At 63.5% G+C, this 461,373-nt stretch carries 377 protein-coding genes, 3 tRNA genes, 1 pseudogene and 1 riboswitch (1 of these 382 only partly in view); of the genes and pseudogenes, 213 read left to right on the top strand and 168 right to left on the bottom strand.

Annotated elements, in window-relative coordinates; translation table 11 throughout:
* Positions 1 to 92 precede the first annotated feature (92 nt).
* From DMR_RS14050 to DMR_RS14035, 4 genes are all read left to right on the top strand, one after another.
* Complete coding sequence (locus tag DMR_RS14050; protein WP_148208440.1) at positions 93 to 1,958, top strand: sensor histidine kinase; 1,866 nt, start codon at positions 93 to 95, stop codon at positions 1,956 to 1,958.
* Complete coding sequence (locus DMR_RS14045) at positions 1,951 to 2,586, top strand: response regulator transcription factor (protein WP_015861589.1); 636 nt, start codon at positions 1,951 to 1,953, stop codon at positions 2,584 to 2,586. The genes DMR_RS14050 and DMR_RS14045 overlap by 8 nt, the downstream gene beginning before the upstream one ends.
* Positions 2,587 to 2,842: 256 nt before the next feature.
* Complete coding sequence (locus tag DMR_RS25695) at positions 2,843 to 9,088, top strand: autotransporter-associated beta strand repeat-containing protein (RefSeq protein ID WP_015861588.1); 6,246 nt, start codon at positions 2,843 to 2,845, stop codon at positions 9,086 to 9,088.
* 53 nt (positions 9,089 to 9,141) lie between these two features.
* The gene (locus tag DMR_RS14035) at positions 9,142 to 9,639 is read left to right on the top strand and encodes an OmpH family outer membrane protein (RefSeq protein ID WP_015861587.1); all 498 of its coding nucleotides are present in this window, start codon (positions 9,142 to 9,144) and stop codon (positions 9,637 to 9,639) included.
* An 84-nt stretch (positions 9,640 to 9,723) separates the two neighbouring features.
* On the opposite strand, the gene DMR_RS14030 is transcribed toward DMR_RS14035, so the two are convergent.
* Positions 9,724 to 10,281, bottom strand: coding sequence for a hypothetical protein (locus tag DMR_RS14030; RefSeq protein WP_015861586.1), 558 nt, complete (start codon positions 10,279 to 10,281; stop codon positions 9,724 to 9,726).
* Between the two features lie 222 nt (positions 10,282 to 10,503).
* Between DMR_RS14030 and DMR_RS22485 the strand changes: the two genes are divergently transcribed.
* Entirely contained in the window at positions 10,504 to 11,157 is a 654-nt protein-coding gene (locus DMR_RS22485; protein WP_015861585.1) for a response regulator, read from the top strand.
* 784 nt (positions 11,158 to 11,941) lie between these two features.
* Here the strand turns inward: DMR_RS22485 and DMR_RS23435 are convergent.
* Together DMR_RS23435 and DMR_RS14015 are read right to left on the bottom strand one after the other, a co-directional pair.
* On the bottom strand, positions 11,942 to 14,035 hold the full coding sequence (locus DMR_RS23435; RefSeq protein ID WP_232502800.1) for a methyl-accepting chemotaxis protein: 2,094 nt from the start codon (positions 14,033 to 14,035) through the stop codon (positions 11,942 to 11,944).
* Positions 14,036 to 14,258: 223 nt separating this feature from the next.
* The gene (locus tag DMR_RS14015; RefSeq protein WP_015861582.1) at positions 14,259 to 14,468 is read right to left on the bottom strand and encodes a hypothetical protein; all 210 of its coding nucleotides are present in this window, start codon (positions 14,466 to 14,468) and stop codon (positions 14,259 to 14,261) included.
* A gap of 410 nt (positions 14,469 to 14,878) precedes the next feature.
* Between DMR_RS14015 and DMR_RS14010 the strand changes: the two genes are divergently transcribed.
* From DMR_RS14010 to DMR_RS13995, 6 genes and pseudogenes are all read left to right on the top strand, one after another.
* Positions 14,879 to 15,136: a hypothetical protein gene (locus DMR_RS14010; protein ID WP_015861581.1), complete on the top strand. Its 258-nt coding sequence runs from the start codon at positions 14,879 to 14,881 to the stop codon at positions 15,134 to 15,136.
* 514 nt (positions 15,137 to 15,650) lie between these two features.
* A pseudogene (locus DMR_RS14005) lies at positions 15,651 to 15,806 on the top strand (ATP-binding protein); the annotation flags it as partial.
* A 346-nt stretch (positions 15,807 to 16,152) separates the two neighbouring features.
* Positions 16,153 to 18,777, top strand: a complete 2,625-nt coding sequence (locus DMR_RS23430) for a PAS domain S-box protein (RefSeq protein ID WP_232502799.1) — start codon at positions 16,153 to 16,155, stop codon at positions 18,775 to 18,777.
* 522 nt (positions 18,778 to 19,299) lie between these two features.
* A complete protein-coding gene (locus tag DMR_RS23425) occupies positions 19,300 to 20,334 on the top strand; it encodes an HD domain-containing phosphohydrolase (RefSeq protein WP_015861577.1) in 1,035 nt (344 codons plus the stop codon).
* 36 nt (positions 20,335 to 20,370) lie between these two features.
* Positions 20,371 to 21,255: a transporter substrate-binding domain-containing protein gene (locus DMR_RS14000; protein WP_015861576.1), complete on the top strand. Its 885-nt coding sequence runs from the start codon at positions 20,371 to 20,373 to the stop codon at positions 21,253 to 21,255.
* Positions 21,256 to 21,272: 17 nt separating this feature from the next.
* A complete protein-coding gene (locus DMR_RS13995; protein WP_232502798.1) occupies positions 21,273 to 24,302 on the top strand; it encodes a response regulator in 3,030 nt (1,009 codons plus the stop codon).
* Between the two features lie 140 nt (positions 24,303 to 24,442).
* Here DMR_RS13995 and DMR_RS24505 read toward each other — a convergent pair whose 3' ends face one another.
* Positions 24,443 to 24,997 (bottom strand): hypothetical protein, encoded by a 555-nt coding sequence (locus DMR_RS24505; RefSeq protein ID WP_148208439.1) that lies wholly within the window; start codon positions 24,995 to 24,997, stop codon positions 24,443 to 24,445.
* 621 nt (positions 24,998 to 25,618) lie between these two features.
* The gene (locus DMR_RS25365) at positions 25,619 to 25,762 is read right to left on the bottom strand and encodes a hypothetical protein (protein ID WP_232502797.1); all 144 of its coding nucleotides are present in this window, start codon (positions 25,760 to 25,762) and stop codon (positions 25,619 to 25,621) included.
* 162 nt (positions 25,763 to 25,924) lie between these two features.
* Positions 25,925 to 26,006, top strand: a riboswitch (cyclic di-GMP riboswitch).
* 158 nt (positions 26,007 to 26,164) lie between these two features.
* On the opposite strand from DMR_RS25365, the gene DMR_RS23420 reads away from it, so the two are divergent.
* From DMR_RS23420 to DMR_RS23410, 3 genes are all read left to right on the top strand, one after another.
* The gene (locus DMR_RS23420) at positions 26,165 to 26,623 is read left to right on the top strand and encodes a cytochrome c family protein (protein ID WP_015861571.1); all 459 of its coding nucleotides are present in this window, start codon (positions 26,165 to 26,167) and stop codon (positions 26,621 to 26,623) included.
* Between the two features lie 22 nt (positions 26,624 to 26,645).
* Positions 26,646 to 28,691 carry a methyl-accepting chemotaxis protein gene (locus tag DMR_RS23415; RefSeq protein ID WP_015861570.1) on the top strand — a complete coding sequence of 682 codons (2,046 nt, stop codon included), beginning with the start codon at positions 26,646 to 26,648 and terminating at the stop codon, positions 28,689 to 28,691.
* A gap of 230 nt (positions 28,692 to 28,921) precedes the next feature.
* Complete coding sequence (locus DMR_RS23410) at positions 28,922 to 29,998, top strand: GGDEF domain-containing protein (protein ID WP_015861569.1); 1,077 nt, start codon at positions 28,922 to 28,924, stop codon at positions 29,996 to 29,998.
* 194 nt (positions 29,999 to 30,192) lie between these two features.
* On the opposite strand, the gene DMR_RS13980 is transcribed toward DMR_RS23410, so the two are convergent.
* Entirely contained in the window at positions 30,193 to 30,516 is a 324-nt protein-coding gene (locus DMR_RS13980; RefSeq protein ID WP_015861568.1) for a hypothetical protein, read from the bottom strand.
* Positions 30,517 to 30,642: 126 nt separating this feature from the next.
* Positions 30,643 to 33,246 carry a PocR ligand-binding domain-containing protein gene (locus DMR_RS13975; RefSeq protein WP_015861567.1) on the bottom strand — a complete coding sequence of 868 codons (2,604 nt, stop codon included), beginning with the start codon at positions 33,244 to 33,246 and terminating at the stop codon, positions 30,643 to 30,645.
* Positions 33,247 to 33,825: 579 nt separating this feature from the next.
* Here DMR_RS13975 and istA point away from each other — a divergent pair.
* Together istA and istB are read left to right on the top strand one after the other, a co-directional pair.
* The gene (istA, locus tag DMR_RS13970) at positions 33,826 to 35,340 is read left to right on the top strand and encodes an IS21 family transposase (RefSeq protein ID WP_232502796.1); all 1,515 of its coding nucleotides are present in this window, start codon (positions 33,826 to 33,828) and stop codon (positions 35,338 to 35,340) included.
* Positions 35,341 to 35,354: 14 nt separating this feature from the next.
* Positions 35,355 to 36,131 carry an IS21-like element helper ATPase IstB gene (istB, locus tag DMR_RS13965; protein WP_043601764.1) on the top strand — a complete coding sequence of 259 codons (777 nt, stop codon included), beginning with the start codon at positions 35,355 to 35,357 and terminating at the stop codon, positions 36,129 to 36,131.
* 322 nt (positions 36,132 to 36,453) lie between these two features.
* On the opposite strand, the gene DMR_RS13960 is transcribed toward istB, so the two are convergent.
* Complete coding sequence (locus tag DMR_RS13960; protein ID WP_015861563.1) at positions 36,454 to 36,861, bottom strand: MucR family transcriptional regulator; 408 nt, start codon at positions 36,859 to 36,861, stop codon at positions 36,454 to 36,456.
* 288 nt (positions 36,862 to 37,149) lie between these two features.
* Between DMR_RS13960 and DMR_RS22480 the strand changes: the two genes are divergently transcribed.
* Complete coding sequence (locus tag DMR_RS22480; RefSeq protein WP_015861562.1) at positions 37,150 to 37,428, top strand: HU family DNA-binding protein; 279 nt, start codon at positions 37,150 to 37,152, stop codon at positions 37,426 to 37,428.
* 204 nt (positions 37,429 to 37,632) lie between these two features.
* On the top strand, positions 37,633 to 37,935 hold the full coding sequence (locus DMR_RS22475; protein ID WP_015861561.1) for a hypothetical protein: 303 nt from the start codon (positions 37,633 to 37,635) through the stop codon (positions 37,933 to 37,935).
* A gap of 175 nt (positions 37,936 to 38,110) precedes the next feature.
* Here the strand turns inward: DMR_RS22475 and DMR_RS22470 are convergent, their stop codons facing one another.
* The 4 genes from DMR_RS22470 to DMR_RS13955 form a co-directional block, all read right to left on the bottom strand.
* The gene (locus tag DMR_RS22470) at positions 38,111 to 38,503 is read right to left on the bottom strand and encodes a response regulator (RefSeq protein WP_015861560.1); all 393 of its coding nucleotides are present in this window, start codon (positions 38,501 to 38,503) and stop codon (positions 38,111 to 38,113) included.
* A gap of 55 nt (positions 38,504 to 38,558) precedes the next feature.
* Positions 38,559 to 39,035, bottom strand: a complete 477-nt coding sequence (locus DMR_RS22465; protein WP_015861559.1) for a chemotaxis protein CheX — start codon at positions 39,033 to 39,035, stop codon at positions 38,559 to 38,561.
* A gap of 257 nt (positions 39,036 to 39,292) precedes the next feature.
* Positions 39,293 to 41,302 carry a methyl-accepting chemotaxis protein gene (locus DMR_RS23405; RefSeq protein ID WP_081429613.1) on the bottom strand — a complete coding sequence of 670 codons (2,010 nt, stop codon included), beginning with the start codon at positions 41,300 to 41,302 and terminating at the stop codon, positions 39,293 to 39,295.
* Positions 41,303 to 42,006: 704 nt separating this feature from the next.
* Positions 42,007 to 42,101 (bottom strand) — tRNA-Ser (locus DMR_RS13955).
* Positions 42,102 to 42,255: 154 nt separating this feature from the next.
* Between DMR_RS13955 and DMR_RS13950 the strand changes: the two genes are divergently transcribed.
* The 10 genes from DMR_RS13950 to DMR_RS13905 all read left to right on the top strand — a co-directional run bounded on the left by DMR_RS13950 (position 42,256) and on the right by DMR_RS13905 (position 53,595).
* Positions 42,256 to 43,428, top strand: coding sequence for an aminotransferase class I/II-fold pyridoxal phosphate-dependent enzyme (locus tag DMR_RS13950; RefSeq protein ID WP_015861555.1), 1,173 nt, complete (start codon positions 42,256 to 42,258; stop codon positions 43,426 to 43,428).
* Positions 43,425 to 44,726 carry a homoserine dehydrogenase gene (locus tag DMR_RS13945; protein ID WP_015861554.1) on the top strand — a complete coding sequence of 434 codons (1,302 nt, stop codon included), beginning with the start codon at positions 43,425 to 43,427 and terminating at the stop codon, positions 44,724 to 44,726. The genes DMR_RS13950 and DMR_RS13945 overlap by 4 nt, the downstream gene beginning before the upstream one ends.
* 103 nt (positions 44,727 to 44,829) lie before the next feature.
* Positions 44,830 to 46,059: a cofactor-independent phosphoglycerate mutase gene (locus DMR_RS13940; RefSeq protein ID WP_148208438.1), complete on the top strand. Its 1,230-nt coding sequence runs from the start codon at positions 44,830 to 44,832 to the stop codon at positions 46,057 to 46,059.
* A 94-nt stretch (positions 46,060 to 46,153) separates the two neighbouring features.
* Positions 46,154 to 46,588 (top strand): acyl-CoA thioesterase, encoded by a 435-nt coding sequence (locus DMR_RS13935; RefSeq protein ID WP_015861552.1) that lies wholly within the window; start codon positions 46,154 to 46,156, stop codon positions 46,586 to 46,588.
* 31 nt (positions 46,589 to 46,619) lie between these two features.
* The gene (locus DMR_RS13930) at positions 46,620 to 47,414 is read left to right on the top strand and encodes an amidohydrolase family protein (protein WP_015861551.1); all 795 of its coding nucleotides are present in this window, start codon (positions 46,620 to 46,622) and stop codon (positions 47,412 to 47,414) included.
* Between the two features lie 93 nt (positions 47,415 to 47,507).
* Positions 47,508 to 49,877 (top strand): bacteriohemerythrin, encoded by a 2,370-nt coding sequence (locus DMR_RS13925; RefSeq protein WP_043600714.1) that lies wholly within the window; start codon positions 47,508 to 47,510, stop codon positions 49,875 to 49,877.
* 268 nt (positions 49,878 to 50,145) lie between these two features.
* The gene (locus DMR_RS13920) at positions 50,146 to 50,577 is read left to right on the top strand and encodes a LexA family protein (RefSeq protein WP_015861549.1); all 432 of its coding nucleotides are present in this window, start codon (positions 50,146 to 50,148) and stop codon (positions 50,575 to 50,577) included.
* Positions 50,578 to 50,582: 5 nt separating this feature from the next.
* Entirely contained in the window at positions 50,583 to 51,860 is a 1,278-nt protein-coding gene (locus DMR_RS13915) for a Y-family DNA polymerase (protein ID WP_015861548.1), read from the top strand.
* A gap of 95 nt (positions 51,861 to 51,955) precedes the next feature.
* The gene (locus DMR_RS13910) at positions 51,956 to 52,702 is read left to right on the top strand and encodes a TerC family protein (protein ID WP_015861547.1); all 747 of its coding nucleotides are present in this window, start codon (positions 51,956 to 51,958) and stop codon (positions 52,700 to 52,702) included.
* 101 nt (positions 52,703 to 52,803) lie between these two features.
* Positions 52,804 to 53,595: a tRNA1(Val) (adenine(37)-N6)-methyltransferase gene (locus tag DMR_RS13905; protein WP_043600711.1), complete on the top strand. Its 792-nt coding sequence runs from the start codon at positions 52,804 to 52,806 to the stop codon at positions 53,593 to 53,595.
* A gap of 237 nt (positions 53,596 to 53,832) precedes the next feature.
* Here the strand turns inward: DMR_RS13905 and DMR_RS13900 are convergent, their stop codons facing one another.
* From DMR_RS13900 to DMR_RS13890, 3 genes are all read right to left on the bottom strand, one after another.
* Positions 53,833 to 54,081: a hypothetical protein gene (locus DMR_RS13900; RefSeq protein ID WP_015861545.1), complete on the bottom strand. Its 249-nt coding sequence runs from the start codon at positions 54,079 to 54,081 to the stop codon at positions 53,833 to 53,835.
* Between the two features lie 362 nt (positions 54,082 to 54,443).
* Positions 54,444 to 54,995: an AmmeMemoRadiSam system protein A gene (gene amrA, locus DMR_RS13895; protein ID WP_015861544.1), complete on the bottom strand. Its 552-nt coding sequence runs from the start codon at positions 54,993 to 54,995 to the stop codon at positions 54,444 to 54,446.
* A gap of 170 nt (positions 54,996 to 55,165) precedes the next feature.
* Complete coding sequence (locus DMR_RS13890; RefSeq protein ID WP_015861543.1) at positions 55,166 to 56,026, bottom strand: alpha/beta fold hydrolase; 861 nt, start codon at positions 56,024 to 56,026, stop codon at positions 55,166 to 55,168.
* A gap of 117 nt (positions 56,027 to 56,143) precedes the next feature.
* Between DMR_RS13890 and DMR_RS13885 the strand changes: the two genes are divergently transcribed.
* Entirely contained in the window at positions 56,144 to 57,904 is a 1,761-nt protein-coding gene (locus DMR_RS13885) for a methyl-accepting chemotaxis protein (protein WP_015861542.1), read from the top strand.
* A gap of 275 nt (positions 57,905 to 58,179) precedes the next feature.
* Here the strand turns inward: DMR_RS13885 and ybeY are convergent, their stop codons facing one another.
* The 5 genes from ybeY to dksA form a co-directional block, all read right to left on the bottom strand.
* Complete coding sequence (gene ybeY, locus DMR_RS13880; protein WP_015861541.1) at positions 58,180 to 58,605, bottom strand: rRNA maturation RNase YbeY; 426 nt, start codon at positions 58,603 to 58,605, stop codon at positions 58,180 to 58,182.
* A complete protein-coding gene (locus tag DMR_RS13875; RefSeq protein ID WP_043600708.1) occupies positions 58,602 to 60,914 on the bottom strand; it encodes an HD family phosphohydrolase in 2,313 nt (770 codons plus the stop codon). The genes ybeY and DMR_RS13875 overlap by 4 nt, the downstream gene beginning before the upstream one ends.
* Positions 60,889 to 61,863, bottom strand: a complete 975-nt coding sequence (locus tag DMR_RS13870; protein ID WP_015861539.1) for a PhoH family protein — start codon at positions 61,861 to 61,863, stop codon at positions 60,889 to 60,891. Before DMR_RS13870 ends, DMR_RS13875 begins: the two co-directional genes overlap by 26 nt.
* Before the next feature lie 96 nt (positions 61,864 to 61,959).
* Complete coding sequence (locus DMR_RS13865) at positions 61,960 to 63,486, bottom strand: NFACT RNA binding domain-containing protein (RefSeq protein ID WP_015861538.1); 1,527 nt, start codon at positions 63,484 to 63,486, stop codon at positions 61,960 to 61,962.
* Positions 63,487 to 63,717: 231 nt separating this feature from the next.
* Positions 63,718 to 64,080: an RNA polymerase-binding protein DksA gene (gene dksA, locus DMR_RS13860; RefSeq protein WP_006921647.1), complete on the bottom strand. Its 363-nt coding sequence runs from the start codon at positions 64,078 to 64,080 to the stop codon at positions 63,718 to 63,720.
* Positions 64,081 to 64,377: 297 nt separating this feature from the next.
* Here dksA and DMR_RS13855 point away from each other — a divergent pair, with 297 nt between their 5' ends.
* From DMR_RS13855 to DMR_RS13830, 6 genes are all read left to right on the top strand, one after another.
* Positions 64,378 to 65,445, top strand: coding sequence for a GGDEF domain-containing protein (locus DMR_RS13855; protein ID WP_015861536.1), 1,068 nt, complete (start codon positions 64,378 to 64,380; stop codon positions 65,443 to 65,445).
* 283 nt (positions 65,446 to 65,728) lie between these two features.
* Positions 65,729 to 66,289 (top strand): GAF domain-containing protein, encoded by a 561-nt coding sequence (locus tag DMR_RS13850; RefSeq protein WP_015861535.1) that lies wholly within the window; start codon positions 65,729 to 65,731, stop codon positions 66,287 to 66,289.
* A 12-nt stretch (positions 66,290 to 66,301) separates the two neighbouring features.
* Positions 66,302 to 67,318: a type I glyceraldehyde-3-phosphate dehydrogenase gene (gene gap / locus DMR_RS13845; RefSeq protein WP_015861534.1), complete on the top strand. Its 1,017-nt coding sequence runs from the start codon at positions 66,302 to 66,304 to the stop codon at positions 67,316 to 67,318.
* 414 nt (positions 67,319 to 67,732) lie between these two features.
* Entirely contained in the window at positions 67,733 to 69,643 is a 1,911-nt protein-coding gene (locus DMR_RS13840; protein WP_015861533.1) for a heavy metal translocating P-type ATPase, read from the top strand.
* A gap of 3 nt (positions 69,644 to 69,646) precedes the next feature.
* Positions 69,647 to 70,060, top strand: a complete 414-nt coding sequence (locus DMR_RS13835; RefSeq protein WP_015861532.1) for a MarR family winged helix-turn-helix transcriptional regulator — start codon at positions 69,647 to 69,649, stop codon at positions 70,058 to 70,060.
* Between the two features lie 98 nt (positions 70,061 to 70,158).
* Entirely contained in the window at positions 70,159 to 71,823 is a 1,665-nt protein-coding gene (locus tag DMR_RS13830; RefSeq protein ID WP_015861531.1) for a PAS domain-containing sensor histidine kinase, read from the top strand.
* Here DMR_RS13830 and DMR_RS13825 read toward each other — a convergent pair.
* Complete coding sequence (locus DMR_RS13825; protein WP_015861530.1) at positions 71,790 to 72,725, bottom strand: hypothetical protein; 936 nt, start codon at positions 72,723 to 72,725, stop codon at positions 71,790 to 71,792. The genes DMR_RS13830 and DMR_RS13825 overlap by 34 nt on opposite strands.
* A 170-nt stretch (positions 72,726 to 72,895) precedes the next feature.
* On the opposite strand from DMR_RS13825, the gene DMR_RS13820 reads away from it, so the two are divergent.
* The 10 genes from DMR_RS13820 (at position 72,896) to DMR_RS13775 (ending at position 84,087) form a co-directional block, all read left to right on the top strand.
* Entirely contained in the window at positions 72,896 to 74,359 is a 1,464-nt protein-coding gene (locus DMR_RS13820; protein ID WP_043600704.1) for a circularly permuted type 2 ATP-grasp protein, read from the top strand.
* A gap of 30 nt (positions 74,360 to 74,389) precedes the next feature.
* A complete protein-coding gene (locus tag DMR_RS13815; RefSeq protein WP_015861528.1) occupies positions 74,390 to 75,364 on the top strand; it encodes an alpha-E domain-containing protein in 975 nt (324 codons plus the stop codon).
* 13 nt (positions 75,365 to 75,377) lie between these two features.
* Positions 75,378 to 76,142: a hypothetical protein gene (locus DMR_RS13810; RefSeq protein ID WP_006918298.1), complete on the top strand. Its 765-nt coding sequence runs from the start codon at positions 75,378 to 75,380 to the stop codon at positions 76,140 to 76,142.
* A gap of 4 nt (positions 76,143 to 76,146) precedes the next feature.
* A complete protein-coding gene (locus tag DMR_RS13805) occupies positions 76,147 to 77,004 on the top strand; it encodes a transglutaminase family protein (RefSeq protein ID WP_015861527.1) in 858 nt (285 codons plus the stop codon).
* Between the two features lie 70 nt (positions 77,005 to 77,074).
* Complete coding sequence (locus DMR_RS13800; RefSeq protein ID WP_043600702.1) at positions 77,075 to 80,251, top strand: transporter substrate-binding domain-containing protein; 3,177 nt, start codon at positions 77,075 to 77,077, stop codon at positions 80,249 to 80,251.
* Positions 80,252 to 80,272: 21 nt separating this feature from the next.
* A complete protein-coding gene (locus DMR_RS13795) occupies positions 80,273 to 80,794 on the top strand; it encodes a chemotaxis protein CheX (RefSeq protein WP_015861525.1) in 522 nt (173 codons plus the stop codon).
* 3 nt (positions 80,795 to 80,797) lie between these two features.
* Positions 80,798 to 81,172 (top strand): response regulator, encoded by a 375-nt coding sequence (locus DMR_RS13790; RefSeq protein ID WP_015861524.1) that lies wholly within the window; start codon positions 80,798 to 80,800, stop codon positions 81,170 to 81,172.
* The gene (locus DMR_RS13785; RefSeq protein WP_043600700.1) at positions 81,172 to 82,323 is read left to right on the top strand and encodes a PAS domain-containing sensor histidine kinase; all 1,152 of its coding nucleotides are present in this window, start codon (positions 81,172 to 81,174) and stop codon (positions 82,321 to 82,323) included. The genes DMR_RS13790 and DMR_RS13785 overlap by 1 nt, the downstream gene beginning before the upstream one ends.
* Positions 82,323 to 83,222, top strand: coding sequence for a sensor domain-containing diguanylate cyclase (locus tag DMR_RS13780; protein WP_043600698.1), 900 nt, complete (start codon positions 82,323 to 82,325; stop codon positions 83,220 to 83,222). The genes DMR_RS13785 and DMR_RS13780 overlap by 1 nt, the downstream gene beginning before the upstream one ends.
* Positions 83,223 to 83,532: 310 nt before the next feature.
* On the top strand, positions 83,533 to 84,087 hold the full coding sequence (locus DMR_RS13775) for an acetate uptake transporter (protein ID WP_015861521.1): 555 nt from the start codon (positions 83,533 to 83,535) through the stop codon (positions 84,085 to 84,087).
* Between the two features lie 164 nt (positions 84,088 to 84,251).
* Here the strand turns inward: DMR_RS13775 and DMR_RS13770 are convergent, their stop codons facing one another.
* The 3 genes from DMR_RS13770 to DMR_RS24500 all read right to left on the bottom strand — a co-directional run bounded on the left by DMR_RS13770 (position 84,252) and on the right by DMR_RS24500 (position 89,462).
* The gene (locus DMR_RS13770; protein WP_015861520.1) at positions 84,252 to 87,653 is read right to left on the bottom strand and encodes an ATP-binding protein; all 3,402 of its coding nucleotides are present in this window, start codon (positions 87,651 to 87,653) and stop codon (positions 84,252 to 84,254) included.
* Between the two features lie 102 nt (positions 87,654 to 87,755).
* Positions 87,756 to 88,769 (bottom strand): glycosyltransferase family 2 protein, encoded by a 1,014-nt coding sequence (locus DMR_RS13765; protein WP_015861519.1) that lies wholly within the window; start codon positions 88,767 to 88,769, stop codon positions 87,756 to 87,758.
* 78 nt (positions 88,770 to 88,847) lie between these two features.
* Positions 88,848 to 89,462 (bottom strand): methyltransferase domain-containing protein, encoded by a 615-nt coding sequence (locus DMR_RS24500; RefSeq protein ID WP_148208437.1) that lies wholly within the window; start codon positions 89,460 to 89,462, stop codon positions 88,848 to 88,850.
* 445 nt (positions 89,463 to 89,907) lie between these two features.
* Here DMR_RS24500 and DMR_RS13760 point away from each other — a divergent pair, with 445 nt between their 5' ends.
* A complete protein-coding gene (locus DMR_RS13760) occupies positions 89,908 to 91,404 on the top strand; it encodes a hybrid sensor histidine kinase/response regulator (protein WP_015861518.1) in 1,497 nt (498 codons plus the stop codon).
* On the opposite strand, the gene rfbD is transcribed toward DMR_RS13760, so the two are convergent.
* Entirely contained in the window at positions 91,377 to 92,258 is an 882-nt protein-coding gene (gene rfbD / locus DMR_RS13755; protein ID WP_015861517.1) for a dTDP-4-dehydrorhamnose reductase, read from the bottom strand. The genes DMR_RS13760 and rfbD overlap by 28 nt on opposite strands.
* Entirely contained in the window at positions 92,255 to 93,277 is a 1,023-nt protein-coding gene (gene rfbB, locus DMR_RS13750) for a dTDP-glucose 4,6-dehydratase (RefSeq protein WP_015861516.1), read from the bottom strand. Before rfbB ends, rfbD begins: the two co-directional genes overlap by 4 nt.
* A gap of 122 nt (positions 93,278 to 93,399) precedes the next feature.
* On the opposite strand from rfbB, the gene DMR_RS13745 reads away from it, so the two are divergent.
* A tRNA-Val gene (locus DMR_RS13745) sits at positions 93,400 to 93,475 on the top strand.
* A 62-nt stretch (positions 93,476 to 93,537) separates the two neighbouring features.
* Here the strand turns inward: DMR_RS13745 and DMR_RS13740 are convergent.
* Entirely contained in the window at positions 93,538 to 93,915 is a 378-nt protein-coding gene (locus DMR_RS13740; protein WP_232502795.1) for a hypothetical protein, read from the bottom strand.
* Between the two features lie 121 nt (positions 93,916 to 94,036).
* Here DMR_RS13740 and DMR_RS13735 point away from each other — a divergent pair, with 121 nt between their 5' ends.
* From DMR_RS13735 to DMR_RS13715, 5 genes are all read left to right on the top strand, one after another.
* Entirely contained in the window at positions 94,037 to 94,441 is a 405-nt protein-coding gene (locus DMR_RS13735) for a PaaI family thioesterase (protein ID WP_015861514.1), read from the top strand.
* A complete protein-coding gene (locus tag DMR_RS13730; RefSeq protein ID WP_015861513.1) occupies positions 94,438 to 94,932 on the top strand; it encodes a tRNA (cytidine(34)-2'-O)-methyltransferase in 495 nt (164 codons plus the stop codon). Before DMR_RS13735 ends, DMR_RS13730 begins: the two co-directional genes overlap by 4 nt.
* Positions 94,933 to 95,117: 185 nt before the next feature.
* Positions 95,118 to 96,257, top strand: a complete 1,140-nt coding sequence (locus tag DMR_RS13725; protein WP_015861512.1) for a 3-dehydroquinate synthase — start codon at positions 95,118 to 95,120, stop codon at positions 96,255 to 96,257.
* Between the two features lie 63 nt (positions 96,258 to 96,320).
* Positions 96,321 to 97,415 carry a metabolite traffic protein EboE gene (gene eboE, locus DMR_RS13720; RefSeq protein ID WP_043600695.1) on the top strand — a complete coding sequence of 365 codons (1,095 nt, stop codon included), beginning with the start codon at positions 96,321 to 96,323 and terminating at the stop codon, positions 97,413 to 97,415.
* 98 nt (positions 97,416 to 97,513) lie between these two features.
* Positions 97,514 to 99,013 carry a tetratricopeptide repeat protein gene (locus tag DMR_RS13715; RefSeq protein ID WP_015861510.1) on the top strand — a complete coding sequence of 500 codons (1,500 nt, stop codon included), beginning with the start codon at positions 97,514 to 97,516 and terminating at the stop codon, positions 99,011 to 99,013.
* Positions 99,014 to 99,256: 243 nt separating this feature from the next.
* On the opposite strand, the gene gspM is transcribed toward DMR_RS13715, so the two are convergent.
* The 26 genes from gspM to nudC all read right to left on the bottom strand — a co-directional run bounded on the left by gspM (position 99,257) and on the right by nudC (position 127,784).
* The gene (gspM, locus tag DMR_RS13710; protein ID WP_015861509.1) at positions 99,257 to 99,766 is read right to left on the bottom strand and encodes a type II secretion system protein GspM; all 510 of its coding nucleotides are present in this window, start codon (positions 99,764 to 99,766) and stop codon (positions 99,257 to 99,259) included.
* Entirely contained in the window at positions 99,763 to 101,220 is a 1,458-nt protein-coding gene (locus DMR_RS13705; protein ID WP_015861508.1) for a hypothetical protein, read from the bottom strand. The genes gspM and DMR_RS13705 overlap by 4 nt, the downstream gene beginning before the upstream one ends.
* Positions 101,221 to 101,246: 26 nt before the next feature.
* Positions 101,247 to 102,251 (bottom strand): type II secretion system minor pseudopilin GspK, encoded by a 1,005-nt coding sequence (gspK, locus tag DMR_RS13700; RefSeq protein WP_015861507.1) that lies wholly within the window; start codon positions 102,249 to 102,251, stop codon positions 101,247 to 101,249.
* Positions 102,248 to 102,967, bottom strand: a complete 720-nt coding sequence (locus tag DMR_RS13695) for a PulJ/GspJ family protein (RefSeq protein WP_015861506.1) — start codon at positions 102,965 to 102,967, stop codon at positions 102,248 to 102,250. Before DMR_RS13695 ends, gspK begins: the two co-directional genes overlap by 4 nt.
* The gene (locus DMR_RS13690) at positions 102,964 to 103,350 is read right to left on the bottom strand and encodes a type IV pilus modification PilV family protein (protein ID WP_015861505.1); all 387 of its coding nucleotides are present in this window, start codon (positions 103,348 to 103,350) and stop codon (positions 102,964 to 102,966) included. The genes DMR_RS13695 and DMR_RS13690 overlap by 4 nt, the downstream gene beginning before the upstream one ends.
* A complete protein-coding gene (locus DMR_RS13685) occupies positions 103,347 to 104,024 on the bottom strand; it encodes a GspH/FimT family pseudopilin (protein ID WP_015861504.1) in 678 nt (225 codons plus the stop codon). The genes DMR_RS13690 and DMR_RS13685 overlap by 4 nt, the downstream gene beginning before the upstream one ends.
* 11 nt (positions 104,025 to 104,035) lie before the next feature.
* Positions 104,036 to 104,509: a type II secretion system major pseudopilin GspG gene (gene gspG / locus DMR_RS13680; protein ID WP_015861503.1), complete on the bottom strand. Its 474-nt coding sequence runs from the start codon at positions 104,507 to 104,509 to the stop codon at positions 104,036 to 104,038.
* Between the two features lie 16 nt (positions 104,510 to 104,525).
* Entirely contained in the window at positions 104,526 to 105,755 is a 1,230-nt protein-coding gene (locus DMR_RS13675) for a type II secretion system F family protein (protein WP_015861502.1), read from the bottom strand.
* Between the two features lie 65 nt (positions 105,756 to 105,820).
* Positions 105,821 to 106,288 carry a type II secretion system protein N gene (locus DMR_RS13670; protein ID WP_015861501.1) on the bottom strand — a complete coding sequence of 156 codons (468 nt, stop codon included), beginning with the start codon at positions 106,286 to 106,288 and terminating at the stop codon, positions 105,821 to 105,823.
* A gap of 25 nt (positions 106,289 to 106,313) precedes the next feature.
* Positions 106,314 to 107,279 (bottom strand): tetratricopeptide repeat protein, encoded by a 966-nt coding sequence (locus tag DMR_RS13665; RefSeq protein ID WP_015861500.1) that lies wholly within the window; start codon positions 107,277 to 107,279, stop codon positions 106,314 to 106,316.
* A gap of 142 nt (positions 107,280 to 107,421) precedes the next feature.
* The gene (locus DMR_RS13660; protein ID WP_015861499.1) at positions 107,422 to 107,871 is read right to left on the bottom strand and encodes a MarR family winged helix-turn-helix transcriptional regulator; all 450 of its coding nucleotides are present in this window, start codon (positions 107,869 to 107,871) and stop codon (positions 107,422 to 107,424) included.
* Between the two features lie 68 nt (positions 107,872 to 107,939).
* Positions 107,940 to 111,089 carry an efflux RND transporter permease subunit gene (locus DMR_RS13655; protein ID WP_015861498.1) on the bottom strand — a complete coding sequence of 1,050 codons (3,150 nt, stop codon included), beginning with the start codon at positions 111,087 to 111,089 and terminating at the stop codon, positions 107,940 to 107,942.
* Entirely contained in the window at positions 111,086 to 112,366 is a 1,281-nt protein-coding gene (locus tag DMR_RS13650) for an efflux RND transporter periplasmic adaptor subunit (protein ID WP_015861497.1), read from the bottom strand. The genes DMR_RS13655 and DMR_RS13650 overlap by 4 nt, the downstream gene beginning before the upstream one ends.
* A gap of 70 nt (positions 112,367 to 112,436) precedes the next feature.
* Positions 112,437 to 113,390: a sialate O-acetylesterase gene (locus DMR_RS13645; RefSeq protein ID WP_232502793.1), complete on the bottom strand. Its 954-nt coding sequence runs from the start codon at positions 113,388 to 113,390 to the stop codon at positions 112,437 to 112,439.
* A gap of 43 nt (positions 113,391 to 113,433) precedes the next feature.
* Positions 113,434 to 114,027 (bottom strand): TetR/AcrR family transcriptional regulator, encoded by a 594-nt coding sequence (locus tag DMR_RS13640; RefSeq protein ID WP_015861495.1) that lies wholly within the window; start codon positions 114,025 to 114,027, stop codon positions 113,434 to 113,436.
* Positions 114,028 to 114,127: 100 nt separating this feature from the next.
* Positions 114,128 to 115,930 (bottom strand): GspE/PulE family protein, encoded by a 1,803-nt coding sequence (locus tag DMR_RS13635; RefSeq protein WP_015861494.1) that lies wholly within the window; start codon positions 115,928 to 115,930, stop codon positions 114,128 to 114,130.
* A gap of 1 nt (position 115,931) precedes the next feature.
* Positions 115,932 to 117,989, bottom strand: coding sequence for a type II secretion system secretin GspD (gspD, locus tag DMR_RS13630; protein ID WP_015861493.1), 2,058 nt, complete (start codon positions 117,987 to 117,989; stop codon positions 115,932 to 115,934).
* A 294-nt stretch (positions 117,990 to 118,283) separates the two neighbouring features.
* The gene (locus DMR_RS13625; protein ID WP_015861492.1) at positions 118,284 to 119,711 is read right to left on the bottom strand and encodes an outer membrane homotrimeric porin; all 1,428 of its coding nucleotides are present in this window, start codon (positions 119,709 to 119,711) and stop codon (positions 118,284 to 118,286) included.
* A gap of 176 nt (positions 119,712 to 119,887) precedes the next feature.
* Positions 119,888 to 120,580, bottom strand: coding sequence for an HD-GYP domain-containing protein (locus DMR_RS13620; RefSeq protein WP_015861491.1), 693 nt, complete (start codon positions 120,578 to 120,580; stop codon positions 119,888 to 119,890).
* A 19-nt stretch (positions 120,581 to 120,599) separates the two neighbouring features.
* Positions 120,600 to 121,040 (bottom strand): HMA2 domain-containing protein, encoded by a 441-nt coding sequence (locus tag DMR_RS13615; protein WP_015861490.1) that lies wholly within the window; start codon positions 121,038 to 121,040, stop codon positions 120,600 to 120,602.
* The gene (locus DMR_RS13610) at positions 121,021 to 123,237 is read right to left on the bottom strand and encodes a heavy metal translocating P-type ATPase (RefSeq protein ID WP_043600692.1); all 2,217 of its coding nucleotides are present in this window, start codon (positions 123,235 to 123,237) and stop codon (positions 121,021 to 121,023) included. Before DMR_RS13610 ends, DMR_RS13615 begins: the two co-directional genes overlap by 20 nt.
* Positions 123,238 to 123,267: 30 nt before the next feature.
* Positions 123,268 to 123,528: a hypothetical protein gene (locus DMR_RS13605; RefSeq protein ID WP_015861488.1), complete on the bottom strand. Its 261-nt coding sequence runs from the start codon at positions 123,526 to 123,528 to the stop codon at positions 123,268 to 123,270.
* Between the two features lie 229 nt (positions 123,529 to 123,757).
* Positions 123,758 to 124,786: a cytochrome d ubiquinol oxidase subunit II gene (cydB, locus tag DMR_RS13600; protein WP_015861487.1), complete on the bottom strand. Its 1,029-nt coding sequence runs from the start codon at positions 124,784 to 124,786 to the stop codon at positions 123,758 to 123,760.
* A 77-nt stretch (positions 124,787 to 124,863) separates the two neighbouring features.
* Entirely contained in the window at positions 124,864 to 126,165 is a 1,302-nt protein-coding gene (locus tag DMR_RS13595; protein ID WP_015861486.1) for a cytochrome ubiquinol oxidase subunit I, read from the bottom strand.
* A 135-nt stretch (positions 126,166 to 126,300) separates the two neighbouring features.
* Positions 126,301 to 126,756, bottom strand: a complete 456-nt coding sequence (locus DMR_RS13590; RefSeq protein ID WP_015861485.1) for an RrF2 family transcriptional regulator — start codon at positions 126,754 to 126,756, stop codon at positions 126,301 to 126,303.
* A 95-nt stretch (positions 126,757 to 126,851) separates the two neighbouring features.
* On the bottom strand, positions 126,852 to 127,784 hold the full coding sequence (nudC, locus tag DMR_RS13585) for an NAD(+) diphosphatase (RefSeq protein ID WP_015861484.1): 933 nt from the start codon (positions 127,782 to 127,784) through the stop codon (positions 126,852 to 126,854).
* A gap of 154 nt (positions 127,785 to 127,938) precedes the next feature.
* Here nudC and DMR_RS13580 point away from each other — a divergent pair, with 154 nt between their 5' ends.
* The gene (locus DMR_RS13580; protein WP_015861483.1) at positions 127,939 to 129,297 is read left to right on the top strand and encodes a glycerate kinase type-2 family protein; all 1,359 of its coding nucleotides are present in this window, start codon (positions 127,939 to 127,941) and stop codon (positions 129,295 to 129,297) included.
* A 183-nt stretch (positions 129,298 to 129,480) separates the two neighbouring features.
* A complete protein-coding gene (locus DMR_RS13575) occupies positions 129,481 to 130,917 on the top strand; it encodes a sugar transferase (RefSeq protein WP_015861482.1) in 1,437 nt (478 codons plus the stop codon).
* Between the two features lie 73 nt (positions 130,918 to 130,990).
* Here the strand turns inward: DMR_RS13575 and DMR_RS13570 are convergent, their stop codons facing one another.
* The gene (locus DMR_RS13570) at positions 130,991 to 131,518 is read right to left on the bottom strand and encodes a 3D domain-containing protein (RefSeq protein WP_015861481.1); all 528 of its coding nucleotides are present in this window, start codon (positions 131,516 to 131,518) and stop codon (positions 130,991 to 130,993) included.
* Between the two features lie 89 nt (positions 131,519 to 131,607).
* Here DMR_RS13570 and DMR_RS13565 point away from each other — a divergent pair, with 89 nt between their 5' ends.
* The 10 genes from DMR_RS13565 to lon all read left to right on the top strand — a co-directional run bounded on the left by DMR_RS13565 (position 131,608) and on the right by lon (position 145,676).
* A complete protein-coding gene (locus tag DMR_RS13565) occupies positions 131,608 to 132,984 on the top strand; it encodes a murein hydrolase activator EnvC family protein (RefSeq protein ID WP_015861480.1) in 1,377 nt (458 codons plus the stop codon).
* A gap of 191 nt (positions 132,985 to 133,175) precedes the next feature.
* Positions 133,176 to 133,604: a hypothetical protein gene (locus DMR_RS13560; RefSeq protein ID WP_015861479.1), complete on the top strand. Its 429-nt coding sequence runs from the start codon at positions 133,176 to 133,178 to the stop codon at positions 133,602 to 133,604.
* A 58-nt stretch (positions 133,605 to 133,662) separates the two neighbouring features.
* Positions 133,663 to 134,814 carry an NADP-dependent isocitrate dehydrogenase gene (gene icd / locus DMR_RS13555; protein ID WP_015861478.1) on the top strand — a complete coding sequence of 384 codons (1,152 nt, stop codon included), beginning with the start codon at positions 133,663 to 133,665 and terminating at the stop codon, positions 134,812 to 134,814.
* Positions 134,815 to 135,060: 246 nt separating this feature from the next.
* Positions 135,061 to 137,049: a hydantoinase/oxoprolinase family protein gene (locus DMR_RS13550; RefSeq protein ID WP_015861477.1), complete on the top strand. Its 1,989-nt coding sequence runs from the start codon at positions 135,061 to 135,063 to the stop codon at positions 137,047 to 137,049.
* Positions 137,046 to 137,792 carry a hypothetical protein gene (locus DMR_RS13545; RefSeq protein ID WP_015861476.1) on the top strand — a complete coding sequence of 249 codons (747 nt, stop codon included), beginning with the start codon at positions 137,046 to 137,048 and terminating at the stop codon, positions 137,790 to 137,792. Before DMR_RS13550 ends, DMR_RS13545 begins: the two co-directional genes overlap by 4 nt.
* 15 nt (positions 137,793 to 137,807) lie before the next feature.
* The gene (locus tag DMR_RS13540) at positions 137,808 to 139,373 is read left to right on the top strand and encodes a hydantoinase B/oxoprolinase family protein (RefSeq protein WP_015861475.1); all 1,566 of its coding nucleotides are present in this window, start codon (positions 137,808 to 137,810) and stop codon (positions 139,371 to 139,373) included.
* A gap of 200 nt (positions 139,374 to 139,573) precedes the next feature.
* Positions 139,574 to 140,896, top strand: a complete 1,323-nt coding sequence (gene tig / locus DMR_RS13535) for a trigger factor (RefSeq protein ID WP_015861474.1) — start codon at positions 139,574 to 139,576, stop codon at positions 140,894 to 140,896.
* A 162-nt stretch (positions 140,897 to 141,058) separates the two neighbouring features.
* Entirely contained in the window at positions 141,059 to 141,667 is a 609-nt protein-coding gene (gene clpP / locus DMR_RS13530) for an ATP-dependent Clp endopeptidase proteolytic subunit ClpP (protein ID WP_015861473.1), read from the top strand.
* Positions 141,668 to 141,832: 165 nt separating this feature from the next.
* Positions 141,833 to 143,086, top strand: a complete 1,254-nt coding sequence (clpX, locus tag DMR_RS13525) for an ATP-dependent Clp protease ATP-binding subunit ClpX (protein WP_015861472.1) — start codon at positions 141,833 to 141,835, stop codon at positions 143,084 to 143,086.
* 130 nt (positions 143,087 to 143,216) lie between these two features.
* The gene (gene lon, locus DMR_RS13520) at positions 143,217 to 145,676 is read left to right on the top strand and encodes an endopeptidase La (RefSeq protein WP_015861471.1); all 2,460 of its coding nucleotides are present in this window, start codon (positions 143,217 to 143,219) and stop codon (positions 145,674 to 145,676) included.
* Positions 145,677 to 145,957: 281 nt separating this feature from the next.
* Here the strand turns inward: lon and DMR_RS13515 are convergent, their stop codons facing one another.
* The 3 genes from DMR_RS13515 to DMR_RS13505 form a co-directional block, all read right to left on the bottom strand.
* Positions 145,958 to 146,251 carry a nucleotidyltransferase family protein gene (locus tag DMR_RS13515; RefSeq protein WP_015861470.1) on the bottom strand — a complete coding sequence of 98 codons (294 nt, stop codon included), beginning with the start codon at positions 146,249 to 146,251 and terminating at the stop codon, positions 145,958 to 145,960.
* Positions 146,244 to 146,663 (bottom strand): nucleotidyltransferase substrate binding protein, encoded by a 420-nt coding sequence (locus DMR_RS13510; RefSeq protein ID WP_015861469.1) that lies wholly within the window; start codon positions 146,661 to 146,663, stop codon positions 146,244 to 146,246. The genes DMR_RS13515 and DMR_RS13510 overlap by 8 nt, the downstream gene beginning before the upstream one ends.
* 61 nt (positions 146,664 to 146,724) lie before the next feature.
* Positions 146,725 to 147,900 (bottom strand): tRNA nucleotidyltransferase, encoded by a 1,176-nt coding sequence (locus DMR_RS13505; protein WP_015861468.1) that lies wholly within the window; start codon positions 147,898 to 147,900, stop codon positions 146,725 to 146,727.
* Here DMR_RS13505 and DMR_RS13500 point away from each other — a divergent pair.
* From DMR_RS13500 to DMR_RS13490, 3 genes are all read left to right on the top strand, one after another.
* Entirely contained in the window at positions 147,899 to 148,912 is a 1,014-nt protein-coding gene (locus DMR_RS13500) for a biotin--[acetyl-CoA-carboxylase] ligase (RefSeq protein ID WP_232502792.1), read from the top strand. The two genes, DMR_RS13505 and DMR_RS13500, sit on opposite strands and share 2 nt — an antisense overlap.
* A 69-nt stretch (positions 148,913 to 148,981) precedes the next feature.
* Positions 148,982 to 152,677 (top strand): pyruvate carboxylase, encoded by a 3,696-nt coding sequence (locus tag DMR_RS13495; RefSeq protein ID WP_043600689.1) that lies wholly within the window; start codon positions 148,982 to 148,984, stop codon positions 152,675 to 152,677.
* Positions 152,678 to 152,760: 83 nt separating this feature from the next.
* Entirely contained in the window at positions 152,761 to 156,348 is a 3,588-nt protein-coding gene (locus DMR_RS13490; protein ID WP_015861465.1) for a PEP/pyruvate-binding domain-containing protein, read from the top strand.
* A 277-nt stretch (positions 156,349 to 156,625) separates the two neighbouring features.
* On the opposite strand, the gene DMR_RS13485 is transcribed toward DMR_RS13490, so the two are convergent.
* Positions 156,626 to 157,924, bottom strand: coding sequence for a M23 family metallopeptidase (locus tag DMR_RS13485; protein ID WP_015861464.1), 1,299 nt, complete (start codon positions 157,922 to 157,924; stop codon positions 156,626 to 156,628).
* A 174-nt stretch (positions 157,925 to 158,098) separates the two neighbouring features.
* On the opposite strand from DMR_RS13485, the gene DMR_RS13480 reads away from it, so the two are divergent.
* The 5 genes from DMR_RS13480 (at position 158,099) to DMR_RS13460 (ending at position 167,307) form a co-directional block, all read left to right on the top strand.
* The gene (locus tag DMR_RS13480; RefSeq protein WP_015861463.1) at positions 158,099 to 160,462 is read left to right on the top strand and encodes a mechanosensitive ion channel family protein; all 2,364 of its coding nucleotides are present in this window, start codon (positions 158,099 to 158,101) and stop codon (positions 160,460 to 160,462) included.
* A complete protein-coding gene (locus DMR_RS13475; RefSeq protein ID WP_015861462.1) occupies positions 160,462 to 161,577 on the top strand; it encodes a transporter substrate-binding domain-containing protein in 1,116 nt (371 codons plus the stop codon). Before DMR_RS13480 ends, DMR_RS13475 begins: the two co-directional genes overlap by 1 nt.
* A 168-nt stretch (positions 161,578 to 161,745) precedes the next feature.
* Positions 161,746 to 162,954 carry an efflux RND transporter periplasmic adaptor subunit gene (locus tag DMR_RS13470; protein WP_015861461.1) on the top strand — a complete coding sequence of 403 codons (1,209 nt, stop codon included), beginning with the start codon at positions 161,746 to 161,748 and terminating at the stop codon, positions 162,952 to 162,954.
* An 11-nt stretch (positions 162,955 to 162,965) separates the two neighbouring features.
* Positions 162,966 to 166,040: an efflux RND transporter permease subunit gene (locus DMR_RS13465; RefSeq protein WP_015861460.1), complete on the top strand. Its 3,075-nt coding sequence runs from the start codon at positions 162,966 to 162,968 to the stop codon at positions 166,038 to 166,040.
* Between the two features lie 349 nt (positions 166,041 to 166,389).
* Complete coding sequence (locus DMR_RS13460) at positions 166,390 to 167,307, top strand: delta(1)-pyrroline-2-carboxylate reductase family protein (protein WP_015861459.1); 918 nt, start codon at positions 166,390 to 166,392, stop codon at positions 167,305 to 167,307.
* Between the two features lie 74 nt (positions 167,308 to 167,381).
* On the opposite strand, the gene DMR_RS13455 is transcribed toward DMR_RS13460, so the two are convergent.
* Positions 167,382 to 169,349, bottom strand: a complete 1,968-nt coding sequence (locus tag DMR_RS13455) for a cation:proton antiporter (RefSeq protein ID WP_015861458.1) — start codon at positions 169,347 to 169,349, stop codon at positions 167,382 to 167,384.
* Positions 169,350 to 169,436: 87 nt separating this feature from the next.
* Complete coding sequence (locus tag DMR_RS13450) at positions 169,437 to 169,919, bottom strand: MarR family winged helix-turn-helix transcriptional regulator (protein WP_015861457.1); 483 nt, start codon at positions 169,917 to 169,919, stop codon at positions 169,437 to 169,439.
* Between the two features lie 146 nt (positions 169,920 to 170,065).
* Between DMR_RS13450 and DMR_RS13445 the strand changes: the two genes are divergently transcribed.
* Positions 170,066 to 170,263 (top strand): zinc ribbon domain-containing protein, encoded by a 198-nt coding sequence (locus DMR_RS13445; protein ID WP_043600685.1) that lies wholly within the window; start codon positions 170,066 to 170,068, stop codon positions 170,261 to 170,263.
* 108 nt (positions 170,264 to 170,371) lie between these two features.
* On the top strand, positions 170,372 to 172,102 hold the full coding sequence (locus DMR_RS13440) for a cation:proton antiporter (protein WP_015861456.1): 1,731 nt from the start codon (positions 170,372 to 170,374) through the stop codon (positions 172,100 to 172,102).
* Between the two features lie 68 nt (positions 172,103 to 172,170).
* Here DMR_RS13440 and DMR_RS13435 read toward each other — a convergent pair whose 3' ends face one another.
* Complete coding sequence (locus DMR_RS13435) at positions 172,171 to 173,151, bottom strand: chemotaxis protein (protein ID WP_015861455.1); 981 nt, start codon at positions 173,149 to 173,151, stop codon at positions 172,171 to 172,173.
* 294 nt (positions 173,152 to 173,445) lie between these two features.
* Here DMR_RS13435 and DMR_RS13430 point away from each other — a divergent pair, with 294 nt between their 5' ends.
* Entirely contained in the window at positions 173,446 to 174,147 is a 702-nt protein-coding gene (locus DMR_RS13430; RefSeq protein WP_232502791.1) for a substrate-binding periplasmic protein, read from the top strand.
* Positions 174,148 to 174,276: 129 nt separating this feature from the next.
* Here DMR_RS13430 and DMR_RS13425 read toward each other — a convergent pair whose 3' ends face one another.
* Positions 174,277 to 174,726 carry a metal-dependent hydrolase gene (locus DMR_RS13425; protein ID WP_015861453.1) on the bottom strand — a complete coding sequence of 150 codons (450 nt, stop codon included), beginning with the start codon at positions 174,724 to 174,726 and terminating at the stop codon, positions 174,277 to 174,279.
* 123 nt (positions 174,727 to 174,849) lie between these two features.
* Between DMR_RS13425 and DMR_RS13420 the strand changes: the two genes are divergently transcribed.
* The 6 genes from DMR_RS13420 (at position 174,850) to DMR_RS13395 (ending at position 181,899) form a co-directional block, all read left to right on the top strand.
* The gene (locus tag DMR_RS13420) at positions 174,850 to 175,227 is read left to right on the top strand and encodes a glutaredoxin family protein (RefSeq protein ID WP_015861452.1); all 378 of its coding nucleotides are present in this window, start codon (positions 174,850 to 174,852) and stop codon (positions 175,225 to 175,227) included.
* Between the two features lie 165 nt (positions 175,228 to 175,392).
* The gene (locus DMR_RS13415; RefSeq protein ID WP_015861450.1) at positions 175,393 to 176,562 is read left to right on the top strand and encodes a pyridoxal phosphate-dependent aminotransferase; all 1,170 of its coding nucleotides are present in this window, start codon (positions 175,393 to 175,395) and stop codon (positions 176,560 to 176,562) included.
* Positions 176,563 to 176,581: 19 nt separating this feature from the next.
* On the top strand, positions 176,582 to 178,264 hold the full coding sequence (locus DMR_RS13410) for a class I SAM-dependent methyltransferase (RefSeq protein WP_015861449.1): 1,683 nt from the start codon (positions 176,582 to 176,584) through the stop codon (positions 178,262 to 178,264).
* Between the two features lie 66 nt (positions 178,265 to 178,330).
* On the top strand, positions 178,331 to 179,782 hold the full coding sequence (locus DMR_RS13405; protein WP_015861448.1) for an MFS transporter: 1,452 nt from the start codon (positions 178,331 to 178,333) through the stop codon (positions 179,780 to 179,782).
* 324 nt (positions 179,783 to 180,106) lie between these two features.
* Entirely contained in the window at positions 180,107 to 181,270 is a 1,164-nt protein-coding gene (locus DMR_RS13400) for a DUF3419 family protein (RefSeq protein WP_015861447.1), read from the top strand.
* On the top strand, positions 181,270 to 181,899 hold the full coding sequence (locus tag DMR_RS13395) for a class I SAM-dependent methyltransferase (RefSeq protein WP_015861446.1): 630 nt from the start codon (positions 181,270 to 181,272) through the stop codon (positions 181,897 to 181,899). The genes DMR_RS13400 and DMR_RS13395 overlap by 1 nt, the downstream gene beginning before the upstream one ends.
* A gap of 63 nt (positions 181,900 to 181,962) precedes the next feature.
* Here DMR_RS13395 and DMR_RS13390 read toward each other — a convergent pair whose 3' ends face one another.
* A complete protein-coding gene (locus tag DMR_RS13390; RefSeq protein WP_015861445.1) occupies positions 181,963 to 183,054 on the bottom strand; it encodes an NAD(P)H-dependent flavin oxidoreductase in 1,092 nt (363 codons plus the stop codon).
* Positions 183,055 to 184,364: 1,310 nt separating this feature from the next.
* Here DMR_RS13390 and DMR_RS13385 point away from each other — a divergent pair.
* From DMR_RS13385 to DMR_RS13320, 14 genes are all read left to right on the top strand, one after another.
* Positions 184,365 to 184,883: an NADH-quinone oxidoreductase subunit J family protein gene (locus DMR_RS13385; protein ID WP_015861444.1), complete on the top strand. Its 519-nt coding sequence runs from the start codon at positions 184,365 to 184,367 to the stop codon at positions 184,881 to 184,883.
* Positions 184,880 to 185,188: an NADH-quinone oxidoreductase subunit NuoK gene (nuoK, locus tag DMR_RS13380; protein ID WP_006917780.1), complete on the top strand. Its 309-nt coding sequence runs from the start codon at positions 184,880 to 184,882 to the stop codon at positions 185,186 to 185,188. Before DMR_RS13385 ends, nuoK begins: the two co-directional genes overlap by 4 nt.
* Before the next feature lie 3 nt (positions 185,189 to 185,191).
* Entirely contained in the window at positions 185,192 to 186,685 is a 1,494-nt protein-coding gene (locus DMR_RS13375; RefSeq protein ID WP_015861443.1) for a monovalent cation/H+ antiporter subunit D family protein, read from the top strand.
* A 223-nt stretch (positions 186,686 to 186,908) separates the two neighbouring features.
* Positions 186,909 to 187,175: a hypothetical protein gene (locus DMR_RS13370; protein WP_015861442.1), complete on the top strand. Its 267-nt coding sequence runs from the start codon at positions 186,909 to 186,911 to the stop codon at positions 187,173 to 187,175.
* Positions 187,162 to 188,973, top strand: a complete 1,812-nt coding sequence (locus DMR_RS13365; RefSeq protein ID WP_148208436.1) for a Na(+)/H(+) antiporter subunit D — start codon at positions 187,162 to 187,164, stop codon at positions 188,971 to 188,973. Before DMR_RS13370 ends, DMR_RS13365 begins: the two co-directional genes overlap by 14 nt.
* Before the next feature lie 24 nt (positions 188,974 to 188,997).
* Positions 188,998 to 190,572, top strand: coding sequence for a complex I subunit 4 family protein (locus DMR_RS13360; RefSeq protein WP_043600682.1), 1,575 nt, complete (start codon positions 188,998 to 189,000; stop codon positions 190,570 to 190,572).
* Positions 190,569 to 191,972: an NADH-quinone oxidoreductase subunit N gene (locus DMR_RS13355; protein WP_015861439.1), complete on the top strand. Its 1,404-nt coding sequence runs from the start codon at positions 190,569 to 190,571 to the stop codon at positions 191,970 to 191,972. The genes DMR_RS13360 and DMR_RS13355 overlap by 4 nt, the downstream gene beginning before the upstream one ends.
* A 59-nt stretch (positions 191,973 to 192,031) precedes the next feature.
* The gene (locus tag DMR_RS13350; protein ID WP_015861438.1) at positions 192,032 to 192,424 is read left to right on the top strand and encodes an NADH-quinone oxidoreductase subunit A; all 393 of its coding nucleotides are present in this window, start codon (positions 192,032 to 192,034) and stop codon (positions 192,422 to 192,424) included.
* On the top strand, positions 192,388 to 192,918 hold the full coding sequence (locus tag DMR_RS13345) for an NADH-quinone oxidoreductase subunit B (protein WP_015861437.1): 531 nt from the start codon (positions 192,388 to 192,390) through the stop codon (positions 192,916 to 192,918). The genes DMR_RS13350 and DMR_RS13345 overlap by 37 nt, the downstream gene beginning before the upstream one ends.
* On the top strand, positions 192,915 to 193,463 hold the full coding sequence (locus DMR_RS13340; protein WP_052278997.1) for an NADH-quinone oxidoreductase subunit C: 549 nt from the start codon (positions 192,915 to 192,917) through the stop codon (positions 193,461 to 193,463). Before DMR_RS13345 ends, DMR_RS13340 begins: the two co-directional genes overlap by 4 nt.
* A gap of 14 nt (positions 193,464 to 193,477) precedes the next feature.
* On the top strand, positions 193,478 to 194,635 hold the full coding sequence (locus DMR_RS13335; protein WP_043600679.1) for an NADH-quinone oxidoreductase subunit D: 1,158 nt from the start codon (positions 193,478 to 193,480) through the stop codon (positions 194,633 to 194,635).
* Positions 194,632 to 195,618, top strand: coding sequence for an NADH-quinone oxidoreductase subunit NuoH (gene nuoH / locus DMR_RS13330; protein WP_015861434.1), 987 nt, complete (start codon positions 194,632 to 194,634; stop codon positions 195,616 to 195,618). Before DMR_RS13335 ends, nuoH begins: the two co-directional genes overlap by 4 nt.
* A gap of 1 nt (position 195,619) precedes the next feature.
* A complete protein-coding gene (locus tag DMR_RS13325) occupies positions 195,620 to 196,123 on the top strand; it encodes a 4Fe-4S binding protein (RefSeq protein WP_015861433.1) in 504 nt (167 codons plus the stop codon).
* A 336-nt stretch (positions 196,124 to 196,459) separates the two neighbouring features.
* On the top strand, positions 196,460 to 197,617 hold the full coding sequence (locus DMR_RS13320; protein ID WP_043600676.1) for an iron-containing alcohol dehydrogenase: 1,158 nt from the start codon (positions 196,460 to 196,462) through the stop codon (positions 197,615 to 197,617).
* A gap of 161 nt (positions 197,618 to 197,778) precedes the next feature.
* On the opposite strand, the gene DMR_RS13315 is transcribed toward DMR_RS13320, so the two are convergent.
* From DMR_RS13315 to DMR_RS13260, 12 genes are all read right to left on the bottom strand, one after another.
* Entirely contained in the window at positions 197,779 to 199,200 is a 1,422-nt protein-coding gene (locus DMR_RS13315; RefSeq protein WP_232502790.1) for a radical SAM/SPASM domain-containing protein, read from the bottom strand.
* A 145-nt stretch (positions 199,201 to 199,345) separates the two neighbouring features.
* Positions 199,346 to 200,839, bottom strand: coding sequence for a glycerol kinase GlpK (glpK, locus tag DMR_RS13310; protein ID WP_015861430.1), 1,494 nt, complete (start codon positions 200,837 to 200,839; stop codon positions 199,346 to 199,348).
* Between the two features lie 13 nt (positions 200,840 to 200,852).
* Complete coding sequence (locus DMR_RS13305) at positions 200,853 to 201,611, bottom strand: MIP/aquaporin family protein (protein ID WP_015861429.1); 759 nt, start codon at positions 201,609 to 201,611, stop codon at positions 200,853 to 200,855.
* A gap of 87 nt (positions 201,612 to 201,698) precedes the next feature.
* A complete protein-coding gene (locus DMR_RS13300; RefSeq protein ID WP_015861428.1) occupies positions 201,699 to 203,348 on the bottom strand; it encodes a glycerol-3-phosphate dehydrogenase/oxidase in 1,650 nt (549 codons plus the stop codon).
* A 12-nt stretch (positions 203,349 to 203,360) separates the two neighbouring features.
* The gene (locus DMR_RS13295; RefSeq protein WP_015861427.1) at positions 203,361 to 204,308 is read right to left on the bottom strand and encodes a sugar-binding transcriptional regulator; all 948 of its coding nucleotides are present in this window, start codon (positions 204,306 to 204,308) and stop codon (positions 203,361 to 203,363) included.
* Between the two features lie 539 nt (positions 204,309 to 204,847).
* On the bottom strand, positions 204,848 to 205,471 hold the full coding sequence (locus tag DMR_RS13290; RefSeq protein ID WP_043600673.1) for a class I SAM-dependent methyltransferase: 624 nt from the start codon (positions 205,469 to 205,471) through the stop codon (positions 204,848 to 204,850).
* 11 nt (positions 205,472 to 205,482) lie between these two features.
* Positions 205,483 to 206,625, bottom strand: coding sequence for a hypothetical protein (locus tag DMR_RS13285; RefSeq protein ID WP_015861425.1), 1,143 nt, complete (start codon positions 206,623 to 206,625; stop codon positions 205,483 to 205,485).
* Positions 206,622 to 207,635, bottom strand: a complete 1,014-nt coding sequence (locus tag DMR_RS13280; protein ID WP_015861424.1) for a radical SAM protein — start codon at positions 207,633 to 207,635, stop codon at positions 206,622 to 206,624. The genes DMR_RS13285 and DMR_RS13280 overlap by 4 nt, the downstream gene beginning before the upstream one ends.
* 53 nt (positions 207,636 to 207,688) lie before the next feature.
* A complete protein-coding gene (locus DMR_RS13275; RefSeq protein ID WP_015861423.1) occupies positions 207,689 to 208,396 on the bottom strand; it encodes an energy-coupling factor transporter transmembrane component T family protein in 708 nt (235 codons plus the stop codon).
* Positions 208,393 to 209,811, bottom strand: a complete 1,419-nt coding sequence (locus DMR_RS13270; protein ID WP_015861422.1) for an ABC transporter ATP-binding protein — start codon at positions 209,809 to 209,811, stop codon at positions 208,393 to 208,395. The genes DMR_RS13275 and DMR_RS13270 overlap by 4 nt, the downstream gene beginning before the upstream one ends.
* Positions 209,808 to 210,392 carry a hypothetical protein gene (locus DMR_RS13265; protein WP_015861421.1) on the bottom strand — a complete coding sequence of 195 codons (585 nt, stop codon included), beginning with the start codon at positions 210,390 to 210,392 and terminating at the stop codon, positions 209,808 to 209,810. The genes DMR_RS13270 and DMR_RS13265 overlap by 4 nt, the downstream gene beginning before the upstream one ends.
* Entirely contained in the window at positions 210,380 to 212,464 is a 2,085-nt protein-coding gene (locus DMR_RS13260; RefSeq protein WP_015861420.1) for a TonB-dependent receptor, read from the bottom strand. Before DMR_RS13260 ends, DMR_RS13265 begins: the two co-directional genes overlap by 13 nt.
* 779 nt (positions 212,465 to 213,243) lie before the next feature.
* On the opposite strand from DMR_RS13260, the gene DMR_RS25615 reads away from it, so the two are divergent.
* The 7 genes from DMR_RS25615 to DMR_RS13225 all read left to right on the top strand — a co-directional run bounded on the left by DMR_RS25615 (position 213,244) and on the right by DMR_RS13225 (position 221,636).
* Positions 213,244 to 214,275: an energy transducer TonB gene (locus DMR_RS25615; protein ID WP_015861419.1), complete on the top strand. Its 1,032-nt coding sequence runs from the start codon at positions 213,244 to 213,246 to the stop codon at positions 214,273 to 214,275.
* A gap of 123 nt (positions 214,276 to 214,398) precedes the next feature.
* Positions 214,399 to 215,019: a hypothetical protein gene (locus tag DMR_RS13250; RefSeq protein ID WP_015861418.1), complete on the top strand. Its 621-nt coding sequence runs from the start codon at positions 214,399 to 214,401 to the stop codon at positions 215,017 to 215,019.
* A 112-nt stretch (positions 215,020 to 215,131) separates the two neighbouring features.
* On the top strand, positions 215,132 to 216,172 hold the full coding sequence (locus tag DMR_RS13245) for a DUF6599 family protein (RefSeq protein ID WP_015861417.1): 1,041 nt from the start codon (positions 215,132 to 215,134) through the stop codon (positions 216,170 to 216,172).
* A complete protein-coding gene (locus DMR_RS13240; protein ID WP_043600670.1) occupies positions 216,169 to 217,230 on the top strand; it encodes a DUF362 domain-containing protein in 1,062 nt (353 codons plus the stop codon). The genes DMR_RS13245 and DMR_RS13240 overlap by 4 nt, the downstream gene beginning before the upstream one ends.
* 4 nt (positions 217,231 to 217,234) lie before the next feature.
* On the top strand, positions 217,235 to 218,974 hold the full coding sequence (locus tag DMR_RS13235) for a 4Fe-4S binding protein (RefSeq protein WP_015861415.1): 1,740 nt from the start codon (positions 217,235 to 217,237) through the stop codon (positions 218,972 to 218,974).
* Positions 218,975 to 218,988: 14 nt separating this feature from the next.
* A complete protein-coding gene (locus DMR_RS13230) occupies positions 218,989 to 220,212 on the top strand; it encodes an aldo/keto reductase (RefSeq protein ID WP_015861414.1) in 1,224 nt (407 codons plus the stop codon).
* A 110-nt stretch (positions 220,213 to 220,322) separates the two neighbouring features.
* On the top strand, positions 220,323 to 221,636 hold the full coding sequence (locus DMR_RS13225; protein WP_015861413.1) for a M20/M25/M40 family metallo-hydrolase: 1,314 nt from the start codon (positions 220,323 to 220,325) through the stop codon (positions 221,634 to 221,636).
* A 48-nt stretch (positions 221,637 to 221,684) separates the two neighbouring features.
* Here the strand turns inward: DMR_RS13225 and DMR_RS13220 are convergent, their stop codons facing one another.
* Positions 221,685 to 222,056 carry a holo-[acyl-carrier-protein] synthase gene (locus DMR_RS13220; RefSeq protein ID WP_015861412.1) on the bottom strand — a complete coding sequence of 124 codons (372 nt, stop codon included), beginning with the start codon at positions 222,054 to 222,056 and terminating at the stop codon, positions 221,685 to 221,687.
* 6 nt (positions 222,057 to 222,062) lie between these two features.
* Entirely contained in the window at positions 222,063 to 222,788 is a 726-nt protein-coding gene (locus DMR_RS13215) for a pyridoxine 5'-phosphate synthase (protein WP_015861411.1), read from the bottom strand.
* 235 nt (positions 222,789 to 223,023) lie between these two features.
* Here DMR_RS13215 and DMR_RS13210 point away from each other — a divergent pair, with 235 nt between their 5' ends.
* Positions 223,024 to 224,364 carry a UDP-glucose dehydrogenase family protein gene (locus DMR_RS13210; RefSeq protein ID WP_015861410.1) on the top strand — a complete coding sequence of 447 codons (1,341 nt, stop codon included), beginning with the start codon at positions 223,024 to 223,026 and terminating at the stop codon, positions 224,362 to 224,364.
* Positions 224,365 to 224,824: 460 nt separating this feature from the next.
* Here the strand turns inward: DMR_RS13210 and DMR_RS13205 are convergent, their stop codons facing one another.
* From DMR_RS13205 to DMR_RS13185, 5 genes are all read right to left on the bottom strand, one after another.
* Positions 224,825 to 225,052, bottom strand: a complete 228-nt coding sequence (locus DMR_RS13205) for a hypothetical protein (RefSeq protein ID WP_015861409.1) — start codon at positions 225,050 to 225,052, stop codon at positions 224,825 to 224,827.
* Between the two features lie 76 nt (positions 225,053 to 225,128).
* Positions 225,129 to 225,566: a bactofilin family protein gene (locus DMR_RS13200; protein WP_015861408.1), complete on the bottom strand. Its 438-nt coding sequence runs from the start codon at positions 225,564 to 225,566 to the stop codon at positions 225,129 to 225,131.
* Positions 225,567 to 225,597: 31 nt separating this feature from the next.
* Positions 225,598 to 225,879 (bottom strand): hypothetical protein, encoded by a 282-nt coding sequence (locus DMR_RS13195; RefSeq protein WP_015861407.1) that lies wholly within the window; start codon positions 225,877 to 225,879, stop codon positions 225,598 to 225,600.
* Positions 225,880 to 226,027: 148 nt separating this feature from the next.
* The gene (locus DMR_RS13190; RefSeq protein ID WP_015861406.1) at positions 226,028 to 228,679 is read right to left on the bottom strand and encodes a mechanosensitive ion channel domain-containing protein; all 2,652 of its coding nucleotides are present in this window, start codon (positions 228,677 to 228,679) and stop codon (positions 226,028 to 226,030) included.
* A 197-nt stretch (positions 228,680 to 228,876) separates the two neighbouring features.
* Complete coding sequence (locus tag DMR_RS13185; RefSeq protein ID WP_015861405.1) at positions 228,877 to 230,172, bottom strand: citrate/2-methylcitrate synthase; 1,296 nt, start codon at positions 230,170 to 230,172, stop codon at positions 228,877 to 228,879.
* A gap of 141 nt (positions 230,173 to 230,313) precedes the next feature.
* Here DMR_RS13185 and DMR_RS13180 point away from each other — a divergent pair, with 141 nt between their 5' ends.
* The 3 genes from DMR_RS13180 to DMR_RS13170 are packed head-to-tail and all read left to right on the top strand — an operon-like array spanning position 230,314 to position 233,101.
* Positions 230,314 to 231,036 (top strand): (Fe-S)-binding protein, encoded by a 723-nt coding sequence (locus tag DMR_RS13180; protein WP_015861404.1) that lies wholly within the window; start codon positions 230,314 to 230,316, stop codon positions 231,034 to 231,036.
* Positions 231,033 to 232,445 carry a lactate utilization protein B gene (locus DMR_RS13175; protein ID WP_015861403.1) on the top strand — a complete coding sequence of 471 codons (1,413 nt, stop codon included), beginning with the start codon at positions 231,033 to 231,035 and terminating at the stop codon, positions 232,443 to 232,445. Before DMR_RS13180 ends, DMR_RS13175 begins: the two co-directional genes overlap by 4 nt.
* The gene (locus tag DMR_RS13170; RefSeq protein WP_015861402.1) at positions 232,442 to 233,101 is read left to right on the top strand and encodes a LutC/YkgG family protein; all 660 of its coding nucleotides are present in this window, start codon (positions 232,442 to 232,444) and stop codon (positions 233,099 to 233,101) included. The genes DMR_RS13175 and DMR_RS13170 overlap by 4 nt, the downstream gene beginning before the upstream one ends.
* Positions 233,102 to 233,403: 302 nt before the next feature.
* Here the strand turns inward: DMR_RS13170 and DMR_RS13165 are convergent, their stop codons facing one another.
* Positions 233,404 to 233,928, bottom strand: a complete 525-nt coding sequence (locus DMR_RS13165) for a shikimate kinase (RefSeq protein ID WP_015861401.1) — start codon at positions 233,926 to 233,928, stop codon at positions 233,404 to 233,406.
* 161 nt (positions 233,929 to 234,089) lie between these two features.
* Here DMR_RS13165 and DMR_RS13160 point away from each other — a divergent pair, with 161 nt between their 5' ends.
* Both DMR_RS13160 and DMR_RS13155 read left to right on the top strand, forming a co-directional pair.
* The gene (locus DMR_RS13160; protein ID WP_052278996.1) at positions 234,090 to 234,701 is read left to right on the top strand and encodes an RNA polymerase sigma factor; all 612 of its coding nucleotides are present in this window, start codon (positions 234,090 to 234,092) and stop codon (positions 234,699 to 234,701) included.
* Positions 234,694 to 235,095, top strand: coding sequence for a hypothetical protein (locus DMR_RS13155; protein WP_015861399.1), 402 nt, complete (start codon positions 234,694 to 234,696; stop codon positions 235,093 to 235,095). Before DMR_RS13160 ends, DMR_RS13155 begins: the two co-directional genes overlap by 8 nt.
* Positions 235,096 to 235,101: 6 nt before the next feature.
* Here DMR_RS13155 and DMR_RS13150 read toward each other — a convergent pair whose 3' ends face one another.
* Entirely contained in the window at positions 235,102 to 237,651 is a 2,550-nt protein-coding gene (locus DMR_RS13150) for an ABC transporter permease (RefSeq protein ID WP_015861398.1), read from the bottom strand.
* A 195-nt stretch (positions 237,652 to 237,846) separates the two neighbouring features.
* On the opposite strand from DMR_RS13150, the gene DMR_RS13145 reads away from it, so the two are divergent.
* Entirely contained in the window at positions 237,847 to 239,880 is a 2,034-nt protein-coding gene (locus tag DMR_RS13145; protein WP_015861397.1) for a HAMP domain-containing methyl-accepting chemotaxis protein, read from the top strand.
* A gap of 231 nt (positions 239,881 to 240,111) precedes the next feature.
* Here the strand turns inward: DMR_RS13145 and DMR_RS13140 are convergent, their stop codons facing one another.
* Positions 240,112 to 241,680: a glycosyl hydrolase family 28-related protein gene (locus DMR_RS13140; RefSeq protein ID WP_148208435.1), complete on the bottom strand. Its 1,569-nt coding sequence runs from the start codon at positions 241,678 to 241,680 to the stop codon at positions 240,112 to 240,114.
* A 406-nt stretch (positions 241,681 to 242,086) separates the two neighbouring features.
* Between DMR_RS13140 and tnpA (DMR_RS25785) the strand changes: the two genes are divergently transcribed.
* From tnpA (DMR_RS25785) to DMR_RS13105, 8 genes are all read left to right on the top strand, one after another.
* Positions 242,087 to 242,437 carry an IS66 family insertion sequence element accessory protein TnpA gene (gene tnpA, locus DMR_RS25785; RefSeq protein WP_012750476.1) on the top strand — a complete coding sequence of 117 codons (351 nt, stop codon included), beginning with the start codon at positions 242,087 to 242,089 and terminating at the stop codon, positions 242,435 to 242,437.
* Positions 242,434 to 242,787: an IS66 family insertion sequence element accessory protein TnpB gene (gene tnpB, locus DMR_RS13130; protein WP_012750477.1), complete on the top strand. Its 354-nt coding sequence runs from the start codon at positions 242,434 to 242,436 to the stop codon at positions 242,785 to 242,787. Before tnpA (DMR_RS25785) ends, tnpB (DMR_RS13130) begins: the two co-directional genes overlap by 4 nt.
* 106 nt (positions 242,788 to 242,893) lie before the next feature.
* A complete protein-coding gene (gene tnpC / locus DMR_RS13125; RefSeq protein WP_232502917.1) occupies positions 242,894 to 244,408 on the top strand; it encodes an IS66 family transposase in 1,515 nt (504 codons plus the stop codon).
* Positions 244,409 to 244,449: 41 nt separating this feature from the next.
* Complete coding sequence (locus DMR_RS24495) at positions 244,450 to 244,872, top strand: hypothetical protein (RefSeq protein ID WP_148208434.1); 423 nt, start codon at positions 244,450 to 244,452, stop codon at positions 244,870 to 244,872.
* 97 nt (positions 244,873 to 244,969) lie between these two features.
* A complete protein-coding gene (locus DMR_RS13120) occupies positions 244,970 to 245,767 on the top strand; it encodes a RecB family exonuclease (protein WP_015861395.1) in 798 nt (265 codons plus the stop codon).
* Positions 245,768 to 245,780: 13 nt separating this feature from the next.
* Positions 245,781 to 247,640, top strand: coding sequence for an ATP-dependent helicase (locus DMR_RS13115; protein ID WP_043600668.1), 1,860 nt, complete (start codon positions 245,781 to 245,783; stop codon positions 247,638 to 247,640).
* Between the two features lie 26 nt (positions 247,641 to 247,666).
* Complete coding sequence (locus tag DMR_RS13110; protein ID WP_043600665.1) at positions 247,667 to 248,215, top strand: hypothetical protein; 549 nt, start codon at positions 247,667 to 247,669, stop codon at positions 248,213 to 248,215.
* Complete coding sequence (locus DMR_RS13105; RefSeq protein WP_232502789.1) at positions 248,212 to 248,739, top strand: hypothetical protein; 528 nt, start codon at positions 248,212 to 248,214, stop codon at positions 248,737 to 248,739. The genes DMR_RS13110 and DMR_RS13105 overlap by 4 nt, the downstream gene beginning before the upstream one ends.
* On the opposite strand, the gene DMR_RS13100 is transcribed toward DMR_RS13105, so the two are convergent.
* The gene (locus tag DMR_RS13100; RefSeq protein ID WP_015861392.1) at positions 248,720 to 250,075 is read right to left on the bottom strand and encodes a transposase; all 1,356 of its coding nucleotides are present in this window, start codon (positions 250,073 to 250,075) and stop codon (positions 248,720 to 248,722) included. The genes DMR_RS13105 and DMR_RS13100 overlap by 20 nt on opposite strands.
* Before the next feature lie 41 nt (positions 250,076 to 250,116).
* On the opposite strand from DMR_RS13100, the gene DMR_RS13095 reads away from it, so the two are divergent.
* Together DMR_RS13095 and DMR_RS13090 are read left to right on the top strand one after the other, a co-directional pair.
* Positions 250,117 to 250,596 carry a hypothetical protein gene (locus tag DMR_RS13095; RefSeq protein ID WP_232502788.1) on the top strand — a complete coding sequence of 160 codons (480 nt, stop codon included), beginning with the start codon at positions 250,117 to 250,119 and terminating at the stop codon, positions 250,594 to 250,596.
* 259 nt (positions 250,597 to 250,855) lie between these two features.
* Complete coding sequence (locus DMR_RS13090; protein ID WP_052278995.1) at positions 250,856 to 251,242, top strand: hypothetical protein; 387 nt, start codon at positions 250,856 to 250,858, stop codon at positions 251,240 to 251,242.
* A 170-nt stretch (positions 251,243 to 251,412) separates the two neighbouring features.
* On the opposite strand, the gene DMR_RS22460 is transcribed toward DMR_RS13090, so the two are convergent.
* On the bottom strand, positions 251,413 to 252,066 hold the full coding sequence (locus DMR_RS22460; RefSeq protein ID WP_015861391.1) for a response regulator: 654 nt from the start codon (positions 252,064 to 252,066) through the stop codon (positions 251,413 to 251,415).
* A 214-nt stretch (positions 252,067 to 252,280) separates the two neighbouring features.
* On the opposite strand from DMR_RS22460, the gene DMR_RS13080 reads away from it, so the two are divergent.
* The 6 genes from DMR_RS13080 to DMR_RS13055 all read left to right on the top strand — a co-directional run bounded on the left by DMR_RS13080 (position 252,281) and on the right by DMR_RS13055 (position 263,299).
* Entirely contained in the window at positions 252,281 to 253,186 is a 906-nt protein-coding gene (locus DMR_RS13080) for a transporter substrate-binding domain-containing protein (protein WP_015861390.1), read from the top strand.
* A gap of 3 nt (positions 253,187 to 253,189) precedes the next feature.
* Complete coding sequence (locus tag DMR_RS22455; RefSeq protein ID WP_015861389.1) at positions 253,190 to 255,916, top strand: sensor histidine kinase; 2,727 nt, start codon at positions 253,190 to 253,192, stop codon at positions 255,914 to 255,916.
* A gap of 17 nt (positions 255,917 to 255,933) precedes the next feature.
* Entirely contained in the window at positions 255,934 to 257,154 is a 1,221-nt protein-coding gene (locus DMR_RS13070; protein ID WP_015861388.1) for a response regulator, read from the top strand.
* On the top strand, positions 257,147 to 258,277 hold the full coding sequence (locus DMR_RS13065) for an HD domain-containing phosphohydrolase (RefSeq protein WP_015861387.1): 1,131 nt from the start codon (positions 257,147 to 257,149) through the stop codon (positions 258,275 to 258,277). Before DMR_RS13070 ends, DMR_RS13065 begins: the two co-directional genes overlap by 8 nt.
* A 32-nt stretch (positions 258,278 to 258,309) precedes the next feature.
* Positions 258,310 to 259,257 carry an HD domain-containing phosphohydrolase gene (locus tag DMR_RS22450; protein ID WP_148208433.1) on the top strand — a complete coding sequence of 316 codons (948 nt, stop codon included), beginning with the start codon at positions 258,310 to 258,312 and terminating at the stop codon, positions 259,255 to 259,257.
* Between the two features lie 703 nt (positions 259,258 to 259,960).
* A complete protein-coding gene (locus tag DMR_RS13055; protein WP_015861385.1) occupies positions 259,961 to 263,299 on the top strand; it encodes a PAS domain S-box protein in 3,339 nt (1,112 codons plus the stop codon).
* Between the two features lie 259 nt (positions 263,300 to 263,558).
* Here DMR_RS13055 and DMR_RS13050 read toward each other — a convergent pair whose 3' ends face one another.
* The 4 genes from DMR_RS13050 to DMR_RS13035 form a co-directional block, all read right to left on the bottom strand.
* Positions 263,559 to 265,469 (bottom strand): diguanylate cyclase, encoded by a 1,911-nt coding sequence (locus DMR_RS13050; RefSeq protein ID WP_015861384.1) that lies wholly within the window; start codon positions 265,467 to 265,469, stop codon positions 263,559 to 263,561.
* Positions 265,470 to 265,730: 261 nt separating this feature from the next.
* Positions 265,731 to 266,861, bottom strand: coding sequence for an IS4 family transposase (locus tag DMR_RS13045; protein WP_015861383.1), 1,131 nt, complete (start codon positions 266,859 to 266,861; stop codon positions 265,731 to 265,733).
* A gap of 688 nt (positions 266,862 to 267,549) precedes the next feature.
* On the bottom strand, positions 267,550 to 270,738 hold the full coding sequence (locus tag DMR_RS22445; protein ID WP_015861382.1) for a PAS domain S-box protein: 3,189 nt from the start codon (positions 270,736 to 270,738) through the stop codon (positions 267,550 to 267,552).
* The gene (locus DMR_RS13035) at positions 270,728 to 271,384 is read right to left on the bottom strand and encodes an MEDS domain-containing protein (RefSeq protein ID WP_015861381.1); all 657 of its coding nucleotides are present in this window, start codon (positions 271,382 to 271,384) and stop codon (positions 270,728 to 270,730) included. The genes DMR_RS22445 and DMR_RS13035 overlap by 11 nt, the downstream gene beginning before the upstream one ends.
* Before the next feature lie 497 nt (positions 271,385 to 271,881).
* Here DMR_RS13035 and DMR_RS13030 point away from each other — a divergent pair, with 497 nt between their 5' ends.
* The 5 genes from DMR_RS13030 (at position 271,882) to tnpC (DMR_RS13010) (ending at position 277,294) form a co-directional block, all read left to right on the top strand.
* Positions 271,882 to 273,897: a methyl-accepting chemotaxis protein gene (locus DMR_RS13030; RefSeq protein WP_043600662.1), complete on the top strand. Its 2,016-nt coding sequence runs from the start codon at positions 271,882 to 271,884 to the stop codon at positions 273,895 to 273,897.
* Between the two features lie 19 nt (positions 273,898 to 273,916).
* Positions 273,917 to 274,450 carry a chemotaxis protein CheW gene (locus DMR_RS13025; protein ID WP_015861379.1) on the top strand — a complete coding sequence of 178 codons (534 nt, stop codon included), beginning with the start codon at positions 273,917 to 273,919 and terminating at the stop codon, positions 274,448 to 274,450.
* 522 nt (positions 274,451 to 274,972) lie between these two features.
* The gene (tnpA, locus tag DMR_RS25780) at positions 274,973 to 275,323 is read left to right on the top strand and encodes an IS66 family insertion sequence element accessory protein TnpA (RefSeq protein ID WP_012750476.1); all 351 of its coding nucleotides are present in this window, start codon (positions 274,973 to 274,975) and stop codon (positions 275,321 to 275,323) included.
* Positions 275,320 to 275,673 (top strand): IS66 family insertion sequence element accessory protein TnpB, encoded by a 354-nt coding sequence (tnpB, locus tag DMR_RS13015; RefSeq protein ID WP_012750477.1) that lies wholly within the window; start codon positions 275,320 to 275,322, stop codon positions 275,671 to 275,673. Before tnpA (DMR_RS25780) ends, tnpB (DMR_RS13015) begins: the two co-directional genes overlap by 4 nt.
* A gap of 106 nt (positions 275,674 to 275,779) precedes the next feature.
* Positions 275,780 to 277,294: an IS66 family transposase gene (gene tnpC, locus DMR_RS13010; protein WP_232502917.1), complete on the top strand. Its 1,515-nt coding sequence runs from the start codon at positions 275,780 to 275,782 to the stop codon at positions 277,292 to 277,294.
* A gap of 122 nt (positions 277,295 to 277,416) precedes the next feature.
* Here the strand turns inward: tnpC (DMR_RS13010) and DMR_RS13005 are convergent, their stop codons facing one another.
* The 6 genes from DMR_RS13005 to DMR_RS12980 form a co-directional block, all read right to left on the bottom strand.
* On the bottom strand, positions 277,417 to 278,679 hold the full coding sequence (locus DMR_RS13005; protein ID WP_015861378.1) for an ABC transporter permease: 1,263 nt from the start codon (positions 278,677 to 278,679) through the stop codon (positions 277,417 to 277,419).
* The gene (locus tag DMR_RS13000; RefSeq protein WP_015861377.1) at positions 278,657 to 279,361 is read right to left on the bottom strand and encodes an ABC transporter ATP-binding protein; all 705 of its coding nucleotides are present in this window, start codon (positions 279,359 to 279,361) and stop codon (positions 278,657 to 278,659) included. The genes DMR_RS13005 and DMR_RS13000 overlap by 23 nt, the downstream gene beginning before the upstream one ends.
* Positions 279,358 to 280,626 carry an efflux RND transporter periplasmic adaptor subunit gene (locus DMR_RS12995; protein WP_015861376.1) on the bottom strand — a complete coding sequence of 423 codons (1,269 nt, stop codon included), beginning with the start codon at positions 280,624 to 280,626 and terminating at the stop codon, positions 279,358 to 279,360. The genes DMR_RS13000 and DMR_RS12995 overlap by 4 nt, the downstream gene beginning before the upstream one ends.
* Before the next feature lie 122 nt (positions 280,627 to 280,748).
* Complete coding sequence (locus tag DMR_RS12990; RefSeq protein WP_015861375.1) at positions 280,749 to 281,648, bottom strand: hypothetical protein; 900 nt, start codon at positions 281,646 to 281,648, stop codon at positions 280,749 to 280,751.
* Positions 281,649 to 281,778: 130 nt separating this feature from the next.
* A complete protein-coding gene (locus tag DMR_RS12985; protein ID WP_015861374.1) occupies positions 281,779 to 282,276 on the bottom strand; it encodes a hypothetical protein in 498 nt (165 codons plus the stop codon).
* A 93-nt stretch (positions 282,277 to 282,369) separates the two neighbouring features.
* A complete protein-coding gene (locus tag DMR_RS12980; protein ID WP_015861373.1) occupies positions 282,370 to 283,734 on the bottom strand; it encodes a phosphomannomutase/phosphoglucomutase in 1,365 nt (454 codons plus the stop codon).
* An 82-nt stretch (positions 283,735 to 283,816) separates the two neighbouring features.
* Between DMR_RS12980 and hflK the strand changes: the two genes are divergently transcribed.
* A complete protein-coding gene (hflK, locus tag DMR_RS12975) occupies positions 283,817 to 284,929 on the top strand; it encodes an FtsH protease activity modulator HflK (protein WP_015861372.1) in 1,113 nt (370 codons plus the stop codon).
* Positions 284,926 to 285,774 (top strand): protease modulator HflC, encoded by an 849-nt coding sequence (gene hflC / locus DMR_RS12970; RefSeq protein WP_015861371.1) that lies wholly within the window; start codon positions 284,926 to 284,928, stop codon positions 285,772 to 285,774. Before hflK ends, hflC begins: the two co-directional genes overlap by 4 nt.
* Before the next feature lie 118 nt (positions 285,775 to 285,892).
* Here hflC and DMR_RS12965 read toward each other — a convergent pair whose 3' ends face one another.
* Positions 285,893 to 286,294 carry a response regulator gene (locus tag DMR_RS12965; protein ID WP_015861370.1) on the bottom strand — a complete coding sequence of 134 codons (402 nt, stop codon included), beginning with the start codon at positions 286,292 to 286,294 and terminating at the stop codon, positions 285,893 to 285,895.
* A 239-nt stretch (positions 286,295 to 286,533) separates the two neighbouring features.
* Here DMR_RS12965 and DMR_RS12960 point away from each other — a divergent pair, with 239 nt between their 5' ends.
* Positions 286,534 to 287,316 carry a nitroreductase family protein gene (locus DMR_RS12960; protein ID WP_015861369.1) on the top strand — a complete coding sequence of 261 codons (783 nt, stop codon included), beginning with the start codon at positions 286,534 to 286,536 and terminating at the stop codon, positions 287,314 to 287,316.
* An 89-nt stretch (positions 287,317 to 287,405) separates the two neighbouring features.
* Here the strand turns inward: DMR_RS12960 and DMR_RS12955 are convergent, their stop codons facing one another.
* Positions 287,406 to 289,421: a SpoIIE family protein phosphatase gene (locus DMR_RS12955; protein ID WP_043600659.1), complete on the bottom strand. Its 2,016-nt coding sequence runs from the start codon at positions 289,419 to 289,421 to the stop codon at positions 287,406 to 287,408.
* A gap of 239 nt (positions 289,422 to 289,660) precedes the next feature.
* Between DMR_RS12955 and rpsF the strand changes: the two genes are divergently transcribed.
* The 7 genes from rpsF to thrC all read left to right on the top strand — a co-directional run bounded on the left by rpsF (position 289,661) and on the right by thrC (position 295,752).
* A complete protein-coding gene (gene rpsF / locus DMR_RS12950; protein ID WP_006921087.1) occupies positions 289,661 to 289,969 on the top strand; it encodes a 30S ribosomal protein S6 in 309 nt (102 codons plus the stop codon).
* A 2-nt stretch (positions 289,970 to 289,971) separates the two neighbouring features.
* A complete protein-coding gene (gene rpsR / locus DMR_RS12945; RefSeq protein ID WP_006921086.1) occupies positions 289,972 to 290,229 on the top strand; it encodes a 30S ribosomal protein S18 in 258 nt (85 codons plus the stop codon).
* 12 nt (positions 290,230 to 290,241) lie between these two features.
* Positions 290,242 to 290,775 carry a 50S ribosomal protein L9 gene (rplI, locus tag DMR_RS12940; protein WP_015861367.1) on the top strand — a complete coding sequence of 178 codons (534 nt, stop codon included), beginning with the start codon at positions 290,242 to 290,244 and terminating at the stop codon, positions 290,773 to 290,775.
* Positions 290,747 to 292,201: a replicative DNA helicase gene (gene dnaB, locus DMR_RS12935; RefSeq protein ID WP_015861366.1), complete on the top strand. Its 1,455-nt coding sequence runs from the start codon at positions 290,747 to 290,749 to the stop codon at positions 292,199 to 292,201. Before rplI ends, dnaB begins: the two co-directional genes overlap by 29 nt.
* A 178-nt stretch (positions 292,202 to 292,379) precedes the next feature.
* The gene (locus DMR_RS12930; protein WP_015861365.1) at positions 292,380 to 293,681 is read left to right on the top strand and encodes a phenylacetate--CoA ligase family protein; all 1,302 of its coding nucleotides are present in this window, start codon (positions 292,380 to 292,382) and stop codon (positions 293,679 to 293,681) included.
* Entirely contained in the window at positions 293,678 to 294,184 is a 507-nt protein-coding gene (locus DMR_RS12925) for a DUF456 domain-containing protein (RefSeq protein WP_015861364.1), read from the top strand. The genes DMR_RS12930 and DMR_RS12925 overlap by 4 nt, the downstream gene beginning before the upstream one ends.
* Positions 294,185 to 294,300: 116 nt before the next feature.
* A complete protein-coding gene (thrC, locus tag DMR_RS12920) occupies positions 294,301 to 295,752 on the top strand; it encodes a threonine synthase (RefSeq protein WP_015861363.1) in 1,452 nt (483 codons plus the stop codon).
* A 563-nt stretch (positions 295,753 to 296,315) separates the two neighbouring features.
* Here the strand turns inward: thrC and DMR_RS12915 are convergent.
* A complete protein-coding gene (locus tag DMR_RS12915; RefSeq protein WP_043600656.1) occupies positions 296,316 to 296,882 on the bottom strand; it encodes a hypothetical protein in 567 nt (188 codons plus the stop codon).
* A 234-nt stretch (positions 296,883 to 297,116) separates the two neighbouring features.
* Between DMR_RS12915 and DMR_RS12910 the strand changes: the two genes are divergently transcribed.
* The 7 genes from DMR_RS12910 (at position 297,117) to DMR_RS12880 (ending at position 304,604) form a co-directional block, all read left to right on the top strand.
* Entirely contained in the window at positions 297,117 to 298,454 is a 1,338-nt protein-coding gene (locus tag DMR_RS12910; RefSeq protein ID WP_015861361.1) for a sigma-54 interaction domain-containing protein, read from the top strand.
* Positions 298,455 to 298,517: 63 nt separating this feature from the next.
* On the top strand, positions 298,518 to 299,279 hold the full coding sequence (locus tag DMR_RS12905; protein WP_015861360.1) for a TlyA family RNA methyltransferase: 762 nt from the start codon (positions 298,518 to 298,520) through the stop codon (positions 299,277 to 299,279).
* 117 nt (positions 299,280 to 299,396) lie between these two features.
* Positions 299,397 to 300,017 carry a nitroreductase family protein gene (locus DMR_RS12900; RefSeq protein ID WP_015861359.1) on the top strand — a complete coding sequence of 207 codons (621 nt, stop codon included), beginning with the start codon at positions 299,397 to 299,399 and terminating at the stop codon, positions 300,015 to 300,017.
* 122 nt (positions 300,018 to 300,139) lie between these two features.
* Positions 300,140 to 302,314 (top strand): malate synthase G, encoded by a 2,175-nt coding sequence (locus DMR_RS12895; protein ID WP_015861358.1) that lies wholly within the window; start codon positions 300,140 to 300,142, stop codon positions 302,312 to 302,314.
* 170 nt (positions 302,315 to 302,484) lie between these two features.
* A complete protein-coding gene (locus DMR_RS12890; RefSeq protein ID WP_015861357.1) occupies positions 302,485 to 302,940 on the top strand; it encodes a flagellar basal body-associated FliL family protein in 456 nt (151 codons plus the stop codon).
* 30 nt (positions 302,941 to 302,970) lie between these two features.
* A complete protein-coding gene (locus tag DMR_RS12885) occupies positions 302,971 to 303,567 on the top strand; it encodes an O-methyltransferase (RefSeq protein WP_015861356.1) in 597 nt (198 codons plus the stop codon).
* Positions 303,568 to 303,665: 98 nt separating this feature from the next.
* Positions 303,666 to 304,604: a mechanosensitive ion channel domain-containing protein gene (locus DMR_RS12880; RefSeq protein WP_015861355.1), complete on the top strand. Its 939-nt coding sequence runs from the start codon at positions 303,666 to 303,668 to the stop codon at positions 304,602 to 304,604.
* Here DMR_RS12880 and DMR_RS12875 read toward each other — a convergent pair.
* The 5 genes from DMR_RS12875 to DMR_RS12855 form a co-directional block, all read right to left on the bottom strand.
* Positions 304,570 to 306,090, bottom strand: a complete 1,521-nt coding sequence (locus DMR_RS12875) for an ATP-binding cassette domain-containing protein (protein WP_232502786.1) — start codon at positions 306,088 to 306,090, stop codon at positions 304,570 to 304,572. The two genes, DMR_RS12880 and DMR_RS12875, sit on opposite strands and share 35 nt — an antisense overlap.
* Before the next feature lie 75 nt (positions 306,091 to 306,165).
* A complete protein-coding gene (gene dapA / locus DMR_RS12870; protein ID WP_043600653.1) occupies positions 306,166 to 307,044 on the bottom strand; it encodes a 4-hydroxy-tetrahydrodipicolinate synthase in 879 nt (292 codons plus the stop codon).
* Positions 307,045 to 307,117: 73 nt separating this feature from the next.
* Positions 307,118 to 307,372, bottom strand: a complete 255-nt coding sequence (locus DMR_RS12865) for a hypothetical protein (RefSeq protein WP_148208431.1) — start codon at positions 307,370 to 307,372, stop codon at positions 307,118 to 307,120.
* A gap of 99 nt (positions 307,373 to 307,471) precedes the next feature.
* The gene (locus DMR_RS12860; protein WP_015861351.1) at positions 307,472 to 308,611 is read right to left on the bottom strand and encodes an acyltransferase family protein; all 1,140 of its coding nucleotides are present in this window, start codon (positions 308,609 to 308,611) and stop codon (positions 307,472 to 307,474) included.
* Between the two features lie 5 nt (positions 308,612 to 308,616).
* The gene (locus DMR_RS12855; RefSeq protein WP_148208430.1) at positions 308,617 to 309,120 is read right to left on the bottom strand and encodes a hypothetical protein; all 504 of its coding nucleotides are present in this window, start codon (positions 309,118 to 309,120) and stop codon (positions 308,617 to 308,619) included.
* Positions 309,121 to 309,297: 177 nt separating this feature from the next.
* Here DMR_RS12855 and DMR_RS12850 point away from each other — a divergent pair, with 177 nt between their 5' ends.
* The 13 genes from DMR_RS12850 (at position 309,298) to DMR_RS12790 (ending at position 325,723) form a co-directional block, all read left to right on the top strand.
* On the top strand, positions 309,298 to 310,197 hold the full coding sequence (locus DMR_RS12850; protein WP_232502785.1) for a metal ABC transporter solute-binding protein, Zn/Mn family: 900 nt from the start codon (positions 309,298 to 309,300) through the stop codon (positions 310,195 to 310,197).
* A complete protein-coding gene (locus tag DMR_RS12845; RefSeq protein WP_015861348.1) occupies positions 310,194 to 310,985 on the top strand; it encodes a metal ABC transporter ATP-binding protein in 792 nt (263 codons plus the stop codon). Before DMR_RS12850 ends, DMR_RS12845 begins: the two co-directional genes overlap by 4 nt.
* Positions 310,982 to 311,797 (top strand): metal ABC transporter permease, encoded by an 816-nt coding sequence (locus DMR_RS12840; protein ID WP_015861347.1) that lies wholly within the window; start codon positions 310,982 to 310,984, stop codon positions 311,795 to 311,797. The genes DMR_RS12845 and DMR_RS12840 overlap by 4 nt, the downstream gene beginning before the upstream one ends.
* Positions 311,798 to 311,815: 18 nt before the next feature.
* The gene (locus DMR_RS12835) at positions 311,816 to 312,292 is read left to right on the top strand and encodes a Fur family transcriptional regulator (RefSeq protein ID WP_015861346.1); all 477 of its coding nucleotides are present in this window, start codon (positions 311,816 to 311,818) and stop codon (positions 312,290 to 312,292) included.
* A 47-nt stretch (positions 312,293 to 312,339) separates the two neighbouring features.
* On the top strand, positions 312,340 to 313,308 hold the full coding sequence (locus tag DMR_RS12830) for a GDP-mannose 4,6-dehydratase (RefSeq protein WP_015861345.1): 969 nt from the start codon (positions 312,340 to 312,342) through the stop codon (positions 313,306 to 313,308).
* Entirely contained in the window at positions 313,305 to 314,396 is a 1,092-nt protein-coding gene (gmd, locus tag DMR_RS12825; RefSeq protein WP_015861344.1) for a GDP-mannose 4,6-dehydratase, read from the top strand. Before DMR_RS12830 ends, gmd begins: the two co-directional genes overlap by 4 nt.
* Positions 314,397 to 314,479: 83 nt before the next feature.
* The gene (locus DMR_RS12820) at positions 314,480 to 314,827 is read left to right on the top strand and encodes a hypothetical protein (protein WP_043600648.1); all 348 of its coding nucleotides are present in this window, start codon (positions 314,480 to 314,482) and stop codon (positions 314,825 to 314,827) included.
* A 107-nt stretch (positions 314,828 to 314,934) separates the two neighbouring features.
* On the top strand, positions 314,935 to 317,484 hold the full coding sequence (locus DMR_RS12815; protein ID WP_015861342.1) for a TIGR03960 family B12-binding radical SAM protein: 2,550 nt from the start codon (positions 314,935 to 314,937) through the stop codon (positions 317,482 to 317,484).
* A gap of 98 nt (positions 317,485 to 317,582) precedes the next feature.
* On the top strand, positions 317,583 to 320,207 hold the full coding sequence (locus DMR_RS12810; protein WP_015861341.1) for a M16 family metallopeptidase: 2,625 nt from the start codon (positions 317,583 to 317,585) through the stop codon (positions 320,205 to 320,207).
* A gap of 120 nt (positions 320,208 to 320,327) precedes the next feature.
* On the top strand, positions 320,328 to 320,711 hold the full coding sequence (locus DMR_RS12805; protein ID WP_015861340.1) for an OsmC family protein: 384 nt from the start codon (positions 320,328 to 320,330) through the stop codon (positions 320,709 to 320,711).
* Between the two features lie 142 nt (positions 320,712 to 320,853).
* On the top strand, positions 320,854 to 321,870 hold the full coding sequence (locus DMR_RS12800) for a transglutaminase-like domain-containing protein (protein ID WP_015861339.1): 1,017 nt from the start codon (positions 320,854 to 320,856) through the stop codon (positions 321,868 to 321,870).
* A 173-nt stretch (positions 321,871 to 322,043) separates the two neighbouring features.
* Positions 322,044 to 322,697: a 4Fe-4S dicluster domain-containing protein gene (locus tag DMR_RS12795; RefSeq protein WP_052278992.1), complete on the top strand. Its 654-nt coding sequence runs from the start codon at positions 322,044 to 322,046 to the stop codon at positions 322,695 to 322,697.
* The gene (locus tag DMR_RS12790) at positions 322,694 to 325,723 is read left to right on the top strand and encodes a molybdopterin dinucleotide binding domain-containing protein (RefSeq protein WP_015861337.1); all 3,030 of its coding nucleotides are present in this window, start codon (positions 322,694 to 322,696) and stop codon (positions 325,721 to 325,723) included. Before DMR_RS12795 ends, DMR_RS12790 begins: the two co-directional genes overlap by 4 nt.
* A 69-nt stretch (positions 325,724 to 325,792) precedes the next feature.
* Here the strand turns inward: DMR_RS12790 and DMR_RS12785 are convergent, their stop codons facing one another.
* The 10 genes from DMR_RS12785 to DMR_RS12740 all read right to left on the bottom strand — a co-directional run bounded on the left by DMR_RS12785 (position 325,793) and on the right by DMR_RS12740 (position 337,819).
* A complete protein-coding gene (locus DMR_RS12785) occupies positions 325,793 to 326,275 on the bottom strand; it encodes an ion channel (protein ID WP_015861336.1) in 483 nt (160 codons plus the stop codon).
* A 125-nt stretch (positions 326,276 to 326,400) separates the two neighbouring features.
* Complete coding sequence (locus DMR_RS12780) at positions 326,401 to 328,134, bottom strand: phosphoenolpyruvate carboxykinase (ATP) (RefSeq protein ID WP_015861335.1); 1,734 nt, start codon at positions 328,132 to 328,134, stop codon at positions 326,401 to 326,403.
* Between the two features lie 78 nt (positions 328,135 to 328,212).
* Positions 328,213 to 329,814: a sigma-54-dependent Fis family transcriptional regulator gene (locus DMR_RS12775; RefSeq protein WP_015861334.1), complete on the bottom strand. Its 1,602-nt coding sequence runs from the start codon at positions 329,812 to 329,814 to the stop codon at positions 328,213 to 328,215.
* Entirely contained in the window at positions 329,811 to 330,413 is a 603-nt protein-coding gene (locus DMR_RS12770; RefSeq protein ID WP_015861333.1) for an indolepyruvate oxidoreductase subunit beta, read from the bottom strand. The genes DMR_RS12775 and DMR_RS12770 overlap by 4 nt, the downstream gene beginning before the upstream one ends.
* Positions 330,410 to 332,251, bottom strand: coding sequence for an indolepyruvate ferredoxin oxidoreductase subunit alpha (gene iorA, locus DMR_RS12765; protein WP_015861332.1), 1,842 nt, complete (start codon positions 332,249 to 332,251; stop codon positions 330,410 to 330,412). The genes DMR_RS12770 and iorA overlap by 4 nt, the downstream gene beginning before the upstream one ends.
* Before the next feature lie 108 nt (positions 332,252 to 332,359).
* Positions 332,360 to 333,025, bottom strand: coding sequence for a tetratricopeptide repeat protein (locus DMR_RS12760; protein WP_015861331.1), 666 nt, complete (start codon positions 333,023 to 333,025; stop codon positions 332,360 to 332,362).
* A gap of 143 nt (positions 333,026 to 333,168) precedes the next feature.
* Entirely contained in the window at positions 333,169 to 334,800 is a 1,632-nt protein-coding gene (locus DMR_RS12755; protein ID WP_015861330.1) for a hypothetical protein, read from the bottom strand.
* Between the two features lie 68 nt (positions 334,801 to 334,868).
* A complete protein-coding gene (locus DMR_RS12750; RefSeq protein WP_015861329.1) occupies positions 334,869 to 335,858 on the bottom strand; it encodes a chemotaxis protein in 990 nt (329 codons plus the stop codon).
* 90 nt (positions 335,859 to 335,948) lie between these two features.
* On the bottom strand, positions 335,949 to 336,809 hold the full coding sequence (gene ispH, locus DMR_RS12745) for a 4-hydroxy-3-methylbut-2-enyl diphosphate reductase (protein ID WP_015861328.1): 861 nt from the start codon (positions 336,807 to 336,809) through the stop codon (positions 335,949 to 335,951).
* A complete protein-coding gene (locus tag DMR_RS12740; RefSeq protein WP_015861327.1) occupies positions 336,806 to 337,819 on the bottom strand; it encodes a tRNA dihydrouridine synthase in 1,014 nt (337 codons plus the stop codon). The genes ispH and DMR_RS12740 overlap by 4 nt, the downstream gene beginning before the upstream one ends.
* Positions 337,820 to 338,183: 364 nt before the next feature.
* Here DMR_RS12740 and nhaA point away from each other — a divergent pair, with 364 nt between their 5' ends.
* The gene (gene nhaA, locus DMR_RS12735; protein WP_015861326.1) at positions 338,184 to 339,611 is read left to right on the top strand and encodes a Na+/H+ antiporter NhaA; all 1,428 of its coding nucleotides are present in this window, start codon (positions 338,184 to 338,186) and stop codon (positions 339,609 to 339,611) included.
* 163 nt (positions 339,612 to 339,774) lie between these two features.
* Here nhaA and DMR_RS12730 read toward each other — a convergent pair whose 3' ends face one another.
* From DMR_RS12730 to DMR_RS12705, 6 genes are all read right to left on the bottom strand, one after another.
* Positions 339,775 to 340,533, bottom strand: coding sequence for a Rossmann-like domain-containing protein (locus DMR_RS12730; RefSeq protein WP_052278991.1), 759 nt, complete (start codon positions 340,531 to 340,533; stop codon positions 339,775 to 339,777).
* A gap of 11 nt (positions 340,534 to 340,544) precedes the next feature.
* Positions 340,545 to 341,540, bottom strand: a complete 996-nt coding sequence (locus DMR_RS25610; protein WP_015861324.1) for a DUF459 domain-containing protein — start codon at positions 341,538 to 341,540, stop codon at positions 340,545 to 340,547.
* Between the two features lie 299 nt (positions 341,541 to 341,839).
* Positions 341,840 to 343,048, bottom strand: coding sequence for a DUF459 domain-containing protein (locus DMR_RS12720; protein WP_015861323.1), 1,209 nt, complete (start codon positions 343,046 to 343,048; stop codon positions 341,840 to 341,842).
* Between the two features lie 15 nt (positions 343,049 to 343,063).
* Positions 343,064 to 344,230: an SGNH/GDSL hydrolase family protein gene (locus DMR_RS12715; protein ID WP_015861322.1), complete on the bottom strand. Its 1,167-nt coding sequence runs from the start codon at positions 344,228 to 344,230 to the stop codon at positions 343,064 to 343,066.
* A gap of 44 nt (positions 344,231 to 344,274) precedes the next feature.
* On the bottom strand, positions 344,275 to 345,024 hold the full coding sequence (locus DMR_RS12710) for an SGNH/GDSL hydrolase family protein (protein WP_232502784.1): 750 nt from the start codon (positions 345,022 to 345,024) through the stop codon (positions 344,275 to 344,277).
* A gap of 215 nt (positions 345,025 to 345,239) precedes the next feature.
* Complete coding sequence (locus DMR_RS12705; RefSeq protein ID WP_015861320.1) at positions 345,240 to 345,605, bottom strand: SH3 domain-containing protein; 366 nt, start codon at positions 345,603 to 345,605, stop codon at positions 345,240 to 345,242.
* 241 nt (positions 345,606 to 345,846) lie between these two features.
* Between DMR_RS12705 and argF the strand changes: the two genes are divergently transcribed.
* From argF to DMR_RS12685, 4 genes are all read left to right on the top strand, one after another.
* Positions 345,847 to 346,755: an ornithine carbamoyltransferase gene (gene argF / locus DMR_RS12700; protein WP_015861319.1), complete on the top strand. Its 909-nt coding sequence runs from the start codon at positions 345,847 to 345,849 to the stop codon at positions 346,753 to 346,755.
* A 106-nt stretch (positions 346,756 to 346,861) separates the two neighbouring features.
* Positions 346,862 to 348,055 (top strand): argininosuccinate synthase, encoded by a 1,194-nt coding sequence (locus DMR_RS12695; protein ID WP_015861318.1) that lies wholly within the window; start codon positions 346,862 to 346,864, stop codon positions 348,053 to 348,055.
* A gap of 324 nt (positions 348,056 to 348,379) precedes the next feature.
* On the top strand, positions 348,380 to 349,762 hold the full coding sequence (gene argH, locus DMR_RS12690) for an argininosuccinate lyase (protein ID WP_015861317.1): 1,383 nt from the start codon (positions 348,380 to 348,382) through the stop codon (positions 349,760 to 349,762).
* Positions 349,744 to 351,303: a sigma-54-dependent Fis family transcriptional regulator gene (locus DMR_RS12685; RefSeq protein WP_015861316.1), complete on the top strand. Its 1,560-nt coding sequence runs from the start codon at positions 349,744 to 349,746 to the stop codon at positions 351,301 to 351,303. The genes argH and DMR_RS12685 overlap by 19 nt, the downstream gene beginning before the upstream one ends.
* A 277-nt stretch (positions 351,304 to 351,580) precedes the next feature.
* Here the strand turns inward: DMR_RS12685 and DMR_RS12680 are convergent, their stop codons facing one another.
* From DMR_RS12680 to DMR_RS12670, 3 genes are all read right to left on the bottom strand, one after another.
* Positions 351,581 to 353,344: a methyl-accepting chemotaxis protein gene (locus DMR_RS12680; RefSeq protein WP_148208428.1), complete on the bottom strand. Its 1,764-nt coding sequence runs from the start codon at positions 353,342 to 353,344 to the stop codon at positions 351,581 to 351,583.
* A gap of 395 nt (positions 353,345 to 353,739) precedes the next feature.
* Complete coding sequence (gene ettA / locus DMR_RS12675; RefSeq protein ID WP_015861314.1) at positions 353,740 to 355,425, bottom strand: energy-dependent translational throttle protein EttA; 1,686 nt, start codon at positions 355,423 to 355,425, stop codon at positions 353,740 to 353,742.
* A gap of 254 nt (positions 355,426 to 355,679) precedes the next feature.
* Positions 355,680 to 357,158 (bottom strand): 30S ribosomal protein S1, encoded by a 1,479-nt coding sequence (locus DMR_RS12670; RefSeq protein WP_015861313.1) that lies wholly within the window; start codon positions 357,156 to 357,158, stop codon positions 355,680 to 355,682.
* A gap of 135 nt (positions 357,159 to 357,293) precedes the next feature.
* Between DMR_RS12670 and DMR_RS12665 the strand changes: the two genes are divergently transcribed.
* A complete protein-coding gene (locus tag DMR_RS12665) occupies positions 357,294 to 358,319 on the top strand; it encodes a metal-dependent hydrolase (RefSeq protein ID WP_015861312.1) in 1,026 nt (341 codons plus the stop codon).
* 148 nt (positions 358,320 to 358,467) lie between these two features.
* Here the strand turns inward: DMR_RS12665 and DMR_RS12660 are convergent, their stop codons facing one another.
* On the bottom strand, positions 358,468 to 359,346 hold the full coding sequence (locus tag DMR_RS12660; protein ID WP_015861311.1) for an AraC family transcriptional regulator: 879 nt from the start codon (positions 359,344 to 359,346) through the stop codon (positions 358,468 to 358,470).
* 233 nt (positions 359,347 to 359,579) lie between these two features.
* Here DMR_RS12660 and DMR_RS12655 point away from each other — a divergent pair, with 233 nt between their 5' ends.
* Genes DMR_RS12655 through DMR_RS12635 form a run of 5 tightly spaced genes read left to right on the top strand, consistent with a single transcriptional unit; the run spans position 359,580 to position 361,788 of the window.
* Positions 359,580 to 360,170, top strand: a complete 591-nt coding sequence (locus DMR_RS12655; RefSeq protein ID WP_148208427.1) for a hypothetical protein — start codon at positions 359,580 to 359,582, stop codon at positions 360,168 to 360,170.
* 11 nt (positions 360,171 to 360,181) lie between these two features.
* Positions 360,182 to 360,727, top strand: a complete 546-nt coding sequence (locus DMR_RS12650; protein ID WP_015861309.1) for a DUF2975 domain-containing protein — start codon at positions 360,182 to 360,184, stop codon at positions 360,725 to 360,727.
* A 9-nt stretch (positions 360,728 to 360,736) separates the two neighbouring features.
* On the top strand, positions 360,737 to 360,970 hold the full coding sequence (locus DMR_RS12645; RefSeq protein WP_015861308.1) for a helix-turn-helix domain-containing protein: 234 nt from the start codon (positions 360,737 to 360,739) through the stop codon (positions 360,968 to 360,970).
* A 3-nt stretch (positions 360,971 to 360,973) separates the two neighbouring features.
* On the top strand, positions 360,974 to 361,570 hold the full coding sequence (locus DMR_RS12640) for an NAD(P)H-dependent oxidoreductase (RefSeq protein ID WP_015861307.1): 597 nt from the start codon (positions 360,974 to 360,976) through the stop codon (positions 361,568 to 361,570).
* 17 nt (positions 361,571 to 361,587) lie between these two features.
* Positions 361,588 to 361,788, top strand: a complete 201-nt coding sequence (locus DMR_RS12635; RefSeq protein ID WP_006922317.1) for a tautomerase family protein — start codon at positions 361,588 to 361,590, stop codon at positions 361,786 to 361,788.
* A gap of 186 nt (positions 361,789 to 361,974) precedes the next feature.
* Here DMR_RS12635 and DMR_RS12630 read toward each other — a convergent pair whose 3' ends face one another.
* The 3 genes from DMR_RS12630 to DMR_RS12620 all read right to left on the bottom strand — a co-directional run bounded on the left by DMR_RS12630 (position 361,975) and on the right by DMR_RS12620 (position 363,814).
* Positions 361,975 to 362,415 (bottom strand): DMT family transporter, encoded by a 441-nt coding sequence (locus DMR_RS12630; RefSeq protein WP_015861306.1) that lies wholly within the window; start codon positions 362,413 to 362,415, stop codon positions 361,975 to 361,977.
* A 109-nt stretch (positions 362,416 to 362,524) separates the two neighbouring features.
* Complete coding sequence (locus tag DMR_RS12625; RefSeq protein ID WP_015861305.1) at positions 362,525 to 362,932, bottom strand: YccF domain-containing protein; 408 nt, start codon at positions 362,930 to 362,932, stop codon at positions 362,525 to 362,527.
* 48 nt (positions 362,933 to 362,980) lie between these two features.
* Complete coding sequence (locus DMR_RS12620) at positions 362,981 to 363,814, bottom strand: rhodanese-like domain-containing protein (RefSeq protein ID WP_015861304.1); 834 nt, start codon at positions 363,812 to 363,814, stop codon at positions 362,981 to 362,983.
* Positions 363,815 to 363,920: 106 nt separating this feature from the next.
* On the opposite strand from DMR_RS12620, the gene DMR_RS12615 reads away from it, so the two are divergent.
* From DMR_RS12615 to DMR_RS12600, 4 genes are all read left to right on the top strand, one after another.
* The gene (locus DMR_RS12615; RefSeq protein ID WP_015861303.1) at positions 363,921 to 364,427 is read left to right on the top strand and encodes a rhodanese-like domain-containing protein; all 507 of its coding nucleotides are present in this window, start codon (positions 363,921 to 363,923) and stop codon (positions 364,425 to 364,427) included.
* Positions 364,424 to 364,846, top strand: coding sequence for a MauE/DoxX family redox-associated membrane protein (locus DMR_RS12610; protein ID WP_015861302.1), 423 nt, complete (start codon positions 364,424 to 364,426; stop codon positions 364,844 to 364,846). The genes DMR_RS12615 and DMR_RS12610 overlap by 4 nt, the downstream gene beginning before the upstream one ends.
* A 68-nt stretch (positions 364,847 to 364,914) precedes the next feature.
* Positions 364,915 to 365,553, top strand: coding sequence for a TetR/AcrR family transcriptional regulator (locus DMR_RS12605; protein WP_043600639.1), 639 nt, complete (start codon positions 364,915 to 364,917; stop codon positions 365,551 to 365,553).
* Positions 365,554 to 365,758: 205 nt separating this feature from the next.
* Complete coding sequence (locus DMR_RS12600; RefSeq protein WP_015861300.1) at positions 365,759 to 366,523, top strand: enoyl-ACP reductase FabI; 765 nt, start codon at positions 365,759 to 365,761, stop codon at positions 366,521 to 366,523.
* 207 nt (positions 366,524 to 366,730) lie between these two features.
* On the opposite strand, the gene DMR_RS12595 is transcribed toward DMR_RS12600, so the two are convergent.
* A complete protein-coding gene (locus tag DMR_RS12595; RefSeq protein WP_148208426.1) occupies positions 366,731 to 368,272 on the bottom strand; it encodes a bactofilin family protein in 1,542 nt (513 codons plus the stop codon).
* Positions 368,273 to 368,524: 252 nt separating this feature from the next.
* Here DMR_RS12595 and DMR_RS12590 point away from each other — a divergent pair, with 252 nt between their 5' ends.
* The 3 genes from DMR_RS12590 to DMR_RS12580 all read left to right on the top strand — a co-directional run bounded on the left by DMR_RS12590 (position 368,525) and on the right by DMR_RS12580 (position 370,963).
* Positions 368,525 to 369,184: a TetR/AcrR family transcriptional regulator gene (locus DMR_RS12590; protein ID WP_015861298.1), complete on the top strand. Its 660-nt coding sequence runs from the start codon at positions 368,525 to 368,527 to the stop codon at positions 369,182 to 369,184.
* On the top strand, positions 369,181 to 370,410 hold the full coding sequence (locus tag DMR_RS12585; RefSeq protein ID WP_015861297.1) for an acyltransferase family protein: 1,230 nt from the start codon (positions 369,181 to 369,183) through the stop codon (positions 370,408 to 370,410). The genes DMR_RS12590 and DMR_RS12585 overlap by 4 nt, the downstream gene beginning before the upstream one ends.
* Positions 370,411 to 370,516: 106 nt before the next feature.
* Entirely contained in the window at positions 370,517 to 370,963 is a 447-nt protein-coding gene (locus tag DMR_RS12580; protein ID WP_043600636.1) for a DUF3795 domain-containing protein, read from the top strand.
* Positions 370,964 to 371,143: 180 nt separating this feature from the next.
* On the opposite strand, the gene DMR_RS12575 is transcribed toward DMR_RS12580, so the two are convergent.
* Entirely contained in the window at positions 371,144 to 371,371 is a 228-nt protein-coding gene (locus DMR_RS12575; RefSeq protein WP_015861295.1) for a MoaD/ThiS family protein, read from the bottom strand.
* A 212-nt stretch (positions 371,372 to 371,583) separates the two neighbouring features.
* Here DMR_RS12575 and DMR_RS12570 point away from each other — a divergent pair, with 212 nt between their 5' ends.
* Genes DMR_RS12570 through DMR_RS12560 form a run of 3 tightly spaced genes read left to right on the top strand, consistent with a single transcriptional unit; the run spans position 371,584 to position 376,730 of the window.
* Positions 371,584 to 372,426: a transporter substrate-binding domain-containing protein gene (locus DMR_RS12570; RefSeq protein ID WP_015861294.1), complete on the top strand. Its 843-nt coding sequence runs from the start codon at positions 371,584 to 371,586 to the stop codon at positions 372,424 to 372,426.
* Positions 372,423 to 375,032: a PAS domain-containing hybrid sensor histidine kinase/response regulator gene (locus DMR_RS12565; RefSeq protein ID WP_015861293.1), complete on the top strand. Its 2,610-nt coding sequence runs from the start codon at positions 372,423 to 372,425 to the stop codon at positions 375,030 to 375,032. The genes DMR_RS12570 and DMR_RS12565 overlap by 4 nt, the downstream gene beginning before the upstream one ends.
* A gap of 45 nt (positions 375,033 to 375,077) precedes the next feature.
* Positions 375,078 to 376,730, top strand: a complete 1,653-nt coding sequence (locus DMR_RS12560; RefSeq protein WP_015861292.1) for an alpha-keto acid decarboxylase family protein — start codon at positions 375,078 to 375,080, stop codon at positions 376,728 to 376,730.
* 109 nt (positions 376,731 to 376,839) lie between these two features.
* On the opposite strand, the gene DMR_RS12555 is transcribed toward DMR_RS12560, so the two are convergent.
* From DMR_RS12555 to DMR_RS12535, 5 genes are all read right to left on the bottom strand, one after another.
* Positions 376,840 to 377,910 carry an acyltransferase gene (locus DMR_RS12555; RefSeq protein WP_015861291.1) on the bottom strand — a complete coding sequence of 357 codons (1,071 nt, stop codon included), beginning with the start codon at positions 377,908 to 377,910 and terminating at the stop codon, positions 376,840 to 376,842.
* A 58-nt stretch (positions 377,911 to 377,968) separates the two neighbouring features.
* Positions 377,969 to 378,385, bottom strand: coding sequence for a secondary thiamine-phosphate synthase enzyme YjbQ (locus DMR_RS12550; protein ID WP_015861290.1), 417 nt, complete (start codon positions 378,383 to 378,385; stop codon positions 377,969 to 377,971).
* A 278-nt stretch (positions 378,386 to 378,663) separates the two neighbouring features.
* The gene (locus DMR_RS12545; protein WP_015861289.1) at positions 378,664 to 380,358 is read right to left on the bottom strand and encodes an FAD-dependent oxidoreductase; all 1,695 of its coding nucleotides are present in this window, start codon (positions 380,356 to 380,358) and stop codon (positions 378,664 to 378,666) included.
* A 245-nt stretch (positions 380,359 to 380,603) separates the two neighbouring features.
* Complete coding sequence (locus DMR_RS12540; RefSeq protein ID WP_015861288.1) at positions 380,604 to 381,734, bottom strand: glycosyltransferase family 4 protein; 1,131 nt, start codon at positions 381,732 to 381,734, stop codon at positions 380,604 to 380,606.
* A 3-nt stretch (positions 381,735 to 381,737) separates the two neighbouring features.
* Positions 381,738 to 383,735: a glycosyltransferase gene (locus DMR_RS12535; protein WP_015861287.1), complete on the bottom strand. Its 1,998-nt coding sequence runs from the start codon at positions 383,733 to 383,735 to the stop codon at positions 381,738 to 381,740.
* 83 nt (positions 383,736 to 383,818) lie between these two features.
* Here DMR_RS12535 and DMR_RS12530 point away from each other — a divergent pair, with 83 nt between their 5' ends.
* The 5 genes from DMR_RS12530 to DMR_RS12510 all read left to right on the top strand — a co-directional run bounded on the left by DMR_RS12530 (position 383,819) and on the right by DMR_RS12510 (position 390,826).
* Positions 383,819 to 384,697, top strand: a complete 879-nt coding sequence (locus DMR_RS12530) for an ABC transporter permease (RefSeq protein ID WP_232502783.1) — start codon at positions 383,819 to 383,821, stop codon at positions 384,695 to 384,697.
* A complete protein-coding gene (locus DMR_RS12525; RefSeq protein WP_015861285.1) occupies positions 384,687 to 386,066 on the top strand; it encodes an ABC transporter ATP-binding protein in 1,380 nt (459 codons plus the stop codon). The genes DMR_RS12530 and DMR_RS12525 overlap by 11 nt, the downstream gene beginning before the upstream one ends.
* 140 nt (positions 386,067 to 386,206) lie before the next feature.
* Complete coding sequence (locus DMR_RS12520; RefSeq protein ID WP_015861284.1) at positions 386,207 to 388,798, top strand: glycosyltransferase; 2,592 nt, start codon at positions 386,207 to 386,209, stop codon at positions 388,796 to 388,798.
* Entirely contained in the window at positions 388,785 to 389,675 is an 891-nt protein-coding gene (locus tag DMR_RS12515; protein ID WP_015861283.1) for a glycosyltransferase family 2 protein, read from the top strand. The genes DMR_RS12520 and DMR_RS12515 overlap by 14 nt, the downstream gene beginning before the upstream one ends.
* Entirely contained in the window at positions 389,672 to 390,826 is a 1,155-nt protein-coding gene (locus tag DMR_RS12510; RefSeq protein WP_015861282.1) for a glycosyltransferase family 4 protein, read from the top strand. Before DMR_RS12515 ends, DMR_RS12510 begins: the two co-directional genes overlap by 4 nt.
* A gap of 343 nt (positions 390,827 to 391,169) precedes the next feature.
* On the opposite strand, the gene DMR_RS12505 is transcribed toward DMR_RS12510, so the two are convergent.
* The 15 genes from DMR_RS12505 to DMR_RS12440 form a co-directional block, all read right to left on the bottom strand.
* Positions 391,170 to 391,730, bottom strand: a complete 561-nt coding sequence (locus tag DMR_RS12505) for a UshA-like (seleno)protein family 2 (protein WP_015861281.1) — start codon at positions 391,728 to 391,730, stop codon at positions 391,170 to 391,172.
* Between the two features lie 171 nt (positions 391,731 to 391,901).
* The gene (locus DMR_RS25055; protein ID WP_173362479.1) at positions 391,902 to 392,051 is read right to left on the bottom strand and encodes a hypothetical protein; all 150 of its coding nucleotides are present in this window, start codon (positions 392,049 to 392,051) and stop codon (positions 391,902 to 391,904) included.
* 52 nt (positions 392,052 to 392,103) lie between these two features.
* A complete protein-coding gene (locus DMR_RS12500; RefSeq protein WP_015861280.1) occupies positions 392,104 to 392,961 on the bottom strand; it encodes a UshA-like (seleno)protein family 2 in 858 nt (285 codons plus the stop codon).
* Positions 392,962 to 392,966: 5 nt separating this feature from the next.
* On the bottom strand, positions 392,967 to 393,242 hold the full coding sequence (locus DMR_RS12495; RefSeq protein WP_005993416.1) for an HU family DNA-binding protein: 276 nt from the start codon (positions 393,240 to 393,242) through the stop codon (positions 392,967 to 392,969).
* Between the two features lie 111 nt (positions 393,243 to 393,353).
* On the bottom strand, positions 393,354 to 394,184 hold the full coding sequence (locus tag DMR_RS12490) for a MinD/ParA family protein (protein WP_015861279.1): 831 nt from the start codon (positions 394,182 to 394,184) through the stop codon (positions 393,354 to 393,356).
* A gap of 8 nt (positions 394,185 to 394,192) precedes the next feature.
* Positions 394,193 to 395,065 (bottom strand): GGDEF domain-containing protein, encoded by an 873-nt coding sequence (locus DMR_RS12485; protein ID WP_015861278.1) that lies wholly within the window; start codon positions 395,063 to 395,065, stop codon positions 394,193 to 394,195.
* Positions 395,049 to 396,162 (bottom strand): peptide chain release factor 2 gene (gene prfB, locus DMR_RS12480; RefSeq protein WP_173362478.1). Its coding sequence is split into 2 segments (ribosomal slippage): positions 395,049 to 396,086 and positions 396,088 to 396,162, totalling 1,113 coding nucleotides; the frame shifts between segments, so codons are not numbered across the junction. Before prfB ends, DMR_RS12485 begins: the two co-directional genes overlap by 17 nt.
* A 21-nt stretch (positions 396,163 to 396,183) precedes the next feature.
* The gene (gene lnt / locus DMR_RS12475; RefSeq protein ID WP_015861276.1) at positions 396,184 to 397,710 is read right to left on the bottom strand and encodes an apolipoprotein N-acyltransferase; all 1,527 of its coding nucleotides are present in this window, start codon (positions 397,708 to 397,710) and stop codon (positions 396,184 to 396,186) included.
* Between the two features lie 106 nt (positions 397,711 to 397,816).
* Positions 397,817 to 398,635: a hemolysin family protein gene (locus DMR_RS12470; protein ID WP_015861275.1), complete on the bottom strand. Its 819-nt coding sequence runs from the start codon at positions 398,633 to 398,635 to the stop codon at positions 397,817 to 397,819.
* A 135-nt stretch (positions 398,636 to 398,770) separates the two neighbouring features.
* Positions 398,771 to 399,853, bottom strand: coding sequence for a hypothetical protein (locus DMR_RS12465; protein WP_043600629.1), 1,083 nt, complete (start codon positions 399,851 to 399,853; stop codon positions 398,771 to 398,773).
* Between the two features lie 42 nt (positions 399,854 to 399,895).
* Complete coding sequence (mnmG, locus tag DMR_RS12460) at positions 399,896 to 401,758, bottom strand: tRNA uridine-5-carboxymethylaminomethyl(34) synthesis enzyme MnmG (protein ID WP_043600627.1); 1,863 nt, start codon at positions 401,756 to 401,758, stop codon at positions 399,896 to 399,898.
* Between the two features lie 172 nt (positions 401,759 to 401,930).
* Positions 401,931 to 402,584, bottom strand: a complete 654-nt coding sequence (locus DMR_RS12455; RefSeq protein WP_015861272.1) for a class I SAM-dependent methyltransferase — start codon at positions 402,582 to 402,584, stop codon at positions 401,931 to 401,933.
* 141 nt (positions 402,585 to 402,725) lie between these two features.
* A complete protein-coding gene (locus tag DMR_RS12450; RefSeq protein WP_015861271.1) occupies positions 402,726 to 403,949 on the bottom strand; it encodes a M20 family metallo-hydrolase in 1,224 nt (407 codons plus the stop codon).
* Positions 403,950 to 404,090: 141 nt separating this feature from the next.
* Entirely contained in the window at positions 404,091 to 404,333 is a 243-nt protein-coding gene (locus DMR_RS12445; RefSeq protein WP_006917742.1) for a PxxKW family cysteine-rich protein, read from the bottom strand.
* A 110-nt stretch (positions 404,334 to 404,443) separates the two neighbouring features.
* Positions 404,444 to 405,772 carry an amidohydrolase gene (locus tag DMR_RS12440; protein ID WP_015861270.1) on the bottom strand — a complete coding sequence of 443 codons (1,329 nt, stop codon included), beginning with the start codon at positions 405,770 to 405,772 and terminating at the stop codon, positions 404,444 to 404,446.
* Positions 405,773 to 405,883: 111 nt separating this feature from the next.
* Here DMR_RS12440 and DMR_RS12435 point away from each other — a divergent pair, with 111 nt between their 5' ends.
* A complete protein-coding gene (locus DMR_RS12435) occupies positions 405,884 to 406,399 on the top strand; it encodes an adenine phosphoribosyltransferase (RefSeq protein ID WP_015861269.1) in 516 nt (171 codons plus the stop codon).
* A 123-nt stretch (positions 406,400 to 406,522) separates the two neighbouring features.
* Positions 406,523 to 407,266 (top strand): S-methyl-5'-thioadenosine phosphorylase, encoded by a 744-nt coding sequence (gene mtnP, locus DMR_RS12430; RefSeq protein WP_015861268.1) that lies wholly within the window; start codon positions 406,523 to 406,525, stop codon positions 407,264 to 407,266.
* A 108-nt stretch (positions 407,267 to 407,374) separates the two neighbouring features.
* Here the strand turns inward: mtnP and DMR_RS24485 are convergent, their stop codons facing one another.
* Positions 407,375 to 408,724, bottom strand: a complete 1,350-nt coding sequence (locus DMR_RS24485) for a hypothetical protein (RefSeq protein WP_015861267.1) — start codon at positions 408,722 to 408,724, stop codon at positions 407,375 to 407,377.
* Between the two features lie 198 nt (positions 408,725 to 408,922).
* Here DMR_RS24485 and DMR_RS12425 point away from each other — a divergent pair, with 198 nt between their 5' ends.
* Positions 408,923 to 411,769 carry an FAD-binding and (Fe-S)-binding domain-containing protein gene (locus DMR_RS12425; protein WP_015861266.1) on the top strand — a complete coding sequence of 949 codons (2,847 nt, stop codon included), beginning with the start codon at positions 408,923 to 408,925 and terminating at the stop codon, positions 411,767 to 411,769.
* A gap of 311 nt (positions 411,770 to 412,080) precedes the next feature.
* Positions 412,081 to 414,948, top strand: coding sequence for a caspase family protein (locus DMR_RS12420; protein ID WP_043600624.1), 2,868 nt, complete (start codon positions 412,081 to 412,083; stop codon positions 414,946 to 414,948).
* Positions 414,949 to 415,184: 236 nt separating this feature from the next.
* Here DMR_RS12420 and DMR_RS12415 read toward each other — a convergent pair whose 3' ends face one another.
* From DMR_RS12415 to DMR_RS12405, 4 genes are all read right to left on the bottom strand, one after another.
* Positions 415,185 to 416,300 carry an acyltransferase family protein gene (locus DMR_RS12415; protein ID WP_015861264.1) on the bottom strand — a complete coding sequence of 372 codons (1,116 nt, stop codon included), beginning with the start codon at positions 416,298 to 416,300 and terminating at the stop codon, positions 415,185 to 415,187.
* Between the two features lie 197 nt (positions 416,301 to 416,497).
* Positions 416,498 to 416,725: a hypothetical protein gene (locus tag DMR_RS12410; protein WP_015861263.1), complete on the bottom strand. Its 228-nt coding sequence runs from the start codon at positions 416,723 to 416,725 to the stop codon at positions 416,498 to 416,500.
* Positions 416,726 to 416,888: 163 nt separating this feature from the next.
* Positions 416,889 to 417,059 carry a hypothetical protein gene (locus tag DMR_RS25050; protein ID WP_015861262.1) on the bottom strand — a complete coding sequence of 57 codons (171 nt, stop codon included), beginning with the start codon at positions 417,057 to 417,059 and terminating at the stop codon, positions 416,889 to 416,891.
* Positions 417,060 to 417,077: 18 nt separating this feature from the next.
* Positions 417,078 to 418,517 carry a putative sulfate exporter family transporter gene (locus DMR_RS12405; protein WP_015861261.1) on the bottom strand — a complete coding sequence of 480 codons (1,440 nt, stop codon included), beginning with the start codon at positions 418,515 to 418,517 and terminating at the stop codon, positions 417,078 to 417,080.
* A gap of 425 nt (positions 418,518 to 418,942) precedes the next feature.
* Here DMR_RS12405 and DMR_RS12400 point away from each other — a divergent pair, with 425 nt between their 5' ends.
* Positions 418,943 to 420,946, top strand: coding sequence for a B12-binding domain-containing radical SAM protein (locus DMR_RS12400; RefSeq protein ID WP_015861260.1), 2,004 nt, complete (start codon positions 418,943 to 418,945; stop codon positions 420,944 to 420,946).
* 264 nt (positions 420,947 to 421,210) lie between these two features.
* Here DMR_RS12400 and DMR_RS12395 read toward each other — a convergent pair.
* The 3 genes from DMR_RS12395 to DMR_RS12385 all read right to left on the bottom strand — a co-directional run bounded on the left by DMR_RS12395 (position 421,211) and on the right by DMR_RS12385 (position 423,017).
* Positions 421,211 to 421,304: transfer RNA gene (locus DMR_RS12395), tRNA-Ser, on the bottom strand.
* 85 nt (positions 421,305 to 421,389) lie between these two features.
* Positions 421,390 to 421,923 (bottom strand): nucleoside deaminase, encoded by a 534-nt coding sequence (locus tag DMR_RS12390; protein ID WP_052278990.1) that lies wholly within the window; start codon positions 421,921 to 421,923, stop codon positions 421,390 to 421,392.
* A 281-nt stretch (positions 421,924 to 422,204) separates the two neighbouring features.
* Positions 422,205 to 423,017 carry a phosphoribosylformylglycinamidine synthase subunit PurQ gene (locus tag DMR_RS12385; RefSeq protein WP_015861258.1) on the bottom strand — a complete coding sequence of 271 codons (813 nt, stop codon included), beginning with the start codon at positions 423,015 to 423,017 and terminating at the stop codon, positions 422,205 to 422,207.
* Positions 423,018 to 423,191: 174 nt separating this feature from the next.
* On the opposite strand from DMR_RS12385, the gene DMR_RS12380 reads away from it, so the two are divergent.
* From DMR_RS12380 to DMR_RS12330, 10 genes are all read left to right on the top strand, one after another.
* The gene (locus tag DMR_RS12380) at positions 423,192 to 424,823 is read left to right on the top strand and encodes a CTP synthase (RefSeq protein ID WP_043600621.1); all 1,632 of its coding nucleotides are present in this window, start codon (positions 423,192 to 423,194) and stop codon (positions 424,821 to 424,823) included.
* A gap of 210 nt (positions 424,824 to 425,033) precedes the next feature.
* On the top strand, positions 425,034 to 425,570 hold the full coding sequence (locus DMR_RS12375) for a KdsC family phosphatase (protein ID WP_015861256.1): 537 nt from the start codon (positions 425,034 to 425,036) through the stop codon (positions 425,568 to 425,570).
* Positions 425,571 to 425,700: 130 nt separating this feature from the next.
* Positions 425,701 to 427,131 carry an RNA polymerase factor sigma-54 gene (gene rpoN / locus DMR_RS12370; protein ID WP_015861255.1) on the top strand — a complete coding sequence of 477 codons (1,431 nt, stop codon included), beginning with the start codon at positions 425,701 to 425,703 and terminating at the stop codon, positions 427,129 to 427,131.
* A gap of 50 nt (positions 427,132 to 427,181) precedes the next feature.
* On the top strand, positions 427,182 to 427,730 hold the full coding sequence (gene hpf, locus DMR_RS12365) for a ribosome hibernation-promoting factor, HPF/YfiA family (protein WP_015861254.1): 549 nt from the start codon (positions 427,182 to 427,184) through the stop codon (positions 427,728 to 427,730).
* A complete protein-coding gene (locus tag DMR_RS12360; RefSeq protein WP_015861253.1) occupies positions 427,731 to 428,180 on the top strand; it encodes a PTS sugar transporter subunit IIA in 450 nt (149 codons plus the stop codon). It abuts the gene before it with no gap.
* 88 nt (positions 428,181 to 428,268) lie between these two features.
* Positions 428,269 to 429,156: an RNase adapter RapZ gene (rapZ, locus tag DMR_RS12355; RefSeq protein WP_015861252.1), complete on the top strand. Its 888-nt coding sequence runs from the start codon at positions 428,269 to 428,271 to the stop codon at positions 429,154 to 429,156.
* A 257-nt stretch (positions 429,157 to 429,413) separates the two neighbouring features.
* Positions 429,414 to 429,851, top strand: a complete 438-nt coding sequence (locus DMR_RS12350) for a PTS sugar transporter subunit IIA (RefSeq protein WP_015861251.1) — start codon at positions 429,414 to 429,416, stop codon at positions 429,849 to 429,851.
* A gap of 2 nt (positions 429,852 to 429,853) precedes the next feature.
* On the top strand, positions 429,854 to 430,312 hold the full coding sequence (locus DMR_RS12345) for a PTS sugar transporter subunit IIB (RefSeq protein WP_015861250.1): 459 nt from the start codon (positions 429,854 to 429,856) through the stop codon (positions 430,310 to 430,312).
* Between the two features lie 98 nt (positions 430,313 to 430,410).
* Positions 430,411 to 431,046 (top strand): PTS sugar transporter subunit IIC, encoded by a 636-nt coding sequence (locus tag DMR_RS12335; RefSeq protein ID WP_081429612.1) that lies wholly within the window; start codon positions 430,411 to 430,413, stop codon positions 431,044 to 431,046.
* A 171-nt stretch (positions 431,047 to 431,217) separates the two neighbouring features.
* Positions 431,218 to 432,138, top strand: a complete 921-nt coding sequence (locus DMR_RS12330) for a manganese-dependent inorganic pyrophosphatase (RefSeq protein ID WP_015861248.1) — start codon at positions 431,218 to 431,220, stop codon at positions 432,136 to 432,138.
* A gap of 226 nt (positions 432,139 to 432,364) precedes the next feature.
* Here the strand turns inward: DMR_RS12330 and DMR_RS12325 are convergent, their stop codons facing one another.
* The 5 genes from DMR_RS12325 to DMR_RS12305 form a co-directional block, all read right to left on the bottom strand.
* Complete coding sequence (locus tag DMR_RS12325) at positions 432,365 to 433,267, bottom strand: ArsA-related P-loop ATPase (RefSeq protein WP_015861247.1); 903 nt, start codon at positions 433,265 to 433,267, stop codon at positions 432,365 to 432,367.
* A 4-nt stretch (positions 433,268 to 433,271) separates the two neighbouring features.
* Positions 433,272 to 435,182: an anaerobic carbon-monoxide dehydrogenase catalytic subunit gene (gene cooS / locus DMR_RS12320; RefSeq protein ID WP_015861246.1), complete on the bottom strand. Its 1,911-nt coding sequence runs from the start codon at positions 435,180 to 435,182 to the stop codon at positions 433,272 to 433,274.
* A gap of 112 nt (positions 435,183 to 435,294) precedes the next feature.
* Entirely contained in the window at positions 435,295 to 435,945 is a 651-nt protein-coding gene (locus DMR_RS12315; protein WP_015861245.1) for a Crp/Fnr family transcriptional regulator, read from the bottom strand.
* 8 nt (positions 435,946 to 435,953) lie between these two features.
* A complete protein-coding gene (locus DMR_RS12310; protein WP_015861244.1) occupies positions 435,954 to 437,357 on the bottom strand; it encodes an HD domain-containing phosphohydrolase in 1,404 nt (467 codons plus the stop codon).
* A complete protein-coding gene (locus DMR_RS12305) occupies positions 437,354 to 437,725 on the bottom strand; it encodes a response regulator (protein WP_015861243.1) in 372 nt (123 codons plus the stop codon). Before DMR_RS12305 ends, DMR_RS12310 begins: the two co-directional genes overlap by 4 nt.
* 200 nt (positions 437,726 to 437,925) lie before the next feature.
* Here DMR_RS12305 and ftsH point away from each other — a divergent pair, with 200 nt between their 5' ends.
* The 9 genes from ftsH to DMR_RS12260 all read left to right on the top strand — a co-directional run bounded on the left by ftsH (position 437,926) and on the right by DMR_RS12260 (position 450,715).
* Complete coding sequence (ftsH, locus tag DMR_RS12300; RefSeq protein WP_015861242.1) at positions 437,926 to 439,953, top strand: ATP-dependent zinc metalloprotease FtsH; 2,028 nt, start codon at positions 437,926 to 437,928, stop codon at positions 439,951 to 439,953.
* 85 nt (positions 439,954 to 440,038) lie between these two features.
* A complete protein-coding gene (folP, locus tag DMR_RS12295; RefSeq protein WP_043600617.1) occupies positions 440,039 to 440,890 on the top strand; it encodes a dihydropteroate synthase in 852 nt (283 codons plus the stop codon).
* Positions 440,891 to 440,919: 29 nt separating this feature from the next.
* On the top strand, positions 440,920 to 441,687 hold the full coding sequence (cdaA, locus tag DMR_RS12290) for a diadenylate cyclase CdaA (RefSeq protein WP_015861240.1): 768 nt from the start codon (positions 440,920 to 440,922) through the stop codon (positions 441,685 to 441,687).
* Positions 441,684 to 442,580, top strand: a complete 897-nt coding sequence (locus tag DMR_RS12285) for a CdaR family protein (RefSeq protein ID WP_015861239.1) — start codon at positions 441,684 to 441,686, stop codon at positions 442,578 to 442,580. The genes cdaA and DMR_RS12285 overlap by 4 nt, the downstream gene beginning before the upstream one ends.
* A 28-nt stretch (positions 442,581 to 442,608) precedes the next feature.
* Entirely contained in the window at positions 442,609 to 443,961 is a 1,353-nt protein-coding gene (glmM, locus tag DMR_RS12280; RefSeq protein ID WP_015861238.1) for a phosphoglucosamine mutase, read from the top strand.
* Positions 443,962 to 444,160: 199 nt separating this feature from the next.
* The gene (gene galU, locus DMR_RS12275; RefSeq protein WP_006919691.1) at positions 444,161 to 445,033 is read left to right on the top strand and encodes a UTP--glucose-1-phosphate uridylyltransferase GalU; all 873 of its coding nucleotides are present in this window, start codon (positions 444,161 to 444,163) and stop codon (positions 445,031 to 445,033) included.
* Between the two features lie 72 nt (positions 445,034 to 445,105).
* Positions 445,106 to 447,484 (top strand): replication restart helicase PriA, encoded by a 2,379-nt coding sequence (gene priA / locus DMR_RS12270; RefSeq protein ID WP_015861237.1) that lies wholly within the window; start codon positions 445,106 to 445,108, stop codon positions 447,482 to 447,484.
* Between the two features lie 26 nt (positions 447,485 to 447,510).
* On the top strand, positions 447,511 to 448,617 hold the full coding sequence (locus DMR_RS12265) for a hypothetical protein (RefSeq protein ID WP_015861236.1): 1,107 nt from the start codon (positions 447,511 to 447,513) through the stop codon (positions 448,615 to 448,617).
* Positions 448,618 to 448,681: 64 nt separating this feature from the next.
* Entirely contained in the window at positions 448,682 to 450,715 is a 2,034-nt protein-coding gene (locus DMR_RS12260; protein WP_015861235.1) for a PAS domain S-box protein, read from the top strand.
* A 125-nt stretch (positions 450,716 to 450,840) separates the two neighbouring features.
* Here the strand turns inward: DMR_RS12260 and DMR_RS12255 are convergent, their stop codons facing one another.
* The 5 genes from DMR_RS12255 to DMR_RS12235 form a co-directional block, all read right to left on the bottom strand.
* A complete protein-coding gene (locus tag DMR_RS12255) occupies positions 450,841 to 452,511 on the bottom strand; it encodes a glycosyltransferase family 2 protein (RefSeq protein WP_015861234.1) in 1,671 nt (556 codons plus the stop codon).
* The gene (locus tag DMR_RS12250) at positions 452,508 to 453,545 is read right to left on the bottom strand and encodes a glycosyltransferase (RefSeq protein ID WP_015861233.1); all 1,038 of its coding nucleotides are present in this window, start codon (positions 453,543 to 453,545) and stop codon (positions 452,508 to 452,510) included. Before DMR_RS12250 ends, DMR_RS12255 begins: the two co-directional genes overlap by 4 nt.
* 56 nt (positions 453,546 to 453,601) lie before the next feature.
* Positions 453,602 to 455,731, bottom strand: coding sequence for a methyl-accepting chemotaxis protein (locus tag DMR_RS12245; RefSeq protein WP_015861232.1), 2,130 nt, complete (start codon positions 455,729 to 455,731; stop codon positions 453,602 to 453,604).
* Positions 455,732 to 455,824: 93 nt separating this feature from the next.
* Entirely contained in the window at positions 455,825 to 457,531 is a 1,707-nt protein-coding gene (locus tag DMR_RS12240; protein WP_015861231.1) for a glycoside hydrolase family 3 protein, read from the bottom strand.
* 46 nt (positions 457,532 to 457,577) lie between these two features.
* Positions 457,578 to 458,780 (bottom strand): GGDEF domain-containing protein, encoded by a 1,203-nt coding sequence (locus DMR_RS12235; protein WP_043601717.1) that lies wholly within the window; start codon positions 458,778 to 458,780, stop codon positions 457,578 to 457,580.
* A gap of 132 nt (positions 458,781 to 458,912) precedes the next feature.
* Here DMR_RS12235 and DMR_RS12230 point away from each other — a divergent pair, with 132 nt between their 5' ends.
* The 3 genes from DMR_RS12230 to DMR_RS12220 all read left to right on the top strand — a co-directional run.
* On the top strand, positions 458,913 to 460,463 hold the full coding sequence (locus DMR_RS12230) for a glycosyltransferase family 9 protein (protein ID WP_015861229.1): 1,551 nt from the start codon (positions 458,913 to 458,915) through the stop codon (positions 460,461 to 460,463).
* 83 nt (positions 460,464 to 460,546) lie between these two features.
* Positions 460,547 to 461,152, top strand: a complete 606-nt coding sequence (locus DMR_RS12225) for a hypothetical protein (RefSeq protein WP_015861228.1) — start codon at positions 460,547 to 460,549, stop codon at positions 461,150 to 461,152.
* Between the two features lie 4 nt (positions 461,153 to 461,156).
* Positions 461,157 to 461,373: the 5' portion of a hypothetical protein gene (locus DMR_RS12220; RefSeq protein ID WP_015861227.1), read on the top strand. It continues 134 nt past the right edge of the window; the window shows 217 of its 351 coding nt (coding positions 1-217); its start codon is at positions 461,157 to 461,159; the stop codon falls past the right edge of the window.

Raw genomic sequence — 461,373 nt, 5'->3', positions numbered from 1 at the left:
TCCTGACACATCATGCAAGACCTCTTGCTGTCTTGGTCTTCCTGGTCGTGCTGTCTTGTCTGGGATGCTCCAGTCAGGACAAGAAAGCGCCCATGGCCGAACGCGGCCTGCTCGACCTGGCCGGTTGGGACCTCGTCGGGAACGGCCCGGTTGCCCTCAACGGCCAGTGGGAATTCTACTGGGACCGGCTCCTTGCCCCTGAAGACTTCAAACCCGACCTTACTCCGCCCCAGCCGTCCGGTTTCATGAATCTTCCTGGCACGTGGAAAGGCCAGATGCTCCACGGCCAGCCCTTGCCCGGCCAGGGACAGGCCACCTTGCGCTTGCGCCTGTTGCCGGGGCCCGGGGAACATCAGCTGGCTCTGCGGCTTATCAGCATCCACGCCGCCTACAGGCTGTGGGTCGACGGCAAGCTTGTCGCCCAAAGCGGCGAACTGGGGCGCAGCTCAGCTACCGAAACGCCGCATCGCTCCCTAGTGCTGGCCCGGTTTGCCAGCCAGGGCAAGCCCATCGATCTGGTGCTGCAGGTGTCCAACCATGCGTTTCGCCGGGGAGGGCTGCTTTATCCAGTCCTGCTTGGCCTGCCGGACCAACTGGACCTGATACATATCCGTATCTGGTCCTGGAGCATGTTTTTTGTTGGCAGCCTGCTGATCATGGTCGCATATCATTTGGTTCTCTATTTTCTAAAGCGAAAGGAATCATCTACGCTCTATTTCAGCTTGGGTTGCCTTTTGTTGGCCTGTTATTATGTCACATCTGACCCGTCTGATTGGTTGATAAATATGTTCATCCGGAAGGCAGATCCAGATATTATCCAAAAAATTTCAGTAATAAGCTATCCAATTATGTCTTCTATTGTATACAGATTCTATAGATCTTTGTATCCTTTTGAATTTTTACGCTTTATACAGAATCTGTGTGATTTGAGAAATCTTGCATTTGTCTTAATCGTGCTGACGCAGCCAAATATTGTCATCTATACCATGCTGTACTGGTTCGCAATATCAACCGTACTGTTTAATTGCTATTTTCTGGTCATGCTTATTGTCTGCGTGCGACGGGGTCGTGATGGAGCAATTTTCCTTTTGCTTGGATATCTTTCCTTTTCGGCCGCCACCTTGAGCGAAATTTACGGACATATCATCAGCTTTTCCGAGGGCAGCATCCTCCTGTTCGGCTTTCTTGCCTTTGTTTTGTTCCAGGCCTTGGCCTTGGCCCAACGCTTTGCCAACGCGTTCACGGCCGTGGAAAATCTGTCCGCCGACTTGCGCACGGAGATGGACGAGCGTACCCGACTGGAGCGGGAAATCATCAATGTCAGCGAGGAGGAACGCCGGCGCCTCAGCCACGATCTGCACGATGGGCTGTGCCAGCAGCTGGTGGGCATCAGGATGCGCTGCGCGGCCCTGGCCCGCAGCGCCATACCGGAGCAGGGCGTGGCCGAGGAAGTCACGGCCATCTTCTCGCTGCTCAAGGACTCGGTCAGCCAAGCCTACGACCTTTCCCGAGGTCTTTGGCCTGTGGAGCTCGCCCCTGGGGAAGTCGGGGCCTCCCTGGCCGATCTGGTACGACGCGTGGGGCAGTCGAGCGGAGTGAAAATGCAATATTTCGAAGAGTTGCCCTGTGAATCGTGCCTCAACGAGCACCTCGTCCAACTCTACCGCCTCGCCCAGGAGGCGGTGGCCAACGCCGTCAAGCATGCCAGGCCAGGCCGGATCATCGTCACCCTGGGTTGCGAGTCGGATCGGCGGCTGACCCTCACCGTGCGCGACGACGGCGTCGGCCGCCAGGCGGTCCGAAGCGCGGGAGGACTGGGGCTTCGCATCATGACCTATCGGGCGAGCATGATCGGGGCGACACTGTCCATAGACGACGCCGAGGGCGGCGGGACCGTGGTGACCTGTTCCCTGGCCTGCGCGGCGGAGCGGACGACACGGGAGGGAACCGATGGATAATGTTGCTCCATCCGGCGTGCGCGTCTTTCTGGTCGACGACCATCCGGTCCTGCGCAACGGCTTGTCGCTGCTGCTTACGCAAAGCGGGCATGCCGTGTGCGGGGTGGCCGGCAGCCGGGCGGAACTTTTGGCCGCCATCGAAGGTTCCCGGGCCGACGTGGCCCTGGTGGATCTGTCCCTGGCCGAGGAATCCGGGCTGGACCTGCTCGATGATCTCACGGCCCGGGGCGTGCCGGCGCTGATATATTCCATGCACGAGGACAGCCAGTCCATCGAGCGGGCCTTTGGTCGGGGAGCCATGGGCTACGTCACCAAGCGAGAGGTCGAGGACGTGCTCCTGACGGCCATCGCGGCGGTCGCTGCCGGTCGGCGCTACACCAGTCCCGAGGTCATGCGCGCGTTGGCCGACCGGGTGCTGGGATCGAAGCATGATGGGGAGGCCGCCCTCAGCCAGCGGGAGGAGCAGATCCTCCTCGGTCTCGGGCGCGGCGAGACGAGCGTCGAAATGAGCCAGACGCTCAACATCAGCTTCCACACCGTAGAGACCTATTACGGGCGGCTACTGCGCAAACTGGGCCTGTCCAGCATGAAGGAGCTGCGCAAGTTCGCCATTCGTCGGCGCGGTTGACCGGTCTCGGGAGCGTTACACATTTACCCCAAGATAGAATTGGCCATGCCCTGGCCGGGCTCCCCCGTCCGTTCTGGCCGGACGGAGCTGCCCTGTCCCCGAATTTCGTTACACAAAAAACAAGGGAATCCTTGACAGCCACGACTGTCTTTTTCGCGTTATCCGTCTCGCGGTGAGACATGTCGTATCAGGTCGCAACGGGCGTGCTCCCCGGGGGAGGGCAACCATACAGCGCGGTGGCTTTGGCTGGCTGGCGATGCTTTGGGCAGCCTTGTTCGTGCTGTTGGCCGTCGGCCCGGCCAGGGGCGCAACGGAACAGACAGTCGACAAGTATACCGACGACGCCTCCACGGCGACGACGCTGCGTAACGCCCTTACGAAGGCCACTGATCCATTCAGCAACATCATCCATTTTCTGCATACGATCACGTATTCGCCCAAGCTCACGCTGACGAACGGCAGCCTCTCCATCACAACGCCAGCCACTCTGAACCCCAACGACGCCGATGTGCACGAAGTGACGATCGCCTACGACAATGGCAATTCGTCCCAGCCCGTATTTTCCGTTTCTTCTTCCGCAGCCCAGTTCAGCCTGACGGGCGACGCCGCCATCGTCATCGAGGCCAGCGGCAAAAGTTTCGTCACAGACATTTCCGCTCCAAGCTCCACCTTGAACATTGGCGCTATCGGCTCCAACGTCACCTTGACGGCAACAGCGACCGCACCCGCTTATGGCGAGGCAACCGGTCTCTATGCCGCTGGGGACATCCTTGTGGCCAGCGGCCTCGCCGGAACCATCACGACCGCGGTTACGGGTACCGGGCTCGCCTACGGCCTGCGCGCCGCCAACGGCATTTCCATCACGGGCGGGTTGTCTGCCAACATCACGTCCACAGTCGGCGTCCAGGGGGACGCCTACGGCCTGTCCGCCGGGGGGGTAATCTCCATCACGGGGGGGGTGTCCGGCAACATCGCCGCCACGGGGGGAGGCAACGGACGCGCCTACGGCCTGCATGCCTCCGACGGCATCGCCATCGCCGGCGGGTTGTCCGGAGACATCACCGCCAAAGGCGAGGGCAGCAACAGCGTCTACGGCCTGTATGCCGCCTCCGGCGGCATCACTCTCACGGAGGGTCTCTCAAGCACGATCACGGCCACGGGCCTGACCGGGAGTTCCGGGAGCGCCTACGGCCTGAATGCTTCCGGAGCGATCTCCATCTCGGGCGGACTGTCCGGCCAAGTCGCGGCCACGGCCGAGGGCATCGGCGACGCCTACGGACTCAAAGGCGCCGGGATCGCCATCACGGGCGGGGTGTCAGACACGGTCAAGGCCACGGCCAACGGCTCCGGGAACGCCTATGGCCTGGCCGGCGCCAACATATCGATCGCGGGCGGGGTGTCCGGCTCGATTACATCCACGGCCACTTCCGGAAAAGCCTACGGCATCTACGACAGCGGAAACATCAACGGCGGCGACGCCTCCACGCCGCTGAGCATTTCCGGAAGCGTCACGGCCGAGGCCGACAATACCGCCAACGGGTACGCTCTCTACGCCACGGGCTCGGTGAATCTCTACGTGAGCGGCTCCATCACGGTCACCGATGGTTCCGCCTTCCCATTGGGTGGGTACGCCATCTACGCGGCCGGTTCGGACAACGTCGTCACCCTGACCAACACAGCCGACCTCGGCGACAACTGGATTCACCTGGGCGGCGGCACGCTCAACCTCGTGGGCACGGGAGGCACTTTTAGCAACATCACTGACGGCGTGACCAGCCTGGTAATCGGCGGCAACGGAGAAGCCGCGAGTTGGACCGTGGACTCCATGCTCACCAGCTTCGGCAGCCTGACCGTCTCGTCCAACGCCTCCTTGACCATGGATTCCATCGTGACCATAGCCGGCGACATCACGCTCGACGGGGCCCTGACCTGGAAGCTCACCGGAAACAAGGCCTACGCCGGCATCATCTCAGGCTCGGGGTCGCTGACCAAGACCGGGGATTACGCCCTGACCCTGTCCGGCGCGAATACGTATTCCGGAGCGACCACGGTCAGCGCCGGAACCCTGCAAGCCGGAGCCGGCGACACGTTTTCCGCGAATTCGTCTGTGACAGTGGCCTCGGGGGCCACCCTCGACCTGAACGGCTACAGTCAGCTCCTGCGCTCCCTGGCCGGTGCCGGCAGCGTCACCCTGGGCACGGATGCCGCCACCGTGCTCACGATCAACGACTATTGGGCGAACGCCACCTTTTCCGGGATCATTTCCGGTTCGGGGGGCCTGGCCAAGACCGGCATCAAAACCCTGATCCTGTCCGGAAGCAATACCTACTCCGGCGCCACCGTCGTCACCCGGGGGACGTTGCAAGCCGGAGCGACCAACACGTTTTCCTCGAACTCGGCCGTGACCGTGGACACGGAAGGCACCCTGGCCCTCGGCGGCTACAGCCAGACCATCGGCGGACTCGCCGGTTCCGGCCTTGTCACTCTGGGTTCGAACGCCGCCACAGTCCTGACGATCAACACGGGGGCGTCTGATTCAACCTATATGGGCGTCATCTCCGGCAGCGGGCGTCTGGTGAAAACCGGCTCGGGTACACTGACCCTGTCCGGCTCCAGCGCCTACAGCGGCGGCACGACCATATCCGCCGGGACCCTGGCCGTCGCCACAGGGAACGCCCTGGGGACCGGCGTCGTGACGCTTGGCGGCGGCACCCTGCAAGCGACGACCTCCCTCGGCCTGGCCAACGCCGTCGTCCTGACAGCCAACAGCGCCGTCTCCACCGGAGCCGGCATCGAACTGACTCTCTCCAACTCTCTCAGCGGAAGCGGAAACCTGACCAAATCCGGTTCGGGCACCCTGATCCTTTCCGGCGACAACAGCGCCTACAGCGGAGCCATGACCGTGAGCGCCGGAACGCTCTCCATCGGTTCCGCCTCCAACCTGGGCATGGGGGCCCTGACCCTCAATGGCGGCCTGCTCCTGACAACGGCCGACATAAGCAGCCTCACCAATAACGTCACCATCGGTTCCTCCGGGGGAACCTTCTACACCAATGGCAGCAACCTGACCCTCGCGGGCACGATCACCGGCACGGGCGCCCTGACAAAATCCGGTTACGGCACATTGACCCTTTCCGGGGCCAATGCCTACACTGGCGCGACCACGGTCAACGCCGGGACCCTGGCCGTTACGGGCTCCCTTGCCACCAGTTCCATAACCGTGGCCTCCGGCGCGACGCTCGATTTTTCTGGCAGCCTGACCAGCCTGACCAGCCTCACCAACTCCGGGACCATCAACCTGGCCAGCTCCCTGACCTTCAGCGACGCCGACTGCATCATCATAAGCACCGGCAGCATCCTGGCCGCCAGCGCCACCGACGTGGCCATCCAACTCGGCGCGGGTGACGACACCGTGACCCTTGGCCCTGGGGCCACGGTACGCGGCATCATCGACGGCGGCGGCGGTTCCAACACCCTGACCCTGGTTGGCAGCGTCAGCTTGGATGGCGCGGTGCGCAACTTCCAGTCCCTGGTCAAACAGGATGCCGGTTCCTGGACCATCAGCGGTGACGTGGACTTGGGCACGGGCACCTTGCTCGTCAGCAGTGGCGCCCTGACCCTGGAAGGTTGCGTCACCGCTTCGGGGGCCACCATCGCCTCGGGCGCCACGCTCGTCTGGTCGCCCACTGCCGACACGACATTCTCCGGCGTCATCTCCGGGGACGGCGCGCTGACCAAATCCGGCACAGGCACGCTGACCCTGTCCGGGGCCAACACCTACACCGGCGCCACCGCCATTACCGGCGGCACCTTAAGCATCAGCTCGGTAGACAATCTGCAAGGCACAAGCGGCGTCACCCTCGCCGGCGGGACACTCCAGGCCACGGGTACACTGACACTGAACAAATCGATCGCCCTGGGTTCCGGCGGCGGCACCTTTGAAGTCGCCAACAGCGGCGATACCCTGACCCTTTCCGGCGTCATCACCGATGCCGTGTCAGGAACCGCCGGTTCCTTGACCAAAACCGGTTCCGGCACGCTCTACCTCACCGGCAACAACACCTACACCGGCGGGACCAACATCAACGGCGGCACGGTCAACATCGTGGCGGACGCCAACCTGGGCGACGCCTCCGGCGGCCTGACCTGCAACGGCGGCACCCTGCAAATCGGGGCTGATATCGTCTCCAGCCGCGACGTCACCCTCAATGCCGGCGGCGGCTCCTTCGACACCAACGGCCACGACCTGACCCTCAATGGCACGGTCTCAGGCTCCGGCGGCCTGACCAAGACCGGCGTCGGCACCCTGACCCTGTCCGGCGACGCCGCCTATACGGGCGCGACCTCCATCCAGGCCGGAACCCTGAGCCTTGGCGGCTCCTGCAGCTCCTCCTCGATAGCTGTTGCCTCAAGCGCGACCCTGAACTTCGCCCCGTCAAAAACAGTGACCTACGCCGGCAGCATCACCGGCAGCGGCCAAGTCACCAAAACCGGCGTCTACGCCCTGACCCTTTCCGGCGACAACAGCGGCTTCACCGGCGACTTGACCCTCGCCGGCGGCACCCTGTCCGTATCCAACGACAACAACCTCGGCGCGTCCACGGCCAGCCTGGCCTTTAACGGCGGGACCCTGGCGACCACGGCCGACATGACCATCGCCCAGTCCATTGCCGTCAATGCCGGGGGCGGCGTCCTGGACAACACCGGCAACGCCCTCACCCTGGCCAGTAGCCTGTCCGGTTCCGGTGATCTCACCTTGGCCGGGTCAGGAACGACCAACCTGGGCGCGACCTTTGACGGCTCCGCCTACAGCGGCGCACTGTCCGTCAGCAGCGGAACCCTGCACCTCGTTTCGGGAGAAAGCCTCGGCGGCACGCTGTCCATCGCCAGCGGGGCCACCCTCAACGGCGTCGGCACGGTGGGCAACCTGAGCGTCAGCGGCGTCATCTCGCCGGGCAATTCCCCCGGGGCCCTCACCGTCACCGGCGACTTCGTCCAAAGCGTGACCGGCGTCTACGTCTGCCAGGTGACGCCCACCGCCAACGATCTGATCGCCGTCACCGGCAACGCAACATTAAGCGGCACGATCTCCATCCAGCCGGAATACACGTATTACAACTCCGGGACAGTCTGGACCGTGCTCACCACGCAAACTGGCAGCATTTCCGGAACCTATTCCACCGTGACCTATGGAGCCACGCCGGAAAACTGGATCTTCGTGCCGGTGTATTCGGCCAACGCCGTCACCATCACCCTTGTGCGCCAATCGTATGCCACATCGAGCACGAGTTCCCAGGCCTCCTCGGTGGGCGCAGGCCTCGACGCCGTGGCCTACAACGCCACGGGCGAAATGGCCTCACTCATTAAAAACCTGGACTACTCTTACGGCACAACCACCGGTTACTCGCCGGCCAACGCTTTGACCAACTATGCGCTCAATGTCCTGAGCGCCGAAGTCTACGACGTGTTTTCCCAGAATGTTTTCGCAGCCGGCCGGCTGTTGACCTCGGCGCAGCACGCCGGACTGCACGAAGGAGAGGAGGGCGCGGGCCAGGGCTTCGCCAGCCCTCTGGAAATCGGCCCGGCCTCCCTGGCTTCGCAAAACAATCAGTATGGGCTTGGGCTTGATACGACCAGCGGCGGCGCATCCTCCCTGTCCTTGGGGCGTTTTGGCGTCTTCGTCAGGCCCATCGGTATGCGGGCCTTGCAGCAAGGCTCCTCAAGCCAGACCGGGTACGCCGCCGTTTCTTGCGGCATCACCGGCGGCGTGACCTACCGCCCGTTTTCGGAACTGACCCTGGCCCTGGCTCCCGGCTTCGTCACCCAGTCCATCAACATCCACAGCGAAGGCGGCGGCCAGGGCACGATCAGCGACTGGAGTCTCGGTTTCTTGGCCGCCTATCGAAGCGGCCCCTGGCACGCCGATGCCGGTGTGCGCGGCGCCTACAACACCTTTCGGTCCTCGCGCTCCCTGCCGTTGCCGAGCGGATCGTACACGACTAAAGGGAACTGGGAGGGTTGGAACGTGAACGTGTCCACTGGCGGCGGCTACGACTTCATGGCCGGGGACTACACCTTCGGCCCGTTGGCGGCGGCGTCCTGGCAGTGGCTGCACGAAAACGCCTTCCAGGAAACCGGCGCGGGCACCCTTGGCCAAAGCATTCGGGCCCGCGACACCCAGGCCCTCAACACGGTGCTCGGCGCGCGTGTGGCCCGGACCTTCGAGACGCCGGCCGGGGATGTGACGCCGGAAGTGCGCGTGGGGTGGAGTACCCAGTGGCTAGGCGAATCCCAAAACATCGTGGCCTCGTTCATTGGCTCCCCGGGGGCCGCCTATCAGGTGAAAAGCGCCAATCACGCGTATCACTCGGCGCTGGTCGACGTCGGAGTGAGCATGCGCGTGTCGTCGAAACTCTCGGCCACGGCCCGGGCCGGCATGGAACTGCTACGGCCGGGCTACGGGTCCCAGGCCGCCAGCATCGGGCTCAGATACACGTTTTAACCCCCGCCGGCGTAGGGCCGGGGGCATGCCTACAAATTGCAAGAGGAGTTGTCATGCCGCTTCGATTCCGATTCCTGCTGGTGCTTGGCGCTCTACTGGTGTGCTCGGGCTGCCAGATGTTGGAAAACAAACCGACCATGGCGGTGATCAATACTCGGGAAGTGATCACCAAGTGCAATGCCGGCATGCAGGCCGCTGAAAAGGTGCGAGCCAAGTTCGCCGCCCGCCAGGATGCGTTGAAAAAGCAGGAAGAGGCCATAGAGAAGCTCAAAACCGATACGGCGCTCAACGATCCAAGGAGCGGCAAGCAGGCGGAACTGGATAAGCTCGCGCGACAGTATATGGCGGACGCGCAGGCGCTGCGCAAGGACATCGGCGAGGAGGAAGCCGGCACGTTCAAGCCCATCGTGGACAGGATCAACAAGGTGTTGACCGATTACGCCAAGGAGCACCGCCTGCTTTCCGTACAGGACAAAAACGGCTTCGCCTTCATTGATCTGAAGATTGATATCACGGAAGCCATCATCAAGCTTGTCGATGCGGCAAAGTAATTCCAATAGTTAAACCACCGCCTCTTGCAGTGTGCCCCTGAAAGTGTTGCGGAAAATTGGACAGTCTATCAAGAGAACATTTGGTCATGTAATTGGCAAAGGCCCATGTACCTGCTGCAGCGTCAGGATGCCCTGGGGCACGAGCGCGGCGGCGATGGTATCGAGCAGGGCGCGGCACAGCGCGAAGAGGTTCATTTTTTCTGGCAAGGCCTCGATCTGCGGCAGGGCGGCCTGCCACCAGCCGTCCAGGGCGGCATGGAAAGCGGCATGTTTGCTCACCACCCCGGGCGCGGCCTCGATGCGCGTCTTGATGCCGTCGCGGCCGCCGTTTTCGGTGATGGCCGGGGCGAAATCGAGGTAGTTGTCGTCGCGGGCGACAAACAACAGTTCGGACAGGCCGGGATAATTGGCAAAGTAAGGGGCAAGCGCCGCGCCCTCGGTCCGGGGCACGCCGCCGTGCAGGTGCGCCCGCACGTCGTAGGGCTCGGGCGGTGGCGAGTTGTCTACATAGCGCCGGATGTTGAGGTTATAGTCCTCGGCGGTAAACAGCAGACGTTCGAGTCGGGCGAGAGTGAGTTTTTGAGGCGACGGGCATCGGCAATCCTTGATAACGTCGTTCGAGGCGCAAGAAACGGGCAGCATCTTATTGAATATAAAGGATTATATATAACATGGTGGGGCTGTTGGCAAGCCGCCGGCTGGGGCTGAAGTCGCCCGCCGATGGCCTTTGCGCAGATGGTCGGCAACAACTCAAACCCAGGAGCCACCCTCAAGAATTGACTGGTCCGAGGAAGGCCGGCAGGTCATTACGCGGGCTTCCCTGTTCGGCTGTGCGTTCGGGGTTTAACCGGGAGTAATCGTTGCATGACGGAAAAAATCCTCCTCGTTGATGATGAACGGAATGTCCTGGACGCTCTAAAGACAGCGCTGCGCCGGGAATTTGACCTCTACACCGCACAAGGAGGTGCGGAGGGGCTGAAATCTATGGGACGAAACGGGCCATTTGCCGTGGTTGTTTCCGACTACAAAATGCCAGGCATGAACGGCGTTGAATTCCTGGAGCATCTCCGAAAGCTGGCCCCCGACTGCGTACGAATCATACTGACGGGCCATGGCGATCTGGAGTCCGCCATCGCGGCCGTTAACCAAAGTGAGGTCTTCCGTTTTTTAACCAAACCATGCCCCACGCAAGTGCTCTGCAAAGCCCTAAGAGACGGATTGACAAAATACCGACGAGACGTGCTTGGGGTCAAAGCCGCCGATGCACTACTGAGAGTACTCAGCGGCAGCGAGGCAGAAGCGTTAGCGGCCGAGCCTGTTTTGGGTGATGCGCGCCTAACTCAGCGCGAAAGGTCAATCGCGGCCAGAATTCGCAGGGGCAATTCGACGAAGGAGATCGCTGAAGCCTTGGACCTTTCTCCGCGAACGGTCGAAACCTACCGTGATAACATTCGCAAGAAGCTCGGCATCGCCAACAAGAAGATCAATTTGAAAAGTTACTTATCGTCGGTATTTTGATTCGGACGCGATGCAACCATGTGCGTTACCGGTGACAATGGTTGCCCCCAGTTTAACTTTTTACCGTCCAATCCCCAACGATTTTGTGCTAAAAAGACTGGAGAACCGGGCTGGATAATCTGGGGATTTTGGATAACATTCGCGAATTTTAAGTCCCGAGTTGCCGCTAAAACCTTAGAAACTGCCTTGTCCCGGGTCCTGGAGTGGGGTAGCGCGGCTTCGTAGCGTATAATAGGAAGAATGCTGCATCTTTTGCCAAGTGCGAATTATTTTTCGTCTTGCTTTGTTTTGACGAGGCTTATTGGATAATCTTTGAGGTTTCGCAAGATTTAAGATGTTTTCTCTGGTGGAGTAATTCTTGTATCTTGGTAAGCCTTTCAAAAAGTTGTTTCATAATGGTGTCAATTCCTGAATTCAAAAAAAGAGAGTAGACATATTCAACAAAGTTTACATCTAGATAAAATATTCTATGCAGCTTGATTCTTCCATGCGTTTTGAATAATTCTTCGATTTCTACGAAGTTAAGAGCTAGTAATTCGGAATAGTACATGATAAGTAAAACTTTCTTGTCATAAGTTGTTGTAGATATTTCGCCAAGAATGTTTGTTGATATGTGTCTAATGTCTCGGAATGGCATATATTTATTCGGGTTGCGGGGTGAACTCAATATGTGTTGATTGAACATAATGAAAGCTCACCCCTTTGTCGCTAGGATAAAACCTTCCTTGCAGTTGAAACTAACGGTGCGAAAGAGTAGGTTGGCATGTTTGAAGATTGTTTCTCATTACCCTTTTTCTAATGCAAGTGGCTTCTTTCCTGCAGGAAGTTTTTTAGTGCCAGATCCACTGTCAGATTTCATCTCCTCGATAAGGCGCTTAAGAACTTGTGCTTGATTTGCCAGTTCAGTTACTGCCTGAGCCGATTTGCGCATCGCATCAGCACTTTCGGAGGAAATCCGGTTCACTGCTTCAATACTGCGATTAATTTCCTCACTTGTAGCAGATTGCTGTTCAGAAGCTGTCGCAATTGAACGAACCTGGTCAGTGGTCTTATCTGCTAAAGTGACGATTTGGTTTAAAGCTTCGCCAGAATTAGTGGCGAGGTTGGTAACCTCTTCAATGTATTTTCCAGTACGCTCAACGTTTTCGATGTTCTTTTTGGTGCCGTCCTGGATGCCCCGGATCGCGTTACCGACTTCCTTAGTGGCGGTCATAGTCTTTTCGGCCAGTTTCCTGACCTCGTCAGCAACAACTGCGAATCCTCGTCCGGCGTCACCGGCCCGGGCTGCTTCAATTGCGGCATTCAGGGCTAGGAGGTTGGTCTGGTCGGCAATGTCGGAGATAACGTTTAGAATTTGTCCGATTCCCTCAGCTTGCTTGCCCAGATTGTCCATGTCAATTTTCATTTCTTGGGATTGATTTTGGACTTGACCAATACCCTTTACAACTTGGCTTACCGCCCGTGCTCCTTCTTCAGCTTTGGTTTTTGCCTGATCAGCTGTTCCGGCAGCGTTCGTAGCGTTTTTAGCGACTTCAAGTACTGTTGCGTTCATTTCTACCATGGCTGTGGCAGTTTCTGAAATGCTACGCGCTTGTTCTTCGGAACCTCTACTTGATTGTTCTATCTGAGCAGAGAGTTGTTCAGAAGCTGAAGTCACGATCTCCACAATAGATTCAAGTTTTTTTGCGGCCTGTAGAGTGCCACGAGCGATAGCATCTTTAGCAGCGCGCTGCTGCTCAACGACTTCCGTCAAATCCGTTATGAGTGTGATTCCTGCAATGATATTGCCGTCTAAATCGGTGATCGGTGACGAGTCAAAGTTGCAGAACCTTGGGTTGTTTTTGAATGACATGAATGAAACATCCTTGGTCGCGACAGCAGACTTCTGCGCAATGGCCTTTTCGCTCATAGTTTGTTTCGATTCATCATTGTAAAAGAACTTAGCGGCTGAAAACCCAAGATAGTCTTCGGGTTTCCCTCCGCGTTCGATATAATCAATAATCTGTTGGTTCATGAACAAGATTTTTGCTTTTGGATCGACAACGATACATGGCGTTGCAATGCCATTCATAACGCCCTGAGCGAAACCTAGCCTGTTCTTGAGGGTCTCCGTCATGCGTTTGACCGACCCGAACACACCTATCTCAGGTCGTGTTTTGTCGAATCGAGCGGTCAAGTCACCGTCAGCGATTTGCATGGTGATTGCTGCCAGTGAGGAGGGATCATCACCAAGTTGGTGCATGAGAAATCGAGCGAAGAGGAAAAATAAGGCTATTACTACAATAGCAATAACGAAAAATCCTATTGCCAAGAATAAACTTCCAGAGTTTACCTCTGTGACGCCCTGGGATTCAACTTGTTTGCTAAAGTCTTCAAGAAGAGATGCAAGGTTTACTACTGAATTACGATGTCTTGAAAATTCAGGGTTTATTGCCTCATTGAAGATTTGTTTTGCCCTGATTAGATCTCCGACTTGTATAGCAGGGGTGACATTGTTGGTAAATACGTCAAATATTTTTTCAGCGCTTGCGCAAACCTTGTCGAGTAATTCGTTTTTTATCTCTCCTGCGTGTAATTTTTTCGTCCAAATAGATCTAGACTCTTCAAACGATTTCTTGTCCTTTTCGATTGCTTTTAGAATTTCTTCAATGTTGTCGTTGCTAATGAATGTCGCCTTAAGCATGGAATTGTAGCTCTCGATTATATAAAGGGGCGGTGGTAATATGTCTGCATTGAGATCTTTACTTAAGAGTATATCGTTGTATGCATTGCTGCCAATTGCTACTTTTGTTAATGTCAATCGGGAAATCAGAAATAAAGTAGCCAGCCCGACGCCTAACAAAACAAGTATCAAAGTTAACTTTGTACGGATTTTCATGTCTCTGAACATAGCGTCCTCGTTTTGTTGACGATTTGTCTGCAAATTCCAAGATGATGGGAAAACTGATAGTGTGCCAAAAAAAATGCTCAAGTGTAAGTATGTTTTGCTGTAAATAGCATGTCTTTAAAAAGGAGGCAATGGAGAAGTTTTTGAAAGTGCGTTGTCTAGCGAAAATTAATTAAACGGTATAGGGAGGAAATGGCAAATACGTATTGGCAGATTATTTTTCAAGTATAACTGCGTGATGTCCAAATGACTTCATTAATTTGGGGTCTATAGCGTAGAAGATGGGTTGAACGTCCAGCTCTGAATAACCGGAATTTTGGATAAATTCTGGAGAACCGAAAATGTCCCAGCAAGGATCAATTTTGTCCAAGAGGCAGTAGTAGGCCAAATTGAATATCTTTTCTCCTTTCTGATCCGATTCCAAGGGTTCTCCTGGTACATCTCCTGTCCAGTTGGTAAAAAGTGCAGGTCTCTGAGTTATTGAAGTGGCCTGGAGGCGGACTCGGACTGGCTTAGTCCTGCCAATTAGATAGAAAATGCTTGCGCATCTGCCAGAAATAAGTAGCGTCACATTGAAGTTGTGTGGTATGAAAGTCCAATGGAAAAGCCCTTGGTGTGTGTCAAGATAGGCATAAGATTTGGCCAGCTTGTCTCTGATGCTTTTGATGCAATATTGATCGCGGAAGCTATTCGCTAGCTTTTGATCTTGATGCGAGATTGACAGATGCACTCTCTGATGCCGCTTTTTTTGATTATGCTGGTGTTAAACATTCAACAGGATAAAAGTGGCCAGCTGCTGAGCCATAGTGATAAACTCAACTAAATGGAGTTGGTATGAAAGAAGAGTCAAATTTTGATGCTCATGTTTTGCGTAAGCTTATACGAAGTGGTCATTGTGCTGAAGAGATAGTCCAAGCGCTCAATGTTTCAATGGAGATTTTGCGTGTGTATTTGAATAAACTAATGAAACTGGACAAGAAATACTATGAGATTTGCGGGTTGAACCCTTCGCCCGTTGAAGAAGATGATGATTTCTGGGTCACCTGTGATGCGGATGGTATGCTTCAAATCGTTCGGCGTGTAGATTCTTGATCCGTCTTGTCCTCTGAAAAGTGTTTCGCAGAAATCCATTATTATCAGTTTGTTGCGAACTAGTTAGCCCCGTCACTCGGAAGGGTCGGCGGGGCTGCTTTCGTACGAGAAGTTTTTGCTCACAGCGACAAGGGGTTGGACCGTCGGAACCATTTTCGGTACCTTTCCAGTGAAATGATTTTACCGGAACCCTGATGACTCGGTCCAGGGAGAAATAATGGTAAGGTCGGCCATGGCCAACCGAGCCAGGGTGGGAAAGACCGACTGTCGGCAGTGCGCTGTCTTCTGCCTGGCCAGCCTAAGGTGAGGGTTGGGCTTTAATGGATGACGCCGGGAAGTGTGGTCCGAAACCATCCATGTGTTCCCAGTGTATTTGAGGGCAATTGACTGGAAAATTAGTAAGTTAGATTCCTTTCAAGGATTGTTCCGTCAAGCTGCTCAATAAGGAAGCTCCATGGTGACAAGCTTCCCTCCTTGGCTCATCTGGTTCGTAGTCGGAATAGCTGTTTCCTTGTCGGTCCTGGTGACGACCAACCTGACCTTTGGCGAGTGGGGCCAAGTCTTTGGCAACGCCAAGATGACCACGGCGCTCTTGGATCGGGTGACCCATCATTGCGAGATCATCGAGACCGGCAACGACATCTGGAGGCTCAAACACAGAAGCCAATAAGCTCCCCCCCCCCCCCCCCCCCCAACCACGAGGAGAAGCCATGGCGCTCAATTCGAGGGGGTCAAAATTGGACGCTGATTGGGGGTCAATTTTCGGTGCTGTTTGACAACTGATGCGATGTACAGTATAGTTCATATTTTTGAAAGATGCCTACCCATGATTTGATTATTTGTCCTAGTAAGTGGCATTGATGTTTACTTACTTCGGGTTATTTGCCGTTGAATGAAAGTGAGGACATGATTTTAGATGGATAAAGTCTATTGCATGCGTGTTTTTTAAAGTACTTTGATTGCATCTACTGCTTTATCTCATTTTTTTTGCATTGTTAGACAAATCAGGAAAGCTGTTGGCTGCGACCTTTATATTATTGTCTCAACACCAAAACCAATACGCACTAATAGGCTCCAGCATGCAAGATGTGAATTTAACGTATTCCGAGATAGAAGAAGAGTTGAGTGTCGCACGAAGACGAGTAGTCGAACTTGAATCTAAACGCGCTTCTTTTAGTGACGCTGAGATAAATTTTTTGGGAGCGCAGTGTCATATAATTAACAGCATTTCTTGGAAAAATGGTATCTTTAACGTTCCTGCATTCGGAATTCTTGTTGTTACAAAGCATCGCGTCATAACTGATGTAAACTCTGGCCTACTCGAAATGCTAGGATATGACAAGAATGACCTAATTGGGAACTCCGTTGAAATGTTGCATGTAAATAGTGATTCGTTTTTAAAATTTGGAGAGCGTTACTGGAGTGCCACAGCAAAACAACGTATCGTTTCAACAGAGTGGCCATTAAAAAGAAAATGTGGAGAAGTTGTTTGGGTTAAGATTTCGGGCAGTGCTCTTGATGCAATGGACATAGGGCGAGGAGTCGTTTGGGTGCTATTTGACGTAACGGATCAAAAAAAGGCAGAAATTGCTCTTGGAGAGAGCGAGGACAGTTTTAGAAGCTTTTTTGAATCAATCAATGACATAGCCTGGGTTGTTAGTAATGACGGCAAAATAGTTCAGGTAAACCACTCTGTACAAGAAATTTTAGGATTTTCGCTGCAAGACATACTAAACATGAACGTCATCGATATTCATCCAGAAAACGTCAGGCATGAAGCAGTGACTATCTTTGCTGACATGCTAAAGGGGAAAAGAGAAACTTGCCCTCTTTCCTTGTTGAAAAAAGATGGTTCCGCACTGCCCGCAGAAACAAGAATATGGAAAGGCAGGTGGAAAGGTCAAGATTGTATTTTTGGAATATCACGCGACTTAACACTAGAACAAGAAGCTTTGCAAAGATTCGAGCGTTTATTCAATAGCAATCCAGCGCCTATGGCTTTGTCAATTATGCCTAGCATGAAACTGATAGATGTAAACAATGCATTTGTCGAGATAACTAGATATCAAAGAGACGAAGTTATTGGAAAGACCTCTGATGAATTAAATTTATTCACAAGCCATGACAAGTATTGTGACTTATTAAAAATACTTTCAAAAGACGGACAAATTAAAAACAGCGAAGCGCAAATATATGACAAGGACGGCAATGTTCATGAAGGAATTTTTTACGGAGAAATAATAGAGTCCCAAGGCCAGAAGTTCTACTTGTCAGTAATGGTTGACATTACAGAAAGAAAGCAAATTGAAACTAGTCTCCAAAAACTTAAAAATAAATACAAAAATTTGATCGAAAATTCTCCCATAGGCATTTTTGAGTCAACACCAAATGGAAAATATCTTGCTGCAAATCCGAGCTTGGCAAGAATATACGGATATGATTCCGCAGAGGACTTAATAAACCGCGTTAGTTCTATTGAATCCGATATTTATGTCAATGAATCTGAAAGAACGCAAACGACAGATCAACTTAAAAACTGTTGCCTGTATGGGCTTGAGCAGCGAAGAAAAAGGAAAGACGGAACTATCGCATGGGTATCTTTGTTTATGCGCTCAGTGAGAGATAAATTCGGGAATATCAACAGCTACGAAGGTTTCGTTTCAGACATTACTGACAGAAAGCGCGCAGAAAATGAACTAAAAGAAAGTGAAGAAAAGTTTCGACTCATAGTCGAAACATCAAACCAGGGCATCGTTGCTGTTAATCAGTATTTTGAAATTACTTATTCAAATAAAATAATCCAGAAGTTAGCAGGCTATAGCGAAAAAGAGCTTCACGAGTTACATATTGATAGCATTTTTTTGTCTTGTGGCGAAGAATCTTTTTCAAGAACAATTATCAATGCAACTGAACGGTCCATACCCAAACTAGAGTGTAGGATTAGAAATAAAGATGGCGAATGTTTTTGGGTTTTGTTTTCAAGCTCTCCAATATCTCGATTAGATAATTCTTCTGGAGGTGCTTTCATTATGATTACTGATATATCTGAACAAAAAAACTTAGAATTAAATCTTTTAATGCTTGCAACAAAGGATGGCTTGACGGGTGTCAGCAATAGACACCATTTTATGGAGATTTCTGGAGCGTTATTATCTTCAGCAACTCGCTATAATACTGAATTTTCTGTAGCAATTTTTGACATTGATAATTTTAAGATGGTAAATGATACATGGGGACATTCTGCAGGGGATATGGTTTTAAAAAAAATTTGCACATTAGCAACAGCAGAATTCCGATCTTCAGATATAATTGGACGCTTAGGCGGCGAAGAGTTTGCCATATCAATGCCTGAAACATCTCTTGAAAATGCAGCAGCAGCAGTTGAAAGATTTAGAACAATTGTTGAATCAACTATCTTTGAATACGACGAAATTCCAATCAATATTACAATTAGCAGTGGCGTTGCAGCTTGCTCAAAACATACAAAAGCAATAGACTGTTTGTTAAAATCAGCAGATAATTTTTTATATAAAGCGAAAAGACATGGAAGGAATCAAACTGTAACGTCAATCAATGCAAAACAGGAGACGGATTATCCAGACAGATGGCCGTTGAATTCCTTGAAAAGACGCAGTTCATAAGTAGTATGTGCTGAACTACGATTTTTGCTAGCAAGTTATTTTGCTCGGCAAGCTGCTGATTATAGCTTTATTCCAAATCTTTCTCTAGCGTCTTGTTTTTGTCGATTTACATACTATCAACAAAATAATCGCCAAAATATTTTAAAACGCGCCTGCACATCAACAATATCCGTTAACAAAGTCTTTGGCTCATCGACGGTTTCTCTGGCTAATTTTGAGTTTACACACAAAACATCAACCGTATTTAGTTAGATTTATTTCGATTTAGCAAAACATGAATAAAAAACAGGCAATCATTTAGCAAGATTTCGATGATTCTCGGAAAACAGTGCGAGTTGAAAGCATGAAGGTCAATCCTATTTGAATTTGTACTTTTCAGACGGAACTGCTCTGGCTAAGAAATACCCTAGGAGAGACGAACTATCAGCGTTGATCCCTAAATAATTTTAGACACGTTGTTTTTTGTCAATGTTGTTACAAGAAATAAGTTAAGTTGTTTAAAAGCAATACACAGGAAAACTCATGCGCATACTAACCGCCGATGATGACCCCATAATGCGAGCAAGGTTGTGCAGGTATTTACAAAAGAATGGGCATACAGTTGAAACGTGTTGCGATGGACTTTCTGCAATTGATAAATTTTTCTCATACGAAGACCCTCCAGAATTGCTGATTACTGACTGGATGATGCCAAATCTTGATGGCATTGAGCTAGCAAAGAGGGTGCGTCAAGCCAAAAACAATAATTATACATACATAATATTGTTGACAAGCAAATCAGAGACTGAGGATCTAGTAGACGGCTTTACTGACGGAGGCGTGGACGACTACATTGTCAAGCCTTTTTCTTTTGAAGAACTTCAAGTAAGAATAAATGTTGGTGAACGAATTGTCCGATTCGAACGAGAGCATCAGGAATATAGCAGGTCCCTAGAAGGTGTTGTTCAGCGCCAAACGCAACTCCTAAGGAAGACCAAAGACGAACTTATTGAACGTCTACTTTCTGCCCTGGAATTTCGCGACCAGGAAACTGGCTCTCATGTACGTCGCATTGGGTTGACGAGTGCCCTGTTAGGAAATCATTTAGGATGGGACTCCACCAGCCTTGATGATCTTCGAGTCGCAGCATCAATGCATGACATCGGCAAGGCAGGAATCCCAGACGATATTCTCAAAAAACCCGGCCGACTCACGTCTGAAGAATACGAGATCATTAAGGAACATACTGTTATAGGAGCAAGTATCCTTGCTGGCTCGCAGTTTGAGGTTATCAGTATGGCCCATGATATCTCCTTGCGACATCACGAGAAGTGGGATGGTAGTGGCTATCCTGGCGGATTGATTGGAACGGCCATTCCTGTAAGCGCGCGGATTGTAAGCATAGTGGACGTTTTCGATGCCCTGGCCAACGACCGTATCTATCGCCCAGCCTTGTCTCGCGAACAAGTCTTAGACATTATGCTGGAAGGCCGGGAGCGACATTTCGACCCAAATATCTTGGATTTATTTTTTTCACTTCTGCCTGATATCTTTCGTATTCAAGCAGAAAACCAATAGTGAAGCACCCAACCCAAACCCTAGAAGGAAAAACTCATGAGGGCAACTTTCTTTTGTGCGTTAATCCTAGCCGTTGCGATCGGTTTGGTTGCTCCTTCGACCTACTCCTGGGCGAATGACCTCCCAGAGATAAAAACCAGCGGAGTTCTGCGCCACCTGGGAATCCCGTACGCAAACTTCATCACTGGTCAAGGCGACGGTTTTGACGTCGAGATTATCAAAGCCTTCTGTGAGCATCTTGGGGTTAAATACGAGTTTGTCCAGGAGGACTGGCCCACAGCCCTGCCAAGTCTTATCGGCAAAAAATTTAAGTTGCAGGACGGTGATGTCAACTTCATCGCAGACGCGCCCGTCAAGGGTGATCTGTTGGCTAATGGTCTTACAGTTCTTTCGTGGCGGGAGAAGATTCTCAACTACTCAAGTCCAACGTTTCCCACCCAGGTATGGTTGGTGGTGCGTGCCGACTCTCCCCTTACACCGATCACTCCAACTGGTGACATTAACAAGGATATCGAACTCACAAGGGCCAAACTGAAGGACTTGACCATTCTTTGCAAGAGTGGGACATGCCTAGATCCATCGCTTTTTAACTTAACTCCCACAGGCGTTACGGCTAAGGATTTTGCTGGTTCCCTCAACGACCTCGCTCCGGCTGTGATCGTGGGAGACGCCCCAGCCACACTTCTCGACGTCCCTGACGCCATAATTGCCCTTCAAAAGTACCCCGGGAAAATCAAGATTATTGGCCCATTGACGGGAAAGCAGGAAATGGCCGTAGGTTTCCGCAAGGATCAACCACTTCTCCGCGATGAATTTAATAAGTTCTATGCGCAGTTCAAAGCTTCAGGAAAATATGAAGCTCTTGTGTACAAGTATTATCCTCTCGTCTTTACTTACTTCCCGGAGTTCTTCAAAAAGTAGCAACATTTGGAATGACCATGTCAGATCAGAAAAACTCTCAATTCCACGGCAGCACTGCTCCACCCTCCTCCAGAGAAGTTCCCTCTGGAGGGGGGCAAAGTAGTAGTCTTGTTTGGGGTGGAGCACTTCTACTTGTACTCGTATTCGGAGCGTTAATAGCATTTAATTATTCATCTCTCTCAAAAAGAGAGAAATCTGCTCTTGATGATTTTGAAAACGCTACACTCAACATGTCGTCTACGCTTGATTATTTTTTTTATGAACGTAACAATGATATTCTTGACATAGCCGACAGTAGGCAAGTGCTCACATATTTCGAGAACAAGGCACTGGGGATGTCGGTAGAGTACGGGTTGCTTGCCAGCCGTCTAGCAATTTCAGAACTCTTCGAAAAGATTATTAACGATCGCTCCCTTGGAGGAGAACAGATTTATGATGCCGTGGCACTTGTCGACAACGAAGGCGAACAGATAGCGAGTGCCCAGCATCTTGCCGAGGGGGCAACACAACCTAACCAAGATTACTGGAAGAAATTTGTCTCCAGTGATGCAGATACCAAACTGATAGTGGATACGTCGGCTTACCCGGGAAGTGTAATTTTATTACAAAATGTAGTGGTTAAAGATCAGCCACACGGTCATATTTTGGCCCGCATCCCTTTGAAAAATCTTTTATCACATTTGTTCAAACCTTTTGCGCGACCTGGCCGCATCACTTTAGGGGTGGTGTGGAAGCGGGCTTCAGTTGCATCCCTAGGAGGAGATTTTGCCCCCGGGCAACTAGCAGCCGTTCTAGCAATTCTAGCCCAGCCCAGCTTTAAACAAGTCACGCTCAACAACGATATTGCGAAGAAGTTGAAAGCGAAGTCTTGCCTAGCAATGTGGGCCACCGTGGGTGATTTTCCGTTGGGCCTTGTGAGCGTGGCCAGAACCTCTGATGTGCTGGGAAGCGTCTCGCCGTGGATGATGACCTTTGTGGCGGGAGGCTTTTCGTTGGCCCTGCTTGCTGGGCTATGGCAATTGATGCGGGCCAACTCGGATCGCATGAAACTGGCTGGCAGGCTTGATGAACAGTCGCGAATGAATGACGTCTTGCAGAAGGCTAAGGAAGCCGCTGAATCTGGCAGTCGCGCGAAAAGTGCCTTCCTAGCCAATACCAGCCACGAGATTCGCACTCCAATGAATGGAATTATAGGAATGTGTAATCTTTTGCTGGGCACACGACTGAGTGACAAGCAGCTTGAGTTTGTTAGGACGGTCCATTACTCGGCAAACACTCTCATGGCCGTCATTAACGATATTCTTGACTTTTCTAAGATTGATGCTGGTAAGTTCTCTTTAGAAATTATTGAGTTCGATTTGCGCCGAGTTCTAAACATGACATTAAGGCCCTTGACAATTGCCTGCCAGCAGAAGGGCGTTGAGTTGATTCTGGTTGTTTCGCCTCACATGCCAGTGTTCTTACGAGGAGACCCTGCGCGCCTACAGCAGGTTATTAACAACTTGGTTGGCAACGCCATCAAGTTTACAGAACGTGGTGAAGTTGCGGTTTGTGTTGATTTTTTATCGGAAAGCGATGGAGTGGCATATATACGTTTTAGCGTCAAAGACACAGGTATCGGCATGTCTCCTCAGCAACAGGAAATTATTTTCAAACCATTCGAACAAGTTGATAGTTCACTTACTCGTCGATTTGGCGGGACTGGCCTTGGCCTAGCGATCTCGTCACATTTGATTGAACTTATGGGCGGACAGCTGTCCGTGGAGAGCATTCTGGGCAAGGGCAGTGAGTTTTTTTTCGAGATTGGTTTGGCCGTGGCTGAGCAAGCTCCAAGAGCCTACTGGGTTCCTGACAGCAGTGTACTCGACGGTTTAAACGTGCTGGTAGTAGACGACCACGCAACAAATCGTGCGATTCTTCGCGAGCTGCTCGCAGGATGGAAAGCTTTAGTTGAAGAGGCTAAGGATGGATTTGAGGCCTTAACCATACTCAAAGAACACGAAGCCCAAGGAAACCCTATCCGTCTTTTGCTAAGTGATCTGCAAATGCCGGGGATAGACGGATTGGCCTTGGCTCAACGAGTCGAGAAACTTTGCGGCAGTCATCCTCCCGCTTTTATCCTTATATCGTCCAGCCAAATCGAACTCGAAGGGGGAATCGCCCCCTCGATTGTGAAGGATTTCCTGCTTAAGCCGTTCGATCCATCTCACGTCCTAGATTGCGTGCTAATCTCTCTCGGTCATGCCGTTAAGATGACACAATTTCAAGTGGAGTCTAGTATAGAAACAGTGCCGCTTGGCGAGGGCCTTGATATCATGGTGGCAGAAGATTCGCCCGTAAACCAGAGGGTCATCAGCCATGTGCTCCACAAAATGGGGCACTCGTTTACCATAGTCGAAAATGGTCAAGACGCAGTGACACTTTGGGAGAGACGTAAATTTGATGCTATTCTCATGGACGTTCAGATGCCCGTCATGGATGGCATTGAGGCTACCCGTCGCATTCGCGAACTTGATGCTCATTGCGAGAACCCCGTACCAATAATTGCGCTAACAGCCCATGCCATGCAGTCGGATCGAGAGCGATGTCTTGATGCGGGTATGAATGATTACCTCTCTAAGCCGCTTGATCCCGGTATGCTTGCAGAGAAACTTGCGAAATGGGCTTCGCCCATCCGCAACAAACAAGAAGAAACGAGTAATGAATTTTCATGTTTTAATTTGTCTATCAATTCAGAAAGTGTGTTGGCTCGCTTCGACAATGACCGTGAATTTTTTACGGACTTAGTAGAAAGTTTTGCTAAAATTGCAGAAACGCGATTTTTAAATTTTCAGGATGCGTTAGTTGCGAATTCTCCGCAAGCTATTCACGAAAATGCACACGGATTCAAGAGTGAAATCGGAAATTTCGATACTGGCCAAGCGTTTCAGGCTGCAATTAAACTTGATGCTGTTGGTCGGAGTGGTTCTATTCAAGGTGCTGCAGAAGCGATTGCAGTTTTACGTAGAGAAGTTGACGATCTCCTGTGTGCATTACGGGCTATCTAAGGTCTTTTGGACGAACCAACTAACCACCACCTGTTCATCGACCGTCGTTGGGAAGGATCGGACGTCAAGGGCCAGTTGTGCTTGGCCGGGACCCGGCTCGGCTTCGAACTTGGTCCACGTTTTCACTATGGGGGCCGCATCTACTCAAAGCATTGAGGCTCTACTAAGATTTCAACAACTTCGGCAATTTGAATGCGTTCGTTGCTTTTGATGTCGTTCATTCGACCGAACAGCGTTATTCCTTCAGAAATTTTTAGTTCTCGAGAGAGTAGAGCGTTGGATGATGTCTGAAAGAAACATGCAGGCTCCGAGGTGAATGATATTCCTTCCTCTTGTAGTATTTTTCCGAAAGGGATGACTGCTTCTACAAAACGAACTCGAACATGTGGCGCGAAGCGTTCTAAATGAATGCGGAGGCCAGCGAGTGCAAATGGTTTTTTAGTCTGCCTACCAGATAAAACGACAGCGCGGTCTAAAATTTTTTCAGGGACTAGTATATCGTCACCGAGTAGGGTGAGAGCAACTTCTTCGCCGTAACATTTTGATAATGCTATGGTCATGCTTGATGTTCCGCAAAGAAGTTTGGTCCAAGATGATGGGATCTGAGTAGCTGTAACCCGTTCAAAAGTCGGTATTGTATCATCATGAAAAGCGTGAGCAGCAAGTAAAGCGGTCATGGCAGGCATGGTTTGCATCGAAATTGTCCTATTGTTCTGAAGAACTGAACAAAAATTATCTGGGTGGGTGTAGCTTGGCTCCAGGTTGTGGATCACTCAGCAGCGTTCCCCGGGGGCGAAGAGGGCAGCGAAAATGGTTGCCACCCATGGACGGCTCCGATTCGGCAGTGAATCTGGTCCCTGTTCTGTTCTCGCTCCATGCGTCATTTACCATTTTCGACGTCCTCGGGCTGGGGGTAACTGCTCTCAAGATGTGGCGGCATGTCCCAGTCGGCCATCAACATCGCAAGGTGGCGGCGAGTCGTTTGGGTTTGAGCAGCAGATCCAAGGCGGAGATAATGTCACGGCACACCACACGGGACGTCAAGATCGTCTGAGTTGCCGCCCCTTCCTCCCCAATGACCGCAATGCCCAAGGCGGCTGCGGCCATCATCAGGTGGCCATTTTGACCGTTACCGATGGCAACCGCTTACTCAACCCCGAGGCCCTGAATGAAGTCAAGCTTGGCCTTATCCTGCCTGTCCGGGCCAAGGATGGAAAGCTCGCAGGGTAAATCATGGAGCTGGCGCTTGACCGTGCCCATGGTGTCGGCGGTGACCACGTGGATTAACAGATTGTGCGGTGGGACGGCAATTTCACTCAATCGTTCGGCACTCTGGTCACAAGCGTCCCGTCCGCAGCCAGGGTGCCGTTGTAATCAAGCACCAGGTGCCGAATTTCAAGCGGATTCTGTCCGGGTATGGCATAGAGCGGCATTGCTGTCTCCGTTTCGATTTTGGACATGCCTAGCGCATTGGTCCGGATGAGTGCCCCTGGGTGGCTCCACGATGATCACGGAGTGGCTTCGCCTTGTGAGCACCCAGTGGCTTGAGAGGTTTTCAGTGCCAGTTCTGTGTGTATTTGGTGGAAAAAGTTTGTCAAAGGTGATATGCAAGCGTTGAAACAAGTCTGTAAAGCCAACCCCGTCGTGAGGCGGGTGCGTACGGAAAGCCACGGGCCTCACGGTTGAGGCAGCCGAGCCGCCATGACTCCTCGACTGGTTAGCTAGTCATTGGATCATGGCGTTTTTGTTTTCAATAATTAGCTTCTTTAAATGATATCGTTTTCATATTGTTGTGTATGTTTGATGATCTTTGATGGACAATCCTAAGTCATAATCATGGTTCGATAACGGAGGAGAGATCAATGCAGAATGTTATTCTAAGTGCATTGGCTGCGTTATCCCTATTTTTTCCAGGGATAGTCCTCGCAGAGGAGGCTATTTTTGTTGGTTCTAAGGCTTGTGGCGAATGTCATTCCGATCAATTTAAATCTTACAATAGTTATGCAAAAAAAGCAAGTTCATACAAAAGTATTAAAATATTGGCAGATAAACTTACCCCTCTAGAGCTTGTCGAGTGCTACGGCTGCCATACTACAGGATACGGGAGGCCTGGGGGGTTTGTTTCGATTGAAAAGACTCCAGAGCTAGCTAATTCAGGCTGCGAAGTCTGCCATGGCCCCGGCTCTTCCCACGTCAACTCGGGAGGAGATGCTAAATTAATTGTCCGCAATCCAACTTTAGAGAGTTGCAAAGTTTGCCACAATGAAGAGCGGGTTAGATCCTTTGGATTTAAACCTCTCAAATACGCTGGCGCTCATTAATTGACGCTTTCTAGGAGGGCGTATGAATTTTTTAAAAAGATCCCTTAATGCCAAGATAGTCGTCTTGATGAGTTTTCTCGCAACCATATTTTTTATAAGTCTGTTTTTTGTTTCTGCAAGGCTTCAAGAAAATGGGGTTATTGCTGAAATGACTTTAGCCTGTTCGCGCTTGGAACGGATGGCGCGGTTAGCTATGATGACGCCTATGGCTGAAGGTAACGATGAGATGACCAAGCAAAAGTTCAAGGATATAGCCCATGAATTCAAGAGAGTTAACATGTCAGTGAGCGACTTTCGTGGAATAATTACTTACAGCACAATTGACTCACAAATTCGTAAAAATATCCGCGAAGTTTATGCTTCTGGAGGTGCGGATGCAATAATCTCTAAAGTTCTTGAAAAAAAAGGGGTTGAAACAGCGGTTCTTCATGTTGGAGAGAAGCCGATATTTTTTGAGGCTAAAAGCATTATGAATGAGCCGTCTTGTTATCACTGCCATGGGAAGAGCGCACCTATTTTGGGTGCTACAATTATGACTCAAGATGTTACAACTAGCTTTGATTCCGTGAACGATTTTAAAGTTTATACTGCTATTATTTCGCTTGCTTCAATGACGGGCCTACTTGGCTGTTTGATTTTATTTATGAAGCAATCTGTAATTAAGAAGGTAGGTGTTCTTGCGAGGGCGAGTGATGCGGTTGGATCAGGTGATTTTAGTGCTGTTTTTCAAGTGAGTGGAAATGACGAACTGGCACGGTTGGCTGCAAACTTGTCGGCCACTGTGGGGGTTATTAAAGATCAAATTCAGTATCAAAAAAGTGTTCTAGATGGGATATCTGTTCCTTTTTTTACTTGCGACACAAAAAACATAATTAATTACTGCAATAAAGTTCTTTCTGACATATTAATGCTCGATCAATCTCGAATTGGAACTATTAATGTGGCTACCGCTTTTTATGGTGAAGAACGAGAAACCATAACTTCTACTGTAGTGGCCGAGCGTAGGCCATTGACAGGCAGGCTAGTTATCACCCGTCCAGGCCGTCAGGATGTGCCGTTAAACTACTCTATTTCTCCACTTTTTGACGCCAATGGTAATGTCGCTGGAGTTATCGGCATTATGATCGACATGACGGCAGACGAAAGTGCAAAACAACTCATGCTAGAACAACAGCAAACACTTCTTCGCATAGCTGAGGAGACCGCTCACGTCGCGGACGTGGTTAACGGTGCGTCTGAAGAACTTAACGAACAAATCGACCATGCCAGCCACGGAGCACAATCACAAGCCCGTCACGTGTCTGAAACAGCAACGTCGATGACAGAGATGAATACCGCTGTGCTGGAGGTAGCCAAAAATGCATCCAATGCGGCCACGACTTCAGATCAAGCGCGCATAAAAGCGAAGGAAGGCGGTGAAGTTGTCGCTCATGTAGTAAATAGCATCACTGAGGTAGAACGCCAAGCCGGAGAACTAAAGGCAGATATGACTGTGCTCGGCAAGAAAGCTGAAGAGATTGGTCGCGTTTTAGAAGTTATTTCCGACATTGCAGACCAGACCAACTTATTGGCACTCAATGCAGCGATTGAGGCCGCTAGAGCTGGCGATGCTGGTCGTGGCTTTGCTGTAGTCGCTGATGAGGTGCGCAAGCTTGCCGAGAAAACGATGATCACCACCAAGGAAGTGGCTCAGGCCATCTACGGCGTCCAAGAGGTTGCTAAAAACAATGTGGGGCATGTCAACGTCGCGGTAGAGAAAATTGCCCAGGCCACGGCCCTTGCCGACCGCTCTGGTAAGGCCCTTGATGAGATTGTCGCCATGGTTAACGCCACTTCAGATCAAGTGCGCTCAATCGCTATAGCAGCTGAACAGCAGTCTGCCTCTAGCGACGAAATTAGTCGATCAATTTCGCATATCGAAACGATTTCAACAGAGATGAGTGAAACCATGCAGCACTCTTCTCGTTCAGTGGCTGCTCTGTCAGAACAATCTCAAGTCTTGGCTCGACTAATTGAGAAATTGCGAGGAGGAGCGTGTAATGATAAACTCAAAGCTCTGGGTTGTTAGCTGTTTTGACGTATATTTTATATTTAGCGAAATGGTAGCACATTTCTTTGGCAACTTGATGGCAGGCTAGCCACTGTCTCGTTAGCTGTCCATTGGCGGCATATTGGCTGATGTAGGCCTCCCTCTGGCGGTCTCGACGAGTTAAGTATTGCCGGGCTACTGTACTTGTGCAGACAGTGTGTTTGGGTTAATGAATATATTTTCGAATCGCTACTTTGTAGAGGAAGGATATGTCGAATAACTGTCCAAGTGACTCGTGCGCGATTAAAAAATTATGCTCCGAAATGCATAGGATTGGATGTGGAAGTAAACCGTCATGGCTTGCTGTTGTCCTGTTTGTCAGGAACTTGGTTGCAAACTTTTCAATTTTTACTGATGAACAGAAATCCGCAATGCAACGAAATGTGTTTGAGAGGTTGTCGAAAAAAGATCCATCGCCTCAACATTTTGAGCAGATTGTTAATGACCTTGAAGGTTTTATAGCAAACAATCAGGTGACGGTCTCGGCTGAAGAAAAGCTTGAGTCGCAAAAGAAGATCACGTCTTCTTTGGCATCAGTTGTCAATGAGTTCCTTGATGAATCATTGATGTCAGAAAAAGAACGTGGAAAATTGATAAATACGTTTGGTCGTGATACCTTGGAAATACTTTCGGATTCTGAAGACTTGGACGCTCTAAGGCCTAGGCTGAAAGGTTTGCTGAAAAACATGTTAATGCATTACAGGGAAAAGGCTAATGAGTGGGAAAGAAAAGCTCGGCTTCTTGAGCAAACTGTTAATGTTGATCCGCTCCTTGCGCCACTTCATAATCGCAGATATCTAGAATCATACCTAAAGAGTGCTATCCAGCAAAATCAGACAGACAATAATTCCCTTGCTCTTTTGATGCTCGATATTGACAACTTTAAACAGGTAAATGATGCACATGGGCATCAGGTTGGTGATGATGTCTTGAGGACTTTGGCTAAAATTATAAGTGCGCATTCCGAAAAGTTTGGATGGTTTGCTGCGCGATATGGTGGAGATGAACTAGTTGTTGTATGTAATGTTTCTGTTGACGAAGCCTTGCTACACTCTGACGCAATACGCTTGGCAGTTCAAAATTATGAATTTAGGCCACGGCTTAATGGAAAGCTAGCGGAAAATTCCATTCGGTTTACAGTATCTATTGGTGTTGCTGAATATCAAGTTGGGATGTCGTCCGATGATCTTTTAAATTGTGCGGACAAAGCCATGTATGACGTCAAAGGAACTGGTAAAAATAATGTAGCACTGTTTGGAGTGACAACTATAGATCCTGAATGGTAATGTTATTGTATTTAGATAATTTATATTCATCTATAAATAATTGCATATCACAAGACTGTGAGCTGTTCACAATAGCCGTATAATTGCAGCCAGATAAAGGCAATCACTGACGATAAACGCGTTGGAGTCGTATCCCCGGTTAGGTAATAGCGTCAGCGACGGTGACGGATTGCCCTCGACACTGACGACGTCTCCTATACTTGGTCCACGTCAACGTATTCCAGCACCAAGGTCAGCATTTCGTGGAATGACTGAGCGTCCAGACTTCGCTTCTGAAGTTCTCGCACCTGATCCTTGAGACCGTCCTTGCGCAATGCTGCCATGGTAATTAAGTAGAGATCGTAAGGATTACCACTATGGCGGAAGATTATGGTAGTTTTTTTCATCGCATAAATTTGTTTGCTTGAGTGTGATATCTGCGGCCACCTCAGTTCCACAAAATCTTCCACTAACTCAATCATTAACCCAAAGGCACCACACACCAAGGGCGCGATGGTGCAGTTCTTCTGCACGCGCATCTAGCCCGGCCCGGCGGAGAGCGTCTCTTGCCATCAGATGCAAGGAGTACATGTCCAAACGCGGACGCGATCCTAGCCCCACCCCCTTTGGGCTGAGCCGGACTTTGAACTTGCTGAACAGACTCATTATAATTCTTTTCCCTTTACCCTCATGATCGCCTCAATAAGCTCCGTGTTCTTAAATGGTTTGGCTACATAGTCATCCATTCCCGCAGCCAAGAATGATTTCCGGTCCCCTAGCATTGCATGCGCGGTCATTGCTATTATCGGAATCTTTGACTTTGATTGAAATCTTGGAAGGCTTCTTATGGCTTTTGTCGCAGCAACACCGTCCATGATTGGCATCTGGATATCCATCAAAATTAAATCATAATCAGAATGAGCAAGCATATCTAGCGCCCCCTGCCCATCGACGGCCGTTGCCGTTTTGCAGCCAATCTTGTTTAGAATCTTGCAGGTAACGATTCTGTTTATTTGTTCGTCTTCAACAACGAGAATATTATAATTTAAATTAACTCTCTCCCTTGATGCAGGACCATATTTGTCTATTGCGGCAAACGATTCGGTCGTGCATTGAAAATTAAATACAACATAGAAAGTTGTCCCCGCACCTAGCTCGCTATCTATGCAAATATTGCCACCTAAAAGCGCAACAAGTTTTCTGACTATTGCTAGACCTAGACCTGCACCTTGTTTTGATCGAATATATGAGCCATCCACCTGTGTAAATGGCTCCAAGATATCCTTCAATCTGTCGGCGGGAATTCCTATCCCCGTGTCGGCTACAGACACAAGAACGCGACATGACTTGTTGGTGTGATGCGAAAGAAGTGACAGTTCCACTTCAATTTTTCCAGTAGGAGTGAACTTTATAGCATTCCCAACAATATTGAATAGTATTTGCCTCATTCGTGTTTCGTCGCCAATTAGTCGCCGAGGAATATTGTTGTCAAGAACTGTCCTGAAAGATAGTCCATTTTCTTTGATTGAAATCGAAAACGCTTCAGAAACTGATCGGACAACCTCTTCTATGTCAAATTCAACTTGATCAATGGTGGTGCGTTTCGATTCAATTTTTGATAAGTCAAGTATGTCAGACAGAAGTCGTGTCAACCTCTTGGAAGACTTGATCGCTCCAAGGAGATATTCTTTTTGCTCGTCACTTATTGTTGTTGTTTCAAGAAGTTGAAGCATGCCCAGGATGCCATTTAGTGGCGTACGAATCTCATGACTCATGTTTGCAAGAAATTCACTCTTTGCCATGCTCGATGCTTCAGCCTTGTCCTTTGCTGATATCAATTCTTTCCTTACAACATCTAGCTCTGTTAGATCGACATCAAGGCAAAATAGTTCAATGTCACCTTTGCTCGTGGTTTGCATGACATGACTTGAATAGACTGGGACTGATGTCCCATCTTTGCGCATCAGGTGCAATTCACCAGCCGGGATGGGCTTGCCTTCCTCTGCATATTGACGGATGGCTTCGACGACATGAAGCCGCATATCCGGAGGTATTATTAAGTCTTCAAGATGAACACCAATGGCTTCGTTTTGTTTGTATCCATAAATTTTTTCACTGGCGTTATTCCAGTAAATAACTTTCCTGTTACGGTCATAGCCCTGGACAGCCACGGAATCAACGTTGTCGAATAATTTTTTAAAGCGTTCTTCACTTAGCTTGACGGCATCTTCTGCCCGCTTGCGATCAGAAATGAATCGAGCCTGCTGAACATTTTGGTATGCCATTGAAGAGAGTTGTTTTGTCAGGGTAAAAAGGACTTGCGCAATTTGCCTGAAACGCTCTGTGGTCATGCTCGGAACATCCTGGAAAGCCTCAACCACTTCGTCTTCGTCGGCCCCGATCCGTTTTGCATAATCGCGCATCTGCTTTTCAGTATGGCTTACATCGCGCACTTGGCCGATCAGCCAGTTAGCAATGTGGCGTCCGCCAACAGAAATGCCTGCTCCGGCGTCCCACAATCCTCCGCTCATACACGGTCGAATGGTTGGTCCTGAAGTCGATAGCTTTCCAAGCATGGCATCTGAACGAAAGCAATTGGCCCTACCTCTTTCTGTACTACGGATAATATCTCTACACAACCGGCAAAAATTGCTCGGATTAGTAATGGGCGTTCCATCGGGTCGGGTAATAATAGACGCTACACGCGTGGCATTGGCAAATTCATCTTGGAGGCGTTGGATATCGACCAGATTGAACATGTCCTCAAATTGGACTCCCTCAGAGCCGTCAAGTGGGCGCGTAAGCGCCACTAATCGTCTTTCAAGAGCTTCCTCTGTTCTCTTGCGTTCAGTGGTGTCGACATAGATGCACATGCCGCCTATGCAAGTGCTGTTCAAGTCATAGAGGGGAAAAACGTTTGCAACGATTTGTAGTTCAGACCCATGGCGATCTATAGTGTGAACTTCTATGTCTCTAAATATTTTATTTTCTGAAATACTCTTGCCTACGACAGTTGGGTGCATAGGGTCGTTGTAAAAGACTTCGCTTAACTTTTTTTCATAGCACGATTCCACAGATCCATCAATTTTTAGCATGTCAAGGCAAGCTTGATTCGTTTGAATGACTCGCTCGTCGACATCAACAAGTAGATAAGGCATGGGCAAACAGCTTAAAACAATTTGGAATAAGCCCTTGTCGTGAATCGGTGTTTGAGCGAAGTTGACGAGTTGCGATTCAATCCTCCTGCTGGTCTTTTCGGAATCCGTCATATTTTTCCCTGCCGACTCGGGTTTCCCACGTTATATCAAATCATAACAGAGGCAGTGGACTAGCGAAAGGGGGTGGCGTCCTTTTTTGCCCAGTTACCATGACAACAGAGCCAGCATGCCAGGGTGTCGTCCTCTGACTACCTTTCTAGACAACAGTTGGCCCATAGTGGCGCGTGAGCACAGGAGTAGTCGGCTGGACGTGACAGGATTCCGAGTTGGACGGGAGGAGGAGTTGCCACGGCGGCGCGAGCATAGAATGTGCGAGCCTGGAGCAACAACCATAATTCGCAGGAGATCTAGACGTATCCAGCGGTTGGAAAAATGACCAATGCCAAGTCCCTTGATGGAGTTCCGCGCCTCGGCGACCGCCCCTATGGATCCACTGGGTGCTCAGCTAATGGAGCCACGGCGTGCTCCCATAATGGAGCCATTTGGTGATCAGGCAATGGAGCCATTCTGTGATCATCTAATGGAGCCAGGGCAGCCGTAAGCGACCGGGTTTCGGACCTTCGAGACGCCGCGTACTTTTTCCCGATTCACAAACGGGAGGAGCGCGGGATGTCTAATCGGAGGTTCGAGATGTACGAGTATCGTCAAGCCCTTGTCCGGATGCGCCTTGGCGAGTCCGACAGGCAGATCGCAAAGACCGGCCTGATGGGGCGCAGAAAACTCGCCCACGTCCGTGAGACAGCCGAATCGCAAGGATGGCTCAATCCAGCGGCGTCCGTGCCCGCTGACGCGGACCTTGCTTCGTTTTTTCCTGGCCGGGCATCGAAGCAGCCATCCACTTCCAGTATCATCCCCTTCCAAGACGACGTCCGGGACTGGGTCAAGCAGGGCGTTGCCGGCTGCACGATCCACCAAGCCCTGATTCGCAAGCACGGTTTCACGGGTGCGTATTCAAGTGTCAGGCGCTTCATTGCCAAGATCAAAGAGGTCACTCCGGCGGCCACGGTGATGCTGGATTTTGCCCCGGGCGACGCGGTGCAGGTGGATTTTGGTGCCGGACCGGAGATTACTGACGCTTTCACAGGCGAAGTTATCAAGACCCATTTCTTCGTGATGACGCTGGCTTGGAGCCGGCATCAGTATGCGGAGATCGTGCGCGACCAGAAAATCGAGACCTGGCTTGGGTGCCACCGTAGAGCGTTTGAGTTTTTCGGCGGCGTCCCGGCCAGGGTCATCATCGACAATCCCAAGTGCGCCATCACCAAGGCCTGCTACCATGACCCCGTGGTACAGCGTTCTTATGCCGAATTTGCAGAGAGTTACGGATTCCTGGTGTCGCCTTGTCCGCCGCGTGATCCCCAGAAAAAAGGCCGGGTGGAGGCTGGCGTTAAATATATCAAGAACAACTTCATGCCGTTACGCGACTTCCGCAGCTTACGGGACGCCAATGACCAGCTGCTGGACTGGGTCATGAGCACGGCGGGCAACCGTAACCATGGCACCACCAAGGAACAGCCCTTAGCGATGTTCGTCGAAACAGAGAAGCATGTCTTGCGATCTCTGCCCGATGTCCCGACTGAACTGGCTATTTGGGGCAAGGTAAAGTTGCACGGAAACTGTCATGTCGAATTTCGGCGTTGCTACTACTCCGCACCATATCGATTGGTCCACCAATTCCTTTGGCTGCGCGCCACGGAAAAGACCGTACAGATCTTTTATGACAACGAGTTGGTTGCCATCCATCCTCGCCTGTCTCGCCCGGGGAGCAAGTCAACCGTGCAAGAGCATTTGCCGCCTGAGGCTCAAGCTTACAATATGCACGATCCGCAGTGGTGCCTAAGGCAGTCAGAAAAGGTTGGCATTGCCTGCCGGGAATTCATTGACGCTTTGTTTGCCCATAAGGTGCTGGACAATCTGCGGGCAGCTCAGGCCACATTGACGTTTAAAAAGAAGTACGGGGCCAAACGTCTGGAAGCAGCTTGCCGTCGAGCGTTGGATCATCACGCCCCCCACTATAACACCGTCAAACGGATCCTGGAGAAAGGCCTTGATGTTTTGCCTCGCCCTGTTTTCCATGAGGAGGTGAAAGAAATATACAAAGGAAAATCGAAGTATTGCCGAGAATTAAGAGGAATTCTTCAATGACAAAGGAGGAGATCATGAACCCTATGCCAGCGCTCGAGCCGGCACTCAAGCAGTTGCGCCTTTCCGGAATCTTGGACTCCATGGAAATACGCAATAAGCAAGCCATCGAGGATGGTCTGTCTCACGTGGAGTTTCTGGCCATGCTGATCCAGGACGAGGTGGCTCGCCGCGAACAGAAAAAGTTCTCGTTGCGCGTACGCCGGGCCGGCTTTCGCAGTGAAAAAACATTGGAAAGCTTCGACTTTAGCTACAATCCGTCCATCAACAAGGCGCTCGTCCTGGACTTGGCCACCTGTCGCTTCCTTGAGGAAAAGGCACCGGTGCTCATCGTCGGCCCCTGCGGCACCGGCAAAAGCCATATCGCCCAGGCCCTTGGTCATGCAGCCGCCCGAAAAGGGTACGAGGTGCTGTTTACGCCTGTCAGCAAGCTCCTGGGGATGCTCCAAGCGGCTAAAGCGACCAATTCCTACGATAGGAAACTGTCCGCCCTGGCCAAAACGGACGTACTCATCATTGACGACTTTGGATTGAAACCCTTTAAGTCCTCGGAGGATGAAGACTTTCACGACCTGATCGCCGAGCGTTACGAGCGCTTTGCTACGGTTATCACCAGCAATCTGGACTTCTCCGAATGGGGGGAGGCCTTCAACAACAAACTGCTCGGAGCGGCGACCTTGGACCGGATCAGACACGGGGCGTACAAAGTCATCCTTGAAGGAAGGAGCTATCGAAGCTCCCGAGAGGAAGCGGCGCTCAAAAACCTCGTTGCCGGTGCGGAGGAAAACACCTAACTTTTCGATGCGTCCGAACCCCGTAATCGCCACCCAAAGTGGCTCCATTAGGGGTGCACATCGCTGGCTCCATTAGGGCGGTCAACAAGACCTGTCGGCGATTTGCCGATTTTTAGCCCAGGCGTTGGGTACAGGCGGACAACTGGCAGCAGGACCGGGCGTGTCCCCGAACTTGGTCCCGGTAAGCAAAACCCTCCATTTTCGAGGATGGTTGTCCGGTAACATACGGGTTCGTCAAGAAAAAAAGCCCCAGCACGGGGAGGCGCACTGGGGCAGAGGGGGAAGCCGCATCAGGCGGGGCGGCATCGAATGGTAAAGATTGCTATTCAGCTTTGCTCTTGGTCCGCCGTTCCCAGAGTTTCATGTCCTTCATCTTAGTGCGGCGTTCCCGAGCCAAGGACTTGCACGCAAGGGCCTGAGTCTTCTTATAGCCGTATTTTGCCTTATATTCCTCGGAGGTGAGGCCATGGGAGGCCAAGTGCTTCTTGGTGATGACCTTGAAGGACTTGCCGCACTCAAGGCAGGTGATGGATGCTTCCTTGATGGCCTTTTTCGGGTCCATGGCCGGTGCGGCAGCATCAGCATCAATGGTAGCAAGCTGGCCAGTGCTGACAGCAGCAATACCTTTGGCGACTGACTTGACCATGCTGATGATTTCATCTTCTGTCATGGGCCTGGCGCTAGCCTGGGCCTTCACGATATCAAGGGCGCTCTGGATATACTCTTCCATTGTTTCCTCACGGGGTGGATTTGTTCTTCAATGAAAATGAATCACCGACAGATAGGGGATAATTTTCTTCCTTGTCAAGTATGAAATGGTTTAAAAGTTTCCACCGAACGCTTGTTTCCCTCCGGTTATGGGGGTACTCTAACAGCTAGTAGGCTAGTAACAGGAAGCTTGCGTTTCAGAGTTCGATTTTTGGGAAAAAAATCACTGCCGACGAAAAAGCAGTGGGCCGCAGTTACTAGCTTGCAACCAAGGGGAATAATTCATACTCTGTCGAAATGGAGGCTGAAAATGAACAAGGGCGAGCTGATTAAGGCAGTCGGGGAGAAGTATAATCTCGACCATGAATTTGCTGTCGAATTTGTGAACTCTTTTTTTGAATCTATTAAGCAAGCTCTAGTCAATGGTGACCGTGTTGAAGTCCGTGGTTTCGGTTCCTTTGCAGTTAAAGAATATGATGGTTATACTGGTCGAAATCCAAAAACAGGAATTAAAGTGGAAGTAAAGCCGAAGAAAATCCCTTTTTTTAAAACTGGGAGGGATTTTAAAAATTATCTTAACCGTGAATAGCTTTTAAAGATAGTCCACGGAGAAAGGACTTTCGAAAATGTAGGACACTGGTTCCAACTGCATGGCATGAAGCCGGCTCCGGTCTTAAACCTTTGCTGGACCTGAATGGATGCTGCTAATGAAATGCTTTGAATTGATTTGCAGAAAGATAGTCGTGTAAGAACTCAAGGACAATCGCCTGCATGTATGCAAAGGTGCTTTGATATGTCGTTTTATACTGAACAACCAGGATACGAGGAAACTTCTCTTTCAGAACTTCAAGGTGCTTGGGATAATTTTAAGTGCAACCTGCTAAGTCTTCATCCTTTTGACGAATCAAATAGGTTGTTGTTTCATACTTATGAAGCGATTAGCTGGGAAACAGTGAGAGATTTGCTGAAAATGAAAGATTTGTATTTGTTGATTCGAAATATAGCTTCAAAAAGCGAAATGGCCGAATTGTTTAAAGAGGATCTAGATGCTATTAAAGGCTGCCTGGATGACGCTATTGAAGAATACGGGAGATGAGTCGGCTGCCAAGAGGAAAATGACGGATAAGTTTATTTGTGTAAAATAATGATGTCATAATATTTCAATTATCTTGTGCTTTTTTTACTGTTTTCTAGAATCCATGACTATAATCCATGACACCAACTGGCCTCCAGCCCTGTTGGCAATGAATCTAATGTATATTGCGTTTTTTCTAAGTTTGAACTTCTATTTTAAGAATAGTGCAAAGTTTTTTTATAAGTGTTGCTTCTGTGAATGGTTTTACGATGTAGCTTGATGCGCCAGCTTGAACAGCTATTATGACTTGAGATTCTTTTGCTTCAGATGTGACCATTAGTACAGGTACATTTTTTAGTGTTTCATCGCTTTTGATCGATCTTAAAAGGTCTAGCCCCGACATGTTTGGCATGTTCCAGTCTAAAATGATAAGATTATACGGTTTTGATTTTAAATAACTTAGTGCAATTTTTCCATCTTCAGCGTCATCAATGGATTTAATTCCAACTCTCCTTAACATTGATTTGATAATTTTTCGCATAGTCGAAAAATCGTCCACGACTAAGATCTTGATGTCGCCTATTTTCATTTTTTACAAAGTCCCTGTGTGTGGCTTTGGTAAGTACGTGTAGCTGTGTTGTAGATTAAGCGAGTTGTTCCAGCGAAAATTCAACAAAAAAATCACCACTTGAAGTATTAAATGGGGTTGTGACTATTGTGCATTGTTTCATGTGTTCAATAGTGTGGTTGTCTCCTAAGATAATGGTAGGGATAGACGCTTGTAAATTAATCCCCATTTGAGATAAGTTTGCTCTTGATTGACCTGATATCATGTTAGTGAGTTCACCGACAGTTTCTTTGATGTCCTGGACGATGTCTTGAATATCGTCGCCTAGCATATTTTTTAAAATGAAAATGGCACATTTTTTAGTGAATGATAGTGCCATCGTTCCATTTCTATCTCCAGTGAACCCTATAATTGCTGATACATCGCCAGGAGCAGTTAATCCTTTTTTGACGTATGGCTTGCCAGGAGTTGCTTGAACGAAAGCCATTGTTGAGATTACGTGTTGAGTAGCTTGTATAAAGGGTTTCGCCAGTGTAATATAGTCTTCGTGCATTTTAATATAACCTCGCAATGGTTATAATTGTGCATGTTTTATAATCGGTCTCGCGAGCCGCATGGCGCAAACGTAGTTTTTTCTATTGGGATATACTACGCCGATGTCCACACTTCTCAACAACTGTTGATTTTGGCCATGGGATGGATGCTGAAAACAAGCTTTGAAAAGTATTCGTTGGACAGTCCGCTTAGGTTATCCAGAATGTTAAGCCTGTATATAGCTTTTAATGCTAACGCCAAAACGCTATGATTTGTTTACCGACTGAGCTTGTCAACCAGGTTTTTTAAAGCCCTAGCCATTTCAGTGAGTTGTTCTACGGCACTAGACGCTTGGTGTAATCCTTGGTCTGTTTCGTCTGCAGTAATACGAACCTCATTCGCTAATTGTGCAATTTTTTCAGCGTTTACATATTGTTCTCGCGATGCTTCAACAATATTTTGTGACCCAGTTGCAGTAGTTTCTGCGATGCTCACGATTTCACTTAAAGAATTTCCAGATTTGTTCGCGAGATCGGTTGCGCCATCTATAATTTTAATTGCATTGTTCATTTGACTTATGTTGAGTTTGGTTGATTCTTGTATGGCTCGGATAGTATTTTCTACTTCAAGAGTAGCGTGTGTGGTCTTTTCTGCTAACTTCCGAACTTCATCCGCAACAACAGCGAACCCCCGCCCTGAATCACCAGCTCTGGCGGCTTCAATTGCAGCGTTTAACGCCAAAAGATTTGTTTGATCAGCTATGTCGGAGATAACTCCAATTATTTCTCCGATTGATTTTGAATGCGCTTCCAGTGATTGCATGTTTTCGCTGAGTCGTGCCGCTGTTAATGAAACTTCATGTATAGCTTCAACTGATTGTTTTACGATGTTTGATCCTTCAAGCGCTTTTTCTTGAGCAATATTAGCATTCTTTGCAGCTATGTCAGCTTGATCAGTGACTTGAGAAATGATGTTTTTCAATTCATCCATTGCAAGTGATGTTGTTTCAGAACGCTCTCGCTGTGTAGTCGCGCCGTCAGCAGCAATATTGATCTGATTAGAAAGACTTTCGACTGCTTCGAAAAGACCCGAAGCGATGTTTTCCGTTTCTGTAGCGGCGCGGCGCATATCTTCGGATTGTAGAATGGCCTGACTTTCACTACACTTGATATCCGTTAAATCTGTGTAGGTGGCTATTCCTCCTGTTACATTTCCATCAAGATCTTTAAGTTGACATCTGTCAGCTTTGACACTCAATTTGTTGTTTTTCTGTGTTGTTAGCGAAACATCTTCTGTCGAACTCCAGTTTGTTGACTTGATAAGTTTTTGTATGTTTGTTTCTCTCGATTCGTCTTTGTAAAATAAATAACCGGCTTTTTTCCCAATGTACGCCTCGGCGGGTAAGTCCGACTCAAGCATCAAAAGGGCCGCGTTGTTTACGGATGTAATTCGTCCATCTAGGTCTATTGTTAAAAATGGCTGGCGATATCCTTGCATTACACTCTGAGAAAATCCTAGGCTTTCCTTTGGTTTGTTTGTCATTTCTAGCGTTTTTTTCTTTAGTGATTCAAATTCAGGGCAAAAGTTGTCATCAATAACTGCACCATAATCGCCAGATGCAATTTTGTTTGAAAATAATCCTAAGCTTTTTAGTGGTGAGTTGATTGATTTTGTTATGACTACTGATGCTATGACTACAAATATAAGCATAAATGCGACGATAGATATGAAAATTATTTTGCTCGACTCATTTGTTTTTTTGTTGTTCTCAAGTGCTTTTTTAAAGACCTCGTTTTGTAAGTCTATTTGTTTGAGTATGATTGCCTTTATGTCTCTCCACTGAGGCGTTTCGGTGCTGTTAAGGATGGCTATGGCGTCGCTTTGCTTGTTTTCTGTCGCTAGCTTTATAATTTCACTCTTTGTCAGCGCGATTTTGCTCCATTTTGCTGAAAGCTCTTTGTAAATATTTGTTTGATCGCCTTTGCTTATGTCGATGAGAGATGTAATTGCTTTTGTAAAATAAGAGTCAGCATTTTTATAATTTTCAGCTGCTTTTTGATCTTTCGGGTTGAAGATTATGTTTCTGATGGCTTGCTCTGTCTGGAGGCCGTTTGCCCACGATTCGTGAAGGAATATGCTGTGCTTGTTTTCAAGATTAATGATTCGGTCAAATTCTTGAGATGTTTTGTGTTCGTAATTCAAGAATAACAATAGTGACATAACTAGTGAAGTAGAAGCGGTGAAGGCGAAAGTGACTAGCATGGCCTTTATTGTGATTCTTTTCATGGCAAAACCCGTTTTTTTTGATGTGCTTCGTTTTTTTGAGTATTGCGCACCAGTGCGTAAGTCGCTGTCTCACGTGCTCAGGTAAAAGCACTGTTCTTTGCAGAAGTGTATTTAATTGCTGAAAGCTTTATTGCTGTTGTTTTGGCTGCGATCTTTTGTAGTCATTTCTAGTGCATCTGGATGTTTTGTGGACCAATATAAAATATTCTTTTGTTATATTTTTTATGATACGAGTCAAACTCAGGAAAATGGTGTTTCTCCAGGGCCACTCTCCAGTTTTCATAATAATTTCAGTGCCAGGCCACTTTCAAAAACCTAGATCAACAACCAGCGTTTTGGGCGAGTCCCTTCTGCAAACCACAGTACCACTATGCACTTTGGTGAACCCCTCTGTCAAAACCCCGGAGAAGGATAAGTTCAAAATCGGGCAAACCGGGCAGAGGAGGGCCGTGTCACCGAATTCTTAGGATGTCATTCCTGGAAATGGAAGTTCCATCCATAGGGTGTGAGGATACCCTGGGTGGATGGCGGTGGGGCTGAGTAGGGTGAGGAGAGGGGCGTGGTTTAGCGGGGGGTGAAATTTTTTTCGAGGGAAGGGTAGGTCGACAACTAGGTCGACGCGGGATTCGCTACTCGCAAGGCAGGTCGAAAAAAGCGAAAAGCCGCCCAAATTTGGACGGCTTTTCTTAATGATTCTAAATATCTGGCGGAGAGGGAGGGATTTGAACCCTCGAACAGGGTTTAAGCCCCGTTACCCGCTTAGCAGGCGAGCGCCTTCGGCCAACTCGGCCACCTCTCCGCAAAACGGTGAGGTAAACGTTTGCCCGCTCGCGGTCAAGGAAAAAAACTGCTTTTCCCCAAGCCTTTGACCTCATACGCTCTTTACAGGGGGCCGGGCAGGCGCATATGCTCCCGTTTCGCATTAACGAGCCCCCTCAAAAGGAGTCCAGGGCATGAAAAAGTTCGCGCGTATGGAGCGCCTTCCCCCATACGTCTTCGCCACCGTCAATGAGCTCAAAATGCAGATGCGGCGGCGAAACGAGGACGTCATCGACCTGGGCATGGGCAACCCCGACCTGCCCACGCCCCCCCATATCGTCGAAAAACTCGTCGAGGCCGCCCAAAAGGCCGTGAACCACCGCTACTCGGCATCGCGTGGCATCAAGGGCCTGCGAAACGCCGTCTCGGCCTGGTACAAGCGCCGCTTCGACGTTGACATCGACCCCGAAACCGAAGCCGTGGTCACCATGGGGGCCAAGGAAGGCCTGGCCCACCTGGCGCTCGTCATGCTCTCGCCCGGCGACGTGGTTTTCGCCACCGACCCGGCCTATCCGATCCATCCGTACTCCTGCATCATCGCCGGAGCCGACGTGCGGCGCATCCCGATAAGCAGCGACCGGGACTTTTTCGAGGACCTGCTGGCCGCCACGCGCCAGACCTGGCCCCAGCCCAAGCTGCTCATCATTTCCTATCCGCACAACCCGACCACGGTCACGGCCGACGTGCCGTTTTTCGAGCGCATCGTCGAATTCTGCAAAGAACACGACATGATGGTCATCCACGACTTCGCCTACGCCGACTTCGGCTTCGACGGCTACCAGCCGCCGAGCTTTTTGCAGGCCAAGGGCGCGAAAGACGTGGGCGTGGAGTTTTTCTCCCTCACCAAAAGCTATTCCATGGCCGGCTGGCGCGTCGGGTTTTGCTGCGGCAACCCCGAGATGGTCCATGCCCTGACCCGCATCAAGAGCTATCTCGACTACGGCATCTTCCAGCCCATCCAGATCGCCGCCACCGTGGCCCTAAACGGCCCCCAGGAGTGCGTGCGCGAGATCATGGACGTCCACCAGGAGCGCCGCGACGCGCTCATTGACGGCCTGGCCCGGGCCGGCTGGGAAGTGCCCGCGCCCAAGTCCACCATGTTCGTGTGGGCCAAGATTCCCGAGCCCTTCCAGCATCTCAAGTCCGTGGAATTCTCCAAGCTGCTGCTGCGCGAGGGCGGCGTGGCCGTTTCGCCGGGCCTGGGCTTCGGGCACTTCGGCGACAACTACGTGCGGTTTGCCCTGGTCGAAAACCGCCACCGCATCAATCAGGCCGTCCGCGGCATAAAAAAGGCGCTTTCCGGATGAACAACGCTGCCGTAGCCCCTGTTCGCATCGGATTGGCCGGACTCGGCACCGTCGGGTCCGGCCTGGTGGCCGTGCTGGAGAAAAACGCCGACTGGATCGAGGCGCGCCTGGGTCGGTCGGTTGCCGTCAAGACCGTGCTCGTGCGCGACTTGGCCAAGCCCCGGGCCGTGACGCTTGGCCCCGAGGTACTGGTCACCACCGACGCCGACGCCCTGGTCACCGACCCGGACATCGACATCGTGGTAGAGCTCATGGGCGGCATCGACGCCGCCTTCGGGCTTATTGCCAAGGCGCTTAACGCCGGCAAGCACGTGGTCACGGCCAACAAGGCGCTTTTGGCCAAGCGCGGGCCGGAGCTTTTCGCCCTGGCCGCCGAAAAGGGGCTTGGCCTCTACTACGAGGCCAGCTGCGCCGGAGCCGTGCCCATTGTCGAGACCCTGCGCTCGTCCCTGGCCGGCAACCGCGTCCAGAGCATCATCGGCATCCTAAACGGCACGGCCAACTACATTCTCTCCAGCATGAGCGAAAAGGGCCTGCCCTTTGCCGACGCTTTGGCCAAGGCCCAGGAGCTCGGCTACGCCGAGGCCGATCCGACCCTGGACATCCAGGGCTTCGACGCAGCTCACAAGCTCATCGTGCTCATCCGGCTGGCCTACGGGTGCAATCTGCCCCTGGAGAAGCTGCCTGTCGAGGGCATCACCGTGGTCACCCCCGAGGACATTCGGTTTGCCCGGGAGTTCGGCTACGCCATCAAGCTCATCGGCCAGGTGCGCGACTGCGACGGCAAACTTGCCGCCGGGGTCTGGCCCATGCTCGTGCATGAGGACTTCCTGCTGGCCAGCGTCAGGGGCGCGTTTAACGCCGTGCGGGTGGAAGGCAACGCCTCCGGCCCCATCATGCTCCACGGCAAGGGTGCCGGCGACCTGCCCACGGCCAGCGCCGTGGTGGCCGACATCCTGGCCCTGGCCCGGGACGGCATGATCCCCAACAACACGGGCTTTCGCACCGAGCCTTTGCCCGAGGCCGAGCTGGTCGCTTCCGACGATTTCGTCACCCCGCACTACATCCATTTCACGGTCAAGGATCAGGCCGGGGTCATGGCCGCCATCTCCAAGTCCATGGGCGAGCATGGCGTGTCCATCCGCCAGGCCGTGCAGAAAGGCGAACCCGAGGACGGCTACGTGTCCATCGTGTTCTTGACCCACGAGGCCCCCAACCGGGCCATCGACGCCGTGCTGGCCGACACCGGGGCCATGCCCTTCATCAAGCCCGGCACGGTCCATTTCCGGGTATTGTAATCACCGGTGCATGTGTTCGGCATGCCCCGTTAAAAGTTTTTGAAGAGAGTCCAGAGAGAAACTTTTTTCAAAAAGTTTCTCTCTGGCCGCCGGAGGCATCATCTTGTCCGTTCCATCTCCTTCATCCTCTCCGTCCCCCTTGCCCCGCAAACTCGTGTTCCTCATCGCCGACGGCATGGGCGATCTGCCCGTGGATTCCCTGGGCGGGCGCACGCCCATGGAAGCGGCGGCCACCCCGGTCATGGACCGGCTGGCCCGGGAGGGGATGGTGGGGCTTTGCCGCACCGTGCCCCAGGGCATGGCCCCGGGGTCGGACGTGGCCAACATGTCGCTTCTGGGCTTTGATCCGGCCCAAAACCACACCGGCCGAGGCCCCATCGAGGCGGCGGCCATGGGCTTGCCGGTCGCGCCCGACGACGTGGTTTTCCGCCTCAACACCGTCACGGTGAGCCAGTTCGCCGAGGCCGGGCTCATGCGCGACTACAGCGCCGGCCATATCGCCACCCAGGCGTCCACGGCCCTGGTCGAGAAGCTGGCCGCGACCTGCCTGCCGGAGGGCTACGAGCTTCATGCCGGCGTGCAGTACCGCCACATCCTGGTGGCCAAGGGCGCGGCCGGCCGGGAGGAGGCGGGTGTTTACGTGCGTCCGCCCCACGACATCACCGACCAGCCCATCGCCCCGGACCTGGCCGAGTTTCGCCGCGCCCCGGCGCTTTTTGATTTCGCGGCCAAGGCGGCGGCCGTGCTGGCCGGGCCGGACAATGCAACCAAGGCCAACGCCGTGTGGCCCTGGGGCCAGGGGAGGGCGCTGACCTTGCCCGATTTCGCCGCGACCTTCGGCCTGCGCGGCGCGGTGGTCTCGGCCGTGGATCTGGTCAAGGGTCTTGGGCGGGCGGCCGGCATGGCTGTTATCGACGTGCCCGGGGCCACGGGGCTGCTCGACACCAACTACGAGGGCAAGGTGGCGGCGGCGCTGGCGTTTTTAAAGGACGGCGATTTTGTCTTCGTCCATGTCGAGGCCCCGGACGAGTGCGGCCATGGCGGCGACGCCGCCGGCAAGACCGAGGCCGTGGCCCGGTTCGACGCCCGCATTGTCGCGCCCATGGTCGAGGCCCTGGGCGACGACGCGGCCTTCGTCATTGCCTGCGACCACTTGACGCCCATCGCCATTCGCACCCATGCCGCCGATCCCGTGCCTTTTCTTTTCTGGCAGCCGGGCGTAATACCCTCCGGTGCGGCGGGTTTTAGCGAGGCCGAAGCTGCGGGGACCGGGCTGGCCGTGGAAGCGGGGCACGAGTTGCTGCGCCGGGCCATGGACTGGACCCGTTCTTGACGCGCCGGACTTTCCGGGCGCATTTCGCCAAAAAACGGTTGCGACACGCTGGCGACGTCTGATCGCCGGGCGAGATACGCGAGAACGAGACGCCATGGCCCTGATCCTCAAGCCTGAAGACTTTCCCCAGCCTGACTCGCGGCTGGCGCTCACCGTCTCCTACGGCGAGGTGGACCAGATGGGCTACGCCTACTACGGGCACTATCCCCACTGGTTCGAGCGCGGGCGCGGGCATTTCATCCGCGTGCGCGGCATGAGCTACGGCGAGGTCGAGGCGCGCGGCGTGTGGCTGCCGGTGCGCGATATGGCCGTGCGGTATCTGCGCCCGGCCCGCTACGACGACGCCATCACCGTGCGCACGGCCGTCAGCGAGTGGGGCCGGGCCTCGGTCACCTTTGCTTATCAGGTCTTCGGGCCGCCCGAGGACGCCACGCTTCTCGCCGTGGGCGAAACGCTCCACGCCTGCACCTCGCCCCAAGGCCGGCCCATGCCCGTGCCGTCCTGGCTGCGCGAGCTGTTCACCTTCTAACCCTCCCGCCTTTTTCGCGGCATTTTCCCTCATGTTTATTGATATCCACACCCACGCCTATCATCCCAAGATCGCGGACAAGGTTCTGGCCCAGCTTGAAGGGCACTACGGCATCCCGCCTGTCGGCACCGGCCAGATCGACGATCTTTTGGAGCGCGCGACCAAGGCGGGCCTGGACAAGGTCGTGGTCCACAACGCGGCAACGGCCCCGGCCCAGGTGGTTCCGGCCAACAATTGGGCCATCGCCATCCACCGCGAACACAAGCGCATCATCAGCTTCGGCACGCTGCACCCGGACTACCCGGACTTCGAGCGCGAACTGGACCGGCTGTGGCGCAACGGCATCAAGGGCATCAAGTTTCACGCCGACTTCCAGGGCTTCCGCCTGGACGACCGCAAGCTGTGGCCCATCTTCGAAGCGCTGTCCGGCCGGTTCGTGGTCATGCTTCACGTAGGCGACCGCCTGCCCCCCGAGGAGAACAACTCCTGCCCGGCCAAGGTGGCGGCCATCCTGCGCGATTTTCCCCAGCTGACGGTCATCGCCGCCCACATGGGCGGCTATCTCCATTGGCAATACGCCGTGGAGCATCTGGTCGGCAAAAATGTCTATATTGACACGTCCAGCACCCTGGCCTTTATCGACGACGCTACCTTGCGGCGCATTTTCGACGGCCATCCCCGGGAACGCATCCTTTTCGGCAGTGATTACCCGCTGTTCGATCCCGGTGAGGAAATCGCGCGCCTGCGCCGCCGGTTGTCCTTGCGGGACGCGGAACTGGAAGAGATATTGGGCGGAGCTTCCGCACTATTTCGGTCATCAAAATGAGTATTGACACCTGAGCGAACCTCATGCTCGAACATTTTTGTCGGGCTAGTGATATTGCTTTTCAGCTGCCGCCCGGCCAAGGAGTTTCGATCCATGAGTATTCGCGCCCGGATTCTCGCCTCCGTCGCTGTCCTTTTTCTCGTTGCGCTGGGCATGTTCGCGGCCACGTGGTCCATCACCAGCGAGCAGCGCTCCGACGGTCTTGTCATCAATCTGGCCGGCCGGCAACGGATGCAGGTTCAGAGAATCGCCAAGGACGTCCTGGCCTTGGCCCACCAGGCCAAGGGCGGCGGCGCGCCGGCTGGCCTGGCCGACGATATTCGCAAGCGGCTATCCGCTCTGGAATCGACCCAAAATCTGCTGGCCCGGGGCGGCACGTATGAAGGCAGCAAGAGGTTCACCATTGACCCGTCCAGCCGTGAGGCCGCGGCACTCCTCGACGAGGCCGGCCGGCTGATCAAACCTTTTGGCGTCGAAGTCGAAGCCATCCTGGCCAAGACCGATGCCGTTTCGCCCGAACGCCTGCTGGCCGCCTCGGAAGCCATGGTCGCGGCCCAGGACAAGGCCGTGGCCCGGCTTCAAGCCGAGACCGAGGACGACGTGTCCACGCTCATGACCATTCAGGCCGTGGGCATGGGGCTGTGCGCCGTGGTGTGCTTGGCGGTGCTGTTCATGTTCCGCCGCGCGGTCATCGCGCCCCTGGGGCGGCTGCGCGAATACGCTGCAGCCGTGGCCGGAGGCGATTTGCAGGCCGTGCCGGCCGGCGACTATCCGCCGGAACTGGCCGTGCTGCGCGACGCCCTGGCCCGCATGGTGGAGTCCCTCAGGGACACCTTGGCCGCTGTCGAAGCCAAAAACCTGGAATGTACCGGACATGCCGACGACGCCGAACGGGCGTTGGCTGCCGCCCGCGAGCAGGAAACCCGCACCGCCGAAATGTTGGCCCGCCTGGGAGACGGCGCGGCCAAGGCGCGCGGCATCTCCCAGAGCGTCATGGATCATGCGGCCGGCTTGCTTTCGCGCATTGAACAGGTGGGGCAGGGCGCGGCCCAGCAGCGTGACCGGATGATGGACACGGCCGCGGCCATGGAAGAAATGAACGCCACGGTGATGGAAGTGGCCCGCAATGCCTCCAGCGCCGCCGTGAGCGCCGCCGACGCCAAGGACAAGGCCGCCACCGGCGCGGCCGGCGTGCGTTCGGCCGTAACGTCCATCGAGGCCATCCGCCGGCGCATCCTCGATCTCAAGGAATCCATGACGCGTCTTGGCCAGCAGGCAGACAGCATCGGCCACATCATGAACGTCATTTCCGACATCGCCGACCAGACCAACCTGCTGGCGCTCAATGCTGCCATCGAGGCGGCCCGGGCCGGCGACGCCGGACGCGGCTTTGCCGTGGTGGCCGACGAGGTCCGCAAACTGGCCGAAAAAACCATGACCGCCACCAAGGAAGTCGGCGAGGCCGTGGTGTCCATCCAGGGACAGGCGAGGGAAAACATCGCCGCCGTGGAGTCCGCCGCCTCGGGCATTGAGGACAGCACCCGGGCGGCCGCCGATTCCGGCCGCTTCATGGACGAAATCGTCGGCATCGTTGAAGCCACCGCCACCCAGGTGGAGTCCATCGCCACGGCTTCCGAGGAACAGTCCGCCACCTCCGAAGAGATCAACCGGGCCGTGGAAGAGGTCAACGGCATCGCCCGCGACACGGCCGAGGACGCCGCCGCCGCGTCCCAGGCCCTCCATGCCCTGTCTGAACTGACGAACGACCTCGACGCCGCCATCCGCCAGATGACCGGCGAGGCCGGCGCGTCCCGGCCGGCCCTGGCCGTCGCCCGGCCGGCCGCCAAGGCCATCGCGCCGTCACGCCCGGCCGCTTCCCGCGCCCTGCCGCCGTCGCGTCCGGCCCCGGCCAAACCCAAGGCCTTGCCGACGGCCAAACCTGCCGCCGCCAAATATGCCCCGGCCCCCAAACCGGCGGCCATCCCCGCTCCAGCGGCCAAGCCTGCCGCCATCAAAGCCTCGGGCAACGGTTCCGGCGGGGCCTGTTCCATTGGCGGCAGCCTGCTGCAGTGGGACGATTCCCTGGCCACCCACATCAGCGAGATCGACCGCCAGCACCAGGTGCTCGTACGCATGATCTGCGATCTGCACGAGGCCATGCGCTCGGGCAAGGGCAAGCATCAGCTTGAGGCGATTCTCGAAGAGCTTCAGAACTATGCGGTGGACCACTTCGGCTACGAGGAAAAGCTCATGGAGCAGTACAAGTATCCGGGCTACCTCAACCACCGCAAGGAACACGTGGCCTTCGTGGACAAGGTCATCGCCTTTGGCAACGACTTCCGGGACAACCGGGCGGCGCTGACCACCGAGGTCATGAATTTCCTCAAGAACTGGCTGGTGGGACACATCAAGGGCACGGACCAGAAATACGCCCCGTTTTTCATCGAACGCGGCGTAAACTGAGTCAGCAAAAGAGAAGATGCCTCCGGCGGCCGGGGGGCTCAGCCCCCCGGACCCCCGACATTTTAGGGCGGCGTTCCCTGCAAGCCTTGCAGGGAACGCCGCCCTAAAACATGGTGATTCCGTCGCGCCTCAACCGCCGCGTCATCGCCGTCCCCCTTAACCCATTTTGGGAGTCCGGGGCCTGAGGCCGCCGGAGGCTCTCTTCCCGCTTTCACCTTCCTGCTCGTGCCGTCTGGACAGCGCGGCGGCGCTCCCGTACCGTGCCCCCATGGGACGACCCACCTTGACGATCCTGGGGTTCGAGCCGAAGACCGCGCTTGAGCTGCCGCTGTATCTGGCCACGGCCCCGGCCGGCTTTCCTTCGCCGGCCGAGGACTACATCGACAAGAAAATCGACCTCAACGAACACCTCGTGCGCCATCCCGCAGCCACCTTTTTCGTGCGCGTGGACGGCGACTCCATGCGCGACGCCGGCGTGGCCTCGGGCGACATCCTCGTGGTGGACCGGGCCCTGGAGGCGAAAGACGGCTCCATCGTCGTGGCCGCCCTGGACGGCGAACTGACCGTCAAACGCCTGCGCCGCCGCGACGGCAAACTGCTGCTCGTGCCGGAAAACCCGGACTACCAGGCTGTGGAAGTCGCGCCCGAGGCCTCGTTTATGGTCTGGGGCGTGGTCACCTACATCATTCATAAAGCGTGATCGCCATGCCGTCGCTGTACGCCCTGGTCGACTGCAACAATTTCTACGCCTCCTGCGAGCGGGTCTTCGCGCCCCACCTCGCCGGCCGGCCCATCGTGGTGCTGTCCAACAACGACGGCTGCGTCATCGCGCGCTCGGCCGAGGCCAAGGCGGCCGGCATCCCCATGGGCAAGCCGGCCTTTATGTGCCGGGAGCTGTTCACGCGCCACAACGTGGCCGTTTTCTCCTCCAACTACGCCCTTTACGGCGACATGTCGGCCCGGGTCATGACCACGCTGTCCCGGTTCACGCCGACCATGGAAGTCTATTCCATCGACGAAGCCTTTCTTGATCTGGCCGGCCTGCCGGGCGGTCCCGAGGCCACGGCCCGCAGCCTGCGCGAGACCGTCGTCCGCTGGACCGGCATCCCGGTGTCGGTGGGCATTGCCCCCACCAAGACCCTGGCCAAGCTGGCCAACAGGGCGGCCAAGAAACGCCCGGAAAGCGGCGGCGTCCTTGATCTGGCCGCCTGCTCCGATACCGACGCCGTCCTGGCCGCCACGCCGGTGGAAGACGTCTGGGGCATCGGCCGCCGCCACGCGGCCATGCTGGAAGCCTTCGGCATCCGCACGGCCCTGGCGTTTCGCGAGCTGCCCCGGGATTTCGTCAAAAAGCGCATGACCGTCCAGGGCCTGCATACACTTCTTGAGCTGCGCGGCCAGCCCTGCATCGACCTGGAGCACGCCCCGCCGCCGGCCCGTACGCTCATGTCCTCGCGCTCCTTCGGCCGGGCCGTGACCACCCTGGACGAGCTGGCCGAAGCCGTGGCCGAATACGCCGCCCGGGCCGCCGCCCGGCTGCGCGCCCGGGGGCTGGTCGCCTCAGGGGTGGAGGCCTACGTCCAGACCTATGCCGACAAGGACGGCCGCCCGCCCTACGCCAACGCCGCCTTCGCCGCCCCGCGCGCGGCCACCGCCCACACCGGCGAACTCATCACGGCGGCCCGCCAGGCCCTGGAGACGATCTTTCGGCCCGGCCACCGCTACAAGAAAGCCGGGGTGATCCTGCTTGGCCTGGAGCCGGGCGGCCGACGCCAACGCTCGCTCCTCGACGCGCCCCCCGAAGAGGATGCCCGGAAAGGCCGCCTCATGGCCGCCCTGGACGCCGTCAACGCCAAATGGGGGCACGGCGCCCTGGCTCCGGCCGCCTGCGGCATCGACAAGCCCTGGGCCATGCGCCAGGCCAGCCGCTCCCCGCGCTACACCACGGTCTGGGACGAACTGCCCGTGGCCAGGGCCGGGTAGCGCCGGCCGCCCGTTATTTCCCTGCTGTACACAAACCCCGGCCCCTTGCTAGACAGCTTCCGACGCGACCAAGCCATCCCCCAGGAGCAACGCCCATGGCCCTTTTCACCGCGGAAAACCTCATCGCTTTCCTGACGCTGTCCGCTCTGGAAATCGTCCTTGGCATCGACAACATCGTCTTTATCGCCATCATCTCCAACGCCCTGCCGGCCGAGGTCCAGTCCAAGGCCCGCAAGATCGGCCTGCTGCTGGCCATGGGCACCCGCATCCTGCTGCTGCTCGGCATCACCTGGGTCATGGGCCTGGTCGCGCCGCTTTTCACCGTCCTTGGCCACGTGGTCACCGGCCGCGACGTCGTGTTGCTGGCCGGGGGCCTGTTTCTTATCGCCAAGTCCACTTTCGAGATTCACGAAAAGATCGAGCCGGCCCATGAGGACGAAAAGCGCGCCGCGAAAGTGCGCGGTTTCGCCGCCGCCGTGACCCAGATCGCCATCCTCGACATCGTCTTTTCACTCGATTCCGTCATCACCGCCGTGGGCATGTCCGGCGAAATCGTGGTCATGGTGGCGGCCGTCATCGCCGCTGTCCTGGTCATGATGCTTTTCGCCGACGCCATCAGCCACTTCGTGTCGCGCCACCCCACGGTGCAGATGCTGGCCCTGTCGTTTCTCATCCTCATCGGCGTGTTCCTGGTGGCCGAGGGCCTGGGCCGCCACATAGACCGGGGCTACATCTACTTCGCCATGGCCTTCTCCCTGCTGGTCGAACTCCTCAACATGCGGGCCAAAAAGGCCAGCCAAAAGGAAGAGGGAAGAGTGCCTCCGGCGGCCGGGAGGAGCTAAGCCCCTCCCAGACCCCCCGCATGGGAAAAAGTTGTAAGGGGTTTTCGACGGGGAGTTGCTCTCTGTCGGCCGGGGAGCCAGAGAAGCCGTGGATGGGATTGATGCCGGAATATGAGGATGACGCCGTGCAGGCCGCGCGCGAGGCCTTCCCGCGCGGGCTGGCCCAGCCCGAAGGGGGCTTTCGTTTCGGTTCCGACGCCCTGCTCCTGGCTGCCTTTGCCGCGAGTCTGGCCGCCGGCCCCCGGACGGCCGATCTCGGCACGGGCTGCGGCGCGGCTGGTCTTGGCTGTCTGCTGGCCGGGGCCGATCCGGCCGCGACCTGCCTGGGGTTGGACCGCGACCCGGACATGGTCCGGGCCGCCGGCCAAAACGCCGCGCGCCTTGGCTTGGCCGAGCGCTTCACGGCCCTGGCCGTGGACCTGCGCGGTATCCGTGAAGATGCCCGCTGCCTGCCGGAATCGTGCGATCTGGTCATTTGCAATCCACCGTACCGCGACCCGGCCTCGGGCCGCCGGCCTTCCGGCCCGGCCCGGGAGGCCGCCCGCTTCGAAACGGACGGCGACATGACCGATTTCGCCGCCGCCGGCAGCTATCTGTTGGCCAACAAAGGCCTCTTCGCCTGCATCCATCTGGCCGAGCGCCTGCCCCTGGTCTTTGCCGCCCTGGCGGACAAGCGGCTTGTGGTCAAGCGCGTGCTGCCCGTTTCGCCGCGCGCCGGCGCGCCGGCCAGGCTAGTGCTGGTGGCCGCCCGCAAAAACGGCGGTCCGGGCATGATCCTGGACGCGCCCCTGGCCCTCTACGCCGGAGTCGGGACGCAAACCCGCCTCACCGAAACCGCCCTGGCCTTTTGCCCCTTCCTGGCCTGCAATGCTGGACCGTCCGGCGAGTTCTGAGTCCCTGGCCGCAAGCAGCAAACGCCGTCAGAGACGGCGGGGCCGTCTGTGCCCCTAGCGGGATTTGCTTCCCTGGAGCAGGGCGGGCAGGCCGCCGCCAGAGGCCACAAACATGCCTGCCGCCGCGCTTTGGCGGTCGTCTGCGGACGGGAATGCCGCAAAAAAGGGGACGCCCGAAAGCGTCCCCTTCCGGCGCGGCGAACCCTCCGCCGCGCCTGCCCTCCCAAATCCGTGTCGCTATTTGCTCTCGAAAAGCCGCTGTGGATGCGGCCCGGCGTGCTGATCATAGGCGGCGAGCCGGGGTTCGCCCTGGCGGCGCAGCAGCAGGCTGGCCTCGGCCAGCCGGACCACCTCGCTCTGGACGGCTGGAGTCTTGGCGACAATGCCTGCGGCAGCCGTCTCCTTGGCTGTCAGACGCGGCGGATCGGCCACGTACACGGTCGCTCCCAGGACGGCGATGGCGGCGATAAGCAGCAGGCGTTTCATGTCGGCTCCCTCTTCCAGTTGTCCGCTGACGGCGGCGTTCCCACATCTGCTTTTCTTCAAGCGAGGAACGTGCCAATGGAGACAATCACAAAAAGTAAACTATTTCAGGCGGTCTACAGGCAGCCCCAAAACAGTCGCGCCGCGATTCCACAAAAACGGGAGTCGCGGCGCGCAAAAATGACCATATATCGGCAAAGCGTTGGTTGCCGGGGAAGCTGCGTCGTTGCCGGTCCGACCGAGGGACATCATCAACGCCTCTGCCTGGTTGACCAGCGACCGAGCCCTTTGCCCATTTGGGGGGTCCGGGGGCCTCAGGCCCTCGGCCGCCGGAGGCATTCCCCTCTTCTCTCTTCCCGTTCCGCCTAAAAAACCTCGGCCTCGAACCAGTACAGCGTGGCCGACGGGTCGCGCCAGCAGCCGTTTTCCAGGCCGGCCTTGCGGCAGGTGTGGTCCAGAAAAGTTTCCCGATCCCAACCCCATTCCACCGGCACCTGGGGCAGCAGCAGCCCGGAGCGGGCGCCGCGCCGCACCATCAGGCCGTGGCGGCCGACGACCACTTGGGCCGGGTCCGGGCAGGGTTCCAGGGGGCCGAGGATGGAGATTTCGATGGCAACGCGGTCGAACTCCCGGCGGGTCAGCGGCGTAAAGCGCGGATCGCCGAAGGCTGCGGCCTCGGCCATGGCGGCGATGGTTTTGACCAGGGGCTGGTCGCCGACGATGTGGCCGATGCAGCCGCGCAGGCGGCCATCAAGGGTGAGGGTCACGAAGGCCCCGAAGCGGCGGCGCAGGGTTTCACTGTCTGGCGCGGGCAGGTTGGCCGGCTTGCCGGCCAGTCTGGCGGCGATGACCAGCCGGACGAGATCCTTGAGAAAGGCTTTTTCCGCATCGGTGAGGGCCACGTGGAAGGCGTCCATGGCGGGACTCCTTGGCTGGGGTGGACATTGCCCCGACTGTGCCCCGCCCGCCCCGCTCTGGCAAGGCCTTGGCGGCTGCATCGCTCACCATCTGGCAAAGCTATCCACGACGCCCATTTGGGGGGCCGGGGGCCTCAGGCCCCCGGCTGCCGGAGGCCTTTTCCCTCCCCTCAACTACAAAATTCGCCAAGCATACTGTAAAATTCGCCGGGCATGGCCTGCATGAGGAAATGGCAGTCCGTGGGGAAGGGGCGGGTGGGCACGGCGTGTTCGTCGAGAAAGGCCCGGGTTTCCGGGGCCACGTCGCGGCCGTAGGCGTAGAGCTTGGGGATGGGCAGGGCGGCAAGGGCTTGGCCTGCGGCGTGGCTCCATTTGCCGGGCAGCGCCCGGGAGGTGCGGCGCACGGCCAGCACGGTCTGGAGAAAGGCTTCCTCGCGGCAAAAGCGCAGCGAGGCGTAGTAGTGGCGGCAAAACGGGAACTTGCCGAGATAGTCCCGAAAGATGGTCTGGTCGCGAAACTCCGCGTACCACTCGCCAAAACGCCCCGACAGCCGAGCCGCTTCGGCATGGGCCGAGACAAAGGCCCCGAAGCGCGTCACCGAGGCCTCGGCCAGGATCAGCCCGGCCACTTCGCCGGGGGCGGCGTCGCGGCAAAAAAACGTGGCCGGGATGCCGCCCACGGAGTGCCCTACAAGATAGAGGCGGCTCGGGCGCAGGCCGTGGTGCTCCATGAGGTGGTCAAGCACCTGGCGCACCCGCCGGGTGGCAGCCTCCATGGAATAGTCCAGGGCGGCCGGACTGCCCCCGTGGCCGGCCATGTCCGGAACGATCAGACTCGCCCCGGCCAGATAGCGGGTGGCGAAGGCGTCCTCGAAGGCCAGCCGGGAATCGCCCAGGCCGTGAAGCAGCGCCACCGCCGGGGCGCGGTCGGCCTGGATGCGGGCCGTGACGTGCACCGGCGCGTCAAAGGTCGGCACGCAGCCGTCGAAATTCGGGCCGTCCTGTCCGCCCAGGGAAAAGTTTCTTGCCATGGTCTTGACCCCGCCCCTTAACGGTCTGTAACAGTAAAACTCAAAATCCAGGCCCGGCGACGGCGATGCGATGCGTGTCCCCAGCCCGCCGGCAGCCCAATCCGCAAGGCGGTATCCATGAAGTTCTCTATTTCGGCGCGTTTGGGGCTGGGTTTTGGTTTGGTGCTGGCGGCCATGACCGTCGGGGCGTTCGTCATGACCTTTTCCCTGGCCAACGTAAAGGACCGGGCCGAGGCCATGCGCTCCCAGGCCCTTCCCCTGGCCGACGTCGCCGCCGGCATGCAATTCGAGGCCGTCAACGTCCAGCAGTGGCTTACCGACGTCTCGGCCACGGGCGAGGACGACGGTTTTGCCGAGGCCGAGAAGGCGGCCGGGGCCTTTCGGGCCGGCGCGGCCAAGTTCGCGGCCCTGGCCGAGCGCACCGGCAATCAGGCGCTGCGGGCGGAAACCGCTGCCGTGCTGCGCGATTTCGAGGCCATGTACGACGTCGGCAAGCGCATGTCCAAGGCCTATGTGGCCGAAGGCCGCGAGGCCGGCAACGCCATGATGGGCGATTTCGACGCCCGTACCGAGGCCCTGGCCGGGCGCATTGCCCCCCTCAAAGCCAGCCAGTTCCAGGCCGTGGACACCCAGGTGGCCGGCATCTTGGACAAGCTCGAAAACGATTTGCGGCTGCAATACCTGCTGTTGGGCCTGTCGCTGGCCGTAGGCGTCGTCTGCGCCGTCCTCGTCTCCCGCAACATCCGCCGCCAGCTCGGGGCTGAACCCTGGGAAGTGGCTGCCGTGGCCCGGGACGTGGCCGCCGGACGATTCGATGCCGTGAGCGCGACCTGCGTCGCCAAAGGCAAGGGCTGCGGCGTCATGGCCGACATGGCCGCCATGGCCGACAAGCTTCGCCAGTCCTTCGCCACCGTGGAAGCCCGCACGGCCGAGGCTGAAAAACACTTACGGGAAGCCCAGAGCCAGCGGCAGGCCGCCGAGGAGGCTACGCGCCAGGCCGATCAGGCCCGGCGCTCCGGTCTGACCGAAGCGGCTGATCGGCTGGAGGATCTGGCCGACGCCGTGGCCCGGGCCGGCAACGCCTTGACCGACCGGGTGGCCCAGGTCAACCGGGGCACGGTGCGCCAGCACGAACGCACCGCCGATACGGCCACGGCCATGGAGGAAATGAACGCCACCGTGCTCGAAGTGGCCCAGAACGCCGACCGCGCCAGCCAGAGCGCCCGGGCCGCCCGGGACGGCGCGCGCGAAGGCCTGTCCGCCACCGAAGAGGTGGCCCGCTCCATCGACCGGGTGCGCGGCCTCTCCCAGGGCCTCAAGACCAGCCTCGACGTTCTGGGCGATCGGGCCAAGGGCATCTCGGCCATCCTCGGCGTCATCTCCGACATCGCCGACCAGACCAACCTGCTGGCGCTTAATGCCGCCATCGAGGCGGCCCGGGCCGGGGACGCCGGACGCGGATTTGCCGTGGTGGCCGATGAAGTCCGCAAGTTGGCCGAAAAGACCATGCAGGCCACGGGCGAGGTGGCCTCGGTGGTCTCGGCCATTGACAGCGGCGTGCGGGAAAACGTGGCCGGCATGGAAGCGGCGGCCACGGCCGTGGACGAAACCACCAAGCTGGCCGAAAACGCCGGCCGGTCGCTCACGCACATCGTGGAAATGGCCGAAACCGCCACCGAGGAGGTGCGCTCCATAGCCACCGCCTCGCAGCAGCAGGCCACGGCTTCGGAAGAGATCAACCGCGCCCTGGCCGACATCAGTCTCATCGCCGAAGAAACCGCTCAGGGCATGGCTGATGCCGAAACGGAGTTGGACAATCTCTCCAACTCCGCCTCGCGTCTGGCGACCCTCATCGACGGCCTGCGCCGCGAGGGCTAGGCGGGAAAGAGGAAGAAGGAGAGGGGGATGCCTCCGGCGGCTGGGGCCTAAGGCCCCCGGACCCCCCAAATGGGTTAAGGGGTAAATGCCGTTACGACGTCGGGCGGAAGTGAGGAACAGATAAGCCGAAAGTGGTTGGCGTTGACGCCAACGGACTTCACCATGTTTTTGGGCGGCGTTCCCTGTAGGCCTTGCCTGCAGGGAACGCCGCCCAAAAATGTCGGGGGTCCGGGGGACTGAGTCCCCCGGACTCCCGAGGCCTCTTCCGCTTTCCCTTAGTCCAGTCCCAGTCTCACCGCCGCCGTTTCGGCGGCGGTCTCCGTCAGCGATTCCATGAGCGGTCCGTGGTCCAGGCCGGCCAGATGCAGGAAGCCGTGGGCCAGCAGCCGGGCCATGTGCAGTCCCGGCGGCTGGCCGTAGAGGAAGGCTTCCCGGCGCACGGCGTCGAGGCTCAGCGCCAGTTCGCCGAGGTAGTCGGGCCGGTCGGGGTCCTCGGCCGGAAAGCTCAGGATGTTGGTTGGGCCGGGCAGCCCCAGGAATTCGCCATTGAGGGCGGCGATGGCGGCATCGTCGGCAAGGGTCAGATCGAAGTCCCGGCCGTCGAGGTCCAGGGCGTCGAGCAGCGCGTCGCACAGGGCGTCGATCTCCGGACGCGAGGCCGGCAGGTCGGGGGCGAAGACGCCCCGGGCAAGGCCGATCACGCGGCGTGTTCCGCCGCTTTGGGGTCCACGGCGCAGGCCGTTTCCTCGCGGGTTTTGCCGTTTTTCTCCGGGCTTTTGGCGCTGGGGTATTCGATGCGCTGGTGGAAGATGCCGGTCAAGATGCGCTGGAAGGTGTCGCTGAGTAACGTCAGGTCCTTAAGGGTCAACTGGGAATCGTCCAGTTCGCCCTCGGTGTAGATCTTGCGCACGATGTTTTGGATATGGCCCTTGATGCGGCTGGGGGTCGGGTCCACCAGGGTGCGGCTTGAGGCCTCGATGGCGTCGGCCAAAAGGATCAGGCCGGCTTCCTTGGACTGGGGCTTGGGGCCGGGATAGCGGTAATCGGCCTCGCGGATGGGATCATCGCCCTTGGCCTCGGCCAGTTCCTTGGCCTTGTGGTAGAAGTAGGCAATGAGCGTGGTGCCGTGGTGCTGGCCGATGAGGTCGGTGATGGCCTGTCCCAGGCGGTGTTCACGGGCCAGTTCGATGCCTTTTTTGACGTGGGATATGAGGATTAGCGCGCTCATGGACGGCGCGAGCTTGTTGTGGCGGTTCTCCTTGCAGGAGATGTTTTCAATGAAATAGTGGGGATTTTTGAGCTTGCCGATGTCGTGGTAGAGGGCCGCGACCTTGGCCAGCAGCGGATTGGCTCCGATAGCCCGGGCGCCGGCTTCGACCATGTTGGAGACGATCAGTGAATGGTGGTAGGTGCCCGGGGCCTTGACCATGAGTTCCTGGAGCAGCGGCTGTTCCAGGTTGAGCAGCTCCATGAGCCGGAAACGCGACGTGTAGCCGAAGATGAGCTCCATGATGGGCGCGATGCCGACCACGGCCAAAAGCGACAGGAAGGCGGACAGGGCAACGAAGGCCAGGCCCGCGCCGGCTACCGACGGGTCATTTAAGTCCATAAGGTTGACCGAGCACCACATGACGCACAGGGCGGCCAAGAGCGGAAAGACGGACTTGAGCAGCTGGGAGCGGGTCTCGGAGCGTTTGATGAGGTAGACGTAGATCATGGAGCCGACAAAGTAGTAGCAAAAGGCGCCGATGCCGCCGTAGACCATGTTGGCGGCCAGAAACGACAGGATGAGGCTGGTGAAGATGCACAGGCGTTTGGGGAAAAACAGCGCTAAAATACCGGCCGCGCCGGCGATGGGCAGGCTGTAGGCGAAGTAGATTGAGCGTGTCGCCTCCGGCAACCCGCCACCACCCGGCAGGGTAACCATGTCGCCCACCTTGGCCAACATGCCGAAGATGAGCAGCACCACGCCCAGAAACACCCAGTCGGTGCTGCGCACGCGTTTGATCCCGGCCCGCTCCAGGGAGACGTAGAGTACGGCCAGAAACATCAGGCACATGCCGAAAAGTCCCGTGGCCCGCAGCAGGTTGTAGGGGCCTTTGCGGTGGGAGTAGAGGGACTGGAGCTTGAGCTGCTGGATGGGTCCCACGCGCTCGCCCTGGCGCACGATGATCTCGCCCTTTTTGATGATGTAGTACAGCGGCTCCACGGCCCGGGCGATCTCGGCCTTGCGGGCTTGCGTCGTTTCCTGGTTGAGGGTCATGCTGGGGGCGATGAGCGGATAGACCAGGGAATAGACGGCCTTGCGCTGGCGAAAGGGCTTGTTGAGGGAGACCTTGAGCATGTGCTCCAGGTCGTCTTTTATCTGCTTGATGTCCTTGATGTCGCGGGTCTCGACGCGAAGGGTCTCCATCTTGGAGGGCAGTTCGCGCAGGAGGATGCCGTTTTTATAGGGCGTGAAAACCGAGACCGAGCTGACCACGCCGGGCTCGTAGTTCTGCTTGAGCCAGGGCAGCACGTCTTTTTGCATGAGCGCTTTGAAGTCGTCCTGCCGCCAGACCTCAATGATGTCCGGGCCGATGTCGGTGTTGAGGTTCTCGGCCACCTGCCAGCGCAGCTTTTCCAGATCCTCGGCCGTGGCGGCCCGGGCCGCGCCGATGATGTCCTCGACGCTTTTGGCCAGGGCCTCGAAGGGCAGGGGGCTGACGTCGAAGACCGGGGGCTGGGCCTCGGCAACCTGGTCGCGGCGGCGGGTGGTGGCCTCGACGTCCTCGATTTGCAGGCTTTGGTCGGCGGCCACGTCCTGGGTGGCGATTTCGCCGGCGGTAAAAAGACGCACCGAAGTGTCCAGGCCCAGGCGGGCCACGAAGCACAAGGTGAAGACCACAGCCAGGAAAAACAGGAAGCCCGGTGCCCATTCGGGCAACGTGAAGCCGCCTGCCTGCTGTACCGGGGATTGGGCCGAAGGGGCCTTGATGGCCCGCTTAACCCTGTCGACTATCTCGCTCATAAGCTTGGACGATCCTTCCCACCAGGGGATGGCGGACGACATCGGCGTCGCTGAAGGTGACGAACTCGATGCCGCGTACGTTGCGAAGCACCCGCCGGGCCTCGACCAGTCCCGAGGCCGTATGGGACGGCAGATCGATCTGGGTCGCGTCGCCGGTGACCACGGCCTTGGAGGACAGGCCCAGTCGGGTGAGAAACATTTTCATTTGCTCGGGCGTCGTGTTCTGCGCTTCATCAAGAATGATGAGCGCATCGTTTAAGGTGCGCCCGCGCATGAAGGCCAGAGGAGCCACTTCAATAACGCCGGTGTCGAGCATCTCGCGTACCTTGCGGAAGTCGAGCATGTCGTTGAGGGCGTCGTAGAGAGGGCGAAGATAAGGGTTTATTTTCTCCACCATGTCGCCGGGCAAAAAGCCCAGCTTTTCGCCGGCCTCCACGGCCGGCCGGGTGAGGATGAGGCGCTTGACCCGTCGTTCCAGCAGGAACCCCACGCCCATGGCCACGGCCAGATAGGTCTTGCCGGTGCCGGCCGGGCCGATGCCGAAGACCAGATCGTGCCGTCTTATGGCGGCCAAGTAGTCGCGCTGGGTGGCGGTGCGCGGGGTGACGGTTTTCTTGGGCGAAATGACGAGGGATTCCTCGCGGTAGACGCGCTGGAGGCTGGCCTCGGGCTCCTTGGCCAGAACGCTTAAGGCCTGTTCCACGTCGGCCGGATAGATGGGCTTGCCCTGGCGCAAAAGCCCGTAGAGCTGTACCAGCACGTTGGCCACATGAGAGAGCGTCTCCTCGGAGTCGGCCCGCAAAATCACGGAGCTGCCCCGGGTGTCGAGACGCGCGCCGGATTTGCCGGCGATCAGGGCGATATTGGCATTGTGGGGGCCAAAAAGGTCCCGGGCGAGCGCCGGGTCGTCAAAGTCGAGCCGTCGCTCCATGCACAGCGTTTCCATCATAACGTCACGAAGCCTGGTTACGGTCGGGAACCCGCGCGCGCACTCCGGTCAGGCAATTAATACAACGCGCCGACAAGGACAAGCAAAACCGCATGTTCACGCCTTTTCCCGCAAACTTTCCAGGGCCGGGTCCACGGCCGTCCGTAGCGTCTCCAACATCCGCGTCACCGTCACCTGGCCCGGCGCGCCGCCCTTGACCCGGCGCACGTCGCCGACCCGGGCCAGCCAGACGTCGGCCGTGCCGGCCCCGGCCGCATAGCTGGCCAGGGCGGCCAGTCCGGCGGCCTCTTCGAGGCTGCGTCGCGGCACGTCGCGTCCGGGGTGGTCGCGTCGCAAAATCACATGGGTTCCCGGGCCGTTGGCCACGTGGAACCACAGGTCATAGGCATTGGCGAGTCTAAGGAGCTGGTCGTTGGCCTTGGCGTTTTTGCCCCGTAGGGCCAAAAAGCCGTCTGAAGTGCGGTAGACATGGGCGGCCACGCCCTTGAGGCTGCCAGACGCCCCGACGGCGCTTTGGGACGCCGGGACGTGTTCCCGACCTTTTAAGTCTTTTTTATCGCCTTGCAAGTCCTGGCGGCGGGCGGCGATGGCGACCAGGCCCCGTTGGCCTTTTGCCGCCAAATGATAGAGCTTTTGCATGTTGCCAAGGATCGTCAGGGCCGGGTCGAGGGTCAGGGCCGTTTCCGTGCCGTCGTCATTGGTGAAAAAAAGTTCAGGAATCTTGGCCGTCTTGTCCAGCAGATGGAGGTGCGCCGCGATGCGGTCAGCCTCGGCTTTGCGCATGATAAAGGCCCGCATCCGGGCTTCGTCGGCCTCCAGTTTGGCCAGGGCGCGCTGGCGGCGACGGACCCGGGCGGCGACGGCGTCGGCCTCGGGAGCCTCGCGACGGCCCGAGACCTCGCCGAAGGCCAGGGGCAGGCCGAAGGCGGCGGCCGCTTCCAGGGCCGTGGGAAAGGCAATGGTTTCGACCCCGGCCTGGGGTTTGCCGGGCCAGACCACGGGCCAAAGCGCCAGGGGCTCGCCCCCTTTGCGCTCCAGGAAAAAGCCTTCGGCCGTGTCCGCCTGCAACCGGTCGTAGACCGTCTGGCGGCCGTCCCGGGGCAGGGCGGCCAGGCGGCGGCGCAGGCCGGGCGAGAGCTGGGGATGGGCCTGCCAGATGTCGGGATCGCTGGTGACGGTTTCGATGGCCGGCCAGCCCGGTTCGGCCGGCGTCGCGTCCGGGGCCGGCGCCTCGGCCAGGACCGGGAAGGAGCGGGGATCAAGGACCAGGGCCGGGCCGTCGCCGGTGAACACCAGGGTCAGGCGGCGGTTTGGCCAGTCGGGAACCAGGCGCTGCACCCGCCGGCCGCGCAGGTGCTTGCGCAGCCGCATGGCTTGCCCCGGGGCGCGGTCGGGCTGGGCGGTTTTGGAGCCGGAGAGGAACAGGAAAAAACGCCCCGTGCCGTAGCGGGCGTGGAGATGGACGGTTTTCTTGCCGGGACAGCCGGGGACGACACGGCTGACCGGCAGATAAAGCGACAGGGTGAAGACGTTGGGGACGGGCAGGAAAATCTTCTCCACCCGAGCGCCCGGCAGGGCCGCGGCCAGCTCGCGGACCAGGACACGAAAAAAAACGGCCTCCATGGGCGACGTCTCCTCCCGGCCCGGGAACGTCCCGGACAGGGTTTGTCTGCCGCCAGGCGGGGCCGGCGGCCGAACCGGCAACAACGACCGCCGCCGTCTTTGGCGGATCGGGGGCCTGGCCGGCCGGCTTTGGCGCTGCGTCCTTTCTGTCCGTTGACCGGAGCTTAAAGGAAAATACCCCGGAGCGTTGCCCCGGGTGAAAATACGGGCGTATTTTCCAAGGGCGCGGCGCTAATCTCCCCGGAGGTCTTCGTCGGCCTCCTGGCGGCTTTTGCATTTGATGCACAAGGTGGTGACCGGACGGGCTTTCATGCGGGCGACGCTGATGTCCTCGCCGCACTCCACGCACTCGCCGTAGGTGCCTTCGTCGATGCGCTCGATGGCTTCCTTGATCTTCTTGATCAGGCGACGTTCCCGGTCGCGCAGGCGCAGGGTAAAGGCCCGGTCGGACTCGGCCGTGGCCCGGTCGGCCGGGTCGGCGTACACCTCGACGGTGTCGGTCATGTCCTCGATGGTTTCCTCGCCCTTCTTGAGGATGTCCTGGAGCATGCCGTTTAGAAGTTCGCGGAAAAATTCGACGTCCTTGGGATCCATGAAGTCCTCCTCGGCCGCCGGCCTTACAGCTCCGGCTTGAAAATTGACTCCAGTAATCAAAACCGGGACGGAGGTAAAGAGGTATCGGGCTTTGCGTCAAAATGTCACCGGCTCTGGCGGTGGGACAAAGGGTGTGGGTCAAAATGTCTCTGTCTGTCGGCAAAGACAAAAATGATCCGATTTGCGGCGGGAGCGCGCGTCGGCTCTTGCTCCGTGCGCGCGGGCGGGTTATGCAGTACGTTGGATTGATGGCAGACCGACCGTTTCGATGCGGACCGTTTGGGGAGGAAGGGTTTGATGCACCTGGGCTGTCAGGAAGCGCCGTGCGACATCCGCAAACTGTGCGGCGAGCTTCACAAACTCGGCTGCGGCAATGATTCGTCCTGGCTGGCGGTGCTGCTTTTTGTGCGCAACCTGCTGCGGCAGTTTTCGATTTTCGACGACTCGCGCAAGAAGTGCCTGCAGGAATACGTCTTTTCGGAACTGGCCCGGCGTGATCCTTCCCCCGAACATCTCCAACGCCTGCTTGGCGGCCTGGAACTGTTTCTCACCGACCACCTGCCCATGGCCGCCGTCAAGGACCAGCTTGAAAACGAAAAGGCGGCCTCCAAATCCCTGGCCCAGTCCATTACCGCCTTTCTGGAAGAGACGCTGACCTCGGAGCAGGAGCGCAGCAAGCTCGTGGGCCGCTTTGGCCGTGAGACCCTCGATACCCTGGCCGGCGGCGAGGACCCCTCGGTCATGATCCCCAAGCTGCGCACCCTGGTCGGCAACATGCTCGCCCATTACCGCGAGGAGGCCCAGGCCTGGGAACGCAAGGCCCAGCAGCTCGAAAAGATCATCCAGGTCGACCCGCTGCTGGCCCCCCTGCACAATCGCCGCTCCCTGGAAGAGCATCTGCGCGCGGCCGTGGCCCGGGCCGAGGCCGAGGGCGCGCCGCTTACCGCCATGATGATCGACGTGGACAACTTCAAGACCGCCATCAACGACGCCTACGGCCATGTGGTCGGCGACGACGTGTTGCGTACCCTGGCCAAGATCATCGACGCCCATGCCGGTCGCCACGGCTGGTTCGCCGCCCGCTACGGCGGCGACGAGCTGGTGCTGGTGTGCGACCTGGACGGCGACGACGCCCAGTTTCATGCCGACGCCATCCGGCTGGCCGTGCAGAACTACGAGTTTCGCCCCCGCATCGACGGTAAGCTGGCTGAAGCGCCCATCCGTTTTACCGTGTCCATTGGCGTGGCCGCCTTTGTCCCGGGCATGTCCGGCGACGACCTCATCGCCGCCGCCGACGCGGCCATGTATCAGGTGAAATCCGGCGGACGCAACAACGTCGCCCGGTTCGAGCAGCCGGCCGCCTGAAGGCGGCCGGGCCTGCAACCCGGCCGGGACAGTCCGGAACAGCCCTCTACCATCGCGCAGTACCGAATTGACCAGCCTGCCGTGACCACGCCGGGAAGACGGGCTGGATCGGGCTGCTTACGGTCAGGCTTACCGGTACAATGAAAACCTTTTCCTTTTTATTCAAATTCCGTATGCTGCCGCACAGTCGTCATCCGGCCTTCGCAATGGACCGGCATGGAGACGAGACCCGGCCGGCGGATCGTCCGCCGCCGCCCCAACCACCCCCTTGCGGGAGGGAGTCATGAGCGAACAGGAATGCGCCTATTACCGCAGCCTCTATGAAGTGGCCATGTGCATCAATTCGAGCCTGGAGCCGGCCACTGTCCTCCACTCCATCGCCGAGCAGGCGACCAAATCCCTTGCCGCCAAGGCCTGCTCCATCCGGCTGCTGGACCGCCAGGGCAAGACCTTGCTTGCCGGCACTTCCCATGGCCTGAGCAAGGGCTATCTGCGCAAAGGAACCATCGAGGTGGCCAAAAGCCGCATCGACCAGGAAACCCTGACCGGCAAGGTCGTGCAGATCAAGGACGCCGGTTCCGATCCGATGTTCCAGTACCCCGACGCCGCGCGCGAGGAAGGCATCGCCTCGGTCATGGCCTTGCCGCTGACCGTGGACGGCCGCCATATCGGCGTCATGCGCCTGTACTGCTCCAACATCCGCGAGTTCTCCCAAAGCGAGATCAATTTTGCCACGGCCATCGCCAACCTTTCGGCCATGGCCATCGAGAACGCCCGGCTGCATCAGGCGCTGCGCACCGATTACGAACTGCTGACCGCCTACGAATACACCATGCACGAGTAGAGGAAACGGCATATGCAAAAGCTTCGCATCGCCATCAACGGCTTCGGCCGCATCGGCCGGCAAGTCCTCAAAGCCATTCTGGAACGCCACGCCGAGGCCATGGACGTGGTCGCCATCAACGACCTGTTCGACGTGGCCACCAACGCCCACCTGCTGTCCTACGACACCAACTACGGCAAGCTGCCCGTGGCCGCCCGGGTCGAAGGCGACGTCATGGTGGTCGGCGACTGGCACATTCGCAATTTCGCCGAACGCGACCCCAAGGGCCTGCCCTGGGGCGAACTCGGCGTGGACGTGGTCATCGAATCCACCGGTATTTTCCGCACCGGCCCCAAGTGCCAGGCCCACATCGACGCCGGCGCAAAAAAGGTCATCATCACCTCGCCGGCCAAGGAAGAGGACCTGACCATCGTCCTTGGCGTCAACGACGACAAGTACGACCCGGCCGCCCACCACATTATTTCCAACGCCTCCTGCACCACCAACTGCCTGGCTCCGGTGGCCAAGGTGGTCCACGAGCACTTCGGCATCGTCAAGGGCGTGATGACCACCATCCACGCCTACACCAACGACCAGCGCATCCTGGATCTGCCGCATAAGGACCTGCGCCGGGCCCGGGCCGCCGCCTGCAACATGATCCCGACCTCCACCGGCGCGGCCCAGGCCGTGGCCCTGGTCATCCCGGACCTCAAGGGCAAATTCTCGGGGCTGTCCGTGCGTGTGCCGACCCCCACCGTCTCCCTGGTCGATTTCGTGGTGCAGCTGGAAAAATCCACCACCACCGACGACCTGCGCGCGGCCCTCAAGACCGCCGCCGACGGGCCGCTGGCCGGCATTCTCGGCTTCTCCGAACTGCCGCTGGTGTCCTCGGACTTCAAGGCCGATTCCCGTTCCTCCATCGTGGACGGCGAATACACCTTCGTCCAGGGCGGCGACATGGCCAAGATCCTGGCCTGGTACGACAACGAATGGGGCTATTCCTGCCGGGTGTCCGACCTGGTCGCCTTTATGGCCGAAAAGGGCTTGTAATACCTGACGCTTGTTTTGATGTGAGGCGGGGAAGGCGACTTCCTCGCCTTTTTGTCTTTCAAGATATTTGACAATCAAAATTTCATGCAATAGAGATATCACGTCTTCAAGGCAACGGCGTTGCTGGGAACCGGAATCACGCCGTCCGGCTCAAAGCCGCCGGGCAAAGCCCAGGGCTTACGGGGCAAGGCCGTAGGTTGGGCGGATGGCAAGGCTGCGGGGGATGGACCGGAAAACAGACGCCGCATCGGTGTTTCCTATTGATCCTCTGTCGCGGGGCGCATCCGACCAATCCGGCGGCCCGACAAGCCCCCCTTACCCCCTTTCTTCCCGTTGGGGGGTCCGGGGGCCTCAGGCCCCCGGCCGCCGGAGGCACTCTTCGTATTCTATTTCGCACACTAACGAGGTGTACCCATGATCGGACGATTTTCGAACCTAGGCGACTATCGGGGGCTTTTCTCCTTCAAGGATTTCGCCGTGTGCCTGGGCGGCGGGGCGCTGGCCCTGGTTGCCTGGATACTGGGCGAGAACGGCTGGGGTTTTGGGGCCGGGGCTTTTGCCCTGGTGGCGGTGGCCATAAACGGCGCGCCCATTGTGGTCGAGGCGGCCAAGGGCGTTTTGGAGCGCCGGGTCAACGTCGACGAGCTGGTGAGCATCGCCATTGTCGCCTCCATTTTACAGGGGGAACTGCTCACCGCCGCCGTGGTGAGCTTTATCATGACCCTGGGGGCGCTGGTGGAAGAGGCGGTGAGCGACGGGGCCAGGCGCTCCATCGAGGCTTTGGCCCAGCTGGCCCCGGAGGAGGCGACCGTGGTCGGCGCGGACGGAGCCGAGCGGGTCGTGCCCGTGGCCGAGGTCCGGGCCGGCGATCTGGTCATGGTGCGGCCGGGTGAGCGTATTGCGGTGGACGCGGTCATCGAGGCCGGGACTACGGCCGTGGACGAGTCGGCCCTGACCGGCGAATCCCTGCCGCGCGAGCGGGTCCCCGGCGACACGATCCTGGCCGGCACGCTCAACTACACCGGCCGGGTGACGGCCCGGGCCACCAAGGTTGGCGAGGACTCGACCTTTGGCAAGGTGGTGAAGCTCGTGGTCGCGGCCGAGGCCGGCAAGCCCCGGGCCGGGCGTGTCGTCGACAACCACGCGAAATATTTCACACCCCTGGTTCTGGCCTGCGCCGCCTTGGCTTGGCTTATAAGCGGCGACGCCGACCGGGCCGTGGCCGTGCTGGTGGCCGGCTGCCCTTGCGCGCTGCTCATGGCCGCGCCTACGGCCACGGTGGCGGCCATCGGCCGGGCGGCCAAGCGGGGCATCCTTATAAAGGGCGGCCAGTACCTGGAAGAGGTGGCCCGGGCTGACGTGGCCCTTTTCGACAAGACAGGCACCCTGACCCTGGGCCGGCCCGTGGTCGAGGCCGTGATCCCGGCTGATGGGGTGGGCGAGGCCGAGGTCCTGGGCTGCGCCGCCTGCCTGGAGCGCCACTGCAACCATCCGCTGGCTACGGCCGTGCTGGACGCCGCCAGGGCGGCCGGCGTCGAGGCGCGTCTGGCCGATTCCCTGACCGCCGAGGCGGGGCTGGGGCTTCGGGGGGAACTGGACGGCGAGGTGGTGGAAGTGGGCAGCCCGGAGATGATGGGCGGGGCCGCCGCCTTGCCGCCGCGACTGGCCGATTGCCTGGAGGCGATGTATGCCCGGGGGGCCACGGGACTGGTGGTGCGAAAGGGCGGGGCGGTCATGGGCCTGCTCGCCGTGTCCGATACCGTCAAGGACGAGGCGGCCGCCGCCGTGGCCGGGCTGCGCGGCCTGGGGCTTGCCACCGTGGGCATTTTGTCCGGCGACCACGACAAGGCTGTTTCGACCCTGGCCGGCCGGATCGGGGTGTCCGACGTCTGGTCCGGGCTCAAACCCCAAGACAAGCTCGACATCCTGGCCGACTTCCAGAAAAAGGGCCGCCGGGTGCTGTTTGTCGGCGACGGCGTCAACGACGCCCCGGCCCTGGCGAGGGCCAACGTGGGCGTGGCCATGGGCGCGGCCGGCTCGGATGTGGCCCTGGAGACCGCCGACATCGCCCTGGCCAACGACGACCTTGGCCGGCTGCCGTTTCTGGTCTATCTTGGCCGGCGCATGACCACAATGATCGCCGTCAACATCGGGCTGGGGCTTTTTTTCAACTCCGTGGCCATCCTTGGCAGCGGCTACGGCTTGCTGTCGCCGGTGGCGGCGGCGCTTTTCCACAACATCGGCTCCATCGTGGTGGTCCTGTCCTCGGCCAGCCTGGCGTTTACCGCCGAACCGGCCGTTACGGCCGCAACCGCCAAACAGTAAGGCATGGAAAACGAACAACTCACCCGCCTGCTCATTGAATTCTACGAGAAGTTTTCCTCGTGGGAGCACGGCGTGGTCAAGGAATCGGGACTGTCGCTGCCCCAGATGCATACGCTGGAGATTCTCGGGGCCGACGGCGACCTGCGCATGACGGAGCTGGCCGCCAAGATGGGCATCACCACCGGATCGCTCACCGTGCTGGTGGACCGGCTGGAGCGGGGCGGCTTCGTGGCCCGCAAACCCCACGAGACCGACCGCCGTTCCATCCGGGTGGGGCTGACTCCCGAGGGCGGGCGGCTCTTTGCCGAGCACCACAAGCTCCACGCCCAGCTCACCCAGGAGATCCTGTGCGCCCTGTCCCCTGAGGAAGCCGGCCTATTCGCGGCCATGCTGGCCAAGATCACCGCCTGCTTTTGACGCGTCCGGCCGTCTGTTTCGGGCGGTCGGACGTTTTTTGCGTCCTGTCCTTTCCGCCGCTCTTGTGATTATCCAAGGCCTGGTGCTAGTGTCGGGCCATGGATAGTCTTCAGGATGCAGCGACGCCGGGCCAGGACGGGCTGGACGACGGGGCGGCCTTGTTGGAGGCCGTGCCCGACCGCGAGGCGCTTTTGGACGTGGCGGCGCGAATCGTGCGCCGTGTCACGGGCTGCGACGCCGTGGGCATCCGTCTGCGCCAGGGCGAAGACTATCCCTATTTCGTGGCCGACGGTTTTGCCGCCGGTTTCGTCGCCGCCGAGACGTCGCTGTGCGCCAAGTCCGGGGAAGACTCCGTTGATCCGGCCGCACGGCCCGTGTTTGAATGCATGTGCGGCGCGGTTATTCAAGGCCGCGTCGATCCCCGTCTGCCTTGTTTCACGCCTTTTGGCAGTTTTTTCACCGGCTCCACCACAAGGCTTCTGGCCCAGGCCGGTGCTCTGCCGCCCGGGACCCGCAACCGCTGCAACGCCGCCGGCTACGAGACCGTGGTCCTTGTTCCGCTGCGCGCCGCCGACACCACCCACGGCCTGCTCCAGATCAATGACCGCCGGCCGGACAGGCTGGACGCCCCGGCCGTGGTCCGGCTGGAGCGCCTGGCCACGGGGCTGGCCATCCTGCTCTCGCGCCAGGAGATGGCCGCTGCCCTGGCCGACTCCGAAGCCCGGCATCGGGCCATGTTTTTTTCCAACATCGCCATCAAGCTGCTGATCGATCCGGCCAGCGGTCGCATCGTGGACGCCAATCCGGCCGCCTGCCGGTTTTACGGCTATTCCCTGGAGGAGATGCAGCGTCTGTCCATCTGGGACATCAACGCGGCCGGCGAGGAGGCGACGCGCCGGGACATGGCCCTGACCGGCGACGCCGAACGGCGGTTTTTTCGCTTCCGGCACAGGCTGGCCGGAGGAGAGGTGCGCGAGGTGGAGGTCTATACCGGGCCGGTGGAGTATCTGGGGCGCAAGCTCCTTTTCTCCATCATCCACGACGTCACCGAGCGGGTGCGGGCCGAGGAGGCCCGGGACCGGGTGGAGCAGATGCTGCGCCACGACCTGCGCTCGCCCCTGGCCGGCATCGCCGGACTGGCCGGGCATTTGGCCGAAGGGGATCTCACCGACAAGCAACGGGAAATCGCCGTCGTCATCCGGGAAACGGCCGCCGGCCTGGGCGACATGGTGTCTCGCAACCTTGACCTGTGCCGCATCGAACAGGGACGTTACGAACTGCGGCCCCAGCCCGTGGCCCTGGCCGCGTTGTTGCGCCGCCAGGCCTCCCTGGCCGCTCCCCTGGCCCGGCGGCGGCAGGCCGAACTGGCCTTTGGGCCGGGCTTCCGGGAGGACGACGACGGCCCCCTGGCCGCCGGCGAGGAAGGGCTTTTAGCCACGGCTTTTTCCAATCTTGTCACCAACGCCCTGGAAGCCGCGCCCCCGGGCACGGCCGTCACCCTGTCCCTGGCCGTGGAGGACGAGGCGGCCGTGGCCGGCGTCCACAACCACGGGGTCATTCCCGCCGGCATTCGTGGGCGTTTCGCGGCCAAGTACGCCACCAGCGGCAAGCCCGGCGGCACCGGCCTTGGGGCCTACATCGCCCGCACCATCGCCCGGCTGCACGGCGGCGAGCTGCACTGGGAGACCGACGAGACGGCCGGCACCCATATCCGGGTGCGCCTGCCCCTTTACCGCGATTCTTCCGGCTCTCCGGCCGCCTGATCGTCCAGGGCGGCGAAAATATCCCCCATTTCCGTAAACGCGCCCAGGTCCTGGCAACTCGGCCCGGCCTCGGGCGCGGGCCGGCCCGTGACGGCCAGGATGGCCGCTTCGGCCAGGGCCAGTTCCTCGGCGATGTCCGGGGCATGGAGATAGGGCAGGCGGTTGCCGGCCATAATGAGCGTTTCGAAATTGCTCTTGGCCAGGGCCTCTTCTTGCAGCCTGGCCCGGCGCAGTTGGGCGACAAGCTTAGCTTGGCGGGCCATGAGCGCCGGCAGGGGCAGGGCGCTCTCCGGCAGATCGGCCAGGAAGCGCAGGACAAATCGCGCTACCGCCAAGGCCTTTTCCGGGTCCGGGCGCACGGCCGGCAGGCGTTGCAAGCAATTGATGAAAAAGGCCAAGGCCCCCCGGGACCAGACCGGCCCGATCTGGCGGGCGTCGGCGGCCAGACGCCGGCCCAGGCCGGGATAGGCGGCCTGGGCGGCCTGCCGGGCCGCCGCCGGCAGGCTGCGCTGGGGGGCCAGCCGGGCCACGAGCCGGGCCGCCTGATCGGCCTCCAGCACCGGCAGGGGCACGACTTCGCCGTCCGGGAGCAGGGCGGTCGGACGCGGCCCCAGCCCGGCCAGGGCTTCGGCCAGGGCCGGCAGCTCGGTCGGCTCCAGGGCGGCCTGGGCCATGGCCTCTTCCAGCTCCAGGGCGGTGGCCCGGCCCGGGAAGAGGAGCAATTCCAAAAGCGGTGCGGCTTGGGGATCGTCCTCGTCGGCGGCCAGGGCGGCGATGGCGGCCGGGGACAGCTGGCCGTGGGTGGAGCGGATGCAGTGCAGGGCGGCTTCGTCCTGGGGAAGACCCCTTTCAAGGATGTCGGCAATGGCCCGGGCGAGCTGGGCGATGGCGTGGGAAGGCATGTTTTTTCCTGTCTTGCCTGTCGCGACGCAGAAGGGCGATTGACAGGCGGTATGGAATATTATTAACAAATTCCGTAATTGGAACGCTCAAATCCGTGGCGGGCCAAGGCGGAAAGACCCCGACCGACACCTGTGTTACCCGGCCGCCGAAGCGGCGACAAGGCTTGCCCATGCCACCGAAGATGGACTTCGACAGCTACGACGTCGGCCCCTTTTTCGACGAGATGTTCACCCCCGACGGCCAGCCCCGCCCCGGCTGCCGGATGCTCCATGACAAGATCGCCTCCCTGCCGCCGGGCGAGATCCTGGCCAGGCAGGCCGCCGCCGAGCAGGCCTTTTACGACATGGGCATCACCTTTACCGTCTACGGCCACGAGGAGGGGACCGAGAAGATCTTTCCCTTCGACATCATCCCCCGCATCATCGAGGCCGCCGAGTGGGACGCCCTGGAGCGCGGGCTTATCCAGCGCATCCGGGCGCTGAACCTGTTTATCGACGACGTCTACCACAAAGGGCGCATCATGGCCGACGGCGTGGTGCCGCGCGTCGTGGTGGAGTCGTCTTCGGGCTATTTCAAGGAGTGCCAGGGGCTTAATCCGCCGCATGGGGTGTGGTGCCACATTACCGGCTCGGACCTCATCCGCGACGAGTCCGGCCGGTTCATGGTGCTCGAAGACAATCTGCGCTGTCCGTCGGGCGTGTCCTACGTCCTGGCCAACCGGCGCATCCTGAAGCGCACCTTCCCCCAGGTCTTCGAGGCCATTGACATCCGGCCCGTGGACGACTACGCGCCGCTACTCCTCGACATGCTCCACGCCATCGCGCCTCAGGCGGCCAACCGGCCCACGGCCGCGCTGCTCACTCCCGGCGTCTACAACTCGGCCTATTTTGAGCACACCTTCCTGGCCCAGCAGGCCGGCATCGAGCTGGTCGAGGGCCGCGATCTGGTCGTGGCCGATGGCTACGTCCACATGCGCACCACCAAGGGCCTCAAGCGGGTGGACGTGCTCTACCGCCGGGTGGGCGAGGATTTCCTCGATCCGCAGGTCTTCCGTCCTGATTCGCTTTTGGGCGTGCCCGGCATCATGGAGGTCTACAAGGCCGGCCGGGTGGCCATGGCCAACGCCCCGGGCACGGGCGTGGCCGACGACAAGGTAGTGTATGCCTACGTGCCGCGCATGATCCGCTACTACCTGGGCGAGGAGCCGCTCATCGACAACGTCGAGACGTTCTTGTGCTGGGAGGACAAGGCCAGAAAGCACGTGCTGGCTAACCTCGACACGATGGTGGTCAAGGCGGCGGCGGAATCCGGCGGCTACGGCATGCTGGTCGGGCCGGCGGCCACCCCCGAGGAGCGCGAGGCCTTTGCCGCCAAGATCGAGGCCGATCCGCGCAACTACATCGCCCAGCCCACAGTCAGCCTGTCGCGGGCCCCGGTCATCGTGGACGACCACTTCGAGGGCCGCCACGTCGATCTGCGACCCTACATCCTCTACGGCGACGACATCCGGGTGATTCCCGGCGGCCTGACCCGGGTGGCGCTGCGGCGCGGGTCGCTGGTGGTCAATTCCTCCCAGGGCGGCGGCAGCAAGGACACCTGGGTGCTGGGTCCGGGCGCTGCGGCCAGAGGGTAGTTGTATGGCTATAATTTCAAGGAGCGCCGCATGTTAAGCCGCGTGGCCGACGCCATTTACTGGATGAGCCGCTATTTGGAGCGGGCCGAGAACATCGCCCGGTTCCTCGACGTCAACTGGCACCTCACCCTGGACACCCCGGGCGGGCGCGGCGAGCAGTGGATGCCGCTGGTCTCGGCCATGGGCGACTTTGACCTGTTCGCCGCCCGGGAGTTGCCCGGGGACCGCGAGACCATCATCCGCTTCCTGGCCTTCGATCCGGAGTACCCCAACTCCATCGTGAGCTGCCTGGGCCGGGCCCGGGACAACGCCCGCACCATCCGCGAGATCATCCCCACCGAGATGTGGGAGCAGATCAACACGTTTTACCATCTCGTGCGCGAGGCGGCCAAGGGCTGCGACGCCGTGCTCAACAACCCCTACCACTTCTGCGACGAGGTCAAGCGCCGCGACCTGACGATAAGCGGCATCGCCGGCGACGCCATGAGCCACGACGAGGCCTGGGACTTCTTCCGCCTGGGCAGGCTGCTGGAACGCGCCGACAAGACCTCGCGCATCCTCGACGTCAAATACTTCATCCTGCTGCCGCACCCCACCGACGTCGGCTCCAACCTCGACTACGTGCAGTGGGCGGCGCTGTTAAAGGCCATCAGCGCCCTGGAGGCCTACCGCCGCCGCCATGGGCGCATCCAGCCCGAGCGCATCGTGGAATTCTTGCTGCTCGACCACGACTTTCCCCGGTCGGTCCTGTGGTCGCTGATACGAGCCCAGCAGTGCCTGCACGCCATCACCGGCACGCCCATGGGCTATTTCGCCAATCCGGCCGAAAAACGCATCGGCCAGCTGTGCGGCGACCTGGCCTATATGAGCGTGGAAGACGTTGTGGCCAAGGGCTTGCATGAGTTCACCGACAACCTGCAAACCCGCATGAACCGTGTGGACGAGGCTGTTTTCGCCACCTTCTTCTCCACGTTTCCGGCTATTGACGGGGCCAGCCAACAGTGACAAAGGGACGGCCATGACATTTTGCCTCGGCATCACCGTGGAGGAAGGCTTGGTCGGCATCGCCGACACCCGCATCACCTCCGGCAACGAATTGACCAGCGCCCACAAGGTCACCACCTATCAGAACGGGCAGGGGGCCTTTTTCCTCATGACCTCGGGGCTTCGCTCGGTGCGCGACAAGACGCTCACCTATTTCGAAGAGGCCATGGAAACCTGCGCCAAGCCCCTCGACAAGCTCTACAAGGTCGTCAACGCCTTTGCCGCCGAACTGCGCAAGGTCGCCGTCGAGGACAAGGCCTTTCTGGCCGAGTCGGGGCTGGGGTTCAATCTCCATGTGCTCCTTGGCGGCCAGATGACCAACGATTCCACCCACAAGCTCTATCTGATCTACCCCGAGGGCAACTGGGTGGAGGTGAGCCAGGGCACGCCCTACCACATCATCGGCGAAGGCGGCTACGGCAAGCCCGTCCTCGACCGTACGCTCAAATACTCCGATCCGCTGCGCATGGCCCTCAAGGTCGGCTGCCTGGCCTTTGACTCCACCCGCATCAGCGCCTCGGACGTGGATTTTCCCATCGACGTGGTGCTCTACCACAAAAGCGGCCTGGAGCTGGTCCAGCACCGCTACGAAAAAGAAGACCTGGCCGACATCTCGGCCTGGTGGCAGGAGCATCTGCGCGGCCTGGTCCACGACCTGCCCTCGGAGTGGATCGACAACGTGGCTTCCAAGCTCAAAAAGGTGTGCGGGAAGTCCGGCTGCCTGACCGAACCGGCCTGACCCCGTGCGCTGCCGCATCGTTCACCGCACCCGTTATGATTACGGGCGCGAGGTCTTTCTGGAGCCGCACCTGCTGCGCCTGGTGCCCCGGGGCGACGCCGCCCAGCGGCTGCTGGCCTTTGCCGCCGTCATCAAGCCCGAACCGGCCGGCCGGACGTTCGTCACCGACGCCTGGGGCAACACCGCCCTGTCGGTCTGGTTTTCCGGCCTCACCGACCATCTGACCGTGACCACCGAAACGACGGTGGCGACCCTTCGCGACAACCCCTTCGACTATCTCATCGAAACGCCCCGGGCCGTGCTGCCCGTGCCCCTCGCGCCGGGCGAGGCCTGGCTGGCCGGGGACTGCCTGGCGCCGGTGGCCGGGGCCGCCTCCCGGACAGCTGAACTGGCCGAGGGCATCCTGGCCGACGGCGCGACCACGCCCCAGACCTTCGCCATGGAGCTGCTTGGTCGGATGCACGCCCGGCTGGCCACCTCCGCCCGCCTGGAGCCAGGCCTCATGGCTCCGGACACGGTCCTGGCCAGGAGGAAAGGGGCCTGCCGCGATCTGGCCCTGGTCTTCATCGCCGCCTGCCGCCATGTCGGCATCCCGGCCCGGTTCGTCAGCGGCTACCACGAAGGCGACCCGGACAGCGACGAGCGCGATCTGCATGCCTGGGCCGAGGCCTATCTGCCCGGCGGCGGCTGGCGCGGCTTCGATCCTTCCCTGGGCCTGGCCGTCACCGACCGTCACGTGGTCCTGGCCGCCGCCCCCCATCCCGACGACGCCGCGCCGGTTACCGGTTCCTTCCGGGGCGCCGCGGCCGCCGCGCGCCTGCGTCACGCCATTGCCCTTGAGGTCTCGCCTGGGAGCGAATAGCCCGATTTTTGGGGTTGGGCTTCGAGGCAGGCTGCGCTATGCTGCGGGCCGGATGAACAACGGGGTCTGCATGATGCGTTTTTTGCGTGCGTCCTTTGTCTGGCGGCTTGTGGCCGTCCTTGCCGCACTGGTTGTTTTCGGGGGAGCGGGCGCTTGGGCTGCGGCCCTGGACCTGACGCCCGAGGAAAAAGCCTTCATCGAGGCCCATCCCGTGGTCACGGTCAGCGACGTGGACTGGCCGCCGCTGTCCATCGTGGCCGACGGCCGGCAGCAGGGCCTTTTTCACGACTATTATGCCCTTATCGCCCAGCGCACGGGCCTGGCCTTCCGGTTCCAGATCCTGGGCGACGGGCTGGATTTTCAGCTCGTCCTGGATGCCCTGCGCGACAAACGCATCGATCTGGTGGACGGCACCGGCAAGACCGCCGACCGCGCCACCTACGCGCTTTTCGCCGGCCCTTACTGGCAGTTCCCCCTGGCCGTGGCCGCCCGGGACGACGCCGCGGCCTGGTCCCTGGAGACCCTGGCCGGCAAGCGCGTGGCCGTGGCCCGGGGCTCCACGGCCGAGGAGTACCTGCGCGAAAAGGCCCCGGGCCTGGAGCTCGTCGAGACCGCCGACCCCTATGCCGCCCTGTCGCTGGTGGCCACCCACAAGGCCGACGCCGCCGTGGAGAACATGGCCGTGGCTTCCTACGCCATCCGCAAGTCGGGGCTGGCCAACGTCAAGATTTCCGGACTGCTGGACTATCAGTTCAAGATATATTCCCTGGTGCGCAACGACTGGCCGCTGCTGGCGTCCATTCTGCAAAAAGCCCATGAATCGGTGACGGAATCGGAAAAGGCCGCGCTGCTCTCCCGCTGGCTGCCGCTGTACAAGGCCGGAGCCCAGGCTGGCGAGGCCGTGGCCGAGGTCATGGGCAAGCCGGCCGACACGCACACGGGGCTGACCTTCACGGATCGGGAAAAAGACTATCTGGCCCGCAAAAAAGCCCTGTCCTTTTGCGTGGACCCGGACTGGGCCCCCATCGAGCGCATCGACGAAAACGGCCGCCACGTCGGCATCGCCGCCGATCTGCTGGGCCTTATGAGCGAGCGCCTGGGCGTGCCCGTGGTCCTGGTGCCCACCAGCTCCTGGAGCCAGAGCCTGTCCGCCGTGCGTGAGCATCGCTGCGATTTCCTGCCGGCCGCCGGCGACACCAAGCAGCGGCGGCGTTTCCTCCATTTCACCACGCCCTACCTGCGCTTCCCCATGGTGGTGGCCACCCTGGCCAAGACGCCCTTCATCGACGATCCGGCCGGACTGTCCGGCAAGGATCTGGGCGTGGTCAACGGCTACTCCAGCCTGGACATCCTGCGTTCCAAGTACCCGGAAATGCGGCTGGTCGAGGTGCCAAGCGTCACCGAGGGCCTGCGTCTTGTGGCCGACGGCAAGCTCTACGGCTACATCGACACCGTTCCGGCCATCAGCCAGGCCATCGCCAAGGACCACTTCAGCGATCTCAAGATCGCCGGCCGCCTCGACGCTCAGCTCGACCTGGCCGTGGCCAGCCGCGACGACGAACCGGAATTGGCCTCGCTGTTCCAAAAGGCCGTCAACACCCTCACCAAGGCTGAAACCGAGGCGATCATCAAGAAGTGGGTGGCCGTCACCTTCGAGGAAAGCTTTGACTACACCCGGTTCTGGAAGGCCCTGGCCATCGCCGCCGCCGTCCTGGCCGTCATCGTCTGGTGGAACCGCAAGCTTGCCCGGCTCAACCGGGCCATCCGCCAGGCCCACGAGGCGCTCGACGTCGCCAACCGGGACATGGCCGCGCTGCTCGACAACGCCGGCCAGGGGTTCTTGTCGGTGGACCGCAACGGCTTGGTCGGGCCTCGGTGCAGCCAGGAGTGCCGGACGATTTTCGGCGGCGACATTGAGGGTCGAAACGTCGTCGAGCTGCTTTTCCCGGATGACCCGGCCGCCAGGGAGGCCTTGGCCGTCAACATCCGGCGGGTGGCCGACGAGGCAGACGCCTATCGCCGCGACCTGTATCTGTCGCTCATGCAAAAGTCCGCTCAGCTTGGCGGACGCGCCCTGCGCCTGGCCTACCGCGCCTTGGACGGGGGGCGGCTTATGTTCGTCATCACCGACGTCACCGACGAGGCGCGCCTCAAGGACGCCGTGGCCCGGGAGCGCAACCGCCTGGCCTGCGTAGTGGCGGCGGTGCGGGAGCAGCGCGACTTTTTCGCCGTCCTTGACAGCTTCGCCGGATTCCGGGAATCAGGACAGGTCTTCGTTTCCAGCGCCGCCGACGGCCGTGCTGCCCTGGAATCCGTTTATCGGCAGGTGCACACCTTCAAGGGCTTATTTTTGCAGCTGGAATGCGCCCATGTCGCGGCCGCTCTGGATGCCGTGGAAACGCGTCTGGCTGGTCTGGCCCGAGAGGATGCCCCCCAGGCTTCGACCGTGGCCGAGGCACTGGCCGATCCCGAGGTGGACGAGGCGCTTAACCGGGACATCGCCGTGGTGCGAAACGCCCTGGGCGAGGAGTTTTTCGATCGCCGGGGCGAAATCTGCCTGGGCGCGGATCTGGCCGAGGCCCTGGCCGAACTGGCCGACCGGCTGCTTTCGCGCTTGGACGATCTGCCGCTCGGCGAGCAGGACCGTACGGTGTTGGCCGCTGCCCGCACCTTGCGCCATGTGGACGTGAAAAAGTTGCTGGCCGCCTACCCGCGTCTGGCCGCCCGCCTGGCCGCCGGCCAGGGTAAGCTCCTGGCTCCCTTTGCCGTGGAAGGCGAGGCCGTGGCCGTCGATCCCGACCGCCTGGACGCCTTGGCCAAGGCCTTGGTCCACGCCTTTCGCAACGCCGTGGACCACGGCCTGGAAACACCAGCCGAGCGGGCCGAGGCAGGCAAGGACGAAGCCGGGATCATCAACTGCCGGGTCGCGGCCGAAAACGGCCGGCTGGTCATCGAGGTGGCCGACGACGGCCGGGGCGTGGACGTGGAAGGCGTGCGTTCCCGGGCCTTCGAGGTCGGCCTGGTCGGTGCCGAGGAACTGGCCGCCATGGACGACGCCGCCGTGATCGAACTGCTTTTCCGCGACGGATTTTCCTCGCGCCGCAGCGTCGGAGAACTCTCCGGGCGCGGCGTGGGGCTGGCCGCCGTGCGGGCCGAGGCCCAGCACCTGGGCGGGGCGGCCGTATTGATCAGTGAACCCGGGCGCGGTTCGCGCCTTCGCGTCGAAGTTCCCCTCCTTGACGCCTAAGTTTTACTTTCGGGAGACGTTATGACCGAACAACTGGATCTCAAAGCCTTCCTCGACGCCCTGGCCACGCGCACCCGGGCGTTTTTCGCCGAGGAACTGGGCATAGCCGTCAAGGAACCCCTGTACCACTTCGACGATGTGCAAAAGCTCGACCTGCGCCATCTGACCGCCATTTTGAGCGCCACCGGGCAGCTCAAGCTCTATCTGGCCTACAGCTTCGACGCGGCCCTTATCGAGGCGGCCTTTGCCGCCTACACCGCCGACCTCGACATCGCCGAGGACGAACGCGACGACGCCATCCAGGAAACCGCCGGCGACATCATCAACATCATCGTGGGCAACGCCCTGGCCGACGTGGCCGCCACCGGCCGGGCCATTGCCCTGTCGCCGCCCATTATCCTCACCGAAGCCAAATCCGTGATGCGCCACCGCGGGGCCAAATTCGCCTCGGCCGAACTCGCCGCCGCGACCGGTTCCCTGGCCATCCACCTCATCGGTCCGGGCGAACTCTTTGACGACGCCCTTGAATATGTGAAGGAGTAAGGCATGAGATCCCTGCGAATCCTGGTGGTGGACGACTCCGGCCTCACCGTGAAGAAAATGGCCAAGCTCCTGGAAGAACTCGGACATCACGTCGTCGCCATGGCCTCCACCGGCCAGCAGGCCGTGGACGTCTACGCCGAGGCCGCTCCCGACGTCACCACCATGGACATCACCATGCCCGATATGGACGGCATTGAGGCCACCCGCCGCATTCTGGCCGTGCATCCCGGGGCCTGCATCGTCATCGTCACCTCCCACGGCCAGGAGCAGATGGTCATGGACGCTATAGAGGCCGGGGCCAAGGGCTATATCTTAAAGCCCGTCAAACAGGAAAAACTGGCCGAGACCCTGGAAACGGTGGCGGCGAAATACTTGTGATGCAAAGCGCCTCCATGCTCGAAAGCGCGCTGTTAAAGACGCATTTCGACGTCATTCCCTTCGGCATCTACGTCGTGGACGTGGCCACCTACGAGGTGGTCTTCCTCAACCGCCACTCCCGGGAGAACCTTGGCCCGGCCGAGGGGGGCAAGTGCTACAAGGTGGTCTATGACAACGACGCGCCCTGCCTGCATTGCCGCATCCCGGAGCTGATCACTGCGGCCGGCCTGCCAAACGGCCGCACCGCCGTCTACGACCTCTACAACGAACGCGACGAACGCTGGGCCCAGATCCAGGAAAAGGCCATGGGCTGGCCCGACGGCCGGGTGGTCAAGTACGCCATCGCCGTGGACATCTCCGAACTCAAGGAGACCCAGAACCGTCTGGCCGAAGCCCATGCGGAGCTGGCCATCCGCAACAAGGAGCTGGCCGGGCAGAACACGATGCTGCGCCAGAACATGGACCTGCGCGAACACGTGGACCGCATCGCCCGCCACGACCTCAAAGCGCCGTTGTCCGCGCTCATCGGCCTGCCCCAGGTGCTGCTCGAAAACTACGACCTGCCCCCCGAGGCGGCCCACATCGTGTCGCTCATGGAGCAGGCTGCCCATTCCATGCTCGACATGCTCAACCAGTCCCTGGTGCTCTACCGGCTGGAAATCGGCGAGTTCGTGCTGTCTCCCCGGCCGGTGGATCTGGTCGATCTGGCCGTTCGCACCTGTTCCCGGCTGTCTTCCATGCCCATGGCCCGGGGGCGAAAGCTGCATGCCGCCCTGGCCGGGGGCCCGGTTCCGGCCGGGGCCCGGGTGGAAGTTCCCGGCGACGACCTGCTCTTGGGGCCGATGCTCCAAAATCTTGTGGTCAATGGCCTTGAGGCTTCGCCCGAGGGCGGCGACGTGGAAGTGGATGTTGTCGTAGGAGAAGAGAACGTGGCCCTGGTGGTGCGCAACCAGGGAGAAGTGCCCGCCGCCATCCGTGACCACATGTTTGACAAGTACGTCACCATGGGCAAACGTTCCGGCACCGGCCTTGGGGCCTATTCCGCCGCCCTGGCCGCCAAGGCCCATGGCGGGACCATCGAACTCGACGCCGACGTACCTGGCCGCACCGCCGTGATTGTGACCCTGCCCCGCAGCGGAGCCGCCTCGTGATGATGGAAAACGCCCTTTTCGAGAGCCATTTCGATCTCATTCCCTTCGGCATCTACGTGGTGGACGCCGCCAGCTACCGCATCGTCTACAGCAATCGGGCCTTTTACGAGCATTTCGGCCATCATGCCGGCAAAGTGTGCCACGAGGCCCTTTACGAGCGGGCCGAGCCCTGTCCCTGGTGCCGCCTGGGCGAACTGCTCACGCCCCAGGGCCTGCCCAGCGGCGAGACCCGGGTCTTTGAGCACTTCAACGAGTCCGACGACCGCTGGTATCAGATGCAGGTCCGGGCCATGACCTGGCCCGACGGCCGGGTGGTGCGCTACGCCATCGGCGTCGACATCTCCGAACTCAAGGACACCCAGAACCGGTTGGCCGAGGCCCATGCGCGGCTGGCGCTCACCAACATCGAACTGGCCCGCCTGTCCACCACCGACATGCTCACCGGACTGGCCAACCGCCAGCACACCGAACATCTGCTGCTGGCCGGCCTTGGCGAGCTGGGCCGGCAGGGGCGGCAGCTGAGTCTCATCATGTTCGACATCGACCACTTCAAGGCCGTCAACGACCGGTACGGGCATCTGCGCGGCGACGACGTGCTGCGCGCCCTGGCCGATCTGCTGCGTCAGACCGTGCCCGCTGGGCTGGGCGTGGGGCGTTGGGGCGGCGAGGAATTCCTCATCTGCTGTTCCGGCCTGGGGCTGGCCGAGGCTTGCGTCCTGGCCGAGAAGCTGCGTCTGGCCGTGGCCGGTCTCGACCTGACGGGAGTGGGGCGTCTGACCTGCAGCTTCGGCGTGGCCGAGGCCCGGGCGGGGGAGTCGGCCGTAACTCTCCTGGCCAGGGTCGACAACGCCCTGTACGCGGCCAAGGGCCTGGGCCGAGACCGGGTGGAAATGGGCTGAGCCGCAGCGGTTGGCCGGTGGGACGTCCCGGGCAAAGGGGGCTGCCAACGGTACCGCCGGCTGGTCCCTGGCTTTGACGCCGGCCTCGCGCCAAACCCGGTCGCCTGTCCCTTGCTCCGGCCTTTTTGCGGCCGGCGCCAAGACCGGATGTCTGCCGGCATCGTCGAAATAACGCCTGCAAGGCGTGGGGCCAAGACTCATCTGACGTCTTTACCTGCCGTCCCAAAGTCTCTATTGCATTGGCCTTGCGGCTGAAGCGTCCCGCGGCGGGGTCGCCCGGCTCCACCCTCGACGCCACAGGAAGGCTATAATGGAAACGAAATTGGCCAATCCCGCGCCCCTGGGACTCATGGGCTTCGGCATGACCACCATCCTGCTCAACATCCACAATGCCGGATGGTTTCCCGTGGGATCCATGGTGCTGGCCATGGGCATCTTCTACGGCGGCGTGGCCCAGGTCATCGCCGGGATCATGGAATTCAAAAAGGGCAACACCTTCGGGCTGACGGCCTTTGCCAGCTACGGCCTGTTCTGGTTGACCCTGGCCGGGCTTATCATGCTGCCCAAGATGGGGCTGGCCGACCCCACGCCCCATGCCTTCATGGGCTGGTATCTGTTTTTGTGGGGGCTTTTCACCTTGTTCATGTTCTTCGGAACCTTGCGCGGTTCGCTGGTCCTGCGTTTCATCTTCGGTTCGCTGACGCTGCTCTTTTTCCTGCTGGCCTTGCGGGACTGGCTGGGATCGGAAGCCATCGGCCGGCTGGCCGGCTACGAAGGCATCGTGTGCGGGGCCAGCGCCTGCTATCTGGCCATGGCCGAAGTGTTGGAAGAACAGTACGGCCGCAAGATTTTGCCCGTGGGCTAATGCCGCGTCCCTGAAAAAATACGAGAGTATTTTTCAGAAAAATTACTGATTTTAGTCTGTTGTCCGCGAATTGTCCTGTAGGCTTTTCGTGGATGCGACAAGAAACGCCGGCTCGGGCCGTTCTTTCCGAAAGCCGCGCCGGCCTGGCGCGGCTTTCGTTTTTGCTACGCCTGGGGGGCGGCGTCCGCCGGCCCGGCGTCCTCTGACGGGCGGGAGCGCCGGATGGCGGCGGCGGCCTCGTCCAGGTTTTTTTTGAGGGCCAGGCCCGTTTCATGGGCCGCCTCGGCGTCGCGCCGGCGAAGCTGGTCTTCCAGTTGCCCGGCCAGCCGCCGGGCGGATTCCGCGCCGACGGCTCCGGCCACGTTTTTGAGCGAATGGGCGGCCAGGGCGGCCTCGTCCCAGTTTTCCGCGTCGCTGCACAGCCGGATAAGTCGCAGCTTGCGGGGGTACTGGCGCAGGAAATCCTCTTCCACCTCGGCCAGCAAGGCTTCGTCGCCGCCCAGACGGCGTAGGGCCGCCTCGTGTTCCAGGACGGCGGCGGTTTCCGGCGTGGCCTGGGCGGCCGGTTTCGCAACGGCCGGGCCGGCCCCGTCGGACGCCACCCGGGCCAAGAGTTCGGCCAACAGCGTGAAATCCAGGGGTTTGGGCAGAAATTCCGTCATGCCGGCGGCTAGGCAGCGTTCCATGGAGCCGGCCAGGGCATGGGCGGTCATGGCCGCCACGGGCACGCGGCGGTTGGCCTCGCCGGCCAGGCCGGCCCGCAAGCGGCGGGTGGCCTCCATGCCGTCGAGTTCCGGCATCTCCACATCCATGAGCACCAAATCGAAGGTTTCGTGGCCAAGGCATTCCAGGGCGCGCGCGCCGTTGGCGGCCACTGTGGCTTGGTGACCCCGGCGGTTTAAAAAGGTGGTCGCCACCTTGACGTTGATCGGGTTGTCCTCGGCCACCAGCACGCGCAGGGGCCTGGCGTCGGCCTGGGGCGCGGCCACCGGGCGTCGGGCCGGCTCGATCGGGACGACCTGGGCCGGGGTGAGACGCAACTTGACCCGAAAGACCGTGCCTTGGCCCGGAACGCTGTCCACGGCGATCTCGCCGCCCATGCTGCGGACGAGTTCGCGACAGATGGCCAGCCCCAGGCCCGTGCCCCCGAAGTTCAAGGCCACAGTGCGGTCGGCCTGGGTGAACATATCGAAGATGCGCTCCAGACGATCCGGGGCGATACCGATGCCGGTGTCAGCCACGGCCAGTTCCAACTGGCCGGGATCGCCGTCCGGGGCGGCGACGGTGACGGTGACGCCGCCTTCCCGGGTGAACTTGACGGCGTTGCCCACGAGGTTGAGCAGGATCTGCCGCACCCGTCCCTGGTCGCCCCGGACATGGCGGGGGGTGTTCGGGGCCACGGCCAGGGTGAGGAAAAGGCCCTTGCGGGCGGCCTGGGGGCGCAGGGTGCGGGCCACGCCGGCCAGGGTGCGGCGCAGATCGAAGTCCTGGATGACCAGTTCCAGCCCCTTGGCCTCGATGCGCGACAGGTCCAGCACGTCGTTGATGATGCCAAGCAGGTTGCCGGCGGCTTCCCGGGCGGTTTCCAGGGCGTCGCGCTGCTGGGGCGAAAGCTCGGTGCCCAGGGTCAGCTCGGTCATGCCAATGACGGCGTGCAGGGGGGTGCGGATCTCGTGGCTCATCTTCGCCAGGAAATCGCTTTTGGCCCGGTTGGCGGTTTCGGCCGCCTCCTTGGCCTGACGCAGGTCGGCCTCGATGGCCTTGACGTCGGCGATGTCGCGCACCACCGCGAAATAGCGGCGATCCTCGCCCGGGCTTTCGGGATGCCGGTGCGGGCGCACGGCCACGGGCAGGATCGAGCCGTCCTTGCGGCGATATTCTTTTTCGAAAACCTCGGCAGACCCCTTGGCGTCCACTTCGGCCAGGAGGCGTTCCTCGGGCTTGTGCCAAGCCTCGGGAGTGATGTCGCGATAGGTCATTTTTTCCAGTTCATCCGGGCCGTAGCCGGTCATCTCCTGAAAAGCCGGGTTGGATTCCACCAGCCGGTAGTCGCTGGACAGCACGACAAAGCCATCGCCCATGCTGTCCAGGAGCAGCTTGTAGCGTGTGCGGGAAGCGAGAAGTTCGGCCTCGGAACACTTGCGGCCGGTGATGTCGAGCAGCACGCCGATGACGCCGGCCGTACGCCCGGCGACATCGTGGAACCGGCTTTTGAAGACCACCACGTCGTGGACGGTCTGGTCGCGAAAAAGAAGCGACGTTTCGTATTCAACGGTTTCGGCTTCGCCCGAGAGCACGGCGCGGTCGGTCTTGGCGCAAAGGGCCGCCTGGGCCGGAAGTTCCAGGTCATGGACGGTGCGCCTGCGGATGCGGGCCAGGGGCCGGATGGCGCGTTCGTAGGCGGCGTTGCAGCCCAGATAACGGCTTTCGAGATCCTTGTAGAAGACCGGCACGGGGATGGCGTCGATGAGCTCCTGGGTAAAGCGGATGCGTTCCTTGAGCTTGTCGGCCATGGCGTCCAGGGCCCGGCCCAGCTCGCCCATCTCGCCCTTGCTTTCGGCCAGCCCCGAGCGGCGGTCGAGGTTGCCGGCGGCCATGTCGGTGGCCATGGCCACGAACTGGCCCATGGGGCGCAAGAGAAACACCCGGTTGAACCACCAGGCGGCGGCCAGGGCCAGGGCCACGGCCAGGCCGAAAAGCAGCATGTCGCTTTGCCAGGCCCCGATGAGCAGGGCCTCATGGATGGCCTGGGGCTGGCTTAAGCGGATAAACAGGCGTTGCCCGCCAGGGGCGGCCACCGGCGCGAACACGGCGCGCTGCATCTCGTCGTCCGGCCCCTGGCCGGTCCAGACCAGGCTCGCCGCCTGGTCAAGATGCGGCAGGACGTCGTCCGCGCCGGCCAAGGTCTTGCCGGCGGCCTGGGGGCGTGGCGGCCAAGTGGTCAGCAGCGTCCCGGTCTCGGTGAACAAACAGGCCCGGGCGGCCTCGGGCATCCGAATGTCCTTGAAGATGGCGGCGAACCAGTCCGGGGCCAGGGTGATGGCGCACACGCCGACCACGCCGTCGTCCGGTCCCCGCACGGCCTGGGCCAGCACCAGGCCGGGCTTGCCGTCGAGGGTGTCCGGCCCGAAGGCCATGATCGTGGACAAGGGGGCGTCCAAAGCTTGGCGCAGCCAGGGCCGGTCGCCGAGACTGCGCGTCGCCCCGCCTGGCAGAGCAGAGGCTGCTGTCACCGTGCCGTCGGGGCGCACGAGAGCCATGTCCTGGAAGGCGGGAAAGACGGCCAGGGCGTCGGTCAGCAGACGGCCGGCCTGGGCGGGATCGCCGGATTTGATGACGGCAAGCCAGGTGACGCCGCGCAGGATGTTGGCGTAGTTCTCCAGCAGGCTTCGGGCGTTGCCGGCGGCCAGATCGGCGATGCTGTGCAGGCCCTGGTCCACGGCGACCCGGGCGGAACGCTGTTTTTCCACGGCCGAAGCGACGTGCAGCGCCAGGACCGGGGCCAGGGTCAACGCCACAAGCCACAGCAATCGCGTGCGCAGGCTTTCCAGCCGTCGCCAAGCCATACCGGATACTCCGTGGAATGGTGCATCGAGTTGCCTCAAGGCAAAATCCGCCAGTGGCTTCCGTAAAGGACTTCCGGCAACAAGGCAAGAGATGGGGCGAAATTAAGCGGCTGGCAGGCAGTGGCGGCCTGGAATAAAGCCGACCGCGCCGAGTCTGTCCAAAATTACATCAGTAGCTCCTCGGCTGGCGACATAGGGGACGATGAAACACGACTGCGGTCCCGGGGATTCGTTGTAATGGAGCACCGGCCGGCCGCCAAGCATCAGTCCGATCTTGCGCGGATCGATATCGAGCCAGGCGTCGATGACAATGCCGTGATCGCACAACAGTTCGGCCCGGCGGCGGGTGACGCGTCCGGCTCCGGCCACCACGATATGGGGATGGAAAGAGTTTACCCTGGCCAGGCGTCGGGCCAGGTAGCCGGCCTTGATGCGGAAAAAGGCCTCTGGGGCGTAGCGCGGATCGGTGCGCGAGAGCCGGCCCGGCGGATCGTTCCAGACCACAAGCGTCTGGGGCAGCTTGTCCATGGCCACGCCGGCTTCCAGCCAGCGCAGCCACAGTTCGTAGTCCTCGGGGAAATCGCCCTGGCGGTAGCCGCCGTAAAGGGCCGGCAGCTCCCGGCGAAACATCACCGTGGGGTGGGGCAGGGGGGATTCCCGGAAGATGGCCTGGCGGATGGCTTCGGGGGTTGTCACCGTGTTGCACCATTCGATATGGGCCAGATAGCCCCGGCAGGCCTCGCCATCGCCGCCGTACGCCGCCCGGCAGGAGACCAGTCCGATGTCCGGATGGGCGTCGAGGTGGCGGGCCTGGAGTTCCAGGCGCTCGGGCAGGCAGACGTCATCGGCGTCCAGGCGGGCCACGTAGCGTCCCCGGGCGGTGGCCAAGCCGGCGTTCAGGGCGGCGGCAATGCCCTCGTGGGGCCGGGAGAGGAGCCGAAAACGGCGGTCGCGGTCGGCCATGGCCGTGGCGACGTTCCTGGTGGCGCCGCCGTCGTCGGAACCGTCGTCGATGATGAGGACTTCAAAGTCGGCCAAGGTCTGGGCGGACAGGCTCTCCAGGGCGGCGGGCAGGACGGCGGCGGCGTTTCGTGCGGGCAAGACAACGGAAACCATGAATCATCCTAGCCGGGCCGCCGCCGGCGGACAAGGGGCCGGCAGGGGCGTAGCGACGACAGCCTCTCGCAAAGTGGATTAACGGGAACGATCTAAATTTGCCAGTTTGTAACTGTTCTTGTTTAATTTTAAGATTGTTGACCCTGAGAACCCTCTCCATTGAGACCTGGGGATATTGTATTTAATAAGAATATCTTCGCCAAAATGCTTTGCCGCATCGTATTCTTTTGGAATGTCAACTATTGATCCGATGTGTTTATGTATATCATTGATTCCAAATCTTCGAAGGTGATCAGACTGCCCAAATCTTCGTTTTCTCTCGTTGTTGCCTATGTCGGCTAAACTTTCATCATACTCGCCATGTAGAAAAGGGATGCTGAATATGTGCAGCCCGGAAGGTTTTAGCATTCTGTGTAGATGGTAGAGTATATAAGCAATGTTGCATCTGGCATGCTCTAGGACATGATTGTGTATTATTAGATCGTATTCATTGGATGTCCAGCTGTCGAGATCGCATAGGTCAATATATTTGCATTTTTTTGCAAATGAGTAACGCTTTGGTTCAAAGTCGGCTACAGTATAATTATTTTTTTCGACCAGAGAGCGTATTCTTGCGTAGAGGCCTAATTCTGGGGCCATGTGCAAAATTTTGAAGGTAGGATCAATATTTTCTTCCTCAATATAGAGCCACATTAAGCGAGTGCGTTCGAGGGAGCGGCACTTGGTGCAAGCAATGTTCTTGCGCGTATTGAAATCCTGAAATTCGTTGTTTCCACATATATTGCAAATCACGTTTTATCTCCGTAGTATGCCTTGTCTTTGCTCTTGGGTGGCCTGTCGTGTTGTTTCGTCGTTTAGCAGCTCCTGTTTCACGATAGTAACATTCGCGGATAAGGTTCTTTTTGGCATTGGTCAGACGCCAACTTGAGCCTATTTATCGTTTGAACTGTTTTGCGCGGCAATTTCTGCATTGAAATACTTAGATTTACCCTTATCGATTGTCAACCCCATTGTCGACGGCTCGCGACAGGCGCCAACGGGCAGGGCCCGCTGGGGAAAGGACGCACTGCGGCATTGCCCTGGCTGCGGGCATCTGTTAAAAAAACTTCCATATTCGAAGGGAGAGACGTAACCCGCCATGTCCGACCCGAAGATTCTCCTTGTCTCCGACAATCCCTGTCTGGCTGCGGCCGTGGTGCGCCATTGCGGTTCCCTGTCGGGGCTGGGGGCCGTCCAAATTCATGATCCCGGCGCGGCGGCGGACGCGCTTTGCCGGGGCGACGGCGACGGAGCGTTCTTGCTGTGTGTGGTCGATCTGGCCCTGCCCGAGGAGGCCGTGCGCCGTCTGGCCGTCGCCTCGGCGGCAAGCGGTGTGCCCTGGCTGGCCGTGGCCGAGTGTTACCGGCCGGAATTTCGCAATCTCTCCCAGGAACTCGACGCCATCGATTTCGTGGTGGCCGAGGCCGAAGACCCGGCTGCGGTGGCCCGGTATGTGGACCGGCTGCTCAAAAACCGCGCCGCCCGCATCCTCATTGTGGAAGACTCGGCCTTCATGCGCCTTTTTTTGCGTCGGCTGCTGCGTCGCTACCAGTTCCGGGTCCACATGGCCGCCTCGGCGGCCAAGGCCCTGACCATCCTCGAACACCGGCCGGACATCGCGGCGGTCATCATCGATTACGACATGCCGGTGCAAAACGGCGTGGAGCTGACCCGCACCATAAGAAGGCGGTTTCGGCTGCGCGAGATCTGCCTGATCGGCATCTCGGGCAAGGCCCCGCGTTCCATCTCGGCGGAGTTTCTCAAAAACGGCGGCGACGACTATCTGCACAAGCCATTTGAGCGCGAGGAGCTCTATTGTCGGGTGCTTCACGGCGTGGAAGCCGTGGAACGGATGCTCGAAATCAAGCGCCTGGAACGGCTTCGCCGCATGTTTTTGTCCATGCTGGCCCACGATCTCAAAAGCCCGGCCGGCGGCATCGTCGGCGCGGCCAATCTCATTCTCGACGGGGTGTGCGGCGAGATCGGCGGGGAAGTGCGCGAAATGGCGGCGGTCATCAGCCAGGCCGGCCGGCGGCTGTGTTCCCTGGCTTCCAATATGCAAGACCTCACCCGTCTGGAAACCGGCCGGCTCGAACCGGCCCTGGTCATGGCCCATCTCGACGCCCTGATCCTGGAGCGGGCCAGGCTGGCCGAAGCCACCGCCGCCGGCAAGTCCATCCGGGTGGAAACCCGCGCCCCGCATCTGCCGCCCATGAATCTCGACCCCGACCTTATCGCCCGGGTGCTGGACAACCTGCTGTCCAACGCCGTGAAGTTTTCCCCGCCCGGCAGTCTCGTGCGCCTGACCCTGCGGCAGGCCGGGGAAGAGGTGGTGGTGCGGGTGGCCGACCAGGGGCCGGGCATTTTGGCCGAGGAACGCCACCGGCTGTTCAAGCCCTTCGAGCGCCTCTCGGCCCGGCCCACGGCCGGAGAAAAAAGCCTGGGCCTGGGGCTGGCCATTGCCGAAGGCATCGTGGCCGCCCATGGCGGACGCATCTGGGTGGAGTCCGAGCCCGGGCAGGGCGCGGCCTTCTGCTTCACCCTGCCCATGCCGATGGCATTTTCCGATCAGGCCGACGCCTGCATCAGTTCGTAGACGTATTCCCGCACCGTGATGGTCCAGGCCCGGGGGCCGCGGCCGATGGCCGCGGCCAGTTTGGCGTTGTCCAGGACCGAGTAGGGCGGGCGCTTGGCCTTTTGCGGGTAGGCGTCGGAAGGGATGGACAGGACGCGGCAGGGCAGGCCCGAAGCGGCCACGGCCTCGGCGGCCAGATCGCACCAGCTGGCCTGGCCCGAGCCTACGGCGTGGAAGATGCCGGCGGCCTCGGTGCGGGCCAGATCGGCGATCCAGCCGGCCAGATCAAGGGTGTAGGTGGGCGAACCGATCTGGTCGGCCACCACCTTGAGTTCCTCCCGGGTCTTGGCCAGCCCGAGGATGGTGGCCACGAAGTTCTTCTTGCCCGGGCCGTAGAGCCAGGCCGTGCGCAGGATCTGGAACGCGTCCAGCCCCGAATCCAGGATGGCCCGCTCGCCGGCCAGCTTGCTCGCCCCGTAGACCGACTCCGGGTTGGGCGCGTCGTCCTCGGCGTAGGGCGCGCCCTTGGCACCGTCGAAAACGAAATCCGTGCTCAGATGCACCAGTCTCGCGCCGGCCTTGCGGCAGACCCGGGCCAACCGGCCGGGCAGGTCGCGGTTTACGCGGTAGGCCTCGTCGGCGTCGTCCTCGGCCGCGTCCACGGCGGTGTAGGCCACGGTGTTGACCACATGGGTCGCCTCGAAATGTTCGATCTCCCGGGCCACGGCCTCCATGTCAAAGGGGTCGAGGACCGTGCGCGTGGTCGGCAGCACGGCGAATCCCGCTTCCTCCATGGCCGCCGATAGCGGGCGGCCGACCAGTCCGGTCAGGCCGCCCAGCACGATGGCGCGGGGGGCTTTGGCTTCTCCGCTCATGCCCGTTCTCCATACCAAGAGGCCATGAACTGGCGGTAGGCGCCGCTGTTGACGCTGTCCAGCCAGTCGCCGTTGGCGCGGTACCAGGCCATGGTCTCGGCGATGCCCCGGGTGAAGTCCCAGGCTGGGGCGAAGCCCAGCTCCCGGGCGGCTTTGGTGAAGTCCATGGCGTAGCGGCGGTCGTGGCCGGGCCGGTCGGTGACGTAGCGGATGAGGCTTTCGGGTTTGCCCAGGGCGGCCAGGATGGTGCGCACCACCTCGATGTTGGGCTTTTCCGCGTCGCCGCCGAAGTTGTAGACCTCGCCCGGCCGGCCTTTCATGAGGGCCAGTTCCACGCCCCGGCAGTGGTCGATGACGTAGATCCAGTCGCGCACGTTGAGCCCGTCGCCGTAGACCGGCAGGGCTTCGTCGGCCATGGCCTTGGAATACATCAGCGGAATGAGCTTTTCCGGGAACTGGTAGGGGCCGTAGTTGTTGGAGCAGCGGGTGACCACCACGTCCATGCCAAAGGTCTCGTAAGCGGCCCGCATGAGCATGTCGGCCCCGGCCTTGCTGGCCGAGTAGGGGCTGTTGGGAGCCAAGGGCGTTGCTTCGGAGAACTTCCCGTCCGGCCCGAGCGTGCCGTAGACCTCGTCGGTGGAGACGTGGACGAAGCGACGCACGCCGTAATGCCTGGCGGCGTCGAGGAGGCTTTGGGCCCCGAGCACGTTGGTTTGCACGAAGGGCGTGGCGTCGGTGATGGAGCGGTCCACATGGGACTCGGCCGCGAAATTGACCACGGCCTCGATTTTGTGCTCCTCTAGGAGATACAGGGCCAGCTCGCTGTTGGCGATGTCGCCGCGCACGAAGTGGTAGCGCGAGCCGCCGAAAGCGGCCTCGACGTCGGCCAGACTCTGCCGGTTGCCGGCGTAGGTGAGCAGGTCGAGGTTGACGATGGAGATCCCTTCGTGGCGGGTGAGCATGTCGCGGATGAAGTTGGAGCCGATGAAGCCGCAGCCTCCGGTCACGAGCAGTCGCATGTCTTGGTTTGTCCTTTGTTTTCAGTGTGTTGTTGCTTTATCCGCTGGGTGGCCGTCGTTTTTTTTGGCTTTTTGCAAAATAATGCTTGCCAGGGGAGGGGGTCCCACGTACATTCTTTGACGGGCGATTAACTCAGCGGTTAGAGTGCCATCTTCACACGGTGGAAGTCCGGGGTTCAAATCCCCGATCGCCCACCACCGAACCATCCGAAACGCCTCGCGAAAGCGAGGCGTTTTTGTTTTGGCCCGCCGGCATGTCACTATTGAATGCCACGTGCCTTGAATTCCTGGATTTTTTTGTAGTCATCGACGATCTTCGCCTTGAGGCTCTCGATTTCCCGAACGTAATGCTGCTTGATGATACGGATTTCCTCGCGCCGCCGGGCCGAGGCCGGATCGTTGCCGGTCAGCGACCGCATCTCCGCGTCATAGGACACGATGGTCTTCTCATGCCCGGCTATGGCCACCCGGGCCGTCTCGATGGTGCGCGACAGGTCGGCCGGGCCCGGCGGCGCGGCCAGGGCCGGCACGCCGAGCATCGCCGTCAGGCACAGCGCGGCCAACAGCGCGGCCAAAACCATGGCCCAAGGCCGGTTTCGCGGTCTCTGGCCCGGCCCGTGTATAACGTGACGCAGCATGGCGGATTCCCCCTCAAAGGGCTGGCCCCGTATAGCCCCAAACGCCCGGCTTGACAAATCCGCCGCCCCGGCGTTCCATCCCCAGACCCCGCCTGCCAAGGCGGGCAAAGGAGCGTTTCCCATGGACATGCAGTGGTTTCTCGACCGCGACCGGTTCGCCCAGATGCTTGGCATCCGCATCGTCGAGGCCCGGCCCGGCTACGCCAAGACGGCCATGGACCTCACCGACGACCATCGCAACGGGGCCGGCGTGGCCCACGGCGGGGCGATCTTCAGCCTGGCCGACCTGGCCTTTGCCGTGGCCTCCAATGCCCACGGCAAACTGAGCCTGGCCGTGGCCGCCTCCATTGCCTACGTCAAGGCCGGCCTGGGTTCCACCCTCTACGCCGAGGCCACCGAAATCTCCCTTGGCAATAAAATGGCCACCTACGCCGTGACCATCAGCAACGACATGGACGATGTCATCGCCAGCTTCCAGGGCACGGTCTACCGCAAGGACGTCCCCTACACCCGGGAGACGGCGTGATCGAACTGGTCCTGGTCGCCCCGGAAATTCCCCAGAACGCTGGCAGCGTGGCCCGGCTGTGCGCCGCCGCCAAGACGCCGCTGCATTTTATCAAGCCCCTGGGCTTCTCCCTGGCCGACCGCTACCTCAAGCGGGCCGGCCTCGACTACTGGCCCCACGTGAACCTGACGGTCTGGGAGGACTTCCCCTCCTTCGCCGCCGCCCGGGCCGGCCGGCGGCTGGTGGCCGCCACCGCCGGCAACCGGGGTCACGCCGCAGTACCCCATCACCGTTTTCCCTTCGAGGCCGACGACATCCTGCTGTTCGGCACGGAATCCAGCGGCCTGTCCGAAGAAGTCCTGGCCGCCGCCCACCGGCTGGTCACCATCCCCATCTGGGGCCAGGTGCGCAGCCTCAACGTGGCCAACGCCGCCTCGGTGGTGCTCTACGAGGCGCTCTCGCGGGTCGGCGTTCTGGACGCCGTGGCCGCCCCCCTGGAAAAAAGCGAATAATACGGGTATAAGGGCCGGACGTTTGCAACCCGCGTCGGCCCGCGCCGCCACGCGTCGCGTCCCTTGAAAAATGCCCTGGTATTTTTTATGAAAAATTATTGGTTTTAGACTGTTGGCCGGGAAACGCCAGAGGCGCTTTTCGTCGCCGCGACATTCGCGCCGCCGCACGTCACCCATGAGGCTCCATGACCGTCGCCATTGCCCAGCATATCGCGCCCACGTTCGATTTTCCCGTGGTCTTCACCCGTAAGGCCTTTGACCCCGCCAATGCCGTCCTGGCCGACATCCTGGCCCGGGCCGGAGCAGGGCCGCGCAAAGTCGGCGTGGTCTGCGACGCCGGCCTGGTCGCCGCCGACCCCGGCCTGCCCGGCCGCGTCACTGCCTATGCCGCCGCCCACGGCGACGTCATGGCCCTGGTCGAAGCGCCGCTTGTCCTGCCCGGGGGCGAGGTGGCCAAGGCCGATTTGGCCGTGGTCCAGGCCGTGTGGGAGCTGACCTTCCGGGGCAAACTGTGCCGCCAGTCCTTTGTGCTGGCCATCGGCGGCGGGGCCTTTCTCGACGCCGCCGGCTTCGGCGCGGCTACCGCCCACCGGGGCGTGCGGCTCATCCGCATGCCCACAACCGTCCTGGCCCAGAACGACGCCGGCGTGGGCGTCAAAAACGGCATCAATTATTTCGGCCGCAAGAACTACATCGGCGCTTTCGCCCCGCCGTACGCGGTGGTCAACGACCATGCCCTGTTGGCCACGCTGCCCCGGCGCGACGTGCTGGCCGGACTGGCCGAGGCGGTCAAGGTCGCCTTGGTGCGCGATCCGCTCTTTTTCGCCCGTCTGGTCGAGCTGGCCCCCAGGCTCGCCGCCGGCGACGACGAGGCGCTGTTCGAAGCCAACGTGCGCTGTGCCGAGGCCCATTTGCAGCATATCGCCGGCGGCGGCGACCCCTTCGAACTCGGTTCGGCCCGGCCGCTGGATTTCGGCCACTGGTCGGCCCATGCCCTGGAAGAGGCCACCCGGGGCGAGCTGCGCCACGGCGAGGCCGTGGCCGTGGGCATTGCCCTGGATACCCTCTATTCCTGCCGCACCGGCCTGCTCTCCCGGGCCGAAGCCGAGCAGGCGCTGTCCCTGCTCGACGCCCTGGGCCTGGCCGTGTGGCATCCGGCCCTGGCCGACCTCGACATGGCCGCAGCCATCGAAGCCTTCCGCGAACACCTCGGCGGCCGGCTCCACCTATCCATGCTGACCGGCCTTGGTCAACGCATCGAAGTTCACGCCGTCGATGCGCCCCAACTCGAAGCCGCCCGCGCCGAACTGGCGGGAAGGCAATAAAGAAGCCTCCGGCGGCCGGGGGCCTGAGGCCCCCGGACCCCCCAATTGGGGAGAGAGGGGACCATGGAACCTGTCACCTACTGCACGAACATCCATCCCGGCGAGAGCTTTGGCGAGATTTGCCAAGGCTTGTGGGACCACGCCCCGGCGGTGGCCGCCGCCGTCTGCCCGGACCGGCCCTTTCCCGTGGGGCTGCGGCTGTCGGGCCGGGCCAGCCTGGAGTGCGACGCCGAGGCGGCCCGGGCCTTTGCCGGGGAACTGGCCGCCCGTAACCTGGCCGTTCGCACCATCAACGGCTTTCCCTACGGCCGCTTCCACGACGTGCCGGTCAAGGAGGCCGTCTACCGGCCCGACTGGCGCGATCCCGAGCGCGCCGCCTATGCCCTGCGCCTGGCCCGGCTCCTGGCCGGCTGGCTGCCCGAGGGCGCGACCGGCGCCATCTCCACCGTGCCCCTGGGCTTTCGCCAGGGCTTTCCCGACGCCGACCTGCCGGCGGTCTACGCTTCTCTGCGCGGCGTCCTGGCCGCCCTGGCCGCGCTCCATGAAGAAACCGGCCGGCGTATCCGCTTGGCCGTGGAGGCCGAACCCGGCTGCCGCATCGAGACCACCGCCGAGATGGCCGCCTTTTTCGAGGCCGTGGACGCGCCGCCCAGGCACATGGCCCATCTGTGCGTGTGCTATGACTGCTGCCATCAGGCCCTGCAATACGAGGACCCGGCCGAGTCCCTGGCCTTGCTCGCCGCACGCGGCATCGAGGTGGGGCAGGTGCAGGTGTCCTCGGCCCTGCACCTCGACGGCGGCGATCTGACGCAGCTTGCCTGTTTCGTGGAGCCGGTCTATCTGCACCAGGCCGTGGCCCGACTGCAGGGCGGTGAGCTGGTCCGGTTCGACGATCTGCCAAAGGCCCTGGCCGCGCGCCTTTCGGGCGTCGAATCCTGGCGCGTGCATTTCCACATGCCCATTTTCATCGAGTCCTTGCCGCAGTGCGCCACAACCCAGGCCTTTTTGCGCCAGGCCTTGCCGCTGTTTCCCCCGGACACGCCGCTGGAAGTGGAGACTTACACCTGGAGCGTGCTGCCGCCCCAACTGACGGCCGGGGGCGTCACGCAGTCCATCATCCGGGAGATTGCCTGGGCCGAGGCGGCCAGACGGGCCTGACGTCCCCGAGCCTGCCTTGACGTCGCTGGCGCGCGCCATTAGATGCTGGGGAAGATGCCGGCCCGTTACGCGGCTGTCGCAGGCCAAAGGAGAGACGCATGGGCAAGGGACGAAAACGCGCTGCGGCGGCCATGGCCCTGGGTCTGGCCCTTCTGGTCGCCCGACCGGCCGTTGCGGCCACGTCTTCCCTGTCCTCTCTCGGCGGGCTGGCGTCAGGCAATGACGCCGCCTACGCCAACGCCGCCGCCGCCATGACGGACAACAATTATCCTTCGGCCCTGGCCTATCTGACCGAATCCATCGCGGCTTATCCCGACAATGGCGAGGCCTATCTGGCCCGGGCGCGGGTCGATCTGGTCTTGGACGTGCCGTCCCAGGCCGTGTCCGACGCCAGCCAGGGCTTGGCCCTGCTTCGCGCTTCCGACACCTGCGACCAGTTCTTGCCGGGCGAAAGCCCCATTCTCGACGTCGCCACAGCTTACGGCTCCGCGTACGGCTATCCCGGTTCTTCCCTCTACGGCCTTGGCTCGGGCAGCCTCTTAAGCGGGACGTCCCTGTACGGCATGAGTTCCCTTGGCGGTCTGTCCGGCCTTGGTTCGACCACTTCCGGCACGACCGCCTCCGGCTCGACCACGAGTTCCGGCACGAGCACGGCCGGCACGGCCACCGGCTCCGGCCCGGTCTCGACCAGCACGACCACGGACACGTCCGGCTCGACCACCACGTCGTCCACTTCGGGAACGACGACCTCCTCGGCCAGCGCCAACCAGTTCGCTTCTTCCGCCGGCAGTCAGAAACTGCCCGTGTCCGAGGATTTGACGGACAAGGACAAGGAAAAAAACGAGACGCTTAACGAATACAACGAAACCCTGGTCCAAATGGCCATGTATTCGTCCTATTGCGGCGGCATTTATCTCAATAACAAGGATAAGCTTGTCACCGGCTACATTCTGCTCGGCGACGCTTATCTGGCCCAGGGCAGCTATGCCTCGGCCCAGCTGGCCTACAAGGCCGCCCTGGCCGTGGACGAGGACAACGCCAAGGCCACAGGCGGCCTGGGGCTGGCCTACATCGGCCTTGGCGCGGGGTCGGCCGCCCTGTCCGAGCTGAATCTGGCCGTGGCCTACGGCCCGGGCGAACCGAGCGTCTATGTGGACCGGGGCACCTACTATGCCTCCATTGGCGACCCCGAACGGGCCATGGAAGAGTACAACACGGCGTTGTCCCTGGACGCAGCCTACGCCCGGGCCTACGACGCCATCGGCCGGTTGCGCTACGACGCCGGCCTCTACAGGGACGCCATCGCCAACTACGACAAGGCCTTGGCCATCCAGCCTTATTATGTGGCCGCCCTCAAGCACCGGGCCGCCGCCTGGACGGCCCTGGCCGCTGCCGAGCCGGCGAACAGCGCGGCCTACACCCAAAAGGCCCAGGATGACCTGAACGAGGCGGCCTCGCTGCAGGCGCTCGTGACCACGGCCGCCACGGCCACCAACAGCTCCAGTTCCTGGTATACGCCCTCGACCACGTCCTCACTCTCTTCGACGACCACCACGACCACTACAACGACCACGACCCTGGACAGCGGCGTCCGCTGACGCCTCGTCGCGCTTCCCGGCTCCCGGAGCCTTGGCAAGGACGCGTTTTCCCGCGCCGTCGAGCAACGCAGCCTCTTGTCGTGCCCGCGACGAGTCCGGTCGGGCTGAGTCTCCCGCGCTGACGGTCCACAACCAACCAGCCTGCCGGCCCACGCCGAACCCCCTCTACATCTTTTCCCATGCGGGGGGTCCGGGGGCCTCAGGCCCCCGGCCGTCGGAGGCATCTTCTCTTTTCTTTGTCGTTTACCGCCCTTTGTCGGCTGACTGGGGCATGGCCACGGACAGGTCGGCGTCGATGCCGCCCTTGGACGACGGGGTGAGGATGAGCTGGCGGATGCGGATGCCGCGCGCCGGGTCTTCGACCTGTTGCAGGAAGGCCAGGAGTTTGTCCATGCCAAGGCCGGCCAGGCGTAGATCCACGGCCGCTTCCCGGCGGCCGCCGCCGAGGTCGCGATTGGCCGGGCGCATGAATTCCACGTTGCCCTTGGCCCCTTCCCGGCTGGCCACGCCTTCCACCAGGGAAAACAGCGAGAAGCCGTCCGGCACGGAGGCTGCGGCCGGGGCCTGGCCCAGGGCGGCGAGCTGTCCGGCCAGCCGCTTGGCTTCCTCCAGACCGCGCCCGGCCTCGGCCAGCCGGCGTTTGCGGGCGTCTAGACCGTCCGTGACGGGAACGACGACCCACAGGTACAGGCCGACAAGGACAGCCAGTCCGCCGGCGGCCAGGAGCAGGGGGTGGGGCAGCTCGCGTTTCACGGCGCGCCTTGGCCGGCTGCGGCCAGTTTGAGGTCGAGCTGGAATTCCACCTGTTTTTTCTCCGGGTTGTTCTTGGCTCCCCGGATTTCCACGCCGGAAAAGACCGCCATGGCGGCCAGCCGGCGTTTGACGGCGTCCACGGTGGTGTAGTCGTCGGCCACGGCGTCGATGGTGGCCCGGCTCTCGTCCAGGGCCACGCGTCGGGCCTTGGCCGCGCCATCCGGGCCAAGGCCCTGATGGATGGCGGCCAGTATCTCTAGAACACCCCCGACCGGGCCGGTTCCCTGGTCGCGCCGGGTGGCCGCGTGTTCGGCCAGCCGGCCGCGCAGGGCGGAGAGTTTTTGCGGGAGGGTTAAGCTCGGGGCCAGGTCCGGGGCGGCGGCGGCGATGACGGCCTCGGTTTCGGCCCGGGTTCGGGTGAGGGAGGCGTCGAGCCGCCAAAGCATGGAGAAATACGCCCCAATGGCGCAAACGGCCAAGACCAGGGCGCTGCCGCCGGCCAGGAGCAGGGCGCGGCGCAGGGTGGCGCGCGAGGCGGCCGGGGCCAGCTCGCCGCGCAGGAAATTGGCCGTTTTCGGGTCCTTGGCCGCCAGCACGGCCAGACCGTAAGCCAGGGCCAAGGCTTCGGGCAACGCCTCGCCCGTGGGCAGGCGCGGCCAGCCGGGCAGGGCGGACAGGGACGTTGCCGGCACGCCCAGGGCGGCTTCCAGAGCGGCGGCCGCCTGGGGCCGGTCGACCTTGCCGCCAAGGATCAGGTTCAGGCCGACCGGTGGCTGGCTGGCCAGGGCCGACAGGGTGAGGACAGCCTCGCGGGCGAGAAACGTCGCCTGTTGCGCGGCGTCGGCCGCCTCGGGCAGGGGCAGGCTGCGCCAGGCCAGGGGCGCGTCGTCCAGGCGGCAGACGAAATCGGCTCGGCCGTCCGCGACATGGACGCACAGAACGGCCTGGCTGCCCGGCGTCAGCGCCTGGAGCAAGGCGTCAAGGCCGGCCAGATCGAGGCAGGCGGCTTGCGGGGGCAAGCCCAGGGCGGCCAGGGCGGCCGTCTGGGCGACCAGGGCCTCACGCGACAGAGCTGCGGCCAGGACCACGGTCTCGGGAGGCGCGGCCAGGGCGGTGGCGGCCCAGGCCAGGGCGGTCTCGGCCGGCGGCGCGGTCAGAAAGGGCTCGAATTCCGGGCCAAGGACCAGATCGATCTTGCCCGGGGCGGTAAAGGGGAAAGGCAGGCGGCGCAGGGTCGCTTTGGCGGCGTCCAGACCCAGGGCCACGCGCCGTGCGACAAGACCGTGCTCCTGAACCAGCCGGGCGGCGGTTTCGGCCACATCCTCCGCCGAGGCGTCGGGGGGCAGGGGAAAGGTCGCCGCGCCGGTTGGCGTGGGCAGGCCCGGGCCGGTCTCGACGCAAAGGACCGCGAGGGAGCGCGGCCGCCTCGCCACGACCAGAAGGGATTCCCGCATCCCGGCCTTGTGGCATGGAGCCTGTCTTAGCGCAACTCCCGGTACAGCACCGTGCAGGAAGGGGGCTTGCCTGACTGGCGGGGTTGGTCACGTTTGAGCACGGCGAAAAGCCGGGCGGTGGCCGCACCCGAACGGCCTTCAAGGGTGACGGCGTAGTAGAGGCTGCGCGTGGCGAGTAGCGTGGTCGGCCATTGGCCGTTGTGCGAGCCGGCGGCCTTGGCCAGCCATTCGAGGCTGGCCAGCTCGCTTTGGCGCACCGGATCGCGGCGATAGGCGTCCAGGCTGCGAGCCAGGGCGGCAGCCTGGGCGGCGTTTAGGCCGGAGGGCAGGGCGGCCAGCACGGGGAGCGGGGCGGTGTTGACGTTTATAAGGCCGCTGCCCCAGACGGTGAGCAGGGACATGAGTCCCGCCCGGTCGCCCCGGCCGTGCAGCAGGTCGCGGGAAAAGCCTTGGATCAGTAACAGTTCGCCCAGGGTGTCCAGGGAGTTGTTGCGGACATGGTAAGGAAACTGGGCGGCGGCGTAGGCGGCGTCTTCCGCGCCGCCTGCCCCTGGCTGGTCGTCGGCGTCGAGCCAGTCGACCAGGGCGGCCAGCAAGGCCTTGGCCCGGTCTTCGGGCAGGGCCAGCGCCTCTCCGGTCAATAGGCGCAGGAAGACGGCCTGATAGGCGGCATGGTTGGAAAGGCCGGGGTGCATGGCGTTGACCGGAAACTTGCCGCTTTCGTCCTCGATGCGGCCGCTTATGTGGCCGTCCAGGAAGCTTGCCCCGGGATAGTTGGCTAGATCAGGGAAAAATGCCCAATCCTGGGTCAGGTTGTCGGAGTCAGCGGGCCGGGCCGGCAGCAACACGGCGGCGGCGGCCAGCAGCCCGGATTCGGCCGTGGCCCGGGCCTGTTTGGCGTAGATGCCGCCATAGGCCGCGAAAACCTCGACCTGGGCCGTGCGGATGGTGGTCACGGCCAGGGAAGCCAAAAGCGCCACCAGGGCCAGGACGAAGAGCAGCACCGCGCCTCGGGAATGGTCGGCCCTCATCGCCCTTCCCCCACGGCAAGGTTGCGGAACGGCAAGGCCGAGCGGACCTCGAAACGGCGCGTCTTGCCGCCAAGGACGGCCTCTCCCTGCAACCGGACCTGGGTCGGCAACGGAGATTGGCGGGCTTGTACGCGTGCCTGGCTGTCCCAGGTCGTCAACGCGGCGCTCTGGTCGAAAAACTGGATGGCGCAAGCGGAGACGGTCTCCAAGAGCACGGTTTCGTGGGCGCTGGGTCGGGCGGGGTCCCGCCAAGCCAGGGTGGCGGCGGGCAGTTCCCGACGCACGAGCTGGCGCGTGTCCGTTTTTTCCCCGTCTTTCCCTGGCGGCTTGCGCAAGAGATAGGTGACCCGGTTGAAGGCGTGGGAGGGAAACGGCGCGTCCGGGGCCAGGACGGCGGCGCTGGCCAGGGAGAGGATGACTTCCTCGTCCAGCCCCGAGAGGGCCGTTTCCTGGCGGCCGCCGGAAAAGGCCATGCTTTCGGCAGCCCTCCGTATGGTGGATTCGACCCAGATGATCGATCCCAGATCGTTGTCCAAGGCGATACGCAGGATATCGAGGGCGTCCTCGGCGGCCAGGTTGGACCTGACGTCGTCGGACAGGCCGATGACCTGGGAGGTGACGGAATAGGAACCCAGCATGACCAGGGCCCCGATGAGCAGGGCCAGGAGCACCTCGACCAGGGTGAAGCCGGATTCGTGCCGGCGCGAGGCGCTCATGGCCCGGGCTCCAGCCGGGCCAGCCGGACTTGCAGGCGCTCGGAGCCGGTGGCGCGCACGGTGACCGACACAAGGCGCAGCCGCTCGCCCCGGGTGCCACCGATCTCCACGCTAAAGGCGTAGTCCGTGTCGGGAGCGGGGAACGTGCCCGAGGCGTTGTTGAGGTTGGCCGGGCCGGCGGCCAGGATATCCAGCATTTTACCTTGGGCCAGGAAGGCGGCCCGCCTGGCCCGGGCGGCGTCCAGACGTTTGTCCTGGAGCCGGGCCAGACCGGCCAACAGCGACACCAGGGCAATGGCCATGATGGCCACGGCGATCAGGGTTTCGAGCAGGGCCTGGCCGGATTGCGGCGACGGGCGCGAACGCTCCGGGCGGTTGCTCATGGTGCGTCCGCCGGCCGAACCACCCCGGACCAGGGCGGATCGAGCAGCCCCAGAGATTTTTCGAACCGGGCCTGGGCCGCTTCCAGGTCGGCGGTCAGCAGGCTCACGCGGCAGCCCACGGGATCGACCACCACCGCCGCCTCGCTGCCTCCGGCGGCGGCCAAGCGGGCAAAGACCGGCTGGCACAGGCCCTGCGGGGTCACGACCAGCTCCAGGGATTCGGGCTGTCTGAACCGGCCCTGGGGCGTAAGGAGCAGGCCCGGCCGGGCCTTGTCGGCGATTTTGGTCGGCGGGACGACGACGGGCGGCCGGGACGCGCCGGACGGGTCCGGCAGGTTCCCGGGCGCGTCCTTGGCCACGGCGGCCTTGGAGCGCTCGGCGTTTTTGCGGCCGTCACGCCCGGCCGGCACCGGCGAACCGGACTCGGGCAGCGGTTTCAGTCGGGCTTCGCCCCTGGCCCAGTCCAGGGTCACGACAAAGGGTCGGCCGGTGACGATGGCCTCGGTCCTGGCCCGGGTCAGCAGGCCGGCCAGTTGGCGGGCCAGGGATTTCTCGCTTTCGCGGGAAAACAGGCCGGCCAGTTGGGGGATGGCCAGGCCGGCGGCAATGCCCATGACGACCAGCACGATGGTCAGCTCCACCAGGGTGAAGCCGGCGGCGCGGCGCGGGGCCACGGGATGGGCCGTCAGCCGCCAAGCTCCCAGCTCTTGACGTCGGCGTCCACGCCTTCGCCGCCTTCCTGGCTGTCGGCCCCCAGGGAAATGAGGTCGAAGTCGCCATGCTCGCCCGGGCACAGGTAGACGTAGTCGCGGCCCCAGGGATCCTTGGGCAGGGAGTCGAGGTAGCCCTTGGGCGGATAGTTCTGGGGCACCCGGCCGATGGACGGCTTCTCCCGAAGCGCTCTCAAGCCCTGCTCGGTGCTGGGATAAAAGCCGTTGTCGAGTTTGTACTGTTTGAGCGCCATGGACAGGGCCTCGATCTGCGTCTTGGCCTTGACCACCCGGGCCTTGTCGGGCTGGTCCACGATGCGCGGCAGGACAAGCCCGGCCAGGACGCCGAGGATGACGATGACCACCATGAGTTCAATAAGGGTGAATCCGGCCGCATCAAGGCGATGGGGGCGACGGGACCGGCGGGCGGCGAAGAGGGCGGCGCGCATGGGGACTCCTTGGTTGTCAGCCGATCAGGCTGCTCATTTCGAAGATGGGCAGCAGCACCGCCAGCACCATAAGGCCGACCATGCCGCCGAGCAACAGGATCATGACGGGTTCAAAAAGCGAGCTGGCGCTATTGATGCGGGCGTTGACGTCGTTTTCAAGCATCCGGGCCAGGCCGACGAGCAGTTCGCCCAGTCGTCCGCTTTGCTCGCCGGCCGAGACGAGCTGGAGGGCGATGGGCGGGAAGATGTCGGCCTCGCGCATAGGGTCGGTGAGCCCCCCGCCCTGGCTGGCCTCGTCGCGGATGCGCTCCATGGCCTGTTCGAACACCATGTTGCCCGACACCGATCCGGCGATGCGCAGGGCGGAAAGCATGGTCACGCCCTGGTCGAGACAGGTGCCCAGGGTTCGGGCCAGGCGGGCCGTGGCCGCATTGCGGGCGATGGGGCCGACCACGGGCAGGGCGAGGGTCAGGCGGTCGGCCAGGGCCCGGCCGCGCCTGGTGCGCAGCGTGCGGTGAACGGCCAGGACCAGCCCGACCAGCCCGCCGAGGAGGAAAGGCCACCAGGCCCGCACGAAGTCGCTGGCCGCGATGAGGATGACGGTGGGCAGGGGCAGGGCGCGGCGCAGGTCCACGAAGATGCGGGTGACCTCGGGGATGACGTAGGCCAAAAGCAGGGCCATGACGGCCAGGCCGAAGACGAACATGAAGGCCGGGTAGGCCAGGGCGGCTTGCAGGGTGCGGGCCAGCTGGGTCTGGCGGTCGAGGTATTCGGCCAGGTTGCCAAGCACGATGGGCAACATGCCCGTGGCCTCGGCCGAACGCACCATGCTGACGTAGGTGGGCGGGAACACGGCCGGATAGGCGGCCAGGGCGGTGGAAAAGTCCTGGCCTTCGCGGATGCGTTCCAGGATGTGGGAAAAGACCCATTTGCCCCGGCCGGCGCGCATCTGCTCGATGAGGGCGGCCAGGGCCTTGTCCAGGGGGAGTCCGGCTTCCAGCAGCGTGGCCAGCACCTGTGTGGCGGCGAGCAGTTCGCCCCGGCCCATGCGGCGGGCGAAAAACGGCAGGGAGGCTGTCTCGCCGCGACCCCGGGCCGTTGCGCCCGAGGTGGCCTCGGCCAGGGAAGTGACGAAAAGTCGCTTGGCCCGTAGCGCGATTCTCGCGGCTTGCTGGCTTTCGGCGGTGACGATGCCTTGTTTGACGCGGCCCTTGGCATCGACGGCGGCGTATTCGTAGACGGGCATGGCGGGCCTTATGATCGCGCGCCGGCCGGGATTTTGCCGGCGCGCTGCCGGCGAAAGGGCCGGGCTTAAGGCTTCATGGTCAAAATCTCCTCGCGGCCCTGCCGTTCGAGGATGACGAAATTCTTGCCGATGGATTTGATGCGGGCATCCTTGACCGTGGCCCCCACGGCGTAGGCCTTCTGGGATTTGTTGCCCTTGTCACGCAAAAAGGCGGCGGCATGGCGGCCGTCGGCGGCAATGACCGTGCCGGCCAGTTCCATGTCGATTTCGGCCGGTTTGAGCGGTTGTTTGGCCTTGGGCTGTTGGTCGGGCAGAGGCGTCAAGCCGAAGACGTCGTTGGCCAGGATGGCGCGGGTCAGTTCCGGCGCGGCGGTGGCCTGGCGCGGGGGCGGGGCCTTGGGGCTGGCGGCCGGAGCCGGCGGCGCAGGGGGTGCTACGTCGAAGCGCCAGGCGGCGACGACGACAAGGGCCGCCCCGGCCAGACAAAGCGCGCTTACGCCCATGGCCAGCCGTCTGATGCCGTATTCGGTCACGAGGCCCGCCCGTCGCTTTCGGCCGCTACTGGCACAGGCCGAAGTTCTTGGCCTTTTCCAGGTGGCCGCAGTAGCCGAACTGGCAGGCCAGGGAGAGGTCGGCGCAGCCCTCGCGGGTCATTTGCAAGCGAAGGCGCAGCACGCCCCGGTTGCGGTAGGCTTGGCCGAAGTTGGAACGCAGTTTGGCGGCCCGGTCGTAGTCTTCCATGGCCTGGGGATAGTTGCCGAGTTTCTCCCGGACCAGGGCGCGGTTGTAATACAGGTCGGGGTCGCCGGAGTTGCGGCGGATGGCCGTGTCGAGTTCCACGGCGGCTTCGTCGTAGCGGCGCAGGGTGATGTAGATGTCGGCCTTGTTGTTGCGGGCGGCGGTCTGGGACGGGTCCAGGCCGATGACCCGGTCGTAGTCGGCCAGGGCTCGGTCAAATTCGTTCTGGGCCTGATAGGCCAGGGCGCGGTTAAAAAGCGAGGCCGCGGCGCTTTGGCCGCCCAGTCCGGCGGCGGCGGAGAAATCGGCCCCGGCCTTGTCGTACTGGCCCAGGGCAAAGGCCGCCACGCCGCGATTGTTGTAGGCCTTGGCCATGGTGGCGTCCTTGGCGATGGCGTCGGAGAAGTAGTTGATGGCCTTTTGGTAGTCCTGATTCATGTAGGCGGCCGCGCCGAGATCGTAGGCGGTCTGGGCGCCGCCGCCGGCGCTCTGGGCCTGTTCGAAATCCTTCTGGGCCAGTTCGAACTGCCCCATACGGTAGTAGGCCTCGCCGCGCTCCTGGTAGACGGTGGGCGTGGCCTGGCCGGCGGCGATGGCCGGGGTGGCGCGCATGATGACGCTTTCAGGCGATTCGGCCGTGGTTTCCGGAGCTAGCCGCACCGGGGTTGGCGGTCGCTTCTGGGCGCAGCCAGCGGCCAGGGACACGAGCAAAAGCCCGGCCAGCAGCCAGCCGGAGGCAAGGCGCGGCACGAGACGTAAGCATGACGGCGCGGCAGAGATGGGCATAGGCTGGCGGGGCGTCCGGAACGGGAGCTTGCGCGCGACCGGCATCGGTAAGGGTTGGGGCAACCAGCTGGAAAACGTCGTCGTTCTCGCAGCCAGTATGCCCCAAACCTTCGGGATGGACAAGGCGGATGTTGGGCCGCCTTTAGAGGCGTTCGAGCATGGTGCGCAGGACCGTGCGCGTGGTTTCGAGGTCCTTGGGGGGAATGCCACGCGTCAGTTCGCTGCTGAGCTCCAGTCCGGCCTTCAGGGAGGCGTCCCAGTTCTGCCGGGCCTGTTCGGCCAGTTCCACCCGCTTGATGCGACGGTCCCGGGGGTCGGACACGCGCCGGGCGATGCCGTGCTGTTCCAGCCGGTCCAGCAGGCGCACCAGTGTCGGGCCTTCGATGCCCACGGCCTCGGCCAGCTCGCGTTGGGTCAACGCCGCCTGGCCGGTGGCCAGGCGGCGGATGACGGCCCACATGGCGCTCGAGAGGCCAAGAGGGCGAAGGCGTTCGTCCAATCGGGACCGCCAGGCCCGGGCTACGTCGTTCAGGGCAATGGGGAGGGATTCCGAAGCCTGCTCGGGGACAGCGACAGACGGAGAGGATTCCATGGGGGTGCTCCTTTTCCGACGCGCGTCGCGACTTCCCGCGCGCATGGTTTTTATAGCTTATAAAAGCATTAGTCTGCTTTTTGCTCCTTGGCAACATGTTTCCCGGTGACTTGTTGCACCCAGGCCCCAAGACCCATGATGAGCTTGAAAAAGACCGGGATGAAAAACGGCGCGATGATGGTGGCCCCGAGCATGCCGCCGATGACGCCGGTGCCGATGGCGTGGCGGCTGTTGGCGCCCGCGCCTGTGGAGATGGCCAGGGGCAGGCAGCCGAGGATAAAGGCCAGCGAGGTCATGATGATGGGCCGAAAGCGCAGCTTGGCGGCCGAGAGCGCCGCCTCGGCCAGGGTCTTGCCGGCCTTGACCTCCAGCACCGCGAATTCCACGATGAGGATGGCGTTTTTCGCGGCCAGGCCAATGAGCGTCACCAGGGCGATCTGGAAGTAGATGTCATTGCTCAGGTCCCGGCCGTAGACGGCGGCGATGGCCCCGAACAAGGCAAACGGCACGGCCATGACCACGGCAAAGGGCAGGGTCCAGCGTTCGTACTGGGCGGCCAGGATCAGGATGACCATGACGATGCCCATGGCGAAGACCAGGGCCGAGGAGCCCTGGGCGGCCTTTTCCTGGTAGGCCGATCCGGTCCAGGCCAGGGTGTATTCCGGTGGCAGCACCTTGGCCGCGGCCTGCTCCATGGCGGCCAGGGCCTCGCCCGAGGTGTGTCCCGGGGCGGGCTGGCCCATGATCTTGGCGGCCGGGAAGACGTTGAAGCGCTCCATGACCTCGGGGCCGGTGGACTTTTCGATGGAGGCGATGGCGGTCAGCGGGATCATCTCGCCTTTGCTGGAGCGCACGAACACGTCGCGCAGATCCTCGGGCCGGTCGCGGAAATCGGCCTCGGACTGGATCTGGACTTTGAATGTCCGGCCGAACTTGTTGAAGTCGTTGACGTAATACGCGCCGAACGTGGCCTGCATGGCGGCATAGACGTCGCTTATGGCCACGCCCAGGGCCTTGGCCTTTTCTCGGTCGAGGTCGATGCGCAGCTGGGGCACGTTGGCTCCGAAGGTGGTGGCCACCCGGCCCAGCACCGGGTTTTTCGAGGCTTCGGCCACCAGGGCTTCGGTCATGGCGGCCAGGGCCTTGACGTCGCCTTCGCCTCGGCTTTGCAGGTAGGCTTCAAAGCCGCCGGTGTTGGACATGCCGGAGATGGCCGGCGGGTTGAAGGCCAGGGTGAAGCTTTTGGGCAGGGCCATGCCCCGGCCAAAGATGCGCTTGACCATGGAGAAGGAGGAGAGTTCCTCGCCGGGACGTTCCTTCCAGGGCTTAAGCGGCATGAACATGGTGCCGTAGTTGGAGCGGTAGGTGAAGCTTAAGAGATCAAGGCCGGTGATGGCGATGACGTCCTTGACCGAGGGGTCCTGCATGTTCATCGCGTCCATGGCGTCGCTGATCTGTTCGGTCGCGCGCAGCGACGTGCCGTCGGGCAGGATGTTGACAGCGATGACGTAGCCTTGGTCCTCGTCCGGGACGAGTCCGCCGGGCACTTGCTTGAACAGCCAGCCCGTGCCCAGGCACAGCCCGGCGAAAAGCAGCATGGCAAAGGCGCTGCGGCGCAGGAGAAAGGCCACGCCCGCGCCGTAACCGGCGGTCACGGCGTCAAAAAGGCGATTAAAGCCCCGGAAGAACCGGTTGGGTTCCTGGTGGCCGGGCTTTAACAGCGTAGCGCACAGGGCCGGGGTCAACGTCAGCGCCACCAGGCCCGAGATGACCACGGAAACCGCGATGGTGATGGCGAACTGCTTGTACATCTGGCCGGTCAGCCCGCCCAGAAACGCCACCGGCACGAACACGGCGCACAGCACCAGCACGATGGCCACCACCGGCCCAGTCACCTCTTCCATGGCCTTGGCCGTGGCTTCCCTGGGCGGCAGCTTCTCCTTGGTCATGATGCGCTCGACGTTTTCGAGCACCACGATGGCGTCATCGACGACGATGCCGATGGCCAGGACCATGCCGAACAGGGTCAGGGTGTTGATGGTGAAGCCCAGGGCCTGCATCCCGGCGAAGGTGCCGATGATGGAGACCGGCACGGCCAGGCAGGGAATGAGCGTGGCCCGGAAGTTTTGCAGGAAGACAAAGACCACGATAAAGACCAGGATCATGGCCTCGACCAGGGTGTGGATGACTTCCTCGATGGAGACGCGCACAAAGGTGGTGGTGTCCAGCGGCACGGAATAGATGATGCCGTCGGGGAAGCGGGCCGAGAGTTCCTTGAGCTTGGCGGTGACGCGCTCGGCCGTGTCCAGGGCGTTGGCTCCGGGAGCGAGGAAGATGGCGGCGTTGACCGTGGGGCTGCCGTTGCGTTTGGAAATCGAGCTGTAGTCCTTGGCCCCGAGCTCGACCCGGGCCACGTCCTTCAGACGCAGCAGCGACCCGTCGGGCTGGGCGCGCAGGATGATGTCGCCGAATTCCTCGGGGGTGATGAGCCGGCCCTTGGTGGTGACCATGTAGTTGAGCGCCACCGGGCTTTCGGGCTTGGTGGGCTCGGCCCCGATGCGGCCGGCCGCGAACTGGGCGTTCTGTTCGCTGATCGCATTGGCCACGTCGGTCGGCGTGAGCTTGAGCTGGGCCAGCTTGTCCGGCCGCAGCCAGACGCGCATGGAATAGTCCTTGGCCCCGAAGATGGAGGCGTCGCCGACGCCGGGCAGGCGCTTTAGCTCGTCAAGGATGTTGACCAGCACGTAGTTGCTGATGAACACCGCATCGTAGCGGCCGGACGGGGAATCGAAGCCGATGATCTGGAGGATGTTGGAGGATTTTTTGGTGACGGTCACGCCCTGGCGGCGGACTTCCTCGGGCAGGGTGGTCTGGGCCGCCTGGACGCGGTTGTTGACGTTGATGGTGTTCTGGTCGGGGTTGGTGCCGACGGCGAAGGTGACGGTGATGGACAGCGTGCCGTCGCCGGAGCTCGTCGAGCGCATATAGAGCATGTTGTCAACGCCGTTTATCTGCTGCTCCAGGGGCGCGGCCACGGTGGCGGCGATGACCTCGGGGCTGGCCCCGGGGTAGACGGCCGTGACGTTGACCTCTGGCGGCACGATATCCGGGTACTGGGCGATGGGCAGGCTTCTGATGGCCGCCAGACCCGCCAGCACGATGACCAGCGAGATGACGATGGAAAAGACCGGGCGGCCCAGGAAAAAGCGTGAAATCATGAACGGTTCTCCTTGACCTCGGCCTTGGCGGCCTCGCCGTTCTGGGCGGCGGCCGGGGCGTCCTTGGGAGCCTGTTGCGGAGCGGTCTGGGCCGTGGCGGCCGGCTGGGCCTGCTTGGGTTCTTCACCGCGCACGCGCACGGTCAGGCCCGGGCGCACCTTGATCACGCCTTCGGCGATGATGCGCTCGCCGGCCCCAAGGCCCTGCTCAACCAGGTAGTCGTTGCCCACGGCCTCGCCGAGGACCACCGGGCGCGGGGCGACCTGGTTCTTGTCATCCAGCGTCCAGACCATGGCCCCCATCTGGGTGTTGAGCACAGCGCCCTGGGGCACGGCCAGCACGTCCTTGAAGCGCGCGCCCTCAAGGCGCACCCGCACGAACTGGCCGGGCAGCACCGACCCGTCAGGGTTCTGGAATTCGGCCCTGACCTTGACCACGCCGGTTGTGGCGTCGACCTGGGTGTCGGTGAAATTGATGCGGCCCTTGAGGGGATACGACGACCCGTCGGGCAGGGTCAGGCCCACAGTGAAATCGCCGCCGTCCACGACCACCTTGCCCTCGGCCCGCAGCTTGCGAATCTTCATCATCTCCTGGCCGGACATGGAGAAGTTCACATAGATGGGATCGACCCGGGACATGGTGGTGAGCAGGCTGCCGTCGGAACCGGTGGTGACGAGGCTGCCTTCGGAACGGGTCTCCTTGCTGGTCATGCCGGAAATGGGGGCCGTGACCTTGGTCCATTCGAGATTGAGCGAAGCTTCGCGGACCTTGCCCTTGGCCGCATCCACGGCGGCGGTGCCGGTTTCCACAGCGGTCTTGGAATCGTCGAAGTCCTTGCGGGCCACCACGTCGCCCTTGAAAAGCTTGTCCATGCGTTCGGCGTCGCGCTTGGCCTGGGCCAGGCTGGCCTCGGCCTGGGCCAGGGCGCCCTTGGCCTGTTCCAGGGCGGCCTGGTAGGGGGCCGGGTCGATCTCGAACATGAGTTGGCCCTGGCGCACGCGTGAGCCTTCCTCATAGTCGCGGCGCAGCAAAATGCCGCCCACTCTGGCCCGGACCTCGACCTCGCGGGAGCCGGCGGTCTGGCCCATGAAGGCCATTTCCAGGGGAATGTCGGCCTGCTTGACGGCGTAGGCCACGATTTCCGGCGGCGGCGGCGCGGCGGCGTTTTCCTGGCCCGAGCTTTCGGTGGCGCAGCCGGACAGGGCGGCGGCCAGGGCAAAAGGCAGGCACATGGCGAAGGTGACGCGCGCGGCCTTGGCGAAAATGGAGACAGTCATGATTCCCTCCGGGACAGGCGGCTGTCGCGCGCATGGCGACGGCCGGTTGCGGGCGAAAAGGGTTGCGGGTTCATTGCAGGCGGCTTGTGGCGGCCTCGCTTCGGGCGAGCAGAGGCAGCCAGGCCTCGGCGAAGCGGTCGGCGGCCTGGGCCGTGAAATGGTAGCCGTCGTTGCGGTCGGAGTAGGGCACGAGGCGGTCGGTGTCCGGGCCGGACAGGACATGGCGCTGCGGGTCGGCCGCGGCGGTTTGCGCCTGGATCAAGGCCGGACAGGTCTTGAAGCAGGCCGGATTGGCCGCGTCGCCGCAGACCAGGTCGAAATACTGGGAGGTTCGGGCCACGACGACGTCGGGGGCCGGCCCGACCTTGCTTCGAATCTGGTCGATGACGGCGGCGAGCATGTCGGCGTAGTCTGGCCCGGCCACGCCCAGGGCGCAGTCGGCCTCGCCCTGGTGGAAAAGCACATGGGTGGGCGCCAGCCCGGCCTTGGCCAGGGAATCCAGGGAGGCCAGGAGCACGGCGTTGTGGCGGCCGCCCGGTCCCCATTCGAGAATGGAGGAGCCGCCCCGGGCGATGTTGGCGAAAATGACGGCGTCGTAAAAGCCGCCGGCAATGAGCTTGTCGCCCAGGCGCGGCCAGGAGCTGCCCTTGGTTCCAGTGGCCCCGGGCAGGGCGTCGCGGGCCTTGGTGCATACGCCGTCGGCAAAGGCGTAGACTGGCTGGACGGACTCGTAGCCCGGGTCCACGGTGTTGGAGGCGTTGGACTGGCCAAAGACCAGGGCGACCATGGTCCGGTCCTTGGCCAGAGCGGCGCAGTCCAGGGGCGGCTCGCCGGGTGCGCCGGCGTAGACGGCCAGCTCCCCGGTTTCCGGCGAATTGGGCAACCGTCCGGCATAGTGGTCCTGGACGGCGGCCAGGGTGCGCCGGGCCGGAGTGGGCGCGGGCGCATCGGAGACGGCCCGCCCGGCCAACACGGCCAGGGCGACCAGACCTGCAAGACCCAGGGTCAGACGATGGAGCGGCATGGTGTGGGGCGTTAACGCGTGTTCACTTTTGGGGCAAAAAAAATCATGGAGCAACGGCATGGGCGAACAACTCCCAGTTGGCCGTGATCTGGCGGGGCATGTCCAGATCTTCCGGCGTGCGTGCCTGGATAAGCGCCGGCATGGCGATAAGCCCGAGGAAATGGATCACGATTTCTTCCGGGCGCAGATCAGTGCGGATTTCGCCGGCCTGCTGGCCAGCGATAATCAATTCCACGACGATGTCCCGCAGCATTTTGTGATGTTGCAGTTTGAGGGCGCGCAACTCCGGTTCCTCGAACCACAATACATCGGACAAAAAGACGACGGGCAAGGCGCAATAGCGGCTGACCATGACCATGGAAGAGTGGTACAGCCGGCGGATCGCGTCCAGCGGACTCGTCGACTCGGCCTTGGCCGTGCGCACCGTGGCCATGAAGAATTCCTGGTGCTCGTGCATGACGGCGGCCAGGATGTCGACCTTGCTTTTGTAGTGACGATAGAGGGCGGCGGCCGAGATGCCCACGGCTTCGGCCACGCGGCGCACGGTCACGGCGCCGATGCCCTGGCGCACGACAATGTCCAGGGCGGCTTCGGCGATCTGTTCGCGGCGCAGGGGGGATTCCAGACGTTCAGCCATGGGGGGAAGTTAACACCGGTTCACAAGCTGTCAAGACCAATCCCGCGACGGGATGGGCGGACATATATCGACGCCAAATCCCTGTCAAGAGACTGCGGCCTCAGACCACCGTGGCCCGTATGACCTCTTCCATGGTCGTGATATGCCGCAGGATTTTGTCCATGCCGTCCTGGCGCAGGGTGGCCATGCCGGCGGCCATGGCCGCGGCGCGGATGCGGCCGGCTTCGGGATTGTGCAGGATCAGTTCGGCCATGGCTTCGTCGATGACCAGGAGTTCGTGGATGGAGGTGCGGCCTCGGTAGCCTGTGCCCATGCACTGAGGGCAGCCCACGGCCCGGCAAAAGCTCCGGCCGGCCAGGGCGGCCGCGCCGGGGCCAAAGGGCAGCAGGTCTTCCTCGGTGGGCACGAAGGCTTCCTTGCAGTGTGGGCACAGGACCCGCACCAGGCGCTGGGCGATGAGCGCCCGCACCACCGAGCAGACCATGTAGGGTTCGATGCCCATGTCCACCATGCGGGTGACGGCCGAGGCGGCGTCGTTGGTGTGCAGGGTCGAAAAGACGAGGTGGCCGGTGAGCGCCGCCTGGCAGGCGATTTGCGCCGTTTCGGTGTCGCGGATTTCGCCGACCAGGATGACGTCCGGGTCCTGGCGCAGAATCGAGCGCAGGCCGCCGGCAAAGGTCAGGTCGATCTTGGCGTTGACCTGCATCTGCCCCACGCCCTCGATCTGGTATTCCACCGGGTCCTCGATGGTGAGGATGTTTTTGTCCGTGGAATTGATGTGGTTTATGAGCGCGTAGAGGGTGGTGGACTTGCCCGAGCCGGTGGGGCCGGTGACCAGGATGATGCCGTGGGGGAGCCTGGCCAGGGCGCTTAGTTCCTCGAAATGGCCGGGGGAAAGCCCCAGTTCGCCAAGGCTCAGGATGCGGCTGTTTTTTTCCAGCAGCCGCAGCACGAGCCGTTCGCCGAACTTGGTGGGAAACACCGACACCCGGATGTCCACGTTGCGGTTGCCCAGGCGGATGTCGAAGCTGCCGTCCTGGGGCAGGCGGCGCTCGGCGATGTCGAGCTTGGAGCGGATCTTGACGTGGGACACGACGGGCGGATGCCAGCGCTTGTCCAGGGTCTTGATGTCGTAGAGCACGCCGTCGAGGCGGAAGCGGATTTTCAGCGAATTCTGGTAGGGCTCGATGTGGATGTCGCTGCACAGGTCGCGCACGGCCTGGGCCAGGAGCTGGTTGACCAGCCGGATGACCGGGGCGTTGCTGGTCTCGTCCAGGAGGTCCTCGGTGGACATGTTCTCCGGCGGCGGCCCCATGAAATCGTCCAGGCTCAGGTTGTCGAGCCTGGGGTCGCGCTCGCCCTCGGCTTCGCCGTGGGCGTGGTTGATGGCCGAAACGATGGTCTCGGGCAGGGCCAGGGCCACGGCGAGATCGGGCTGGCCGAGCAGCCGGCGCAGGTCATCGGCCAGCTCCGGCGCGAAGGGATCGGCCAGGACCACAAGCTGCCGGCCGTCCAGGGCAACCGGTACGGCCAGATTGCGCTTGAGATAGCCAAAAGGCAGTCGGCGGATGCGCTCGGCGTCCTCGTCGCTGACGTCGATGGCTTCGAGATAGGGCAGACCGAGGCTGGCGGCCAGGGCCGAGGCGGCCAGCCCCGCGTCGACCTTGTGGAGTTCGGCCAGGCGCTTGAAGGGATTTTGGCCGGCCCGGGCGGCCTCGGTAAAAGCGTCTTCCAGGGCGGCCAGGGGCAGGGCCAGGGTTTCGGCCATGGGCTCTAAGAGCGATGGCCGCGGCGGGCCGGGCGTCGCTTGGCCCGCCGCGACGCGGCCGCCCCGGGCCAGGGGCAGCCGGCACAGGGCGGCCAGACGGTGGGCCATGCGCCGGAAATCCGGCAGCCTGTCCATGCTATTTGCCGGCTCCGGCGGCGAAAAAGACCGGGGCCTTGCGGATGGGCTTGGACAGCTCCTCTTCGTTGAATTCGATCTGGCGCTCGATTTCCATTTTTTTGGCGTGCAGCAGCCGGTCGCTGTCCACCCCGGGCGCGGTGATGCGCGGGGTAATAAAGACGTAAAGGTTGGTGCGCTCGTCGGCCACGGACTTGTTTTTAAAAAGCCAGCCCACCACCGGCACGTCGCCAAGGCCCGGGACCTTGCTGTTGCCCTCGGCCCGGCTCTTGCCGATAAGCCCGGAGAGCACGATGGTCTCGCCGTTACGGCACATGATGGTGGTTTCGGTGACGCGTTTGCGGGTGGTCGGCTGGAGCGCGCCGGTTTCCTTGGTGACCGTCTCGTCGATGCGGCTGGTTTCCTGCTTGACCTTGAGCTTGATGGAATCGCCTTCGTTGATCTGGGGCGTGACCTTCAGCGTGGTGCCGACGTCCTTGTAGTCGAAGCGCTGGTAGGGCCGGTCAGTGGTGGACTGGCCCACGTCCTGGCTCGTCAGATAGGGCCGGTTTTCGGCCACGGTGATGGTGGCCTCCTCATTGTCCAGGGTCATGAGCTGTGGCGTGGCGATGATGTTGAAGCTGTTGTCGGATTTGGAGGCGTTGATCATGGCTTGCAGGTTGGAATAGATGACCTCGCCGATCTTGACCGGGAAGGCCAAGCCTCCCAGCGAGCCGCCGGCCGGGGGCACGAAGGCCCCGGAGGAATTATACAGCGACTCGTAGCCGGCCGGGTTGGATGAAGCAAAAAGCAGCCCGCCGTATTTGCCGTCGCCCAGGCCGGACTGCTTGTTGGCCACGTTGAGGTTGACGCCAAAGGACACCGATTTGTCGGTGGAGACTTCCATGATGAGCGCCTCGACGTAGACCTGCTTGCGCGGGGCGTCGAGCTTCTTGACCACCTGGTCGACGAAGGCGAAATCCTCGGGGGCGGCGGTGACGAGCAGGCTGTTGGTGGACTTGTCGGCCACGAAATTAAACCCGCCCGAGACTGTCGGGGCTTGGGCCTTGGCCGCGTCGCCCGTGGCCGTGGAACCCTTGGTGAACAGTTCGTTGAGCACTTTGCTCAAGTTCTCGGCATCGGCGTGCTGGAGCTTGTAGACGTGCAGGTTGCCCTGTTCCATGGGATTGGGCACGTCGAGCTTGGCCAGCAGGCCCTTGACCTGGGCCACGTACTGGGGTTCGGCCAGGACGATAACGGCGTTGGTGCGCTCCTCGGGGACCACGCTGATCTTGGTCTGGCCGCCGCCTTCCTTGGCCGCGCTCTGGCTGAGGAGCTTTTCGAGCTTCTGGGAGATCTTGGCGGCCGAGGCGTGCTTCAAATGAAACAGGTGCAGGGTGGCCTTGGCCGAGGACAGGTCGAGCTGGTCCACGATGCCGATGATGCGCTGGATGTTGGGCCGGTAGTCGGTGACGATCAGCGCGTTGGTGTCGGCAAAATCGGCCAGCATCCCGTCCGGGGAGACCAGGGGGGCCAGGGTCTTGCGCAGTTCGCCGGCCCGGATGTTTTGCAGGGGCAGGATTTGGGTGACCACGGCGTCGGCCGGGTTGGTCACGGTCTCGCGGCCGTCGATGACCGGCATGGACCGGGCCCGGCTGGTCTTGGCCGGCACGATCTTGACGAAGTTCTCGGTGGGCAGGGCGGTGTAGCCGTTGACCTCAAGGACGGACTCGAAAACCTTGTAGACTTCGGCCGGAGACAGGGGCTTGGGGGAGATGACGGTGACGTTGCCTTTGACGGCGTCGTCAATAACGAAATTCTTGCCGGTTACCTGGCTGATATACTTGATGAAAGCGCGCAGGTCCACGCCGTCGAAATTGATGCTGATGGTTTTGGCCGTATCGTCCGGGGCGGCCACGGTCTCCACGGTTTCGTCCGTGGCCGGCTGGGCCTTGGACGCGGCCGGCGTTCCTTGCGGCGGGGCAGCCGCAATCCTGCCCGGCAGGAGCAGGAGCAAACCGAGCAGGCACACAGCCAGGGTGCATCCCCTGGCCAGGCGGAATCGAAGGGTCGGCGTCATGGAGCACCTTGCTGGCGGTCTGTTTGCGGGGCGGGCAGGCTGGGCCTGGCCGGCAGGCCGACCGGGCGGCCTTTGGCTATGCGCCGGATACGGTCGGTTCCCGTCGTCTTCCTAGCATGGCGGCGTTCAGGCGTCCAGGCGTCGACAGACGTCCGGGCCTTGTGCCCCTGTCGCGGCGGGCGACCGGGGCCTGGCAACAACAACGCCCGGCCAGGATGGCGGCATCCTGGCCGGGCGCGGCAAGCAAACGGCGGTCCTTGGAGCCGGGCCACGACCGTGGCCCGGCTCCAAGGACTAGAAGGTGTACAGGAACCCCAGGGAAGCCATCCAGGCGTCGGTGGCCTGGTTGGTCATGCGGTGGCCCCAGATGCTGGTCTTAAGCCCCTGGGGCGAGGCGAAGCCGGTTTGCAGGGTCAGCGTCAAGGCTTCGGTCAGCTCGTAGCTGTGGTCGAAGTTGAGGCCAAACACCCATTCGCCCTGGGCCAGGTCGCGGCCCATGGTCACATACTCGCCGGGGCCGCCGGTGGCCCAGACGGCCTTGCGCAGCCCGGCCGGGCTGTTGCGGCCGGCCATGACGGCGGCGGTCAGCCGGCTTTTGAGGGCATCGATAAACGAGATGTCACGCACGGCCAAGGCCAGGCCCCAGGAACCCAGCGGATTGATGCCCATGGAGTTGTTGGCGAACTCCTGGTCGCAGTCAAACAGGAACGAGGTGCCCGGTCCCCATTTGGGGGCGATGACGGGCAGGCGTTCGCTGCCGTTGGCCAGGCTCCCGTCCTCGCCGCTGGCCAGCCAGCCGAAAAGGCCCGGGGTGGCCCAGTCGAGGCCCGTGTAGGTCAGGCCGGCGTCGAGGAAATAGCCTTCGCGGCGGTTTCGCGACCGATCCGAACCGGCGGCGTTGCCGTAGATGCCGTCGAAATAGAGCTTCACCGGGTCCAGGGCGGTGACGGAAAGGGCTAGGCCGCCCCACCACATGGGATTCTGGTTGTCCTTGTAGCCGGCGGGATCGAGGTAGCTGCCGGCCGAGCGCAGGCCGGCGTCGAAGTAGCCTTCGGGATCGGCCTCCTTGCCGTACACGCCGACCAGGCCCCAGGGCGTGGCCTCGAAGCCGTCCACGGTGAAGGGCAGGGCCAGGCGGTAGACGTCGAAGGCGTCGCCCACCTGGGTGGTGGTGGGCTGGTAGGTGCGGTAGGCGTCCAGTAGCCGGCCGTAGGCGGCTTCGATGGTCAACACGTCGTCGATGACCGGGATTTTTACGAACAGCGCGGCGCTGGACTGGTCGCCGTCGTCGGCGGCCAGCACGATGCTGTCGTAGAAGACCTCGGTCTGGGGCACGGAAAAGGGCTGGTAGCCGGCCGTCACCTCGATGTCCGTGCCCGGCCATTTGAACTGGAGGTAGGCCAGGTAGGGCTGGATGGCCACTTGCGGATTGGCGGCGGTGAGGTAGTCATGGCCCCAGGCCTCGTCATCCACGCGCATCCCGAAGCGGAATTTGAGATTCTCATTGGCCGCGAAATCGGCCCGCAGACGCAGGCGCTGCCAGATGGTGAGCCGGTCCTCGGTCTGGGTTCCGGTCTCGTCCCAGCCGGTGAAATTGCGATTGGCGAAAAAGACGCCGTACACCCGGGCATCCCCGGCCATTTTGACTTCCGTGGCCGACCAGGCCGGGACCGCCGTGGCGGCCACAATGGCCAGGGCCAGCAACGCGACCGTTTTTCGCATGAGCGACACTCCTTCCCGTTTCCGCGTGGTTGAAGGGCTTCCGATGACGGTGGCCTGGAAGCAAGATCAGTTAAATGATTTGAAAAGTCGTTATCATTATGTCCCGAAATGTCTGCCGCCGCCCAGGAGCGGGGGCCAGTCGGCCGTCCCCGTATCGCTTTGCCTTGGCCGCGTCTTCAGGGCACCAAGACGCCGCCCCGGCAGGAACCCAGAAGCTGACGCACCTCATCGGCCACGGCCAGGAAGGCGTCCACCACATCGGGGTCGAACTGGCTGCCGGCGCAGCGCGCGATCTCCCGGTGGGCCTCGGCAAAGCCCATGGCCGGCCGGTAGGGCCGGGTCTGGAGCATGGCCGACAGGCTGTCGGCGACGCTTATTATGCGTGCGCCAAGGGGAATCTCCCGGCCTTTGAGACCGGCGGGATAGCCCGAGCCGTCGAAGCGTTCATGATGGGCGCGCACCATTTCCACGATGCCGGTGCGGGCCAGGCAATCCAGCGGGTCGAGGATGTCCGCGCCGATGGCCGGATGGGCCTGCATACGCTGCCATTCGTCGGGTTCCAGGCGGCCGGGCTTGCCCAGGACGGCGTCGGGCACGCCGATTTTGCCGATGTCGTGGAGATGGCCGGCCACGTGGACGCAGGCGACGCTCTCCCGGGACAGGCCCATGGCGGCGGCCAGGAATTTCGACACCTCGGCCACCTCCTCGGAGTGGGCCATGGTGTGGGAGTCCTTGGCGTCGATGGCCCGGCCCAGGGATTCGGCCAGTTGATGGACCAGGGCTAAAAGGACGTCGCCGCACACCGTGTGGGGCACGACGACGTCCAACAGGCCGCGCGATTCGTGCAGCGGGCTTTTGAACATGGTCATAGGGCAGGACGGCCGGGGCTCAGGCCAGAAACCGCCGCCGGTGCATGGTGAGGTGCCAGGCGGCGAAGCCGGCCAGGGCGAAACCGAAGGTCAGGTGGGCGGCCTTGGTGTCGGCCAGGCCCGTGGCCACGGCTCCGGCCATGCAGGTGGCCAAGCCGATCTTCTGGGTGCGGCGCTTGAGCTGGGCCGGAGTCATGCGTTTTTTGGCCGGTTTGGCCGGCGCGGCCGAGGCCAAGGCTTCGGCGTGGGTGGCGGCCAGGGCCTCGGCCATGGCCACGAGGTCGCTGGTGGCCACGGACGCGTCATGGCTGACGAGCACGCTGCCAGTGCGGGGATTGGCCTCTATCTCGGTGATGCCGGGCATGGCGGCGAGTTGGCTGGTGACGATTTCAAGCAGTTCCGGATCGGACAGGGCCGGATGCCGGAACCGGATGCGGCCTTCAATGCAGCTGGCTATCATGGCTGACGCCTCCGCTTGGCAGGTGTTTGGGGAGATAGGGCCGCAGGCTGGCCAGGGCGATGCCCACGGTGGCCAGATTGTGGGCCAGGGCCGAGACGCCCGGGGTGACGCGGCCGAAAAGCCCCAGGCCCAGGATCACGGAATTGATAAGGCAGATGGCTCGGAAGTTGGCATGCAGCCGGCCCATGAGGCCGGTGGCGATGTCGCGCAGGGCCACCACGCTTTGCAGGCTGCCCTCGGCCAGCAGGATGTCGGCCGCGGCCTGGGCGATGTCCGCACCGTGGCGCGGGGCGATGCCGACATTGGCGGCAGACAGGGCCGGCGAATCGTTGATGCCGTCGCCGACCATGGCCACCACGTGGCCGGCCTCGCGCAGCTCCCGCACGATGCGGGTCTTGTCCTCGGGCAGCACCTGGGCATGGTAGTCGGTGATGCCCAGCTCCCGGGCCGCGATGGCGGCCGGGGCGGCGGCGTCGCCGGTGAGTATGACCAGACGCGTAACCCCCCGGTCGGTCAGTTCGCGCAGCACGCGCGGGGCTTCGGGAACGAGCGGGTCCTCGATGGCCAGCACGCCGGCCACTTCGTCGCCGATGGCCAGATAAAGGGTGGACAGGCCGGCCAGGCCCCGGGCTTCGATGGCCGCGTCGGCGGCGGCGATGTCGATGCCTTCGTCCTCGCCGATGAAGTGGCGGCTGCCCAGGCGCACCCGGTCCGTGCCGACCATGGAGGACAGGCCGTGGGCCAGGATGTAGTCCACCTCGGCGTGGAACTCCTGGTGGACGATGCCTTCCTTCTCGGCCTGGCGCACCACGGCCCGGGCCACCGGGTGGGGGAAGTGCTCCTCCAGGCAGGCGGCGAGCTTGAGGACATCGTGGCGGGTGTAGCCGTTTAAGGGTTCCACGGCGGCCACCCGGGGGCGGGCCTGGGTCAGCGTGCCGGTCTTGTCGAAGACAAAGGCGTCGGCCGAGGACACGCCTTCCAGGAACTTGCCGCCCTTGACCAGCACGCCGCCGGCAGCGGCCTCGCGCATGGCGGCCAGCACGGCCAGGGGGGCCGAGAGCTTTATGGCGCAGGAGAAGTCCACCAGCAGCACGGCCGAGGCCAGGCGCGGGTTGCGGGTGATCGCGAAGACCACGGCCGCGCCGAGCAGGGTCCAGGGCACCACGGCGTCGGCGAAGCGTTCGGCCAGATCCTGGGCCTTGGCCTTGTAGTTCTCCGATTCCTCGATGACTTCCACCATTTTTTGGATGCGGGTCTCGCCGCCGGATTTTTCCACCCGTACGACGATCTCGCCTTCCTCGACCACCGTGCCGGCAAAGACCGTATGCCCCACGCGCTTGTGGGCGGGCAGGGGTTCGCCGGTCATGGAGGCCTGGTTCACCATGGCCTCGCCCTCGGCCACCACGCCGTCCACGGGAATGGCGTTGCCCATGGTGACGATGGCCAGATCGCCGGGCACGACTTCCGAGGCGGCCACGCGCACCGGGCCGTCCTGGCGGCGCACCCAGACGGCGTCGAAGGAGGCGGCCAGGGTTTCGGCCAGGCTCTCACGGGAGCGCTTGCGGGTGTAGCTTTCGAGCACCTCGCCAAGCCCCAGCAGCAGGGCGATGCCGGTGGCGGCCCGGTAGTCCTTGCGGGCAATGGACACGCCGATGGCCAGGGCGTCGAGGACCTCGACGTTGAGCTTGCCGCGCACAAGCGCCCCCAGGCCGCGCTTGATGAAGGGCCAGACGCGCTTGATAAGAAACAGCGGCCGAAAGGCCGGCGGCAACGCGGCGCGTAGCAGGAACATCCCGGCCTCGCGGGCCATGGCCTGCAAGGGCGAGGGGGGATTGTCCCCGGCCTCGGCCGGGAGGTTGACGGCCTTGGCGAGTTTGTCGCCGGCCTTGGCCAGGGCGACCTTGCCGAGCCGTACGGCCCGGACCGCCTTGCCCCGGCGTCGGGGCGCGGGGGTGAGCATGGCCGATTTGGCCGAGTCGCCGTTTTTGGTCATGGCCAAAAGGGCCAGCCGCACCGGGTCTCCGCTGTAAAGAACCAGCAGGCCGAGGGTCCGAGGCGAGGGGATCACCTCGGCCACGCCGGACAAAGATACGGCGGCGGCGGCCAGGGCCGGAGCCTGCGCCGAAAAGGCTTCGGCGCAGGCGAACCGCAGCCGCATCCGACCCGGTATATCGTGGACAATGGCGCAGTGCGTCATGCGTTGAAACTCCACCCGGCAAGGGGGTCTTTAGGCCGTTTCGCCTTCGGCCACGGATTTGCCCTCCCGGGATTCCTTGGCGTGTTTGGCTTCGGCCATGAGGTCGTCGAGGTTTTCCTTGGCCCGCTCCAGAACCGTGGCGGTCTTTTCCTTGAGGTCCATGCCGTGGGACAGCAGGTCGGCCATGGCCGGACGGATCGAGAATTTGCCTTTGCCAAGGGCCACCGCGCCCAGGGCGCCGATGGCGACTCCAGCGGCCAGGAACAGTCCGTTTTTCAGATAATCGTTCATGGGTGCGTCTCCTTCCTTAAGTGGGTTGCGTTGTGGACGGCATCTCCGTTCCTATCCCGCAATGTGACAATTCGGTAACAATCGCAAGCCGAAAAGTAGTGGTACTGATGTTGATTCTCGTTGTCAATAAATAAAAACAGTGTTTCCGCTGTTTCACCGATTTGGCCAAGGCGAAAAAAAATGCCGGCGAAGCGCGCTTCGCCGGCATTTGGTATTGAAAATTAGTATCTTAGTAAGCTTCTTCGTAGTCCAGGTCGGCCTTGGTCACGGGGTGGCTGAAGGTGCGCATGGTCCAGATCTGGTAGGCGATGACGATGGGCACGAAGACCAGGGCCACGCCGAGCATGATGGCCAGCGTCATGGGCGTGGACGAGGAGTTCTGGATGGTCAGGGAATAGGCCGGATTGAGGCTCGACGGCAGCAGGGCCGGGAAGATGCCGACCACGCCGAAAAGGGCGGCCGAGCCGATGAGCACGGCCGAAGCGCCCCAGGAAGCCAGGATGCGGCCGGCCTTGCGGTAGGTCATGGTCAGGACCAGTCCGGCCACGGCCACCAGCAGGATGATAAACAGCAGCGGATTGACCAGGTAGTTGGCGAAGAGCTGGGTCATCATAAGGCTCATGACCAGGAACAGCACCACCAGCCCGGCCACCACCGGCCAGAGCTTGCCGGCCAGGGCCACGGCCCGGTCATGGATGTCGCCTTCGGACTTGAACGCCAGCCACAGCGCGCCGTGGTGGGCGAACAGGGCGACGAAGAGCAGGCCGCCGGCCAGACCGTAGGGGTTAAGGAGCGTTAAGAGGTTGCCGTGCAGGATGCCGTCCTGGTCGATGGGGATGCCCTTGAAGATGTTGGCAAAGGCCACGCCAAGGAGCAAGGCCGGCAGGAAGCTGCCCAGGAAGTTGCAGGTGTCCCAGAGCTTGCGCCAGCCCGGGCTGTCGATCTTGGAGCGGAATTCAAAGGACACGCCTCGCAAAATGAGCGCGAACAGCAGCAGCATCAGCGGCGTGTAGAGCGCCGAGAACATGACGGCGTAGGTCTTGGGGAAAGCGGCGAAGGTCACGCCGCCGGCGGTGATGAGCCACACTTCGTTGCCGTCCCAGAAGGGACCCATGGCGTTGTACATGATGCGTTTTTCTTCGTTGGACTTGGCGAAAAACGGCATGATGCTGCCGATGCCGAGGTCGAATCCGTCCAGGATGAAATAGACGGCCCAAAGCACGCCCCACAGGATAAACCAGATGGTTCCGAGATCCATGGTCTGTCTCCTTCGATTAGCAACCGGCCGGGCCGGGTTGAGTCAGTCGCATTGCCATGACGCGGTGGTGTCCGGGCCTAGTGCGGTTCGGAGCGGGCGTACTTGGCCAGCAGATAGATATCCAGCGACGCCAGCAGGATGTAGACCACGAAGAAGGCGGCCAGGCTGATGCCGACCTGATGGGCGGCAATGGGGGAGACGGCGTCCTTGGTCCGCATGATGCCGTAGACGATCCAGGGCTGGCGGCCGACCTCGGCCACGGCCCAGCCGGCCTGGAGCGCGATGTAGGGCAGGGGGATGGTCCACAGGAAAACCTTCAAGAGCTTATGGGAGGCTTCCTCGGGATGGTGGCGGGCAATAAAGGCCAGCACGGCCAGGATCAGCATGGCCGTTCCCAGGCCCACCATGATGCGGAAGGCGGAGAAGGTGAGCGTGACGGGCGGACGGTCTTCGGCCGGGAAGTCCTTGAGGCCCTTCACTTCGGCGGCGGGGTCGTTGAAGGCCATGAGGCTCAGTAAGCTCGGGATGCCGCCGATCTCGATGCTGTTTTTCTCATTGTCCGGATCGGGCACGGCAAAGAGGTACATGGGGGCGTTTTTCTGGGTCTCCCAATGGGATTCCATGGCCGCCAGCTTGGCCGGCTGGACTTCGGCCACGATGTTGCCCTGGCGGTGGCCCACGGCGGCCACGAGCAGGGTGGAAACCAGGGCGAAGCCGGCGGCGATGCGGAAGGACTTGGTGAAGAAGTCCACATGCTGCTTGCGCAGCAGATGCCAGGCGGACACGCCGATCACGAAAAAGCCGGCCAGGGCCCAGGAGCCGGTGACGGTGTGGAGAAAGGCGTTCCAGCCGTAGGGGTTGGTGATGACCTCAAGAAAGCTCGACAGTTCGGCCCGGCCGTTGCGGATAACGTAGCCCACGGGGTGCTGCATGAAGCCGTTGGCCAGGATGATCCACAGGGCCGAGAAGTTGGCGGCGCAGGCCACCAGCCAGATGGACGTGCAGTGGAGTTTGGGCGAAAGCCGGTTCCAACCGAAGATCCACACGCCAAGAAAGGTGGATTCCAAGAAAAAGGCCGCCGTGGCTTCGATGGCTAAAAGCGACCCGAAAATATCGCCGACAAAGGTCGAATAGCGCGACCAGTTGGTACCGAACTGGAACTCCAGGGTGATGCCGGTGACCACGCCCAGGGCGAAGTTGATCAGAAACAGTTTGCCCCAGAACTTGGCCATGCGTTTGTAGGTTTCGTCCCCGGTGCGCACGTACTTGGTTTCCATCATGGCCACGATGATGGAAAGCCCAAGGGTGAGCGGGACGAAGATGAAGTGGATAAATGTCGCAAAGGCGAACTGCAGTCGGGAAAGCATCAAGGTGTCCATGATCTGTCTCCTTTTCCTCCGTGTTGACCGTCAAACCCGTTTCGCATTTTCCCGGCCGCAAGGCGCGGCAAGCCGGCGGTCGATTTCCACCTAGCACCGCCCCGGGAAAAATGCACCAACCCCCGTCAAAAAAACTCAACCATTCGAAGCGCGCGGCCCCTCACACGACTGCCCCCGGCAAGCGCACTTTTCCAAGGCCGCCAACTCGGCCAGGGTGGTGCTGCCCAGGGTGTCGCGCAATTGCCGCCGCGCCGTATCCCACACGTTATGCACGGAACAGATGGCCTGCCTGTCGCAGCTGCCGGGCCGCTGGATGCAATCATTTAAAAAGATCTCGCCGTCGATGGCCTCGATGACGGCCAGCAGGGTGATGTCCTGGGGCCGGCGGGCCAGTTCGTAGCCTCCCAGAGAACCCTGGCGGATGCTGATGACCCCGGCCTTGGCCAATTGCTGGGCGACCTTGCCCAGGAACTGGGCCGGAATGTCCATGGCCTCGGCGATTTCCTTGCGCCCAATGAGCGTCCGGTCCTGGTGCATGGCCAGGTACAGGACACAGCGGATGGCGTACTCGCCGGCTCGGGTCAAACGCATGAAACGCCTCTCTTGTGGATTAATCGGAGCTGATTGATCCTATATAAAAGCCCGCCCGCCCTGTCAACGAATAACCCGCCGATCTGGAGGACTTTTTACGCGCCGCCGGCGGCGCGGACCAGGTCCGGGGCGTGGCGGTCGAGCATCCATCGGGCGATGCTGGCCTTGGGCGGCAGCACGGCCGGCGGGCGGCGGGCGGAAAACCAGCCCGCGTCCTCAAGCTCGGTGCGGTCGACCACGAGTTCGCCGCCGACGCAGTCCGCCGCGAACGCGGCCATGATCTGGCTGGGGAAGGGCCAGTTCTGGCTGCCGAGGTAGCGGATGCCGGCCACGGCCAGCCCGGTTTCCTCGGCCACTTCCCTGACCACGCACTCCTCGAAGGATTCGGAGAATTCCACGAACCCGGCCACCAATCCGTACTGGCCGGCCGGCCAGCCGGCCTTGCGCACCAGCAGATAGTCGTCGCCGCGCGAAATCAGGACAATGACGGCCGGATGGATGCGCGGATAGTATTCCCGGGCGCAGGCCGTGCAGCGCGCCCCGAATCCGCCGGGGATGCCGGCCGGGGCGCCTCCGCAGGCCGGGCAGATGCGGCTGCGGTCGCGCCAGTGGAGCACCTGCCGGGCCAGGCCGGCCAGGGTGAGAAGTCGCTCGTCGAGCAGCGGCGAGCGGTAGGAGGCGGTGATGGGAGCCAAGCCGGCCGGCAGGGCCGCTTCGGGTTCCAGACGGGCGGCCCGCAGGGGGCGGCCGTTTAAGAAGCCGACCAGCACCGGCGGCACGGCAAAGGGGCCGGGGACCGGCAACAGGCCGTCGGGCAGGGCCAAACTGCCCTCGGTCAGCACCAGGGCGTTTTCGCGCAGCACGATCCAGCAACCGGGTTCGCCCGGCCGGTCCTGGTCGGGCGAACCCGGGGCGAATTCGGGACTCAGGGCGGCCCGGGAAAAGGGGAGCAGGTTCAGGTCGGGCTTGGGCATGGGCGTCTCGCGGGTTTGGCCGGCGGCAGTCCTGGCGTCGACGTTGCCGGCCACGATACGCCGGGCCGGGGCGTTTGGCTATCCCCGGCCGGCTTTTGCCGCCCGGCCAGACCCCATGCTCTCGCTTCGCCATGGCTTGACGCGCCCCGGCCGGCCCTGGCACTCCCGGGCATGACCCTGCGCCCTGCCGGCGCGAAGGAGCCCCCTCATGCGAAATCCCCTTGCCGACGCCGAAGCCATCTTTCGGGCCGGACTCGACCGGGTCGATCCCCTGGCCATGATGCAGCGTGTGTTGACGCTCACGGGCGACACCCTGCGCGTGACCACCGAAACCGAGTGCCACGTCTACGACCTGGCCCGCTACCGGCGCATCTACGTTCTGGGCATGGGCAAGGCCTCGGGCCGCATGGCCCTTGGGCTGGAGCGCCTGCTCGGCGAGCGGATTACGGCCGGGGTGGTGGCCGTCAAGGAAGGCTACCTGGAAACGCTCTCGCGCATCCGGCTCCTGGAGGCGGCCCATCCCGTGCCCGACGCCCGGGGCGAGGCGGCGGCCCGGGAAGTCCTGGCCATGGCGCGGGAAGCCGGCCCGGACGATCTGGTCATCGTTTTGGTCTCGGGCGGCGGTTCGGCCATTCTCGCCGCCCCCCTGGACCTGCCCGGCCTGCCCCTGACGCTGGCCGACAAGCAGGCCGCCACCCGGGCGCTTTTGGCCTGCGGCGCGTCCATCCACGAAATCAACTGCGTGCGCAAAAAGCTTTCGGCCGTCAAAGGCGGGCGGCTGGCCGCGGCCATCGCCCCGGCCGACTGCCTGGGGCTGCTTTTATCCGACGTGGTCGGCGACGACCTCGACGTCATCGCCAGCGGCCCGACCGTGCCGGATTCCACCTGCGGGGCCGACGCCCTGGCCGTGGTCGAGCGCTACGGCGTGGGGGAGAGAATCGGGAAAAACGTCCTGGCCGTGCTCTCGGCCGTGGCCGACGGACGCGCCCCGGAAACGCCCAAGGCCGGGGACCCGGTGTTCGAGCATGTGCGCACGGTGCTTATCGGCACCAATTACCAGGCCTTGCTGGCCGCCCGGGACAAGGCCGCCGCCCTGGGCTACGCCACCCTGGTCCTGACCTCGCATCTGGCCGGCGAATCGCGCGAGATGGCCAACCTGTTTCTCGGCGTGGCCAAGGACATCGCCGAATACGCCATACCGCTGCCCCGGCCGGCCTGCCTCATTGCCGGCGGCGAGACCACCGTGACCCTGCGCGGCCCGGGCAAGGGCGGGCGCAACCAGGAAATGGCCCTGGCCTTTCTGGCCGGGCTGGCCGGGGAACCCCGCAACGCCGAGGAGGCCGTGTTCCTGGCCGCCTCCACCGACGGTTCCGACGGCCCCACCGACGCCACCGGGGCCTTCGCCAGCCTGGCCATCCTGCGCGAAGGCCAGAACCTGGGTCTTGATGCCCGGGCCTATCTGGCGGCCAACGACGCCTACCACTATTTCGAGGCCGTGGGCCGGCTGCTCAAGACCGGCCCCACCAACACCAACGTCTGCGACGTCAAGGTGTTGCTGGTGCCCTAGGGCCGTGTCCTCGAAACGCGCCTTTGACGTTATCGCGGTCGAGACGTGAAAATGGCGCGGAGGTTGCAAATCCCCTTGCGGATGGAGTAGCCTTTGTGACTGCGCGGGGCCGGGCCGTTTTGGGACCGCGCGTCACGACTGGCCCGGCCGCCGTGGCCGAGCCGCAACCGCTGGGGGAACCCTTTGCCCTTCGCCTCAAGACAGGGAGCCATCACCTGGCTTCGCGCCCTTGACCTGGCCCTGGCCGCGCTGTCGCTTGTTGTCGCGGCGGCGGTCTCCACGGCCTTTTCCCCGGAAACGGCCAGCGCCGCCCATCTGCACCTGGACCCGGGAAGCCTTGGCCTGCTGCTTGGCGTCCTGGCCGCCACGTTGGTCATTTTTCCGTTTTTCGGCGTCTATACCGAGACCGCCCTGTATGACCGCCGCCTGGCCGTCAAACAGGTGGTCAAGTCCGTCACCGGCGTGGTCATGGCCTTGCTTTTAGGCGCGGCCGCCCTGCGTCCGCCCCTGGCCACGCCGGTTTTCCTGGCCGCTTTTTGGCTGATGGCGGCGCTGGGCTGCGTGGCGTCGCGCCTGGCTCTGCGCCGGCTGCTGTTTATGGGCGAGGCCCAGGGGCTGTTGCGCCGTCGGGTGCTGGTGGCTGGAACCGGGGAGCGGGCCCAGGAGATCGCCCGGGAGATGCTGGCCCATCCCGAACAGGGCCGGCGCTTCATGGGCTTCGTGGCCGACGGCTGGGAAGTAGCTCCAGCCGGCTCCCAGCCCGAGGCGGCGCATTTGGTCTGCCGCTTCGACGATCTGGCTGATTATTTGCGCGAGCATGTGGTGGACGAGGTGGTGATCTGCCTGCCGCTTGCGCAGTTAAGCCGCCTGGGCACGGGGCTGGTCACGGCCTGCGAGGCCCAGGGCGTCACGGCCACGGTGGTGGCGAGGCTTTTTGACCTCAACAACCCCGGCAGCCGGCCGGGCAGCCATGGCGGCGAGGTGGTGGCCACCTTGTCGAGCAGCCTGGCCGACGAACGCGAGCGCATTCTCAAGCGTTTCCTGGACGTGTCCGTGTCGCTGACCGCCCTGGTCGCCCTGTCGCCGCTTCTGGCCCTGACCTGGGCTTTGGTGCGGCTGACTTCGCCTGGTCCGGCCATTTTCGCCCAGGAGCGGGTGGGGCTGGGAAAGCGGCGGTTCATGTTCTACAAGTTCCGCACCATGGTGGAGAACGCCCCGGACATGCAGGAGGCGCTTGAGGCCCAAAACGAGATGGACGGGGCGCTGTTCAAAATCAAAAATGACCCGCGCGTCACGCCTCTGGGCCGGCTGCTGCGGCGCACAAGCATCGACGAACTGCCCCAGCTCATAAACGTCCTTCGCGGTGACATGAGCCTGGTCGGCCCCCGGCCGCTGCCCCTTCGCGACGTGGAGCGCATCGAAAAGACCTGGCCGCGCCGGCGCTTTGGCGTCAAGCCCGGCATCACCTGCCTGTGGCAGATCAGCGGGCGCAATGCCACGAGCTTCGAGCGCATGATGGAGCTGGACATCGAGTACGTGGACACCTGGTCGGTGGCCTTGGACCTCAAGATTTTGCTGCGCACCATTCCGGTGGTGTGCAGCATGCGTGGGGCCTACTGAGGGCGGGGACGGGCCGGCCCAGGCAGATGTGGGAGCCGGGACGGCCGCCCGGGAGAGGGCAGGGCGGCCGGCTTCAGTCGAGGATCACCACTTCGAGGGTTTGCACGCCGAAATCCACGGCCTGGCGTTTGTTGGGCAGGCACAGATCCAACCGGCCGGCATGGCGGGGGTGCATGAGGTCTTCCACCACCCGCACGCCCACGCCTTCGATATAGACCTTGCGACCCAGGAGCCGACGCAGGTCGCGGGAGACGGCGACCGTGCGCCCGGCCCGCACCGGCGCGCCCGAGGCCGAAAGCTGCGGCCCGTCGTCGTCGAGGCATTCCGGGCAGTAGGCCGTGGCCGTCAGGCGCAGCCGGCGGCGCTCCTCGGGATCGATGGCGAAAAGTCCGGCGGCCATGGCCGCCTCGGACCGGGCCATGGCCGCGTCCTGGGCCATGAGCACGGTTTCGTGGCGCAGCTCGCCCGTGGCCCGGCGCAGCCAGTCGCCGGCCTGGGTGAGCGCCAGGGCCGACACGGCCAGGGCGGCCGTGGCCGCCGCCATGCAAAGGCCCCCCTTGATGGGCGGCGTTGCGGTGGTCGTTTTTTCGTCGTCAGCCATGCAAACTCCGTTTCGCCGCCGGGCGGCTTGCCCGGCCGGCCGGCCTCGCCTATAGTGTCGCCACTGCGGCGACAGGGGATACTTGCACCATGCGCATTTTAAAGCCGTTTAAAAAAAGCGGAAAAACGGGGCCGGCCTTCTGGCTCCTGGCCTTGGGACTCCTGGCCTCGCCGGTCGTCGTCGCCGGGTTCGCCGGCTATCAGCTGTTCCTCAAGGACGCCGAAAAGCCGCAAGTGACGCTTTCGCCCCAGGCCGAGGCCGCCTCGCTCAAGCGTCCCTTCGTGGTCACCGCCTCCGACGACCAGTCCGGCATCCGGTCGCTCACCGTCACCGTGGCCCAGGGCCAGCGCCGGGCCGACGTGCTGCGCCGGGTCTACGATCCGCCCCGCGACCAGGTCAGCGAACGCTTCAGCCTGGAGCATTCGGAACTGCGCGGCGGGGCCTTCGAAATCCAGATCGCCGCCCACGACGGCTCCCACGCCAACCTCGGGGCCGGCAACGCCGCCCGGGTCAACAAGCGGATGCTGCTTGACCCCGTGCCGCCCACCATCAAGGCCTTGACCCCGGCGCACTACATGCGCCAGGGCGGAGCCGGGCTGGTCGTCTATGAAGTAAATAAAGACGTGGCGCGCAGCGGCGTGATGGTGGGGGATCGGTTCTTTCCGGGCTACAAGCAAAAAAGCGGCCAATATGCCTGCCTGTTCGCCTTCCCCAGCGACCTCGATGCCGAGGCCTACAAGCCCAGGCTCTTTGTGGAGGACGCCGCCGGCAACGAAAAAACCGGATTTTTCGTCAATATGGCCATCAAACGGCGGTTTCGCGAGGAGCGGGTGGAGATCACCGACGATTTCCTGGCCGCCCGGCTGCCGGCCTTCGCCGGACTGTTTCCCCAGGAGCGCGATCCGGTGGAACGATTTAAAAAGTTAAACACCGAGTTGCGCCGGCAAAACGCCGCTTTCATCGGGTCGCTGTCGGCCAAGTCCGGCCCCGAGCCCTTGTGGGACGGCGGCTTCATCTACCTGCCCCGGTCCGTGGTGCGCGGGTCCTTCGGGGCCGACCGCATCTATACCTACAAGGGCCAGGAGATCGGCCGTGAATTAAGCGACGGCATCGGCCTGGCGTCGGTTCCGGGAGCGCAAGTCCCGGCCGCCAACGCCGGGGACGTGGTCTTTGCCGGGCCTCTGGGCGTCTACGGCAACACCGTGGTCATGGACCACGGCCTGAGCCTTCTGACGGTCTACGCCAACCTCGGCTCCATCGCCGTCAAGGTCGGCGACGTGCTCAAAAAGGGCGAACTCGTGGGCACGACCGGAACCACGGGCCTGACCCCGGGCGATCAGGTGCATTTTGCGGTCTACCTCTCGGGCCAGCCCGTCATTCCCATCGAATGGTGGGACGGGCATTGGATCGAGGACAACGTGACCGCCAAACTGCGGCGCTACGCCGCCGAGACCCCGCAGCCGTAACGGGCGGGATGTCTCCCAACCCGCGCCGGGCCGGTTTTCCGGCTGGGGGCGGCCGCCGGGAAGCGCCGGGAGCGATCGTCGAGTCCGCTTGCCCCCTTGGACCGTTCCCGAGCCGTCGGGGACGGGACTGGGGCAGGGTGCGGGCAACGGTGACGGACGCATCCGCCGCCGACCGGCCGGGGACGTCCGTCATGGATCGAAAACCGCTGGTTCCGCTGGCCTTTTTCCTGTTCGCCGGTCTGCTTTTCGTGTTGCGGGAGGTTGTCCCGTCGCCGCATTTTCCGCTTTTGGGCAACATGCGCCAGGGCGGCCGGACCGATCCCCGGGCTGTGGGCGGCCCGGACCTGCGCGCTCCGGCCGAGGCCCCCATTCCCAAGCGTTACGTCGACGCCTGCCGCGGCGAGGCCGCCCGGCGCATGGCCCGGCCCGACTGGCCAACCCTTGACCGCGATGGCCGCGAGGCGGCACTAGTCCAGCTCCTGGCCCTGTGTGGGGCCGACGCCGAGTTTTGGACCATGCCCGAACACCGGCAACGGCGAGTGGCCCGGCAGTTCGCGGCCCATTTTCTGGACCCCGGGCCGCCGGGGCCGCCGGCGGCCGGGCGGCCGGTTGACAAATGACCGGCTCCCTTTCTATTTTCCTTTTTTGTTTAAATTTTCCCAAGAGGAGCCCAGGCGCATGGAAAAGACGGTATTTTGGATCGAGGGCGACGGCATCGGCCCGGACGTGTGGAAGGCCGGGCGGCCGGTTCTCGACGCCGCCGTGGACAAGGCTTACGGCGGAGCCCGAAAGCTCGTGTGGAAGGAACTGCTCGCCGGTGAGAAGGCCTTCAAGGAAGTCGGGGAATACCTGCCCCAGGCCACCGTCGAGGCCCTGACCACGGCCGAGCTGGCCTTCAAGGGACCGCTGGGCACGCCGGTCGGCGGCGGTTTCCGCAGCTTAAACGTCACCCTGCGCCAGGTGCTCGACCTCTACGCCTGCATCCGGCCCATCCGCTATTTCCAGGGCATCGAATCGCCGGTCAAGCGCCCGGATCTCGTGGACATGATCATCTTCCGTGAGAACACCGAGGACGTCTACGCCGGCATCGAGTACGCCACCGGCACGCCCGAGGCCAAGCGGCTCATCGCGTTCCTGCGCGACGAACTCGGAGCCAAGGTGGACGAGACCGCCGGCATCGGCATCAAGCCCATCACCCCGGCCGGCTCCAAGCGGCTGGTGCGCAAGGCCATCCAGCACGCCGTGGACCACAAAAAGCCCAGCGTCACCCTGGTCCACAAGGGCAACATCATGAAATACACCGAAGGCGCGTTCCGGGCCTTCGGCTACGAAGTGGCCGCCCAGGAATTCGCCGCCCAGTGCATGACCGAGCAGGACGCGGCGGCCGGCGGGACCAAGCCCATCGTGGTGAAAGACCGCATCGCCGACAACATGTTCCAGGTGGCGCTCATGCGGCCCCAGGATTATTCCGTCATCGCCACCACGAATTTAAACGGCGACTACATCTCCGACGCCCTGGCCGCCCAGGTCGGCGGGCTGGGCCTGGCTCCGGGCGTCAACATGTCCGAGAAGCTGGCCTTTTTCGAGCCCACCCACGGCACCGCCCCGGGCATCGCCGGCAAGGACAAGGCCAACCCCGGCAGCCTGATCCTGAGCGGCGCCATGCTGCTGGAGCACCTCGGCTGGCACGAGGCCGCCAAACTCATCCATGACTCCATGGACAAGACCATCTCCGAGAAAAAGGTCACCGTGGATCTGGCCGACCAGATTCCGGGCGCGACCACCATCGGCTGCGCCGCCTTTGGCGAACTGCTGGCCAAAAACCTGTAGTTCTTCCTTTCGATTCCATGGCAACGCCGTCACGTCGTCGTGACGCGGCGGCGTTGCCCCTTGAAAAAAATCGGAAATCCGCAATAGTGGTTCCGCCCGGCCCGGGATGGCCCAGCCGCCCGGGAACGGCGCGCGATTTTTTTTGCCAGCGCGCCTCCCTGGTCCACGCCTCGTGGCGTGGGACGCATTGCATTTTCGTCAACCAGGTAGCTGCCATCCCTTGCAAAAAGGGAAAAAGGGGGCGCGATGGCCGTTGTCGGCGTGGATACCGGCGGCACGTTTACCGATGTCATCTGCTGGACGGACGACGGTTTTGCCGTGGTCAAACTGCCGTCGAGCCCGGACAATCCGGCCCGGGCCGTGCTTTCGGGCCTTGCCCGGCTGGCTGTCCCGGCCCGGCGCGTCATGCACGGCTCCACCGTGGCCACCAACGCCCTGCTCGAACGCCGGGGCGCGGTCACGGCCTTCGTCACCAACCAGGGCTTTGAGGACATCATCGCCATCGGCCGCCAGAACCGGCCCGAGCTGTACGATCTGGCCAGCCGCAAGGAACCGTGTCTGGTGCCCGAGGCCTTGCGCTTCGGCGCGCCCGGGCGGGTGAGCGCCGAGGGCAAGGTCATCGAGGAGCTTTCCGCCGAGGCCGTCCGCGAGCTTACGGCCCGGGTGGCCGCCTCGGGAGCCGAGTCCGTGGCCGTGTGCCTGCTTTTTTCGTTCCTCAAGCCCGAGCATGAGCTGCTTCTTGGCGAGGCCCTGGCCGAGGCCGGGCTGTCGGTGTCGCTGTCCTCGGACATCCTGGCCGAATTTCGCGAATACGAGCGGGCCGCCACCACCGTGGCCAACGCCTACGTGGCCCCGGTCATGGCCGGCTATCTCGGCGATCTGGCCGCTGGCCTGCCCGAGGGAGCCGAGCTTTGCGTCATGCAGTCGAGCGGCGGCCTGATCCGGGCCGAGACCGCCCGGCGCGAACCGGTGCGCACGGTGCTGTCCGGCCCGGCCGGCGGCGTGGTCGCGGGACTGGCCATGGGCAAGGCCGCCGGCTTTGACCGGCTCATCACCTTCGACATGGGCGGCACCTCCACCGACGTGTCGCTGCTCGACGGCGCGCTGTCCATGGCCGCCGAGACCGAGCTGGCCGGGTTGCCCATAAAAACGCCCATGCTCGACATCCATACCGTGGGCGCGGGCGGCGGCTCCCTGGCCCGCCTCGACGCCGGCGGGGCCTTGGTCGTTGGCCCCGAGAGCGCCGGAGCCGTGCCCGGCCCGGCCTGCTACGGCAAAGGCGACGGGCTCACCGTCACCGACGCCAACTTGTTTTTGGGCCGGCTGTCCCCGGACCATTTCCTGGGCGGCCAGATGCCGCTTTTCCCCGACCGCTTGCCGGAACTCTTTACGGCCCTGGGCGCGGCCGGCGGCCTGACCGCCGTGGAGGCGGCCGAGGGGGTCGTCGCCGTGGCCGAGGCGGCCATGGAGCGGGCCATCCGGGTCATTTCCGTGGAACGCGGCCACGATCCGGCCGATTTCGCCTTGCTGTCCTACGGCGGGGCCGGCGGGCTGCACGCCGTGTCCCTGGCCCGGCTCCTTGGCGTCAAGACGGTGGTCGTGCCGCGCCATCCGGGCCTTTTTTCGGCCCTGGGGATGCTTTTCGCAGACATCGTGCGCGATTTTTCCGAGACGGTCATGGCCGCTTCGGACAAGACCGATCTCATCGAGGTGGCCGGGCTTTTCGGCAATCTCGAAACCCGGGCGCGCCAGGTCATGGCCGAGGAAGCCCCGGGCGCGCGCATGGTCCTGGAACGCCAGCTCGACATGCGCTACCAGGGCCAGTCCCATGAGCTGCCCATCCGCTTCGTGGCCGACCCGTTTTTGGCCTTCCACAACCGCCACGAGGCCGTCTTCGGCTTCAAGCATCCCAAGGCGGTCATCGAGATCGTGACGCTGCGCATCCGCGCCCGGGTCATCACCGACAAGCCGCAGTTCACCGAGGCCGAGCGGTTGGTGGCGGGCGTGCCGGCCGAGGCCATGCTGGGCTGGAAACCCCTGGTTTGGCAGGGCGCGGAGCAGGCGGCCATGTGGTACGACCGCGACAAACTGCTGCCCGGCAACACCTTGTCCGGCCCGGCCCTGGTGGCCGAGACCTCGGCCACCACCTTCCTGCCGCCAGGGGTGGCTGCCGAGGTGGACGGGTTCGGGAATCTGGTCATCAGCGTGGACGGCGGGCGGGCCGCGACGGCGTGACGCTCGTCATCGGCACGCCGTGCTTCGGCGGCATGGTCACGGTGCCGTACATGCTCGCCATGATGGGCGTAAAGGACGTGCTCAACCGGGCCAGGACGCCGTTTCGGCTGCTCACCCCCTGCCACGAGAGCCTCATCACCCGGGCGCGAAACTCCATCGCGAGTGCCGTGTTGCGCGACGAATCGGCCACGCATCTGCTGTTTATCGACGCCGACATCGCCTTCGAGCCGCTGCTCGTGCCGCATCTGCTCGGTTCGGGCAAGGACGTGGTCTGCGGCGTCTATCCGGTCAAGGGACTCGCCCTAGACCGGGTCATGGCCCAGCCGGCCGGCACGCCGCCGGCCGCGGCCGAGGCGGCCAGCCTGGATTATGCCGTGAAGCTCAAACCCGGTTGCCAGGTGGACGGGCAAGGGTTTCTGGAAGTGGAGTACGCGGCCACGGGGTTCATGCTGATAAGGCGCGAAGTGCTGGTAAAGTTGGCGGCGGCCTACCCGGAACTGCACTACGGCTTTGCCTGCACCAACGAACCGGCGGCGGACAATTTCGCGTTTTTCGACACCATGATCGACCCCGAGACGCGCAACTATCTTCCCGAGGATTATGCGTTTTGCAAACGCTGGTGCGACATCGGCGGGAAAGTCCATGTGAGCGTGGCGGGCAAGCTCACCCATGTGGGGAGTAGGGCGTATAGTGGGGATTTTTCGGCCTATCTGGCGCGCCAGGGCGCGCGCCGCAACGGTTGACGGGACGGAGCAGCCATGAACATCACCCCGATCACCCTCGAAGTCTTCAAGAACAAATTCGCTTCCGTGGCCGAGGAAATGGGCGTCGCCCTGACCCGGACCGCCTATTCGCCGAATATCAAGGAACGCCGCGACTTCTCCTGCGCCGTGTTCGATTCCGGCGGCGACATGATCGCCCAGGCCGCCCATATCCCCGTGCACCTCGGCTCCATGCCGCTGTCCGTGCGCGCCGCCATCGACGCCATCGACCTCGGGCCGGGCGACATGGTCATGCTCAACGATCCCTTCCGGGGCGGCACCCATCTGCCCGACATCACCCTGGTCGCGCCCGTCCATGCCGGCGGCGACTCACCCTTATTTTACGTGGCCTGCCGCGCCCACCACGCCGACGTCGGCGGCATGGCCGCCGGCTCCATGCCGCTGTCCACCTCCATCTTTCAGGAAGGCCTCGTCATACCGCCGGTCAAGATCGTGGCCGAAGGCGAGATCGTCCAGGGCGTCATGGACCTGTTTTTGGCCAACGTGCGCACGCCCCAGGAGCGCCAGGGCGACTTCGCCGCCCAGATCATGGCCAACCGCACCGGCATCGCCCGGCTGACCGCGCTGGCCGCCGCTTACGGCCGCGAACGGCTGGCCGCCATGGGTACCGCGCTGCTCGATTACGCCGAACGCCTCATGCAAGCCGCCATCGAGGCCATCCCCGACGGAACCTATGAAGCGGCCGACAGCCTGGACAACGACGGGGCCGGAACCAACGAACCGACCCTGCGCCTGACGCTTACCGTCGAAGGCGGCCGGGCCGAACTCGATTTTTCCCGCAGCGATCCGCAAACGCCCGGCTGCATAAACGCCGTGCGGGCCATTGTCGTGTCCGCCGCGCTCTATGTGTTCCGCGCCCTGGCCGGCCAGGCCGTGCCGGCCAACGCCGGCTGCCTGCGGCCCATCGACGTCACGACCAAGGCCGGAACCCTCGTCGACGCCCGTTTCCCGGCCGCCGTGGCCGGCGGCAACGTCGAGACCTCCCAGCGTCTGGTGGACGTCATCCTGCTGGCCCTGTCCCGGGCCCTGCCCGACCGCATACCGGCCGCCTCCCAGGGCACCATGAACAATCTGGCCATGGGCGGCGTCGATCCGCGAAGCGGCAAACCCTTCACCTACTACGAGACGTTGGCCGGCGGGGCCGGAGCCGATGCGGCCGGCCCGGGACAATCGGCCGTCCACTCCCACATGACCAACACCCTCAACACTCCGGTGGAGGCCCTGGAATACGCCTACCCCATCCGCGTGACGCGCTATGCCCTGCGTCAGGGTTCCGGCGGTCCGGGGCGGCATGTGGGCGGCGAGGGGCTGGTGCGCGAGATCGAGGCCCTGGGTCCCATGGAGGCCACGGTCCTCTCCGACCGGCGGCTGCGCGGCCCCTGGGGCCTTTGCGGCGGCGGGGAAGGGGCGGCCGGCGTCAATGTGGTGACGCGCAGTACCGGCGGCATGGCCATGCCGGGCAAGTTCCATGTGCGGCTGCGGGCCGGGGACAGGCTGTGCATCCAGACGCCGGGCGGCGGCGGCTGGGGCGCGTCTTCCTGATTGCCTTTTGACGCCGCCTCGCCTATGCCCCCATGTTCCGGCGCGGTCCGCCGCCGCCGGTGGCGGGGCATTTTGCCCTTTTCATTTGGGGGTGCTTCCTGTAGCATGACCCATTTTGTATTCGCTTGCGATTTTTTCCAGAATACGACCGAAAATCCGCTGCGACGGCCCGCCCGCCAGCGAACATCTTGGAGGATGCCTTGGAATATACCGTTAATCAGCTTTCGCCTGTCAAAACGCAGGTCACCGTGTCCGTGCCGGCCGAAGAGGCCAACGCCGCCCTGGCTTCCGCCGTGGCCATGTTCCGCTCCCGGACCGACCTCAAGGGTTTCCGCAAGGGCAAGGTGCCGTCCAGCGTCGTCGAGCAGCGCTTCAAGAAAGAGATCGTCAGCGAAGCCACCACCGACCTCATCAACGTGCACATCAACGAGATCATGGGCGAACTCAAGCTGTCGCCGCTCTCCGGCCTGGACGTGAGCGAAGCGGCCCTGACCAAGGGCGAGCCCCTGGAATATACCTTCAGCTTCGAGCACGCCCCGGCCTTCGATCTGCCCGAATACAAGGGCCAGGCCGTGGAAGAGGAAGACGTCGTCGTCTCCGAGGCCGACATCGAATCCGTCATCGAGCGGGTGCGCAAGAATCTGGCCGAAGTGAAGCCGCTGAGCGACAATCGTCCGGCCAAGGACGGGGAAATCGTGTCCGTCACCTTCGAGGCCTTCGAGGACGGCAAGGCCATCCCCGGCGTTCGGGCCGAGAATTTCGAATTGACCCTGGGCGAAGGCCAGGCCCTGCCGGCCTTTGAAGAGTTGGTCAAGACCATCGCCTCGGGCAATGAAGGGGAAGGGGATGTCACCTTCCCGGCCGACTTCATCAATACCGAGCTGGCCGGCCGCACCGTCACCATGAAGGTGGCCGTCCACGTCATCAAGGAACGCACCCTGCCGCCGGTGGACGACGAGCTGGCCAAGAAGGCCGGCAACTTCGAAAACCTGGACAAGATGCGCGAAGCCATTACCATGTCCTACAAGAAGTCCCGCGAGGACCTGCACCGGTCCTCGGCCCAGAAGAAGCTGCTGGACAGCCTGCTGGCCACCCTGGACTTCCCGCTGCCGCCCGCCGTTGTGGAGCAGCAGCTCGGACAGATGGTCGAGGAATTCGTGGGGCAGCTGGAGCGCCGGGGCAAGAGCCTGGAGTCCACCGGCAAGACCCTGGCCGACATCCAGGGCGAGATGCGCCCGCGCGCCGAGGAACTGGTCAAGACCCAGATCTTCCTCTCCGCCGTGGCCCTGAAGGAAGAATTGACCGTCACTCCCCAGGAGATGGACGCGTTCTTCTACCGCCTCTCGACCCAGGCCGGCCAGGACGTCATCATGCTCAAGCGCTACTATGAGGACAACGGCCTCATGATCATGGTGCGCGACAAGCTGCTGTGCGACAAGGCGGCGGACCTGATCTACGCCAACGCCCTGGTGACCAAGGTCGCCCCGGTCGAAAAGCCGGCCGGCGAGGAAGCCCAGGACTAGACGGAGCGGGACCGCTTCTTGCATTGAAAATGAAACCAGGACAAAGCGGCCGCGTCGCAGCGGCCGCTTTGTCCGGCAACCGAAGCCGGAAGGATGTGGCGGTCCCGATTTGACGACAAAAACGTCGCAAAACGTCGCCTCCGGCCTACAAAAGGGAAGCAGATGGCCACGATACCCATTGTCATCGAGACGACCGGTCGCACCGAACGCGCCTATGACATCTATTCGCGGTTGCTGCGCGACCGTATCATCCTGCTTGGCAGCGCCGTGGACGACTACGTCGCCAACTTGATCTGCGCCCAGCTTCTGTTTCTCGAGTCCGAAGACCCCGAGAAAGAAATTTTCATGTACATCAATTCGCCCGGCGGCGTCGTTTCGGCCGGGCTGGCCATCTACGACACCATGCAGTACGTCATGCCGCCGGTCTCCACCCTGTGCCTGGGACAGGCCGCCAGCATGGGCGCGCTGCTCCTGTGCGCCGGCGCCACCGGCATGCGCTACGCCCTGCCGCACAGCCGCATCATGATCCACCAGCCCTCCGGCGGCTACCAGGGCCAGGCCACGGACATCGAGATCCACGCCAAGGAGACCCGGCGCACCCGGGAAACCCTCAATGAAATCATGGCCAAGCACACCGGCCAGAGCATGGAGCGCATCCAGGTGGACACCGAGCGCGACAATTTCATGAGCGCCGAGGAAGCCGTGGCCTACGGCCTCATCGACAAGGTGTTGACCTCCCGGGAACGGCTTGAGAAAAAGGACGCTGAATAGCCCTTGGGGCCTGTTCCTGAAAAATTGGTCAGGTTTGTTTCAGGAAAAGGCCATTTTTCAGGGTGATTGTTCACCAGATCCCTCTGATTTGCTTATAGGACGCCGCACGAGGGCCGCGACGCGGTCAAAAAGGCCCGGTACGCCGGGCAGGGTGGGATTTCCGGTATGACGAGGAAGAAAGGAAGCGTGTCGGGCGAGCTGTGTTGCTCGTTTTGCGGCAAGAACCAGGACGAAGTGCAGCGGCTCATCGCCGGCCCGGACGTCTACATCTGCGACGAGTGCGTGGCGCTTTGCAACGAAATCATCGCCCAGGAGTCCGTCACCGAGGAGACCGAGGGCGGCAAGCTGCTGCCCCCGGCCGAAATCAAGCGGCTGCTTGACGAATACGTCATCGGTCAGGAACAGGCCAAGAAGATCCTGGCCGTGGCCGTGCACAACCACTACAAGCGCGTCTACTACGCCGGTTCCGCCGGCGCCGACGACGTGGAGATCGACAAGAGCAACATCCTGCTCATCGGCCCCACCGGTTCGGGCAAGACGCTGCTGGCCCAGACCCTGGCGAGAATCTTAAACGTGCCCTTTGCCATCGCCGACGCCACCACGCTGACCGAAGCCGGTTACGTGGGCGAGGACGTGGAAAACATCCTCGTCCAGCTGCTGCAAAACGCCGACTACGACATCGAGTCGGCCAGCAAGGGCATCATCTACATTGACGAGATCGACAAGATCGCGCGCAAGGGCGACAGCCCGTCCATCACCCGCGACGTGTCGGGCGAGGGCGTGCAGCAGGCCCTGCTCAAGATCATCGAAGGCACCGAGGCCAACATCCCGCCCAAGGGCGGCCGCAAGCACCCGCAGCAGGAGTTTATCCGGCTCAACACGGCCAATATCCTCTTTATCGTGGGCGGCGCGTTCATCGGCCTGGACAAGATCGTAGGCCAGCGCCAGCGCGGTTCGGCCATGGGTTTCGGGGCCAAGGTGGAGGCCAAGAGCGACGACGACCTGTCCAAGCTGCTGACCCAGGCCCATCCGGCCGACCTCATCAAGTTCGGCCTGATCCCCGAGTTCGTCGGCCGTATCCCCATCCTCACGAGCCTTGAGGAGCTGACCCAGACCGATCTGGTGCGCATCCTCACCGAGCCGAAAAACGCCCTGGTCAAGCAGTACCAGAAGCTTTTCGAGCTGGACAAGGTACGGCTGCGCTTCTCCAAAAACGCCCTGGACGCCATCGCCCAGAAGGCCATCGAACGCAAGACCGGCGCGCGTGGCCTGCGAAACGTCATGGAATCCATCATGCTCGACATCATGTACAAGCTGCCGTCGCTGACCGGCGTCAAGGAGTGCGTGATCAACAAAGCCGTGGTGGAAAAGGGCATCGAACCGTTGCTGTTTTATCATCAGGAAGTGAAATCGGCCTGAAGCCCTTGTCGCGCCCGGATTGACAACGGGTTTTCCGGCCTTACCTCACAACCTGCCGCCAGGCCTTCGGATCGGGTTCAAGCCCGGTCCGGAGGCGGGCCTGGAAACTAACCCCGCAGCGGGAGGTTGCATGTCTGGATTTACCTTCGATTCCAACCGGTTCGCCGCCGAGACCATACGTCTTCCCATGATGAGTCTGCGGGAAGTGGTGATGTTCCCGCGCTCCATAGCTCCCCTTTTTGTCGGCCGCGAAGCCTCCATCAAGGCCATCGAACAGGCCGTGGCCGCCCACGACAAGAAGATCTTCCTGGTCGCCCAGCGCTCGCCAGAGACCGAAAAACCCACCTCCGAGGACCTCTTCGAGATGGGCACGGTGAGCAAGATTCTCCAGATGCTTCGCCTGCCCGACGGCACCATCAAGGTGCTCTTCGAAGGGCTTTACCGGGCCGAGTGGGAATCCGAGACCATGACCATGGGCGAGGACGCCAACTATCCCATGGTCACCGTGCGCCGCGTGCCCGAGGAAGAAACCCACGGGCCGGAATCCGACGCGTTGATCCGCGCCACCCAGGAATCCCTGGAGCACTACGGCCGCATCAACAAGAAGTTGGCCCCGGAAACCATCCTGGCGATTAATTCCATCACCTCGCCGGGGCGCCTGGCCGACGCCGTCATGCCCCACCTCAAGGTGGACTACATCAAGAAGCAGGGCGTGCTGGAAGAGCTGGAGCCCATGCGCCGCCTGGAAGAAACCTACGCGTTTCTGCAGGGCGAGATCGAAATTTCCTCCATCGAGAAGCGGATTAAAAACCGCGTCAAGCAGCAGATGGAGAAGAACCAGAAAGAGTACTATTTAAACGAGCAGATCAAGGCCATCAACAAAGAGATGGGCCGCGAGGACGATCCCGGGGCCGAGGCGGCCGAATTCGAAAAGCGCCTCGAAGAAAAGAACATGCCCGAGGAAGCCCGGGAAAAGACCCTGCGCGAGATCAAAAAGCTGCGCCAGACCCCGCCGTCCTCGGCCGAGTACACGGTGGTGCGCAACTATGTCGAATGGATCCTGGATCTGCCCTGGCAGGTCTATCAGGACACCGATCTCGACATCCTGGCCGCCGAGGAAATCCTCAACACCGACCACTACGGCCTGGAAAAGCCCAAGGAACGCATTTTGGAATATCTGGCCGTGCAGAAGCTGGTGGACCGCATCAAGGGTCCTATCCTGTGTCTGGTCGGCCCTCCGGGCGTCGGCAAGACGTCCCTGGCCAAATCCATCGCCCGGGCCATGGGACGGGAATTCGTGCGCCTGTCCCTGGGCGGCGTGCGTGACGAGGCCGAGATTCGCGGCCATCGCCGCACCTATGTCGGGGCGTTGCCGGGCAAGATCATCCAGTCGCTCAAGCGGGTCAAATTCAACAACCCGGTCTTTTGCCTCGACGAAGTGGACAAGATGAGCACGGATTTCCGGGGCGATCCGTCCTCGGCCCTGCTCGAAGTCCTTGATCCCGAGCAGAACTACGCCTACAGCGACCACTATCTTGATCTGGACTACGACCTGTCCAAGATCTTCTTCATCACCACGGCCAACTCCCTGCACTCGATCCCGCTGCCGCTCCAGGACCGCATGGAGATCATCCGCATCCCCGGCTACCTGGAAACCGAAAAGGCGCAGATCGGCGGCCGGTTCCTGTTGCCCAAGAATATCGAGCAGCACGGCCTGACTCCGGAAAATATCCAGCTCACCGACGAGGCCATGCTGACCATCATCCGCCGCTACACCCGGGAAGCCGGCGTGCGCAATCTCGAACGCGAGATCGCCAGCGTGTGCCGCAAGGCCGCCCGCAAGCTCGTGGAGGGCAAGGAACCCGAAGGCGGCTTTGTCGTGGACACGGCCGATCTCGAAGGCTACCTCGGCGTGCCCAAGCACCGCCACGGCGAGATGGAGCCCGCGCCCAAGGTCGGGCTGTGCACCGGCATGGCCTACACCGAGGTCGGCGGCGAGCTGCTCATGGTCGAAGTGGCCATCATGCCCGGCTCGGGCAAGGTCGAAATCACCGGCAAGCTCGGCGACGTCATGCAGGAGTCGGCCCGGGCGGCCCTGTCCTACCTGCGCTCCCGCTCGGGGCTCTATGGCCTCAAGCCTGATTTCCACAAGGAAATCGACATCCATATCCACGTGCCCGAGGGCGCTATCCCGAAAGACGGCCCGTCGGCCGGCATCACCCTGGCCACCACCATGATCTCGGCGCTTTTAAACCTCCCGGTGCGCAACGACATCGCCATGACCGGCGAGATCACCCTGCGCGGCCGGGTGCTGCCCATCGGCGGCCTGCGCGAGAAGCTGCTCGCCGCCCACCGGGGCCTTATCCGCACGGTCATCATCCCGGCGGAAAACGAAAAAGACTTGAAGGACGTGCCCGAGGCTATCCTCAAGGACATGGAAGTGATCAAGGTCGAAAGCATGGACGAGGTGCTGTCCAAGGCCCTGGCCTGCGAGGACCAGGCGCGCCTGTTCTGCGGCCGCGACGCCAATGCCGCGCCCCTGTCCGATTCGCTGCTCAAGGAAGAATATCGCCTGGAACAGCGGCATTAGGAACGGACGCGATAAGCAACGAGACGAGACGAAAAGAGAAGGGAAGAGTGCCTCCGGCGGCTGGGGGCCTGAGGCCCCCAGACCCCCCGAATGGGAAAAAGGGTAAAGGGGGAGGAGTCGGCCGGCAACGCTGGCTGCTATGAGGCCAGGCTTCGCCTGAAGATGCTATTGAAACGCCGGGACGGTCGCCGTCCCGGCGTTTTTTTATCGGCGATACGTGGTGCGTCTGTTTCAAGAGGCGGGCAGGGCGGTCGATGGATGCTCCCGCCGGCCTGTTGAGGCTATTCGAAGGGGGCTTTGGTGGCGTCGATGATCCGCCGAAACGCGGTCGAGACGGCCCGGTAATCCACCACGTCGACCTGCATGGGCAGGTTGGAGGCGGCAAAGGCGTCACGCAGGGCTTCAAGCCGGCCCAGGGGCAGGGGCGCGTCGGCCGCCACGGCCAGATCGAGGTCGGAGTGGGGCCGTGCCGTGCCGCGCGCCCGCGAACCAAAGACGAAAACCGTGGCCTCGGGCAGGTGGGCGGCCAGGATGGCCCGCACGGTGTCGAGCTGGTCCGGGGCGAGGTCAATCATTGCGGTCGGCCAGCCGGGCCAGCAGTTCCTTGGCCTGGGGCAGGAAGCGCCGAGCCGCCTCGCAGACGTCCAGGGTGGTTTCGCCGTCATAGGTGTGGGAGGTCAGGTTGCGGGCATCGCCGAAACCGAACCAGGGTGTGGGGTCGTCGAGCAGGCCGGCCCGGGCCGCCTGGCGAAAAAGATCCTTGTGGGTGCGCGGGAAGTCGGCATCGGTCGGGGAGACGTTCTCCCGCAGCCAGCGTTGGAGAAATTTCCAGCACAGATCGTAAGCCACTACGAAATGCTGGATGATGCCGGCCCGCACCGTGTCGCGCAGGTTCGGGGGGATGGCTGGAAGTCCGTCGGCCGTGGCGGCCAGCGACCGATCCAGGGCGTCGATGGCCTTGGTCAGGCTGGTCAGGTCGAGGGCCATGGGCTTCTCCTTGCCGCCGTAGCGGCCGGCTGGTCAGGTCGGGCCGCGGGCCAGCCCAGGCCTATCCCTGGGCCTGCCCTTGTTCGCCGTCCACGCCTTCGGGGGCGCGGCCCTGGGCTTTGTCGTGCTCGGCCAGCTTCTGGCAGCGCAGGTTGCGCAGCCGCTCGCCCGAAAGCGGACCGCGCTGGCGCTGCTTGCCGGGCAGATGCACCGAGAGCATCACCTTGAGGTCGCGCTTGGCTTGCGGCAGGACGCTGGCCCCGCTGTCGGCGCGCACCACCTCGAAAAGCGGTTCCACCATGTCGTGCTTGTGCAGCCAGGTGAGCATGTCCACCCGCGTGCCGGCCCGCAGTTCGTGATAGCGGGCGGCTTTCATGTGGAGCTTGGCCGCGGCCTCGCCGGCCTCGCGCACCCGGTTGGGAAGCTTCAGCCGCCGGCCGAGTTCCCCGGCCACGCCTTCGCCACGGTCGTCGTGGCCGTGGTGGCGCGGCCATTCGCATTCGGGCGTGGCAATCTTGCCCAGGTCATGGCACACGGCCATCCAGCCGGCCAGGGCGTCGCCGGCCAGGATGTCGACCATGTCGAGCATGTGGTCAAACACGCTGCCGTCGTGGTGCTCGGGCGGGCCGGCCGGCACGTGGCGGGCGGCTTCGAGTTCGGGCAGCCAGGGCAGCAAACAGCCGGTGTCGGCCAGGAGCTGGAAAAAGCGTGACGGCTTGGTCGTGCCCAGGGCCTTGCGCACTTCCTGGGCCACCCGCTCGGCAAAGACGTCGCCGAGCACGCCGCAGGCGGCCACGGCCCGCATCTGGGCCACAAGCTCGGGGTGGGGCGAAAAATCCGGCAACGAGGCGGCGAACCGGGCTGCCCGGTAGACCCGCAGCGGATCGTCGAACATGGACATCTCGCCGCACGGGCGCAGCCACCGGTCGCGCAGGTCGGACAGGGCCAGGGGGTGGAAATGCAGCCGCCCGGCGATCTCCCGGGAATCGCCCATGGCCATGGCGTTTATCGTCAGGTCCCGGGCCAGCAGATCCTCGGCCACGCTGTCGCCGCGCGGCCAGGCGTACTGGGCGCTGCCCAGCATGAAGACCGGAAAGGTCTTGCCGACCTGCCGAGCCCTTCGATACCGTCTCACGAACGCCTCGGGCGTGGCGTCGACAATGAGATAATCCTGATCCACAACCGGCCGGCCGAGCAATATGTCGCGGACCGCGCCGCCTACGAGATACCGTTTCATGCATGACTCCGGCGCGGACATTGTCCCAAATGCCGTCAAAAATCCAGGGGCCAGCCGCCCCTTGTCGCAAAACCCCTTCGAAAGCGGCGGCGTGTGGCTGTGGGAATCGGGCGGGCCGGGTCTGGCCGGGCCGGTTTCACCGGGATTTCTGGCCGCCGGGCACCCCTTGTGGGCCGCCGACATGGCCCGGCTCGGGCCGTGGCGGACGGTAGAGCTGGGGGCCGAATATGGGCCGGCGGCCGGGCGCTGGCTGCGCGGCGAAGGCCCGGCCCTGGCCGGCGCTCCGGCCATCCTGGTCGTCGGCCCGTGCGCCACGAGCCTGGACGCGGCCTGGGCCTTTGCCGAGGCCGGCCTGCTGCCGCCTTTTGCCTCGGTTGTCGCCGTGTCCCAGACCAGCGGCCGGGGCCAGATGCGTCGGGAATGGATTTCGCCGCCGGGCAACATCTACGCCGCCCTGTCCTGGCCGGCCGGGGAGGGGGCGCTTGCCGCCATGGCCCCGGTGGTGGTCGGGGCCTGTCTGGCCGATGCGCTCTATGCCCGGGGATTCGCCGCCACGGTCAAATGGCCCAACGATCTTCTGATCGAGGGGCGCAAGGTCGCGGGAATCCTCCTTGAAGAACGACATGGCCGTATTGTGGCCGGCGTCGGCATAAACTGCGCCGAGGCCCCGGATGCGGCGTCGCTTCGTCGGGATCACGCCGCCCCGGCCGCCGCGTTGGCCGACTTTGGCGAAGTGCCGGGCGCGGTTACGTTGTGGGGCGAACTTGTGAAGTTTGGGCAAACCTGCTACTTCCAGTGCGTTGCGCTATCGGACTCGAGTGCATTGTCCCGTTTTGTCGAGCGTCGTCTGGCTTGGCTTGGCCGGGAAGTCTTCGTGCGCGAGAGCGGATCGGACGGGTTTCGGGCACGGATCGTCGGGTTGGCCGAGGACGGGGGACTTCGGCTGCTGCGTGGCGAATCCGGGCCAGGGCAGGATTTGACGCTTCATTGCGGGAGTATATCCCTCCTTTGATGCCGGCCCCCGCCGGATCGTCACTCTAAAAGAGAATGGACAGGTCGCCCTCAGGGGTCAGAGGACAGCATGATCGCCAAGACGTTTCAGGAAGTGCTTTCCGAGGTTGAAGGAAAGAAGATTCTTGTCGCCAACCGGGGCATTTCCGCCCGCCGGGTGCTGCGTTCCATCCGCGAACGCCTGCGCGCCATTCCCGTGCTCACCGTAACCGATGTGGACATGGCGTCCCCGGCCACCGCCGGCGCCCATGAACTCATCACCCTGGGCCCCGATCCCCGGGCCTATCTCGACATCGACGGCATCATCAAGAAAGCCAAGGCCCGGGGCGTGGTCGCCATCCATCCGGGCTGGGGATTTGCCTCCGAAGACTGCGAATTTCCCCGCAAATGCGCCGAGGCCGGCATCATCTTCATCGGCTCCTCGGCCGACGCCATGAAAAGCCTGGGCAACAAGGTCGAAGTGCGCCGGCTGGCCATGAGCCTGGGCATCCCGGTGGTGCCCGGTTCCGAAGGCTCGGTCACCATCCCCGAGGCCCGGGAAATCGCCAAAAAAATCGGCTTCCCCATCATGCTCAAGGCCGAGGGCGGCGGCGGCGGCCGGGGCATCTACGAAATTTATTCCGAAGCCCAGCTCGAATCCGCCTTTTCCAAGGCTTCGGCCATGGCCCAGGCCTCGTTTGGCAACCCGCATCTTTTCGTTGAAAAGCTCTTGACCAGCGTGCGCCACATCGAAATCCAGGTGGCCGGCGACCGCTTCGGCAACGTGTTCGCCTTTGACGAACGCGACTGCTCGGTGCAGCGCAACCACCAAAAGCTCGTGGAAATCACGCCGTCGCCCTGGCGCGGCATGACCGACGAGCTGCGCCAGCGCCTCAAGGACTACGGCGAGCGGCTGGTGCGCGAGACCGGCTATTATTCGCTGGCGACGGTCGAATTTCTGGTCGACGCCAACGGCGAGCCGTACCTCATCGAGGTCAACACCCGGCTGCAGGTCGAGCACGGCATCACCGAATGCCGCTACGGCGTGGATTTGGTCGAAGAGCAGATCAACATCGCTTTCGGCGGCAAGCTGCGTTTTAACTGCGTGGACACCCGGCCGTTCCTCCACGCCATGCAGCTGCGCATCAACTGCGAGGACCCCAAGCAGAACTTCGCCCCCAACGCTGGTTCGGTCACCCGCTACCTGTCCCCGGGCGGCCAGGGCATCCGGCTGGATTCCTGCCTGACGGCCGGCTACGAATTCCCCACCCAGTACGACTCGGCCGGGGCGCTGCTTATTTCCTACGGCCGCAACTGGCCCAAGGTCGTGGCCGTCATGGAACGGGCGCTGCGCGAGTACATCATCGGCGGGCTCAAGACCACGATCCCGTTCCACCGCCAGATTCTGCGCCATCCGGAGTTCATGAAAGGGGATTTCGACACCAAGTTCATCACCCAGAACCCCTATCTGCTCAACTACCAGGACGAGGAGTCAGAGGCCATGCGCCTGGCCTGGCTGGTGGCCGAGGTCTCGGCCCGGGGCTACAACCCCCATGTCCAGCTCGGCAAGTACCGGGGCCGCGAGGACTACCGCCTGGGGCGCTTCACGCCCCACATGCCCGAGGCTGATCTGCGTTCGCCGGAAAGCCCCTATCCGCGCGGCGACCGTCAGGCCGTCCTGGACATGGTGCGCGACTCCGGCAAGGTCCATTTCGTGGACACCACCACCCGCGACATCACCCAGTCCAACAGCGGCAACCGCTTCCGGCTGGCCGAGGATGAGCTGGTCGGGCCGTATCTCGACAACTGCGGCTTCTTCTCCCTGGAAAACGGCGGCGGCGCGCACTTCCACGTGGCCATGATGGCCAACATGACCTACCCCTTCTCCGAGGCGGCCAAGTGGAACGAGTTCGCGCCCAAGACCATGAAGCAGCTGCTCATCCGCTCCACCAACGTGCTGGGCTACAAGCCCCAACCGCGCAACCTCATGCGGCTGACGGGCGAGATGATCTGCGAGCACTACGACATCATTCGCTGTTTTGATTTTCTCAATCATATTGACAATATGTATCCATTTGCCGAGGTCGCCCTGTCGCGGCCGGGCATCATCTTCGAGCCGGCCATCTCCCTGTCCTACGCCCGGGGCTTCGACGTGCCCCATTACCTCGGCGTGCTGGAGGCCATTCTCGACCAGACCGCCAAGGCCGGCGGCATGACCAAGGCCAAGGCGGCCAAGAGCATCATCTTGTGCCTGAAGGATATGGCCGGCATGTGTCCGCCGCGTTTCGTGCGCGAGCTGATTACCGCCATCCGCAAGGCCTACCCCGATCTGGTCGTCGACTACCACCGCCACTACACGGACGGGCTGTTCGTCCCGGCCGTGGGCGCCGCCGCCGAAGCCGGCTGCCACATCGTCGACACCGCCATCGGCGCTTCCGTGCGCTGGTACGGCCAGGGCGAGGTGCTGTCCACGGCGGCCTATATCGAAGAGGACCTGGGCGTGCCCGTGGCTCTGACCAAGGCGAACAAGGACATGATCCGGGCCGCCAACTTCGTGCTCAAGCAGGTCATGCCCTACTACGACCGCTACACCGCGCCCTATTTCCAGGGCATCGACTACGACGTGGTGGAACACGCCATGCCCGGCGGGGCCACCAGCTCCTCCCAGGAAGGGGCCATGAAGCAGGGCTACATCCACCTGCTGCCCTACATGCTCAAGTTCCTGGCCGGCACCCGCAAGATCGTGCGCTACCACGACGTCACCCCGGGGTCCCAGATCACCTGGAACACGGCGTTTCTGGCCGTCACCAGCGCCTACAAGGTCGGCGGCGAACGGGCCGTCAAGGACATGCTCGAAGTGCTTGAGGCCGTGTCCGAGAACTGCGACGAGTGCCTGACCCCGGCGGCCAAGCACGACCGGCTGCTGCTGTACGCCAACTGCAACGACGCCTTCCGCAACCTGCTTTTGGGCAAGTTCGGCAAGATGCCGCTCGGGTTCCCGCCCGACTGGGTCTACGAGAGCGCCTTTGGCTCGGAGTGGAAGGAAGCCATTGCCTCGCGCACCGAGGATTCGCCCCTGGACGCCCTGGGCGAGGTGGACATGGAAGCCGAGATGGCCGCCCTGACCAAGCAGTTGGGCCGCGAGCCGTCCAACGAAGAGTTCGTGCTCTACTTGAACCACCCCGGCGACGCGCTCAAGACCATGGAATTTCGAAAGAAATTCGGCGATCCCAACAACCTTCCCCTGGACGTGTGGTTCGAGGGTCTGGAGCCGGGCGAGGAGCTGACCTTCGCCGACAGCCAGGGCAAGCCCCACCACCTGTCCCTGCTCGACATCTCGCGCCCGGACAACAGCGGCATGGCCACCGTCCGCTATGTCCTGGATTCGGAAATCCTGAGCTATCAGGTCCAGGTGGCCGCCGCCCAGAACGGGCCGGCCAGCCAGGTCGAGATGGCCGACCCCAATAACCCCTACCACGTGGGCGCGCCGGTCTCCGGCGACCTGTGGGTCATGCACGTCTCGCCCAACGACTACATCAAGACCGGCGAGGAATTGTTCAACATCTCCGTCATGAAGCAGGAAAAAACCGTGGCCGCTCCCCTTGACGCCACGGTCAAACGAGTGCTCAAAAACGCCGATTACGCCAACGACCGCAAGATGGTGCCGGTCAAGGAAGGGGAGCTCCTGGTCGAACTGGCCCCGGTTTCCAAGGATTGCCCGGGGTGCCGCCAGCCCTTGGGCGACGACGGCTTCAAATTCTGTCCGAATTGCGGCCAGCAGATGTAATGTAACTTTTGCCGCGAACGTGTCATAGTGGGGCCGGCGGTAAGACGCCGGCCCATCGAGTCTGGAGAGACAAGGAGGGGAGCATGGCCAAGAACCAGTCCAATGACAAACCGCGCCAGGACGAAAACCCGTCCACCAATGAGACCGGCGCGGCTCTCGATACCGCCGCCACGCTTATTCTCACCGGAGCCGACATCGTCGGCATCGGCGAGGAAGCCGAGATTCTGGTCGGTGGGAAAAACTATAACACCGCGCTTATCAGCCAGATCCAGGGCATCCGCGCCCCGCAATTCCGGGCCGTGTCCTCCGTGGCTTTCCATCGGGTCCTTGACGAAACCAAGGTCAACGCCGCGCTGATCCGTGAAGTGGTCAACGACGGCTACCGCCGGGTCGACTGGAATGACGAGGAAGTCAACAGTGACCCGGAATACATGAAAAATCTCGTGCGTAATCTGGCCGAGGAGGCTCGTCTCAAGACCGCCGACGCCCCGGGTTCCTCCATCAAGCTGCGCACGTTCATCAACAACGTGGTCGAGGGCTTCGCCACCTCCCCCGAAGGCATCGACCAGTTGCGCAAGCGTTCCGTCCTCGTTCAGGCCGCCATCCTGTCCGTGGACATGCCGGCCGGTGTGCGCGAGGCCGTGGCCAGCGCCTACAACGACATTTGCCGCGAAGCCGGCCTGGAAGACGTGCCCGTGGCCGTGCGCTCCTCGGCCGCCGGCGAGGACAGCCGCAAGAAAGCTTTCGCCGGCCTGCAGGACACCTATCTCAACATCGTCGGCGCGGCCCAGTGCGTGCGCGCCTACCAGTGGGACTGCGCCTCGGCCTACAACTTGCGCTCCATGACCTACCGCCGCGAGGCCATCCTCGACGCCGTGGCCCTGGCCGAGCGCACCGGCGACGATTCCATCGCCGAAGTCGCCAAGCAGGAATGGGCCATCGAGAACACGTCGCTGTCCGTGTGCATCATGCGCATGATCAACCCCGTGATCTCCGGCACCGCCTTTGCCGCCGACACCGCCACCGGCTGCCGCGGCACCGCCCGCAACGACCTTGTCTCCATCGACGCCAGCTATGGCCTCGGCGAAGCCGTGGTCGGCGGCATGGTGACCCCGGACAAGCTTTTTGTCTTCCAGCGCGACGAAGGCCCCGAGGTCGTCATCCGCAACATGGGCTACAAGGACAAAAAGATCGTCTATGACGACGAGGAGGGCGGCACCAAGCTCGTCAAGGTGCCCGACGAGATCGCCTACCGCTGGGCTTTGTCCCTGGCCCAGGCCGAGGAAGTGGCCCGGGGCGTTCGCGCCATCTCGGCCGCCTACGGCGGCTGCATCATGGACACGGAATTTTGCATCGACGAGTCCGACCGCCTGTGGTTCGTCCAGGCCCGGCCCGAGACCCGTTGGAACGACGAGCTGGAGCTGCATCCCGACACCATTTTCATGCGCCGCATGGAGGTTGAAAAACGGGCCGCCGCTTCGGCCGAAGTGATCCTTGAGGGCAACGGCGCCTCGCGCGGGGCCGGCCAGGGCATGGTGCGCTTTTTGCGCTCTGCCCTGGAACTCAACAAGATCCAGAAAGGCGACGTCCTGGCCGCCGAACGCACCGACCCGGACATGGTGCCGGGCATGCGCGTGGCCTCGGCCATCCTGGCCGACGCCGGCGGCGACACCAGCCACGCCGCCATCACCTCCCGCGAACTCGGCATTCCGGCCATCATCGGCATCCAGCGGGCCGAGACCCTGCGCTCCCTGGACGGCCAGTATGTCACCGTGGACGGCTCGCGCGGCTGCGTCTACCGGGGCCTTTTGCCCCTGGTCGAAGTGGGCGGCGAGATGGACCTGTCCAAGCTGCCGGTCACCAAGACCAAGGTCGGCCTGATCCTGGCCGACGTGGGCCAGGCGCTGTTCCTGTCGCGCCTGCGCAATGTCCCCGACTTCGAGGTGGGCCTGCTGCGCGCCGAATTCATGCTCGGCAACATCGGCGTCCACCCCCAGGCCCTGGAAGCTTACGACAACGGCACCTTGCCGAGTCTCATTGAATCCAAGGTCAAGGAACTCGACGCCAAGCTGGCCAAGGTCGTGCGCGAGCAGATGGCCGCCGGCTTCATTAACGTCCAGATCAAGCTGCGCGGCTACGTCGGCCTCATCACGGGCCTGACCGCCGAGCTGGACAACCTGGCCGACCACTCCGGCGCGCGCGGCACCGACGAAGTCATGGCCGTGCACCGCCGCATCCGCGACCTGGAAAAAAAGCTCGACCACTATCTCGAAGCGACCACCCGTCGTCTGGACATGCTCAAGACTTCGGCTGATCTGTTTACCCATGTGGCCATCATTCTCGGTTACTGGGACGAGCTCCAGACCAAGGCCGTGGAACCCGACGACGTCAAGCGGCGCTACGAGATCAAGGCCCAGATCGAGGACCGCATGGCCGCCGTGGCCGACGAGCCGCTGGTCAAGGACGTGCTGGCCAAGATCGCCGCCATGCGCCAGGAAGTGGCCCGGCAGGTCGGCATCAAGTCCCAAAGCGATGATCTCAACGCGCTTTTGGGCAAGATCCGCAAGCAGCTCACCTCGCGCGGCTTCCGCAGCGGCAAGGAGCTCTACGTCCAGACCCTGTCCCAGGGCCTGGGGCTTTTCGCCATGGCCTTCCACGGCAAGCCCATTCTCTACCGCACCACGGATTTCAAATCCAATGAGTACCGAAACCTCCTTGGCGGCAACCTCTTCGAGGCCCTGGAGGACAACCCCATGCTCGGCTACCGTGGCGTGTCGCGCAACATCCACGACTGGGAAATCGAGTCGTTCAAGCTGGCGCGCGGCATCTACGGCGGCAAGAACCTGAACATCATGCTGCCCTTTGTGCGCACCGTGGAAGAAGCCGTTTCCATGAAGCGCTACCTCGAACGGGTGCACAAGCTCCAATCGGGCGACGATGGACTCAAGATGTTCATCATGTCCGAGATCCCCAGCAACGCCATCCTGGCCAAGCAGTTCATCCAGGAGTTCGACGGTTTCTCCATCGGCTCCAACGACATGACCCAAATGGTGCTCGGCACCGACCGCGACAATCCGGCACTGCGCCACATTTACGACGAAGAGGACCCGGCCGTGGTCTGGGCGCTTCTGGTCACCATCTTCGCCGGCCAGAAGTACGGCAAAAAGGTGGGCTTCTGCGGCCAGGGCGTATCCAACAGCGTGATCCTGCGGGGCCTGGTCGCCATCGCCGGCATCGTGTGCGCATCGGTTGTGCCCGACACCTACTACCAGACCAAGTTCGACATGGCCCATGTCGAGGACGAGAACATCCCGGCTTCGGGCCTGGGCACGTGGCTTGGCGAGCAGCATCTGGCGCGCCTGAAGACCGTGCTTCAGCAAAACAAGTACGAGCACATCGCCAAGAAGTACGACACCGCCGCCGACATCAAGGATTGGTACGACGGCGAACTGACCCGTCTTGGCGAGCAGTTGCGCGAGAACCTGGAAAGCCCCAAGGCCGCCTTCTACCGTCAGGAGATGGAGACCTTCCGCAAGCTGTTCCACAAGCCGGTGCTCTACGCCACCTGGGACTGGCCGGGCACGGTGTTCGACGCCCTGCGCCAGGCCGGTTTCGAGAACTACGACGAGCAGGCCGTGGCCCTGGCCGCCCAGCGTCAGAAGAGCTGGTAGCCGGGCAGGCCTCGCCGCCGGCGGCAAACAACGCAAGCAAGCGGCCTCCGACATTGTCGGAGGCCGCTTTTTCGTGCTGGCGTGCCCGGCAGGCCGGGGTTGCGGCCTGGGGCGGAAACATTCTGCTTGGCCGCAAGCCGGGTCGGGAGCGCTGTTGGCCGCGCGGCCAGGGCGCGTCGCCTTGCCCGGGCCAGGGACGACGGCAACTGTTCCGAACCGACAAAAAGGCCGTCCAGACTTATGTCCGGACGGCCTTGAACCTATTGCACGAGGAGCTTCACAACTTGCTCAGGATATTGTCGTCGATCCAGTGCTGATCCCACCATTCGATGGGCGAGGCCTCGCGGCCGCCGACCAACACGCCGAAGTGCAGATGGTCGCCGACGGCCAGGCCGGTGACGCCGGTCTTGCCGATGAGGTCGCCCTTTTTCACGTCCTGGCCGACCTTGGCGTCGATCTGGCGCAGATGGGAATAGAGCGTTTGCAGCCCCAGGCCGTGGTCAATGATGACGGTTTCGCCGTAGATGCCTAGAAAACCGGTGAAGACCACCTTGCCGCTGTTGGCCGCCGGCACGGCCGCGCCTTCCAGGGAAGCCAGATCCACGCCCATGTGGGTCTGCTGGTCGATCTCCTTGCCTTGGTAGAAATAGGTCCGGTGGTCGCCGAAACCGGCCCGGGGGGCGGCGTTGGGCAGGCGCAGGAAGGCTTTTTTGTCCCACAGCATGGCCGGGGCGCTTTTCTGGGCCAGTTCCTTTAAAAACACCGCGTTCTGCTTGCGGACGTCGTTGTTGACCTTGAGGTAGATTTGCAGATTGTCCCGGGTGTCGGGGATGATGTTGTAGTACTGGGGCATCTTCGACTCAAGAAACGCGTCGGAGATGTTGATCTTGTCGTCGCGGAACTTGCGCGGGATGGCCTGGAAGCGAAACGCCCCCATGCCCACATTGCCGGCCTGGTCCGTGACCTTGACCTTGGGCACGAAGTTTTTCGGGTCCATGTTGAAGGGGAAGACGTAGAGACAGAAGTACTTGCCGTTGTCGAGCTTGTAGGCCGGGTAGAAGTCGTCGCCGACCACCACGCCGGCGCTTTCCACCGGTTCGCTGACGCCAAAGGACACGGCCCCGACGCCGCCCTGGCGCACGTTGTGGGCCAGGCTCGTCACGTCCACCCGGGGCGGGATGGTGTCCAGGGTGAACTGCCGGTCGACGGTGGCCACGTTGCCCGCGCCGAAATTGGCGATGGAGCGGTCGGAAGCGGTGATGGTCAAAGTAAAGGGGCCGTCGCGAAGGCCGGCTGGCTCCAGGGTGAATTTCTCCACGGCCTCGCGCACGGGGGTGGCATAAGCGGCGTCGAGCAGGGTGATCTGCTTGTCCTCCTGGCGCACCACCACCTTGGCGCTTTTGAGTCCCGAGCCGGCGTCGCGTAGCGTCAGGGTAAACTCGCGCTTGGGCGCGGCCACGGCGGCATCCGGCGAAAGCGCGATCTCCGGCTTGGCCCTGTCGACCAGGAACAGGTAGCCGGCTACACCGCCAGCCAGGGCCAGAATCAGAATCACGCCGAAAACAAGTCGTTTCATGGTATCCTCTCCCGTTGGCAGCCCGCTTCATACCGGCCCGGTCCTGGCAGCGCAAGCCTGGGCCGGCCGCCCTGGCCGGCGGCCAGGGCCGGTTGTCAACGTCGGCCTTGCGCTAGACCGGCCAGGCGCGATACTTTCCATGCGGGAAATCCGATACGACATAAGGGGTGGGCCATGGGGCGTCGGGGCTGGAATAACGCTGGAATCCAAGCGGCGGTCGGGATCATCGGCCTGCTGCTGACGACTCTTCTTTGGCAGGCCGCCTGGGCCTCGGCGACGGACGAGGAACAGCTGTGGCGGTCCATTGCCGACGGGTTGTCGCAAAACGTTGTGCTCAAGCGCCAGGAACTCGACCGGTTGCACCGAGATTTGCCGGGTATCAAGAATGCTCTGGGAACGGACCTGTCCCAAGTCAGCAGCCGGCTGGACCAACTCCTGCTGCTGCGCGGCGTGGCCGGCGACACACCCTGGGCCTCGCGTACCCTGCTCATGGAGCTGGCCGAACTCGACAAGGCGGTCAACGAGGCTCGCGGCCCCCTGGAGGATATCCGCGACACCCTGGCCCGCACCAAACAGGAATACGCCACCCTGCGCCAGATCAGGACCCAGAACGCCAGCCGGGAATACGCCGATCTCATAAACGAAGAGCTGGCCGGTCCGGGCCGGGAATTCAAGGAACTCAAGCACACCGTGGACGCGGTCAAGGAGGACGTCGACGCCGCCCTGGCCCAGGCCGACGCCCTGGCCGCCGACATCGCCGCTGCACGCAACGATGAGACCGACCGGTTCATCGCCGTCTTCGGACAGACCTATCTCCAATCCGCCGGTTCCCTGCTGCATCCAGCCAATGTGATGGGTCTTTTGGACGATGTCGTCGAATGGGCCGACGCCTCGCCGCGGTTCTGGGGGCCGATCCTGCGCTTCACGCCCTGGGGACCCTTTTTCCTGCTGGGCACGGTCTATGCCGCCCTGGCCTTTTTGGCCGTGCGTTTTCTGGCCTTGCGCCGCCCGGAGACTTGGCCGTCGCGCCGGGCCGGTTTGGCCTGCCTGGCCGTGGGCCTGGGCTTTTTCCTGGCCCGCCATTCGCTGCTCTATGTCGGCAACCAGTTCACCTCCCTGGTCTGGGTCGTCTTTCTGGCCTACGGCCTCTACCGCCTGTCCGGCGGCGGCAAGGTGCTGGTGGTGCTCTACGGCTGTTTCTTGGCCGGGGTCAGTCTGGACATCTTCAATCTGCCGGCCTCGGCGGCCTGCGCCGTGTGGCCGGTGGTTTCGGGCCTGGGCGTCTGGCGGCTGACGCGGGGCCTGGGCTGGCGCTGCCCCGTGGTGTGGCTGCTTTTGGTCTCGGGCGTGGCGGCCCTGGTCGGCTTCGGTCCCCAGGCCATCATGTTGGTGCAGGCCGTGTTCATGCTCTATCTGGCCGTCTACGTCTCGGGGGCGGTCCAGCGTTGGCTCGGGGCCATGGCGGCCGACCGGACGCGCTCCATCGCCCACTTGGCCCAGCCCCTGGCCGTCACGGTGCTGGCGGCGCTCTATATCGCCTGGGTGCTGATCTTCATGGGCGGCCCGGGGCTTATGGAATACGTTTTCGCCATGACCTTTTCCGTGGGCAAGGCCACGGTTTCCCTGGACGCCGTCTCGGGTCTGGTCATCAGCTTTTTTCTGTTGCGTCTCGTCCAGGCTTGGTTCCAAGAGTCCCTTACCTTCATCAATTTCCGGGGCAAGCCCATGGACCCGGGGCTGGCCCATACCGTGGGCGCGGCCTTTTCCTACATCACCTGGACGCTTTTTATTCTCTTCTCCCTGCATCTGTTCGCCGTGCCCCTGGGCGCGCTGACCTGGATCGCCAGCGGCCTGTCCGTTGGCATCGGCTTTGGCCTCAAGGACATCGTTAACAACTTCATCAGCGGACTGATCATCATGTTCGGCGGCACGGTTAAAAAGGGCGACATCATCCAGCAAGGTAAAAACCTCGGGGAGGTGGTGGACCTTTCGGTGCGAAACACCATCGTGCGCACCCTGGACAACACCACGGTCATTATCCCCAATTCGAGTTTCCTGCGCGGCGAGATCGTCAATCTCTCCTACCAGGGGACCACCCTGCGTCTGACCATCCCGGTCACCGTGGCCCCGGGCACCAAGATCAAGAAGGTCCGCAAGCTCCTGCTCGGCATCGCCAAGGAGCACAAAGACGTGCTCAAAAATCCGCCACCCGATGTGCTGCTGCGCACGTTTGGCCGGCTCGGTCTGGAGTTCGACCTGCAAGTGTGGATCGACAATTTCATCAAGAAGTTCGACGTGCAGTCCGAACTGTCCACGACCATTGACCAGGTGTTCCAGGACAACAAGATTCTCGTGCCGTTCCAGGGAGTGAAGGTGAAGTACAAGCCCAAGGGCACCGAGGCCATGCAGCTCGAAGCCCAGCGCGAGGAGCTGCGGCAAAAGCGCGGCAAGGTGTTTGGCAAGGTGCGTTTGCTGCGGCGGGTCCATGCCCGGCGGCGCTGGCCGGCTCCGACGCCGACGACGGGAGGCGAGGAATAATGCGCCGTCTTCTTCTGGCCGCCCTGGGATGCGCGGCGTTGGTGCTGGCCGTGGCCGGGCAGGGGGCCTGCGAGTCCAAGCTCGAACCGGTGGATCCGTCCTTTGCCGGCCGCACCCTGACCGTTGGCGTGGTCATTGCCCCGCCGTTTGTGGAAAAAGACCCCAACGGCAACTACGTCGGCGTGGCCTACGATCTGTGGGAGGACGTGGCCCAGGATTTGGGCCTGCGCTTCACCACCCGGGAATACGGCCTGGAGGCATTGCTCGCCGCCGTGCGCGGGGGCGAGGTGGACGTGGGCGTTTCGGCCTTGTCCCTGACCCCCGAGCGCGAGGCGCAGATGGATTTCTCCCAGCCGTTTTACTATTCGGGCCTGGGCATTGCCGTGCCGGCCGTGGCGGAAAGCGCCGTCGAGCGCGTCGTGGACGCCATATTTTCTTCCCAGGTGCTCTTTTACGTCGGCTCCCTGCTGGCCCTGCTGCTGCTGGTCGGCATTGGGGTCTGGCTGCTGGAGCGGCGGCGCAATCCCGAGCATTTCCGGCCCGGCGGCAAGGGCATAGGCGACGGCATGTGGTGGTCGGCCGTGACCATGACCTCGGTGGGCTACGGCGACGCCACGCCCAAAACCTTCATGGGGCGCGCTCTGGCCATGGTCTGGATGTTCGCTTCGGTGGCGCTTTTGGCCACCTTCACCGCCGGAATCACCTCGTCGCTGACCGTGGACACCTTGACCGGCCGGGTGCATGGCCCGGACGATCTGCCCAAGGTGCGGGTAGGCGTGTTGCAGGACAGCGCCGCCGAGGAAGAGCTGGTGGCCGGCCATATCGGCGTGCGCCGGTATCAGACGGTGGACGCGGGCCTCACCGCCCTGGTGGACGGTGATCTCGACGCCTTTGTCCACGACCAGCCCATTTTACATTACTACCAGCACCGGGATTTTACCGGCGACGTGCGGATTTTGCCGGGCTTTTTCGATCCGCAGCTCTACGGTTTTGCCTTTCCGCGCGGTTCGCTGTTGCGCAAGTCCGTCAACGTGGCCTTGCTGCGCCGGCTGGTCGACACCGAATACCGAGCCCAACTCTACGGGCCGTATCTGGGCAAGCAGGCCATCCAATAAGCGAAGTATTGGCCGATCCGGCGTCGGCACGTTACAACTCTGGTTAATCCCTTGACTTTCGCAGGCATGTGCGGGAGAGGGATGGCATTTGTCGGGCTGTGTCGCGTAGCGTCCGCCCCTTGGGCCTGGTACGTCGCGCCGCGACGCCAACGAGAGGAGACCGCATCCATGCCTGTCACGATTTCCCGCTCGGCCGCCCGGTCCAGCGCCTGTGCCGCCGTTTTGCTGGCGTTTGTCCTCTCGGCGCTGCTGGCCGGATGCGAAAAGAAAAAGCCCCAGGCCGAAAAACCGACCCCGGTCGAGGTCACGGTCATGGAGGCCAAGGCCACCACCGCCCCCCTGGCCGTGGACGGCATCGGCCATGTCTATGCCGTGCGCACGGTGAGCGTGCGCTCCCAAGTCACGGGCGTGCTGCAAAAGACCCTTTTTGCCGAAGGCGACGTGGTCAAGGAAGGCCAGCTGCTCCTCGTCATTGATCCCGATTCCTACAAGGCCAAGCTTGACGAGGCCAAGAGCACCCTGGCCCGGGACCGGGCCACGGCGCTGCAGGCCAAACGCGACTGGCTGCGTTTCCGCGATCTCGTGGCCCAGGCCGTGGTCAGCCAGGAAGACTACGAACAAAAGCGCACCGCCTGGCAACAGGCCGACGAACAGGTGAAGGTGGACGAGGCGTCCGTGGTCAACGCCAAGGTCAATCTCGATTACTGCTACATCTACGCGCCCTGCACCGGCGTGGTCGGCTTGCAGCAGTACAAGACCGGCAACCTCATCGAGGCCAACAAGGACGTCATCATCACCCTCAACCAGATCGAACCCATCAACGTCCAGTTCGCCGTGGCCGAAAAATATCTGCCCGACATCCGCGCCTACGCCGCCAAGGAGCAGCTCGCCGTGGACGTCCGCTATCCCGGCCGCCAGGAAGTGGCCGCCAAGGGCGTGCTCAACGTCATCAACAACACCGTGGACACCTCCACCGGCACCATCACCCTCCAGGGCGTGTTTCCCAACACCGACCGGGCCCTGTGGCCCGGCCAGTTCGTGGACGCCTCGGTGGTCCTGGCCCAGACCGCCGACACGTTGCTCGTGCCGTCCAGCGCCGTGGTCGCCACCCAGTCCGGGGCTTCGCTTTTCATTGCCAAGCCCGACAATACCGTGGAAATCCGCCCGGTGACGGCCGGTCGCAAGATCGTGGACCAGACCGTCATCGAAAAGGGGCTGGCCGTCGGGGAAAAGGTCATCACCTCGGGCCAGATCAAGCTGTTCCCGGGCGTGCCCATCAAGATCGTGGATGGCACGACCTACAAGGAAGGGCCGGTTTCCCCCCAGGCAGTGGCGGACAAGGTCAAGAAGTCTGATGCCGCTGCCGGGGCCGAGTAGGGGAACCAGTCATGACCGATCTTTTCATTAAGCGGCCGGTGGCGACAACGCTGCTGATGGCCGCGCTGGTCTTCTTCGGCATTGTCTCCTATTTTTCGCTGCCCATCAGCGAAATGCCGAGCATCGACTTCCCCACCATCCAGGTGACGGCCTCGTTGCCCGGCGCCGACCCCGAAACCATGGCCTCGGCCGTGGCCACGCCGCTGGAGCGCCAGTTCACCTCGATCTCGGGCCTGCAATCCATGAGCTCGGCCAACTCGCTGGGCACCACCACCATCACGCTGCAGTTCGACCTGTCGCGCAACATCGACGGCGCGGGCACCGACGTGCTCACCTACATCAACGCCGCCCAGGGCAGCCTGCCCACCAACATGCCGAGTCCGCCGACCTTCCAGAAGGTCAATCCGGCCGACATGCCCATCATCTACATCCGCGTCTCTAGCGACACCATGCCGCTTTTCCGCGTCACCAACTACGCCAAGGTCTACATCGCCCAGCGCATCTCCATGATCAACGGCGTGGCCCAGGTGGCCGTTTACGGCGACCAGACCTATTCGCCGCGGGTCCAGGTCAACCCGGACAAGCTGGCCGCCCTGTCGATTGGCATCGACGAAGTGGCCAACGCGTTCAACAACGAAACCGTGCTGCAGCCCACCGGCTCCCTCTACGGCATCGATCGCCTGTTCACCATCAAGGCTCAGGGCCAGTTGACCAGCGCCACGGCCTACAACCGCCAGATCATCGCCTACCGCAACGGCAACCCGGTGCGGCTCCAAGACGTGGGTCAGACCATCGACTCCACGATAAACGACAAAAACGCCGCCTTTTTCGACCAGCAGCAAGGCATCGTCATCGCCGTCAAACGCGCCGCCGGCACCAACACCATCCAGCTGGTGGACGCCATCCGGGCCATGATCCCCAGCATTGAGGCCACGCTGCCGCCCTCGGTCAAGCTCGAATTCCTTTACGACCGCTCCAAGTCCATCAAGGAAGCCATCGACGACGTCCAGTTCACCCTGCTTTTGTCCATCTCTCTGGTCGTCATCGTGGTCTACTTGTTCCTCAACAACCTGCCGGCCACCATCATCGCCAGTCTGGCCTTGCCCACGGCCCTTATCGGCACGCTCTCGCTCATGGTCTTTTTCGGGTTTTCCATCGACAACCTCTCGGCCATGGCCATCATCCTGGCCGTCGGGTTCGTCGTGGACGACGCCATCGTCATGATCGAAAACATCGTGCGCCACACCGAGATGGGCAAAAAGATCATGCAGGCCTCCCTGGACGGGGCGCGCCAGATCGGCTTCACCATCATCTCCATGACCCTGTCCCTGGCCGTGGTCTTTATTCCCATCATGTTCATGGCCGGCATCCTCGGGCGCGTGCTCAACGAAATGGCCATCACCATCACGCTGTGCATCCTCGTGTCCGGCTTCGTCACGTTGTCGCTCACACCCATGATGTGCAGCCGGTTTTTGTCGGGCAAAATCTCCGAGTCCGGCAAGATCTTCAAATGGATCGAGCACGGCTACGAGAAGACGCTGCATCTGGCCCTGCGGTTCCGCTTTTTCGTCATGATCCTGTCCATGGCCATCCTGGGGCTGACCTTCTGGCTGTTCACCGTGGTGCCCACGGGCTTTATTCCGGCCACCGACTCCGGCATCTTCTACGCCTTCGGCATGGCCGAGCAGTCGGCCTCGTTCGAGACCATGAAGGACCGGGTACTCAAGGTCGGGCGCGTGTTCATGGCCGATCCGGACGTGTTCAAGTTCATCGGCGTCGTGGGCGTGGGCGGTCCCAACACCTCCATGAACAACGCCGCCATGTTCCCGCTTCTGGCCCCCATGGAGCACCGCAAGCGCAGCGCCCAGCAGATCATCGACGACCTGCGCCCGAAGATGGCCGAGGTGCCCGATCTCTTCGTCTTCATGTACAACCCGCCCTCCATCCAGATCGGCGGCAAGCAGACCAAGGCGCTCTACCAGTACACGCTGCTCTCGCCCGATCCCGGCGAGCTCTATCCCGTGGCCCGCAAGATGGCCATGTCCATGCGCAAGCTCAAGGAAATCACCGACGTCAACACCGACATGCAGATCGACGGTCCCCAGGTGCGCATCGACATCGACCGCGACAAGGCGCAAGCCCTTGGGGTCACGGCCTCGTCCATCGAGACGGCGCTCATGACCGCCTACGCCGCCCGCCAGCTCACCAACCTCTACGGCTCCACCGACACCTACAAGGTCATCGTGGAAGTGCAGCCCGAGTACCAGCGCCGGCCGGATCTTTTGAACAAGCTCTACGTGCGCACCAACCAGACCAATTCCGACGGCACGCCGGTGCTGGTGCCCTTAAACGGCCTGGTGAAGATGACCGAGGACACCGGGCCGCTGGTCGTCAACCACACCGGCCAGCTTACTTCGGTCACCATCTCGTTTAACACCGCCGGCAACTATTCCATCGGCGAGGCCGTCACGGCCATCGAAGCCTTGTCCAAGCAGGAGCTGCCGACCAACATCAGCTACATCTTCGAAGGCCAGGCCACGGCCTTCAAGGAATCCCTGGCCAGCGTGCCGTTCCTGCTGTTCTTGGCCATCATGATCATCTACATCATTCTCGGCATCCTCTACGAGAGCTTCATCCACCCCATCACCATTCTGTCCGGTCTGCCTTCGGCGGCGCTGGGCGGCTTGATCACCTTGCTGGTTTTCGGCCGACAGCTCGACCTCTACGGCTTCATCGGCATCATCATGCTCATCGGCATCGTCAAGAAGAACTCGATCATGGTCATCGACTTCGCCATCGAGGCCGAGAAAGAGGGCAAGTCGCCCTTTGACGCCGTGTTCGAGGGCTGCATCGTGCGTTTCCGCCCCATCATGATGACCACGGTGGCGGCCATCGCCGGCATCTTCCCCATCGCGCTGGGCATGGGGGCCGGCGGCGACGCCCGCCAGCCTTTGGGCCTCGTGGTCGCCGGCGGCTTGGTCATCTCCCAGATGGTGACGCTCTATCTCACGCCATGTTTCTACACCTACATGGACGAGCTGCAGACCTGGCTGGTGGGACACAGGGCCGAGAAGGACGAGGCCTAGGCGGCGAGCCCGAGTTTCCTCGGGGAATCTGGCCGGCTTGATGCCGGCTGGCGGCGCGGACGACAACGCGCGGCAAATGGGATTGGCTTATCCAAGGCCGGAGCGTCGATGGCGCTCCGGCCTTTTTGTTGGATGCGGCGCTTTGGCGGGCGGTTTGCCATCCGTGTCAAGCGGCGGTAGGGTGACGGAGCGTGGATCGCTTGGCCGCCGGAACTGCGTCGGTTGGCAAGCTTCAATGGCTCCCTTTTATTCTTTGCGACCTTGAAACAGCGCGTTCCTGGCCCCATAAATTGTTTCCCGTTGCAGGGGTCCGGGGGGATCATCCCCCCGGCCGCCGGAGGCCTCCCCCATGTCCACAGCCACAACCACCGCCACACCCCCCGTTGTCGGCCTTTTCGACTATCTGGCCCTCTCCGACGCCGTGGCCGACGTGTTGCGGGCCAGGAAGGCCGGCGAGGCTTTCGCGCCCGAGCGTCTGGCCGTGCCTGTGCCTGGCGGGGTGCTTTTGTGCATGCCGGCGGCGGACGGGGCCATGGCCGTGGTCAAGACCATCACCGTGCATCCCGGCAACCGGGAGCGGCCGGTGATCCAGGGCGAGGTGACGGTGCTGGACGCGGCCACGGGCGAGCGGTTGGGAAGCCTGGACGGCCCCACGGTCACGGCCCGGCGTACGGCGGCGGTGACGCTGCTTGCCGCGCGGCGGTTGGCCAGGGAACCGGGCGGGCCGCTGGTCATCATCGGCAACGGGGTGCAGGCGCGGGGGCACGCGGCGGCCTTTTGGCAGGGCCTTGGGGTGCAGGAAATCGTGTTGTGCGGCCGCGACCCGGTGCTGCTTGAGGCAGCGGCCAGGGAACTGGCGGCCATGGGCGTCACGGTGGCCGTCACGGCCGATGAAGCCGAGCGCGACCGGCTGACGGCCCGGGCCGGGCTCATTGTCACGGCGACGACGAGTTCCGAGCCGGTCCTTGTGGACAACGTGCGGGACGGGGCGTTTGTCGCGGCGGTGGGATCGTTTACGCCCCAAGCCGCCGAGCTGCCGGCCTCGCTGGTGGAGCGGGCGTCGCTTTTTGTGGATGATCTTGCTTCGGCCAAGGTCGAGGCCGGGGATTATCTGCGGGCCGGCGTGGATTGGGGGCGGGTGACGCCCGTGGAGAACGTGCTTGACGACGCGCCGCCGCGCCCGGCAGGGCCAATCGTTTTTAAGAGCGTAGGCCACGCGCTGTTTGATCTGGCGGCGGCCCGCCAAGCCTTCAAGACCCGGCGCTGACCCGGCCCTCCCCAGGTGGGGTTTCCAAAGGGGCTCAGCCCCTTTGGCCGCCGGAGGCCTCTTCTTCTCTCCTCTCAAGCTCCCCGAAACAGCCCCGCCCCTTTCTTCAAGGCCTCAGCCGTGCCCATGACGTAGAGCCGGTCGCCGGCAGACAGCACGAAGGGTCCATCGGGGTTGGGCACGAACTCTTCGCCGCGCCGGGCGGCGGCCACGGTCAGGTCGTGTTCGCGCCGCAGATGCACGTCCATGAGCGACCGGCCGGCCAGGGGCGAGGCCGTATCCACCGTGAACACCGCAACGTGCAGCCCGGCCAGGGACTTGTCCGGCACATGGACGGCTAGCTCGTTGAAGCTGCCCGGCAGCATGGATTTGTAGCCCTCGCGCCGGATGTCGGCCACCATGCGCTCTATGTCGTCGTGGGGGATCATGAACTTGTCCATGACCCGGGTGAAGACGCCAAGCGAAGCTTCGAATTCCTCGGCGATGACGTCGTTGGCTCCGAGGTCGAGTAGGGCGGTGATTTCGGTGTTGAACCGCGTGCGGGCCACGATGTAGAGGGCCGGGTTTTCCTGGCGGGCGATCTCCACGGCCCGGCGCGAGGCGGCCGCGTCGGAGATGACCACGGCCAGGGCCTTGGCCTCCTGGACGCAGATGTGGGACAGCACCCCGGGCTTGGAGGCGTCGCCAAACAGGATGGGTTCGCCTTTTTTCGCTTCGTTTCGCACCGTGTCCGGGTTCATTTCCAGAATGACGTAGGGGATTTCGGCGTTTTTGGCCGCCCGGGCCAGTTGGCGGCCGCCGGCCCCGAAGCCCAGGATGATGAGGTGGTTGCTGTAGTGGGCGGCGGGCAATTCGTCTGGCGCGTCGCACACCCGCAGCCAGCGGCAGACCAGGGCGGCGATGCGCGGGGCGAGGGTAATGCAAAACGGGGCCAGCACCATGGTCAGGATGCTGGCGGCCAGGAATTTCTGGTAGAAATGTTCGGAGATGACGTCCTTGTCGAAGCCGGTCTTGGCCAGGATGAAGGAGAATTCGCCGACCTGGCACAGGGCCATGCCGACCAGCACGGCGGTGCGGGTCGGGTAGCCCAGGATGCGGGCCGCCGTGCCGGCCAGGGCGGCCTTGGTGACAAGCAGCAGGAGAGCCGCCAGGATCACTTCGCCGAGATGGGCCGAGGCCGACCCGACATTGAGCAACATGCCGATGGAAATGAAAAACAACGACGTGAAGACGTCCTTGAAGGGTAGCACGGCTTCGTGGAGATTTTCGCGGTAGTCCGAGCCGGACAGGAGCAACCCGGCCAGGAAGGCCCCCAGGGACAGGGACAGGCCGATGGAGGCGGTGAGCAGGCTGACGGCCATGCAGATGGCCAGGGCGGTCATGAGGAACAGTTCGCGGCTGCGGGTGCGGACAATGGAAAGGAGCAGCCCGGGCATGATCTTTTTGGCGAAAAAGACCAGCAGAACCAAGATGAGCGCGCCCTTGCCCACGGTGTAGATGATGGAACTGGTGAAGCCGAAGGTGCTCCCGGCCAGCAGCGGCACGGCAAGCATCATGGGCACGGCCAGCAAATCCTGGAAGATGAGGATGCCCAGGCTGACCCGGCCGTGGGGAGCCTCCATCTGGGAGCACTCTTGCAGAGTTTTGAGCACGATGGCCGTGCTGGACAGGGCGGCCAACATGCCGATGAGCACCGAGGAGCCGCCGGAGAAATCCAGCAGATAGTAGGGCACGGCGAAAAAAACGGCCCAGGTGAGCGCCATCTGGGCCGAACCGCCGATGAAGACCGGGCGTTTGAGGCGCGACAGGTCGGCCAGGGAAAGTTCCAGACCGATGGTGAAAAGCAGCATGATGACGCCGATTTCCGAGAGGATTTCGACATCGTGGGCCGAGCGGACCAGTCCCAGTCCGTGAGGGCCGCAGAGCATTCCGGTCAGCAACATGCCGACGATGGCCGGCACCTTCATGCGGTGGCAGACCAGGATGACCACTACGGCCAGGCCGAAAACAACGGTGACGTCGGGCAGAACGGGGATTTCCATGGACGGCACTATGAACCAAAGGGGCAATGCTGTGAAGTGCCTCGTCGGGGGCGGGGCCTAAAGGGAAAAGGGTGGGCGGGGCGGCGTTTAGCCGGCGATGTCGGCGCGTACGGCGTCCATGCAGCGACGCAGCATGTCCAGGGAAGCGAGCAGGGCTTCGCGCTGGGCCGGGGCCACATGGCCCAGCATGCCGGCGAACAGGCCGGCCAGGAATTCCCGGACTTCCTCGCGCACGCGCTTGCCGGCCGGGGTGAGGCTTAAAAGCGTCACCCGGGCGTCACCCGGGTCGGGGCGGCGTTCGATGAGGCCCCGGCGGGTGAGGTCGGCGGTGAGCGCCGTGACGCGGCTTTTGGTGACGCCAAGACGCCGGCCGAGTTCGCCGGGGGCCAGATAGCGGGTTTCGCCCAGGGCAATGAGCGCCCGCATGGCGGCCGGCGGCAGGCCGAACCGTTCGCTTTGCAGGGCAATGCGGGTCTGACAGCAGGCAAAAAGGCTCTCCACCGCCTCTTGCAGGCGTTTGGCCTGCCCAGCGGCGAGTTCAGCCTCGGAGGAGGGCGGCGCGTCGTACATGGTTAGGGCCTACCGGAGGCCGGGCTGGGGTGTCAATGCGCCGGTGCGCGGCAAACATGGCGGCGTCTTGGCTTTTGGCGACAATTTCAGGTAGGGTGGCTCCAACGCGGGCCTTGCAGCGCCGCGCAACACGCAGGAGGCCAGCCATGTCCGAACCGCGCGCCCCGTGGACCTGCCCCAAGTGCCAGGCCGAAAACGATCCGGATTTCACCCATTGCCGGTTGTGCGGCGAAAAACATCCCGAAGGCGGGGATGTGGAAGTGGCCTGCGCCTCCTGCGGCACGAAACATCCGGGCGGGAGCTGCTGTCCGCTGTGCGGCAGCAAGGAATTCCTGCAACTCTGATCGATAACCTGGCGGGACGGGCAGGCCCGGCCCGCTGAACGCCCTGCAGCATGACGTTTGCGCCGCCCAATCCGGCGGCGGCTCTCCGTGTTGCGGCAAGGAGGCTTGATGCCGCACGACATGGACCTGATCGTGACCCTGGCCGCCGGTCTGGTGGCTGCCCTGGCCCTGGGGCTTGTGGCCAAGCGCCTGGCGCTGTCGCCCATCGTCGGCTATCTCGTGGCCGGCTACTGCATCGGCCCGTTTTCTCCGGGATTTGTGGCCGACGGCTCCATCGCCAACCAGTTCGCCGAGCTCGGCGTCATCCTGCTCATGTTCGGGGTGGGACTGCATTTTCATTTGAAAGACCTGGTGGCCGTGCGCGGCGTGGCCGTGCCCGGGGCCGTGGCTCAGATCGCGGCCTCGGCGGTCCTGGGGACGGTGGTCACCCACGCCCTGGGCTGGTCCTGGACGGCCGGGGCGGTCTTCGGCACGGCCATCTCCGTGGCCAGCACGGTGGTGCTGACCCGCGTCTTGGCCGACAACAAGGCCCTGCACACCCCGACCGGCCACATTGCCGTGGGCTGGCTCATAGTCGAGGATCTGTTCACCATCGTGGTGCTGGTTCTTTTGCCCACGCTTTACGGCCCGGGGGCGGGGGAGGCCGGCCTGGGCCGGACCCTGGCCGTGGCCGGCGGCAAGCTTTTCGCCCTGGTGGCCGTGGCGGCCGTGGCCGGGCGCTACGTGTTGCCGCGCTTTTTCGGACACATCGCCCGCACGGGGTCGCGCGAACTGTTCACCCTGGCTGTGCTGGCCTCGGCCTTGGGGCTGGCTGTCGGCGCAGCGGTCTTTTTCGGGGCGTCCATGGCCCTGGGAGCCTTCTTGGCAGGTATGATCGTCGGGCAATCGGAATTCGGGGCCAGGGCGGCCTCGGACGCCATGCCCATGCGTGACGCCTTTGCGGTGCTCTTTTTCGTGTCCGTGGGCATGTTGCTTGACCCGGCCGCGTTGGCGGCCCAGTGGCCCCTGGCCTTGGCGACGCTGGCCATCGTGCTTGTGGGCAAGCCGCTAGCCGCTCTCATCGTGGTGCTGGCCCTGGGCCGGCCCCTGGCGGTGGCCTTGTCGGTTTCGGCGGCCCTGGCCCAGATCGGCGAATTCTCGTTTATCCTGGCCACGTTGGCCACGAGCCTGGGCATCCTGCCCAAGGAAGCGGGCACGGCTTTAGTAGCCGCCTCGGTGGTCTCCATCCTCGTCAATCCCTGGCTGTATCAGGGCGTAGCCCCTCTGGCCGCGCGGCTGACTCGGGGACGGGGCCGGACAGTACGGCCCACGGCCGAAGACGCGGCCGAGGCGGCCGGCGGCAGCTTGTCCGCCATCGTGGTCGGCTATGGGCCGGTTGGCAGCACGCTGTGCCGTATTCTGGCCGATAACGGCATTGAGCCGGTGGTGGTGGAGATGAACATCGACACCGTGCGCGCCCTGGCCGCGTCCGGCAAGCGGGTGGTGCACGGCGACGCGGCCAGCCGGGAGATTCTGCTCCACGCCGGCGTCGAGACGGCGGCCAGCCTTTTTATCACGGCCTCGGGTTTGCCGGCGCGCGAGATTGTGGAGGCCGCCCTGGAGTTGCGGCCGGAGATACGCATCGTCAGCCGGGCCGGCTACTTGCGCGAGGCCCAGGCGCTGCGCCAGGAAGGGGCGAAAGCGGTTTTTTCCGGCGAGGGCGAGGTGGCGTTGGCTATGTCCACGTATCTCCTGCGTGAACTGGGGGCCAGCGCCGAGCAGATTGACCGTGAACGCGACCGGGTGCGGCGGGAATTGTTCGAGTCGGCCGGCCAGACGACCGAAGCAGCCCCGGCCTGACATCCCTTTTACCGCTTTCGGGGGCCGGGGGCGTAAGGTCCTCGCCGCCGGAGGCATCTTGATTTCTGCTATTCGCCGTGGGCCAGGCGGTCCCAGGCCAGGGCGCGGGCTTTTTCCGCGAGCTGGAGCATTTCGGGCTTGGACACTTGGTCGTCGGCCCCGACGGCTTCGCCTTTGTGGCGCAGGCTGTCGGTGATGAGCGAGGAAAAAAGGATCACCGGCAGGCGTTTGAGGACCGGGTCCTCCTTGACCTTGCGGGTGAGGCTATGGCCGTCCATGGCCGGCATTTCAATGTCGGACACGAGGATATGGCAGAAATCGGTGATGGGCCGATTTTCCTTCGTCGCGGCATCCTTCCATTCCACGAGCTGGTCCCAGGCGATGCGGCCGTTGATGGTGCGGGTGACCTCGAAGCCGGCTTTTTCCAGCGAGGTGCCGATCATGCGGCGGATGGTGGTGGAATCGTCGGCGATAAGCGCCTTGAAGATCATGTCCTTGTCCGGCAGTTCCTTCTGGCGCTCGACGAAGACGACCTCGTCGAGTTCCTTGAGGGCCAGTTCCGGGTTGAGGTCGGCCACGATCTTTTCCATGTCGAGGATGAAGACTACGCGGGTGTCGAGCTGGACCACGCCGGTGACCGAGTTGCCGGAATAGGTCTGCACCTGGATGCTTGGCGGTTCGATCTGTTCCCAGCTGAGGCGATGGATGCGGGTGACGCCGGAGACGCGAAAGGCGCTGACCACCCGGTTGAACTCCGTGACCACCACCTTGTCGGAAGCGTTGCGGGAGCGGTCCTTGCCGAGCCACAGACTGAGGTCCACCAGCGGCACGACCTTGTCGCGCAGGTTGAAGGTGCCAAGCACGCAGGGGTGTGGCGTTTGCGGCATCTCCGTGACTTTGGGGAGGCGGATGATCTCCAGCACCTTGGCCACGTTGACCCCGTAGTAACCGGTGTAGGTCTTGCCGGACGGGGTGGGTTCCTCCAAATAAAATTCAACGATTTCAAGTTCGTTGGTGCCGGATTCCAGGAGGATGTTGGTATTGCTCATGCTGGCGTCGCTCCCCTAAGCGCGGCGGGCCGTCGTGGAGACGGGAAAGTGGCTTGACTGTTTATCTATGCACTAGGTCTGACAAAATGCAAGCATGTATCGACGGAGAATCGCCCTTTGACATTGGCCACCTTTTTCGCAACAAAAGGGTATATGGAATCTCTGCCGCCAAGGACTGTAACGCGGTTATTCCCGAAAAAAACCAAGCCGCGACGTCTGTTGCGTGCCGTTTTGGCGGCGCTGGCTCTTCTGGTCCCGGCTCTGACGCCAACAGCGGGACAGAGCCAGGAGCCTTTGTCGCTGCTCGTCTTTGACCGCCCTCCCTATTATCAACTGCAACATGGCCAGCCTTCGGGCGGTTTTCTGCTCACCACGGCTCTGACCGTCTTTGCCCAGGCCGGTATCCCCGTGACGGTGCGCGAAATGCCGCCGGGCCGCGTCGTGGCCATGCTCAAGGATGGCCCGAGCCGGGCCTGTGCCGTGGGCTGGTACAAGACCGCGGAACGCGAGGCCTTTGCCCGCTTCAGCGAACCCCTCTACCGCAACCAGCCCACCGCCGTGGCCGTGCGCGCCACGTTGTCCGTGCCCGAGACCTGCAGCCCCTTTCTGGCCGATCTGCTCGCCGCAGGCTGGCACTGGGGCCTGCGCGAAGGCTTTTCCTATGGCGCTGAATACGACCAGCTCCTGGCTGCGTATCCGGCGACCAAGCGTTTTGCCGACACGGCCCATATGGTCGAACTGCTGGCCAAGGACCGGCTGGACGCCATGCTGGTCGAACCCGAGGAGCTGGCTTGGATATTTGCCTCCAAGCCCGCCTTGCGCAAGCACGTACGGATCGTGCGTCTGGCCGATTCCCCCCTGGGTGGACGACGCCACATCATGTGCGGCCTGGGCGTCAGCCCCGGGGAAATGGCTCGTCTCGACGCCGCCATTGAAAGCTTTCGCGCCACGCCGCAGTACCAGGGCCTTGTCGATGGCCTGCACCTGACGCCGTAAGGATGAAGACGTGGGAGATACGACGCTCGTGCCGCGTCCACGGAAAGCGCCTCTAGGGCGTTTCGTGGGTAACAAACCCAAGCCACGGATTTTTCTGAAAAAATCTCGTCTTTTTTAAGGGGCGCGACGCTAGAATTTGCGGTCCAGCAGCAGGTGGGAGAAATAGCCCAGCACCGTGGCCGCGTAATACGGCAGGAAGGGCTTCCACGGCAGGCCGAGAAGCAGCATGGGCGCGAGCAGCACGGAGCTTGGGATAAGCAAGGCCGCCCACCACGAGTGGGTCCAGCCGCGATGAGAGCCGATGGCCGGCAGCAGGGCGCAAAAGCCCAGCACTGCCGCATAGCGGTATTGCTCCCGGAAAATGAGAAAGGCGTCCACCACCAGGGCCGCGCCGTAAAAAATGCGCCGCCCCTTGGAATCGGTGTCCACGTCCGGGAAAAGCCCGCCCAACACGGAAAAAAGCCCCAGGCAGACCATGGTCTCGAACCCGGGCCGATAGACCCCCAGCCACGACGTGGCGGCCAGCGCCCCGCCGGTCACCGCCGCCGCGCCCACGATATGCGTCTTGTACCCCGGCATGGGCGCCTCCCTAGCACCTCCCGTGCCGCCCCGGCAACCGCCGCCGTGAGCACGCCCGGCTTGACGCAGCCCGCTCCCCCCGGCTACCACCAGTGATTGCCAACCCCCAACCGGAAGCACGCCATGCCCCGCATTGTTTTCCCGGCCCTTGGCCGATTTGCCGCCGCCTGCCTCGTCCTGGCCGTCCTTGCGGCCACCGCCCCGGCCCGCGCCGCCGGCCCGACCGTCGAACTGTACGTTACGAGCTGGTGCCCCTACTGCACCAAGGCCAAGGCCTATTTCGACGGCAAGGGCATTCCCTATACGATGTATGACATCGACAAGGACGCCACCGCCAACATGCGCTTCAAACGCTACGGCGGCCGCGGCGTGCCCCTGGTCATGATCAACGGCCGGGCCGTTTCCGGCTATTCCGTGGCCGAATTTGAAAAGGCCCTGGCCGCGCCGCCCCTGGCTCCGGCCCCGGCCTCGTCCCATCCCAAGATTGCCGTGCCGCAGTAGAGCGGCCCCGGCCGCCCAGCACGGGCTGTGTATTCGCCGCCGGGTGGTCTTGGCGGATTGCCCGTTTCCCTTGGCAACGACGGCATCCGCCGTTGTTGCCGCCCCGGCCAGCGCCGTTTTTTCCCCGGGCCGCCGACAAGCCCGGGCATGTCGTAGGGAGCCGTCGTGACAAGTCTTTCCCACCGCTTCAGCCAGCGCGCCAAGAACATCAAGATTTCCGCCACCAAGCTCATGCCCATGCTGGCCAGCGAGGTCGGCGGCTGCGCCTCCCTGGGCCAGGGCGTGCCGTCGTTCGCCACCCCGCCCCACGTGGCCGAGGCCGTCTGCCGGGCCTTGGCCGACCAGCCCTCGGCCGGCAAGTACTCGCTCCAGCCCGGCATGCCCGAGCTGCGCCGGGCCGTGGCCGATCTGCTGGCCGCCGAAAAACGCCTCATCGCCGATCCGGACCGGGAAATCGCCATCACCGTGGGCGGCATGGAGGCGCTGTTGTGCGCCGTTTTGTGCCTGTGCGAGCGCGGCGACGAAGTCATCGTGCCCGAGCCGTTCTATCCCTCCCACGTGGAACAGGTGCTCCTGGCCGAAGCCCAGCCCGTCCTTGTGCCCCTGCGCCGCCAGGACTGGAGCTTGGACGCCGAGGCCGTGGCCGCCGCCGTGACGGATCGCACCCGGGCGATTATCATCAATTCGCCCCACAACCCCACGGGCGCGGTCTTTGCCAAAGACGACCTGCTGGCCGTGGCCGAGGTCGCCTTGACCCACGGACTGACCATCATCTGCGACGACACCTACGACGCCCTGGCCTATGACGAGCCGGCCTTTTCCCTGGCCAGCCTGCCGGAGCTGCGCGACAACCTCGTGGCCGTGGGCAGCTTTTCCAAACGCTTCGCCCTGACCGGCTGGCGCGTGGGCTTTGCCTTTGCCCCGGAGCCGATCATGGGGCAGATGCTCAAGGTCCACGACTGTACGGCTATCTGCGCCCCGACCCCTTCCCAGATCGCCGCCCTGGCCTCGCTCACCGGCCCCCAGGCGGTCTACGCCGGCTTCATCGACGCCCTGCGGGAGCGCCGGGCGCGCATCATGGCCCGCCTCGACGCCATTGACGGCCTGGCCTACAACGCGCCGGCCGGAGCCTTTTACATCATGGCCCGCTATCCGGTCCCGGGCGCGCCCATGGACGTGGCCACGCGGCTCATTCGCGAAGCCCGGGTCATTACCATCCCGGGCGACAGCTTCGGGCCGGGCGGCGAGGGAAGCCTTCGCCTGTCCTACGGAGCCGAGCCGGCCGAGATCGACACCGCCTGCGACCGCCTGGCCGAATGGTTCGCCCGGCAATAGCCGAAACTAGGACGGACCCGTGGCCGACGACGAAAAAGAATCCCAGGACCAGCCAAACGCTTCGGATGACAGGCGGCCCGTGGCCTACAGCGACGGTTCGGAAGCCTGGCTGTTGCGTTTTTTTCGCGACCGCAGGGTCAACGAATACGAGCTCTACCCCAAGGACGCGCCCTGGGCCGTGCGCTACCATCTCTCGCCGCGCCGCAAGACCTTGCTGTCCTGGCTGGATTTCGGCCCCACCGGGCGCATCCTGGAACTCGGGGCCGGCTGCGGCGCGCTGACCGCCCACTTGACCAGCCTGCCCCACGCGGTCACCGCCGTGGAAGGTTCGCCTGACCGGGCCGCCGTCATCAAGGCCCGCCTGCCGGACGCCGCCAATCTGGACGTGGTCACGGCCAACGCCGTGGGGCTGTCCTATAACGGCTGCTTCGACGTGGTCACCCTGGTGGGTGTTCTAGAATACGCCGGGGCCTTCGTGGACGGTCCCGAGCCCTACCACAAGCTTCTCACCGAGGCCCGGCGCTATCTCGCCCCAAGCGGCTGCCTGGTGCTGGCCATCGAAAACCGCATGGGCCACAAATACCTGGCCGGCCTGCCCGAGGACCATACCGGCCGGCCCTACGACGGCCTAAACGGCTACCCCGGCAACCCGGGCGTGCGCACCTTCGACCGGCCAACCCTGGCCGCCATGCTGGCCCGGGCCGGGTTTGCCGCCACAAGCTGGCACTTTCCGTCCCCGGATTACAAGATGCCCGACAGCGTCCTGTCCGAGCGGGCGCTTGGCCTGCCCGGCTTTGCCGCCTTGCCCCTGCTGGAGCTGCCCACGGCCGATCCCGGCGGCCGGGCCGCACCGGCTTTCACCGAACGGGCCTTTATGCGCTCGGCCCTGGCCGGCGGCGTGGCCGGCCATTTCATGAATTCCTTTCTCGTCCTGGCCGCGCCCAGCCCCGACGCGCCCCTGCTGGCCGCCAACGCGGCGACCCTGGCCGTGGCCGTCAACGCCGACTCCTGTCCACCGCATTTCCAGACCATGACGCGGTTCGTCGATGACGGCGCGGGCGGCGTCACCGTCACCCGGCGAAACCTCCACGGCCTGCCGCCGGCCGTCTTTGCCGCCGGCCGCCAGAGCGTCAAGCCGTCCGAGTCGTATCGCCTGGGCTACGCCAGCTATCTGGAGCTGGTGCTTGACGCCGTGGAAGACGGCGATCCGGTCGGGGCCGGCCGCTTGGTCACCGAGTGGATGGAGCTGACTGCCTCCCGGGCCAGACCGGCCATGCCCGGGGCGGCCGAGGCCTTTGTCGCCTTTTGCCGCGCCCAGCTGGGCCGGGAGCTCTATACTGGTTCTATGGCCGGACCGTGGCTGCCCGGCAGCCTGCTCGACGCCCATCCCGGCAATGTCCTGCGCCATCCGGCCACAGGCGACGTGCGTTTTATTGACCTCGAATGGCAGCTGGCCTGCCCCATGCCGCTCCAACTGCTCCTGGACCGGGGCGTCAATCTCGTCGGGCAAAAGCTCGCCGCCCATGCCCGCCAGCCGGGCGAGGCGGGGCCGGCCGCCCTGCCGCCGGCCATGGACCGCTTGCTCGCCCGCCATCCCCTGTCCCGGGGCTGCGACCCGGACAGTCTGGCCCGCTTCACCCATTGGCTCTTTGCCGCCGTTACCAACGGTTCCCTCGACCATCGCCTGCCGACCGCCGGATAATCCGCTTCCCCGCCGCCGCCCGTTGGGGTACACGGCGGCATCGACCAGCCAAGGAAGTCCGTTTTCATGCAAGACCATACCGCCCCAGCCGGCCATGTCCCGACCCCGCGCCCGGCCCTGGCCATGATCGGCGTCAATCTCATGGTGTTCATGGCGACGCTGGACATGAGCATCGTCAACGTGGCCCTGCCCACCCTGACGGAAAGTCTGGCCACGGACTTCGCCACCATCCAGTGGGTCATTTTAAGCTACGTCCTGGTCATCGCCAGCCTGCTGCTTCTGGTGTCGCGCCTGGGCGACATGTACGACAAAAAGCGGATCTTCGGCTCGGGCCTTGTGCTGTTTCTCCTGGCCTCGCTGTGCTGCGGCCTGGCGCCGTCGGTGTCCTGGCTCATCGGTTTTCGGGCCATGCAGGGCATTGGCGCGGCCATGAGCCAGGCGCTGGGCATGGCCATCGTCACCCAGCTCGCCCCGCCCTCCAGTCGCGGCCGGGCCTTGGGATTCATCGGGGCCACCGTGGCCATGGGCCTCATGCTCGGCCCGCCCCTGGGCGGCGTGCTCATTGGCCTGCTGGGCTGGCGCGCACTGTTTCTCCTCAACATCCCCTTGGGTCTGCTGGCCCTTTTCGCCGTCGTCCGCTTCATGCCGGCCCTGCCGCCCCAACGCCGGGGCGAACGCTTCGACCTGCCCGGCGCGGCCATCGCCTGCCTGACCCTGGCCTGTTACTGCCTGGGCATGACCTTCATGCAGCGCCACGGCCCCACCGACGCCACGGCCTTGATTCTCCTGGCGGCCAGCGCCCTGGGGTTGGCCGTCTTCATCAAGGTGGAGCGCCAAAGCCCGGCCCCCATGCTCGACCTGAGCCTTTTCGCCAACCCGCTTATTTCCCTGCCCCTGGCCATGGCCACCCTGGTCTTCGTCACCGGAGCCAGCGGCTTTATCATGCCGTTTTTCCTGCAAGCCGGCCAAGGCTACAGCGTCACCCAGGTGGGGCTTTTGCTCATGATCCTGCCGGCTTCCATGGCCGTGACCGCTCCGGTGTCCGGCAGCCTGGCCGACCGCTACGGAGCCCGGGGCATGAGCCTGCTGGGGATGGTGGTCCTGACCGGCGGCTGTCTGGCCCTGGGCACGCTCACCGAACACACGCCGTGGTGGGGCTATCTGCTGCGCACCATGCCGGTGGGGCTTGGCATAGGCATCTTCCAGGCCCCCAACAACACGACCATCATGGGGCAGATGCCGCCCCATCGCCTGGGCGTCGGTTCGGGGCTGGCCAACTACGCCCGGGTGTTCGGGCAATCCACCGGCCTGCCGCTGGTGGCCACGATTTTCTCCGGCATCGTCCACGCCACCGGCTCTATCGCTGATCATGCCGACTTCGCCAGCGCTCCGCCGGCCGCCCTGGCCGCTGGTATCGCCGGGGTGTTCCATGCCCTGGCCGGGCTGCTCTGCGTGGCCATCGCCATGGCCGTATGGGCCTGGAAGATTGAAGACAGGCGTAAGATGAAGGGAAAATAAGAAAAAGAGGGGAAGATGCCTCCGGCGGCCGGGAGGGGGTTACTCCCTCCCGGACCCTCCCTGATTGGGGGCGCGGTTTCCGTCAGGAGGAACTTGGCGGAAACCGCGCCCCCAAACAGGAAGATTCCAGGAAGAGCAAGCAAGATCGTTAATGACTCTCCGGCGAAGCCGCCCCCCCTTTTTCTTCCAGATGGGGGGTCCGGGGACCTCAGGCCCCCGGCCGCCGGAGGCCTCTTTATTCTTCATTGTCACATGGCAATAACGCGACAATGCGTCACGTAAACGTCGTTTGTCGGGGCGCGGCGGCGGCGGTAGACGGCGGACATGAACCTTACTGTGTCACGGCGTCTGGGCGACGCTTTTTTCCGTTTTGTCCATGGCAACCGCCTTGTCTACAACACCTGCTGGGAAGACCCGCGTCTGGATCGGCGTCTGTTGGCGCTTGGGTCCGATTCGCGGGTGGTGGTCATCACTTCTGCCGGCGACAATGCGTTGGACTATTTGCTGGACGATCCGACCGAGGTCGCCTGCGTGGACCTCAACTTCCGCCAGAACGCCTTGCTGGAACTCAAGCGGGCGCTTTTCTGCCGGGCATCCTTCAAGGAACTCTTCACCTTTTTCGGCCAGGGCGGCGGGCCGTCCTGCGCCGCGACCTACGCCCGGCTGCGGGGGCATCTCCCGGCCTACACGGCGGCCTATTGGGACAAGAACATCGCGTATTTCAAGGGCGGCCGGTTGTCGCGTTCCTTTTACCACCACGGCGCGTCCGGGGCGGCGGCCTTTTTGTTCACGCGGCTTTTGGGGCTGCTCAAGCCCGGGCTGCGGCGCGAGCTGCCGCGTCTGCTGGCCGCCCGCGACGCCGAGGAGCAGCGCCGGGCGTTTACGGCGGTGGAGCCGATATTCTGGGATCGGCTGAGCCGCTGGCTGGTGGCCCGGCCGGCGCTCATGGCCCTTCTTGGCGTGCCGCGCCCCCAGATCGCGCTCATCCGCGATTCCCATCCGGGCGGGTTGGAGGGCTTCGTGCGCGAGAAGGTGCGCCGGGTGTTCACCGAAACCGCCATGGCCGAGAACTATTTCTGGCGGGTCTATCTCACCGGTCGCTACGCCCCGGAGTGTTGCCCGGAGTATTTGAAGGAACAGCATTTCGAGACGATCCGAGAGCGCCTTGGCCGGCTGACGACCCATACGGACTCGCTCAGCGGCTTTTTGGCCGGTCATCCTGGCCCCTACAGCCATTTCGTGCTGCTGGACCATCAGGACTGGCTGGCCAACCACGATCCGGCCGCCCTGGCCGAGGAGTGGGAGCGCATATTCGCCGTTGCCGCGCCCGGGGCCAGGGTGCTCATGCGTTCGGCCGGATTGGACGTCTCGTTTCTGCCCGAGGCGGCCCGTCGGCGGTTGACCTTTTTCCCGGAAGTGACCGAGGCGCTGCACGCCGCCGACCGGGTCGGCACCTATGGCAGCCAGCATTTGGCGGTGGTGGCCTGATGGCGGCTGAGGCTTCGCCCCTGCCCGGCTACTACCGGTTCCACGCCCGCATCTACGACGCCACGCGCTGGAGTTTTCTGTTCGGCCGCGACCGGCTGGTGCGTCTGGCCGCCGAAGCCGTGGCCCGGGACGGCTTGGAGCGGCCGGTTCGGGCGGCCGAGGTCGGCTGCGGCACCGGACGCAATCTCCTGGCCTTGTCCCGGGCGCTGCCCGGGGCGTCGCTCACCGGCGTGGACCTGTGCCGGCCCATGCTGGAGCGCGCTGGACGGACCGTATCCCGCACGGCCTGTGCGGCGACCTTGCGTTGCGCGGCCTACGGCCCCGACACGTTCGCGCCGGGTTCCCTGGAACTCATCATCTTTTCCTATGCCCTGACCATGTTCAATCCCGGCTGGGACACGGCCCTGGAAGCGGCCCGGGAGCATTTGGCTCCGGGTGGGATTCTTGCCGTGGTCGATTTCCACAATACGCCGGCCGGCTGGTTCCGGGCCTGGATGGGGGTCAACCACGTGCGGCTTGACGGCCATCTCGTCCCCGAACTGCAGTCCCGTTTCCAGCCCTGCCGTCATGAGGCGCGGCCGGCTTACGGCGGCTTGTGGCGATATTTTCTGTTTCTGGGGCGCAAGTAAAAGGCGCGGCGGCCGGGTGTCCGGTCCGCCGCGCCTTTTGGCGTTGCCAGGGAGGAAGGGGGCTTAGGCCGGCGAGGCGGCCTCGGCCGCTTCGTAGCCTTCGACCAATTCCTTGAAGAGATCCGCCACCGACATGATGCGGTCCACCCGCCAAGCGTTCTGGCCGGCAAAGGCAAAGCCGTGGCGCAGCCGGCCTTTCTTGGCGTTGGCCAGGGCCAGGGTGATGCAGTAGGGGGCCTTGGTGTAGTCGCAGGTATGGATGCAGCGGTAAGGGCAGCGGGCTGGCGTCTTGGAGCCCTCGGCGGCAAGGTCGAGGAACTCGTTGTGGATGGCCCGGCCGGGCATTCCCACGGGGCTCTTAATGATGACCACGTCTTTTTCCGTGGCTTCGACGTAGCTTTGCTTGAAGCGGTCGTCGGCGTCGCATTCGTTTGTGGCGACAAACCGGGTGCCCATCTGGACGCCGGCCGCGCCAAGCTCGATGAAGCGGCGGATGTCGGCGCCGGTGTAGACGCCGCCGGCGGCGATGACCGGAATGGGCGCGCCGTTGGGGGCGGTGTAGGGGGCGACCCCGGCCACCACTTCGCTGACGAGCTTTTCCAGCACAAAGTCTGGATCGTCGATCTGCTCGGCCTTAAATCCCAGATGTCCGCCGGCCATGGGGCCCTCGACCACGAAGGCGTCGGGGGTGCGGCCGAAGCGCGACAGCCATTTTTTGCATAAGATCACGGCGGCCCGGGCCGAGGACACGATGGGCACGAGCTTGGTGCGCGCGCCTTCGGGCAGGTGTCCCGGCAGGTCCAGCGGCAGGCCGGCCCCGGAAAAGATGGCGTCCACGTTTTCGCAGATGGCGGTTTTGACCAGCTCCGCGAAGTTGGCCATGGCCATCATGATGTTGACGCCGATGGCGCCGCCTGGGGCGGCTTCCTTGGCGGCCCGGATTTCCCTGGCCAGCACCCGGTTGTTGGCTTCGATGTAGTTGGAGCCGAAATCCGGCTCGTTCATGCCGATGCCGGCCGCCGAGATGACGCCGAAGCCCCCGGCCGCGGCCACGGCCGAAGCCAAACCGGAAAGGGAGATGCCTACGCCCATCCCGCCCTGGATGATGGCCCTGGGGATGGTAAGGTCACCGATGGTTAAGGAAGGAAACGACAAAGGGGCTCCGAAGGTTGCGGGTGGAGGCGATAGTGCCTGTCCTTCCTTGGGAAGGGGCTTGGTCCATGGCGTCTCGTCCCGGGCGTTATACCCTGCCGCAGCAAGACGCTTTTTTATTTCAATCCACGCCGACGGACGCACTGCCGCCGACTTCCCGCCCAGGGGAAGGGCAACAGCAATAACGCCACGCGCCTGGCGGGTGCGCCGAAGCGCCGGGGCCTTGTCCCGGACCGGGGCAATGGTCCCGGTGGTTGGGCCGGGCGCACGGCCGGGCCGGGATTCCGCCGAAGCGCCCCTATACCGTTAGGACAGGCCTTCTGGCAATGAGGTGTTGGGGCCTTTCGCGCTTGTCGTCAGACGTTTTTTTGGTGGAGCCGTCGATTATAGCCGTGGAGGCCTTCTTCAGGTGGGGATGGGGCGGTGTCATGACGCGGTTTTCGGGGTGCGGCCGTGGTGGGGGGGATTTCTGGAGCAGCCAGGGAAAGTTCTGGAGGCGGGCAAGGCGTCGGGTATTTTCGACCGTGTCGCTACGTTTGATTGTGAAGGAATTATCATAAGGCAAACTTTTTGGCGTCGCCCTGTTGCATCGCAACGTGAAGCAATTCCTGAATCCGCCCCGGGCCTCTCTCTGGGGGCGATTGCGTCAATTTTTAATTATCTAAATTAATTCAAATCTTTAATTCTGTGCCTTTGGCTAAAAAGCCGTGAGTAGGGAACTTTTTCCCGGGCTCGTACTGGCGTGCGCCGGAAGTATCTGCTACGATTATGACAAATTATTGTCTCTTGACGACGCCCGAAGTTCAACGATATAAGCAACCCGCCTCGCGTGTTACCGTTCTTTGAAAGCTTCGCACGTCATGCACGGTTAGCTGTTCTTGAAATAGCGTGTGATACAAAGCCAGACAGCAGTTTTAAGGTTTACTTGTTATTAAATTCACGCTTTGGCTGATAGTCTATTCCGAAATTGTTGTAATTAGCTTGTGAAATTTATATATAGCAATGCAGTGTGAAAAATAATCACATGCCACGATGTTTTTTGTAGCGTTTGAACGAATATTTTACTGAATGAATTTTATTAAAATCGGATAGTATTCATATTTTATACAAATTAAACAAAACAAATTTGTCTGTAAAAATAACATAGCATCATATGATCGTGTTTAAAGCCGTGTTTGATTTTTTAAATTCTATTTTGTATGTGAATATTTTGCCGTAACATAAGTTAGAATTCGCAACGTTGACTGGGGGGTGCTCGGTATGGTCAGTTTGAAGAAGTCAATAAGCCTTACGAGGAGAACAGCGGGGCGCTTATGAATGAAATGTACCTTGGACAGACCGCCTTTGCCTTCTATAGCCTGATCGCCCTTGCCGGCGGCGTCCTCGCCGTGTCCGCGGCAAGCCTCGTTCGGGCCATGCTTGGCTTGGTCGTTTCCCTTTTCGGCGTTGCCGGACTCTATCTGCTGCTCCTGGCCGACTTCGTCGCCCTCATGCAGATCCTGATTTACGTCGGGGCCGTCACCGTGCTCATCTTCTTCGCCATCATGCTCACCCGGGCTTCGGCCGACGGCGGCGAGGGCCAGGGGCCGGGGCTTCGCGGCAGCCTGCGCGGGGTGTTCGGGGCGCTGCTCCCGGCCGGCATCCTCGTGCCCTGCCTGGCCGTCTACGGCGTGGCCGGATTCCCCACCCCCAAAAACGTCAGCCCGGCCGAACTCGGCGCCGGACTGCTCGGTCCCTACACCATGGCCTTCGAGCTCATTTCGGTGGTGCTCCTGGCCGCCATGGCCGGCGCGGTGCTGCTGGCCTTTGAAAAGCGAGGAGCCGCCAAATGAATCCGCTTGTCTTCTACCAGACCGTGGCCCTGCTCCTGCTCGGCCTTGGCCTCTACGCCCTGGTCGCCCGGCGCACGCTGGTCGGCATGCTCATCGGCGTGGAGCTGATGTTAAACGGCGCGGGCCTGTCCATCGTGGCCGCCGCCCAGCTGACCTCGGCCGACGCCGTGCTCGGACAGCTCGGAGCGCTTCTGGTCATGGGGCTGGCCGCCGCCGAGGCGACGCTGGTCCTGGCCATTGTCTTGGTTGTTTCCAAACGGTTCGGGGACGCCTCGGCGGACGCCCCCAGCGAACTCAAGGGGTAGTCCATGGCCGCCAGCGTGCATACCGTTGAGAGCGCCCGGGTGCTTGTGCCCCTGGTCATCACGTTCCTGGCTCCACTCGCCCTGTGGCGACTGCGTAAAAACATCAACCTCCGGGAAGGCGTCTCCTTTGCCGCCGCCGCCCTGGCTTTTTTCTCGGTCCTGTCCATGGTTCCGGGCGTCCTGGACGGCGTCATCTGGACCTACCACCTCGTCACCTTCTTCCCCGGCGTCTCCATCACCTTCGCCGTGGACGGCCTCTCGCTCATCTTCGCCATCGTGGCCACGTTTCTGTGGTTTTTCGCCACCAGCTACAACATCGGCTACATGCGATCGCTTAATGAGCACGCCCAGACGCGCTACTACTTCTGCTTCGCCGTGGCCATCTTCGGCGCGGTCGGCGTGGCCTTTTCCGGCACCGTGGTCACGCTCTACCTCTTCTACGAGGTCATCACCGTCTTCACCTATCCCCTGGTTGCCCACCATCAGGACGAAGAGGGGTACAAGGGCGCGCGCAAGTACTTGGTGTACTTGATGGGCACCTCCAAGCTGTTCCTGCTGCCGGCCATGATCCTCACCTACGTCCTGTGCGGCACGCTGGACTTCAACCTCGGCGACATCTCGCGCGGCATGTTCCCGCCGGGGGCCGATCCCAAGCTCGTGACCATCACCTACTTCCTGTTCCTCTACGGCCTGGGCAAGGCGGCGCTCATGCCCATCCACAACTGGCTGCCCTCGGCCATGGTCGCGCCCACCCCGGTCTCGGCCCTGCTGCACGCCGTGGCCGTGGTCAAGGCCGGCGTGTTCTCGGTGTCGCGCATCATGCTGTCCTGCTTCGGCGTGGATCTGCTGTCCAGCCTGGGCCTGGGACTCATCACCGCCTACCTGGCCGCCTTCACCATCGTGGTGGCCTCCATCATCGCGCTGACTAAAGACGACCTCAAAGCCCGGCTGGCCTATTCCACCGTCAGTCAGCTGTCCTACATCATCATCGGCGTGGCCATGCTCAGTCCCCTGGCCGTCAAGGGCGGGCTGCTCCACATCGCCCACCACGCCTTTGCCAAGATCACGCTCTTTTTTGCCGCCGGCGCGATCTACGTGGCCACACACCTCAAACAGATCCCGCTCATGGACGGCATCGGCCGCAAGATGCCGTTTACTTTCGGGGCCTTTGCCGTGGCCGCCCTGTCCATGATCGGCGTACCGCCGGTCTCCGGCTTCGTCACCAAATGGTATCTGGCCAACGGGGCCGTCAGCATCCATCAATACATCCTGCTGCTGGCCCTGCTCGCCTCCACGCTCTTAAACGCCGGTTACTTCGTGCCGGTGGTCTACCGGGCCTTTTTCCGGCCCCCGGCCGAGGGCGTGGATCATTCCCACTTCAAGGAGGCCCCCATGGTCATGGTGGTGCCCCTTTGCCTGACAGCGCTGATCTCCGTGCTGCTCGGGCTTTTCCCGGGAACCTTCGGCTCGTTTACCGACGTGTTCGGAGGGTTCTAGGCAAGCCCCGCCGCGAAATACGCCCGTATTTCGCCGGTTAGGCGCGCCGACGCAGGCTGCCCGCCATGGGCGCGCGCGGCGTGAGGGCAGGGGAGTCGTGGCCATGACCGGCCGACCGGGAGAAGCCGGGCGGTTGGAGACCTCGGGCGCAAGGCCCAAGGTCGCGTGAAATGAAAGCTGCCGGCGCGCAGAACGCGCCGTTTCGGAAGCAAGGGAGGACGTCATGCGGGAACCGCAACTGCTGGGGAGCTGGCTCGAAGCGGCCAGGGCCAGGGCGGACGCCTGGAAAAAGGCCTTGTTTACAGTGCTCGGGGCGCTGGTGGCCTTAAATCTCTTTATAACGCCCCATCATCCGCACTTTGTCGGCGAAGGGTTGCCCGGCTTCTGGGCCGTGTTTTCCCTGGGAGCGGCCATAGCCATGGTCTATGTGCTCAAAAAGATCGTCTACCCCGTGTTGGCGCGTCCGGAGGATGACAATGGCCGGCCTTGATCAGCTCGCGGGGATCCATTTCCTCCATCCTTCCATCGGGTTTCTGGCCCTGGCCCTGGTCATGGCCTTTCTGTCCAACGAACGCTACATGACCTGGCGCTGGCTGCTCCTGGCTCCGCCGGTGCTGGCCATCTTCTCGGTCATGGCCCTGACCTTTGGCGGCGACGGCGCGCGCGAACTGGCCACCCTGCACTACCTCGGCCAGACCCTGTCCCTGGGCCGGGTGGACACGTTGGCCCTGGTTTTCGCCAACGTCTTCGCCATCCAGTCGCTTATCGGCTTCATCTACGCCCTGCACGTGGCTGACCGGGGCCAGCACATGGCCGCCTGCCTCTACATCGCCGGCGGGTTTGGCTGCGTGTTCGCCGGCGACTACATTACGCTGTTCATCTTCTGGGAAGTCATGAGCATCGGCTCGGTCTTCCTCATCTGGCTGCGCGGCACCCAAGCCGCCACGGCCGCCGGCTTCCGCTACTTCCTGTTCCACATCTTCGGCGGCCTGTTCCTCCTGGCCGGCCTGCTCCTGCGTTACTCGGAACTGGGCACCTTCGCCTTCACCGCCGTCGCCCCCGAGGCCGCGCGCTACTACGACTACATCATCCTCATCGGTTTCCTGGTCAACGCCGCCTGCGTGCCGCTGCACGCCTGGCTGCCCGACGCCTACCCCGAAGCCACGGTCACCGGCGCGGTCTTCATGAGCGCCTTTACCACCAAGACCGCCGTCTACGTCCTGGCCCGGGCCTACGCCGGCTTCGACATCCTGGCCGTGGCCGGCGTGGTCATGTGCCTCTACGGCGTCTTCTACGCCACCATCGAGAACAACGCCCGGCGCATCCTGTCCTACCACATCGTCTCCCAGGTCGGGTACATGGTGTGCGGTATCGGCATCGGCACGGCCATGACCATCGACGGGGCCTGCGCCCACGCCTATGCCCACATCCTCTATAAGGGCTTGCTCTTCATGGGCGCGGGCTGCCTGCTGTACTCGGCCGGCACGGCCAAGCTCACCGAGCTTGGCGGCCTGGCCTCCCGGCTTCCGCTCGTCATGATCTGCTACATGGTCGGCGCGGTCTCCATCTCGGGCATGCCGCTTTTCAACGGCTTCGTCTCCAAGACCATGACCATCACCGGCGCGGCCGAGGCCCATCGCACCTGGCTGGCGCTGGGCATGGAGCTGGCCGCCGTGGGCACGTTCCTTTCCGTGGGCATCAAGCTGCCGTACTTCGCCTTCTGGGCCAAGCCCAAGAGCACCGTGGAATTAAAGCCCATCCCCTGGAACATGTACCTGGGCATGGCCGTCTCGTCGCTGTTGTGCCTGGGCACGGGCCTGTTTCCGGATCTGCTCTACGGGATCTTGCCGTACCCCACCGACTACCAGCCCTACACCGCCTGGCACGTGCTCCAGGCCTGCCTGATCCTGGGCTTCACCGGCCTTGGGTTCTACCTCATGCGGGCCATCATTCCGCCCCATGCCAGCCGCAACCTCGACTTTGACATCCTCTACCGCCTTATTGGCCGGTGGTTTGTGAAGCTCGTCAGCGTGCCGGCCGCCGCCATCGACAACATCTGGACCGACGTCTACGAGAAGATCGGGCTCAAGGCCCTTATCGAGGCCGGCTTTCTCACCAGCGTGTTCGACGTCAAGGTCATAGACGGCGTCCTGGACGGTTCGGCCAAGGGCGTGCGCGAGGTCGGCGGGGCGACGGTCGCCCGCAGCCAGACCGGACGGTTGCAGGATTATCTGGCCGCCGCCGTGGCCATCGGCCTGGTCGTGTTCGTGGTCGTGTGGCTGCGGTAACGGGCAGGGAAGGGAGCGATACTCATGATGACCCAAAACGGATTCCCGGTAGTGACGGCGCTGATTGTCGTGCCGCTTGTCGCCGCCGTGGCGCTGCTGTTTATGCGCCGCGACTGGACGGTGCGGATGACGACCCTGGCCGTCGGCATCCTCGAATGCCTGCTTTCCTTGCCGCTTCTCGGCTATGTCCCTGACGGCCCGGCCTTCCAGTTCGTGGAAAAAGCCGACTGGCTGCCGGCCCTGGGCATGACCTACCACCTGGGCGTGGACGGCCTGAGCCTCTACATGATCCTTTTGACGGCGCTCATGCTGCCCTTGTGCGTGCTCGGGTCCTGGACCTACATCGCCAAGCGCGTCACCGAGTTCCATGTCTGCCTGCTGCTCATGACCGCCTCGTGCATCGGGGTGTTCGCGGCCCTGGACTTTGTCCTGTTCTACGTCTTCTGGGAGGCCATGCTGGTCCCCATGTACCTGCTCATCGCCGTCTGGGGCGGCCCCCGTCGGCGCTACGCCTCCATCAAGTTCTTCCTCTACACCCTGGCCGGCTCCACCTTGCTCCTGGCCGCCATCGTGGCCTTTAGGCAGGTGGGCGGCACCTTCTCCATCCCGGAGCTGATGGAAAAGAGCTACGCCTTCAAGTTCCAGTTCTGGGCCTTCCTGGCCATGGCCCTGGCCTTTGCCATCAAGGTGCCCATGTTTCCGTTCCATACTTGGCTGCCCGCCGCCCACGTCGAGGCCCCGGCCGCCGGCAGCGTGCTCCTGGCCGCCATCCTCTTAAAGATGGGCACCTACGGCTTCCTGCGCTTCTGCCTGCCGCTCACCCCGGCCGCGGCCGAGACCTTCGCGCCGCTTTTGATCGCCGTGTCCATCGCCGGCATCATCTACGGCGGCTGCATAGCCCTTGGCCAGACGGACATCAAAAAGCTCATCGCCTACTCCTCGGTGGGGCACATGGGCTTTGTGACGCTTGGCATCTTCCTGTTTAGCGTCAAAGGCGTGTCCGGCGCGATCCTGCAGATGCTCAACCACGGCATCACCACTGGTGGCCTCTTCATGATGATCGGCCTGCTCTACGAGCGCAGCCACAGCCGCGAAATCGCCGACAACCAGGGGCTGGGCAAGTTCATGCCGGCCTTCATGTTCCTGTTTGGCGTCTTCTCCCTGTCTTCCCTGGCCTTCCCCGGCACCAACAGCTTCATCGGCGAGGTGCTGGTCCTGATCGGGGCCTTCCAGGGCAACCCCTGGGTGGGCTTTGCCGCCGTGCCCGGAGCCATGCTGGCCGCCGCCTACATGCTGCGCCTGCTCCAGCGGGTGACCTGGGGCGAACCGGCCGCCTACAAGCCGTCCTGGGGCGACCTGGGACTGCGCGAGTGGGTGACGCTTGCTCCCCTTGGCATCCTGGTCTTCTACATCGGCCTGGCCCCGGCCCTTTGCATCAAAACCATCGAGCCCTCCATCACGCGGGTGCTGTCCGCCATGGAGGCCAAGAACACGGCCATGGGACTGCACAAGGACATGTCCATGGCCGAGCGGTTTAACCTGGCCGCGCCCCTGGCCGTGGCCGAGGCCGTCGACGCCGTCTCCAAGGAGCATCCATGAGCATCTTCTCGCTTCTGCCCGAACTGTGGCTGTTGGGTCTGGTGTGCGCCCTTTTTGTCGCCAGCATCAGCGACAAGAAGCAGTCGGTGGCCTCCTGGCTGCCCATGGCTGCCGGCCTTGGCGTCCTGGCCGCGCTTTTCGCCCTGGGCGAACGCGGCGAGTTCCTCTACGCCGCCTACAAGCTCGACGGCCTGTCGCAGTTCTTTAAACTGCTCATCGCCTTCGGGTTCGCCGTGGTGACGGGCATCGCCGCCGGCAACAAGGAAGGCAAGGACCTGACCCCGGACTACTTCATGCTCCTGGCCCTGTCGGCCTGGGGGTTGATGCTGCTCGCCTCGTGCGTGGAACTCATCACCTTGTATCTGGCCCTGGAGTTGTCCTCCTACAGCCTCTACGCCCTGATCCCGCTTCGCGGCCAGGATCGTCGGGCGGCCGAGGCCGGCATCAAGTACATCCTCTTCGGCGCGGCCGTGACCGCCCTGGCGCTTTTCGGCCTGTCCTACATCATCGCGGCCAAGCACACGACCTACCTGTCGGGACTGGCCGCCACGTCCTGGAGCTTTGCTGACGCGCCCATGGCCGTCATCGGTTTGACCCTGTTCCTGGCCGGTTTCTTCTACAAGCTGGCGCTGTTCCCGTTCCACTTCTGGTGCCCGGACGTCTACCAGGGCGCGAAAAACGAAACCGCCGCCTACGTGGCCACCATCCCCAAGCTCGGGGCCGTGGTGGTGCTGGTGCGGCTGGCCGCCTTCGTGGCCCCCCATCTTGAGGTCACCACCATCCTGGCCATCCTCGGCGCGGTGTCCATGACCGCCGGCAACCTGGCCGCCCTGGTCCAGCGCGACCTGAAGCGCTTGCTCGGTTTCTCCTCGGTGGCCCACGCCGGCTACGTGATGCTCGGCCTTGCCGCCGGCTCGGCCGCCGGCATGTCGGCCGCCGCCTTCTACAGCCTGGCCTACATCCTCATGAACCTGGCCGCCTTCTACGTCGTGTGCGCCATCGCCAAAAACGACGAGAACCCCAGTCTCGACGACCTCGACGGCCTGTACAAGCGCGCCCCGGCCCTGGCCATGATCCTGGCCGTGGCCGCCTTCTCCCTGGTGGGGCTGCCGCCCACCGCCGGTTTCGCCGGCAAGCTGTTTTTGCTCTCGGCCGCCTGGGACCAGGGCTACCACTGGCTGGTCATCGTGGCCGTGCTCAATACGGCCATCTCCATCTACTACTACCTGAGCATGGTGCGCCATGCCTACACCGGTGAATCCGACGCGCCGGCCATCGTCTGGCCGCGCGGCTACCTGATCTTTGGCGGGGCCTTGGCCGTGCTGGTGCTGCTGCTCGGCATCCTGCCCGCGCCCCTGTACGATCTGGCCGCCCAGGCGGCCGGCCAGCTGCATCCGTAACCGTGCGTCCCAACGCCTAGAGACACGGTTACCGCAACTTCGAAAGGAGGAGAGGACGCATGGTTTTCACTTGGCTGCAAGCGGCGATACTGCTCTTTTTCCTGGGCGGCGTCCTATTTGCCGCAGGCCCGTTGGTCGGCTCGCTGCTCATCGCCCCAAAGGCGCATGGCGGGGCCATGGGCGAATCCTACGAGTGCGGCGTGCCCACCCACGGCAACTCTTGGATCAAGTTCGGCATCAATTACTACTTCTACGCCCTGATCTTCTTGGCCTTCGAGGTGGACATCCTCTACCTCTTCCCGGTGGCGGCGGCCTACGCCTCGCCCCAGGGACTGGCCACGACGTTTAAACTGTTGGTGTTTCTGGCGGTGCTGGCCGCCGCCGTCGTCTACTTCATGCGCAAGGGAGTGTTCACATGGCCCCGCAAAATCCAAGTCTCGCCCCGGCCGTAAATACGGTCGACCCGGCCCTGATCGCCCAGCCGGCGGTCCAGAAGCTGGTGGACGTGTGCCGGGCCATGTCCATCTGGCCCATGACCTTTGGCCTGGCCTGCTGCGCCATTGAAATGATGGCCGTGGGCATGGCCCGCTTCGATATCGCCCGCTACGGCGCGGAAGTCTTCCGTCCCTCGCCGCGCCAGTCCGACCTTATGATCGTGGCCGGCACGGTCAACAAGAAGATGGCCCCGGCCGTGGTGCGGCTCTACGAGCAGATGCCGGCCCCGCGCTACGTCATGGCCCTGGGCAACTGCGCCATCTCGGGCGGCCCGTTTAACATCGAAAACCAGTACAACGTCATCCAGGGCGTGGATACGCTCATCCCGGTGGACGTGTACGTGCCCGGCTGCCCGCCCCGTCCCGAGGCGCTGCTGGAAGGCCTTTTCGCCATCCAGGAGAAGATGACCGGACGGCGTTGGTGGCAGGTTCCCCAGGGAGGCCAGTCATGATCCCGGCCTTTGTCGCCAAGATGGGGCCGGTGTGTTCCGCGCCCATGGACCATGCCAAAACCGGCATGACCTTGTCCGTCACCGTGGAGGCCGCCAAGGTGGTGGAAGCCATGGAAGTCCTCGACGCCGAAGGCTATCTGCTCGAAGACGTCATGGCTTCCGATCTCCAGGACGGCTTTGAGATCACCTACCACTTGAGCCTGCTGGACGGGGCCAACCGCCTCGTGGTGCGGGCCATGATCCCCCACGACGCCCCAAGCCTGCCGACCATCAGCGCGGTGTATCCGGGCGCGGACTGGCACGAGCGCGAATGCTTCGATTTCTACGGCATTCGCTTCGAGGGCCACCCCAACCTGCACTATCTGCTGTTGCCCGAGGACTTCGAGGGACATCCGCTGGTCAAGGCCGACAAGGCCCGCAAGTCCCTGGCCGACCTGATGCCCCTTGGCTACCTCGTGGACTGCGGCCTGGCCGAACCCGAGGCGGAAAAGCCCAAACCCGCCGCCGTCAAGGCCGTCAAACCGGCCAAGACCGAAGACGCCTAAGGCGCGGAGGATTCATGCAAGCTTTTGACACCGCCCAATTGCCGCGCGACCCCTCGTCGGTGCGCTTCGAGCCGGGTCCCACCGAAGACAAGCTTATTTTGAGCATGGGACCCCAGCACCCGTCCACCCACGGCGTGCTGCGCATCCTGCTCGAACTCGACGGCGAGTACATCGTGCGGGCCGAACCCGTGCTTGGCTACATTCACCGGATGCACGAGTGGATGGCTGAACAAAAGACCTACTTCCAGTTCATGCCCAACATGGGTCGGGTGGACTACCTCCACGCCATGGCCTGGAACTGGGCCTACGCCGGGGCCGTGGAACGCCTGGCCGGCATCGAGGTGCCCGAGCGCGGCGAACATATCCGCGTGGCCGTCACCGAACTCAACCGCATCAGCTCCCACCTGCTCTGGTGGGGGGCTTATCTGCTTGACCTCGGGGCGTTTACCCCCATCATGTACGCCTTCGATGACCGGGAAATCCTTCTGGACATCCTGCAGGCCGTCACCGGCTCGCGCCTGACCTATTCCTACTTTACCTTCGGCGGCGTCTACAACGACGTGCCGGGCGACTTCGCCCCGCGCTGCCTGGCCTTCACCAAGCATCTGCGCTCGCGGCTGCCCATGTACCGCGATCTGGTCACGGACAACGTGATCCTGCGCGGACGCTGCGAAGGCATCGGCGAGATGGATGTGGATCTGGCCCGCCGCTACGGGGCCACGGGACCGGTCATCCGGGGCTCGGGCGCGCCCGTGGACACCCGCCGGGCCGAACCCTACAGCGTCTACGGCAAGTTCGACTTCCGCATCCCGGCCTACAGCCAGGGCGATGCCATGGCCCGGTACATGGTGCGCATGGACGAGCTGGAAACCAGTTGCGACATCATCGACCAAGCCGTTTCCGAGCTGCCGGACGGTCCCTGTTCGGCCAAGGCCCCCAAGACCCTGAAGCCCCCCAAGGGCGAGGCCTGCTACGCCGTGGAAGGCGCGCGCGGCAAAATCCTCGTCCACGTGCGCTCCGACGGCGGCCCCAAGCCGTATCGCGTGAAGCTGCGCGCCCCGGGCTTCTCCAACCTGAGCGTCTTCTGCGAGCTGGCCAGGGGAACCCTTCTGGCCGACGCCGTGTCCATCCTGGGCAGTCTGGACCTCGTCATCCCGGAGATCGACCGATGAGCCCCGACCTTTTAAGCTTCGACCATCCCCTGACGCGTCTCGTCGTCGGGTTGTTGTGCGTGTTCGCCTTCGTGGGCTTAAACGGCCTCGTCCTCGTCTGGGTGGAGCGCAAGGTGGCCGGCCATGTGCAGTTGCGGCCCGGCCCCCTGCATGTTGGCCCCTACGGCCTGCTCCAGCCCATCGTGGACGCGGTCAAACTGGTGGGCAAGCAGCTGGCTATGCCGGCCGGCGCGGACAAGTACCTCTACTGGGCCGCGCCGCTTCTGGCCTTCGCCCCGGTGACGGTGTGCTTTCTGCCGCTGCCCTTTGACCCCGACCTCGCGCCCATGCGCCTGAACATCGGCCTGGTGCTGATCCTGGCCTTCTCGGGCCTGGGCGTGCTGTCGCTGATCCTGGCCGGCTGGGGCTCCAACAACAAATGGGGCCTGCTTGGCGCGGCCCGGGCCGTGGCCCAGTCCGTGGCCTACGAAGTGCCGCTGCTTCTGGCCGTCATGTCTGTCGCCATCACCGCCGGGTCGCTGGATCTCTACGAGATCACGGGCAAGCAGGGCGGCTGGCCCTGGCAGTGGTACGGCGTGCAGAACCCGTTGGCCTTTTTCATCTTCCTGGTCTGCGCCGTGGCCGAGACCAACCGCGCGCCCTTCGATTTGCCCGAGGCCGAATCCGAGCTGACGGCCGGTTTCCACACGGAATATTCCGGCATGGGCTTTGGCCTGTTCTTCCTGGCGGAATACGCCAACATGATCGTGGTTTCCGGCGTTGCCGCCGCGCTCTTTCTCGGCGGCTGGCAGGGGCCGTTTTTGTCCGGCATCCTGTGGTTTCTGGTCAAGGTCTACGCCATTTTGCTGCTCATGATCTGGATGCGCTGGACCTATCCCCGCGTGCGTTTCGACCAGCTGCTCAATCTGAGCTGGAAGTGGCTCACGCCGCTGGCGATCATCGATCTGGCGCTGGTGGTCATCATCAAGGGCATCGGAGGCTGACATGTCGGTGAGTGAACTGTTCGAGGAAGCCTGTACCGGCCTCAAGAGCCTGTTTGTGGGCCTTGGCATCACGGGCAAGGCCTTCTGCCAGCCCCAGGTGACGGTGATCTATCCCAAGCAAGAGGTGGACAACCTGTCGACCTTCCGGGGCCATGTCGAACTCGTGGGCAAGGAAGACGACCCGTCCGTGCCGCGCTGCGTGGCTTGCGGGGCCTGCGTCAAGGCCTGTCCGTCGGATTGCCTGACCATACTGTGTCCGGTTCCGGCCAAGGAGGGCCAGGAAGACGCGCCGATGGCCATGGGGCCGGCTCCGCAAAAGGGCAGCAAGACGCCCGGCGCGGTGATCGTGGATTTTTCCCTGTGCAGCCTGTGCGGCCAATGCGCCAAGACCTGCCCGGTGGATTCGCTGCGGTTTTCCGACAATCCGTACATGGTGGCCCTGGATCGCAAGGAGTTTCGCATCGACCTCATGGCCCGCCTCAAGCGCCAGGCCGAGGAGGAATAGCAGCTAAGCCACGCTGGGCCAGAGGCGAATATTCGGACAGGCAACCGAACGTTCCCTTCTGCTGGCCGCAGCGGTAACGCCGCACCCTCTATAACAATTCAGGGGGTCCGGGGGGAATGATTCCCCCCGGCCGCCGGAGGCATCTTCCTCTTCTGCTTCTGCTTCGCATCATGCTGCCGTCTTCGGCGCGGGGAGCACCCTGCCGCGAGCCGCGCCGAAGTTTTGCCCGGTTACCCTCCCGGGCTCCCTTGGAACCCCCCGCTCAACCCGGACGGGGGGTTCTTTTTTTGCGGGCAGGGGGTTGCCTGGGGGAAGGGCTGGAGCCATAGTGGAGCCATGAACTTCGAATTCGCCGCACCGGCCAAGATTGTTTTCGGTCCCGGCCAGGCCGCGCGCCTGCCGTCCCTTGTCGCACCCTTGGGCAAACACGTTTTGCTGGTCGTGGGGGCCAGTCCCGGCCGCCATGCCGGGCTGATCCAGGCGTTTGCGGCCGCCGGCCTTGGGGTGACGCTCTTTTCCGTAGCCGGCGAACCGTCGGTGGACGTGGCCAAGGCCGGCGTCGCCTTGTGCCGGGAGGCCGGTTGCGACGTGGTCGTCAGCGTCGGCGGCGGCGGAGCCATCGACGCCGGTAAGGCCGTGGCGGCCCTGGCGACCAATCCCGGCGATCCGTATGATTATCTGGAAGTGGTGGGGGCCGGGCGGCCCCTTGTCGAGCGGCCCTTGCCCCATGTGGCCGTGCCGACCACGGCCGGCACCGGGGCCGAGGCCACGGCCAACGCCGTGCTGACCGCCCCGGCCGAGCGGGTGAAGGTGAGCCTGCGCTCGGTCATGATGCTGCCCACCGTGGCGTTGGTCGATCCCGAGCTGACGGTCTCCATGCCGCCGGCCGTGACCGCCGCCACGGGCCTGGATGCACTGACCCAACTGCTGGAGTCCTTTGTTTCCATCAAGGCCAACCCCATGACCGACGCCCTGTGCCGCGACGGTTTGCGTCTGGCCGCGCGCTATCTGGCCGCCGCCTACGACGACGGGGCGGACATGGCCGCCCGGGAGGGCATGGCCCTGGCCAGCCTGTACGGCGGCCTGGCCCTGGCCAACGCCAAGCTCGGGGCGGTGCATGGGTTTGCCGCGCCCATAGGCGGGCTTTTCGCCGCGCCTCATGGGCAGGTCTGCGCCAGCTTGTTGCCGGCGGTGGCGGCGGTCAACATCGCCGCGCTGCGGCAGCGGGAGCCGGGTTCGGGGCGGCTGGCCGCCTATGCCGCGGCGGCGGCCATGCTGACCGGCCGGGCGGATGCTTCGCCCGAGGACGGGGCGGTCTGGCTGGAAGCGTTGTGCCGCCGCCTGGGCGCGCCGACGTTGACCGCTCTGGGCTTGACCCAGGCCGACATTCCCTTGGTGGTGGAAAAGGCGGCACGGGCCAGCAGCATGCAGGGTAATCCCATTAATCTGACCACGGCCGAGCTGACGGCCATCGTGGAGCGCGCCCTGGGCTGACCCCCCGGGGAATGGCCGTCAGCCGTCTACGGCTCCGGTCGTTTCGAGCGGAAATCGTCCGTGACGCGTCCAAGCGCGTGTGCTTTGGGCTCTTGGGCTGACGAGGGCTCGACGGCGGGGATGATGGGCGGCAGGTCAAACGATGGGCCTGCCGCTTGCTGTCAGGAGGGGATCTGGGTGCGGCGTTGTCCCCCGAGCCGGAACAGGCCCCAGGGCGGGACTTCGCTTGCGCCCGAGGCGTCTTCTTGGAATTCGCCGGCAAGGTCTTCCTGTCCCATGCACTGCAAAAGCCCCATGCTCCAGAGGCAGTCGCCGCAAGGGACGGTCTCGCCGTAGCAATCGTTTTCAAAATCGAGGCTGTTGATGTCCTCGCAGGGATAGACGTTGCAGCTCGGGCAATGGGGGTAGCGCCGGCGCATCACGTCCTCGCGAAAGGCCCGATAGGCCGGGCTGTTCCAGACGGCGGCAAGGGACTGCCTGGTCATATCACCGAACACCTTGTGGGCGACCTGCTTCTCCCGGCCATAGAAATAACACGAAAAGCTGCGCCACAGGAAATGGCAGGGCGAAACCTTGCCGTCCCAGGCCACGAACATTCCGCCTTTCTTGACGCCCAGGCAGGCATGGCCGCTGACCGGCTGGACCGGCGGCAGGACAAGCCTGAGGCCGTGGCTTTCGGCGACGGTTTCCGCTCGCCGGAAGACGTCCTCCACCAGGGCAAGATCCTCGCCCGTGATGATGTTGGTCACCTGGAAGGGGATATCCTGTTTCACGGCGTCAAAGAGCATTTGCTGGACGAAATCGGCGAGGGCCTGTTCTTGCGGGGTCTTGTGGTACTTCCAGACGATCCGGAAGTACTGGTCCAGGGCAAGCCCTTGGGCTTTCGCCCTGTCCTGGCACTCCTGGTAGTACGCCTTGGCCCGACGCGTATTGACGCCAAAGACCGGCTGGGTGACCAGGGCGGCGCTAAACGGCAGCAAGTGGGACACGACCAGGGTGGTTGCGCCCCGGGCGGCCAGCCAGGAGACAAGGCCCGGCAGTTCGGCCAGATTGTCCCGCATGACCACGAACTCCGCGCCGACTTCCAGTTTGTGCCCCGGATGGTCCTTTCGGGCTTCAGCCAAGGCGGCCAGGGCGCGTTCCACGTGGCCCAGGCTCCCGCCGGCCCGGACGGCTTGGAAAAGTTCCTGGGAAGCGGCGTCCACGGAAAGAAAGATCCTGTCCAAGCCGGCGGCGAAAAGCGACGTGGCCCGGGCCCGGGTCAGGAGATGGCCGTTGGTCTGAAACCCGACCCAGCCGGTGGACGGCATGGCCTGTTTGGCGGTCTGGATGAAGGCCTCCAGGCGGGGGTGGAGCAGCGGTTCGCCGATGCCGTTGAGGACCAGGGCGTCGAGGTGGGGGAACGCCGGTTCCAGGGCGCGAAACGTTTCCGGCGACATGTCGCCCTCGGCCTGGACGCCGTGGCCGGAATGCTTGACGCACATGGCGCAGCGCAGGTTGCAGCGCGAGGTCACCTCGACGAAAAGCCGCGAGGGATGGTCGAGCCGGGACAAATCTTCGCGAGCGTCGTGACGGGTCATCATAGGTTGCCTCAGGCTGTGGCGGGGCAAGAAGTGGAGATCATGTCGAGACGGATGGGAGCAGAATCAGCGCCGTTTCGCAAGCCCAAAAAAAGGGGCGCGACCGCGTGGTCGCGCCCCTTGGCGTCGGGTGCTGGAACGTCCGGGACTAGGCTTCGATCCAGGCCTTGCTGCGGGCCACGGCGCGCTGCCAGTCGTGGAGGAGCTTGTCGCGGTCGGACTGGGCCATGTTGGGTTCAAAGCGGCGGTCGAGCTGCCACATGGCGGCGATCTCTTCTTCGCTCTTCCAGAACCCGACGGCCAGGCCGGCCAGGTAGGCCGCGCCCAGGGCCGTGGTTTCGGTCACCATGGGGCGCTCGACGGGCACGCCCAGCACGTCGGCCTGGAACTGCATGAGCAGGTTGTTGCGGGTGGCCCCGCCATCGGCGCGCAGGGTGTCGAGCTTGATGCCGGCGTCTTTTTGCATGCAGTCCATGATGTCAAGGGTCTGCAGGGCAATGGACTCCAGGGCGGCCCGGGCGATGTGGGCCTTGGTGGCGCCTCGGGTGATGCCGACCATGGCCCCGCGGGCGTACTGGTCCCAGTGGGGCGCGCCCAGGCCGGCGAAGGCCGGCACGAGGAAGACGCCACCGTTGTCGGGCACGGACAGGGCCAGCTGTTCGACTTCCGGGGCGCTTTGGATGATGCCCAGGCCGTCGCGCAGCCACTGGACCACGGCGCCGGCGATAAAGACGCTGCCTTCCAGGGCGAAGTAGCGGCCGGACGGGGTGGCCCAGGCCATGGTGGTCAGCAGGTTGTTGTTGCTGGGGCGGGGGGCCTTGCCGGTGTTCATGAGCATGAAGCAGCCGGTGCCGTAGGTGTTCTTGGCCATGCCTTCCTTGAGGCAGGCGTTGCCGTAGGTGGCGGCCTGCTGGTCGCCGGCGTTGCCGGCGATGGGCAGGGCTTTGCCCAGGAATTCGGGGTGGATTTCGCCCACCACTTCCGAGGACTTGGACACCCGGGGCAGCATGGCGGCTGGCACGCCGATGATGGCCAGCAGCTCGTCGTCCCAGGCTCCGGTGTTGATGTTAAAAAGCAGGGTGCGGCTGGCGTTGGACTCGTCGGTGACGTGGACCGCGCCCTTGGTCAGGTTCCAGATGAGCCAGGAGTCGATGGTGCCGAAGAGCAGTTCGCCCTTGTCGGCCTTTTCCCGGGCGCCGGGCACGTTGTCGAGAATCCAGCGGACCTTGGTGCCGGAGAAGTAGGCGTCGATGACGAGGCCCGTTTTCTGGCGGATGACGTCGGCCAGGCCCTTGGCCTTGAGTTCGTCGCAGAAGCCGGCGGTGCGGCGGTCCTGCCAGACGATGGCGTTGTGGATGGGTGCGCCGGTTTTCTTGTCCCAGACGACCGTGGTTTCACGCTGGTTGGTGATGCCGATGGCGGCCACGTCCGAGGCGTCCACGCCGGCGAACTGCAGGCATTCGCGCATGACGTAGGACTGGGTGTCGAAGATCTCGTTGGCGTTGTGCTCGACCCAGCCCGGCTGGGGGTAGATCTGGGTGAACTCTTTCTGGGCGATCTGTTTGATGTCGCCTTCGCGGGTGAACAGGATAGCGCGGGAGCTGGTGGTGCCCTGGTCGAGGGAGAGAATGTAATTGGCCATGGGTGTACGCCTCCTAGGCTTCGAGATCCTTGTTGAGCGAACCGGTGGTCTTGTCGTAGATCAGCGCGCCGAGCGGGCCGCCGATGAGCGGGCCGACGATGGGCACCAGCACGATGCTCACGTCCATGAGGTTGGGCTGGGTGAAGCCGGCCACCAGGGCGAAGAAGCGGGGGCCGAAGTCGCGGGCGGGGTTGATGGCGTATCCGTTCATGGCGCCAAAGCTCATGCCGATGCCCATGACGAGCATGGCCACGGCGATGGGGCCGAGCCAGCCGTTTTTGTTCTTGGCGGCGAAGTCGCCGATGGCCAGGACGCCGAAGAGCAGGATGGCGGTGCCGATGATCTGGTCGATGAAGCCCGGCATGAAGCCCGGCACGGCCGGGAAGGTGCAGAAGATGCCGGCGGTCTTGACCAGCTGCGGGTCAAACATGAGCCATTTGGCGTGGAAATCGGTGAAAACCAGGGCTGCTCCGGCAAAGCCGCCGGCGGTCTGGGCCAGGGAGTAGGGCAGCACTTTCTTCCAGGGGAAGCGGCCGGTGACGGCCAGGGCCAGGCTCACGGCCGGGTTGATGTGGGCTCCGGACCGCAAGCTGGCCAGGACGCCAAAAAGGACGCCCATGCTCCAGCCAAGGGTAATGGTGTTCCAAGTGACGGTCAGCGCGTCCCCGAAAAAGACTTTCATGGCCACGCAGCCTGCGCCGAACAGGATGAGAACCATGGTCCCCATGAATTCGGACAGCATTTCCCTGCCCAGTGACGACTCGTTGCTCATGTAACCCCTCCTCCATTTGCGTCGTTGGCCGCTGCCCTCCTGGCGGGACGGGACGCGGCGGTTGAACCCAGACCTTCCCTAGCCGTTCTAGGCCTGTGCGGCGGCCTGGTCCTCCCGCCCGGCGAACCAGGCGGCAAGCAGCCGGCAGGCGTTATCCACTTCGCTGTCACGCCGCGCCTCGTCCCAGCCGAGTTCGCGGGCCATGATGTCGGCCACGGCCGCAGCGGCCTGCATGGCGTGGCGCATGTTGAGCAGCCCAAGCGGCAGGCGGCGCAGGAGCACGTCGCCCACGTGTTGGGCCATTTCGTGGCGCACGGCAAAAGCCACTTCCGCGCCGACGTAGGGGTGTTCGGGATGCAGCGGGGTCAACAGATCCTCGTCGCGGCCCAGTTTGACGATGGCGGCGGCTTCGTCGCCGTAAAGCGTCCACAGGGAGCGGGCCAGCTCGTCGGCCACGCCTTCGCGGCGGGCCAGATCGCGCCAGCCCTCGGGCAGATAGGCCCGGGAGCCGAGCAGGCGCAGTTCCTGGGTGGCGCAGGGGCGCGACTGGCCGAGGCAAAACGTCTGGCAAGCGGCGTCCACGGCTTCCTCGGCCATGCTGCGGTAACTCGTCCATTTGCCGCCGGTCATGGTGAGGAGTCCCGAGGCGCTGATGTCGATGACGTGGGAACGGGCCAGTTCCTGGGTGTTTTTCTTGTTGGGATTAAAGACCAGGGGCCGCAGGCCGCTCCACACGGCCAGCACGTCGTCGCGGGTGACGGGCCGGCGCAGGTAGGCGCTGGCGTAGCGCAGCAGATAATCGACGTCGCGGCGTTCGGGAGCCGGATCGAATTCGATGGGCGCGGGCTCGTCGGTGGTGCCGAACAGCACGAACCCCTGCCAGGGGATCATGAAGAGCACGCGGCCGTCTTCCGTCTTGGGGATCATGAGCGACAGGTCACGGGGGGCGACGTCGGCGGGCAGCAGGATGTGGATGCCGGAGCTGGTCTTGAGCATGGGGGCGACTTCGGGGTCGTCCATGCGGCGGATGGCGTCGGCAAAGGGGCCGGCGGCGTTGACCACGCCCTTGGCGGCGATAGTGAATTCCTGGCCGTCCAGGCAATCGCGCACGGTAACGCCCGAGATGCGGCCGCCCTGCTTGACCAGGCCAGTGACCTCGACATGGTTGGCGCAGACCGCGCCGTAGGAGGCGGCCGTGCGGGCCAGCGTCACGGCCATGCGGGCGTCGTTGAACTGGCCGTCGCTGTAGATGACGGCGGCCACGTAGCCGTCGAGGTTGAGCTGGGGGAAGAGCTTGGCGGCCTTTTTCTTGCTGACGACGGCGCTGCGGCCCAGCGACAGGCAGCCGGAGAGCATGTCGTAGAGCACGAGTCCCGCGTAGATGTAGGCGGCCTCGCGCCAGGTCTTGACCGGGGTCATGAGCCGGATGGAGTGGGCCAGGTGGGGTGCGTTTTTGAGCAGCCGGCCACGCTCGCGAAGGCCTTCGCGCACCAGATCGAACTGGGCTCTGTCGAGCTTCTTGACGGCCTTTTCGAGGTAGCGCACGCCGCCGTGGACGAGCTTGGTGCTTTTGCTGCTAGTGCCCTGGGCGAAATCGTCGCGTTCCAGCAGGGCCACGCTCAGGCCACGTGTGGCGGCGTCCAGGGCGATGCCGCAGCCGGTGGCCCCGCCGCCGATGACGACCAGATCGAAGGGGTCGCCAGCGCGCAGCTGATTGATGTTGTCTTGTCTGTTCATGATACCGCCTTGTTACGCGTCGAGAAGGCTTTGCGCCGTCTGGGCGTCGGTGACGCAGACGTGGACGTAGCCCCGGCGCAGGATGGTTTGGAGGATCGGGACCTTGGCCATGCCTCCGGACACGAGGACGATGTGCGGGACCTTGAGCAGGCCGCCGAAATCCGGCGACATGCTGCAATGGTTGACCTCGTGGTCGAGGACGTTGCCCTCGGCGTCGAGGAAGCGGCCGAAAAATTCGCCCACGGCTCCGGCCCGGGCCAGCTCGCGGCGCTGGTCGAGGCTGATGGCCCCCAGGGCGATGTTGGTGGCCTGGGCGGTCATGTCGCCGACGGCGGTCAGGATCATGTCCACGGCCAGGGCTTCCTTATAAAAGGTGCGGAAGAAGGGCTGGGCGGCGATGGTGTCGCGCACTTCCGGGGTGGAAACGAACATGGGGGCGGGCAGGTGGTTGCACACGGCGGCCGAGAGCTTTCGGGCGAACATGGCCGTGGAGTCGAAGGGGTTGACCGGACTTCGGGGCACGCCGCCGTAGAGGGAGGTGACGGAGATGTCGCGAAAGTTGCGCACGGCCATGCCGTTTATGGCCGAGCGGATGGTGTGGCCCCAGCCCACGCCGATGGACTGGCCGTCCTGAAGCTGGAGCGAGGCGTATTCGCCGGCCGGGCGGCCGATGGCGTCGTAATAGTAGCGTCCGCCGCGTTCGGGAGTGGGCAGGACAATGGCCCGGGCCAGTCCGTATTCCTTGGCCAGCCCGGCTTCGAGGGCGACGCAGTCCTTGAAGGCGGTGTTGATGACGACGCGGATGAGCCCGGCTTCGCGGCCGGCCTGGAGCAGGCGGTTGACCTTGATGCGGGTGATGCCGAGGCGGTCGCCGATTTCGGCCTGGGTGAGCTCTTCCTTGAAGTACAGCCAGGCGACCCGGGAGATGAGCTGGTGTTCGCTGTCGTCTGGGGTGGTCATGGCAGGCTCCGAGGGTCCTGGGCCGGGTTTGGCGTGTGAACTTTTGGTGACCAATGAGTACAATTGTTATGCGGGTGCGTCAATAGGGCTTCGAAAAAACGACAGAAGATCCCCACAAAAGCGTTGTCCCTGGTCGCTGTCAATGCCGACACTAACGGGCAAAGGTTTCTCCTGGGAGTTGGGATTGTTGCTGCTGGCGGGCGATTGTCGTTGCTGACGCCTGTTTTGACAAATTTGCAAACGATCGGATCATCTGTTTGTTGTTTCCACATCTGTTCCGAAAAAAAAGTCTGGGCGGGAAAGCAAACGGCGGGGTGATGGGTGCAGGATCGGTCCGTCTGGCCATCGCCCGGCGGCGACCCAAAAAGCCCGGAAGGCGTTTCTCGGACGAAACGAGGCGCGTGTCGCGACCGAAACGGGGCTGGGCATTTATCAAGGATTCGCCTGGGAGGCGCGCCGGGATGCAGTGCGCGGCGGAAAATCCGTTTTGTCAGCTGAAACGCGGGGTTGGGGTGCGCAACAACGGGGCTGGACCCGTTCTACTTCCCGAAAACGATCCAGTGGCCGGCGTCGTCGGGTTCGATGGCGAAGTCGTGGATGCCGGCGGCCCGCAAGGCGGCCGCCTGGGTGTCGGGGTCGGTGCCCGGCCGGGGCGGCGGCGGGGCGTCCTCGCGCCAGCGGGGATCGCGGGCGGCCATCTCGCGGCAGATGGCCCGCCGCATGGCCGGCGGCCCAAGGCCCCCGCCGATATAGGCCCGGCCGTCCGGGGCCAGCACCCGCCATATTTCGCCAAAGGATCGAGGCAGATCGTCCCAGAACATGACCGAACCCCGGCTGACCACCAGATCGACGCAGCCCTCGGCCAGGGGGAGGGCCGTGACGTCGGCCCCAAGGACCGTTGCCCGGCCAGGCAAGCCGCGCGCGGCGATTTCCTGCCGCGCCGCCCGGAGCATGGCCACAGAGCGGTCGGCCAGGATCACCCGGCAGGCGCTGGCCTCGGCCACGGCCAGGCCGAGCAGGCCGCCTCCGGCCCCGGCGTCCAGGCAAAGCCCTCGGCGTATTCCCGAGGCGGCCAGGAACCGGGCGGCGTAATAGGGATAGAGCGGGGCGAAGATCTCCCGGCTGATGGCCGCAAACCCCTCGGCGTCGCCGGTCTTCTCCATGGGCATCGCCGTTACTTCCCGGCGAACTTGTCCTGGCGGTGGATCACGGCCATGACGCCCTGGTTGTAGAGGTTGCGGGCAAAGCATTCGCAGGTGATGTCGCAGCCGGACAGCATGTGCATGAACATGCTGCGGTTGCCCACGGCAATGCTGCGCGCGGCAATGGCCTCGCCGATGGTTCCGGTGGGCATTTCGCTGAAAAAGCCGGAGTAGGGATAGGCTTTGTCGTCGGTGTCGTCCTGGTAGTAGCGGTAGCCGCCGTTGTGCTCGAAGAGGCTGTGCTTCCCTTTGCTTATGGCCAGGAACTGGCCGTCGCCGGGTTCGTAGGCGAACCAGCCCCGGCCGTTGGCGCAGGCCTGGTGGGGCAGGGGAAACTGGCGGCAGCCCACGCCTTCGATAAGGGCCAGGGCCACCTTGTCGGTACGCAGCAGCTTGAGCAAGGCCGGGCGGATGTCGGTCAGGCAGGCCACCGGCCCGAGGTTGTTGCTGACGGGGATGATCGGGCTGGGCTGGGGAATCTTGTAGAGGCGGCGCAGGGACGTGCCCTTCAAGTAGTGGCCCTCCTTGACCGCGACCATGTGTTCCGGCAGACGCTCGCCGTCGGCGGCCGCGCCGTCGAACAGGGACAGGATGTCGGCCTTGGAGGCCACATGGGCGATGGCCGGATGGTTGGCCAGCTTGTCGAGGTCCCCGGCCGAGGCGTCGTAGAGGCCGGCGTAATGGGCGCACCAGTTGCTGGAGACGGCCAGGCCGTCCAGGCCTTCCAGGTCCACGGGCACGGCGGCGGGCACGAGTTCGCCCGTGCCGACCAGGACCACGATAAAGCCCGACTCCCGGGCGAAACGCTCCACGGCGGCGAAAGCCCCGTCGATGCGGGCCTGCTCCTCGGCCTTGGTCAAGGGCGAATGGCGCAGGGAATAGTATTGTTCGGAGAAACTAAGAAACGCGAACCGGGGATCGTAGCGCTCGACGAATTCCAGGGCGACGTCGGCCACCCAGTCGTTGCAGGCCGCGTCGCGGTCGCCGGGATAGGGCCGGCGGCCGACGACGCCGGCGACCATGTCGGTCAGGGGGCCGGTTGCTTCCCTGGGCCGGCCGGTGCGCAGATCAACGGTTTGCTGCCACTCGCGGGCGTCGAGGATGGCCAGGCTCATGAGCACGCCTCCTTGGCGGTTGCCGGATCGGGGTCGCCGCGCAGGGCGACGGATGCGCCGCAGCGCGGGCAGGCCCCGCCGTCCAGATGCACGGCCTGGAGCCGGTCGCCGCCGCAGCCCAGGCTGTGGCGTTCGATGACGGCCTCGCCGCAACCCGGACACAGGGTGTTGACCCAGCGCGAGCCGATGAAATTGTGGAAATACACGTAGCGCAGCTTGCCCCGGGCGGCCGCCTCGACCTGGGCGCCCACGGCCGCCACGCTCGGGTAGTCCTCCTGGCGCATCTTGTATTCCGGCAGCAGCCGGAAGGCGTGCCAGGGAACGTCCGGCCCGACCCCGGCCAGGAAGTCGACCATCTCGCTAAGTTCGTGGCTGTTTATGCCCTCGATGACCGGGGTGGTCACCTCCACGTGGGTGGTCCGGGCCAGAGCCTGGATGTTACGCAGGATCGGCCCCACGTCGGGAACGCCGAGATAGTCCCGGCAGAACTCGGGCGACAGGCCCTTGAGGCTCACGTTGACGCAGTCGAATATCGCGCCAAGGCGCGCCGTCCCCTCTGGCGTGGCGTAGCCGTTGGTCAGGCAGCCCATGACCAGGCCGGCCCGGCGGGCGGCAACGCTCACCCGCTCCAGGGTGGGCAGGGAGACGGTGGGCTCGTTGACGGAAAAGACGATGGCCCGGCAGCCGCGCTTTCGGGCCACGGCCACGAGATCTTCCGGCAAAATGTCGAGCATGACGTCCTGCTGTCCGGCCGGATCGACCTTGACCACCTCGGCGTTGGCGCAATAGCGGCAGTCGAAATTGCAGCCGGCCGTGCCGACCACCAGACAACGCGCTCCGGGCCAGGCGTGGTAGAAGGGAATGGTCTCCATGCGGGCCGTGGCGTAGGCGCACCAGCGGTCGGGAAAGCGTTCCTCCACCAGGCCGTGCGGGGCATGGTACATGCGGCAATAGCCGGAGGTGTCCGGTCCCAGCGGACAGCGCCGCTCACAGACATCGCAACGGATCATGGGAACTCCTTGGCGAGGCGATCATTGCTGTTTCCGCTTCGGTTTCGTTGGCGTCAAGCACCGAACGGCAGCAGCCAGACGGCAACCGCCGCCGCCAGCAGCACGGCGTCGCCGGCCCCGAGCGTCAGGCGCGAGGCCCTGGCCGGCGGCGCGCCGGAAATGCCGCGAAGCTCCAGGGACAAGGCCAGGTCCGTGGAACGGCGCAACTGGGCCAGGAAAACCGGGATGAACAGCGGCAAAAAATTCTTGGGATTGCGCAGCCGTTTGGGGTCAAACCCCCGGCAGCGCTGGACCTCGACCACATGGGCGGCCAGGGAGAACACGCTTGGCAACAGCGTGACCAGGGCCGAGCAGAAGAGCACCAGCTTTCCCGGCAGCCGCAACGCCCGCAAGGACAGGAGCAGGTCGGAAAACGTCGTCCACTTGACGACCAGGATGTCGGCCAGGAGCATGACGAGCAGGCGCAGCTCGAAAACGGCCAGCCAGGAAAGCCCCAGAACAAGGCCTTCGCGCCAAGTGGCGGCCTTTTCCACCCCGCCCAGCAGGAACAGCACGCCCAGGGTCGGCAGGGAGGCGACGCATACGCCAAGAGCCAGCCAGACGATGCGGTCGAACTGCCGCGAGGCGACAAGCAGGCCGGCCAGGAGCAGGTTGACGCCGACCAGGATGCGCCAGTCCGGGCAGGCAAAGGCGTAGACGGAAAGGGACACGGCAAAGGCGCACTTGGACAGGGCGCTTGCCCGGCGAAGGACGGCCGTCATGGGGCCAGCCAGGGGTTTGGCCGGTCCGAGGCGATCCGGCCGTTGGCCACGGTGACCCAGCGCGTGGCGGCCATGGCCGCGAAGGCTTCCTCGTGGGTGGCCAGGAGCACGGCCCGGCCCTTTGCCGCTTGCCTGCGGACCTCGGCGGCCATGGCCGCCATGTTGGCCGCGTCCAGGCCCGTGGTCGGTTCGTCCAGGCACAACACGGCCGGCTCGGCCACGAGGATGGCGGCCAGACACAGGCGGCGCTTTTCCCCGAAGCTCAAGGAAAAGGGCGCGCGCGAAAGCATTGCGTCAAGGCCGAAGCCGGCCAGGGCGGCGCGGCAGCGAGCCAGCCGTTCTTCGGGCGCGACACCGCGATTTTCCAGCCAGTAGCCGCATTCGGCGGCCACAGTGTGGGCGAAAAGCTGTTCCTCGGGATTTTGGAACATCAGCCCCACGTCGCTAGCGGCCGTCAGTCCCGCCCCCAGGGCGACCCGCCCGACGGCCGGCTTGCCCAGGCCCTTTATAAGCCGCAGCACCGTGGACTTGCCGGCCCCGTTGGCCCCGAGCAGGGCCACGACCTCACCCGGGCGCACGGCCAGGTCCAGGCCGCGAAGGACCGGCGCGGTCGGAGAGTAGCTGAAACCCACGCCCTGCAATGCGACCAAAGGCGCGGCGTCCGGCGAGGCAAGTGAAAAAGGCGGCAGGGCGGCCAGGGTTTCGTCCCGGTCGCCGGCCTCGTCGTTCCAGGCTTCCCAGTCGCTCGCCGGGCCGTCATGGACGATGCGGCCGCTGTCCAGGGCGATGAGCCGGTCGGCGAAACCGGCCAGCCGTTTCCGGTCGTGTTCGATGACCAGGATGATCCAGCCGAGTTCCCGGCTCAGTTCCGTCAGATGGGCAAAAAGCCGGTCGGCGGCGGCGGCGTCGAGGTAGTTGGTGGGTTCGTCCAGGAGCAGCACGCGCGGTTCCATGGCCAGCATGGACAGGACGGCGGTCAATTGTTTCTGGCCCAGGGACAGACTGCCCAGGGAGGCTTCGCCACGCTCGGCGAAGCCGTATTGGCCAAGGAGCGTCGCGGCGGTTTGCCGGCAGCAGGCCTCGTCCTCGCCCCGGGCGAGCAAGGCCAGGGCCAGCTCGTCGTAGACGGTGCGGCAAAACAGCTGGGCTTCGGGGTTCTGCCCCACCAGCCCGGCGAAACCCACCGGCGCGCCGTCGGTTCCGTCGCGTCCGGCAAAGGCCAGCCGGCCGTCGGTGCGCCCGGCCAGGGCCAGCCTGTGCGCCCCGCACAGATGGTAGCCGAGGGTGGATTTGCCCGAACCCGACGGGCCGACGATGCCCACCCGCTCTCCCTGGCCGATGCGGAGGGTTGCATGGGCCAGGGTGGGGCAGGTCGCGCCGGCAGGCACGAAGGAGACGTCGTCCAGTTCAATCATGACTGGCGCAGCATGGCCACGACGTGGAGGTCCTTGATGCGTCGCCACACGGTAAGGGCCAGGTAGACGCCAAAGCCGTTGATGAAGACGGACGTGACCAGCGAGATGCCGAACAGGGCCTTGGTGGCCGTGGCCCACGGCACGCCCAGGGCCACGCGAACGCCCATGGCCGCCGTGGGGCCGAGCAGGCCGCCGCAGATGACGGCGACATAGGCCCGGGCCTGGGGCAGGGACGCGCGCAGCAGCGTGAAAAGCGTGTCGAACACCACCCCCTGGATCAGGGCCGGCACGAGCTTCATGACGCCCGGCTGGCCGCCGGCCGCCGGCATGAACGCGGCGGCCAGCAGCCCCCAGGCCAGTTCGAAGGCAATGAGCGTGCCGAAGCGGTCGATCATGAGCCGGGTGAGCGTCATGAGCATGATCGAGACGAGCATTTCCAGCCGGGCCACCTCGTGAATGGCCGTGAGCTGCAGCGCGGTCTTGAAAACCATGCCCCAGCCGAAGTCCAGGGCCACCATGGAGGCGAAGAACACCACCTGGGCGGTGGACAGCCCCGGCCGGCGGTCGGCTAGAACTTGCATGACATTTCCAGGTAAAGCGCCCGCCCGGTGTTGACGGAATTGGGGTTATGGGCGGTGTAGTACTGGTGGTCGAGGAGATTTTCGCCGGTCAGCGAGACCGTCAGCTTCTCGCCGTAGGTTCCCATGAAGTCCAGGTTGCGCCAGACCTTGGCGTTGACCAGGGCGTGGGGCGGGATGATGTTGGCGTCGGTGTTGACGTCGTCGCCGTACATGAGCCCCACGTACTGCACGCCGAACTTGCTGTTGAGATACTTGTTGAGCCAGGTGAAGCCGACGTTGAACGAATTTTGCGGCACATAGGGCAAAAGCTTGCCGACGAGATCGGGCCGGCCCGGGAAGTCCGCCACCCGGGAGTCATTGAAGGTGTAGTTGGCGAAAAGCGTGAACTTCTTCATGACGTCGAAGCCCGAGAACTTGAACGGATCATACTCGCCATTAAGCTCCGCGCCCCAGATCTGCACCTGGCCGATGTTCTGCTTTTGCATGATGCCCGAGGCCACGGTGACGTAGGACTGGAAGTCGCGGCCCACCGAAAAGTAGCCCGAACCCGAGAAGCGCAGGTTCTCCAAGGGCGCGTAGTCCGAGCCGACTTCGAAGGAGTCGAGCTTTTCCGGCCCCAGCGACGGGTTGGAGATCTTGGAACCGCCCTTCATCTTGCCGGTGCGGTACATGTCGTCCAGAAGCGGGGCGCGGAAGGCGTGGCCGTAGGACAGGTAGGCGCTTAAATTGTCCATGAAGAAGTACTTGGCCGAGGCCCGGGGGCTCCAGTCGTCCCAGTTATGGTCCGGGTAGTACTCGGTGTACTTGCTTAAGCTTGAGATGTTGGTGTCGTAGTGGCCATCGAAGGTGGTGGCGTTGTCGTAGCGCAGGCCGGCCAGGAAGATGAGCTTGTCGTCGAGGAACTTGAGCTGGTCCTGGAAAAAGACGCCGTAGCTGCGGATCTTGCCGTAGTCGGTGGCGAAGTTGGTGTTGGTGCGGTAGTAGTCCGTGCCGTCCATAATGCCCAGGCTGTAGTCGAAGCCGGCCGTGAAGGTGTTGAAGGCCCATTCCTTGGAGACGTTGGAGAGCAGGCCGTACTGCTTGCGGTTCACCTTGGCGTCGTAGCGGGTGTACTTGGAGATGTCGGTGACGTCGGACCAGGATTCGTTGACGCGGGTGTAATTGATGTCGGTGAAGTAGGCGTTGACCACGGCCGACCAGCCTTCCCAGGAGCCGGTGAATTTCCCCTGCCAGGCGTCGGTGTCGTATTCGCGGTGCACGCCGTCGGAGGCGAAGTATTTCGTGCCTTCGCCGGCCCGCTGGCTGTCGTTGGTGTACTGGAATTCCAGGTTGTTGTTGGCGTTGATGTCCCAGCCGAGCTTGGCGTTGACGGTGCCTTCCCGGATGAACTCCTTGACGGACCAGGGGGTCTGTTCGTCGCTGGGGGTGGCCATGTAGCCGGGCGAGGTGTGGTAGAGGCCCGAAACGCGGGCATAGAGCGCCGTGGGTTCCTCGGAGGTCCGCCCGGCCAGCACGCCCCGCAGCTTCCAGTCGTCATATGTGCCGTAGCTGGTGGAGGCCATGCCGGAAACGACCTTGGTCGGTTTTTCGGTGATGATATTGATGACGCCGCCCATGGCGTTGTTGCCGTAGATGGAGGCGGCCGGGCCTTTGAGGATCTCGATGCGCTTGACGTCTTCGAGGTTGATGCGGTTCCAGTTGACGTCGCCCATGTCCGAGGTGTTTTGCGGCACGCCGTCGATGAGGACCAGGGTACGGCCCTGCTCGTTGCCAAGCCCGCGCAGGGACACCACCGACTTGAAGCTGTAGATGCCGCTTGGCCGCTCCACGTGGACGCCGGAAATGTAGGACAGGGCCTCATCCACGGTCTGGATGGGCAGGTCCTTGAGTTCCTGGCGGGTGATGATGGCCACCCGGCCGGGCACGTCCTTCATGGGCTGTTCGGTGCGGGTGGCCGTGACCACCACTTCCTCCATGTTGGCGGCCATTTCCCCGGGATCGGTCTGGGCCGGGGCCAGGGATGGCGCAAGGGCGCAGCATAACGCCAACGACGCAATAACCAGACGCTTCATACAACTCCTCCGCGAGACCCATCTGTGTCGGATGCCGTTCCCACTCCTTGCCGCGACAGTCGCCGTGGCGCGCCCGCCGTCGAGCGCGACGCTCCCCGCGCAAGCCGCACGCCTGTTCGGCCGCTGTCCGTCGCAGTGGCCTCGCCGCCAGGCGAGGCGTGTTCCCTTTGTCCGGTTGGCGGCTTTCCCCGTTTGCCTGCCCGCTTGCGCTCCCGGCCTTGTGCCGGGTGATCGACGACGCCAGAACCTGCCGCCGAGGCGGCCCCTCTCGTTGTCGGCATCCGCTAAGTAACTTTGACTGTCACGAATAATTCTATTCACATGACAGTTGATATTTAAAACGGAATCAGCATAAGCGCTTCGTTGTGTCTCCGTTGTACGAAGCTGTCGGCGATGCTTGGCTTTGGCCGGATGTATGTAATAAATTTAATAAAAGCAATGGTTCACGATAATTTTGTGAAGCGTGATCGTTGAGGGTTATTTTGTCTTTTACCTGTTAAATTTCCGATTGAAGCATTGATCATGCTTGTATGAATCCTTATGTTGCCTGAAAGTGCCTGTTGTTGCGTCGAAAAATTTTTGTTTGGAGATTGTTTGTGGCTGACGGGGTGCCATGGGTGAAGAAAACTGGCGGAGGATGCAGCCCGAAATTGTTCATGAAACAGGATGAATTCCGGAATTCGAGCCAGCCTCGCGACGTTGACGGTGCTGTCGCGTCCCGGTTTTCCTGACCGGGGGCGATCCGCGAGCCGGATTCATGGAAGGGAGCGTGGCCTGACATGACGATGATGGCCGACGAGGAAGCGCAGCACGACGCCAGCCTGGCCGCTCTGGCCCGCTGCCTGGACACGGCTGTTCCGGCTCGGTCCGGCAAGGCCCGGCCGTGGCTGTGCGCGGCGATTTCCTGCGCCCTGCACAGCCTGGCTGTTATCGGCTTGGTCTGGGCCGGCCTGCTGGACTTGTCCCAAAATTTGCCCGTGGCCGAACCGGTGGTGGAGATTGATCTGGCCGGCCTGGCCGGTCCGGCTGGCGCGGGCGGGGATGGTCGGCTGCCTGGCGGCGGCGACGGGTTGCCCGTTGCTGGGCGGGTAGCAGGTCCTGTCCTGCCGATGGTCGCCCAGGCGGCAGACATGGGGTCGGCGGCAGAGACTATGCCGCCGGACGCCGCGCCGGTTCTTGAGGAGAAGCCCCTTGCTTCGCCCGAAACCGTGCTGCTGCCGGACCCTGAAGCCCCCAAGTCGCCCGAACTCCGGCCGCAGCCCCAACCCCAGCCGCCTCCCAAGCCCAAGCCCCAGGCCAAGCCGCCAGTCCAGCCTCCGGCCAAGGCTCTGCGTCCCCAGGACAAGCCGACGACGGCCAAGACCGTTGCGTCGGCGGCCGTCGCCGGGCCGTCTGTGGCCGAGGCCTCTCCGGGACCGTCCGGCACGGGACCGGCCGGCCCCGGCGAGGGCCATGGGTCGGGGCATGGTCCGGGTCATGGCGGTTTGAGCGGCGACGGGCCGGGCGGGGGCGGCGGCGGCGATTTCGTCGGCCAATTCGGCCAGGGCGACGGGCCGTGCTTCCGACGCCGGTCGTTGCCGAGCTATCCCAGCGAAGCCAAGCGGGCCAACCTGGAGGGCAAGGTGTCGCTGCGGCTTTTCATTGATGCCGCCGGCGGGCTGCGTAACGTCGAGGTGCTGGAGCACAGCGGCCTGGAATTCGCGGAAGAGGCGGTCAAGGCCGTTCGCGCTTCGTCTTTTTCCCCGGCCAAGCGGGGTGGACAGACCGTGGCCAGCCGGGCGACGCTCACCATCCGGTTCAGGATCAACTGATCCGGCCAGGGCGCAGGCGGCCCGTTTGGTCGAGGCCCTTGGCCACAAGGCTTGCCTTCGCCGGGCAGGGTTGGTAGTTGGCAGGCATCCTCGGTTTCCCTTTCACGACCGTGGGGGTGCGCCATGCAGCGGTTTTTCCCGTCTTTTGCGGCCACGGCGATGGTTTTCACACTGCTCTTTGGCACTTGCCCGGCCACGGCCCAAAGTCCGCGGGCCGCGAATCTGCGCCAATCCCTGGGACTGATCCCCTATGCGCCGCCCAAGGCCTTTCTCGACGGCTTTTTCATTGCCGACGAAGGCCGGCCGGCCTTTCTCTTCGGACCGGTCGGGGAGTTCGCGGCCAGTCGTTCCTGCAAGACCTCCTGGCTCATCGAGGACAGCGAGAAGGAGCGGCTCGACAAGCGCGATCCGGCCAACCCGGTCTTCGAGTACACGCTCTACCTGGAGCAGGATTGCTCGGACGGCCTGACCGATTTCGTCTTCCTCGACCAGAGCGCCATGAATCCCAAGCAGTGGATCGAATGGCGACGCCAATTCCACAAGAACAAGGCCGAGCCGGAATACGCCGTCGCGGTCAAGCGTCTGGAAAAGGCCATTGCCGACGGTTTTCCCGTGGCCGGCGAGATGCGGTTCGTGCTGCGAAACGGCGAACTCGACGCCACGTCGCCCCAGGAACTGCTGGCAACCGCAACGGCCTGCCCCCCGCGTTACGACTGCTCCAAGGGGGAGCCGGTGGCCCGGTAGCCCCGGCCTCATGATGCAAACGGCGGCAGCGTGACGCGCGGCGGCGCGTCAGGCATTTCGTACCCAGGGCGTCCCAGGAAAGGGCCGCCAGCGGATCTCGGACGGAGCAGCCATGGCGGCAAGACGCAAACATGTTTCGCGGCAGGAGCGCAGGACGGCCTGGGGCGTGTTGACGGTCCTTACCGCCATCGTCGTCTGGCTGGGGCTGGCCCAATCGCGCCTGAACCCCGCCGTGTTGGTGGCGCTGAGTCCGCCCCCTCCGCCGGGCGTAGCCGCTTCCCAAGCTTCGGGCCGGAGCTTTGCCGACGCCGCCTGGCTGGAGAGCCTGCCCGGAGCCCTGCCGGCCGGGCCGGTGGAAAGCTATGACCCCGAAACCCTATCCGATCGCATCGACGGCAAGGCCGAGCTGTATCTCGCCGCCAATTTTCAGGAAATGTCTATACGACCTTTTAGGCTGCCCGATGGGACGCGTCTGGAGGTCGCCGTCTACACCCAGGCCACGCCCACCGACGCCTTTGCCGTCTTAAGCTCCCAGCGCCGGCCTGGGGCCAGGCCCAGCCCGGTCTCCCCGGACGCCTACGCCACGGAAAATGCCCTCTATTTCACCAAGGGCAACCGCTACGTGGAAATGACGGCCGACCGGGCTGAGGCGGCCACCGGACCGGCCCTGGCCGCCCTGGCCCAGAAACTGGCCGAGGCCCTGCCGGCGGGCGATGCCGCCGCAGCCGGGCAGGGGGCTGCCCGAGACGTCAAGGGGCTGTTTCCGGACGAGGGCTTGATGCCCGGCAGCGTGCGGCTGGCCGCTTCGGACGCTATGGGCCTGGAAGGTTTTTCCAACGTCTACACGGCCGAGTACGCCTTGCCGGCCGGTCCGGCCACGGCCTTTCTGGCCGAGCGCGACACGGCCGAGGCGGCCGCCGCCGACGCCCGGGCCTTTGCCGGTTTCCTCAAGCAAAACGGCTACGCCGCCACGCCGCCTCCGGCCGAGGCCAAGCTGCCGGCCGGAGCCGTGGTGCTGGGGACCGAGGGTTCCTTTGAGATTCTCTGGACACAAGGCCGGCTCCTGGCCGGCGTCCACGACGCCGTCAACCTGGAGGCCGCCGTGGAATTGACTGCCAGGCTGGCGGCCAGCCTCAAGGACGTGACGCCATGACTTTGCCGCAAAAGCCCGCCGTCACCGGTGGCGGTACCGATCCAGGCGCGCCCGACCTGCGCCAGGGGCTTGATCGCCGGCAATTCTTGCGCCGGCTGGCCGGGGCGTCGATCTTGGCCGTGGCCGCCGGGGGCCTTGGCGCGGCTCTCTACGATCCCAAGGGGCCGGCGGGGATGGCCGGGGGCAAGGTGCTGGCCAGTCTGGGCGATTTCCGCGCCGCCGCACCGCCCCCCGGCAAGCCCCGGCTGGCCACGGTCCACGGCGCGGACCGCAAGGCCATGTTCGATCTTGGCGTCAAGGCCCTGGGCGGTATGGAGGCCTTCGTCTCCCGGGGCGACGTGGTGCTGCTCAAGGTCAACGCCGCCTTTGCCTCGCCGGCCATCCTCGGGGCCACAACCCACCCGGATTTGCTCGCCGCCGCCGTGGAGGCCTGCCGGGCAGCCGGGGCGGCCCGGGTGGTCGTTACCGACAATCCCATCAATAGCCCGGAAAGCTGTTTCGAGGTCTCGGGACTGGCCGGCGCGGCGCGAAGCTCCGGCGCGACCATCCTCCTGCCTCGGCCGGCCCTGTTTTCGCCCCTGACCCTGCCCGGCGGCCGGCTCCTCACGGACTGGCCGGTCCTGGCCGGAGCCTTTGCCGGCGTCACCAAGGTCATCGCGCTCTCGCCGGTCAAGGACCACCAGCGGGCCGGGGCCTCCATGAGCCTCAAAAATTTCTACGGCCTCCTGGGCGGGCGGCGAAACATCTTCCACCAGGACATAAACGGCGTCATCGCCGAGTTGGGCCAGCTCCTGCGCCCGACCCTGGTCGTGCTTGACGGCGTGAGCGCCATGATGGCCAACGGCCCCACCGGCGGCTCCCTGGCCGATCTCAAGGCCACCAATACGATGATTTTCTCCGCCGACCCCGTGGCCGCCGACACGCTCGGCGTGGCCCTCTTGGGACGAACGCCGGACGATCTGCCCTATCTGGCCCTGGCCCAGGCGGCCGGGGTGGGCACCATGGACGTGGCCTCCCTGGCCCCGGTGACGATGACCCTCGACAAGGCGGCGGAGTAGGGACATGCGCATCGTCGTCGCCCGCCGGGTCAGCCAAGGCTTTTTCCTGCTCCTGTTTTTCTGGTTTTGTCTCGTGGCCACGGTGGGGGCCGGCTTCCTGCAGCTGCGTGGCTGGCCCATCAACTGGCTGCTGTCCTTGGACCCGCTGACCGCCCTGGGGACCATGCTGGCCACGCACACCCTGTACGCGCCCTTGCTTTGGGGCCTTGGCGTACTGGCCCTGACGTTGTTTGTCGGCCGGTTTTTCTGCGGTTTCGTCTGTCCCCTGGGGACGCTCAACCAGATGACGGGCTGGCTGGCCCGGCTGACCCTTGGCCCCAAGGATCGGGCCGAGGACAACCATCCCGGCCGCGCCCAGGCCGTCAAATACGCCTTATTGGCCTTTTTCCTGGGCTGCGCCGCCTTGGGCGGCCTGCAAACCGGACTCCTCGACCCGTTGCCGCTGGCGTTTCGCAGCGTCAATCTGGCCTTGCTCCCCCTGGCCGACCCGGGCGTGGGCGTCGTCCACGACGCGCCCCGGCACTACGAAGGCGTGTGGTGGATCGGACTCGTTTTTCTGGCCATCCTGGCCCTGAACGCCGTGCTGCCCCGGTTCTTCTGCCGGTTCATCTGCCCCTTGGGGGCGCTTTTCGGTTTGGCCGCCCGGGTCGCTCCCTGGCGCATCGGCAAGGCCACGGACAAGAGCTGCGGCGACTGCCGCTTGTGCGAGTCCCACTGCGAAGGCGGCTGCCGGCCGTCCGGGACGCTTGTCGTCAGCGAGTGCTTGTTGTGCTGCAACTGCCTGGACCGCTGCCCCTCGGGGCGCATCGGCTTTGCCGGCCGGGCTTCGGCCGCCGGGGAAACGGCCCTGCCCGATTTCTCCAGGCGCGGGGCGGTGGCGCTCCTGGCCGCCGGCGCGGCCGGAGCCTTCAGCGCGCCGCTGTGGCGGGTGGAGGACGCCGCCGGCCTTGGCCGTTCGCCCTTGCTCATCCGGCCGCCCGGTTCCCTGGACGAGGAGCGCTTCCTGGCCCGCTGCATTCGCTGCGGCCAGTGCATGCGGGCCTGTCCGTCCAACATCATCCAGCCGTCGGTCACGACGGCCGGGCTCATCGGGCTGTGGACGCCGGTCCTCAACTACCGCCTGGGCCGCTCGGGTTGTCAGCCAAACTGCATCGCCTGCGGCCAGGTCTGCCCCACGGCGGCCATCCGGCCGCTCGGCCTTCAGGAAAAGCTCGGCCAGGGCGACTATGCCGCCGCCGGCCCTATCCGCCTGGGCACGGCCTTTGTCGATCGCACGCGCTGCCTGCCCTGGGCCATGGGCCGGCCGTGCATCGTCTGCCAGGAAGTCTGCCCGGTCAGTCCCAAGGCCATCTTCGTGCGCGAGGTCTTCGAGCCGGTGCGTGGCGGCCGTTTGTCCCTGGCTGGCGCGCGCGGAGCGACCCTGGCCCTGGCCCGGCCCTTGGCCGTGTCCGGCAATGCGGCCAGCGGCGACTATTACGTTCGGCTCCTTGGCGCGCCCGAGGCCACCCCGGTGCGGCTGGTCGGCGGCGGCGGGACCGAGCTGGCCCTGGCCGCCGCCCTGCCCGGAGCCGCTCCCGGGCGCGAGGTCGAGGTGCTTATCCATCTGATGCAGCCTCAGGTGGACCCGGCCCGGTGCGTGGGCTGCGGCATGTGCGAACACGAGTGTCCGGTTTCCGGCCTTCGGGCCATACGCGTCACCAGCGAAAACGAGTCGCGGTCCGGTCCCGGCCGCATGTTGGCCTGAAAAGGAGGTTTTCCATGGCAAAAGACAACCAGGCCGGGTTGACCCGGCGCGAGCTCATGAAGACCCTGGGCATGGGTGGACTGGCCGTGGCCGGTCTTGGCGCGCTGCCGACGGTGGCCACGGCGGCCGAGGAAAAGCCCGAGGCCGGCGGCGCGGCCATGCCCCGGCGCACCCTGGGCAAGACCGGGATGGAGGTTTCGATCCTCAACCTCGGCGGCATGTTCGACACGGTCAACAACCAGCTGCTGCTCAAGCAGGCCCTGGGCTGGGGCATCAACTTCTGGGACACGGCCGAGGCCTACGGCAACGGCCTGTCCGAGGAAGGCTTCGGCCGGTTTTTCGCCCGCAATCCCGAAGCGCGGAGCCAGATCGTCCTGACCACCAAGCTCACGCCCAAGGGCGGCAACTTCGACGAACGCCTGGACGCCGCCCTGGCCCGGCTCAAGACCGACCATGTGGAGCTGTTCTACATCCACGCCATCTCGTCGCCGGCCGAACTCGACGGCCAGCTCAAAGACTGGGCGGCCAAGGCCAAAAAGGCCGGTAAGATCAAAAACTTCGGCTTCAGCACCCACAACAACATGGAAGACTGTCTGCAGGGCGCGGCCGGCCTCGATTGGATCGACGCCTGCATGATCTCCTACAACTTCCGCCTCATGCACGAGGCCAAGATGCGCCAGGCCCTGGCCGCCTGCAAAAAGGCCGGTATCGGGGTCGTGGCCATGAAGACCCAGGGCGGCGGGCCGGTCAAATCCGACAGCCCGGCCGAACTCGACATGGCCGGCCGGTTCCTGGAAAAGGGTTTCACCGACAAGCAGGCCAAGCTCAAAGCGGTCTGGAACAATCCCGACATCGCCTCCATCTGCTCGCAAATGCCCAACCTCACCATCCTCGGAGCCAACGTGGCCGCCGCCCGGGACCGCACGGCCCTGGCGCGCGAGGATTTCGAGTCCCTGCGCCGCTACGCCGAGGCCACCTGCGGCGACTACTGCGCCGGGTGTTCGTCCATCTGCGGCGCGGCCATGGGCGGCGCCGTGCCTGTGGCCGACGTCATGCGGGCCATGATGTATTACCGCGACTACGGCGAGCGGGAGATCGCCCGGGAGCTGTTCGCCAGCCTGCCCGAGAGCGTGCGCGCGGGGCTTGGCTCCATGGATTTCTCCCCGGCCCAGGCGGCCTGTCCGCGCGGGCTGGCTATTGCCGAGGTCGTGCGGGACGCGGCGTCGCTGCTCGCCTAAGCGGCTGTGGTCCCGGACGGCCCGGGGCCATGGGATGGGAAGAACGGAAGCCCGGCGGTGGCTCGGCGGCCGCCCGACCATGCTCCCGGGCCTCGCTACAAGGAGAGCGCATGAAGGCACGCTTTGGCGCGGCGCGGCTCTTGGGCGCGCTGCTTGCGGCCCTGGTTGGGCTGGTTCTGGCTTTCCCCGCAGTCGGTCGGGCCGATGCGGTCACCGACAGCGTGGCCGCCGTGGAGCCGACATGCCGAGACGTGGCGGATCGGATCTTTGCCCTCAGGGAGCAGGGCGGCGCGGAACATCAAAGCAGCGCCCTGCTGCGCGAGACCCTGGCCGGGCTGGGCTTCGCGGTCACTGGCGATCTGTCGGTCCCGGCCGACCTTGTGCCGGGAGGCGTGTCCCAAACGGCGTTCAGGGCCGAGATGGCGGGCAATGCCCCTGGCCCAACCGTCGCTATCATGCTCGAATACGACGCCCTGGCCAACGGCCATTCCTGCGGCCACAATCTCATTGCCGGCAGCGGGCTTGTGGCCGCCGCCGCCCTGGCCAGGCTCATGCCCGGGCTGCCGGGGCGGCTGGTGGTCATGGGCACCCCCGACGAGGAACGGGGATCGGCCGGCGGCGGCAAGGTGGCGCTCCTGGAAGGCGGCCATTTCGATGGCGCGGACGTGGTCCTTATCACCCATCCGGCCGACCGCTGGAGCCTGGACCAGCGCCTTCTGGCCATGAAACGGGCTACGTTCACCTTCCACGGCAAGGCCTCCCATGCCGCCGCCGCGCCGGAAAAGGGCGTCAATGCCTTAAATGCCGTCCAGCTGACCTTCCACTGCGCCGACATGCTGCGCCAGCACTTGCCCCAGGACGTGCGGCTGCACGGCATCGTGACCAAGGGCGGCGACAAGGTGAACGTGGTGCCGGAGCTGGCCCAGGCGGAATTCGCCGTGCGCGCCCTGGACACCGCCACCATGGACGACGCCTACGCCCGCCTTGTCGACTGCGCCAAGGCCGGGGCGCTCGGCACGGGGGCCTCGCTGGAATTCGTCGCCCCGCGCGTGGCCCTGACCTCGCCGGTTGTTGTCGCGCCGCTTATCGAGGCGACGCGGCGCGGGCTGTTGGCGGCCGGCGTCGAGGCCGGGCAGCTCAAGGATTGGACGGAGTTCGTCTCTTCTGACCTGGGTCGGGTCGGGAACGCCTATCCCACGGTCAATGTGTGGTTTAAAATCGCGCCCGGGGGCACGGCCCTGCACTCCGACGCCATGCGGGAGGCGGCCGGCTCGCCCGAAGGCTGGCAGGCGGCGAGAAAGGCCGCCACGGCCGTGGCCCTGACCGCCTATGAGATGTTCACCCATCCCCAGGAAGTCGAGGCCGTCAAACAGGCCTTTACGGCGGCCAGAGGCAAGGCGACAGGCGGTGCGCCGGCCCCATGAGGGAGCGTACACGCTTGTAATGAGAGGAAAGCGGGGAGGGGAGCCGGGTCAGCCTTCGAGCACCACCACGGCGGCGGCGGTGTCGCGGCTGTGGCTGATGCTCACGTGCCAGGACGTCGCGCCAAGGGCCTCGGCCCTGGCCAGGGCCGGGCCGTGGAGCGTCAGGGCCGGGCGACCGGCGGCGTCGGAGAGAATTTCCAAGGTATGAAAGGCCACGCCCTGAGCAAAGCCTGTGCCCAGGGCCTTGGCGGCGGCTTCCTTGGCGGCGAACAGCCCGGCCGTGCGGGTGAGCGGGATCGGGGGCAGGGCGGCCCGTTCGGCCGGCGTCAGGATGCGGGCCAGAAACCTATCGCCGAAACGAATCAGGGCGGCCTCGATGCGATCGAGTTCCACCACGTCGATGCCAAGCCCCCGGATCATGAGCGGCTAGTCGGGAAACCCGTCGATGATGGCGCACATGGTCGAGACGGCCTCCACCATGCCGGTCAGCACGGCCCGGGCCACGATGCTGTGGCCGATGGAATATTCGCTGACCCCCGGCGTGTCCTTGAAGGCATAGATATTGTCGTAGTCCAGGCCGTGGCCGAGGTTGACGCCAAGGCCCTGGCTCTTGGCCAGGGGGATGGCGGCCAGCAGCCGGTCCAGTTCCTTTTGCCGGGCGGCCGGCGTGGCCGCGTCGGCGAAGGCCCCGGTGTGCAGTTCCACGTAAGCCGCGCCCACGGCTTTGCTCGCCTCGATCTGGCGCGGGTCGGGATCAATAAATAAGCTCGTGGGAATGCCGGCCTCGGCCAACTTGGCCACGTAGGCGGCCAGTTCGGCTTCGCGGCCGGCCACGCCCAGGCCCCCCTCGGTGGTCAGCTCCTGGCGTTTTTCCGGCACCAGACAGACCATATCGGGTTTGCGCTTCAGCGCAATGCCGAGCATCTCTTCGGTGGCGGCCATTTCCAGGTGCAGCCGGGTTTTGATGGTCTCGCGCAGCACATGGACGTCGCGGTCGCCGATGTGGCGGCGATCTTCGCGCAGGTGCACGATGATGGCCCGCGCGCCGCCGAGTTCGGCCAGGGCGGCGGCGGCCACGGGGTCCGGGCTTTTGGCCAGCCGGGCCTGGCGGATGGTGGCCACATGATCGACGTTGACCGCAAGCAAGGGCATGACGTGCTCCTTAAAGACAGTGTCAAGGAAGGGTAAGTGTTTTACAAATGGGTGGCAACCGACGGAAACGGGGTGGAGCGGGCCGCGAATTGTTGACAAAGGTCCGACGAATCCGTAAGTGCGATCAACTTTCTTCGATGACGGGGCCCTGCCGCCATGCGCAGATATTCTTCAGCCCCGTTCCCCGCCCGCCCTTCGAGCCGGCGGGGGCAACCCTAACAACGAGATATAGTTTATGAATCTTTGTATCGTAGGCACCGGGTACGTTGGTCTGGTGAGCGCCGCCTGTTTTGCCGAGATGGGCAATGACGTCTGCTGCGTGGACGTCAATCCCACCATCGTCGAGAACCTTCGCCAGGGCAAGGTCCACATCTACGAACCGGGACTTGACGAGCTGGTCAAGCGCAACGTGGCTGAAGGCCGCCTGCGCTTCACCACCAAGGTCGCCGAAGGCATGGAGAACGCGCTGTTCGTGTTCATCACCGTCGGTACTCCGCCCCGCGAAGATGGCTCCTGCGACCTGTCCTTCGTCTATCAGGTGGCCCGGGACATCGGCGCCAACATGAAGGACTACAAGATCGTCGTCGACAAATCCACTGTCCCGGTCGGCACCGCCGACGAGGTGCGCAAGCTCATCGGCGAGGAGCTCAAAAAGCGCGGCGAATTGATCGAATTCGACGTGGTGTCCAATCCCGAGTTCCTCAAGGAAGGCGACGCCATCAACGATTTCTTCAAGCCCGACCGCGTGGTCGTCGGCACGGACAACGTCCGCACCGGCGAACTCTTGAAGGCCCTGTACGCTCCCTATGCCCGCAGCCGCGAGAAGGTCATCGTCATGGGCGTTCGCTCGGCCGAAATGACCAAGTACGCCGCCAACTGCATGCTGGCCACCAAGATTTCGTTCATTAACGAAGTGGCCAACATCTGCGAGAAAGTGGGCGCCGACGTGCGCGACGTGCGCATGGGCATCGGTTCCGACCACCGCATCGGCTACCAGTTCATCTACCCCGGCCTGGGCTACGGCGGCTCCTGCTTCCCCAAGGACGTCAAGGCGCTCATCGACACCGCCCGCAAGATCGGCTTCGAGCCGGAACTGCTGGCCGCTGTTGACGAGGTCAACAAGCGTCAGAAGCATGTGCTCAGCAAGCGGATCATGGAATACTTCGCCCCCCAGGGCGGCGTGAAGGGCAAGACCCTGGCTTTGTGGGGTCTGGCGTTCAAGGCCAACACCGACGACGTGCGCGACGCCTCGTCCTTTGAGCTGATCCGCGACCTGACCGACGCCGGCATGCGTATCGTGGCCTTCGACCCCGTCGCCGGCCCCAACACCCGCGAGCACTTCAAGGGCAACGAGCTGTTGACCGTGGTCGATGAGCAGTACGCGGTGCTGGACAAGGCCGACTGCCTGGCCGTGGTCACCGAGTGGAACCAGTTCCGCAACCCGGATTTCAGCCGCATCAAGAAGACGCTCAAGGCCCCGATCATCTTCGACGGCCGCAACCTCTACTCCCCGCAGCTGTTGGCCGACCTCGGCCTGGCCTACTTCTGCATCGGCCGCCCGGCTCCCAAAATGTAGCTGGCGATCGGTTATCTGACGAGAGAAAGAGGGCGGGTGACCGCCCTCTTTTTTTACGCTCTGTGCCGCTGACAGTAGGAGGCTCGTTTTCGTGCGTTGCCAGTAACACGGACGATGGACTGTTAAAGTTGCTGCACTGGTGGCGGCCTGGGAGGCAGGACGACGAGGCCGAAGGGGCGTTGGCGGCGAGGATGGGAGTCGAACCGGAGTGCGGTGCAGGCCGTCCAAATGGACCGCTGGCGACCAATGAAGGCGACAACGCCGATGAACAGCTCAATGCCGGACAGGAGATCTGCCGTCAGTCGGCTGACGCGCTGGATTCAACAGGGAGTGAGTGTAGAGATAAGGAGACGAGCCGCGTGATAACAAGTAGGGGGTTCCAAAGGGCACAAGCCCTTTGGCCGCCGGAGGCTTTTTACCGCAACTGCGGGCGATAACCCGACGGCGGCGACGCCCCGGGCTAGCGTTCGCTAACCAGGGCGCGGCGGCGGCAGGTGCGCAGCATCAGCTCTTGGAGAATCACCCGTTCGTACTCTTGGGAATGGTCGGCTTCGGGATTTTCCTCTTCCACGAGCATGCGCTCAATGTACTGGGTCTCTTCCCAGAAATCGAGCAACTCGTCGTCGCCAAGGTGCTTGATCTGGTCTTCAAGGGGAAACTGGTCGGCATCGGGGAAAAATTGGCCCATGGGGACGGGACTCCTTAAACGGGGGCGGGTGACGGCGTTTTGCCATTAAACGGACGAGGCCCTTTTGGCAACCCCTTCATGACGTCGTTTCCGTGACGTCCTCGGCCGGCTGCCCGGGCAGGGCGCAGGGGGCCAGGCCCTCGGACAGGATAACGGCCTCGGCCTCGGTCATGCGCAGCTGGCCGTTGAGCACGGCTCCGTCCTCGATGACCACCGACGGGGTCTGGATGTTGCCGGTCAGTTTGGCCGTCTTGTTGAGGATGACGCGCCGGCTGGCCGTGACGTCGCCGCGCACGCTGCCGCTGGCGATGAGTTCGCCCACGCTGATGCTGCCCTCGACTTGCCCTTCCTCGCCGAGCACCAGCACGCCGTCGGAGATGATGTCGCCGATGACGCCGCCGTCGATACGCACGACACCCTGGAAATTGAACTGGCCATGATACTGGGTTCCAGCCCCGAGAAAGGCGGTGATGGCGTCCAGGCGGGGCTTTTTCTTCGACGAGAATCCGAACATGGGTCTGGGTCCTTGGCTGGCGCGGGCGGCGTTAGTAATGCGGATTGGTCTGGCGCTGCAGTTCGATGTTGATCTGGATGATGCGGGCGTTGATGCGTTGGATACGGTCGAGGTTGTCGCTCAAATTCTCGGACAAGGTCCGCTTTTCCTGCTCCAATTGGTAGCGCTCGATCTCCAGGGGATTGGCCCCGGGGCCGGGTTCGAGGGCATCGTATTGGGGCATGGCCGGGGCCGTGCTCTTGGCCTTCTTGCAGCCGGGCGCGACGGCCAGGGCCAGGACCAGGCAGGCCAGGGGCAGGACTCTTCGGTTCATGCGGCGTCCTTTTCTTGAGCCGTATCAGAAAACCATCCGGCTGTCCCGTGCAAATGCCCGCCGGCCAAGGCGGCGTCCGGGCCAGGGCGGGTCCGGGCGGCCCAGGGCGAACACGCGCCCCGGGCCGCCTCTTGGGCCATGGCTCGGATCAATCCGCGGCCGCGCCAGCGGCGGCCTGGACCGGGTCGCTGGCCCCGGCCACGATGCGCACCTCGCGCTGGGGGAAGGGGATGTCGATGCCGACTTCCCGGAAACGCCGGTCAATGGCGAAGCGGATGTCGGAGGTGGTGCCCACGGCCACGCCCACGTTGTCCACCCAGAAGAGCAACTTGAAGTCCAGGGAACTCTCGCCGAAGTTGGTGAACTGCACTGACGGGGCCGGGGTCTTTAAGACATGCTCGTGGCCGGCCACGGCGTCGAGCAGTATCTGGCGCACCTGCTCGGTGTTGGAGCCGTAGGCCACGCCGATGGTGATCTCCCGGCGCACGGTCGGGTCGCGGTGGGTCCAGTTGACGAGCTTGCCGCTGATGAGGTCGGAGTTGGGCACAAACAACGTGGCGTTGTCAAAGGTCTGGACAACGGTGTTGCGGATGTTGACCTTGCGCACCTGGCCCCAGATGGCGTCGATCTGGATGGTGTCGCCGGCCTGGATGGAGCGGCCAAAGAGCAGGATCAGCCCGGCCACGAAGTTGTTGACGATGTTTTGCAGGCCAAAGCCGATGCCCACGGACAAGCCGCCGGCGACCACCGCCAGGCTGGTGAAGGAAAAGCCGAGTAGGAACAGGGAGATAAGGATGTACAGACCCCATAGTACGTAAAGCGAAGTAGTCTCCAGCACGTCGCGCACGCCCGGATCGATGCCCGGGCGCAGGCGCGGCAGGTCCTGGATGAAGGAGCGCACGGCGAAAAGGGTCGAGCGGGTGACGAAAAAGCCGGTGAGAATAAGGGCCAGCCGGCCCAGGGTGACCGAGACCGTGCCGATGGTCACGGTGAAGCCCACGGCTTCCATGAACAGTTCCTGGCCGCCCAGTTCCGTGGAGAACCAGTAGAGGACCAGCAGGAACAGCGACAGGAAGATGAGCGGAAAGCCCAGGCCCGAAACCATGGCGCGCGTGAGCGCCGAGGCCCCTTCCTGGCTGGCCCGGGCCTGCCAGGCGGTGACGATGCGCGACAGCCCGGCCCCGATCTGCACGGCGGCCAAAAGCAGGAACCAGCCGGCCAGGACCAGCACCGACAAATGCTGCCAGCCCAGGGCGGCCATGACGGCCAGGCCCATGGTCAGGGGCGGCGTGGCCCGGCAAAAGAGCCTCAGCGGCCCGGCATAGCGGCGCAAGAAACGGCCTGTGGCCAGCAGGAATACGAGCAGCAGGGCCATCCACAGCGTGGTCAGGGCCGGTTCCGGGATGTCGGCGATCTGGAGCAAAAGCCCCAGGGAAAACATGGCCCACAGGCCGCGCAGGGGATTGCCGGCCCCTGGCGTGGCCGCGCCCGAGGCTTCGGCCAGATAGCGCGAGAACACGGCCAACCCGGCGGCGAGCAGGATCTCGGCCAGGATGTTGCCGATCTCCTGGAGCAACAGCGGCGCGCCGGCCGCCGCCCAGTGCAGGATGAGCCCGGAGCCGGCCAGCAGGCAGACCAGACGCAGTTTGCCGGGCGCGTACAGCCCGGGAATGCGGCGGCGCAATCGGGCGATGGCGATGACGGACACCACCGCCAGCACGGCCAGGGCCAACGCGGCCCGGATGCCCACGGCCTGGGCCCGGACGGCGTCGGAACCGCGCGTCATGGAACGCAGCATGGAGGCGTTGGACTTGGCCCAGTGCTGGAAACGGGTTTCCAGGTCGTTCCAGGCCTTGTGGGAGAACAGTTCGTTGGAGGCCGTGAAATAGTAGGTCTTCCAGGCCTTGGGGATTTTTAAGCGCAGGGCTTCTTCGGCCTTGTCCAGGGCGGCAAGCAGTTCGCGGGCCGGGCCGAGTTCCTTCTCCAGGGTGGAGCGCACGCCGGTGAGGGAAGCGCGCACGCTTTTGACGTAGCGCAGATAGTAGCCGATGGCGTCGGCGATGGGCTGCTCGGGATCGTCTTCCAGGCGCTTGGCGAACTCCTCTTTGAGGGAATCGAGCCTGGCGGCGATCTTGTCGAGTTCGTCGCGACTTTCCTGGGACGGCGCGATAAGCGTTTCCACGGCCCGGCGCAGGCGGGCGAAATCCCCCAGCACGGCCCGCAGTTCCCAGGGATTGCCGCCGGACAGGCTGATGATGAGCCCCAATTCGTCGAGCTTGCCCTCCAGGGCCGAAAGCTCGGAGCGGAACTTGCGCACGTTTTTGGGGAGCAGCTCTTCCATGGACTTGAACCGGGCCGCTTGCTGCACCACCGATTCCTGGTGGATGGAGAGCAGCACCTGCCAGTCCTTGGGCGCGTCGGCCTCGGCTTTTTCGCCGTTTTTTTCGCCGGCCTTGTCCGAGGCTTTGGCGGCCGGCTGTTTTTCGGCCGGTTTGGCAGCCGGCTTGTCGGCTTCCTTGGGCGCGGGCTTATCCGGGGTTTTCTCTGCCGGTTTGTCGGCGGCTTTGTCAACCGGTTTGTCGGCCGGCTTGGCCGTCTCCTTGCCGGCCTCGGCGGCGGGAGCGTCCGGCGCTTTGGGCGCGTCGGCCTTGGCCTCGGGGGCGGCGGGCTTGTCCGGCGTCTTGGCCGGTTCGGCCTTGGCGGCGGCCGGGGCCGCGTCCTGGGCGGGCAGGGCGGCCGGCAAGACGGCCAGGAGCGTCAGGGACAGGCAGCACAAGGCAAGCAGACGAAAAGAACGCATGAGGGCTCTCCGGGGCGTCCTAGGGAACGGACGGCGGGTTGGCGAAGCCGGGGTGTCGGTGGGGCCGGCCGGGACGGCGCCGGAGGCCTGGAACGGAGCAAACCCGCGGCGGCGCGCCGAAGCGCCGGTCGGGTTTGGGACGGCGGCCGCCGCGCTTGGGCGCGGGTCGGCCGCCGGGCGGCTGTTGCGCATGGGAATCAGGACTTGCGCTTCTCCATGGGCGTGTAGGCGTGGCGCTTGCGGCCCATGTAGACCTGGCGCGGCCGGTGGATGCGCTGGTCCGGGGAGTGGGTCTCCTCGTTCCAGTGGGCGATCCAGCCGGGCATGTTGCCGATGGCGGTGATGACCGGGAACATGCGCGGCGGGATGTTGATGGCCCGCAGGAGCAAGCTGGCGTAGAAGTTGGTGTTGGGGAAGAGCTGGCGCGAGGCGAAATAGTCGTCGGCCAGGGCGCGTTCCTCGATCTCCAAAGCGATGTCGTGGAAGGCGTCGCGCTTGGCGTAGCCGTTTTTCACGAGATTTTGGTAGGTGCGCTTGATGATGCGGGCGCGCGGGTCTTCCACGTGGAAAAGCCGCTGGCCAAAGCCCATGAGACGGCCGGCGCTGGTTTTCGAGGCCTCGAAAATGCGCTCCACGGTGGTGCGCCCGGCCACCACGTCCTCGAACATGGTCAGCGCCGCCGAGCTGGCTCCGCCGTGCTGGCGGCCCCACAGGGCGCAGATGCCCGACGACACGCTGGCGAACAGGTTGGCCTGGCTTGAGCCGACCATACGCACCGTGGCGCAGGAGGTGTCGAGCGCCTGGTCGGCGTGGCACAGCATGTAGATGCTCAGCGCCCGCACCACAGGGTCCGGGGCTTGGTAGGTCCAAAACGGCACCGAAAACATCATGTGCAGGAAGTTGCGGCAGTAATCCAGGTTGGGGTTGGGGTAATTGAGCGGCAACCCCTGGGATTTGCGGTAGGAAAAGGCGGCGATGGTGCGCACCTTGCTTAAGATCTTGGCGGCGGCCAGCCGGAAGTCCTCGGGCGAGCCGATGTCGTAGAGTTCGGGATAGTAGCTGCCCATGGCGTTGATCATGGCCGAGAGGATGGACATGGGATGGCCGTTGGGCGGAAACCCGTCGAGGTGGCTCAACAGATCTTCGTGCAACAGTTCCTGGTCGCGCAGCATGATGCGGAATTCTTCGCGCTCGGCCCGGGTCGGCAGCTCGCCGAACATGATGAGCATGGCCGTTTCCACGAAGGTGGCCTTGTCGGCAAGCTCTTCAAGGTCGTAGCCGCGATAGAGCACCACGCCATTTTCGCCGTCGATATGCGTGATGGCCGACTTGCAGGCCGCCGTATTGGCGTAGCCGGGATCGAAGGTGATCCAGCCGGTCTGGCTGCGCAGCTTGCGCACGTCCAGGGCCTTTTCGACGTGATCGCCAATGATGACAGGGAGTTCGACAGTCTTGCCGTCATAGGTCAAGGTGGCGGTGGGTGCTTCGTTCATGGCGCTTCCTTATCTGTTGCAACGGGTGTCCATAGCAACGGACCCCCTTCCTGTAAAGCGGGCGGGCCGGCAAGCCGCCTGTGGCCTTGACCCGGCGGGTCTAAAGCGTAAGGTGTCGCCCCGTTGCAAGGAGGGCTTTTCGTGGAAGCGTTTCTTTTCATTCCCTGTCTGGTCGAACACGTGTTGCCGCAAGTGGGCGAGGCGACTACGGCCGTTTTGGTCCGGGCCGGCCTGACGCCGGTGCTGCCCAAGGGCCAGACCTGCTGCGGCCAGTTCGCCTACAAGCGCGGCCGGGCCGACCTCGTGCGGCCCCTGGCCCGGCGGTTCGTGGAAATATTTCAGGACGCGCCGGTGGTGGTGTGTCCCTCGGGTTCGTGCACGGCCATGGTGCGCCGCTATCCCTCGCTTTTCGCCGAGGATGACCCGTTTCGGGAGCAGGCCGCCCACGTCGCCGCCAAGACCTTCGAACTGGGCCAGTTCCTGGTTGAACGCCTGGGGCTCACCGACCTGGGGGCGCGCTGGGACCTGACCGCCGCCCTGCACGGCTCCTGCCAGACCACCCGGGTGCTTGGGGCCGGATCGGCCACCGAGGCGCTGTTGGCCAAGGTCGCCGGCCTGACGCTGGTCCCCTTGGCCCGGCCCGAGCGCTGCTGCGGCTTTGGTGGGGCATTTAGCATCGACTACCCCGAAGCCAGCGAAGCCATTGTTGCGGAAAAAATCGACGACATCGTGGCCAGCGGGGCCGAGGCGGTCATCACCGCCGAGCCGAGCTGCCTGCTCAACATCGCTTCGGCCATGGCCAAGCGCGACCTGCCGATACGGGCGTTGCATCTGGCCGAGGTCCTGGCCGGGGAGGGCATATGACCAAGACCGCCCACGATTTCGCCAAAGCCTCGGCCAAGGCCCTGGGTGACCGCCAAAGCCGGGCCATCCTGCACAAGGCCATCGGCCACATCCGCGTGCTGCGCCAGCGCTCGGTCAACGCCATGCCCGACTTCGCCGAGCGCCAGGCCCGGGCCGTGGCCGTGCGCGACAAGACCCTGGCCAAGCTGCCGGAGTTGCTCGAAAAGCTCGAAGCCAGCGTTACCGCTGTCGGCGGCCGGGTCCACTACGCCGAAACGGCCGAGACGGCAGCTACGCTTGTGGCCCGCATCCTGTCCGAGCGCGGGGCCAAGCTCGTGGTCAAGGGCAAGTCCATGGTGAGCGAGGAGATGGGGCTCAACGAGGTTCTGGAAGCGGCCGGCATCGAGGCCGTGGAGACCGACCTTGGCGAGTACATCATCCAGCTGGCCGGCCAGCGCCCCTCGCATATCCTGGCTCCGGCCCTGCACGTGTCCAAGGAGCAGGTCTCCGACCTTTTCGCCCGCAAGTTCGGCCGCACCAGCACCGACATCCCGGAGATGACCCGCATCGCCCGGGACAGCCTGCGCCAGAAGTTTCTGGCCGCCGACGCCGGCATCACCGGCTGCAACATCGCCATCGCCGAGACCGGCACGGTGACGGTGCTGGAAAACGAGGGCAACATCCGGCTTTCCGGCTCCTGTCCGCCCATCCACATTGCGCTCATGACCCTGGAAAAAGTGGTGGAGACCCTGGCCGACGCCGCCGTGGTCCTGGACATCCTGCCGCCGGCCGCCACCGGCCAGACCCTGCCCGTGCACCTGTCCTTTTTCACCGGCGCGCGGCGCGAGGGCGAACGCGACGGCCCCAGGGAAATGCATCTGGTCATCCTGGACAACGGCCGCTCGGACATCCTGGCCGATCCCAAGCTGCGCTCCATCCTGCGCTGCATCCGCTGCGGGGCCTGCTTAAACGTCTGCCCGGTCTACCAGAGCGTGGGCGGCCACGCCTACGGCACGGTCTATCCCGGCCCCATGGGCTCGGTCATCTCCCCGCTTTTGAAGGACAACCCCGGCGATCCGCGCCAGCCATTCGCCTGCACCCACTGCGCCGCCTGCTCGGAAGCCTGCCCGGCCGGCATCGACCATCCGGCCCTGCTCCAGGAACTGCGCCGCCGCGTGTCGGAGACCGAAACCGATCTGCCGGTGGCGGCCTTCAGCCTGCTGGCCCGGCATCCGCTCCTGTTTGGCGGCGCGGCCGCCGTTGGCCGCCTGTTTGACCCCAAGCTGCGCGAGGTCGCGGCCGTGGCCCCGGACGCGCCGGTGGGCCGCTTCCTGCGCTGCCGGGAGTTCCCGGGGCTGGCCCGGCCTTTCTCCCGGCGATTCAAGGCCCTCGCTCGCCGGCTTAAGCGTCTCCAGGGAGGACGTGCATGAAAACGCGCGCCAAAAACGCCATCCTCGGTCGCCTGCGTGCGGCCACGGCCGCCGGCTTCCCCCGTGTCTCGGCCCCGACCATTCCCCGCAAACCGGGCGGGGGCGTGGCCGATTTCGAGCGCTTCGCCGCCGTGCTGACCACCCTTGGGCCTACCTTTGAGATGGCCCGCACCCCCGAGGAGGCCCGACAGGCGCTGACCGCTTATCTGGCCGCCAACGACGTGAAAACCGCCGTGCGCTGGGACCATCCCGATCTCGACGCCGTCTCGGCCGCCGGCGTCCTGGCCGAGGCCAAGGTCGCGGTCATTGCCCCGGAAGAGCTGCCCGAGCGCGTCTGTCCGGGCCTGGCCGCCGTGGATCTCGGCGTCACGGCCGTGGCCTACGCCCTGTGCGCCACCGGCAGCCTTGTCATGGCCGCCGCCCCGGGACGTGAGCGCGGCACACCGCTGGTGCCGCGCCTGCATGTGGCCTTCGTGGCCAGATCGCGTCTTGTGCCCGACCTGCCGACCATGCTGGAGCGGGTGGGGCAGGGGCCCATGCCCAGCGCACTTAACTGTGTCTCGGGCGTGTCCAGCACCGGCGACATCGAATTCGTTTACGTGCGCGGCGTGCACGGGCCGCTGGCCGTGCATGTGATCGGGCTGGATTGGTTGTAAGGGAGTAGTGGGAGAGTTTTAAGAGTTTCCGGCGGTCGGGGGGAATCATTCCCCCCGGGCCCCCTGTTTGCGGGCTCCGGTCGGCCGGGCGAAGAGACGTCGGCGGGCGGTCGCCCGAGAGAAGACGAGAGCTGTAATGCGCCGTTTGCCCGGACGGCTTATGTCCGGGCAAACGGCGCATTACAGCCCCCAACTCGTCAGCGAAAAGGGCTGCTTTGGGCGCGAGCTATGCTCGCGCCCAAAGCAGCCCTTTTCGCGCGCTTGTGCCGCCGCGCCCTCGGCCAAAGGCACGGTGGAGTCCCCTAGAACATTTTGAGCGCGCGCAACGTATATTCCAGCAATTCGTCGATGGGGCGCTCGGGCAGGCAGGCGTGGGCCAGGGAGAAATACAGCGGTTCGCGTTCGGCCAGGGTGGCCACGATTTCCTCTTTGAGGCCAAGCTGCGTCAGATTGGGGCGCTGGTCCGGGTTGAGATCGGCCATGAGGCGCTCGGCCAGACGGTCGGGGTGGGCTTGCAGGTAGAGCACCAGCCCCTTGGCCAGGAGGGCCCGGTTTTCCGGCAACAGCACCACGCCGCCGCCCGTGGCCGCGACCAGCCCTTTTTGGGCGGCGGTTTCAGCCAGGATGTCTGCTTCGGCCCGGCGGAAGGCGTCCCAGCCCTCCCGGGCCACCAGTTCGGCGATGGTTTCGCCGCGCGCTTCGACGAACCGGGCGTCGAGATCGACGAAGGAGCGGCCGAGGCTTTCGGCCAGTTTGCGGCCAAGCGTGGTCTTGCCCGAGGCCCTGGGACCGATGAGGTAGATGTTGGTGTCGGCGGCAAGGGGCATGGCTCGCTCCGGGAGGTGGCGTGCGGCCGGGACGCGGCCGCCGGCAGTGCAGATAGCCTGCCGGGCGCGGCTTGTCGAGGCGGGCGTGTAACCGATGGGCTGCGCTCGACGCCTGAGCAGGCAAACGCGCCTGGGGAGGGGCGTTGGCGGAGGCTTGCTGCATGACGACGCGTGTTGGTGAGAAATGCGTTCGGTTGAAAGACGGCGTGTCCGGCCGTCCCCGGCCGCGTCTGGAAGGCATTGACGACGCTGCCTTGGCCCGGGCGGCCTTCGAGGGCGACCAGCAAGCTTTTGCCGCGCTGGTCGTGCGGCATGGACCGGGCGTGGCCCATCTGGCTTCCCGTTTTTGCCGGGATCCGGCCGGAGTCGAGGATCTGGCCCAGGAAGTGTTCGTCAAGGCCTACCTCAATTTGGGCGGCCTCCGGGACTGGGGCATGTTTCGCGGCTGGCTGCACCGCATCGCCGCCAACACCTGCATCGACTGGCTGCGCCGGCGCAAGATCGAGGACGGGCTGGTGGGCGGCCTGGAGGACACCTTGCCCGACGAAGGCGAAGCGGCCCGGCGTGAGGCGCGTGAGGCCAGAAGGCGTCTGGAGGCGGCCATGGCCGTGCTCGGCCCCAAGGATCGGCTCCTGGTCGCGCTTTTAGGTCTTGAGGGCAAAAGCGTCGAGGAAGTGGCGGCACTCACGGGATTGACCCGGGTCAACGTCAAGGTGCGGGCCTTTCGCGCCAGGCGCAAGCTCAAGGCATTCTTGGAGAAAGACCATGGCTGAAGGTTCACGGCAATTCGGGGCGGGAAGCCTCGTCACGGTTCTGATCGTCGGCGTCGGCTTGGGCTGGCTGCTGTCGAGCCGTCAGGCGTTGCTGGAAAGGCGGGCCACCGATGGCGCGGGTTTTGAGGAAGTGCGCCAACGGTTTGCCGACGAGTCCATGCGGCGTCTGGATCTGAGTCCCGAGCAGCGCCGCGTCTACCTCGACGCCTGGGAGAACGGTCGGCGCGATTTCGATTTGGCCCTGGGCCGCATGCGCCCGGATATCGACATCGTGTTCCAGCGCATTGATGATCAGGTGCGGCCGATGTTGTCGCCGCGACAGTTGGCTGTCTATGATCGCCTCGAAGCCGAGCGGCGCGCCCACATGCCCGAGCGGCCGGCCGGGGCCGACTGATCCCGCTTATTCGTTTCGCAGATACGGCAAGACCCGCCTAGAGAGCATGGCAAAGGCTCCGGCCGAGCCGAAGACCAGGGTCAGGGCGGCGGCGGCGGCCACAACCAAGGCGGCCGGACCGGCAAAGACCGAAAACGGCAACTCCATGAAATACGTCGTAAACCCAAACGACACGGCCGTGCCCACTGCCAGGGCCACCAGACCCGCCAACAGTCCAAGCAGGGCGTTTTCCAGACACAGCACCGTCATGATGTCGGGCCGGGTCGCGCCGCAGACCTTGTAGATCACGGTCTCGTAGGCCCGTCGCCGCAGGCCCGCGGCCAGGGACTGGATAAGAACGAGCAGCCCCGCCCCGAGGGTTGCGGCGGCGGCGGCGCGCACGGCCGAGGACACCTTGTCGGCCACGGCCAGCACCTCGGTCAGGGCGTCGCCGATACCGACCACCGTGACATTGGGGAAGCGTTCCGTGACGGCGGCGAAGACCGCCTCGCCCGGGGCCTTGCCGGCGGCCTTGTCGGTGTAGGCCGTGGCCAGCCAGGTGGCCGGCAGCCCGTCCAGGGCGTTTGGCGAGAAAACAAAGACGTAGTTGATGCCAAGGGTCAGCCAGTTGACCCGCCGCAGGCTCGAAATCTTGGCCGTGATCTCCCGGCCGAGCACATTGACCGTCACCGTGTCGCCGACCCCGACGCCGATGCCCTTGGCCACGGCCTCCTCCACCGAGACCAGTGGTTCGCCCGCATAGTCCGGGGGCCACCACGCCCCCTCGATCAGACGCGTGCCCTCGGGCATGGCCGCGGCAAAGGACAGCCCCCGGTCGCCCGACACGGCCCAGCGCACGTCTTCGCTGACCCGCGACTCGTCCGGGGCTTCGCCGTTTATGGCCGTCACGCGCCCCCGGATCATGGGCGAGGCGTCCACCCGGATGACGCCGGCCACGCCCCTGGCCGTTTCCAGAAAGGCCGGCAACTGGTTCGGCTGGACATCGACGAAAAAGTAGTCCGGCGCGGTTTTCGGGATGTCTTCCACAAAGGCCTGGCGGAAATTGGCTTCCACCTGGGTCATGGCGGCCAAGGTGGACAGTCCCAGGCCCAGGGCGGCCAGCACCCGGGCCACCTGGTTGCCGGGCCGGGCCACGGCCCGAAGGGCCAGGGAGAACAGTCCCGGGCGATGGAGCGGCGCCAGCCGCACAAGCCGCACCGTGGCTGAGGCCAGCAGCCGGAAGATGGCCGCCGCGCCTAGGGCCGCCACGACAAAGCCCAGGCCCAGCCGGCGGTTGGGCGTGGCCAGCACGGCCAGGGCGAAAAGCCCGGCCAGGGCGATCACACCCGGCAAGGCGTCGCGCCAGGGCAGACGGCCGTTTCCGGCCGGGGCGTAGCCTCGGAAAAGGAGCAGGGGCGAGACCCGGCCGGCTTGCACGAGATGGGGCAGGGAAAAGGCCAAAACGGCCAACGCGCCAAAGGCGGCGGCCAGGGCCAGGGCTTCGGGGTAGGGGCCGGGCGGCAGTCGCACCGGCAGCGCCCCGGCTGCCAGGGGAGCAACAAGCGCCGGCAGCGACGCGCCGACGGCCAGGCCGATGGCAATGCCCAGGCAGCCCTGGGCGGCCACGGCCAGCAGATAGGTCCAAACCACCACCCGCCGGGGCGCGCCCAGGCACTTGAGCGCCGCGATGGAGCCTTCGCGTCCCCCCAGATAGCCGGCCACGGCCTGGGATACGCCGATGCCGCCCAAAAGCAGCGAGGCCAGGCCGACCAACCCGGTCACGGCCCCCAGCCGGTCCATGAAACGGGTCAGCCCGGGCTGGGCCGAGGCCAGATCGCGCACGCGCCAGCCGGCTTTGGGATAGGCGTCCTTGACATGCGCGGCGACGGCCTTGGCCTCGGCCCCTGGCGGGAGCTTGATGCGGTAGGCGTGGCGGGTGAACATGCCCGGGCCGATAAGGCCCGTTCCTTCGAGGGCGCTCTGGGCCACGAGCAGGCGCGGCCCCAGGGACACCAGGCCCGTCGAAGCGTCGGGTTCGCGGACGATGGTCGCCCGTATTTCGAGGGGCACGTCGGCGACGAGGATGACGTCGCCCAGGCGCGCGCCCAGGCGGGCCAGAAGTTCCGGGGCGACGACCGCGCCGGGCAGGCCGTTTCGCGCCTCCAGGGCCTCGGAGGCGGTCATGGGCGGTGACAGGTCGAGGGAACCGTATAAGGGATAGTTCCCGTCCACGGCCTTGAGCGAGGCCAGAGCGCGCCCGGCGTTGTCATCTCGGCCCCGGGCCATGGTCTGCATGGTGACCACATGGGAGACCGTGCCCAGAGCGGCCAGGGCGTGGCTTTCTTCGGGCGAGGCCGGGCGCAGGGACAAGGCGACTTCGACGTCGCCGCCAAGAAGCGCTGCGGCGTCCTCGGCCACGCCGGCCAGATAGGCGGCGGACAGGCTTTTGGAGCCGGCCACGGCGGCCACGCCCAGGGCCAGGCAGGCCACGAAGACGCCAAAGCCCCGCAGCCCAGCCCGCAGCTCGCGGCGGGCCAGGCGCGCCGCTAACAACAGCTCGTATATGAAGCTTTTCATGGCGCAACTCCTCTGTGAGATTTCCTACTGGAAACGCAGGCAATGGTCCATGCCCGTAAAAGTGTGAGGTTTGCGTTGCAAGAGGCATCAAAATAGGCCAGAAACAAACAATCCGAGGACGACCGCGCCCAGGTCCCGAATCCGTATCAGAAACTGAAAAGCGCGGGATACCACCACGTCAAGGGGAGGCCGGCAGTGAAGAATTTGAAGCTTGGCGTCAAAATCAGCATCGGTTTTGGACTCCTGATCGCCATCGCCTGCGCCCTGGGGGGCATGGCCGTGTTCAACATGCGGGGCGTGGAAAGCCAATCCACGCGGTTGGTGCAAGAGTACATCCCGGAACTGGCCATCGCCAACAGCGTCGAGCGGGCTGCCTTGCAGACCATGCTGGAAATGCGCAGTTACGGTTATACCGAGGACAAAAAGCAGTTTGACGCGGGTATGCGCAACTTCGCCGACCTCAAGCGTTCCTTGGGCGAAGCCAAGGCCCATGCCGACAAGTACTCCCAACTGGTCCAGTTGCGCGACAACGTGGCCAAAGCCCAGGCCAAGGCAGCGGAATACGAAAAGCTCATCGCCGAGACCCATGCCCGCATCGAGGCCATCGCCGGAGTGCGCAAAATCTTGGACGGCGCTGCGGCGGAGATCGTCAAAAACAGCGAGGGCTATCTCGAAAGCCAGCAGAAGAAGATCCGCGAGGAGATCGGTTCAGGTGTCGCCTCTGCCGGGTTGCTGGAGCGGGTGGATAAGATCGACGGCGCCAGTGATGCCGTAAGCGCCATCACCGCCATTCGGGTCGGCAACTACCGGGGCCAGCTTTTCCGCGACCCCCGGCACATTGAGGACGCCGTCAAAGCCTTTGGCCAACTTGACCAGGCTATCGACGCCATCCGATCCAAGACCCGCGACGAAGCCAACATTCGCCAACTGACCGCCATCCGCGACGCCTCCCAGAAATACCGCCAAGCCCTCATGGATTATCTCGATAATTTCAAGGCCCTTCAGGATATCGCGGCCAAGCGCCTGGAAGCGGCCAACGCTGTCCAGGACGCGGCCGAGGTCACGGCCAAGGCCGCCATGGACGCCACCACGAAGATCGCCGTCGACGCCGTTTCGAGCTTGGAAACCGCCTCCTCGGTGATGCTGGGCGGCCTGGCCGTGGCGCTGATCCTGGGCGTGGTCATCGCCGTCTTCCTGACCAAGGCCATCACCGGACCGGTCGTCAAGGGCGTGGGATTCGCCAAGGCCATGGCCGAAGGCGACTTCACCCGGCTGCTCGACATCGACCAAAAGGATGAAATGGGCATCCTGGCCGCGTCCCTCAACGAAATGGTGGGCAAATTGCGCGAGGTCGTGGCCGAGGTGCAGTCGGCCTCGGAAAACGTGGCCTCGGGCTCCGAGGAACTCTCGGCCTCGGCCCAGAGCATGTCCCAGGGGGCCACGGAACAGGCGGCCAGCGTCGAGGAAATCTCCTCGTCCATGGAAGAGATGAGCTCCAACATCAAGCAGAACGCCGAGAACGCCCAACAGACCCAGTCCATTGCCGTCAAGGCCGCCCAGGACGCCCGGGAGGGCGGCGAAGCCGTGGTCTCGGCCGTGGCGGCCATGAAGAACATCGCCGAGAAGATTTCCATCATCGAGGAGATCGCCCGCCAGACCAACCTGCTGGCCCTTAACGCCGCCATTGAGGCGGCCCGGGCCGGCGAACACGGCAAGGGCTTCGCCGTGGTCGCGGCCGAAGTGCGCAAGCTGGCCGAGCGCAGCGGTTCGGCTGCCGCCGAAATCTCCGAACTCTCGTCGTCCAGCGTCCAAGTGGCCGAGCGGGCCGGTTCCATGCTCACCAAGATGGTGCCCGACATCCAGCGCACGGCCGATCTCGTGCAGGAAATCGCGGCCGCCAGTCAGGAGCAGAATTCCGGGGCCGACCAGATCAACCGGGCCATCCAGCAGCTTGATCAGGTGGTGCAGCAAAACGCCTCGGCCTCCGAGGAAATGGCCTCCACCTCGGAAGAGCTTTCGAGCCAGGCCGAGCAGCTCCAGTCCACCATGGCCTTTTTCCGGGTGGACGGAGCCACGGCCCGGCGCACGGCCTATCGTCCGGTCAAGGCCCTGCCGTCGGCGGCCCGGCGTCCTGCTGCCGCGGCGCGTCCGTCCGGCGCGGCCGCCAAGCCCGCCAGCGGCGTGGGCATCGACCTTGATGCTCGCGACGACGAGTTCGAGCGGTTCTAGAGGTCCACGACACGAATGCCAGGCCGGACGCGGGAACGCGTCCGGCCTTTTTTATGGCCGCCGGGCAAGTCGGACGGTTGGCGTTGTCGCGGCGGCCCGAGCAGGTCTGAAATAGCGGCGTTTGGGAGGTGTGGGCGAAGGTGGCCCCGTATGGCGCGGCATGGCGTTTGTCGGCCCGGGGCGTAAAAGCCCTGCTTGGGAACAGGAATGGAGCGCCGGATGGCTGGGGGATCACTGCAACAGCAGATTGATGGCGTAAACGAGGCCCGGATTGGGTTTAACTGGCGACAAAGCGCCGCCGGCGGCGCGCATGGAGGCTGGGTTGGCGGTCTGGTCGTCGGCCAGCAGGGGCCAGGAGGCGGAGGCGAAAAAGGACGGCTTGGCGGCAAGGTAAAGACTATCCGGCACGGTGGTGATGTCGCAGCCGCCGTCGGCGCTGGTTGCCGGCAGGATGGTGTTGGCAGTGAGCACGACGTCGGTGATGCCCTGCTCCACCCGCAGCGGACCGCCGGACAGGAGCAGGTTGCCAAGTACCATTTGGCCGTGGGAAGCGTCCATGATTTCGATGCCTTCCTGGCTGACCACGTTGCGCAGGAACACGTTGCCCGGCCCGGCCGGACCCCAGTAGTCGGTGGCGTCGATCTCCTCGACGAGATTGCCCTCGAAGAGATTGCGGAAGGGATAGTGCCCATGCACTGAGATGTCGCAGGGCGTCCAGGCGTCGGACTCGCACTTGCGACCGCTTGAGGCGTTGTAGCCGAAAACATTGCCGTTGGCCCCTTGGCTCACCACCATGGCGTGGCGCAGGGTGCTCAAAACGTTGTTTTCAACCAGGCAGTCGGACACGTGGCGGCCCAGGCTTACGCCGTAGCCGCGCCCGCCGTCGCCGTAGTCGTGGGAGCGCTTGAAGGTGGAGTCGCGCACCTCGATGGCGGCCGAAGATTCGGCGTAGATATGGGCGCTGACGGTGTCGAGGCTTTCCACCCGGCGCACCCAACAGTTAAAGGCGTACTTGAAGTGGATGGTGTCGCCGCCGGCGCTGCCCGGGTCTTCGCGGCGGATGGACAGGTCTTCGATGCCGACGTTTTTTCCCATACGGTAGACCCTGGCCCGGGCGGACAGGTTCGTGGCGTAAGCGGCGCGAAGCGGCCTGTCCAGGGACACGGTCTGGCCCGATATCGCCGTAACGACCGCGAACTGGCCCACAACGCTTTGCGCCCAGTCCTGGTTCCACTCCGGGTCGGTATACATCTTGGCCGGGTCGTTTTGCTGCTCGATCTCCATGACGTCGCCCACGACGATGCTCGAGGCGCTGGACAGGGTCATGCTCGACGCGCCGAGCGGCGCGTCCTGGGTCAGGCTGGACCAACTGCGGGAGTTGTAGGTGGTGAAGTCAATAAGCGCATCGGCTGTCCCGCCCATGTTGAAGACCAGCAAGGAGGCCTTGGCCCCCTCGCCGCGAAGGACCACGCCGCTTGCGAGTTTGAGCGTGCGGGCGAGGCGGTAGGTTCCGGCCGGTATGGCGACCACGCCGGGCTTGGCCACGGCGGCCACGGCGCTCTCGAAGGCGGCGCTGTCGTCGTGCCGGCCGTCGCCCATTGCGCCGTAGTCGCGCACGGAAACGGTTTGCACCGGCGTCGGCGGCGGGGTGCGCAGGCCGGCCTTGTTCCAGGCGGCGTAGGGATCGGCATGGGCTACGGCGTTTTCAGCGGCGACGAGGGGGGCGGTCGGCCAGGCCGCCAGGACAAGCAGGCACAGGGCAAGCGCACGGCACGATGGTGACAGGATCGGATACGGCATGGGACATCCTGTTTGGGGTTTGCCAGAACTTTGCAGATGTCGTGCCTGTGTGAAAAAAGTCAACAGGGTTGGCGCAAGGCGACGGCATTCCATGATTCCTATCGGTGGGCTCTGTGGAAAAAAGCAAAGTTTTTCCACGAAGCATGGAATGGGCTGTTGGGAAATCCAGAAAGTGGGGACTACCGGGCGTTGCAGGCAGGACGCAGTCCCGGGGACCTGGGCAAAAGGGCGGAGGAAAGGGTTGGTGTCGCGTCCCTTAAGCAATACGAGAGAGCTTTTTACGAAAATTCATGGGGTTGATCTGTTGTCTATGACAAGCCAGATACGTTTGTCGGTAACCGGTCAATCAACCCCTTCTTACGCCGCTTGAGTTTTCTGTCATGGTTTATCCCACAGGAGGGCGACCATGGCAGCGTCATCAGCAGAGCTCAGTTTCGAGAAGGCGGCGTACTGGTCTGAACATATTGAGGCTTGGCATCGTAGCGGCCTGAGCCAGGGGGCTTACTGCCGGCGGCAGGGTCTTTCCCAAAGTTCCATGGGCTATTGGCGGAAGCGTTTGGAGGCAGCGACTGGCAAGGAGGGCGCGTCCTGCGTCACCCTCGTTCCCGTGCCTCTGCCGGCGTCGGCCCAGGCGGACATGGCAACCGTGCCGGCACCGATCCTAGTGCACGTGGGCAACGCCTTTCGCATCGAGATCAGAGGCAACTTCGCCGCGCCGGTGCTGGAAAAGCTTGTCCGCACGCTGACACGGCTATGATGTCGCCGGTAAGCGGCGTCCGGGTTTATTTGGCTCTGGGAGCCACAGACATGCGCAAGTCCATCGACGGGCTGTCCATCCTGGTTTCACGGCAGCTGCAACTCGATCCGTTTGCCGGTCACCTTTTCGGCTTTTGCAACCGCAGCCGGACGATCATCAAGCTGCTCTACTGGGATCGCAACGGCTTTTGTCTGTGGCACAAGCGTCTGGAGCGGCATGTGTTTCGCTGGCCAACCCGCGAGGCGGAGGTGCTTGCCATTGACTCCCGGCAACTGGCCTGGCTGCTTGATGGTCTCGATCCCCTGGCCGTGACGGGACACTCCCGTCTGGAGTATTCGACGCTCTTTTAGACAGTATTGCCTTGATTAAATTGAATAATAATGAGAGATTGTTCGGGCCGTGGACATCAATTCCCTCCCTGACGACCCTGCCGCACTGAAAGCTCTCATTGTCAACATGGCTGCCAGTCAGGCTGACCAGCAAGAGCACATCGTCCAACTTGAGCAGCGCCTTCAGCTCCTGAACCTGATCATTTACGGCCCGAAGTCCGAGAAAAAGCCCCGTACCGGCCAGGAGCAGCAGCTCTCCCTGTTCGACGAGGCCGAGCAGACTGCGGAGGAGCACAAACCGCAGACCTTCGAGGAGGCCTGCGCCCCGGCGAGCACCCGCCGCAAACGCGGCCGTCGCCCCATCCCTGCGGATCTGCCCCGGGTGGAGATCATCCACGACCTGCCGGAATCGGAGAAGACCTGCCCCTGCGGCGCTGAGCTGGTCCGCATCGGTGAGGAAGTCAGCGAAAAGCTCGACATCGTGCCGGCCAAAATCCAGGTCATCCGCCACATCCGGCCAAAATACGCCTGCCGTACCTGCGAAGGTGTGGAGGACGATGGGCCGACGGTGAAAACCGCGCCCATGCCACCCCAAATCATCCCCCAGGGCATCGTGACTCAGGGCCTTTTGGCCCATGTCGCCGTGGCCAAGTATGCCGACGCGCTGCCCCTGTACCGCCAGGAGGATCAGTTCGCTCGCCTGGGGCTGGACATCTCCCGGGGAACCCTGGCTGGCTGGATGATCCGCGTAGCCAAGTCCTGCGATCCGCTCATCGACATGATCATCGCTGAAATTCGTTCCGGCCCCATCGTCAACATGGACGAAACCACGGTCCAGGTGCTTGCCGAACCAGGCCGGGCCAACACCACGAAATCATTTATGTGGGTCGCCCGGGGCGGAACACCGGGAAAACCGGTCGTCCTGTTTCGCTATCATCCGACCCGGGCCGGCAGCGTGGCTGCGGAAATTCTTGGCGATTTCAAAGGCTATCTGCAGACCGACGGCTACAGCGGCTATGAGGCCCTGGGCGAACGGGAAGGCCTGCGCCATCTCGGCTGTTTGGCCCATGTCCGGCGCAAGTTCGTCGAGGTCGAGAAGTCCGCTGGCAAGAAGGCCAAAGGCGGCACGGCCCATGCCGTCCTCGATCTGATCGGCAAACTCTACGGCGTGGAGCACCAAGCCGAAAGGCAACAGCTCAATCCGGAGCAGATCAAGGTCCTGCGAGCCGAAAAATCCAGGCCGATCCTGGACAAGCTTAAGGCGCTGCTCGATGCACGCGCCGCCACCACCCCGCCCAAGAGTCTGCTCGGCAAGGCCATTGGCTATGCTATCAAACAGTGGGAGCGGTTGGTCGTCTACCTGGAAGACGGCCGACTGCGTCCGGACAACAACCTGGCCGAAAACGCCATCCGCCCCTTTGCCGTGGGCCGCAAAAACTGGCTGTTCTCAGGCCATCCGCGCGGAGCCGACGCCTCGGCCACCATCTACTCCCTCATCGAAACGGCCAAGGCCAACGGGCTGGAGCCATACCGCTACCTGCGCCACCTCTTCGAGCACTTGCCGGCGGCAACCACTGACGCCCAACGCAAGGCCCTCCTGCCCCAGTACAGCGATCCTCAAAGCCTCATCATACCTGCCTGAGCTTATCCTGCTTCCTGCTCGCCCTAACAAGACGCGCCTTATTGAGCGCTTACGTTGGCCGCAAGCCTTCGCCGCAGCGCAAAGCCCGTGATGAAGTCTCCGACGCGTCAGGCGGGCAATCTCGTGGGCATGTCCATGAAGCGACCAATCGTCAGCCGATCGCGGCACAGGAAGAGCCGAAGCCGGTGACTCCTCTCCAGCGACCCAACGAACGAGATGCCAAGGCCAAGCCTCAGGTTGGTTCCGCGCCTCGGCCTTCGGGTAACGGGAACCAGGTAGAGAATCATGCCGCTGTTCGCATGAGCGAAGCCCAGAAGCGCGCCATTGCCAGCCTGTCCAGACGCCGTGGCATCGTTGAAGCCGATCTCGACGGCATGGCGCTCGAAGCCTTTGGCGTAGCCCTTGACTACCTGACTCCCTCAGACGCTGCCGCGTTCATCCGCCAGTTGCAGCAATCGGCCTAGCCGACTCCCTCGTACACAACGATCATTATTCAGTGAGCGGGAACCGCTTGAAGGGATTGGTGCGTCCTTTGAGCGGTTCCTGCCTGGAGTATTTCCTATGGAGAACCCGATTGAAATTGGGCATCTGTCAGCATCGTCGATCAACAGCTACCTCGACTGCGGCCTGCAGTTCAAGTTTGCCAAGATCGACAAGCGCGAGCCTGAGGCTATTGCCGAAGCGCTTATATTCGGTACAACCATTCACAAGATCATCGAACTCTACCACCATGAGCGGTCTATTGGGACCAGACTTTCCGTCATGGATGTGACCGCTGCTTTCGAGAAATGCTACACGGAAGCTTTTGAGCAGCAGGCCGGCAAGATCCAATTCAAGGAGGGCAAGGATTTCGATTCGACGCTGCTTGAAGGGAAATCCCTGCTCGCTACCTATGTCACCCAGTTTCCCGAAACCGGGCTCAAGGTCATCGGGCTGGAAAAGGCGTTCTCATTTCAGATCGAAGGAGTGCCGATTCCCATCGTCGGCGTCATGGACATGGTCGAGGAAGATGCCGGCGGCAATATCGTCATCGTCGACCACAAGACCTCCAGTCGCTCCTACTCCTCCGATGACATCGACAAGAGCCTGCAGCTGACCATCTACGGCATGGCTGCCAAGGCCAACGGGTATGCTGACCGGGAGATCATGCTGCGATTTGATTGTCTCGTCAAAACTAAGAAGCCCAAATTCGAGCAGTATTACACAGTCCGCACGGAGGAAGATGAGCTTCGAGCCATGAAGAAGATTCAGGCTGTCTACCGGGGCATCATGCAGGGGGTGTTCATCCCCAATGACACGTCCTGGAAATGCAAAGGCTGTTCGTATCAGCAGTGCTGTCGGGATTGGTTCGCAAATTGAACAAGGAGGGATCATGTCCCTTAACGCCAAACAGTTGGAGGCGGCGCAGTTTCATACGGGGATAGCCCTGGTTGTCGCTGTTCCTGGTTCCGGCAAGACCAAGACGATGACGGAACGAATTGGCCGGCTTGTCAATGATCACGGCGTCGCCCCGGAGAACATTCTGGGGCTGACCTACACCCGTCAGGCTGCCGAGCAGATGCGAGAACGTTTGGAACTTGTTCTCCACGGTGAAGCCAGTCGTGTCAACTTGTATACCATCCATTCGTTTTGTTTGCGGCTGCTCAAATCCGAAGGCCGATACTTCAATATCGTCTCAGGCTCCGAACAGATGACCATGGTGGCGACGATCATGCGCTCATTGGGGGTCAAAGACTTGGCCATTGGCGGGGTGTTGCAAGATATCAGCTTGGCCAAGAGCAATTGCATCAGCCCTGAAGAGTTCATTGATTTGTACGGTGAGGACCAATCGAAGCAGAAGACGGCCATGGTGTTCAAGGAATATGAGGAGCAAAAGACCATCCGGTATCTCTACGATTTCGATGACCTGCTCCTTCAGGCGTATCGGTTTCTGGCCCATGAGGGCGGCGCTGAAAAATACCATGACGTGTATCCCCACATCCTCGTTGACGAGTACCAGGATACCAATCCGGCGCAGTTGGCCGTGCTCCAGGCGCTGATTGCGGAGAGTGGCCGGGGCTCGTTTTGGGCTTGCGGCGACGATTGGCAGAGCATCTACGCGTTCAACGGAGCCAGCATTGGGAACATCCTTCGGTTCAAGCAGATATTCCCCTCGGCTCAGGAGATCGTGCTCAACGTCAATTACCGCTCCACCCCGGCGATCCTGGCTGCGTGTCAGAAGCTCATTGATCATAACCAGCGAAAGATTCCCAAGGAGCTTATCGCGCACAAGCCCGGCGGCAACCATGACCTGTTTGTCATCGACACCTTCAACGAGGAAGAGGAAGCGTGTCTGGTGGCCAATGAGATCAAGCACCTGAGTGTGTCTGATGGCACAGCGTATAGCGATATGGCGGTGCTTTACCGCGCTAACTTCCAGTCGGAGATATTGCAAAACGTCTTTGTGCGAGCTGACATTCCCTTCTACATCGACAACGGCATGAGCTTCTACGAGCGCCGTGAGGTTAGAATCCTGCTCGATTATCTTCGTTTCATTGAAGATCCCGATTCGGTGGCCGGAGATGAAGCTTTGCAACGGATCATCAATGCCCCCAACAGATACCTGGGAAAGAAGTTCATGGAGCAGGTGGCTGGGGTTGCCAATGAATCTGCCTGTAGCCTGTATCAAGCCCTTCGCACCATGGACTTCGACAGCCCCTACATCAGGAGAAATGTCCATGAGTTCGTACGACTTATGGAATCATTCATTCAGAATGAAGGGGAGATGGGGCCGGCCGAGGTGTTGGCGAAGCTGCGCCAGCGCCTGGATTACGACCGGTTCGTCACTGACAAGGATATTCCCTCTCCTGACAACCAGGCCGTGCTCAACCTGAACCAGCTGCTGCAGTCGGCGGCCCGGTACGCGTCCATCAGTGAGTTCCTGACCTATGTGGCGACGGTTGAAGACGAAACCTGTAGCCGCGACCCCAGTGGCGTGAAGCTGATGACCATCCACAAAGCCAAGGGACTCGAATTTCCCGTGGTGTTCGTGGTCGGGTTGGTCGAAGGCATCATGCCCACCAAGCGCGGCGATTTGGAAGAGGAGAGAAGGATCTGCTTCGTCGCCTTATCCCGCGCCATGGACCGGCTCTACGTGACCTACTCGCACAACTACCTGGGACAGCCCGCCAAAAGATCCATCTTCATTGATGAGATGACCGGCGACCTGGCTGCCCATGGCTCACAAAAATAAGTTCCAAGCCCATGATGGAGGCTTCTATGTCTTATGAATTGCTCCATTTCAGAGATTCCAAGATGGTCATCGAGGAAAAGGGGATGACCAATATCGTCAAGGATACCCTTGGGTACGTCGATGATTGGCTTCCTGAGTCGCCGTACAAAGGACGTCGGCTCAAGAGCAGTTTGGAAGATTGCGGCTGGCGTGACAATGGAAACCTGCCCATCATCGAAGGCCGCCGATATCAGTACAAGGGCTGTCTCCAGCGCATCGCCATTGAGGCCAACTTTCACGCCTATGAGTACATCCTCGAAGGGTTCGTTCGACTGCAGCTCGGGTATGACCTGGGGAAAATCGATGTCGGTTTGTTACTGCTGACCGGTGAACGCAGCGCCAAGAGCCCGTTTGGTTCGACAAAGGAGTTGGTGATTCGGGAAGTCGAGTCCCTGTACCCGACCATTTCGATGCCGGTGGCCGTGGCCATTTTCAACATCGAAGCGTCGGCGGCCGTGGCGATTCCCTGTGAACCAGTGGTGGAGGTTCATGGGCATGGTGTCGTGCCGTCGAGCGGTCAGGAGGTGCGGTCGTGAAAGGCAAGCTGACGACCCTGGGGAAGGTGATGGAGAAGGTGGAACAGATGTCCGTAAACTGCCATGACCAGATTGTGCCGGTGCGTCATATCGAATTCAATGGCTTGGAATCGATTCGAATCGGCACGGAGGTGCATGAGTTGCGGCACATGGCCCAGCGCTCGTTGTCGTATCGGTTAGGTGTGCCGCTGCAATATCTGAAGAAGTGCCCGCCGGAGTTGCAAGCGCAGAACCTGAACCATTGGTTGGCCAGGGAACGCAATGAGGATCTGTATCTTCGCTTCGACGGTGATGATGTCCGGGCTGTGTTTACCCCTCGCTACGTGCCTGTGGATAACGTGACGGTTTTGCACAAGCTTGCCGAGATGGGCTTTGGCGAGGAGCTTGAGGTGCAATGCCACTTGGATCACGAGTTCATGTCGCTCTCCATCCTTGACCAAGGGCAGGAATTTGCTGTTAATGGAAACGATCGCGTAACAGGCCGTTGCAAAAAGCTGTTTCCGGCTATTCTCCCCCGCAGATGACGGCGATGGGCATGATTCCACAGCATCGTCCTTCGACCACCATGACGATGGCCAAATAGGCCATTGAGGGATGCTGATTGGGCCAAATGAGCGCAAGCCAGGCACTGGCCCAGCCCCTGGGGGTGCCATGGCCGGTCTTGACCCGCATCAGCAGGCCGAGATTGAAACCGGCCACATGGAGCAGATACCGTTTCTGGATGTTCTCCCGTCCCCGGAGCCAGACCCGGCGCATACCGCCAGACCGGTCCAGCGTATGCTCGAAGCTTCTTTCGACCAGTTCCGTCCGCTGTTTTCCCATGGCCTTCCCGACCATCGACGATATCCGGATTCGGTTGTTGTACACGGCGCGCCGCGCCTCATGATCGCCACGCCAGGAGTTCAGGCCGTTGCGCTTGGGTTCGGCGATTCTCGTCCGCCATGGCCCTCCGTCCAGGTCTTTGAGGACATCCCGGGAGAAATAGCCCTTGTCCGCGACCAGTTCCGCAGGATCGTCCGGGCATGGCGGTGTGGAAGTGACCCGTCGCAAACTTTCTTGAGCGGCTTTCAGCGTCTTTTGCAGAGTCGAAGTGTCCCCCTTGTCCGCTTCATGCACCTCGACCGCCACGACCGCGCCGGTGTCCAGGTCCACCGCGTGCTCCGGCTTGTACGCCAGATGCGTTCGGCCATCCTTCATCTTGGCGATCTTCGCCTCGGGATCGACCTGCGACTGCCAGTCCTTGTTCGAAAGCGTCTTGCCGACGCGCTTGCGGTCCATGCGAGCCAGATCCTCATCCGTCGGAGAGTCGATGCCGCTCTCCTTAGCCATGCGCAGGAGCATCTTGCGGTAGCTCTCACCCGTGTCCCGGCGCACGATGGTTTTGAGCGCCGCGTTGGCCTCCATGGTCGAAGCGTCCACGCCAATGCGGCCTCCAAGGACCAAGCCATCCTTGCTGAGCAGCTTGAGAACCCAGGTGAAAACCTCTTGGTGGGTCGCCAGCGGCAGACGGGACCGTGTCCGACTGAGCGAGGAATGATCCGGCACAGACTCCTTGGGCGAAAGCTGGAGAAAATCCCGGAGGGAAAGCGAATCGGCGCAGCGCCACTCAATGCCGCGCTCGCTGTCGATGCCCTCGAAATACCCCACGAGGTGCATCCGAAAATACCGGCCAGGCGGAATGGAGGGACGCCCCTTGTCGGAATAGAAGGGCTTGCACAGCTTCTCGGCGAAACCATCGAAGGCGGCTTTCCGGAGAGTCTGCTGGAGACGATCGTAAAAAGCGTGCCCACGAGACCGAGGAATCTCATCCCAGGCCAGATACATCGTCCCCTGCTGATCACCCTGACGGCCAAGCCCCATCAGATCACCTCCGGAACCGCGATGGCTGGATTCTCGGTCACTTGGCGGAGTTTTTCAACACGCTGGTAAGGCCCGGGATTTCCATTGGCAATTCCGAGATCGGATTGGCGGCGTTATCCATTTCGGCGTTCCTGTTGCGGCTGGTGTGCACCAATGGGCTCATTTCGAAGACAGAGGTCGAGGCTTCGTATCGCCACATTTCGACGCGGATTCTGGATGAGTTCCCCACGGCCATTGGCGATGTCGGTGCCAAGCTGTTGGATGAGAAGCAAAGGCTCCAGTTTTCCCTGGAGTCGGAAGTGAAGGAGCCGATTGCGACCATGAAGTCATTTAACCGGCAGTTTCAATTGGGAAAGCCCGAGGTTGAAGCTGTTGAATGGGCATGGCCGCAGGAGCAGGGCGAGACCATGTTCCATGTGATTAACGCCTACACCAAGGCGGCCCAGTATCCTCGGCTGACGGCAGAGAGTGGCTATCGGCTGCAGCGTGTCGGCGGGATGATCCTGGGGATGGTCAACTGAGATAGGAAGAGCCCCATTCTGAAAAGGGAGTGGGGCTTGATGATAGGGTGGGGCAGAGAAGGGCTTGTTTACCACTTGAGGCCTGATTTTTGAGGGTTGGTGCGAAAAAGTGCAGGGTTTGATTTTTTGATTTACCACCCTACGCAGCATCTTGGCCATTTTTTGGGCATTTTACCCCACGGGATGCTTGTAGATTGTTGTGCAGAAGGTGACGAGATGTGGTGCTTAACGTGGGGTGGTGCAAGTTTTTAGGATTTCTATGCATATCAAATGGTTGCTGAGGTTTGTGGCGCTTTTTGTCGTCTTGCTTTGTGCCCTGTATGGTGAAGCAGCATGGGCTCGCGGCAATGGCGACAAAGATAACTACAAGATTTATGATGAGAGAGGCCGATACCAAGGCCGAGTAAATAACGGGAAGATGTATGATGCTCGTGGTCAGCATGAAGGACGCCTGAAGGAAAGTCGAGACGGTGAGACAGTCAAGATTTACGATAGCAAGGGATACTACCAGGGACGCATAAAAGACGATAAGATCTATGATTCAAAAGGGCATTATGAGGGGCGTGTAAAAGAAAGTCGGGATGGTGACGAGTATAAGATATACGACAGTGAAGGAAAGTACCAGGGTCGGGCGAAGAAGTATTAGCCAACAGTGGAGTATTCGGTATGTCAGGGTATTTTGTCGTGGATATAAGGCATTGGCTTGATGAAAATGAAGAACCGGGTGTCCCCCAGCTAAAGAGCAAAGTCGACTTTTTGAAGGAGTTGATTACTTATGAGACTGACATAACGCACGTGGTTGCATCCGCGTCCGAATCAAAATGCCGACGATAAGTAACTTTTCAAATTGATCTTCTTGTTGGCGATGCCGAGCTTCTTGCGAATGTTGTCACGGTAGGTTTCGACCGTTCGCGGAGAAAGGTCCAAGGCTTCAGCGATCTCCTTCGTCGAATTGCCCCTGCGAATTCTGGCCGCGATTGACCTTTCGCGCTGAGTTAGGCGCGCATCACCCAAAACAGGCTCGGCCGCTAACGCTTCTGCCTCGCTGCCGCTGAGTACTCTCAGGAGTGCATCGGCGGCTTTGACCCCAAGCACGTCTCGTCGGTATTTTGTCAATCCGTCTCTTAAGGCTTTGCAGAGCACTTGCGTAGGGCATGGTTTGGTTAAAAAACGGAAGACCTCACTTTGGTTAACGGCCGCGATGGCGGACTCCAGATCGCCATGGCCCGTCAGTATGATTCGTACGCAGTCAGGGGCCAGCTTTCGGAGATGCTCCAGGAATTCAACGCCGTTCATGCCTGGCATTTTGTAGTCGGAAACAACCACGGCAAATGGCCCGTTTCGTCCCATAGATTTCAGCCCCTCCGCACCTCCTTGTGCGGTGTAGAGGTCAAATTCCCGGCGCAGCGCTGTCTTTAGAGCGTCCAGGACATTCCGTTCATCATCAACGAGGAGGATTTTTTCCGTCATGCAACGATTACTCCCGGTTACACCCCGAACGCACAGCCGAACGTGATTGGACCGGCGGAGGGCACGCCCGCTAAAAACGATTGCAAACCTGCCTAGCCGTTCTCCGTATTCTATCCGTATTAATGCCGCAGTTTCTCCCCTTTCGCAAAGCACCTGTCATGTATATGGTGTCCACTAAGCAAAGTCCACCGACAGCCCGAATGGAGGAATTATCATGACGCCGCGAAATTCCGTCAAATTGTGGCCATTGTTCCTGTTCGCTTTTGTATGCATGCTTTCGGTTGTCATCATAGCGACCAAAGGCGTCTTGGCTCGGGACTTGGCTGACATTCGCGCCGCCGGGACATTGCGCCACTTGGGAGTGCCCTACGCGGGATTCATCATCAGCAAGGACCAGGGTTTGGACGTTGAAATTATGCAGGCTTTCGCCAAACACCTGGGCGTTGACTACGAGTTCATTGCCACAGATTGGGTGAATGCTATCCAAAGCCTTACCGGCAAAAACTTTACCATTGAAGGAAGCGGGGTTGCGGTAACCGGAGAAACGCCAGTTACAGGTGATGTGCTGGCCACGGGTTTGACGATTCTCGGCTGGCGCAAGGCCCTCCTGAACTTCTCCAGCCCGACCTTCCCAACACAGGTCTGGCTTGTGGTGCGCGCTGACTCCTCGCTCACTCCTATCGTTCCCACGGGGGACACGAACAAGGACATCACCCTGACCCGCGAGAAATTAAACGGACTGTCCGTGCTGCACAAGGCCGGCACCTGCCTTGATCCACGATTGTTCAACCTGGACGCCGCCGGGGCCAAGGGCAGCGAGTTCCCCGGATCCCTCAACGATCTCGCTCCGGCCGTGATTATAGGAGATGCCGAGGCCACCTTGCTCGACGTACCCGACGCCATGGTCGCCCTGCAGAAGTATCCGGGAAAGATCAAAATCATAGGTCCGCTAAGCTCAGAACAGGAAATGGCCGTGGGATTCGCCAAGGACCAGCCCGAACTGTTGGCGCAGTTCAACACGTTTTTCGCAGATTTCAAGCGCTCGGGCCGGCTTGCGGAACTAGTCAACAGGTACTACCCAATGCTCAATCGTTATTATCCGGCGTATTTCGCAAATTAGATCATGAAGCGCCTGACAAATCCATTTCGACCTCGCCTGCGATGGGGCGGCGAAAGGTCAGCAACTCAGGGCTGGGTCTTGTTGACCATCTTTGCAGTGCTTTTTCTAGGAGCCATGTCTGCCTTACTTTGGAGGACCCATGCTGCCAGTGCGCAGCACGAGTCGCTGGCCCTGGAGCAGTTTCGTTGGGATACGGCCAACTTGGCAGCGAACCTGGAGTATTTCTTTCAGGAGCGCCGCAGCGATATGCAAAATTTGGCTGGGAGCCGCCCGGTTGAGAGTTATTTTGAGAACGTTGCCCTGGGTATGTCCCCACGGTACGGCCTCCTGGCCAGCATTCAGGAAATAGAGACCAGTTTCCGGAAGTATCTCGGCGAAAAGGTGCTGGCGCAAAAACCCATCTTCGAATGCATCACCTTGCGGGACGAAACGGGCACAAATGTCGTTCGTTTGGAACAAGGCGGAATGGCTGCCGCAGCGAACCACAACGCCCTGGCCCCTTCTGGTATGGAGGCCGACAACGACGGACTGCTTTGGAAGATTGTCGACGAAGAGTCGGGTAATGTCGGGCTTGTCATCACGCACCCCGTGATCTTCCATGGCAAAAGGGAAGGCAGCGTCAGTGCCCGAATGTCCCTGGAAACGTTGTTTTCTGCCCTGGTGCGGGATCAGGTCGGCGGCAAGCAGCGGGAGTATTGCCTGGCTTTCGACGGCAAGTCCCTGGCCTGCCCCGGGGCGGCGTTCGAGTCCCTGGCCTCGACCATGCAGGGCCTCGTCGGCTCGGTGAGCCAAATCTCCAGTTCTCAGGTTCCAGGCGCAAAGGATGGGATCGGGGCCGGCCCACTGCTGGGAACGGCGGCGCGGGTCGGTGGCACACCGTTCACGGTACTCAGCATGATACCTGAAAAGGCCTTAGTCGGCACTGCCACTTGGCCATTGTTAGTATTGATCGGAACTCTCAGCCTCGTTCTGCTTGCCGGTCTTGCCCTCTTTGGCCGGACAAATGCTCAAAGAATGGTTCTCAATGCTCGGGTCGAGGAACAGAAAAGCTCGGAAAGCGCCTTGCGCAAGCGCATGGATGAATTCTCCACTTTATTCAATGCGTTGCCAGGCTACGCTTTTTACAAGGACTCTGCAGGCGTTTACGTGACGGCCAACTCCTCTTTTTGCGCCGCAGTGGGGTTTCCCCTGGAGGCAATAGTTGGCAAACGCGATGATGAATTGTTCCCGGAACACCTAGCCCAGGGCTATATGCGGGATGACCAGCTTCTACTTTCGGGTGACAAGGATTTCTACGAAGTCGAGGAAACCATTCTGGACCATGGCCGGGAGGTGCGGCTTATTACCCGCAAGCTGGCCCTGCGCCATTCGGACGGCGGCCTGGGCGGACTCATCGGCCTTGGTTTTGACATCACGGAAAAAAAACACATTGAGGAAGAACTTCGCCAAGCCAATGACCGCATGGAGGCGGGCATCAGACTCAGAACTGAGGAACTAGCCTTGGCGAACGCTCTTCTTCAGGAAGAGATCGCAGAACGCCTTAAGGCCCATCAGGCAATCAAGCTGATCCTGGACTCCATTTCGGCCATTCTCATCGTCTTGGACGCCGACGGGCAGGTTACGCACTGGGGCAATGCTGCACATCTGTCCTTTGGCATGTCGCTTGGCGAGGTGGTCGGCCGACGGTTCGCCCAGCTACCCTTAGCCTGGGACTGGAATGAAGTGGCCAACGGTTTGGCGACTTGTCGCGAGACCGGTCAGACCGTGAAGCTCTCTAACGTCTGGTATGAACGACCAGATGGTTCTGATGGATTTCTGGTGGTCAGTGTGACTCGTCTTTGTGCCAAAGAATCCGACATGTCGGGTTATCTTCTTCTTGGCGAGGATATCACCGAAGTTCGCGCTCTGGAGGCCCAGCTCTCCCAAGCAGCAAAATTGGAGGCCATAGGCCAGTTGGCCGCCGGCATCGCCCACGAAATTAACACACCTACTCAGTACGTCGGCGATTCGGTGACGTTCCTCAAGGACGCCTACGAAGATTTGAACCGTTTGGTGACGCAAGCCAATGAGTTGAGCCGCCTGCCCTCACCCTGTGGCCAAGCAATAGCGGCATCCCTCTCCTCCCTGCTGGAAGAGATCGACGCACCTTTTCTCGGGGAGGAAATCCCCAAGACCATCGAACGCATCTACGAGGGTATTGAACGCATCAGCACCATTGTGTTGGCCATGAAGCGCTTTTCCTATAATTCAGGCAATGAAAAAAAAGCTATGGACATTCGAAACGCCATCGAGAACACACTTGTGATCTCACGGAATGAATGGAAGTACGTTGCCGAGGCCACTACCGACTTCGATCCCGAATTGTCGACCGTCATGTGCTTGGTCGGTGATATGAATCAGGTCTTACTCAACATTATCGTCAATGCGGCTCACGCAATCAGCGATGTCGTTCGCGAGAGCAACGGTCTTGGGCGCATCGCCATCAGCACTAGAAAGGACAATGAGTTCGCCGAAATTCGTATCCAGGACACTGGAACTGGCATTCCAAAGGAAGTGGGGGATAAGGTTTTTAATCTGTTCTTCACCACCAAGGAAGTAGGCAAAGGTACAGGGCAGGGGTTGGCAATCGCCTACGACATTGTTGTGAACAAGCACAATGGTTCCATCACATTCGAATCTGAGCCGGGCCAGGGGACCACATTCATTATACGCCTGCCTCTTGCCGGATAATCTCGCGGGTAACAGCCATGAAACCAAAAATCCTTTTTGTAGATGATGAGCAAAACATCCTGGACAGTCTGCGCTTGAGCTTGCGTTGCATGCGCGCTAAGTGGGAGGTGTCCTTCGCCCTGGGAGCAAGGGTTGCTCTTGAACTGCTAGAGCAACAACCCCATGACGTGATCGTCAGCGATATGCGCATGCCTGGGATGGACGGGGCGCAGCTACTGCGGGAGGTGCAGTTGCGCTATCCGAAGAGCGTGCGCATTATTCTTTCTGGATATAGCGAAGAGGAAAGTGTGCTAAAGACCGTCAAGTTGGCTCATCAGTACCTCAGCAAGCCATGCCGGCCTGTAGACTTGATTGAGGCAGTGGAAAAAGCTTTAAGTCTACGTGATGTGCTCGAAAATCAACAGATCAAAACACTTGTCTCCAGCTTGGACGCCTTGCCCAGCCTGCCTGATGTCTACAGGCAACTGGTGTCCGCGTTGGAGGAGGAGCATTCCACACTTAAGCAGTTGGGCGACATTGTCGCCAAGGACGTGGCCATGTCAGCTTCCATCCTGCGTCTGGTCAACTCGGCCTTCTTCGGCTTGCCGACACGAATCTCAAGCGTCCAGCATGCGGTCAACCTCATTGGCGGACAGACGTTGCGCGTGCTGGTGCTCTCAAGTCATCTGTTCACAGTACTTGAAGCAGCTTCCATGCCATCCTTTTCCGTTAAAAAGCTCTGGGAGCACAGCCTGCGGGTCGGCTGTTTTGCTAAGCTGATAGCCGAAGCGGAAGGCCTGTGTCGTGACGAGCAGGACAATGCATTTATCGCCGGTATGCTGCACGACGTTGGCAAACTCATCCTTGCGGCGAATATGCCTAGTCAATACCGAGATGTCCTCGCTAAGGTTCAGGCCGACGCTGTGTCCGTTCATGTTGCGGAACAGAATGTATTTAATGCAAGCCATGCCCAAGTTGGTGCTTATCTGTTAGGTCTTTGGGGGTTTAGCTATGGGGTTATGGGGGCTATCTGTTGGCACCACACGCCTGAAAAGCAGATAGTTGAGCCGTGTTGCTCAGGGTCAGCCGTTTATGTTGCTGACGGGCTAGATCACGAACTGGTGCTTTTAAGTAAGGAACATACCCATTGGCCTCTTTGTTTCCCGGGTGTCGAAACGATTCGTAGCCAGGAGCGATTGGCTCTGTGGCGCTGCTGTTGTTCCAAGGTCTTGGATACAGGAGGCTGCAGTGATGGATAAAGTGCTTTTTGTGGACGATGAACGCCATATTTTGGACGCGTTCCGGAACAACCTGCGCAAGTACTTTGCCGTGACCACGTCACAAGGCCCAGAAGCAGGCCTGCAGGCCCTCGAAACCGAGGGGCCATTTGCAACCGTGGTGTCCGATCTCAAAATGCCAGGCATGGATGGTGTGGCTTTCCTTTCCCGTGCCCGGGAGATTTCGCCGAATACGACGCGCATTATGCTTACCGGACATGCCGGTATGGATGCCTCCATTAAGGCTGTCAACCAGGGGCAAGTGTTTCGTTTTCTCACCAAACCCTGTCCGATGCCAGACCTTCTCGCCGCCCTAGAAGCAGGGGTTCGGCAGTACCAGCTTATCACGGCGGAGCGTGAACTTCTGCACGGCACCCTTCGTGGAACGATTAAGCTGCTTACTGAGGCGTTGGGTTTGGCTAATCCTATGGCTTTCGGCAAATCGCAAAGGATCAAGGCACTCGTGGGCAGATTGTCCAAGGTCATGACTATGAAATCCACGTTGGAACTTGAATTAGCCGCAATGCTATCCCATATAGGTTGCATGGGCTTGCCCCAGCAAATACTGGAAAAAGTTGAAACCGGAAAAAAACTCACTGCTCAAGAATCTTTCCTTTATAGAGAGCACCCCAGGCTGGGAGCTATGCTTATTCAACATATTCCAAGACTAGGCGGTGTTGCTGAGATTATCGCCGCACAGCAAGATGATTATTCTCATACAATTCCTCAGGGGGCGCGTGTGCTTCGGCTGGCCCTTGATTATGACGCTCTGGAAAGTAGGGGCAGCGCTCCAAACGAGATACTTTTCGTCCTTCGTGAGCGTAAAGGAGCCTACGATCCAGATATTCTTGACGCCATGGAGAAAGCTGCTTGCACGAGCGACGAGTATGTCAGAAGATGTATTACAGTGCGACACTTTAAAAAAGGTATGGTCCTCGCCCAGCATGTAACGGCGGTTGGCAACATCATTTTATTGTCAAGTGGCACTGAACTAAACGATGCTAGCATCCTGCGCTTGCAAGAAGTATCCAAGAGCTTTAGCATTCATGAGCCGATCTGCGTGCTTATCCCTTTGGACGACAGCCACGGTTCAGGTTTATTGTGAAAAAGAAAACAACACCTTGCTTGCCGAGAATCTTGTTTGTCGATGACGAACTATCGGTATTAGAGACGTTTCAGTCAATTTTTCGTAAACAATTTGAGGTAACAATCGCCCAGAGTTCCATGGAAGCCTTGGGCCTATTGAGGATGGGCCTACGATTCGATGTTATTGTTTCGGACATAATGATGCCGGTTATGGACGGTGTGGAATTTCTTAGCAACGCTAAAATGCTCGCACCATTGTCGACTCGCATCGCGCTGACCGGCCATGCGGATATGGAGAGGCTGGCTGACGTAGTCAATCAAGGCCATGTCTATAAATTCCTTATGAAGCCCTGTCGCGCTGACCGGTTAGCAGCGGCAATCCAGGAGGCTGTCAATTATGCTGCCCACTCCCGATGTACAGATGAGGACTTTAGCCGAAACCTGCTGGCGGCGCTCAACTTTCGTAATCTCGAAACAAGCATGCATGTGGAACGTGTAGGCCGTGTCAGCGCCTTGCTTGCTCAATCTTTAGGCTGGAACGAGGATGGCGCGGCTCTATTGCGAAAAGCTGCTCCGCTTCACGACATCGGTAAGATCGGCATCCCTGACGCCGTCTTGCTCAAACCAGGACGGCTGACAGGCGAAGAATATACTATTATGAAAGAGCACGCACAGATTGGTGGAGAAATGCTCAGAAATTCTTCCACGCCGCTTTTGACAATGGCAAGGGAAATTGCCTTGGGACATCATGAACGGCCGGACGGAACAGGCTATCCGCACGGTATCCATTGTGCGACAATTCCACTAAGCGCCCGTATTGTATCTGTTGCTGACGTATATGATGCCATGGTCAATAAACGTGTCTATCGAAACGCCTTATCACATGCCGAAGCGTTAGCGATTATAACAGACGGCCGGGGTACTGCTTTTGATTCGATTGTTGTTGACGCATTAATCAGTGTCGTGGAAACACTGCAAACTATCTACCGTCCAAATTGATCGAGACTGTCCGTGCCAACTCACGCCCTCCAGAGTGAATCCGTAGTGTTCTGATGGATGGTAAAGCTGAAATACTTTAGAGACTGTTTGCATATTTATTAGGCCTGAATTGATCGATTTAAGTTCTGCAAAGGCCATATTTATACATTCCTACGATTTTTTTTGGAAGTCTATCGCGAGTGCGAGGGATGGAGCAACATTTTTATGTTTGTATGTGAGTCAAAGGATGCTGTTTGCAGGGAGCTGTTTTGTTTGGGGCAGGCGTAACATATAACTAACCAATTAGCTCGCCCAGTCAGGCAATCGGATGTGACTTCAACGGCATCGATGCGACGGGAACTTTTGAATTTGGACCGGGACATGGACAGCTCCACCTGTTGGGTGACGACAATTGCGCCATGGCGACGGAGCTATTTGTATAATATTTTGGTTGGTTAGAAGATGATTACTGTGTTGGCAGGAGCCTTAGTCACTCGGGTTGGAACAGAGATAGCTTTGTCCACTTAAATGTGCGTACTAATTGTTCGTTGGGTCGAACTTGAAGCTGTCGGCAACGTTCAGGAGAAGGGCCAAGTCCTCTTGTAGTCACAAATTCTCGTTTTATATAGGAATGCGTGTGTAGATACTGTAGGTGGCAGGCAGGCGCAGTATCAGATGAGTGCATCCTCTCACGTCCTCCTAATAAAAGGGGGGAGGAGCATTTGTGCGAAAGTTGAAGGCCTTTATTGCGGGACGTTCTTTGCGTTTTCTCATGTCAGCGGCTGCTCTGTGCGTGACGGCTCCCCTCCTGGTTCTGACGGTCTACTTGGGCCAGGAACAGCTTCAGGCTGGAAGGCAAGAGGTCTTCGACCGGTCAATGGGGCTAGCCCGGCTTTTCGCCCTTAAATACGACAATGACCTCCGTCACGCCCGGACACTTTTGGAGACCCTGGCCGCGACCCCAAGCCTCGCTTTCCAGGAGCCGGACAACGTCCATAAATTGTTCCAGCGGATTATTGCCGCCAACTCTCAATATGCCTATCTGACTCTGGCCGGTCCGGACGGACACCTGTGGGCGTCATCCTCCTCCTCCGACACCTCAATCGATTTGAACGATCTCGAGCAATTCCAAGTCGCTCTTCGCGAGGATCGGTTCAACGTGGGGCAACCCATCGTCAGTCGCACCACCGGCCTGCCGGTGCTGCCCTTCGGTTTGCCGGTCAAGGATGCCGGGGGCCGGATGTCAGGTGTTCTGCTCCTGGGGCTCAAGTTAACAGAATTGGATAAGTATTATAGCAGCCTGACCATCCCTGAAGGAGGTCGGCTCGTTCTCTTTAACGATCAGGGAACTAGGCTGTTGCGCTATCCTCAACGAGACATTTCATCAGTCGGCCCCAAAATAGCCGTATGGGACGTGATTGCGGCCAACAATAGTGAATCCGGAACCTTCACTTCCAAGGATCAAACAGGTACAGCGCTAACTTACGCCTTTGTCAAACTCTGGCCCCAGGGCGACCGTCAGGGCTATCTAGGTGTTCTTGTAGGGATCCCTACGCCTGATTGGGGCAGCCGATCCTGGCCGATCTTCGGCCGTATCCTGCTCGCTATCCTGGGGGTTACCACTGTCGCCCTGGTCATCAACGGCTTCTTGTCCGATCTGATCGTGATTTCGGGTGTTGTGAGGCTATCGCGGGCCGTCTCTGAAGTCGCCGGGGGGAGAGACCCGCTTCCCATCCAGAGCGTGCCGGGATGTCGTGAGCTTCAGACGCTGAGACACGACTTTAACGCCATGGTCCAGGCCCTGGTCGAGAACCACAAGGCCCGAGACATAGCAGAAACCCGTCTCAGGGCCGAGTCCTCCCGCTTCGCGGCCCTGTTGGAGAACGCAACCGACGGCATCCACATATTGGACGAAGACGGCCGCCTGATCTTCTTCAGCCCTTCGTTCGCGGCGATGTTGGGTTACTCCGCTGAGGAGGCTGCTGGCCTTTGCGTTGCCGACTGGGACGCCGGGTTTCCTAAAGAGGAACTGGTCCCCACCATCCGCGCCCTCGTCCGTTCGGGCCGAACCTTCGAAACCAAGTACAGGCGCAAGGACGGAACGCTCCTTGAGGTGGAGATCACCGCCAGGGGCATGGAACTGGACGGTCGCTTTCTTCTGTACGCCTCGGCCAGGGATATCACCGCCCGTAGGCAGGCCGAAGAAGTTATCCGCAACTTGGAAAAACGCTACCGAGAACTCATAGAAAACGCGCCAATCGGCGTCTTCCAGTCCACTCCAGGCGGCCGCTTCATTGCCACTAACCAGCGGCTGGCGACAATGTATGGGTATGATTCCGCCCAAGACCTCATAGAGAGCATCACGGACATCGGGGCACAGCTCTATGTGGATCCCGGAGAGCGAGAAAACATCCACAAGACTCTTGAGTACGGGAATATCGACCGCATGGAGGTCCGACGCCGCCGCAAGGATGGGGCGTTCATATGGGTAGCCCTGTCCATGCGGGCGGTCAGAGACAATAACAACGTCATCATTCGCTACGAAGGCTTCTCCACCGATATCACAAAGCTCAAAACGGCCGAAGAAGCCTTGCGAAATGAACGCATGCGTCTGGCCTACGTCCTGGAGGGCACCAACCTGGGAACCTGGGAGTGGAACATCCAAACCGGTGAGACCGTCTTCAACAAGCGATGGGCCGAAATTGTGGGATATACCCTGGAGGAATTGGCTCCGGTCAGCATCGACACCTGGGCGTCTCTGGCCCACCCTGACGACTTGAAACGCTCCGGCGAGAAGCTTCGCAAACATTTTTCAGGCGAGTCACCCTACTACGATTGCGAGTGCCGAATGAGGCGCAAGGATGGTAGCTGGGTCTGGGTGCATGACCGGGGCCGGGTTTTCTCCAAGGATTCCCAGGGAAATCCGCTGACCATGTTTGGCTCCCATCAAGACATAACTGAACGCAAGGCCTTCGAGGAGGCCGTACAGGAAAGTGAGGAGCGCTACCGGGCTTTCTTCACCGCCTTGGACGCCATCAAGCTCATCATCGATCCGACTGACGGCACTATATTCGCGGCCAACCCGGCGGCAGAAGTTTTCTACGGGTACAACCGTGAGCAGCTCACCGCAATGCGGATTTATGATTTGAACGTGCTGCCCAAGGATGAAGTACTGGCCGAACTAGCAAAGGTGCCGTCAGGAGAACAAATACATTTCTTTTTTCGCCATCGGCGGGCTGACGGCGATATTAGGGACGTCGAGGTCTACGCGGGTGAAATCAGAATTCGCGGAAACAAACTGGTCATCTCCACCATCCACGACATCTCCGAGATGCGCCGCCTGGAGAGGATCAAGGAAGATGTCGAACGCATCGTGCGGCATGATCTAAAGTCTCCCCTCAACGCCGCCATTACAATTCCGTTCATCCTCATGGAAGAAGACAATCTGACACCGGATCAGCGGCGGCTTCTTAGCCTGATGGCGGCTGCCGGCCGTAGGATGCTAACCCAGATTAACAGTTCCCTAGAAATGCATAAAATTGAGTCGGGCACCTATCAAATCAAGCCACAGGCTTGCGATCCTATCTTGCTGATTGGCAACGCTATTGAGATTATTGGCTTGAGCATGGACCTCGCCCCTGAACGATTCTCCATTCGAGATCATACCATCCTGAGCGGGCAGTCTCTCGCTGGGTTTCGAACTGATCCGCTTTTGCTCGACATAGTGCTGCTAAATCTCTTACGCAACGCCGTTGAGGCTTCGGGGCCGGATGATACGGTCGGTTTGGATATCTCGATTGAGGGTGGCAGCGTATTGTCCGTCACCATCTCAAATGCCGCGGCCGTGCCGCCTGAACTCCGGGACCGATTTTTCGAGAAATACGCCACTGCCGGCAAGGTTGGTGGCACAGGACTGGGGACATATAGCGCCGCTATGATGGTTCGCGCTATGGGTGGGAACATCGCTATGGAGACGTCCGAGGCTGCCGGAACAACAGTTACAGTGCGCCTGCCCATGTCTCTTTCTGTTGATCAAGCGACCGAGGCGGAGCAATGTTCATAAGCCTCGTGGTACAATCCCGCCTCTGGAGCAGCGTGACGGGCAACTGGTCATTTCGCAGATTAAAAGCAGGTCCACATCGGAAACATTGCAAAGCAATCAAAACGTCCGAAGAAGTATGTCTTAGTTCTATTTTGTTTGCCGGTTTCAATTGTTTTTTTTGCTATTTGCATGGGATATGATAGCGCAATTAGATTGATGAGCATGGTGTTGGGCTATTTAGAACTTCGATGCGGAACAGCGGCGACTGCCGAAGTGTCGTCTACTCGTGGCGTGTGCTGGGATCAAGATGTCGTATGCATGCAATTTCCGGACCACTAAGGGTAGACGGCATGAGGTCGATTTCGACGGGCTGGAAACAACGACAACTGTCAAGGGCGGAGAGTTCCTTAAGGACCGCGTCTCCAGCCAGATGTCCGTATTTATCATTGACCTGCTTGAAATAATCCACATCAACCATGAGAAACCCGACGCGTTTTTCCGTGCGCCGTGAGATTTCTTCGTACTGATGCACGTAGCTGTCGAGAAAACGGCGATTGTGCAGGCCGGTCAGCGGATCGCGCAGGGATTGTTCCCGGGTTATTTCCAACAGATTGAGCGAAGTCAGAACCGGGGCACATTCTGTCAGGTATTTCTGCACGATGGACAATGCCAACCGTTTGCTCGCAAAGGCTGCGGCCTCGGTCACAAAGGTCATTACGCCGCCCACAGCGCCGCCCATGACCATGGGCAGACAGCATCGGACATGGGTAGTTGGATCGACATGGAAAAAGGGGCATAGGGCCGGGGTCGGTTCGGAAAAGACTGGTTTGCCCAGGCGCTTGGCCCGGCACAGTTCAGGGCTGGCGAACATCTCCGAACATAGCGCGTCGGTGGCGGCGAAGCAGTTGGCAGCGACGTTGGTCGCAAGCCCGTCGGCGGCGAACTCCAGGATGGCGAACTGCCCCAGTCCCAGGCTGCGTTGGCAGGCATCGCCTAAAATATTGTAAACCTCCCATCGGTTATAAACGCCCTGGATGTCGTGGCTAAAAGCGGTCAGGCCGGCCATGTATTCTAGGGAAGCGCTCACTTGGCCCAGTGACGACGGACCTTGCGAGGCTTCCGAAGTCTGCAGCACCCCAGAGACCACCTGGTCCACCCGGCCCATAAACCCGCCCCAGAGACGCACGAGGGTGTTGACAGTGTGCCGCATCTCTACCAGTTCATCACCGCGCCGTCGGGCATAGACTGGACAGAGCCGGCAGTGCTTATAGCGGCTTAAAAAGATACAGGTGTTGCGGCTGACGGCCGAAAGAGCCTCGGACCCTGTTTCCAGATAACAGATACGCATGGGGTCGTGATAGACCGGACAGTCTGTTTTGGTGCAGTGCAGGATGTCTAGGCAATGGACCGGCGTGGTGTCTAAGCGTCCGCTAAAGTCTCCGGAGACGGTGTTGCCAAGAACGCGTTCAAGATGCGTGAGAAACAGCTTCACCCGGGCCACGTTCCAATAAATGTGAAACCACAGCACCATGGCCCCGAGCAGGAAGATAAGGCCAAAGACCAGGGACTCGCTGACCGTTGATTTGAACAACGCCATGGAGTCGTAGCCGAGCAGGATGCCTCCGATGGCACGGCCTTCGAAGTCCTCCAGGGGCAGGAATCGATAAAAGGCGTTGCCTAGTCGTTCGGGTACTCCTGAATTGTCCAGTGCTTCAAGGACTAGGTTTTCCTGGGGAAGGCTGAAACCGCGCCCGACGATCCATTTGCCGTGAACGCCCCGGATGCGGTTTTGGCCGAGCACGGATTCAAAGCGTTTGTCGAGCAGAAGCATCGCTCTGAAATAAGGCTGGGCCGTCGTCTCCAGCAGGTTTTCAAGGGAGGTGGCCGCTTCTACTGTGCCGATGTGCTCGCCTGACCCGTCGTTTAAGGGGATGATGGCCCGCATGGCCGCGCCGCCGGGTCCGACTTCGATGCCCCGAAATGGTGATCGGTACTTGTTGGCTTTGACCACGATGGGCCGTATGTCCGTCAGGTCGGCTCCGGTGGCGTCCACGTCCCAGGTGCGCAGAAACGAGACCGCCGGCGGCAGATGAAAATGGAAATAGAGTGATTCGCGTCCGGTGGTGGCGCGCAGGCGTTCGGTATAGGGTAGTATGTAGCGGACAAGGTGGTCCTTGTCGCGTTGGCGCATGCTCTCTCGATCACTTCCGGCATGGCAGCGAGCGGCGAGACTTCGGACAAGAGTACGTCGAATTCGTTTGTGATCTTGTCTTGAATCCAGTGTTGGAACACGGACAGGCGACTGTCGACGGATTCAACGACCACCATATCCTGGTATCGCTGGAAGATAAAGGCCAGAGTCAAGCAGCCGAGTCCAAGAAGAGCAGCGGGGACAGTCAAAAATCGAAGCCTGAGACTCCAGTTTGTTGGATTGAATATCATTTCTGTCCGGCTAAGCTAGAAGCGATAGCTGCCCAGGATCATTTGATTTTACACTTTTTCGCTGGGGTTCAACGAGGTCGAGGATGTTGCAATTTCGTTGCACCAGCCTGGCCAGGTAATGCAGGCTCAGGCCGATCTTTGACATGAACTTCTGGTAGGCCAGGAGCAGGTACGCGATCAGGGCCACGTAGACCTGGGAGAGGACGGCGTTTTTCGAGTTGCCGAGGAACGACTTGATCTTGAGGTTCTGCTTGATGAAGCGGAAGAAGATTTCGACCTGCCAGCGTTCCTTGTAGATGTCGGCAATGGTTCTTGCTGGCAAGGTCATGTGATTGGTCAGGAAATCAAGACGGTTCCCGGTTTCCTGATCACGATAGCCGACGCGGCGCAAGGTCATGGTTTTTTCACCCACTGCGACCTGGATGATGTGATCGGAGGTGACGCCCGTTGCCTGATCCGTGCGGTGGCGCTCGATGACCCGAAACCGTGCATTGCTCTTGAGTCGTGTGACGAGGAAGACGCCGGATTTACAGAGGTGTCGGAACCACGTGTAGTCGTTGTAGCCCCGGTCAAAGACCACGATTGATCCTTTGGGCAGTTTGAGCAGCTTGGCGATGTTGACCTCATGGCATTTGGCTTCGGTGACGGTGACCACAGCCGGGAGATAGCCGTCATGGTCCATGACCGTGTGCATCTTGATGCCGCCCTTGGCCGTTCGGAACTTGGCCCAGGGGAACAGGTTTAGGCACAGGTCGACGACCGACGCGTCCAGGCTGAACAGCTTGTTCTCAAAAGAAAATTTCTTTTTTGGCGCTTGGGAAAGACACCTCGTGTAGAGTTCGCCGAACAGGGCTTCGAACATGGTGTATGGGCGCTTGGCATTGGCGTCGGCAAAGGTGGAACGGGGCACAGGCTTCACGCCAAGATGGTAGAGCCGGTTGGAAGCGGCATTCATGCCCATGATTCCGTCCCGCAGGCTTTTGCATCCGGCCAACTGGGCGTGCAGCAAGTGGACGAAATGACTCCACGGAGAGAATGTCCGAGGCGAGCGTTCAGGCCTATAATTCTGAGATAGCTTGAAAAATACGGATTTCGGCACAAGGGATAGAAATTGGGCGAAGACGGTGATAGCGCTTTGCATGTGCGGAATCCTCTTGTCGGTTTGCAGGTGAGCTTCAGAACTACACCATACAGCAACAAGAGTGATTCCGCATAGTTATAAAGAAAGCTAAGAAGTGCCTTCTGTTCTAGAATAGGCTCTGTGACGCGTGCTGATGCTGCCTGGTGGCGTTCTGCAAGGATTTTTGAACTTGACTTCATGGTGGTCGGTGACGTTTTTCCAAAATGTATCGCCGAAATAGACAGGCATCATGAATCTAGTTCAGTTGTCGCTTTCAGGCGTCAAGCCTTTTCTTAGCCGGACAGAAATGATTGAATATGCTTGATTTTTTGAGATTATTAAGGAGGCTGGAGTCAGATGAGGGCCGACTGCGGGAGGGGGCATTGGTGCTTGGGGTCGGCATCGGACAGCCTCCTGCCATTGGGATATCGCATGAAGATCAATGCGGTACAGCCTTGTACCTGTAAGCGTTTTCTTTAAGCGCGGCAATCAGATTTCCAAAACTCGGCTGAGACTCGTGATAGCTCCCCCTGATGATGGCCAGTCCCATCGCTTTACCTCCAATCGCACGGCAACTGGATTCACAGTCATGAAGGGGATTTCAGTAGGAAGTTATATATTCCGCGCCAGCACTCATCTGGGTAGACGAAGCCACACCCCGATCCCCGCCATCACTTAGAGTCTTTTTTGCAGATGTATCATTGTAGCACTATTTTGTGTGTAGAACTCTTTCTATAGCTTCAAACAGTGCTCCTTTGTCTACTGGTTTTGCAATATAGCCGTTCATGCCCGCTGCCAAAAATGATTCTTTGTCTCCAGTCATTGCGTAGGCTGTCATGGCTACAATGGGTATGCTCGACTTCGCTCCAAGATTGTTTGCCCCCCTGATTGCCTTTGTAGCTTCGATGCCGTTCATGACAGGCATCTGCACATCCATAAGGATTAAGTCGAAGTCATTTTCGGTCAGTCGCTGCAGCGCTTCCTGCCCATCGTTGGCGGCAGTGACTGAGTAGCCGGATTTCTCAAGCATCCTCTTGCAGGTAAGTGAGCTTAACGGATCGTCCTCAGCGAGGAGTATGCGCCTGGGAACTCGTCTAGGAGGTGAGGTTTCATGTGTGACAAGCTCCAGTGGTTTCTGCTTAGGTGCAAAAATCTTGAGCGGCAGCGAGAGGTAGACGGTTGTTCCCTCGCCAAGGGCACTGTCAATTGATATATCACCGCCCAAGATACTTACCAATCGCCGAACAATGGATAGCCCCAAGCCAGCGCCCTGAAAGCGTTTTGTGTACGAGATTTCAGCCTGCACAAATGGCTCAAAAATATATTTGAGATGTTCTTCACAAATACCTATTCCCGTGTCACTTACAGTAAACAGCACGCGTACAGAAGAAAAGTTTGAATTCGGCAACAAAGAGACCTCGACCAGGACTTCTCCTTTGTCGGTAAATTTTATGGCGTTTCCGACAAGGTTGAAAAGGATTTGTCGAAGCCGAGCTTCGTCTCCAATCAAAACTGTGGGCAATTCATCGTCCCAAATGAAATCTAAAACGAGGCCTTTCCCCTGAGCTTCCGTGTAAAAAATTTCGCGTATAGAATCCTGCAGTTGATAGATGTCAAATTCAGTCTCAACAACATCCATCCTGCCCGCTTCGATTCTTGAGATGTCAAGAATATCAGAGAGAAGTCGAGTCAGTCGCTTAGTGGACCGAGTTGCTCCAGTAAGGTACTCATTTTGTTCCTCATTAGGTTCAGTAGTCTGAAGCAATTGAAGCATGCCGAGGATTCCGTTGAGAGGGGTGCGTATTTCATGGCTCATGTTGGCCAAAAACTCTGACTTGGCTTTGTTTGCAGCTTCGGCCTGCAGCTTGGCACTCAACAAATCGGCTTGCGAGCGTTTGCGTTCGTTGATGTCCACATGGGTGCCCACCATCCTTTTTGCGTGGCCCTCGGCGTCCGTTTCAACCACCCGGCCTCGTCCGAGAATCCATGACCAATCCCCCGACTTAGTTCGCATGCGGAAGTCGATCTCAAACCCTTCAGAATTATTAAGGCTTTCGGAGACAATGTGGATGGCATGCTCTACATCATCTGGATGCAAAAGGCTCTTCCACGTGTCAAAGTCACTGGGGAATTCGCCAGGCTGGTAGCCAAGCATTGTATAGTAGCGAGGACTGAAATAGGTGGTGCCTGAAGAGATATCCCAGTCCCACATGCCGTCGTTTGCAGCCATTAGAGCCAAGGACAGGCGTTCATCGCTTTTACGCAAGGATTCTTCTGCCTGTCGGCGTTCCACTACCCGCCATGTCGCATCCATGAGCAGTGAAAGTTGAATTACATCGCTATCCATGTAGTCTGTTTGCTTGTTGGCCACCCCCACGACAGCGACTATGCGTTTATTGCTTAAAATCGGAACCGTAAGGAAGTTCGTCAGTTGGGCGTGGCCTTCAGGATAGCCCTTTTTCAGAGGGTTGTCCGTCAGGAAGTCGTTCACGATGACTGCACGGCACTGGCGTACAGCCTCGCCCCAGAGCCCTGTTTTAGAGAGTTCGTAACAAGATTGTGGATTTGCAATGGAACAAGCCTGCATGACGTCGCGTGACCATGAATTGAGCGTAAAAGATTGTGAATCTTCGTCGTAGTGGTAAATGTACCCGAACCTGCTGCCCGTCAGTTCAAGGCATTTGCCCAGGGCGAAATCCAGCAAGGACTGGGTGTTTGCCGTGTCGTACTGGATAATCTCCAGCAACTTGCGCAAACGGGCGTCCTCCTGGTGTAGTGCTTCTTCAGCCAACTTGCGGTCGGTAATGTCGCTGAACATGGCCAACGAGCCGTCATACCGGCCAGTCGCATCAGGCAGGGACTTGACCGAGACGAGAGTCCACACAGCGGTCCCGTCGCTCCGCCGCAATCTCTTCTCATAGCAAGCGTCACTGCCCCTGCGACGGTCTTCCATCCTTTGGCGGTGATCCTCCAGGTCCTCAGGGAAAAGAAAATCCTCAATGTTTCTGCCTAGCATTTGATCCTGTGAGTATCCGAGGAGGTCTGACATACGCTGGTTCAGATAGACAATGCGGCCACATTCGTCGCTGATGCGGATGCCTTCCTGGGCGGTATCAACGATGCGGCGGTATCGCTGCTCGCTCTCGCGCAATGCATCTTCTGCCCGTTTGCGCTCGGTGATGTCTCTGAACACCCCCAAGATAAGCTTGTTCTCCCCTATATCAAACACTCTAGCAGTGACCTCCGCGTCACGCACCTCGCCATCAGAGGCCAAGAGCTTTATTTCCTCTAAACCTCTTGGGTCAGTCGCTTTACGTTTAAAGTCTTCGGTCACGCCATTGACAAGGCGAGTATGCGGTGGATGCAAAACGCTTTGCGGTCGTCCGATGAGCTGCTCTCGGCTGCGACCAAAAAAGCGTTCCGCGGCTTCGTTGCACTCCACCAGGATGCCCGTGTTTCTGTCGGCCACAAGTATTGGGTCGCTGACTGAGGCGAACAGGGCCTGGTAACGCTCCAGGGTCTCGTTCAGTTCTCTTGTGCGGGTCTTTACCTCGTCTTCAAGCTGCGCCTTGCGGCCTTCCAGCTCTTCCCGCTGGGCCAAGCGCTCCAGCAACAGCGCGAGCATCTGCACCGAGTTACCCAGAAGCTGGCGGTCTTGCGCGGACAACTGGGCGTCGGAGCCCATGGTGATAAATCTGCCATAGTACCCGGACATGGTCCGCACCGGCAGACAGGGCTCGCCAGGGTGTTCAGGCCCTTCGATCCACTTCAGGATAAGCTCCGACCACATGGCCTCTATTGCCTGGGTGAAGATGCGCACCACCAGATGCCTGTCGTTGAGTTGCGACAGGTTGATCAGCAGCAGGAAGAGGTCGTGGTCTTTCAGGTTACTCGTCACGGTTCATGAACTCTGGAGCGTTCTTGCTCAGCCAGATGTCCGGGTCCACGAAGAAGGGGTTTGCCGAGATGACACCCTGGCTGATGATGTAGGGATGCGTCTGCAGCACCTTCATGATTGTCTTCCCGTCGAATTTCGCCACGTTGTACAGGCAGATGCTGACCCAGGGCTTGCCCTTGATGAAGTAGTTTAGGCGGGACTCGTAGGCCATTAGATGCTCCACGCCAGGGATGGTCTCCAGGGCCCAGACCATCTCCGCCGTGGCGCGGATGTTCGGGCCGCCCTGGTCCCGGCTCTGCTCGTAGAAGGCGTTCAGGCCGTCTTCCATGGCCCAGGGGGAGAAAGTGCCATCTGGATAGTAGAGATCCCTGGCCGAGCTGATGCGGAACACCTCCTGGTCCTTGAGCTTCGGCCCGCAATGCGGGCAGGCCGCGCTCATCTTGGACTCGAAATCTTCGCGGCTGCGTTCGGCAGGGCAGTAGAGTTGTAGATCGCCAACCTTGGCCCCCTGCGCGAGAAAGCCGAAGATTATCGCGTCTCGTTCCTTATCGGTCTCATAGAGCCCGCACAGGTGGACGCCCCAGTTGCAGGTGTACTCGCCAAAGCCGAGGTCAAGGCTGGGCTGGTCCGAAGTCTGGATGTGCATATTCCCTCCTGCAGGCTGGGAAAAGACGATGGACTAACTATTCCCTACTCTGAGCGTTTTTCTCGCATCTTTGCACAGTCACTAATTGCTTATGTCCCTTAAATAGTTATAAATATATCCATTCGAAGCCAAGATAATCATCACCCAAGTGGTGGAGGACTGGATTCCCAAACTTAAAGGAACAAAGCACATTTCTACAATGATGTCCAGGTGACTGTCGAACGACTGCTTGACAGGCCGCGCTTCTGAGACCTGAGCCGGATTACCATCACACCGTACGGCGCCTGCGATTTACCGTGCTGTTGCGCAAGAGGAATCTAGGAACGGCAGGTGTGCCTGGCAGGTCTGCCGCAGCCCACCACTTCACGTAGACGCCATACCCGTCACCATCCGAGGATAGCCATGTCCGCCTAGGTGTTGTTCCCCATTGTCAAAGAGCTGAAAAGTACGGTATGTTTAAAATAATTTTTTTACTTTTGCCACCAGTGGAGGGACTGATGAAGAATATCAGGCTTGGCATTAAGATCGGGGGCGGCTTCGGAGCTCTTATCCTCATCGCTTGTCTCTTAGGGGGCTTGGCTGTGGTGGCCATGAGCAAAGTGGAGCAGGGGGCCACGCGATTGGCGCAAGAATACGTGCCAGAAGTAGCTGTGGCGAATGACGTTGAACGTGATTCGATGATGACCATGTATGCTATGCGTGGTTATGCACTCAGTGAAGATGAAAAATTTCTAGAAACTGCGAAAAAAGAGTTTGCCAACGTCAACGCCCAACTGGCCAAAGCCAAGGCGCATTCGGACAAGTTCCCCAAGCTGACAAAGCTAAAGGAAGACGTCGCAAAGGCACAAGGCAAAGTGGACGAGTATGGAAAACTGATTGAAGCGACGACTGTCAGTATTAAGGCAATGGAATCTTTGCGTAAGACGATGGACGCCTCAGCAGGCGAGTATTTGAAAAGTTGTAGTGATTTTATGGAAAGCCAAGATGCTGCATTCGAAAAGGAGATCAATGAAGGAGCCTCTGTCGCAAAACTCCAAGAGCGACGTAGTAAAATAGAAGAGGCGAACGAGGTGATAGATTTAGGGAATGATGTTCGCGTCAAAAATTTTAAGGCACAGGCTACAGGGAATATTCAATTAGTAGACGATGCGCTCAATAATTTTAAAAAAATCGATGAACTACTTGATAAGTTAAAGACGGTGACTCGCCAAGAAAATAATCTTAGGCAACTGGCCACAATAAAAGAGGCAGGTGGTAAGTACAAGGCCGCTATGACTGAGTACGTTGCCGCTTGGAAAACGTTGCAAACGCTTGGAACAAAACGAAACGAAGTCGGCGAGCAGGTACTGGAAGCGGCCCAGGAAACGGCCAAGGCCGGCATGGGGCAGACGCAGAGTATCGCCAATGATACCGTCTCAAGCTTGGCTTCGGCCTCCACGACCATGATTATTGGCTTGGCTTTCGCGCTTCTTCTCGGCGTTATCATTGCTGTGGCGCTGACCCGCGCTATTACCGGGCCGGTGCTCAAAGGTGTTGGTTTCGCCCAGGCCATGTCCCGAGGGGACTTCACCCAAAAGTTGGACATTGACCAAAAGGATGAAATCGGAGTGTTGGCTGCGGCCCTTAATGACATGGTCGATCGTCTGCGCGAAGTCGTAGCCGAAATTCAGTCTGCAACTGAGAACGTTGCCTCAGGCAGCGAAGAATTATCTGCTTCAGCGCAGAGCATGTCCCAGGGGGCTACCGAGCAGGCAGCTAGCGTTGAGGAGATTTCCTCGTCTATGGAGCAGATGTCCTCAAATATCAAGCAGAACGCTGATAACGCCCAACAAACACAGACCATCGCAGTCAAGGCTGCCATGGATGCGGAAGAAGGAGGAGTGGCCGTAACCCAGGCTGTGGTGGCGATGAAGAACATCGCTGAAAAAATATCCATCATTGAGGAAATCGCCCGCCAAACCAATCTGCTGGCCCTTAACGCCGCTATTGAGGCCGCCCGCGCCGGAGAACACGGTAAGGGCTTCGCCGTCGTTGCCGCCGAGGTTCGCAAATTGGCCGAGCGAAGCGGGGCCGCAGCCGCCGAAATCAGCAACTTGTCGTCTTCAAGTGTCCAGATCGCCGAAAAAGCTGGTAACATGCTGACCAAAATGGTGCCTGATATCCAGCGGACGGCAGAGTTGGTCCAAGAAATTGCCGCCTCCAGCAATGAGCAAAATTCTGGTGCCAGCCAAATTAACAAGGCCATTCAGCAGCTTGATCAGGTGGTGCAGCAAAATGCCTCCGCTTCGGAAGAAATGGCCTCGACCTCAGAAGAGCTTTCTGCACAAGCTGAGCAACTCCAAGGCAGTATTTCTTTCTTCCAGGTGGCAGGCTCTGGAGCGACGAAAAGGCACATGCCCGTAAAGGCGCTCCCTGCAGGACGTATGGCGCGCCCAGCCCCGTCGAAGGCAGTCAAATCCAAGGGCGTCGCTATAGAAATGCACGACGCTGACGATGATTTTGAACGGTTCTAGCCGACGGGAGGATAGCGTCATGAGCAACGCTGAAATTATGGCCATGCATCAATACCTGACGTTTACTCTCGGCGACGAGCTTTTTGCCCTGGATATCGGCTGGGTCAAGGAAATTTTAGACAATACCAATATAACCCGCATTCCGAGAATGCCTGACTTTATACGCGGCGTGATCAACGTTAGGGAAAAGGCCATCCCGGTGATAGATCTGCGTCTCAAGTTCGGAATGTCGGGGACGGTATTCACCACAAATACCTGCATCATCATCGCTGAGGTTCGAACCGAAGGAGATTGTATCCTCATCGGCCTCCTGGCGGATTCGGTGCAGGAGGTTCTGGAGTTAGAACAGGACAGGATTGACCCGCCTCCTCGGATGGGGTCAGCCGTTGATACTCGTTTCCTCATTGGCTTGGGCAAGCTCAACGAACGCTTTGTCTTGATCCTGGACATTGGGCGTGTCTTTTCCAATGAGGAGCTTTCAACGGCCCGGAATGCTGGGGGCATGGCGACCGAGAATATCGAAACTGTCGTCTCAGCCAGTGCATGCCCCTGAATCTCCCGCGAAGATTGCCTGGGGGTGGGTAGCAGGGTGGGGTCAGAGAGAGGATAGGGGGAGAGGATGGGGGAGAGCGCTCCATTCGAAGCCTGACAAGTCATTCTTTTTGCCAGCCTGATGTGCGCTTCGGGGTTTGGTCGGAGAAGTAAACCGAGAAGTAAATTGAGGTGCGGATAGCTCGGTATATCTCGTCATAGCTCGTTACGAATTGCTTAGGATTATTGAAAAAGTCAGCAAAATCCGCGTAGGGGTATGGTCCTTTCACGCCGGTAACAGGGGTTCAAATCCCCTTGGGGACGCCAAGCTAATTCAGCTAGTTACAGGCCAAAATGCTTCCAGGCCTAAGAACTGGAAGCGGTCGTTAGAAGCGGTTTGTAATTGGCTCCTTCTTCAAAGGCCTCTGGTGTTGTCGCACCAGGGGCCTTTTCTTGTGGCTGCTGGCTAACGGTAACCGGTCAATCAACCCCTTCTTACGCCGCTTGAGTTTTCTGTCATGGTTTATCCCACAGGAGGGCGACCATGGCAGCGTCATCAGCAGAGCTCAGTTTCGAGAAGGCGGCGTACTGGTCTGAACATATTGAGGCTTGGCATCGTAGCGGCCTGAGCCAGGGGGCTTACTGCCGGCGGCAGGGTCTTTCCCAAAGTTCCATGGGCTATTGGCGGAAGCGTTTGGAGGCAGCGACTGGCAAGGAGGGCGCGTCCTGCGTCACCCTCGTTCCCGTGCCTCTGCCGGCGTCGGCCCAGGCGGACATGGCAACCGTGCCGGCACCGATCCTAGTGCACGTGGGCAACGCCTTTCGCATCGAGATCAGAGGCAACTTCGCCGCGCCGGTGCTGGAAAAGCTTGTCCGCACGCTGACACGGCTATGATGTCGCCGGTAAGCGGCGTCCGGGTTTATTTGGCTCTGGGAGCCACAGACATGCGCAAGTCCATCGACGGGCTGTCCATCCTGGTTTCACGGCAGCTGCAACTCGATCCGTTTGCCGGTCACCTTTTCGGCTTTTGCAACCGCAGCCGGACGATCATCAAGCTGCTCTACTGGGATCGCAACGGCTTTTGTCTGTGGCACAAGCGTCTGGAGCGGCATGTGTTTCGCTGGCCAACCCGCGAGGCGGAGGTGCTTGCCATTGACTCCCGGCAACTGGCCTGGCTGCTTGATGGTCTCGATCCCCTGGCCGTGACGGGACACTCCCGTCTGGAGTATTCGACGCTCTTTTAGACAGTATTGCCTTGATTAAATTGAATAATAATGAGAGATTGTTCGGGCCGTGGACATCAATTCCCTCCCTGACGACCCTGCCGCACTGAAAGCTCTCATTGTCAACATGGCTGCCAGTCAGGCTGACCAGCAAGAGCACATCGTCCAACTTGAGCAGCGCCTTCAGCTCCTGAACCTGATCATTTACGGCCCGAAGTCCGAGAAAAAGCCCCGTACCGGCCAGGAGCAGCAGCTCTCCCTGTTCGACGAGGCCGAGCAGACTGCGGAGGAGCACAAACCGCAGACCTTCGAGGAGGCCTGCGCCCCGGCGAGCACCCGCCGCAAACGCGGCCGTCGCCCCATCCCTGCGGATCTGCCCCGGGTGGAGATCATCCACGACCTGCCGGAATCGGAGAAGACCTGCCCCTGCGGCGCTGAGCTGGTCCGCATCGGTGAGGAAGTCAGCGAAAAGCTCGACATCGTGCCGGCCAAAATCCAGGTCATCCGCCACATCCGGCCAAAATACGCCTGCCGTACCTGCGAAGGTGTGGAGGACGATGGGCCGACGGTGAAAACCGCGCCCATGCCACCCCAAATCATCCCCCAGGGCATCGTGACTCAGGGCCTTTTGGCCCATGTCGCCGTGGCCAAGTATGCCGACGCGCTGCCCCTGTACCGCCAGGAGGATCAGTTCGCTCGCCTGGGGCTGGACATCTCCCGGGGAACCCTGGCTGGCTGGATGATCCGCGTAGCCAAGTCCTGCGATCCGCTCATCGACATGATCATCGCTGAAATTCGTTCCGGCCCCATCGTCAACATGGACGAAACCACGGTCCAGGTGCTTGCCGAACCAGGCCGGGCCAACACCACGAAATCATTTATGTGGGTCGCCCGGGGCGGAACACCGGGAAAACCGGTCGTCCTGTTTCGCTATCATCCGACCCGGGCCGGCAGCGTGGCTGCGGAAATTCTTGGCGATTTCAAAGGCTATCTGCAGACCGACGGCTACAGCGGCTATGAGGCCCTGGGCGAACGGGAAGGCCTGCGCCATCTCGGCTGTTTGGCCCATGTCCGGCGCAAGTTCGTCGAGGTCGAGAAGTCCGCTGGCAAGAAGGCCAAAGGCGGCACGGCCCATGCCGTCCTCGATCTGATCGGCAAACTCTACGGCGTGGAGCACCAAGCCGAAAGGCAACAGCTCAATCCGGAGCAGATCAAGGTCCTGCGAGCCGAAAAATCCAGGCCGATCCTGGACAAGCTTAAGGCGCTGCTCGATGCACGCGCCGCCACCACCCCGCCCAAGAGTCTGCTCGGCAAGGCCATTGGCTATGCTATCAAACAGTGGGAGCGGTTGGTCGTCTACCTGGAAGACGGCCGACTGCGTCCGGACAACAACCTGGCCGAAAACGCCATCCGCCCCTTTGCCGTGGGCCGCAAAAACTGGCTGTTCTCAGGCCATCCGCGCGGAGCCGACGCCTCGGCCACCATCTACTCCCTCATCGAAACGGCCAAGGCCAACGGGCTGGAGCCATACCGCTACCTGCGCCACCTCTTCGAGCACTTGCCGGCGGCAACCACTGACGCCCAACGCAAGGCCCTCCTGCCCCAGTACAGCGATCCTCAAAGCCTCATCATACCTGCCTGAGCTTATCCTGCTTCCTGCTCGCCCTAACAAGACGCGCCTTATTGAGCGCTTACGTTTGTCGTGGACGCGGCACCCAAGCGGCTGGGCAGGAAAGGCGGGCAGGCGTGGCTGCGCGGCGGCGGCTATTCGCCGCCGCCGCGCAGGGCCTCGATGGGGTCGAGGTCAGCCGCCTTGCGGGCCGGGCGCAGGCCGAAGGCCAGGGCGATGGCCAGAGCGGCGGCCAGGGACAGGACGAAGATTTTGGGCGACAGGCGCAGTTCCAGCATTCCCAGGCGTGACAGGGACTCGCCCAGGCCCACCCCGAGTCCCACGCCGAGGATGGCTCCGGCCAGGGTCAGGTAGACGGCCTCGGACAAAAACTGGATGAGGATGGCCCCGGAGGTGGCCCCCACGGCCTTGCGCAGCCCGATCTCCACGCGTCGTTCGCTGACGCCCAGAAACATGAGGTTGGCCAGCACGAAACCGCCGACCAGGATGGCCACTCCGGCCGTGACCCCGAGAAAGGCCACCAGTCCACCGGTAAAGGCTGTCAGGAACTTGAGGATCTCGCTGGCCGACATGATGGTGAAATCGTCGGGGACGGTGGGGCCGAGCTTGTGTTCGTGGCGCAGCAGGGCGCGCAGGTTTTCCATGTGGACCCCGATGAGGTCCGGATCGTGGAAGCGCACGCGAAGGCCCCGGAAGTAGTTGCGGTCCAGGTTGAAACGCTGGGTCAGGGTGGAGATGGGCATGATGAGGCGGTCATCCACGGACACGTCCGAGCCGCCGCCGGTAAAGCCCCGGTAGGACAGTCGCCCGACGATCTGCACGGGCAGATTTTTCACCATGACCGTGCGCCCGACCGGCGAGGCGTCGCCGAAAAGAGCCTTGGCCGGGGCGTCGCCGATGAGCGCCACCTTGGCCCCGTGGGCGATGTCGTCCTCGGACAGGTCGCGGCCCTCGGACAGGGGCCAGTTCCAGGTGGCGGCGTAATTCTCGGTGGCTCCGACCACGGTGGGGGCCTCGTGGTTCTTGTTGCCGTAGCGCAGGGTCACGGCCCGCACCGAGCGCATGGGCAGCACGGCGTAGGCCCCGGGCAAGGAGCGGGCGATGGCCCGGGCGTCAGACCAGGTGAGGGTATTTGTGCGCTGGCCAACGGGCCGGTTCTCGATGTCGCCGCCAAGGACCAGCACCGCGTCCGGGCCAAAGAAATCGACGATTTCCAGGGCCTTTCGCCGCGCGCCGTCCACCGAGGCGACGATGACGGTGAGCGCCGCGATGCCCATGGCCACGGCGGCAACGACAAAGAAGCTGCGCGCTTTGTGGGCCAGCAGGGCTTGGCCGGCCACGCCCTGCAGACGCCATAGCAGGCGCGGATAGCGGCTAAGAACGCGCCACACGGCCATCGGTCACGAGAATCTGGCGACGGGCGTAGGCGGCGGTGTCCGGGTCGTGGGTGACGACGATGACCGTCTTGCCGGCGTCGCGGTTGATGGCGGCGAGGAGTTCCATGATTTCGCGGCTGGTGCCGGAATCGAGCTGGCCGGTGGGTTCGTCGGCCAGGATGAGGTCCGGGTCGTTTATAAGCGACCTGGCCAGGGCCACGCGCTGCTGCTGGCCGCCGGAGAGCTGGGAAGGCTTGTGTCGGGCCTGGGCCGACAGCCCGACCTTGTCCAGGAGTTCTCCCGCCCGCCGGACAAGGGCCGCGCGCGGGGCGTCGCTGTAGAGCCCCGGGAGCAGCACGTTGTCCAGGGCGGTGGCGTAAGGGATGAGGTAAAAGCTCTGGAAGACGAAGCCAATGGCTTGGTTTCGCAGATGGGACAGGGCGTCGTCGGACAGCGTGCCGGTCTCTTGGCCGCGCAGCCGGTAGCTGCCGGAAGTGGGGCGGTCGAGCAGGCCCAGGATGTGGAGCAGAGTGGACTTGCCAGAGCCCGACGGGCCCATGATGGCCGCGAATTCGCCGGCCGCGATGTCCAGGGTCACCCCGGAGAGCACCGTGTTGGCCACGCCGCCCATGACGTAGCTGCGGGTGACGTCGGTTAGGCGGATAAGCGGCTCGCCTTCGCCGGGGGACGCCTGGCCGGTCATCGGCCGCCGCCCGGACGGTTGGCCTTGGGGGCGTTTATGGTCGGCGCGGCCAGGCCCGGCAGCACGATCTGGGTAGCCACCTTTTCGCCCGGGGCTAAGCCTTCGACGATCTCGGTTTCGTTAAGCCCCTCCAGGCCGAGCTTGGGCTGCACCTCGCGCACGCCGCCACCCTCGGTCACGGCGAAGACCACCTGCTTGTCGCCGATCCACTTGAGCGCCGCGTTGGGAATGACCAGCACGCCCTTTTTCTCCTGCACCACGATCTGGCACTGGGTGGTCATTTCCGGGCGCAGCTTGGACGATTCGGCCGGGTCCAGGCGCACCAGGGCCTGGTAGTAGACGATGTTGTCGCGGATCTCGGGCTGGGGATAGATCTGGTTGACGCTGCCCTTGAAGGTCGTGCCGGGGTAGGCGTCCACCCGGAATTCTACCGGCATGGCGGCCTTGACCTGGCCGACGTCGGTCTCGTCCACGTAGATCCACATTTCCAGGCGGCTGGGGTCAAGGACGGTGATGAGATTAGCCACTTGCAGGCCGGCCACCACGGTCTCGCCGGCCTGGGAGGTGACCAGGGCCACCACGCCGTCGATGGGGCTGACGATGCGGGTATAGGAAATCTTGGTGTTGGCCGAGTCGATGACGGCCTGGGCCTCGTCCCGGACGCGCTGGGCCTTGATGAGTTCCTTTTCGAATTCCGTGCGCACCCGCACCAGGGAGGCCTCTCGGGCCAGCACCTCGTTTTGGCTGACCAGATTGTCGCGGCGGGCGGCGTCCAGGACGTCGCGGGCCACGAGTTCCTTGCGGAACAGCTCATCCTGGCGCTTGAGCGTGGAGGCGGCGTAGTCGTACTTGGCCTGGGACAGGCGCAGTTCGGCTTCGGCTTCGGCGATGCGGCGGGGGTAGACGGTTTCGACCTGGGACAGCTCGGCATTGGCCCGGGCCAGCCGGGCCTCGGCCTCGTCGAGCTGGGAGCGCAGCTCCCGGGAGTCGATGACGGCGATGAGCTGGTCGCGCTTGACCTCGTCGCCGACCTTGACGTGCATTTCCTTGATGGTGCCTGTGGCCCGGGCGCCGATCTTGACGATGGCGCCGACCTGGGCCTTGATGATGCCCGTAGCCTCCAACACCTTGCGCACGTTGCCCAGGCTAGCCTCGGCCGTGGCGATGACCCGGGGCGGCTCGGGTTTTTTGGTGTAGTGTTTGTAGCCGAAGTAGCCCCCGGCGGTAAGGAGGGCGAGCAGGAAAAGCCATTTGAATATGCGCATGCGGTGGTGTCCGGCGGTCTGATTTCATCGCCTTATAGCCGCAATCGCGCCTGGGGGCAAATGGCGGGGAAGCGTCCCGGGCAGGTCCGTGGGCGGACCGGACCCGCTCGGGACGCATGGCGCTATCGGACGTCGTCGGACAGCAGCTGGAAGTCGGCCGAGGCCAAGTCATAGACGCGGCGGCCAAAAATCCCTTCGTCTTCAAGACGCCTCAGGGTCGCTTCCAACTGCTGCGGCCGGCCGGGGTATTTGTCCAGGCCAAGGCGCAGGAGGTTGGTCCGGGCGACGTCCCAGCGGCCCTTGGCGTCGAGGGCCTGAAGGATGGCGTCGCTTTTGGCGCGACCCTGATGGCGAATGTCGGCCACGATGGCGCAGATGGAGTCCGGGGCCTGATCCAGCGAGTATTTTTGGGCGTAAAGCTTCATGTTCTTTTTGAAAAGCGCAATGCCGACGGCGACCTGAAGGTCGCGAACTTCCGGATCGTTTTCGCACCAATGGATGCACAAGGCGGCTCGTCGACGTTCCTCGTCCGACAGCAGGGCCGGGTCCGGATTAAAGTAGCGCTGGAATCCCGACGTGTCGTCATCGGTTTCAAGGGGGAGCATTATGCCGCCCTGCCTGTGATGGATGCGGCCCTCTTTTACAATGAGGTCGGGAAAGTAGGATTCGGCCTGGGGCAGGGCGAGCAGACGGCGGAAATAGAGGATGCAGTCGCCGTTGGGGACATGGGCGGCAAACTGCAAAAAACCGAAGGTGAACAGCGCCGTGTCGTAGGTGTTGAGACAGGAATAACAGCCGCCGCTTTCGCAGGTCGCTGTGGGGACCAGGAAGTCGGCCCAAAATCCATATTCTTCTCGATGCTCTTCTGGCGAATAGCGCTTCGACGTGCTGTTCCCGAGGTGCTGCAGTCCGATGTTGTCCCCGTATTTGACCTCTTTCCCGATGGCGAACGCAGGGCCATCATCCAAGACGGCATGATGGTTTTTGCCTGTGGCGCTGATCTTCACGTTCTTGGCGGCCATGCCCAGTCTCCTTGTAGTTTGATGTTACTAGCTATACAAGGATATATATAAAAAAGACGGGCAGTCAATAGGCGTTTGATTCAGGAAAACCGCCGGCGGCATCGCGCCTTGGCCTGGCGGCCAACCAGATTCAAGGCAGCATCTTCTTCCAAAACGAGCGGTCGTCCTTGGGCGGTCCGGGTTTGACCCGGTTTTTTTCCTCCTTGCACTCGGCGATGGCGAAGATTTCGGTCTTGCCTCCGGCGCAGGCCACGTAGATCTTGACGAAGTAGCTGTTGCCGCCGTGCAGCAGGCGGTATTCCAGCAGTTTCTTGCCGCCGGGAGCCTCGGACACCAAATCGGGCGGTCCGTTTTTGGCCGTGAATTCCGCCACGGCTCCGGCCACGTCGCAGCGCTCCAGCACCTCCTTGGACGGGCTGATGGAGAAGCTGTCCTTGTAGATGCAGCTGTTTTCCAACACGTTTTTGCCGCCGGGATTGGTCCCGCTTTTGACGTAGGGCATGTGGGCCAGCAGTTCGCCCAGGGCGGTGTTTGGCCGGTAGTCCTGGGCCAGGGTCAAAGCCGGAATCGCCCACGGCGACAGGGCGATGGAAACGGCCAGCAGGCGGGGCAGGAAGGCGTGTCGCATGTCTCCTCCGGGGCGTTGACGGGGAGTCGCCGGACGGCCGGGCCGGGTTGCGGCCGGCCTTCCGGCGGACACGGGCATGATCGGGTCGCGACCCTAGGAAAGCTCCTTGATCCAGGCTGTCACCGGTTCCTCGATGAGACGGCGGATTTCGTCCAGGCGCGTCTCGTTCTCGGCTTCGAAGCGCACCACCAGGGCCGGCTGGGTGTTGGAGGCGCGAAGCAGTCCCCAACCGTCCGGGAAGGTCAGGCGCACGCCGTCCACGTCGATGACGTCGTAACCATTGGTAAAGTGCCGTTTGGCCTTGTCCACCACCGCGAACTTGATGGCGTCGGGGCAATCGACGCGGATTTCCGGCGTGTTGACCGTGGCCGGCCAGTCGGCCAGCATCTCGGACAGGGGCGTGGACGAGGCGGCCACGATCTCGGCCAGCCGGGCGGCGGCGTAGATGGCGTCGTCGAAACCGTAGTAGCGGTCGGCGAAAAACATGTGGCCGCTCATCTCGCCGGCCAGGATGGCCCCGGTTTCGCGCATTTTGGATTTGATGAGCGAATGGCCGGTGGCGGCCATGAGGGGATCGCCGCCGTGGGCGGCGATGTCTTTATAGAGCAGGTGGCTGCACTTGACCTCGCCGATGACCGTGGCTCCGGGATGGTTTTGGAGCACGGCCCGGGCGTAGATGGCCAGGAGCTGGTCGCCGTAGAGCAGCCGGCCGGTGTTGTCCACCACGCCGATGCGGTCGGCGTCGCCGTCAAGGCCCACGCCGAAGTCCGCGCCCTCGGCCACGACCCGGGCGGCCAGGTCGGCGATGTTCTTGTGGATGACGGGATCGGGATGATGGTTGGGAAAGCGGCCGTCGGGCTCGCAGTAAAGGGGCGTGACCCGGGCTCCGGCCTGGCGCAGCACGTCGCAGCAGACGAGGCCGCCGGCTCCGTTGCCGCCGTCCACCACCACCGAGACGGTCCGGGGCAGCACCATCTGCTCGGCCACGTGCTCGATGTACGACGGCTTGATGTCGTGTTCGCACACGATGCCCGTGCCCGAAGGGAATTCCCCGGCGGCCATGATGTCGTAGATTTCCCGGATGTCGTCGGTGTGGATGGTGGTTTCTCCGGACCAGACCTTGAATCCGTTGAATTCCGAAGGATTGTGACTGGCCGTCACCACCGCGCCGGCCCGGCGGCCTAGGGCCTTGACGGCGTAGTAGAAGACCGGGCTTGGGACCATGCCCAGGCAGACCACATCCACGCCGCAGGAGGCCAGTCCGGCGGCCAACTGGGCCTGGTAGCCCGGTGAGGTCAGACGGCAGTCGTGGCCGACCACGGCCTGGCTGTGGCCCCGGCGCAGGAAAAACGTTCCAAGCGCCCGGCCAAGGCGCTCCACCCATTCCTCGTCGAAGTCGGCGTCGACGATTCCCCTGATGTCATAGGCCCGAAACGGCGCGGGCGTGATTGGTTTCATGCGGTCTCCTGTGCGCGGCGAGGCACGTTTCGCGTCCGGCCGTCCCTTGACCTGCCCCGGTGTTGTCCCCTATTCGTTCAGGATGAACTGGGATTGGGACAAGCTCTCGGAGCAAAAACGCCGCCAGGGATCTCCGATTCCGGACCCTGGACGGCTTGGCGAGGACCTGGCCGACAGATTGTCGGATATGAAAAAACGGCTGCCCGGCGGCCCCAAAATCATCATCGGCGTCCTGGCGCTGTTGTGGGCGGCCAGCGGCATCTACATCGTGGAACCCGACGAGGCCGGCGTGGTGCAGCGCTTTGGCGCTTACGCCTATTCCACCGGACCGGGGCCGCACTACCATTTACCGTTTCCCATCGAGACCGTAAAGACCCCGAAAGTATCCCAGGTGCGCCGGGTGGAGGTGGGCTTCCGTTCCTCCTCCCGCGACGGCATGACCACGCAGTCCCGGGCCGTTCCCGAGGAATCGCTCATGCTCACCGGGGATGAAAACATCGTCGATGTGCAGTTTATCGTCCAGTATCAGATCAGCAACCCCGTGGACTACCTCTTCAAGGTGGACCGGCCGGACGAAACCGTCAAAAGCGCGGCCGAGGCGGCCATGCGCGAGGTCATCGGCGACGCCAAGATCGACACCGTGCTCACCTCGGGCAAGGTCACGGTGCAAGACGACACCAAACGCGTGCTTCAGGCCATGCTTCAGCTGTACAACTGCGGCGTGGAAGTGGTGGCCGTGCAGCTTCAGGACGTGCATCCGCCCAAGCAGGTGGTGGACGCCTTCAAGGACGTGGCCAGCGCCCGGGAAGACAAGATCCGTTTCATCAACGAGGCCGACGCCTATTCCAACGACATCCTGCCCAAGGCCCGGGGCCGTTCGGCGGCCATCATCAACGAGGCCGGGGCCTATCGGGAGCAGGTCATCCGCCGGGCCAAGGGCGGCGCGGACCGTTTCACGGCCCTTCGCACCGAATACGACAAGGCCCCGGCCGTGACCCGGCAGCGCCTTTTTATCGAAGGCATGGAAACGCTTTTGGCCAACCCCGAGCTGGACAAGCTCATCATGAGCGACGAGGCGGCCCGGCAGGCCGTGCCCTATTTGCCCCTGGAAGCGGTAAGGCCCGGACACAAGGCCCCTGAAACCACGGCCAGCCCGTCCGCGGGACCGGCCAAGGCCAAGGGAGGCGCCCAGTGAAAACGTCGCTTGTCATCGGGATCGTGGTCGCCTTTTTCGTGGCCGTGGCCGTTTCCCAATCTCTCTACGTGGTGGATCAGACCGAGACGGCCATTGTGCTGCAGCTCGGCAAGCCCGTGGACGGCCCCATCAAGCCGGGGCTGCATTTCAAGCTGCCCTTTGTGCAAAACGTGGTCTACTTCGACGCCCGGCTCATGGAATACGACGCCAAGACGGCCGAAGTGCTGACCCTGGACAAGAAAAACCTGGTGGTCGACAATTACGCCCGCTGGCGCATCACCGACCCCTTGCAGTTCTACCGGACCCTGCGCACCCTGTCCCGGGCCACGGCCCGCCTGGACGACATCATCTACGCCGAGTTGCGCGTGGCCCTGGGCCAATATACGCTGCTCGACGTCGTTTCCACCAAGCGCGACGTCATCATGGGCGAGGTGACCACCAAGTCCTCGCGGCTGTTGTCGCCCTACGGCATCGAAGTGGTGGACGTGCGCATCAAGCGCACCGACCTGCCTCCGGAAAACGCTCAGGCCATCTACGGGCGGATGCAGGCCGAGCGCGAGCGTCAAGCCAAGCTCTACCGGTCCGAGGGCTGGGAAGAAATGGAGAAGATCAAGTCGGGCGCCGACAAGGAGCGGGCCGTGCTTTTGGCCGAAGCCGAACGTCAGGCCGAGGTGTTGCGCGGCCAGGGCGACGCCGAAGCTGCTGCCGTGTGGGCCGAGGCCGTGAGCAAGTCTCCGGACTTTTTCGGTTTCACCCGCAGCCTGGAGGCCTACCACAAGGCCTTCGCCAAAAACAGCCGGCTCTTTTTGACGCCGGACAGCCCCTTCCTCAAATATCTGCGCTGACCGTCGAGGGACGGCTGATAAAACTAGCGCGCCCGGCGGGACTGTGGTCCTGCCGGGCGTTTTGCATTGCTGCGCGTTTCGGTGCTGCATGCCCGTTAGGGCAGCGGGAGGAGGACGGCTAGGATGGCAGCAAGCCGAGGACCGAGAGCTTGTCCAGGAGCTGGGAACGGTTGGCCGGCTTGATGAGATACGCCGCGACCTGGCCGTCGAACAGGGCGTTTAGGGTGTTGGCCTCGTCGTCCATGGAGGTGACCATGACCGCCTTGGCCCGGTCGGCGGGCGGCAGACAGGCGGTTTCCTCGGTCTCGCGAATCTGCACCAACGTTTCGTGTCCGTCCATGTGGGGCATGATGATGTCAAGGAAGACCACGTCAAAGGGCTGGCCCTCGACAATGGCCTCGGCCACGGCCGACACGGCCGAAGCGCCCGACTCGCACATTACGCAGTCGGCCACCCCCCCCAGATGGGCCGCCAGCACCTGCCGGCTGGCCGGATCGTCGTCCACTACCAAAGCACGCATGAAGCCTCCAAGATACTCCTTTAGATGACTTACGTTGAAGAGCAAAATAGTTCAAGAAAAAAACCCGTTATATCGTTACCGGCAGGGACGCTGTTGTTGCCCCGACAGCCTGCCGATACGGTACCCCGCAGGGTATCACGCAACTTTTCCGTGCCTGCTTGCAAAACCGCCCAAGGGGCATACCCTGGCTCCATCCTGGCGCTGCGCTGACCAAGCGGGCGCTTTCCCGGAGGTTCGCCATGGAGTTTTTGACCCTCGATAGGGAGCGGTGCAACGCCGACGGCCTGTGCGCCGCCGTCTGCCCGAGCGGCTGCCTGGAGGCCGACGCCGACGGCCGGCCCGTGGTCGCCGAGGAAAAACTGTGCATCGCTTGCGGCCATTGCGTGGCCGTGTGCCCCAAATCCGCCCTGACCATCAGCCGGGTCGATCCGGCGGCCATGACCAAGACCCTGCGCCACTGGCCCGACCCCGAGATCGTGGACGGCATGTTGCGCGGCCGCCGGTCCATCCGGGCCTACAAGGACACGCCCGTGGCCCGTGAAACCATGGAAGCGCTCCTCGACGTGGCCCGCTTTGCCCCCACCGCCTCCAACGCCCAGGAAGTGGGCTGGTGCGTCACCACCGACCCGGCCAAGGTCCATGATCTGGCGGCCATGACCGCCGCGTACTTCGCCGCCGCCGGCACGCGGCCCAAGTATTCGGCCATGTGGACCGATGGCCGTGACGCCTTTCTTCGCGGCGCGCCGGCTCTGGCCGTGGCCTATGCCCCGGACGACGCTCCCTACGGCGCGGCCGACTGCGGCATCGCGCTGACGTTCATGGAGCTGGCCGCCGTGGCCCGGGGCCTGGGAACCTGCTGGGCCGGACTGCTTGTGCGGGCCGCCCGCAACGACGCCGCCCTGGCCAAGGCCCTGGGCATCCCCCAAGGCTGCGTCATCGAAGGCGGACTCATGCTCGGCTACCCGGCCCTGCGCTACGCCGCCGTGCCGCCTCGCAACGCGGTGCGGGCGCGGTGGTTGTAACTTATTGTAGAGAAAGAGGAAGATGAAGAGGCCTCCGGCGGCCAGGAGGGGCTCAGCCCCTCCTGGACCTCCCGACATGGGGGAGGGGGCTAGATCGGTAGCGCTTTGATGGCGACCACGGTGATGTCGTCGTCCCGGGGCGCGCCGGCCTGAAAAGCGGCTACGTCGGCATGGATGGCCGCCACCAGCTCGGCCGCCGTGCCGCCGGCATGGCGGCGGATCACTTCCCGCAGCCGGTCCTTGCCGTACATGGCGTCCCCGGTGTTGCGCGCCTCCCAGATGCCGTCGGTGCCCAGGAGCAGCAGTTGTCCCGGGGTCAGGCCCGGACAGCTTTGCTCGGTGTAGACGTGGTCCGGCAGGACGCCCAGGGGCAGGCCAGGGCCGAGCAGTTCGACGAAGTCGTCAGTGGCCGGATCGTAGACCATGGCCGGATCGTGGCCGGCCCTGGCCCAGGTCAGCCGGCCGTACGGGGCCAGACCGCCGCCCTCCAGACGCAGGAAATACAGCGTGATGAAGCGCCCGGAATCGGCCGTGTCCTGCCACAACAGCGTGTTGGCCAGGGTTAATAGCGCCGCCGGGCCGCAGCCGACGCCCTGCCCGCCGCGCAAAAGCGCCCGGCCCGTGGCCATGAACAACGCCGCCGCGATGCCATGCCCGGTGGCGTCGCCGATGATGACGTCGCAGCCGCCGTGGGGCGCTTCGGCAAAGGCGAGGTAATCGAAATAGTCGCCGCCGGTCTCGTCGCAAAAAATGGTCGCCCCGGCCATGTCCAGGCCCGGCAGATGGGGCGGGGCCTTGGGCAGCAGGTTTTGCTGCACTTCCTTGGCTAAAAGCATGTCCTGCTTGAGCCGCATCCGTTCGGCCAGCTTGGGGGCCATGGCGTTAAACGTCGCCGCGAGCTGCCCCAGTTCGTCGCGCCCGCCGGCCGGAGCCCGGGCGTCGAGGTCGCCCTCGGCCAGTTTGCCGGCCGCCACGGTCAGCCCGGTCAGCGGCCGGGTCACGGCCCTGGACCCGAAAAAGGCCAGCACCACCGCCGCGCCGACGCCAAGCAGCGTGATGCCGGCCACCACCGCCATCATGGCCTGGGTGCGTTCCAGGATGGCCGACTCGGCCGAATCGGCCTGATGCAGCACGGCTTGGCGTGGCACCAGCACAAGCAGTCCGGCCGGAGCCTCGGTGAAGGGGCGCAGGGCGGCGAAATAGTCCTCGCCGTCCACGGACAGGGCCACCAAAGCCGGTCTATGGGACTCCATGGCCGCAACCAGGGCGGCTTGGCCGTCGGCGTTGTCGATGGCCAGGGGCATCGGCGTCATCGGCGTTTTCCAGCCCAGCGCCGGGTCCAGGAAGTCGCGGTTGCCGATGAGCTCCAGCCGGCCCGCCTCCAGGCGCACGAAGGAAGCCCGCACCCCGTCGCCCCAGCGGCGCGACAGATCGCTTTCCGGCAACAGCGCCTCCAGGGGCGCATCGACGCCGGCTACGCCGAGAATCTGTCCGTCACGGCCGCGCACCGTACCGGAAACCGTGGCCGTCAGGCGACCCGTGGCGGCATCGACCAGGATGGTCCAGACGAGGTGGTCCGCCTGCATGGCCGCCTGGAACCAGGGGCGGGCGCGGGCGTCATAGCCGGCCGGCATGGGGCCATGGCTCGGGGCCGTGGCCATGACGCCGCCCGGCAGGGCGACGTAGGCCCACAGCAGATTGTCGCCAAGCCGGGCTTGCAGGGTGGCAAACGTCGGGGCCAGGCGGAGCAGGGGCGCGCCGGATGATCGGGTCTGGGCCTCGTCCACGCCGGGCGGGGCGCTCAGCGACGGCGCAAGTCCCGGTTCGGGGGGCTGGGCTGGCGATTCCAAAATCCGGGCCGCGTCCGTGGCCAGCATGGTCTGGCCAAGTTCGAGCAGCAGCCGGTTGTCGCCCACGTCCTCGCCGATGAGGTCCACCATGAGCGCCAGTTCGGCTTCGGCGGCGTGCTTGAAGGACTGGGCGGCCCGGGTCGCCAGTTCGTCGCCCAGAAGTCGGGCCTCGCGCAGGGCGTAGTAGCTGACGGCGACCAGCGGCGGCAGCACTAAGGTCAGCAGGATGATGAGCAGTTTGGCGCGGATGCGCATGGCTACCTCGGCCGCCCGGAAAGGGCGCTTGGCGCGGACGCGCCGTGGGATTATGTAGACGGGGCCGGTCGCCTTGGCAAGGCGGCGTTTTCGAGGCCAAGGCCGTCGGCGTCGCGGCCGTTGTCTTCGCGCCTGGGGCTTGACAAAAGCGGGTCGGACGACTAACGACTCCCCTTCGCCTTGCTCTTCCCGGAGGACAACCGTCCCGGAGGAAGGGCCATGGACCAAAAGGAGGAACCATGCGGAAGTACGAAGCCTTGTTGCTGCTCTCCCCGGAGCTGGCGACGGACAATCGGCAGGAGATCGTCGAGAACCTCAAGGGTGTTCTCGAACGCCAGGGAACCACCATGCTCAGCGTTGACGAGTGGGGCATGAAGGATCTGGCCTATCCGGTGCAGAAAAAGACCCGCGGCCACTACACCCGTTTCGAATTCGCCGCCCCGGCCACGGCCATCGCCGAATTCGAACGCATTGTGCGCATCACCGACGGCGTCATGAAGTTCATCACCGTCAAGCTTGCCGACAAATACGTGCCTGAGGGAGCCTAGCCATGGCCTTTAAGAAAAAGTTCACCCCGAAAAAGAAGTTCTGCCGTTTTTGCGCCAACAAAAACCTGCCCGTTGATTACAAGCGTCCGGACATCCTGAAGGATTTCATCACGGATCGCGGCAAGATCATCGCCCGGCGCATCACCGGCACCTGCGCCAAGTGCCAGCGTCGCCTGACCCTTGAGATCAAGCGCGCCCGCCAGATGGCCCTCTTGTACTACACGGCCACGCACAGCGCCGAACACCTGAAGAAGATGTAAGGTAGGGAAGCCATGGAACTCATTTTGCGCGCGGACGTGGAAAATCTGGGCCGCCTTGGCGACAAAGTCTCGGTCAAGCCCGGCTACGGCCGCAACTATCTGATCCCCCAGGGCCTGGCCATGCTGGCCACGCCAGCCAATCTGCGCCGTTTCGAAAACGAGAGCAAGAAGCTCCAGGCCAAGCGTGACGCCCTGATCGCCGACGCCAAGGGCCTGGCCGACCGTCTGGCCGAAATCGCCATCGTCATCGAAGTGCGTGTGGGCGAAGGCGCCAAGCTCTACGGCTCCGTCACCACCGCCATCATCGCCGACAAGCTGGCCGAACTCGGTTTCGACATCGACCGCAAGAAGATCGTCCTGGCCGAACCCATCCGGTCGCTGGGACACTACGATGTGCCCGTGAAGCTCCTGCCCGAGCTGCGCGGTTCCGTGAAGGTCTCGGTGGTGCGCCAGGGCGGCCCCGAGGACGAGGAAATCGCCGAAGCCGCTCCGGTGGCCGAAGCCCAGGCCGAAGCCGATGGACACTCCACGGAAGAAACCGCGTAACGCCAGAGCCGCCGGCTCGGGAAGCGGCGAACCGCTGACCGGGCAGGCCCTGGAGCGGGTCTCTTCCGACGTCCTGCGAAAAGTTCCCCCCCAGAACCTCGAAGCCGAACAGTCGGTTTTGGGGGGGATTCTCCTCAAAAACGCCACGCTTTTCAATCTCGTCGATGTCATCGGCGAGGACGATTTCTACTCCCCGGCCCACCGCTTCATCTATCAGGCCATCCTCGATCTGGCCCGGCGCAACGCCCCGGTGGACCTCGTGTCCCTGGCCGAAGCCCTGCGCGCCTCGGGCAAGCTCGACGAGGTCGGCGGCCCGGCCTATCTGGCCGAGCTGGCCTCGGCCACGGTCTCGGCCGCCAACGCCGCCCACCACGCCGAGATCGTCCGCGAAAAATCCGTCCAGCGCCGGCTCATCAGCACCGCCGTGGACATCATCAGCAGCTGCTACGAAGGGGCCCAGACCACCGAGCAATTGCTCGACGCCTCCGAGCAGGCCATTTTTTCCATCACCGACTCCAAGGCCACCAAGGGACTCAAGTCCTCCAAGGACATCATCCACAACGTGTTCGAGCAGATCGAACAGCGCATGGAGAACAAGGAACTCGTCACCGGCGTGGCCTCGGGCTACTACCAGTTCGACGAGATGACCGCCGGTCTCCAGCCCTCCGATCTCATCATCGTGGCCGGCCGCCCGTCCATGGGCAAGACCGCCTTTGCCATGAACGTGGCCATGCGCGCCGCCGCCATGTCGGCCATTCCCACGGCCGTTTTTTCCCTGGAAATGTCCATGGAGCAGATCATGCAGCGCATGCTGTGCTGCTGGGGCAAGGTCGATCTGGCCAAGCTGCGCCGGGCGCGCCTTGACGACGAGGACTGGTCGCGGCTCTACGACGCGGCCAACCATCTGTCCGCCTCGCCCATTTTCGTGGACGACACTCCGGCCATCACCACCATGGATCTGCGCGCCCGCTGCCGCCGCCTCAAGGCCGAGCACGGCCTTGGGCTCATCATGGTGGACTACCTCCAGCTCATGCGCGCCTCGCGCCACATCGATTCCCGCGAGCAGGAAATTTCCGACATCTCCCGAAGCCTCAAGGCCCTGGCCAAGGAGCTGCACGTGCCGGTGGTGGCCCTGTCCCAGCTCAACCGCAAGGTCGAGGAGCGCGCCGACAAACGCCCCATGATGTCCGACCTGCGCGAATCCGGGGCCATCGAACAGGACGCCGACGTCATCATCTTTCTCTACCGCGCCGCCGCCTATAAGAAAAAGGAAGAGCTCACCCCCGAGGACAACGTGGCCGAGGTCATCATCGGCAAGCAGCGAAACGGCCCCACGGGCATGGTGAAGCTGCTGTTCCTCAAGGAATCGACGGCGTTCGAGAACCTCTCCGACATCCCGCCCCCGTCCGAATTCGGCATGGGCTGAGTCTTTTTCTCCTCCCGCGACCCTTGAACCCGTGCCCTGCCGAGGGTATAGCCTCGAAGGCACAACACAAGTCACTTAACCCTCCCGTGGAAAGTTTTTAGGGGAGGAGGGGTGTGGGGAGAGACCCCCTTTTTTCAAAAAGGGGGTCCCTCCCCACATTCGCCAGCAAGGAGATGTCGTGGATTGCTACGATGCCGCCGAGGCCCTTTCCCGGCCCGAGATAGCCCAACTGCAGATCGGCCGGCTGCGCCGTTCCCTGGCCCAGGCCGCCAAATCGCCGTTCTACGCCCGCCGTTTCGCCGAGGCCGGGTTTGATCCCGAATCCGTCCACTCCCTGGACGACGTGGGCCGCATCCCGTTTACCACCAAGCAGGACCTGCGCGACAGCTACCCCGACGGCATGTTGGCCCTGCCGCACAGCGAAATGGTGCGGATGCACGCCTCCTCCGGCACCACCGGCACGCCGACCGTCATCTACCACACCCAAAAAGACCTGGACTGGTGGGCCTCGCTCATGGCCCGCTGCATGTACATGGTGGGCTTGCGGCGCACCGACGTTTTCCAGAACATGTCCGGCTACGGGCTTTTCACTGGCGGTCTTGGCATCCACTACGGCGCGGAAAAGCTCGGCTGCCTGACCATTCCGGCCGGGGCCGGCAACAGCCACCGCCAGATCAAGCTCCTCACCGACTTCAAGGTCACGGGCATCCACATCATCCCGTCCTATGCCCTGTATCTGCATTCCATCTTCGCCGAGATCGGCCTTGATCCCCGCGACCTGCCCCTGCGCATCGCGCTCGTCGGGGCCGAACCCTATACGGAAGAAGCCCGGGGTCGCCTCCAGGAACTCTACGGCATCAAGGCCTACAACTCCTACGGCCTATCCGAAATGAACGGGCCGGGTGTGGCCTTCGAGTGCCAGGAGCAAAACGGGATGCATGTCTGGGAGGACGCCTACCTGGCCGAGATCGTCGATCCGGCCACGGGCGAGCCGGTGGCCGAGGGTGAACTCGGCGAACTGGTCATGACCACCCTTGGCCGCGAAGGCATGCCCGTCATCCGCTACCGCACCCGGGACATGACCCGTTTCCTGCCCGGACAGTGCCCCTGCGGCCGGGCCCATCGCCGTATCGACCGCTTGCACGGCCGCTGCGATGACATGCTCATCATAAAGGGCGTCAACATCTTCCCCATGCAGATCGAGCGGGTGCTCATGGCCATGCCCGAGGTGGGCCAGGACTACCAGATCGTGCTGGAGCGCGACGGCTACATCGACAACATCCGGGTGCGGGTGGAAATTCGCGACGAGTTCTTCGTCGAGGACATGCGCCAGCTCGGGGCCTTGCAAAAACGCATCGCCGCCCGGCTTCGCGACGAGATTCTGGTCACGCCCAAGGTGGAGCTGGTGGAGCGCAACAGCTTGCCCAAGACCGAGGGCAAGGCCTCGCGGGTGGTGGACAAGCGGGAGAGCGGGGCGTGAGCCTTGTCGCCCTGGCCGTTTTCCTCCTGGTCCTGCTCGGCTGCCTGACGCTCCACGTCTTTGGCTTGCCGGGAAACTGGGCGCTTTTGGGCCTGGTCATCCTGTGGGACATGTTCCACCCGGAGTTGCACCTGGGATTTGGGTTTTACGCCCTGCTCGTGTGCGTGGCCCTGGCTGGCGAGGCGGTGGAACTCTTTGCCCAGCTTTTCGGGGCCAAACGCTACGGAGCCAGCGGCAAGGGCAACCTGGGCGGCTTTCTGGGAGCCTTTGGCGGGGCGCTGTGCGGCGCGCCGTTTTTCCTGGGCCTTGGGGCTCTTTTCGGGGCCGTTGCCGGGGCGTTTTTCGGCTGTTATATGTTCGAGCGGCTGCATGGCCGCGACGACGCCGAGGCCCGGCGCGCCGCCCTGGGAGCCCTGTACGGCAAGGTCTTTGGCCTCACGGCCAAAGTGGCCTGCGGCGTCGTCATGTGGACGGCCAGCGCCCGGGAACTCTGGCCGGCCTGAGGCTGGCCGCCCGGTTCGGCCATTGTTGCAGGTGACCACAAGATCGTTTTTGCGAAGCATTACGTCCTAACGGCCTTCCGCTCCGAAGGGGAAGCGGATAAAGCGCAGGGAGCGCCATGATCACGACGAGCGATTTTCCCAAATACCGGGGCAAGATGGAGTACGTCTGCCTGGGCTGCCAGGCCCGGTTCGACATCCGCGAACTCTACTACACCTGCCCCCATTGCGGCGGCGTGTTCCTGCTCGAAGACACCACCTTCGACAGCCTCCTCGAATACCCGGCCAGCTACTGGCAGGGGCTTTTCGACAAGCGCGCCTCGTCGCGTTCCACGGCCCTGCGCGGCGTGCTGCGGTTCTACGAACTCATGGCCCCGGTCATGGAGGAACAGGACATCGTCTACCTGGGCGAGGGCCACACGCCCATCGTTGCCGCCAACGCCGCCCTGGCCGAGCTGGTCGGCGTGCCGTTCGCCTATAAAAACGACGGCCAAAACCCCAGCGCCTCCTTCAAGGACCGGGGCATGGCCTGCGCGTTCAGCTATTTGAAACATCTGGTGCGGGTCAATGGCTGGGATTCGGTGCTGACCGTGTGCGCCTCCACCGGCGACACCTCGGCCGCCGCCGCGCTCTACGCCGCCTATGTCGGCGGCCCCATCAAGTCCGTGGTCATCCTGCCCAAGGGCAAGGTGACCCCCCAGCAGTTGGCCCAGCCCCTGGGCAGCGGGGCCACGGTCATCGAAGTGCCCGGCGTCTTTGACGATTGCATGAAGGTCGTCGAGCATCTGGCCGACAACTACCGCGTGGCGCTGCTCAATTCCAAAAACGCCTGGCGCATCCTCGGCCAGGAATCCTACGCCTTCGAAGTGGCCCAGTGGTACGGCTGGGACACCTACCGCAAATGCGTGTTCGTGCCCATCGGCAACGCCGGCAACGTCACGGCCATCATGGGCGGCTTTTTAAAGCTCAAAAAGCTCGGCATCATCCGCTCCCTGCCGCGCATCTTCGGTGTGCAGTCCCACCACGCCGACCCGGTTTTCCAGTATTATGATGAGGCCGATCCGGCCAAGCGCGAGTTTAGGGCCGTGCCCGTCACCCCCAGCGCCGCCCAGGCGGCCATGATCGGCAACCCGGTTTCGTTTCCGCGCGTGGCCCATTTCGCCAAGGAATACGAAAAGATCGGCGGCCCCGGCAGCTTCCAGGTGGTGCAGGTCACCGAGCAGGCCATCGTCGAAGGCATGCTTCTGGCCAACCGCCACGGCCACATCAGCTGCACCCAGGGCGGCGAATGCCTGGCCGGCCTGCAAAAGGCCAAGGAGCTTGGGCTCATCGAAGCCTCCGAAGAAGCCATCCTCGACGCCACCGCCCACCACCTCAAATTCATCGGCTTCCAGGAAATGTACTTCGAGGACAGCTTCCCCGCCGCCTACGGCGTCAAGGCCGACCCCAAGTACGTCAACCGGCCGCGCTCCATCATGACCGACGCCGACAAGGCGGCGCTCACTCCCGAAGACTACACCGCCAAGGCCGCCTCGGCCATTGTCGAAAGCTTGGGCCTGGCGCGTAAATGATGAGAACGTAAGAAGAAGATGCCTCCGGCGGCCGGGAGGGGGTTACCCCCTCCCGGACCCTCCCAGTTAGGGGGCGCGTTTTTCGCCAGGAGGAACCTGGCGAAAAACGCGCCCCCAAACAGGAAGATTCCAGGAAGAACGAGCAGGAACCGTTTGTCGCCCTGCGGCGCAGCCGCCCCCTTTCCCCATGCGGGGGGTCCGGGGGCCTCAGGCCCCCGGCCGCCGGAGTCCTCTTTCCTTCGCGATTCACAACATAACGCCGGCCTGGAGAGGGGACCTTCTCCAGGCCGGCGTCGGTATTGGCGGCCGGCGACATGGCAGGGACCGGCGGCGCTGGCGGGCGGGAGGAGGGCGGTTGCCCGCCCGCCAGCGCGGGAAGAGCGTTGCGTATGCGTTGGCGATGGCTGTCGCGTATGTCGCCTGGACCACACTAACCATCGGCTGACGTCGAAACCCCTTAATCAGTTCCCCAGGATGGGGGTCTGGGGGCCTTAGGCCCCCAGCGGAGAGGTCCAGGAGAGGCAGCGCCTCTCCTGGCCGCCGGAGGCGTTCTCCCTTCGCCGCTACGCGGCGCGTCGCGGCGCCGCGGCGAGTTCTCGGGCGGCGCTGGCGGGCACGATGAGCGGCGTGCGGAAGGTGAAGCCTTCGCTTTCGCCCCAGACGGCTTCATCGGCCGGCCGGCCGTCGTAGCAGACGTCGTCGATGACGAGGTAGTCGGCCACGCCGAGGATGGCGTCCCAGCGCTGGACGAAAAATTCGAAGCGGCTCATGTCGTAGTCGGTGACGTTGCGCCAGGTCCAGGTGCGCGAGCAGGCCTCGTCGTCGTAACCGAGCAGGCACAGGCTCTTTTCCGGACTCTCCAGGAAGGGCCGCTGGGTGAGCAAGGCGGCGGACGCGCTCATGCGGGAGATGTCAAAGGCCACGGAAGCGCCGTCCAGGGCGGCTTCGATGCGCGCATCGGCGGTCAGGCGCATGCCGCAGGTGTTGTTACTGTTGGCGCGCCACCACTCGATGGAGTTGGTCTTGTAGAGGTTGTCGCCGAGCATGCAGACGCGGGCGGCGGTTTCGGCGTTCACCGGATGAAGGGCCAGATCGCAGCAGGCGCCGGAGATGGTCAGGGTCAGGTTCATATGGGGACTCCTTGGGAGAGTATTTCGGGTGATGCAGTGCTTGCCCGTTTGTTTGAGAAAAAAAGCACTTTTCGTGCCGAATATTTTTCCTTTTATTTTTAGTTTGTTAAAAGTTCCCCAGGGGGTTTGGTGACCCTGTTGGACGATTTTTGCGTCCGTTTTGGTTGACCCCAAACGGCTTCCGAAGCACACTCCGGCCGCGCTCGGCCCGCCGGCGCGGAGAACCCCCATCCCATGAAAAGACCCCTTGATCCCTTTCCCGGCGACGAAGCCAGCGCTTTTGCCTTGGAAAACGTGGCGGACGCCGTGTTCGCCGTGGACCGTGATTTCATCGTCCGCTACTGCAACCTGGCCGCCGCCGAGGTGGCGCGTTGCGCCCCGGAAGAAGCCATAGGCCGCACCTGCCGCGAGGTGTTTGGCGTGAGGAACTGCCGCACGGTCTGCGTGTTGCGCCAGAGCATGGACGAGGCGCGGGCCATCGCCAACCGCATCGTGACCTTAAAGCGCACGGGCTGTCCGGAAGTGCCGGTCAGCATCAGCGCCGCGCCCATCTGGGCCATGGGCGGCACGGTCATCGGCGGGGTGCAGGTTTTTCGTGATCTCTCGGGCGGCGGCTTCGTCAGCCGCTTGGCCGGCTTGCAACCCTTGGACGACTTCGGCACGCGCGATCCCCAACTGTCGGAGATCGTGCGGATGTTGCCGCAAATCGCCCAGAGCGACTCCACCGTGTTGCTCCTTGGCGAGTCCGGCACGGGCAAGGAGCTTTTCGCCCGGGCCATCCACAAGCTGTCCCAGCGCCATGGCGGGCCGTTCGTGGCCGTCAACTGCGGAGCCCTGCCCGAGCAGCTCATGGAGTCCGAGCTTTTTGGCTACAAGTCCGGGGCGTTCACCGACGCCCGCAAGGACAAGCCCGGCCGGTTCGCCCTGGCAGAGGCCGGCACGCTGTTTCTCGACGAGATCGGCGATCTGCCCTACGCCATGCAGGCCAAGATTTTGCGCGCCTTGCAGGAACGCGCCTTCGAGCCCCTGGGGGGCGTGGAGACCGTGCCGGCCGACGTGCGGGTGGTGGCCGCCACCAACCGCGACCTGGGACGCATGGTGGCCGAGGGGACCTTCCGCCAGGATCTGTTTTACCGGTTAAGCGTGGTGGTCATCCGCATCCCGGCCCTGCGCGACCGATTGGACGACGTGCCGCTGTTGACCGAGCGCCTCCTTGGCCGTTGCCGCATGGCCGTCAGCAAGAACATCGAGACGGTCAGCCCCGAGGCCATGGCGAGGCTTATGCGCCACGACTATCCGGGCAACATCCGGGAACTGGAAAACATCATCGAATACGCGGCGATCCTCTGCCAGGGCCAGACCATCGAACTGTGTCACCTGCCGGAACATCTGCGCGGCGAGGCCGGGGCCTGTCCGTCCCGGTGCGGGCGCACCATGGCCGAAATCCGCTTCCAGGCGGCCAGCGACGCGGTGGAGCGCCATGGCGGCAACCGCAACGCCGCCTGCCGTGAACTGGGCATTTCCAAGGACACCTTGCGCCGGATTTTGGGGCGTCGCGATGCGGACGATTAACGCGTCTTTTGGGGTCGCTGGCGGACGCGGATCGCGTCCGTTGGATTTTTCGGGAGGCGCGGCATGGCGAAAATAAAGGCCCGGGCCGACCAGCTTGTCTGCGACCAGGGGCTGGCGGACGACCCGGAGCGGGCCAAGCGGCTCATTATGGCCGGCCAGGTGCTGTTCATTGATCCAGGCGGCCGCGAGACGCCGGTGGACAAGCCCGGGCGCATGTTCGGGGCCGAGACCGTGTTTGTGCTCAAGCAGGGCGAACGTTACGTCAGCCGGGGCGGGGGCAAGCTCGAAACGGCCATGGAGGCCTTCGGCCTGGACGTCACCGGGCTTGTGGCCCTGGACGCCGGGGCGTCCACGGGCGGGTTCACCGACTGTCTGCTCCAGCACGGCGCGACAAGGGTCTACGCCGTGGACGTGGGCACGGCCCAGCTCCATGAAAAGCTGCGGGCCGACGCGCGCGTCGTGTCCATGGAGAACGTCAACCTGCGCCATGCCCCGGCCGATCTGCTCCCCGAGCCGGTGGACGTGGTGGTGGCCGATGTGTCGTTTATCTCGCTGACCAAGGTCTTGCCGTCCTGTCTGCGTTTTTTGAAGCCGGGCGGTTTCGTGGCGGCGCTGGTAAAGCCGCAGTTCGAGGTGTCGCCGGACAAGATCGGCAAGGGCGGCGTAGTGCGCGAGGAAGCCTTTCAGCAGGAAGCGGTGGAGGCGGTAGTGGGCTTTGCCCGCGACGAGCTCGGGTTGACGCTTCGCGGCGTGATCCCGTCCAAGGTCAAGGGCCCCAAGGGCAATCAGGAGTATCTGGCGGTCTTTGACCGGCCGGCGGGGTGAAGTCCTGCTTGACGCCGCCGCCAAAGAAGCGGAAATCGGACAGACTATCGCCGTCCGGCGTATCCCATGGTTGCCCAGCTAGACGTGTAGTAACGGGAAAACACAGGAGGACGCCCCATGTCCATGTCCGTCAAAGACGCCATCGCGGCGCGCCACAGCGTGCGCGCTTTTGCCAAGGAACCGCTGACCAGCGAGCAGCTCCACGAACTGCTGGAAGCCGGCCGCAATGCCCCCTCCAGCCTCAATTCTCAGCCCTGGCGCTTTAAGGTCGTCACCGATCCGGCCAACCTGGCCTGGTTCGGGACCAGCCAGGCCAGCCGCAAGCAGGCCTGGCTCGCCGAGGTGCCGGCCATCATCGTTTGCTGCGCCGACCTTGAACACTATGTCAAGGATTCCCAGTCGGCCGCCTTTTTCTACCGCGACAATAAGATCATCGACGGCGAACCCATGGACGGCATCGACGCCTACGTGGCCCGCGAGGCGGCCAAGGAAGAGGCGGCCAAGTTCGGTGCCTGCGCCATGAACGTGGCCCTGGCCGTGTCGTTTATGATGCTGCGGGCGACGGAGATGGGGCTTGGCACGTGTTGGATCGGCATGTTTGACGAGGCCAACATCAAGGCGAAGCTGGGGCTTCCGGCCGGTTGGCGGGTGGTCAACCTGCTGGCCGTGGGACGGCCCGACGAGCCGGTGGTCTATCCGCGAAAGCGCAAGAGTTTGGAAGAAATTGTCCTGAAATAACGATTTGTTGCTTGCGGGAAGCAGCGAAGCGCCGCTTCCCGTTGCACTCCTTGGCAAATCTCGTACACTGCCGGCCAGCCTCCCGGTTCCCGGGGAGGCCAGGCAGTACCAAGGAGTGCCCCATGACCGAGCGCGTGGCCGTTGCCGGCCTGTCCGTCGAAAAGACCCTATATGATGTTTTCGCGGGGGAAATCCTGCCCGCCACCGGCATCGCCGCCGAGGCCTTTTTTGCCGCCCTGGCCGGGCTGGTGGCCGAGCTTGGCCCCAAAAACCGCGCTTTGCTGGCCAAACGCGACGTCATGCAGGCCGCCATCGACGTCTGGCACAAGGAACGCCACGGCCAGCCCCACGACGGCGACGCCTACGACTGTTTCCTGACCGGCATCGGCTACCTGCTGCCCGAAGGCCCTGATTTTGCCATAGAAACCACCGGCGTTGATCCCGAGATCGCCACTATCGCCGGGCCGCAGTTGGTCGTGCCCATCACCAACGCCCGCTACGCCGTCAACGCCGTCAACGCCCGCTGGGGCAGCCTCTACGACGCGCTCTACGGCACGGACGTCATTCCCGAGACCGGCGGCGCGGCCAAGGGGCCGGGCTACAATCCCGGGCGCGGCGCGGCCGTCGTCGCCTACGCCGCCTCATTTTTGGACATGGCCGTGCCTCTGGCCTTTGGCCGCCACGCCGACGTGACCGCCTACGCCGTCCTTGACGGCGTCCTGACCGTCACCTTCGCCGACGGCCGTATGACGGGTCTGGCCCGCCTCGACCAGTTCGCCGGCTACGCCGGCCCGGCCAAGGCCCCAACGGCCGTGGCGCTGGTCAAAAACGGCCTGCACATCGAACTGCGTTTCGACCGCTCCCATCCCGTGGGCGCGGCCAGCCCTTCGGGCCTCAAGGACGTGGTCCTGGAATCGGCCCTGACCACCATCCTTGACTGCGAGGATTCCGTGGCCGTGGTGGACGGCCCGGACAAGGCCCAGGCCTACCGCAACCTGCTGGGGCTATTCCGGGGCGAGCTGGAAGCGACCTTTGAAAAGGGCGGCAAGACTTTGGCCCGGGCCATGGCCGACGACAAGACCTTCACCGCCCCGGACGGCGGGAAGCTCGTGCTGCCCGGCCGCAGCCTCATGCTTGTGCGAAACGTGGGGCACCTCATGACCACCGACGCCGTGCTGGACGCGGCCGGGGAGGAGATTCCCGAAGGCTTCCTCGACGCCCTGGCCACCGCCGCCGTGGCTCTGCACGACCAGCGTGACCTGGGCAGGAAACGCAATTCCCGCCATGGCAGCGTCTACATCGTCAAACCCAAGATGCACGGCCCCGAGGAAGTCGCTTTTGCCTGTGAAATTTTCGAGCGGGTGGAGCGGGCGCTTTCCATGCCGCCGCGCACGCTCAAAATCGGGATCATGGACGAGGAGCGGCGCACGTCGCTCAATCTCAAGGAATGTGTGCGCGCCGCCAAGGACCGCATCATTTTCATCAACACGGGCTTTTTAGACCGCACCGGCGACGAGATTCACACGGTCATGGAGGCCGGACCGGTGGTCGGCAAGAACGCCATGCGCTCCCAGGCCTGGATGGCCGCCTACGAGGACGGCAACGTGGACGTGGGCCTTAGCTGCGGCTTTTCCGGCAAGGGGCAGATCGGCAAGGGCATGTGGGCCAAACCGGACCGTATGGCCGAGATGGTGGCGGCCAAGATCGACCATCCCAAGGCCGGAGCCAACTGCGCCTGGGTGCCTTCGCCCACGGCGGCTACGCTCCACGCCATGCACTACCACGCCGTGGACGTCTTCGCCCGCCAGCGCGAACTGGCCGGGCGCACGCCGGCCAACCGCCTCGATCTGCTCAAATTGCCGGTGTTGCCGGCTGGTGAAGCGCCTTCCCCCGAGGACAAGAAGCGGGAGATCGAGACCAATTGCCAAAGCATCCTCGGCTACGTCTCGCGCTGGGTGGACCAGGGCATCGGCTGCTCCAAGGTCCCGGACCTCGACGACGTGGGCCTCATGGAAGACCGGGCCACGCTGCGCATCTCCAGCCAGCATCTGGCCAACTGGCTGCGCCATGGTCTGTGCACGCCCGAGGAGGTGGAGGCGACGCTGGCGCGCATGGCCGCCGTGGTCGACCGCCAAAACGCCCTGGACCCGGCTTACCGGCCCATGGCCGCCGACTTGGAGAACTCCCTGGCCTTCCAGGCCGCCCGGGAGCTGATTTTCGAAGGGATCAACCAGCCAAATGGCTACACCGAACCCATCCTCACCGCCCGCCGCCGCCAGGCCAAGGCCCGGGGCTAGTGTCGCGCCCCTTCATAACTACGCTGGTATTTATGAAGAACAGTACATGGTTTGGGTTCGTTGCCGACCAAACGCCATAGGCGCTTAGGGCGGACGCGAAACTCGGCGGGAAAAGCAATAACAACGGCCCGGCCGTCCCCTACGGCCGGGCCAGGTTTCATGGAGCGCTCATGCGACGCAGTGCGATTGGACTTGCCCTGATCCTGGCCCTTTTTCTGGCCTTGCCCCAGGCCCTGTCGGCCTCTTCAGGCGGCGGCCACGGCGACGGCGAAGCCAAGAAACAAGAGAAAAAAGAAGAAAAGAAAGAGAAGAAAGAACCCGGAAAAGTGGAAAACGGCGTCATCACCATCGGGCCGATGACCGTCAATATCCTGAGCAAAAAAGGCTACCGGTTTATGCGCCTGGAGATGATCGTGGAGTGCGTCGACGATCCTTCGGCCGAGCGCCTCTACAAGGCCGATGCCCGGGAGGATCTCGTCCTTATGCTGTCCAACAAGCTGGCCGAGGATCTGCTCACCAATTCCGGCAAGATGATCCTGCGCAAGGAGCTCATGGACCTGTTCACCAAGTACGCCGGTCCGGGCAAGGTGAAAAACATCTATTTCGGCGAGTTTGTTTTCCAATAACGCGGCCGTGGCCGCAACGGGGGGCAAGGGATGTTTCACGGACTCACGCCGGCCATGCTGGCCCGCATGGCCGAACTGGAAGCCATGGACGCCGCCGACCGCACCGACGGCACGCCCCATGGGCAGCGGCTGCGCCAGGTGCCGCCCGAGACCGGCCGTTACCTGGCCATCCTGGCCGCCTCGGCCCCGGCCGGCAGGCTGATCGAAGTCGGGACCAGCGCCGGCTATTCCGCGTTGTGGCTGTCCCTGGCCTGCCGCGAGCGGGGGGATACGCTGCTGTCCATCGACCGCGACCCGGATAAGCTGGAGCTGGCCCGCCAGACCCTGGAGATCACGGACTCCTCCGAGCTGGTCTGCCTGGCCGAAGGGGATGCCCTGGAAATCGTGGCCGGCCTGGACGGCGTCGCGTTCGCTTTCGTGGACGCCAACCGTGACGTCCTGGCTCCGTGCCTGGAACTGCTGGCCTCGCGGCTGGTTCCCGGCGGCATCGTGGCCGCCGACAACGTCATCAGCCACGCCGCCGAGATCCCGGGCGTGGTCGAGGCCGTGCTGGCCGATCCCCGATTTGACGCCGTGATCGTGCCCATTGGCTCCGGCGTGCTCACGGCCCGGCGCACCCGGGTTTAGCTCAGGAGAGAAAATGTAACAAAAGGCAGCGCTTGGCCTTTGTTTGCAGCCGTGCTAACCAGATGCCATCCGCCAGACGGCGGCCTGCGGAGGTGTTCATGACCGGCGACGCGGCGAGATTCTGGGGCCTGATCTTTTTTTTGGCGGCCTGCCTGCTCGGTGGACAGGCCAACCTCTGCCATTCCCGGGATGCCACCGCGCCGGCCCTGGTGCTGGCCGCCGGCCCCGGCAAATACGTCATCAAGGCCGGCGACACCCTGGGGCTTATATCCCTGCGCTACGGCGTGCCCACGGCCGCCATCTTGAAGGCCAATCCCGGCCTCAACCCGGCCCGGCTGCCCCTGGGCAAGGAAATCATCCTTCCGAGCGGCACAAAAGCGGCTGGCGAGGCCGTGTCGGCTGTCCAGTCCGCTCCTGTGGCGGCTCCGGCCGGCAGCGGCGGCCTGGAGTTGCGCCCGGAAAAGGCTCCCCAGGCCACGCCCCCCTTGCATGGGCACGATTTGCCCGACAGCCCACAAAAAATTGCGCCCTTGTCCCCGCCCTCGGCCGGTCCGCGCGATCTGCCCCAGGCCGGCGGGGCCAAGCCGTCCGCGCCATCGGCTCCTTCGCCGGCCGGGGCTGTGGGCGGGCCGCGGGACATGCCTGCCGCATCGAATGCCGCTCCCGCGCCGGCTCCGGCCGGTCCGGAGGCTGCAGCTGGGGCGGCCGCCAAGGGGTGGCCTGCCTGGGGCGTTGTCGCCGTCGCGGCTGGGGGGTTGGCGCTGGTCTTCGTCTTTCAGGGAGCGCTGGCCAATCTGGCCGCCGGGGTGACCTTGCGGCTGCTGCGGCCGTTTCGTCGGGGCGACGCCGTGAGCCTGGCCGGCATCGTCGGCCGGGTGGAGTCCATGGGGGCGTGGTATGTGGCCATCCGCTCCGAGACGGGCGAGGCCGTCTACGTGCCCAACGCCAAGGCGGCCGGGGAGATCGTGGTGGTGTCCCAAGCGGCCGGTAAAGCCGCTTCGCCTAAGGAAACGCCGCGCCGGGTCCAGCGAGGCTGACCCGGCCGTCCTTGATGCGGGCCACGGCCCGTATTTCGGGAATCACATCCTCGGGCCGGTGCACGGCGCACACCACCGTGACCCCGGACCGGGCCGCCGCCGACACGGCCTCCATGGCCGCCCGGCGCGAAGCCGCGTCCAGGCCTGAGAACGGCTCGTCCAACAGCAGCAATCGCGGTTCGGCCGCCATGGCCCGGGCCAGAAACAGCCGCCGCGTCTGGCCGGCGGAGAGCGCCCCGAGCTTGCGCCCGGCGAGCTTGGCCACCCCGAAAAAGGCCATCCACCGCTGCGCCGCCCGCAGCTCCCTGTCCGTGGGCTCCACATAGAGCCCGATGCTGGCCTGGCTGCCGGACAGGGCCACCTCCAGGGCGGAGATTTCCTTGTCGTAGTCGGCTTCGAGTTCAAACGAGGCCAGCCCGATGCGGCGGCGGATGTCGCGCAGGTCGGTCAATCCCTCGGGCGCGGCCAGCCCCGGCCGACTGACCCGGCCGCCCAGGGCCGGATGATGCTCGCCGGCCATGAGTTTGAGGAGCGTGGACTTGCCCGAGCCGTTGGCCCCGACCACGGCCAGATGGCCGCCTGGGGCAACGGCCAGATTCACCGAGCGCAGGATTTCTCGCCGATCGAGAAAGACCGAGGCATTTTCCACAATCACCAGGGGCAGGCCCGAGGCCTCGTGAGCGCCGGCCCCGTCAGCCAGGGCGCACTCCGGATTTTGGGCCGGCAAAACCGTTTCCAGACAGCCGGCGATGGTTCGGGCATGGTGTTCCCGGGCTGACTCGGCCGAACCTTCATGGACTACGCGGCCGCCGGCCAGGACCAGCCCCCGGGCCGGACCGGGCGGCAGGCCGGCCCCGGTATGGCTGGTCAGCACGATGGCCGCGCCCGAGGCCGCCGCCGCTGCCATGGCCTGGCTGGCGGTCACCGCGGCGGCCGCGTCCAGGCCGTCGAGAAATTCGTCGAGAAAGAGCACCGTCGGCCGGCAGGCCAGGCCCCGGGCCAGAAGCACGGCCCGCAGCTGGCCGTTGGAGAGTGTGCCGACCGGGGTGTCGCGCAGGTGGTCGATGCCAAGGCGCGTGAGCGCCTCTTCCAGGGCAGCCCGTTCGGCCGGGGTCGGCGGGGCCTGGACGTACATGGCGTCGCGGGGGCCGGACAGGATGACGGTGGTGGCGTCCAGGTGGCCCCACAGCCGCTTGACCGTGCGCTGGAGTTCCGGGGAAATGACGGCGAAGCGGTGGCGCACGCCAATGGGCGAAGCCCGGCCCGGGCCGTGCCCGGCAGCGTAGAGCCGGCTTCCCCTGCCGTCGTCGTCGGGCCAGATGTCGCCGCGAAGCAGGCGCAATAGCGTCGATTTGCCCGAGCCGTTGGCTCCAAGAACGAGCAGGGTCTCGCCGGCAGCCAGGGTCAGGGAAACGTCGGACAGGGCCTTGGCCCCGGACAGGGTGACGGAAGCGTTTTGCAGCTCGATGCGCATGGCGGATTGCACGAAACCTGTTGCGGAAGTTGAAAAAAACGCGGGCCTCCCGGATGGAAGGCCCGCGCGAGAGGTGGCTGGGGGCGCTTAGATGAGGCCGGCTTTTTGGAGCACAGCTTCGAGCTTGGCCTTGTTGTCCGGCAGCAGCGGCACCATGGGCAGGCGCGTCTCGAAGGGGAAGCGTCCCATGAGCGCCAGGGCCGTCTTGGCCGGCACGGGGTTGGTTTCAATAAACGCCGCCCGGTACAGCGGGCTCATGTCGTAGTGCAGGGCCTTGGCCGTCTTGAGGTCGCCGGCAAAGACCGCCTCGCACATGGCTGACATCTTTTGGGGCACGAAGTTGGAGACCACCGAGATGACGCCGCAGCCGCCGATGGCCATAGTGGGCAGGGCGGTGAAGTCGTCGCCGGAGAGCACCTGGAAGTCTTCGCCACAAAATTCCAGCACGCGCGAGACCTGGGTGAGGTCGCCGGTGGCTTCCTTGACGCCGATGACCTGCCGGATCTCTTTTTTGAGGATGGCCAGGGTCTCGGGCAGCAGATTGACGGCCGTGCGGCCTGGCACGTTGTAGACGATAAAGGGCAGGTCCACCCGGTCGGCGATGGCCTTGAAATGGGCCACAAGCCCGGCCTGGGTCGGTTTGTTGTAATACGGGGTGATCAGGAGCGCGCCGTCGGCTTTGGCGTCCTTGGCGTCCTGCGTCAGCTCGATGGCCTCGCGGGTGTTGTTGGAGCCGGCCCCGGCCAGGACGGGCACGCGGCCTTTGACCTGGTCCACGCAGATGCGGATGACCCGTTTGTGCTCCTCGTGGGACAGCGTGGCGGATTCCCCCGTGGTGCCGCAGGGGACAAGGCCATGGATGCCTTGCTCGATCTGCCATTCGATGAGGGCGCGGAAAGCCTCCTCATCGACTTCGCCGCTTCGAAACGGCGTGACCAACGCCGTAATTGCGCCGCGAAACTCCATACGTTCCTCCTTGGAATGAAACCCCGTCATTTCCTAGAATGTTTTTGGCGCGGCGGCAAGGGCGTCAGGGCGGTCAATCGTCATTTGTCGTCTCGGGATCGTCACGATTGCGCACGTCGTCGCGCCAGGCGTTGAGCGGCGCGCAGCAGCCGTGCCCGACGCCGAGCAGAAACCGGAAACGTTCGCCGTGCTCAGGGTCTTCGGCCAACCGGCAGCGGTAGCAGCCGGTTGCTTCGTCCCAGGCGAGGTCGGGACACCGGCGACGGTAGCCGTAGCGGATGTGGGACTCCACGCAGGGATCGGCCAGGCAACACCAGCCGCACCCCACGCAGGGCCTTGAACTCAAATGAGAAGCAGAGGGGCTGCTTGACCGGCGGTCAAGCCTGGAATCGCGTAGGGCATGGCGCGATGTCTCCTGACGGCCCCATTACCGAGGGGGGGCCTGTTTTGGGGAAGCCGGGCGGGCGAAATAGGGCCGCTCCAGATAATAAAACGAGAACATGGCCAGCCCCGTGGCGGCCAGGACGGTGACGGCGTGGTTGGCCAGCATGGACCAGACGTTCGTCACCGGGATGCCGACCACGTTTTGGGTGATCTGCAGGGCCAGCATGTGGGTCATGAACAGCGAATAGCTGATGATGCCGAGAAACCGCAGGGGCGTGAAGGAAAAAATGCGGGACAGGATCGAGGCCCGGGTCATGACCGAGGCGGTGACGAGAAACAGCGAGGCGTTGACGGCGCTGAAAAAGAGCAGATTCTTGAGATGCTCGTTGCCGCCGGCGGCCATGAACCAGCCCGAGCCCCACAGCCAGCGGCAATAGAGCAACAGCCCCAACCCCACGGCCCAGGTCCAGGAGGGCAGGGCGGCCAGGGCGCGGCGGCCGGCCTCGCCGGCCAGGAGCCGGGCCAGGGCCACGCCCCAGAAAAAGCCCAGGAACCGGCTGAAGGAAATGCGAAAGCGCACCTCGAACTCGCACACGACCAGGGCCGCGACCAGGGCGAAGAAAAACGGCCAGCCGGAAACGAATCGAAGCCGCCGGCAGCCGATGAACACGGCCGCGCACAGCACGTAGAAATACATTTCATAGACGAGCGGCCAGGTGAAGAAATGGATGGGCGGCTCGTCAAAGATGTTGAGGAAAAAGAGGTTGTCGAAAAGCCGCCTGGGCGGCGTGTCGGCGGCCACATAGATGGTGACGAAGACAATGACCGGCAGCAGGCGTCGGTAGCGGTCGTAGAGGAAGCGCAACGCCCCGACGGGCTTGGCCATGAGGCTTTTATACACGAGCAGGCCGCTTAAAAAAAAGAACAGGTCCACGCCGAAACTGCCGGAATGGATGATGGTCAAGGCCGTCCAGGGGGCGCCGCCGGGTTCGGTGAAATAGAATTTCGGCTGGTAACGGGCAAAGAAATGCACGTTGAAGACCATGAGGATGGCCCAGCCGCGAATGCCGTCCAGGGCCGGAATGCGCGCGCCGCGCAGCAAAAAGGTTTCGGCCAGCCAATCGCGCAAGCGGCGGCCGGTCTCGACGAGCGATGCGGGAGCGGAGTTCTGGAGCTGCGTCATGGAGGTCACCAGTTGGCCGCGCCGGGCGTCCAGAAGCCATAAGCCCAGCAGTCCCGGGTTGGATCGACCATGTCGGGATGGGCCTTGCGGGCCAGGGCGCAGTCGCCCGAGCCGTGGACGATGATTTTGTAGTCCGCGCCGTCGCCGTGGTAGAGATACTGTTTGTCGGGATCGCTCGTGCCGGCCGGGTCGCGGGGCAGGGCGGGCAGGAATTCCCCGGCCAATCCTGGCAGCCAGTCGCCGTTGACCTCGCCCTTGATGCCAATGGCTCCGACGAAACCGGCGTTGGCCGGGTAGCGGCCGTATTTGGCGTGAAAGGCGGCCAGGGCGTCGCGCAGGCTGGACAGGTCGTCCAGGCGTCTGGCGAAGTGCTCGGCCCGCTGGCTCGTGTACCAGGGCAGGAAGCAGGCCGTGAAATGCCAGGCGGCCAGGGCCGTCAGGAGAATAAGCCCCCAGACGGCCAGGGCCGAGGTCTTGGTCGCGGCAGGCGGTGGTGCGTAATTGGTCATGGCTGCCTTGGGGTAAAGGGCCTGCCCTGGGAATTCAAGGTTTTTGTTGCCGCCCCTGGGCTGGGCGGGCTTGACTTTGCGATGCAACTTTGTTGCATTGCTTCTTGTGCGTCCAGGCGACGCCAAGGAGCTGCCATGATCCAACGCTTGACTATTATGATTCTGAGTATCATTTTCATGTCCGTCGCGCCAGTCCAGGCCAAAATCCTGGCTGCGGTCAGCATCGCGCCCCAGGCCTATTTCCTGAAGCAGATCGCCGGCGACCGGGCCGAGGTGGTGGTGATGGTGCCGCCCGGGTCCGACGCTCATACCTACGAGCCCAAACCCCGGCAACTGGCCGACCTGTCCAAGGCGGCGGTCTATTTCGCCATCGGCATGGACTTCGAGGACGCCTGGCTGCCCCGGTTCGCGGCGGCCAACCCCAGGATGGCCATTGTCAAGACCGATGCCGGCATCGATAAGATCCCCATGGTCGCCCATCACGATGACGACGATCACGATCATGACAAGGGGAAAAAAGGCCACGGCCACGGCAAGGCGGAAACAGGCCACGAGCACCATGACGGCGAGCCCGATCCCCATGTCTGGCTGTCGCCGAGCCTGGCCAAGGTCATCGGCGCGTCCATGCGCGACGCCCTGTCCAAGGCCGATCCCGACGGCGCGGTCGACTACGCCGCCGGTTATGCGCGCTTGGCCGCCCAGTGCGACGCCCTTGACGCGGAGATCAAAAAGGTATTTGCCGATGTGCCGGCCGGGCAGCGCAAATTCATGGTGTTTCATCCGTCCTGGGGGTATTTTGCCCGGGACTACGGGCTGACCCAGATTCCCATCGAGCAGCTCGGCCGCGAACCCGGCCCCAAGGCCCTGGCCGGACTCATCAAGGAAGCCAAGGCCGACGGGGTCAAGGTGATTTTCGTGCAACCGCAACTCAGCGCCGCCCAGGCCGAGACCATCGCCAAGGGCATCGGCGGCGCCACCGCCGCCATCAATCCTCTGGCCGAGGACTGGCCGGCCAGCCTTCGCGGCGCGGCCGCGGCCCTGCGCCAGGGACTGGCCGGCAAGACGGAGACCAAGTGACGCAACCGGTCGTCGATATCCGCGACCTGACCTTTGCCTACAACGGCCAGGCGGCGCTTTCGGGCGTGAGCTTGGCCGTTGCCCAGGGCGAGCGTCTGGCCGTGCTCGGCCCCAACGGCGGGGGCAAGACCACGCTGTTAAAGCTTATCCTCGGCATCCTGACGCCAAGCGCCGGAACCATCCGGGTATTCGGCGAGGAACCGGGGCGGCACAGCGCCCGCATCGGCTACGTGCCCCAGCGCCTGGACGGGGTGGCCGAACGCAAGGATCTGCCCATCCGGGTACGTGAAGTGGCGCTCATGGGGCTGCTGTCGCCTGGGCGGCGCGGCTTTCGCTATACGTCCGAGGAATTGGACAAGGCCGACGCCGCCCTGGCCCGGGTCGAGATGGCCGGGCTGGCCCAGCGCCGCTTTTGCGAGCTCTCCGGCGGTCAGAAGCAGCGCACGCTTATTGCCCGGGCCCTGGTTTCCGATCCGGGCCTGCTCATTCTCGACGAACCCACGGCCAACATCGACCCTCAGGGCAAGTTCTGCCTGTACGAAGTGCTCTCGCGCATCGGCGAGGGCGTCACCTCCCTGGTCGTCAGCCATGACCTGAGCATCCTGGCCGCCGGGGTCACGGCCGTGGCCTGCGTCAACGGCCGGGTGGCCTATTCCCCGGAACCGCGCCTGAGCCAGGAAATGCTTGACCTGCTTTACGGCGTGCACAGCCATGCCTGCCCCATGGACGCCTATCTGCGCCGCATTCCGCCGGACCTCGCCCGGCTGTCCCCGATGGAGCGGCCATGATCGAAGCGCTTTCCCTGCCGTTTATGCAAAACGCCGCCCTGGCGGCGCTTTTGGCCGCCGTGTGCTGCGGCGTCATCGGCACCCTGGTCGTGGCCAACCGTATGGTTTTCCTGGCCGGCGGGGCGGCCCATGCCGCTTATGGCGGCGTGGGGCTGGCCTATTTCCTGGCCCTGCCCGTGCTGCCCGTCACCGTCGCCTTCACCGTGGCCGCCGCCCTGGCCATGGCCGCCGTGACGTTAAGGCGCGTCGAGGACACCGACACCGTCATCGGCGTGCTGTGGGCCGCCGGCATGGCTTTCGGCATTATCCTTTTGGATCTGACCCCCGGCTACAAACCCGACCTCATGAGCTACCTGTTCGGCAGCATCATCACCGTGCCGGACAGCGACCTGTACGCTCTGGCCGGCCTGGACGTGGTGCTCCTGGCCGCCGCCCTGCGCCACTACAACGGCTTCGTGTCCATGGCCTTTGACCGAGAGTTTGCCGCCGTGCGCGGGGTGCCGGTGATGTTCCTGCATTGCCTGCTCACGGCCCTGGCCGCCGTGTCGGTGGTGCTGCTTATCCGGGTGGCCGGCCTCATTCTGGTCATTGCGCTGCTCTCCGTGGCCCCGAGTCTGGCCGTGCGCCGGGCCGCCTCCCTGGGGCGGGCCATGGTCTGGGCGGGGCTCCTCAATATCGTGTTTTGCCTGTCCGGCCTGGGGCTGGCCTATGCCTTCAACCTGACCTCGGGCGCGGCCATCATCGCCGTGGCCGCCGGCACGTTCTTTATTTCCCTGGCTCCGGGCCTGGCCCGGCGGCGGCAGGGCGCCTAGAGGCCGGCCGTGGACGCCATGCTCGGCGAAAGCCCGTCCCGGATGCTGGCCCGGGCCAACATTGAGGCCACGCCGCTGCGGCTGGCCGTGGTCGGGGTTATGGCCGGGGCGGGCCGGGCGCTGCCGGCCGGGGATATCCTGGCCCTGGTGCGTCGGCTGCGTCCGGCCAACCGGGTGACGCTCTACCGGATTCTCGATCTGCTGGTGGAAAAGGGGCTGGCCCGCCGCCACAGCGCCGGGGACCGGGCCCAGCGCTACTGCCTGGAGCCCGGAACCGCCGGAGCGCCCCATGGCCATGCCTACTGCGTGCGTTGCGGGGCCATGCAGTGTCTGCCCCAAGGGGCCGGGCTGGCCGACGTGGCCGCCCTGGGCGCCGGGCTGGCCATGGACGTGCTGTCTGTGGAGGTGCGCATCGACGGCGTGTGCGCCGCCTGCCGGGGGCACGAGAGTCGCCCGGCAGGCGCGGCTGTTGACGCCGCCCCCGGAAACTCCTAGAAGATGCGCTTACGCGTAACCGCCCCTCCCTGGATGCCATTTCGCATATGAAGCAAGCCCTCATCTTTGGCGTTTCAGGCCAGGACGGAGCCTATCTGGCGCAGCTTCTGCTCCAGAAAGGCTACCGGGTGGCCGGAACCTCCCGCGACGCCCAGATGGCTTCCCTGGCCAGTCTGTCGGCGCTGGGCATTCGGGAACAGGTCGAGGTCCATTCCGTCACCCTGACCGATTTTCGCAGCGTCCTGACCGTCCTGGCCAAAGTCAAGCCCGACGAAATCTACCATCTGGCCGGCCAGTCCTCGGTGGGCCTGTCCTTTGACCAGCCCGTGGAAACCTTCATGTCCATCGGCGTGGGCACGCTCAACCTCCTGGAAGCCGTGCGCTTTCTCGGCGCGCCGGCTAGGCTTTACCACGCCTCCTCCAGCGACTGTTTCGGGGACACCGGCGGCGAGCCGGCAACCGAGCTGACGCCCTTTTCCCCGCGAAGCCCCTATGCCGTGGCCAAGGCGGCGGCCCATTTCGAGGTGGCCAACTACCGGGAGGCCTACAAGCTTTTTGCCTGCAACGGCATCCTGTTCAACCACGAGTCGCCGCTGCGGCCCAAGCGTTTCGTCACCCGCAAGATCGTGGCCGCCGCCGCTCGCATCGCCGCCGGCTCAGGCGAGACGCTTTTGCTTGGTAACATCGACGTGGCCCGGGACTGGGGCAACGCCCGGGAATACGTCGAAGCCATGTGGCTGATGCTGCAGCAGGACGTCCCGGAAGACTTCGTCATCGCCACCGGCCAGACCATCACCCTGCGCCAGTTCGTGGCCGAGGCCTTCGCCGCCCTGGGCCTGGATTGGCAGGACCACGTGCAGGTCGATTCCACACTTTTTCGGCCCGCCGACATCGCCGTCAGTCGGGCCAATCCGGCCAAGGCGGCGCAGGCGCTAGGCTGGAAGGCGACCATGGGGCCGGCCGACGTGGCCCGGGCCATGGCCGTCCACGAACAACAGGAGATTCTCCAGAAATGAAAGGTAAAGTCGCGCTCATTACCGGCATCACCGGCCAGGATGGGGCCTATCTGGCCGAACTGCTGCTCAAAAAAGGCTATGAAGTCCATGGCATCAAACGCCGGGCCTCCCTTTTCAACACCCAGCGCATCGACCATCTCTACCGCGATCCCCACGACATCGGCCGCAAGTTCACGCTCCACTACGGCGACCTGAGCGACTCGACCAACCTCATTCGCATCATCCAGCAGGTCCGCCCGGACGAGATCTACAACCTGGCCGCCCAGAGCCACGTCAAGGTGTCCTTTGAGTCTCCGGAATATACCGCCGACGTGGACGCCCTGGGCACGCTGCGCCTGCTCGAAGCCGTGCGTATCCTGGGCATGGAGAAGCATACCCGATTCTACCAGGCCTCCACCTCGGAGCTCTACGGCCAGGTCGTGGAGACGCCCCAGACCGAGAAAACGCCCTTTTATCCGCGCAGCCCCTACGCCGTGGCCAAGCTCTATGCCTACTGGATCACGGTCAACTACCGCGAAGCCTACGGCATGTACGCCTGCAACGGCATCCTTTTCAACCACGAGTCCCCCCTTCGCGGCGAGACCTTCGTCACCCGCAAGATCACCCGGGCCATGGCCCGCATCAAGCTGGGCCTCCAGGACTGCCTCTACCTCGGCAATTTGAGCGCCCTTCGCGACTGGGGCCACGCCAAGGACTACGTCGAGATGCAGTGGCTCATGCTCCAGCAGGACGCCCCGGACGATTTCGTCATCGCCACCGGCCGCCAGCATTCCGTGCGCGACTTCGTCAAGATGGCCGCTGCCGAGCTTGGCATCTCCATCCGCTTCGAGGGCACAGGCGCGGATGAGAAGGGTTACGACGCCAAGACCGGTAATTGCCTGGTGGCCGTGGACCCGCGCTATTTCCGCCCCACTGAAGTGGAGACGCTCCTTGGCGATCCCACCAAGGCCCGGGAGCGCCTGGGCTGGGTGCCCAAGATCACCCTGGAAGAGATGGTCACGGAAATGGTGCGCGCCGACCTGCGCGACGCCGAGCGCGACGCGCTGTGCAAAAGCCAGGGATTCGCCGTCTTCGACCTCAACGAATAGCGCTCGGCCGGCCTTGACAAAAGCCAATACCGTATCGATTTCAACGCTTGGCGCGTAGCGCCGGACATCAAGGAGAATGCCCCATGGCTTACGACATCCGACTGGTCAAACTCATCAACGGCGAAACCGTCCTGGGCAAATGGGACGAAGCCGCCAATAAGCTTACCGAAATCGCGCTGCTCCAGACCATTCCCTCCCAGCAGGGCGTGCAGATGATGCTTCTGCCCTTCGGCTACCCCTTCGAAACCGAGATCGGGGGCGAGATCGACGGCGCGCATATTCTCTACCAGTTCAAGAAGTTCCCCGACGAGCTCCAGACCCGCTATCTGGAGGCCACGAGCAATCTGACCCTGTCCACCACCGGCGACCTCAAGAATTTGTCGTCCCTGGCTGGCAAGGGCGGCAACATCTCGAATCTGCTCAAGAAATAAGTTGTTTGTCCGCGCCGCCGCCTAAGGGTTCTTCCCGGCGGCGGCGCGTCCTTTTTCCTGGCCGTCTGGCCACGACCCCCCGGCCTTTTGCCGGCCGGAGACCATCCATGCGCGAGCTCGTTTCCCGTATCCAAAAGCCCACCCAGTACCTCGGCGGCGAATGGGGCCGCACGGCCAAGGACTCGTCCACCGTGCGCGCCCGCCTGGCTCTGGCCTTCCCGGATTTCTACGAAGTCGGCATGTCCTATGTCGGCGGGCGCATCCTGTATGAAGCCGTCAATCGGGTCGAGGGACTGGCCGCCGAGCGCGTCTTTGCCCCGGCCGACGATGCCGTGACCGTCATGCGCGAGACGGGAACCAGGCTTGCCACCCTGGAGTCCGACACGCCCCTTGCCGCCTGCGACGTGGTGGCTTTTCACCTGACCCATGAGCTGTGCTACACCAGCGTGCTCCACCTGCTCGATCTGGCCGGCATTCCTTTTCGCAGCGCCCAGCGGGCCGGGCAGGGCGGCTGGCCCCTGGTGGTAGCCGGCGGCGGCTGCGCCTTTAACGCCGAGCCCATGGCCCCATTTTTCGACGTCATGGTCCTTGGCGACGGCGAAAAGGCCATCGTCGATCTGCTCGAAGCCGTAGCCGACGCCCGGGAGAGCGGGGCAGACCGCCGCCAGCTCCTGGAGACCCTGGCCGCCATGCCCGGCTTTTACGTGCCGGAATTTTTCGAGTTTGACCCCGAAACCGGGGTGCGAAGCCTGTTGCCCGGCTACGAGCGGGTGGACAAGGCCATCGTGGCCGACCTGGACACGGCACCGTTTCCGGCCTGCCAGGTGGTGCCCTTTGCCCAGGCTGTCCACGACCGGCTCTCGGTGGAGATCGCCCGGGGCTGCACCCGCGGCTGCCGCTTCTGCCATGCCGGCATGGTCTACCGTCCGGTGCGCGAACGCAGCCTCTCCACCCTCGAGGGCCTGGTCGGCGAGGGCCTTTGTCGCACCGGCTACGAGGAACTGTCCTTCCTGTCGCTTTCCACCGGCGACTTCTCGGCCCTGGAAAGCCTTTTCGCCCAGAGCATCGACCGCTGCCGCCGCGAGCAGGTGGCCGTGTCCTTGCCGTCGCTGCGGGCCGGCACCCTGTCCGGGTCCATCCTCGACATGATGGCCGGCATCCGCCGCACCGGAGCCACCATGGCTCCGGAAGCCGCCACCCAGCGCTTGCGCGACGTCATCAACAAGGGCATCACCGAAGACGACATCCTCTCCCATGCCGCCCGGCTGTTTGAACACGGCTGGCAGCAGGTGAAGCTCTATTTCATGATCGGGCTGCCCACGGAAACCGAGGAAGACGTCCAGGGCATTTTCGAGCTGGCCAAAAAGGTGCTGGCCCAGGCCCCCAAGGGGACCAAGCGCCTCCAGGTCACGGCCGCCATCTCGCCCTTCGTGCCCAAGCCCCACACACCCTTTCAGTGGCATGGCCAGATCAACCTGGAGCAGATTCGCTGCCGGGTGGGCTATCTGCGCGACCTTTTTTCCAGCGACCGCCGGCTGACCCTGCGCTGGCACGAGCCGGAGATGAGCTTTCTGGAAGGCGTGTTCTCCCGGGCCGGCCGGGAGCTGGCTCCCCTGGTCGAGGCCGGCTGGCAAAAAGGCGCGCTTTTTTGCTCCTGGGTGGACCGCTTTTCCCTGGCCCCGTGGCTGGAGATTTTCGCCGAGGCCGGGCTTGACCCGGCCGACTGGCTGGCCGAGCGCCCGGTGGACAAGCCGCTGCCCTGGGACCATCTGTCCTGCGGCGTGTCGCCGGCCTATTTGCGTCTGGAGCGCAAACGGGCGCTGTCCGGCACGGTGACGGCCGATTGCCGTTTCGGCGACTGCACCGGTTGCGGCGTGTGCAACGACGCCGGCCGCAAGAGTCCCCTGACCGCCGAAACGGCCATCAAGCCCCGTCTCAACCGTCCGGCCCTGGAGCGCGAGGCCGTGGCCGCGCCGCCGGCCCCGCCCCGGGAGGACCTCACCCGCAAGGCCGCCCATTTTCGGGTCTGGTACGCCAAGGAAGGCAGCGCCATCTACTTAAGCCAGCTGGAGCTTGGCCGGGTCATCGAACGCTCCCTGCGCCGGGCCGGCCTCAAGCCGAGCTTCTCGGCCGGCTACCATCCGCTGCCCCAGATTTCCTTTGGCCGGGCCTTGCCTGTTGGCGTGTCCAGCCGGGCCGAGTGGATGGGGATTTTTTTGCGCGAACCCATTGCGCCCGAGGAATTCGCCGCGCGCCTCAACCCCAATCTGCCCGAGGGCTTGACCGTGGTCGGGGTGGAGGAGCTGACCGGCGGGCGCAAGGTGGCCCATCCGGTGGTCGAAACCTTTGAGCTGACCGTGTCGGACGACCAGGCTGAGGCCTGCCGCCAGGGTTTTGCAGCTTTCGAGGCGGCCGCCGCCTTCCCTGTGACCTGGGAATCCAAGAAAGGGCCGCGCACCCTGGACGCCAAGACCGTGGTGCGGGGCGTGCAGCCGGCCGGCCCGGGCTGCGTGCGCTTTTCCTGCGATTTTTCCGAGACCTATTTAAGCCCTCTGCGGCTGGTCGAAGCGGTCTGTCCCGGGCTTGTCCGGGGGCGCTACGACTTGCAAAAGACCACCGTATCCTTTGCCGACGGCGGTGTTTTTCCCCTTTCGTGAAGCTTTTTTAAGTTCCCTTTCCTGCCAAAAGCCCGCACCTTGCAGTGTCGCGCCCGCCCCGTCCCGGGGCGGGCGGCTGCACGAAGGAGTTTTATCCCATGCGTTGGCGCAGCGTTTCCGTCCTTGTCGCTTTCCTTGTGACCTTGTCCACGGCCGCCTTCGCGGCCGAAGCCCCCAAGGTGGCCAGGCTCCAAAACGGGCTTACCGTCATGACCATCGAGGACGACCGGTTCCCCTTGGTCTCGGTGCGGCTTTTCGTCCATGCCGGTTCGGCCTATGAGACGCCCAAGCAGGCGGGGTTAAGCCATCTGCTCGAGCACATGGTGTTTAAGTCCACGGAAAAACGGCCGGCCGGCCAGGTGGCCTCGGACATCGAAGGCGCGGGCGGGGAACTCAACGCTGCCACGAGCTTTGACAGCACTATTTATCGGGTCGATCTGCCGGCCGAGCGCTGGCGGTTGGGCCTGGATGTGGTCAAGGACATGATCTTTGGGGCCAAGTTCGATCCGTCGGAACTGGACGGCGAAAAGCAGGTGGTGCTCTCCGAGATCGCCCGTGGCCGCGACGACCCGGACAGCCGCCTGTTTCAGCTGACCCAGGGCCTGGTCTGGCCGGGGCAGGGCTACGGCCGGCCGGTCATCGGCTATCCCGAGACGGTTTCGGGCTTTACCGACCAGGACCTGCGTGACTACGTGGCCGAGCGCTACCAGCCCCAGTCCATGCTGCTGGTGGTGGCCGGCAAGGTGCGCGCCGACGAGGTGCTCCTGGAAGCCGGGGCGCTTTTCGGTGACCTGCGAAACGACCGGAGCGTGACCCCGCCGGCCCTGTATGCCGCGCCTGCGACGCTCACGAAATCGGTGGCGGTGGAATACGGCCAGTGGGGCAAGGTGCGGCTCCAGGTCGCCTTCCCCATGCCGGCCCTGCGCAGCGCTGACGAGGCCGCCCTGGACGTGCTCTCGGGACTGCTGGCCGGCGACGAGACCAGCCGGCTCTACCGCGCCTTCAAGTACGACAAGCAGCTCGTGGACGACATTTCCTGCGCCGCCATGACCCTGGAGCGTTCCGGGCTGTTCCTTATCGACGCCACCCTAGACGCCAAGAACGTCGCCGCCTTCTGGCAGGGACTTATGGCCGATCTGGCCAAGCTCTCTGGCGCGGCCTTTAGCGACAAGGAAATTGAGCGAGTCAAGCGCAACGCCGAGGACGGTCTTTTCGGAGCCAAGGAGACCCTTGCCGGCCTGGCCATGAAGGCCGGCTACTTCCAGTTTTACGGTTACGAGCCGGGCGGCGAGGCCAACTACCTGCGCGCGGTGCAGTTCGTTGACCGCAAGAGCCTCGACGCCGTCATTACCGCCACCTTCCGTCCCGAGCGGTTGACCGTGGCCGCCCTGGTCCCCAAGGCCGATGAAGCCGTGGTCACCGTCGCCGGCCTGGAAGAAACGGCCGGACGCATCTGGCCCAAGGCCAAGACGGCTGAGGCCGCCCCCGTCGCCGCCGCCGACAAGTCCGGCGCGGAAGTCGTGTCACTGGGCCAGGGCCGCACCCTGGTCCTGCTGCCCGATACGACCCTGCCCTATGTCTCCATCTCCATGGTCTATAACGGCGGCGACGCCCTTTTAGCCAAGGACCGGCAAGGGCTGGCGGAGCTGGCTTCGAGCAGCCTGACCAGCGGCACGGCCAAGCGCTCGGCCAACGCCGTGGAAGACTTCCTGGCCGACCGTTCGGCCTCGATCTCGGCCGCCTCGGGTCGCGATTCCTTCTCGGTCGGGGCGCGTTTCCCCAGCCGCTTCCAGACCGACCTGTACGGCCTTTTCGCCGAGGTGCTGACCACCCCGGCCTTTGCCCCGGCTGAGATTGCCCGGGACGTCAAAGACCAGCTCGCCGCCATCAAGGCCAAGGAAGACGAGCCCATGGGCCTGGCCTTCCGGCGCATCTTCCCGTTTTTGTTCGGTGATTCCCCTTACGGCTACATGCGCCTTGGCCAGGCCGCTGCCGTGGCCAAGTTCACGCCCAAGGACGTGGCCGGCTTCTGGAAGGACCAGCAGGCCATGCCCTGGGTCATGGCCGTTTGCGGCGATTTTGACGCCGCCGCCGTGCGTCGGCTGGCCGAAACCCTGGCCAAGGCCGCCGGGCCGGCCAAGCCCTTCGCCTTCCCCGTGCCGGCCTGGGGCCAGACCAAGGACGGCGCGGCCACGCTCACCGAGCGCAACCAGGAACATCTGTTCATGATCTTCCCGGTACCCGGCAGCGATTCCCCGGAAACGCCGGCCCTGACGCTCTTAAACGAAACCCTGGCCGGCCAATCCGGCTTGCTCTTCACCCGGCTTCGCGACGGCGAAAACCTTGGCTACTCCGTCACCTCCTTCCTGTGGCAGTCGCCCCAGGCCGGGTTCCTGGCCTTTTACATCGGCACGTCCCCGGACAAGGCCGAAGCGGCCCGGACCGGCTTTACCGAGGTGGCGCAGCAGCTGGGCTCCACGCCGCTGCCTGATGAACTCATGCTTCGCGCCAAAAACGTCATGGCCGGCGACTACTACCGCGAACGCCAGAGCCTCAAGGCTCGCAGCAACGAAGCGGCCAACTCTCTGGCCCGGGGCTGGCCCCTGGACCGCGAGCGCCAGCAAGTCGAGGCGGCCCAGCAGGTCTCGGCCGAAACGCTTAAGGAACTGGCCGGAAAGTATCTTTTGCCGGAAAAGGCCTACCTCTACCGCGTCAAGCCCTGAGGCAACGCTGTAAACGGTGCAAAACCTCGGGAAAGCCCCTGCCGGCGACTGTCGGCAGGGGCTTTTTTGCTGGCTATTGCCTGGCGATTAAGTCACTAAACGGGAAAAGGAGACAGGCGTATGATGCAATGCCGAGGACTTTCCACGCCCTTGCAGGTGGCCTTTGGCAACGGCCAATTCACCGGGGTGTGCGACGCCACTCCGGACAAAGGCGGGGCCGGCCAGGGCTTTCGGCCCCACGAGCTGCTGGAGGCGGCCCTGGGCTCCTGCCTGGTCATGGTCATGACCAAGTTCGCGGCCAGCCACGGTATTCCCTTGGCCGGCGTCGCCGTGACCGTGACCCTCGACCGTTCGGACCCGGAAACGGCGGCCTACGCCTGCGCCATCACCCTCGAAGGCGATCTGACGGACGACGACCGCCGCCGCATCCTGCGCGCTGCCCGAAGCTGCCCGGTGCGCCGGACGCTCGGCTGCAAGGCGGTGGTGACCGACGCCCTGGCCTGACGCGTATTATGACGCTTCGTGATGCATGGCCGGGGAAGCGATAGCAACAAACGATTGGTGAACCGCCTGCCGCCTGTGGCATAAGGCACGGTCCCTGGTGAATTGGTGATCGTGAATCCTATTGCCCTTGTTGGGAGGTCTCATGCGTTTGCGTTTTGCCTGTGCCCTGGTGTTGCTTGTCGCCTTGTCCACTCCGGCCCTGGCCGAAACGGTGCGCGGTGGCACCGTCACCTACACGATCGACGTCCAGGCTGAGGCCGGCGCCAAGAATGTGCGGTTGTGGCTGCCGTATCCCCTGTCCGACGCCAACCAGGACATCGGCGACGTGCGCCTTGGGGGCAACTTCGAGCAGTCCGGCGTCTACCGCGATCCGGCCAGCGGCGGGGTCTCGCTCTACGCCGAGTGGAAAGAACCCAAGGAACAGCCCAAGTTGACGCTGTCGTTTCATGTCGACTCCCATTACGCCAAGCTGCCCCGGCTTGTGGACAACGGCGGCCCCATTCCGGCCGAGGTCGTGCCCTATCTCAAGCAAGTGGGCCTTTCGCCCCAGGAGGAGAAGTCCTTTGCCGCCATGGCCAAGGAAGCGACCAAGGGGCGCAAGGACACGCTGGCCAAGGCGCGCGGCGTTTACGAATGGGTCATTGCCCACACCTACCGCGACAACGACGTGGTGGGCTGCGGCCTGGGCCAGCCGGGCCGCACGCTGTCCAGCTGCAACGGCGGCGGCAAATGCGCCGACATCAGCTCCGTCTTTGTTGCCGTGGCCCGGGCCGCCGGCATCCCCTGCCGCGACGTTTACGGCCTGCGCATGGCCGCCCCCAAGACCGGAGCCATCACGGGCGACTATCACTGTTGGGTGGAATTCTATCTGCCGGGCACGGGCTGGGTTCCGGTCGATCCCGCTGATGTGCGCAAGATGATGCTGGTCAACAAGCTGGAACTCAAGGACGCCAAACAGTGGGTGGAGTTTTTCTGGGGCGGGGACGACCTGTTCCGCATCGCCCTGGAACGCGGGACCACTGATGTGACCCTGGCTCCCAAGCAGGCCGGCCCCCCGCTGACCTACTACATGTACCCCTTTGCCCAGGTTGACGGCCGCACTCTGGATTTCTTCAGCCCCAAGACCTTTACCTACACGGTTGACTTCAAGGCCGACTAACGTCGCATCCCTGCATCCCTGAAGCCGGGGCCGTATGGTTTAAGGGAACTTCTTCGTTTTCGCGCGGCTCCAGCGAAACGGCTCCTGTCCGTTTCAAGGATGCCGCACGAAACCCGCTTATCCCCTCACGGCCGCGTCGTGCCTGGGCGCGGCCGTTGCCAAGGAGGTACTCCATGCCGACCAGACGCATGGTTTTGCGCCAGGGTCTTGGCGCTTGCCTGGCCGCTGCCGTCCTGCCGGCGACAGGCCTGGCCGCCGAGGTGCCGACCCCCGACTACGCCATGATCATTGATCTTGGCCGCTGCAATGGCTGCCTGTCCTGCGTGGTGACCTGCCAGGAGGCTAACGACGCCATGCCTGGGGGCTTTCCCACGAAGATTGAGGAGACCGAGGACGCCTCCGGTGCCTTTGCCGTGCTGCGCTTCCTGCCGATCCTGTGCAACCAGTGCCGCGAAGCGCCGTGCCTGGCGGTCTGCCCCAACGGCGCGGTGCGCCGTGAGGCCGACGGCATCGTGGTCACGGACCCCAAGCGCTGCACCGGCGCGGGGGCCTGCGTGACCGCCTGCCCTTACGGCATGCGGTTTATCGACAGCCGCACCGGCAAGGTCGACAAATGCGATTTCTGCCGGGAACGTCTGGCCAAGGGGCATGTCCCGGCCTGCGTTGAGGCCTGTCCTACCGGGGCCAGGTCATTTGGCGACCGCAACAGCCCGGCTGGGCTGTTTGCCGACCAGCTAGCCGCCGGCGGCTTGCAGCCGCACAGGCCCGAGCTTGGGCTCGAAGGGGCCGTGCTGTACCGGCCGGGCAAACGCAAGGAGGCGTCATGACGCGCGAGGAGAATAACGGTCAGGGCGCACTGAACCGTCGCCAGTTCCTGCGCCGGGTCGGCCAGGGCGCGGCCGTGGCCGCCGCCGGGACGATCCTTGGCGACGCCGCTTCGGCCCAGGCCGGGGCGGCTCCCCCGGCCGGCGACGAGACCCGGGTGGTTCATTCCGTGTGCCTGGCCTGCAACGCCGTGTGCGGTGTGCGCGGCGAGGTGCGCGGCGGCCGGCTGCAACGGGTTTCGGGCAATCCCTACCATCCCTACAACATGGCCTTTGCCCCCATCGACCAGGACACGCCGGCGGCGGATTCCCTGGCCGTGCCGAGCCCGGTGTGCGGCAAGTGCCACGACACGGTCAACCATACCCAAAGCCCCTATCGCCTCGTGCGTCCGCTCAAGCGCTGCGGCCCACGCGGCTCGGGGCAGTTCGAACCCATCGAATGGGATCGGCTGGTGGCCGAAATCGCCGAGGGCGGCCGCCACTTCGCCCATATCGGCGAGGAGCGTCAGGTTCCGGGCATCAAGGAGCTGTTGAGCGATGACCCCATTGATCCGGCCGCGCCGGAGCTGGGCAGCCGCCGTAATGGCCTGGTCTTCGTCACCGGCCGTCTGCAGACCGGCCGCCAGCAGTTCATCGACCGCTTCGTCAAGGGCGCGGTGGGCTCCGCCAACCGCATCGGCCATACCGACATCTGCGGCCTGGGCTTTCGCATGGGCAATTTCGCCCTGACCCATGGCAAGGAGATCGAGCTCAAGGCCGATCCGCTCTCGGCCGCCTACATCCTGGTCTTCGGGGCCAATGTCTACGAGGCCCTGCAACCCGGCATCAACACCTACGGCGCGCTCATGGCCCGCAGGCAGGCCGAGGGCAGCCTGCGCTTCGCGGTCATTGATCCCCGGGCCACCCGGGCCGCCGTTCACGCCGACGCCTGGCTGCCGGTGCGTCCCGGCCGGGACGGGGCCCTGGCCCTGGGTCTGGCCCGGACCCTGCTGGACGAAAACCTGTGCAACCTGCGGTATCTGAGCGCTCCCTCGGCCAAGGAGGCCCGGCAGCGGGGATTTGGTTCCTGCACCAACGCGCCCTGTCTGGTCATCGTCGATCCCAGGCATCCGGAAAACGGCCGCATGTTGCGCCTCAAGGACATTGATCCGTCCAAGGGCGGTCAGGCGGGCGAAACGCTCATGGTCCTTGACGCCGCCGGCCGGGTGGTCGCGGCCGAGGCCACGGGCGAGGCCGTGCTGGAGGGCAAGGCCGTGGCTACCGACTATTTCGGCAACGCCTGGCAGGTCGAAACCGCCTTTACCATGTTACGGGCCGGCATCGAGGCCCACTCCGTGGAGACCTACGCCGCCGAGGCCGGAGTGGACGCGGCTGAGCTGCGCCGGGTGGCCCGGGACTTCGCCGCCGCCGGCACCCGCGGCGCGGTGACCCAGTACCACGGGGCCGGCAACTACATCTGCGGCGTCCACGCGGCCTATGCCGTGGCCCTGCTCTCGGCCCTGGTCGGGAGCCCGGACATGCGCGGCGGCTATCTCAAGGGCGGCGGCGGGGCCGGGGACTGCGAGACAGGGCTCTACAATCTCAAGGAATTCCCGGGCCAGCGCAAACCCGGCGGCGCGGCGATTTCCCGCGAGAAATTCGCCTATGAAAAAACCAGCGAGTACAAGAAGAAAAAAGCCGCTGGAGCCAATCCCTATCCGGCCAGACTGCCCTGGTTTCCCTTTTCCGCCGGCGGCCTGTCCAACGAGGCTCTCATCGGCCTGGACGCCGGCTACCCCTACAAGGCCCAGGTGCTTTTCACCTATCTCTACAATGGCGTCTATTCCGCCCCGGGGGGCTCGCGCTTCAAGGAAACGCTCCTTGATCCAGGGCGCACGCCCTTGCACGTGTCCCTCGACACGGCCATCAACGAGACCAACATCTACGCCGACTACATCGTGCCCGACCTGTGCTACCCCGAAGGCCACCATGGCTGGCTCACGCCCCATGCCCCGGCCCTGCGGTTCACGGCAGTGCGCACGCCCATGATGGAGCCGCTGACCGGCCGGACCGCCGATGGCCGGCCGTTTGGCACGGAAACCTTGCTCATTGATCTGGCGCTGCGCTTGAACCTGCCCGGCTTCGGCGACGCCGCCATTCCCGGCGCCGACGGCGCGTCCCATCCGTTGCGCACGGCCGAGGACTTCTATCTGCGCGCCTTCGCCAACCTGGCCCACAACACCAAGGCCAAGCCGGCCACCGACGCCGACGTGGCCTTTGTGGAGGGCAACTATCCGATAGCCGACCACCAGGGCCTGCTGTCAAACGACCAGTGGTGGGCCGTTTGCCGCATCCTGGCTCGGGGCGGGGTTTTTAGGCCTTACGAGGACATGTTCGAGGGAGAGCGTTTCACGCGCGGCATCGAGCGCTACATGGTCTATAACGAGACCCTGGCCCGAACCAAGGATTCCATGACCGGCCGGCGGTTGCCGGGCACGCCTGTCTGGATGCCGCCCCAAACCGGGGACGGCGCGGACCTGGCCGATACCGACCGCGACTATCCGCTGACCCTTGTCACCTACAAGCGCCATCTGCACACCCAGTCGCGCTCGCTGTGGTATTCCCGGGCCATAGCCATCGTGCCGGACAACGCCGTGGAGATGCATCCCGACGATGCTGCCGGGCTGGGCTTGGCCCAGGGCGACCGGGTCCGCCTGGCCTCGGCCTCCAATCCCGACGGCGTGTCCGGCCGGCTGCACCTCACGCGCATGGTGCGTCCCGGCTGCGTGGCGGTGTCCTTTCATTTCGGCCACACCCAGTTCGGCGGCACGGCCCTGGCCGTCAAGGATGCCGCCTCGGTCTTCCTGGGCGGAACCGCCGTCGCCGACGGCGACCGGCTCGTACCCAGGCAAGCCTACCGGGCCGGCATCAATCCCAACGACGTGGCCCGGCTCGATCCGACCCTGGGCAATACGCCGCTGACCGACGCCGTGGCCGGCATCCCGGATTTCAGCAGCACCCGGGTGCGGGTGACCAAGGAGACAGTCTAAACGGAGACAGCTTCAAGGCTAAGACGAGACAACGGGGTCGCGACGCGGCCCCGTTTGGCGGTGGGCAAACTATTGGCGCAGTTTGTCGGCGGTGATCATGCGCACCAGGATGACGATGAGGCAGGCGGTGAACACGCCCAGCGACAGATAACCGAAAAAGGCTTCCGAAGCGGCCAAAAGGCGCAACTGGGCCGTGGGGACGCAGTCGGCGCAGCCGGTGTTGGTGAACTGCGACACGCTGAAATACAGGCAATCGCGGAAGGATTCCGTCGGTTTGCCGTTACACAGGATCTGGAAGGCCATGAACGTGCGGGCGTAGCCGGCGATGACGCAGGCGGCGTAGACCGGCAGCGCCGCAGCCAGGATCACCAAGCTGCGGAAGAGCACCAGCGACAGCAGGATGAGCGTGGGGAAGGTGACGGAAAAGGCGAAGGCCAGAAAGATGATCTGGTCGGGAGACGGGGATTTGGCCTGGCTGATGTAGACCAGATAGCCCAGAAACGGCAGCGAGACCGTAAGCCCGATTAGGCCCAAAACGGAGCGCAGGCTCATGGCGTGGTTCCGAAACCGGCCGCAGGACTCCCGGAGGGAGCCTGCGGCCGGCGGTCATGGCGGTGGGCCGTGCAAGGGTTCATGCGGCGGTCTGGTTCTGTAGCGTCAGGCGGCCAGGCCAGGGCCTAGGCCCGCACCATGAGGGCGTTGACCAGGCGCATGAGCAGATCCGGCCGGTTGTGCAGGTCGGAATTTTGCAGATAGACGCGGCGCTGGTGGAAACGGTCCTTGAGGGTTTCCAGGTAGCGGTCGCGGTTTTCCACCCGGGAGGGGTCGTAGAGCGCGGCGTAGCCGGGCAGGAGCTTTTCCACGCTGTCGGCCTTGGGCAGCTGGGCGCCGGGCAGCAGATCCCAGTCCTCCCACTCCAGACGCTCCAGCAGCAGGGCGGTTTGCAGGGTCAACGAGCTTTGCAGCGGAATCTTCTGCAGCTCGCGATCAGAAGTCTTCCAGAAGCCCACGGAATTGAACGTGTAGCCCACGGCTCCGGCCTCGAAGACCTTGACGAAGGCTTCCACGTCCTTCCACAGCTCATACACCCGGAAGGGGTTGGCGAAAGGCTCGAAGACGAGCTTTTTGAGCTCCTCCTCGCTGACGTTTTCCGCCAGATTGCGTCGGGTCATGAGCGAAGCGCCCATGGCCACGGCCAGATGCTTGTCGGTGAAGCGCACCACCGGCGGCAGGCAGGTGTCCTTCATGAGCCAGACCATGAGGTTGGGGAAGGAGCAGCGGTTGACGTAGGCCCCGAGCAGGTCGCGGTCAATAAGCGCCCGGCCGTTGGGGTTGCGCACGTCCTGGCCCAGGGGCAACACCTTGCCATCGACCTCGGTCAGGCCCAGGTTCATGGTGGAGATCATGTAGCGCCAGTCGGGATGGCCCGTGGGGCGCGAATCGGTCTTGTCGAACAGGGTCGGTTCCCAGACGCGGCAGACCTTGTTCTCGCAGTCGATCTGGAAGGCGTCGTCGTGGAGCACCACCTTGGAGAACCCGGCCGGCAGGGTGCCGCCGTTGTCGTGGGAGTTGGTGTGCGACGACTTGCCCGTGCCGGACAGGCCGAAAAAGGCGATGGAGCGCTTGCCCATGTCCTGGGCCTTGGCGTCGGCGCAGCCGGAAAAGTCGATTTCCTTGATGCCGCCGTGGCAGGCGGCCAGGCCCAGGCGCATGCCCGAGGTCCAGGCCAGGGTCAGCGTGCCTTTCTTGCGTTCGCCGAAGTAACGCATCCCGAGGTTGAAGATGACGTTGGCGTCTTCGTCGACCAGGGCCAGCTGGGAGCCGCCGGCATTGTGGTAATACGGGTCGGTGGTGGTCCATTGGTTGAAGCCGACCACCAAGATGTCGGGAATGGGCAGTTTGGGGCTTTTGGCGTAGGCCTCGGTCAGCTCTTCATAGGGCGTGAAATTGGCCAGCCAGTTGAAGATGTTGACCGCGTCGTCCTCGGTGCCGACGATGGTGGCCTTGATCATGAGGTCGGTGTCGAGGCCGAGAATCGCTTCGGCCTTGATCAGCGGATAGCGCTGCATGGCGTAGACGGCTTCGCGCAGGTCGGACTCGACCTTGCGCCGCTCCACGGCCTCCATGCGGGTGTAGAAGCGCCGGGCCAGGGCCGTGCGGCCGACGATGCGGCCGTGGCAGTTGTTGAGCACGGTGGCCCCTTCGGGCAGGCCCAGGCGCTTGGCCGCCGCCGGGTAGATCGGCAGATCGGTGTCCATGACGTCGTGCTGACGCTTGGCCAGCTCATAGGCCTCGGCGGCCGTGACCTTGCGGACGCGTTTGTCCAGGCAAAGGGTCTGGGCGATGGAGCGTAGCGGCGGCATTTTGGTCATGTCGTCGCGGTAGTAATCGTGACTGGCGAGGCTTGCCATGAACCCTCCTGTGGGGCGGTGAAGTGACGTCAGTTTCTACGCGTTTGCCGGGAGTGGGTAAACCGTTTTTGTGTTCTGTCAGCCGCGTCGTCCCGGAGTGAAGCGTTTGGGATCGATGGCGTATTTTTTGACCTTGTAGTTGACCACGCGGTAGCTTTCGCGCAGGTCCCGGGCAGCCTGGTACATGTTGCCGCGCGCCTTCTTGAGGGCTTCGACAAGCAGTTCCTGCTCGAACTTGGCCACGGCCTCGCCAAAGGACAGCGAGGGTTCGGTGCCGGAAGATTCGCCGGTCTGCAAGGTGGGGGGCAGATGGTAGGTGCGCACCACGGCTTCGTCGCAAAGAGTGGCGGCGCGCTCCATGCAGTTGGCCAGTTCGCGGACGTTTCCCGGCCAGTGGTACTGGCTTAAGAGATCAATGGCCGGCGTGGAGATGCGGCGCACGCTCTTGCCGGTGCGCTGGGAAAAGTCTTCCAGGAAATGTTCGGCCAGGGGCAGGATGTCGCCCATGCGGTCGCGCAGCGGCGGCACGTAGAGCGGAAACACGCCCAGGCCGTAGAAGAGGTCTTCGAGGAAGTCGCCCTGGGCCATGGCGTCTTCCAGGGAGGCGGTGCTGGCGGCCAGCACCCGGGCGTCCACGGCCACCGGCGTGTCGCTGCCGATGCGGGCCACGGCCCCTTCCTGGATGACCTGGAGCACCCGGGACTGGGCCTCCAGGGACAGTTCCTCGATGTCGTCGAGAAAGACCACGCCGCCCTGGGCCAGCTCGAAAAGCCCGCGCTTGGAGCGGGTGGACTTGGAACGCTCGCCCTTTTGGACGCCAAAAAGCGTTTCCATGACCGCCTCGGGCGGCATTTCGCCGCAGCCCAGGCGCAGAAACGGCCGGTGGCGGCGGTTGCCCTGGCTGTGGAGCCAGCGGGCCAGGCATTCCTTGCCCGTGCCTTCCTCGCCGCGCAGGAACACCGGATCGCCGGAATCGGCGGCCTGGGAAATCTGGCGCAGGACCAGGCGAATGCTCTTGGACACGGCCACGGGCTGGGCCGGAGCCGCCTCGGGCGCGGGGTCCTCGGCGGCGATGCCGACGGGCTGGACAGCGGCGGCCACGGAACGCCGGGACAGGTCGAGCTCGTCGCGCAAGCGCAGGGCGGCGTTGCCGAGGATGCCGCCGACCACGGCCAGAAATTCGCGGTGTGCCTCCAAAAAGACCATGGGGGCCTTGGGCAGATCGACGCTGAGCGCCCCGATGACGTCGGACGGGCCGACAGGGGCAAAGCCTTCCACATGGCCGTCGGGCATGGGCACGGTGACGGGCACGCAGATGTGGGACAGGTTGGAGAGCTCCTCGGGCGGCCGGCCGATGAAGTCGGGATGGTCCTTGACGTCCTGGAGGATGAGCGAGCGGCGCGAGCCGATGACCTGGCCCATGGTGATGGGGGCCGGGCCGTAGAGATGGTCCAGGCCCTGCTGGCGGCCGTGGGACAGCACGATGCGCGCCCCCGGCTGGGGCAGATCGTGGAGCTCCAGGCAGGCCCGGCGATAGCCCAGGGCCTCGACCAGCACGGCCAGGGCGTTTTCCAGGCCGCGCCGCACCGCCCGGCCGGGGCCGGTCAGCGCCACGATGCGCGACAGCGCGCCGTAAAACGCCGGTCCAGCCCCGTCGAAAGACGTCAAGGAATCGATCACGCCGCCTGGCCCGCCTTGGCGGCCTCGGCCCCCAGGGCCAAAGCCTTGAGGTTCACGTCCACCAGCTTGGGTTTCAGGTACTTCTCAATGGAGCGGGTGAGATCGGCCACGCTAAACGGCAGCGCGCCGCAGGCCGCCGCCGCGCCTAAAAGCACGGTGTTGGCGGCCTTGGCCGTGCCGGCCTGTTCGGCCAGGCTGATGCAGGGGACCAGCACCACCTGGGCGGCAAAGCCCTTGGCGGTTTCCAGCACGGCCTCAAGGGGCGGATAGCACTCCCGGCCCAGGCACACGCCCACGGGCTGGAGGGCTTCGCTGTTGCCGACGACAAAGCCGCCGCGTTTAAGCATCGGCAGGGCGCGCAGGGTTTCCAACAGTTCGAAGCCCAGGATCACGTCAGCCTCGCCCGGGGCGATGATGGCGCTTTTGTAGCCGCCCACAAGCAGGGTGGACTCGACTACGCCGCCGCGCTGGGCCATGCCGTGGATCTCGCCCGAGGTGACGGGCAAGCCGGCGTCCAGGGCGGTGCGGGCAAGAAGGGTGGTGGCGGTCAAGGTTCCCTGGCCGCCGACGCCGGTGAAAAAGATGCGGGCGCGGGTCATTTCGCCTCCTTCTTGCCGGGCTTGAGGTCCGGTGAGAGCTGGACGCAGAACATGCAGCCGTCGCACTGTTCGGCGTTGATGGTAAACTGGCCGTCCACCATGGCAAAGGCCGGGCAGGCCAGATTGTCGCGCACGGTCAGGCAGGCGGCGGGATCGCCGGCCACCCGGGCGGGCAGGGTCTTTTTGGCCTGTCCCACGCGCCGGGCATGGATGGGGCAGGGGTATTCGGCCACCAGCACGCGCGGGCCGGTCTGCTTGGACAGCTCGGTCAGGGCGGCCAGGGTCGCCTTGTGGTTGAGGGGATTGACCTTGACCGGCTCCACGCCGCAGGCCCGGATCAGGGCCATGAGGTCCACAGGGTTGGGGTTTTCGCCGAAGATGGTGGTGTCCACGCCCGGGTTGGGCTGATGGCCGGTCATGGCCGTGGTCCGGTTGTCAAGGATGACGATGAGCACGTCGTGCTTGTAGGCCACGGCGTCGATGAGCCCGGTGATGCCGGAGTGGAAGAAGGTCGAGTCGCCGATAAAGGCCACCACCGGCTTGCCCGAGGCCCGGGCGAATCCGGCCCCGGTGGAGATGGACGAACCCATGCACAACAGGAAGTCGGCGGCCCGGAAAGGCGGCAAAAAGCCCAGGGTGTAGCAGCCGATGTCCGAGGAATAGACGGCGGTGTCACCGTAAACCTCGCGCACGGCGTAGTAGGCGGCCCGGTGGGGGCAGCCGGCGCAGAGGTTGGGCGGACGCCGGGGCAGGTCGCCCGGCACGGTGAGCGCATCGACCACGGCGGCGGGCTGCCCGACGAAGGCACGCACGGCCTGGCGGACGTTGGCCGTGGAGAACTCGCCCAGGCGGGGCAGGTGTTCGCTTTTACCGAGGATTTCGACCTCGATGCCGCGCGTTTGGGCCAGGGCTCGGATCTCGTTTTCGAGCACCGGTTCGAGTTCCTCGACGATGAGCACCTTTTTGCAGGCGGCCAGGAATGCGGCGATGCGGTTTTCCGGCAAGGGGTAGGTCATGCCGAGTTCGAGCAGGCGCACCTTGCCGACAAGCCCTTCTTCTTCCAGGACGTCGGAGAGATAGTTGCGCGAAACGCCCGAGCTGATGAAACCCAGTTCCCCAGCGCCGGATTCGACGTTGTAGGGCGAGGCGTCGGCCTCGGCGACCAGGCCGTCGAGGATGGCCCGCAGGCGTTTGTGCATGACCCGGGCCGAGGCCGGCAGGGGCACGTACTTGGCCGGATCCTTGACAAAGGGCTTTTCATAAGGCGTGGCCGGCAGGTCGCCGGTGACCACCGGGCCGCGCACGTGGTTGACCCGGGTGGTGGTGCGCAGGAGCACCGGCGTTTCAAGCTTGCGCGAAAGGAGCATGGCGTCGCGGGCCATGTCCTTGCATTCCTGGGCCGTGGCCGGCTCGAAGCAGGGCAGGCCGCCCAGGCGGGCGTAAATGCGGTTGTCCTGCTCGTTTTGCGAGGAATGGCAGCCCGGATCGTCGGCGGACAGCAGCACCAGCCCGCCCGGGGCCGAGACGTAGGCCAGGGTCATGAGCGGATCGGCGGCCACGTTGACGCCGACGTGCTTCATGGTGCACAGGCTCGGCAAACCGGCCAGGGTCGCGCCGCCGGCCACTTCCAGGGCCACTTTCTCGTTGACGGAGTATTCGAAGTAATAGGGCGCGCCCTGGCTCAAGCGGAAAAAGGTGTCCGGCGCCTCGGACGAAGGCGTGCCCGGGTAGCAGGTCACAAAGCGCACGCCGCCTTCCAGGGTTCCCCGGACGATGGCTTCGTTGCCGAGCAGCAGCAGGGTGTCGCCGCCCTCGGTCTTGAGAAGTTCCTTGCCCACGCGTCAATCCTCCACACATGAAAGGGACGCCGCCGTCGGCGTCCGCGCTCCCTTTTTTGGGGGAGAGGCAAAGCGTTACGGTCGCGGCCGTGATCGGCCGCGTTCGGACTATCCGTTGGTCTTGGCCGCGCCGGCGGTCTTGCCCTTGAGGTCGGCGATGCGGGCGTCGATGAAGCTGGCGTTTTGCACGTTGCCGTCGGCCTTCATGCGCTCATAGGCGGCCAGGGCTTTTTGCCACTGGCCGGCGGCCTCGGCCGTGACGGCGAGCTGGCGGTCGATGGTCATGGCAAAGATCTTGGGGGCCTTGGCGGCCAGGGATTCCAGCACGTCCACGGCCTTGGCGTCCTGGCCGGCGCGCGACAGGGCGGCGGCTTCACCGAGGCCGGCGATGGTCTTCATGCCGGACGGGGCGGATTTGGCCACGGCCTCGAAGGCGCTGGCGGCCTTGGTAAAATCGCCCAGGCCCTGGGCGGTCTTGGCCAGTTCGAGGTAGATGCCGGCCTTGGCTCCCTCAGGAGCGGACTTGGCCAGGGTTTCCAGGGCGGCGACACGGTCCGCGCCGGCCTTGGTGGTGATGATTTCGCCCAGGGCGGCCTCGGCCTTTTCGACCTGGCCCTTTTGATAGACGCCAAACAGCGCGTAGCCGCCGGCGGCCACGAGGACGATGGCGGCGGCGGCCAGGGAATGCCGCCAGTACTGGACAGGCAGGCGCAGCGCGGCGGGAATGTCGGACGGTTTGGCCGAGCCGTGTTGCGAAGCGGGAGAATCAGTCATGGAAACGCCTCCAAAGCGCGTACGAGTTTCGCGAAAAGGAGGTCAATTAAGCACAAAGGGCCGGGAGTGTCAAAAGGCGCGGGGCCTCAAACGGGCCGGTTGGCCGGCTTTTCGACGGTCAATGGCCGCTTGGGGCGAACGGGCTAGGCCGGGGCGGCGGACAGGGCGGCAAAGGCCGCCCCCACGAGTCCGGCCTCGGCCGAGGCTTCCTCGACGAGGATGCGCCCGACCGTGGCCGGGACCAGGGGCCGGCCGGCGGCAAAGGCGGCGTAGCCGTCGCTTAAGGCGGCAAACGCCGGCCCGTCCAGACGGTTGGCCTGGGAACCCATGACCATGATCGCGCCAAGGGGGCGGTGGGCGTGGATTTCGGCGGCCAGCATGGCCAGGTGCGCGCCGAGGATTCGATAGATGCCGGCGGCTTCCCGGGCGGCCTCGGGGTCGTCGCCTGTAAGCCGGCTGTGGAAAAAGGGGATGGCGTCCTCGATGCCCAGGCCATAGCGAGTCAAAAGCCCGAGTTCATGGGCGGCGGCGGCCAGGCCGTAATGGGAGAGCGGGTGGCGCGGGGTGGAGAACAGCGGCCCGCCCGGCCGTGAGGGAACGGCCCGGATGGCCAGCCAGCCGTATTCGTCAAATCCTGGCGGGCTGTTCCCGTCGCCGTCCAGGCAGTGGACGCAGGGGCAGGCCCCCAGGCGCAGGGTCAGCAGATGGCCGTCGCCCGCCGCCGCCTTGCCGTCGGCAAAGTGAAAGGCAAAAAGGGCCTGGGCACGGCCGTCGTTGACCAGGACCGCCGGCCGGCCCGGAAAAGCCCGGGAGGCCGCATCGGGGATGGCTGTGGCCGTGCGCTCGAGCTCCCATGGGGAGCAGGCGGCGAACAGTCCGAATTGGGCCACCGGCAGCGGCCGACCGTCCATGACCGTGGCGGCCAGGCTTACCCCCACAGCCTCGACGTCGTCGGCCGCCTGGCCCAGATCGGACCGCATGGTGGCCAGGATGTCGGCTATTTCCGCCGTGAGACAGCAGCGCGTCAAGTCGTGGCAAGTTTCCCGGCGAAACAGGCGCTCCACGGCGCAGCCGCCGTCCTGGGTGAGGCGAATAAGTCCCCAGCTCGTCAGGTGTTGGCCGATGTTGACGGCCAGCGCCAGCCCCGGCCGTGCCTGCCCGGGCTTTGACCCGCCTGTCGCGCCGCCGTGTTCTCGGGCTTCGGGCAGGGAACCATCGGTCTGGCACGCGTCGATGGACAGGTCGCGGCCAAAGGCCGACTGCACAAGTCCATGGAGGAAATACAGGGACATGTTGGAAAAATCGTCAAGCCGGGTGAAGAGATTGTGGCGTACGGCGTCCAGCAATCCGGCATCGTGGCGGTTCCTGGAGAGAATTTCGACGCCGTGGGCTCCGGCGAGAGACAGCACGTTGTTGAGTCTGGCCGAGAGGTGCAGTTCGGCGATCCGGCGGGCGCGCGGGGTGCCCAGGTCCGGCAGCAGCCAGCGTTCCACCACGTCCGGGAAGGGCGAGCGTTTGAACACCAGGGCCACGGGCGCGGCCTGGGTCGGGTCAAGATCGGCGAAGGCCTGGGACCAGTCCACGAGATAGGGGGAGACGGCCTGTTCGGCGGCGAACAGGTCGCGGCAGGGATCGCACAGCATGGAAACCGCCTGATCCGTCCCGGCGGCCATGGAAGGACCGGGGCCGAACCATGGCCCGGACATCGCCGGCGGCCGCCCGAAGCGGGTGATGCCGGAAGTGTCCGTCGGGAAGGACAGGCGGTTACGGGGCATGGGGCAGCAACACGTCGCGCGTCGTAAAAAAGTGCACGGACGTGGCCGGCCAGGAGGCCAAGGCGGCCTCAGGCGGCGGTTTTCTGACCGAGCTTGCGCTCAATGAGCGCCTTGGCCCGCATGGCCAGCTGGCTGACGTCGGGCTTGGAAATCTGGTCGTCGGCCCCCACGGCCTCTCCCTTGTGACGCAGCTTGTCGGTAATAAGCGAGGAGAACAGGATCACCGGCAACTCGCGCAGGACCGGATCGTCCTTGATGCGCTTGGTGAGGTTGTGGCCGTCCATGGCCGGCATCTCGATGTCGGCCACCATGCAGTGGACAAAGTTGGAAAGGGGCTGGTGTTCGGCCTCGGACTTCTCCTTGATCTGACTGAGGAGTTCCCAGGCCTCGCGGCCGTTCTGCACGGCCGTAACGTCGAAGCCGGCCTTGTTGAGCAGGTCTTTTAACATCTCGCGCACCAGCACCGAGTCGTCGGCGACCAGGGCCCGATAGCGGCTGGACGAGTTCCATTCGATGCTCATGTCCAGGCGTAGCCCCAGGCTCGGGTTGAGGTCGGCCACGATTTTTTCCAGATCCAGAAGAAAAACGATGCGGTCTTCCAGCTTGACCACGCCGGTGATGGAATCGCCGCTCATCTTGGAAACGTAGCGGTTGGGCGGCTCCACCGACTCCCAACTCATGCGGTGGATGCGGGTGACGCCGGAGACCAGAAACGAGGACGTGACGTTGTTGAATTCGGTGACAATGACCTTGGGCGAGGCCGTGTCCTGGCGCTGCTTGTCGAGCCAGATGCTGAGGTCCACCAGGGGGATGATGTGGTTTCGCAGATTGAACGCGCCCATGACGCTTGGGTGGGACACCTCGGGCATGGCCGTGACCTTGGGCAGCCGGATGATCTCCAGCACCTTGGCCACGTTGACGCCGTAATAGCCCCGGTAGTGGCCCGACGTTTCGGGAGCGTCGGCAGTAAACGAGGAGGCCGTGGGCTCGTCGATGAAAAACTCCACGATCTCCAGCTCGTTGGTGCCGGCTTCCAGGAGAATGTTGGTCTGGGCCATGAGGTTCTCCGCGGTTGAGGCCGCGCCGGACAGGGGCGGGGCGGCGTTTGTCGGCCGGTCGGCCGCCAGGGGCGGACGACCGGCATGAGGCTAATAGGATTCCAGCACCTGCTGGACACGGTCAATTATTTTCTTCGGCGTTGACGCGCCGGCTGTCAAGCCGATTGTGGCGTAGCCCGTGAACATCCCGGGTGAAAGTTCGTCGGCGGTTTCGATATGGACGCTCGGCGTTCCGGCACTGCGGGCCACCTGGGCCAGGCGTCGGGTGTTGCCGGAGTCGCGCCCGCCGACCACCACCAGGAAGTCCACGGCGGCGGCCAGATCCATGGCCTCCTGCTGGCGGTTCATGGTGGCGTTGCAGATGGTGGACAACACCGTCAAGCCCGCGCCGAAGCGGTTTCGCAGATAATCCCGGATGCGCAGGAATTCCTGCTCGTCCTGGGTGGTCTGGGCGGCCAGGAAATAGGTGGGGCCGTGGGGCAGGTCGAGCTTTTCGAGTTCTTCCATGTCGCCGAAAACGTGGGCGCCGGCCGTGGCGTAGCTTAAAAGCCCCTTGACCTCGGGATGGTCCTCTTCGCCGAAAAGGAGCAAGGTCCGCCCCTGTTTGGCCTGGGCCTGGATGAGGGTCTGGGCCTTTTTGACCTTGGGACAGGTGGCGTCCACGATCTCGGCTCCCCGGTCGGCGATGGCCCGGCGCACGGGGTCGGGGATGCCGTGGGCGCGAATGACCACGGTGGTCCCGGGGGCGATGGCGGCCGGGTCGTTGACCACGCCTACGCCCTTGGCGGCGTAGTCTTCGAGCACCTGCGGATTGTGGATGATGGGGCCGAAGGTGACGATGGCTTTGGCCGGGGCGTCCTTGGCCGGGGCGTCGATGAGGGCGGCGAGTTTTTTCAGGGCCAGATCGACGCCCATGCAGAATCCGGCGGTCTGGGCGCGAAGGAGTTTCATGCGGCTTCTCCGGCGGCTTGGGGCGAGGCGGCGGCTAGGGCCTCGGCCTCGCTTATGATGTCGGACAGTTCGTTCCAGGACTGCACCCGGCACAATCGGTCGCGCAGCGCCCGGCAGCCGGGCAGGTCGCGCAGGTAGCGGGGCACGGCCGTGCGCATGCGCAAAAGCGCCTGGCGGTCGTCGGCATATTCCCGGCACAGGGCGGCATGACGGCGGATGACGTCGCACACCGACGGGACTTCTCGGGGCGTGGTCTGGCCTTCGTTGGCAAAAAGGGCGGCATGGCGGGCGAAAACGCGGGGATCGGCCAAAGCTCCCCGGGCGTACATGACGCCTTGCGCGCCGGTTTGGGCCAGGACCGCGCGGCCATCTGCGGCGGTCATGAGGTCGCCGCTGGCGATGACGGGCAGGGTTGAGGCGGCGACGAATTCCCCCAGGGCCTGCCGGTCGGCCGTGCCGGCAAATCCCTGGCTGGCGTGGCGCGGGTGCAGGGCCAGCCAGGCCGCGCCGGCTTCGGCCAGGCGTATGGCCAGTTCCAGATCGACCCGGGCCGGAGGCTTGGGCCCCAGGCGCAGCTTGACCCCGACCCGGCCAGGCCCCACGGCCCGGACCATGGCCCTGGCGCAGGCGACGAGCCGGTCCGGGTCGCCAAGCAGGGCCGCGCCGGCGCCGGTCTTGACCACCTTGCGCACCGAGCAGCCGCAGTTGAGGTCGAAATACGTGTAACCGGCCTCGGCCAGGGCGACGGCGGCGCGTTCCAGGTAGTCCGGCTCGGCCCCAAAAAGCTGCACCACCAGAGGGCTGTCGGCCGGGCAGGTGTCAAGCAGGCGCTTGGTGTTGCGCGAATCGTAAAAAAGGCCCTTGGCGCTGACCATTTCCGTTACCGCCACCGCCGCGCCGAGTTCCCGGCTCAGCAGCCGAAAGGGCAGATCGGAAAAACCGGCCAGGGGGGCCAGCCAGGGCGCGTCGGGAGCGATGGGAGGATGGGATATGCCGAAAGGATGGGACATAGGGGATACGCAATTCCTCGGCGGTCTATAGCCCAAGGCCGGCACGGGGGCAATGGCCGCTCGCGGTTGGTCCAGGCAGGCGTATCGCCTGTAGCGGGCGGTCCATGGCTGACGCTCTGTCGACATTGTCCAAGCAGGTGATTGCTGGACGGCGCAATGGGCCGCGCGTACGACGCCGGCCCGGGTAGTCTTAGGGGTTTTGGCTGTTAAGCCCCACGGAAAATGAGCTTTTCCGAATTGCCTTGCCCAGCGCATGAAGCTGTCTTACACTAGATAATCTCGAATCGTCCGAGGCGACATGTCGCGGCCTCGGCTGTCACACCGTCAACGTGCAAAATACTGCACTCAACTGTATTGGAGTTGCATGGCAAATCATCCTCTAACCACTTCCCGGCCGTTGCCCCTGCTGGAGCAGGCCTTGGCCCCGTTTCGCCGTTTCAGCCATGTCCAGGCCTCGGGCGGCATCGTGCTTATCGCCTGTACCATGATTGCCCTGGTCTGGGCCAATTCGCCCCTGGCCCCGGGCTATTTCGCCCTGTGGGAAACGCCCGTGACCGTGGGCTTTGGCGACCACGTCCTGTCCAAGACCCTGCTGCACTGGATCAACGACGGGCTCATGGCCGTGTTTTTTTTCATGGTCGGCCTGGAAATCAAGCGCGAAATCCTGGTCGGCGAACTCAATTCGCCGGCCCAGGCCATTCTGCCCGTGGCGGCGGCCGTGGGCGGCATGGTCGTGCCGGCTTTGTTCTATGCCCTTTTCAACCAAGGGTTGCCGACCATGGCCGGCTGGGGCGTGCCCATGGCCACGGACATTGCCTTTGCCCTGGGCATCTTGTCGCTTCTGGGCAATCGCGTGCCGGTTTCGCTCAAGGTCTTCCTGGCGGCCGTGGCCATCGTTGACGACATCGGCGCGGTGCTGGTCATCGCGATCTTTTATTCCGGCGATATTTCGCTCATTTCCCTGGCCGTCGGCGGAGCCATGTTCCTGGCCATGCTCGGTCTCAACATGGCTGGGGCGCGCCATCCGGCCGTTTACGGCATCTGCGGCGCGATCTTGTGGCTGGCCTTTCTCAAATCCGGCGTCCACGCCACCGTGGCCGGGGTGTTGGCGGCCATGACCATCCCGGCGCGCACCCGCATTTCGGCCGGGGCGTTCCTGCACAAGGCCCGCCGGCTCCTCGACTGCTTTGCCGCGTCCATGGAGCCGGGTCAGGCCCTCTTGGCCAACAAGACCATGCAGGGGACCCTTGAAAACCTGGAAAGCGCCTGCCTGCGGGCCAGCGCGCCCCTGCCGCGCCTGGAGCACGCCCTGCACCCCTTTGTCGCCTACGGCATCATGCCGCTGTTCGCCCTGGCCAACGCCGGAGTGCCGCTCTTTGGCCAGGCCGGGCAGTCCCTGGCCGAGCCGGTGTCCCTGGGCATCTTCCTGGGGCTTTTCATTGGCAAGCAGCTCGGCATCTTCCTGACCTGCCTGGGGCTGTTCCGCCTGGGGCTGGCGGCCATGCCGGAGGGGATGCGGCTTTCCCACTATTACGGGGCCTCGGTGTTGGCCGGCATCGGGTTTACCATGTCGATCTTCATCGCCGGCCTGGCCTTTGGCGACGGCGCGGCCGCCGGCGAGCAGGCCAAGGTGTCCATCCTCGTGGCCTCGACCCTGGCCGGCGTCTACGGTTTTGCCGTGTTGCGGCGCGGCGAAGCAGTGGATGATCCGTCCTGTCGGGAACATGACGACGACGAAACAGTCTGCCCAGGGTCAGCCCCGGGCTGTCCCGGGAGCGGCGGACGCCATTGAGGGCGCGTCGCCTCGTTGTGGGGCGTCCTGACGGGAGCGACGGGAGCCGGAAGCAAAATCGCCGTCAAGGGCGCGCCGTTTGTTCGGGGCGTAAGCGTCTCGGGAACGCGACGCGGCGTTTGGCCGCCATACGGCGGCCGGAGGGGTGGGCTGGGAAGCCGCCCTAAACGGCCAGCCCCGGCCGCAGCCAGGAGCACTGGCGCACGCCGGAAAGCCCCTTGAAGCAGCTGCCGGCCCGGATGCCGGCCAGGGCCGCCTCGGGGTCGGGCACGTCGCAGCCGGCCAGGACGTCAATGCCGCAGCGCATGAGGCCCGGGGCAAAGGGCGTGGTGGGGCCGAGCATGATGACCACGGCGTCGTCCCGGCAGGCGGAAAGCAGCCCGGCCAGGCTGCCGTTTAGCAGGGTGGTGCCGGTGACGGCCACCATGTCGGCCCGGGGCAGGATCTCGCCGGCCATCTCGGCCGGCAAGTCGCCCGGTCGCGGCCGTTTTTCCAAGACCCACAGCGAACGGCAGGCTTCGCGCAGACTGGCCGTGAAGGGAAAGTGCCCGACCACGGCCACGTCTTTGCCCCGGCCGAGGGACATGAGCAGGTCCTGCCCCGCGCCGTCGCGGACGTCTTCGGGCAGCGGCAGCAGGGAATTGGCCGCGGCCAGGGCCACCGAGGCCAGATCAGTCTCGGCGGCGGCCGGGTCGGCAAGCAGCCGTAGCGCCTCGTGGACCGTGGCCGGCACGGTCTTGGGCCGGGCCGGGGCCAGCCCCGGGACGATGTGGGAGACCAGCGAGGCCAACCCCAGGCCGCGCGAGGCCACGGCGGCCAGACATGTGCCCATGGTCAGGGACGCGAGGGGCTGGTCGGGCAGGGCGAAGACGTCGTCGGCCACGGCGGCCAGCACCTCGGCCTGGGACAGTTGGCGACGCATGGGCAAGTTCCTTACGGTTTGGCCGGACTGGCGGCCGGACCCAGGACATCAAGGACCCGGCGACAGAGCAGGTCGTAGCCGGTCATGGTCATGTGGACGCCGTCGCCGGCCCGCAGGCTGACGGTCTTGCCGCCGATGTCCTTGGCCTGGACATAATTGCCTGAGGCGTCGGTAAAGACGTCGCCGGGTTCCAGGTAGCGGCAGCCGGCCGTCTTGGCGCAGCCGGCCCGGGCCGCGGCGTTGACCGCCGCCACGCGCTGGCCGTAGGCCGGGTCCTTCATGGCCGGCAGCCCCACCCACAGGACTTGCACCCCGGCCTTGGCGGCGATGGCCAGGAAACGCTCCACCTTGGCCGTGTAGGCCTCGTGCCACTCCGGCGTGCCCGCGCCCTTGCCGGCGATGGCGTTGTTGGCGTCGTTGCCGCCAAGGACCACCACCACGGCCGAGACGGGCTGGCGGGCCAGGGTCTCGGCCAACGCCTTATCCCAGTCGTATTTCTTGGAAATGAGTCCTGTCGAAACCTTGCCCATGGCCAGACAGCCCGGCCCGCCGGTCTTGGCCAGGCGCTGTTCCATGGTCATGCCCACGCCCACGGCCAGGGAATCGCCGACCACGGCCACCATCGGCCCGTCGACGTTCTTCGTTTTTGGGGCGGCGGCTTGGGCCTCGGCCGATCTGGCGGCTTGGCCGGACTCGGAGGCGGGCGCGGCCGGTTCGGAACGGGGAGGCTTGATGGCGGCGTTGACGGCTGGTTTGGGTTCCAGGGCCTGCTTGGTGGCCTGTTCGGGCACGGCCGGCTCCACGGCGAGGTCCGCCTTGGGCAACGGCGGCACGGCCGGCGGCACGGCCGTGGGCAGGGTATCGACCGGCGCGGGTTTGACCTCGGCCTCGGCCGGAGTAGTCGTTTCATCGCCGGTCGGCGCGGGAGCCGGCGGGCGTTTGGCGCAACCCGGCAGAACCAGGACGGCTGCGAGCAGTGGAACAATCAGTCTGGCAAGCGGACGCATGGCGCATCTCCGTGAGGGCAGGCGACCTCGTGTGCTGTTCATGGTTGGCGGCGTTGTCGGGGCGTGGCTCATCTTGCCGGCCAATGGGGGCGACGGCATCGATGCCAGACGGCGCAGCCGCAACCGGAGAGGGCCCGGTTTTGCCGGTTCGGCGTGGCTGCGGCGCTTTTGCTTGGCCCAATCGTCGCGACAATATCCCCGGACGGGAGTATGACCCATGGCGGTTGGCCGGGTCAACGGCGAAAAGTCGTGGAGTTCCGGGCTGGTCGAAGCGGCCCAGGCGGCCGCGTTGCGCGAACCTAGCGGCGGCGCACGGGCAGGCGTAAGGATTGGCCGATGGACAGACGTCTAGGATCGGCGTCGGGATTGAGCGCGACGAGGTCTTCCTCGGACACGCCCAGGCGTTTGGCGATCAAACGGAAGGTGTCGCCGTCGCGCACGCTGTAGACCTTGCCGCTGGGCCGGGCCTTGGTTTTGGTTTTGCCGGAGGCCTCGCGTTGGGCCTGGGGGGCGGGATCGGCCACGGGGCGCAGATCCCGAGCCTGGGCGCGCAGTTCGTCGAGACCGGCCGCAGGCGGCAGTTGTTCCTTGCCGGTCAGGGAAGCGGCCGTCACGCCGGCCAGGAGCCTAGCCCCGGCTTCGGTCAGGTGTACGCCGTCGGCGGTGCGGATGGCCGTGGTTTCGCCCGTGGCCGCGTCCCTGGCGTGGCGGGTATAACGCCCATCGGCGTCGGAAAAAGCGGCTTCGGCGTCGATGAACCGGCAGCCCGCCTCGGCGCACAACTTGGCCAGCACGGCGTTGACACGTTTAACCCCGACGGCCAGGGCCGCGTCGCCCATGGACGGCGCGCCGACCCAGTTTATCGCCACGTCGGGATTGGCCTGGCGGCAGATGGCGAGGAGTTCCCGGGCCTTGGCGGTGTAGGTTTCGGCCCAGGCCGGCTGGTCGAAATAGACCCGGTTGCCGTCGGCGGCGGTCAGCGGCATGACGTCGTTGGCACCGATCATGATGACCACGATGTCGGGCGGGGACTTGGCGACCAGTTCCCGCAGCCGGGCCGGCCAGTCCAAGAGTTCCGGTCGGCTTAAGCCCGTGGAGCGCTGACCGTCGCGGGAAAAATCCAGGCCGGGCGCGCCGGCCAGGGCGTGTTCGAGCTGTTCGCCAAGGCTGATGGACAGAGAGTCGCCGACCACGAGCAGGCGTTTGGCCCGTGTCTGGGACGACGGCGATAACTGGGGCGTCTGGGAAGACTGGGGCAGTGTCGCGGTCTTGGCCGGCGGCTGGGACGAGGCCGCCGTTTTGGGCGCGTCAGCGGATTTGGGCGCTTCGTCCTGGCCGCAGGCCGTGCCGAGCAGACAGGCCAGGCAGGCCAGGGCGGCCAGGAAGCGGCGGGTCGGGCCGGGGGCGGCTCGGGCGGCATGTTCCCGGCGGTCGGCCGCCCTCGGCTGACGGGCCGGCGTCCGGTGTCGCGGCTCGGGGCCGGCGTCCTTGGCGGTGGGATTGGGCACGTGTTCTCCCGCCGCCTACTTGGGGGCCGTCTGGGCGGCCTGGGGCGCGGCGGCGGCCGGTTTCTTGGCCGTGATCTCCACGTCCTTGGCCAGGGAGGCCAGGAAGGCCTGGGCCAGGATGTCGCCGCCGGCCACGGTGAAGTGCACCTTGTCGTTGGCCCGCACCTTGATCTTGACCCCTTTGTCGTTGGGCAAAAACGTCGAGTAGTTGCCCTGGTCGTCGGCCAGCAGCGTCCAGGTGTCCAGGTAGGTGCTGTTGCGGAACTTGGCCGCCTCGGTTTTCACGATGTCATTCATGATCTCGACCTGCTTGGCGTAGGGTGCGTCGCCCATGACAGGCAGGCCGATCCAGTAGTTGCGGATGTTTTTTTCCTGCATGGCGGTAAGGAAATCCTCCACGCGCATGGAAAAGACTTCCGGCCAGGTCTTGTTGGGATTGCCGGGCGAGCGGGGTTTTTCATTGACGTTGATGTACTTGGCGTCGTTGGCCCCCATCATAACCACGACCAGATCGGGCTTGTACTTGTCGAGAAAGACCCGCAGCGCCCGGCTCCAGTCGTAATATTTGGGATTGGCCAGGCCGCTGGAGACCTTGCCTTCCTCGATGAGTTCCAGGCCCTCGATTTCGGCCACGCTGCGCCGCAGCGACAGGGACAGGCCGATGGCCAGGGAATCGCCGACCACCAGCAGCTTGCGCGGAGCCGGTCCCTTGCCCTGGGTCAGGGCTTGTTCCCCGGAGCCGGGCTGGCCGGACGGGGGTGCGTGGGCCACGGCCGGCCCAGTGGTCTCGCTCTCGGCCGCGCCCGGTTTGGGGGGCGACAAGGCAGCCAGCAGGTTGTCGGCGTCGATGGGCTCGTCGGGCTTGAGCAGGGGCTGGTTGGGGTCCAGGCGTTCGCGCAAGGCCTGGGCGGCGGCGTCGGAGGTCGGTTCCTCGCGGCAGGCCAAGTTGTTTTTATACGTCTCGTCGAAATAGGCGGCCATGTCGCAGTCAAGCTGCCGCCAATGGGCGGCCAGCTGGGTCTCGCGCCAAAGATTGCGCACCCGGCGGACCTGCCGGGCCGCTTCCGAGGCCGGGCCGTCGCCCAGGCGATCGTCCACCCAGACCGACACCTTTTCGATGTTGGCCAACATGGCGACGACCAGGGCGATGCAGTATACGAGGCAGGCTTTTTTCCAACTCATGGATGGTACGGGGGTATCGGCGTTAGGCGCGCGGGTTGGCGGCGTCAGGGTGCCACGGGCAGGCCGGTGGCGATGCGGTCGGTCAGCAGCTTGCAGCCGGCCGGGCTGAAGTGGACCCCGTCCTTGCCGCGAAGGGGAACGGCCTTGCCGGCCACCGGCTTTTTGGCCGAGAAATTGCCGGAATTATCGGCAAAAAGATCCCACGAGTCGATGAAGCGGCAACCCTTGGAAGTGGCGCAGGCCGCCCGCATGGCCTCGTTGGCGGTCCAGGCCTTCTGGCTGAAGGTCTTTTCACGCATGGGCGGCAGCCCCACCCAGGCCACGGGCACACCACGGCCGGCGGCGATGGACAGAAACCGCTCGGCCTTGGCCTGGAAATCCCGGGACCACTCCGGCGTTCCCTTGCCGTTTTTGGCGTCGTTGCCGCCGAGCATGACCACCAGGGCGTCGGGCTTCTCGGCGTCCAGGAACTCGCCCAGGGCCTTTTCCCAGTCATAGAACTTGGGGCTGTTGAGACCGCTGGAAACCTTGCCCTTGCTGGCCAGGGCCACCGGTCCCCGGGGCTTGAGGGATTGTTCCAGGGTCATGCCCAGACCCACGGCGAAGGAGTCGCCGACGATAAGGATCTTTTTGGGGGAGCAGGCCGGTTGGGCCGCGGCGGCCAGGGATTGGGCCGTGGCCGGCTCGGTTTCCGCCGGCTGGTTCTTGGGCTGCTTTTTTGCCCAGGCCTCGGGGGCGAAAACCGTCGTGCCGAGGCAGGCTGCCAGGAGCGCCGCCGTGAAAACTCGGGACAATAAAGGGGTGGTGCGCCCAGGGCAAGGGCGGTCCAAAACATTTCGCATCCGCTGGCGTATAGACGCGGCATGGCGCTTTGTCCAGAAGCGAAGGGGCGGCCAACCTGGCTGGGGCGTCGTCATGTCCCCGAGGTCGCCTGATTGGCGGCCTCGGGGAACAAGGACTGTTGTTTCGGAAAAAGACCGGCTCGGACGGCTTGCCGCCCAAAGTCCGGCTAGTTGAGGTAGCGGCTGGCCACCCAGCCTTCCTGGCCTCGGGTAAAGGCCCAGACATGGGTCCAGTCGCCTTGGTGGCTGAGCACCTGCACCTGTTCGCCGGCATTAAGGGAATTGATGATGTCGCAGCGCGTGGAACCGCAACTGCGAAGGCTCAACCCCTGGGTGTTGACCACGGCGTAGACCGCGTCAGGCGGTACGACCACGCCGGCCGGCAGGGGCAGGCAGCCGTAGCCCGAGGCGTAGTAGTAGCCTTCGGGGCAGGCCGGCGGCGGCACGTAGACCATGGGCGCGGCCGTGACCGTGCAGCCCGAAAGCGCCGCGACCAATCCCAACAATGCCAAGAGATTCCAGATCGTCTTCATGCAAGCCTCCTGGGCCGGGAACAGATGCCGGCTTGTCGCCTCCAGGCCTGCCGCAACCAGGCCGGCAGACGGGGAGGTTTTCCCATCTGCCGCTTCTAGCACCGGCCCTGGCCCTGGTCAACGCGGCGACAAGGCGGCGGCAGGCCACGGCGGCCATGACAGCGCTTTACAAACGTCGCGGTTGAAGGGTAACGACTTCTTTTTTACCAATTCTGGGAAGTCGCTCCGGAAGGATATCGCAATGCCCCGACATTTTCTGACCATCCTCGATTTCAGCCGCGACGAGGCCGCCCGCATCCTCGACCGGGCCGCCGCCATGAAGGCCGCCGACCACCGCAGCGATCTGCTGGCCGGCAAGACCTGCATTCTCATTTTCGAAAAAGCCTCCACCCGCACCCGGGTGTCCTTCGAGGTCGCCGTGCGCCACCTCGGCGGTTGGCCCATTTTCATGACCCAAAACGATTCCCAGCTCGGCCGCGATGAGCCCATCCGCGACACGGCCCGCGTGCTGTCGCGCTACGCCGATTGCCTGATCGTGCGCACCTTCGGCCACGACAAGCTGGTCGACCTGGCCGGCTACGGCTCCATCCCCGTGGTCAACGCCCTGTCCGACGCCTACCACCCCTGCCAGATCATGGCCGATCTGCTCACCATGCGCGAGCATTCCGGCCGCCTCGACGGCCTGAAGCTCGCCTACGTCGGCGACGGCAACAACATCGCCCATTCCATCATCAACGCCGCCGCCCGCTTCCCCATCCGCGTGGCCATCGCCTCGCCCGACGGCTACAAGCCCGATCCGGCCGTGGTGGCCAAAGCCCGGGAGCAGGGAGCCGACGTCACCATTACCACCGATCCGGCCGAGGCCGCCGCCGGAGCCGATTACCTTTATACCGACGTCTGGGCCTCCATGGGCCAGGAAGCCGAACACGCCGCGCGCGTGAAGATTTTCGCCGGCTACCAGATAAACGACGCCCTGCTGGCCAAGGCCGCGCCCGGGGCCAAGGTGCTCCACTGCCTGCCCGCCCACCGGGGCGAGGAGATCACCGACGCCGTCATGGAAGGCCCGTCCTCCATCGTCTGGGACGAAGCCGAAAACCGGCTCCACGTCCAAAAAGCCATTCTCGAATGGGTTTTCACGGCGGCCGACTAGCCGCCTCACGCGAAGGTTTCCCCGTATTCAGCAATATTCCGGCCCGCCCGTCGCCGCCGCCTGATCGCCAGGAGGCGCGCCGGCCCGCCGATCCAAGGAAAGCGCCATGAGCACCATCAAGAAAGTCGTCCTGGCCTACTCCGGGGGCCTGGACACCTCGGTCATCCTCAAATGGATCAAAAAGACCTACAACTGCGAAGTCATCACCGTCACCTGCGACCTCGGCCAGGAAGAAGAACTCGACGGCCTGGAAGAAAAGGCCCTCACAACCGGCGCGACCAAAGCCTACATCGACGACCTGCGCGAAGAGTTCGCCAAGGACTTCATCTTCCCCATGTTGCGGGCCGGAGCCATCTACGAAGGCCGCTACCTGCTCGGCACCTCCATTGCCCGGCCGCTTATCGCCAAGCGGCTGGTGGACGTGGCCCGGGCCGAGGGCGCCCAGGCCGTGGCCCACGGCGCCACCGGCAAGGGCAACGACCAGGTGCGCTTCGAACTGACCACCGGCGTCCTGGCCCCGGACCTGCGCACCATCGCCCCCTGGCGCGAATGGGATTTCGCCTCGCGCACGGATCTGCTCAATTTCGCCAAGGACAACGGCATCCCCGTGCCTTCCGACAAGAAAGGCTCGGACCATAGTATGGACCGCAACCTCATGCACCTAAGCTTCGAGGGCGGCGAGCTGGAAGACCCCTGGAACGAACCCAGCGCCGACACCTATCTGCTCACCGTGCCCGTGGAAAAAGCTCCTGACGTGGCTGACGTCGTCACCATCGACTTCGAGCACGGCGACCCGGTGGCTATTGACGGCGAAAAGCTGTCCCCGGCCGCGCTCATCAAAAAGCTTAACACGCTGGGCGGCAAACACGGCGTTGGCCGCATCGACATGGTGGAAAACCGCTTTGTCGGCATGAAGTCGCGCGGCGTCTACGAGACCCCGGGCTGCACCATCCTGCACATCGCCCGGCGCGACCTCGAAGGCATTTGCCTGGATCGCGAAGTCATGCACCTGCGCGACAGCCTCATTCCGCGCTACGCCGAAATGGTCTACAACGGTTTCTGGTACGCCCCGGAACGCAAAGCCCTGCAGGCCATGATCGATCAGGCCCAGGAGCGCGTCACCGGCACGGTGCGGGTTAAGCTCTACAAGGGCCAGGCCTACCCCCTGGGACGCAAGTCGCCCAACAGCCTCTACAACCCCAAGCTCGCCACCTTCGAAAAAGACGAAGTCTACAACCAGGCCGACGCCACCGGCTTCATTCGGCTGGTGGGGCTGCGGTTGCGTGGACTGGGGCAGTAGCTAGAGAAAAAGAGAAAAGGAAGATGCCTCCGGCGGCCGGGAGGGGGGCACCCCCTCCCGGACCCTCCCCGACAGGGCGTGCGGCGGCTCGGTCGGGTGCGTCGGACGGCGGGACGCTAAACGTTTGGGGGCGCAATTTCGGGCAACGCGCCGGCCGCAAAGCCGGCCGACACGTTGCCCGAAATTGCGCCCCCAAGGTGCGCCAGCGGCGAAGCGCCGCATTAACGGCAAAGCGCCGCACATACGGTGAAGAAGTAAACCCCCGTTGGAGTTTTTGGGGGAGGGAGGGGTTCCCTCCCCCGGCACATCCCGGAGGGATGATTCATGTCCACGAAAATGTGGGGCGGGCGGTTTGGCGAGGGCACCGGGGCCTTGATGGAGGCCTACAGCGAATCCGTTTCCTATGACCGGCGCATGTACCGTCAGGACATTGCCGGCTCCAAGGCCCATGCGCGCATGTTGGCCAAGCGCGGCGTGCTGGCCGGCGAAGAGGCCGAGCGCATCGTGGCCGGCCTGGATCTGGTGCTGGAGGAGATTGAGTCCGGGGTCTTTCCCTGGCGGCAGGAGTTGGAAGACGTTCACATGAACATCGAGCAGCGCCTGACCGAACTGATTGGCCCCTTGGGCGGCAAGCTCCACACCGGGCGCAGCCGCAACGATCAGGTCTGCCTGGATTTTCGCCTTTATGTGGCCGAGAGCCTGGAGGTCTGGACCAAGCTTTTGCGCGAGCTGGCCGGGGTGTTTGTCGACCGCGCCGCCGAGCATCAAGAGACGCTTTTGCCCGGCTGCACCCATCTCCAGCCGGCCCAGCCGGTGAGTCTGGCCCAGCATCTGCTGGCCTACGCCTGGATGCTTAGGCGCGACTGCGAGCGGGCCGAGGACGCGCTGAAGCGCGTTCGGGTTTCGCCTCTGGGCGCGGCGGCCCTGGCCGGCACCACCTATCCGCTGGACCCGGCCATGGTGGCGCGCACGGTGGGTTTTTCCCATGCCTTCGGCAACAGCATGGACGCCGTGTCCGACCGGGATTTCGCCCTGGAGTCGCTTTTTTGCGCCTCGGTCATCATGGCGCACCTGAGCCGCTTTTGCGAGGAGATCATCCTCTGGGCCAACCCGCGTTTCGGCTACGTCGCCCTGCCCGACGCCTACGCCACCGGGTCGAGCATCATGCCGCAAAAGAAAAACCCCGACGCGGCCGAACTCATGCGCGGCCGGGTGGGGCGGGTGTACGGTTCGCTCATGGGCTTGCTCACCGTGCTCAAGGGCCTGCCGCTGACCTACAACCGGGATCTCCAGGAAGACAAGGAACCCTTTTTCGACGCCGACGACACGGTGCGGGCCTCGCTTCGGGTCATGGCCGGGATGCTCGCCGAGCTGCGCTTCCGGCCCGAGCGGATGCGCGAGGCGCTGGGGCAGGGGTTTCTCAACGCCACCGAGCTGGCCGACTACCTGGCCGCCAAGGGCGTGCCCTTCCGTGAGGCCCACCACATCACCGGCCGGGCCGTGGCCCAGGCCGAGGCCCTGGGCATCGGCCTGGAGCAATTGACCTTGGAGCAATTGCGTGTATTTTCCACGGCGATTGACCAGGATGTTTTCGAGGCGCTGCGGTATGAAACCGCCGTGGCCCGGCGTAATGGACCCGGCGGCACCGGTCCTCAATCCGTGACCAACCAGATGGCGGAACTCTCCCGATGGCTTCAAAGACCCTGAATCTCCAGCTGCATTGCCTTCAGGCAATAAGCGGCATCATCGACCAGGCCCTGGACCTGGAGCAGTCGCTCCAGGACATCCTGCGCATCCTGGCCGAGACGCTTTCCATGAAGCGGGCCACCATCACCCTGGTGGACCGCTCCACGGGCAAGCTGGTCATCAGCGTCTCCCAGGGGTTGTCCCCCGAGGAGAAGCGGCGCGGGGTCTACGGCTTAAGCGAAGGCGTCACCGGGCTCATTTTCCAGACCGCCGAGCCGTACGTGGTGCCGGACATCCGCCATGAGCCGCTGTTTCTCAACAAGACACAGTCGCGCAAGATCGAGCGTGACCGCATCTCCTTTGTCGGCGTGCCCATCATCCTCCACGGCCAGCCTATTGGCGTGCTCAATGTGGACCGGCTTTTCGGCGACGAGGTGGACTACAATGAGGACGTGGCCTTTCTGACGGTGGTGGCCACGCTCATTGGCCAGTTCATGAGCCTCAACGAGAAATACGAGGCCAAGGTCGAGGTGCTCAAGCGCGAGAACGTTTCGCTGAAGTTCAAGCTTTCCCAGGAATCCCGGGGGCTGTACATCGTCGGGCGCAGCCTGGCCATGCAGGATGTCCAGCGCCAGATCGAAAAGGTCGCCCCGACCCGGGCCACGGTGCTGCTGCTTGGCGAATCCGGCACCGGCAAGACGCTTATTGGCCGCATCATCCATGACCTGTCCGAGCGCAAGGACTATCCCTTCATCAAGGTCAACTGCGCCTCGATCCCGGAAAACCTGCTGGAATCGGAACTTTTTGGCTACGAAAAGGGCGCGTTCACCGGTGCGGACCAGACCAAGCCCGGCCGTTTCGAGGAAGCCAACAAGGGCACGATCTTCCTCGACGAGATCGGCGAGCTGCCCCTGGGCCTTCAGGCCAAGCTCCTGCGCGTGCTCCAGGACAAGGAATTCGAGCGGCTTGGCAGCAACAAAACCCGGCAGGTGGACGTGCGGATCCTGGCCGCCACCAACAAGGATCTGGCCGCCCTGGCCGAGGTCGGCTCGTTTAGGCCGGACCTTTATTACCGCCTCAACGTCTTTCCCTTGCAGACCCCGCCGCTTCGGGAGCGCAAGGAGGACATCCAAAGCCTCATCATCCATTTCCTCAACAAGGTTTCCAAGGAATACGCCCGCAACCTGACCTTTTCCACAGAGGCCCTGGCCGTGCTCAAGGAGTACGACTGGCCTGGCAACGTGCGCGAGATGGAAAACCTGGTGGAGCGGCTGGTTATCCTGGCGGAAAACGAGCGTATCGACGCCGACCTCATCCGGCCCTATCTCACCATCCCCAGCCGCGACGACAGCTACGAGGCCGAGTACGGCGGCGAAGGCGAGGGCGCGCCGTCGCTCAAAAGCCTGGAAAAGTCCGTTATCATCGACGCCCTGCGCCGCCATGGCGGCATCCAGCACAAAGCGGCCAGGGAGCTTGGCATCACGCCCCGCCAGATGGGCTACCGCGTGAAGAAATTCAATCTGGAGTCCATGGTGGCCGTGCAGCGGGTGAAGAACCGCTGAACGCCTGCCGGGCTGTTCCTGGCGCGTTGTTTTGACCGTCATAAAGGCCGTCCGTTGGGTGGCCTTTTTTCGTGGCGTCGGCAACCGAACAGCGAGGCTCGTTTAGGAGGAGATCGTTACGGCTTCTGGCCACGGGAGCTCGGAACAAACGGCCGCCCCAACCACGGGGCGGCCGTTATCCTTTCGAGGAGGCGTCATGGCCCGTTCACTGACCGGTCCATGCGCCTGTCCTGTGTGCGCGTGCCGCTCAGCCGGACGTCATCGCCGGGGCAGCTTGTCAGGCCGTTTTTTCCAGGTAGAGTTGGTTGAGGGCGTGAAACAGGGAAACCCGCACGGCCTCGAATTGCTCCATGAGCGCCGAGGCCTCGCCGCTTTGGCCCTGGTTGACAAGAGCGGCAATGCGGCGGGCCAGGGCATGGACCTGCTCGTGATGGCGGCCGATCTCGTCGAAAATCGGGTGGCCGGCGAAGGAACGGCGGCCGTCGGCATCGTACCACTTGCCGAACTGGCACTGGTGATGGTCGGCCACTTCCGAGGGATCAAGGTGGATGTGGCCGAGTAGGATGGATTCGAGCCTGGCCCGCCAGGCCAGGTGAGCCGTTTTGACGGCGGCGATGTCAAAGGGCGGCCTGCCAAGCTCGAATTGGCCGATCTGGTCGGCCAGCAGGCCGGTGAGGCGCGTCAGCTCCCGGGACGAGGAATTGACCTGCTGGGAGGCGGCGGCCATGCCGGCCACGGACTGGGCCACGTCGGCCGCCCGGCCGGAGATGTCCCGGGCCGCGTCCAGGCCATGGCGAGCCTGTCCGCGCATGTCCTCGGCGATGCGGGCCGCGCCGGACAGGCTTTCGGCAATGGCGGCCGTGGCCTGGGAATGCTCTTCCGTGGCGCTGGAGCTGGTGAAGATCATGTCTCGCAGGCTGTCCACGGTCTCGGCGATGGCCCCCACCTCGCCGCCCACGTCGCCCATGGCCCGCATGAGGCCCTCGGCCCCGGCGATCTGCTCCTCGGCCAGCCGGGCGCTGGCTTCGACAGCCGCCACGGCCTGCTCGGTGGCCGCCACGTTGCCCTTGGCCATGGCTTGGATGGAGGCGATGGCCGCGCCCACGTCTCTGGTCGCGGTCATGGTCTTTTCGGCCAGCTTGCGGACTTCGTCGGCCACTACGGCGAACCCCCGGCCGGATTCACCGGCCCGGGCCGCCTCGATGGCGGCATTAAGCGCGAGCAGGTTGGTCTGGTCGGCGATGTCGGCGATGACCCCGAGCACTTCGCCGATGGATTGGCTGTCGCGCCCCAGCGCGGCCATGTCGCGCTGGAGATTGGCTGCCTGGTCGCGCACGCCGACTATGGAGTCGGCCACTTGCCTCAGGCCGGTGGCGCCCGTCGCGGCGCGTTCCCCAAGGCCGGCGATCTCCACGGCGTTTCGTCGGGCCGCCTCGGCGGCGCGTTCCACGGCCTCCCTGGCCCGGTCCACGCTGGCGGCGATCTCGTCGCTGGCTTGGCGCGTCTGTTCCACCGAGGCGGCCACCGAGGCGATGTGGGCGGCGGTGTCGTCGGCGGCGGCGTCCATGGTTTCCATGTCCTGGGCGAGTTGGCGGGCCCTGGCGTCGATGGCGGCGGCGTCGCCCTTGGAGGCGGCGGCCATGGCGCTGGCCGCGCTGGAGCTGGACTCGAACTCCCGGGAATAGGCGGCGATGGTGGTGACGGCGTTTTTGTCACTCACGCAAAAGTCGCGGAAGCGGTTGCGGGCGGCCAGGCCCACGGGCGGCGGCGTGGCGGCCAGATTGCCGGCGGCCAGGGCGTCCAGCGTGCCCGTGGCGGCAACGGCGGTTCGGGCCAGTCTGGACAGGCGCGCGTAAACCGTCGCGCCCCAGACGGCCAGCACGCTCCAGCCCACGGCGGACAGCGGGAGCAGGGCGGGCGTGGATTGGAGCCAATCGGGGGACAGGGACAGGGCTAGGGCAAGGCTCAGGTTGGCGGCAGCCAGGGCGGCCAGGGCGGCGGATGGGATCGGCCCGATAACGTCGCGGGTCGGGTGAGACATCGACAACTCCTTGAAGTGTGGCGAAGACAGCACAACGACGACAATAACACCGAAATCAGTTTTGCGACTTTCAAGAGTGCATACAGTAAGCCTCTGGCGCGGTTGAAGGAATCGCAATTGTTCTTCTTTCTTCTCTACTAGCAGATTCGATAGGTAAATGATTGTTTTGTGTCAATATTGTTGTATTTGTTCTTTTTGTCACTTTCATGAAGCACAAGAGACAGTTTTATACAGTCGCGCAAAAGCGCTTGTGGTGGGAGCTCTTGTCTCCAACGAGGAAACAATGTCGGAAGATTGTGCTGTCTGTCACAAGACTTGGCCGTGATCTGGCAACAAAAAAGCCGCCCGCCCCTGTTGCAGGGCGGGCGGCTGAAGGTCTTTATCCGCGGCGCGAACTAGGCGCGGCTGAAATGGCGGTATTTGATGCGGTGGGGGATATCGGCGTCGGCTCCCAGGCGCGCCTTGCGGTCGGCCTCGTACTCGGTGAAGTTGCCGTCAAAGAAGACAGCTTGGCTCTCGCCCTCGAAGGCCAGGATGTGGGTGGCCACGCGGTCCAGGAACCAGCGGTCGTGGCTGATCACCAGGGCCGAGCCGGCAAAGGAGAGCAGGGCCTCTTCCAGGGCGCGCAGGGTGTTGACGTCAAGATCGTTGGTCGGTTCGTCCAACAGCAGGACGTTGGCGCCGCTTTTGAGCATAAGGGCCAGGTGCAGGCGGTTTTTCTCGCCGCCGGAGAGCACCTTGACCTTTTTTTGCTGGTCGCCGCCGGTGAAGTTGAAGCGGGCGATGTAGGCCCGGGCGTTGACGTCCTTGTTGCCCAACCGGATGGTGTCATAGCCTTCGCCCACCACCTCGAAGACCGACTTCTCGGGATCGAGCGCCTCGCGGCTCTGGTCCACGTGGGCCAGCTGCACGGTGTCGCCGAGCTTGAAGGCTCCGCTGTCCACGGTTTCCTGGCCGGTGATGAGGCGGAACATGGTGGTCTTGCCCGCGCCGTTGGGGCCGATGATGCCGACGATGGCGCCGCGCGGCACGGTGAAGGTCAGATTCTCAAAGAGCAGGCGGTCGTCGAAGCCCTTGGACACGCCCTCGGCCTCGATGACGTTCTTGCCCAGGCGCGGTCCGGGCGGGATGAAGATTTCCAGTTCCTTGGCCAGACGGTCGGATTCCTGGGAGGCCAGGGATTCGTAAGCGGCGATACGGGCCTTGGATTTGGCGTGGCGGCCGCGCGGCGACATGCGCACCCATTCCAGTTCCCGGGCCAGGGTCTTGGACCGTTCGCTCTCGCTTTTTTCCTCTTGGCGCAGACGCTCCTGCTTCTGCTCCAGCCACGAGGTGTAGTTGCCCTTCCAGGGGATGCCCCGGCCCCGGTCGAGTTCCAGAATCCAGCCGGCCACGTTGTCCAGGAAGTAGCGGTCGTGAGTGACGGCAATGACCGTGCCGGGGTAGCCGTGCAGGAAATGCTCCATCCAGGCCACGGACTCGGCGTCCAGGTGGTTGGTGGGTTCGTCGAGGAGCATGATGTCGGGCTTTTGCAGGAACAGCCGGCACAGGGCCACGCGGCGGCGTTCGCCGCCGGAGAGCACGTTGCAAGGCGTGTCGGCCGGCGGGCAGCGCAGGGCGTCCATGGCCATGTCCAGGCGGCTGTCGAGATCCCAGGCGTCGCAGGCGTCGAGCTTTTCCTGCACCTCGCCCTGGCGCTCGATGAGCTTATTCATGGCGTCGTCGTCCATGGGCTCGGCAAAGGCGGCGTTGATGTCCTCGAATTCCTTGAGCAAAGCCACGGTCTCGGCCACGCCTTCCTCGACCACCTCGCGCACGGTCTTGGTGACGTCCACCAGCGGGTCCTGTTCCAGGTAGCCGATGGTATGGCCCGGGGTGAGCACGGTCTCGCCCTGGAAATCCTTGTCCACGCCGGCCAGGATCTTGAGCAGGGTGGATTTGCCCGAGCCGTTCAGGCCCAGCACGCCGATCTTGGCGCCGTAGAAATAGGACAGCGAGATGTCCTTGATGATGGGTTTTTTATCGTGAAACTTGCTGACGCGGATCATTGAATAAATGATCTTATTGGGCTCTACGGCCATATCCTTCCTCCACAAGCGCCGCCCAAATCGGGCGCGCGCGTCAATTGGCGCTTACATGCAGGACAAGGGGCGACAATGCAAGCGGCCCTGCGCTCCGCCCGAAGAACGGAGTGAGGGCCGCCTGAACATGGACCCGGCAGGGCCGGGCCTCGGCTTGGCCTCGTTTCGTGGCTTCCCGCAACGTCCTAGACTTGCGGTCTGGACGTTACGGAACAGCATCCCCACGCCGACGTTTTGCCGGCGCGGGGATGGCCTTACTTCTTCTTGCGGGACATGGCCTCTTGGAGCTTTTCGCCCAGAAGCCCAAGGCCGCCGCTGGGGGCCGCCGCCTTTTCCTTCTTGACGAAGCGCTTCCATTCGTCGGGATTCTCCCGTTCCTTCTGGCCGCCGACCGGAGACAGGGTCATCTTGCGCTTGTCGGTATCGATCTCGGAGACGATGACCGTGGTCTCGTCGCCGATTTTCAGGCGTTCATAAGTCTGGGGTTCCAGGGCGTCGCGCAGCTTGGAAGCCGGCAGAAGTCCGGTGACGCCGGGGGCCAGATTGACGAAGATGCCGAACTGCTGGCGGTTTTCCACCGTGCCGGTGACGGTGGCCCCGATGGGGAAGGTCTCGGCCACGCCCTGCCAGGGGTCGCCGGCGGCTTCCTTGAGGCTAAGGCCGATGCGGCGCTTGGACAGGTCGATGTCCTTGATCGACACGGTGACGGCGTCGCCGGCGGCAACTACGTCGCCCGGCTTGGCCACGCGGCGGACATGGCTCATCTCGCTGACGTGGATAAGGCCCTCGATGCCCGGGGCGATTTCCACGAACGCGCCAAAGTCGGCCAGCCGCACTACCTTACCCTCGACCTTGTCGCCGACATTGAACTGGTCGCCTACGCTGTCCCAGGGATCGGCCCCGGCCTGCTTGATGGACAGCGAAATGCGCGGGCGGCCCTTCTTGTCGCGGTCAAAGGCCAGCACCTTGACGGTGACGGCTTCGCCCGGCGTCACGGCGTCCTCGGCCTTCTCGGCCCGGGACCAGGACAGCTCGGACAGGTGGATGAGGCCTTCCAGCCCCGGAGCCACCTCGGCAAACGCGCCAAAGGCCACCAGACGGCTGATGACGGCCGGCACAACATCGCCGGGCTGGACCGTCTCCATGAAGCGCAGCTCGGATTCGACCCGGGCCTGCTCCAGGAGTTTGCGGCGCGACACCACGATGTTCTTGCCGTCACGCTCGAAGGTGATGATGGCGAACTGGTAGGTCTGGCCCACGTGGGCTTCGGGATTGTCGGTAAAGGCCAGATCAATCTGGCTGACCGGACAGAAGGCCCGGCGGTGGACGATCTCGATGTCGAAACCGCCTTTGCGGGCCGCCGTCACCTTGCCCTCGACCGGAATATTGTTCTCGTAGGCCTCACGCAACGCCTCGGCGCCGCCCTGGCCGGTCAGGGCCTTGGACAGGGCCACTTCGTCGCCCCGCACCGAGACGACGTAGAGGGTGACCTCGTCGCCTTCGCCCACCGTGAGCTGGCCGTTGTCGTCGAGAAATTCCGACTTGTCGGCCACGCCGTCGAGTTTGGTGCCGGTGTCGACCACAAGCGTGGTCTCGGTGACGGCGATAACGGGTCCGGTGATGCGGTCTCCAACATGGATCTCACCGCCGCGCTCGGCCAAAGAGGCCTCCATGAGCGCGGCGAATTCGCCCTCGGCCGGCATTTCCTTGGTGTCCGGCGACTTGTCTGCCATGATCGCTCCGAAAAAAAAGGGTGATTTGGGCGCGAATGCGCCGGGGCGCACTGTAGCGCAGCGGCTATCCTTGTCAAATGCGAAAAAAGCCCTATCCTCCCCAAATCCGTCTTTGAAACGTGAGGAAGTTGTCGCATGGATCCAGTTACCCACATCACGGCGGGCGTGCTTTTAGGCCAGGCGGCCAAGGATCGTTTCCCGGGCGTCAGGCCCCTTGTGCCCCTCTCGGCCTTGGCCGTCTGGATGCCGGATGTTGATAATATCGTTACGTTTTTTGGCGCTGAGGCCTACATGCGCCACCACCGGGGCTACACCCATTCGCTGCTTGGCGGGGCGCTTATGGCCTGGCTTTTGGCCCTTGTCGTTTCCCGATTCGCCGGGGGTGCGAAGGCCTCGCGGCTCTTTGTGCTTTTTTATTTAGGCGTACTCTCCCACCTCTTTCTCGACTGCATCACTTCCTACGGAACAGGCGTTTTCCTGCCTTTTTCCGATGTCCGGGTGTCCGTGCCCTCGGTCTTCATCATTGATCCAATCTACAGCCTGGCCCTGATCGGCCTGGCCGTGGCCGCCGCCCTACGCCCGGCGGCGGGCAAGAAGCTGGCCGTGGCCGGACTGGCCGTCATGCTGGCTTGGCCGGCCATCGGCTTTGGCGTGGGTCAGGCCGTGTCCGCCCATGCCCGCGATCTGCTTGTCGCCCGGGGCGAAAAGCCCACGCGCGTGACGGCCCAGCCCGATGCTTTTGCGCCCTTGTGGTGGAAGATCATCGCCGAGGAAGGCAACGACTATGTGCTGACGGGTCTGACCCTTGCCGATCCCGATACCCTGCTTCCCGAGCGGCGTTTCGAGCGGGCCGGGCGCGACGAACTGGAGCGGTTGGGCAAGCAGGCTCCGGTTTTTTCCTACTATGTCTGGTTCACGGATTTTCCGGTCAAATCCGCCGCCGCCACGCCCGACGGCACGGCCCTGGCCTTCCAGGATCTGCGGTTTATCGCCGTCAATCCGCTGGTGGAGAAGGTGCGCGGCCCCATGGTGCCGTTTACGCTGACGGCCTATCTTGATCCGGCCGGCAAGCTCACCCGGGCCATGTTTTCCCAGATGGGCAAGGGCGAGCTGATCCTGCCGCGCACGGGCGTGGGGCTGGCCGGCTTCGGCGGCGGCTGATCTTTTTTTGCCCCCAAAGAAACGGCCCGGAACGCGAAAGCGTTCCGGGCCGTTTCTTTGGATGGGGGGGCCGGGGGCCTCAGGCACCCGGCGGAGAGGTCCAGGAGAGGCAGAGCCTCTCCTGGCCGCCGGAGGCACTCCCCGCGCGCTACCGCGCCGGGCCGACTGGGACGAGGATTTCGGTGAGCAGTTGGTCGGGAGGGGTGGTTTTGGGATCATTGAGGTAGATTTCCATGCTCGGCTCCATGGCGAATTCCCGGCCGCAGTCCGGTCCCCAGACGCCGCACAGCCAGGCGTAGGCCGGGGCCAGGTTCGTGTACGGTCCTTTGACCACGGCGCTGGCGTAGTCCCGGCCGCCGATGGAGGCCACGGGCAGGTCGGGCGTGCCGGCGAAACTGTCGGGCACGGTCATGCAGGCGTCGTAGCGGATTTTCTCCGGCGGCGTGATCTGCGGATCGTCGTGGCCGATGCCGATGAACTTCGTGTCCGGGCCAAAAAGTCCCAGCGGCCCGGCCTTGGCGCAAAGGCTTGCCCAGGCCGGCTCGCACTGGTCGTAAGGGCCGACATGGCGCACGCAGGCCACTTTCATGAGCGGCAGGGTTTTGATGACGACATCCAATTCCATGATGACGAACTCCTTTGCGGGGGGCAGGTGTTTGGGGGTTTCGGGCGGCCCTTTGCGCTCCCGGCTGGCCTGACGCCAGGCCGAGGGCGATACGCCGTAGACGGCGCGAAAGGCCCGGGCAAAGGCTTCGGGCGACTCGAAGCCGGCTTCCAGGGCCACGGTGGTGACCGGCTGGTCGCCGTAGCACAGGCGCTGGGCGGCCCGCTCCAGGCGCAGCCGGCGCAGATAGGCCCCCACCGTCTCGCCGGTCATGCCGACAAAGATGCGGTGGAAGTGATAGGGCGAGAAATGAGCCGCCCCGGCGATGTCGGAGAGCGCCAATTCTTCGTCGAGCCGGGCTTCCATCAGCCGCATGGCGGCCAGCACACGCCTTTGCCAGTCCTTTCGCGTTACTTCGCTCATGTCCGTTTCCTGCCCAGGGAACTAGTCGATCCTTTCCCTGTTCGCCTGATATTTTTTGCTTTTTTTCATGGGCGGCGGCTTTTGTCTGTTTGTCTGTGAAAAACAGTCAAAATTTATCGTTGAACAATGAATCAAGCTTGTTTATCGATGCCCTGTCCGGACGCATGGAAGCCCGGGGCGGCGTCGGCCGGCGCTCGCCTCGAAGCCAACCGCTATCTTCTTGGAGAGACGCCATGAAAAAGATGTGTTTGCTGTTGTTGCTTGTGGCCTTTGCCGGGGGCTGCGCCAGGACCACAACCACGAGCCTTGTGGCCGGGAATCCGGCCGGCCGCGATCTGGGCCTGGGCAAGACCGTCGTGTTGACCTGGTTTGAGTTCGAGACGACCGACAAGGCCGGCCCGGAAAAGGCGGCCCGGCTGCGCGGTCTTATAGAAGCGCGTTTTGCCGGTCTGCCCGGGACCGAAGTCGTGGATGCCGGGCCGCTCGTGGCGGCCCTGGGCAGTCGCGACTGGCGCGCGGCCTCGGACACGGAACTGGTCGCCGCCGCCCGCACGGTCGGGGTCCACAGCGTGGCCCTGGTGGAAGTGGCCACCCTGGTCGGCCGGCTGCATATCTCCCTGACGCCGGCCTGGAGCGTGGAAACGTCGTTTGCCTATCAGGCGAGACTGCTTGACGCGAGGTCCGGTTCCCTGGTCCTGTCGGCCCTGCGCGGGCGGGATGTCGCCGTGGCCTTCGGGGTGCGGGGCCGCGAGGCGCTGTACCGCGATTTCACCGCCGATCTGGCCGAACTGACCCAATCTCTGGCGCAGCCGACCGACAAGTAACGGAGTCCGCCATGTATATCAAAACCAATCGGGACAGCATCCGCCGACAGGCCGGGCGGCTCGAAACCGTTTGTCTGGCCGCCGCCGTGGCGGTTTTGCCGCTGACCGCCCTGTACTGGGCCGCGTTCAACTTCCTGCCCGCCGACATGACCCGGCAGGCGGCGTCCCTGGCCGCCGGCCCGGAGTTGCCGGGCTGGGTGCGGCTTTTATGTTTTGTGGCCGCCATGGTTCCGGGCGCGGCGCTCATGGTGGCGCTGTTGCGGTTGCGTCGGCTGTTTGGTCTCTACCGGGAAGGCAGCCTCTTTTCCCTGGCCAACGTGCTGGCCTTTCGCGGCGTGGCTCGCTCGCTTCTGGCCTGGGCCGTGTGTTCCGTACTGGCCACGCCGCTGCATTCCCTGGCCGTCACCGCCGCTAACCCGCCCGGCCGGCACATGGTGAGCCTGGGCGTTGGCGGCACGGAACTGGCCCTCGTCTTTTTGGCCAGCCTCGCCCTGGTCATGGCCCGGGTCATGGACGAGGCGCGGCGGCTGGACGAGGAAGCGGCCCTGACGGTATAGGCTGGCCATATGGCGATCATCGTCAACCTCGACGTCATGTTGGCCCGGCGCAAGGTCAGCTCCAAGGAGCTGGCCGAAGCCGTGGGCATCACTGCCCAGAACCTGTCCATCCTCAAAACCGGCAAGGCCAAGGCCGTGCGTTTCTCCACCCTGGAGGCCATCTGCGCCTTTCTTGGCTGCCAGCCGGGCGACATCCTGGAATATCGCCCGGACACCGCCGGCCAGTCCGGCGAAGGAGCGTAACCCATGGCGGTCAGCGTTATCCTGGCCCATCCCCGTCCCGGCAGCTTCAACCACGCCCTGGCTGGGGTCGTCTGCGAAACGCTGGCCGACCTTGGCGTCGAGGTCTGGTTCCACGACCTCTGCGCCGAGGGCTTTGAGGCGCTTTTACCGGCTGCCGAGATTCCCCGCGACGCGCCCCTGCCGCCGCTTATCGCCAGCCACTGTCGGGAGGCGGCGGCGGCCGAGGGCTTCGTCATCGTCCATCCCAACTGGTGGGGCATGCCCCCGGCCGTGCTGGTCGGCTGGGTGGACCGGGTCATGCGGCCCGGCCTGGCCTACGAGTTCCTGGAGGGCGACGGCGGCGAGGGTGTGCCGCGCGGCTTGCTTGCCGCCCGCGCGGCCGTGGTCCTCAACACGTCCAACACGGCGGCCCAGAGGGAACGCGAGGTCTTTGGCGATCCCCTGGAACGCATCTGGAAGGACTGCGTCTTTGGCCTGTGCGGCGTGGCCGACGTACGCCGCCGCATGTTCGAAACCCTTGTCACGAGCAGTTCGGGACAGCGTCGTGGCTGGCTGGAGGAGGCCTCGGCCTTGACGGCCGCCGCGTTCGGCCCGGCGTGATTCCAAAGGAGAACCCCATGCCCCTGGTCAACATCAAGATCACCCGCGACGGCGCCACCGCTGAGCAGAAAGCCAAGGTCATCGAAGGCGTCACCAACGTCCTGCGCGACGTCATGGGCAAGAACCCGCAAACCACCTTTGTCATCATCGAGGAAGTCGACTGCGACAGCTGGGGCATCGGCGGCGAGACCGTGGCCGTGCGCCGGGCGCGGGGCTAATGCCCATTATAAAACATAACGACAGTTATGTTTTATAAGTATAAAATTAAATCAATATATTGTTTGCAATGTGCTTTCGCTTGAGAAATGGAATTGGAATAAGGGAAAAGAGAAGAGTGGGGCGCTGCCCCACGCCCCGCTGGGGGCCTTAGGCCCCCAGACCCCCAAACTGGGGATGACAAGCGTTTAGAATCGGATGAGATAGACGCCGGCCAGGAGCAGGACGGACCCGATCAGGCGCTTGAGGTCGAAGGGGATGTGCGGAAAGCCGAGCAGCCCGAAATGATCCAGCGCCATGGAGGCCGCCACCTGGCCGGCCAGGGTCAGGGCGATCATGGCCCCGCCGCCGATGCGCGGAGCCAGGATCACCGTGGCCGTGACGAAAAACGCCCCCATGGTCCCGCCGATCCAGTACCACCACGGCGAGGCCTTGTAGGCCGCCGTAAAGGGCACGCCCTGGCCTGTGACGCCCAAAACGACGCCCAGGGCCAGGGTGCCGACCAGAAACGAGACGAAAGCCGAGGGGATGGCCCCGCCGACCGCCCCGGCCAGCTTGCTGTTGATTCCGGCCTGGATGGGCATGAATGTTCCGGCCGCCAAGGCCAGGGCCAAGAGAATGTACTGCATGACGGCTCCGATGGCGAAGGGCCGGTTCTTGTAGAAAGCTGGCCGGCGTTGGTGGGCGCGGCCGCCGGGTCGGCTGCTGCGCTCGCCGCGCCCGGTTGATAAGGCGAATCTAGTAGCGCTTGTCGATGACCGTCTTGCCGATGGGGGCCAGGGCCAGGCCGGCCAGCTTGAGGTGCTGCAACGCGAACGGGATGCCGATGATGGTCACGAAGTTGGCCACGGCCGCCAGCAGGTGGCCGATGGCCAACCACACCCCGGCCAGCACGAACCAGATGACGTTGCCGATAAAGCCGAAGGTTCCGGTGCCGAGGTCCGGGCCGGACACGTCGCGGCGGTCCACCACTTCCTTGCCAAAGGGCCAAAACGACAGGTTGCCCATGACAAAGCAGGCCCGGGCCCAGGGGATGCCGATGATGGTGATGGCCATGACCACGCCGGCCAGGTACCAGCCGATGCCCAGCCACAAGCCGCCGAGAACGAGCCACAGGATGTTCATGAGAAAATTGACCGGGGCCATGAGGTGCTCCTTGAGCGGTTGATCGTGAATCGAGCCGGGCGCGCCGGCTTAAGCCTCGGGCAGCCGGGCCAGCAGGTTGGCCACGGCCCGCAGGTGGGCTTTTTCTTCCAGGGACAGGGTTTCATACAGGGTTTTGGCTGCTTTGTCGCCGGTTTGCCGGGCCAGCCGGGTATACAGGTCCAGGGCCTGGGCTTCCACCGAGGCGGCCAGCTCCAGGGCCTCCCGGGCCGAGGCCGGTTCGCCGCCGAGCATTTCCAGGAAAGCCGTCGCCGGCAGTCCGCCTTCCAGTTCCGGTCCGGTCCCGGCCACAAGCGCCTCCAGGTCGGCTGTCTCACCGGTCTCCTTTGCATACAGGCTATGGACATGGCGCAAGTGGCGTTCCTCGAAGCCGGCCAGCCGGGAAAACGTGGCGGCGGTTTCGGCGTCCCCGGCCGCGTCGGCCAACTTCTGGTAAAAGCCGCCCAGCGCCGCTTCCATGCCCAGGGCGGCCAGGAGGATCTGGCGCGGGGTTTCTGCTCCGGAGAGCAGCGTCATGCCGGCGTCCGGCGCGCCAACCGCCGCCGCGCCCTGCCAGGCCATGGCCCCGCCGAGCAGATTGACCACGCGGGGAAATCCCGCTCCGGCCAAGAGTTTCGCGGCGGCGGCGCTGCGCATCCCCGAGCGGCAATACACGGCAACGGGCTTTGCCTGGTCGATTTCCCCGAGGCGGTCGGGCAGCTCGGGCAGGGGCACGAGCTTCGCGCCAGGCAGGTGGAATTCTTCGTATTCCGGCTCCATGCGCACGTCGAGAAGGGTGATCTCGCCCGGCCGGGCGGCGTCGAGCAGGCGGCGCGCCTCGTCGGCCGAGACGTTTTGGATGGCCGGGACGGCGTCGGTTGACATGGCTGGCTCCGTGTTGCGGGTTGCGCTTGGGGCTGCGTGTAGGATAGCAAGCCCTTACGACGGAATATATGCTCGTGGGCGGGAAACCTTGTCAAGGCGGGATGGTATGGCGGGGGTTGTGACGCGGCGGCTTGCGCCGCTTTGGTTGGAGTTGGCGGTCATCGTGATCCTGGGCGTCGGCCTGTCCGTGGCCATGAACATGGCCCGGCAGGAGCCCGTGCCCTGGATTGTGGATTTTGCCGCCCTGGATAAACGTGACGCCTTGCGGCGCGGCCTGGAGACCATCGATCCCCATGCCGCCGTGACCATGCTCGGCAAGCCCGGGGTGGTTTTCGTCGATGCCCGCACGGCCGAGGAATTTTCCATGCACCGTGTGGCCGGGGCCAAGAACCTGCCCCAGGAGGCCATGTACGGCGATCTCGACGCCGCCGCCGGCAACCTCGGCCTGCGGGCCGAGGACCGCATCGTCGTCTACTGCGGCAATCTGCTGTGCGACAAGAGCAAGGAACTCGGCGAAGCATTGCGCACGGCTGGTTTCACGTTCGTCACGGTGATGCCGGAAGGCTTCGACGGCTGGCTGGCCGTCGGCGGACCCACGGAGGGCGGGGCATGAGGGTGTTCTTCGTACTGCTGCGCATGGCCCTTGGTCTGGTGTTTCTTTTCGCGGCCTGGGACAAGATCGTCGATCCCATGGCCTTTGCCAAGATCATCCGCAATTACCAAATATTGCCCGACATGGCCGTATCCGCCGTGGCGCTTACCCTGCCCTGGATCGAGGTCGTGGTGGGCATGTGTCTTCTCACCGGCTTCGTGGCCCGGGGCGCGTCCCTTTCGGCCAGCCTCATGATGGCCGTTTTTCTCGCGGCCATGGCCTGGGCCTGGCACAAGGGCATCGCCACCCAGTGCGGCTGCTTCACCACCAAGGCCGACGACGCCATCTCCCAGGCCACCTTCATCCGCGACGGCTCCATCATGGCCGTGTGCTTGCTCGTGACCCTGGACGTCTTTCTCCGGGCCAGGCGCGCCCCATGACAAAGGGCTTTTGCTGGTTCCTGTGAAACGCGATGCGTTCATATCAAGGACGCGACCCTAGGGGGACCATGTCCGGCGTCAAGATCATTCCCATCGGCAAGCCGCGCACGGTGCGCCAGCGCATCCTGGAAGCCCTGGGCGACCTGCTCGCCAAACAAGGCTTCGACGGGCTCTCCCTCGACCTCCTGGCCCGGACGGCCGGCCTGGAACGCGGCGTCATCCTGCGCCACTTCCAGGACTTCGACGACGTGGTCACGGCCTTTGGCCAGTCCTCGGCTTTTTGGCCCACCGTGGACGAACTGCGCGAGGACGTGGCAGAGCGTTTCGCCGCCATGCCGCCGCGCGCCCAGCTGGCCCATTTCTTCAAGGCCACCATCCGGGGCCTGCTCGCCCGGCCGCGCACCCTGGACATCCTGGCCTGGGAACTCATGTCCCGCAACCGCTACACCCGGCTGTTGGAATACCCCCGCGTGCGCTCGGCTCTGGAATTTTTCGAGTCTGTCACCGGCGACGTGCCCGAAAGCCTGGACCTGACGGCCATCGTGGCCGTGCTCGGCGGCGCGGCCATCTTCTTGACCGTGCGCTCCCGCCAAAGCGGCGTCTTCGGCGGGCTTAACCTCTACGACGACGCCGACCGCGAACGCGTGAACCGTGCCCTGGATCTGCTGCTGTCCGGGCTTATCCGTGAGGCCGAGACCCGGCAGTAGGCGAAGACGGGGAGAAGCGGGGGAATGCCCCCGGCGGCCAAAGAGGCTGAGCCCCTTTGGAAACCCCACCTAGGTCAAGGGGGGCGTTGGTGGGGCGGCGGTCGGGAGTGTGATACAGTTCTGGAGCCTGGGATGACACGCCGCATGTGGGCGGCCTCAGCCGCCCCAGAGGCATAACGCCGGGCGTCCCGGCAAGGAGAAACCCATGCTGATGCGGGATAAAAAAGTCGTGATTTTCGGCGTGGTCAACGAACGCAGCATCGCCTACGGCATCGCCAAGGTCCTGCGCGAGCAGGGGGCCAGGCTGGCCCTTGGCTACGCCGCCGAACCCATCCGCAAGCGCATCGAACCCATCGCCGCCGAACTCGGGGCCGAGTGCATCTTCCAGTGCAACGTCTCCAGCGACGAGGAAATCGCCGAAGCGACCCGGTTCGTCGGCGAAAAGCTCGGCGGCGTGGACTGCCTGGTCCATTCCATCGCCTACGCCAACCGCGAGGACCTGGCCGGCCGGTTCATCGACACCAGCCGCGAGGGCTTCCGCGTGGCTCTTGACGTTTCCGCCTTTTCCCTGGTCGCCTTGTGCCGGGCCTTTGAGCCGCTTTTCACCCCCGGCTCCTCGGTCATGACGCTGAGCTACTACGGCTCGGGCCGGGTCGTGGCCAACTACAACGCCATGGGCGTGGCCAAGTCGGCCCTGGAAGCCAGCGTGCGCTATCTGGCCGTGGACCTCGGCAAGCGCGGCGTGCGCATCAACGCCATCAGCGCCGGCCCGGTCAAGACCATGGCCGCTTCTGCCATTCATGGTTTCCGCACCATCCTGGAGACCATTGAGAACCGTTCCCCGCTGGGGCGCAACATCACCCTGGAGGATATCGGCCGCTGCGCCCTGTACTTGGCCTCGGACCTGTCGTCGGGCACCACGGGCGAGGTGATTTTCGTCGATTCCGGCTATAACATCATGGGCGTGTAGGCCCGTGCGGCGCACAGTGCTCGCTTGAGCGGGCCTTGAAGCCACAAGGTCTCAAAAGCCGGATAGCCGTGAAAAGGGCACGCAGCCTTGTTCGCTGCGCGCCAGGGGCAAACGCCTTGGCCCATCATCAAGCGTAAACGCCAAGTGGCTTCTCATGAAAAAGGCCGGGATATTCCGGCCTTTTTCATTGGATGCCGCAGGCAAGCCTTAGTGGCTGCTCAGGTAGTTCGACTGGACGTACTTGATCTCGTACCAGGTGCTGTTGGGGTTGACCGAGCCGTTGATGCTGTGCAGCGAACCGATGATGGAAGAGCCGCCGCCGGGATAGATGTTGCCGTTTGCCAGCACCGTGCCGAACCAGTCCACGCCGCCGCCCAGGGTGAAGGTTCCCCCCGTGTAGAGGAAGACCTTGGCGGCTGAGGCGGAAAATGTTTCGTCAATGCTGTTCATCTTGTTGCTGTTGGTGAAGCAGTTTCCCGATGTTGACGTTTTAACGTAGATAGTGGCGTTACTGGAGGCATTCCCCGAGACAAAGATGTTGATGTCGCCGCCGGAAACGTCGAGGCAGAGGTCGATCCAATTTGTGCTAAACGAGGTATAGTAGTAGTTTCCCGCCGTTATGGTGGTCTGGCTGGTAATATTCCGGGCCGTTGAAGCCGTAAATATCGGCGCTGTGGGCGCGGTGTAGCTGGCGCAGGCCACCGGCGCTGTCGGCGCGGTCGGGTTCGTGTAGATGTTGCCGTAGAGGTGGGTCAGGTATTGCTGGGTAGTGACGCCGGTCTTGGCGTACATGTTGCCGTAGACGGTGATGTTTTGCAGGGCGATGTTGGTCTGGCTGTGGATGTCCACATAGATGGTCGAGCCGCCGGTGGCCGTCACCGTGCCGGCCGCGTAGATGAAGCGCTTGACCGTGGAAGAACCGATCTTGGCGCTGGTCAGGCTGACCGAGGCTTGGCTGTGGATGTTGCCGTTGACGGTGGAGCCGCCGCTGACGGTCACGCTGCCCTTGGCGTAGATGTCGCCGTTGACCGTGGCCCCGCCGTCGATGGTCACGTCGCCCTGGGAATAGAGCGTCCCGTTGACCACGTCGGAGCCGCCGCTCACCGTGATGCTCGAATTGGAACAGATGACCTCTCCCGTGCCGCCCACGGTGACGCCGCCGCTGATGACCAGCGGCGTGGTGGTCGATGTGGTGGTGAGGGATCCGGCCACGGTGGAACCGCCTTGCAGGGTGACGGTGTTGGCCAGGACGTCGCCGGCCACATAGCCGGCCACTTTGGCCGTGCCGCCTGATGACATGACGTAATCCGACACGCCTCCGTCATCTTCACCGCCGCCCGAAGAGACCGGCGTGATGGAAGCCGACATGTAGGCGTTGGCTTCATAGCCTGCGCCAGGGTTGGCCGTGCCGATGACGCTTACCGGATATTTTCCAGTTCCAGTATTTTTCGCCCCCACGGTCAGATTGAAGGTGAGGCCGGTGGCCAGGGTGTAGTTGGTGGCCCCGGCCGTGTGCATGGCCGCAAGGGCGCTGTCGTTTTGCGCCGCCGCGAAAGCGAGACCGGAATAGGCGGCATAGGTGGCGCTGTCGGCCCGGTTTTCCGTCACCACGGAACTCGACGACGTGCCGAACTGCTTCTGGATGGCCGCCGCCAACACACCCAGGACGATGATCGCGCCGATGACGGCCACGATGACGCTGCCGCGCGTCGCTGTCGTGCTGCTGGAGGGGGGTGTCAATTTGTCCATGCTTCCCCCATTTTTATGCAAGTCTCGTTCCGCGATCACAAACTCTCCAGGGCGCGCCACGCGCCAAGCCACATTCCAGACACTGCCGCTAGTGTTTCAAATAAGTGACGGATCGGCTCTTGGCAAGGAAAAGCGGCCCGACCCCGGGCTTGGGGTTTGGCGATGCGGGACGACTTCCCCCCCTTGACGAGGTCGTGGCTTTTGGGCACTGGTTGCAAACAATTGTTTGAAACAAATGTTTTCGGAGGGGTCATGGACGCCAGCGAGGTCGGGATCAAGGATAAGCTTTTTTGGGCCGCCCTGCGGACCTTTGCCGCCAAGGGCTACAAAGGGGCCACCGTGCGGGCCGTGTGCCAGGAGGCCGGCGGTGTCAACGTCAGCGCCGTGCAGTATTATTACGGCGGCAAGGACAAGCTGTATCAGGCCGTGCTGGAGGTGCTTTTTACCGCAGCCGACCAGCGGTTCCGCCAGCGCCTGCTGGACGAGGCCAAGGCCGGGGACGGCCCCGAGGAGCGTTTGCGGCTGCTTATTGAGGTGTATTGCCAGGTGCTTTTTGCCCACGGCGAGGTCGGCGACGCTTTCCTGCGCCTGTGGGCCATGGAACTGGCCAACCCCACGCCCTTTCTCGGCGACATGGCCGAGCGCCACAGCCGGCCCCAGACCCTGGCCATGCTGGGGCTCATGGCCGAATTCGCCGGCCCGGACGCGCCCGTCACGACCCTGGTGGCCATGATGTCCTGCGTCCTGGGACCCTGCCTGTATCAGGCCTTGCTGTGGCAAAACCATCAGCGCATCGTGCCCGAGCATCCGCCCATGGCCGAGCATTGGCCGGTGTTTGCCGAGCAGTGCTTCCGCCACGCCCTGGCCGGACTTCGGGCCGTTGGGCAAGCCCGCCAAGGAGGCGCGACGTGATCTCAAACAAGCAGGCCACGGAGAGATTTTGGCAGCTTGACGCCCTACGGCTGACCGGCGTCCTGGCCGTGGTGCTCCAGCACGCCGCCGTGGCCTACAGCGCCTATGTGCCCTGGTGGTATGTGCGCGATCCGGCCAAGAGCGCCCTGGCAGACCTCATCTTGCTGATCTGCGACGGCGCGACCATGCCGCTGCTTTTCGCCGTGGCCGGGTATTTCGTTCTGCCGTCCCTTGGCCGGCGCGGCCTGGGCGGCTTTCTGGCCGGCCGGGCCAGGCGGCTCGTCGTGCCGCTTGTCGGGCTGACATTATTTTTCTGCCCGATCATCGCTTATGTCGATTACCGCGACAAAGGCGGCCTGGATGGCTTTTTCGCCCACTGGCTGGCTCTTGCGCCAACGGCCCTGGATTGGCGTTTCCTGCTTTTCGCCAGCGCCGACGCCGCCAAGGTGTCCCAGACGCTTCTGTGGTCGTTTCATCTGTGGTTTTTGGCCATGTTGTTCGTTTTTTGCCTGGTTGTGGCCGGTGCGCGGCTGGCGGTCGGGCCCGGGCTGACGCTGCGTGGGAGTTGGGGGGGGTGGAGCTTGGGCCGTATTGGCCTGCTGGCCCCGGGCGTCGGCCTGGCGGCCGGAGCCGGACAGATGGCCTGCCCGGACCCAGCCTGGGCCAGGTTGGGGCCGTTTCTGGTGTTCCAGCCCACGAGGCTGCCACTTTATGCCGGATTGTTCCTGCTCGGCGCGTCTGTCTGGAAGCGCGGCTGGTCGCCCGATCACGGCCTGCCCGGTCGGCCCTGGGGCTGGGGGCTGGCGTTTATTTTCACCCTGGCGGCCATGGCCAGGACCGGCGGCGAGGCCATGCAGGCCTGGGCGTCCGGCGCGCCCTCTGTCCCGCTGGCCCTGGTCCATGGTCTGGCCCGCACGGCTTTCGCCCTGGCCGCCACGGCCCTGGCCGTGGCGCTTGTCGGCCGGGCCAGGGCCGGGGCGTTCTGGCGGCGGCCGGGCTTGTCACGGACGTCGTTTGATTTGTACCTGTACCACTTCCCGCCGGTGGTGGTGCTGCAGTACTGGCTGTGCGGCACGGCCGTGCCGGTAGTGGTCAAGATCGCCGTGTGCGCTATCCTGCCGATTTTCGTCTGTCTGGGGGCAACCAGGCTGTGCGGCCGCCGGGCCTGGACCCGGCCGGCCCTGGTCGGGCTGGCGTTTGTGGGCTGCGCCGTGTTTTGGGGATAAAGGCGCGTCGGCGACCCTGGACCGGGATGCCGGCGCACCGCGCTGGGGCAAAGCGCCTCGGGCCGGCGTGGCCGTGAGGATGAATCAAGACCGAAGGAGTATGGACATGACCGAAGAAGCCGCGTTGCAAGAGCGCATCGCCCCGTGCGGCCTGGACTGCGGCCGTTGCCTGGACAACCCGGACAGCCCCATCGGCCGGCTGTCCCGGGAGCTGGCCCGGGAACTGGGCGGCTTTGGCCAGCGGGCGGCCTTTTTTGCCCGGCTCGATCCGGTGTTTGACGCCTACGCCGCTTTCGAGGGGGTCCTTGAACGCCTGGGCAAGGGCGGCTGCTCGGGCTGCCGCACGGGCAACTGTCTGCTGGGCGACTGCCGGGTCAAGGACTGCACCCGGGAGCGGGGCGTGGGCTATTGCTTCCAGTGCCCGGACTTCGCCGGCTGCGATCCAGGGCTGCCGCCGGGTCTGGCCGAGCGCTGGCGCGACAACAACCGGCGCATGGCCGAAATGGGGCTGGCCGCTTATGCCGCCTGGCAGGCCGGTCGGCCGCGTTACTAAGGCCGAACGACCAAAAGGCCCGAGGACCGGCGGCCACAGCGGCGCAGCGCCGTTGCGGCAAAGCCGCTTCAAAACGCGCGGCCGCTTGCCTGACGGGGCGAGCGCTTCAGACGGCGCGTCCGTCGAGCCCGAGCAATGCGTCAAAGAGGAGCGCGCCGAGGCCCGGAAGGGCGGCGCGGCTCAGCCGCCGCCCACGGGCGGAAAGATGCCGACCCGGTCGCCGTCGGCCAGCACGGTGTCCAGGGACGCGGCCGCGCCGTTGACGAACACGAGCTTGATTTCTTCCAGGGGAATGTCCAGACGTCGGACCAGTTCCAGGGCGGTCTCCCCGGGGGCGATGGGAAACGCGCCGGCATTGGCCGGCATGAGCGGGGCCAGGGTGGCGAAACAGCGCAGGTCGATGGGCATGGCCGTCTCCTTGTGGGGCCGATGGCGCGGCCTTTTTATGTTCTTTTAAGCGTTGCAAGGTCCGGTTGTCCATCGTTGTTGGTTGGCCACTGCCGCTGGTTGGCCAGGGAGGCGTTGCCTAGGATACGCCTGCCGTGTATAGGGTGGAGGATAGCAAAGGCCCGCTTGTCGTTGGCGGGTCGGCATGTCCCAACCGTCACCCTGGCGGGCGCATGAACAAAATCTGGGGCTACATCGCCGTAACGCTGTTTTTCGCCGCGGGCACGCTCCTGGCCCTGGTCTATCTCCGTTCCGGTTCCGTCCAGCCGTCGCCGCCCTGGGCCGGCGGGGAGATCCGGGTGGGGTATTCCAGCGAGCCGCCCTACGCCTTCCGTACGCCGGCCGGCGAGGTCACGGGCGTCGGGCCGGAGACCGCCAAGGCCGTGCTGGCCCGGCTTGGCGCCCCGCGCATCCGCTGGGTGCTGCTGGATTTCGGCCAGGCCCTGGCCGCCCTGGAAGCCGGACAAATCGACCTGCTCGCCAACGGCCTTTTCATCACCTCCGAACGGGCTGGGCGGGTGCTTTTCAGCCTGCCTTACGCCCGGGTCGGCCAGAGCCTTTTGGTGCGGCAGGGCAATCCCCGGAAACTGGCCTCCTACGAAGACGTCGCGGCGGCCCCGGACGCCGTCGCCGCCGTTCTCGACGGCTCCGTTGAAGAAACCGCCTTGCTCGCCATGGGCCTGCCCAGACAACGCCTGTTCGTCGTTCCTGACCCTGGCGCGGGACTGGCCGCCGTGCGTTCGGGACGGGCCGACTGCCTGGCCCTCTCCGGCCCCACCGTGCGCTGGCTGGCCGGCGAGAGCCAGGGCGAGGCCGAAGAGGCCAAGCCCTTTGTCCAGCCGGCGGCCCTGCCGGCCGGGGAGAGCGCCTTTGCCCTGCGCAAGGCCGACGCCCGGCTGGCCGAGGCCGTCAACGATGCCCTGCGCGATGTGGTCGGTTCTCAAGGCTTGGCTGCCCGCATCGAGCCCCTGGGCTTTGGGCGGCAAAACCTGCCGCTCTGGAGCCTGTCGCGATGAGCCTTGCCGTCATGCCCCTCGACCGTCGGGCCGGCGCGAACGGCTGGATCGACTTGCACCTCTACGCCATGGCCATGGCCGCCTTGTTGACCGGCCTGCTGTTGTGGTGGACCAATGTTTCCTGGCGGGAGAACTTCGAAGCCTATCCGCCGGTATTGGAAGAATTGCAGCACGCGCGGGCCGATACGGTCAAAGCCTACCTGGGTGTGGAGCGATACATGGCCGGCGAGCGGCATGTGCGCGTTCCGGACGTGGAAGCGTTCTTCGATCAGGCCCTGGAGAGCTGCCGCGATATTGCTCGGGCCATGGGCAAGGCCGAGGCTGTGGGGGAGGGGCAGGCCGAGCGTGAACCGTTTATTCAAAACCTGGATCGTTACGCCGCCTCCATTGCCGCGTTTCGGGAGCTGGCCATGCAGGGCATGGCGGCCGTGTCTGACAACAGAGCGTGGCTGGGCGTCGAGCGTCAGGCCGCCTTCGCCGCCCTGGAAAAACAGGCCGACGCCCTGAGCGAAACCGTGCGCAGGTGCATGGACGCCGCCGCCAGCCGGCAAACCCGCCTCAACAACATCCTCTTTTTCGCCTGGATATCCTTCCTGGCCTTTCTGGCCGCGAGCTTGGCCATCGCCGGCTCCCGCCGCCGCAAGGCCGAACAGGCCATGCTGGCCAGCGAAGACAAATACCGCAGCCTGTTCGATCAGGCCCGCGACGCCATCCTGGTCGTCGACGACGACACGGGACGCATCCTCGACTGCAACCGGGCCTTGGCCGCCGAATGGGGCTACCCGCCGGAAACCCTCATCGGCCGCACCACCGAGGCCGTGGGCCTCACCGACCCGGCCGACGACGACGCCCCGGCCTCGGTGCTTGGTCAAAACGGCAGCCTCACCACCATCCGGGAAACCCGGATGCGTACGGCCGCCGGCGACGAGCGCCTGGTTTCCGTCAAGTCCGGGCGGTTTCGCCTGGGCGAGGCCACGGTGCGCCTGGACATCTGCCGGGACATCACCGAGCTGCGCCGCGAAGAGGAGGCGCTTCGCGGCCGCGAGGCCATGCTGCGCAGCCTGGGCGACAACCTTCCCGATGGCGTCATCTACACCCTGGAGGTGGACTCGGCCGGCAACCACCGCTTCCTCTACGTGAGTCAGGGCCTGGAACGCATCCTGGGGCTGCCCGTGGCCCTGGCCCTGGCCGACGCCGAGCTGGTCTTTGCCAGCATTGTTGAAGACGACCGCGAGCGCCTGCGCCAGGCCGAGATCCAGAGCATGGCCACGGGCGAGCCGTTCGATGTTCAGGCCCGTATCTTGGCTCCGGACGGCGGCGTGATTTGGGGCCAGTTCCGGGCCGCGCCGCGCCCGGGAAGCGGGCGGGTGGTGCTCTTTGACGGCTTTTACTTCGATGTCAGCGCCCTTAAGCGCATCGAGGGCGATCTGCGCCGGGCCATGGTTGTGGCCGAGACGGCCAGCCAATCCAAAAGCGAGTTTCTCGCCAACATCAGCCACGAGATCCGAACCCCCCTCAATGGGGTGCTCGGGATGCTCCAGCTTCTTGAAACAGCGCCTCTCGGCCGCGAGGAGGCCGGCTACGTGACCACGGCCCTCAAATGCGGCCGGGGGCTGACCAGGGTGCTCGGCGACATCCTCGATTTCAGCCTGCTGGAAGCCGGAGCCATGGTCATCAAATCCACGCCCGTGGACGTACGCGACGTGACGGCCGATGTGCTTGGGGCGCTTTCCATCGAATGTCGGGCCAGGGGGATTGACGCCGGGCTGGTCGTGGCCCCGGATGTGCCGGCCCGAGTGCTGACGGACGGCGCGCGACTGCGCCAGATACTGTTTAATCTGGTCGGCAACGCAATCAAATTCACCCAGGCCGGTTCGGTGCGCCTGGACATCGCCCTGGCTTCGCAGCGCGGCCAGGCGGCGGTGCTCCTTTTCACCGTGGCCGACACCGGCATCGGGATGCCCGAGGAGAAGCTCGACGACGTGTTCGAGCCTTTCACCCAGGCCGACGGCTCCCTGACCCGGCGCTTTGGCGGCACGGGCCTGGGGCTTGGCATCGTCAAACGCCTGTTGACCCTGCTTGGTGGTTTTCTCGCCGTGGAAAGCCGGGTGGGCGTGGGCACCCGCATCGATTTTTCCCTGCCATGCAAACTGGAGCAAGCCCCAAAGGACGCTGTGGTCAAGGCGCGGCAGGCGAAAACGCCGGAAGGCCCGGCCCGGGTGCTGGTGGTCGAGGACGACGCCGTCAACCGTCTGGCCACGGTCGTCATGCTCGGCAAAATGGGCTATACGGTCGAGGCCGTGGAAGACGGCGATCTGGCTCTGGACGCCCTGGCCGCGCATTCCTTTGATGTGGTGCTCATGGATATCCAGATGCCGCGCCTAAGCGGCGACGAGGCGGCCCGGCGCATCCGGCAAGGCGCGCATCCGGGCGTTGACCGGCATGTGCCCATCATCGCCGTCACCGCCCACGCCCTGGAGGGCGACAAGGAGCGCTATCTCGCCTGCGGCATGAACGATTACCTGTCCAAGCCCGTGGACGTGGGCCTGTTGCGCGAGGCCGTGGGCCGGGCCCTGGCCGGCCGCACGGGAATTGGTGTAGCCTGAGGCCCGGCACCGATCACTTTAAGCCGTATCCAGCGGAGGATTTCCATGCCCCAGACCGTCATCGAACTGCTCATGTCGCGCCTCAAGGCCATCGGCGTCACCGACGTCTTTGGCGTACCCGGCGATTTCTCCTTTGCCTTAAACGACGCCATTGACGACGATCCGGACATGCGCTGGATCGGCTGCACCAACGAACTCAACGCCGCCTACGCCGCCGACGGCTATGCCCGGGTGCGCGGCAAGGCCGCGCTGTGCACCACCTACGGCGTGGGCGAGCTGTCGGCCATCTGCGGCGTGGCCGGCTCCTACACCGAACATCTGCCCGTGTTCCATCTGGTCGGGATGCCCAGCATCTCCACCCAGCGCCTGGGCCGGGTGGTCCACCACACCCTGGGCGACGGCCAGTTCGACGCCTTTGCCGCCATGGCCAAGCCCGTGGCCTGCGCCAGCGCCATTTTGACGGCTGAAAACGCCGCCTGCCAGATCGAACGCTGCATCGAGGCGGGGCTGACCCGCAATCGGCCGGTCTACATGGCCCTGCCCCAGGACCAGGCCAACAAGGCCCTGCCCGGGGAGTACGTCTGCGCCCCGGAAGCGCCGGTAAGCGACCCGGCCGTCCTGGCCGCCTGCCTGGAGGCCATGGCCGAGAAATTCGCCGGGGCCGGCACGGCCGTGGTCCTGGCCGGCTACCTCATCGCCCGGCTCGGGCTGCGCCAGACCGCCCGGGAGTTGCTGGAGCGGACCGGGTTGCCCTTTGCCACCATGTTCATGGACAAAACGGCCCTGGACGAGACGCTGCCCGGCTATGTCGGACTCTACGACGGGCGCATCATGAACCCGGAAGTGCGCGATTTCGTCGAAGGCTGCGATCTGGTGCTCAACCTCGGGGCGCACTGGAGTGATTTCAACACTGGCGCTTTTACCGCCCACATCGACCAAAGCCGCATGATCGCTGTCATGCAGCACGAGGTGCGGGTGGGTTACGCCACCTTCCCCAACGTCGAAATGCGTGACGTCCTGGCCGGGCTGGACCGCCTTTTGCCGGCCAAGACCATCAGCCACCCCCGGGCCAAGGGCCTGGGCGAGCCCAAGGGCGCGCCGGGTGATCCCATCACCCCGGACTACCTCTATCCGCGTTGGGAGAAATTCCTGCGTCCCGGCGACATCGTCATGGCCGAGACCGGCACGGTGTCCATGGGCCTGGGGTTTGCGCTGATGCCCGAGGGGGCGGAATTTTTCAACCAGACCTTGTGGGGAGCCATCGGCTGGGCCACGCCGGCCGCCTTTGGCGCGGCCCTTGGCGCGCCGGATCGCCGCACGCTGCTTTTCACCGGCGAGGGCGCGCACCAGATGACCGTGCAGGAACTCGGGCAGTTCGGCCTGCATGGGCTCAAGCCCATCGTCTTTTGCCTCAACAACGACGGCTATCTGATCGAGCGCCTGCTGTGCAAGAACCCCATGAGTTCCTACAACGACTTGGCTCCCTGGAAGTATGCCGAGCTGCCGGCCGCGTTTGGGCTATCGGACTGGTACTGCGCCAAGGTCACGACCAACGCCGAGCTGGAAGCGGCCATGGCCAAGGCCGAGAGCTGCGGCACGGGAGCCTACATTGAAGTGGTCATGGACCGCATGGCCGCCTCGCCTCTGGCCCAGAAACTCGGGGAGTCCATCAAGACGCTCTACGCCAGCGCCAAATAACGGGGTATGACTTTTCGTTTTTTTACAGGCCCGGGCAACGACGTTGGCGCGCCGTTGTCCGGGCTTTGTCGTCGAGGGCGAGGCGGTAAGGCGGCGGCGCGGCCGCGCCTCAGCAGACGGAGCGAAAAAGCGGGATGCGGCGCAAGGCCGCGATGGTCCCGAAGGAGGCGAGGAAGACGCCCATCGCTGCCAACGGAATGTACCAGGCCGCCCCTCGCTGAGGCAGGGGCAGGGCGTGGTCGAGGACGTACAAAAAGACCGGATGGATGAGGTAGACGCCAAAGCTCGCTTCGGCCGCCGCGGCAATGAACCGGCTTTGGGGCAACGATGCGGCGTTTTGCCGGAAAAGACAGAACAAGGCCGCTGTCAGGGCCAGGACGGCGACGCCGGCATCCGGCAGCAGATACTGCCGCTGGACTAGTCCCGTGGCCATGACCAGGGCGAAATTGCCCAGCGCCCCGACGGCCACGACGGCCACAAAAACGCTGACCAGCAGCACATTGGGCAACCGCCGGTTCAGGCGCGTTTCGAGCACGTAGCCGGCCGCGTAGCAGCCTACGAACCAGGCAAAGGCCCCGGCCCATTCCAGGCGCAGGCCCTTGATGGCTTCGATGAGTTCCGCCGCCTGGTGCAGGGCCGCGAAAAAAGCGACCACCGCGAAAAAGGCGACCAGATCGGCCCGTTCGGGCCGCCGGCCGATGAGCCAGGCGTTTAAGAAGGGATGGACGAGCATGAGCCCGAAAAACATGGGCAGATACCAGAGGTGGTAATAGGTCGCGCCGGTGACCAGCACGGCATTGACGAAGCGCTCCCGCATATCCAGGCCGTCGCCGCCCGTGGCCCAGGCAAAGAGCAGATAAAACACGCTCCAGAAGGCAAAGGCGGGCAACAGGCGGGCGGCGCGTTTGCCGTAGAAGGCGGCGGCGTTCTCGTTACGGCCGAGCAGCAGCGCGCCGGCCAGCATGACGAAAAGCGGCACGGCAAAGCGCACGGCGCAGTTGACGACGTTGGCGATCCACCAGTCGGTGCGATGCAGGACGGCGATTTGGGCGTAGAGCGGCGCGGTGACATGGATGACCACCACGGCAAAGGCGGCGATAGCCCGCAGCCAGTCGATCCAGTGCTTGCGGCCGGGGTTGGGCCGAGGGCCGTGTACTGAAGAGGCATGATGGGCATTCATAGGGCAAACGGAAGCGGGCGAAGGATCATAGGGGCAATGTCGCTGCAGGTGGGCGGGACTATTCCCCGATGATCTTGACCAGCACGCGTTTTTTGCGCCGGCCGTCGAACTCGCCGTAGAAGATGCGTTCCCAGGTGCCGAAATCCAGGCGGCCCTGGGTTATGGCCACCACGACCTCGCGGCCCATGATCTGGCGTTTCATGTGGGCGTCGGCATTGTCCTCGCCGACGTTGTGGCGGTAGCCAGACACGGGTTCATGGGGGGCGAGCTTTTCCAACCAGACTTCGTAGTCATGGTGCAGCCCGGATTCATCGTCGTTGATAAATACCGAGGCCGTGATGTGCATGGCGTTGACCAGGCACAGGCCTTCGGTGACGCAGGATTCCTTGAGGCAGGCCTCGACGTCGCGGGTGATGTTGACGAATCCACGGCGGGCTGGGACGTTGAACCACAGTTCCTTGCGAAAGCTTTTCATGGGCGCGGCTCCGAAACGTTTTGCCCGGTGTAGCCGAAACAGCCGCGCTTGTCGCGCTCGTAACCCTCGCCCCCACAAAGAGGGGCCGGGAGAGGGGAAACCCCTTTCCCGGCCGCCGAAGCAACAGCATTGTACCTCATGCTCTTTGACTTGCCGACCGGGCAGACAACCAATCAGCGTCGAAAACCCCCTAACACTTTTCTCCAACTGGGGGGTCCGGGGGCCTCAGGCCCCCGGCCGCCGGAGGCATCTTCCTCTTTGTCTCTCTTTACTTTTACCTACTTCTCGCGCGCGAACGGCCAGGCGGCCAGGCCGCCTTCCATGACCGTGACGTTGTCGTAGCCGGCGGCCAGGAGCATCCGCTGGGCCTCGTAGGCCCGCATGGACACGCCGCAGTAGGCCACGATGGGCGTGGTCTTGTCCTGGGGCAGTTCGGCCAGGCGTTTGCGCAATTGGCCCACGGGAATGAGCGTCTCGCCGAGGCCCAGGCGGGTGCGCTCGAATTCCTTGGGGCCGCGCACGTCGAGGAGCAAGGGGCGGTCCCCGGCGTCGAGGCGGGCCTTGATTTCGCCGTTGCCGACGCTGCGCATAAGTCCGCGCATCTTGTTTTGGAGGATGTGGGCCGAGGCGATGGCGTGGTCGATGGCCAGGGAGTAGGGCGGCGCGTAGGGCAGGTCGGCCATGGCCAGATCGTCCACGGTGAGGCCTCCGAGGATGGCCATGGCCATTTCGGCCACCTGCCGGTTGACGTTGCCCGGCCCGACGCAGGAAAAGCCCAGGATACGACCGGTTTTTGCTTCGGCCACGATCTTGGAGACGAGGAGTTTGGCACCCATGAAGCCCGGGATGTCGGAACCGGCGTTGACGGCCGAAACGACATCGATGCCGGCTTCCCTGGCCCGGCGTTCGGACAGGCCCGTGGAGCCGGCGGCGAAATCGAACACCTTGCAGATGCCGCTGCCGATGGTTCCGGGGAAGGTCGCCGTATCGCCCAGGGCGGCGTTTTCGCCGGCCACCCGGCCTTCGAGGTTGGCCAGATCGCCGTAGGGCGCCAGCATGGGCTGGCCGGTCAGGCGATTGGTCACTTCCACGCAGTCGCCGGCGGCGTAGATATCCGGGTCGGAGGTACGCATGTGGGCGTCGATCTTGATGCCGCCGGTGGCTCCAAGTTCCAGGCCGGCGGCCTTGGCCAGGGCGACGTTGGGGGCCACGCCGATGGCCAGCACCACGAGCGAGCAGGGCAGTTCGCGGCCGTCGGCCAGCCGCACGCCCGAAACCGCGCCGTTCGCGCCGAGGATTTCGCTTAGGCCCACGCCCGTCAGCACGGCCGCGCCCTTGGCCTTGGCGTGGTTGGCGACAAGCAGCGCCAGTTCGGGATCGAGGAAGCCGAGGATCTGGGGCAGGGCCTCGACTACGGTGACGGCCAGGCCGGCGTCGGTCAGGGCCTCGCAGGTTTCCATGCCGATGAGCCCGCCGCCGACGATGACGGCCCGGCCGCCGGGCATGGCTTTGGCCTTTTCCCGCAGGAGGTCGGCGTCCTCCAGGCTGGCGAGCGTCGTGACGCCGGCCAGTTCGCGGCCCGGGATGGGCGGAATTTTGGGACTGGAGCCGGTGGCGATGATGAGCTTGTCGTAGGGGAGATGGCCGGTCTCGCCGGAAGCGGCGCGTTTCCAGGCGATGGTATGGGCGGCGCGGTCGATGGCCGTGACTTCTGTGCCGGTCAGGGCGGCCACGCCCTTGGCCCCGGCGAAAAAGGCCGGATCGCGCACCACGCCGGCCGGGGTGGCGAGGAGTTTGTCGCGCTCCTTGACGCTGCCGGCGACGTAGTAGGGGTAGCCGCAGGAGGCCATGGAGAGGTTGGGGGCTTTTTGCAGCAGGGTGACATCGGCGTTTTCGTCCAAGCGTTTGGCCCGGGCGGCGGCCTTGGGGCCGGCGGCGGTGCCGCCGATGACGACGATACGTTTTCTGCTCATGGGGCGTTCTCCTTTGGTGACGCTATGGTATGGCCGCTGCCGCGGCCGGAGGCGCGCTAATTACGATACTGTTCATACCGTAAATTAAAAAGGCCTGCAAGACCGTCGCTCCCCATTCAGGGTGGCGGGGGCAGGCTAGTTGCCGTCAAACATCGTACCCAGCCTTGTTGCCTTCCCAGCCGACAAAGAACCACTCCCCGTCGCCCCCCCTTTAACTTTTTCTCTCGTTGGGGGGTCCGGGGGCCTCAGGCCCCCGGCCGCCGGAGGCACGTCTTCTCTCCCCCAGCAGCGGCTTCGAGGCTGGCGAGGGTCTGGCGGGCGGTGCGCTCCCAGGTGAAGCGGGCTTCGTTGGCGTGGCCTTCGGTGATGAGCGTGCGGCGCAGGGCGTCGTCGGCAAGGACCTGGGCGAGGGCCTGGGTCCAGGCGTCGATGGAGGCGGGATCGACCAGCAGCGCGCCGCGTCCGGCCACTTCGGGCAGGGCGGTGGCGTTGGCGCAGACCACGGGCGTGCCGCAGGCCTGGGCTTCGAGGATGGGCAGGCCGAAGCCTTCGAAGAGTGAAGGGAAGGCCAGGGCCTTGGCGCAGCGGTAGAGCAGTGGCATGTGCTCGCGCGGCACATGGCCGAGGCGATGCACCCGCGAGTTCAGGCCGAGTTGGCGCGTCAGGGAGCTGAAATCTTCGTTCCAGGCCAGGCCGCCGGTGAGGACCAGATCGCAAGAGGTCCGGTCAGCCAGTCGGGCGTAGGCGGCCAGGAGCACGGGCAAGTTTTTTCGCGGCGAGACGTTGCCGCTGTAGAGAATGAAATCCTGGGGCAGGTCCCGGTCGCTGCGGAAGCGGGCCAGGGCGTCGTCAGTTACCGGGGCCTTGTACATGGGGTCGCAGGCGAGGTGGGTGACGGCGACGTGTTCGGACCTGGCCCGGGTCAGGCGCAGGACGTCGCGCCGGGTGTAGTCGGAGATGGCGACCAGACGCTCGGCGCGCCTGGCGCTGTAGCGGATGGCGAACTTCATGTAGCAGGTGTCGGCGGCCCGGTACATGGAGAGCGTCGGGTGGAAGTAGCCGAGGTCGAGCATGGCCACCACGGCCGGGCAGGGAATGCCGGGGGGCATGTTGGACGAGGGGAAAAAGGCGGCGTCGAAGCGGCGGCGGCGCAGGGTCAGGGGCAGGGCCAGCCAGTCGAAGGCCAGCCGGTTGGCCGTGGGCAGGACGATTTCCTCGGCCTCGGGGAAGGTGCCCACGTCCTTGGGATCGGAATAAAAAAGTGTGAAGTCGTGGCCGGCGTCCAGGTCGAGCATGGCCCGCATGAGGCTTAAGAGATATTCCTTGGGGCCGCCGGAGGGATAGGCCAGGGTGCGGGCGTTGACGGCGATGCGCATGGGCTATCCGGCCAGACCGTGTTTTTTGCGGGCATAGGCACGCAGGGGTTCCAGGCGGCAATTGACGTGGCTGGGCAACGGCCGGCCCTTGGCGATGGCGCCAAGCTGGGCCAGGACCGAACCCAGACGCACTTCCAGGGTCACGAGCTTGATTTTGAGTTCATGCAGGAACCCGGAGCCGTGGCGGTGCTGGCAGGCGGCCACGTCGCGGCGAAAGACCTCCTGCCAGGTGGCGGTCTTGGCCGAGGGGTGCAGGCGGAAGGCGGCCAGCACCTTGGGCAGGCGCACGATGCGACCCTGGCGGCTTATCCGCTCGAACAGGTCGAAGTCCATGCAGTAGGAAAAAGTCGTGTCCATGCCGCCGGCCGCCTCGTAGGCGGATTTGCGGAAAAAGGTCGATTGCTGGGGCACGGCCATGGTGTAGCGCATCTGGCGCGAGGAGGGCAGCACCATGTCGATCATGACGGGCTTGCCCTCGGCGTCGGTCAGCACGGTGTCGCCGGTGACCATGACCGCGTCGGGGTGCTTGGCGAAGGCCTCGGCCACGGCGCGAAGCGCGTCGTCGGACCACAGCCAGTCGTCGGAATTGAGCCACCCCAACACCTCGCCCGTGGCCCGGGCAAAGCCTTCGGCCAGGGCGGCGGTCTGGCCGTCGTCCTTGGCCGAGCGCGAGAACGCCAACCGGCCGTCCCAGGCCAACAAGATGTCGGGGGTGGCGTCGGTGGAGCCGCCGTCGAGGACGATATGCTCCACAGCCACGTTTTGCTGGCCGGCCACGGAGGTCAGCGTCTGCTCCAGATAGACGGCCTGATTGTACGATGGGGTGACGATGGTGACCTTGGGCCGCTTGTCGCTTTCCCCGGCGGCCTCGATGAGGGCGTCAAAGACATTTTGGGCGCAGTCCTGCCAGGAGAAGGCAGCGGCCCGGGCCAGGCCCAGGGCGATCTGCTCTCGGCGAAGGTCGAGGTCGGCCATAAGCCGGGTCAGGATGGAGGCCAGGGCGGCGTCGTCGTCCGGGGCGAAGGGCAGGCCGGCTCCGCCGGCGGCTTCGGGCAGGGAGGCGGCCTCGGCATAGGCCACGGGCGTGCCGCTGGCCATGGCTTCGAGCAGCGGCAGCCCGAAGCCTTCGTAGCGCGAGGGAAAGACGAAAGCGGCGGCGGCCCGGTAGGCCAGGGGCAGATCGTCGTCGGGCAGATAGCCCAGGCAGCGCACTCGGCCCGGGGACAGGCTGGCCGCCAGGGCAGCTACGCTCAGTGCGCCAGGATCGCCGTGGCCGACCACGGCCAACACGGCATCCTCGGGCAGCCGGGCCATAGCCCGTAGGGCCACGGTGAGATTTTTGTGGGCCATGAGGTTGCCCACGCACAGGAAAAAGGCCTCCGGCAGGCCGTGGCGGGCGCGGAAATCGGCCAGGGAAGCGATATCGCCAGCATCACCCGTATCGGCGGGCTGGGCCGGGCGGAAACGGTGGTGGTCCACGGCGCAAAGGCTGGTCGGGCGGATGCGAGCCGCCGCCTCGCCGTACAGGGCCAGGGCCTCGGCCCGGGTGAAGGCCGAAAGCGAGAGCGGTATGGTGAGGTTTTCCAGGCTGGCCCGCTGGCGCAAGGCGAACACCCAGCGGATGTGGCGCGGCAGGGTCTCGGGGATGCGCTTCCACAGGACGTCGTTGACCACGCCGAGGCTACGGCCGGTAAAGCCGACGGGCAGCAGGCCGTCCGGGGCGTAGTGCACGTCGCTGCCGACTTCTTTCGTCTGCCAGGCCATGCCGGCCTGTTGCCAGGCGTAGAGCGAGGGGACGTTGACCGTGGCGGCGCGGACGGCTCCGGCCTCGATCAGGGCCAGGGCGGCGGCGTTGACCACGGGCTGGCCCGAGATAAGGGTCAGGCTGTCGCCGCGCGCCTGGGCCAGGGACGCCAGATGGGGCAGGACGGATTCCAGACAACGGCCGATGCCGGTGCGTTTGGGATAGGACAAGGAACTGGCGTCAATGGTGATGCGCATGAAGGTCCGCTTGGCTTGGGAGGTTGCGGGGCGTGTCGGATGCGTTGACATGCGTCAATTCCATCGAATATGCAACCGGCTCCATGTATACGCAATCCAAGGTCATGGTCGTGCGGCGGCCCCGGGCCGGCTCCTTGTGGGCCGGCCTAGCCGCGAACCTCGGTCCGGTGGCCTTTGCCCGGGCCTTTTGGCGTCGTCGCGAGCTTTTGGCCGCTTTTACCCGCATCGAGTTCGCCTCGCGCTACCACGGGGCCCAGCTCGGGGCGCTGTGGAGCCTCGTTTCCCCCCTGGCGACCCTGGCCGTCTACACCTTCGTGTTCTCGGTGGTCTTCAAGCCCTCCTGGGCCGGGGCTGACGGCGGCGTTGCCGGTTACGCCCTGATCCTGTTCGCCGGGCTGACGGCCTTTGAGGTCTTTTCGGGCAGTGTGAACCGCGCGCCGAGACTTCTTTCGGAAAACGTCAATTTCATCAAAAAAGTCCAGTTTCCCCTGGAGATCCTGCCGGTGGGGCTGGTGCTGGCCGCCTGCCTGGAATCCCTGGCCGCCCTGTCCCTGGTGGTCCTGGGGGTGCTGGTCACCACCGGAGCCTTGCACCCGACCGCACTTTTGGCCCCCCTGGCCTACATCCCCCTGGCCATGCTGACTTTGGGGCTGTGTTGGCTGCTGGCCCCGGTGGGGGTGTTTCTCAAGGACCTGGGCAACATCATCGGCGTGGTTGTGCAGCTGCTGTTTTTCGCCACCCCCATCCTCTATCCGCTCTCGGCCGTGCCCGAGCCGTACCGGGACCTTTTGGCGCTTAATCCGCTGCATCCCGTGGTGGACCACCTGCGCCGGACCATTATTTATGGTCAGATGCCGGACTGGCCGGCCCTGGGGCTGACCACCGTCATTTGCGCCGTGGTCATGCTGGCCGGGTACTCCTTTTTTACCAATGTGAAGAGGCTTTTTGCCGATGTCGTCTGAGACCCCGGTCATCGACGTGCGAAACGTCTCCAAGATGTACGAGCTCTACGCCCGGCCCCAGGACCGGCTGCGCCAGATGCTCGTGCCCGGCGGCAAGAAGCTTTACCGCGAGCACTGGGCCCTTCGCGACGTGTCATTTACTGTCTCGCCCGGCGAATCCTTTGGCATCATCGGCAAGAACGGAGCCGGCAAATCGACCCTGCTGCAAATCCTGGCCGGCGTGCTGGAGCCGACCGGCGGCGAGGCCATCCTGCCCGAGCGCACCACGGCGCTTCTGGAACTCGGTTCCGGGTTTAAGCCGGAATTTACCGGCCGGCAAAACGTCTTTGTCAACGCCGCCGTGCTGGGCATCCCCCGGGCCGAGGCCCTGGCCCGCATGGACGACATCGCGGCCTTTGCCGACATCGGGCCGCACTTCGACCAGCCGGTGCGCACCTATTCCAGCGGCATGTTCTTGCGCCTGGCCTTTGCCGTGACCACGAGCCTCACCCCGGACGTCCTTATCATCGACGAGGCCTTGGCCGTGGGCGACGTCTTTTTCCGCCAGAAATGCTACAAGCGCCTGGAAGGACTCCTGGCTCAAGGCACGGTGGTGGTGCTCGTTTCCCACGCCATGAACGACGTGGCCCAGTTCTGCCGGCGGGGACTGCTCCTCGAACACGGCCGGGTGGGCTATCTCGGCGACGCGGCGGCGGCGGTCAAACGCTACATGGTCGGCGGCGGCGACTACGTGCCGACATCCCTTGGCGACGCGTCGCGAAATCTCGACCTGCCGCCCGAAGGCCAGGACGGCGACGGCTGGCCGGCCCAGGACGCCTTCCTTGATCTTTCCGGCGCGGCCGTGGCCGAAAACGACTGGGCCGGCTGCACCCACGTGGCCGTGTGCGACGCCTCGGGCCAACCCTGCCGCAGCTTCGAGCAGGGCGAGACGGTCTCGATTTTTTGCCGCTACGCCGTGCGCCACGACCTGGAAGTGGCCGTGGCCGGGGTGGAACTGATAAACGACAAGCGCGTGATCGTTTTCGGCAAAAACACCCTGCAATTCGACTGCGACCACGCCCTGGCCACGCCGAACGGCACGGTGTTGCGGGCGCGTTTTGATCTCAAGCTCGATCTGGCTCCGGGCGAATACACCTTCAATCTCGGCTTTTCGGCCCTGTCCGTGAGCGATTTCGAGCGCCGGGCCAGCCTGTCCCACGAAGAACTGGAGGGCCGGACCACGGTCATCTCCATCGTGACCCGGGCCGGGGATTTCCTGGTGACGTTTCGCAGCCGCGACACCACGCCCGTGCAGCTCACCCATCACGGCGTGGCCAATCTGCCCGGCCAGGCGACCCTGCGCCTGTATGGCGGCGAGTCCGCTCCGTAATTCCCCAGCGCGACGGGACCAACGAACACGGACAATAGTTAACCCACCCCCTTGGAAAGTTTTTGGGGAAGGTGGGGGTCTGGGGGAGGAAACCCCTTTTTTCAAAAAGGGGTTTCCTCCCCCAGTTTGGGAGTTTTCATATGCGGCAGTGTTGGTGCGGGATGGGCGGGTTGGAGCCTTTCGGGGCCGAGTACATGCTGTGCCCGGGCTGCGGCACCTTGGTGTCGCGGGTCGAGGACGGCGAGCGCTACGGCCGGGACTACTGGTACGACCATCAGGTGGCCGACCTGGGCCAGCCGTCCATTGAGGTCCGGGCCCGGCGCGATTTGCCCGAGCGCTGCCTGGGCTGGCTCAAGTTTCTGCTTTCGGCCTGTCTGCCGCCGGGCGAGACGTTGGAGCTGGGTTGTGCCCACGGCGGCTTCACGGCGCTCTTGTCGCGGGCCGGGTTTCGGGCCAGGGGGCTGGAGCTTGACGGCTCGGTGGCCCGGTTGGCCGGGGAAACCTTCGGCATAGAAGTTTTGGCCGGGCCACTGGAGGAGCAGGCCATTGCTCCGGGGAGCCTTTCGGCTGTGGTCCTCATGGACGTGTTGGAGCATCTGCCCGATCCGGTGGGGTTGCTGCGGCGGGTGGCCGAGCTGCTTGCTCCGGGCGGGGTGGTGCTGGTGCAGACCCCACGCTTTCCGGCCGGGGCCAGCCATGAGCGGCTTTTGGCCGAGGCCGATCCGTTTACGCGCATGTTGCTGCCGGCCGAACACCTCTATCTTTTCAGCCAGTCAGCGGCGCGGGCGCTTTTCACGGCCGCCGGGTTGCCGCATCTGCGCTTTGGCACGGCGCTTTTCCCTTACGACATGCTGTTTCTGGCCGGCAAGGAAGCCCTGGCCGACCACGACGACGCTGCTGTGGAAAAGGCGCTTTGCGCCCAGCCGGACGGCCGGCTGACCCTGTCCATGCTCGATCTGGCCCGCCGGGCCGAGGCGGCCGAGGCCGAGGCGGATCGGCTGTGCGGCGGCGAGGCTCCGGTGATCGGGGGCCTGGAAGGCGTGGTGCGCGAGATGGCCTCGGGCTGGGTGTCCGAGGGGCGGCTGCCCCAGTTCGTCAACAAGGCGCTCCTGCGAGTCGGTCGGGTGGCCTGGTTCTGGAACAAGGCCGTCAAATACGTGCTCAAGGAGCGCGGCCGCCGGGCCGTCCCGGCCGCCAAGGCCACGGACAAGGCGCTCGTGCTGGTCGATCTCACCCCGGTGCTGCCCGGGGGCGACAACGGCGGGGCCAAGCTCATGACTATCCTGCTGCTCCACGCCTTGTGCGACATGCGGCCGGACTGGCGCTTCGTGTGCCTGACCGCCGACGCCGCCCACGAGGAGCTCTCCCACCTCGACGCGCCAAACGTCGAGCGGGTCCGGGCCTCGACCCTGGGGCGGCTGCGCGGCTTGGCCCACTGGCGCGGCCAGCCCGTGGACCTGTATTTCTGCCCGTTTACCATGCCCTATTTCCACCATCCCGACGTGCCGGCCGTGTCGGTGGTCTATGATCTGCAGTACGCCGCCTATCCGCAGTTTTTCGCGCCCGATGACGAGGCCGGGCGGGAGCGCACATTCTTGACCGCCGCCCGGCTGGCCGAGCGGCTGGTGTGCATCTCGGAATTCACCCGCCAGTCCGTGCTGGCCCAGGGCAATGTGCCGCCCGGGCGCACGGCCACGGTGCATATCTCCCTGCCGCGCCGGCTGATGCGCGCCGCCCCCGAGGCCGTGGCGGCCGCCCGGGCGCGTCTGGAGCTGGGAGAAGCGCGCTATTTCCTTTATCCGGCCAATTACTGGCCGCATAAAAACCACCGCATGTTGCTGACCGCTTTCGGCATGTTGGCAGCCGGCCGGACCGACGACGTCCGGTTGGTATTGACCGGGGCGGACACCGGGCTTCGGGCCGAACTCGGTCAGGCGGCGGCGCGCCTGGGATTGGCCGAGCGGGTGACTTTTGCCGGCTACGTGTCCGATGAGGAGCTTTCGGCGCTTATGACCGGCGCGGCTGCTTTGGTTTTCCCCTCGCTCTTCGAGGGCTTCGGGATGCCGCTGGTCGAGGCCATGGCCGTGGGCACGCCGATTGTCTGTTCCGACGTGACCAGCCTGCCCGAGGTCGGCGGCGATGCGGCGCTCTATTTCGATCCCAAGCGGCCCGATACGATTGTCGCCGCCTTGAGCCGGCTCCTGGACGAACCCGGGCTGGTCGAAGGGCTTGTGGCCAAGGGTCGGGAGCGACTGGCCGCCTTCGGCGGCCCCGAGGACATGGCCCGAAAGTACCTGGCTGTTTTCGAGGACGTGCTGGCCCGGCCGGTGTCCCAGAGCACGGCCGTGCGCGGGCTGTGGGCCGACGGTTGGTGCGGGACGAGGCTTTTCGCGGCCTATGGCCCGGCGGCCCATCGCCAGTGGCTGCGGGCGACATTCGCCCTGCCGGCCGAGGCCCCGGCGGCCCGGGTGACGGTGACGGCCCTGGTGGCCGGCCGGGCGGTCGGCAAGGCGCAAACGCTCAAGCGCGGCGGCCGGGCGGCGTTTTCCCTCGACCTGCCGCCGGCCGGCGGCTGCGTGGAATTCCTGTTCGACGGCGCGCGCCGGGGCGACGGCCAGGGGCCGGGCGCGGACCGGCGACGGCTGTCGGCGCGCTGCGAAGAGCTGCGCCTAACCGACGGCGCGCGCGACGTGGATCTGCGTTACGCCGGAGGCGACCATGGGCAAGCTTAGCGTCGCCGCCGTCACGCCCTCCTACAACCAGGGGCAATTTATTGGCCGCACCATCGACAGCGTGCTGTCCCAGGGTGTGGCCGACCTTGAATACGTGGTCATGGACGGCGGCAGCACCGACGAGACCGTGGCCGTGCTGGAAAGCTACGGCGACCGTCTGACCTTCCGGTCGGAGCGCGACAAGGGCCAGCCCGACGCTGTCAACAAGGGCATTGCCGCCACAACCGGCGAGGTCATTGCCTGGCTCAATTCCGACGATGTGTATATGCCCGGCGCGCTACAAGCAGTGCTTGAGGTGTTTGAAGAACATCCCGACGTGGATGTGGTTTACGGCGACGGCGACCATATCGATGTCCACGACGCCTTCATCGAGGCCTACCCGGTGCAGCCTTTTGATCTCACGCGCCTCAAGGAGCGCTGCATCATCTGCCAGCCGGCTGCCTTCGTGCGCCGCCGGGCCGTGGAGCGCTTCGGCGTCCTGGACCTGCGCTGGCAGTATACCCTGGACTACGAATTCTGGCTGCGACTGGCCAAGGGCGGGGCGGTCTTCCGCTACCTGCCGCGCAAGCTGGCCGGGTCGCGGTTCTACCCCCAGACCAAGACCTCCGGGGCACGGCTGAAAGTCCACGCCGAGATCAACGACATGCTGCGCCACACCTTCGGCACGACCCCGGACCGGTGGCTGTGCAACTACGCCCATGTCCTGGTGGAAGAGCAGTGGGGTTTAACGGGCAGCCGGCTCTTTACCCCGGCCGTGGCCCTGGCGTCGCTGGGGGCATCCTGGCGCTGGAACCGTTCGATCTCGCCGGGGTTATGGCGCACCGTCGCTTCCTGGTTGACGCGGGGCCTTATCCGCCCCGGAGGCGGCCCGGCATGAGGATCGGCTTCGACGTCTCCCAGACCGGTTCGGGCAAGGCCGGCTGCGGCTATTTCGCGGCCGGGTTGTTGAGTTCCCTGGCCCATGTGGATACGGCCAACGACTATGTGCTCTATCCGGCCTGGGGCGACTTTTTCCGCGAGCCGCGCCCCGGGGCTTGTTTGCGCCCCGCTGGCGGCCGATTCCGCCAGGGGCCGGCCTTTGGCCGTTTTTGGGACCAGAAACGCTTCTTCCGCCAGCCGCCGGCCGATTTTGAGGCCCGCCTGGGGCAACCAGACATTGTCCACGCCAACAACTTTTTTTGCCCAACGGGCCTGACCCGGGCGCGGCTGGTCTACACGCTTTATGACCTGTCGTTTCTGGTCGAGCCGGCCTGGACAACAGAGGGCAACCGCACCGGCTGTTTCGACGGCGTCTTTGGGGCGGCGATCCGGGCGGATTGCATCGTCTCGATCTCGAAATATTCCCTCAAGCACTTCTTGAAGGTTTTTCCGCGCTATCCCCGGGAACGCACGGTGGTGGCCCCGCTGGCCAGCCGCTTTGGCCTGTCGAGCCCCCGGACCCGGCCGGCCGCCTTGGACGGAATGGAAACGGGTTCCTTTTGGCTGTGCGTGGGCACCATCGAGCCGCGAAAAAACCATGAGCGGCTTTTCGCCGCCTACGCCGCCTGGCGGCGGGAGACCGGCGGGACCATGCCCCTGGTCCTGGCCGGCGGCAAGGGCTGGCTCATGGACGATCTGGCCCGCACGGCGGCTGAACTGGGCATTGCCGAGCATCTCGTCTTCACGGGCTACGTGTCCGACGCCGAACTGGCCTGGCTCTACGCCTCGTGCCACGCCTTCCTCTATCCGTCCCTGTTCGAGGGCTTCGGCTTGCCGGTGCTGGAGGCCATGAGCCTTGGCGCGGCGGTCATCTGCGCCGACGCCACATCATTGCCGGAAGTGGCCGGGGACGCGGCCGTGCTGGTCGATCCCCTAGACGTGGCCGGGTTGGCCCGGGCCATGGCCGCGCTGAGCGCTGATACGGCAATGGCGGCGACGCTGCGGGAAAAATCCCTGGCCCGGGCCGGGCTTTTTTCCTGGGACACCACCGCCCGCATCGTTCTTGACGCCTACGCGCGCGTCGTCTCCCAGCCGCCGGCCTGGGGGTAGCCCACCCTCATTGTCGCCGGTTTCTGTGAAGGCCCCTGGGACGCCCTTGGTGGTCGTCTGGCGCCATTTCGTGCCCTTGCGCCTTACCCACGACAACGGACAGGCGACAGCCTCTCCAGCCAACCGTTGACGCTTCTCGAGTCGCGTCCCTTAACAAATACGATGGTTTTTTAAGAAATATTAAGGGGTTTAGCCTGTTGTCCGCGGAATCCCCATGTACTTTTTGTGGTCGTGAGACGAGGCCTCCCCTACGACGTGAAAACGCCCCGCCCTCATCGCAGCCGGACTGCGGGGAGGGCGGGGCGTATTGCCTTGCCAGGCGGCGCGCGGCGGCGACGCCTGGCTATTCGAACAGCTTCTTGATCTCGGGATCGGCCGGGTAGGCCTCGTCGAGGTTCACCACCTCGGCCTTGAAGTTCTCGCCCAGCTTCCAGGCAAAATCCGGGCCGCCTGGCAGTTGCTGGAGGTCCAGGCGGTTGACGGTCTTGCCTCGGGTATAGGCCCGGGCGAAAAGCGTCTTGCCGCCGGGGCCGGGCCGTCCGGCCGTGCCGGCGTTAAGGCCGCTGCCCAGCAGCACGTCCAGGGCGTCGGGGTGGGCGGCCAGGAAGGCTTCCTCGTCGAGCATGCCAATGCCGCTGACGCCGATGACCAGAGCCGCCGATGGCCGCAGCTTCCTGGCCGCCTCGGCCACGGCGTCGCCCACGGCCGGGGGCGTGGGTTTGGTCAGATCGGCCGGGGCCGGGAAAAAGACGATGCCCACCTTGACCCCGCCCTTGTCGATGACAGCGGTGGCCGGCTTGTCGCCAAGAACCGTGAAGCCGGCCGGGATGGGCGCACCGACGCTTTGGAGATACTCGGCTTCGCTAGGCAGGATGGCCCCGGCGTCGTAGCGAAGGCGCGCCATGGCCTGGCTGATGGCCGGCAGGCGGCGCGGCTCGGGCTTTTTCTCCGGGCCGTCGGACAGGATTTCAAAAGGGGCGGCAATGACCAGGGTACGGTCCTTGCCAAGCGCGGCGCTGCGCAGCGATTCGATGAAGGCGGCCCTCCGGGCCAGCCCGCCGACGAGCTTACCGCCTCAGGACGGGCAGGGCTCGTAGTTGCCGTAGGTGTTGCCGGACAGGACGATGGTCAGTGCCGGTTCCTGGGCCTGGGTCGGAAGGCCGTAGAGGACCGTCAGGGCCAGGAACAACGCCGCAGCCAGCAGGCGGCGCAATGCGGTGTACACGGTTAGCCTCGAAAGGTTAAAGGCCGCCGCCCGGAAGAGGCGACGGCCGAAATTACTTGAGAATGGCCTCGACAGCCGGATCTTGCGGGAAGTTCTCGTCCAGGGGGTCGACCTTGGCCGTGAAGTTCTCGCCGATTTTCCAGCTAAATCCCGGCGCGCCCGGCAGGGCGGCCAGATCCAGGCGGTTTATGGTCTTGCCCTTGATGTAGGCCCGGGTCCACAGGGTACGGCCGTCCTTGGAGGTGCGCGAAGCAAAGCCCGAGCCGCCGCCGCTGCCAAGCAGCACATCCACCGCGCCGGACTTGGCGTTGATGAAGGCTTCTTCGTCAAGCGCTCCCCAGGGGCTCACGCCCACCACCAGGGCGACCTTGCCGCGCAGTTCGACGGCGGCCTTGGCCGCGGCGTCTATGAGTTTGTCCGGCACAGCGGCGCTGATGTCTTTCGGCATGGGGAAAAAGACCAACCCGACCTGCTTGCCGCCGACGTTGACGACGGCCGTGGTGGGCGCGTCGCCAAGCAGCACGGCCCCCTTGGGCAGGGCGGCCTTGTTGGCCGACAGGATGGCCGCTTCCTGGGGTGTGACGGCCAGGGCGTCATAGCGAAGTTTTTCGTGGGCCTTGGCCACGGCCGGGAGCTTGGCCGGCTCGGGCGGGGCGGCCGAGACTTCGGGAGCGAATTCCCAGGGTCCGGCTATGGCCAGGGTTTTGCCGGAAGCTCGGGCCGTGTCGATTGCGCTGGCCCGCCGGGCCAGTCCGCCGAGCTTTTGCGGGCCGCAGGTGGGGCAGGGGTCGAAATAGCCGTAGGTATTGCCGGCGTAGAGGATGGTCAGCGCCGGTTCAGCGGCCAACGCCGCCGCCGTGGTCATAGCCGTGACGGCCAGGACCAGCAGCAAGGTGGTCAGGGTGCGCATGGGTGCTACTTGTTGAGATATTCCTTGAGTTCCTTGCCGGGGCGGAAGAAGGGAAGCTTCTTGGGCGCCACGGTGACGACGTCGCCGGACTTGGGATTGCGGCCGGTGTAGCCCTTGTAGCCCTTGATCTTGAAGCTGCCGAATCCCCGGATTTCCACGCGGTCTTCGTTGATAAGCGCCTGTTTGACGGAATCGACAAAGGCGTTGACGATGTCGGCGGCTTCGTCGATGTGCAGGTCCTTGGTCTCGGCCAGGGTCTTGATGAGTTCGCTTTTGTTCATCGCGTGGTCCTCGCGCTGTTGACGGTTGGCCGGACGCCTCCCCAAGCTGGCGGAGTGCAATCGTCCATCTATTTCATACCATTGCCGAAAACAACGGTCCCCCGTCAAGTCCTACTTGCGAATCGTTGGAATTTTTCCCAGCACCGGCCCGCCGAGCAGTTCGTCGTGGCGCTGCTGGCGCACCCGGTGCAGCCGCACCGCGCCGCTGACGATGTCCAGGGCGGCGGGGCTTTTGGGGGCGTGGCGCAGCAGGGGAATCTGGCGGCGCACGGCGTCGGGCAGGGCCTGGTCATGACGCACGCCGCCGATGAGCTGGGGTTCGAAGCCCAGGAAATGGCTGCAAGCCGCCGACAGCCGGGCAAAGGTGGCCTGGGTGTCCGAGACCCGCTCCACTTGGTTGACCAGCACGTGGAAGTCGGAAATGCCGTACTGGGTGTGGAGCACCTTGATGACGGCGTAGGAGTCGGTGAGCGAAGTCGGTTCCGGAGTGACGACCAGCACCCGCATCTGGCTCATGGCGGCCACGGACAGCACCGTGGGCGAGATGCCGGCCCCGAGGTCGAGCATGAGGTAGTCGTAGCCGCCAAACACGCCGTTAAGCTTTTGGAACAGCACCTCGCGCATGTCGTCGTCCATCTCCAGCAGCTCGGGCACGCCGCTGGCCGCCGGCAGGAAGTCGAAACCGCCGGGCTCGACAGGCACCATGACCTCGGCAGCGGTCACTTCCGGGCGAAACAGGTCCTGGAGATTTTTTTCCGGCGACAGGCCGAGCAGCACGTCGACGTTGGCCAGGCCCACGTCGAAGTCCATGAGCAGCACCCGGTGGCCGGCGCGAAACAGGGCATAGCTGAGGTTCAGCGTCAGGTTGGATTTCCCGACCCCGCCCTTGCCGCTTAAAATGGCCACCGACAGCGTGGCGTTGGGATTTGAGGCTTCGGGCATACGCCGTATCATCCTTTGGTCGTGCCGGTGAAAAGAAAGCGCTTTTCATCGGCCCGCACCAGGGTTTTTTCAGGGGTTCCGGTCAGGTCGGCGATGGGGGCGCAGCGGACGCGGTCCTTGCCCGCCGCTTTGGCCGCATAGAGGGCCTCGTCGGCCATGGCGTAGAGCTTCTCCCAGCCGATGGCCACTTTGCCCTTGGTGCAGGCGATGCCGGCGGAAAGGGTCACGCAAAGGGGCGTGTCCACACCGTCGCAGACCACCCGAAGCGTGCGGGCCGATTCGATGAGGCGCTCGACGATGCCTTCGGCCCGGACCATGCCGACGCCAGGCAGGATCAGGGCGAATTCCTCGCCGCCGACCCGGGCGGCGTAGTCGTAGGTGCGCTTTTCGGCGGCCAAAAGCGCGCCCATGGTTTCCAGCACCCGGTCGCCGCAGGGGTGGCCGTAGGTGTCGTTGACCGTTTTGAAATTGTCGAGGTCGAGCAGCACCAGGGCCAGGGGCTGGCCCGAGCGCGAGGAGCGGATGAGTTCGGCGGACAGGATACGCTCGAACGCGCCCCGGTTGTGAAGCTTGGTCAGGGGATCGTGTTCGGAGAGAAAGACCAGTTCCTTGAGCGTCTGCTGGATACGCGTGAGATAAGGGAACGGGTTGGCGGTGATGGGCAGGGCCATCCAGTCGCGCAGGTCGCGCCGCGCGCCAAGCCCCTCCCATTCCTGAAGCGTCAGCCCCGAGCACAAGCGCATGATGACCAGCCCTTCACCTTCCTCGGCGCAAGCCGGCTTGTCCGTTCCGTCGAGCAACTGGCGCAGCTCGTCCAGCTCGGCGGCCAGGGCCTCGTCCGGGAAGTCCGGCGAACAGCCGTCGCTATTTGCGGGAGTCATCGCCCGACGCCAGGAGGAAGCCGCGAATGAACTTGTCCAGGTCGCCGTCCAACACCGCTTCGACGTCGCCGGCGTCCACGCCGGTGCGATGGTCCTTGACCAGTCGGTATGGCTGCATGGTGTAGGTCCTTATCTGGGATCCGAAACCGATGGCGTTTTTGGATTCGTAGCTTTCCTGCTTCTCGGCCTCAAGCTTTTTGAGCTCCAGGTCATAAAGCCTGGCCTTGAGCACCTTCATGGCCGTCTCACGGTTGCGGTGCTGCGACTTCTCGTTTTGGCACTGCACCACGATGTTGGTGGGCAGGTGGGTGATGCGGATGGCCGAGGACGTCTTGTTGACGTGCTGGCCGCCCGGCCCCGACGCCCGGAACACGTCCACCCGCAGATCGTCTTCCTTCACCTCGATGTCGATGTCCACGCCGGCGTCGGGGTAGACGTCCACCGAGGCAAAGGAGGTGTGGCGTCGGCCCGAAGAGTCGAAGGGCGAGATGCGGATCAACCGGTGGATGCCTTTTTCCACGGCCAGCAGGCCGTAGGCGTAAGGGCCGGAAATTTGCAGGGTGACGCTTTTGACGCCGGCTTCGTCGCCGGGCAGGAAGTCGAGCATCTTGACGTCGAAACGCTTGCGTTCGGCCCAGCGGCGGTACATGCGCAGCAGCATCTCGGCCCAGTCCTGGGCCTCGGTGCCGCCGGCTCCGGGGTGGATTTCAAGGATGGCGTCGGCGTTGTCCTCGGGGCCGAAAAAGGCGGCCAGTTCGGCGTCGGCCAGTTCGGAGCGAAGCGTGTCGATCTGTTCGGCCAGGGCGTCGAGGATCTCCGGGCTGCCGTCGTCCTTGGCCATGCCGAGCCATTCCTCAAGGTCGGCCCGGGCGGCCAGCAGACGCTCGCCGTCGGCGACCTTGGTGGCCAGGGCGCTTTTTTCCCGAAGAATCGGGGTCAGACGCTCGGGATTATCCCAAGCGCCGGGCTGGGACAGTTCGGCTTCGATGAGTTCAAGACGCTGGCGGCTTTTGTCCAGGTCAAAGACGCCTCCAGAATCCTTCGAATTTTTCCAAAAGCTCGGCGCCCTGGGTGCGCAGTTCCGAATATTGCAGCATGTCGTGAGCAGTCGCTTGGGGTTAAAGGGTCAGCCCGCCGGGGCGGCGGTCGCGGGACCGAACGGGCCTTAAGCAAGCGGCCAGCCCCAGGAGCACGAACAGGGCCGGCAGGCCCCAGGTGATCAGGCCGTAGCAGCGGTGATACCAGGTCGTTTCCGACACGATGGGCGTCTCCGGGCATGGCAGGGCCAGGGCCGTGAAAAGGCCGCCCTGGGCCATGACGCGCCCCCGGGGGTCGATCACGGCGGAAATGCCCGTGTTGGTGCCTCGGATGAGCGCCCGTCCTTGTTCGACGGCCCGCAGCAGCGCCAGATCGAGATGCTGCCGGGGAGCCGCCGTATCGCCGAACCAGGCGTCGTTGGAGATGTTGACCAGGACGTTGGCCCCGGCTTCCACCCGTTTTTGAGCGAGTTCGGGAAAGATTGCTTCATAGCAAATGAGCGTTCCCAGGGCAAGGTCGCCCTGACGTAGGGGAGCGGCCGACGCGCCGGGTTTGAAGTCGCCCACGCCCTCGACCAGCTTGCCGATGAAGGTCAGGTACTGCCCCAGAGGCACGTATTCGCCAAAGGGGACGAGATGTTCCTTGTCGTAGCCGGCGGTCACGCCGTCCGGGGCCAGCAGGAAGGCCCGGTTATAAAGCACGTGCCCACCCAGGGTGCGCTCATAGGCCGGCGCGCCAAAGACCAGGGGCACTCCGGCCGAGGCGACGAAGTCGCGCACGCGCTGGGCGAGATGGCCGCCATCCTGGAAGAAAAACGGCATGGAGGTCTCGGGCCAGATAAGGAGGTCGGAAGGCGCATCGGACAGGGCGCCCCTGGACAGTTCAATGTACTTTTCGACCGTCTCTTCCTCGGCCTCCGGGGCCCATTTGCGGCTCTGGTCCACGTTGCCCTGGACGATGGTCACATGGGCGGCGGCAATCTTGGGCACGGGGTCGGCCAGCCGGCGGTTGCCGAGAAAGGCCAATCCGGCCGCAATGAGGATAACGGCCAGGGTCGGACGGGAGAAAAGCCCGTAGACGGCCGGGGCGGCGGCCAGGGCGGCGAGCAGGCCCGAGAGGCCATAAGCCCCGAGGTAGGCCGCGCCCTGGATGGCCATGGGCCAGGGCGAAAAAGCTCCGGCCAGGGTGAGCCAGGGAAAGCCGGTGAAAAGCGTGCCCCGCAACATTTCCATGACGGTCCAGGCAGCCCCGGCGTAGGGCACAAACAGCCAAGCCGGAAGCCTTGCCGCGCCAAAGCGCCAGGCCAGGGCCAGGGCGGCGGCGTACGCGCCAAGAACCAGGCCCATGAGCACCGGCACGGGCGTGGCCAGCACCCAGGGCATGCCGCCGAAGTCGTGAACAGGCAGGCAGGTCCAATAGAGATTGCCGGCGGCGGCCAGCGCGCCGGTCCAGTAGGCCCATTTGGCGGCTTGCCTGGCGGTTTCGGCCCGGCAGGCGAGGTAGGCCAAACCGGCCGGCAGCAACAGCATGAGTAGCGGCAGGCGGGCGACGGGATTGGCCAGGCCGAACCAGGCCCCGCACACGGCAAGAAAAGCGGCAAGGATCACGGCGTCACTTCCGGGGATTTGAGGATAGGCGGCAGGGGGAAAGCCTCCGGCGGCCGGGGGGGTGATCCCCCCGGACCCCCTCGACGGGAAAAGTGATTAGCGACAGTTAGGCCTCGGCCGGCTCGATGACGATGGAGCGGATCTGGCGGCGATCGGCCTCGCGGACGGTGAAGCGCCGTCCGTCCAGGGTGAAGGCGTCGCCCTGCCGGGGCACGCGGCCGGCCAATTCGGTAAGGAAGCCGCCGATGGTCTCCACTTGCTCCGACTCCAGGGACAGGCCCAGGGCGGTGTTGATGTCTTCGAGCATGGCCCGGCCGGAAACCTGATGGACGCCAGGCCGCAGCTCCCGGATCTCCTCGGGCTTGCTCGGGTCGTGTTCGTCCTCGATTTCGCCGACGATCTCTTCCAGCACGTCTTCCAGGGTGAGCAGCCCCGACGTGCCGCCGTATTCGTCCAGGGCCACGGCCATGTGCTTTTTCTGGCTGCGAAATTCCAGGAGCATCTTTTTAAGGTCCAGCGTCTCCGGGACAAACAGCGCCTCGCGCATGATGGCGCGCAGATCGGGCGTTTCGCCGCAGACCGGCAGCATGTTGCTGAGGATGTCCTTGGCGTAGAGCACGCCCAGGATGTTGTCGCGGTTGCCTTCGTAGACCGGGATGCGGGAGTGGCCGTGGGTTTTGATCAGCGCGCACACGGCGTCCAGGCCGTCGTCGATCTCGGCGCAGACGATGTCCGGGCGCGGCACCATGATGTCCGACACCTGCTTGCTTTCCAGCCGCAGGATGTTGAGCAGCATGGAGGCGTCTTCCGGGATGATGGAACCCTCCGCCCGGGCTTCCTGGATCAACTCTTCAAGGGAAATGCTTTTTTGGCGGAAAAATTTGGTCAGGGCATTCCAAAACCGACCATCGGAATCGTCGTCCAACCTGATCCTCCTAAGCGGGGCGCGCCGTCATGCGGCGTTTTTCCGCGAAGTACTCCGGGAATTGCGTCGTTTCCGTGACAAGCCCGGATAGCGGAACAAAAATACTAACAACGATCTTGGCGTTCGTCCATGGGGCTATTCGCCGCGTTGGCGGTAGATGGCCAGATGGCGGCGGTAGGCCCAGTCGTCCAGGGCCGGCACGCCGGCGGCGGCGGTTTTCCAGGACAGCGGCTCGCCGGGCGTGTCGCCGGGCACGGCAAAGCTCGTGATGTGAAAGCCCACGCCGACGATGCCCAGGGCCTTGGGATCGCCGTAGATATTCTGCAGGCGCAGAGCCAGATTGAACTCCACGGGCTGGCCGATTTCCGGCTCGGCCAAAAGCAGCCGGGCGATGAAGCGCGAGGTCGGCTCGAACAGGCGATGCCCCCGGCGGTAGGCCTCGTGCTGGACCTCCAGGCGCAGGCCGCCGCCGGAAATGTTGCGCAGTTCAATGTCGGGCGTGTCGAACTTGGGGTCATAGCGCAAAAGCGGTTCCCCCCAGGTGGCCGGGTCGGCAAAGCGGCCCCGGTTGTTCTTGATGGTGGATTCGTGCCACAATTCCAGTTCGAGAATGACGTTTTGCGGCGGCTCCACCCGCAAGAACCCGCGCTTTTGCTCCAGTTCCAGGCGGGCCGGCCAGTCCACGGTCATGTGAATGAAGTTGTCGCCGGCCTTGCCGATGGCCAGGATGGGGGCAACGAAGTTGTAGAAGCTGTGCAGATCGCGGTGGGGGTCGATGCGCAGGCGAAAATCGCAGGCCACGAGCTTGCCGATCCAGGTCGGGTTGGCCCGCACCAGCGACGTCATTTCGAGTTCGATGCCGCGTCCCGGCGAGGCGGCGACGATGGCGGCGTCGGTCATGCGCGCGCCGGGATCGTCGCGCACAAAGCTCACCCGGACCTTGCTGCGCTGGGTCAGGGCCGTTTCCACCAGGGCCCGGACCTCGGCCGGCTTGGTGATCCAGGTGGTTGGGCGCACGTCCGAAGGCCGGTATTTGGTCTTCACGAACGCGCCGACGCCGATCAGTGTGAAAAAGGTCCCGAAAATCATGGCCATGATGAGCAGGGCCTCGGGCGAGGCATGGCCGGTGTTGGTGGCGTCGAGCATCCGATCCCACCAACCGGGGTCAAAGAGGCTTAAAAAAGCCGGAAGGTGGGCAAACCCCCAGAATTCCGCCATGAATCGGTCATAAGCCATCGCCCGGGCGGGCACAAGGGGCTTTTAGGCCTGTCTGGACAGCTTTTTGAGATGGATTTCCAGACAGGACACCGCCGCCGGGGTGACGCCCGAGATGCGCGAGGCCTGGCCCAGGCTGCGCGGGGCCACCCGGATGAGCTTTTCCACCACTTCCCGGGACAGCCCGGCCACGGCGGCGTAGTCGAGGTCCTGGGGCAACTCCACGCCCTCATGGCGGCCGGCCCGGCCGGCCAGCTCCTCCTGGCGCTTCAAGTACCCGTCATATTTGACGCGGGTCTCGGCTTCCACGGCCGCCTCAGCCGGCAGTTCGGCCAGTTCGGGCCAGAAACGGAACAGATCAGGCAGCGTGACGGCCGGGCGACGCAGGAGTTCGTCCAGGCGCAGGCTGCGCTCGGCCGGCTTGCCGCCAAGGGCCTCCCAGGCCGCGTCGTCGCAGTCTCCGGGCCGCACCCGACGTTCGGCCAGCCCGGCCAGGGCCTGGGCGATGGACGCTTCCTTGGCCTGGTAACGCGCCCATTGGGCCTCGCCTACCAAGCCGATCTCCCGACCCAGGGCGGTCAGCCGGGCGTCGGCGTTGCCCTCGCGCAAGAGCAGCCGATGCTCGGCCCGGGAGGTGAACATGCGGTAGGGTTCGCTGGTCCCCTTGGTAACGAGGTCATCGACCAGGACGGCCATGTAGGCCTGATCGCGGCGCAGGAGAAACGGCGGACGGCCGGAAAGCGCCAGACAGGCGTTGAGCGAGGCCCACAGGCCCTGGGCGGCGGCCTCCTCGTAGCCGGAGGTGCCGTTTATCTGGCCGGCCAAGTACAGTCCCGGCAGGGCCTTGGTTTCCAGGGTCGGGGACAGCTGCACCGGGTCGGCGTAGTCGTATTCGATGGCGTAGCCCGGGCGCACGATGACCGCGTTTTCCAGGCCCGGGATGGTGGCGATCATGGCCTTTTGGGTCTCGATGGGCAGGCTGGTGGAGATGCCGTTGGGGTAGATCTCCGGGCTTTCCAGGCCTTCGGGCTCCAGGAACACATGATGGCGGTCGCGCTCGGGAAACCGGGCCACCTTGTCTTCCACCGAGGGGCAGTAGCGCGCGCCGGTCCCCTGGATGACGCCGGTAAAAAGGGGCGAACGCTCGAAACCGGCCCGGATGGCCTCGTGGGTGCGGGCGTTGGTGTGGGTAAGATAGCAGGGAACCTGGGGCAGCACCGGCCCGGGGCCGTGGAAGCTGAACCCCGGCGGCGGCGTGTCGCCGGGCTGGGGCACGGTCACGGAAAAGTCGATGCTCTTGGCCAGCAGGCGCGGGGTGGTGCCGGTCTTGAGGCGGCCAAAGATCAGCCCATGGCGGCGCAGGCTGGCAGGCAAGCCGTCGGAAGGCGGATCGCCCAGGCGGCCCCCGCGCAGCTGGGTCAGACCGATGTGGATAAGCCCGCCCAGAAACGTGCCGGTGGTGACGATGACGGCCCGGGTGGCAAAGATTTCGCCCGAGGCGACGCGCAGGCCGCTGACACGCCCGGCCTCGGCCAGGATGTCCTCGGCGCTGTCCTGGCGCACGGTGAGGTTTTCCTGGGCAAACACGTCGCGCTTGACCACCCGCATATACTCGTCGCGGTCGATCTGGGCGCGGGTGGCGCGCACGGCCGGACCTTTGCTGGTGTTTAACGTGCGGAACTGGATGCCGGCGGCGTCGGCCCACAGGCCCATCATGCCGCCAAGGGCGTCGATCTCGCGGACCATGTGCCCCTTGGCCAGCCCGCCGATGGCCGGATTGCAGGACAGGTGGCCGATGCGGTCCACGTTCTGGGTGAGAAGCAGGGTCTTATGGCCGAGCCTGGCGGCGGCCATGGCCGCCTCGCAGCCGGCGTGTCCGGCCCCGATCACGATGATGTCGAACGTCATGGAAGTCACGCGCCTCCGGCGTAGGGAAAGGGAAAGAGCATGTCGGGGCGCTGCCCCGACGCCCCGCCGGGGGGGATAATCTCCCCCGGACCACCTTGCAAGGGGTGGAATGGGCAAAAAATGGGGGGCATGGTCAGATCGGCGTTAACGGAAAGGGCGGCCTCAGGCGGCTCTAGGCTGTGTCGGGCTTGCGGCCCAGGCAGCACAGCCAGCCCTGGTCGGCTTCCTCGCGGACAGCGACGTCTACAAAGCCGGCGGTCTCGAACAGTTCCCGGAACCGAGCCGGCGTCAAATAGGTCATGGGCACGAGTTCCAGCCATTTGCGGTTGCGGGCGTCGAAACGCGGCGTGTCGTAGACCTCGGCAAGAAGCAGGAACCGGCAGCCCGGGCGCAGCACCCGCCGCACTTCGGCCAGGTCGGCGACCAGGTCGGGCCAGAAGTAATGCGTCTCCACGGCGGTGACCAAGTGAAACGTGGAATCGCGGTAGGGCAGGGCCGAAACCGAGGCCTGGCGGATTTCCATGCGGCCCGAGGCCACGGCCTGGGCGTTGTGGCGCAGGGACAGGGTCACGCTTTTGGGCGAGGCGTCGACGCCGCAGATGCGGCCTCGCGGGGCGAGTTCGGCCAGCCGGGCCAGGGTGCGGCCGCCGCCGCAGCCGATGTCGAGGATGTCCTGGTCCGGGGCGACGTCCACCTGGGACAGGCCCCAGGTGGTCAGGGCGTAGTGGCTGCGGTTCATGCGCCGGCCGATGTATTCGCCAAGAATGCCGCCGGGCCGGCGGCACTGCTCCATGAGGAGTTTTTTCCAAGCGCGCTTGATATTCATCCCTTTCTCCACCCGCCGAAACAGTAACGCTTTCCCAGAAACCCATGTGGGGGGTCCGGGGGCCTCAGGCCCCCGGCGGAGAGGTCCAGGAGAGGCAGAGCCTCTCCTGGCCGCCGGAGGCATCTTCCTCTCTTCTCTCACTTAACTATATAACACCCGCGCCATGACCTTGGCGTCGCCGATGGTCTTGGCGATGCTGGAACGTTCGTTGGGCTGATGGGCGTTGTGTTCCAGGGTGGCCCAGACAACGGCCGGGTAGCCCCGGCGGCGCAGGTAGGCGGCGACGGTGCCGCCGCCGATGCCCATGGGTTTGGGGTCGGCTCCGTAGACCTGCCGGATGCCGTCCATGACCCGGGTGACGATGGTGGCCGAGACGTCGGTGGCTGGCGCGGCTTGCTCCTTTTGCACGATCTCGTAGCTGACGGTGACGCCGCAGGCTTCCTCAACTTCTTTGCCGTAGCCCGCGATGGCGGCCAAGACGTCGTCGAGGTTGTAATGGGGCAGCACGCGGCAGTCGACGTAGAAGACGTCGCGGCCGGGGATGGTGTTGATGTTTTCGACGTTGGCTTCTTTCTTGGTTGGCTCGAAGGTGGAGTTGGCCGGATGGAACAGCGGGTCCTTGTCGCCGAACTTGTCGTAGAGCTTGGGAATCTTGAGGATAAAAAGCGAAGCGGCGGCCAGGGTGTTGACGCCTTCGGCCGGGGTGGAGGCGTGGCACTGGCGGCCTTCGACGATGACCTTGAGCCAGAGCATGCTTTTTTCGGCCACTTCCACCATTTCGCTGGTGGGCAGACCGAAGTCGGGCACGAGGAAGAGGTCGTCCTTGGAAAAAAGCCCGTCGTGGTGGGCGGCCACGTAGTCCAGGCCGTACTTGCTGCCGGTTTCTTCGTCGGCCACGAACAGCATCCCGTAGTTCATGGGCGGCAGCAGTTTTTTGGCGGCAATGGCCCGACCGAGCAGGATGGAGCTGACCACGGCCTGCTGGTTGTCCTCGACACCGCGCCCGTACACGAGGTCGCCATCGACGGACAGCGTGTAGGGATCGTTCTTCCACAGGGCGCGGTCGCCGGGCGGCACGATGTCGAGGTGGGAGATGACCCAGAAGGTGCGCGAGGTGTCGGCCCCGGGCATGACCACGGCGAGGTTGGGCCGGTGGCCGCAGGGCACGCGGGGATCGGGAGCGTTTATTTCGCGGACTTCGGGGAAGCCCATGCCGGCCAGCAGGACTTTGAGGCGGTCGGCTTTTTCGCGTTCGCCGGGGCCGCCGTTGTCGGGGCCCAGGGCGGGGATGGCGGTCAATTCGCGTTGCAGGTCGATGACGGCCTCGCGTTCGCCGTCGATATGGGCCAGCAAGTCGTCTAGCATAGAGGCTCCGGGCTTATGGGTGGAGAAGTCGCCAAAGCCGGCAATGTAGCCGGTCGGCGGACGCTTGGCAAACCGGACGCAACGCAAAAAGCCGGGAGGCGCAAGACCTCCCGGCTGGGCGTGATAGAGAAAGAGCGGGGCCTAGCGACCGCGGGCGGCGCGCTTGGAGGCCTTGAGGGGGTTGATGTTGACCTTGCCGCCCTTGTCGACTTCGAGCTTCATGTGGGTGGCGAAGTTGCAGACCTTCTGGGCCCACTTACGCTCGGGCAGGGGATAGCTCTTGCAGTATTTGACCCCATCCTGCTCCATGGTGCGATCGCAGCCCTCGCACTTCTCCACGATGGGATGGCATTCGACGCCATTGACGGTGATGACCTGGGACATGGGATAACCTCCGGACCGCGCGGGATGGGGCGCGGGAATAGTTGCGGCGCAAAGCCAGCCTTTATTACGGAGCCGGGCGGGGCTGTCAAGGGACTTTTCAGGGGCTGCCGCTACCGCCCCGTCAGCCGGGCGGCCGTATCGGCCACGTCGCGGCGCAGCTTTTCGTAGTCAAAGGTCAAAAACGCGCCGTCGTGGTAGAGAACCCGGCCGGCGACCATGGTGAGGACAACCTCGCCGCCGCTGGCCGCGTAGACCGTGTCGGACACCGGGTCCAGGCCGGGGCGCAGGGCCGGGCGCGTCAGGTCCAGGGCGCACAGATCGGCCGGCGCGCCGGGCGCGAGACGTCCCAGTTCGGGCCAGCCCAGGGCGGCGGCGCCGTCGCGGGTGGCCATGTCCAGGACCGCGCCGGCCTCAAGGGCTGTGGGGTCGCCGGTGCCCACCTTTTGCAGGAGCGCGGCGAAGCTCATTTCCGAAAAGAGGTTCAGGGCATTGTTACTGGCCGGGCCGTCTGTCCCCAGGCCAACCGTCACGCCGGCCCGGCGCAGGGCCTGTACGGGCGCAATGCCGCTGGCGAGCTTCATGTTGCTCTTGGGACAGTGGGACACGCTCGTGCCCGAGGCGGCCAGGAGCGCGATGTCGCTTTCATTTAAGGCCACGCCGTGGGCGAGCAGCGTGTGCGGCGAGAGCATCCCCAGCTCCTGCAAATACGGAATGACGCGCTTGCCGTTGGCGTTGAGGCAATCGTCGTTTTCCCGGGCTGTCTCGGCGGCGTGGGTGGACAGGAGCAAGCCGCGCTCCCGGGCCAGGGCGGCGCAGCGCTCCAGGGTGTCGCGGCGGCAGGTATAGACGGCGTGGGGAAACACGGCGGCGCGCAGCCGGTCGTTGCCGGCGAGTTGGTCGGCCAGGGCCGCGCCTTCGGCCAGGGAGGCGTTGGCGGACTTGAAGCCGGCGCTTTCCATGTCGAAAACGCCCTGGCAGATCACGCCCCGGATGCCGGCCGCTTCGGCGGCGGCCACGGCGGCGTCGTTGTAGAAATAGGCGTCGAGAAAGCAGGTCGTGCCCGAGGCCAGCATTTCGGCGCAGGCGAGCAGTGTGCCCTGGCGTACGGCCTCGGCCGTGAGCTTGGCCTCGGCTGGCCAGATGTGCTGGCTTAGCCACACCGAGAGCGTTTCATCGTCGCACAGGCCCCGAAACAGGGTCATGGCGGCGTGGCCGTGGCTGTTTATCAGCCCCGGCAGCACCATGGCTTCACCCAGATCAAGGGTTTCGGCCGGGGCGTAGACAGCGGCCAGCTGCGCGCGCGGCCCAACGGCCGAGACCCGGCCGTCGGTTATGGCGAGAGCAGCGTCGCGCAAAACCTCGCGGGCATCGTTTTGGGTGACCACAACGGCGGCCGTGACCAGGACATCGCAGGGCAGGGGGGCAGTGGCGTTTTCCATGGCCGCATCCCTTAACCCAGGGCGGCGGGCAGGCCAAGCCCGGCTTGACCGGATGGCGCAAAATTGCCTATGCGACTGCGGTTACCTGACTGAATTTCCAAGGAGAGGCCCATGGACCTGCGTCAACTTATTCGCGATATCCCGGATTATCCCAAGGAAGGCATCCTCTTTTTCGACATCACGCCGCTTCTGGGCGATCCGGACGGGTTCCGCCGGGCCATCGACCTTTTGGCCGAGCGCTTCGCCGATTCCGGGGCCACGAAAATCGTGGCCGCCGAGGCGCGCGGCTTCATTTTCGGCGCGGCGCTGGCCTACAAGATGGGCCTAGGCTTCGTGCCGGTGCGCAAGCCCGGCAAGCTGCCGTACAAGACGGTTTCCGTCTCCTATGACCTGGAATACGGCTCCGACACCCTGTGCATGCACGAGGACGCGCTGCTTCGTGACGAGAAAGTGCTGGTCATCGATGACTTGTTGGCCACGGGCGGCACGCTGTCCGGTGTCATCGATCTCGTGGAGCATTTCGGCGCGGACATCGTCGGCATCGGCGTGGTCATCGAGCTGGAATTTTTAAACGGCAAGGAACAGCTGCGTTCCTACGGCTGCGAGAGCATTTTGCAGATCGCCTAAGGGCGGATTTCGTACCGACGCGGCGGTTGTCTGGACAAAGCGCCCGAGGCGCTCTTCCCTGGCCCGGGAGCCTCTGGAACCCTGGCTCGTTCTTAGTTGACTATCCAGTCGGAGAAAAACGGCATGAAGATCGGCATTATCGGCGGCAGCGGCCTGGACGACCCCAATATCCTGGAAAATCCGTCCGACATCGAGGTGGACACCCCTTACGGCGCGCCCAATTCGACCCTGCGCCAGGGCCGGATCGCCGGCAAGGACGTGGTGCTTTTGGCCCGCCATGGCCGGTCGCATACGGCCACGCCCACCCACGTCAACTACCGGGCCAACATCCACGCCTTGCGCGCGGTCGGCTGCGCCGCCGTCATCTCCACCACGGCGGTGGGGTCGCTGCGGGCCGAGATCGGGCGCGGCGATCTGGTCATCCTCGACCAGTTCATCGACTTCACCCGGCGTCGTGCGCTCACCTTCCACGACCGTTTCGAGCCGCACAATCCGGCCCACACGCCCATGGCCGACCCGTTTTCCGAGCCGTTGCGCCAGCTGCTCATCGACGCCTGCCGCAAGTTCGGCTACTGCCACCACGACAAGGGCACGGTGGTCACCATCGAAGGGCCGCGTTTTTCCACCCGCGCCGAATCGAACATGTTCCGGGCCTGGGGCGCGGACGTCATCAACATGAGCGTGGCCACGGAATGCGCCCTGGCCGTGGAGGCCGGGCTTCCCTACGCATCGGTGGCCATGAGCACGGACTACGACTGCTGGAAGACCGACGAGCCGCCCGTCTCCTGGGAGGAGATCGTGACGATCTTCAAGGAAAACGCCGAGAAGGTGACGAGTGTGCTTATCGAGGTGGTGGGGAAGATGTAACCCGGCCGTCAGTGGGCTGACTGTTTTTTTGCGGGGCGCCCGGCGACGGACGCCCCGCTTGTTTTTCGTATTGTCTTTGTTAAAGTTGCTATGGCTGTTGTTGCGTGATTATCTTTTTTTGTGTTTTTTGGCTGATCGTTTGTGGTGCCGCTTGGGTTTGTTTGTTGTTGTGGGTGCAGAATGTGCTTCGCGACAATTTGTTTTTGAGTTTTCTTGTTCGTTTTTGATGTCTTCCGATATGGACATGCTTTCCTCATTGAATACTTCAAGATATGTTGTTTTGAAAATCTCTGTCTCTCTAAAATTTTCAAACAAAGGCCAGTTGTTGTAGTCAGCTTTTGTTACTTCACCGTTGCAACCTATTTTACGCATGGTTGTGGCGGCCTCTGTATTGTTGTCGTTTAATACAAGAACAGCAAGTTTAAATTTTTCGCTGGAAGCCGACCAGTCATTTTCGTTGAGTAGTTTTTCCATCTCCTCTTTCTTAGATGAAAATTTTAAGGCTATTGCATAATTTATTACAATAATTCTACGTGTTTCCTCTGATGAAAATTTTTTACCTATGCATTTTATTGCAAATTTACAGAGAGTTATAGTGGCGCTGTAGTGTTTTGATGTTAAAAGTGAATAAACAACAGAAATTAAATGTTTGTCGGCATCTTGTGACTCCTCTGGCTGGAACTTTCTCCATAAAACATGCCCTATCATAAATCCAATTGTAAGGACCGTATTGAATGCATTGTCGAAATAGTCTGGGCTGACTTGGAGGGGGTCACCTTTTTTTAAATCGTTAATTTCTATTTTGTGTTTTTTGCAAGTATCTAGGTACTGCTTGCTGACAATGCCGTTGCAATGTACAAATAAGTTCCTCCTTTCTGTTAGTTCGACAAAATCATTCCAACCTTCTACTTCTTTGGTTAGTATGACAGAAAAAGTTGCCTCAATGATCTTGAACTGTTCAGGATGGCTATTTCTCAGTAGGTTTTCAACTTCTTTGTCAATGATTATCTCTTTTATTTGGTCTAAAGAGTCGTAAGTCACGATGTCGGAAAAGGAAATCTGGTTGTCTTTAGAGTTTAATACTTCGGGTTTTATGCGGTACATTCTTCTTATAATCATTCCAAGGTAGGCGTCATACTCACTGATTAAGGAGACTACAAAGCTCTTTGGTATTATTGTCCCTGACCTATTTACCCACTCAACATCTCGTAACTTTTGTTTGAATTCGTAGTAGCTTGTAAATTCTATACTATATTCCGTTTCGGTCTCGCTTTTTTTGGTGCTTTTGGCGTTCTTTGAGAGAAATTCCTCGAACTCGTCGTTTGTATTCTTTCTGACATGCTTAATAAAGCTCATGACGATGTAGAGAGTTCTGTGGAGGCTCTCTATGTTACTGATGAAATCACTTATAATTGAACCAAAATCTTCTTTTGAGGATTTCGTTTGTATTAAGCTCATTGTTTAGTCCCGGTTGTTGATTTGCGGTGTTTCTATCAGCTTTTTAAAAAAATATCTATACAGGTTGTTGCTATATGTCAATGTGATTTTGCGGTGAGCTTAAGGGTGATCGATTGGTTCCCAAATCCCCCCATCCGTGCCATAACAGCTCCAATCATCCCTCTTCCCGCGACGCCGCGCGTCGCCAAGGAGCCGTCCATGACCGAGCCGTGCCGCGCCGAAAGCCTGCCCGCCGCCCATAAAGCCTTCTTGGACCGCATAAGCGCCTTCATCCCGGCCGAGCGCATCTTCCTCGGCCCGTTTCGAAACCTCGCCCTGGGCGACGACGCCAGCTTCTATCGGCTGATCCCCAAGATCGTCATCAAGGCCGTGACCGAAGCCGAGGTGGCCCGGATTCTTCGCACCGCCGCCGCCGAACACGTGGCCGTCACCTTCCGCACCGCCGGCACCAGCCTGTCCGGCCAGGCGCTGACCGATTCCGTGCTGGTCTATCTGGCCGGCGCCTGGCGCGGGCTGCGCATCCATCCCGGCGCGGGCCACATCAGCCTGGAGCCCGGCGTCATCGGGGCCGAGGCCAACGTGCGGCTTGCCCCCTATGGCCGCAAGATCGGCCCGGACCCGGCCTCCATCAGCGCCTGCATGATCGGCGGCATCGCCGCCAACAATTCGTCGGGCATGTGCTGCGGCACGGCGGAAAACAGCTACAAGACCGTGGAATCCATGCGTCTGGTATTTGCCGACGGCACGGCCCTGGACACCGCCGACCCGGCCTCCCGGGCCGCCTTTGCCGTGGCCCGGCCGGAACTGTTGGCCGAGCTGGCCGCCATGCGCGCCGAAATCCTGGCCGACGCCGAACTGGCCGAGCGCATCCGCCGCAAATTCAAGATCAAAAACACCACCGGTTACGGCCTAAACGCCTTCATCGACTTCGAAGACCCCTTCGACATCCTGCTGCACCTCATCATCGGCTCCGAAGGGACCTTGGCCTTTATCAGCGAGGTCACCTACCGCACCGTGGTCGAGCATCCCCACAAGGCCTCGTCGCTCATGATCTACCCGACCATCGACGCCGCCTGCCGGGCCACCATCGCGCTCAAGGCCGGCCCGGTGTCGGCCGTGGAACTTATGGACCGGGCTTCGCTGCGCTCGGTGGAGGACAAGCCCGGGATGCCGGCCTATCTTAAGGAATTGTCCGAGGATGCCGCCGCCATTTTGGTGGAGGTGCGCGCCGCCGACAAACCCGGGCTGCTGGCCGCCATCGACGGCGCGCTGTCTCGGGTGGCCGGCATCGAGCCGGTCTTTCCGCTTATCTTCATGGACGGCAAGGACGATTACGAAAAGCTCTGGAACATCCGGCGCGGGCTTTTCACCTCGGTCGGCGGGGCGCGAAAGCCCGGCACGGCCGTCATCATCGAGGACGTGGTCTTCCCCATCGAGCGGCTGGCCGAGGGCACGGTGGAACTCCAGCGCCTCATGCGCGACCACGGCTTTGCCGAAGGCATCATTTTTGGCCATGCCCTGGAAGGCAATCTCCACTTTGTCTTCTGCCCGGACTTCGGCGACCCGGACGCCACGGCCCATTACCGGGCGCTGCTGGATGAAGTGGCAGCCATGGTCGTTGGCCGCTACGACGGCTCGCTCAAGGGCGAACACGGCACCGGCCGCAACATGGCCCCCTTTGTCGAGATGGAGTGGGGACGCACCGCCTACGCCTACATGCAACGCCTCAAGGCCGCCTTCGATCCCGAAGGCATCCTCAACCCGGGCGTTATCCTCAACGACGACAAGGAAGTGCATCTCAAGGACTTGAAACCCATGCCGCCCGTCGATCCCATCATCGACCGCTGCATCGAGTGCGGCTACTGCGAATCGGTCTGCCCCTCGCGCAACGTCACCACCACGCCGCGCCAGCGCATCGCGTTGCAGCGCCACATGGCCTTGGCCAAACAGACCGGCGACCTGGGCGAATTCAATGACTTCCATGACGCCTACGCCTACTACGGCGCGGCCACCTGCGCCGCCGACGGCCTGTGCGCCACGGTCTGTCCCGTGGCCGTGGACACCGGCTCCTTCACCAAAACCTATCGCGGCCGGGAAGCCGGCGACCGGGCGCGCAAGATCGGCCGGTTCGTGGCCGACCACTACGGCTTGGTGACGACCCTGGCCAGCGGCGGCTTGCATCTGTCCCACGGCGTCCATAAGCTGCTCGGCACCAAGGCCATGACCGCCATGACGCATGGCCTGCGAAAGCTCTCGCGGGGCCTGGTTCCCTACTGGACGCCCACCGCCCCCAAGGGCGCGCCGCGTCTGGAACTGCGGAACACCCGCCAGGGCAAGGGCCGGCAGGTGGTCTATTTCCCGAGCTGCACCACCCGGGCCATGGGCCCCTCGGCCCTGGACCCGGACCAGCGCGGGCTTTTCGCCGCCGTCATGTCCGTTTTGGCCAAGGCCGGCTACGACGTCATCTTCCCCGAGGGATTGAAGGAACTGTGCTGCGGCCTGACGCTGGAATCCAAGGGCCTGCACGAGGACGCGGGGCGCAAGTCGGCCGAGCTGGAGACGGTGCTGCGAAAAGTGAGCAACAACGGCGCGATCCCCATCCTGTGCGACGCCAGCCCGTGTCTCTACACCATGCGCTGCAAGATGGAACCGGGGCTTAAGCTCCACGAACCAGTGGAGTTCATCCACGACTTCTGCCTGCCGCATCTTGATCTGACCCCGGTGGACGCGGCCGTGGCCCTGCATGTCTCGTGCTCGTCGGTGAAAATGGGCCTGTCGGCCAAGTTCGCCGCCCTGGCCAAACTCTGCGCCAAGCAGGTGGTCATCCCACGCAACATCCACTGCTGCGGCTTTGCCGGTGACCGGGGCTTTTTCTACCCCGAACTCAACGCCGCCGCCCTGGCCGATCTGCCCGGGCAGCTGCCGGCCACGGTCACGGCCGGCTACAGCAACAGCCGCACCTGCGAAATCGGCCTGTCCTTCCACGGCGGCATCCCCTACCAGTCCATGGCCTACCTGGTGGACCAGGCCGCCCGGCCGAAGTAGGGGGAGGGGGGGATGCCTCCGGCGGCCAGAAGAGGCGCTGCCTCTGCCTTACCCTCTCCGCCGGGGGCCTGAGGCCCCCGGACCCCCCAGTTGGGTGATGGGGACTGGCGGTAGTGTCGTGGGGGGGCGAGAGGGTGAAAGGGGAGTGAGCGCCTGGGGCGCATGAGCGGAAATTCATGAAGCGTTAAGAAAGGACGAAATGCCGCGCCAGGGCTGGATTTCCGGTCCTGGCACGGCCCTTGCGGGCTTGACGCGGACAGGCGGCGGGGAGAAGAATGCGCGCCGCCCGGTATTGGGCGAGGAGTCTGCCCATGCGCCTTCGCGTACTCGTTCTCACCATTCTCGTTCTCCTATTCTCCTTCACCCACGTCGCCGCCGCCACGCCGCCCGCCGAGCCGATTCTGCGCATCGAAACCGGGATGCACACGGCGCTCATCAAGCGCATCGCCGTGGACGCGCTGGGCCGCTATCTGGCCACGGCCTCCGACGACAAGACCTGCCGTGTCTGGGACATCAAGACCGGCGAACAACTGCGCGTGCTGCGTCCGCCCATCGGCCACGAATACGAGGGCCGGCTCTACAGCGTGGCCATGAGCCCCGACGGCCGCTACGTCTTTTGCGGCGGCTGGTCCGGCTACGGCTGGGACAAGGCCCACAGCGTCTATGTCTTCGACCGCGAATCCGGCCAGCTCGTGCGCCGCCTCACCGGCCTGCCAAGCGTGGTCAACCACTTGGCCATCTCCCGCGACGGGGCATATCTGGCCGCTGTCCTTGGCGAGGACGGCCTGCGCGTCTGGCGGCTGTCCGATCTGGCGCTTGTGGGTCAGGACCGCGACTACAAGGGCGAAAGCTACGGCGCGGCCTTTGACGGCAAGGGCCATCTGGCCACGGCCTGCTACGACGGCGCGGTGCGCCTCTACCGCGTGGCCGACACGGGCCTGACCCTGCTCGCCAAAACCCAGACCCAGGGCGGCGCGCGGCCCTTTTCCCTGGCCTTTTCCCCGGACGGCAGCCAGCTGGCCGTGGGCTTCACCGACACTCCGGCCGTGACGGTCCTGGACGCCGAAACCCTGGGACTCCTCGGCGCGCCCAACCTCGCCGGCGTGGACAACGGCAACCTCGCCACCGTCGCCTTTGCCGCCGACGGGTCGCTTCTGGCCGCCGGCCGCTGGGTCACGGACCGGGGCTGCCCCATACGCAGCTTCAAGCCTTCGGACTACGTGCAGTACCGCGACCTCGACACCGGCAAATCCGCCGTGGTGGCCCTGTGTCCGCTGCCCGACGGCGGCGTGGCCTACGGCACCGTGGCCCCGCGCTGGGGCGTGCTGCGCCCGGACGGCAGCTTCGGCATGACCCGCTCGCCGGCCATCCAGGACTACCGCTCCTCGGTGCGGGCCTTCTATCTCGACCGCACCGGCGAGACGGTAGGCTACGCCGTAGGCGGCCGCAAAGGCGTCTACCGCTTCGCCTTGCCCGGCCGCGACCTGCGGCACATCGACGCCGTGACTCCGGACATGGCCGCGCCGCGAACCCAGGCCGCCGGCCTGACCGTGGCCGGCTGGGAAGGGGGGCGCACGCCGACGCTAAACGGCCAGCCGCTCAAGATGAAGGACTTCGAAACGTCCTTTTCCCTGGCCATCGCCCCGGACAACCGCCGGCTGATCCTGGGCACCTCCTGGAACGTCCGGGCCTACGGAGCCGACGGCGCGCCGTTGTGGCAGACCCCGGCCCCGGACACGGTCTGGGCGGTCAATGTCAGCGGCGACGGGCGCATGGTCGTCGCGGCCATGGGCGACGGCTCCATCCGCTGGTACCGCCTGGAAGATGGGCGCGAACTGCTGTCCTATTTCCCCAATGCCGACGGCAAGCGTTGGGTGCTGTGGACCCCGACAGGCTACTACGACGCCTCCCCGGGCGGCGAGGATATGATCGGCTGGAACGTCAACAACGGCCCGGACCACGCGGCCGACTTCTTTCCGGCCTCGCGCTTCCGCGAGGCCTACCACCGGCCCGATGTGGTGGACATGGTGCCGCGCGCCCTGGACGAGGACCGGGCTTTGGCCGCGGCCAACGTGGCCCGGGGGGGCGATGTGCGCGCGCCTTCGGTGCTGACTGCCCGGCCGCCGGTGGTGGAAATCCTCAGTCCGGCTCCGGGCGGGGGATTTGCCGCCCCGGACATGGCCGTCAAATATGCCGTGCGCAGCCCCGGCGGCGAGGACATTACCGCCGTGCGGGTGCTGGTGGACGGCGCACGCGTGCTGGAGCAACGCCCCAATCTCGCCGGCCGGGGCCTTGAGCCCAGCGTGCTCACCAGCAACGTGGCCCTGCCCGAGCGCGATGTGGTGCTTTCGGTGGTGGCCGAGAACAAAAACGGCCCCTCGGCCCCGGCCACGGTGAAGCTCAAGTGGACCGGCCGGGCCGCCGCGCCGGCCGCACCGGCCTCCAAGCTCTACGTCCTGGCCATCGGGGCCGGAGCCTATGCCGACAAATCCCTGTCGCTCACCTATCCGGCCAAGGACGCCCAGGACTTCGCCGCCGCCATGGCCCTGCAAAAGGGCAAACTCTACAGCGACGTGGTGGTGCGGACCCTCACCGACGAGGCCGCCACCAAGGAAGCCATCCTCAACGGCCTGGACTGGATCGAGCGCCAGACCACCCAGCACGACGTGGCCATGATCTTTCTGGCCGGTCATGGGGTGAACGACAAGAACGGCGACTACTACTTCCTGCCGACCACCGTGGAGCTGGAAAAGCTGCGGGCCTCGGGGCTGCCGTTCATGGAAGTGCAAAAGACCATCCGCAACATCGCCGGCAAGACGCTCTTTTTCGTGGACACCTGCCACAGCGGTTCCATCATGGGAGCGTCGCGTCGCGGCATGACGGACGTCAACGGCGTGATCAACGAGCTCTCCAGCGCCGGCAACGGAGCCATCGTCTTCGCCGCCTCCACCGGCCGGCAGTATTCCCTGGAAAAGCCGGACTGGCAAAACGGAGCCTTTACCAAGGCGCTGGTGGAAGGCGTGCTCGGCAAGGCCGACGTCAAGCGCACCGGCCGGGTGACGTTCAAGATGCTCGACCTCTACATCTCCGAGCGCGTCAAGGAACTCACCGGCGGCGAACAGACCCCGACCACCGGCGTGCCCGGCACGGTGGAGGACTTCCCTATCGCGGCCTACTGACGCAAAGCGTCGATGTACGCCCTTTCAGCCCCGTCGTCGCCGCCCGCGACGGCGGGGTTTTTCGTGTTCCGCCGCCTGCCTGACGAGAAATGCCAGGCGGTGCGGCGACGGCCGGGAAGCCGACCATCCCGCTGTGACGACGGCGGCAAAGCTCCGGCGAGCCTTGCGGCAGCGATGGTATTTGCCGCACGGCGGCATTCAGGCGTGGCGGGTGGGGCTGAGGTGCGGACGGGAGCTCAGAGCCGGATGACGATGCCCCTGACATGAAGGGCCAGGGCCAGCAGGTACATGATCGTCAACATGGCCAACCCCCAGCACAGGGAGGGAAAAGGGCCGGGCGGCAGGAAACCGAACAGGGCCAGATAAAGCGCCTTTTGCAGGTTGACGGTCTGGCCGGCGGCGTCGGCGAACCGCACATGGCGCAGGCTGGCGGCCAGAAACGAGGCCGTGACGTAGAGGAAAAGGGGGTTGCGGCCGAGGATGCCCAGCGGCCGCGCCCAGGCGGCCGGGGGCCGGCCGTCGAGGACGGCGTGGGCGACAGCCAGCATAGCGAGGCCCAGGCCGCCGGTAAGGAGCACGAAGGAACTCGTGCACAGGGACTTGTTGAGGGGGAAAACGGCGTCCCAGGCCAGGCCGATGGCGATCAGGAGCAGTCCGAGCAGGCCGGCGCGCCCCGGCCGGTCGCCGCCCCGGCGCAGCCAGCGGCCGGCCAGCACGCCGATAAGCCCCAGGGCGATGGCCGGGAAGGTGGACAGAATGCCCTCCGGGTCCCAGCTCGTGTGGAATTTCCAGATGTGCCGGCCAAGGACGAGCTGGTCGAGCCAGCCTTGGAGGTTGGGTTCCATGGCCAGGGACGGGTGGCCGTGGCCGGGCACCGGCACGGCGGCCAGCAGCAGCCAGTAGCCAAGCAGCGTCACGGCGCCGACGACGGCAAGGGCGCGGCTGGACAGGCGAGACTGGAGCCAGGCGGCGGCGAGATAGACCACGGCGATGCGCTGGAGCACCCCCGGGAGGCGCAGTTCGTCGAAGCTCAGGCGCAGGTAGGCATTTTCTCCCAGCCCCAGGGCAAACAGCACGGCGGCGCGCGGGAGGATTTTGCGCCAGAGGCGGGCACGCGCCTCGGCGTCGCGGGGCTTATCGGGGTCGATGGCCAAGGCGACGCACACGCCGACCAGGAAGAGAAAGAGCGGGAAAACCACGTCGGCCAGGGTCAGCCCGTGCCATTGGGCGTGGAGCAGTTGGGGATAAACGAAGCGCCGGTCACCGGGATTGTTGACCACGATCATGGCGGCGATAGCCAGGCCGCGCAGGGTGTCCACGGACGACAATCGGGGAATGGCTGGGGTGGGCATGGCCGACTCCTTGACGGCGGGTCTTCACCAATTCTGTCCGGGATCATGCTACGCGCCAACGGTCCGATGTGGAAAGGGCCGTGGATTACAAGGCGGAAAGCGGGGAAGCTTGGCGCGGCGCTGTAGCCCCATAACGCCCCGGTCGAAGATGGTTCGGCCGGGGCGTCGGGTTTTACGAAAAGGGCAAGCCTACCACGTCAGGCCAGCAGCGTGCCTTCCCAGGCTTCGACATGATACAGGCTGGTGCCGGGATTTTTGGCCCAGGCGCAGGTGCCGGGCCAGTTGCGTTCGATGGGCCAGTCGCTGCGGGTGCGCAGGGCCTCGTCCAGGGACGCGGCTTCCACGGTGTGTTCGTCCGAGACGGTCAGCTTCAGCTGGGGACCGCTGATGTAGCGCAGGGCAAAGGCCGGCATCATCTCCTCCATGTCCGCACCAATGCGCCAAAAGGCGTTTGTGCGCGCATTTCATGCCGTTGAACAAATCACATCACGCAACACCCCCGCCCATCACCCAACACCCCTTGCAGGGAGGGTCCGGGAGGGGCTTAGCCTCTCCCGGCCGCCGGAGGCATATCTTCTCTCTACGTAACTACCCATGTGCTCCAGGGAAAAAGACGTTGCTGGCGAAATAAAAAACCACGAGCAGGGTGACGCCGATGCCCAGGCTCCAGGCCACCAGGCGTTTTTCCGTGGCGTCCAGGGGCTCATATTCCATCTTCTTGATTTCTTCGGCGAACTTGAGGTCGTTGAGCTGTTCCATGATGCGCTCCTTGGGGTGTTAGCTGGCCAGGGGGGGCTTGACGCCGCTGAAGAAGAGCCAGGAGATGAAAAGGCCCACCCAGATGATGAAGCCGAACAGGCAGACCACGTAGACGGCGGCCAGCCGGCCGATGCCTTCTTCCCAGAGCTTCTTGAAGTTGGAGACCACGCCGATGGTGAAAAAGGTCAGGGAGAAGAAGATGACGCGCAGTGCGTTGAGCGCGCCCACCATGTTCTTGCCGAGCTTCATGCCTTCGGCGGAATTGGCGCACAGGACGAGCAGGATGAGGAAGGTGAGGATGTAGCCCAGAACAAAGCGGGGGAAACGGTTCCAGACTTCGGAGAAGCGCATGCGCTGGCCCGGGCAGCGCTCGAACTTGGTGCACCAGATGTAGGCCAGGATAAAGGACCAGATGCCGATGAACACGTCGATGAAGATCTTCACGGTGGTGGTCACCATGACGATCCAGCCTTCCTGATACTTGATGCCGTAGTCGGACAGCGCCTTGGCCCGGATGAGCGCGTCGGCGATGGCCCCGCTGGCGATGGCTCCGCCGTCGGACTTGACGGCCAGGCCCATCCAGCCGCCGGCCACCATGGGTTCGCCGGTCAGCCACCACTGGGCCACAAAGGGCAGGATGACCATTTCCACGCAGGTAAACACCACAACAAGGGAGGAGACCATGATGGGCACGACCGGGCGGGCCCGGATGGCGCCGCCGGTGGCGATGGCGGCGGACACGCCGCAGATGGAGATGCCCGAGGCCAGGGGCGCGGCCCATTCGCGGCTGAACTTGAAGTACTTGCGCGACACGTAATAGACCACGGCCCAGTAGATCAGGTAGGCCTCGACGATGGCGCAAAGGCCCCGGAAGATGATGGAAGAGGCCAGGCCCATGGCGTCGGCGGCCTTGACGCCAAGTTCCGAGCCCATGATGACGATGGCGATTTTCACGAACATTTCCGGGCGGCAGGCGGCCTTGAGCTTGTCGGCCGTGCCCGGCATGAAGTTGCCGACAAAGATGCCGGCCAGAAGCGCTATGATGAAGCCGGCTTCGCCGGTGAGACCCAGGGACCATGGGATATTGAACTTCTTGAGCGTGTCCGGCGTGGCGGCGATTTGGGCGTAGTGCCCGGCCGCGTAACAGATGAAGGTGACGAAAAAGACGATGGTGAAGGCCTTGAAGAATTCCTTGGTGTCCGCGCCAAGCAGTTTGACGCCGAGCGTCAGGACGCCGGTCAGGGCCACATAGGTGATGCACAGCGAAGCGATGCCGGGGAGTGCCTTGTAGGCGGCCGTGGCCGGCGAAAGCACCTTGTCCAGCGACGTCCAGATGTTGGGCTTGACCACCCAACCGAGCAAGTCCAGCCCAAACACGTTGCAAAAGGCCAGGATGAACACGCTGGCCCCGACAAGGAGTGCGACCTTGTCTTCGGTGAGTCCTGTCTTCTGGCTCATAGGCTCCTTTTCTCCTATCCCAACAGGGATTGCCGGTGATGCCTGAGGTTGCCTGCCGACGCGCCATAAAAGTGATTTTATTCACAAGGCGAGCTGTCTTGTGCTGCAATTCACAAAGCAATTTCTGAACCAAATATTTTCTTTAAGAAATGTTTTTATGGTGCAAGCAGTTGGCGGGAAACAATTTCGGCCGGTGTAAACTGGAGTTGTCACATAAATTCCGTTGGTTGGCAGGGCTGAGGCAGCAGAGTGAGTGCTTTTGAGGATGGGCGTTCGACGGTCTTCGCCCAGCATAAGGCAGGGTTGGGTTTTCTGGGACAGACCAAGACAGCGTAACGTTTTTGGATGGCTATCGACTAGAAGCCCTGAGCATGGGGAGTCTCCGGGAACGGAGAGGAAACTACCTTGCCAGGAGGACGGGGGATATGGCCATTCGCAAAAAGGTGTTGCTGTTCAATCCGCCGCCCAATCCTGATACCGGGGCTCAGTTGCACCTTGAAAGTCTCGGCCTGGGCTATGTCGCCGCCGCCGTGCGTCGGGAGCTGGGCAAGAGCCATGACGTGACGCTTTGGGACTGCAGCCTCGTGGACAAGGCCATGGACCATGTTCCAGAAGTGCTCGACGCCGTCGCGCCGGATTACGTCGGTCTGAGCCTTTCGGCCATGAACGCCGGGCAAGGCGTGACCCTGGCCGCCCAGGTCCGCAAGCGCCATCCCCGGGCCAAGATCCTGATCGGCGGCATTCTGGCTTCTTCCCTGCCGACTGAGGAATTGGCTTGCTACAGCCCGGATGCGATCCTTCGGGGGGAAGGCGAAGCGCTTGTCCCGCAGGCGTTGGCCTTGCTTGATGACACCGCGTCTGGCGACGTGTTGGAGCTTGTCCAGGAGCAAGCCCTTGATGTGGACGCTCTTGCCTGGCCCGCCCGGGACATGTTGCCCTGGCAGCTCAAGATGCATGCCCAGGCCAGCGTCGCCGCTTCGCGCGGTTGTCCGTACCGATGCAGTTTTTGCAGTATCCCCAAAGCCGGTCCCATCAGAAAATGGCGGCCCCGGGACATCGACGACGTGGTCGATGAGATGCGTTTTCTCTATAAGACATACAACATCGCCCACTTCTATTTCGTTGACGACAATTTCATCCTCAACTCCAAACCTTCCTTTCTGCGGGCCGAACGCTTCGCCAAGCTTGTGCGGGACAAACTGCCTTGCATCCGCTTTGGATTTATGTGTCGATCCTCAGCCATCGACAAGCGACTGCTCAAGGTCCTGAAATCCGCCGGCCTAGCTGGTGTTTTTCTTGGTATAGAATCGTTTTCCCAGGCTGTCCTCGATCGCTATAACAAGAAGGAGACCGTTGAGGAGCACATACGGGCCATTGCCATCCTCAACGATCTGGGCATCACCATCAATCCTGGTTTTATTTTCTTCGATCCCTGGACCAGCGCTTCCGAGATGCGGCAGACGATAAGCGTCATGAAGGAAATTGATTTTCCATCACTGCAATCCATCAATTCCAAATTGACCTGCTATCGCGGAACGGCCATCGAACAACAGCTGAGAGAACTGGAGCAGCCAGAAACACGTTTGGGTATTTGCGGCTATGCCGTCAAGGAAGTGCAAACTGCAATAATTATGGAGCAATGTTGCGACATATTTCAAAAACAACTGCTTTCGGATTCTGATTATGTCGATTACCAACATTGTCAGTATGTGTTGGGATCTTTGCAGCCGTTTTTTCTCAATACGCCCCAGGAGTCGCTTTTTTTATTGCATTATGCGCAATGCAAAACGCTGTGGAAGGCCGGAGACATGGCCGTTTTGCAACGGATAGACGACTATTTGCGCGGTGCGAGCGCTCCGGGAGCATCCGCTGGCGCGGTGCTGGACGCCCACTCCCGGGAGCGCTGGCGCAAGGGCAATGCCTGCGCCAAGCTGTCTTTCGCCCTGGCGCAACCGCATCTGGTCCGCGCCGTGGCCACCGGCAGCGCCGAGGAGGCCCGGCTGGCCGTACTGGCCTTCAGTGTGCCCGGCGGCCACCTCAACATGGCCGGCCTGCTCGATCAGCCCGGCGCAAACGGCGGGATAAACGACGTCGTCATCGCCCAGGCCCTGGGGTACGCCTGGGACGCCGGCTTCTTGAACGGCTATCTGGGACGGCTGGTGCGCGACAAGAACGTCGAGGCCCTTGTGGCCCTCGTGGAGTCGGCCTGCCTGACGTTCAACTTTGCCGTCATTGAAGCGGTGGAGCGCTGCCTGGAGGAAACGGGCATCCCAGCCGGCGAATTCCTGGCGGCCAGCCTGGGGCAGGCCAGACAACTGTTTCGCTCCAGCTATCCCGAGTTTATTTTGGCCCAGGCCCAAGCGCCGGCGTCGGTCGCCTCAAGGGCAAGGACGACGGAACCCATGGTCAACTCCTGGCCAGCCGATTAAACATTTCGGTCAGGCCGAGAAGACCGACAATAAGGGCCAAGGTGAGGACGAAACAGAGCGTATTCATTGAAAACCGTCTTCAAGGGGCTGTCGATGCCCCGGATATAGCCCTGGGGACATAGAGGCGGTGTATAGCTGCGGGGCGAGGGCGTAATTGCTATTTGCGGGAGAGGAAAGAGGTCGATGGGCAGGCCGTTGTTGGACGCAAGAAAAACAGCGGCGTTTGTACGTCGCTGGAGATTGTAAGTGGCTGATTTTATTGATTGGCGGAGAGGGTGGGATTCGAACCCACGTGCAGGCTATTAACCCGCAACCCGATTTCGAGTCGGGCCCGTTACGACCACTTCGGTACCTCTCCGCACAGAGAGCTGGAAGGGAGTCGGGAAATTATCCTCGGCCCGGCCGCTTGGCAAGCATTTTTTCGCGTGGGCCGCAAACATGCCTCAACCCGCGCCGCCGCGCCGCTTTTCCCGAAAGAAATTCCGCAAAATCCCGCCGCATTCTTCGGCCCTGATCCCGGACACCACGTTGAAACGGTGGTTGAAAAAAGGCAGATCCGGGCCGGGGAGCCGGGAGTCGACGACCCCGCAACGCGGGTCCGTCGCGCCGTAGACGAGCAGCCCCACCCGGGCGTGGATCATGGCCCCCAGGCACATGAGGCACGGCTCCAGGGTCACGGCCAGGATCGTGCCCGGCAGCCGGTAGTTGCCGACCTTGGCCGCCGCCTGGCGCAAGACCCGCATTTCGGCGTGGGCCGTGGGATCGTTTGTGGTGATGGGCGCATTGCCGGCCCGGGCCAGCAGTTCGCCCGCGGCAGAGAGCAGGACCGCGCCAACCGGCGTCTCGCCCACGGCCGCCGCTGCCCGGGCCTCGGCCAGGGCCAGGGCCATCACTGCCTCGAAATCCGGCCAGCCCGGCGGCGGGGCGGGCAATTCGCCTAAAGCGGCGTTGAAGCGTTTGGCGGGAACGAGAGCCATGGCGTTTGTCCGGCTGGCGCGCTTGGCAGGGGAGCGCGGCGGTAGAGGTTCTTGTTGCGGCGGCATGTTGGCCAGAGGCAAAGGTCACACGACTTTTCTGATCGCCGGGTGTTCGCGGCAAAAAGGACGCGGGGAGCGCCTTGCCGGGCTGAAGTCTGCACCTTCGCTACAACGTTGAGCGGCGGCGCTGGCCTCAGGCCGGCGGGCGTTCTCGGGCGGCGGCAAAAACGGCCCGGCGCGGGAAGCTCCCGGCCGGGCCGTCAGCTGGCGGTGAAGTCCGATCAGGCCCCTGCGCGCAGGAAAGCCACGGCGTTTTCAAAAAGGGCCGTGCCCAGGGTCGGGCGCGCGCCTCGGGTGTAATCGGGGTGGTTGGTCGGATGGTTGAAGGCCTCGGGATGGGGCATGAGTCCGAGGATGCGGCCCGTGGGGTCGGTCAGTCCGGCGATGGCCTGGGGCGAACCGTTGGGGTTGGCCGGATAGTCCATGGTGACCGCGCCCGTGGCCGGGTCGGCGTATTGCAGGGCCACCGCGCCGCTGGCCATGAGCTCGTCGAGAACGGCCGGTTCCATGGGCACGAGCTTGCCCTCGCCGTGGCGCACGGGCAGGTCGATGACCGAAAGCCCCTTGGTGAACACGCACGGGCTTTGCGGGTTGGCGCAAAGCGTCACCCAGCGGTCCTCGAAGCGGGCCGAGTCGTTATTGGCCAGGCTCACCTGGCGGGCGAAGTAAGCCCCGCCGAGAGCCGGCAGCAGGCCGAGCTTGACGAGAAGCTGAAAGCCGTTGCAGATGCCGAGGATAAGGCCGTCGGCGTCAAAAAAGGCGCGCAACTGGTCCAGCAGCGGCTCGCCCGCAGCGGTTTGGGCATGTTTCCAGCGCACGGCCGCGGCCTGGGCCGCGCCGAGATCGTCGCCGTCGAGAAATCCGCCGGGAAAGATCAAAAAATTGTAGGCGTCGATCCGTGTCCGGCCGGCCACGATGTCGGAAAAGAACACGATGTCGGTAACATCGGACCCGGCCATGCGGGCGGCATGGGCCGATTCGACCTCGCAGTTGGAGCCGAAACCGGTGATCACGAGGGTGCGCACCTGAGGCATACGGGGAAATCCTCCCAAGGGTTCCTTGAAAAATTGCTTCCGAAAGCTTACTTTGCGCGGCTGAACATACGGGGCCGCACCGGCCGCGTCAACCGCGCCCGCGCGTCAGGCCCGGCGGTTGGCGCATTCCGCCGGGGTCGCCGGGACGGACCCGTGAAACAAGGACGGCATGCCATGAAGACCAAGTTTATTTTCGTTACGGGAGGGGTGCTGTCCTCCCTGGGCAAAGGACTCGCCGCCGCCTCCATCGGCGCGCTGCTCCAGGCCCGGGGACTCAAGGTCACCATCCAGAAGCTCGATCCCTACATCAATGTCGATCCCGGCACCATGAACCCGTTCCAGCACGGCGAAGTGTACGTCACCGACGACGGGGCCGAAACCGACCTCGACCTCGGGCACTACGAGCGCTACCTCGGCGTGCCCATGAGCCAGAACAACAACTTCACCTCCGGGCGCATCTATTTCAGCGTCATCCAGAAAGAGCGCCGGGGCGACTACCTGGGCGGCACCGTCCAGGTGATTCCCCACATTACCGACGAGATCAAGCGCTCGATCCTGGGTGTCGCCACCGACGAGGACGTGGCCATCATCGAAATCGGCGGCACGGTCGGCGACATCGAGGGCCAGCCCTTCCTGGAGGCCATCCGCCAGCTGCGAATGGAACTCGGCAAGGAAAACGCGCTCTACATCCACCTGACGCTGGTGCCCTACCTGCGCACGGCCGGCGAGGTCAAAACCAAGCCCACCCAGCATAGCGTCAAGGAACTGCGCTCCATCGGCATCCAGCCCGACATCATCATCTGCCGCAGCGAAGTGGATCTGGCCCGGGACATCAAGCAGAAGATCGCGCTTTTCTGCGACGTCGACGCCGACGCCGTGTTCACGGCCGTGGACGTCAAGAGCATCTACGAGTTGCCGCTTCGCCTCTACGGCGAGGGCGTGGACCAGAAGATCGCCATTTTACTGCGCCTGCCGGCCAAAAACGCCGAACTCGAACCCTGGCGCGACCTCATGTACCGCCTGGAAAACCCGGTCGGTACGGTGTCCATCGCCATCGTCGGCAAGTACGTGGACCTCAAGGAGGCCTACAAGAGCCTTCACGAATCCCTGGTCCACGGCGGCGTCCACGCCGGGGTGTCGGTCAATTTCGTTTACGTCAACTCCGAGGAGCTGACCCGGGAAAACGTGGCCGCCACGCTTTCGGGCATTGACGGCATCCTCGTTCCCGGCGGTTTCGGCTCGCGCGGGGTGGAAGGCAAGATCGCCTCCATCGAATACGCCCGCACCAAGAAGATCCCCTTCTTCGGCATCTGCCTGGGCATGCAGTGCGCGGTCATCGAATACGCCCGCAACGTGCTGGGCCTTGACGGGGCCAACTCCGAGGAGTTCGACCTGACCACGCAACATCCGGTCATCTACCTCATGCGCGAGTGGTACGACTTCCGCACCCAGACCATCGAGCACCGCGACCCGACCAGCGACAAGGGCGGCACCATGCGCCTGGGCGCCTATCCCTGCGTGGTCGCGCCGGGCACCAAGGCGGCCGCCGCCTACGGCGCGTCGGAAATCTCCGAGCGCCACCGCCACCGCTACGAGTTCAACAAGGCCTACGCCGGCAATTTTGAGGAAGCCGGCTTGGTCTTAAGCGGCCTGTCCCCGGACGGCGAACTGGTCGAGATGGTGGAGCTGCCCGACCATCCCTGGTTCCTGGGCTGCCAGTTCCATCCCGAATTCAAAAGCAGCCCCATGCGTCCGCATCCGCTGTTCCGCGAGTTCGTGGCCGCGGCCAAGCGGCACAAGGGCTAGACGGCCCAAGCGCAAAAAGATTGCACGGTCCGGGGAAGGCGGCTTCTCCGGACTTTTTTTCGGCCAAAGGGCTGCATGGCTTGGCAAGGCGCTAAAAACGTTTATCTTCTGGTCATGGTGCGATTTTTGGGCTAGATTGCACCTGTCGGCGGTTGGGGACATGGCCTTGCGTTCAAACCATGCCGCCGTCGCATCGCAAGGGAGGCTGTTATGCCTGAAGACGCCAAGCTGGCCATTGCGCGCGCCCGGGACGTGGAGTTGCTGGTGCTCGACGTCGATGGCGTCATGACCGACGGCGGCATCTACGTCGATGCCCGGGGCGAGGTGACCAAGCGTTTTCATGTCCACGACGGTTTAGGCATCAAGGCGGCCCAGGCGGCGGGGCTGGCCGTGGCGGTCGTCAGCGGCCTGGACAGCCCGGCCGTGGCCGCCCGGATGCGGGAACTGGGCATTGAGGAATACCACCCCGGCCACTACCGCAAGGTGGCCGTGCTGGAAGGCATCCTGGCCCGGGCCGGGCTGGCCCCGCATCAGGCCGCCTTTCTCGGCGACGATTGGGTGGACGCCGGCCCCATGGAGCTGGTCGGTCTGCCCATGGCTGTGGCCGACGCCCAGCCCGAAATCCTCGATCTGGCCTTGTGGGTGTCGCGGCGCGGAGGCGGGCAGGGCGCCGTGCGCGAGGCCGTGCGCTACATTTTGGCCGCCAAGGGCCGTCTGGAGGCGGCCTACCAGTGGTTCCTCGGCTGAAGGCCGATTGTGCCGATTGCCACAAGGCTTCAATTGTGGCATGGTTTTTGTTGGGCGGGGTGGCCCTGAGCCGGGCAAAGCCCGGAGACGACCCCGGTAACGTCAACGACTTTCGAGCACGGCGGTAAGCATGGCCCTGGAACTGCGGCAGCAACTCAAGCTTTCCCAACAGCTGGTGATGACCCCCCAGCTGCAGCAAGCCATCAAGCTCTTGCAGCTGTCGCGGCTGGAGCTGCTTGAAAGCGTGCAGCAGGAGCTTTTGGAAAATCCTCTTCTGGAGGAATCCGTCGAGGAGGACCGCCAGCCCGAACGCGTCATGGTCGAGGACAACAATGGCCCCACGGGAGCCGACGCGGCCATGGAAAAGGAGCTGCTCAAAAACGCCGAGTGGGACGACTACCTTGGCGATTTCGCCAGCACGAGCAAGCAGTCCCTGTCCCGCGACCTGGAAGTTCCCGAAGAGGGCATGGCTTTCGACGCTCGCCTGGCCTCCAAGCCGTCCCTCGACGGCCACCTCGGCTGGCAGATGCACCTGTCCAATTTCACGGCCAAGGAAGTGGAGATCGGCGAGACCATCGTCGGCAGCCTCAATTCCTCGGGCTATCTGCGGGCCACGGTCGAGGAAATCGCCGGCATGGCCAACGCCGACCCGGCGCATGTCGAAAAGGTGCTCCACCGCCTCCAGCGCTTCGATCCCGTGGGCGTGGCCGCTCGCACTCCCAGCGAATGCCTGCTCATTCAGATCGAAGTCTACGGCTACGACGATCCCATCCTCATCGAACTGGTGCGCGAGCATCTCGAAGATCTCGAAAAGAAGCGCTACAAGCCCCTGGCCAAGAAATTTCACCTGACCATGGAAAAGCTCAAGGAATACCTGGAGCTGATCCAGACCCTCGATCCCATGCCCGGAGCCAGCTACGGTTCGGGGGACCCGATCTACGTCAGCCCCGACGCCTTCGTCTACAAGTACGGCGAGGACTTCGTCATCCTGCTCAACGAGGAGGGGATGCCGCGCCTGGGACTCAACATGTCCTACACCGACGGCAGCCTGCCGCGAAACGACAAGGACAAGGACTACCTCCAGGACAAGATGCGTTCGGCCATGTGGCTTATGAAGAGCCTGTACCAACGCCAGCGCACGCTGTATAAGGTCCTGGAGAGCATCGTGAAGTTTCAGCGCGGATTTTTCGAGGACGGCGTGACCAAGCTGCGGCCGCTGATCCTCAAGGACGTGGCCGACGACATCAGCATGCACGAGTCCACCGTCAGCCGCATTACGTCCAACAAGTACGTGGCCACGCCCCACGGCATCTTTGAACTCAAGTTCTTTTTCAACAGCGCCCTGGAACTCGACGACGGGGGCACGGTAGGCTCCGAGTCGGTCAAGGCCATGATCAAGCGCATTATTTCCGGCGAGAATGACAAAAAGCCCATCAGCGACGAGGCCATCGCCGACATGCTCAAGGATGAACTGCAAATCAACATCGCCCGGCGAACCGTGGCCAAGTATCGCACGGCCATGGGAATCGAGTCGTCGTCGAAGCGCAAGGCGGTTTTCTGATGCTTCGGGCCGGGTTTCCGGCCTCTCACCACGCCAGCCTGGAGGATTCTATGAACATCACCTTTAATTTCAAGAATTTCGAGCCGTCTGATCATTTGCGCGATTATGCCAGGAAGCGCTTTGAAAAGCTTGGCAAGTACACCTCGTCCACCGATACCTCGGATGTCCAGGTCAACCTGGCCGTGGAAAAGACCCGGCAGATGGCCGACGTCATCTTCCTGGCCGACAATATGCACATCTCGGCTCACGAAACCTCCGAGGACATGTACTCCACCATTGACCTGATCCTCGACAAGATCGAGGCCCAGGCCAAGAAGTTCCGCGAGAAGCAAAAGGACCGCCGTCGCCAGACCGTGGAACAGGTCCGCATGGACGTCATCAGCATCAGCGAGGACGCCGCCGGCGGCCGCGTGCCCACCATCATCGAAACCGACGAGTATCAGCCCAAGCCCATGGCCGTGGAAGAAGCCGCCATGCAGCTGGAGGCTCTCAAGTACGAATTCCTGGTGTTCATCAACTCCGAAACCGAACGGCCCAACGTCATCTACCGCCTGCGCAACGGCGACTTCGGCCTCATCGATCCTGGAACGGGCGCTTAGATGCGGTTAGAGGACTATCTCCAGCCCGAGTTCGTCATCGGGAATCTTGCGTCGGAGTCCAAGTCCGAAGTGTTGGCCGAGCTCGTGGCCCCCATCAAGAAGCAGTGGCCCGATTTTGACGCCAAACGCGCCCATCAGGTGCTGCTCGACCGGGAAAACCTCGGAACCACGGGCATCGGCGACGGGGTGGCCATTCCCCACGGCAAGATGGAGAGCCTCGAACGCATCGTCATCGTCGTCGGGAGAAGCCTTGCGGGCGTCAGCTTCGATGCGCTGGACTTCAAGCCCTGCCGCATCTTCTTCCTGGTGCTCGCGCCCGAGCATGTCGCGGGCCTGCATTTGCGCATTTTGGCCCACATCTCGCGGCTTTTGTCCGATGAATCCTTCCGGCGGGCCTTTCTGACCGCCGAAACCGACGAGGCCTTGCGGCAGGTGCTCGCCGCCGCCTAAGGCTCCCTGAAAAAACGTTTCCCGCGCGTTTGTTGTCACACAAACGCGCGGGAAATTTGTTAAGCCCTTGGGCCGGAAGGTGAATGCCATGGAACATGCGGCCAGGGAACTCCCCGTCGTTATCTTGACCGGCCTGTCCGGGTCCGGAAAATCCACAGCCCTTCGCGTCTTCGAGGACCTGGGTTTTTTTTGCGTGGACGGGTTGCCGGTCAGCCTCGTGCCCAAGCTCATGAGCCTTTTCGACGACAAGGGCGGCCAGCGCTACAAGGGCCTGGCCCTGGGCATGGACGTGCGCCAGGCCGACCTCGACACCGACTGGGGCGCGACCCTGGCCGAGGTGCGGCGTAAACAGGACCTTACCCAGATCATCTTTTTCGAGGCCGATAACGGTGAGATCATCCGCCGCTACGCCACTACCCGCCGGCCCCATCCCCTGGAAAGCGCCGACATGGGCCTGGAGCAGGCCGCCCTGGCCGAGCGCGAACGCATGCGGCCCCTTCGCGACGCCGCCGACATGGTGCTGGACACCACCCATTTCACCATCCACGACCTACGCCGCAAGCTCCAGGAAAAATGGGCCTCCATCCGGCCCACCGCCGGAACCCTCAAGGTCCACGTCATGAGCTTCGGCTTCAAGTACGGCCCGCCCTCCGAGGCCGACATGGTCTTTGACCTGCGCTTTTTGCCCAATCCCTATTTCGACAAGGAACTGCGCGAGCGCACGGGCAAGGAAGCGGCGGTGCGCGATTACGTCCTGGCCGAGGAGCCGGGCCGGGAGTTTTTGCGCCGGCTGACCGAATTTCTGCTCTACCTGCTGCCGCTGTACGCCAAGGAAGGCCGTTACCGCCTGACCCTGGCTTTTGGCTGCACCGGCGGCCGCCACCGTTCGGTGGCCGTGGCCGAGTCGGTCTTTGACACGCTCTCCAAGGCTGGCTACAATATCTCCCTTGAACATCGGCACATCGAACGCGGCTAAACTCTAGGTTTTGAACGCCGCGGCAACGTGGTTGCCGGCGAGAGCGGTGGGGCGGCGAGCCCGGTCCAGGGACTTTCGTGTTTGGTGACAGCGTGCCGTCACGGCCGGTAGCCTTGTCGGCTCGGTAGCCTCGTTCAAAGACCGCTATGGTGTGAGGCCTTGGGCTTTCGGGCGGCGCGGCCGGACCGGAAGCAGAAAGCAATGCCGACGGTTTCAAACCGTCAAGACGGGGGCGCCATGCTCCGGGATGCCTGTCTATGAATGCCGAGTCCCGCAAGGACGCGCCCGTTGGCGTGGTGGTCGTCACCCACACCGACTACGGGTCGCGGCTTATTGCCGCCGCCGAGTTCATCCTCGGCCCCCAGCAGCACTGCCAAGCCGTCAGCGTCGATCTGACCAAGGCCGTGGACGAATCCCTAGCCGCGCTCAAGGCCGCCATCAAGGACACCGACCAGGGCGGTGGGGTGTTGGTGCTGACCGACATGTTCGGCGGCACGCCCACCAACATGAGCCTGTCGCTTTTGGGTTCGGGGCAGCTTGAGGTCCTCACCGGCGTCAACCTGCCCATGCTCATCAAAATTTTGGGTTCGCGCACTCGCCCCCTGCAAACCCTGGCCGTGGAGGCCAAGCAGGCCGGCTGCCAGGGCATCGTCGTGGCTGGCGAGGTGCTGCGCAAAAAGGTGGCCGAGGGGTAGCCATGGCCTTCGTGCGCATCGACAACCGGCTTGTCCACGGCCAGATCATCGAGACCTGGCTGCCGTTTACCCACGCCAGCCGGATTGTGGTGGTCAACGACGACTTGGCCGCCGATCATCTCCGCCAGGAGATCATGTCCCTGGCCATCCCCGACGGCGTGGCCATCGTGTTTCTGCCCGTGGCCGATCTGGCCGGCTATTTCAGCCATGCGCCCCTGGACCTGCCCGAGGCGCTGATCCTGTTCGCCAGTTGCCGCGATGCCCAGGTCGCCTACGAATACGGGTTCGATTTCGCCAACTTGAATCTCGGCAATCTCCACTACGCCCCAGGCAAGAGGCAAGTCTGTCCCCACGTGGCCCTGTCCAAGGAAGATGAGTCCTGCCTGGATTTTTTCCGGGACAAGGGCGTACGCCTGGACTACCGCTGCGTGCCGGGCGATCCGGCCCAGCCCAGGGTCTGACCCGGCCCACGCCCCAATGGTAACCCCCGCGAGGCCCATGCCATGACCCATCAGGCCGACATCTTGCTCCACGTCCTTGGCGTCGCTTTTTTTTTGTCCTGTGCTCCTCGTTCCGCTTTGCCGTAAACGCCGCCCTGCTGGAACGCCCCCTGGTCATCGGTCTGGCCTGGGGCCTGTGTCAGGGCGATCTGCCCGCCACCCTTAATCTCTGCATCTTCTACGAGCTTTTCTGGCTCGACGGCATTCCCGCCGGCACCCACATTCCGCCCAACGCCGCCGCCGCCACCCTGGCCGGATTGTCGCTCATGCACGTCTTTTCCCTGACCACCCCGGCCGAGGCTCTGTGCGTGGCCGGGGCCACTTCGGTCCTGGCTCGGTTGTTTTCCGGCCTTGAGGGGGCCCAGCGGGTGGTGGAAAACATCGTCTTTTCTCGCTACGCCGCCGCCCGCCAACGCCAGCGTGCCCCCTTTGAGCCGGGCAAACTCATCCGCCGGGCCTTGGTCAACACCGTCGTCATCCAAGGCCTGGTCTTTGCCGTGGCTCTGGCCGGCCTTATTGCCCTTTTTGCGGTGGCCTTGCCCAAAGTGTGGCCGTATCTTGCGTCCTCACGGGCGAGCTGGGGCCAGCTGTGGATTCTCGGCAGTCTGGGGGCGGTCTTGTCCCTGCGCTACCGTCCGGCCTACGCCGCCTTGGCCGGCGGCATGGGTTTGGCCGTGGCTTGGCGGTTTTTCTAGGCTTTTTTCACATGGCCGGCCTTGTGGTCCGGCTGGACTTTCGGGAAAAAAGACGTCGCCCCGGCCCGGTTTGGGCTTGGCAAGAGACGACTATTGGGATATTATTCACAAGTTACTCACGCGGATGCCGACCCGTCAGGGTCTTGGACAAACCCCCAGGAGGAAAAAGACATGGCTGTTTACGTCGTTGGTCACAAAAATCCGGATACCGATTCCGTCGCCGCCGCCATTGCCGTTGCCGATCTCATGAACAAGTCCCAGAGCATGGGCGCTATCGCCGCCGCTCAGGGTCCGCTCAATCCCGAAAGTGCCTTTGTGCTCGAAAAGTTCGGCGTGGCCGCTCCGGAGATCGTCACCGACGCCACCGACAAGAAGATCATCCTGGTCGACCACTCCGATCTGGCCCAGAGCCTGGAGAACCTCTCCAAGGGCGAACTCATCGGCATCTACGACCACCACAAGCTGGGCGATGTGACCACCTCCAATCCCCTGGACATCCTGGTCAAGGCCGTCGGCTGCTCCTGCACCGTGGTCAAGATGATGTACGACTGCGCCAAGGTCGAGATCTCCAAGCCCATGGCCGGCATCATGCTGTGCGCCATCCTGTCCGACACCGTCATGTTCAAGTCGCCGACCTGCACCCCGGCCGACAAGGAAGCCGTCGAGGCCCTGGCCAAGATCGCTGGCGTCGCCGACTACATGGCTCTGGGCGTCGAGATGTTCAAGATCAAGTCCGCCGTGGGCGGCACCCCGGCCAAGGACCTCGTTTTCCGCGACTACAAGGACTTCGACATGGGCGGCAAGAAGGTTGGCATCGGCCAGCTCGAAGTCGTCGATCTGTCCATCCTTGAGCCGGTCAAGGCCGACCTGTTGGCCGAGTGCAAGAAGGTCAAGGCCGAAGGCCGCCACAGCGTCTTCCTGCTGTTGACCGACATCATGAAGGAAGGTTCCGAGATGCTGATCGTCTCCGACGATCCCAGCTACGTGACCAAGGCCTTCGGCGTCGAAGTGAAAGGCGACTCCGTGTGGCTCGACGGCGTGCTGTCCCGCAAAAAGCAGGTCGTGCCGCCCTTCGAGAAGGCTTTCGCCTAGTTCTCGAGCGCGTAAACGCCAAAAAGGGAGCGGCTTCCGGGCCGCTCCCTTTTTTTGTGGGATGTTTGGCTGTCGTTGCGTCGTCGTGCTCCGGGGGGCGTGCGTCGTGGCCGACGAAAGAGCGGTTCCTGCGTCCGCATGCCGGGCGAGAGAACGTGGCGCGCCATGCCCGATCGGGCGATAGCGGGTGCTGTTGGCCATAGCCATGGGCGCGAAGCGCCCCCGCTTAGACCCGTCCCAAGGCCTCGGCCAAGGCGGCGCAGGCGGCGTCGGCCAAGCCGACTTCGGGCAGGGACAGCACGCTGCCTGTGGTCGCCTGGCGGGCGGCCAGCCCTGGCAGGAAGGGGAAGGCGACCCGGACATCCGGCAGCGTTGGCGGCAGGGCGGCCAACGCGGCCAGCCCGGCCTGATCGACCCCGGTGACAACCAGGACTTGCCGGGTCAGCCCGAGCTGGCCGGCCATGGCCGCGACCCGTCCGGCCACGGCCAGGGACCGGGCCGAGGCTTCACTGACCACGCCTAAGGCGTCCACATCGGCCACCGTGCCCCGGCCCAGATGTTCCACCCCGGCTTCGCAGTCTATGAGCGTCCAAGCGTCCCGGGCGGTCAGGACATGGGCCAGCATGGCCTGGAGCAGATGGCCGGCGGCGCAGGCGCAACCCGCGCCGCCGCCGCTGACCCCGCCCATGACCAGCAGCCGCTTGGCCCCGGGGCGGGGGGCGTAGAGCGGCCCGTGGCCGACCGGGACGGCGACGCGGATGGCCTCGGGTAGATCGTCCGCCCGGGGCGTCAGGTTGAGATAGACGCCGTCGCCGATGCGCTCCCGCACGAGATCCTCGCGCTCGGCCAGGGAGGCGGGCAGGGCGGCCGGTTCCAGACCGCAGGCCGCGCCCAGCGACAGGGCCGTGTCGGCGTCAATGAGTGTCACGTCCTGCCCCGACCGGGCCAGCCAGTCGCCGAAAAGCGCGGCCAGGGCGGTCTTGCCGACGCCGCCCTTGCCGGCAAAGGCGATTTTTCTGACCGGCCGCCTGAGTTGGCCGTCCGAACTAGGCAGGCCCTGCGTCAAAGCGTTCCAGGAACCCGGGGACAAACGGGCTGCGGTCGGGGCGCTTACAGGATTGTCGTTCATAGCGTTAAGAAAAAACCGCGCCGTCGAAACGGTCGTTGAGTCCCAGGGCCAGGCGCTTGGCCGTGATGCGGCGGCTGATGGCCTCGGCCGCCTTGACCGGGTCGGGCTCGACCACGAAGGTGGCGCCGAAGACGTCCTCCAAGCCTTCCAGGGCCAGGCCCGTGACCAGTTCGCTGCCCAGGATGTTGGGCGGCAGGCCCAGATGGGTCATGATGCCGCTGGCCACGGCGTAAAGTCCGATGGCGGCGGCTTTTTCCGAATACCACTCCGGCGCGCTGGCGGCCACGGGCAGGTCGGCGATGTCCACGCCCAGGGCATCGGCCAGCAGGCCGCACAAGGCCAGGATGCGGGAGTTGTCCACGCAGCTGCCGACATGGAGCACCGGCGGCAGATCGAACCGGGAACAGAACTCGGCCAGCCCGACCCCGGCCTGCTCCAGGCCTTCGGTGGTCATGAGTCCGGCCTTGCCCATGGCCACCGTGGCGCAGCCCGTGACCACCACCAGGATGTCCTGGCGGATGAGTTCCTTGGCTAGCCCGGTCAAAATCCCGTCATGGGGCAGCTTGGGGTTGTTGCAGCCGACGATGCCGACCACGCCGCGCACTAGGCCGATCTTGATCGCGGCCAACAGCGGTTCGGCTGAACCGCCCAGGGCCTCAAGGACCGCTTCGTTGGAATAGCCGGTGCGCAGGCTCACCGGGACGGACGGGATGTCCACCCGGCCGGCGTCCCGTCGGGTGAAGGCCTCGATGGCCAGCTCCACCGCCTCGTGGGCCTTGTCCCGGGCATTTTCCAGGGTGAATTCCAGGTGCGTGCCGCCCGGGAAACGGGCTTTTTCGGAGGTGGAGACGAAACGGGTGTGGTAGCAGGAAGCGATCTGCACCAGGCTCGGCATGACGCACTGGTAGTCGGCCACGACCATCTCCACGGCTCCGGTGACCAGGGCCAGCTCGGTCATGAGGTGGTTGCCGGCCAGGGGCACGCCCTGGCGCATGAGCACCTCGTTGCCGGTGCAGCAAAGCCCGGCCACGTTGATCCCGGCCGCGCCCACGGCCTTGGCCTTGGCGACCATTTCCGGGTCGCGGGCGGCGGCCAGGATCATTTCCGAGACCACCGGGCTGTGGCCGTGGACCAGAATGTTGACGCTGTCGGCGCGAAGCACGCCGAGGTTGGCCTCGACCGTGGCCGGACGCGGCGTGCCGAAAAGGATGTCGGACAGTTCCGTGCCGATCATGGAGCCGCCCCAGCCGTCGGCCAGGGCCGTGCGTGCGGCGTGCAGGCAGATGGAGACCGGGTCGCAGTCCACGCCCATGTGGGTGCGGTGCAGCATTTCCACGCACTCGCGGTCGATGCCGCGCGGGGTGGAGCGGGCGGCGTCCCAGATTTCCCGGCGTTTTTTGGGGGCACGGGAGAGCAGCGACAGAGCGGGGCGGCGGGTGCCGAAGTCCTCGAAAAAGTGCTCGGCCAGGGCCTTGGCCTGGTCGGGAGCGTCCAGGCCTTTGGTTTCGATGCCGACTTCGGCGCACAGCCGGACCAGCTTGTCCGCGTCGCGCACGGCGTAGCCCGGAGCCGTGCCCTGGCCCACGGATTCAAGGGCTTCCAGCAGATCGCGGCCGTGGTCGGAATGGGAGGCCGCGCCGGCGGCCACGAACCGGCCGAAATTGCGGGCCACGGTCAGGTCGCCGTCGGCCCCGCACACGCCAAGTTGGCGCTTGGGACCCTTGGGGTTCACCCGGCAAGGCCCCATGACGCACTTGTTGCAGGTCAGCCCCTGGTCGCAAAAGGTGCAATGCGGCGTCTGTTCGGCCAACCGGTCCCAGACCGTGGCGATGCCTTCGTCCTTTGCCTTGGCAAGCATCCGGCGGGCATCTTCCCACGGCGACAGTTCCTCGATGGTTCTCGTATCCTTGGCCATGCCATCCTCCCTTGGCGCGAGGCCGGGGGACCCGGCGCGCGCGGACGTTTGGCCTTGGTTACGATCCGGGGACGACCGTGTCTGTCAGATTGCCGACAAAGGCGCTCTGAAACTACTCGTGGACCAGGGCTTCCAGGCGGGCCAAGTCGGGCAGGCAGATGACGCCCCGGGCGCGCATCTCGATGACGCCGTCGCGTTCGAGGACATTTAAGAGGGACGACACGGTCTGGCGGGAGGAGCCGACAATGGTGGCCAACTGTTCGATGTTGAGCCCATGGGAGAAGCACAGGATGTGCTCGGCGTCGGCGCTGGCCCGTTCGGCTTCGTAGAGCAGCAGCTGGATGAGGCGTTTCCGCACGTCGAGAAAGGCCAGGCCGTCAATGACCGAGAAGGCGTGGGACAAGAGATCGCCGAGCACCTTGACCATGGAGGAGGTCAGCGCCGGCATGTCGGCCAGGAAACGGCGCACGGCGGCCAACTCGGCCACGAGGATGGTCAGGTCGTCCAGGGCTTCCACCGAGGCCCGGGTGTGGGTGGTGTAGACATCGCCCACGTCCAGGATGGCCATGGTGAATTCTTTGTCCTTGTAGGACAGGTAGACCCTGGCCCGGCCCTTGGCCACGATGAACAGGGAATTGCGGGCTTCGCGCGGGGCGTACACCTGCCGGCCTTTGGGGAAGTGCCGGGGCACGAAAGCGGCCCGCACGGCGGCAAATTCGGGTTTGTCGAGGTCGCGCAGGAGATCGGAATCGGTCAGGCGCATGGGCGGGATCAGTAGGTCACGTCGCCGGCGCTCACGGCTTCCCTGGCGGCGTCCACGGCGTCGGCGTCAAAGGCCGTGCCCCGGTGACGGGCCAGTTCCTCCAGGGCGACAGAGACGCCCAGCGCCGGCCGGTAGGGGCGGTTGGAAGCCATGGCGTCCAGGACGTCGGCCACGGCCAGGATACGGGCCGGCTGGCACAGTTCTTCGCCGCCAAGGCCTCTGGGGTAACCTGAACCGTCCAGGCGTTCATGGTGGCAAAGGACAATCTCGGCCACGGGCCAGGGGAAGTCGATGTCCTTTAAAATTTCATAACCCGTGGCCGCGTGCTGCTTCATGAATTCCCATTCCAGGCCGATGAGCCGGCCGGGCTTGCACAGGTAGCGCACGGGCACGCTGATCTTACCGATGTCGTGGAGCTGGCCGGCCACCTGGATGCAGTCCACGGCGTCGCGGTCAAGCCCCAGGCGCTTGGCCATGGCCGTGGCCAGGCGGGCCACCGAGTCCTGGTGGCCGGCGGTGTAGGGGTCGCGGAAGCGTACGGTGGTGGACAGCGATTTGACGGTCTGGTGAAACAGCGCCTTGGTGCGCTTGAGGTTGTGGCGCAGGGCCTCCTGGGAGCGCCGCCGTTCGGTGACGTCTTCCATGGAGCCTTCGTAGAGCACCACCGCGCCGTCGCCGCCACGCACGGCCCTGGCCTGGACAGACACCCAGATGCGCGTGCCGTCGCCGCGCCGCAGTTCGGTTTCCATGGCCCGGACCACACCGGTTTCGCTGAGGGCGGCGTGGAGGAATTGCCGGTCTTCGGGGTGGGTGAAGAGGTTGGCCGCCGCGTCGCCCAGGGCGGTCAAAGCTTCGGGGGAGGCAAAACGCAGCATTCGGGACAAGGCGCCGTTAACCGTGACGAAGCGTCCGGCCGGCGTCATCTGGAAAAGCCCTTCCACGGCGTTTTCGAAAATGGTGCGGTATTTTTCTTCGGCCTCGGCCAAGGCCCAGCTCGTGCTTTTTTCCTCGGTGACGTCGCGCAGGAAGCCGACATAAAAGACGTCTCCCGCAGGTGAAACCGTGCGTTTGGCCGATTCCTCGATCCAGATCACGAAGCCGTCGCCGCACATGGCCTGATAGCGCCGGCCGGCCACCACGCCGCCGGCGGCGAGTTCATCCAAAACGGATTTCCGGGCATTGGGGTCGAGGTAGAATTGTTCCGGGCAGTCGGCCATGGCGGCCAGAAAGGCGGCCGGGTCGACATAGCCGAAAAGGGCGGCCGTGGCGTTGTTGACCTCCAGAAACGCGCCGTCCAAGGCGCGCAGATACACGGCCGCGGGCACGTCGTGGAAGAGCAGGGCGCTGGCGTCGGCCATGGCCGCGTCGGCGGCGCGGTTTGGCTCGGTTTCGGGCGGAGAAGGGTTCGTCATGTTCGGCCGATGAAGCGTCGCACCACGGCCACGAGGCTGGCCGGTTCGAAGGGCTTGACCACCCAGCCCGAAGCGCCGGCGGCCAGTGCCTTGTCGCGCAGGTTTTTTTGCGATTCCGTGGTCAGGACGAGGACTGGCGTGAACCGGGTGTCGGGCCGCTCCCGCAAGAGTCCCAGCAGCTCGATGCCGCCGATGTTGGGCATGTTGATGTCGGTGATGACCATGTCGAAGCCGCTGTTGACCTTGTCCAGGGCGTCGGCGCCGTCCACGGCCTCGACCACGTCGAAACCGGCTTGGCGCAGGGCGCTGGATACCAGGGAACGCACGCTCACCGAGTCATCCACGGTCAAAATTCGTTTTTCGGCCATTACTACTCCTTGCCGGCCCTGGCCTCGATACTTACCATAGGTGAACATATGAGGCATCGGAATCCTTGGCAAGCCTTCCCGGGCGCGCGGCGGGGGCGTTTGCGCCCGCGTGGACAGGTCGGGCGGCCCTGTGTTAGGACTTTTGCCTTATACAACCAACGGGCCGCTTCGGCCCCATCCGTCCCCTGGAGGACTCCAGTTTGAACAGCTTCGCGAAAAATCTCATGCTCTGGGCGGCCATCTCCCTGGTCATGGTCGTCCTGTTCAACTTGTTTAACCAGCCCCAGAGCCAAAGCGCCAAGCTCTCCTATTCCGAATTCATGCAGAAGGTGAATGCCGGAGACGTGGTCTCCGTCAAGATCCAGGGCAAAAAAATCACGGGCGTGGCAACGGGCGGCGGCAAGTTTTTGACGTATGCCCCCGAGGACCCGAATCTTGTCGGCTCGCTCATGGCGAAAAAGATCGAGGTCATGGCCGAACCGGACGAGGAATCGCCCTGGTACATGACGCTGCTCGTGTCTTGGTTTCCCATGCTCCTGCTGGTTGGCGTATGGATCTTTTTCATGCGCCAGATGCAGGGCGGCGGCGGCCGGGCCATGAATTTCGGCCGCTCCCGGGCCCGTATGATCACCCAAGAACAGACGCGCATCACCTTTGAAGACGTGGCCGGCGTGGACGAGGCCAAGGAAGAGCTGACCGAGGTGGTGCAGTTTCTTTCCGACCCGAAGCGATTCACCCGTCTTGGCGGGCGCATCCCCAAGGGCGTGCTGCTGGTCGGCTCGCCCGGCACCGGCAAGACCTTGTTGGCCCGGGCCGTGGCCGGCGAGGCGGGAGTGCCGTTTTTTTCCATCTCCGGTTCGGATTTCGTCGAGATGTTCGTGGGTGTGGGCGCGGCCCGGGTCCGCGACCTCTTCCTGCAGGGTAAGAAAAATGCCCCATGCCTGATTTTCATTGACGAAATCGACGCCGTGGGCCGGCAGCGCGGCGCAGGCCTGGGCGGCGGCCACGACGAGCGCGAACAGACCCTCAACCAGCTCCTGGTCGAGATGGACGGCTTCGAATCCAACGAAGGCGTCATCCTTATTGCCGCCACCAACCGCCCCGACGTCCTGGACCCGGCCCTGCTGCGGCCCGGCCGCTTCGACCGGCAAGTCGTGGTGCCCACCCCGGACGTACGCGGCCGTCGGCGCATCCTTGAAGTCCACACCCGCCGTTCGCCCCTGTCCCCGGACGTCGATCTTGAGGTCCTGGCCCGGGGCACCCCCGGCTTTTCCGGCGCGGACCTCGAAAACCTGGTCAACGAAGCCGCCTTGCAGGCCGCCAAGATCAACAAGGATCGGGTGGACATGGCCGACTTCGAGCACGCCAAGGACAAGGTGCTCATGGGCAAGGAGCGTCGCAGCCTCATCCTCACCGATGACGAGAAGCGCACCACCGCCTACCACGAGGCCGGCCACGCCCTGGTCGCCAAGAAGTTGCCCGGCACTGACCCCATCCACAAGGTCTCCATCATTCCGCGCGGCATGGCCCTGGGCATCACCATGCAGCTGCCCGTTGACGACCGGCACAACTATTCCCGCGACTTCCTGCAAAACAATCTGGCCGTGCTCATGGGCGGCCGGGTGGCCGAGGAGCTCGTGCTCAACCAGTTGACCACCGGCGCCGGCAACGACATCGAACGGGCCACCAACATGGCCCGCAAGATGGTCTGCTCCTGGGGCATGAGCGAGGTGCTGGGGCCGCTTTCTTACGGCGAGAGCGAAAACGAGATATTCCTTGGCAAGGATCTGGTGCACCACCGCAACTTCAGCGAGGAGACCTCGCGCCAGATCGACGCCGAGGTGCGCAAGATCGTGGAATCGGCTTATCGCCGGGCCAAAAACATCCTTGAAGGCGAGCCCGAAGCCTTGGAAGCCGTGGCCAAGGCGCTGCTGGAACGCGAGACCATCTCCGGAGCCGACATCGACATGTTGCTGCGGGGTGAACAACTCCCCCCGCAGGAAGCCCCGGCCGGGAAACCGGGCGGGGCGGCCGGGACTTCCGCCGCCGCCTCGCCGGCGAGCGGGCCCGAAACCGCTTCTGGAGCCGCCACCGCCCAGGCGACGACGGCTGAGACAGCCACGGGGACAGGCGACGAGTTCACCCTGGAGCCTGACGACGGCCAGCAGCCCGAGGATTCCTCCGGCCACGCCGGCTCCGGCCAGGGCCAGGGCAAGGAATCGAAGTAGCTCGCGCCAGCGGCTTGGCCGGCCTATGCGGCCCACCATGCGACAGATACGTTCCACTGCGCCCATAAGCGGCCCTGGCGACTCCATGGAGCAGGACATGGCCTCGATCTGGCGGTTGGGCGGCGGGCGGACCCTGGACTGCTCCGGGGACCGCGTCATTGGCATCGTCAACGCCACGCCCGACTCCTTCTACGACGGCGGCCGCCACGGCGACGTGGCGGCCGCCGTATCCCATGGCCTGCGTCTGGCCGGGGAAGGGGCCGACATGCTCGACATCGGCGGCGAGTCCACCCGCCCCGGGGCCGCGCCTGTCACCGACGCCGAAGAAATCGACCGGGTCGTGCCGGTCATCGCCGAGCTTGCCCGCCGACTGCCGGACATGCCCATTGCCGTGGACACCTACCGGGCCGGCTGCGCCACCGCCGCCCTGGCCGCCGGAGCCTGCGCGGTCAACGACGTGTCGGGGCTGGCTTTCGATCCGGCGCTGCTTGAGGTCGTTGCGCAGCGCCAGCCCGGCTACGTGCTCATGCATACCAAAGGCCGGCCTGACGTCATGCAGCGCGACCCCCGTTACGACGATGTAATCGGCGAAATCCTGGCCTATTTCGAACAGGGGCTCACGCGCCTGACTCGGGCCGGGCTGCCTGAGGACCATGTGGTCCTTGATCCCGGCATCGGTTTCGGCAAGCTCTCGGAGCACAATCTGGAAATTTTGCGCAATCTTGAACGGTTTACGGTCTTTGGCCGGCCGGTCTATCTCGGGCTGTCCAACAAGTCGTTTTTCGGCGCGCTCCTTGGGCTGCCCGTGGGCGAGCGCACCGTGGCCACGGCCGTGGCCTCGGCCCTGTGCGCCGGGCGCGGGGCGCGCCTGCACCGCGTCCACGACGTCGCCGCCGTCAAACAAGCCCTGGGCCTGGCCGCCGCCCTGGCCGGCTGAGCCGGCTTTCGCCGCAGGACCGTACCATCATGGGAAGCTTTTTTGACAACTTCCACCTGTCCTGGCGTGATCTCCTGGACATCGCGGCCGTAACCTTCGTCTTCTACCAGGCCTTGCTTCTTGTTCGCGGCACACGGGCTGCCACGGTGCTCCACGGTTTTCTCTTGATCCTCGTGGTCTACTATCTTTCCGACCTATTTGGCCTCAACACCCTGCACTGGCTTTTGACCAACTTCCTCGGCTCCATTTTCCTGGTCATCATCATCCTGTTTCAGGCCGACATCCGCAAAGGGTTGTCGTCAGTGGGGACGCGCGGGTTTTTCCGGGCCAGGCGGCGCGAGGAGGTATCCGAGGCGGCCCTTGACGCCATTGTCCTGGCCGTGTTCCAGATGGCCCGCTCTCGCACCGGGGCGCTCATTGTGTTCGAGCGTCTGGTGCCCCTTGGCGACTACGTGCAGCGGGGAGTGGAACTCATGGCCAGACCGAGCCGCGAACTGCTCGGCACCATCTTTTTCCCGGACACGCCGCTCCATGACGGAGCGGTCATCATCCAGGGTGATACTGTGGCCGCCGCCGGCTGCATCCTGCCGCTGATCGCCGGCGTGCCCCTGGACGCGAGCCTGGGCACCCGCCACCGGGCGGCCCTGGGCATTACCGAGGAAACCGACGCCTTGGCCGTTGTGGTCTCCGAGGAACGGGGCGTGGTGTCGGTGGCCGAAGGGGGCAAGCTCATCTCCCCGGTGGACGAGTTGACGCTTAAAAACATGTTGTGGAACCTCACGGCCAAACGCCCATGAAATCGAACTGGCAATACCTGGCCCTGGCCCTGGCCTTGTCGCTTTTTTGCTGGTATCTGGTCACAGGCCGGGAAAAAGTCGACGCCTGGATGCCCATGCGGGTGGAGATGACGGGGTTGCCCGAAGACCTCTACATCAAATCCGGTATGTTGGGGGCGGTGGACGTGCTGGTGCGCGGTCCAAGAGGCGTGGCCCGCAAGATCGACGAGACCCAGCTTGTCTACAACCTCAACTTGTCCAAGATTGTTCCGGGACGCAACATCGTCCTTTTTGAGGCCAGAAATATCGTTTTGCCAAAGGTTTACGAGGCCGTGGAGATACGCCCGGCCCGGCTTGAGCTGGAGGTGGAGCGCCGCGCCGTCAAGACCGTGCCGGTCAAGGTGATGCTGCGGTCATCGCTCCCGGACGGGTATTCCATGTCGGCGGTGCGGGCCGTGCCCGAATCCGTGCGCCTGTCCGGGCCGGCCGGAAAGCTCGACAAGATCAGCGAGATCCGTACCCAGCCCATTACCGTGCCCCAGCCGATTCCGGCGCGCTACGACGAACGGGTGCCCCTGGACGTGCCCGAGGACGTCGATGCCTCGCCGCCGGCCGTACAGGTGGTCATGGGCTTTGCCGCCAAGGAATCGGAGATCACGCTGCGCGCGCCGCTGGCCGTCAAAAAACCCAAGGGCCGAGAGGCCGAGGTTTCGCCCCAGGCCGTCACGCTGCGGGTCAAGGGACCGGCGGCCATCATCGGCGACAAGGATTTCCCGGGGTTGGTCGAGGCCGCCTTGGAACTGGCTGCCGACATCCAGCCGGGCAAGTACGAGGCTTCCTACCGGGTCAAGATGCCCCAGGGCTGCGAGCTCATTGAAGCCAAGCCCGACAAGGTTTCCCTCACCGTCAAATGAGGCCGGCGTGAACCGGCCGAATCAAGGAATGGACAACAAGCTTTTCGGCACCGACGGACTGCGCGGACGGGTTAACGCCTATCCCATGACCCCGGACGTGGTCATGCGCCTGGCTCTCTCGGCCGGCCTGCACTTTCGAAACGGCAGCCGCCGCCACAAGGTGCTCATCGGCAAGGACACCCGACGTTCCGGCTATATCTACGAATACGCCCTGTCCTCAGGCTTTTGCGCCGCCGGCATGGACGTCTTTTTGACCGGGCCGTTGCCGACGCCGGCCATCTCGTTTCTCACCCGCGACATGCGGGCCGACGTGGGCGTGGTGATTTCGGCTTCCCACAACCCGGCCTGCGACAACGGCATCAAGTTTTTCGACCACATGGGTTTTAAGCTCCCCGACGCCGTGGAAGCCGAGATCGCCGCCCGGGTCGAGGGGTATGCCCAGGACTGGCGTCTGCCCGATCCCGACCATGTGGGCCGGGCCTTCAAGCTGGAGGACAGCCCCGGCCGCTACAACGTGTTTCTCAAAAATTCCATCCCCCTGGACGTCAACTTCGAGGGCCTCAAGATCGTCCTGGACTGCGCCCACGGCGCGGCCTACCGGGTGACCCCCCAGGTCTTCGAGGAACTCGGGGCCAAGGTCATCAAGATCGGCGTCGATCCCGACGGCTCCAACATCAACCAGCGGGTGGGTTCGCTTTTCCCCCAGCAGGTGGCCCGCATGGTCGCCGAGGCCGAGGCCGACATTGGCATAGCCCTGGACGGTGACGCTGACCGGGTCATCGTGGCCGACGAAAAGGGGCGGATTCTCGACGGCGACCAGATCATGGCTATCTGCGCCCTGGATCTTATGGAGCGGGGGGCTTTGCCAGGTAATCTGCTCGTGGCCACGGTCATGAGCAACATGGCCCTTGAAGTGTTCATGAAGGACCACGGCGGCCGGCTGCTGCGAACCCCCGTGGGCGACCGCTACGTGGTCGAGGCCATGCGGGCCCAGGGCGCGGTGTTTGGCGGCGAGCAGTCCGGACATCTCATCTTCTTAAATCATAGCACCACCGGCGACGGCACCCTGGCCGCCCTACAGCTCATGAAGATCATGGTGCGCAAGGGCAAGCCGCTGTCCGAACTGGCCACGCTGTTGTCCCCGTTTCCGCAAAAACTCGTCAACGTGCCCGTGGCCCGAAAAATCCCTTTCAGCGAGGCCCCGGCCATCGAAGCCGCGGTCAAGGACGCCGAAGCGACCCTTTCCGGGCGTGGACGGGTGCTGTTGCGCTATTCCGGCACCGAATCCCTGGCCCGGGTCATGGTCGAGGCCCAGGACGCGGCCCTGGTCGAGTCGCTGTGCGACTCCCTGGCCGAGGTGGTGGCCAGGGCTCTGGCTTAAGCCGAGGAGCCCTGGAACTCCCTTTTGGGGCTGGACTTGTTTATCTAAACGAATTAACTTCGCGAGGCGATGCCGGCCGCCCCGAAAGGGGAGGGCGCGGCCTCGGCGGAGAGGTCATCATCCGGAGGGCCGGCGCGTTTGCGCGGGCCGCCGCCTCCGAGAAAATACCCGGGCAGTGCGCGCATTCAAGGAGAAGAGCATGGAAATCAAGAAGGTGGTCATTCCCGTCGCCGGATGGGGTACGCGGTCCTTGCCGGCCACGAAGAACATCCCCAAGGAAATGCTGCCCGTCTACAACAAACCCGTCGTGCAGTACGTGGTCGAGGAAGCGCAAGCCTCGGGGCTTCAGGACGTGGTGTTCGTCACCAACCGCAACAAGACCATCATCGAAGACCACTTCGATTACAACCTCACCTTAGAGGATCTGCTCACCCGCACCAACAAGACCGAGATGCTCAAGATGGTCCGGGAAGTGGCGGAGATGGTCAACATCATTTCCGTTCGTCAGAAAAAGCAGCTGGGCCTGGGGCATGCCGTGCTGTGCGCCCGCGAGGTCTGCAAGAACGATCCCTTTGCCGTCATGGTCGGCGACGACCTCATGTTCAGCATGGAACCGGGCATCAAGCAGCTCTTGACCGTGGCCATGACCGAGCACATGCCGGTCATAGGCGTCATGGAAGTTCCGCCGCACATGGTTTCCCGCTACGGCATCATCGACGGCGAGGAATTCGCCCCGGGCATGTACCGGGTGCGCGATCTGGTGGAAAAGCCCAAGGTCAACGAAGCCCCGTCGCGGCTGGCCATCGTCGGCCGCTATGTGCTGTTCCCGGACATCTTCTACCACCTGGAGAAGGTCACCCCGGGCCACGGCGGCGAGATTCAGCTCACCGACGCCCTCAAAGGCTTGGCCGGCAACAACCGCCTGCTCGCCGTCAAGATTCAGGGCCAGCGCTTCGACGCCGGCGACTGGGTCGACTACCTCACCGCCAACATCTACTTCGCCCTGCACGACGAGGTTCTGCGCGAGTCCCTGGTGCCTCGCCTGCGTGAGCTTTTGCCGTTTGGCAACTAGGCCCGTCGCCCTTGTCCGCACCTTTTTGTCGCCCGGGGGCGTAAGCCTCCCGGGCGATTTTTTTGCCATGCCATGAACGACGCCCTGGCCGTCGCCCTGACCACCCCGCCTTTTAGCGTGCTGACCTATGCCGTGCCGGACGGGTTTGCCCTCGCCGACTTTCCGGTGGGCCTGCGCCTGCTGGTTCCGGTTGGCAGGACGCTGCGCGTGGGCGTGGTGGCCGGCTGCGGCGTCGCCGCGCCCCCGGGCGTGACCCTGCGCCCGGCCCTGTGGCCCCTGGAGCGCGCGCCGCTTTGCGACGCCGGCTATCTGGAACTGGCCGCCTCCCTGGCCAGCCGGCATATGGCCACGGTTGGCCGCATCCTCGGGGCCATCCTGCCGCGTGGGCTGCGCTCGGCCAAGGTGGTCTTTACCTGCCGCGCCGCCGGCCTGCCCAAGGCTCTGACCGCAACTGCGTTGTGGCGCAAATCCTCTGATGAACGTTTGGAACTCGCCCCGGCCTGGCGGGACGGGACCATGGCCTGCCGCCTGGAAGCCGGGGAGAGCGATCCGCTGTGCTGTCTTGCCGCCTCGCCGCCCTGGCCGGTGCGGCCCGGCGCGGCCAAGCAGGTGGCGGTCCTCGACGCCCTGTGCGACGCTGGCCCCATGGCCCTGTCCGAACTTAAGGCTAAGCTCGGCCCGGGCACCCTGCCTCTGGTGCGCCGGCTGGCGGAACTGGGGCTGGTGCGCATCGAGGAGCTCGAAACAGCGGCCCAGGTCCAGCCGGCCGAGACGTCCGCCGCCGTTGCCTTGCCGCCGCTCACCGACGAACAGGCCGCCGCCATGGACAGCCTGCTGCCGGCCTTGGACAGCCCCGATGGCGCGGCCCGGCTGGTCTACGGGGTCACCGGCAGCGGCAAGACGCGCCTTTATATGGAACTTGTGCGCCGCACCCTGGAACGGGGCCGCCAGGTCTTGCTTTTGGCCCCGGAAGTGGCCCTGGCGGAAAAGCTCCACCGGGCAGCCTGCCGGGCCTTTCCCGAAGTCGGGCCGGCTTTTTACCACGGCTACCAGTCGCCGGCCCTGCGCGAGGCGCTTTTCTGGCGCTGCGGCGGCGGGTCACCGCCGGCCATCGTGGCCGGTACGCGCTCGGCTTTGCTCCTGCCGCTGCGCGACCTTGGGCTTATTGTCCTCGACGAAGAGCACGACGGGGCTTTCAAGCAGGAAGACCGGCTGCCCTATCAGGCCAAGGAAGTGGGTTTTTTCCGGGCCAGGCAATCCGGGGCGCTTTTTGTCCTGGGGTCGGCCACGCCGGACGTCAAGACGTTCCATGCCGCCCAGTCCGGCCATGTGCCCATGGTGCGTTTAGAGCGCCGGGTGGGCGGGGGCGGAATGCCGCGCGTGGAAATCGTGGACATGCGCGGCGCGGCCAAGCTCACGGGTTCGGCCGTTAACCGCGAAACCGGCGACCGGGTCGGCGTGCTCACCGACGCAAGCGCCGCCGCCCTGGCCCAAACCGTGGCCGAGGGCGGCCAGGCCATGATTCTCCTCAACCGCCGGGGCTATGCGCCGCTGCTCTTCTGCCTCGATTGCGAAACCCCGGTGCGCTGCCCCCACTGTGACCTGTCGCTCACCTTCCACAAGGACCGGGAGCGGCTGGTGTGCCACTACTGCGGCCATGCCCGGCCCCATCCCTCGCCCTGTCCGGGCTGCGGCGGCACGAGCTTTTTGCCCATGGGCGTGGGCGCGGAGATGCTTGAAGAACAGCTGGCCGGCGTGTTGCCGGCCGAGGCGGCCGTGGCCCGCCTTGACCGCGACGTGGCCCGTCGTCCCGAAGAGGCCCGGGCCGTGCTGGCCGATTTCGCCGCCGGCCGTTCCCGGGTGCTGGTCGGCACCCAGATGCTGTCCAAGGGCCATCATTTCCCGGACGTCACCCTGGTTATCGCCGCTGACGCCGACCTGGGCCGCAACCTGCCGGATTACCGGGCCTCGGAACGGGCCTTTCAACTGCTTACCCAGGTGGCAGGCCGGGCCGGCCGGGGCGAGCGGCCGGGCAGGGTGCTCATCCAGACCCGGATGCCCGAGGATCCTTTTTTTGGTTATGTCCTTCGTGGCGATTACGAGGGCTTTTTCGACGAGGAGCTTTCCCGCCGCCGCCGGTTGTGTTATCCGCCATTTGTGCGCCTGGGCCTGGTGCGCCTGAGTTTTCCCCGGGACTACGAGGAAGGCTACGCCCTGGCCGCCGCGGCCGGCGAGGCAATGCGCCGGTCGGCGGCCGCCGTCGGGGCGCGCCTGCTGGGGCCGGCGCCCGCGCCCTTGGCCCTGGTCGCTGGTCGGCGGCGGTTGCACTGCCTCATCAAATCGCCGGATTGGCCCGGGGTGCGCCAGGTGTTCGCCGCCGGGGCCAAAACCCTGGAGAAGGCGGACAAGGTGCGCTGTACCCTGGACCTGGACCCGGTGGACATGCTGTGAACCGATAGCCTTGGAGGCCATGGCCGATGGAAGCTTTTGTCAACGACGACGCAAAATTGCTGCGGGAAGTCGAGAGAGCCTTGACCCGTCGGCGCAAGGACGGCCTCGACGGGCTGGTCGGTAATCTGGCCGCCGTGGTCATAAACGTGGCCGAGGCCGACCTCGTGCCGGCGGCCGAGGAACTCCTTGGCGGCACGAGCCTGCGCTTCGAGGCCGCCCTGGACCATCCCTTGAGCCCTGGCGGCGGCCCGGCAATCCTGCTGCGCGATCTCGAAGGCGCGGATTTTCTGCTCAAAAGCCGACCGGCCGGCCAACCCAATCCCTTTGTCGCCTACAACGGCGGCCACAAAACCGCCGGAGCCGCCCCCGGCCGTCTGGAAACCTTTGTTTTCGACTGCCCCGACCTGGCCCGTTACGTGTCCATCCAGCGTGGCCGGGGAGTCGCCTTCGCCACCCCCGAGCCCGTGGTCACCAACGTCTTTTCCTACATCGAGACCAAACCTTCGGCCCATACCGGCAACGCCCTGGGGTTTATCCAGTGGAACGGCCGTCCCGGAGCCTACGTCCATGGCCGGTCCAACCTCCTGCCCCTGGCTCCGGCCGGGCCGGACGCCGCCGCGCGTCCCTATCTCGCCCGCATCGGCGGCCTGGACCACGTGGCCACGCGGGTGCGGGCCGCCCACCGCGACGCGGCCATCGTGGAGTTTCTGGAACTGACCAACTACCGCTTTGATTTCGCGGTCTACGTCGAATCGCTCAATTCCATCACCAACGTGGCCCGGCTTCGCGACGGCGACTACGCCCAGGTGTTCACCTCGGGCATCGCTTCTCCGGACAGCGGGGGAGACGGCGGCCCCACCGAGGCGTTTATCGCCAACTACGGCCTGCGGCCCCATCACATGGCCTTTACGGCCGACGGCATCGAAGACGTGGTGGCCGGCCTTGTCGCCGACGGCATGGGCTTTCTTTCGGAGCTGGTCGGCTCCCGGGAGGAAGGCCTCAAACAGATTTTTTCAGCCATGTCGCCGCGCACCATGCTGGTCAACGAGTACATTGAGCGCTATGACGGGTTTGACGGGTTTTTCACCAAAAGCAACGTGACCCGGCTCACCAAGGCCACGGAAAACCAATAACCGGAACGGGTCGACCGCCCTTACGGCCACTGCGCCGGCGATCCGGCTCCCGGAGCGGAAATCCATGCCGATTCCCGAGCCCACAAGCCGCCTGTCCCGCTGGCTTGGCCCCATGCCGACCCGTGTTTCACTCCTCTACGCCCTGTTTGGGCTGGTCTGGATTCTTGGCTCGGACAATCTGGCCGACGCCTTGTTCCGGCACGATCCGGACATCCTGTTGCGGGTATCCTCCCTCAAGGGGTTCTTCTTTGTGGGCCTGACCTCGGTGCTGCTTTACACCTTGCTACGCCGCTACGACGACGCCTATCGCCACAAGGAACAGGAACTGCGAGACAGCGAGGAGCGCCATCGGTTGGTGGTGGAGTTCGCCCCGGACGCCATCCTTATCCACGACGGCGTGCGGTTTCTGTACGCCAACCCGGAAGCGGCCAAGCTGTTTGGCGCGCCGTCGCCCCAGGCCATAGAAGGCCGGGAGATCATGGATTTCGTGGACGGAGAAGTTCAGGCTTCGGTCCGTGAACGCATCCGGCAGAACATTATTGAGCGCGTGCCGGCTTTACTGCGCGAACAGCGTTACCGCCGCCTCGACGGCGGCATGATCGAAGCGGAAGTGGCGGCCGTGCCCTTCGACGTCAACGGCGGTCCCGGCGCGTTGGTCTTCATGCGGGATGTGGGGCCGCGCAAGGCCGCGGAGCGCAGCCTGCGCCGCAGCGAGCGCCAGTATCGACTCTTGGCCGACAATGCCCACGACCTCATCAATATTTTTGACGAAAACCTGGGGCTCACGTACGTGAGCCCCTCGGTGACCCGGCTGCTGGGTTTTTCCGTTGCCGAAGCCCTGGCCCGGCCCCTGGACGTCGGCATGACGCCGGATTCGGCCCGGCGTGTCCTAGAGGCTTTCCACTTGGACCCGGCAAAGCCCGTGGACAGCAATTTCGTGCGCAAGCTTGAAATCGAAGCCTATCGCCGGGACGGCTCCATAGTGTGGCTGGAGTCCATGATTCGAGGCGTTTTCGACCAATCTGGCGCATTCCGCGGTTTTATCGCCGTTTCGCGCGACATCAGCGACCGCAAACGGGCCGAGACGGAACTGGAACTTTCCAGGCAATTCAGCACGCTTATTCTGGAAGCCATTCCCGATCCGGTTTTCGTCAAGGACAGCGCCCACCGTTTTGTCCTGGTCAACGAGGCCCTGTGCGCCATGCTTGGGCAGCCGGCCGAGGTTCTTATTGGCAAGAGCGACGAGGATTTCGTGCCCATCGAGCAGGCGACGGTCTTTGTCGAGCGCGACAACATCGTTTTGGAGACCGGCCAACCCGATTTGTACGAGGAGTACCTGACCGACGCCACGGGACAGGTGCGCACACTGCTGACGCGCAAGGGGCTTTTTGTCGATCACCGAGGCCAGCGCTTCATTGTCGGCGTCATCCGCGACATGACGGCGGAAAAAATCAGGGAACGGGAATTGCGCGACTCCCTGGCTGAAAAGGAAGTGCTGCTCAAGGAAGTGCATCATCGGGTCAAGAACAATCTGCAAATCATTTCGAGTCTGCTGTTTTTGCAAAAAGACGCGATGAGCGACCCTGTTTTGCAAGGCGCGCTGGAAGAAAGCCGCAACCGCATCGCTTCCATGGCCCTTATTCACGAGGAACTTTACCGTTCGGGCGATCTGGCCCGTGTGGACATCAAGGAGTATCTGGAGCGGCTGGCTCCCAAGGTGGTCCATGCGTTGCGCGGAGCCAAAAGCGTCGGCTTTGCCCTCAGCTTGGCCGATTGCCGGGTGTCCGTGGACAAGGCCATTCCTGTTGGGCTTGTCGTCAACGAGTTGCTCACCAACGCGGTCAAGCACGGACTGGCCAGCCGGGATACCGGGGCCATCCGGGTGCGGCTGGAGCGCGATGGTGTCCTGGCCCATATCACTGTCGAAGACGATGGCGCGGGCTTGCCCCCGGGGTTTCATCCCGATGCCACGCGTACCCTGGGGATGCAGCTCGTGGTGCAGCTCACCCGCCAATTGCGGGGTACCCTGTCGTTTGGAAGCAGCGGCGAGGGGGCTTTTTTCCGTTTGAGCTTTGCCCCCGAGGACAGCGCCGCCTAGTGTCGCGCCCTCCAAAAGCATACAAAGCAACTCGCGGGCAACAGGCTACTATCATTGATTATTTTTAACAAATACTATCGTATTTGTTAAGGGACGCAGCGCCAGACGCGTCGCCGTTCCTGCCGTCAAAAGCCGGCGTCAAGTCTAGGACCGACCTGGGCCAACACCTCGTATTTGCGGCGCAGATCGCTTGTGGTCGCCTGCCGGAGGGCGGCGGCCATGGCTGCGTAGCGCCCGGCGTGCTTGGCGGCGAGTTTTTGCCAGTTGGCTTGCCCGCCGGCCAACTGGTCCGGGCGCGGCCGGACCAGGGCCGGAGCCGGGCGGCGGTGGGCTACGGCCAGATGCCCCTGATAGACTGGCGGCGTGCCAGCCAAGGCCAGTCGCCAGTCATGGTCCACGTCGTCGTACTGGGACGGGCTGAAGCGGATGTCGAAGCCGCCGGTTCCAAGCAATCGCTCCCGACGAAAGAGATGGCAGCAGCCCATGACGGTGAGACACGGCCGTAAGTGGGCAAAGCCTCCGAAATCAAATCCTTGAGCATGAAGGCCCGAGAGCTGCGGCTCCTCCTGCCCCTGATCAGGGGGCAGGAGCATGACATCGACTCCCTGGGCAATGGCCGGATTGACGGCGTCCAGGACCCGGCAGCCCCAGACGCCGGCCTCGGGATAGGCCTCGGCGGCGGCGGCAAGCCGGGCGATCCAATCGACGGGCAAATCCACGTCATCATCGAGGTAGGCGACATGGGCGGCCTCGGCCAGACGATCATCGCTGGCCAGCCAGTTGCGGGCGGCCGGCGCGCCGACATTGACCGGTACCCGGATGGCGGCCAAACGGTCGATCCCGACCCGGTCGGTCCAGGCGGCGACCACGTCGGGCGTGGCGTCGCCGGAGGCGTTGTCGAGCAGCAGCGTGCGCACGGTCCCGTCCACCCGGGAAAAGTCCGAGGCAAAAAGGCTGGCCAGGGTTTTGTCGAGATCGTCGGCCTTGTTGAAGGTGTAAAGGGCCACGCACAGGTCGCTGGCCAGGCGCCCCAGGCCGCGGCGACGCCCTGAGATCAGATCGTATAAGGCCAGACCGGCCGAGACGTGCTCGGGGAAGTCCCGAAGAAGCGCAGCCAGGGCTTTGGCGGCAACGTCCTCCCGGCCGGCGGCCAGGGCAGCCAGGGGACGGCGAAACAGGCCCGCCGGCCAGGGGGCCAGGGCCTCGGCCGCGTCGTAAGCGGCCAGGGCGGCCGGGGAGTCGCCGCGAAGCAGGGCTAGGTCGCCCGCGACCTTGTGCCCCAAGGGCGTCAGCTCTCCAGCCAGGGCCAGTCCGGCCAGGGCGGCCGCCCGGTCGAAATCCCGGCCAAGGACGGCCCGATGCAGGGCGATGTGGAGCCAGAACAGGGCGGCCCGGCCGTTTCGGATCTCGTTTTCCAGATAGGCCTCAATACGCCCCGGGTTGCTGGCGGCCAGGAGCCGTTCATAGTAGGCGACGCTCTCGGGCGGCCTGAACCGGGCAGCCAGGGCCTCGACCTGAGCGGAGAAGGCCGGATTGATCCGGCCCGGGGGCGCGGCGCGAAGGGCCTGGGCCAGGGCGCCGGCCGTCGGGCCGTAAAGCGGGTCTTCCTCCAGGGCGGCGGCCAGCAGCTGGCGGCGAAGGCGCGGCCAGTCGGCGTTGTCAGGCGCGGTTTCCCCGGCCGCCTGGGCCATGGCGGCCGCCCGTAGCAGGTGGTCGCGGCCAAGGGTTCCGGCCAGGAGCATATCGGCCAGCGGTAGCGGGAAACCGGGTGTGTCCAACCAGAGCGGAGTCATCATGGGCCTCCCTGGGCAATGTCCCGCCAGAGCTCGCCGTAGACGGCGGCCTGGGCGCTGAGCAAATGGCTGCGGTCAAGAGTTTCCCGGGCCTGAAGGGCCAGGCGGCGGCGCAAACCGGCATCCCCGGCCAGCCGGGCCACGGCCTGGGCCCAATCTCTCGGGTCCGGGCCGACTAGGAGTCCGGTGCGCCCATCCTCCACCACCTCGCGGTAGGGCGGCAGATCAGCGCAGACGCTTGCTGCCCCGGCGGCGGTGTATTCCTGCCATTTGACCGCGCTTTTGACCCGATTAAAAGGCGTGTCGGCCAGAGGTGCCAGGCCAATGGACAGGCCAAGTCGCGGCAGACGGGCAGCGTAGGCGGCGTAGTCGGCGCTAAAGGGGATGGCGGTGGCGTCGGCCGGAAAATCCGGCGGCGTCGGGCAGCCAAAGCAAACGAACCGGCCAGTGAAATCGGGTTGTCGGGCAAGCTCGCCAAAGGCCGGTGCAAGGCAGGCCAGATCGGCGGCATGAGATGGCGTGCCGGCAAAGCCGATGGCGGCAACCGGACGCTTTGGCGGCGCGGCAAGGCTCCACAGGGCGTCGGGCAGGAAGTTGGGCAGCACCCGCACCTGTCTGGCGCGACCGGCGTACACGGCGGCCAGGGCCGGTGTGCTCACCGTGACGCAGGCCGCCCGGGCGATGGTGTCGCGGACGAAAGGCAAAAGCGGGGCCAGGTGCGGGAAAAAAGCGTGTTCCGGCGGTGTGGCCTCGAAATCGTCGTCGGTGTCGTACACAACGGGTTTGCCGCTGGCGAAGGCCGCCTCGAGCAGGGAAGCCGTGGCCGGTCCGGGGAAAAAACGCTGGATGAGGATGAGGTTGGCCGATTCGATAACGGCCGGACTTACGGCATGGCCGGCCCCTTGGGCGGCGACTCCGGGGATCAACCGTACGGCCGGCCCCAGGGCCCGGGCTGGTTCGTATACCCGCAGCCGGGCGCAGGCGGCAAAGGGATCATCGAAACCGTAGTAGGCTATGGTGAGGGGCGAGGGCGGCATGGCGGCGCGGGGCGCTTGCCCGGAACGGGTCACCGGGCAAGCGCCAGATTGAGGCCTTAGGCTCCAAGAGCCTTGGGACCTTTTTGCGGCGAACGGAAGACGATCTCGGCCCGGGCCGTGTGGGGGTCGTTGTATGACACGGTGATATCCACGGATTCCTTGAAGAACTCCGCGGCTCCGCGCAAGATGCCCTCGTAGTATTCCGGGTAGCCGCGCTTGGACATATACGTCATGATCAGACGGTTGCCCTTGTCTTCGTAGGTGAAGCGGGGGGGCATGAGTCCGGGCATGTCCTTGGTGAGCCGGGCGTGGGTGTCATTCATGGTCAGATAGAATTCCTTGAGGGTGTCGCCCTTGAAGTAGCGCGGGTAGTGCTTGTGGAAGCCCTTGATGGTGTAGCGGCCAAGAACCAGGAAAACGTCCTTAACGGTCTTGCCGGCTTTTTGAGCCGCCAGTTCGGCCATCTGGCGCAGCACCTGATCCGGGTAATTCTGGGTGGGCAGGAAGGTGGGGTGACCCATATCTTCCTGCATGGCTTCATAGACAGCCTCGCCGTACTGGTCCTTGATAAATTTTTGCATGAGCTTGGGCAGGATGCCCTTCATGTTGCCGCTGGATTCCCGGAGGTGGACGGCGTTTGATTGACGCTGGGCAAAGGTCGTGGCCAGGGTAAGCAGGGAATTGGCCAGTTCGGCCAGTTCGCGCGTGGCCTGGGCGGTCTGGCCCGCGCCTTCGTCGGCCTCGGCGGCCACATGGGCGATGACTTCAATGTTGCGGTTGATCTCTTCGGCAGCGGCGGATTGCTGTTCGGCGGCCGTGGCGATCTGGCTGACCTGCCCGTTGACCTCGCGGATGCGGGCCATGATGCGTTCCAGGGATTCGCCGGCCTTGTGGGTGGCCTCGGTGCTGGCCGCCACCCGGGCTTCGGTCTCCTGCATGGAGGCCACGGCGTGCTGGGAGCCGTCCTGGATTTCGCGGATGGATTTTTCCACTTCCTTGGTGGCGGTCATGGTCTTTTCGGCCAGTTTTCGCACCTCGTCGGCGACCACGGCGAAGCCGCGACCGGCGTCGCCGGCCCGGGCCGCCTCGATGGCGGCGTTGAGTGCCAGCAGGTTGGTCTGGTCGGCGATGTCGTTGATGACGCTGATGATGCGGCCGATCTCGGCAGCCTGGCCGTCCAGGGAAGTGAGCACCTGGCCGAGCTTGCCGGCTGATTCGGCCACGGCCTTAATGCCGGACACGGCTTCCCGGACTTCCACCGAGCCGGTTTCCGCAGCCGTGTTGGCGCTTTCGGCGGCATCGGAAGTCTGGGCGGCGTTTTTGGCCACTTCCATGACCGTGGCCGTCATTTCTTCCATAGCCGTGGCCACGGCGTCGGACTGCCCCTTTTGTTGTTGGGCGCCCCGGGCCTGTTCGTCGGAGGAGGCGGACAGCTCTTCGGAAGCCGAGGCCACGCGTTGGGCCAGTTCGTTGATTTCGCCGCCAAGGTTGCGCAGTTCGGCCTGGGCGTGCTCCAGTTCTTCCTGCTTGGCCCGCAGCGGCGTCAGGTCGGTCATCGTGGCCACCGCACCGAGCAGGTCGCCGCGCAGGCCGTGAAAGCAGGCGACAAAGAAAAAGCAAGGCAGAATGCGGCCGTCCCACAGGGTCAGGTCGCGTTCGGCCTGCAACGCCTTGCCTTCGCTTAAGCATTTCTCCGTAAGCGAGATGCCGGTTTTATTATAGACGGCCTGGCTGACGGTCTTTCCCACAACATCATTTTTGGATTTGCGCAACATGTCGCACAAACTCTGGCTGCAATGGGTGATGATGCCGTCCTTGTTGGTGATGAAAAACGGCGTGCTGACGGCATTGACCGCGCCTCGGTAATACTCGCGCCGCAACATGTTGCAGGAAAGGGCCTGGGCGGCCTGTTCACCAAGCGGTCCAAGTGCTTTCCAGGCATTGACGTCGTCAAGATGAAACGCAGTTGGATCATTGTTGATTGTCAACAACCCCTGATACAGCATCCGTATGGGAGCGTTGACCCGTGAAGCGAGGACAACGGCTGCAATGCAGCCAACAACGGCTACCGGAATGGCAATATATAAGTTGGGGAAGAAGGCGACGACGAGGAGGCAAACACTGAGTGCCAGGCCCAGCAACAGGGTTGGCGCGCCGGGCGACGGCGTGGCGCTATGGTCGTTCATGGATGCTCCTGATTACAATTTGTTTTCATACAATACCATTTGAGGCGAAAGGTCAATGCTGTTTGAGGTGTTAAGACGACGTATGTAGTTGCTTTATTGTTGTTTGAGGGCCGTAGCCGGCAAAACGGCAGGCAGGCGGCCCGAGAAGCGAAAGGGGGCAAACAAGCCCTGATAAAGCGCCTCCAGACTGGCAGGAGCTTCGCCGTAGGTGGCTAGCCGCGCCCCGGACTGCGGGACCAGGGCCAGATCGTAGGGCGACTGGGCCGCCACCAGCACGAACCCGCGGCCGGCCTTGGCGGCCAACTCCCGGACCAGCCGTTCCTGCCCCGGCCGGCGGCGCAGGTCCGTGGCCAAAAAAACGACGTTGCCGGCCTGGGCCGCCTTGTCGAGGGCCTCGGCCATGGCCGCGTCATCGGGATCGGCCGGTAAAAAGAGCGCGCGCGGCCCGGCCCAGGCGGCGATGGCCGCTTCGGCTTCAGCGTCCACGGCCTCGCGGCCAAGGCGCGGCCGGATGACCAGACAGCTCTCGGCAGGCAGGGGCAGGGCGGGGCTTGTCGGGCCAACGGCCGTGAGGCTGCGTCTGGCGATGCGCCGGGCCAGCACGGCGTCTTCGGGGCGGCCGATCTGGCTGACCGGGTCGGGAACGGGATTGGCCAGGGCGGCGGCGTCCAACAGGCCGTAGCGTTCCTTGAGGCGAAGGACACGCCCCACGGCGGCGTTGAGCCGGGCCATGGGCACGCGCCCCGAGCGCACGGCCTCGGCGACGGCGTCCATGGCGGCCAGGCGTTCGCCTGGTGAGCGGCCGGCGTCCGCGCCAACGAGCAGCACGTCGGCCCCGGCGGCCAGGGCCCGTACCGAGGCTTCAGGGATGCCGTAGGTGTCGGCCACGGCCCCCATGCCCAGGGAATCCGTGAAAATGACGCCGTCAAAACCCATGCGGCCGCGAAGCGTCCCCTCCAGGACCCGGCGCGACAAGGTGGCCGGCAGGTCGGGTTCGCCGTCCAGGGCCGGGACGACCATGTGGGCGGTCATGACCGCCGGCGCGCCAGCGGCGAAAGCGGCCCGGAAGGGCGGAAAATCAAGCTTGTCCAGGGCGGCGGCGTCATGGTCCGAGCGCGGCAGGCCGACGTGGGAATCGATGGTCGTGTCGCCGTGGCCGGGGAAATGTTTGGGCGTGCAGATCATGCCGGCGGCGCCGTAGCCGGCCGTGGCCGCTCCCGTGAAACGGGCCACGTCGGCCGGCGCGGAGCCAAAGGACCGGATGCCGATGACCGGATTAGCCGGATTGACGTTGACGTCGGCCACGGGCGCGAAATTGACGTTGATGCCCACAGCCCGCAATTCCCGGGCAGTGGCCGAGGCGGCCAGGCGGGCCAGATCGGCCCTGCCAGTGGCGGCCTGGGCCATCTGGCTGGGGAAGAGGGTGAAGCCTTTTCGCAGCCGGGCCACGGGCGCGCCTTCCTGGTCCACGCCGATCAACAGGCCCAGGCCATGCCTGGTGGCGGCGGACACCGCCTGGAGGCCGGCGTTTAAGGCGGCCAGTTGGCCCGGAGATTCGATGTTGCCCGGGACGCCGTAGAGGATGACGCCGCCGAGATGGCGCTGCCGGATCAGACCGGCGATGTCGTCGGAAACGGCTGGGCCAGCGAACCAGACCATGAACACCTGGCCGACTTTTTCCTCCAGGGTCATCTCCCCGGCCAGCCGGGCGGTTCGGGACGCGGCCGAGGCCTCGACCGGGGTCGCGGCGCAAGCAAGGAGAATGGACAACAGCCAGACGAAAAAGCGGCAAAGAACCATGGAAGGCTCCTGGGATGCAGTTTGCTCCGGGACGGCCCGGGAATTGTCAGCCGGCGGCCGGAGCGCGTTTTTCCCGGTACATGGCGGCGTCGGCCGCCCGTACGAGGTCGTCGATGTCCTGGCCCGGGGCATGCAAGGCCACGCCGATGGACACAGACAGCCCGGGCAGTCCGCGCTCGGCGGCCACCTCGGCCACGCAGTCCCGGATGCGTTCGGCCATGACGGCGGCTTCGTCGGCGCCGGCGTCGGGCATGACCACCACGAATTCGTCGCCGCCAAGCCGGGCCAGCAGGTCATAGACCCGCACCCGGGCGGCCATGGCCCGGGCCACGTCGCCAAGGACCAGATCGCCGGCCTCGTGGCCGAAGGTGTCGTTGACGGCCTTGAACCGGTCGAGGTCGCAAAAAAGCAGGGCCACCGGTGCTTCCCGGCGTGCGGACAGGCTTAACAGCGCCGGTCCGTGGCGGCGCAGGAAGGCCCGGTTGGGGATGCCGGTCAGTTCGTCGGACTCGCGCTGCCGGGCCAATTCCTCATGGATCTTGACGTGGAGCAGATCGCCGGCCAAAACCTCGCAGAAATGCTCCAGAAAATCCGTCCCTTTGGACGGCGTGTAGCGCGAGGGATCGACGTCGGCCATGGCCAGGACGCCGATGCGGCGCTTGGGCTGATACTTGTCGGCCAAGGGCGCGATAAAGCACGAACCGTCCCGGAGTTTGGGCTGATCGGCCAGAATGGCCGGATCGAAAAAGAAATCCGGCCGGGGCAGGGCGGCCAGAGGGCCGACGTAGACCCGGCGGGGATCGGTTCCCCGGGGCAGGGCGTTTACGGCCGCGCCCAGGGCCTTGGCCGTCGGGCAGGGGAATCCCGGAGGCACGTAGGCGGCGAATTGTTCCCGGGAAAGCAGGCAGGTCAGGGCCGCGACCCCCATGGTACGGGACAATTCCGCCAGCATGTCGGGCAGATCGGCCATGCGTCGCAGCCGTCGCGACAGGAGCATGGCCGAGCGGAAAGTGGCGAAGGCCTGGTCGTTGGCCCGAAAGATTTCCTGCATCCGCACGACCCGGGCGCCCAGTCGGCGGACCTGGCCGCGCAGTTCTCCGATCTCGGCGGTCTGGTTCTCCCGGCAAGCGGCGGCCTCGGCCAGGGTCTCGATGAGACGGCGAAATTCGTCGCGACGGCCTTCGGGAAGGAAACGCTCCAGTTCCAGGGCCTTGGCGGCGATGGCGTTATCGTCGATGGGGGTGCTCATGGGTGTGTTGGGGCCGGCCGGCCGGGCCATGCTGCCTGACTTTGCTGGTAGCACCTTCAAGCCGGGGCAACAAGTCGGCCGCGTCCGTCGCGGCAATTTGTCCGAAACGCCAAAGTCCGTCATGGAGCCGGTATGAACATCGTGTTGCAAAACCTCACCCGCTTTGGCGATTTGCTCCAATCCCAGCCGGCCGTCAGCGAACTGGCCGCTGGGGGGGACCGTGTTTCTTTGGCCTGTCTGGAAAATTTTGCCGGCGCGGCCGGGTTGCTGGCTGACGTATCGGAAGTTTTTCCCCTGCCCGGGGCGAAATTTCTCGCCAGCCTCGATGTCGATTGGAAGCTGGCCCTGGCGACGGTGGCCGACTTCGCGGATACGGTGGCGACCCGGGCCCGGCCGGACTGCGTGGTCAACCTGACGGCGGCCCTGCCGGCCAGGCTTATGGCCCGGAGACTGTGCGGCGAGGCCGTGCGCGGCTTTACCCTGGACCCTTTCGGCTATCGCCACGAATCCAACCTGTGGGCCTCGTTTCTGGAGGCGTCATCGACCCGGCGCGAGCTGTGTCCTTTTAATATCGTGGACGTTTTCCGCAAGGCCGCGGGCGTGGGCCAGGGGCCGGGACGTTTTGCCCTGCGCCGGCCTGAGGCGGCGGCGGCCGAGGAAGCGGCAGCGCTTTTCGCCGGGGCCGGGCCTTGTGACGACTTGTTGGTCGTGGGGTTCCAGCTCGGGGCCAGCGCGGCGGCCCGGCAGTGGCCGGTGGAGCGTTTTGCCCGGCTGGCGGCACGGCTCCACGAAAAGCGCGGCATTTTGGCCGTGCTCGTGGGCGCAGCCTCGGAAAAACCCCTGGCGGTCTGTTTTCGCGAGATATTCGATGGCCCCTGCCTGGACTTGTCCGGAGCCACCTCGCTGCCGACGCTGGCAGCTGTGGTGGCCCGGCTGGGGCTCTTGGTCACCAACGACACCGGCACGCTCCATCTGGCCGCCGGCCTGGGGGTGCCGAGCGTGGCCCTGTTTTTGGCCACTGCCCAACCCTTCGACACCGGCCCTTATCTGGAGGGCTGTCTGTGTCTGGAGCCGGACATGCCGTGCCATCCCTGCTCGTTTCGGGAGGCTTGTTCCCGCAGTCACGCCTGTCTGGACGCCATCGATCCCGAAGCCGTGGCCGAAGCCGTCCTCGCCTGGATCCGGGACGGGCGTTTTCCGGCCGGAGCCTATTCCGGAGCCCGGGCCTGGCTGTCCGCGCGGGACGCCGAAGGGTTCATGGACCTCGTTTCGCTCTCCGGCCACGAAACCACTCCCCGGGCCGTGTGGCTGCGTTGTCAGCGTCATGTTCTTCGTCAATTCCTTGACGATGTTCCCCATGTCCCGCCGGCCAGGCCGCTGCCGCCGCTGCCCGAGGTCGAGCGCCAGGAATTGTCGCGGCTGTTGTCGCAATCCGTCGATCTGCTGCGCCTCGTCGAGGGCCAAGCCGGGCTGGCCATGCGCAATCCGGCCATGAAGAAGCGCTTTCTTGCCAGCTACAACCGCTTGGCCGCCCTGTGGTCGGCCTCGCCTTATCTGGCGACCCTGGCCCAACTGTGGCAACGCCAAGCCCAGGAGGAAGTCGTGGACATCGACGGGCTTGTGGCGCGCATTCGCCGCTACGGCGCCTGCGCGGCGGCTTTTGCGGCCATCCTTCAGGGCTGACTCCTTTTGGCACGGTTGTTGTAAGAAATGGGGCGGGAAGGAAATCCTTACCCTTCGACAACAACTCCAGAGGGAGGCGCGACATGATCAGTGTGGATGGCCGGTCAACCGGCATGGAGATCAAGCAGTTTCACAATCTTGAGGAAATCCTTCTGCGCATCATGGAGACCAACGAGCTTGAAGGCCGGGTCGTCACGGATGTGTTCGTCAACAATGAAAGTTTTTCCGAGATCTACCCGCACCAGGCCGAGGACATCGAGATCGACGAGATCGAATCCGTCGAAGTCCGCAGCATGCCCGTGGCCGACATGGCCCTGGAAATCACCCGGGAGATGAGCAAAGTCGTCCAGCTCATGGACCACGGCGCGCGCCGGGTGGCCGAGCTGTTCCGTCAGGCCGACGACGCCGAAGCCCTGGAAGTCTACCAGGACCTCATGGACGTCACCCGCGACTTCCTCAACATGATCGGCGTGCTGCGCGGCGAGGCCCTGAGAACGGCCGATCCTGCCTTCAACGCCGTCGCCGACGAGGTGTCCAACCTGTTTTCCGAAATGCTCGAAGTGCTGGAAAACGAAGACTGGATTTTGCTTGCCGATCTGCTGGAATACGAATTCATTCCGGCCATGGCCCGGTTCAAGGGCGTCATCGGCGAACTGCTGACCGGTTTCGAGCGCACCGTGAAGGAATAACGCCATGTCCGACAAGCTTGAATTCCTTGAAGCGGCCCTGGCCACCGGTGAACGCGAACTGCACCATCTTCTGGCCGGCGAAATTGAAGAAGCCGAACTTTTGGCCAAGGATCGCGGCCGCCTGCTGGAGATGGCCTGGCGCTGCGCCGATCCGGAGAGCATTGGCCTGCTTCGGGACAAGCTGCTGAAGCTTCGCAACCTGCAAGGCCAGCTCACCGTGG

Source organism: Solidesulfovibrio magneticus RS-1 (assembly GCF_000010665.1).
Taxonomy (GTDB): domain Bacteria; phylum Desulfobacterota; class Desulfovibrionia; order Desulfovibrionales; family Desulfovibrionaceae; genus Solidesulfovibrio; species Solidesulfovibrio magneticus.
Note: the sequence above shows the minus strand (reverse complement) of the source record. Positions and strands in the feature narration are given on the sequence as shown.

Bases quoted from the DNA above. Each gene is read 5' to 3' on its own strand.
- DMR_RS14050 (WP_148208440.1), top strand. From the start codon at position 93: ATGGCCGAACGCGGCCTGCTCGACCTGGCCGGTTGGGACCTCGTCGGG.
- DMR_RS14045 (WP_015861589.1), top strand. From the start codon at position 1,951: ATGGATAATGTTGCTCCATCCGGCGTGCGCGTCTTTCTGGTCGACGAC.
- DMR_RS25695 (WP_015861588.1), top strand. From the start codon at position 2,843: ATGCTTTGGGCAGCCTTGTTCGTGCTGTTGGCCGTCGGCCCGGCCAGG.
- DMR_RS14035 (WP_015861587.1), top strand. From the start codon at position 9,142: ATGCCGCTTCGATTCCGATTCCTGCTGGTGCTTGGCGCTCTACTGGTG.
- DMR_RS14030 (WP_015861586.1), bottom strand. From the start codon at position 10,281: ATGCTGCCCGTTTCTTGCGCCTCGAACGACGTTATCAAGGATTGCCGA.
- DMR_RS22485 (WP_015861585.1), top strand. From the start codon at position 10,504: ATGACGGAAAAAATCCTCCTCGTTGATGATGAACGGAATGTCCTGGAC.
- DMR_RS23435 (WP_232502800.1), bottom strand. From the start codon at position 14,035: ATGAAAATCCGTACAAAGTTAACTTTGATACTTGTTTTGTTAGGCGTC.
- DMR_RS14010 (WP_015861581.1), top strand. From the start codon at position 14,879: ATGAAAGAAGAGTCAAATTTTGATGCTCATGTTTTGCGTAAGCTTATA.
- DMR_RS23425 (WP_015861577.1), top strand. From the start codon at position 19,300: ATGCGCATACTAACCGCCGATGATGACCCCATAATGCGAGCAAGGTTG.
- DMR_RS14000 (WP_015861576.1), top strand. From the start codon at position 20,371: ATGAGGGCAACTTTCTTTTGTGCGTTAATCCTAGCCGTTGCGATCGGT.
- DMR_RS13995 (WP_232502798.1), top strand. From the start codon at position 21,273: ATGTCAGATCAGAAAAACTCTCAATTCCACGGCAGCACTGCTCCACCC.
- DMR_RS24505 (WP_148208439.1), bottom strand. From the start codon at position 24,997: ATGCAAACCATGCCTGCCATGACCGCTTTACTTGCTGCTCACGCTTTT.
- DMR_RS25365 (WP_232502797.1), bottom strand. From the start codon at position 25,762: ATGTCCAAAATCGAAACGGAGACAGCAATGCCGCTCTATGCCATACCC.
- DMR_RS23420 (WP_015861571.1), top strand. From the start codon at position 26,165: ATGCAGAATGTTATTCTAAGTGCATTGGCTGCGTTATCCCTATTTTTT.
- DMR_RS23415 (WP_015861570.1), top strand. From the start codon at position 26,646: ATGAATTTTTTAAAAAGATCCCTTAATGCCAAGATAGTCGTCTTGATG.
- DMR_RS23410 (WP_015861569.1), top strand. From the start codon at position 28,922: ATGTCGAATAACTGTCCAAGTGACTCGTGCGCGATTAAAAAATTATGC.
- DMR_RS13980 (WP_015861568.1), bottom strand. From the start codon at position 30,516: ATGCGCGTGCAGAAGAACTGCACCATCGCGCCCTTGGTGTGTGGTGCC.
- DMR_RS13975 (WP_015861567.1), bottom strand. From the start codon at position 33,246: ATGACGGATTCCGAAAAGACCAGCAGGAGGATTGAATCGCAACTCGTC.
- istA (WP_232502796.1), top strand. From the start codon at position 33,826: ATGTACGAGTATCGTCAAGCCCTTGTCCGGATGCGCCTTGGCGAGTCC.
- istB (WP_043601764.1), top strand. From the start codon at position 35,355: ATGAACCCTATGCCAGCGCTCGAGCCGGCACTCAAGCAGTTGCGCCTT.
- DMR_RS13960 (WP_015861563.1), bottom strand. From the start codon at position 36,861: ATGGAAGAGTATATCCAGAGCGCCCTTGATATCGTGAAGGCCCAGGCT.
- DMR_RS22480 (WP_015861562.1), top strand. From the start codon at position 37,150: ATGAACAAGGGCGAGCTGATTAAGGCAGTCGGGGAGAAGTATAATCTC.
- DMR_RS22475 (WP_015861561.1), top strand. From the start codon at position 37,633: ATGTCGTTTTATACTGAACAACCAGGATACGAGGAAACTTCTCTTTCA.
- DMR_RS22470 (WP_015861560.1), bottom strand. From the start codon at position 38,503: ATGAAAATAGGCGACATCAAGATCTTAGTCGTGGACGATTTTTCGACT.
- DMR_RS22465 (WP_015861559.1), bottom strand. From the start codon at position 39,035: ATGCACGAAGACTATATTACACTGGCGAAACCCTTTATACAAGCTACT.
- DMR_RS23405 (WP_081429613.1), bottom strand. From the start codon at position 41,302: ATGAAAAGAATCACAATAAAGGCCATGCTAGTCACTTTCGCCTTCACC.
- DMR_RS13950 (WP_015861555.1), top strand. From the start codon at position 42,256: ATGAAAAAGTTCGCGCGTATGGAGCGCCTTCCCCCATACGTCTTCGCC.
- DMR_RS13945 (WP_015861554.1), top strand. From the start codon at position 43,425: ATGAACAACGCTGCCGTAGCCCCTGTTCGCATCGGATTGGCCGGACTC.
- DMR_RS13935 (WP_015861552.1), top strand. From the start codon at position 46,154: ATGGCCCTGATCCTCAAGCCTGAAGACTTTCCCCAGCCTGACTCGCGG.
- DMR_RS13930 (WP_015861551.1), top strand. From the start codon at position 46,620: ATGTTTATTGATATCCACACCCACGCCTATCATCCCAAGATCGCGGAC.
- DMR_RS13925 (WP_043600714.1), top strand. From the start codon at position 47,508: ATGAGTATTCGCGCCCGGATTCTCGCCTCCGTCGCTGTCCTTTTTCTC.
- DMR_RS13920 (WP_015861549.1), top strand. From the start codon at position 50,146: ATGGGACGACCCACCTTGACGATCCTGGGGTTCGAGCCGAAGACCGCG.
- DMR_RS13915 (WP_015861548.1), top strand. From the start codon at position 50,583: ATGCCGTCGCTGTACGCCCTGGTCGACTGCAACAATTTCTACGCCTCC.
- DMR_RS13910 (WP_015861547.1), top strand. From the start codon at position 51,956: ATGGCCCTTTTCACCGCGGAAAACCTCATCGCTTTCCTGACGCTGTCC.
- DMR_RS13905 (WP_043600711.1), top strand. From the start codon at position 52,804: ATGCCGGAATATGAGGATGACGCCGTGCAGGCCGCGCGCGAGGCCTTC.
- DMR_RS13900 (WP_015861545.1), bottom strand. From the start codon at position 54,081: ATGAAACGCCTGCTGCTTATCGCCGCCATCGCCGTCCTGGGAGCGACC.
- amrA (WP_015861544.1), bottom strand. From the start codon at position 54,995: ATGGACGCCTTCCACGTGGCCCTCACCGATGCGGAAAAAGCCTTTCTC.
- DMR_RS13890 (WP_015861543.1), bottom strand. From the start codon at position 56,026: ATGGCAAGAAACTTTTCCCTGGGCGGACAGGACGGCCCGAATTTCGAC.
- DMR_RS13885 (WP_015861542.1), top strand. From the start codon at position 56,144: ATGAAGTTCTCTATTTCGGCGCGTTTGGGGCTGGGTTTTGGTTTGGTG.
- DMR_RS13875 (WP_043600708.1), bottom strand. From the start codon at position 60,914: ATGAGCGAGATAGTCGACAGGGTTAAGCGGGCCATCAAGGCCCCTTCG.
- DMR_RS13870 (WP_015861539.1), bottom strand. From the start codon at position 61,863: ATGATGGAAACGCTGTGCATGGAGCGACGGCTCGACTTTGACGACCCG.
- DMR_RS13865 (WP_015861538.1), bottom strand. From the start codon at position 63,486: ATGGAGGCCGTTTTTTTTCGTGTCCTGGTCCGCGAGCTGGCCGCGGCC.
- dksA (WP_006921647.1), bottom strand. From the start codon at position 64,080: ATGGATCCCAAGGACGTCGAATTTTTCCGCGAACTTCTAAACGGCATG.
- DMR_RS13855 (WP_015861536.1), top strand. From the start codon at position 64,378: ATGCACCTGGGCTGTCAGGAAGCGCCGTGCGACATCCGCAAACTGTGC.
- DMR_RS13850 (WP_015861535.1), top strand. From the start codon at position 65,729: ATGAGCGAACAGGAATGCGCCTATTACCGCAGCCTCTATGAAGTGGCC.
- gap (WP_015861534.1), top strand. From the start codon at position 66,302: ATGCAAAAGCTTCGCATCGCCATCAACGGCTTCGGCCGCATCGGCCGG.
- DMR_RS13840 (WP_015861533.1), top strand. From the start codon at position 67,733: ATGATCGGACGATTTTCGAACCTAGGCGACTATCGGGGGCTTTTCTCC.
- DMR_RS13835 (WP_015861532.1), top strand. From the start codon at position 69,647: ATGGAAAACGAACAACTCACCCGCCTGCTCATTGAATTCTACGAGAAG.
- DMR_RS13830 (WP_015861531.1), top strand. From the start codon at position 70,159: ATGGATAGTCTTCAGGATGCAGCGACGCCGGGCCAGGACGGGCTGGAC.
- DMR_RS13825 (WP_015861530.1), bottom strand. From the start codon at position 72,725: ATGCCTTCCCACGCCATCGCCCAGCTCGCCCGGGCCATTGCCGACATC.
- DMR_RS13820 (WP_043600704.1), top strand. From the start codon at position 72,896: ATGCCACCGAAGATGGACTTCGACAGCTACGACGTCGGCCCCTTTTTC.
- DMR_RS13815 (WP_015861528.1), top strand. From the start codon at position 74,390: ATGTTAAGCCGCGTGGCCGACGCCATTTACTGGATGAGCCGCTATTTG.
- DMR_RS13810 (WP_006918298.1), top strand. From the start codon at position 75,378: ATGACATTTTGCCTCGGCATCACCGTGGAGGAAGGCTTGGTCGGCATC.
- DMR_RS13800 (WP_043600702.1), top strand. From the start codon at position 77,075: ATGATGCGTTTTTTGCGTGCGTCCTTTGTCTGGCGGCTTGTGGCCGTC.
- DMR_RS13795 (WP_015861525.1), top strand. From the start codon at position 80,273: ATGACCGAACAACTGGATCTCAAAGCCTTCCTCGACGCCCTGGCCACG.
- DMR_RS13790 (WP_015861524.1), top strand. From the start codon at position 80,798: ATGAGATCCCTGCGAATCCTGGTGGTGGACGACTCCGGCCTCACCGTG.
- DMR_RS13785 (WP_043600700.1), top strand. From the start codon at position 81,172: ATGCAAAGCGCCTCCATGCTCGAAAGCGCGCTGTTAAAGACGCATTTC.
- DMR_RS13780 (WP_043600698.1), top strand. From the start codon at position 82,323: ATGATGGAAAACGCCCTTTTCGAGAGCCATTTCGATCTCATTCCCTTC.
- DMR_RS13775 (WP_015861521.1), top strand. From the start codon at position 83,533: ATGGAAACGAAATTGGCCAATCCCGCGCCCCTGGGACTCATGGGCTTC.
- DMR_RS13770 (WP_015861520.1), bottom strand. From the start codon at position 87,653: ATGGCTTGGCGACGGCTGGAAAGCCTGCGCACGCGATTGCTGTGGCTT.
- DMR_RS13765 (WP_015861519.1), bottom strand. From the start codon at position 88,769: ATGGTTTCCGTTGTCTTGCCCGCACGAAACGCCGCCGCCGTCCTGCCC.
- DMR_RS24500 (WP_148208437.1), bottom strand. From the start codon at position 89,462: ATGTGGCTCTATATTGAGGAAGAAAATATTGATCCTACCTTCAAAATT.
- DMR_RS13760 (WP_015861518.1), top strand. From the start codon at position 89,908: ATGTCCGACCCGAAGATTCTCCTTGTCTCCGACAATCCCTGTCTGGCT.
- rfbD (WP_015861517.1), bottom strand. From the start codon at position 92,258: ATGAGCGGAGAAGCCAAAGCCCCCCGCGCCATCGTGCTGGGCGGCCTG.
- rfbB (WP_015861516.1), bottom strand. From the start codon at position 93,277: ATGCGACTGCTCGTGACCGGAGGCTGCGGCTTCATCGGCTCCAACTTC.
- DMR_RS13740 (WP_232502795.1), bottom strand. From the start codon at position 93,915: ATGCTGCGTCACGTTATACACGGGCCGGGCCAGAGACCGCGAAACCGG.
- DMR_RS13735 (WP_015861514.1), top strand. From the start codon at position 94,037: ATGGACATGCAGTGGTTTCTCGACCGCGACCGGTTCGCCCAGATGCTT.
- DMR_RS13725 (WP_015861512.1), top strand. From the start codon at position 95,118: ATGACCGTCGCCATTGCCCAGCATATCGCGCCCACGTTCGATTTTCCC.
- eboE (WP_043600695.1), top strand. From the start codon at position 96,321: ATGGAACCTGTCACCTACTGCACGAACATCCATCCCGGCGAGAGCTTT.
- DMR_RS13715 (WP_015861510.1), top strand. From the start codon at position 97,514: ATGGGCAAGGGACGAAAACGCGCTGCGGCGGCCATGGCCCTGGGTCTG.
- DMR_RS13705 (WP_015861508.1), bottom strand. From the start codon at position 101,220: ATGCGGGAATCCCTTCTGGTCGTGGCGAGGCGGCCGCGCTCCCTCGCG.
- gspK (WP_015861507.1), bottom strand. From the start codon at position 102,251: ATGAGGGCCGACCATTCCCGAGGCGCGGTGCTGCTCTTCGTCCTGGCC.
- DMR_RS13695 (WP_015861506.1), bottom strand. From the start codon at position 102,967: ATGAGCGCCTCGCGCCGGCACGAATCCGGCTTCACCCTGGTCGAGGTG.
- DMR_RS13690 (WP_015861505.1), bottom strand. From the start codon at position 103,350: ATGAGCAACCGCCCGGAGCGTTCGCGCCCGTCGCCGCAATCCGGCCAG.
- gspG (WP_015861503.1), bottom strand. From the start codon at position 104,509: ATGCGCGCCGCCCTCTTCGCCGCCCGCCGGTCCCGTCGCCCCCATCGC.
- DMR_RS13675 (WP_015861502.1), bottom strand. From the start codon at position 105,755: ATGCCCGTCTACGAATACGCCGCCGTCGATGCCAAGGGCCGCGTCAAA.
- DMR_RS13665 (WP_015861500.1), bottom strand. From the start codon at position 107,279: ATGCCCATCTCTGCCGCGCCGTCATGCTTACGTCTCGTGCCGCGCCTT.
- DMR_RS13660 (WP_015861499.1), bottom strand. From the start codon at position 107,871: ATGGAATCCTCTCCGTCTGTCGCTGTCCCCGAGCAGGCTTCGGAATCC.
- DMR_RS13655 (WP_015861498.1), bottom strand. From the start codon at position 111,089: ATGATTTCACGCTTTTTCCTGGGCCGCCCGGTCTTTTCCATCGTCATC.
- DMR_RS13650 (WP_015861497.1), bottom strand. From the start codon at position 112,366: ATGACTGTCTCCATTTTCGCCAAGGCCGCGCGCGTCACCTTCGCCATG.
- DMR_RS13645 (WP_232502793.1), bottom strand. From the start codon at position 113,390: ATGCCGCTCCATCGTCTGACCCTGGGTCTTGCAGGTCTGGTCGCCCTG.
- DMR_RS13640 (WP_015861495.1), bottom strand. From the start codon at position 114,027: ATGGCTGAACGTCTGGAATCCCCCCTGCGCCGCGAACAGATCGCCGAA.
- DMR_RS13635 (WP_015861494.1), bottom strand. From the start codon at position 115,930: ATGGACAGGCTGCCGGATTTCCGGCGCATGGCCCACCGTCTGGCCGCC.
- gspD (WP_015861493.1), bottom strand. From the start codon at position 117,989: ATGACGCCGACCCTTCGATTCCGCCTGGCCAGGGGATGCACCCTGGCT.
- DMR_RS13625 (WP_015861492.1), bottom strand. From the start codon at position 119,711: ATGCGAAAAACGGTCGCGTTGCTGGCCCTGGCCATTGTGGCCGCCACG.
- DMR_RS13620 (WP_015861491.1), bottom strand. From the start codon at position 120,580: ATGACCATGTTCAAAAGCCCGCTGCACGAATCGCGCGGCCTGTTGGAC.
- DMR_RS13615 (WP_015861490.1), bottom strand. From the start codon at position 121,040: ATGATAGCCAGCTGCATTGAAGGCCGCATCCGGTTCCGGCATCCGGCC.
- DMR_RS13610 (WP_043600692.1), bottom strand. From the start codon at position 123,237: ATGACGCACTGCGCCATTGTCCACGATATACCGGGTCGGATGCGGCTG.
- DMR_RS13605 (WP_015861488.1), bottom strand. From the start codon at position 123,528: ATGAACGATTATCTGAAAAACGGACTGTTCCTGGCCGCTGGAGTCGCC.
- cydB (WP_015861487.1), bottom strand. From the start codon at position 124,786: ATGGATCTCGGAACCATCTGGTTTATCCTGTGGGGCGTGCTTTGGGCC.
- DMR_RS13595 (WP_015861486.1), bottom strand. From the start codon at position 126,165: ATGGACACCTTGATGCTTTCCCGACTGCAGTTCGCCTTTGCGACATTT.
- DMR_RS13590 (WP_015861485.1), bottom strand. From the start codon at position 126,756: ATGCGTTTGACCCGAGCCGGCGAGTACGCCATCCGCTGTGTCCTGTAC.
- DMR_RS13580 (WP_015861483.1), top strand. From the start codon at position 127,939: ATGCGAAATCCCCTTGCCGACGCCGAAGCCATCTTTCGGGCCGGACTC.
- DMR_RS13570 (WP_015861481.1), bottom strand. From the start codon at position 131,518: ATGGCTGACGACGAAAAAACGACCACCGCAACGCCGCCCATCAAGGGG.
- DMR_RS13565 (WP_015861480.1), top strand. From the start codon at position 131,608: ATGCGCATTTTAAAGCCGTTTAAAAAAAGCGGAAAAACGGGGCCGGCC.
- DMR_RS13560 (WP_015861479.1), top strand. From the start codon at position 133,176: ATGGATCGAAAACCGCTGGTTCCGCTGGCCTTTTTCCTGTTCGCCGGT.
- icd (WP_015861478.1), top strand. From the start codon at position 133,663: ATGGAAAAGACGGTATTTTGGATCGAGGGCGACGGCATCGGCCCGGAC.
- DMR_RS13550 (WP_015861477.1), top strand. From the start codon at position 135,061: ATGGCCGTTGTCGGCGTGGATACCGGCGGCACGTTTACCGATGTCATC.
- DMR_RS13540 (WP_015861475.1), top strand. From the start codon at position 137,808: ATGAACATCACCCCGATCACCCTCGAAGTCTTCAAGAACAAATTCGCT.
- clpP (WP_015861473.1), top strand. From the start codon at position 141,059: ATGGCCACGATACCCATTGTCATCGAGACGACCGGTCGCACCGAACGC.
- clpX (WP_015861472.1), top strand. From the start codon at position 141,833: ATGACGAGGAAGAAAGGAAGCGTGTCGGGCGAGCTGTGTTGCTCGTTT.
- lon (WP_015861471.1), top strand. From the start codon at position 143,217: ATGTCTGGATTTACCTTCGATTCCAACCGGTTCGCCGCCGAGACCATA.
- DMR_RS13515 (WP_015861470.1), bottom strand. From the start codon at position 146,251: ATGATTGACCTCGCCCCGGACCAGCTCGACACCGTGCGGGCCATCCTG.
- DMR_RS13510 (WP_015861469.1), bottom strand. From the start codon at position 146,663: ATGGCCCTCGACCTGACCAGCCTGACCAAGGCCATCGACGCCCTGGAT.
- DMR_RS13500 (WP_232502792.1), top strand. From the start codon at position 147,899: ATGCATGACTCCGGCGCGGACATTGTCCCAAATGCCGTCAAAAATCCA.
- DMR_RS13505 (WP_015861468.1), bottom strand. From the start codon at position 147,900: ATGAAACGGTATCTCGTAGGCGGCGCGGTCCGCGACATATTGCTCGGC.
- DMR_RS13495 (WP_043600689.1), top strand. From the start codon at position 148,982: ATGATCGCCAAGACGTTTCAGGAAGTGCTTTCCGAGGTTGAAGGAAAG.
- DMR_RS13490 (WP_015861465.1), top strand. From the start codon at position 152,761: ATGGCCAAGAACCAGTCCAATGACAAACCGCGCCAGGACGAAAACCCG.
- DMR_RS13485 (WP_015861464.1), bottom strand. From the start codon at position 157,924: ATGAAACGACTTGTTTTCGGCGTGATTCTGATTCTGGCCCTGGCTGGC.
- DMR_RS13480 (WP_015861463.1), top strand. From the start codon at position 158,099: ATGGGGCGTCGGGGCTGGAATAACGCTGGAATCCAAGCGGCGGTCGGG.
- DMR_RS13475 (WP_015861462.1), top strand. From the start codon at position 160,462: ATGCGCCGTCTTCTTCTGGCCGCCCTGGGATGCGCGGCGTTGGTGCTG.
- DMR_RS13470 (WP_015861461.1), top strand. From the start codon at position 161,746: ATGCCTGTCACGATTTCCCGCTCGGCCGCCCGGTCCAGCGCCTGTGCC.
- DMR_RS13465 (WP_015861460.1), top strand. From the start codon at position 162,966: ATGACCGATCTTTTCATTAAGCGGCCGGTGGCGACAACGCTGCTGATG.
- DMR_RS13460 (WP_015861459.1), top strand. From the start codon at position 166,390: ATGTCCACAGCCACAACCACCGCCACACCCCCCGTTGTCGGCCTTTTC.
- DMR_RS13455 (WP_015861458.1), bottom strand. From the start codon at position 169,349: ATGGAAATCCCCGTTCTGCCCGACGTCACCGTTGTTTTCGGCCTGGCC.
- DMR_RS13450 (WP_015861457.1), bottom strand. From the start codon at position 169,919: ATGTACGACGCGCCGCCCTCCTCCGAGGCTGAACTCGCCGCTGGGCAG.
- DMR_RS13445 (WP_043600685.1), top strand. From the start codon at position 170,066: ATGTCCGAACCGCGCGCCCCGTGGACCTGCCCCAAGTGCCAGGCCGAA.
- DMR_RS13440 (WP_015861456.1), top strand. From the start codon at position 170,372: ATGCCGCACGACATGGACCTGATCGTGACCCTGGCCGCCGGTCTGGTG.
- DMR_RS13435 (WP_015861455.1), bottom strand. From the start codon at position 173,151: ATGAGCAATACCAACATCCTCCTGGAATCCGGCACCAACGAACTTGAA.
- DMR_RS13425 (WP_015861453.1), bottom strand. From the start codon at position 174,726: ATGCCGGGGTACAAGACGCATATCGTGGGCGCGGCGGCGGTGACCGGC.
- DMR_RS13420 (WP_015861452.1), top strand. From the start codon at position 174,850: ATGCCCCGCATTGTTTTCCCGGCCCTTGGCCGATTTGCCGCCGCCTGC.
- DMR_RS13405 (WP_015861448.1), top strand. From the start codon at position 178,331: ATGCAAGACCATACCGCCCCAGCCGGCCATGTCCCGACCCCGCGCCCG.
- DMR_RS13400 (WP_015861447.1), top strand. From the start codon at position 180,107: ATGAACCTTACTGTGTCACGGCGTCTGGGCGACGCTTTTTTCCGTTTT.
- DMR_RS13395 (WP_015861446.1), top strand. From the start codon at position 181,270: ATGGCGGCTGAGGCTTCGCCCCTGCCCGGCTACTACCGGTTCCACGCC.
- DMR_RS13385 (WP_015861444.1), top strand. From the start codon at position 184,365: ATGAATGAAATGTACCTTGGACAGACCGCCTTTGCCTTCTATAGCCTG.
- nuoK (WP_006917780.1), top strand. From the start codon at position 184,880: ATGAATCCGCTTGTCTTCTACCAGACCGTGGCCCTGCTCCTGCTCGGC.
- DMR_RS13375 (WP_015861443.1), top strand. From the start codon at position 185,192: ATGGCCGCCAGCGTGCATACCGTTGAGAGCGCCCGGGTGCTTGTGCCC.
- DMR_RS13370 (WP_015861442.1), top strand. From the start codon at position 186,909: ATGCGGGAACCGCAACTGCTGGGGAGCTGGCTCGAAGCGGCCAGGGCC.
- DMR_RS13365 (WP_148208436.1), top strand. From the start codon at position 187,162: ATGGCCGGCCTTGATCAGCTCGCGGGGATCCATTTCCTCCATCCTTCC.
- DMR_RS13360 (WP_043600682.1), top strand. From the start codon at position 188,998: ATGATGACCCAAAACGGATTCCCGGTAGTGACGGCGCTGATTGTCGTG.
- DMR_RS13355 (WP_015861439.1), top strand. From the start codon at position 190,569: ATGAGCATCTTCTCGCTTCTGCCCGAACTGTGGCTGTTGGGTCTGGTG.
- DMR_RS13350 (WP_015861438.1), top strand. From the start codon at position 192,032: ATGGTTTTCACTTGGCTGCAAGCGGCGATACTGCTCTTTTTCCTGGGC.
- DMR_RS13345 (WP_015861437.1), top strand. From the start codon at position 192,388: ATGGCCCCGCAAAATCCAAGTCTCGCCCCGGCCGTAAATACGGTCGAC.
- DMR_RS13340 (WP_052278997.1), top strand. From the start codon at position 192,915: ATGATCCCGGCCTTTGTCGCCAAGATGGGGCCGGTGTGTTCCGCGCCC.
- DMR_RS13335 (WP_043600679.1), top strand. From the start codon at position 193,478: ATGCAAGCTTTTGACACCGCCCAATTGCCGCGCGACCCCTCGTCGGTG.
- nuoH (WP_015861434.1), top strand. From the start codon at position 194,632: ATGAGCCCCGACCTTTTAAGCTTCGACCATCCCCTGACGCGTCTCGTC.
- DMR_RS13325 (WP_015861433.1), top strand. From the start codon at position 195,620: ATGTCGGTGAGTGAACTGTTCGAGGAAGCCTGTACCGGCCTCAAGAGC.
- DMR_RS13320 (WP_043600676.1), top strand. From the start codon at position 196,460: ATGAACTTCGAATTCGCCGCACCGGCCAAGATTGTTTTCGGTCCCGGC.
- DMR_RS13315 (WP_232502790.1), bottom strand. From the start codon at position 199,200: ATGATGACCCGTCACGACGCTCGCGAAGATTTGTCCCGGCTCGACCAT.
- glpK (WP_015861430.1), bottom strand. From the start codon at position 200,839: ATGGCCAATTACATTCTCTCCCTCGACCAGGGCACCACCAGCTCCCGC.
- DMR_RS13305 (WP_015861429.1), bottom strand. From the start codon at position 201,611: ATGAGCAACGAGTCGTCACTGGGCAGGGAAATGCTGTCCGAATTCATG.
- DMR_RS13300 (WP_015861428.1), bottom strand. From the start codon at position 203,348: ATGAACAGACAAGACAACATCAATCAGCTGCGCGCTGGCGACCCCTTC.
- DMR_RS13295 (WP_015861427.1), bottom strand. From the start codon at position 204,308: ATGACCACCCCAGACGACAGCGAACACCAGCTCATCTCCCGGGTCGCC.
- DMR_RS13290 (WP_043600673.1), bottom strand. From the start codon at position 205,471: ATGGAGAAGACCGGCGACGCCGAGGGGTTTGCGGCCATCAGCCGGGAG.
- DMR_RS13285 (WP_015861425.1), bottom strand. From the start codon at position 206,625: ATGAGCCTGGCCATCCTCGACGCCCGCGAGTGGCAGCAAACCGTTGAT.
- DMR_RS13280 (WP_015861424.1), bottom strand. From the start codon at position 207,635: ATGATCCGTTGCGATGTCTGTGAGCGGCGCTGTCCGCTGGGACCGGAC.
- DMR_RS13275 (WP_015861423.1), bottom strand. From the start codon at position 208,396: ATGACGGCCGTCCTTCGCCGGGCAAGCGCCCTGTCCAAGTGCGCCTTT.
- DMR_RS13270 (WP_015861422.1), bottom strand. From the start codon at position 209,811: ATGATTGAACTGGACGACGTCTCCTTCGTGCCTGCCGGCGCGACCTGC.
- DMR_RS13265 (WP_015861421.1), bottom strand. From the start codon at position 210,392: ATGCAAGTTCTAGCCGACCGCCGGCCGGGGCTGTCCACCGCCCAGGTG.
- DMR_RS13260 (WP_015861420.1), bottom strand. From the start codon at position 212,464: ATGAAGCGTCTGGTTATTGCGTCGTTGGCGTTATGCTGCGCCCTTGCG.
- DMR_RS25615 (WP_015861419.1), top strand. From the start codon at position 213,244: ATGACGATGATGGCCGACGAGGAAGCGCAGCACGACGCCAGCCTGGCC.
- DMR_RS13250 (WP_015861418.1), top strand. From the start codon at position 214,399: ATGCAGCGGTTTTTCCCGTCTTTTGCGGCCACGGCGATGGTTTTCACA.
- DMR_RS13245 (WP_015861417.1), top strand. From the start codon at position 215,132: ATGGCGGCAAGACGCAAACATGTTTCGCGGCAGGAGCGCAGGACGGCC.
- DMR_RS13240 (WP_043600670.1), top strand. From the start codon at position 216,169: ATGACTTTGCCGCAAAAGCCCGCCGTCACCGGTGGCGGTACCGATCCA.
- DMR_RS13235 (WP_015861415.1), top strand. From the start codon at position 217,235: ATGCGCATCGTCGTCGCCCGCCGGGTCAGCCAAGGCTTTTTCCTGCTC.
- DMR_RS13230 (WP_015861414.1), top strand. From the start codon at position 218,989: ATGGCAAAAGACAACCAGGCCGGGTTGACCCGGCGCGAGCTCATGAAG.
- DMR_RS13225 (WP_015861413.1), top strand. From the start codon at position 220,323: ATGAAGGCACGCTTTGGCGCGGCGCGGCTCTTGGGCGCGCTGCTTGCG.
- DMR_RS13220 (WP_015861412.1), bottom strand. From the start codon at position 222,056: ATGATCCGGGGGCTTGGCATCGACGTGGTGGAACTCGATCGCATCGAG.
- DMR_RS13215 (WP_015861411.1), bottom strand. From the start codon at position 222,788: ATGCCCTTGCTTGCGGTCAACGTCGATCATGTGGCCACCATCCGCCAG.
- DMR_RS13210 (WP_015861410.1), top strand. From the start codon at position 223,024: ATGAATCTTTGTATCGTAGGCACCGGGTACGTTGGTCTGGTGAGCGCC.
- DMR_RS13205 (WP_015861409.1), bottom strand. From the start codon at position 225,052: ATGGGCCAATTTTTCCCCGATGCCGACCAGTTTCCCCTTGAAGACCAG.
- DMR_RS13200 (WP_015861408.1), bottom strand. From the start codon at position 225,566: ATGTTCGGATTCTCGTCGAAGAAAAAGCCCCGCCTGGACGCCATCACC.
- DMR_RS13195 (WP_015861407.1), bottom strand. From the start codon at position 225,879: ATGAACCGAAGAGTCCTGCCCCTGGCCTGCCTGGTCCTGGCCCTGGCC.
- DMR_RS13190 (WP_015861406.1), bottom strand. From the start codon at position 228,679: ATGCGTTCTTTTCGTCTGCTTGCCTTGTGCTGCCTGTCCCTGACGCTC.
- DMR_RS13185 (WP_015861405.1), bottom strand. From the start codon at position 230,172: ATGAACGAAGCACCCACCGCCACCTTGACCTATGACGGCAAGACTGTC.
- DMR_RS13175 (WP_015861403.1), top strand. From the start codon at position 231,033: ATGACCAAGACCGCCCACGATTTCGCCAAAGCCTCGGCCAAGGCCCTG.
- DMR_RS13170 (WP_015861402.1), top strand. From the start codon at position 232,442: ATGAAAACGCGCGCCAAAAACGCCATCCTCGGTCGCCTGCGTGCGGCC.
- DMR_RS13165 (WP_015861401.1), bottom strand. From the start codon at position 233,928: ATGCCCCTTGCCGCCGACACCAACATCTACCTCATCGGTCCCAGGGCC.
- DMR_RS13160 (WP_052278996.1), top strand. From the start codon at position 234,090: ATGACGACGCGTGTTGGTGAGAAATGCGTTCGGTTGAAAGACGGCGTG.
- DMR_RS13155 (WP_015861399.1), top strand. From the start codon at position 234,694: ATGGCTGAAGGTTCACGGCAATTCGGGGCGGGAAGCCTCGTCACGGTT.
- DMR_RS13150 (WP_015861398.1), bottom strand. From the start codon at position 237,651: ATGAAAAGCTTCATATACGAGCTGTTGTTAGCGGCGCGCCTGGCCCGC.
- DMR_RS13140 (WP_148208435.1), bottom strand. From the start codon at position 241,680: ATGCCGTATCCGATCCTGTCACCATCGTGCCGTGCGCTTGCCCTGTGC.
- tnpA (WP_012750476.1), top strand. From the start codon at position 242,087: ATGGCAGCGTCATCAGCAGAGCTCAGTTTCGAGAAGGCGGCGTACTGG.
- tnpB (WP_012750477.1), top strand. From the start codon at position 242,434: ATGATGTCGCCGGTAAGCGGCGTCCGGGTTTATTTGGCTCTGGGAGCC.
- tnpC (WP_232502917.1), top strand. From the start codon at position 242,894: ATGGCTGCCAGTCAGGCTGACCAGCAAGAGCACATCGTCCAACTTGAG.
- DMR_RS13120 (WP_015861395.1), top strand. From the start codon at position 244,970: ATGGAGAACCCGATTGAAATTGGGCATCTGTCAGCATCGTCGATCAAC.
- DMR_RS13115 (WP_043600668.1), top strand. From the start codon at position 245,781: ATGTCCCTTAACGCCAAACAGTTGGAGGCGGCGCAGTTTCATACGGGG.
- DMR_RS13110 (WP_043600665.1), top strand. From the start codon at position 247,667: ATGTCTTATGAATTGCTCCATTTCAGAGATTCCAAGATGGTCATCGAG.
- DMR_RS13100 (WP_015861392.1), bottom strand. From the start codon at position 250,075: ATGGGGCTTGGCCGTCAGGGTGATCAGCAGGGGACGATGTATCTGGCC.
- DMR_RS13090 (WP_052278995.1), top strand. From the start codon at position 250,856: ATGCATATCAAATGGTTGCTGAGGTTTGTGGCGCTTTTTGTCGTCTTG.
- DMR_RS22460 (WP_015861391.1), bottom strand. From the start codon at position 252,066: ATGACGGAAAAAATCCTCCTCGTTGATGATGAACGGAATGTCCTGGAC.
- DMR_RS13080 (WP_015861390.1), top strand. From the start codon at position 252,281: ATGACGCCGCGAAATTCCGTCAAATTGTGGCCATTGTTCCTGTTCGCT.
- DMR_RS22455 (WP_015861389.1), top strand. From the start codon at position 253,190: ATGAAGCGCCTGACAAATCCATTTCGACCTCGCCTGCGATGGGGCGGC.
- DMR_RS13070 (WP_015861388.1), top strand. From the start codon at position 255,934: ATGAAACCAAAAATCCTTTTTGTAGATGATGAGCAAAACATCCTGGAC.
- DMR_RS13065 (WP_015861387.1), top strand. From the start codon at position 257,147: ATGGATAAAGTGCTTTTTGTGGACGATGAACGCCATATTTTGGACGCG.
- DMR_RS13050 (WP_015861384.1), bottom strand. From the start codon at position 265,469: ATGCGCCAACGCGACAAGGACCACCTTGTCCGCTACATACTACCCTAT.
- DMR_RS13045 (WP_015861383.1), bottom strand. From the start codon at position 266,861: ATGCAAAGCGCTATCACCGTCTTCGCCCAATTTCTATCCCTTGTGCCG.
- DMR_RS13035 (WP_015861381.1), bottom strand. From the start codon at position 271,384: ATGCACATCCAGACTTCGGACCAGCCCAGCCTTGACCTCGGCTTTGGC.
- DMR_RS13030 (WP_043600662.1), top strand. From the start codon at position 271,882: ATGAAGAATATCAGGCTTGGCATTAAGATCGGGGGCGGCTTCGGAGCT.
- DMR_RS13025 (WP_015861379.1), top strand. From the start codon at position 273,917: ATGAGCAACGCTGAAATTATGGCCATGCATCAATACCTGACGTTTACT.
- tnpA (WP_012750476.1), top strand. From the start codon at position 274,973: ATGGCAGCGTCATCAGCAGAGCTCAGTTTCGAGAAGGCGGCGTACTGG.
- tnpB (WP_012750477.1), top strand. From the start codon at position 275,320: ATGATGTCGCCGGTAAGCGGCGTCCGGGTTTATTTGGCTCTGGGAGCC.
- tnpC (WP_232502917.1), top strand. From the start codon at position 275,780: ATGGCTGCCAGTCAGGCTGACCAGCAAGAGCACATCGTCCAACTTGAG.
- DMR_RS13005 (WP_015861378.1), bottom strand. From the start codon at position 278,679: ATGGCCGTGTGGCGCGTTCTTAGCCGCTATCCGCGCCTGCTATGGCGT.
- DMR_RS13000 (WP_015861377.1), bottom strand. From the start codon at position 279,361: ATGACCGGCCAGGCGTCCCCCGGCGAAGGCGAGCCGCTTATCCGCCTA.
- DMR_RS12995 (WP_015861376.1), bottom strand. From the start codon at position 280,626: ATGCGCATATTCAAATGGCTTTTCCTGCTCGCCCTCCTTACCGCCGGG.
- DMR_RS12990 (WP_015861375.1), bottom strand. From the start codon at position 281,648: ATGGCCGCCAAGAACGTGAAGATCAGCGCCACAGGCAAAAACCATCAT.
- DMR_RS12985 (WP_015861374.1), bottom strand. From the start codon at position 282,276: ATGCGACACGCCTTCCTGCCCCGCCTGCTGGCCGTTTCCATCGCCCTG.
- DMR_RS12980 (WP_015861373.1), bottom strand. From the start codon at position 283,734: ATGAAACCAATCACGCCCGCGCCGTTTCGGGCCTATGACATCAGGGGA.
- hflK (WP_015861372.1), top strand. From the start codon at position 283,817: ATGAACTGGGATTGGGACAAGCTCTCGGAGCAAAAACGCCGCCAGGGA.
- DMR_RS12965 (WP_015861370.1), bottom strand. From the start codon at position 286,294: ATGCGTGCTTTGGTAGTGGACGACGATCCGGCCAGCCGGCAGGTGCTG.
- DMR_RS12960 (WP_015861369.1), top strand. From the start codon at position 286,534: ATGGAGTTTTTGACCCTCGATAGGGAGCGGTGCAACGCCGACGGCCTG.
- DMR_RS12955 (WP_043600659.1), bottom strand. From the start codon at position 289,421: ATGCGCATCCGCGCCAAACTGCTCATCATCCTGCTGACCTTAGTGCTG.
- rpsF (WP_006921087.1), top strand. From the start codon at position 289,661: ATGCGGAAGTACGAAGCCTTGTTGCTGCTCTCCCCGGAGCTGGCGACG.
- rpsR (WP_006921086.1), top strand. From the start codon at position 289,972: ATGGCCTTTAAGAAAAAGTTCACCCCGAAAAAGAAGTTCTGCCGTTTT.
- rplI (WP_015861367.1), top strand. From the start codon at position 290,242: ATGGAACTCATTTTGCGCGCGGACGTGGAAAATCTGGGCCGCCTTGGC.
- dnaB (WP_015861366.1), top strand. From the start codon at position 290,747: ATGGACACTCCACGGAAGAAACCGCGTAACGCCAGAGCCGCCGGCTCG.
- thrC (WP_015861363.1), top strand. From the start codon at position 294,301: ATGATCACGACGAGCGATTTTCCCAAATACCGGGGCAAGATGGAGTAC.
- DMR_RS12915 (WP_043600656.1), bottom strand. From the start codon at position 296,882: ATGAACCTGACCCTGACCATCTCCGGCGCCTGCTGCGATCTGGCCCTT.
- DMR_RS12910 (WP_015861361.1), top strand. From the start codon at position 297,117: ATGAAAAGACCCCTTGATCCCTTTCCCGGCGACGAAGCCAGCGCTTTT.
- DMR_RS12905 (WP_015861360.1), top strand. From the start codon at position 298,518: ATGGCGAAAATAAAGGCCCGGGCCGACCAGCTTGTCTGCGACCAGGGG.
- DMR_RS12900 (WP_015861359.1), top strand. From the start codon at position 299,397: ATGTCCATGTCCGTCAAAGACGCCATCGCGGCGCGCCACAGCGTGCGC.
- DMR_RS12895 (WP_015861358.1), top strand. From the start codon at position 300,140: ATGACCGAGCGCGTGGCCGTTGCCGGCCTGTCCGTCGAAAAGACCCTA.
- DMR_RS12890 (WP_015861357.1), top strand. From the start codon at position 302,485: ATGCGACGCAGTGCGATTGGACTTGCCCTGATCCTGGCCCTTTTTCTG.
- DMR_RS12885 (WP_015861356.1), top strand. From the start codon at position 302,971: ATGTTTCACGGACTCACGCCGGCCATGCTGGCCCGCATGGCCGAACTG.
- DMR_RS12880 (WP_015861355.1), top strand. From the start codon at position 303,666: ATGACCGGCGACGCGGCGAGATTCTGGGGCCTGATCTTTTTTTTGGCG.
- dapA (WP_043600653.1), bottom strand. From the start codon at position 307,044: ATGGAGTTTCGCGGCGCAATTACGGCGTTGGTCACGCCGTTTCGAAGC.
- DMR_RS12860 (WP_015861351.1), bottom strand. From the start codon at position 308,611: ATGACGCAGCTCCAGAACTCCGCTCCCGCATCGCTCGTCGAGACCGGC.
- DMR_RS12855 (WP_148208430.1), bottom strand. From the start codon at position 309,120: ATGACCAATTACGCACCACCGCCTGCCGCGACCAAGACCTCGGCCCTG.
- DMR_RS12850 (WP_232502785.1), top strand. From the start codon at position 309,298: ATGTCCGTCGCGCCAGTCCAGGCCAAAATCCTGGCTGCGGTCAGCATC.
- DMR_RS12840 (WP_015861347.1), top strand. From the start codon at position 310,982: ATGATCGAAGCGCTTTCCCTGCCGTTTATGCAAAACGCCGCCCTGGCG.
- DMR_RS12835 (WP_015861346.1), top strand. From the start codon at position 311,816: ATGCTCGGCGAAAGCCCGTCCCGGATGCTGGCCCGGGCCAACATTGAG.
- DMR_RS12830 (WP_015861345.1), top strand. From the start codon at position 312,340: ATGAAGCAAGCCCTCATCTTTGGCGTTTCAGGCCAGGACGGAGCCTAT.
- gmd (WP_015861344.1), top strand. From the start codon at position 313,305: ATGAAAGGTAAAGTCGCGCTCATTACCGGCATCACCGGCCAGGATGGG.
- DMR_RS12820 (WP_043600648.1), top strand. From the start codon at position 314,480: ATGGCTTACGACATCCGACTGGTCAAACTCATCAACGGCGAAACCGTC.
- DMR_RS12815 (WP_015861342.1), top strand. From the start codon at position 314,935: ATGCGCGAGCTCGTTTCCCGTATCCAAAAGCCCACCCAGTACCTCGGC.
- DMR_RS12810 (WP_015861341.1), top strand. From the start codon at position 317,583: ATGCGTTGGCGCAGCGTTTCCGTCCTTGTCGCTTTCCTTGTGACCTTG.
- DMR_RS12805 (WP_015861340.1), top strand. From the start codon at position 320,328: ATGATGCAATGCCGAGGACTTTCCACGCCCTTGCAGGTGGCCTTTGGC.
- DMR_RS12800 (WP_015861339.1), top strand. From the start codon at position 320,854: ATGCGTTTGCGTTTTGCCTGTGCCCTGGTGTTGCTTGTCGCCTTGTCC.
- DMR_RS12795 (WP_052278992.1), top strand. From the start codon at position 322,044: ATGCCGACCAGACGCATGGTTTTGCGCCAGGGTCTTGGCGCTTGCCTG.
- DMR_RS12790 (WP_015861337.1), top strand. From the start codon at position 322,694: ATGACGCGCGAGGAGAATAACGGTCAGGGCGCACTGAACCGTCGCCAG.
- DMR_RS12785 (WP_015861336.1), bottom strand. From the start codon at position 326,275: ATGAGCCTGCGCTCCGTTTTGGGCCTAATCGGGCTTACGGTCTCGCTG.
- DMR_RS12780 (WP_015861335.1), bottom strand. From the start codon at position 328,134: ATGGCAAGCCTCGCCAGTCACGATTACTACCGCGACGACATGACCAAA.
- DMR_RS12770 (WP_015861333.1), bottom strand. From the start codon at position 330,413: ATGACCCGCGCCCGCATCTTTTTCACCGGCGTCGGCGGCCAGGGAACC.
- DMR_RS12760 (WP_015861331.1), bottom strand. From the start codon at position 333,025: ATGACTGATTCTCCCGCTTCGCAACACGGCTCGGCCAAACCGTCCGAC.
- DMR_RS12755 (WP_015861330.1), bottom strand. From the start codon at position 334,800: ATGCCCCGTAACCGCCTGTCCTTCCCGACGGACACTTCCGGCATCACC.
- DMR_RS12750 (WP_015861329.1), bottom strand. From the start codon at position 335,858: ATGGCCCAGACCAACATTCTCCTGGAAGCCGGCACCAACGAGCTGGAG.
- ispH (WP_015861328.1), bottom strand. From the start codon at position 336,809: ATGAAACTCCTTCGCGCCCAGACCGCCGGATTCTGCATGGGCGTCGAT.
- DMR_RS12740 (WP_015861327.1), bottom strand. From the start codon at position 337,819: ATGTCCCATCCTTTCGGCATATCCCATCCTCCCATCGCTCCCGACGCG.
- nhaA (WP_015861326.1), top strand. From the start codon at position 338,184: ATGGCAAATCATCCTCTAACCACTTCCCGGCCGTTGCCCCTGCTGGAG.
- DMR_RS12730 (WP_052278991.1), bottom strand. From the start codon at position 340,533: ATGCGTCGCCAACTGTCCCAGGCCGAGGTGCTGGCCGCCGTGGCCGAC.
- DMR_RS25610 (WP_015861324.1), bottom strand. From the start codon at position 341,540: ATGCGTCCGCTTGCCAGACTGATTGTTCCACTGCTCGCAGCCGTCCTG.
- DMR_RS12715 (WP_015861322.1), bottom strand. From the start codon at position 344,230: ATGAGTTGGAAAAAAGCCTGCCTCGTATACTGCATCGCCCTGGTCGTC.
- DMR_RS12705 (WP_015861320.1), bottom strand. From the start codon at position 345,605: ATGAAGACGATCTGGAATCTCTTGGCATTGTTGGGATTGGTCGCGGCG.
- argF (WP_015861319.1), top strand. From the start codon at position 345,847: ATGCCCCGACATTTTCTGACCATCCTCGATTTCAGCCGCGACGAGGCC.
- DMR_RS12695 (WP_015861318.1), top strand. From the start codon at position 346,862: ATGAGCACCATCAAGAAAGTCGTCCTGGCCTACTCCGGGGGCCTGGAC.
- argH (WP_015861317.1), top strand. From the start codon at position 348,380: ATGTCCACGAAAATGTGGGGCGGGCGGTTTGGCGAGGGCACCGGGGCC.
- DMR_RS12685 (WP_015861316.1), top strand. From the start codon at position 349,744: ATGGCTTCAAAGACCCTGAATCTCCAGCTGCATTGCCTTCAGGCAATA.
- DMR_RS12680 (WP_148208428.1), bottom strand. From the start codon at position 353,344: ATGTCTCACCCGACCCGCGACGTTATCGGGCCGATCCCATCCGCCGCC.
- ettA (WP_015861314.1), bottom strand. From the start codon at position 355,425: ATGGCCGTAGAGCCCAATAAGATCATTTATTCAATGATCCGCGTCAGC.
- DMR_RS12670 (WP_015861313.1), bottom strand. From the start codon at position 357,158: ATGGCAGACAAGTCGCCGGACACCAAGGAAATGCCGGCCGAGGGCGAA.
- DMR_RS12665 (WP_015861312.1), top strand. From the start codon at position 357,294: ATGGATCCAGTTACCCACATCACGGCGGGCGTGCTTTTAGGCCAGGCG.
- DMR_RS12660 (WP_015861311.1), bottom strand. From the start codon at position 359,346: ATGAGCGAAGTAACGCGAAAGGACTGGCAAAGGCGTGTGCTGGCCGCC.
- DMR_RS12655 (WP_148208427.1), top strand. From the start codon at position 359,580: ATGAAAAAGATGTGTTTGCTGTTGTTGCTTGTGGCCTTTGCCGGGGGC.
- DMR_RS12650 (WP_015861309.1), top strand. From the start codon at position 360,182: ATGTATATCAAAACCAATCGGGACAGCATCCGCCGACAGGCCGGGCGG.
- DMR_RS12645 (WP_015861308.1), top strand. From the start codon at position 360,737: ATGGCGATCATCGTCAACCTCGACGTCATGTTGGCCCGGCGCAAGGTC.
- DMR_RS12640 (WP_015861307.1), top strand. From the start codon at position 360,974: ATGGCGGTCAGCGTTATCCTGGCCCATCCCCGTCCCGGCAGCTTCAAC.
- DMR_RS12635 (WP_006922317.1), top strand. From the start codon at position 361,588: ATGCCCCTGGTCAACATCAAGATCACCCGCGACGGCGCCACCGCTGAG.
- DMR_RS12630 (WP_015861306.1), bottom strand. From the start codon at position 362,415: ATGCAGTACATTCTCTTGGCCCTGGCCTTGGCGGCCGGAACATTCATG.
- DMR_RS12625 (WP_015861305.1), bottom strand. From the start codon at position 362,932: ATGGCCCCGGTCAATTTTCTCATGAACATCCTGTGGCTCGTTCTCGGC.
- DMR_RS12620 (WP_015861304.1), bottom strand. From the start codon at position 363,814: ATGTCAACCGACGCCGTCCCGGCCATCCAAAACGTCTCGGCCGACGAG.
- DMR_RS12615 (WP_015861303.1), top strand. From the start codon at position 363,921: ATGGCGGGGGTTGTGACGCGGCGGCTTGCGCCGCTTTGGTTGGAGTTG.
- DMR_RS12610 (WP_015861302.1), top strand. From the start codon at position 364,424: ATGAGGGTGTTCTTCGTACTGCTGCGCATGGCCCTTGGTCTGGTGTTT.
- DMR_RS12605 (WP_043600639.1), top strand. From the start codon at position 364,915: ATGTCCGGCGTCAAGATCATTCCCATCGGCAAGCCGCGCACGGTGCGC.
- DMR_RS12600 (WP_015861300.1), top strand. From the start codon at position 365,759: ATGCTGATGCGGGATAAAAAAGTCGTGATTTTCGGCGTGGTCAACGAA.
- DMR_RS12595 (WP_148208426.1), bottom strand. From the start codon at position 368,272: ATGGACAAATTGACACCCCCCTCCAGCAGCACGACAGCGACGCGCGGC.
- DMR_RS12590 (WP_015861298.1), top strand. From the start codon at position 368,525: ATGGACGCCAGCGAGGTCGGGATCAAGGATAAGCTTTTTTGGGCCGCC.
- DMR_RS12580 (WP_043600636.1), top strand. From the start codon at position 370,517: ATGACCGAAGAAGCCGCGTTGCAAGAGCGCATCGCCCCGTGCGGCCTG.
- DMR_RS12575 (WP_015861295.1), bottom strand. From the start codon at position 371,371: ATGCCCATCGACCTGCGCTGTTTCGCCACCCTGGCCCCGCTCATGCCG.
- DMR_RS12570 (WP_015861294.1), top strand. From the start codon at position 371,584: ATGAACAAAATCTGGGGCTACATCGCCGTAACGCTGTTTTTCGCCGCG.
- DMR_RS12565 (WP_015861293.1), top strand. From the start codon at position 372,423: ATGAGCCTTGCCGTCATGCCCCTCGACCGTCGGGCCGGCGCGAACGGC.
- DMR_RS12560 (WP_015861292.1), top strand. From the start codon at position 375,078: ATGCCCCAGACCGTCATCGAACTGCTCATGTCGCGCCTCAAGGCCATC.
- DMR_RS12555 (WP_015861291.1), bottom strand. From the start codon at position 377,910: ATGAATGCCCATCATGCCTCTTCAGTACACGGCCCTCGGCCCAACCCC.
- DMR_RS12550 (WP_015861290.1), bottom strand. From the start codon at position 378,385: ATGAAAAGCTTTCGCAAGGAACTGTGGTTCAACGTCCCAGCCCGCCGT.
- DMR_RS12545 (WP_015861289.1), bottom strand. From the start codon at position 380,358: ATGAGCAGAAAACGTATCGTCGTCATCGGCGGCACCGCCGCCGGCCCC.
- DMR_RS12540 (WP_015861288.1), bottom strand. From the start codon at position 381,734: ATGCGCATCGCCGTCAACGCCCGCACCCTGGCCTATCCCTCCGGCGGC.
- DMR_RS12535 (WP_015861287.1), bottom strand. From the start codon at position 383,735: ATGCGCATCACCATTGACGCCAGTTCCTTGTCCTATCCCAAACGCACC.
- DMR_RS12530 (WP_232502783.1), top strand. From the start codon at position 383,819: ATGTATACGCAATCCAAGGTCATGGTCGTGCGGCGGCCCCGGGCCGGC.
- DMR_RS12525 (WP_015861285.1), top strand. From the start codon at position 384,687: ATGTCGTCTGAGACCCCGGTCATCGACGTGCGAAACGTCTCCAAGATG.
- DMR_RS12520 (WP_015861284.1), top strand. From the start codon at position 386,207: ATGCGGCAGTGTTGGTGCGGGATGGGCGGGTTGGAGCCTTTCGGGGCC.
- DMR_RS12515 (WP_015861283.1), top strand. From the start codon at position 388,785: ATGGGCAAGCTTAGCGTCGCCGCCGTCACGCCCTCCTACAACCAGGGG.
- DMR_RS12510 (WP_015861282.1), top strand. From the start codon at position 389,672: ATGAGGATCGGCTTCGACGTCTCCCAGACCGGTTCGGGCAAGGCCGGC.
- DMR_RS12505 (WP_015861281.1), bottom strand. From the start codon at position 391,730: ATGGCGCGCCTTCGCTACGACGCCGGGGCCATCCTGCCTAGCGAAGCC.
- DMR_RS12500 (WP_015861280.1), bottom strand. From the start codon at position 392,961: ATGCGCACCCTGACCACCTTGCTGCTGGTCCTGGCCGTCACGGCTATG.
- DMR_RS12495 (WP_005993416.1), bottom strand. From the start codon at position 393,242: ATGAACAAAAGCGAACTCATCAAGACCCTGGCCGAGACCAAGGACCTG.
- DMR_RS12490 (WP_015861279.1), bottom strand. From the start codon at position 394,184: ATGCCCGAAGCCTCAAATCCCAACGCCACGCTGTCGGTGGCCATTTTA.
- DMR_RS12485 (WP_015861278.1), bottom strand. From the start codon at position 395,065: ATGACTCCCGCAAATAGCGACGGCTGTTCGCCGGACTTCCCGGACGAG.
- DMR_RS12465 (WP_043600629.1), bottom strand. From the start codon at position 399,853: ATGGCGGAATTCTGGGGGTTTGCCCACCTTCCGGCTTTTTTAAGCCTC.
- mnmG (WP_043600627.1), bottom strand. From the start codon at position 401,758: ATGACGTTCGACATCATCGTGATCGGGGCCGGACACGCCGGCTGCGAG.
- DMR_RS12455 (WP_015861272.1), bottom strand. From the start codon at position 402,584: ATGAATATCAAGCGCGCTTGGAAAAAACTCCTCATGGAGCAGTGCCGC.
- DMR_RS12450 (WP_015861271.1), bottom strand. From the start codon at position 403,949: ATGCTAGACGACTTGCTGGCCCATATCGACGGCGAACGCGAGGCCGTC.
- DMR_RS12445 (WP_006917742.1), bottom strand. From the start codon at position 404,333: ATGTCCCAGGTCATCACCGTCAATGGCGTCGAATGCCATCCCATCGTG.
- DMR_RS12440 (WP_015861270.1), bottom strand. From the start codon at position 405,772: ATGGAAAACGCCACTGCCCCCCTGCCCTGCGATGTCCTGGTCACGGCC.
- DMR_RS12435 (WP_015861269.1), top strand. From the start codon at position 405,884: ATGGACCTGCGTCAACTTATTCGCGATATCCCGGATTATCCCAAGGAA.
- mtnP (WP_015861268.1), top strand. From the start codon at position 406,523: ATGAAGATCGGCATTATCGGCGGCAGCGGCCTGGACGACCCCAATATC.
- DMR_RS24485 (WP_015861267.1), bottom strand. From the start codon at position 408,724: ATGAGCTTAATACAAACGAAATCCTCAAAAGAAGATTTTGGTTCAATT.
- DMR_RS12425 (WP_015861266.1), top strand. From the start codon at position 408,923: ATGACCGAGCCGTGCCGCGCCGAAAGCCTGCCCGCCGCCCATAAAGCC.
- DMR_RS12420 (WP_043600624.1), top strand. From the start codon at position 412,081: ATGCGCCTTCGCGTACTCGTTCTCACCATTCTCGTTCTCCTATTCTCC.
- DMR_RS12415 (WP_015861264.1), bottom strand. From the start codon at position 416,300: ATGCCCACCCCAGCCATTCCCCGATTGTCGTCCGTGGACACCCTGCGC.
- DMR_RS12410 (WP_015861263.1), bottom strand. From the start codon at position 416,725: ATGGAGGAGATGATGCCGGCCTTTGCCCTGCGCTACATCAGCGGTCCC.
- DMR_RS25050 (WP_015861262.1), bottom strand. From the start codon at position 417,059: ATGGAACAGCTCAACGACCTCAAGTTCGCCGAAGAAATCAAGAAGATG.
- DMR_RS12405 (WP_015861261.1), bottom strand. From the start codon at position 418,517: ATGAGCCAGAAGACAGGACTCACCGAAGACAAGGTCGCACTCCTTGTC.
- DMR_RS12400 (WP_015861260.1), top strand. From the start codon at position 418,943: ATGGCCATTCGCAAAAAGGTGTTGCTGTTCAATCCGCCGCCCAATCCT.
- DMR_RS12390 (WP_052278990.1), bottom strand. From the start codon at position 421,923: ATGGCTCTCGTTCCCGCCAAACGCTTCAACGCCGCTTTAGGCGAATTG.
- DMR_RS12385 (WP_015861258.1), bottom strand. From the start codon at position 423,017: ATGCCTCAGGTGCGCACCCTCGTGATCACCGGTTTCGGCTCCAACTGC.
- DMR_RS12380 (WP_043600621.1), top strand. From the start codon at position 423,192: ATGAAGACCAAGTTTATTTTCGTTACGGGAGGGGTGCTGTCCTCCCTG.
- DMR_RS12375 (WP_015861256.1), top strand. From the start codon at position 425,034: ATGCCTGAAGACGCCAAGCTGGCCATTGCGCGCGCCCGGGACGTGGAG.
- rpoN (WP_015861255.1), top strand. From the start codon at position 425,701: ATGGCCCTGGAACTGCGGCAGCAACTCAAGCTTTCCCAACAGCTGGTG.
- hpf (WP_015861254.1), top strand. From the start codon at position 427,182: ATGAACATCACCTTTAATTTCAAGAATTTCGAGCCGTCTGATCATTTG.
- DMR_RS12360 (WP_015861253.1), top strand. From the start codon at position 427,731: ATGCGGTTAGAGGACTATCTCCAGCCCGAGTTCGTCATCGGGAATCTT.
- rapZ (WP_015861252.1), top strand. From the start codon at position 428,269: ATGGAACATGCGGCCAGGGAACTCCCCGTCGTTATCTTGACCGGCCTG.
- DMR_RS12350 (WP_015861251.1), top strand. From the start codon at position 429,414: ATGAATGCCGAGTCCCGCAAGGACGCGCCCGTTGGCGTGGTGGTCGTC.
- DMR_RS12345 (WP_015861250.1), top strand. From the start codon at position 429,854: ATGGCCTTCGTGCGCATCGACAACCGGCTTGTCCACGGCCAGATCATC.
- DMR_RS12330 (WP_015861248.1), top strand. From the start codon at position 431,218: ATGGCTGTTTACGTCGTTGGTCACAAAAATCCGGATACCGATTCCGTC.
- DMR_RS12325 (WP_015861247.1), bottom strand. From the start codon at position 433,267: ATGAACGACAATCCTGTAAGCGCCCCGACCGCAGCCCGTTTGTCCCCG.
- cooS (WP_015861246.1), bottom strand. From the start codon at position 435,182: ATGGCCAAGGATACGAGAACCATCGAGGAACTGTCGCCGTGGGAAGAT.
- DMR_RS12315 (WP_015861245.1), bottom strand. From the start codon at position 435,945: ATGCGCCTGACCGATTCCGATCTCCTGCGCGACCTCGACAAACCCGAA.
- DMR_RS12310 (WP_015861244.1), bottom strand. From the start codon at position 437,357: ATGACGAACCCTTCTCCGCCCGAAACCGAGCCAAACCGCGCCGCCGAC.
- DMR_RS12305 (WP_015861243.1), bottom strand. From the start codon at position 437,725: ATGGCCGAAAAACGAATTTTGACCGTGGATGACTCGGTGAGCGTGCGT.
- folP (WP_043600617.1), top strand. From the start codon at position 440,039: ATGGAGCAGGACATGGCCTCGATCTGGCGGTTGGGCGGCGGGCGGACC.
- cdaA (WP_015861240.1), top strand. From the start codon at position 440,920: ATGGGAAGCTTTTTTGACAACTTCCACCTGTCCTGGCGTGATCTCCTG.
- DMR_RS12285 (WP_015861239.1), top strand. From the start codon at position 441,684: ATGAAATCGAACTGGCAATACCTGGCCCTGGCCCTGGCCTTGTCGCTT.
- glmM (WP_015861238.1), top strand. From the start codon at position 442,609: ATGGACAACAAGCTTTTCGGCACCGACGGACTGCGCGGACGGGTTAAC.
- galU (WP_006919691.1), top strand. From the start codon at position 444,161: ATGGAAATCAAGAAGGTGGTCATTCCCGTCGCCGGATGGGGTACGCGG.
- priA (WP_015861237.1), top strand. From the start codon at position 445,106: ATGAACGACGCCCTGGCCGTCGCCCTGACCACCCCGCCTTTTAGCGTG.
- DMR_RS12265 (WP_015861236.1), top strand. From the start codon at position 447,511: ATGGAAGCTTTTGTCAACGACGACGCAAAATTGCTGCGGGAAGTCGAG.
- DMR_RS12260 (WP_015861235.1), top strand. From the start codon at position 448,682: ATGCCGATTCCCGAGCCCACAAGCCGCCTGTCCCGCTGGCTTGGCCCC.
- DMR_RS12255 (WP_015861234.1), bottom strand. From the start codon at position 452,511: ATGATGACTCCGCTCTGGTTGGACACACCCGGTTTCCCGCTACCGCTG.
- DMR_RS12250 (WP_015861233.1), bottom strand. From the start codon at position 453,545: ATGCCGCCCTCGCCCCTCACCATAGCCTACTACGGTTTCGATGATCCC.
- DMR_RS12245 (WP_015861232.1), bottom strand. From the start codon at position 455,731: ATGAACGACCATAGCGCCACGCCGTCGCCCGGCGCGCCAACCCTGTTG.
- DMR_RS12240 (WP_015861231.1), bottom strand. From the start codon at position 457,531: ATGGTTCTTTGCCGCTTTTTCGTCTGGCTGTTGTCCATTCTCCTTGCT.
- DMR_RS12235 (WP_043601717.1), bottom strand. From the start codon at position 458,780: ATGAGCACCCCCATCGACGATAACGCCATCGCCGCCAAGGCCCTGGAA.
- DMR_RS12230 (WP_015861229.1), top strand. From the start codon at position 458,913: ATGAACATCGTGTTGCAAAACCTCACCCGCTTTGGCGATTTGCTCCAA.
- DMR_RS12225 (WP_015861228.1), top strand. From the start codon at position 460,547: ATGATCAGTGTGGATGGCCGGTCAACCGGCATGGAGATCAAGCAGTTT.